The sequence below is a fragment of the Sphingomonas sp. IC081 genome (assembly GCF_006874585.1).
Taxonomy (GTDB): domain Bacteria; phylum Pseudomonadota; class Alphaproteobacteria; order Sphingomonadales; family Sphingomonadaceae; genus Novosphingobium.
In genome coordinates, this window is record NZ_CP029761.1 from 2,682,079 (window position 1) to 3,136,044 (window position 453,966).

General features: G+C 66.0%; 414 protein-coding genes, 10 tRNA genes, 1 pseudogene and 2 riboswitches (2 of these 427 cut by a window edge). Of the genes and pseudogenes, 182 read left to right on the forward strand and 243 right to left on the reverse strand.

The annotated features are described in order from the left end of the window. The 11 genes from DM450_RS12730 to DM450_RS12780 form a co-directional block, all read right to left on the reverse strand. Positions 1–42, reverse strand: the beginning of a protein-coding gene (locus DM450_RS12730) for an AtzE family amidohydrolase (RefSeq protein ID WP_142635335.1). The gene continues 1,311 nt to the left of window position 1, outside the view; the window shows 42 of its 1,353 coding nt (coding positions 1–42); it begins with the start codon at positions 40–42; the stop codon falls past the left edge of the window. Continuing rightward, positions 39–215, reverse strand: coding sequence for a hypothetical protein (locus DM450_RS12735; protein WP_409529337.1), 177 nt, complete (start codon positions 213–215; stop codon positions 39–41). The genes DM450_RS12730 and DM450_RS12735 overlap by 4 nt, the downstream gene beginning before the upstream one ends. 1,159 nt (positions 216–1,374) lie before the next feature. Further along, the gene (locus DM450_RS12740) at positions 1,375–3,720 is read right to left on the reverse strand and encodes a hypothetical protein (protein ID WP_142635337.1); all 2,346 of its coding nucleotides are present in this window, start codon (positions 3,718–3,720) and stop codon (positions 1,375–1,377) included. Continuing rightward, positions 3,717–4,652, reverse strand: coding sequence for a hypothetical protein (locus DM450_RS12745; protein ID WP_242526039.1), 936 nt, complete (start codon positions 4,650–4,652; stop codon positions 3,717–3,719). The genes DM450_RS12740 and DM450_RS12745 overlap by 4 nt, the downstream gene beginning before the upstream one ends. Positions 4,653–4,801: 149 nt before the next feature. Then, a complete protein-coding gene (locus tag DM450_RS12750; protein ID WP_185928605.1) occupies positions 4,802–5,341 on the reverse strand; it encodes a DUF4402 domain-containing protein in 540 nt (179 codons plus the stop codon). A 131-nt stretch (positions 5,342–5,472) separates the two neighbouring features. Continuing rightward, positions 5,473–5,970, reverse strand: coding sequence for a DUF4402 domain-containing protein (locus tag DM450_RS12755; RefSeq protein WP_142635341.1), 498 nt, complete (start codon positions 5,968–5,970; stop codon positions 5,473–5,475). 226 nt (positions 5,971–6,196) lie between these two features. Next, positions 6,197–6,808 (reverse strand): DUF4402 domain-containing protein, encoded by a 612-nt coding sequence (locus DM450_RS12760; protein WP_142635343.1) that lies wholly within the window; start codon positions 6,806–6,808, stop codon positions 6,197–6,199. Between the two features lie 272 nt (positions 6,809–7,080). Further along, positions 7,081–7,671 carry a DUF4402 domain-containing protein gene (locus DM450_RS12765; protein ID WP_142635345.1) on the reverse strand — a complete coding sequence of 197 codons (591 nt, stop codon included), beginning with the start codon at positions 7,669–7,671 and terminating at the stop codon, positions 7,081–7,083. 54 nt (positions 7,672–7,725) lie between these two features. Beyond that, positions 7,726–8,988 carry a spinster family MFS transporter gene (locus DM450_RS12770; RefSeq protein ID WP_142635347.1) on the reverse strand — a complete coding sequence of 421 codons (1,263 nt, stop codon included), beginning with the start codon at positions 8,986–8,988 and terminating at the stop codon, positions 7,726–7,728. A 1-nt stretch (position 8,989) separates the two neighbouring features. After that, positions 8,990–9,859, reverse strand: coding sequence for an alpha/beta fold hydrolase (locus tag DM450_RS12775; RefSeq protein ID WP_142635349.1), 870 nt, complete (start codon positions 9,857–9,859; stop codon positions 8,990–8,992). Between the two features lie 164 nt (positions 9,860–10,023). Beyond that, positions 10,024–12,426 (reverse strand): TonB-dependent receptor, encoded by a 2,403-nt coding sequence (locus DM450_RS12780; RefSeq protein WP_142635351.1) that lies wholly within the window; start codon positions 12,424–12,426, stop codon positions 10,024–10,026. A gap of 199 nt (positions 12,427–12,625) precedes the next feature. Here DM450_RS12780 and DM450_RS12785 point away from each other — a divergent pair, with 199 nt between their 5' ends. Both DM450_RS12785 and DM450_RS12790 read left to right on the forward strand, forming a co-directional pair. Next, a complete protein-coding gene (locus DM450_RS12785; protein WP_142637868.1) occupies positions 12,626–13,213 on the forward strand; it encodes a TetR/AcrR family transcriptional regulator in 588 nt (195 codons plus the stop codon). Between the two features lie 315 nt (positions 13,214–13,528). Continuing rightward, positions 13,529–14,200: a L,D-transpeptidase family protein gene (locus tag DM450_RS12790; protein ID WP_142635353.1), complete on the forward strand. Its 672-nt coding sequence runs from the start codon at positions 13,529–13,531 to the stop codon at positions 14,198–14,200. Positions 14,201–14,263: 63 nt separating this feature from the next. On the opposite strand, the gene tilS is transcribed toward DM450_RS12790, so the two are convergent. The 5 genes from tilS to DM450_RS12815 all read right to left on the reverse strand — a co-directional run bounded on the left by tilS (position 14,264) and on the right by DM450_RS12815 (position 20,309). Beyond that, positions 14,264–15,259 (reverse strand): tRNA lysidine(34) synthetase TilS, encoded by a 996-nt coding sequence (gene tilS / locus DM450_RS12795; protein WP_142635355.1) that lies wholly within the window; start codon positions 15,257–15,259, stop codon positions 14,264–14,266. Next, a complete protein-coding gene (locus tag DM450_RS12800; RefSeq protein WP_409529338.1) occupies positions 15,240–16,253 on the reverse strand; it encodes a tetratricopeptide repeat protein in 1,014 nt (337 codons plus the stop codon). The genes tilS and DM450_RS12800 overlap by 20 nt, the downstream gene beginning before the upstream one ends. Positions 16,254–16,462: 209 nt before the next feature. Beyond that, positions 16,463–17,470 carry a helix-turn-helix domain-containing protein gene (locus DM450_RS12805; RefSeq protein WP_142635357.1) on the reverse strand — a complete coding sequence of 336 codons (1,008 nt, stop codon included), beginning with the start codon at positions 17,468–17,470 and terminating at the stop codon, positions 16,463–16,465. Between the two features lie 193 nt (positions 17,471–17,663). Continuing rightward, on the reverse strand, positions 17,664–19,940 hold the full coding sequence (gene ptsP, locus DM450_RS12810) for a phosphoenolpyruvate--protein phosphotransferase (RefSeq protein ID WP_142635359.1): 2,277 nt from the start codon (positions 19,938–19,940) through the stop codon (positions 17,664–17,666). A gap of 213 nt (positions 19,941–20,153) precedes the next feature. Beyond that, positions 20,154–20,309 (reverse strand): DUF465 domain-containing protein, encoded by a 156-nt coding sequence (locus tag DM450_RS12815; RefSeq protein ID WP_142635361.1) that lies wholly within the window; start codon positions 20,307–20,309, stop codon positions 20,154–20,156. Between the two features lie 311 nt (positions 20,310–20,620). On the opposite strand from DM450_RS12815, the gene DM450_RS12820 reads away from it, so the two are divergent. Both DM450_RS12820 and DM450_RS12825 read left to right on the forward strand, forming a co-directional pair. Then, positions 20,621–20,818, forward strand: a complete 198-nt coding sequence (locus tag DM450_RS12820; protein ID WP_142635363.1) for a YdcH family protein — start codon at positions 20,621–20,623, stop codon at positions 20,816–20,818. A gap of 175 nt (positions 20,819–20,993) precedes the next feature. Next, a complete protein-coding gene (locus DM450_RS12825) occupies positions 20,994–21,467 on the forward strand; it encodes a DUF1465 family protein (RefSeq protein WP_142635365.1) in 474 nt (157 codons plus the stop codon). A gap of 20 nt (positions 21,468–21,487) precedes the next feature. Here DM450_RS12825 and glpK read toward each other — a convergent pair whose 3' ends face one another. Next, a complete protein-coding gene (glpK, locus tag DM450_RS12830; RefSeq protein WP_142635368.1) occupies positions 21,488–22,972 on the reverse strand; it encodes a glycerol kinase GlpK in 1,485 nt (494 codons plus the stop codon). Positions 22,973–23,033: 61 nt separating this feature from the next. On the opposite strand from glpK, the gene DM450_RS12835 reads away from it, so the two are divergent. The 4 genes from DM450_RS12835 (at position 23,034) to DM450_RS12850 (ending at position 26,288) form a co-directional block, all read left to right on the forward strand. Continuing rightward, positions 23,034–23,921: an MBL fold metallo-hydrolase gene (locus DM450_RS12835; RefSeq protein WP_142635370.1), complete on the forward strand. Its 888-nt coding sequence runs from the start codon at positions 23,034–23,036 to the stop codon at positions 23,919–23,921. A gap of 95 nt (positions 23,922–24,016) precedes the next feature. Next, complete coding sequence (locus tag DM450_RS12840; RefSeq protein ID WP_142635373.1) at positions 24,017–24,736, forward strand: hypothetical protein; 720 nt, start codon at positions 24,017–24,019, stop codon at positions 24,734–24,736. A gap of 125 nt (positions 24,737–24,861) precedes the next feature. Next, positions 24,862–25,848, forward strand: coding sequence for a quinolinate synthase NadA (nadA, locus tag DM450_RS12845; protein ID WP_142635375.1), 987 nt, complete (start codon positions 24,862–24,864; stop codon positions 25,846–25,848). Between the two features lie 353 nt (positions 25,849–26,201). Continuing rightward, positions 26,202–26,288: transfer RNA gene (locus DM450_RS12850), tRNA-Leu, on the forward strand. A gap of 238 nt (positions 26,289–26,526) precedes the next feature. Here DM450_RS12850 and DM450_RS12855 read toward each other — a convergent pair. Then, entirely contained in the window at positions 26,527–27,423 is an 897-nt protein-coding gene (locus DM450_RS12855; protein ID WP_142635377.1) for an NTP transferase domain-containing protein, read from the reverse strand. A gap of 177 nt (positions 27,424–27,600) precedes the next feature. On the opposite strand from DM450_RS12855, the gene DM450_RS12860 reads away from it, so the two are divergent. Beyond that, positions 27,601–28,317, forward strand: coding sequence for a response regulator transcription factor (locus tag DM450_RS12860; protein ID WP_142635379.1), 717 nt, complete (start codon positions 27,601–27,603; stop codon positions 28,315–28,317). Here the strand turns inward: DM450_RS12860 and DM450_RS12865 are convergent. Next, positions 28,307–28,873, reverse strand: coding sequence for a GNAT family N-acetyltransferase (locus tag DM450_RS12865; protein ID WP_142635381.1), 567 nt, complete (start codon positions 28,871–28,873; stop codon positions 28,307–28,309). The two genes, DM450_RS12860 and DM450_RS12865, sit on opposite strands and share 11 nt — an antisense overlap. A gap of 322 nt (positions 28,874–29,195) precedes the next feature. On the opposite strand from DM450_RS12865, the gene DM450_RS12870 reads away from it, so the two are divergent. The 7 genes from DM450_RS12870 to DM450_RS12900 all read left to right on the forward strand — a co-directional run bounded on the left by DM450_RS12870 (position 29,196) and on the right by DM450_RS12900 (position 35,861). Continuing rightward, on the forward strand, positions 29,196–30,536 hold the full coding sequence (locus DM450_RS12870; RefSeq protein ID WP_142635383.1) for a family 1 glycosylhydrolase: 1,341 nt from the start codon (positions 29,196–29,198) through the stop codon (positions 30,534–30,536). A gap of 70 nt (positions 30,537–30,606) precedes the next feature. Next, positions 30,607–31,833, forward strand: coding sequence for a lycopene beta-cyclase CrtY (gene crtY, locus DM450_RS12875; RefSeq protein ID WP_142635385.1), 1,227 nt, complete (start codon positions 30,607–30,609; stop codon positions 31,831–31,833). Next, entirely contained in the window at positions 31,830–33,308 is a 1,479-nt protein-coding gene (locus DM450_RS12880; RefSeq protein WP_142635387.1) for a phytoene desaturase, read from the forward strand. The genes crtY and DM450_RS12880 overlap by 4 nt, the downstream gene beginning before the upstream one ends. Next, a complete protein-coding gene (locus DM450_RS12885) occupies positions 33,305–33,742 on the forward strand; it encodes a T6SS immunity protein Tdi1 domain-containing protein (protein ID WP_142635389.1) in 438 nt (145 codons plus the stop codon). Before DM450_RS12880 ends, DM450_RS12885 begins: the two co-directional genes overlap by 4 nt. Position 33,743: 1 nt before the next feature. Beyond that, positions 33,744–34,340: a TIGR00730 family Rossman fold protein gene (locus tag DM450_RS12890; RefSeq protein WP_142635391.1), complete on the forward strand. Its 597-nt coding sequence runs from the start codon at positions 33,744–33,746 to the stop codon at positions 34,338–34,340. 22 nt (positions 34,341–34,362) lie between these two features. Further along, positions 34,363–35,352 carry a phytoene/squalene synthase family protein gene (locus tag DM450_RS12895; RefSeq protein WP_142635393.1) on the forward strand — a complete coding sequence of 330 codons (990 nt, stop codon included), beginning with the start codon at positions 34,363–34,365 and terminating at the stop codon, positions 35,350–35,352. Positions 35,353–35,714: 362 nt separating this feature from the next. Continuing rightward, positions 35,715–35,861, forward strand: a complete 147-nt coding sequence (locus DM450_RS12900) for a lmo0937 family membrane protein (RefSeq protein WP_142635395.1) — start codon at positions 35,715–35,717, stop codon at positions 35,859–35,861. Between the two features lie 49 nt (positions 35,862–35,910). On the opposite strand, the gene DM450_RS12905 is transcribed toward DM450_RS12900, so the two are convergent. From DM450_RS12905 to DM450_RS12915, 3 genes are read right to left on the reverse strand one after another with little or no spacing between them, the layout of a single operon-like run. Continuing rightward, positions 35,911–37,182 carry a multidrug effflux MFS transporter gene (locus DM450_RS12905; protein ID WP_142635397.1) on the reverse strand — a complete coding sequence of 424 codons (1,272 nt, stop codon included), beginning with the start codon at positions 37,180–37,182 and terminating at the stop codon, positions 35,911–35,913. A 41-nt stretch (positions 37,183–37,223) separates the two neighbouring features. Then, entirely contained in the window at positions 37,224–37,955 is a 732-nt protein-coding gene (locus DM450_RS12910; protein WP_142635399.1) for a hypothetical protein, read from the reverse strand. Positions 37,956–38,010: 55 nt separating this feature from the next. Continuing rightward, complete coding sequence (locus tag DM450_RS12915; protein ID WP_142635401.1) at positions 38,011–38,367, reverse strand: hypothetical protein; 357 nt, start codon at positions 38,365–38,367, stop codon at positions 38,011–38,013. A 145-nt stretch (positions 38,368–38,512) separates the two neighbouring features. On the opposite strand from DM450_RS12915, the gene DM450_RS12920 reads away from it, so the two are divergent. Further along, on the forward strand, positions 38,513–38,821 hold the full coding sequence (locus DM450_RS12920) for an alkylphosphonate utilization protein (protein WP_142635403.1): 309 nt from the start codon (positions 38,513–38,515) through the stop codon (positions 38,819–38,821). Positions 38,822–38,824: 3 nt separating this feature from the next. Here DM450_RS12920 and DM450_RS12925 read toward each other — a convergent pair whose 3' ends face one another. Both DM450_RS12925 and thiC read right to left on the reverse strand, forming a co-directional pair. Then, positions 38,825–39,109 carry a hypothetical protein gene (locus DM450_RS12925; RefSeq protein WP_142635405.1) on the reverse strand — a complete coding sequence of 95 codons (285 nt, stop codon included), beginning with the start codon at positions 39,107–39,109 and terminating at the stop codon, positions 38,825–38,827. 142 nt (positions 39,110–39,251) lie between these two features. Next, the gene (gene thiC, locus DM450_RS12930; protein WP_142635407.1) at positions 39,252–41,138 is read right to left on the reverse strand and encodes a phosphomethylpyrimidine synthase ThiC; all 1,887 of its coding nucleotides are present in this window, start codon (positions 41,136–41,138) and stop codon (positions 39,252–39,254) included. 48 nt (positions 41,139–41,186) lie between these two features. Beyond that, positions 41,187–41,333: riboswitch (TPP riboswitch) on the reverse strand. Between the two features lie 51 nt (positions 41,334–41,384). Between thiC and DM450_RS12935 the strand changes: the two genes are divergently transcribed. Continuing rightward, entirely contained in the window at positions 41,385–42,011 is a 627-nt protein-coding gene (locus DM450_RS12935; RefSeq protein ID WP_260609849.1) for an SOS response-associated peptidase, read from the forward strand. 10 nt (positions 42,012–42,021) lie between these two features. Here the strand turns inward: DM450_RS12935 and DM450_RS12940 are convergent, their stop codons facing one another. Beyond that, positions 42,022–44,202, reverse strand: a complete 2,181-nt coding sequence (locus tag DM450_RS12940) for a PAS domain-containing sensor histidine kinase (protein WP_142635411.1) — start codon at positions 44,200–44,202, stop codon at positions 42,022–42,024. Between the two features lie 109 nt (positions 44,203–44,311). Here DM450_RS12940 and DM450_RS12945 point away from each other — a divergent pair, with 109 nt between their 5' ends. From DM450_RS12945 to DM450_RS12955, 3 genes are read left to right on the forward strand one after another with little or no spacing between them, the layout of a single operon-like run. Beyond that, positions 44,312–45,784, forward strand: a complete 1,473-nt coding sequence (locus DM450_RS12945; RefSeq protein WP_142635413.1) for an ATP-binding protein — start codon at positions 44,312–44,314, stop codon at positions 45,782–45,784. Positions 45,785–45,793: 9 nt separating this feature from the next. Then, the gene (locus DM450_RS12950; RefSeq protein ID WP_142635415.1) at positions 45,794–45,997 is read left to right on the forward strand and encodes a DUF4169 family protein; all 204 of its coding nucleotides are present in this window, start codon (positions 45,794–45,796) and stop codon (positions 45,995–45,997) included. Further along, positions 45,997–46,200 (forward strand): hypothetical protein, encoded by a 204-nt coding sequence (locus tag DM450_RS12955; protein WP_142635417.1) that lies wholly within the window; start codon positions 45,997–45,999, stop codon positions 46,198–46,200. The genes DM450_RS12950 and DM450_RS12955 overlap by 1 nt, the downstream gene beginning before the upstream one ends. Before the next feature lie 90 nt (positions 46,201–46,290). On the opposite strand, the gene DM450_RS12960 is transcribed toward DM450_RS12955, so the two are convergent. The 3 genes from DM450_RS12960 to DM450_RS12970 all read right to left on the reverse strand — a co-directional run bounded on the left by DM450_RS12960 (position 46,291) and on the right by DM450_RS12970 (position 49,981). Next, positions 46,291–46,776 carry a hypothetical protein gene (locus DM450_RS12960; protein ID WP_142635419.1) on the reverse strand — a complete coding sequence of 162 codons (486 nt, stop codon included), beginning with the start codon at positions 46,774–46,776 and terminating at the stop codon, positions 46,291–46,293. 861 nt (positions 46,777–47,637) lie between these two features. Further along, complete coding sequence (locus tag DM450_RS12965) at positions 47,638–48,705, reverse strand: L,D-transpeptidase (RefSeq protein WP_142637872.1); 1,068 nt, start codon at positions 48,703–48,705, stop codon at positions 47,638–47,640. 385 nt (positions 48,706–49,090) lie between these two features. Beyond that, entirely contained in the window at positions 49,091–49,981 is an 891-nt protein-coding gene (locus DM450_RS12970; RefSeq protein ID WP_260609850.1) for a helix-turn-helix domain-containing protein, read from the reverse strand. Positions 49,982–50,238: 257 nt separating this feature from the next. Here DM450_RS12970 and DM450_RS12975 point away from each other — a divergent pair, with 257 nt between their 5' ends. Genes DM450_RS12975 through DM450_RS12995 form a run of 5 tightly spaced genes read left to right on the forward strand, consistent with a single transcriptional unit; the run spans position 50,239 to position 54,733 of the window. Further along, positions 50,239–51,402: an aminotransferase class I/II-fold pyridoxal phosphate-dependent enzyme gene (locus tag DM450_RS12975; RefSeq protein ID WP_142635423.1), complete on the forward strand. Its 1,164-nt coding sequence runs from the start codon at positions 50,239–50,241 to the stop codon at positions 51,400–51,402. After that, positions 51,399–52,046: an alpha/beta fold hydrolase gene (locus tag DM450_RS12980; protein ID WP_142635425.1), complete on the forward strand. Its 648-nt coding sequence runs from the start codon at positions 51,399–51,401 to the stop codon at positions 52,044–52,046. Before DM450_RS12975 ends, DM450_RS12980 begins: the two co-directional genes overlap by 4 nt. Continuing rightward, a complete protein-coding gene (locus DM450_RS12985) occupies positions 52,043–52,801 on the forward strand; it encodes a methyltransferase domain-containing protein (protein ID WP_142635427.1) in 759 nt (252 codons plus the stop codon). Before DM450_RS12980 ends, DM450_RS12985 begins: the two co-directional genes overlap by 4 nt. Positions 52,802–52,808: 7 nt before the next feature. Next, positions 52,809–53,468, forward strand: a complete 660-nt coding sequence (bioD, locus tag DM450_RS12990) for a dethiobiotin synthase (protein ID WP_142635429.1) — start codon at positions 52,809–52,811, stop codon at positions 53,466–53,468. Then, on the forward strand, positions 53,465–54,733 hold the full coding sequence (locus DM450_RS12995) for an adenosylmethionine--8-amino-7-oxononanoate transaminase (RefSeq protein WP_142635431.1): 1,269 nt from the start codon (positions 53,465–53,467) through the stop codon (positions 54,731–54,733). The genes bioD and DM450_RS12995 overlap by 4 nt, the downstream gene beginning before the upstream one ends. A 67-nt stretch (positions 54,734–54,800) precedes the next feature. Here DM450_RS12995 and DM450_RS13000 read toward each other — a convergent pair whose 3' ends face one another. Further along, positions 54,801–55,577: a class I SAM-dependent methyltransferase gene (locus DM450_RS13000; RefSeq protein WP_142635433.1), complete on the reverse strand. Its 777-nt coding sequence runs from the start codon at positions 55,575–55,577 to the stop codon at positions 54,801–54,803. A gap of 81 nt (positions 55,578–55,658) precedes the next feature. Between DM450_RS13000 and DM450_RS13005 the strand changes: the two genes are divergently transcribed. Further along, positions 55,659–56,456, forward strand: coding sequence for a helix-turn-helix domain-containing protein (locus DM450_RS13005; protein ID WP_142635435.1), 798 nt, complete (start codon positions 55,659–55,661; stop codon positions 56,454–56,456). Between the two features lie 150 nt (positions 56,457–56,606). Here DM450_RS13005 and DM450_RS13010 read toward each other — a convergent pair whose 3' ends face one another. From DM450_RS13010 to DM450_RS13020, 3 genes are all read right to left on the reverse strand, one after another. After that, positions 56,607–57,656, reverse strand: a complete 1,050-nt coding sequence (locus tag DM450_RS13010) for a hypothetical protein (protein ID WP_142635437.1) — start codon at positions 57,654–57,656, stop codon at positions 56,607–56,609. Positions 57,657–57,924: 268 nt separating this feature from the next. Then, positions 57,925–58,755, reverse strand: a complete 831-nt coding sequence (map, locus tag DM450_RS13015; RefSeq protein WP_142637874.1) for a type I methionyl aminopeptidase — start codon at positions 58,753–58,755, stop codon at positions 57,925–57,927. Positions 58,756–58,830: 75 nt separating this feature from the next. After that, complete coding sequence (locus DM450_RS13020; RefSeq protein ID WP_142635439.1) at positions 58,831–59,640, reverse strand: DUF4163 domain-containing protein; 810 nt, start codon at positions 59,638–59,640, stop codon at positions 58,831–58,833. Between the two features lie 83 nt (positions 59,641–59,723). Between DM450_RS13020 and DM450_RS13025 the strand changes: the two genes are divergently transcribed. From DM450_RS13025 to DM450_RS13055, 7 genes are all read left to right on the forward strand, one after another. Continuing rightward, positions 59,724–61,118 (forward strand): leucyl aminopeptidase family protein, encoded by a 1,395-nt coding sequence (locus tag DM450_RS13025; protein ID WP_142635441.1) that lies wholly within the window; start codon positions 59,724–59,726, stop codon positions 61,116–61,118. Positions 61,119–61,247: 129 nt separating this feature from the next. Further along, positions 61,248–61,547, forward strand: a complete 300-nt coding sequence (locus DM450_RS13030; protein WP_142637876.1) for an SH3 domain-containing protein — start codon at positions 61,248–61,250, stop codon at positions 61,545–61,547. Further along, positions 61,547–62,470 (forward strand): N-acetyl-gamma-glutamyl-phosphate reductase, encoded by a 924-nt coding sequence (argC, locus tag DM450_RS13035; protein WP_142635443.1) that lies wholly within the window; start codon positions 61,547–61,549, stop codon positions 62,468–62,470. The genes DM450_RS13030 and argC overlap by 1 nt, the downstream gene beginning before the upstream one ends. Before the next feature lie 767 nt (positions 62,471–63,237). After that, the gene (locus DM450_RS13040; protein ID WP_142635445.1) at positions 63,238–63,576 is read left to right on the forward strand and encodes a P-II family nitrogen regulator; all 339 of its coding nucleotides are present in this window, start codon (positions 63,238–63,240) and stop codon (positions 63,574–63,576) included. A gap of 210 nt (positions 63,577–63,786) precedes the next feature. After that, entirely contained in the window at positions 63,787–65,196 is a 1,410-nt protein-coding gene (gene glnA / locus DM450_RS13045; protein WP_142635447.1) for a type I glutamate--ammonia ligase, read from the forward strand. Between the two features lie 236 nt (positions 65,197–65,432). Next, positions 65,433–66,008 (forward strand): fasciclin domain-containing protein, encoded by a 576-nt coding sequence (locus tag DM450_RS13050; RefSeq protein WP_142635449.1) that lies wholly within the window; start codon positions 65,433–65,435, stop codon positions 66,006–66,008. 78 nt (positions 66,009–66,086) lie between these two features. Next, positions 66,087–66,692, forward strand: coding sequence for a lysozyme (locus tag DM450_RS13055; RefSeq protein ID WP_142635451.1), 606 nt, complete (start codon positions 66,087–66,089; stop codon positions 66,690–66,692). On the opposite strand, the gene DM450_RS13060 is transcribed toward DM450_RS13055, so the two are convergent. Both DM450_RS13060 and DM450_RS13065 read right to left on the reverse strand, forming a co-directional pair. Beyond that, positions 66,693–67,805 carry an acyltransferase family protein gene (locus tag DM450_RS13060; RefSeq protein WP_142635453.1) on the reverse strand — a complete coding sequence of 371 codons (1,113 nt, stop codon included), beginning with the start codon at positions 67,803–67,805 and terminating at the stop codon, positions 66,693–66,695. Positions 67,806–67,881: 76 nt separating this feature from the next. Next, entirely contained in the window at positions 67,882–68,379 is a 498-nt protein-coding gene (locus DM450_RS13065; protein WP_142635455.1) for an Lrp/AsnC family transcriptional regulator, read from the reverse strand. Between the two features lie 99 nt (positions 68,380–68,478). Between DM450_RS13065 and DM450_RS13070 the strand changes: the two genes are divergently transcribed. Next, positions 68,479–69,480 (forward strand): DMT family transporter, encoded by a 1,002-nt coding sequence (locus DM450_RS13070; protein WP_142635457.1) that lies wholly within the window; start codon positions 68,479–68,481, stop codon positions 69,478–69,480. Positions 69,481–69,531: 51 nt separating this feature from the next. Here the strand turns inward: DM450_RS13070 and DM450_RS13075 are convergent, their stop codons facing one another. From DM450_RS13075 to DM450_RS13085, 3 genes are all read right to left on the reverse strand, one after another. Beyond that, entirely contained in the window at positions 69,532–69,888 is a 357-nt protein-coding gene (locus DM450_RS13075) for a VOC family protein (protein WP_142635459.1), read from the reverse strand. A gap of 42 nt (positions 69,889–69,930) precedes the next feature. Next, positions 69,931–70,767, reverse strand: coding sequence for an arginyltransferase (locus DM450_RS13080; protein WP_142635461.1), 837 nt, complete (start codon positions 70,765–70,767; stop codon positions 69,931–69,933). Positions 70,768–71,045: 278 nt separating this feature from the next. Beyond that, positions 71,046–72,299 (reverse strand): threonine ammonia-lyase, encoded by a 1,254-nt coding sequence (locus DM450_RS13085; protein ID WP_142635463.1) that lies wholly within the window; start codon positions 72,297–72,299, stop codon positions 71,046–71,048. 212 nt (positions 72,300–72,511) lie between these two features. On the opposite strand from DM450_RS13085, the gene DM450_RS13090 reads away from it, so the two are divergent. Continuing rightward, the gene (locus DM450_RS13090; protein ID WP_142635465.1) at positions 72,512–73,408 is read left to right on the forward strand and encodes an NAD(P)-dependent oxidoreductase; all 897 of its coding nucleotides are present in this window, start codon (positions 72,512–72,514) and stop codon (positions 73,406–73,408) included. Further along, positions 73,405–75,120 carry an amidohydrolase gene (locus DM450_RS13095; protein WP_409529339.1) on the forward strand — a complete coding sequence of 572 codons (1,716 nt, stop codon included), beginning with the start codon at positions 73,405–73,407 and terminating at the stop codon, positions 75,118–75,120. The genes DM450_RS13090 and DM450_RS13095 overlap by 4 nt, the downstream gene beginning before the upstream one ends. Before the next feature lie 191 nt (positions 75,121–75,311). Here the strand turns inward: DM450_RS13095 and tatC are convergent, their stop codons facing one another. The 10 genes from tatC to DM450_RS13145 form a co-directional block, all read right to left on the reverse strand. Next, on the reverse strand, positions 75,312–76,124 hold the full coding sequence (gene tatC, locus DM450_RS13100) for a twin-arginine translocase subunit TatC (protein WP_142635467.1): 813 nt from the start codon (positions 76,122–76,124) through the stop codon (positions 75,312–75,314). A 19-nt stretch (positions 76,125–76,143) separates the two neighbouring features. Then, on the reverse strand, positions 76,144–76,563 hold the full coding sequence (gene tatB / locus DM450_RS13105; RefSeq protein WP_142635469.1) for a Sec-independent protein translocase protein TatB: 420 nt from the start codon (positions 76,561–76,563) through the stop codon (positions 76,144–76,146). A 23-nt stretch (positions 76,564–76,586) separates the two neighbouring features. Then, entirely contained in the window at positions 76,587–76,832 is a 246-nt protein-coding gene (locus DM450_RS13110; protein ID WP_142635471.1) for a twin-arginine translocase TatA/TatE family subunit, read from the reverse strand. 148 nt (positions 76,833–76,980) lie between these two features. Further along, entirely contained in the window at positions 76,981–77,604 is a 624-nt protein-coding gene (scpB, locus tag DM450_RS13115) for an SMC-Scp complex subunit ScpB (RefSeq protein WP_142635473.1), read from the reverse strand. Next, complete coding sequence (locus tag DM450_RS13120) at positions 77,601–78,449, reverse strand: segregation and condensation protein A (RefSeq protein ID WP_142635475.1); 849 nt, start codon at positions 78,447–78,449, stop codon at positions 77,601–77,603. The genes scpB and DM450_RS13120 overlap by 4 nt, the downstream gene beginning before the upstream one ends. 6 nt (positions 78,450–78,455) lie before the next feature. Further along, positions 78,456–79,466 (reverse strand): beta-N-acetylhexosaminidase, encoded by a 1,011-nt coding sequence (gene nagZ, locus DM450_RS13125; protein WP_142635477.1) that lies wholly within the window; start codon positions 79,464–79,466, stop codon positions 78,456–78,458. 94 nt (positions 79,467–79,560) lie between these two features. Continuing rightward, a complete protein-coding gene (locus DM450_RS13130) occupies positions 79,561–80,394 on the reverse strand; it encodes an SPOR domain-containing protein (protein WP_142635479.1) in 834 nt (277 codons plus the stop codon). 3 nt (positions 80,395–80,397) lie between these two features. Continuing rightward, positions 80,398–82,158, reverse strand: coding sequence for an arginine--tRNA ligase (gene argS, locus DM450_RS13135; protein WP_142635481.1), 1,761 nt, complete (start codon positions 82,156–82,158; stop codon positions 80,398–80,400). Between the two features lie 105 nt (positions 82,159–82,263). Next, positions 82,264–82,527 carry a helix-turn-helix domain-containing protein gene (locus tag DM450_RS13140; protein WP_142635483.1) on the reverse strand — a complete coding sequence of 88 codons (264 nt, stop codon included), beginning with the start codon at positions 82,525–82,527 and terminating at the stop codon, positions 82,264–82,266. 224 nt (positions 82,528–82,751) lie between these two features. Next, the gene (locus DM450_RS13145; protein WP_142635485.1) at positions 82,752–83,078 is read right to left on the reverse strand and encodes a hypothetical protein; all 327 of its coding nucleotides are present in this window, start codon (positions 83,076–83,078) and stop codon (positions 82,752–82,754) included. A 228-nt stretch (positions 83,079–83,306) separates the two neighbouring features. Between DM450_RS13145 and DM450_RS13150 the strand changes: the two genes are divergently transcribed. Then, positions 83,307–83,993, forward strand: a complete 687-nt coding sequence (locus DM450_RS13150; protein ID WP_142635487.1) for a hypothetical protein — start codon at positions 83,307–83,309, stop codon at positions 83,991–83,993. Between the two features lie 70 nt (positions 83,994–84,063). Here DM450_RS13150 and DM450_RS13155 read toward each other — a convergent pair whose 3' ends face one another. The 3 genes from DM450_RS13155 to DM450_RS25850 form a co-directional block, all read right to left on the reverse strand. Beyond that, positions 84,064–84,456 carry a hypothetical protein gene (locus tag DM450_RS13155; protein WP_142635489.1) on the reverse strand — a complete coding sequence of 131 codons (393 nt, stop codon included), beginning with the start codon at positions 84,454–84,456 and terminating at the stop codon, positions 84,064–84,066. Continuing rightward, complete coding sequence (locus DM450_RS13160) at positions 84,453–85,136, reverse strand: hypothetical protein (RefSeq protein ID WP_142635491.1); 684 nt, start codon at positions 85,134–85,136, stop codon at positions 84,453–84,455. Before DM450_RS13160 ends, DM450_RS13155 begins: the two co-directional genes overlap by 4 nt. 172 nt (positions 85,137–85,308) lie before the next feature. After that, positions 85,309–85,387 (reverse strand) — tRNA-OTHER (locus tag DM450_RS25850). Between the two features lie 275 nt (positions 85,388–85,662). On the opposite strand from DM450_RS25850, the gene miaB reads away from it, so the two are divergent. Continuing rightward, on the forward strand, positions 85,663–86,997 hold the full coding sequence (miaB, locus tag DM450_RS13165; protein WP_142635493.1) for a tRNA (N6-isopentenyl adenosine(37)-C2)-methylthiotransferase MiaB: 1,335 nt from the start codon (positions 85,663–85,665) through the stop codon (positions 86,995–86,997). Further along, positions 86,994–87,683 (forward strand): alpha/beta fold hydrolase, encoded by a 690-nt coding sequence (locus tag DM450_RS13170; protein WP_185928606.1) that lies wholly within the window; start codon positions 86,994–86,996, stop codon positions 87,681–87,683. Before miaB ends, DM450_RS13170 begins: the two co-directional genes overlap by 4 nt. 283 nt (positions 87,684–87,966) lie before the next feature. Here the strand turns inward: DM450_RS13170 and DM450_RS13175 are convergent, their stop codons facing one another. Further along, complete coding sequence (locus DM450_RS13175; protein WP_142635497.1) at positions 87,967–88,542, reverse strand: hypothetical protein; 576 nt, start codon at positions 88,540–88,542, stop codon at positions 87,967–87,969. Between the two features lie 294 nt (positions 88,543–88,836). After that, positions 88,837–89,328 carry an RcnB family protein gene (locus DM450_RS13180; protein ID WP_142635499.1) on the reverse strand — a complete coding sequence of 164 codons (492 nt, stop codon included), beginning with the start codon at positions 89,326–89,328 and terminating at the stop codon, positions 88,837–88,839. A gap of 289 nt (positions 89,329–89,617) precedes the next feature. On the opposite strand from DM450_RS13180, the gene DM450_RS13185 reads away from it, so the two are divergent. The 5 genes from DM450_RS13185 to DM450_RS13205 all read left to right on the forward strand — a co-directional run bounded on the left by DM450_RS13185 (position 89,618) and on the right by DM450_RS13205 (position 93,859). Then, positions 89,618–90,646, forward strand: coding sequence for a PhoH family protein (locus DM450_RS13185; RefSeq protein ID WP_142635501.1), 1,029 nt, complete (start codon positions 89,618–89,620; stop codon positions 90,644–90,646). A 131-nt stretch (positions 90,647–90,777) separates the two neighbouring features. Continuing rightward, a complete protein-coding gene (ybeY, locus tag DM450_RS13190; protein WP_142635503.1) occupies positions 90,778–91,269 on the forward strand; it encodes an rRNA maturation RNase YbeY in 492 nt (163 codons plus the stop codon). 22 nt (positions 91,270–91,291) lie between these two features. Further along, on the forward strand, positions 91,292–92,215 hold the full coding sequence (locus tag DM450_RS13195) for a hemolysin family protein (protein WP_142635505.1): 924 nt from the start codon (positions 91,292–91,294) through the stop codon (positions 92,213–92,215). A gap of 58 nt (positions 92,216–92,273) precedes the next feature. Further along, positions 92,274–93,158 (forward strand): LysR substrate-binding domain-containing protein, encoded by an 885-nt coding sequence (locus DM450_RS13200; protein WP_142635507.1) that lies wholly within the window; start codon positions 92,274–92,276, stop codon positions 93,156–93,158. A gap of 227 nt (positions 93,159–93,385) precedes the next feature. Further along, positions 93,386–93,859, forward strand: coding sequence for a hypothetical protein (locus tag DM450_RS13205; protein ID WP_260609855.1), 474 nt, complete (start codon positions 93,386–93,388; stop codon positions 93,857–93,859). A gap of 69 nt (positions 93,860–93,928) precedes the next feature. Here the strand turns inward: DM450_RS13205 and DM450_RS13210 are convergent, their stop codons facing one another. After that, positions 93,929–94,384, reverse strand: a complete 456-nt coding sequence (locus DM450_RS13210) for a peptidylprolyl isomerase (protein WP_142635512.1) — start codon at positions 94,382–94,384, stop codon at positions 93,929–93,931. 212 nt (positions 94,385–94,596) lie between these two features. Here DM450_RS13210 and mgtE point away from each other — a divergent pair, with 212 nt between their 5' ends. The 3 genes from mgtE to DM450_RS13225 all read left to right on the forward strand — a co-directional run bounded on the left by mgtE (position 94,597) and on the right by DM450_RS13225 (position 98,550). Beyond that, positions 94,597–96,063, forward strand: coding sequence for a magnesium transporter (mgtE, locus tag DM450_RS13215; RefSeq protein ID WP_142635514.1), 1,467 nt, complete (start codon positions 94,597–94,599; stop codon positions 96,061–96,063). A gap of 503 nt (positions 96,064–96,566) precedes the next feature. Then, the gene (locus DM450_RS13220) at positions 96,567–97,649 is read left to right on the forward strand and encodes an IS630 family transposase (RefSeq protein WP_142632508.1); all 1,083 of its coding nucleotides are present in this window, start codon (positions 96,567–96,569) and stop codon (positions 97,647–97,649) included. A 499-nt stretch (positions 97,650–98,148) separates the two neighbouring features. After that, a complete protein-coding gene (locus tag DM450_RS13225; protein ID WP_142635516.1) occupies positions 98,149–98,550 on the forward strand; it encodes a DUF1489 family protein in 402 nt (133 codons plus the stop codon). A 69-nt stretch (positions 98,551–98,619) separates the two neighbouring features. Here DM450_RS13225 and DM450_RS13230 read toward each other — a convergent pair whose 3' ends face one another. Then, entirely contained in the window at positions 98,620–99,888 is a 1,269-nt protein-coding gene (locus DM450_RS13230) for an amidohydrolase family protein (protein ID WP_142635518.1), read from the reverse strand. Positions 99,889–100,069: 181 nt separating this feature from the next. Between DM450_RS13230 and DM450_RS13235 the strand changes: the two genes are divergently transcribed. Next, a complete protein-coding gene (locus DM450_RS13235; protein ID WP_142635520.1) occupies positions 100,070–101,347 on the forward strand; it encodes a cytochrome P450 in 1,278 nt (425 codons plus the stop codon). A gap of 465 nt (positions 101,348–101,812) precedes the next feature. Here DM450_RS13235 and DM450_RS13240 read toward each other — a convergent pair whose 3' ends face one another. The 3 genes from DM450_RS13240 to DM450_RS13250 all read right to left on the reverse strand — a co-directional run bounded on the left by DM450_RS13240 (position 101,813) and on the right by DM450_RS13250 (position 105,575). After that, positions 101,813–103,129 (reverse strand): MFS transporter, encoded by a 1,317-nt coding sequence (locus tag DM450_RS13240; protein WP_142635522.1) that lies wholly within the window; start codon positions 103,127–103,129, stop codon positions 101,813–101,815. A gap of 55 nt (positions 103,130–103,184) precedes the next feature. Then, positions 103,185–103,988 carry a 2-keto-4-pentenoate hydratase gene (locus DM450_RS13245; RefSeq protein WP_370584497.1) on the reverse strand — a complete coding sequence of 268 codons (804 nt, stop codon included), beginning with the start codon at positions 103,986–103,988 and terminating at the stop codon, positions 103,185–103,187. Positions 103,989–104,072: 84 nt separating this feature from the next. Continuing rightward, positions 104,073–105,575 (reverse strand): UxaA family hydrolase, encoded by a 1,503-nt coding sequence (locus DM450_RS13250; RefSeq protein WP_142635524.1) that lies wholly within the window; start codon positions 105,573–105,575, stop codon positions 104,073–104,075. Positions 105,576–105,705: 130 nt separating this feature from the next. On the opposite strand from DM450_RS13250, the gene DM450_RS13255 reads away from it, so the two are divergent. The 5 genes from DM450_RS13255 (at position 105,706) to DM450_RS13275 (ending at position 111,063) form a co-directional block, all read left to right on the forward strand. Beyond that, on the forward strand, positions 105,706–106,761 hold the full coding sequence (locus DM450_RS13255; RefSeq protein WP_142635526.1) for a LacI family DNA-binding transcriptional regulator: 1,056 nt from the start codon (positions 105,706–105,708) through the stop codon (positions 106,759–106,761). A gap of 132 nt (positions 106,762–106,893) precedes the next feature. Next, positions 106,894–107,730 carry a 5-dehydro-4-deoxy-D-glucuronate isomerase gene (gene kduI / locus DM450_RS13260; protein WP_142635528.1) on the forward strand — a complete coding sequence of 279 codons (837 nt, stop codon included), beginning with the start codon at positions 106,894–106,896 and terminating at the stop codon, positions 107,728–107,730. A gap of 12 nt (positions 107,731–107,742) precedes the next feature. Further along, positions 107,743–108,498, forward strand: a complete 756-nt coding sequence (gene kduD / locus DM450_RS13265) for a 2-dehydro-3-deoxy-D-gluconate 5-dehydrogenase KduD (RefSeq protein ID WP_142635530.1) — start codon at positions 107,743–107,745, stop codon at positions 108,496–108,498. Between the two features lie 11 nt (positions 108,499–108,509). After that, entirely contained in the window at positions 108,510–109,520 is a 1,011-nt protein-coding gene (locus tag DM450_RS13270) for a sugar kinase (protein ID WP_142635532.1), read from the forward strand. Then, the gene (locus tag DM450_RS13275) at positions 109,483–111,063 is read left to right on the forward strand and encodes a carboxylesterase/lipase family protein (RefSeq protein WP_142635534.1); all 1,581 of its coding nucleotides are present in this window, start codon (positions 109,483–109,485) and stop codon (positions 111,061–111,063) included. The genes DM450_RS13270 and DM450_RS13275 overlap by 38 nt, the downstream gene beginning before the upstream one ends. 293 nt (positions 111,064–111,356) lie before the next feature. Here DM450_RS13275 and DM450_RS13280 read toward each other — a convergent pair whose 3' ends face one another. Beyond that, positions 111,357–111,761, reverse strand: coding sequence for a cupin domain-containing protein (locus DM450_RS13280; RefSeq protein WP_142635536.1), 405 nt, complete (start codon positions 111,759–111,761; stop codon positions 111,357–111,359). Continuing rightward, the gene (locus DM450_RS13285; protein ID WP_142637882.1) at positions 111,758–113,065 is read right to left on the reverse strand and encodes a polysaccharide lyase family 1 protein; all 1,308 of its coding nucleotides are present in this window, start codon (positions 113,063–113,065) and stop codon (positions 111,758–111,760) included. The genes DM450_RS13280 and DM450_RS13285 overlap by 4 nt, the downstream gene beginning before the upstream one ends. A 321-nt stretch (positions 113,066–113,386) precedes the next feature. Between DM450_RS13285 and DM450_RS13290 the strand changes: the two genes are divergently transcribed. The 6 genes from DM450_RS13290 to DM450_RS13315 are packed head-to-tail and all read left to right on the forward strand — an operon-like array spanning position 113,387 to position 122,226. Next, entirely contained in the window at positions 113,387–116,275 is a 2,889-nt protein-coding gene (locus DM450_RS13290) for a TonB-dependent receptor (protein WP_142635538.1), read from the forward strand. Positions 116,276–116,332: 57 nt separating this feature from the next. Further along, the gene (locus DM450_RS13295; RefSeq protein WP_142635540.1) at positions 116,333–117,334 is read left to right on the forward strand and encodes an alpha/beta hydrolase; all 1,002 of its coding nucleotides are present in this window, start codon (positions 116,333–116,335) and stop codon (positions 117,332–117,334) included. 12 nt (positions 117,335–117,346) lie between these two features. Next, the gene (locus tag DM450_RS13300) at positions 117,347–118,999 is read left to right on the forward strand and encodes a family 43 glycosylhydrolase (RefSeq protein WP_142635542.1); all 1,653 of its coding nucleotides are present in this window, start codon (positions 117,347–117,349) and stop codon (positions 118,997–118,999) included. Then, the gene (gene uxaC, locus DM450_RS13305; protein WP_185928607.1) at positions 118,999–120,417 is read left to right on the forward strand and encodes a glucuronate isomerase; all 1,419 of its coding nucleotides are present in this window, start codon (positions 118,999–119,001) and stop codon (positions 120,415–120,417) included. Before DM450_RS13300 ends, uxaC begins: the two co-directional genes overlap by 1 nt. Then, positions 120,414–121,808 carry a mannitol dehydrogenase family protein gene (locus DM450_RS13310; protein WP_142635544.1) on the forward strand — a complete coding sequence of 465 codons (1,395 nt, stop codon included), beginning with the start codon at positions 120,414–120,416 and terminating at the stop codon, positions 121,806–121,808. Before uxaC ends, DM450_RS13310 begins: the two co-directional genes overlap by 4 nt. A 13-nt stretch (positions 121,809–121,821) precedes the next feature. Continuing rightward, on the forward strand, positions 121,822–122,226 hold the full coding sequence (locus tag DM450_RS13315) for a reverse transcriptase-like protein (RefSeq protein WP_185928608.1): 405 nt from the start codon (positions 121,822–121,824) through the stop codon (positions 122,224–122,226). Between the two features lie 36 nt (positions 122,227–122,262). Here DM450_RS13315 and DM450_RS13320 read toward each other — a convergent pair whose 3' ends face one another. From DM450_RS13320 to ykgO, 6 genes are all read right to left on the reverse strand, one after another. Then, entirely contained in the window at positions 122,263–123,036 is a 774-nt protein-coding gene (locus DM450_RS13320) for a proteasome-type protease (protein WP_142635547.1), read from the reverse strand. A gap of 58 nt (positions 123,037–123,094) precedes the next feature. After that, a complete protein-coding gene (locus DM450_RS13325) occupies positions 123,095–123,958 on the reverse strand; it encodes a transglutaminase domain-containing protein (protein WP_142635549.1) in 864 nt (287 codons plus the stop codon). 14 nt (positions 123,959–123,972) lie between these two features. Further along, positions 123,973–124,920: an alpha-E domain-containing protein gene (locus DM450_RS13330; RefSeq protein ID WP_142635551.1), complete on the reverse strand. Its 948-nt coding sequence runs from the start codon at positions 124,918–124,920 to the stop codon at positions 123,973–123,975. Further along, on the reverse strand, positions 124,920–126,356 hold the full coding sequence (locus tag DM450_RS13335) for a circularly permuted type 2 ATP-grasp protein (protein ID WP_142635553.1): 1,437 nt from the start codon (positions 126,354–126,356) through the stop codon (positions 124,920–124,922). The genes DM450_RS13330 and DM450_RS13335 overlap by 1 nt, the downstream gene beginning before the upstream one ends. 140 nt (positions 126,357–126,496) lie before the next feature. Beyond that, positions 126,497–127,117 (reverse strand): HAD family hydrolase, encoded by a 621-nt coding sequence (locus DM450_RS13340; protein ID WP_142635555.1) that lies wholly within the window; start codon positions 127,115–127,117, stop codon positions 126,497–126,499. Positions 127,118–127,226: 109 nt separating this feature from the next. After that, positions 127,227–127,352: a type B 50S ribosomal protein L36 gene (gene ykgO / locus DM450_RS13345; RefSeq protein WP_029724010.1), complete on the reverse strand. Its 126-nt coding sequence runs from the start codon at positions 127,350–127,352 to the stop codon at positions 127,227–127,229. A gap of 262 nt (positions 127,353–127,614) precedes the next feature. Between ykgO and DM450_RS13350 the strand changes: the two genes are divergently transcribed. The 3 genes from DM450_RS13350 to DM450_RS13360 all read left to right on the forward strand — a co-directional run bounded on the left by DM450_RS13350 (position 127,615) and on the right by DM450_RS13360 (position 130,229). Beyond that, entirely contained in the window at positions 127,615–128,355 is a 741-nt protein-coding gene (locus DM450_RS13350; RefSeq protein WP_142635557.1) for a DUF4136 domain-containing protein, read from the forward strand. A gap of 81 nt (positions 128,356–128,436) precedes the next feature. After that, positions 128,437–129,084 (forward strand): DUF4136 domain-containing protein, encoded by a 648-nt coding sequence (locus DM450_RS13355; RefSeq protein ID WP_142635559.1) that lies wholly within the window; start codon positions 128,437–128,439, stop codon positions 129,082–129,084. Continuing rightward, positions 129,081–130,229: a carboxypeptidase family protein gene (locus DM450_RS13360; protein WP_142635561.1), complete on the forward strand. Its 1,149-nt coding sequence runs from the start codon at positions 129,081–129,083 to the stop codon at positions 130,227–130,229. The genes DM450_RS13355 and DM450_RS13360 overlap by 4 nt, the downstream gene beginning before the upstream one ends. Positions 130,230–130,287: 58 nt before the next feature. Here the strand turns inward: DM450_RS13360 and DM450_RS13365 are convergent, their stop codons facing one another. The 6 genes from DM450_RS13365 to DM450_RS13390 all read right to left on the reverse strand — a co-directional run bounded on the left by DM450_RS13365 (position 130,288) and on the right by DM450_RS13390 (position 135,899). After that, positions 130,288–130,920 carry an RBBP9/YdeN family alpha/beta hydrolase gene (locus DM450_RS13365; protein WP_142635563.1) on the reverse strand — a complete coding sequence of 211 codons (633 nt, stop codon included), beginning with the start codon at positions 130,918–130,920 and terminating at the stop codon, positions 130,288–130,290. Between the two features lie 154 nt (positions 130,921–131,074). Next, positions 131,075–132,238 (reverse strand): carbohydrate porin, encoded by a 1,164-nt coding sequence (locus DM450_RS13370; protein WP_185928609.1) that lies wholly within the window; start codon positions 132,236–132,238, stop codon positions 131,075–131,077. A gap of 35 nt (positions 132,239–132,273) precedes the next feature. Then, entirely contained in the window at positions 132,274–134,082 is a 1,809-nt protein-coding gene (locus DM450_RS13375) for a methyl-accepting chemotaxis protein (RefSeq protein WP_142635567.1), read from the reverse strand. 155 nt (positions 134,083–134,237) lie between these two features. Then, positions 134,238–134,693 carry a cytidine deaminase gene (locus DM450_RS13380; RefSeq protein WP_242526033.1) on the reverse strand — a complete coding sequence of 152 codons (456 nt, stop codon included), beginning with the start codon at positions 134,691–134,693 and terminating at the stop codon, positions 134,238–134,240. Beyond that, positions 134,690–135,403 carry a glycoside hydrolase family 25 protein gene (locus tag DM450_RS13385; protein ID WP_142635569.1) on the reverse strand — a complete coding sequence of 238 codons (714 nt, stop codon included), beginning with the start codon at positions 135,401–135,403 and terminating at the stop codon, positions 134,690–134,692. Before DM450_RS13385 ends, DM450_RS13380 begins: the two co-directional genes overlap by 4 nt. Positions 135,404–135,416: 13 nt before the next feature. Beyond that, the gene (locus DM450_RS13390) at positions 135,417–135,899 is read right to left on the reverse strand and encodes a UPF0262 family protein (protein WP_142635571.1); all 483 of its coding nucleotides are present in this window, start codon (positions 135,897–135,899) and stop codon (positions 135,417–135,419) included. Between the two features lie 254 nt (positions 135,900–136,153). Between DM450_RS13390 and DM450_RS13395 the strand changes: the two genes are divergently transcribed. Next, entirely contained in the window at positions 136,154–137,665 is a 1,512-nt protein-coding gene (locus DM450_RS13395) for a replicative DNA helicase (protein WP_142635573.1), read from the forward strand. A gap of 211 nt (positions 137,666–137,876) precedes the next feature. On the opposite strand, the gene DM450_RS13400 is transcribed toward DM450_RS13395, so the two are convergent. Together DM450_RS13400 and DM450_RS13405 are read right to left on the reverse strand one after the other, a co-directional pair. Further along, a complete protein-coding gene (locus tag DM450_RS13400; protein WP_142635575.1) occupies positions 137,877–139,346 on the reverse strand; it encodes an NCS1 family nucleobase:cation symporter-1 in 1,470 nt (489 codons plus the stop codon). A 79-nt stretch (positions 139,347–139,425) separates the two neighbouring features. Further along, positions 139,426–140,604: an aminotransferase gene (locus tag DM450_RS13405; protein ID WP_142635577.1), complete on the reverse strand. Its 1,179-nt coding sequence runs from the start codon at positions 140,602–140,604 to the stop codon at positions 139,426–139,428. 139 nt (positions 140,605–140,743) lie between these two features. Between DM450_RS13405 and DM450_RS13410 the strand changes: the two genes are divergently transcribed. The 3 genes from DM450_RS13410 to ftsH all read left to right on the forward strand — a co-directional run bounded on the left by DM450_RS13410 (position 140,744) and on the right by ftsH (position 146,757). After that, the gene (locus tag DM450_RS13410; protein WP_142635579.1) at positions 140,744–142,564 is read left to right on the forward strand and encodes a hydantoinase B/oxoprolinase family protein; all 1,821 of its coding nucleotides are present in this window, start codon (positions 140,744–140,746) and stop codon (positions 142,562–142,564) included. A gap of 58 nt (positions 142,565–142,622) precedes the next feature. Then, complete coding sequence (locus DM450_RS13415; RefSeq protein ID WP_142635581.1) at positions 142,623–144,701, forward strand: hydantoinase/oxoprolinase family protein; 2,079 nt, start codon at positions 142,623–142,625, stop codon at positions 144,699–144,701. Positions 144,702–144,825: 124 nt separating this feature from the next. Further along, positions 144,826–146,757: an ATP-dependent zinc metalloprotease FtsH gene (gene ftsH, locus DM450_RS13420; RefSeq protein WP_142635583.1), complete on the forward strand. Its 1,932-nt coding sequence runs from the start codon at positions 144,826–144,828 to the stop codon at positions 146,755–146,757. Between the two features lie 72 nt (positions 146,758–146,829). Here ftsH and DM450_RS13425 read toward each other — a convergent pair whose 3' ends face one another. Next, complete coding sequence (locus DM450_RS13425; protein ID WP_142635585.1) at positions 146,830–147,084, reverse strand: hypothetical protein; 255 nt, start codon at positions 147,082–147,084, stop codon at positions 146,830–146,832. A gap of 241 nt (positions 147,085–147,325) precedes the next feature. After that, positions 147,326–147,412 (reverse strand) — tRNA-Leu (locus tag DM450_RS13430). A gap of 258 nt (positions 147,413–147,670) precedes the next feature. Between DM450_RS13430 and DM450_RS13435 the strand changes: the two genes are divergently transcribed. After that, positions 147,671–148,696 carry a complex I NDUFA9 subunit family protein gene (locus tag DM450_RS13435; protein WP_142635587.1) on the forward strand — a complete coding sequence of 342 codons (1,026 nt, stop codon included), beginning with the start codon at positions 147,671–147,673 and terminating at the stop codon, positions 148,694–148,696. A gap of 76 nt (positions 148,697–148,772) precedes the next feature. On the opposite strand, the gene DM450_RS13440 is transcribed toward DM450_RS13435, so the two are convergent. Beyond that, a complete protein-coding gene (locus DM450_RS13440; protein WP_142635589.1) occupies positions 148,773–149,444 on the reverse strand; it encodes a glutathione S-transferase family protein in 672 nt (223 codons plus the stop codon). A gap of 141 nt (positions 149,445–149,585) precedes the next feature. Continuing rightward, positions 149,586–150,371 (reverse strand): ParA family protein, encoded by a 786-nt coding sequence (locus tag DM450_RS13445; RefSeq protein ID WP_142635591.1) that lies wholly within the window; start codon positions 150,369–150,371, stop codon positions 149,586–149,588. A 292-nt stretch (positions 150,372–150,663) separates the two neighbouring features. Between DM450_RS13445 and DM450_RS13450 the strand changes: the two genes are divergently transcribed. Then, positions 150,664–151,047, forward strand: coding sequence for a VOC family protein (locus tag DM450_RS13450; RefSeq protein WP_142635592.1), 384 nt, complete (start codon positions 150,664–150,666; stop codon positions 151,045–151,047). 55 nt (positions 151,048–151,102) lie between these two features. Beyond that, positions 151,103–151,492 (forward strand): VOC family protein, encoded by a 390-nt coding sequence (locus tag DM450_RS13455; protein WP_260609856.1) that lies wholly within the window; start codon positions 151,103–151,105, stop codon positions 151,490–151,492. Positions 151,493–151,756: 264 nt separating this feature from the next. Here the strand turns inward: DM450_RS13455 and DM450_RS13460 are convergent, their stop codons facing one another. From DM450_RS13460 to DM450_RS13480, 5 genes are all read right to left on the reverse strand, one after another. Further along, positions 151,757–152,383 carry a hypothetical protein gene (locus DM450_RS13460; protein WP_142635594.1) on the reverse strand — a complete coding sequence of 209 codons (627 nt, stop codon included), beginning with the start codon at positions 152,381–152,383 and terminating at the stop codon, positions 151,757–151,759. A 120-nt stretch (positions 152,384–152,503) separates the two neighbouring features. Then, a complete protein-coding gene (locus DM450_RS13465; protein ID WP_142635596.1) occupies positions 152,504–153,490 on the reverse strand; it encodes a sterol desaturase family protein in 987 nt (328 codons plus the stop codon). A 417-nt stretch (positions 153,491–153,907) separates the two neighbouring features. Continuing rightward, a complete protein-coding gene (gene metW, locus DM450_RS13470) occupies positions 153,908–154,498 on the reverse strand; it encodes a methionine biosynthesis protein MetW (RefSeq protein WP_142635598.1) in 591 nt (196 codons plus the stop codon). Further along, positions 154,495–154,950 (reverse strand): GNAT family N-acetyltransferase, encoded by a 456-nt coding sequence (locus DM450_RS13475; protein ID WP_260609857.1) that lies wholly within the window; start codon positions 154,948–154,950, stop codon positions 154,495–154,497. The genes metW and DM450_RS13475 overlap by 4 nt, the downstream gene beginning before the upstream one ends. Continuing rightward, positions 154,943–156,067 carry a homoserine O-acetyltransferase gene (locus DM450_RS13480; protein WP_142637894.1) on the reverse strand — a complete coding sequence of 375 codons (1,125 nt, stop codon included), beginning with the start codon at positions 156,065–156,067 and terminating at the stop codon, positions 154,943–154,945. The genes DM450_RS13475 and DM450_RS13480 overlap by 8 nt, the downstream gene beginning before the upstream one ends. Positions 156,068–156,474: 407 nt before the next feature. Between DM450_RS13480 and DM450_RS13485 the strand changes: the two genes are divergently transcribed. Further along, complete coding sequence (locus DM450_RS13485) at positions 156,475–157,602, forward strand: pyridoxal phosphate-dependent aminotransferase (RefSeq protein ID WP_142635600.1); 1,128 nt, start codon at positions 156,475–156,477, stop codon at positions 157,600–157,602. After that, positions 157,599–158,516, forward strand: coding sequence for a prephenate/arogenate dehydrogenase family protein (locus tag DM450_RS13490; protein ID WP_142635602.1), 918 nt, complete (start codon positions 157,599–157,601; stop codon positions 158,514–158,516). The genes DM450_RS13485 and DM450_RS13490 overlap by 4 nt, the downstream gene beginning before the upstream one ends. Before the next feature lie 79 nt (positions 158,517–158,595). Here the strand turns inward: DM450_RS13490 and DM450_RS13495 are convergent, their stop codons facing one another. The 4 genes from DM450_RS13495 to ftsE form a co-directional block, all read right to left on the reverse strand. Beyond that, positions 158,596–159,273: a lysophospholipid acyltransferase family protein gene (locus tag DM450_RS13495; protein WP_142637896.1), complete on the reverse strand. Its 678-nt coding sequence runs from the start codon at positions 159,271–159,273 to the stop codon at positions 158,596–158,598. 95 nt (positions 159,274–159,368) lie between these two features. Next, the gene (locus DM450_RS13500) at positions 159,369–159,920 is read right to left on the reverse strand and encodes a YdcF family protein (RefSeq protein ID WP_142635604.1); all 552 of its coding nucleotides are present in this window, start codon (positions 159,918–159,920) and stop codon (positions 159,369–159,371) included. Positions 159,921–159,949: 29 nt separating this feature from the next. Next, positions 159,950–160,897 carry a cell division protein gene (locus DM450_RS13505; protein WP_409529340.1) on the reverse strand — a complete coding sequence of 316 codons (948 nt, stop codon included), beginning with the start codon at positions 160,895–160,897 and terminating at the stop codon, positions 159,950–159,952. Then, positions 160,894–161,607: a cell division ATP-binding protein FtsE gene (ftsE, locus tag DM450_RS13510; RefSeq protein ID WP_142635606.1), complete on the reverse strand. Its 714-nt coding sequence runs from the start codon at positions 161,605–161,607 to the stop codon at positions 160,894–160,896. The genes DM450_RS13505 and ftsE overlap by 4 nt, the downstream gene beginning before the upstream one ends. Before the next feature lie 161 nt (positions 161,608–161,768). Between ftsE and DM450_RS13515 the strand changes: the two genes are divergently transcribed. The 3 genes from DM450_RS13515 to DM450_RS13525 all read left to right on the forward strand — a co-directional run bounded on the left by DM450_RS13515 (position 161,769) and on the right by DM450_RS13525 (position 165,998). Beyond that, positions 161,769–162,719 carry an MJ0042-type zinc finger domain-containing protein gene (locus tag DM450_RS13515; RefSeq protein ID WP_142635607.1) on the forward strand — a complete coding sequence of 317 codons (951 nt, stop codon included), beginning with the start codon at positions 161,769–161,771 and terminating at the stop codon, positions 162,717–162,719. Between the two features lie 365 nt (positions 162,720–163,084). Further along, positions 163,085–163,921 carry a flagellin gene (locus tag DM450_RS13520; protein ID WP_142635609.1) on the forward strand — a complete coding sequence of 279 codons (837 nt, stop codon included), beginning with the start codon at positions 163,085–163,087 and terminating at the stop codon, positions 163,919–163,921. A 193-nt stretch (positions 163,922–164,114) separates the two neighbouring features. Next, positions 164,115–165,998 (forward strand): methyl-accepting chemotaxis protein, encoded by a 1,884-nt coding sequence (locus DM450_RS13525; RefSeq protein WP_142635610.1) that lies wholly within the window; start codon positions 164,115–164,117, stop codon positions 165,996–165,998. 133 nt (positions 165,999–166,131) lie between these two features. Here the strand turns inward: DM450_RS13525 and cobU are convergent, their stop codons facing one another. The 8 genes from cobU to DM450_RS13565 are packed head-to-tail and all read right to left on the reverse strand — an operon-like array spanning position 166,132 to position 172,831. After that, on the reverse strand, positions 166,132–166,638 hold the full coding sequence (cobU, locus tag DM450_RS13530) for a bifunctional adenosylcobinamide kinase/adenosylcobinamide-phosphate guanylyltransferase (protein ID WP_142635613.1): 507 nt from the start codon (positions 166,636–166,638) through the stop codon (positions 166,132–166,134). Next, positions 166,635–168,089, reverse strand: coding sequence for a cobyric acid synthase (locus DM450_RS13535; protein WP_142635615.1), 1,455 nt, complete (start codon positions 168,087–168,089; stop codon positions 166,635–166,637). The genes cobU and DM450_RS13535 overlap by 4 nt, the downstream gene beginning before the upstream one ends. Continuing rightward, complete coding sequence (cbiB, locus tag DM450_RS13540) at positions 168,077–169,030, reverse strand: adenosylcobinamide-phosphate synthase CbiB (RefSeq protein WP_142635617.1); 954 nt, start codon at positions 169,028–169,030, stop codon at positions 168,077–168,079. Before cbiB ends, DM450_RS13535 begins: the two co-directional genes overlap by 13 nt. Beyond that, positions 169,023–170,003 carry a threonine-phosphate decarboxylase gene (locus tag DM450_RS13545; RefSeq protein WP_142637902.1) on the reverse strand — a complete coding sequence of 327 codons (981 nt, stop codon included), beginning with the start codon at positions 170,001–170,003 and terminating at the stop codon, positions 169,023–169,025. The genes cbiB and DM450_RS13545 overlap by 8 nt, the downstream gene beginning before the upstream one ends. A gap of 14 nt (positions 170,004–170,017) precedes the next feature. Continuing rightward, positions 170,018–170,743: an adenosylcobinamide-GDP ribazoletransferase gene (locus DM450_RS13550; protein ID WP_142637900.1), complete on the reverse strand. Its 726-nt coding sequence runs from the start codon at positions 170,741–170,743 to the stop codon at positions 170,018–170,020. A 13-nt stretch (positions 170,744–170,756) separates the two neighbouring features. Next, positions 170,757–171,341, reverse strand: a complete 585-nt coding sequence (locus tag DM450_RS13555; protein WP_142635619.1) for a histidine phosphatase family protein — start codon at positions 171,339–171,341, stop codon at positions 170,757–170,759. Between the two features lie 36 nt (positions 171,342–171,377). After that, a complete protein-coding gene (gene cobT / locus DM450_RS13560; protein WP_260610416.1) occupies positions 171,378–172,421 on the reverse strand; it encodes a nicotinate-nucleotide--dimethylbenzimidazole phosphoribosyltransferase in 1,044 nt (347 codons plus the stop codon). Positions 172,422–172,423: 2 nt separating this feature from the next. Next, positions 172,424–172,831: a DUF1636 domain-containing protein gene (locus DM450_RS13565; RefSeq protein WP_142635621.1), complete on the reverse strand. Its 408-nt coding sequence runs from the start codon at positions 172,829–172,831 to the stop codon at positions 172,424–172,426. A 273-nt stretch (positions 172,832–173,104) separates the two neighbouring features. Next, positions 173,105–173,315: riboswitch (cobalamin riboswitch) on the reverse strand. A gap of 72 nt (positions 173,316–173,387) precedes the next feature. Between DM450_RS13565 and DM450_RS13570 the strand changes: the two genes are divergently transcribed. Beyond that, positions 173,388–174,698, forward strand: a complete 1,311-nt coding sequence (locus tag DM450_RS13570; protein WP_142635623.1) for a cobyrinate a,c-diamide synthase — start codon at positions 173,388–173,390, stop codon at positions 174,696–174,698. A gap of 44 nt (positions 174,699–174,742) precedes the next feature. Then, positions 174,743–176,488, forward strand: coding sequence for a sulfotransferase (locus DM450_RS13575; RefSeq protein ID WP_142635625.1), 1,746 nt, complete (start codon positions 174,743–174,745; stop codon positions 176,486–176,488). Here DM450_RS13575 and nagE read toward each other — a convergent pair. The 4 genes from nagE to DM450_RS13595 form a co-directional block, all read right to left on the reverse strand. Beyond that, positions 176,428–178,167 (reverse strand): N-acetylglucosamine-specific PTS transporter subunit IIBC, encoded by a 1,740-nt coding sequence (gene nagE / locus DM450_RS13580; RefSeq protein WP_142635627.1) that lies wholly within the window; start codon positions 178,165–178,167, stop codon positions 176,428–176,430. The two genes, DM450_RS13575 and nagE, sit on opposite strands and share 61 nt — an antisense overlap. Continuing rightward, complete coding sequence (locus DM450_RS13585) at positions 178,164–180,677, reverse strand: glucose PTS transporter subunit IIA (RefSeq protein WP_142635629.1); 2,514 nt, start codon at positions 180,675–180,677, stop codon at positions 178,164–178,166. Before DM450_RS13585 ends, nagE begins: the two co-directional genes overlap by 4 nt. Next, on the reverse strand, positions 180,674–182,938 hold the full coding sequence (locus tag DM450_RS13590; protein WP_260609859.1) for a family 20 glycosylhydrolase: 2,265 nt from the start codon (positions 182,936–182,938) through the stop codon (positions 180,674–180,676). Before DM450_RS13590 ends, DM450_RS13585 begins: the two co-directional genes overlap by 4 nt. Before the next feature lie 127 nt (positions 182,939–183,065). After that, positions 183,066–184,640, reverse strand: a complete 1,575-nt coding sequence (locus DM450_RS13595) for a S10 family peptidase (RefSeq protein WP_142635631.1) — start codon at positions 184,638–184,640, stop codon at positions 183,066–183,068. A 369-nt stretch (positions 184,641–185,009) separates the two neighbouring features. On the opposite strand from DM450_RS13595, the gene DM450_RS13600 reads away from it, so the two are divergent. Next, positions 185,010–186,716, forward strand: coding sequence for a DUF885 domain-containing protein (locus DM450_RS13600; protein WP_142637908.1), 1,707 nt, complete (start codon positions 185,010–185,012; stop codon positions 186,714–186,716). 385 nt (positions 186,717–187,101) lie between these two features. Here DM450_RS13600 and DM450_RS13605 read toward each other — a convergent pair whose 3' ends face one another. Further along, positions 187,102–188,319 carry a Xaa-Pro peptidase family protein gene (locus tag DM450_RS13605; protein WP_260609860.1) on the reverse strand — a complete coding sequence of 406 codons (1,218 nt, stop codon included), beginning with the start codon at positions 188,317–188,319 and terminating at the stop codon, positions 187,102–187,104. 123 nt (positions 188,320–188,442) lie between these two features. On the opposite strand from DM450_RS13605, the gene DM450_RS13610 reads away from it, so the two are divergent. Continuing rightward, positions 188,443–189,351 (forward strand): dihydrodipicolinate synthase family protein, encoded by a 909-nt coding sequence (locus DM450_RS13610; protein ID WP_142635635.1) that lies wholly within the window; start codon positions 188,443–188,445, stop codon positions 189,349–189,351. Between the two features lie 284 nt (positions 189,352–189,635). Here the strand turns inward: DM450_RS13610 and DM450_RS13615 are convergent, their stop codons facing one another. Next, positions 189,636–192,026, reverse strand: a complete 2,391-nt coding sequence (locus DM450_RS13615; protein ID WP_142635637.1) for an HAD family hydrolase — start codon at positions 192,024–192,026, stop codon at positions 189,636–189,638. A gap of 254 nt (positions 192,027–192,280) precedes the next feature. On the opposite strand from DM450_RS13615, the gene DM450_RS13620 reads away from it, so the two are divergent. The 7 genes from DM450_RS13620 to DM450_RS13650 all read left to right on the forward strand — a co-directional run bounded on the left by DM450_RS13620 (position 192,281) and on the right by DM450_RS13650 (position 200,016). Next, complete coding sequence (locus DM450_RS13620; protein ID WP_142635639.1) at positions 192,281–194,050, forward strand: hypothetical protein; 1,770 nt, start codon at positions 192,281–192,283, stop codon at positions 194,048–194,050. Beyond that, entirely contained in the window at positions 194,044–195,057 is a 1,014-nt protein-coding gene (locus tag DM450_RS13625; protein ID WP_142635641.1) for an SIS domain-containing protein, read from the forward strand. The genes DM450_RS13620 and DM450_RS13625 overlap by 7 nt, the downstream gene beginning before the upstream one ends. 39 nt (positions 195,058–195,096) lie before the next feature. Continuing rightward, positions 195,097–195,678 (forward strand): class I SAM-dependent methyltransferase, encoded by a 582-nt coding sequence (locus tag DM450_RS13630; protein ID WP_142635643.1) that lies wholly within the window; start codon positions 195,097–195,099, stop codon positions 195,676–195,678. 19 nt (positions 195,679–195,697) lie between these two features. Beyond that, positions 195,698–196,501, forward strand: coding sequence for a 3-deoxy-manno-octulosonate cytidylyltransferase (locus tag DM450_RS13635; RefSeq protein WP_142635645.1), 804 nt, complete (start codon positions 195,698–195,700; stop codon positions 196,499–196,501). Position 196,502: 1 nt separating this feature from the next. Then, positions 196,503–197,126, forward strand: a complete 624-nt coding sequence (locus DM450_RS13640; RefSeq protein ID WP_185928611.1) for a histidine phosphatase family protein — start codon at positions 196,503–196,505, stop codon at positions 197,124–197,126. A gap of 18 nt (positions 197,127–197,144) precedes the next feature. Beyond that, positions 197,145–197,987: a 3-deoxy-8-phosphooctulonate synthase gene (gene kdsA, locus DM450_RS13645; RefSeq protein WP_142637910.1), complete on the forward strand. Its 843-nt coding sequence runs from the start codon at positions 197,145–197,147 to the stop codon at positions 197,985–197,987. Positions 197,988–198,117: 130 nt separating this feature from the next. Continuing rightward, on the forward strand, positions 198,118–200,016 hold the full coding sequence (locus DM450_RS13650; protein WP_142635649.1) for a bifunctional sugar phosphate isomerase/epimerase/4-hydroxyphenylpyruvate dioxygenase family protein: 1,899 nt from the start codon (positions 198,118–198,120) through the stop codon (positions 200,014–200,016). Between the two features lie 46 nt (positions 200,017–200,062). Here DM450_RS13650 and DM450_RS13655 read toward each other — a convergent pair whose 3' ends face one another. The 4 genes from DM450_RS13655 to DM450_RS13670 all read right to left on the reverse strand — a co-directional run bounded on the left by DM450_RS13655 (position 200,063) and on the right by DM450_RS13670 (position 203,618). Continuing rightward, a complete protein-coding gene (locus tag DM450_RS13655) occupies positions 200,063–200,938 on the reverse strand; it encodes a shikimate dehydrogenase (RefSeq protein ID WP_142635651.1) in 876 nt (291 codons plus the stop codon). A gap of 71 nt (positions 200,939–201,009) precedes the next feature. Further along, on the reverse strand, positions 201,010–202,362 hold the full coding sequence (locus DM450_RS13660) for an MFS transporter (protein ID WP_142635653.1): 1,353 nt from the start codon (positions 202,360–202,362) through the stop codon (positions 201,010–201,012). A 172-nt stretch (positions 202,363–202,534) separates the two neighbouring features. Continuing rightward, the gene (locus tag DM450_RS13665) at positions 202,535–203,449 is read right to left on the reverse strand and encodes a LysR family transcriptional regulator (RefSeq protein WP_142635655.1); all 915 of its coding nucleotides are present in this window, start codon (positions 203,447–203,449) and stop codon (positions 202,535–202,537) included. A gap of 78 nt (positions 203,450–203,527) precedes the next feature. Continuing rightward, a tRNA-Ser gene (locus DM450_RS13670) sits at positions 203,528–203,618 on the reverse strand. 75 nt (positions 203,619–203,693) lie between these two features. Between DM450_RS13670 and DM450_RS13675 the strand changes: the two genes are divergently transcribed. Then, a complete protein-coding gene (locus DM450_RS13675; RefSeq protein WP_142635657.1) occupies positions 203,694–204,623 on the forward strand; it encodes a peptidylprolyl isomerase in 930 nt (309 codons plus the stop codon). Further along, complete coding sequence (locus DM450_RS13680) at positions 204,620–204,952, forward strand: DUF1905 domain-containing protein (RefSeq protein ID WP_242526023.1); 333 nt, start codon at positions 204,620–204,622, stop codon at positions 204,950–204,952. The genes DM450_RS13675 and DM450_RS13680 overlap by 4 nt, the downstream gene beginning before the upstream one ends. Before the next feature lie 10 nt (positions 204,953–204,962). Here the strand turns inward: DM450_RS13680 and DM450_RS13685 are convergent, their stop codons facing one another. Further along, on the reverse strand, positions 204,963–207,056 hold the full coding sequence (locus DM450_RS13685; protein WP_142635659.1) for a RelA/SpoT family protein: 2,094 nt from the start codon (positions 207,054–207,056) through the stop codon (positions 204,963–204,965). A 255-nt stretch (positions 207,057–207,311) separates the two neighbouring features. Here DM450_RS13685 and DM450_RS13690 point away from each other — a divergent pair, with 255 nt between their 5' ends. Beyond that, entirely contained in the window at positions 207,312–207,884 is a 573-nt protein-coding gene (locus DM450_RS13690; protein WP_142635661.1) for a hypothetical protein, read from the forward strand. A gap of 31 nt (positions 207,885–207,915) precedes the next feature. Here DM450_RS13690 and ubiA read toward each other — a convergent pair whose 3' ends face one another. Next, entirely contained in the window at positions 207,916–208,866 is a 951-nt protein-coding gene (gene ubiA, locus DM450_RS13695) for a 4-hydroxybenzoate octaprenyltransferase (protein ID WP_409529341.1), read from the reverse strand. Positions 208,867–208,961: 95 nt separating this feature from the next. Here ubiA and DM450_RS13700 point away from each other — a divergent pair, with 95 nt between their 5' ends. The 3 genes from DM450_RS13700 to DM450_RS13710 all read left to right on the forward strand — a co-directional run bounded on the left by DM450_RS13700 (position 208,962) and on the right by DM450_RS13710 (position 212,628). Beyond that, positions 208,962–210,368 carry a M20/M25/M40 family metallo-hydrolase gene (locus DM450_RS13700; protein ID WP_142635665.1) on the forward strand — a complete coding sequence of 469 codons (1,407 nt, stop codon included), beginning with the start codon at positions 208,962–208,964 and terminating at the stop codon, positions 210,366–210,368. A gap of 34 nt (positions 210,369–210,402) precedes the next feature. Further along, positions 210,403–211,146: a 16S rRNA (uracil(1498)-N(3))-methyltransferase gene (locus tag DM450_RS13705; protein WP_142635667.1), complete on the forward strand. Its 744-nt coding sequence runs from the start codon at positions 210,403–210,405 to the stop codon at positions 211,144–211,146. A gap of 108 nt (positions 211,147–211,254) precedes the next feature. Continuing rightward, positions 211,255–212,628, forward strand: a complete 1,374-nt coding sequence (locus tag DM450_RS13710; protein ID WP_142635669.1) for a glutamate--cysteine ligase — start codon at positions 211,255–211,257, stop codon at positions 212,626–212,628. A gap of 149 nt (positions 212,629–212,777) precedes the next feature. Here the strand turns inward: DM450_RS13710 and DM450_RS13715 are convergent, their stop codons facing one another. The 5 genes from DM450_RS13715 to DM450_RS13735 all read right to left on the reverse strand — a co-directional run bounded on the left by DM450_RS13715 (position 212,778) and on the right by DM450_RS13735 (position 218,566). Then, entirely contained in the window at positions 212,778–214,118 is a 1,341-nt protein-coding gene (locus tag DM450_RS13715) for a methyltransferase family protein (protein ID WP_142635671.1), read from the reverse strand. A 112-nt stretch (positions 214,119–214,230) separates the two neighbouring features. Continuing rightward, complete coding sequence (locus tag DM450_RS13720) at positions 214,231–215,568, reverse strand: PQQ-binding-like beta-propeller repeat protein (protein ID WP_260609863.1); 1,338 nt, start codon at positions 215,566–215,568, stop codon at positions 214,231–214,233. A gap of 23 nt (positions 215,569–215,591) precedes the next feature. Continuing rightward, on the reverse strand, positions 215,592–216,401 hold the full coding sequence (locus tag DM450_RS13725) for a tetratricopeptide repeat protein (protein ID WP_142635674.1): 810 nt from the start codon (positions 216,399–216,401) through the stop codon (positions 215,592–215,594). A gap of 139 nt (positions 216,402–216,540) precedes the next feature. Then, the gene (locus DM450_RS13730) at positions 216,541–217,668 is read right to left on the reverse strand and encodes a glycosyltransferase family 4 protein (RefSeq protein WP_242526021.1); all 1,128 of its coding nucleotides are present in this window, start codon (positions 217,666–217,668) and stop codon (positions 216,541–216,543) included. 28 nt (positions 217,669–217,696) lie between these two features. After that, complete coding sequence (locus DM450_RS13735) at positions 217,697–218,566, reverse strand: alpha/beta fold hydrolase (RefSeq protein ID WP_142635678.1); 870 nt, start codon at positions 218,564–218,566, stop codon at positions 217,697–217,699. Positions 218,567–218,631: 65 nt separating this feature from the next. On the opposite strand from DM450_RS13735, the gene DM450_RS13740 reads away from it, so the two are divergent. Together DM450_RS13740 and DM450_RS13745 are read left to right on the forward strand one after the other, a co-directional pair. Further along, entirely contained in the window at positions 218,632–220,050 is a 1,419-nt protein-coding gene (locus tag DM450_RS13740) for a protein adenylyltransferase SelO family protein (RefSeq protein ID WP_142635680.1), read from the forward strand. A 62-nt stretch (positions 220,051–220,112) separates the two neighbouring features. Continuing rightward, a complete protein-coding gene (locus DM450_RS13745; RefSeq protein WP_142635682.1) occupies positions 220,113–221,606 on the forward strand; it encodes a succinylglutamate-semialdehyde dehydrogenase in 1,494 nt (497 codons plus the stop codon). Between the two features lie 56 nt (positions 221,607–221,662). Here DM450_RS13745 and DM450_RS13750 read toward each other — a convergent pair whose 3' ends face one another. Both DM450_RS13750 and DM450_RS13755 read right to left on the reverse strand, forming a co-directional pair. Beyond that, positions 221,663–222,346, reverse strand: a complete 684-nt coding sequence (locus tag DM450_RS13750; RefSeq protein WP_142635684.1) for a hypothetical protein — start codon at positions 222,344–222,346, stop codon at positions 221,663–221,665. Between the two features lie 325 nt (positions 222,347–222,671). Beyond that, positions 222,672–223,109 (reverse strand): glycine zipper 2TM domain-containing protein, encoded by a 438-nt coding sequence (locus DM450_RS13755; protein WP_142635686.1) that lies wholly within the window; start codon positions 223,107–223,109, stop codon positions 222,672–222,674. Positions 223,110–223,321: 212 nt separating this feature from the next. Here DM450_RS13755 and rarD point away from each other — a divergent pair, with 212 nt between their 5' ends. Further along, positions 223,322–224,221, forward strand: coding sequence for an EamA family transporter RarD (gene rarD, locus DM450_RS13760; protein WP_142635688.1), 900 nt, complete (start codon positions 223,322–223,324; stop codon positions 224,219–224,221). A gap of 4 nt (positions 224,222–224,225) precedes the next feature. Here the strand turns inward: rarD and DM450_RS13765 are convergent, their stop codons facing one another. Continuing rightward, entirely contained in the window at positions 224,226–224,894 is a 669-nt protein-coding gene (locus DM450_RS13765; protein ID WP_142635690.1) for an HPP family protein, read from the reverse strand. Between the two features lie 193 nt (positions 224,895–225,087). On the opposite strand from DM450_RS13765, the gene DM450_RS13770 reads away from it, so the two are divergent. Then, entirely contained in the window at positions 225,088–225,432 is a 345-nt protein-coding gene (locus DM450_RS13770) for a hypothetical protein (RefSeq protein WP_142635691.1), read from the forward strand. Between the two features lie 133 nt (positions 225,433–225,565). Here the strand turns inward: DM450_RS13770 and DM450_RS13775 are convergent, their stop codons facing one another. Further along, on the reverse strand, positions 225,566–226,144 hold the full coding sequence (locus DM450_RS13775; protein ID WP_142635693.1) for a nitroreductase family protein: 579 nt from the start codon (positions 226,142–226,144) through the stop codon (positions 225,566–225,568). A 246-nt stretch (positions 226,145–226,390) separates the two neighbouring features. Here DM450_RS13775 and DM450_RS13780 point away from each other — a divergent pair, with 246 nt between their 5' ends. Beyond that, entirely contained in the window at positions 226,391–227,149 is a 759-nt protein-coding gene (locus tag DM450_RS13780; protein WP_142635695.1) for a YgfZ/GcvT domain-containing protein, read from the forward strand. 9 nt (positions 227,150–227,158) lie between these two features. On the opposite strand, the gene DM450_RS13785 is transcribed toward DM450_RS13780, so the two are convergent. From DM450_RS13785 to rplU, 4 genes are all read right to left on the reverse strand, one after another. After that, positions 227,159–227,788 carry a GNAT family N-acetyltransferase gene (locus DM450_RS13785; protein WP_142635697.1) on the reverse strand — a complete coding sequence of 210 codons (630 nt, stop codon included), beginning with the start codon at positions 227,786–227,788 and terminating at the stop codon, positions 227,159–227,161. A 247-nt stretch (positions 227,789–228,035) separates the two neighbouring features. After that, positions 228,036–228,653: a GNAT family N-acetyltransferase gene (locus DM450_RS13790; protein ID WP_142635699.1), complete on the reverse strand. Its 618-nt coding sequence runs from the start codon at positions 228,651–228,653 to the stop codon at positions 228,036–228,038. Positions 228,654–228,908: 255 nt separating this feature from the next. Then, on the reverse strand, positions 228,909–229,178 hold the full coding sequence (gene rpmA / locus DM450_RS13795; protein ID WP_086493003.1) for a 50S ribosomal protein L27: 270 nt from the start codon (positions 229,176–229,178) through the stop codon (positions 228,909–228,911). A 24-nt stretch (positions 229,179–229,202) separates the two neighbouring features. Then, entirely contained in the window at positions 229,203–229,499 is a 297-nt protein-coding gene (gene rplU, locus DM450_RS13800) for a 50S ribosomal protein L21 (RefSeq protein ID WP_142635701.1), read from the reverse strand. Positions 229,500–229,817: 318 nt separating this feature from the next. Here rplU and DM450_RS13805 point away from each other — a divergent pair, with 318 nt between their 5' ends. Next, positions 229,818–230,336, forward strand: a complete 519-nt coding sequence (locus tag DM450_RS13805; protein WP_142635703.1) for a hypothetical protein — start codon at positions 229,818–229,820, stop codon at positions 230,334–230,336. A 213-nt stretch (positions 230,337–230,549) separates the two neighbouring features. On the opposite strand, the gene DM450_RS13810 is transcribed toward DM450_RS13805, so the two are convergent. The 15 genes from DM450_RS13810 to coxB form a co-directional block, all read right to left on the reverse strand. Continuing rightward, entirely contained in the window at positions 230,550–230,855 is a 306-nt protein-coding gene (locus tag DM450_RS13810) for a hypothetical protein (RefSeq protein WP_142635705.1), read from the reverse strand. A gap of 89 nt (positions 230,856–230,944) precedes the next feature. Beyond that, positions 230,945–231,436, reverse strand: a complete 492-nt coding sequence (locus DM450_RS13815; protein WP_142635707.1) for a molybdenum cofactor biosynthesis protein MoaE — start codon at positions 231,434–231,436, stop codon at positions 230,945–230,947. Then, complete coding sequence (locus DM450_RS13820; protein WP_142635709.1) at positions 231,393–231,653, reverse strand: MoaD/ThiS family protein; 261 nt, start codon at positions 231,651–231,653, stop codon at positions 231,393–231,395. The genes DM450_RS13815 and DM450_RS13820 overlap by 44 nt, the downstream gene beginning before the upstream one ends. Positions 231,654–231,655: 2 nt before the next feature. Continuing rightward, positions 231,656–232,660 (reverse strand): GTP 3',8-cyclase MoaA, encoded by a 1,005-nt coding sequence (moaA, locus tag DM450_RS13825; RefSeq protein ID WP_142635711.1) that lies wholly within the window; start codon positions 232,658–232,660, stop codon positions 231,656–231,658. A gap of 8 nt (positions 232,661–232,668) precedes the next feature. After that, positions 232,669–232,995, reverse strand: a complete 327-nt coding sequence (locus DM450_RS13830) for a Rossmann fold domain-containing protein (RefSeq protein ID WP_142635713.1) — start codon at positions 232,993–232,995, stop codon at positions 232,669–232,671. Positions 232,996–232,998: 3 nt separating this feature from the next. Further along, positions 232,999–233,370 (reverse strand): dihydroneopterin aldolase, encoded by a 372-nt coding sequence (locus tag DM450_RS13835; RefSeq protein ID WP_142637914.1) that lies wholly within the window; start codon positions 233,368–233,370, stop codon positions 232,999–233,001. A 20-nt stretch (positions 233,371–233,390) separates the two neighbouring features. Then, positions 233,391–234,302: a class I SAM-dependent methyltransferase gene (locus DM450_RS13840; RefSeq protein WP_142635715.1), complete on the reverse strand. Its 912-nt coding sequence runs from the start codon at positions 234,300–234,302 to the stop codon at positions 233,391–233,393. Further along, a complete protein-coding gene (gene thrC / locus DM450_RS13845) occupies positions 234,302–235,702 on the reverse strand; it encodes a threonine synthase (RefSeq protein ID WP_142635717.1) in 1,401 nt (466 codons plus the stop codon). Before thrC ends, DM450_RS13840 begins: the two co-directional genes overlap by 1 nt. 236 nt (positions 235,703–235,938) lie before the next feature. Continuing rightward, positions 235,939–236,526, reverse strand: coding sequence for an SURF1 family cytochrome oxidase biogenesis protein (locus DM450_RS13850; protein WP_142635719.1), 588 nt, complete (start codon positions 236,524–236,526; stop codon positions 235,939–235,941). Between the two features lie 97 nt (positions 236,527–236,623). Further along, positions 236,624–237,445, reverse strand: a complete 822-nt coding sequence (locus DM450_RS13855; protein ID WP_142635721.1) for a cytochrome c oxidase subunit 3 — start codon at positions 237,443–237,445, stop codon at positions 236,624–236,626. Positions 237,446–237,535: 90 nt separating this feature from the next. Further along, on the reverse strand, positions 237,536–238,150 hold the full coding sequence (locus DM450_RS13860) for a cytochrome c oxidase assembly protein (RefSeq protein ID WP_142635723.1): 615 nt from the start codon (positions 238,148–238,150) through the stop codon (positions 237,536–237,538). Then, entirely contained in the window at positions 238,150–238,311 is a 162-nt protein-coding gene (locus DM450_RS25855; protein WP_185928612.1) for a hypothetical protein, read from the reverse strand. Before DM450_RS25855 ends, DM450_RS13860 begins: the two co-directional genes overlap by 1 nt. A gap of 9 nt (positions 238,312–238,320) precedes the next feature. Beyond that, positions 238,321–239,241, reverse strand: coding sequence for a heme o synthase (locus DM450_RS13865; protein WP_142635725.1), 921 nt, complete (start codon positions 239,239–239,241; stop codon positions 238,321–238,323). A gap of 118 nt (positions 239,242–239,359) precedes the next feature. Continuing rightward, a complete protein-coding gene (gene ctaD, locus DM450_RS13870) occupies positions 239,360–241,045 on the reverse strand; it encodes a cytochrome c oxidase subunit I (RefSeq protein WP_142635727.1) in 1,686 nt (561 codons plus the stop codon). A gap of 28 nt (positions 241,046–241,073) precedes the next feature. Continuing rightward, on the reverse strand, positions 241,074–242,114 hold the full coding sequence (gene coxB, locus DM450_RS13875; protein WP_142635730.1) for a cytochrome c oxidase subunit II: 1,041 nt from the start codon (positions 242,112–242,114) through the stop codon (positions 241,074–241,076). A 218-nt stretch (positions 242,115–242,332) separates the two neighbouring features. Between coxB and pyrE the strand changes: the two genes are divergently transcribed. From pyrE to ruvX, 5 genes are read left to right on the forward strand one after another with little or no spacing between them, the layout of a single operon-like run. Continuing rightward, a complete protein-coding gene (gene pyrE, locus DM450_RS13880; protein ID WP_142635732.1) occupies positions 242,333–242,917 on the forward strand; it encodes an orotate phosphoribosyltransferase in 585 nt (194 codons plus the stop codon). Between the two features lie 53 nt (positions 242,918–242,970). Beyond that, entirely contained in the window at positions 242,971–243,711 is a 741-nt protein-coding gene (locus tag DM450_RS13885) for a pyridoxine 5'-phosphate synthase (protein WP_142635734.1), read from the forward strand. Next, positions 243,708–244,118 carry a holo-ACP synthase gene (gene acpS, locus DM450_RS13890; protein WP_142635736.1) on the forward strand — a complete coding sequence of 137 codons (411 nt, stop codon included), beginning with the start codon at positions 243,708–243,710 and terminating at the stop codon, positions 244,116–244,118. The genes DM450_RS13885 and acpS overlap by 4 nt, the downstream gene beginning before the upstream one ends. Before the next feature lie 21 nt (positions 244,119–244,139). Further along, a complete protein-coding gene (gene lepB / locus DM450_RS13895) occupies positions 244,140–245,078 on the forward strand; it encodes a signal peptidase I (protein ID WP_142635738.1) in 939 nt (312 codons plus the stop codon). A gap of 19 nt (positions 245,079–245,097) precedes the next feature. Then, on the forward strand, positions 245,098–245,583 hold the full coding sequence (ruvX, locus tag DM450_RS13900; protein ID WP_142635740.1) for a Holliday junction resolvase RuvX: 486 nt from the start codon (positions 245,098–245,100) through the stop codon (positions 245,581–245,583). 109 nt (positions 245,584–245,692) lie between these two features. Here the strand turns inward: ruvX and DM450_RS13905 are convergent, their stop codons facing one another. From DM450_RS13905 to argH, 7 genes are all read right to left on the reverse strand, one after another. After that, a complete protein-coding gene (locus DM450_RS13905) occupies positions 245,693–246,622 on the reverse strand; it encodes a transposase (RefSeq protein WP_260609865.1) in 930 nt (309 codons plus the stop codon). Then, entirely contained in the window at positions 246,622–247,605 is a 984-nt protein-coding gene (locus DM450_RS13910; protein WP_142635744.1) for a hypothetical protein, read from the reverse strand. Before DM450_RS13910 ends, DM450_RS13905 begins: the two co-directional genes overlap by 1 nt. A gap of 54 nt (positions 247,606–247,659) precedes the next feature. Continuing rightward, a complete protein-coding gene (locus DM450_RS26225) occupies positions 247,660–247,794 on the reverse strand; it encodes a hypothetical protein (RefSeq protein ID WP_260609866.1) in 135 nt (44 codons plus the stop codon). Positions 247,795–248,015: 221 nt separating this feature from the next. Continuing rightward, positions 248,016–248,828 carry a bifunctional precorrin-2 dehydrogenase/sirohydrochlorin ferrochelatase gene (locus DM450_RS13915; RefSeq protein ID WP_142635746.1) on the reverse strand — a complete coding sequence of 271 codons (813 nt, stop codon included), beginning with the start codon at positions 248,826–248,828 and terminating at the stop codon, positions 248,016–248,018. Between the two features lie 44 nt (positions 248,829–248,872). After that, positions 248,873–250,132 carry a diaminopimelate decarboxylase gene (lysA, locus tag DM450_RS13920; RefSeq protein ID WP_142635748.1) on the reverse strand — a complete coding sequence of 420 codons (1,260 nt, stop codon included), beginning with the start codon at positions 250,130–250,132 and terminating at the stop codon, positions 248,873–248,875. Positions 250,133–250,153: 21 nt separating this feature from the next. Further along, complete coding sequence (locus tag DM450_RS13925; protein WP_142635751.1) at positions 250,154–250,405, reverse strand: hypothetical protein; 252 nt, start codon at positions 250,403–250,405, stop codon at positions 250,154–250,156. Positions 250,406–250,410: 5 nt separating this feature from the next. Further along, complete coding sequence (argH, locus tag DM450_RS13930; protein WP_142637916.1) at positions 250,411–251,784, reverse strand: argininosuccinate lyase; 1,374 nt, start codon at positions 251,782–251,784, stop codon at positions 250,411–250,413. A gap of 19 nt (positions 251,785–251,803) precedes the next feature. Between argH and DM450_RS13935 the strand changes: the two genes are divergently transcribed. Further along, entirely contained in the window at positions 251,804–252,403 is a 600-nt protein-coding gene (locus DM450_RS13935) for a TlpA family protein disulfide reductase (protein WP_142635753.1), read from the forward strand. A gap of 52 nt (positions 252,404–252,455) precedes the next feature. Here the strand turns inward: DM450_RS13935 and DM450_RS13940 are convergent, their stop codons facing one another. The 4 genes from DM450_RS13940 to DM450_RS13955 form a co-directional block, all read right to left on the reverse strand. After that, on the reverse strand, positions 252,456–253,814 hold the full coding sequence (locus tag DM450_RS13940; RefSeq protein WP_142635755.1) for an aromatic ring-hydroxylating oxygenase subunit alpha: 1,359 nt from the start codon (positions 253,812–253,814) through the stop codon (positions 252,456–252,458). A gap of 48 nt (positions 253,815–253,862) precedes the next feature. Further along, positions 253,863–255,125: an MFS transporter gene (locus DM450_RS13945; RefSeq protein WP_142635757.1), complete on the reverse strand. Its 1,263-nt coding sequence runs from the start codon at positions 255,123–255,125 to the stop codon at positions 253,863–253,865. Further along, entirely contained in the window at positions 255,115–255,528 is a 414-nt protein-coding gene (locus DM450_RS13950; protein ID WP_142635759.1) for an EthD domain-containing protein, read from the reverse strand. Before DM450_RS13950 ends, DM450_RS13945 begins: the two co-directional genes overlap by 11 nt. A 127-nt stretch (positions 255,529–255,655) precedes the next feature. Continuing rightward, a complete protein-coding gene (locus DM450_RS13955; RefSeq protein ID WP_142635761.1) occupies positions 255,656–257,272 on the reverse strand; it encodes an SMP-30/gluconolactonase/LRE family protein in 1,617 nt (538 codons plus the stop codon). A 238-nt stretch (positions 257,273–257,510) separates the two neighbouring features. Here DM450_RS13955 and DM450_RS13960 point away from each other — a divergent pair, with 238 nt between their 5' ends. Together DM450_RS13960 and DM450_RS13965 are read left to right on the forward strand one after the other, a co-directional pair. After that, the gene (locus DM450_RS13960; protein WP_260609867.1) at positions 257,511–258,452 is read left to right on the forward strand and encodes an SDR family NAD(P)-dependent oxidoreductase; all 942 of its coding nucleotides are present in this window, start codon (positions 257,511–257,513) and stop codon (positions 258,450–258,452) included. Between the two features lie 116 nt (positions 258,453–258,568). Continuing rightward, positions 258,569–260,404 carry a flavin-containing monooxygenase gene (locus tag DM450_RS13965; RefSeq protein WP_260609868.1) on the forward strand — a complete coding sequence of 612 codons (1,836 nt, stop codon included), beginning with the start codon at positions 258,569–258,571 and terminating at the stop codon, positions 260,402–260,404. A gap of 125 nt (positions 260,405–260,529) precedes the next feature. On the opposite strand, the gene DM450_RS13970 is transcribed toward DM450_RS13965, so the two are convergent. Together DM450_RS13970 and DM450_RS13975 are read right to left on the reverse strand one after the other, a co-directional pair. After that, positions 260,530–262,467: a methyl-accepting chemotaxis protein gene (locus tag DM450_RS13970; protein ID WP_142635763.1), complete on the reverse strand. Its 1,938-nt coding sequence runs from the start codon at positions 262,465–262,467 to the stop codon at positions 260,530–260,532. 375 nt (positions 262,468–262,842) lie between these two features. Further along, complete coding sequence (locus DM450_RS13975; protein ID WP_142635765.1) at positions 262,843–264,951, reverse strand: transglycosylase domain-containing protein; 2,109 nt, start codon at positions 264,949–264,951, stop codon at positions 262,843–262,845. A 259-nt stretch (positions 264,952–265,210) separates the two neighbouring features. On the opposite strand from DM450_RS13975, the gene DM450_RS13980 reads away from it, so the two are divergent. Next, positions 265,211–265,286: transfer RNA gene (locus DM450_RS13980), tRNA-Val, on the forward strand. A gap of 224 nt (positions 265,287–265,510) precedes the next feature. Here DM450_RS13980 and DM450_RS13985 read toward each other — a convergent pair. The 3 genes from DM450_RS13985 to DM450_RS13995 form a co-directional block, all read right to left on the reverse strand. Continuing rightward, positions 265,511–266,932 carry an aldehyde dehydrogenase family protein gene (locus DM450_RS13985; RefSeq protein ID WP_142635767.1) on the reverse strand — a complete coding sequence of 474 codons (1,422 nt, stop codon included), beginning with the start codon at positions 266,930–266,932 and terminating at the stop codon, positions 265,511–265,513. 94 nt (positions 266,933–267,026) lie between these two features. After that, on the reverse strand, positions 267,027–268,811 hold the full coding sequence (locus DM450_RS13990; protein ID WP_221889439.1) for a thiamine pyrophosphate-binding protein: 1,785 nt from the start codon (positions 268,809–268,811) through the stop codon (positions 267,027–267,029). Between the two features lie 137 nt (positions 268,812–268,948). Then, on the reverse strand, positions 268,949–270,187 hold the full coding sequence (locus DM450_RS13995) for a CaiB/BaiF CoA-transferase family protein (RefSeq protein WP_260609869.1): 1,239 nt from the start codon (positions 270,185–270,187) through the stop codon (positions 268,949–268,951). 151 nt (positions 270,188–270,338) lie between these two features. Between DM450_RS13995 and DM450_RS14000 the strand changes: the two genes are divergently transcribed. The 4 genes from DM450_RS14000 to DM450_RS14015 all read left to right on the forward strand — a co-directional run bounded on the left by DM450_RS14000 (position 270,339) and on the right by DM450_RS14015 (position 274,581). Further along, positions 270,339–271,505, forward strand: a complete 1,167-nt coding sequence (locus DM450_RS14000; protein WP_142635771.1) for an acyl-CoA dehydrogenase family protein — start codon at positions 270,339–270,341, stop codon at positions 271,503–271,505. 143 nt (positions 271,506–271,648) lie between these two features. Then, a complete protein-coding gene (locus tag DM450_RS14005) occupies positions 271,649–272,539 on the forward strand; it encodes an HpcH/HpaI aldolase/citrate lyase family protein (RefSeq protein ID WP_142635773.1) in 891 nt (296 codons plus the stop codon). A gap of 1 nt (position 272,540) precedes the next feature. Then, positions 272,541–273,812 (forward strand): acetyl-CoA hydrolase/transferase family protein, encoded by a 1,272-nt coding sequence (locus DM450_RS14010; RefSeq protein WP_142635775.1) that lies wholly within the window; start codon positions 272,541–272,543, stop codon positions 273,810–273,812. A gap of 1 nt (position 273,813) precedes the next feature. Further along, positions 273,814–274,581, forward strand: a complete 768-nt coding sequence (locus DM450_RS14015; RefSeq protein ID WP_142635777.1) for an enoyl-CoA hydratase/isomerase family protein — start codon at positions 273,814–273,816, stop codon at positions 274,579–274,581. Positions 274,582–274,733: 152 nt separating this feature from the next. Here DM450_RS14015 and dcd read toward each other — a convergent pair whose 3' ends face one another. Beyond that, a complete protein-coding gene (gene dcd, locus DM450_RS14020) occupies positions 274,734–275,288 on the reverse strand; it encodes a dCTP deaminase (RefSeq protein ID WP_142635779.1) in 555 nt (184 codons plus the stop codon). A gap of 166 nt (positions 275,289–275,454) precedes the next feature. Here dcd and DM450_RS14025 point away from each other — a divergent pair, with 166 nt between their 5' ends. From DM450_RS14025 to wecC, 3 genes are read left to right on the forward strand one after another with little or no spacing between them, the layout of a single operon-like run. Next, positions 275,455–276,156 (forward strand): tetratricopeptide repeat protein, encoded by a 702-nt coding sequence (locus tag DM450_RS14025; protein ID WP_142635781.1) that lies wholly within the window; start codon positions 275,455–275,457, stop codon positions 276,154–276,156. Positions 276,157–276,203: 47 nt separating this feature from the next. Further along, positions 276,204–277,343 carry a non-hydrolyzing UDP-N-acetylglucosamine 2-epimerase gene (wecB, locus tag DM450_RS14030; protein ID WP_142635783.1) on the forward strand — a complete coding sequence of 380 codons (1,140 nt, stop codon included), beginning with the start codon at positions 276,204–276,206 and terminating at the stop codon, positions 277,341–277,343. After that, positions 277,321–278,637, forward strand: a complete 1,317-nt coding sequence (wecC, locus tag DM450_RS14035; protein WP_142635785.1) for a UDP-N-acetyl-D-mannosamine dehydrogenase — start codon at positions 277,321–277,323, stop codon at positions 278,635–278,637. Before wecB ends, wecC begins: the two co-directional genes overlap by 23 nt. Before the next feature lie 209 nt (positions 278,638–278,846). Here the strand turns inward: wecC and DM450_RS14040 are convergent, their stop codons facing one another. From DM450_RS14040 to DM450_RS14070, 7 genes are all read right to left on the reverse strand, one after another. Continuing rightward, positions 278,847–279,479, reverse strand: a complete 633-nt coding sequence (locus DM450_RS14040; protein WP_142635787.1) for a MarC family protein — start codon at positions 279,477–279,479, stop codon at positions 278,847–278,849. Between the two features lie 4 nt (positions 279,480–279,483). Beyond that, the gene (locus tag DM450_RS14045) at positions 279,484–280,185 is read right to left on the reverse strand and encodes a hypothetical protein (protein ID WP_260609870.1); all 702 of its coding nucleotides are present in this window, start codon (positions 280,183–280,185) and stop codon (positions 279,484–279,486) included. Continuing rightward, the gene (gene folD, locus DM450_RS14050; RefSeq protein ID WP_142635789.1) at positions 280,182–281,078 is read right to left on the reverse strand and encodes a bifunctional methylenetetrahydrofolate dehydrogenase/methenyltetrahydrofolate cyclohydrolase FolD; all 897 of its coding nucleotides are present in this window, start codon (positions 281,076–281,078) and stop codon (positions 280,182–280,184) included. The genes DM450_RS14045 and folD overlap by 4 nt, the downstream gene beginning before the upstream one ends. After that, positions 281,078–281,371 carry a YggT family protein gene (locus DM450_RS14055; protein ID WP_142637926.1) on the reverse strand — a complete coding sequence of 98 codons (294 nt, stop codon included), beginning with the start codon at positions 281,369–281,371 and terminating at the stop codon, positions 281,078–281,080. The genes folD and DM450_RS14055 overlap by 1 nt, the downstream gene beginning before the upstream one ends. A 205-nt stretch (positions 281,372–281,576) precedes the next feature. Next, on the reverse strand, positions 281,577–282,137 hold the full coding sequence (locus DM450_RS14060) for a hypothetical protein (protein WP_142635791.1): 561 nt from the start codon (positions 282,135–282,137) through the stop codon (positions 281,577–281,579). A 204-nt stretch (positions 282,138–282,341) separates the two neighbouring features. Further along, positions 282,342–283,241: an acetylglutamate kinase gene (gene argB / locus DM450_RS14065; RefSeq protein ID WP_142635793.1), complete on the reverse strand. Its 900-nt coding sequence runs from the start codon at positions 283,239–283,241 to the stop codon at positions 282,342–282,344. A 77-nt stretch (positions 283,242–283,318) separates the two neighbouring features. Continuing rightward, a complete protein-coding gene (locus DM450_RS14070) occupies positions 283,319–283,996 on the reverse strand; it encodes a queuosine precursor transporter (protein ID WP_142635795.1) in 678 nt (225 codons plus the stop codon). 102 nt (positions 283,997–284,098) lie between these two features. Between DM450_RS14070 and DM450_RS14075 the strand changes: the two genes are divergently transcribed. Further along, positions 284,099–285,436 (forward strand): NupC/NupG family nucleoside CNT transporter, encoded by a 1,338-nt coding sequence (locus DM450_RS14075; protein ID WP_142635797.1) that lies wholly within the window; start codon positions 284,099–284,101, stop codon positions 285,434–285,436. A gap of 200 nt (positions 285,437–285,636) precedes the next feature. Here the strand turns inward: DM450_RS14075 and DM450_RS14080 are convergent, their stop codons facing one another. Further along, positions 285,637–287,115: a carboxylesterase/lipase family protein gene (locus DM450_RS14080; RefSeq protein WP_142635799.1), complete on the reverse strand. Its 1,479-nt coding sequence runs from the start codon at positions 287,113–287,115 to the stop codon at positions 285,637–285,639. A gap of 218 nt (positions 287,116–287,333) precedes the next feature. On the opposite strand from DM450_RS14080, the gene DM450_RS14085 reads away from it, so the two are divergent. The 3 genes from DM450_RS14085 (at position 287,334) to DM450_RS14095 (ending at position 288,746) form a co-directional block, all read left to right on the forward strand. Continuing rightward, the gene (locus DM450_RS14085; protein ID WP_142635801.1) at positions 287,334–287,690 is read left to right on the forward strand and encodes a hypothetical protein; all 357 of its coding nucleotides are present in this window, start codon (positions 287,334–287,336) and stop codon (positions 287,688–287,690) included. Positions 287,691–287,793: 103 nt separating this feature from the next. Next, positions 287,794–288,150 (forward strand): hypothetical protein, encoded by a 357-nt coding sequence (locus DM450_RS14090; protein ID WP_142635803.1) that lies wholly within the window; start codon positions 287,794–287,796, stop codon positions 288,148–288,150. Then, positions 288,150–288,746, forward strand: a complete 597-nt coding sequence (locus DM450_RS14095) for a thermonuclease family protein (protein ID WP_260609871.1) — start codon at positions 288,150–288,152, stop codon at positions 288,744–288,746. Before DM450_RS14090 ends, DM450_RS14095 begins: the two co-directional genes overlap by 1 nt. 117 nt (positions 288,747–288,863) lie before the next feature. On the opposite strand, the gene DM450_RS14100 is transcribed toward DM450_RS14095, so the two are convergent. After that, entirely contained in the window at positions 288,864–289,916 is a 1,053-nt protein-coding gene (locus DM450_RS14100) for a ribonucleotide-diphosphate reductase subunit beta (protein ID WP_142635805.1), read from the reverse strand. A 313-nt stretch (positions 289,917–290,229) separates the two neighbouring features. Between DM450_RS14100 and DM450_RS14105 the strand changes: the two genes are divergently transcribed. Continuing rightward, positions 290,230–290,472 carry a DUF2171 domain-containing protein gene (locus DM450_RS14105; protein WP_142635807.1) on the forward strand — a complete coding sequence of 81 codons (243 nt, stop codon included), beginning with the start codon at positions 290,230–290,232 and terminating at the stop codon, positions 290,470–290,472. 76 nt (positions 290,473–290,548) lie between these two features. Here the strand turns inward: DM450_RS14105 and DM450_RS14110 are convergent, their stop codons facing one another. After that, positions 290,549–290,932 carry a PepSY domain-containing protein gene (locus DM450_RS14110; protein ID WP_142635809.1) on the reverse strand — a complete coding sequence of 128 codons (384 nt, stop codon included), beginning with the start codon at positions 290,930–290,932 and terminating at the stop codon, positions 290,549–290,551. A 251-nt stretch (positions 290,933–291,183) separates the two neighbouring features. Here DM450_RS14110 and DM450_RS14115 point away from each other — a divergent pair, with 251 nt between their 5' ends. Together DM450_RS14115 and DM450_RS14120 are read left to right on the forward strand one after the other, a co-directional pair. Further along, entirely contained in the window at positions 291,184–291,411 is a 228-nt protein-coding gene (locus DM450_RS14115; RefSeq protein WP_142635811.1) for a DUF2171 domain-containing protein, read from the forward strand. Between the two features lie 213 nt (positions 291,412–291,624). Further along, a complete protein-coding gene (locus tag DM450_RS14120) occupies positions 291,625–294,066 on the forward strand; it encodes a PQQ-dependent dehydrogenase, methanol/ethanol family (RefSeq protein ID WP_260609872.1) in 2,442 nt (813 codons plus the stop codon). Positions 294,067–294,104: 38 nt separating this feature from the next. On the opposite strand, the gene DM450_RS14125 is transcribed toward DM450_RS14120, so the two are convergent. After that, entirely contained in the window at positions 294,105–294,917 is an 813-nt protein-coding gene (locus tag DM450_RS14125) for an IS5 family transposase (RefSeq protein WP_066213739.1), read from the reverse strand. Positions 294,918–295,094: 177 nt separating this feature from the next. After that, complete coding sequence (locus DM450_RS14130; protein ID WP_185928613.1) at positions 295,095–296,036, reverse strand: helix-turn-helix domain-containing protein; 942 nt, start codon at positions 296,034–296,036, stop codon at positions 295,095–295,097. A gap of 139 nt (positions 296,037–296,175) precedes the next feature. Here DM450_RS14130 and DM450_RS14135 point away from each other — a divergent pair, with 139 nt between their 5' ends. From DM450_RS14135 to DM450_RS14145, 3 genes are all read left to right on the forward strand, one after another. Then, on the forward strand, positions 296,176–297,438 hold the full coding sequence (locus tag DM450_RS14135) for a gallate dioxygenase (protein ID WP_142635814.1): 1,263 nt from the start codon (positions 296,176–296,178) through the stop codon (positions 297,436–297,438). Between the two features lie 234 nt (positions 297,439–297,672). Continuing rightward, positions 297,673–298,980: an MFS transporter gene (locus DM450_RS14140; RefSeq protein ID WP_142635816.1), complete on the forward strand. Its 1,308-nt coding sequence runs from the start codon at positions 297,673–297,675 to the stop codon at positions 298,978–298,980. A gap of 89 nt (positions 298,981–299,069) precedes the next feature. Then, the gene (locus DM450_RS14145) at positions 299,070–300,584 is read left to right on the forward strand and encodes an alginate export family protein (protein WP_260609873.1); all 1,515 of its coding nucleotides are present in this window, start codon (positions 299,070–299,072) and stop codon (positions 300,582–300,584) included. A gap of 112 nt (positions 300,585–300,696) precedes the next feature. On the opposite strand, the gene DM450_RS14150 is transcribed toward DM450_RS14145, so the two are convergent. Both DM450_RS14150 and DM450_RS14155 read right to left on the reverse strand, forming a co-directional pair. After that, entirely contained in the window at positions 300,697–301,824 is a 1,128-nt protein-coding gene (locus DM450_RS14150) for a glycerophosphodiester phosphodiesterase family protein (RefSeq protein ID WP_142635818.1), read from the reverse strand. A 639-nt stretch (positions 301,825–302,463) separates the two neighbouring features. Next, the gene (locus tag DM450_RS14155; RefSeq protein WP_242526376.1) at positions 302,464–304,386 is read right to left on the reverse strand and encodes a ribonucleoside-diphosphate reductase subunit alpha; all 1,923 of its coding nucleotides are present in this window, start codon (positions 304,384–304,386) and stop codon (positions 302,464–302,466) included. Positions 304,387–305,306: 920 nt separating this feature from the next. On the opposite strand from DM450_RS14155, the gene DM450_RS14160 reads away from it, so the two are divergent. After that, entirely contained in the window at positions 305,307–305,552 is a 246-nt protein-coding gene (locus DM450_RS14160; RefSeq protein WP_142635822.1) for a GlsB/YeaQ/YmgE family stress response membrane protein, read from the forward strand. Between the two features lie 94 nt (positions 305,553–305,646). Here DM450_RS14160 and nadB read toward each other — a convergent pair whose 3' ends face one another. After that, a complete protein-coding gene (gene nadB / locus DM450_RS14165) occupies positions 305,647–307,245 on the reverse strand; it encodes an L-aspartate oxidase (protein WP_142635824.1) in 1,599 nt (532 codons plus the stop codon). A gap of 206 nt (positions 307,246–307,451) precedes the next feature. Here nadB and DM450_RS14170 point away from each other — a divergent pair, with 206 nt between their 5' ends. After that, positions 307,452–307,646: a hypothetical protein gene (locus tag DM450_RS14170; RefSeq protein WP_142635825.1), complete on the forward strand. Its 195-nt coding sequence runs from the start codon at positions 307,452–307,454 to the stop codon at positions 307,644–307,646. A gap of 79 nt (positions 307,647–307,725) precedes the next feature. On the opposite strand, the gene DM450_RS14175 is transcribed toward DM450_RS14170, so the two are convergent. Continuing rightward, the gene (locus tag DM450_RS14175; RefSeq protein ID WP_142635827.1) at positions 307,726–308,676 is read right to left on the reverse strand and encodes an ABC transporter ATP-binding protein; all 951 of its coding nucleotides are present in this window, start codon (positions 308,674–308,676) and stop codon (positions 307,726–307,728) included. Between the two features lie 169 nt (positions 308,677–308,845). On the opposite strand from DM450_RS14175, the gene DM450_RS14180 reads away from it, so the two are divergent. Further along, entirely contained in the window at positions 308,846–310,111 is a 1,266-nt protein-coding gene (locus DM450_RS14180) for a cytochrome P450 (protein WP_142635829.1), read from the forward strand. A 138-nt stretch (positions 310,112–310,249) separates the two neighbouring features. On the opposite strand, the gene DM450_RS14185 is transcribed toward DM450_RS14180, so the two are convergent. Next, on the reverse strand, positions 310,250–310,663 hold the full coding sequence (locus DM450_RS14185) for a winged helix-turn-helix transcriptional regulator (protein WP_142637934.1): 414 nt from the start codon (positions 310,661–310,663) through the stop codon (positions 310,250–310,252). Positions 310,664–310,791: 128 nt separating this feature from the next. Here DM450_RS14185 and DM450_RS14190 point away from each other — a divergent pair, with 128 nt between their 5' ends. The 4 genes from DM450_RS14190 (at position 310,792) to DM450_RS14205 (ending at position 313,722) form a co-directional block, all read left to right on the forward strand. After that, positions 310,792–311,361 carry an FMN-dependent NADH-azoreductase gene (locus DM450_RS14190; RefSeq protein ID WP_142635831.1) on the forward strand — a complete coding sequence of 190 codons (570 nt, stop codon included), beginning with the start codon at positions 310,792–310,794 and terminating at the stop codon, positions 311,359–311,361. Positions 311,362–311,458: 97 nt separating this feature from the next. Beyond that, positions 311,459–311,671, forward strand: a complete 213-nt coding sequence (locus DM450_RS14195; RefSeq protein WP_142635833.1) for a zinc-finger domain-containing protein — start codon at positions 311,459–311,461, stop codon at positions 311,669–311,671. Between the two features lie 82 nt (positions 311,672–311,753). Next, positions 311,754–313,172, forward strand: a complete 1,419-nt coding sequence (gene tldD / locus DM450_RS14200; RefSeq protein ID WP_142635835.1) for a metalloprotease TldD — start codon at positions 311,754–311,756, stop codon at positions 313,170–313,172. A gap of 130 nt (positions 313,173–313,302) precedes the next feature. Further along, the gene (locus tag DM450_RS14205) at positions 313,303–313,722 is read left to right on the forward strand and encodes a hypothetical protein (protein ID WP_142635837.1); all 420 of its coding nucleotides are present in this window, start codon (positions 313,303–313,305) and stop codon (positions 313,720–313,722) included. A gap of 305 nt (positions 313,723–314,027) precedes the next feature. Here DM450_RS14205 and DM450_RS14210 read toward each other — a convergent pair whose 3' ends face one another. Further along, on the reverse strand, positions 314,028–314,462 hold the full coding sequence (locus tag DM450_RS14210) for a GNAT family acetyltransferase (RefSeq protein ID WP_142635839.1): 435 nt from the start codon (positions 314,460–314,462) through the stop codon (positions 314,028–314,030). Positions 314,463–314,587: 125 nt separating this feature from the next. Between DM450_RS14210 and DM450_RS14215 the strand changes: the two genes are divergently transcribed. After that, the gene (locus DM450_RS14215) at positions 314,588–315,103 is read left to right on the forward strand and encodes a methylated-DNA--[protein]-cysteine S-methyltransferase (RefSeq protein ID WP_142635841.1); all 516 of its coding nucleotides are present in this window, start codon (positions 314,588–314,590) and stop codon (positions 315,101–315,103) included. Here the strand turns inward: DM450_RS14215 and DM450_RS14220 are convergent. Beyond that, complete coding sequence (locus DM450_RS14220) at positions 315,072–316,028, reverse strand: LysR family transcriptional regulator (protein ID WP_185928614.1); 957 nt, start codon at positions 316,026–316,028, stop codon at positions 315,072–315,074. The two genes, DM450_RS14215 and DM450_RS14220, sit on opposite strands and share 32 nt — an antisense overlap. Before the next feature lie 96 nt (positions 316,029–316,124). Here DM450_RS14220 and DM450_RS14225 point away from each other — a divergent pair, with 96 nt between their 5' ends. Further along, positions 316,125–318,491: an arylsulfatase gene (locus DM450_RS14225; RefSeq protein ID WP_142635845.1), complete on the forward strand. Its 2,367-nt coding sequence runs from the start codon at positions 316,125–316,127 to the stop codon at positions 318,489–318,491. 585 nt (positions 318,492–319,076) lie between these two features. On the opposite strand, the gene DM450_RS14230 is transcribed toward DM450_RS14225, so the two are convergent. Next, positions 319,077–322,706 (reverse strand): DEAD/DEAH box helicase, encoded by a 3,630-nt coding sequence (locus DM450_RS14230; RefSeq protein WP_142635847.1) that lies wholly within the window; start codon positions 322,704–322,706, stop codon positions 319,077–319,079. Next, positions 322,706–323,659: an aminotransferase gene (locus DM450_RS14235; protein WP_260609875.1), complete on the reverse strand. Its 954-nt coding sequence runs from the start codon at positions 323,657–323,659 to the stop codon at positions 322,706–322,708. Before DM450_RS14235 ends, DM450_RS14230 begins: the two co-directional genes overlap by 1 nt. A 589-nt stretch (positions 323,660–324,248) precedes the next feature. Between DM450_RS14235 and DM450_RS14240 the strand changes: the two genes are divergently transcribed. From DM450_RS14240 to prfH, 3 genes are read left to right on the forward strand one after another with little or no spacing between them, the layout of a single operon-like run. Continuing rightward, complete coding sequence (locus DM450_RS14240) at positions 324,249–324,737, forward strand: hypothetical protein (protein ID WP_185928615.1); 489 nt, start codon at positions 324,249–324,251, stop codon at positions 324,735–324,737. Next, entirely contained in the window at positions 324,734–325,834 is a 1,101-nt protein-coding gene (locus tag DM450_RS14245; RefSeq protein WP_142635849.1) for an RNA ligase RtcB family protein, read from the forward strand. The genes DM450_RS14240 and DM450_RS14245 overlap by 4 nt, the downstream gene beginning before the upstream one ends. Beyond that, complete coding sequence (gene prfH / locus DM450_RS14250; RefSeq protein ID WP_142635851.1) at positions 325,831–326,448, forward strand: peptide chain release factor H; 618 nt, start codon at positions 325,831–325,833, stop codon at positions 326,446–326,448. Before DM450_RS14245 ends, prfH begins: the two co-directional genes overlap by 4 nt. 544 nt (positions 326,449–326,992) lie before the next feature. Here the strand turns inward: prfH and istB (DM450_RS14255) are convergent. The 5 genes and pseudogenes from istB (DM450_RS14255) to DM450_RS25860 all read right to left on the reverse strand — a co-directional run bounded on the left by istB (DM450_RS14255) (position 326,993) and on the right by DM450_RS25860 (position 332,459). After that, the gene (gene istB, locus DM450_RS14255) at positions 326,993–327,721 is read right to left on the reverse strand and encodes an IS21-like element ISSsp4 family helper ATPase IstB (protein WP_013831348.1); all 729 of its coding nucleotides are present in this window, start codon (positions 327,719–327,721) and stop codon (positions 326,993–326,995) included. Beyond that, complete coding sequence (gene istA / locus DM450_RS14260; RefSeq protein WP_142632652.1) at positions 327,708–329,222, reverse strand: IS21 family transposase; 1,515 nt, start codon at positions 329,220–329,222, stop codon at positions 327,708–327,710. The genes istB (DM450_RS14255) and istA (DM450_RS14260) overlap by 14 nt, the downstream gene beginning before the upstream one ends. Before the next feature lie 114 nt (positions 329,223–329,336). Continuing rightward, positions 329,337–330,271, reverse strand: a pseudogene (locus DM450_RS14265) (tyrosine-type recombinase/integrase); the annotation flags it as partial. 305 nt (positions 330,272–330,576) lie between these two features. Next, positions 330,577–332,160: a glutamine-hydrolyzing GMP synthase gene (guaA, locus tag DM450_RS14270; RefSeq protein WP_142635853.1), complete on the reverse strand. Its 1,584-nt coding sequence runs from the start codon at positions 332,158–332,160 to the stop codon at positions 330,577–330,579. A gap of 161 nt (positions 332,161–332,321) precedes the next feature. Beyond that, positions 332,322–332,459: a hypothetical protein gene (locus DM450_RS25860; protein WP_185928616.1), complete on the reverse strand. Its 138-nt coding sequence runs from the start codon at positions 332,457–332,459 to the stop codon at positions 332,322–332,324. Between the two features lie 196 nt (positions 332,460–332,655). Here DM450_RS25860 and gyrB point away from each other — a divergent pair, with 196 nt between their 5' ends. The 4 genes from gyrB (at position 332,656) to DM450_RS14290 (ending at position 339,562) form a co-directional block, all read left to right on the forward strand. Further along, complete coding sequence (gene gyrB, locus DM450_RS14275; RefSeq protein WP_142635855.1) at positions 332,656–335,211, forward strand: DNA topoisomerase (ATP-hydrolyzing) subunit B; 2,556 nt, start codon at positions 332,656–332,658, stop codon at positions 335,209–335,211. Between the two features lie 306 nt (positions 335,212–335,517). Further along, positions 335,518–337,029, forward strand: coding sequence for a tetratricopeptide repeat protein (locus tag DM450_RS14280; RefSeq protein ID WP_142635857.1), 1,512 nt, complete (start codon positions 335,518–335,520; stop codon positions 337,027–337,029). 237 nt (positions 337,030–337,266) lie between these two features. Continuing rightward, the gene (locus DM450_RS14285) at positions 337,267–339,156 is read left to right on the forward strand and encodes a M1 family metallopeptidase (RefSeq protein ID WP_142635859.1); all 1,890 of its coding nucleotides are present in this window, start codon (positions 337,267–337,269) and stop codon (positions 339,154–339,156) included. Between the two features lie 4 nt (positions 339,157–339,160). Then, positions 339,161–339,562: a metallopeptidase family protein gene (locus DM450_RS14290; protein WP_142635861.1), complete on the forward strand. Its 402-nt coding sequence runs from the start codon at positions 339,161–339,163 to the stop codon at positions 339,560–339,562. A gap of 47 nt (positions 339,563–339,609) precedes the next feature. On the opposite strand, the gene DM450_RS14295 is transcribed toward DM450_RS14290, so the two are convergent. The 6 genes from DM450_RS14295 to DM450_RS14320 all read right to left on the reverse strand — a co-directional run bounded on the left by DM450_RS14295 (position 339,610) and on the right by DM450_RS14320 (position 347,554). Then, entirely contained in the window at positions 339,610–341,952 is a 2,343-nt protein-coding gene (locus DM450_RS14295) for an acetamidase/formamidase family protein (protein WP_142635863.1), read from the reverse strand. A 124-nt stretch (positions 341,953–342,076) separates the two neighbouring features. After that, entirely contained in the window at positions 342,077–343,528 is a 1,452-nt protein-coding gene (locus DM450_RS14300) for a peptidase M20 (RefSeq protein WP_260609877.1), read from the reverse strand. Continuing rightward, complete coding sequence (locus DM450_RS14305; protein ID WP_142635865.1) at positions 343,494–344,744, reverse strand: MFS transporter; 1,251 nt, start codon at positions 344,742–344,744, stop codon at positions 343,494–343,496. Before DM450_RS14305 ends, DM450_RS14300 begins: the two co-directional genes overlap by 35 nt. 33 nt (positions 344,745–344,777) lie before the next feature. Next, positions 344,778–345,446, reverse strand: coding sequence for a cysteine hydrolase family protein (locus DM450_RS14310; protein WP_142635867.1), 669 nt, complete (start codon positions 345,444–345,446; stop codon positions 344,778–344,780). Positions 345,447–345,450: 4 nt separating this feature from the next. Further along, positions 345,451–346,575: an LLM class flavin-dependent oxidoreductase gene (locus DM450_RS14315; protein WP_142635869.1), complete on the reverse strand. Its 1,125-nt coding sequence runs from the start codon at positions 346,573–346,575 to the stop codon at positions 345,451–345,453. Between the two features lie 40 nt (positions 346,576–346,615). Next, positions 346,616–347,554: a ribokinase gene (locus DM450_RS14320; protein ID WP_185928617.1), complete on the reverse strand. Its 939-nt coding sequence runs from the start codon at positions 347,552–347,554 to the stop codon at positions 346,616–346,618. Between the two features lie 251 nt (positions 347,555–347,805). Here DM450_RS14320 and DM450_RS14325 point away from each other — a divergent pair, with 251 nt between their 5' ends. Together DM450_RS14325 and DM450_RS14330 are read left to right on the forward strand one after the other, a co-directional pair. Then, positions 347,806–348,636, forward strand: a complete 831-nt coding sequence (locus tag DM450_RS14325) for an oxidoreductase (protein WP_142635873.1) — start codon at positions 347,806–347,808, stop codon at positions 348,634–348,636. Next, positions 348,636–349,313: a cysteine hydrolase family protein gene (locus DM450_RS14330; RefSeq protein ID WP_142635875.1), complete on the forward strand. Its 678-nt coding sequence runs from the start codon at positions 348,636–348,638 to the stop codon at positions 349,311–349,313. The genes DM450_RS14325 and DM450_RS14330 overlap by 1 nt, the downstream gene beginning before the upstream one ends. Before the next feature lie 33 nt (positions 349,314–349,346). Here DM450_RS14330 and DM450_RS14335 read toward each other — a convergent pair whose 3' ends face one another. Then, the gene (locus DM450_RS14335; protein ID WP_142635877.1) at positions 349,347–350,453 is read right to left on the reverse strand and encodes a TauD/TfdA family dioxygenase; all 1,107 of its coding nucleotides are present in this window, start codon (positions 350,451–350,453) and stop codon (positions 349,347–349,349) included. A gap of 219 nt (positions 350,454–350,672) precedes the next feature. Here DM450_RS14335 and DM450_RS14340 point away from each other — a divergent pair, with 219 nt between their 5' ends. Then, positions 350,673–351,170 (forward strand): META domain-containing protein, encoded by a 498-nt coding sequence (locus DM450_RS14340; protein WP_142635879.1) that lies wholly within the window; start codon positions 350,673–350,675, stop codon positions 351,168–351,170. Positions 351,171–351,301: 131 nt separating this feature from the next. After that, the gene (locus DM450_RS14345) at positions 351,302–353,857 is read left to right on the forward strand and encodes a mechanosensitive ion channel family protein (RefSeq protein ID WP_142635881.1); all 2,556 of its coding nucleotides are present in this window, start codon (positions 351,302–351,304) and stop codon (positions 353,855–353,857) included. Positions 353,858–353,880: 23 nt separating this feature from the next. Here the strand turns inward: DM450_RS14345 and DM450_RS14350 are convergent, their stop codons facing one another. Both DM450_RS14350 and DM450_RS26230 read right to left on the reverse strand, forming a co-directional pair. Further along, on the reverse strand, positions 353,881–355,227 hold the full coding sequence (locus tag DM450_RS14350) for a TldD/PmbA family protein (protein WP_142635883.1): 1,347 nt from the start codon (positions 355,225–355,227) through the stop codon (positions 353,881–353,883). Positions 355,228–355,371: 144 nt separating this feature from the next. Continuing rightward, positions 355,372–355,851, reverse strand: a complete 480-nt coding sequence (locus DM450_RS26230) for a hypothetical protein (RefSeq protein ID WP_260609878.1) — start codon at positions 355,849–355,851, stop codon at positions 355,372–355,374. A gap of 291 nt (positions 355,852–356,142) precedes the next feature. On the opposite strand from DM450_RS26230, the gene lptB reads away from it, so the two are divergent. The 6 genes from lptB to DM450_RS14385 all read left to right on the forward strand — a co-directional run bounded on the left by lptB (position 356,143) and on the right by DM450_RS14385 (position 362,051). After that, positions 356,143–356,916: an LPS export ABC transporter ATP-binding protein gene (lptB, locus tag DM450_RS14360; protein WP_242526374.1), complete on the forward strand. Its 774-nt coding sequence runs from the start codon at positions 356,143–356,145 to the stop codon at positions 356,914–356,916. A gap of 98 nt (positions 356,917–357,014) precedes the next feature. Then, the gene (gene rpoN / locus DM450_RS14365; protein ID WP_142635888.1) at positions 357,015–358,610 is read left to right on the forward strand and encodes an RNA polymerase factor sigma-54; all 1,596 of its coding nucleotides are present in this window, start codon (positions 357,015–357,017) and stop codon (positions 358,608–358,610) included. Positions 358,611–358,980: 370 nt separating this feature from the next. Next, on the forward strand, positions 358,981–359,685 hold the full coding sequence (locus tag DM450_RS14370) for an energy transducer TonB (protein WP_260609879.1): 705 nt from the start codon (positions 358,981–358,983) through the stop codon (positions 359,683–359,685). Positions 359,686–359,932: 247 nt separating this feature from the next. After that, a complete protein-coding gene (locus tag DM450_RS14375; RefSeq protein WP_142635893.1) occupies positions 359,933–361,270 on the forward strand; it encodes a glycosyltransferase in 1,338 nt (445 codons plus the stop codon). Between the two features lie 251 nt (positions 361,271–361,521). Continuing rightward, a complete protein-coding gene (locus DM450_RS14380) occupies positions 361,522–361,767 on the forward strand; it encodes a BrnT family toxin (protein ID WP_142635895.1) in 246 nt (81 codons plus the stop codon). After that, on the forward strand, positions 361,764–362,051 hold the full coding sequence (locus DM450_RS14385; RefSeq protein WP_142635897.1) for a BrnA antitoxin family protein: 288 nt from the start codon (positions 361,764–361,766) through the stop codon (positions 362,049–362,051). Before DM450_RS14380 ends, DM450_RS14385 begins: the two co-directional genes overlap by 4 nt. Positions 362,052–362,174: 123 nt before the next feature. Here DM450_RS14385 and DM450_RS14390 read toward each other — a convergent pair whose 3' ends face one another. After that, the gene (locus DM450_RS14390; protein WP_142635899.1) at positions 362,175–362,477 is read right to left on the reverse strand and encodes a hypothetical protein; all 303 of its coding nucleotides are present in this window, start codon (positions 362,475–362,477) and stop codon (positions 362,175–362,177) included. Positions 362,478–362,665: 188 nt separating this feature from the next. On the opposite strand from DM450_RS14390, the gene istA (DM450_RS14395) reads away from it, so the two are divergent. Together istA (DM450_RS14395) and istB (DM450_RS14400) are read left to right on the forward strand one after the other, a co-directional pair. After that, positions 362,666–364,129 carry an IS21 family transposase gene (gene istA / locus DM450_RS14395; protein WP_260609880.1) on the forward strand — a complete coding sequence of 488 codons (1,464 nt, stop codon included), beginning with the start codon at positions 362,666–362,668 and terminating at the stop codon, positions 364,127–364,129. Beyond that, on the forward strand, positions 364,126–364,995 hold the full coding sequence (gene istB, locus DM450_RS14400) for an IS21-like element helper ATPase IstB (protein ID WP_142635904.1): 870 nt from the start codon (positions 364,126–364,128) through the stop codon (positions 364,993–364,995). The genes istA (DM450_RS14395) and istB (DM450_RS14400) overlap by 4 nt, the downstream gene beginning before the upstream one ends. 447 nt (positions 364,996–365,442) lie before the next feature. Here the strand turns inward: istB (DM450_RS14400) and DM450_RS14405 are convergent, their stop codons facing one another. From DM450_RS14405 to DM450_RS14415, 3 genes are all read right to left on the reverse strand, one after another. After that, a complete protein-coding gene (locus DM450_RS14405) occupies positions 365,443–365,877 on the reverse strand; it encodes a hypothetical protein (RefSeq protein ID WP_142635906.1) in 435 nt (144 codons plus the stop codon). 321 nt (positions 365,878–366,198) lie between these two features. Beyond that, entirely contained in the window at positions 366,199–366,594 is a 396-nt protein-coding gene (locus DM450_RS14410; protein ID WP_142635908.1) for a hypothetical protein, read from the reverse strand. A gap of 41 nt (positions 366,595–366,635) precedes the next feature. Further along, positions 366,636–368,861: a tetratricopeptide repeat protein gene (locus tag DM450_RS14415; protein WP_142635910.1), complete on the reverse strand. Its 2,226-nt coding sequence runs from the start codon at positions 368,859–368,861 to the stop codon at positions 366,636–366,638. 167 nt (positions 368,862–369,028) lie between these two features. Here DM450_RS14415 and DM450_RS14420 point away from each other — a divergent pair, with 167 nt between their 5' ends. The 5 genes from DM450_RS14420 to DM450_RS14440 all read left to right on the forward strand — a co-directional run bounded on the left by DM450_RS14420 (position 369,029) and on the right by DM450_RS14440 (position 372,858). Next, positions 369,029–369,568, forward strand: coding sequence for a sigma-70 family RNA polymerase sigma factor (locus tag DM450_RS14420; RefSeq protein ID WP_142635912.1), 540 nt, complete (start codon positions 369,029–369,031; stop codon positions 369,566–369,568). Beyond that, positions 369,565–370,233: a DUF1109 domain-containing protein gene (locus DM450_RS14425; protein WP_142635914.1), complete on the forward strand. Its 669-nt coding sequence runs from the start codon at positions 369,565–369,567 to the stop codon at positions 370,231–370,233. Before DM450_RS14420 ends, DM450_RS14425 begins: the two co-directional genes overlap by 4 nt. A 245-nt stretch (positions 370,234–370,478) precedes the next feature. Next, positions 370,479–371,672: an aromatic ring-hydroxylating dioxygenase subunit alpha gene (locus DM450_RS14430; RefSeq protein WP_260609882.1), complete on the forward strand. Its 1,194-nt coding sequence runs from the start codon at positions 370,479–370,481 to the stop codon at positions 371,670–371,672. Next, entirely contained in the window at positions 371,669–372,034 is a 366-nt protein-coding gene (locus tag DM450_RS14435) for a hypothetical protein (protein WP_142635918.1), read from the forward strand. Before DM450_RS14430 ends, DM450_RS14435 begins: the two co-directional genes overlap by 4 nt. Further along, positions 371,968–372,858: an SDR family oxidoreductase gene (locus tag DM450_RS14440; RefSeq protein WP_260609884.1), complete on the forward strand. Its 891-nt coding sequence runs from the start codon at positions 371,968–371,970 to the stop codon at positions 372,856–372,858. The genes DM450_RS14435 and DM450_RS14440 overlap by 67 nt, the downstream gene beginning before the upstream one ends. Before the next feature lie 1,161 nt (positions 372,859–374,019). Here DM450_RS14440 and DM450_RS14445 read toward each other — a convergent pair. From DM450_RS14445 to DM450_RS14460, 4 genes are all read right to left on the reverse strand, one after another. Then, complete coding sequence (locus DM450_RS14445) at positions 374,020–375,246, reverse strand: glycoside hydrolase family 27 protein (protein ID WP_142635920.1); 1,227 nt, start codon at positions 375,244–375,246, stop codon at positions 374,020–374,022. 23 nt (positions 375,247–375,269) lie between these two features. Continuing rightward, entirely contained in the window at positions 375,270–377,708 is a 2,439-nt protein-coding gene (locus tag DM450_RS14450) for a glycoside hydrolase family 3 protein (protein WP_142635922.1), read from the reverse strand. Between the two features lie 8 nt (positions 377,709–377,716). Next, the gene (locus tag DM450_RS14455; protein WP_142635924.1) at positions 377,717–379,264 is read right to left on the reverse strand and encodes a tryptophan halogenase family protein; all 1,548 of its coding nucleotides are present in this window, start codon (positions 379,262–379,264) and stop codon (positions 377,717–377,719) included. Between the two features lie 97 nt (positions 379,265–379,361). Then, complete coding sequence (locus tag DM450_RS14460) at positions 379,362–382,394, reverse strand: TonB-dependent receptor (protein ID WP_260609885.1); 3,033 nt, start codon at positions 382,392–382,394, stop codon at positions 379,362–379,364. Between the two features lie 233 nt (positions 382,395–382,627). Here DM450_RS14460 and DM450_RS14465 point away from each other — a divergent pair, with 233 nt between their 5' ends. Continuing rightward, entirely contained in the window at positions 382,628–383,968 is a 1,341-nt protein-coding gene (locus tag DM450_RS14465) for an ROK family transcriptional regulator (protein WP_312846145.1), read from the forward strand. 162 nt (positions 383,969–384,130) lie between these two features. After that, positions 384,131–385,039 (forward strand): ROK family protein, encoded by a 909-nt coding sequence (locus tag DM450_RS14470; RefSeq protein ID WP_142635928.1) that lies wholly within the window; start codon positions 384,131–384,133, stop codon positions 385,037–385,039. A 32-nt stretch (positions 385,040–385,071) separates the two neighbouring features. Here the strand turns inward: DM450_RS14470 and DM450_RS14475 are convergent, their stop codons facing one another. The 7 genes from DM450_RS14475 to accD all read right to left on the reverse strand — a co-directional run bounded on the left by DM450_RS14475 (position 385,072) and on the right by accD (position 394,546). Beyond that, complete coding sequence (locus tag DM450_RS14475) at positions 385,072–386,526, reverse strand: carboxylesterase/lipase family protein (RefSeq protein ID WP_142635930.1); 1,455 nt, start codon at positions 386,524–386,526, stop codon at positions 385,072–385,074. After that, positions 386,523–387,317 carry a GDSL-type esterase/lipase family protein gene (locus tag DM450_RS14480; protein WP_260609886.1) on the reverse strand — a complete coding sequence of 265 codons (795 nt, stop codon included), beginning with the start codon at positions 387,315–387,317 and terminating at the stop codon, positions 386,523–386,525. Before DM450_RS14480 ends, DM450_RS14475 begins: the two co-directional genes overlap by 4 nt. A 2-nt stretch (positions 387,318–387,319) precedes the next feature. Further along, positions 387,320–390,706: a glycosyl hydrolase 2 galactose-binding domain-containing protein gene (locus DM450_RS14485; RefSeq protein WP_185928618.1), complete on the reverse strand. Its 3,387-nt coding sequence runs from the start codon at positions 390,704–390,706 to the stop codon at positions 387,320–387,322. 196 nt (positions 390,707–390,902) lie between these two features. Next, positions 390,903–391,850: an acetyl-CoA carboxylase carboxyltransferase subunit alpha gene (locus DM450_RS14490; protein ID WP_142635932.1), complete on the reverse strand. Its 948-nt coding sequence runs from the start codon at positions 391,848–391,850 to the stop codon at positions 390,903–390,905. A gap of 32 nt (positions 391,851–391,882) precedes the next feature. Further along, positions 391,883–393,232, reverse strand: a complete 1,350-nt coding sequence (gene accC, locus DM450_RS14495; protein WP_142635934.1) for an acetyl-CoA carboxylase biotin carboxylase subunit — start codon at positions 393,230–393,232, stop codon at positions 391,883–391,885. A 13-nt stretch (positions 393,233–393,245) separates the two neighbouring features. Further along, complete coding sequence (accB, locus tag DM450_RS14500; RefSeq protein ID WP_142635936.1) at positions 393,246–393,701, reverse strand: acetyl-CoA carboxylase biotin carboxyl carrier protein; 456 nt, start codon at positions 393,699–393,701, stop codon at positions 393,246–393,248. Continuing rightward, complete coding sequence (gene accD / locus DM450_RS14505) at positions 393,698–394,546, reverse strand: acetyl-CoA carboxylase, carboxyltransferase subunit beta (RefSeq protein WP_142635938.1); 849 nt, start codon at positions 394,544–394,546, stop codon at positions 393,698–393,700. The genes accB and accD overlap by 4 nt, the downstream gene beginning before the upstream one ends. Before the next feature lie 478 nt (positions 394,547–395,024). Between accD and DM450_RS14510 the strand changes: the two genes are divergently transcribed. The 4 genes from DM450_RS14510 to DM450_RS14525 all read left to right on the forward strand — a co-directional run bounded on the left by DM450_RS14510 (position 395,025) and on the right by DM450_RS14525 (position 398,608). Next, positions 395,025–395,441, forward strand: coding sequence for a secondary thiamine-phosphate synthase enzyme YjbQ (locus tag DM450_RS14510; protein WP_142635940.1), 417 nt, complete (start codon positions 395,025–395,027; stop codon positions 395,439–395,441). A gap of 43 nt (positions 395,442–395,484) precedes the next feature. Further along, a complete protein-coding gene (locus DM450_RS14515; RefSeq protein WP_142635942.1) occupies positions 395,485–396,357 on the forward strand; it encodes a cytochrome b/b6 domain-containing protein in 873 nt (290 codons plus the stop codon). Continuing rightward, complete coding sequence (locus tag DM450_RS14520) at positions 396,354–397,118, forward strand: molybdopterin-dependent oxidoreductase (protein WP_409529342.1); 765 nt, start codon at positions 396,354–396,356, stop codon at positions 397,116–397,118. Before DM450_RS14515 ends, DM450_RS14520 begins: the two co-directional genes overlap by 4 nt. A 110-nt stretch (positions 397,119–397,228) precedes the next feature. After that, the gene (locus DM450_RS14525; RefSeq protein ID WP_142635944.1) at positions 397,229–398,608 is read left to right on the forward strand and encodes an L-serine ammonia-lyase; all 1,380 of its coding nucleotides are present in this window, start codon (positions 397,229–397,231) and stop codon (positions 398,606–398,608) included. Between the two features lie 209 nt (positions 398,609–398,817). On the opposite strand, the gene DM450_RS14530 is transcribed toward DM450_RS14525, so the two are convergent. Both DM450_RS14530 and DM450_RS14535 read right to left on the reverse strand, forming a co-directional pair. Then, the gene (locus DM450_RS14530; RefSeq protein ID WP_242526341.1) at positions 398,818–399,429 is read right to left on the reverse strand and encodes an LON peptidase substrate-binding domain-containing protein; all 612 of its coding nucleotides are present in this window, start codon (positions 399,427–399,429) and stop codon (positions 398,818–398,820) included. A 14-nt stretch (positions 399,430–399,443) separates the two neighbouring features. Further along, positions 399,444–400,343 (reverse strand): tetratricopeptide repeat protein, encoded by a 900-nt coding sequence (locus tag DM450_RS14535; protein WP_142637952.1) that lies wholly within the window; start codon positions 400,341–400,343, stop codon positions 399,444–399,446. A 212-nt stretch (positions 400,344–400,555) separates the two neighbouring features. Between DM450_RS14535 and DM450_RS14540 the strand changes: the two genes are divergently transcribed. The 3 genes from DM450_RS14540 to DM450_RS14550 all read left to right on the forward strand — a co-directional run bounded on the left by DM450_RS14540 (position 400,556) and on the right by DM450_RS14550 (position 400,875). After that, positions 400,556–400,630 (forward strand) — tRNA-Gly (locus tag DM450_RS14540). Positions 400,631–400,677: 47 nt separating this feature from the next. Continuing rightward, a tRNA-Gly gene (locus DM450_RS14545) sits at positions 400,678–400,752 on the forward strand. A 48-nt stretch (positions 400,753–400,800) separates the two neighbouring features. Continuing rightward, positions 400,801–400,875, forward strand: a tRNA-Gly gene (locus DM450_RS14550). A 67-nt stretch (positions 400,876–400,942) separates the two neighbouring features. Here the strand turns inward: DM450_RS14550 and DM450_RS14555 are convergent. Next, on the reverse strand, positions 400,943–402,097 hold the full coding sequence (locus DM450_RS14555; RefSeq protein ID WP_260609887.1) for an aminotransferase class I/II-fold pyridoxal phosphate-dependent enzyme: 1,155 nt from the start codon (positions 402,095–402,097) through the stop codon (positions 400,943–400,945). 124 nt (positions 402,098–402,221) lie between these two features. Here DM450_RS14555 and DM450_RS14560 point away from each other — a divergent pair, with 124 nt between their 5' ends. Continuing rightward, positions 402,222–403,286 carry an aldo/keto reductase gene (locus DM450_RS14560; protein WP_142635948.1) on the forward strand — a complete coding sequence of 355 codons (1,065 nt, stop codon included), beginning with the start codon at positions 402,222–402,224 and terminating at the stop codon, positions 403,284–403,286. Positions 403,287–404,135: 849 nt separating this feature from the next. Here the strand turns inward: DM450_RS14560 and DM450_RS14565 are convergent. Together DM450_RS14565 and DM450_RS14570 are read right to left on the reverse strand one after the other, a co-directional pair. Next, positions 404,136–404,936, reverse strand: coding sequence for an SDR family NAD(P)-dependent oxidoreductase (locus tag DM450_RS14565; protein ID WP_142635950.1), 801 nt, complete (start codon positions 404,934–404,936; stop codon positions 404,136–404,138). A gap of 13 nt (positions 404,937–404,949) precedes the next feature. Beyond that, positions 404,950–405,702 (reverse strand): SDR family oxidoreductase, encoded by a 753-nt coding sequence (locus tag DM450_RS14570; RefSeq protein WP_142635952.1) that lies wholly within the window; start codon positions 405,700–405,702, stop codon positions 404,950–404,952. A gap of 243 nt (positions 405,703–405,945) precedes the next feature. On the opposite strand from DM450_RS14570, the gene DM450_RS14575 reads away from it, so the two are divergent. Further along, positions 405,946–406,019: transfer RNA gene (locus DM450_RS14575), tRNA-Gly, on the forward strand. Between the two features lie 219 nt (positions 406,020–406,238). Here DM450_RS14575 and tnpC (DM450_RS14580) read toward each other — a convergent pair. The 3 genes from tnpC (DM450_RS14580) to tnpA (DM450_RS14590) all read right to left on the reverse strand — a co-directional run bounded on the left by tnpC (DM450_RS14580) (position 406,239) and on the right by tnpA (DM450_RS14590) (position 408,661). Then, positions 406,239–407,882 (reverse strand): IS66 family transposase, encoded by a 1,644-nt coding sequence (gene tnpC, locus DM450_RS14580; protein ID WP_142633891.1) that lies wholly within the window; start codon positions 407,880–407,882, stop codon positions 406,239–406,241. 72 nt (positions 407,883–407,954) lie between these two features. Beyond that, positions 407,955–408,296 (reverse strand): IS66 family insertion sequence element accessory protein TnpB, encoded by a 342-nt coding sequence (tnpB, locus tag DM450_RS14585; RefSeq protein ID WP_036524680.1) that lies wholly within the window; start codon positions 408,294–408,296, stop codon positions 407,955–407,957. Then, positions 408,293–408,661 carry an IS66-like element accessory protein TnpA gene (gene tnpA / locus DM450_RS14590; protein ID WP_142633895.1) on the reverse strand — a complete coding sequence of 123 codons (369 nt, stop codon included), beginning with the start codon at positions 408,659–408,661 and terminating at the stop codon, positions 408,293–408,295. Before tnpA (DM450_RS14590) ends, tnpB (DM450_RS14585) begins: the two co-directional genes overlap by 4 nt. Before the next feature lie 112 nt (positions 408,662–408,773). Between tnpA (DM450_RS14590) and DM450_RS14595 the strand changes: the two genes are divergently transcribed. Then, entirely contained in the window at positions 408,774–409,043 is a 270-nt protein-coding gene (locus DM450_RS14595; RefSeq protein ID WP_142635954.1) for a DUF6429 family protein, read from the forward strand. 7 nt (positions 409,044–409,050) lie between these two features. Here DM450_RS14595 and tnpC (DM450_RS14600) read toward each other — a convergent pair whose 3' ends face one another. The 3 genes from tnpC (DM450_RS14600) to DM450_RS26235 form a co-directional block, all read right to left on the reverse strand. Then, positions 409,051–410,739, reverse strand: coding sequence for an IS66 family transposase (gene tnpC / locus DM450_RS14600; RefSeq protein ID WP_142635957.1), 1,689 nt, complete (start codon positions 410,737–410,739; stop codon positions 409,051–409,053). Between the two features lie 67 nt (positions 410,740–410,806). Continuing rightward, positions 410,807–411,154, reverse strand: a complete 348-nt coding sequence (tnpB, locus tag DM450_RS14605) for an IS66 family insertion sequence element accessory protein TnpB (RefSeq protein ID WP_142635959.1) — start codon at positions 411,152–411,154, stop codon at positions 410,807–410,809. Next, a complete protein-coding gene (locus tag DM450_RS26235; RefSeq protein WP_142635961.1) occupies positions 411,151–411,636 on the reverse strand; it encodes a transposase in 486 nt (161 codons plus the stop codon). The genes tnpB (DM450_RS14605) and DM450_RS26235 overlap by 4 nt, the downstream gene beginning before the upstream one ends. Here DM450_RS26235 and tnpA (DM450_RS14615) point away from each other — a divergent pair. The 3 genes from tnpA (DM450_RS14615) to tnpC (DM450_RS14625) are packed head-to-tail and all read left to right on the forward strand — an operon-like array spanning position 411,598 to position 414,017. Then, the gene (gene tnpA / locus DM450_RS14615; protein WP_142632478.1) at positions 411,598–411,954 is read left to right on the forward strand and encodes an IS66-like element accessory protein TnpA; all 357 of its coding nucleotides are present in this window, start codon (positions 411,598–411,600) and stop codon (positions 411,952–411,954) included. The genes DM450_RS26235 and tnpA (DM450_RS14615) overlap by 39 nt on opposite strands. A 17-nt stretch (positions 411,955–411,971) precedes the next feature. After that, positions 411,972–412,292: an IS66 family insertion sequence element accessory protein TnpB gene (tnpB, locus tag DM450_RS14620; RefSeq protein ID WP_260610419.1), complete on the forward strand. Its 321-nt coding sequence runs from the start codon at positions 411,972–411,974 to the stop codon at positions 412,290–412,292. Between the two features lie 60 nt (positions 412,293–412,352). Beyond that, complete coding sequence (tnpC, locus tag DM450_RS14625) at positions 412,353–414,017, forward strand: IS66 family transposase (protein WP_142635963.1); 1,665 nt, start codon at positions 412,353–412,355, stop codon at positions 414,015–414,017. A gap of 196 nt (positions 414,018–414,213) precedes the next feature. On the opposite strand, the gene DM450_RS14630 is transcribed toward tnpC (DM450_RS14625), so the two are convergent. The 5 genes from DM450_RS14630 to DM450_RS14650 all read right to left on the reverse strand — a co-directional run bounded on the left by DM450_RS14630 (position 414,214) and on the right by DM450_RS14650 (position 419,486). Continuing rightward, a complete protein-coding gene (locus DM450_RS14630) occupies positions 414,214–414,825 on the reverse strand; it encodes a UPF0149 family protein (RefSeq protein WP_142635965.1) in 612 nt (203 codons plus the stop codon). Next, complete coding sequence (gene tnpC / locus DM450_RS14635; RefSeq protein WP_185928620.1) at positions 414,822–416,330, reverse strand: IS66 family transposase; 1,509 nt, start codon at positions 416,328–416,330, stop codon at positions 414,822–414,824. The genes DM450_RS14630 and tnpC (DM450_RS14635) overlap by 4 nt, the downstream gene beginning before the upstream one ends. A gap of 92 nt (positions 416,331–416,422) precedes the next feature. Continuing rightward, the gene (gene tnpB / locus DM450_RS14640; protein ID WP_142635969.1) at positions 416,423–416,776 is read right to left on the reverse strand and encodes an IS66 family insertion sequence element accessory protein TnpB; all 354 of its coding nucleotides are present in this window, start codon (positions 416,774–416,776) and stop codon (positions 416,423–416,425) included. Further along, positions 416,773–417,216: an IS66-like element accessory protein TnpA gene (gene tnpA, locus DM450_RS14645; protein ID WP_142635971.1), complete on the reverse strand. Its 444-nt coding sequence runs from the start codon at positions 417,214–417,216 to the stop codon at positions 416,773–416,775. The genes tnpB (DM450_RS14640) and tnpA (DM450_RS14645) overlap by 4 nt, the downstream gene beginning before the upstream one ends. Before the next feature lie 542 nt (positions 417,217–417,758). Then, positions 417,759–419,486 carry a bifunctional diguanylate cyclase/phosphodiesterase gene (locus DM450_RS14650; RefSeq protein WP_142635973.1) on the reverse strand — a complete coding sequence of 576 codons (1,728 nt, stop codon included), beginning with the start codon at positions 419,484–419,486 and terminating at the stop codon, positions 417,759–417,761. Between the two features lie 477 nt (positions 419,487–419,963). Between DM450_RS14650 and DM450_RS14655 the strand changes: the two genes are divergently transcribed. Then, the gene (locus tag DM450_RS14655) at positions 419,964–420,263 is read left to right on the forward strand and encodes a hypothetical protein (RefSeq protein ID WP_142635975.1); all 300 of its coding nucleotides are present in this window, start codon (positions 419,964–419,966) and stop codon (positions 420,261–420,263) included. Here DM450_RS14655 and DM450_RS14660 read toward each other — a convergent pair. From DM450_RS14660 to DM450_RS14680, 5 genes are all read right to left on the reverse strand, one after another. Beyond that, positions 420,260–420,970 carry a hypothetical protein gene (locus tag DM450_RS14660; RefSeq protein ID WP_142635977.1) on the reverse strand — a complete coding sequence of 237 codons (711 nt, stop codon included), beginning with the start codon at positions 420,968–420,970 and terminating at the stop codon, positions 420,260–420,262. The genes DM450_RS14655 and DM450_RS14660 overlap by 4 nt on opposite strands. 8 nt (positions 420,971–420,978) lie before the next feature. Then, positions 420,979–422,331, reverse strand: coding sequence for a diguanylate cyclase (locus DM450_RS14665; RefSeq protein WP_235054319.1), 1,353 nt, complete (start codon positions 422,329–422,331; stop codon positions 420,979–420,981). A gap of 133 nt (positions 422,332–422,464) precedes the next feature. After that, positions 422,465–422,851, reverse strand: coding sequence for a hypothetical protein (locus DM450_RS14670; RefSeq protein WP_142635979.1), 387 nt, complete (start codon positions 422,849–422,851; stop codon positions 422,465–422,467). A gap of 370 nt (positions 422,852–423,221) precedes the next feature. Beyond that, on the reverse strand, positions 423,222–424,373 hold the full coding sequence (locus tag DM450_RS14675) for a site-specific integrase (RefSeq protein WP_142635981.1): 1,152 nt from the start codon (positions 424,371–424,373) through the stop codon (positions 423,222–423,224). A 178-nt stretch (positions 424,374–424,551) separates the two neighbouring features. Beyond that, complete coding sequence (locus DM450_RS14680) at positions 424,552–427,113, reverse strand: DNA-primase RepB domain-containing protein (protein ID WP_185928621.1); 2,562 nt, start codon at positions 427,111–427,113, stop codon at positions 424,552–424,554. Positions 427,114–427,847: 734 nt separating this feature from the next. On the opposite strand from DM450_RS14680, the gene DM450_RS14685 reads away from it, so the two are divergent. Beyond that, positions 427,848–428,930, forward strand: a complete 1,083-nt coding sequence (locus tag DM450_RS14685; RefSeq protein ID WP_142632508.1) for an IS630 family transposase — start codon at positions 427,848–427,850, stop codon at positions 428,928–428,930. Here the strand turns inward: DM450_RS14685 and DM450_RS25870 are convergent. The 3 genes from DM450_RS25870 to DM450_RS26240 all read right to left on the reverse strand — a co-directional run bounded on the left by DM450_RS25870 (position 428,919) and on the right by DM450_RS26240 (position 430,403). Continuing rightward, positions 428,919–429,077, reverse strand: coding sequence for a hypothetical protein (locus tag DM450_RS25870; RefSeq protein ID WP_185928622.1), 159 nt, complete (start codon positions 429,075–429,077; stop codon positions 428,919–428,921). The genes DM450_RS14685 and DM450_RS25870 overlap by 12 nt on opposite strands. Positions 429,078–429,191: 114 nt before the next feature. Continuing rightward, positions 429,192–429,584, reverse strand: coding sequence for a hypothetical protein (locus tag DM450_RS14690; protein ID WP_142635984.1), 393 nt, complete (start codon positions 429,582–429,584; stop codon positions 429,192–429,194). Between the two features lie 255 nt (positions 429,585–429,839). Continuing rightward, positions 429,840–430,403: a DUF805 domain-containing protein gene (locus tag DM450_RS26240; RefSeq protein ID WP_260609889.1), complete on the reverse strand. Its 564-nt coding sequence runs from the start codon at positions 430,401–430,403 to the stop codon at positions 429,840–429,842. A 246-nt stretch (positions 430,404–430,649) separates the two neighbouring features. Between DM450_RS26240 and DM450_RS14700 the strand changes: the two genes are divergently transcribed. The 3 genes from DM450_RS14700 to DM450_RS14710 all read left to right on the forward strand — a co-directional run bounded on the left by DM450_RS14700 (position 430,650) and on the right by DM450_RS14710 (position 433,735). Then, positions 430,650–431,810, forward strand: coding sequence for an IS110 family transposase (locus DM450_RS14700; protein WP_081331662.1), 1,161 nt, complete (start codon positions 430,650–430,652; stop codon positions 431,808–431,810). A 533-nt stretch (positions 431,811–432,343) separates the two neighbouring features. After that, a complete protein-coding gene (locus DM450_RS14705; protein ID WP_142635986.1) occupies positions 432,344–432,877 on the forward strand; it encodes a hypothetical protein in 534 nt (177 codons plus the stop codon). 45 nt (positions 432,878–432,922) lie between these two features. Beyond that, complete coding sequence (locus DM450_RS14710) at positions 432,923–433,735, forward strand: IS5 family transposase (RefSeq protein ID WP_066213739.1); 813 nt, start codon at positions 432,923–432,925, stop codon at positions 433,733–433,735. A gap of 466 nt (positions 433,736–434,201) precedes the next feature. Here DM450_RS14710 and istB (DM450_RS14715) read toward each other — a convergent pair whose 3' ends face one another. After that, the gene (istB, locus tag DM450_RS14715; RefSeq protein WP_013831348.1) at positions 434,202–434,930 is read right to left on the reverse strand and encodes an IS21-like element ISSsp4 family helper ATPase IstB; all 729 of its coding nucleotides are present in this window, start codon (positions 434,928–434,930) and stop codon (positions 434,202–434,204) included. Further along, positions 434,917–436,431 (reverse strand): IS21 family transposase, encoded by a 1,515-nt coding sequence (istA, locus tag DM450_RS14720; protein ID WP_142632652.1) that lies wholly within the window; start codon positions 436,429–436,431, stop codon positions 434,917–434,919. Before istA (DM450_RS14720) ends, istB (DM450_RS14715) begins: the two co-directional genes overlap by 14 nt. A gap of 214 nt (positions 436,432–436,645) precedes the next feature. On the opposite strand from istA (DM450_RS14720), the gene DM450_RS14725 reads away from it, so the two are divergent. Continuing rightward, entirely contained in the window at positions 436,646–436,948 is a 303-nt protein-coding gene (locus DM450_RS14725; protein WP_142635988.1) for a hypothetical protein, read from the forward strand. Positions 436,949–436,987: 39 nt separating this feature from the next. Here DM450_RS14725 and socB read toward each other — a convergent pair whose 3' ends face one another. From socB to DM450_RS14770, 9 genes are all read right to left on the reverse strand, one after another. Further along, entirely contained in the window at positions 436,988–437,704 is a 717-nt protein-coding gene (gene socB, locus DM450_RS14730; RefSeq protein WP_142635990.1) for a type VI toxin-antitoxin system SocB family DNA replication inhibitor toxin, read from the reverse strand. Next, positions 437,682–438,233 carry a type VI toxin-antitoxin system SocA family antitoxin gene (socA, locus tag DM450_RS14735; RefSeq protein ID WP_142635992.1) on the reverse strand — a complete coding sequence of 184 codons (552 nt, stop codon included), beginning with the start codon at positions 438,231–438,233 and terminating at the stop codon, positions 437,682–437,684. Before socA ends, socB begins: the two co-directional genes overlap by 23 nt. 929 nt (positions 438,234–439,162) lie before the next feature. After that, positions 439,163–439,621, reverse strand: a complete 459-nt coding sequence (locus tag DM450_RS14740) for a hypothetical protein (RefSeq protein ID WP_142635994.1) — start codon at positions 439,619–439,621, stop codon at positions 439,163–439,165. A gap of 923 nt (positions 439,622–440,544) precedes the next feature. After that, entirely contained in the window at positions 440,545–441,069 is a 525-nt protein-coding gene (locus DM450_RS14745) for a hypothetical protein (protein ID WP_142635996.1), read from the reverse strand. A 95-nt stretch (positions 441,070–441,164) separates the two neighbouring features. After that, positions 441,165–441,713: a hypothetical protein gene (locus tag DM450_RS14750; RefSeq protein ID WP_142635998.1), complete on the reverse strand. Its 549-nt coding sequence runs from the start codon at positions 441,711–441,713 to the stop codon at positions 441,165–441,167. An 87-nt stretch (positions 441,714–441,800) separates the two neighbouring features. Continuing rightward, positions 441,801–442,187 (reverse strand): hypothetical protein, encoded by a 387-nt coding sequence (locus tag DM450_RS14755; RefSeq protein ID WP_142635999.1) that lies wholly within the window; start codon positions 442,185–442,187, stop codon positions 441,801–441,803. Between the two features lie 56 nt (positions 442,188–442,243). Continuing rightward, entirely contained in the window at positions 442,244–443,395 is a 1,152-nt protein-coding gene (locus DM450_RS14760; protein WP_142636001.1) for a site-specific integrase, read from the reverse strand. Positions 443,396–443,685: 290 nt separating this feature from the next. Then, a complete protein-coding gene (locus DM450_RS14765; protein WP_142636003.1) occupies positions 443,686–444,966 on the reverse strand; it encodes a VapE domain-containing protein in 1,281 nt (426 codons plus the stop codon). Continuing rightward, positions 444,959–445,264: a hypothetical protein gene (locus DM450_RS14770; RefSeq protein ID WP_142636005.1), complete on the reverse strand. Its 306-nt coding sequence runs from the start codon at positions 445,262–445,264 to the stop codon at positions 444,959–444,961. The genes DM450_RS14765 and DM450_RS14770 overlap by 8 nt, the downstream gene beginning before the upstream one ends. A gap of 258 nt (positions 445,265–445,522) precedes the next feature. Here DM450_RS14770 and DM450_RS26550 point away from each other — a divergent pair, with 258 nt between their 5' ends. Then, on the forward strand, positions 445,523–445,855 hold the full coding sequence (locus tag DM450_RS26550; protein ID WP_142636007.1) for a LysR family transcriptional regulator: 333 nt from the start codon (positions 445,523–445,525) through the stop codon (positions 445,853–445,855). Here the strand turns inward: DM450_RS26550 and DM450_RS14780 are convergent. From DM450_RS14780 to DM450_RS14790, 3 genes are all read right to left on the reverse strand, one after another. Further along, the gene (locus DM450_RS14780; protein ID WP_142636009.1) at positions 445,842–446,120 is read right to left on the reverse strand and encodes a hypothetical protein; all 279 of its coding nucleotides are present in this window, start codon (positions 446,118–446,120) and stop codon (positions 445,842–445,844) included. The two genes, DM450_RS26550 and DM450_RS14780, sit on opposite strands and share 14 nt — an antisense overlap. A 93-nt stretch (positions 446,121–446,213) precedes the next feature. Next, entirely contained in the window at positions 446,214–446,606 is a 393-nt protein-coding gene (locus tag DM450_RS14785; RefSeq protein ID WP_142636011.1) for a hypothetical protein, read from the reverse strand. A 174-nt stretch (positions 446,607–446,780) separates the two neighbouring features. Continuing rightward, positions 446,781–447,344, reverse strand: coding sequence for a DUF805 domain-containing protein (locus DM450_RS14790; RefSeq protein ID WP_260609891.1), 564 nt, complete (start codon positions 447,342–447,344; stop codon positions 446,781–446,783). A 159-nt stretch (positions 447,345–447,503) separates the two neighbouring features. Between DM450_RS14790 and DM450_RS14795 the strand changes: the two genes are divergently transcribed. Then, entirely contained in the window at positions 447,504–447,677 is a 174-nt protein-coding gene (locus DM450_RS14795) for a helix-turn-helix domain-containing protein (RefSeq protein ID WP_260609892.1), read from the forward strand. Positions 447,678–447,883: 206 nt separating this feature from the next. Then, a complete protein-coding gene (locus DM450_RS14800) occupies positions 447,884–448,855 on the forward strand; it encodes a DUF6804 family protein (protein ID WP_142636014.1) in 972 nt (323 codons plus the stop codon). 252 nt (positions 448,856–449,107) lie between these two features. Here the strand turns inward: DM450_RS14800 and DM450_RS14805 are convergent, their stop codons facing one another. After that, entirely contained in the window at positions 449,108–449,506 is a 399-nt protein-coding gene (locus DM450_RS14805) for a hypothetical protein (protein ID WP_142636016.1), read from the reverse strand. Positions 449,507–450,222: 716 nt separating this feature from the next. Between DM450_RS14805 and DM450_RS14810 the strand changes: the two genes are divergently transcribed. Next, positions 450,223–451,572: an IS1380-like element ISSp1 family transposase gene (locus DM450_RS14810; RefSeq protein WP_013039775.1), complete on the forward strand. Its 1,350-nt coding sequence runs from the start codon at positions 450,223–450,225 to the stop codon at positions 451,570–451,572. 464 nt (positions 451,573–452,036) lie between these two features. On the opposite strand, the gene DM450_RS14820 is transcribed toward DM450_RS14810, so the two are convergent. The 3 genes from DM450_RS14820 to DM450_RS14830 all read right to left on the reverse strand — a co-directional run. After that, positions 452,037–452,112 (reverse strand) — tRNA-Thr (locus DM450_RS14820). A 118-nt stretch (positions 452,113–452,230) separates the two neighbouring features. Continuing rightward, complete coding sequence (locus tag DM450_RS14825; RefSeq protein ID WP_142636018.1) at positions 452,231–453,466, reverse strand: DUF1214 domain-containing protein; 1,236 nt, start codon at positions 453,464–453,466, stop codon at positions 452,231–452,233. A gap of 3 nt (positions 453,467–453,469) precedes the next feature. Then, positions 453,470–453,966: the 3' portion of a sugar phosphate isomerase/epimerase family protein gene (locus DM450_RS14830; protein WP_142636021.1), read on the reverse strand. 313 nt of this gene lie beyond the right edge of the window; 497 of the gene's 810 nt are visible here — the last part of the coding sequence; its start codon lies beyond the right edge, outside the window; its stop codon occupies positions 453,470–453,472.

A 453,966-nucleotide genomic window follows, 5' to 3' on the forward strand; every position in this document is an offset into this window, starting at 1 on the left:
GCTGCGCACGGCAGCGGCGATTTCGAGAGCGGTTACCGTCACTTGACGCTGCCGGACTCAGGGCCGCTCAGGGTTTCGGCATGGCGCGCCAGCAGCGCGAGATTGGCGGCCACCCCCTCCAGGCATTCGGGCGGGATCGTCAGCCCGCGCGCGGCGGCGGCGGCCACGATTTCGGCGGTGGAACGGGGAATCCGGTCAGATGGCATGGCAGTCACGTCGCGCGAACCTCCTCAGCAGCCGCAATCGGCAGGGCGGGTGCAACGCCGATCCTGCCGACGGGCAGGATGGCAGGCAAGCCGGGCGCGGATCGGTGCGGGGATGGAAACGTCGCGGAACATGCGCCATGCTGTGCCCGCGCCCGCGTGATCGATCAAACGCAATGATCTGGACGGATCGTTGCAAAAATCAGCGCACTACTGCGTACCCACAAAAAGATCGCGCGACAGGGTGCTGCCTTGCGGGCCGACTTCGATCAGGGCGTCATCGCCTTGGGCCGAAGCGACAAGCGCGATCTTCAGGCGCGCGGCCTGATCGGGATCGATGGCCAGGCGGTAGCGACCGGGGCGGACCTGTTCGAAAAGATAGAACCCGTCCGCCTCGGTCCGCGCGCTGCCCGCCGCCTTGCCCGCCCCGTCGAGCAGGATCAGGCGCAGCCCCGAGACCCCGCGCGCGCGCGCCTGGCCATCGCCGCCAGGAGCGCTGCGGAAATAGGCGGTGCCGGCGATCTCGCTCATCGCCACGACCGCGAAGTCGGTGCGGTGGACCCGGCCCGGACGCGGCACCAGTTCGATGCCCCGCGTCACCGGGACCAGCGCAATATCGGGCAGCGAGGTCGGATCGACCTGCACGCTGGCCCGCGTGCCGGCCGGCAGACCGGTCAGCAGCACGGTGCCGTCCCGGTCGGTCGCGCCCGTGCCGGTGCCCGAGCCGAAGGCGACTTGCGGCAGCACCTTGTCGCCCGGACCGTAGGCGCCGTTGCCGTCGAGGTCCTCGTAGGCGCGCAGGGCCACCGCGCCCGCCAGCGCCTGCCCCGGCGGGGCGAGGTAGATCCGCTCCGTCAGCGGGTTGCGCCCGAACCCGAAGCCAAGCCGCAGGGCCAGCGAATGGACCTTGCCGCGCAGGCCGTACGTCCCGTCGAACGCCAGCGTGAAGCGCCGGAAGCGCCGCTCCGCCGACAGGCCAAGCTGGGTATCGCGCTGGTGGAAGGCATGGCTCGCCAGCGCGCGCACCAGCGTGCGGTCGTCGAGCGAACGGTCCAGTTCCAGCGACACCGCCTCCAGCCGGGCCTCGGGCATCAGGCTGTAGCTGGCCGAGGCCCGCACCTGGGTGCGCGATCCGGCGAGCGTGGCGAGGTCGAACGTGCCGATCAGCTGGTCAAGCCGCCCGCCCCCTGCCGTCGTGGCGGGCTGGTAGCGCGAAAATTCCAGCGCGTTCGACGCCAGCACCCCGGCCACCCGCGCCGATCCGCGCAGCGAGGCGCTGCTCTGCACTTCGCCCGAGGCATATTCGATCCGCCGCGCCCGCGCATGGAGCGGGATCGCCAGCCCGCCCTCGCCCCACGGCCGCAGCGTGGCATTGGCATCGAGTTCGCTCACCCGGCGCAGCGGCTGCCCGTCGAACACCCGCACTTCGTCGAGGAAGTCGCCGCGATATTCGGCGTGGGTGAGGGTGAACGAGGCGCCCGCCACCCGCCCCCCCCAGCCCGGCCTCGATGGCACGCCCCGCCTTGCCGCTGCCGCCCGGTACCGTGGCCCCGTCCTGCATCGCCAGATCGAGCTTGGCGGCGAGCCCGCCGAGCCCGGTGCGCAGCCCCGCGCTGGCCAGCCAGCGATCGCCCGAATCGCGGTCGAACCAGCCGCCGCCGACCACACCCGTCACCTGCGAGGTCAGGCCGTAGGCCAGCTGCGCGCTCGCCCGCCAGCGGCCATGGTCGAGCCCCGGAATGAAGTGCGGCGCGGTGATGCCCAGCAGGTTCTCGTCCTTCTGCACCGCGCCGAGGGTATAGACCAGCTGCCCTTTCGACAGCCGCCCGTCGCCCACCGAGATGCGCCGCACTTCCTCGCTGCGCTGGCCCTGCGGGCCGTAGAACACGAGCCGGAACAGGTTCAGCCCGTAATCGACCGGCACTTGCAGGAACTGGTACTGCCCGTTGATCGCCTGGCGTGTCGAACCGGCCAGCACGCCGTTGCGGTAGAGCTCCACCTCGTAGCCATCCGGAAGCGCACCGCGCAGGTCGATCCGGTCAAACACCGAGGCCGCCTCGACCGGGGCATTGGTCAGCGTGGCCCCGCGCCCGGCGACCCCGCGCAGCCCGACCGGCAGCGAACTCGTCGCCACATCGCCGAGCGCAAACGCGCTGGCATGAAGCGGCCCCAGCAGTTCGCGGTCGGGATCGGTACGGCCCAGCTCGACATGGGCCGCCGTCAGCCCGTCGCGCGTCGAATGGGTGAGGAAGACCTCGGCGCTCATCCAGGCCAGGTCGCCCGCCAGCCTGAGGTCGCTCTCCACCCGCTCGCCCAGCGCGGTATCGGACACCGCCCGCGTCTCGATATCCGCCATCGGCAGCGAGATCGGCAACCACGGCGTCTCCTCGCGCGGGAAACGGTGCGCGGCGGCGATGGCCGAGGCCTGCTCGTTGTCCAGCCGCTCGCGCTCGGCCTCGCGGGTGAGGCGCTGTTCGAAGGGAAACGGCTCCTTGGTGCGGATCGTCACCGACTGGTCGCGCAGGTTCGGCGTCACCGACAGCGGCAGCAGGTCGCCGATGCGCTCGGCGCGCAGGTAGAGTTCACCGTCGAAGGCCTGGGCATCGCCTTTGGCCAGCGCCACGCTCCGGCCGTCCGCCTGCGCCGTGCCTTCGCGCAAGTTGATCGTCAGCTGGCGATCTTCGGAAAGGAACCAGCCATTGGCATAGTGCCCCTCGTCCCCGACCGCGATCGGCAGGTCGAGCGTACGCGCCAGTGCGCCGAGCGGCAGGTAGAGCCCCTCGCGCGTGCCATAGGCGATCACCGTATCCTCGCCGCCGCTGGTGCCCGTGGCGGTGGCGATCCTGACCGCGAGGATCACCTCGTCATCGTACGTGATGACCGGCGCCGCGCCTGCGGGGAACGTCTGCACGGCGCTGGCGGGGGTAAGCTGGGCGGGGGCAAGCTGGGCCGAAACTGCGGGGCCGGACTCTGCGCCGGGCGTGGCCAGGCCAAAGCCGGGCACCGGCAGGCGGCGCGCGGCAGCCAGCGCAGGCGCCGCCGGTTGGCTGGCATCCGGCGCGGCATCCGGCGGGGCGGGCAGTTCCAACCCGGCCAGCGATGCCGGGAGAACCGCAGGCCCCGCCGCCGGCATTTCCTCCGGCACGGGCGTCGCCCGCCAAAGCGGCGCCTCTCCTGCCGCTTGCGGATCGCCCGGCGAGGGCCGCAAGCGCGCGGCAAGCGCGACCGGCGCCGCCGAAGCCCGCAAGGCCGCGCGCAGCGGTTGGAGGGGCAGTGGCGGCCTCAGGGCCAGTGGCGCGGCCGTCCGCTCCACCGGTAATCCCGGTAGGGCCAGCATCGCAAAGCCGGGGCGCGGCAAGGCCTGCCGCGCCCGCGCATGGTGCAGGGCAGGATGCCCCTCTTCGCCCGCGGCGGCCGCGGGCAGCAGGGCGTGGTCCCCCCGCGCCAGCAGCGAGGCACCGGCAAGGAACGGTACGAGCCTGGCCGCCCCTGGCAACCCGCTCCGCTCCTGTGTCACGGCACGATGAGATCCCGGCTGGCCAGCACTTTGCCGGGCTCGGCGTCGTCATCGGTGTAGGTAACGGTGAGCTTCGCGCCGCTTGCGAGGAAACGCGGATCGGCGCCGGCATCGAAGGGCACGGTCACCTGCCGCGCGTCGATCTCGGTATAGACGCCCAGCCCCTTGAGCAGGGCCAGCGGCGCCTTGGCCCCCGGCGCGGTCACCGCGATGTCGCCAAAGGCCGAGCGCGTACCCGCCCGGGTGATCGTCAATTGCAGCGCCTTGCGCCCGCCCGGCAGCGCCACGATCCGGGGGCTTTCGATCCCCGCCGTCAGCGTGGTCTGGCCGATGCGGACGATCACCGGGATCGAGATGCCGAAACGCGGGACGATGCGCACGCCGATAGCCCCCTGCCTGGCGGCGCCCGCCGCCTGCTCGATCGAGTAGGAGGCATCGGCGGGCGGCACCGCCACGGCGGAAAAGTGCGCGCGGTATTCGCCCGGCGGCGTATCGGGGGCGACCCGCGCCATGATGCGGATGGTCTGCGCCTCGCTGCCGCCCAGCACCACCCGGCGCGGCGACCAGCGCAGCATCGCGGCAGCGCCATGAAGCCGGGCCCGCTCGGCAGGAGCCACCGCCTCGGCATCGAGCAGCCGGCCGTCGCCGGTCATCACCTTGTCGGCAATGGCGATATCGTACTCGCCGCGCTCGATGCTGCGGTTGTAGAGCCCGACCGAGGCGATGCGCGTACGCTCGTCGATCACCACGCGCTTGGGGTAGAGGTTGATGTCTCCCATGCCGCCCACGGCGCCCTCGGGCACCGAAGCGGCGGCCTGGGGCGGCGGCGCCTGCAACGGCTCGTCCTGCGCCACGGCGGCCCCGGCCAGACACAGGCTCGCCAAACCACCGGCGCGCAGCAGCCGCGCACCGCCCCCCACTACCGATACCACGCGCAAGCCTGCGACCCCCGAATGTCCTTGATCGGGATTAACCATGCAACTGTCTGGAATCCCAAGCAATGATACTTAGGTATTTAGAGCCCGTCCGGACATTCCCGAAAAGCGAATTTCGCGGGCCGGGGCCGCCCTCAAACAGCCCCTTACAGGTAGTAGACGGTCAGCGGGAAAGTACTGGAATAGTCCCCGGCGGCCTGGTTGGCCGACACGTTGAGGGTGCCGCCGACGCTGAGTATGTCACGGCCCGAAGCGTCGAGCTGGCCGATGCCGATGCCCACCGTGTCGGACGTGAAATTGCTGACCGTCATCGTCGCGCTGCCGGAAGCGATCGTCGCCTGGGCGGGCAGGTCGACGATATAGATGCGGCGAGGCTGGCCGTTGAGCTGGAAGCTGGCCGCCCCGCGCCCGCCGGTTCCCTGCGGCATCGACAGGTTCGCCGCCATGCCGCCGGTGCCGCTGACGGCGCTGGCGGCGCTCACCGTTTCCGTACCCGCACTCGTGGGCCGCGCAAAGCTGCCGAAGCGCAGATAGGCAAGCGGCACGATCTGGGTCGGCGCCACAACTTCCGCCGTGGCCGCGCCTTTTGCCCCGGCCGCGAGCCCCTGCCCCAGTACCTGCCCCGGCAGCGCCGCAAGCAGCATGGCCGCAAGCCCGGCCCCCGCCAGACGCGCGCGGTCAGCCAAGATCGGCCGGTATCGTCTCCTCCCGGTCATCCCTGGTCCTCGTTGCGGGTGCTGGTCATGCGGTGCCTGCCGCCCCCACGGCAGGCACCGGCCGAAGCGGCCCTCGCTGCGAAGGCCCGCTTGCTTCGCGATCAGTTATAGGTGACGGTCGCGTCGTAGCTGCCGGTGTAGCTGCCGGCCGCCGCCGTCGATGCGACGGTCAGCGTGCCGCCCACGGTGAAGCTCGCCGCACCCGAGGCGCTCAGCGTGCCGCTGGTCGACGAAGGCGTGGTGGTGAAGGCCATCGTGTTGGCACCGCTGGAAACATTGCCGCCGGTGGTCGAGATGGTGAAGGCCCGGCTGGCATCGCCGCCGACGGTGAAGGCGTCCGCGGTATTGGCCGAACCCGCCACGAAGACAACGCCGCCGGTCTTCGAACCGGCGCCAGCCGAGGTCACCACGACCGTACCGCCGGTGCCCGCGGTGAACGAACCGAAGGCCAGGGCCGCACCCGAAGTGTGGGTCAGGGTGATCGGTGCCACCACGGTGGCGGTGGCAGTGCCCTGCGTGGTCGCGGCGAACGCGGAAACCGCAAAGAGCGACGAAGCGGCGGCGACCGCCACGGCGGAAACAAGAGCAAGCTTCTTCATGATTAGTACCCCTCAGAGATGCCCGGCGTCTGCGACCCTCCGGGCGGCACGAAGCTCCCCGTTTCCGCATGTAGTCTCGTCATGCGGCCCCGAATTGGGCACCCCGTGTTAACTAAGGAGTTAGCCTCAGGAATATTACTGAAAACTCACCAAGACTCCGGGTTCATACCAAAGCACGACGGGTCTCATCCTCTTGTCTGATCGGAACTATCAACTAACCCGCAAGTCACCCATAGACCACGATGACGGGAACTTGCGCCCGGTAGTGGGACGCCCTGGTGCCGGGCGGGATGTGCAGTTCGCCGCCGATCTCGAATCCGTCGCCGCCGTCCTTGTCCAGCACGCCCTGCCCACCCGATTGCGGCCTGCTGTCGGTGCGTACGGTGAGACTGGATACCGGCAGGCGGGACAACGGCGCGCCGTCCGCCGCGACCGATTGCGCCTCGACGGCATCGGGCAGCAGCACCCGGTAGGCCCGTCCGGGCTCCCCCTCCACCCGCAGCCGCGCCGCATGGGGCATGGCACAAGTCTCCTCCCCGACCGGGCAGGCGAGGCGTGCCGCACCGCCATACCGCGCCTGGGTGCTGCCCGGCACGATCACGAGACTCCCGCCCTCACGGCCGACATCGCCCACCGCGCCAAAATCGAGATCGCTGAGCGAACGAACCGCAAGCGGCGCGACCACGGTCGCGCTGGCGATCCCGCTGGAATAGGCGCCCGCAGGCGCCTCGGCAGCAAGCGCGCAAGCGGGCGCCATCAGCGCCAGCCCCACCGCCAGCCCCACTGCCTCTGCAGCAAGCAGGCCTCCGGTAACGGGCAAGGCAGGGGAACGGGGCATTGGACACACTCGCGTTCACGATCCGAAGACCGCGGTTTTCCGGAACTCCCCCTTGCCAGCGCATCGTCACCAGACACCGGGTCAGACGCAGGGCCAGACACCGGGATGCACTTCGCTGCGTGCAAACGAGCGAACCGCGCAACGGTTCCGCGCCCGAGCCGTTTCGGAGGCGTCCGGCTTCATTTTAGGAAAAGAATCGCAAGACCGGCCGTCACCGCAGCCAAGGGAATGTACGGCCTGAATGTACGGGGCGATTGCCCTAGTCGAATATCCTAGTCGACATTCACGAGCGTGGCATCGATCGGCAGCGGCAGGTTCAAGGTGCCGCCGCCATAGCTGCGCGTCAGGTCGATGCGTGCGCCGACCCGGAAGCTGCGCGAACAGACGCGCTGGGTGCAATTCGGGAGAGTGATCTGCAGGACCTGCCCCGGCGCGATCGCGGCATAGCCGGGCAAGTCGGTCTCGAAGGCGGAAAGCCGTCCGGACACCCCGCCGGCGTCGACCGCACCCGGCGCCGAAAGCACCACTTCCAGCGTGACGTCGAGCGGACGGCGGCTTTCGTTGCCGCGGTCGTAGGAGACGGTGAACTGGGCGGGACGGGTAGTGCCGCCGGGCGCGGGCATGACGCCGCTGTCGACCACCGCGCCCGCCGCGGTCACCCTGCGGCTGCCGCTGCCGACCACCACCATGCGCCCGAAATCGAGCCGGGCATCGGCCGTGACGACCGCCCGCGCGGGATCGGCACGGGCGGGCAGCGGGGCCAGCACCAGCACCGGCACCAGCACCAGCACCAGCACGGGGGCAAGGCCCGCCGCGACGCCTAGTCGCCGCTTTCCGGTAAACTCGGTCAATTGCCAGAACATCCCGGACCCGACCCTATACCGCCGATCCCGCCTTATCCAGCCCCGGCTTGCCGGTCAGCCCTCCCGCACCCATTCGCGCCGCAGCGCCGGGCCTGCCAGCGCCATCAGCAGCGCCGCCAGAAGATAGAGCGCAAGGCCGATCAGCATCGAATAGCGCAGCGCCTCGCCGCCCCAGACCGGCGCCAGCGCCTTCGACAGCGCGCCCAGCGCATAGATGCCGCCGCCAAGGCCGATGAGGTTGTTGATCAGCAGGAACAGCGCCGAGGCAGTGGCGCGCGCGGCCGGCTCGACCAGGTGCTGGACCGCGCTCGTCACCGGCCCGAGCCAGACATAGGCGAGCGCCTGCGGCAACAGGAACAGCAGGAAGGCGGTCGGCACGCTGTGGGTCCAGATACCGCCTGCGTAGAGCGGCACCGCGATCACGTAGGCGACCGCGGGAACCCAGCCGTAGAAGGCGCGGTCGGCCGAGCCCAGCCGGTCGGCGAGGCGCCCGCCCGCCAGCACGCCCACGGTGCCGCCCATCAGCAGGATCGCGCCGAGGAACCACGAGGTCTCGACTAGATCGAGCCCGAAGCTGCGCTGCAGCAGGCTCGGCATCCAGAACATGATGCCATAGCCAAGCATCGAACTGGAGGCGGCGCCAAACGAAAGCAGCCAGAACGCCTTCTTGCGCGCCAGCGTGGCGGCCACTTCACCGAACCGGACCGTGGGCGCGGCCGTTGCGGGACGGGGCTTGTCGCGCACCACCATGCGGAACGGCACCGCCGCCAGCAGCCCGGCCAGCCCGACGACCACAAAGGCCGCGCGCCAGTCCACCCGCGCGGCGACGTAGCCGCCCGCCAGCACCCCGGTCGCCGCCCCGATGGGAATGCCCAGCGAATAGATCGAAAGCGCAAAGGCGCGCTTCTCGCTGGGGAAATGATCGCCGATCACCGCATAGGAGGGCGCGACCCCGCCCGCCTCGCCCACGCCGACGCCGAGCCGGGCGACAAACAAGTGCCAGAACCCCTGCGCCGCGCCGCATAGCGCGGTGAACAGGCTCCAGACCAGCAGCGAGCCGGTGATCACCCAGGAGCGGCTGGTGCGGTCCGCCAGCCAGGCCAGCGGCACCCCGAGCGTCGAATAGAGGATCGCGAAGGCCAGCCCGCCGAGCATGCCCATCTGGGCGTCGTCGAGCCCGAGGTCCTGCTGGATCGGGGCGGCCAGGATCGCCAGGATCTGCCGGTCGACGAAGTTGAAGATATAGACCAGGAGCAGCATCGCCAGAACGAGACCGGGCGATGAGGGCTTGTGCGAATTGGCAGCGTTCTGGCTCATGTCAGCCGATATGGTCCTTGAGGAAGGCGAGGATCGCCGCCAGCGCGGGTGTCTCGTCGAGGATCGGGGCGTGGCCGACGCGCGGCACGTCGGCATGGCTGTAGGGCCCGGCGTGGCGCTGCGCCATCTCCCGTTCGGTTTCCCGGCTCAAAAGATCGGAAAGTTCGCCGCGCACCACCAGCACCGGGCGGCCGGCAAGCCCCTCCCACAAGGGCCAGAGATCGGGCGGCACCGTCTGCGGCTCGTCGCCCGCCATGCTCTGGGCGATCGCCGGGTCGTAATCGAGCACCACCCGGCCATCGGCCTGCTCGCGGCAGGTGCGCCGGGCAAAGGCCTGCCACTCGCGGCTGCCGTAATCGGGAAAGGCCGGGGCATTCGACGCCCGGCAGCGCGCCGCCGCCTCGGTCCACGAAGCCATCGGCCCGGCCGGTCCGACATAGCCCTGGATCCGCGCGATCCCGGCAGGATCGAGCACCGGGCCGATGTCGTTGAACACGAAACCGCTGGCAAGATCCGGCCGCAGCGCGTTCATCACCATGGCCATGAGCCCGCCCATCGACGTGCCGATCAGGCAGGCCCGGGCGATGCCCAGTCCGTCCAGCAGCGCCAGCATGTCGTGCGCGTAGACATCGGGGCGGTAGCGCGCCGGCTCCGGGTCCCACTGCGACAGGCCGCGCCCGCGCTGGTCGGGCACGACCAGCCGGTAGTCGCCCGCAAGATGCGCGGCGAGCGGCTCGAAATCGGCGCTGTTGCGGGTGAGGCCATGCATCATCAGCAGCACCGGCGCAGCCGCATCGCGCGCCGGATAGTCCCGCGCGGCCAGATCCAGCCGCCCGCAGGCGCTGCGATAGCGGTGGAGGCGATAGTCCATCTACGAAAGTCCTTCAGGATAGGCCCGACTGCAGTCCCGGCGTGGCGGAATGGCAAGGGTCACCAAGGGGCAAGGGTCACCATGGGCCCCGCTGTCGCCAGCGGGGCCCATGCCCCCTGCCTTGCCCGGGCGCGGGACCGAAGCCGCGGCACCCGGGCGCGCAATCAGAACTTCACCGTGCCCGTCACGAAGACCTGGCGCGGGTTGCCATAGAAGCCGGTCAGCGTGCCCTGCGTGCCCAGCGTCGGGATCGGCTGGCCGGAGGCATTGGTGACGATCGCCCCGGTCGTCGCATCCTGACGGATGTAGCTGTAGCCCGAGGTGATGTACTCCTTGTCGAGGATGTTCTTACCGTGGACACCCAGGCTCCAGCGGCCATCGGGCGCGGTGTAGACGATGCTGGCGTCCCACAGCGCATAGCCCTTCTGGTCGAGGTAGGGGTTCGGGAACTCGAACTGGTGGACCTTCGAACGGTAGGACACCGTGGTCGAAAGCAGCAGGTCGCCGCCGCCCACCGGGGTATCGTAACCCAGCGTGCCGCTGGCGGTCCACTTCGGGGTGTTCTGGATGTTGCGGTACTTGGCCACGTCCACCGTCTTGCCGGCGATCAGCGTCTCGTACTTGCGGAACTTGGCATCGATGTAGCCGAGCGAACCCGAGAGGGTCAGCTTGTCGCCCGCAGCGGCGATGTCGCGGCCCAGCGTCGCATTGGTTTCCAGTTCAAGACCCTGCAGGCGCGCCTTGCCCGCGTTGGAGACAACGCCGCAGAAGGTCGGCACGCCGCTCACCGTGCAGGCCACCGAGCCGGGGATCTGGATGTCCTTGTAGTCCATCCGGAACGCCGCCGCCGCGACATAGAGCGCGCCGTCCAGCAGGTTGCCCTTGTAGCCCAGTTCGTAGCTGTCCACCGTTTCCGGCTTGAAGCTCAGGTACTGGGCGATCTCGGCATCGCTGGGCACGCCGCTCGCATTGCTGGTCGGCGCATTCTTGCCGGCGCCGCGCGGGTCGAAGCCGCCGCCCTTGAAGCCCTGGCTGTAGCTTGCGTAGATGTTGTGGTCACGGCTGGGCTTGAACGAGATCGAGGCACGGGGCGTGAACTTCTTGTAGACCGCGCTGCCCGAGAAGTTGGTGTCGGTGGCAATCAGCGTGCCGGGGTTCTGGAAACCGGCCGAACCGCCGAAGATGTAGCTCTGCTTGAGGATGTCCGCCTCACGCTTGTCCCAGGTGTAGCGCCCGCCGAGCGAGAGGCTGAACTGGTCGGTGAGGTTGTAGGTGAAGTCGCCGAAGATCGCCCAGGTCTTGGTGTTGACATCGGCCTCGGTATGGCCGGTCAGCATGGGAAGCGTCGTGGCCAGCGTCGTGTAGGTGCGCGAATCGAAGTAGGTGTCGGCGCTGGCGTCGAGCCAGTAGAAACCGACCAGCGCCTGCAGCGGCCCCTTGTCGTAGGCCAGCTGGAATTCCTGGCTGAGCTGCTCGTTGTCGTAGAACGCGGGCACGTCGAGATCGACCGTCGGGCTGGCGTCGAAGTCGATCGGGGTGGCCGAATGGTCCTTGCGCCAGGCGCTGATCGACTTGAAGCTCAGCGCGTCGGACAGGTCGACCTTGACGTTCATGGCCAGGCCCCAGGCCTCGACGTCCTGCTTGGGATCGTCGATGCCGCCGGCACTGTCGAACACGTCGGGCAGGATCTCGCTGCCCGCCGCCGAGCCGGCGATCAGGCGGTGGCCGCCGCGCGGGTTGCTGCGATCGCGGGTATAGTCGCCCGAGATGCGGATCGAGACCGGGGCGCCCCGGCCGCCCATCTCCAGGGTGCCGCGCGCGCCCCAGACGTCCTTGTCGTAGTTGTCCTTGCCGGTGGTGATGTTGGTGCCGAAGCCATCGCGCGTGAGCCGCGCCACCGCGGCGCCGAGGCGCACGATGTCCCCGATCGGCGCCGAGGCGGAGACCACGCCGTCAAGCTGGTTGTAGGTGCCGTACGTGCCGCGCGCCTTGAGCGCGAAGGTGTCCGGAAGGTCGGCGGTCACGTACTTCACCGCGCCGCCGATGGTGTTGCGGCCATAAAGCGTGCCCTGCGGGCCGCGCAGCACTTCGACGCGCTGGACCTCGTAGATGTCGAGCACCGCCGCCTGCGGGCGGTTGAGGTAGACGTCGTCGAGATAGATGCCCACGCCCTGCTCGAAGCCCGAGACCGGATCCTGCTGGCCGACGCCGCGAATGAAGGCGGAGAGCGTGGAATTGGTCCCGCGCGAAGGCTCCAGCGTGACGTTGGGCGCCATCTGGGCGATGTCGGTGATGTCGAGGGCGCCGCTGCGCGCGAGCTGGTCGCCGCTGAAGCTCGACACCGCGATCGGCACGTCGACCAGGCGTTCCTCGCGGCGGCGGGCGGTGACGATGATCTCGCCCTCGCCCATCGTCGTTACCGGCGCCGCCGCAGGGACTGCAGGCGCCGCCGCATCATCCTGCGCCAACGCCGGGGCGGTAACCCCGCCCCCCGCCAGAACCGTCGCCAAAGCCAGAATACTCGCACACTTACGGCCGCGCACGCCACCAAATCGCGCCTTTCGCATCGTCCATCACTCCCAAGGATCTTTATCGTTGGAGGCGACATTATCGATACATGAATCAACTTTCAACATTGAACATTTGCCAAGGCGCGACAGGAGGGTTAGCTGTGGCTTCGTGACCACAGATGCCCCCCCTCCCCCGGTCGCCCTTCGCGACGAACAGGCCGCCGATCCGGCCGCGGAACGGATCTCGACAGCCAAGATGCCGCGCACCGAGCGCGGCCGCCGCACCTTGCGCAAGCTGCTGGATGCCGCCGCCATCGAATTCGGCGAGCGCGGCTTTCACGAGGCCTCGATCACCGGGATCACCCAGCGCGCGGGCACGGCGCTCGGCAGTTTCTACACCTACTTCGATTCGAAGGACGAGATCTTCCGGGCGCTGGTCGACGATCTCAGCGGCAAGGTGCGCGGTGCCGCGCGCGAGGCCCTGCGCGAACCGCTGCCGGCCCTGGAGACCGAACGCGCGGCGCTGACCGGGTTCCTCGAATTCGCGCGGGCGCACAAGGAAATCTACCGCATCATCGACGAGTGCGAATTCGTCGACCCCGCCAGCTTCCGGGTCCATTACGAATCGACCGCCCGCCGCATCACCGAGCGCCTCGGCGAAGGCATGCGTAAGGGCGAACTGCGCGAGGGGCTGGGCGAGGCCCATGCCTGGGCGATCATGGGCATGAACGTCTTCCTCGGCCTGCGCTACGCCGTCTGGGCCGAGGACATGACCCCCGAGGCCATTGCCGAACTGGCCAACTCGATCCTGCGCGTCGGCATCGCGGCGCCGGACAAGAGTTGAGCGGGGCTGAACAGGGCTGAGCGATCGGTTGAAAAATGCCCGAGGGGCATTTTTGGGGCGGCACCGGCCCGCTCCCCACCCTACCACCCGCAGGATACTACGTTGGGTGATAGGGTGGGGGAGCGGGCCGGTGCCGCAAAATTCGCGTTTCGCGAATTTTCAAACGGTCTCTGGGCGATCGCCCACGCCGTTAATGGTTGACCGGAAGAACCGTCCCCGAACGGGACGCCATTCGTTAACGCGCTGGCAAGTATTTCGCGTTCGCGCGATAAGCGGCGGGTGGAAAACATCGTCTCCCCCCGCAAGCGCTCCCCGATGGGGGCCCGGCTCCTGCTCGCATCGGCAGCCCCGGCCCTGGCCGTGATCGCGGGTGTGCTGATGATCGCCGGCCAGCCGGAACTTTCCGCCAATGCCGCCTCGGCCGCCGCCCGGCCCGCCGTGCCGGCCGGGATGGCATCAAAGCCCCGGATTGCGCCTGCCGCGCCCATCGCGCGGGCGCAACCGGCCAAGCCCGCCGACACGGCCTTCACGGTCAAGCGCATCCTGCCGATCGACGGCCCGATCCGGTACGGCGAATGGCACTGGGACGAGACCGGCGTACCCGCAGGTCCGATCGTCATCACCGTCGACCTCGATGCCCGCGTGCTCTCGGTGTTCCGCGGCGGCTACGAGATCGGCGCCACCGCCGTCCTGCTCGGCACCGAGGACACGCCCACCCCGCTCGGCGTCTTCCCGATCACCGAGAAGGACAAGGACCACGTCTCCAACATCTATACCGGGGCACCGATGCCCTACATGCAGCGGCTGACCAACGACGGCATCACCCTGCACGGATCGGAAGTGGCCAAGGGCTACGCCAGCCACGGCTGCGTCGGCATGCCGGACGATTTTGCCGCAAAGCTCTTCGCGGCCACCCGGCTGGGCGACAAGGTCTACATCACCCGCGGCAAGCAGGCCGGGATCGGCAGCAACCTCGTCGAGAGCTGAGCCCGGAGGCCGTGAAGGGCCGAACGGCCTGAAATTCCGGTTTCCGAAATTCGGCCCCTCAAATCAGCGCCGGGCCGCGCGCACCGGGGCCCTGGCAAAACTCCACCCCCCGGCATTGGGACGCACCACCAGTTCGCCGATCGAGGCGGGACGCCCTTCCTGGAGCGAATCCAGCAGCCTTGCCACGGCGCTGCCGCGCGGTTCGCCGCCGCCGAGTTCGGTGACGCATCGCGCCAGGACCCGCAGCACCACCGCACGCGGTGCCTGCGGGCGGTAGCGCAGCCCCATCGGCTCCTTCTTCACGCAGGAACGCCATTCGAGCGCAGCCATCCACTCGAGCGCGGCATCCGCATCGGCGAGATGTTCGGCACTGCGCGCCACGGCGGCAACGTCCAGCCACTCGGCCCCGGCCAGCGCCTTGCGGATCCGCACGCGGTCGTAACGATCGTCGCGGTTGCTGGGGTCCTGCGCGGCTTCGACACCGGCAGCCTCGACCACTTCGGCCAGTTCCGCGCGGCGCCAGTCCAGCAGCGGGCGCAGCAAGGGAAACGCGGTTTCCGGCACCCTGCCACGGCTCCGCGTGCCCGCCAGCCCGGCGACCCCGCTGCCCCGGTTGAGCCGCATGAGCAGCGTCTCGGCCTGGTCGTCGGCATGGTGCGCGCTCGCCAGCGCGGCGATGCCGCGCTCCGCCATCCATGCCGCCATCGCCGCATACCGCGCCGCCCGCGCCTCGGCCTGGACGTTGCCCGGCGCCACGGTGACGGCGAGCACCGCATGGGGCACGCCAAGGCGCGCGCACAGGCCCGCGACATCGGCCGCCTCGCGCGCGCTTTCAGCACGCAGGCGGTGGTCGACCGTCGCCGCCTCGACCCGTCCGGGCAAGGCGGCGCTCGCCAGCAGCAGCAGCGCCAGACTGTCCGGCCCGCCCGACACCGCGACGCCAAGCCGCAGCGCGGGATCGTGCGTGCCTTCCGGCCAGATCGCCGCCAGCCCCGCGCGGAAGCGACCGAGCGCTTCCGCCTGCGGGATCAATGCGGGCTCAGGAGCAGGTGAGTCCATTGCGCGTGGAATCGTAGAGGCCCTTGAGGCGGCCCGCCGCCTCGCTCGCATAAGTCTCGCTGAACTCGGCCAGCACGATGCAGGCGCGCTTGGTGTCCTTGATCTGCTTCATCGACACCGCGAGGTAGAGCAGGCTGTCGGGCGCACGATCGCCGCGCTTGTCGGCCTGGTAGTTCTGGACGAACCACTTGGCGGCTTCCAGCGGCTTGCCGTCGTCGAGATAGGCGCGGCCGAGCAGGTTGCGGCCCCAGCTGACGCGGGCGTGCCGGGGATACTTCTCGAGGTAGAGCTTCAGCTGCTGCTGCGCCTCGGGATAGAACTTGGCTTCCCACAGGCGGAACCCATAGGAATATTCGTCATCCGCCGCATCCGCGGTCTGCGGCTTGACCACCGCCTTGACCGCATCGATCCGCGAATCGGAGGGCGCGGCCGGACGCACCTGCGCCGCGGGCTTGAGCGTGGGCTGGCCAGATGCGGGCCCGGAGGCCGGAGTGGCGGCCGGAGTGGTAGCGGGCGCATTCATCGCCGAGAGGTTCGACGAGGAAGCGCTCGGCGCGGCCATGCCGCTGTCCATCGGCGGCGGCACGCTGGCCGCCAGCTTGGCTTCGAGCTGGTTGATGCGGTTGGTGTTCTGCTCCACTTGCGCGGTCAGGCTGCGCATCTGCGTCTCGAGCGCATCCATGCGCACCAGCACGTCGCTCACCGGCGAGGTCGCGGGCTGGCCGAGCGCAGGCGTCGGCGCGGCGGCGGGGCCGGTGATTTCCGGCGCAAAATACTTGCCGTCACCGCCCGGGAAAACCTTGCGCTGGAGCGCGCGCACTTCGGATTCGACTTTCTTGAGGCGCGCGTCGGTGCCGGCATCCTGCGCCTGTGCGGGCAGGCTCAGGCCGACCAGCGCCAGCGCGACAGTGCCGGTGGCGGCAAGGCGCATCCGGCGAACGGTAATCAGGGAAAGCGCCTTTGCGGCGCGCTGCGACCCCAGTGAAGAAAACATTGCCTAATCATCTCCGTCTCGGGCCGCGCCCGCTGACACGTCATCAAGCCCGGCCCTTGAAGCCCCGCCTCTCAAGCGCATTCCCGCCTGCGAGTGCGCCATCGGGCGGCGCCGGCCGCAGCCGTCCTGGACCTTCGGGGCCGAACCGCACATTAACCAAGCCTCTCCGGCTAGGGGTGCCGGAAGATCCCCGCCCTGTCGAGGCGGGCTCAGTCGGAAGTCGTGGAAAGCGGCGAAGGCGCCGCCACCGGGGCGCTCACGCCCCCGGCCGCAGGCGCGGCAACCTCGCCCGCAGTCAGCGGCACCGAGGCGCCGCTGGCCGGACGCCGCCCGGGCACGCGGGGGGCCGCGGCCTGCGGAGCAGGGGAAGCCGCGCCGGAAGCCGCATTCGGGGCGCCGCTGGCGGCAGCCTGCGGATGGGAACGCGCGTCGAGGTCCGCCGGGGTCAGCGACACGCCCGACATCGTCATCGGCTTGTCGGCCAGTGCCGGGATCGCCCGGCCGCCCACCGTCAGCGCCAGCGCATCGGGTCGGCCGGTGCGCAGCTGCGGCGCCTGGGCGTCCTGCGGCACGGTCCAGCTTTCACCCTTCTTGAGTTCGGTCTCGACCAGGCGCTTGCCGCTGCCGTCGGTGACACGCAGCCAGACGCCGTCCTGGGTCGCGGTCAGCACCACTGGCCCCGTCGCAGGCGCGGGCGCCTGGGGTGCGGCGGGCACCGGCACGGCCACCCTGGTCGGCGCCGGGGCGGGCTTGGGCGAAAGCAGGTCGGGCAGCTTGCCCTCGGGCGAGAGATAGCTGCCCCAGAACACCACCAGCAGCACGATCACCACCAGCGCGCCGCCACCGGCAAGCCAGGCCAGCCGCGCCGAAGGCACGCGCGCCGGGTCGCCCGGTTCGAAATGCGGCACCACCACCTGCTCGCGGCCGCCTTCGGCTTCGAGCTGACGGCGCACGATCTCGGCGATTTCCTTCTCGTCGAGGCCCAGCGTGCGGGCATAGGCACGCGAGAAGCCGACCGCATAAGTACGCGCGGCAAGGTCGCCGAGCCGGTCTTCCTCGATCGCGGCGAGATGACGCTCGGCGATCTTGGTCTGGGCGGCGATATCGGCGCGCGTCAGCCCGGCGGCCTCGCGCGCACGGACGAGCACCGTACCTATGGTCGTCGTCGCCTGCTTGCCAGCCTGCTCGATCGCTTCTTGATTCTCGACGTGTTCCATTCCGCTCCCGAGGGGAATTCGCTAAAAATGACAATTCCGGGTCCGGATCGTTTCCAAACCGGGCACGTCCCCAAAGTCAATCGGGGACGAGACCGTTGTCCCGGAATTCTGCGGCGGATGCGACCCCGTTCACGCCGAGTAACATTCCTTCAAGACGAAGCGGTGTCAATCGGCACCGCGGCCTAGCCCCCGATCAATCGACAGCGATGTCGCGCGCGGCGGCCCAGGCCGTGAGTTCCGCGCGCAGATCGACCGGCGGCTGGGCCAGCCACTGCGCCACCGCCGCCTCGATCTCGGCAAGGTCGACCTTGCCGATCAGGTCCTTGATCGGGCCGACCGAGGCCGGAGTGATCGACAGGCGGTGGATGCCGATGCCGAGCAAGGCCAGCGCCTCCAGACGGCGCCCGCCCATCTCGCCGCAGACGGCGATGTCGACATTGTGACCCTCGCAGCTTTTCACCACGCGGCGCAGGAAGCGCAGGATCGCCGGGCTCATCCAGTCGTAACGCTCGGCCAGCTTCGGGTTCGAACGATCCGCCGCGAAGAGGAACTGGGTCAGGTCGTTGGTGCCGATCGAGAGGAACGAGATCTTCGGCGCCAGCACGTCGAGCTGCTCGGCAAGGGCCGGCACTTCCAGCATGACGCCGTAATGGATCGCCTCGGGCAGCACTTTCTTCTGCTTGCGCAGATAGGCCAGCTGGCCCTCGAACACCGCCTTGGCGGCATCGAACTCCCAGGGCTCGGCCACCAGCGGGAACATCACGTGCAGCACGCGCCCCGCCGCCGCTTCCAGCAGCGCCCGCGCCTGGACCTTGAGCAGCCCCTCGCGCTCGAGCGCGACCCGCAGCGCGCGCCAGCCCATCGCCGGGTTTTCCTCACCCTCGCCGTCGTCGTGGCGCAAGTAGGGCAAGGTCTTGTCGCCGCCGATGTCGACCGTGCGGAACTTCACCGGCCGGTCGCCCGCCGCATCCATGACATCGCGGTAGAGCCGGGTCTGGCGCTCGCGCGAGGGCAAGGTGGCGGAGACGAGGAACTGGAACTCGGTGCGGAACAGGCCGATGCCGTCGGCGCCGGTCATCGTCAGGTTGGCCAGATCGTCGCGCAGGCCGGCATTGATCATGACCTGCACGCGGGTGCCGTCACGCGTGGTGGGATGCACGTCGCGCAGCGCCGCATAGGCGGCCTGACGCTCGCGGCTCTTGGCAAAACGCGCCTCGAAGGCCTCGGTCACCCCGGCGGGCGGGCGCACCATCGCGCTGGCCTGATCGGCATCGAGCAGCAGCTGGTCCCCCTCGCGCACCACCCCGCGCAGCCCGCGCACGCGGCCCAGCACCGGAATGCCCATGGCCCGCGCAACGATGACGACGTGGCTGGTCAGCGAGCCTTCCTCGAGGATCACGCCCTTGAGGCGGCGCTTGTCGTATTCGAGCAGTTCGGCCGGGCCAAGGTTGCGCGCGATCAGGATCGCGTCGTTCCTGAGGCCCATCGAGGCGGCGGTGCCGAGCTGGCCGGAAACGATGCGCAGCAGCCGGTTCGCGAGATCCTCCAGATCGTGCATGCGGTCCGCCAGCAACGGATCGTCGATCTGGCGCATGCGCATGCGGGTGCGCTGCTGCACCCGCTCGATCGCGGCTTCGGCGGTCAGGCCGGAATCGATCGCCTCGTTGATCCGCCGCGTCCAGCCCTCGTCGTAGGCGAACATGCGGTAGGTCTCGAGCACTTCCTCATGCTCGCCGCCGACACCGAACTCGGCCTGGCTGGCCATGCGGTCGATCTGCTCGCGCATCTTGTCGAAGGCAAGGATCACCCGCTGGCGCTCGGCCTCGGTATCCTCGGCGACGATATGCTCGATGTTGACGCGCGGCTGGTGGTAGACCGCCACGCCCGAGGCGAGCCCCTTGACCAGCGCCAGCCCGCGCAGTTGCTGCGACCCCGACGTCAACGAGCCGGGCGCGTTGACGTCCTCCTCGTCGACCAGATCGGCATTGGTGATCATCTCGGCCAGCACCATCGCGACCGTCTGCAGGGCCTCGATCTCGACTTCCTCGTAGCGGCGCGGCTCGACGTGCTGGACGCAGAGCACGCCCACCGCCCGCTCGCGCCGCACGATCGGCACGCCGGCGAACGAGTGGAACTTGTCCTCCCCGGTTTCGGGCCGATAGGAAAAGTCAGGATGCGCCGCCGCTTCGGCGAGGTTCAGCGTCTCGATCCGGTCGGCGATCGAGCCCACCAGGCCTTCACCCACCGCCATGCGGGTGACATGCACGGCTTCCTGCGCGAGACCGCGCGTGGCGAAGAGTTCGAGCATGCCCTCGCGCAGCAGGTAGACCGAGCAGACCTCGCTATGGAGGCTCTCGCCGATCACTTCCACCACGTTGTTGAGCTTGGATTGCGCGTGATTACGCGACGCCATGACCTCGTGGAGGCTGGTGAGGATGTTCCGGGCTGCTTCGACGGCTCCGCTGGTCATGGGACCCGCGTAACCCAAAGCGCGCGCTTTGCAAACGCGCCGAACCGATGAAATGGGCTGTTATCGGAGAATTTCCGCCTGCTGGGCCGATTAAAGGATGGCAAGCGGCGGCAGCGCGCCTCGCTGGCGCGGAGAGGCGGCCCCGGCGGCCCCGTCACAAGCGTACGGCGGCACCTCAGGGAAGGTGCCGCCGCCGACACTTGGGAACTGCGCTCAGTGGCGCGACATTTCCTCCTTGAGCTTAAGCTTTCGCTTCTTGAGGGCCTGGATCATCACGGCGTCAGGCATCGGGCGGCTCAATTCGTCATGAAGCTGTCTTTCAAGACCGGCATGTTTGAGCTGCAGCGCGCTGACGTGTGGAGTATCCATGGACATTTCTCCTCTTCTCCGGGGGGTGGGCCGCACCCAATCCAGCCATCAAATGGGCTGAAGGCCGGAAATACCCGACGACCGAATGTTCTTTTTGCTGCCTTTGGGGCCGGCCTTGGAGCACGCCCCCGCGGACAACGTCTGGCGACTCGGCATCGTGTCGATGCGGCGCAAAACGGATCGAACCACATTCGCGGCATCTTGCGAAGATGGCGAATGCTTCATATCGGTGAACTGCGAGCTGCCTGCGCCGAGCGGGACGCTCCCAGACACCCATTCAGAACGGCCATTCGAGACTAGGGAATTCCGGCGTGACCGAAGAGGAAATGCGCAAGCGCCTGGAAATACTCAGGATCGAGCACCGCGATCTCGATGCCGCGATCGATGCCCTGAATACCGCCGGGGCCGGCGACCAGTTGCAGATCGCCCGCCTGAAAAAACGCAAGCTGCGCCTGAAGGACCAGATTTCGGTGATCGAGGACTACCTGATCCCCGACATCATCGCGTGACCGGGCGTGATCGGGGCCGCTGCGGCACGGCCGTAGACGCAAGGCTCGCCCGGCGGTTGCGGACCGCGCGCAAAAAAACCGATCGTTCCGTTCCTGAACATCGGGGAAAATAGCCTAGAATAGGCCCAGCCGGCCCGTTGCAGTGGCGCCGGCATTCGGAAATATCGGGCAGAGTATGTCGACCCCTTCCCCCATCAATCCGCGCATCGTCGAGGCCCTGTACCGCGAGGCCCTGCTGCTTTCCGACGACGTTCGCCAGACCTTTGCCCTGCCCTACCAGGCCCCGCAGCAAGCCCCGCACCCGATCGAGGGCGATCTTGCCCGCGTCGCCCTGTCCAGCGAGGGCCTGCGCACGACCACCCGGATGATGCACGCGATTGCCTGGCTGCTGCACCACCGGTCCTATTTCATGGGCGAAATCAGCGAATTGCAGCTCAGGCGCAATGGCCGCCTGTCGGCCGTCATGCGCCAGTCGGACGCCCGCCACCTGGCCCTGCTGGAGCCTTCCGTCGTCGCCCTGGTGGAGACCACCCGCCGCTTCTACGACCGCCTGCTAAGGCTTGAAGGCAGCTGGAAACTCACCGGCGACAGCCCCGCAAGCGCCATCCAGCAGCTGCGCGAGCGGATCGAGCGCCGCCTCGCCGGCTGACCGCGAGAAACGCCCCGAACCTACCCTGAAGCGGCACAGAGCGCCTTTTCCCATGCCGCGATCCGCCGATCGCGCGCGTCTGGCGCCATGGCGGGCATGAAACCGCGCCGCTGCCCCGCCATCGCCGCTGCCGCCGCCTCCAGATTCGCGAAAAGGCCCGCCCCGCTCGCCGCCAGCATCGCCGCCCCCAGCGCGGTGGTCTCGACAAGGCCGGGGCGCTCCACCGGGATGCCGAGCACGTCGGCGATGTCCTGTGCCATCCAGTCGTTGGCGCTCATGCCGCCGTCGATCCTGAGGTGCGTCCAGCGCGCGCCGTCCGCCGCGAAGGCTTCGGCAAGATCGCGCGTCTGCATCGCCATCGCCTCCAGCGCCGCGCGGGCCAGGTGGGCGCGGCTGGTCGCGAACGTCAGCCCGGTGATCGCGCCGCGCGCCCCCGCCCGCCAGTGCGGCGCCCCCAGCCCCGACAGCGCCGGAACGATGACCACCCCGCCATTGTCCGGCACCGAGCGGGCCAGCACTTCGGTCTCGCCCGCCGCATCGATCAGGCCGAGGCTGTCGCGCAGCCACTGCACCAGGCTGCCCGCCACAAAGACCGAGCCCTCCAGCGCATAAGTCCGCCTGCCGCCAAGCTGGCACAGCACCGTCGCCAGCAGCCGGTGCCGCGAGGCGGGCACCGCCTCTCCCATGTTGGCGAGCACAAAGGCCCCGGTGCCATACGTCGCCTTGGTCGCACCGGGGACAAGGCAGCCCTGCCCGATCGTCGCGGCCTGCTGGTCGCCGGCGACGCCGGTGATCGGGATCGCCGCGCCCAGCAGTTCGGGCAGCGCCGTGCCGAACCGGCCCGCGCTGTCGCACACTTGCGGCAAGGCCTGCTGCGGCACCGCAAACAGATCGCAGAGCCCCGCATCCCAGCTTGCCCCGTCGAGGGCCATGAGCGCGGTCCGGCTGGCATTGCCCGCATCGGTCCGGTGCGCGCCGCCGGTGAGTTTGAACAGCAACCACGAATCGACCGTGCCCAGCGCCAGCGTCCCCGCCTCTGCCGCGGCGCGCACTTCGGACACATGGTCCATCAGCCAGCGCATCTTGCTGGCCGAGAAGTAGGGATCGAGCACCAGCCCGGTTTTTGCCTGCACGCCCGCCTCGTGCCCGGCATCGCGCAAGGCCGCGCAGATCGTCTCGGTGCGCCGGTCCTGCCAGACCAGCGCGCGGGCAAGCGGTTCGCCGCTCACCTTGTCCCAGGCCACCACCGTCTCGCGCTGGTTGGCGATGCCCAGCGCCGCGATCCGCGCCGCCCCGCCCACTTGCGAGACCGCATGGCGCGCGCAGGCAAGCACGCCCTGCCAGATCTCCGAGGCATCGTGCTCCACCCAGCCGGGCTGCGGATAGTGCTGCGTCAGCGCCCGCTGCGCGGTGGCGCGCAAGGCGCCGTCCGCCGCAAAGACCATCGCCCGGTTGGAGGTTGTCCCGGCATCGATCACCAGGATCAGGTCCGCTTCGGCCGCCATCCGTTTACCTCTTCCATCGCCCGACCTCGACAGGACCAGCGCAAATCACCATATCGGCGCCATGAACGCCCCGGACCTCGCCGACAAGCCTTATGCCGTGACCGAGCGGATCGCCCCGCTGGTCCGCCGCGTGCTCGCGCGCAATCCCTCGCCGTTCACCTATACCGGCACGCAGACGCATGTGGTGGGCGACGGCCACGAAGTCGCCGTGATCGATCCCGGCCCGGCGGACGAGGAACATATCGAGGCGATCCTGGCCGCCGTGGGCGAGGCGCGCGTCGTCGCCATTGCCTGCACCCACACCCACCGCGACCATTCGCCCGCCGCCGCGCCGCTGAAGGCGCGCACCGGCGCCGCGATCATCGGCTGCGCACCGCTGACGCTGAGCGATGACGGCCCGCGCGCCGATGCCGCGTTCGACCCCGACTACACGCCCGACCGCGTGCTTGCCGATGGCGAGACGATCTCCGGCCACGGCTGGACGCTGGAAGCGGTCGCCACCCCCGGCCACACCTCCAACCACTTGTGCTTCGCGCTTGTCGAAACCGGCGCGCTGTTCACCGGCGATCATGTCATGGGCTGGTCCACCAGCGTCGTCTCCCCGCCCGACGGCGACATGACCGCCTATCTGGAGAGCCTGTCCAAACTCTACGAGCGGACGCAGGACACGGTCTATTTCCCCGCCCACGGCCCGGCGGTGGAGAAGCCGCGCCAGCTGGTGCGCGGCATGATCGGCCACCGCCGCCAGCGCGAGCGCCAGATCCTCAGGCAGATCGAGGCCGGAAATCACACGATCGGCGAAATGGTGCCGCTGATGTACAAGGGCGTCGACGAAAGACTATGGCCCGCCGCCGGACGCTCTGTACTGGCCCATCTTCTTGATCTGGAAAAAAGAAGCCTTGTAAAGCGCGAGAACGACGGCTGGACCGCGATCGTATCGCATGGGTAATTCGTCGAATTGACGTATGACCTGAACCGGATTTCAAGTATTTCCCGCCCATCGTGAGAGATGGGGCCCGCAGCGGCGGGATGAGGGGAGATACCATGGCAACATTGCCTCGGGCGCGTTCCGGCGCCTTTTCGTTCTGGCAGAAGCTGGCGATTGGCCTTTCGCTCTTTATCGTCTTCTGCTTCGGCCAGTTCGCCTTGCGCGGCTTTGTCGATTACGCCCGCGCGCCGCTGGTCATGCACTTGCATGGGCTGGCGATGCTGACCTGGCTCGGCCTGCTGGTCACGCAGGCGCTGCTGGCCGGGAAAGGCGGCCCCGGCGGCCTCGCCATCCATCGGCGGCTCGGCTGGGCCAGCGCGGTCATGGTGCCGACGATCGTGGTGCTGGCCAGCGCGCTGTGCCTGACGGCGCTGCGGCTGGGCCTGTTCCCGCCCTTCTTCACGCCGGCCTATTTCCTCGCGCTGGTCCATGTCGACGCGCTGCTCTTCGCGCTGCTGGTGGGCATGGCGGTATCCCGGCGGCGGCAGGGCGACTGGCACCGGCGGCTGATGGCCGGTTCCACCATCCTGCTGATGGAGCCGGCGCTGGGCCGCCTGCTGCCGATGCCGCTAATCATGCCCTGGGGCGAATGGGTTTCGATGGTGATCCAGCTCGGCGTGGTCTGGCTGATCGTGCGCCACGACCGCCGGACCCTGGGCCACACCCATCCGGCGACGACCGCGGCGGCGATCACGGTCATTCTCGCCCACGTCATTGTCGAGCTGCTGGCGATCACGCCCCCGTGGATCGCCCTGGCGGCGCGCTTCACGGCGTAAGCGGCGCTTTTCGAGGCGCCTTGCACGTTTTGGCTTGGGCATTGCGGCAAGCATCCCTAGATAGCGCGGCGAATTCCGGCACCTGACCGGACTGGCCAGACCCCAGACGCAGAACGAGGGACACCATGACCGCAATTCCCGCCAACCTCTCCGGGCTCGACTTGCGCGCCGAGATCGAACGGCTGCGCAAGGAGCGCGACGCGGTGATCCTCGCGCACTATTACCAGCGCCCCGAATTGCAGGATCTGGCCGATTTCGTGGGCGACAGCCTCGAACTCAGCCGCAAGGCGGCCGAGACCGATGCCGACGTGATCGCCTTCTGCGGCGTGAAGTTCATGGCCGAAACCGCCAAGATCCTCAGCCCCGAAAAGATCGTGGTGCTGCCCGACATGGAAGCGGGCTGCAGCCTTGAGGATTCGTGCCCGCCGGAAAAGTTCGCCGCTTTCCGCGCCGCGCACCCCGATCACATCGCGCTCACCTACATCAACTGCTCGACCGAGGTGAAGGCGCTGTCCGACATCATCGTCACCAGCTCCAGCGCCGAGACGATCCTCCAGCAGATCCCCGCCGACCAGAAGATCATCTTCGGCCCGGACCGGCACCTTGGCGGTTATCTCAGCCGCAAGTTCGGCCGTGAGATGCTGCTCTGGCCGGGCGTATGCATCGTGCACGAGGCTTTCAGCGAGACCGAGCTGCTCAAGCTCAAGGCCCAGCACCCCGATGCGCCGATCGCCGCGCACCCGGAATGCCCGCCGCACATCGTCGACCATGCGGACTATGTCGGCTCGACCAGCGGCATCCTCAACTATGCCAAGGCGATGGAAGGCCAGACGCTGATCGTCGCCACCGAGCCGCACATCATCCACCAGATGCAGCTGGCCCTGCCGGACAAGACCTTCATCGGCGCGCCCGGCGCGGACGGCAACTGCAACTGCAACATCTGCCCCTACATGGCGCTCAACACCATGGAGAAGCTCTACGTGGCGCTGCGCGACCTCGAACCGCGCATCGAGATCGACGAGCAGCTGCGCCTCGATGCCAAGAAGAGCCTCGACAAGATGCTCGACATGGCCAGCGGCACCGTGGGCAAGGGCGATCTCGGCAACCGCTGAGGCCTGAGCCTGGCTCCTGCCGACCATCCAGAGAACGGAACGCGTCATCCCGAAGCCGGGGTGACGCGTTTTTTCTGTCCGGCGCTGCGCATTCGGCAAAAATCTGCGTCGCCGGATGCTGGTTTTTCGCGGCGTGCGGAGACGATTCTCCCTCCCGCCACCACTTCGCTACAGCGACCGGCAATTTTCTTTCGCGGACAAAACCGCGGAATTCCGCCATTTTTCGCCGAAAAATCGAAAAAAGTGTGCCTGTTGATAAATAATCGGACCCGAATCGCTTGCAGGGTCAGGGCCTCCTTGATAGAGGCGCCCTCCTACCACGGAGCGGTTGCAAAACGGCTCCGGATGATTGAGCGGTCGTGGCGGAATTGGTAGACGCGCAACGTTGAGGTCGTTGTGGGCGAAAGCCCGTGGAAGTTCGAGTCTTCTCGACCGCACCATCAGCTTTTTAAAGCTGATCAGGAAGTGCAGGAACGGCTGAGTTCAGCCGTTCCTAGCTTCACAAACCCCCATCAGACATACTCCAGCCTGACCCCGAACGGGGAACTGCACGGGTAACCGGAAAACGGCTCTTCCGTCAGTCCGCAAGGATCGGCGACGATGCTGGCCCTTCGGAACAGCCCTTAGGTTTCTGCCCGAGGAATCTGGACGCCTTGCGCCTGCAAAATCCGCTGCCGGTCAGGCGACGGCAGTCCGGGGGGCGCTCGCTTCCAGCCGGGCAGCGTCTTCACGCCGTTCCAGCAGGTCGCGGACGATGGCGTAAGTCCGGTCGTCATCGACGTCGATGGCCTGGGTGCCGTCCTCGAGGATCACCGCGCGCACCCGCATGCCGAGGCGGCGCGAGGCGCGGGCCAGCGCACCGGCCAGCGTCTCCATGCCCAGCCGCACCAGCACCATGCCCATCACCCCCACCGCGCGGCGGATCCGGGCGCCGTCCTGTCCGGCCGCGCGGGTGCCGCCGAAGATGCGAACAGCGCCGACAAAGCGCGGCGAGGCCATGCCGTAGAGGTCGCAGGCCGCATAGTCACCGTCGTGGAGCGCGATGAAGCCGCGCCCGGCGCGCGGGTGCGCGGCCTCCACCGCCGCGCGCGGGGCGAGCGAGAAGGCGACGTCGGCGCTTTCCAGCGCGGCGATCATGGCGTCGATGGCCCCGGGCGAGAGCAGGGCATGGTCGGCGGTGGTGACCAGCACCGCGCCGTCCCATCCTTGCGTCGCGGCGCGCACGCTGGCGGCGATATCGGCCTGCGCCTCGACCAGCGCCACGCTGCCGCGCCCCGGCAGGCGGGTCAGCACGTCCCATATCGGATCGAATGCCTCACGCTCGACGCAGATCGCCAGGCTGGTCACGCGCGGGTGCTGCGCGGCGGTCTGGAGGACATGGGCGATCAGCGGCCGCCCGGCCAGCGGGATCAGGCAGCGGTGGCTTTCGGCAAAGCGGGCAGCCAGCGGGTCCCCGCCTGCGAAGCCCGAAGCGCCTGCGAAGGCCGAAGCGCTTCCCGAACCGGCACCCTGCCCGGCCAGCACGACCAGCCGCAGCGGCGGCAGGCCCTCGTCAGGATCGCGTGTCGTGTTCATCAGGGGAAACCGCAGGATACATCACCCGCCCAGCCTATGCCGACCGCATGTGACACCATGGTGACCGCGCGATTCGCACCGGCAGCCAGGGAGATTGCTCCAGACCCGATCCAGCCGCGATGGCCGCGCCGCCACGATCGGCATAGACCCGGCACTTCCTGTATCCGGGAGAGGACCATGGAAAACCCGGCGACCCCCGATCCAGCTCGCGATCCCGTCCCCGACACTGCCCCACTCCCCGCCCTCTACGCACCGGAGCGGGTCATCATCGTCGACGACCACGCGCTCGTGCGCGACGGTTTGCGCACCGTGCTGGAACAGGCCTTTCCCGCCTGCGAGATCCTCGATGCCGACGGTCTGGAACCCGCGCTCCACCTGCTCGCCACCGCGGGCGAGGCCGATCTGGTGCTGCTGGACCTGCTGATCCCGGGGATCGAGGGGCTCTCGGGGCTGGAGACCCTGCGCGAACGCTATCCGGCCACCCCGGTGGTGATCGTTTCCGGGGTGACCGACCGGCAGGTGGTCCACGCCGCGCTGGCGGCCGGTGCGGCGGGATTCCTGCCCAAGTCGCTGCCGCGCGGCGCCCTCCTCGATGCCTTTGCCCATGTCCTGGCGGGCGGCATCTACGAACCGGAAATGACCGCCGCCGACACCCCGTTTGCCGCCGGGGACGAGGAACGCGCGATCCACGCCCGCATCGCCGCGCTGACGCCGCAGCAGCGGGTGGTGCTGGGCAAGCTGGTGGGCGGGCGGCTCAACAAGCAGATCGCCTATGAACTGGATGTCTCGATGACGACGGTGAAGGCCCATGTCTCGGCGATCCTGCACAAGCTGCAGGTGTTCAGTCGCACCCAGGCGGTGATCCTCGCCAACCGGGTGGGGTTCAGGGAATGACCGCCTCGGGCAGGCTCTGGTTACCCTCGCCCAGCGCGCGCTGCATGACAAAGACGTCGAGCCACTTGCCGTGCTTCCAGCCCGCCGCCGTCAGCGTGCCGACCGGCAGGAAACCGGCGCGGGCGTGGAGCACCACCGAGGCCGGTTCGCTTTCGGCGATCACCGCAAAGGCCTGCCGGAAACCGCGTGCCTCGCACTGGTCGAGCAGCGCCCCCAGCAGCCGCCCGCCGATGCCGCGCCCCAGACTGTCCGGGGCGACATAGATCGTCGTCTCCACGCTGAAGCGATAGCCCGCGCGCGGGCCGTACCTATGGGCATAACCAAAGCCGAGCACGCGCCCGCCTTCCGCCCCGGCCCGGCCCTCGTCCCCCTCGCGCACGACCAGGAAGGGATAGCCCGCCTCCAGCGTCGCGGTGATGCGGCGGCGGCTTTCCTCGAGGCAGGGCGGCTCGGTTTCGAATGTGGCCGTGCTTTCGAGCACGTAGTGCGCGAAGATGCTGGCAATGGCCGCCGCATCCTGCTCCACGGCGTCGCAAACTGTGAGTTCCCCGTTCATCGTCACAAACATGCCGTAAAGTACCTAGGCTCGCAAACTCTTAAACGGCGCCCGGACAATTTAGGACGATAGCGCCCGCTACCGCTTGCCAGCACTTCCCGAAACCGGACGATATTTCAAATCATTGCCCGATGACTTCGCCGACACGTCGGCACGCACGACGGACCGCGCCATCCGCCCCGCCCCCGCCGCCGCGACCACCGCCTTCCCTTTGCGGGAGGGAACGCCCTCCACGACTTGAACCGCGAATATAATTAGATTACCAATTCTAATAAATCGTGATCGGCCGAACACGGGCCGGCCAACCAAACGGAGAGAATGCGTGATCGACCGTCGTACCATGCTGGCCGCAGCGGCCGTCGCCGCTGCCGGTTCACCGGCGTTTGCAATTGCCGGCTCCCCGGCCCGGCCCCCGCGCCCGGCCGATCCCCGTTTCCCGCAAGGGTTCCTGTGGGGCGCGGCCACCGCCGCCCACCAGGTCGAGGGCAACAACGTGAACAGCGACGTCTGGGCGATGGAGCAGACCCGGCCCACCGTCTACGCGCAGCCCTCCGGCGATGCCGCCAACAGTTTCGCGCTGTGGCCGGTCGACCTCGACCTCGTGAAGGGAATGGGGCTCAACACCTACCGTTTCAGCCTGGAATGGGCGCGGATCGAACCGGCCAGCGGGCAGTTTTCGGTGGCCATGCTCGATCACTACAAGGCCATGATCGAAGGCTGTCGTGAACGCGGCCTCCATGCGATGGTGACGTTCAACCACTTCACCACGCCGGCCTGGTTCGCCGCGCTCGGCGGCTGGTCGAACCCGGACGCCCCTGCCCTTTTTGCACGCTACTGCGACCGCGCCGCGCGCCATCTGGCCTCCGGGATCTCCCATGCCACCACTCTCAACGAACCCAATCTCAGCGGCCTGCTCGACGTCGTCCTTCCCGGTGACATCGGCCCGCGCCTGCTGACGGCCGACAAGGCCATGCAGGAAGCCGCCGCGCGCGACCATGCGGTTGCCCGCTTCCTGCCGGGCAATCCGCTCTATGTCGCCGACCCCGAAGTGGTGCAGGCCCATCTCCTCGCCGGGCACGGGCTCGGCCGCGCGGCGATCAAGGCCGCGCGCACGGACCTGCCGGTCGGCGTCAGCCTTGCCGTGATCGACGACCAGTCGGCAGGGCCCGGGAGCCTGCGCGACGAGATGCGCGCGCGGCTCTACCGGCCCTGGCTGGAGGCAGCGCGCGGCAACGACTTCGTCGGCGTGCAGAACTACGAGCGCACCGTCTGGAACAGCAAGGGCCGCCTGCCCGCACCGACCGGCGCGGTGACCAACGACGCCGGATCGGAAATCTACCCCGGCTCTCTTGCCGGTGCGGTGCGCTACGCCCATGCGGTGAGCGGGGTGCCGGTGATGGTGACCGAACATGGCATCAATTCCGCCGACGACACCAAGCGGGCCTGGCTGATCCCGGCGGCTCTTGCCGAGCTCAAGCGCGCGATCGAGGACGGCGTGCCGGTCCTTGGCTACATGCACTGGTCGCTGGTCGACAATTTCGAATGGGTGTTCGGCTACAAGCCGCAATTCGGCCTGCACACGCTGGATCGCACGACCTTCAGGCGCAGCCCCAAGCCCAGCGCGGCGGTGCTGGCCGGGATCGCGCGGAGAAACGCGATCTGACGATGGCGAACGCGCCGGCTGGCGACTTGCGACGTTGCGATGCAGCGCGCAGCCCCCTAGACCTCGCGCGATGGATGATCCCAGTTGCCATATCGCGATCCTCGGCGGCGGCCTTGCCGGTTCGCTGATCGCGCTTGCCATGGCCCGGCACCGCCCCGAACTGCGCGTGCGGCTGATCGAGCGCGGGGCGAGGCTGGGCGGCAACCACGTCTGGTCGTTTTTTGCCAGTGACCTTGCCGATGACCCTGCGGGCGATCTTGCGGAGGGAGGCCGCGCGCTGGTGGAGCCGCTGATCGCCGCCCGCTGGGACGGCTACGACGTCCATTTCCCCGGCTTTTCCCGCCGCCTCGCCGCGCCCTATGCCAGCGTCACCAGCGCCCGGCTCGACACCGCCCTGCGCGCCGCGCTGCCGCCGTCGGCCATCCTGACCGGCGCCGAGGTGCGCGGGATCGACGGATCGCAGGTCCTGCTCGCCGATGGCCGCACGATCCGCGCCGGGGCGATCATCGACGCACGGGGCGCCGGCGCCCTGCCGCACATGGCCGGTGGCTGGCAGAAATTCGCGGGCCAGCTGCTGCGCACCAGGGCGCCCCACGGCCTCGAACGCCCGGTGGTGATGGACGCGCGGGTCGAACAGGTCGGCGGCTACCGCTTTGTCTATGCCCTGCCCTTCTCGCCCGACACCGTCTTTGTCGAGGACACCTATTATGCCGATGCCCCCGCGCTCGACCTGCCGGTGCTGCGCGAGCGGATCGCCGCCTATGCGCAAGGCGCGGGCTGGCAGGTGGAAGCGGTGGAATACGAGGAAACCGGGGTGCTGCCGGTGATCGCAGCCGGGGATTTCGAGGCGTTCTGGGCCGCCGGAGACTGCGGCGCAGACCTTCGCGCCGGAGCACGCGCGGCACTGATCCATCCGCTGACCTCCTATTCGTTTCCCGATGCCGTGCGATTCGCCATGTACCTCACCACTCTCGACAAGTTCTCCGGCATCGGCCTAGGAAGGGCGGGTCATGCATGGGCCGCAAACCACTGGCGCGGGGGGCGCTACTACCGGATGTTGACTCGCATGCTGTTCGCCGCCGCGCCGCCCGAGGCGCGCTGGCGCGTGCTCGAACGTTTCTACCGCCTGCCGGAACCGCTGGTGGAGCGTTTCTATGCCGGCCGGTCGACCCTGGCCGACCGCGCGCGCCTGCTTGCCGGCAAGCCGCCGGTGCCGCTGGGCGCCGCACTCGCCAGCCTGCTGGGCGGGGGCCGCCCGCTGGCGGACCTCGGCCCCAAAATGAGAACATCGCTGTGAAAAAAGCCTGCATCATCGGCGCCGGGTTCGGCGGCCTTGCCCTTGCCATCCGGCTCCAGGCGGCGGGGATCGAGACCACGCTGGTCGAGGCGCGCGAGATGGTGGGCGGGCGCGCCGGGGTCTGGCAGCGCGAGGGCTTCACCTTCGATGCCGGTCCCACCGTCATCACCGACCCCAATTCGCTGCGCGACTTGTGGACCCTGACCGGGCACGACATCGCCGACGACATCGAGTTGATGCCGGTCATGCCGTTCTACCGGCTCAACTGGACCGACGGCGTGACCTTCGACTATTCGAACGACGATGCCGCGCTGCGCCGGGAGATCACCCGCGTCGCCCCGCAGGACATCGGCGGCTACGAGGAATTCCTGCGCTACGCCGAGGGTGTCTACCAGGAAGGCTACGTGCGGCTCGGCGACGAGGCCTTCCTCGATTTTTCCAGCATGGTGAAGGCCGCCCCGGCGCTGGCCCGCTACCAGGCCTGGCGCTCGGTCTATTCGATGGTCTCGCACTTCGTGAAGGACGAGCACTTGCGCCAGGCGCTCTCGTTCCACACCCTGCTGGTGGGCGGCAACCCGATGACCACCAGCGCGATCTACGCGCTGATCCACAAGCTGGAGAAGGACGGCGGCGTCTGGTGGGCGCGCGGCGGCACCAACAAGCTGGCGCAGGCCATGGCCCGCCAGTTCGAGCGTATCGGCGGCACCGTGCGGCTCGGCGACAAGGTGGCCGCGATCCACACCATCGGCGACCATGTCAGCGAAGTGGAATGCGAAAGCGGCTGGCGCGGCCGGTTCGACGCGGTCGCCAGCAACGGCGACATCATGCACAGCTACCGCGACCTGCTGGCGGGAACCGCGCGCGGGCAGGACATGGCCAGGAAGCTCGCCCGCAAGCGCTTCACCCCCAGCGTCTTTGTTGTCCACTTCGGGCTCGAGGGCACCTGGCCGGGCATCCCGCACCACTCGGTGCTGTTCGGGCCGCGCTACAAGGGCCTGCTCGAGGACATCTTCGAGCACGGCGTGCTGCCGCGCGACTTCTCGATCTACCTGCACCATCCCAGCGTCACCGATCCCGCCATGGCGCCCCCCGGCAAGAGCACGTTCTACGCGCTGGTCCCGGTCGCCAACCTCGGCAAGCTGCCGGTGGACTGGAAGGACGTCGGCCCGCTGCTGGAACGCCGGGTGCTGGCCGAAGTCAGCCGCCGCCTGATCCCCGACCTGCAGGACCGGCTGGTCACCAGCTTCCACTATGCGCCGAGCGATTTCGAGACCGATTTCAGCGCCTGGAAGGGCAATGCCTTCAGCCTCGAGCCGCTGCTCACGCAGAGCGCCTGGCTGCGCGGCCACAACCGCGACGACAAGCTGAAGAACTTCTACCTGGTCGGCGCCGGCACCCATCCCGGCGCGGGCATTCCCGGCGTCGTCGCCAGCGCGCGGGCAACCGCGCGGCTGATGGTGGCAGACCTCAAGTGAGCCGCGAGGTCCACGCACTCAATGCCGCCTGGGGCTGGACCGGGGTGACCTTTGCCGAAGTCGTCGCCCACAGCCTGATGGGCCATGCGCTGGTGACCGATGCGGACGGCGCCTACCACTATCTCGACCCCGACCTCGGCGCGCTTACCCGGCTGGGCGACGAGGCGGCGGCAAAGGCGCACATGGCGCTGGAGGAAACCGGGGCGATCTGGCGCGCCGATGCGCTGGTCGATGCGGCGGCGGCGCGGCTCGGCCCGCCCGCGCCTGGGGAAGTCTACAGTCTCACGCTTCCGGCGATGCTCGCCGGGGACTATGCGCACGAAAACCTGATCCGAATCGATTTCGTGAAACTGATCTATCTTACCGGCGACCTTGCCCGGCAGACCCAGGATCTGCCGGAGGGTGCGCAGGTGCAACTGAAGGTTATCGACTGACATGAAGCGTCTTGCCGTCTACTGCGGTTCGGCCACCCCCGCCGATCCCCGCTACATCGAACTCGCCCGCGAAGTCGGCGCGACGCTGGCGAAGAAGGGCATCGGCGTCGTCTACGGCGGCGGCCGCCTTGGCCTGATGGGCGCGGTGGCGGCCGGCGCGCTGGCCGAAGGCGGCGAAGTGATCGGCATCATTCCCGAGGCGCTGGTCGGCGGTAACGGACGCGGCGGCGAAGTGGCCAACCACGACTGCACCGAACTCCACGTCGTTGCGACCATGCACGAGCGCAAGGCCGAGTTCACCCGCCTGTCGGACGGCTTCGTGGTCATCCCCGGGGGCGTGGGCACCATGGACGAGCTGTGGGAAGCGGTCAGCTGGTCGCAGCTGGGCTATCACGACAAGCCGGTCGGCGTGCTCAATGCCTTCGGGTTCTACGACATGCTGCTGGCGTTCAACCGCCACATGGGCGAAGTCGGCTTCGTGCGCCCCGCCCACCAGGGCATCATCATCGACGACACCGACCTCGAATCGCTGCTGGGCCGCATGGCCGCGCACGAGCCGATCGTGCCGATCGTGAAGATGGACCCCAAGACGCTCTGAGGCGTCCCGGGCGACAGACGACATGCCAGCCACCCGCTCCGCACTGGTCCGCTCCGCGCACCGCTCGATCCGCAAGGGCTCGAAGAGCTTTGCCGCGGCCAGCCGGCTGTTCGACCGCGCCACGCGCGAGCGGGTCTGGCTGCTCTATGCCTGGTGCCGCGCCTGCGACGACATCGCCGACGAGCAGGACCATGGCCGCGCCGCCGCCCCGGTCCGCCTCGGCACCCGGCTCGCCCCGCAGGACCGGCTGGCGACGATCCGCACCCTCACCGAACTCGCCATGGCGGGCGAAAGCACCGGCACCCCGGCCTTCGACGCGCTCGCCCAGCTGCGCCGCGAAGTGCCGATCACCGATGCCCTGGTCGAGGACGTGCTGGCCGGCTTCGCGCTCGACGCCGACGACTGGCGCCCGCGCAGCGAGGCGGACATGCTGCGCTACTGCTACCATGTCGCCGGCGCCGTGGGGGTGATGATGGCGCTGGTCATGGGGGTCTCGCCCGAGGACCAGGACACGCTCGACCGCGCCTGCGACCTCGGCATTGCCTTCCAGCTCGCCAATATCGTGCGTGACGTCTGGGAAGACGATGCCAACGGGCGCTGCTACCTGCCGGTCGAATGGCTGGCCGAGGCCGACATTCCGCCCGGCGAAGTGACCAAGCCGCACTACCGCGGCGCGCTGGTGCCGATGGTCGCGCAGGCCTGCGCGCTGGCCCGCGAATACGAGGATTCCGCCCGCGTCGGCGCCGCGCGCCTGCAGTTCCGCCAGCGCTGGGCAGTGCTCTCCGCCGCCGGCATCTACAGCGAGATCGCCCGCGAGGTGGAGCGGCTGGGCGCCCATGCCTGGGACCACCGCGTGCAGATTTCCGGCTGGCACAAGCTTGGCCATGTCTGGACGGCGCTGGCCGAGGCGCGCTCGCCCCGCGTGCCCGATCCGGAAACCTCGCGACCGGTGCTCTCGCGCCGCGAACTGGCGGCGCTGGCGCAGGCCCATCCGGCCAGGTTGCACGACTGAAATCCGCGCAAGGCAGCGCTTCGCCGGCATGGCAGGCACGAGACTGGCCCGCCTCGGCCGGATTGGCCAGACGGGATGGGCCCGCCTGGACCGGCCCGGTTACGGTTCATTCTGGAATTTATCGAAACCGGTGGACCCGAAGAGCAGCAGCGAGACACGCCCAAGGGCGATTCGCGGTCGCAGGCGGGACCATGCCGTGCCCGCCGCGCGGCGGCAACCGGCCCCGCCGCGGCAATCTGCCGTCCGCCCTCGGCCTGAGACGAGTCGTGTGCGCAGGGCACATAGCGCGCGCTGCAAAGTCTTCATGCAGCCATAACGACGCCTGCGCGTTTCTCCCGTGATCGCTCAAAGGAGAAGATGCCATGCTTTTCACCATCGCTGCCATTCTCATCGTGCTGTGGCTGCTCGGCTTTGTCGTGTTCCATGTGTCGAGCGCGCTGATCCACGTCCTGCTCGTGGTCGCCATCGTGGTCGGCCTGGTCCAGCTGTTCCGCGGACGAAGGGTCTGACCAGCGCCGAAAGGAAAATCGGGGGCCACGCGCCCCCGAAAATCCCCTGTCAGAACTCATGCCCCGCCGACGGCGGATGCGCCTTGTAGAAGCCCGGCGGATTGACCCGGCGGAACAGGCGACCGTGCTCGGAATAGAGCACCAGCACCAGTCCGGTCAGCCCGCAGACCACCATCGCCCCCAGGATCGGCCGCGCGGTGCCGTCGTAGGCCTGCCCGATCAGCGACCCCAGCGCCGCGCCCAGCACCGTGCGCACGAACGACATGACCGAGGCCGCCGCCCCCGCGATCCGCGCGAAGGGCTGGAGCGAGATCGCCTGGAAGTTCGCGCCGATGAAACTCATCATGCACATCGTCACCGTCATCAGCGGGATGAAGGCCCAGATGCTCTCGCCGCGCATCGCGAAGACAAGGTGCACGGCGGCAAACAGGATGTAGCACAGCAGCGCCGTGTGCGAGACGCGGCGGGCGCCGAACTTCTCGACGATGCGCGAATTGAGGAAGTTCGAGCAGGCCATGACCAGCGCCATGCCGCCGAAGATCACCGGGAAGAAAGTGCCGGCGCCGAAGTGCTCGCCCACCAGCTGCTGCGCCGAATTGATGTAGCCGAACAGCGCCCCCTGCACGAAGGCGGCGCCGAGGAAGTAGCCGAAGGCGGAGCGCTCCCTGAGCGCCAGCAGCATGTTGCCGCCGATCACCCGCGGCTGGATCGGCTGGCGGTAGTCGGGGTGGAGCGTCTCGGGCAGGCGCATGAAGCTCCAGGCGAAGACCAGCACCCCCATCGTGCACATGATCCCGAAGATCCAGCGCCAGCCGACAAACAGCAGCACGGTCTGGCCGATCATCGGCGCCACCATCGGCACGACCATGAACGTCATCGCCACCAGCGACTGGGTGCGGGCCATGCGGTCACCGTCGAAACGGTCGCGCAGGATGGTCATCGGCATGACCATCATCGCCGAACAGAACGCCCCCATGAAACCGCGCGCGATCAGCAGCAGCAGGAAGCTGCCCGAGATCGCGCAGAGGAAGGCGGTCGCGATGTAGGCGCCGATCGCGGTCAGCACCACCGGGCGGCGCCCGAAGCGGTCGGCCAGCGCGCCGGGAAACAGCGAGCCGAGCCCCGAGCAGATCAGGAAGACGCCGACGATCAGCTGGCGGCTGTTCGGATCGGCCAGATGCAGGTCGCGCGAAATCGCGCCGAGCGCGGGCAGCATGACATCGATCGAGAGCGCCATCAGCGCCTGGAGCGAGGCCATCAGGGCAACGAACTCCACTTCCCCCATCGGGAAGCGGTCGGACTGGGCATCGGGGGAACGCATGCCACCGCCCATGCCGCATGTGCGAAGCCAGCGCCAGCCTTTTAGGCGTTCGCCCCGCCTTCGATCAGGGCGCGCAGCACGGCGACGGTTGCCTCGTCCGGCTTGAGATGATCCTCGACGATGGCCAGCGCCTGCCGTGCGAACTCGGCGACGCCGCCGCGATCCGGCCCGTTCGCCGCATTCGCCGCGTTCTCCAGCGCCAGCGCCGCGTGGTAGAAGACAAATGGCGCCTCGCTGGAAAAGCGGTCGAGCAGCCAGGGCAGGTCGGCCAGTTCCGGCTCCATCTGCATCATCGCCACCGCCGCCAGCCTGCTGCCCGCCGAGCCCGCGCGCTTGAGCGCGTCGATGCGGCCCGAGGTGGAGGGCCCCAGCGCGCGCAGCTTGACGAGGATCCGGTTCATTTCCTGGGTGCGCAGCGCACCGGCGGGCATCGTGCGCAGGATCGTGTCGTACTGCAGGCAGAGCTTGTCGAGTTCGGCCTGCATCGCGCTGCTGCCGCTTTCCCGCGCCTGGATCGAAAGCTGCGCGGTGGCGCGCGCCTGGTCCGCGGTGACCCCGCCCCGGTCCGGCGACTTTTCCGCCAGCGCGTCGAGTTCGGCCTCGACGCCCGCCACTTTCATCTTGCGCAGCCGGTCGAACAGGCCGGGCAGGCGCTCGATGGCGGCGGCCAGCTCCTTGCGGAACAGCACCACCAGCGTCAGGAAGATGACCGGCCAGACGATCGCGCCGAGCAGCGCGGCCATGGCGGTGATCAGTTTGGCAAGCGCTTCCATATCCACCTTCCCGGCCCTGATCCCGCCATGGCCGCTCCCGCCAACGCTACGCTGCTCAGCCGGCCAGCAAGGCCCATTCCACCAGCGCCACCAGCACCCAGTTGAGGCCCAGCGCGGCGACGGTGAAGACCTTCCACCCCGTCGATGCCCCCGACATGCCGCGCCCGAAGGTCCAGTGGCCGATCCCGTAGCTGACCAGTGCGGTCGTCAGCAGCGGATAGAGGATCGGCTTGCCCAGCAGCAGCAAAAACAGGAAGAGCAAGGCGCCGACCTGCACGAACCAGCCGCCCGCGAACCAGACGATGGGAATGGGCCGGTAATAGCCCACCGGCATGAAACTGCCGATGTCCGAATGCTGCACCACCTGCTCGGCCGGGCCGAAATACTCGTTACTCTCGCTGGGCTGCGTCATGTGTCCCCCGGCTTGCCTGCAAGCAGCATAGCAAATCCTTGCCCTGCAGGAACGTAATCCGGATGCGGACCTGTCCCCGTGCTGTCATGACACTCGCCAAACCGGGCTGGTCCTGCCATGGGCCTTGCCAACAGGAGAATACGACATGTCGGCTGACGACGAAGACTACATCTACGACGAAGAGAGCGGCGAATGGCTGCCCGCCTCGGAACTGGCCGCCAAGCGCGCGGCGGCGGACACCGTCGAAGTGCGCGACGCGGTGGGCAACCTGCTGGCGGACGGCGATGCGGTGACGCTGATCAAGGATCTCGACGTCAAGGGCGCGGGCCAGACGCTCAAGCGCGGCACCCTGATCCCCTCGATCCGCCTGACCGGCGACGCCCAGGAGATCGACTGCAAGTATCCCGGCATCAAGGGCCTGGTCCTGCGCGCGGAATTCGTGCGCAAGCGCTGATACTTACCCCCTGGAAAGCCGCCTGCGATTGGCCCTGACGCGCTTGCGGTAGTGGCCCACGGCCTTGCGGGCGGCCTTCTCCGGCGTGGTCGGGCCGCCCCAGAACAGCTTGGCGGCCAGTTCGGCATTGGCCTCGACTTTCTCGGTCACCATGCGCAGGTTCTCGTGGCTGCTGCCGCGGCCGGTCATCATGTCGGCGGTGCGCATGCCGATCACCATCATCGAATCGGCCCAGAGGCTGTAACTCTCGCTTGCCAGTTTCAGCCATTCGGCTGCGGGATCACGCATGGAATCGGGGCTCCGTTGGGGGGCCCTTCATTTTAGCACCGCATTTCGCACTCGCGAAGACGGACGACCCCGTATTTGTTGCATTGCAGCGTAAAAATACGGGGCAGCGTAAAATACGGGGTCGGGGATCGGCACAGCGCCGTCAGTCGTGCTCGCGCCCGCCGGCGCCCATGTAGAGTTCGCTGCCGGTCTCGCGGAACACCTTGCTCATTTCGGCCATGCCCGCCTCGGCCTCCTCGGCCGCGACAAAGGCCTGCACCGGCTGGTTCTGCTTCGCCGCGAAGTCCCGCACTTCCTGGCTGATCTTCATCGAACAGAACTTCGGCCCGCACATCGAGCAGAAATGCGCGGACTTCGCGCCTTCGGCGGGAAGCGTCTGGTCGTGGTACTGCTCGGCGGTGTCGGGATCGAGGCTGAGGTTGAACTGGTCGCGCCAGCGGAACTCGAAACGGGCGCGGGACAGCGCATCGTCGCGGACCTTGGCGGCCGGGTGCCCCTTGGCGAGATCGGCGGCATGGGCGGCCAGCTTGTAGGTGACAACGCCGACCTTCACGTCGTCGCGGTCCGGCAGGCCAAGGTGCTCCTTGGGCGTGACGTAGCAGAGCATCGCCGTGCCGTACCAGCCGATCATGGCCGCGCCGATGCCGCTGGTGATATGGTCGTAGCCCGGCGCAATGTCGGTCACCAGCGGCCCGAGGGTGTAGAACGGCGCCTCGCCGCAAGCCTCGAGCTGCTTGTCCATGTTCTCCTTCACCTTGTGCATCGGCACATGGCCCGGCCCCTCGATCATCACCTGCACATCCTGCGCCCAGGCCCGCTTCGTCAGCTCGCCGAGGGTATAGAGTTCGGCGAACTGCGCCTCGTCATTGGCGTCGGCGATCGAGCCGGGGCGCAGGCCATCGCCCAGCGAATAGGCGACGTCGTAGGCCTTCATGATCTCGGTGATCTCGTCGAAGCGTTCGTAGAGGAACGATTCCTTGTGGTGGGCAAGGCACCACTTGGCCATGATCGAGCCGCCCCGGCTGACGATGCCGGTCACGCGCCTGGCCGCAAGCGGCACGAAGGGCAGGCGCACGCCGGCGTGGATGGTGAAGTAGTCCACGCCCTGCTCGGCCTGTTCGATCAGGGTGTCGCGGAACACCTCCCAGGTCAGGTCCTCGGCAATGCCGCCGACCTTTTCCAGCGCCTGATAGATCGGCACGGTGCCGATCGGCACGGGGCTGTTGCGGATGATCCATTCGCGGGTGTCGTGGATGTTGCGCCCGGTGGAGAGGTCCATCACCGTGTCCGCGCCCCAGCGGATCGACCAGACCATCTTGTCCACCTCGCTCGCCACGTCCGAGGCGACGGCGGAATTGCCGATGTTGGCGTTGATCTTGACGAGGAAATTACGGCCGATCGCCATCGGCTCGCTTTCGGGGTGGTTGATGTTGGCGGGGATGATCGCCCGGCCGCGCGCCACTTCCTCACGCACGAATTCGGGGGTGACGTAGTCGGGGATGGCCGCGCCCCAACTTTCACCATCTCTGGCCTGACCGTCGCGCGCGTATGCCTTCAGCATCGCGCGGCCGAGGTTCTCACGCTCGGCGACGTATTCCATCTCCGGCGTGATGATGCCCCGGCGGGCGTAGTGCATCTGGCTGACGTTCATGCCCGCTTTGGCGCGCAGCGGGCGCTTCACGACGTTGGGGAAGGCCGGGACGCCGCCCGAACGGTCAGGCCCCAATGCGCCAAGATGCTGGCCGTTGTCCTCCGGCTTTACGGCGCGGGCCTCGTAATCCTCCACGTCTCCGCGTGCGAGAATCCATGTCCGGCGTTTGGCGGCAAGACCGGCGGCGATGTCGATGGTGACATTCGGATCGGTGTAGGGGCCGGACGTATCGTAGACACGCACCGGCGCCTCGCCCGAACCGGGCTCAAGGTGAATCTCCCGCATGGCCACGCCAAGCGGCCCGACGTGAATCTTCTTCGACCCGCGAATGGGTCCGGTGGTGACGCCGATTTCCAATTTGGAATTGATGTCGGCCATAAGCGATTTTCCTTCGGCTTATGGACGAAAGAAAGGTCGCGACAGATAGTCCTGTGGCCCGCCCTTCCCTCCGCCCGTGTTAACGGGTTCAGGTTCAACGGGTCGGGCAGCGTGACCTGCCCCTCTCAGCCATTTGTTTCCTGCAGGCTCTCGCAAAAGCGAAAACCCTAGGCACAAGCTCCCCGGGGATGGCCGGACGATAGACGCGGCTTTTGCCTCCGTCTAGGGCCCGAAGCAGCCATGCCGATGATCTATCGCCTCGACGCCCCTGCCCGCGAAGTGGCTCGCACCTTCGGCCTCGACGCCGGCAACGACCCCTGGCCCGGCGGCGCGGTTTCGGCGGGCGGCTTTGCGCCCGTCATCACCATGGGCCGCGAGTTCGTGGCGGGGCCGCGCCCGGAAAAGCGCCTGCCGCGCCGGATGATCCCGCGCCTCTGGGGCGTCCCCCCGCCGCCGCGGGGCTGGGATGAACGGCGTCATGGCATCCTTACCGTGCGCAATCTCGAAAGCCCGTTCTGGATCGGCACCTTGCGCAACAGCGAGTTCCGCTGCCTGGTCCCGGCCACGGCCTTCATGGAATGGGGCAAGGCGGACCCGCGTGACGGCAAGCGCCGGGCATGCTGGTTCGGCGCCGCCGACCAGCCGGTCTTCGCCATGGCCGGGGTCTGGAAGGACAGCGAAGTACCCAGCTTCGCGCTGCTCACCGCCCCCGCCAATGCCGCGCTGCGCTCCGAGGGGCGCGAGACGATGCCGGTGATCCTGCCCGCCGATCCCGCCGCGCACGACCTCTGGCTGCGCGGCGACTGGAAACGCGCGGCAGAGCTGCTCGCGCCTTATTCCTCCTCGCTGATGTCGCTGCACGTGGCGGGATGAATAGAACGACCTAAAGCACCTCCAGTTGCCGCAGCAGCGCCCGCAGGCGCGCCGGTTTCACCGGCTTGGTGAACAAGGGCAGGCCCAGCGCGGCGGCCCGAGCCTTGAGCGGCTCGCCGCGATCGGCGGTGACGAGGCAGGCGGGCAGGTCCCGGCCCAGCCGTGCGCGCAGGGCCAGGACCGCGTCGTCGCCGGTCAGCCCGTTGTCGAGATGATAGTCGGCGATCAGCATGGCCGGGCCGCGCGCCAGCGCGGCGGCGACTTGCGGATCGTCCGGGTCGCCGGCGGCAACGACCTCCAGCCCCCAGCTCCCCAGCAAGGCCGCCATGCCCGCCAGGATCGCCGGTTCGTTGTCGATCACCAGCACCAGCGCGCCGCCGCCGCACCGCGTGCCGGGGCCGGCCGGATCGCCCAGCTCCTCCGGCGCCGTGCAGGCCGGCCGGGGCACGGCGCGCGGCAGGCGCACCGAGAAGGCCGAGCCCTTCCCCGGCGTGCTCTCCAGCCCCAGTTCGTGGCCGAGCATCGTTGTCACCCGCCGCACGATGGCAAGGCCCAGCCCCTTGCCGGGGATCTTGCGGGTGGCATCGAGGCGGCGGAATTCCTCGTAGATCGCGGCGCGCTCGGCCTCGGCGATGCCCGGGCCGGTGTCGCGCACGGTGACCACCAGTTCGTCTCCCGCTCCCGCTCCCGCTCCCGCTCCCGCTCCCGCTCCCGCTCCCGCTCCCGCTCCCGCCCCCTCCCCGGCCCCGGCCCCAGCCAGCTCCACCCGCACCTCCCCCCGCGCGGTGTAGCGGATCGCGTTGGAGACGAAGTTCTGCAGGACCCGCCGCAGGAGCCGGGCATCGGATCGCACCCAGTCCGCGCTGTCCGGCACCACCAGCGCGAGCCCCGCCGCTTCCGCCAGCGGCGCGAACTCGCGGCGCAGCGCGGCCAGCAGCGGCGCCAGGGGCAGGTCGCCGAGTTCGGGCTGGATCGCGCCGGCATCGAGGCGCGAGATCTCGAACAGGGCTTCGAGCAGGTCCTCCACCGAATCGAGCGCGGAGGCGGCCTGCCGCACCAGCGCCTGCGGCTTTTCCGGCAAGGCCTCGCTGCCCAGCGCCGACACGAACAGCCGTGCGGCGTTGAGCGGCTGCAGCAGGTCATGGCTGGCGGCGGCGAGGAAGCTGGTCTTGGAGCGATTGGCCTCCAGCGCCGCCTCGGTGGCGGCGACCAGCCGCAGGTTCACTTCCACCAGTTCGGCGGTACGCTCGGCCACCCGGCGCTCCAGCGTCTCGGCGGTCTCGGTCAGCGAGCGGCGGAAGCGGACCTGGTCGGTCACGTCGTCGAAGGTGAAGACCATGCCGCCGCTGGTCAGCGGCACCGACCGGATCGTGAAATGGCGCGCGCCCTCGCCATCGGCGAACATGCGGCAGTCGCTCACCACCCGGGCGCCGCCGCCTTCGCGCCATTCCAGCGCCTCGGCGCGCTCCAGCCCGCCCTGCTCGGCGCACCAGCGCACCAGCGCCTCGTGGCTTGCCAGCAGTGCCCCCTCGCTGCCGACATCGAGGCCCAGCAGCGCCGCCACGCCTTCGTTCCACGCCTGCAAGCGGCGCTGGACGTCGAACAGGCAGACCCCTTCGGACAGCGTGTCGAGCGTGGTCTGCAGCGCCAGGTTGCGCTCGCCCAGTTCGCGGGCGCGCTGGCGGGCATCCTCGGCCTTGACCATGGTGACGTCGGTATAGATGCCGACGATGCCGCCGCCGCTGGTGCGCAGTTCGTTGATCTGGATCCACCGCCCGTCGGCCAGCGCCTGGACATGGGCGCCGCGCGCCTCGCGGTGCTGGGCCATGCGGTCACGCAACCAGCGGTCGGGAGCGATGCGCGACCCGATGGTGGCCCCGGCCTCGGCCATCCGGCGGGCCATTTCGGCAAAGGCCGGCGCCGAATCGCGCATCGGCTCGAACCACGGGAACATCTTCAGGAACGCCCGGTTGCAGAGCACCATGCGGTCCTCGGCATCGAACAGGGCAAAACCGTCCGCCAGCGAATCGATGGCATCGCGCAGCAGGGCGCGCGCGGCATCGGCGGTGGCATGGGCATCGGCCAACGCGCGGTGGGCGTCGGCGAGCCGGTCCAGCGCCTGGGCAAGCGCATCGGCGCGGGACCTTGCCCCGCCCTTCAAGCCACCGGAATCGGGCGACAAACCATCCACCCGGCGATCATACCCCGGCCCGGCGGCGGCGCGCCATCCGGGCGGCTACCTATGGAAAACGCGCCCTGCCCCCTTGCGCGGCGGCGCCCGCCTTTGCCAATAGGCACCCGTGAGCGCCAACATCGTGATCGGCCAGACCCCGCAGGGCGAGTCGATCGAAATCGACATCAAGGAACTTCTCGCGACCCGCCTGCTGGTGCAGGGCAATTCCGGGTCCGGCAAGTCGCACCTGCTGCGCCGCCTGCTTGAAGAGAGCGCGCCGATCGTCCAGCAGGTGGTGATCGATCCCGAGGGCGACTTCGTCAGCCTGGCCGAGGAATTCGGCCACGTCGTGATCGACGGCGCCGCTTATGCCGAGGCCGAGATCGTCCGCCTCGGCGCGCGTATCCGCGAACACCGCGCCTCGGTGGTCCTCGCGCTCGACGAGCTGGAAATCGACCAGCAGATGAAGTGCGCCGCACAGTTCCTCAACGCCATGTTCGATGCCCCGCGCGAGCAGTGGTATCCGGTGCTGGTCGTTGTCGACGAGGCGCAGATGTTTGCCCCCGCCGCCGCCGGCGAAGTCACCGAGGAAGCCCGCCGCGTCAGCCTGGCGGCGATGACCAACCTCATGTGCCGTGGCCGCAAGCGCGGTCTGGCGGGCGTCATCGCCACCCAGCGCCTCGCCAAGCTTGCCAAGAACGTGGCGGCGGAAGCCAGCAACTTCCTGATGGGCCGCACCTTCCTCGACATCGACATGATCCGCGCCGCGGACCTGCTGGGCATGGAGCGCCGTCAGGCCGAATCGATCCGCGACCTTGCGCGCGGCCAGTTCCTCGGCCTCGGCCCGGCGATCAGCCGCCGCCCGGTGGCGGTCAACATCGGCACCGTGCGCACCGGCGCCAAGTCGATCACCCCCGGCCTGATGCCGCTGCCCACCGCCTCCACCGACGAGCTGCGCGAGCTGCTGCACGACAACCTGCACGTCGAGCCCGAGCGGCAGGAATTCCACCGCCCGCCGCCGCGCCCGGCGATCGACGTCGACGACCTCTCCGCCTCGATCGCGCAGTCGCCCACCCTCGCCGCCGCCCCGCCGCCGCGCCCCGAGCGCCCGGAACCGGAGCCGGAGGAAAACCGCGCGGCGATGATCGAGATCCTCAATGCCATGGCCAAGGACGAGGACTGCTCGTTCCAGCCCTCGACCACGCTGTTCCAGGACTTCACGATCCGCTGCCGGATGAAGGGCATCTCCGTGCGCGGGCTGGATGCCACGACCTTCCGCCGGGGCTTTGCCGCCGCGCTGGCCGGGATCGAGGACCCGGACGACGAGAAGTGGCTCGACCTCTTCAATCTGGCCAAGCACGTGCCCGACGATGCGCTGGCGCCGTTCTACCTGATCGCGCTGGCGGCGATGAACGACCAGCCCTGCCCGGACGACATGGTGCTGGCCCGGACCTACGGCACCAGCAGCCCGCGCCGCGTGCAGCGCCTGCTGGACTTCCTGGAGAAGGACGGGCTCATCGTCGTGCGCACCGACTTTTCGGGCAAGCGTTCGGTCGGCCTGCCCGATCTGGGGGTTACCACCGCGCCCGTCGAGGCGTAGAAGGGCCTCATGGCCGAGATCATCAACCTGCGCATGGCCCGCAAGGCCAGGGCGCGTTCCGACAATCAGGCACAGGCAGAGGCCAGCCGCGCCCGCCATGGCCGCAGCAAGCACGAGCGCCAGGCCGCCGAGGCCGAGATCGCCCGGATCGCGCGCACGGTCGAGGGCGCAAGGCGCGAACGTGAGCCTGAGCAAGGAGAGGACGAGGGCTGATGCGCACGACCTACAGCGACGCCAATGTGCGGCTCTACCACCTCGACGGCGGCCCCGAGGGCGGCGGCGTCACCACCCTGTTCTACGGCCCGCTGGCCGAGGCCATGGAAATCGCCTCCCAGCAGATCGAGGACGTGCAGGACGGCCTGTTCATCGCCACCGACAATGACGTCGTGGCCTATCTGGACCTGCTGGAGGGCTGACGGCCGCCGCCGCGCAGCCGGCCTGCCGCATGCGGCAGCCCCTTTGCCCCCCAGCAGAATCCGGGGAGGCAAAGAGGCTGCACCGCGCAATCAGAAGCGCGCCTGAAGGCCTGCCGCGACGTAGTGGTCGCCGAGGTTGCCCTTGACGTCGATGCGCGGCAGCAGCGGCATCGACACCGTGCCATAAGGCCGCACGTTGTCGCCGATCAGGCGCGCGCCGACCCCCACGGCCAGCGCCATCGGCAGCCGGTAGGTCGCCTCGACCTTGGCGAAGAGCTTGGTGCCCGAATCGTCGCACTTGCCGCCGGAAACCTCGTTGCCGCTCGACCTGGCAAAGCACGAGCCGTCGTCGTGATAATAGGCGGGATGGTCGCGGTCATGGAAGAACAGGCCGACCGCAGGGGTGATCGAGAATCCCCCGTCCTGCACCACCGGCACGCCGACCGCGAGTTCCCCGCCCCAGTCACCCTCGGCGCGGGCGATATTGGCCTCGGCGGTCACGGTATTGGCCATGGCCGGCGCGGCGGCGGCCAGCGTGGCAGCAAGAGCCGCGAGGGCAGCGAGCGTGAATTTCATGTTATGTCCTTGGTATAAACGAGATGACCCGGACGCCGAGGGTTAGGATTTGCGCGCCCCTCAAGGCAAGGCGCAGGGATTCGATCCACCCCGGCCAGGGCTCGCCCCACCCCGAAGCGTTCGGCAGGTTCAGGCCGGGCGGGGATTGGGGGGCTGAGTGGGGCTGCGAAGCGAACTGTCTGGTTCGGATTTTAAAACACCCGTTGCCGTTGCCAAATCTGCACCCGGATCTTCGCCATTCCCGCCCCCTCTTCGTCATTCCCGCGGAGGCGGGAACCCAGTCAACGCAGCGCTTCGAAGCCAACGTCGGTGGCGAGATCGCGCCACTGTGGATTGCCTTCGAGTGTCCTTCATTGCCAGGTTGCTACTGGATTCCCGCCTTCGCGGGAATGACGAATGGAGTGAACAATCGGCAAGCCATCCGGGTTCAACGAACGCCTGCAAAGGGCCGCCACCCTAGGCGGCGTGGACAAATTCCTCGAGGTCACGACCGGAGGCAAAACCCGTCAATTCAAGGAGGTGAGGCGCAGGACTATGTCGATAGTTCAAGCCGAACCGACGCCGAAGTGGCGGGTTTTTGGTCCGGCCCCTTCGGGGTAGCCCCCATGTGCCCCCCGGCAGCGTTGCACGGCCTTGAAAGAGAACCACTCTTCCCGCGTCCGCGCGCCTCGCCGGGGGGCACATGGGGGCTATCGTGACCTCGAGGAATTTGTCCACGCCGCCTAGCATTCCGCGTTTTGACCCAGCCCCGCTCAGGCTGAGCTTGTCGAAGCCCGCTCGCGGCGCATGACCATTCGCTCGCTGGCCTTCGTGCAGCGCTCTGCTGCCGGGGCTTCGACAGGCCCGCCGAGGGTCCGCCGCTCAGGCCTGGAACACCACCGTGATTCCAGGCGAGACCATCTGCGCCAGCCGCGCCGCATCCCAGTTGGTCAGGCGCACGCAGCCGTGGCTTTCGGTCTTGCCGATGTTCTGCGGCTCGGGCGTGCCGTGGATGCCGTAGTGCTCCTTGGACAAGTCCAGCCAGACCACGCCGACCGGCCCGTTGGGCCCCGGCGGCAGCAGCTTGTCCTTCGCGTTCTTCTTTGCATCCCAGAACAAGTCGGGATTGAAGTGATAGTCGGGATTGCGCGCCGCACCGACGATCTTCCAGGTGCCCAGCGGCAAGGGATCGTGGCCGCTGCCGGTCGTCACCGGGAACTGCGCGATCAGGCGGTCCTGCTTGTCGTAGGCCCGCAGGGCGCCGTCGGACTTGTCGACCACGAGATGATCGGCGCGCGGCTGGTCGGCGGCGACGCCCAATCGCACCAGCGTGTCGGACCAGCCGGTCGTGTCGCCATCCTCGGGCTTCGGGGCCGCATCGGCGATGTCCGGCACCCGCACCACCCGCCCCGCGCCGAGCACCGTGCCCGGCCCGTTGAGCGCCAGCAGGGTTTCGGGTGTCGTGTGGAAACGCTCCGCCAGGGCCTCGCTCATGCTGCGGTAGCCGAGCCGGTCGAACCTGGCCTGCCCGGCCATGTCGCGGGGAAGATCGGGATGAAACGGCCCGCGCGCAAAAGCCAGCGGGATCGTCACGCGGCGGGTGCCATCGCCGCGCACGCCCGCCAGCAGCGCCCGCTGCGTCGGCGTATCGAGCCTGCCGCTCGCGGCGAGCCCATGCGCCTGCTGGAACCCCCGCAGCGCCAGCGCATAAGCGGCGCTGTCCTTGCCGTCGATCACACCCGGCGAAAAGCCCTGGCGGTCCAGCGCGACTTGTGCGCGCAGCAGGGGATTGCCCGATGCTGGAGATGCCTGCCCCTGAGGGGCGGCGGCGGGCGCCGGCATAAAGGCCAGCGGATCGGCCGACGGCCTCGCGGCGACCTCCGCCTTGGGCGCGTCGGCCTCGGAATGGCAGGCGGAAAGCGGGATCACGGCCAGCGGACCAAGCGCCATGCCGATCAGCGCGGCGGGCGCCAGCGATACGGAATGCAAGAACTTCAAAGGACACCGTAAGCAATTGGGACAGGTGTCTCTACAACGCCCCGCACCGGCAGAGGCTGCACGCCCCGCCGCAAATCCGCGCAACCGGTGAAACGGAGGGAAAGCGCCCGGCGAAGCCCCTCGGGGGGGATGGGAGAGAGGACAAGGCCTCGCCAGGCGCGAAAGCTTTCCGAGGCGGAGGGAGGGGGGTGCCTTTACCGGAAAGCTGCGGTTATCAAAATACGCCGCAGCCCCGCCCTCGCCAAGACCATCACCCAAGTATTACTACCTAACTGTCTCGGCAGCGATACATTTTAAAAACAATTTGAAGTATTGCCCACAACAGTACTGTTGGAATTCACCCACCCAACCCGGCCCGCTCCATCCGGCGATAGAATGTCGCCCGGCCGATTCCCAGCAGGCGCGCCGCGGCCGAGACGTTTCCACCCGCCCGGGCCAGGGCCTGGCGCAGCACCGCGCGCTCGCCATCCTCGAACCCCTGGACTTGCGGTTCCCCCAGCAGGTCGCCGATCGGCCGCGGCGGCAGCGGCGTGCCCGCCTCGAACCCCAGCTGCCGCCGCGCCGCGCGCGTCGCGCCGATCACCAGGTCATCGCGGTCGACCGCCAGCAAGGCCGGGCCGCCGCCCTGCCGCTCCGCCGGGGCGAGCATGATCCGCGCCGCGCCGAAGCGCTGGCAGAACATGTCACGCTCGATCGCGCGGGCCGCATCCTGCACCAGCGCGGCCACCAGCAGCGCGGTATCGCCAAGGTCGGCGCGGGCGCTGGAGACGTTGAGCGCGGCGATCACATGGCCGTCGGGATCGAAGATCGGCGCCGCCATGCAGGAAACCCCGGTGTTGCGGCAGGCAAAGTGCTCGTCGCGCAGGATCGTGACCGGCCGCTGCTCGATCAGGCTGGTACCGATGCCATTGGTACCCTCGCGCATTTCCGACCAGTTCGCCCCCGGCGCCAACCCGTGCACGGCAAACGTCTCGCGCTCGGCCTCGGTGGTCCGCATGTCGAGCACGATCCCGTCGCCATTGGCGAGCAGCAGGCAGGCGCCGCTGCGCCCGACACTGGCGAACAGGGCATCGAGCGTCGCTTGCGCGAGGTCCGGCAGGCCGCCCGCCGCCTCGCGCACCGCGCGCAAGGCGCTCTCGTCCAGCCGTTCCACGAACGGACGGTCATCGGGCAGCAGTCCGTAGCGCAGCGCCGAGCGGCACCACGAAGCCGCGACCGGCGACTGCACGGCCGCAGCCCCCGACTCCACGGTCCTCAGGACCAACGCGCAATGACGGGAATTGTCTTCCGCCATCGAATCCCCTCATGGTTTTACAGTAATTTACCTTAACTCATCAGGCAGGTCGATCTTTCTGACCAGGCGGCTTGGACAAATTCGCAAGAAGCGGATTTCGCCGCAAGCGGAGGCCAACCGCCCCCGGGGCGGCGTGGACAGGGCCGAACAGGCATTGTCTCGGCGGGCCGCATGCCATACCGGCGAGCGCGATGAAGAGGCTCGATTCCTTCCTCGAGGCCGCGCTGGCGCGGATCGACAGTGCCGGACAGCGCCGCAGCCTGCGCCCCGCCGCCATGCTCCCCGCCGGGCGCATCCGGCGCGAAGGCCGCGACCTCGTCGATTTTTCCAGCAACGACTATCTCGGCCTCGCCCGCCATCCGCTGCTCGCCGAGCGCGCCGCCGCCTGGACCCGCGAGCATGGCACCGGCTCGGGCGCGTCGCGGCTGGTGACCGGCACCAGCGCGGCGCATCTCGCGCTCGAGGCCCGGATCGCCAGATTCAAGCATGCCGAAGCCTCGCTGGTCTTTGCCAGCGGCTGGCAGGCCAATGCCGCGGTGATCCCGGCGCTGATCGCGGCGATGCCGGGCGTCGCCGTGTTTGCCGACCGGTTGATCCATGCCTCGATGCATGCCGGGATCGCGATGTCCGGCGCGCGCCAGCACCGGTTCCGCCACAATGACCTGGACCATCTCGAACAGCTTCTCGCCAGCAAGGGCGCCGAGGCCCCCGCGCGGCTGATCCTGACCGAAAGCGTGTTCTCGATGGACGGCGACCGCGCCGACGTGCTGCGCCTGGCCGAGATCGCCGAGCGCCACGACGCCGTGCTCTACATCGACGAGGCCCATGCCACCGGCGTGCTCGGCCCCGGCGGCGCCGGGCTCTCGGCGCTGGCTCCGGGGCGGGTGGACGTGATCATGGGCACTTTCAGCAAGGCGCTGGGCGGGTTCGGCGCCTATATCGCCGGCTCGCAAGTGCTGGTCGACTATCTCGTCAACGCGGCGAGCGGGATGATCTTCACCACCGCGCCGCCCCCCGCCGTGCTCGGCGCGGTCGATGCCGCGCTGGACCTGGTGCCGGCGATGGCGGCCGAGCGCGCGCACCTTGCGGCCCTGGGCGAGCAGCTGCGCGCGGGACTGGCGCGGCTGGGACTGGACTATGCCCGCTCCTCCACCCAGATCGTGCCCGCGGTGATCGGCGCCGAGGCCGATGCCATCGCGCTTTCGCGCAAGCTGGAGGAGGCGGGCTTCCTCGCCGCCGCGATCCGCCCGCCGACCGTGCCCCCCGGCACCAGCCGCCTGCGCCTGGCCCTGCGCGCGACCCATGCGCCGGACGACGTCGCCGCCCTGCTCGCCGCCATCGAGGCCCTCCGGTGAAACTGCTGTTTGCCCATGGCTGGGGTTTCGACCGGCATTTCTGGACACCGCTCGCCGCGCGGCTTGCCGATTTTGACCATGCGATCGATGACGCCGGCTACTTCGGCGCGCGCCATGTGCCCCTGGTGGAAGGCCCCTGCATCGCGGTGACGCACAGCTTCGGCACCGTCCGCGTGCTGGCCGATCCGCCGCCGGGGCTGCTCGGCGTGGTCGCGATCAACGGCTTTGCCCGCTTCACCGCGCCGCTTGGCCAGCCGGGCGTGCCGGTGCGGGTGGTCGAGCACATGATCCGCCGCTTCGGGCAGAGCCCGGCCGGCGTGCTGGCCAGTTTCCACCAGCAGATCGGCGGCACCGTGCCCGAAGGCAAGCCCGACGCCGACCTTCTGCGCCGCGACCTGCTGCGCCTGCGCGATGCCCGGGCGCCGCTGCCCAAGGCCCCGGTGATCTCGCTGCAAGGCGGGCAGGACCCGCTGATGCCAGGCGCCATGCGCGCAGGCACCTTCGAGGGCGGCGACGTGCGCCGGATCGAGAGCGAGGCGGGCGGCCACCTGCTGCCGGTCGAGGACCCCGAACTCTGCGCCGAAGCCGTGCGCGGACTGGCAGCGATGCTGGCTGCGGCGCCGGGCACGGCGCGGCCGGCATGAACGTCCCGCGCGAGAACGTGCGCCGCGCCTTCGCCGCCGCCCCCGACTATGACGGCCATGCCCGCGTCCAGCGCGAGGTGGCTGCGGCGCTGGCGGCGCGGATTGCCGCGCTCGACCTGCCCGGCGCCCCCCATCCAGGCCCACGCGTGCTGGAGATCGGCTGCGGTACCGGGTTCCTTACCGAGGCACTCGGCAGCACCGGCATCGGCGGCGACTGGCTGATCACCGATCTCGCGCCCGAAATGCTGGCGCGCTGCCGCGCCCGGCTTGGCGCGCGCGCGCATCACCGCTTCGCCGTGCTCGACGGCGAATATGGCGCGCCCGAAGGCGGCCCGTTCGACCTCATTTGCTCCAGCCTCGCGGTGCAGTGGTTCGACGATGCCCCCGCCGCGCTCGCCCGCATGGCAGGCTGGCTGGCGCCGGGGGGCCACCTGATGGTCACCACGCTGGGCCCCGGCAGCTTTGCCGAATGGCGCGCCGCCCATGCCGCCGAGGGCCTCAGCGCCGGAACCCCCGCTTTCGCGCCGGTCGAGGCCTTCCGAGATTGCACCGTCACGGTCTGCAACCACGTGGAACGCCACGAGCACCCGCTGGCCTTCCTGCGCGGCCTGAAAGCCATCGGCGCACAGGCGGCTCAGGCCGGACACCGCCCGCTCACCCCGCCACAGTTGCGCCGCACGCTGGGCCGATTTGCCCAAAGCGGATGCGAAGTGACTTACGAAGTCGTGACCTGTCACCTACACCGCGCTAGGTGAGCCGCCCATGAGCACATTCATCGCAACGCCCCTGATCGTCACCGGCACCGATACCGAAATCGGCAAGACCGTGTTCGCCGCGGCCCTCGCGGGCGCGCTTGGCGCGCATTACTGGAAGCCGGTGCAGGCCGGGCTGGAAGCGGACGGCGGCGATGCCGACCGTGTCGCCCGCCTCTCGGGCCTCCCGCGCGACAAGGTGCTGGCCGAAGCCTACCGGCTCACCACCCCCTGCTCCCCCCACCGCGCCGCCGAGATCGACGGGGTCGAGATCGATCCCGCCCGGCTCGCCCTGCCCCGCATCGATGGTCCGCTGGTGGTCGAAGGCGCTGGCGGCGCGCTGGTGCCGCTCTCGCGCAGCATGACCTATGCCGACCAGTTCGCGCGCTGGCAGGCGCCGGTGATCGTTGTCGCCCGCACCGTGCTGGGCACGATCAACCACACGCTGCTGACCATCGAGGCGCTGCGCGCGCGCGGTGTCGAAGTGCTGGGCGTTGCCTTTGTCGGCGAAGCGCAGGAAGACAGCGAGGCCACGATCTGCGCAATGGGCAAGGTCCGCCGCCTCGGCCGCCTGCCGCATGTCACGCCGCTGACGCCCGAGGCGCTGCGCGAGGCCTTTGCCGCACACTTCACCCTTGCCGATTTCACGGCAGAGACGGGGGCAGCATGACGTCTTCGATCTGGCATCCCTTCACCCAGCACGGCCTGCAGGAGCCGGTGCCGCTGGTGACGCGCGCCGAAGGGGCAAGGCTGCACACGGCGGACGGCCGCGCGGTGATCGACGCAATCTCGTCCTGGTGGGTGACAACGCACGGCCACTGCCACCCGCGCATCATGGCCGCCATCGCCGAGCAGGCGGGCAAGCTCGACCAGCTGATCTTCGCCGGCTGGACGCACGAGCCGGCCGAGCAGGTCGCCGAAGCCTTGCGCGCGCTGATGCCGCAAAGCCTGACGCGGGTGTTCTTCTCGGATTCGGGCTCCACCAGTGTCGAGGTGGCGCTGAAGATGGCGCTCGGCTACTGGCACTGGCGCGCCGAGGACGGCAAAGGCGCAAGGCGCCACCGCATCGTGGTGATGGACCATTCCTACCACGGCGACACCATCGGCGCGATGTCGGTGGGCGCGCGCGGGGTGTTCAACCGGCCCTACGACCCGCTGCTGTTTGACGTGGGCCGGATTCCCTTCCCCGCCGCCGGGGCCGAGCAGGCAACGCTCGATGCCCTCGAGGCGCTCTGCCGCCTGCCGGATACCGCCGCGCTGATCGTCGAGCCGCTGGTGCTCGGTTCGGGCGGCATGCTGTTCTACGGGGCGGACACACTGAAGGCGATGCACGCGATCTGCGCCAGGCACGGCGTCCTGTTCATCGCCGACGAAGTGATGACCGCCTGGGGGCGCACCGGCACGCTGACCGCCTGCGAGCAGGCCGGCGTGGTGCCCGACATCCTCTGCCTGTCCAAAGGTCTCACCGGCGGCGCCGTGCCGCTTGCCGTGACCATGGCCAGCGAGGCGATCTTCGAGGCCCATTACGCGGCCGACCGAGCACGGATGTTCTTCCACTCCTCCAGCTACACCGCCAACCCGATCGCCTGCGCGGCGGCGGCGGCCAACCTCGCCATCTGGCGCGAGGAACCGGTGCTGGAACGGGTGAGCGCGCTGGCCGAAAAGCAGGCGGCCTGGCTCGATAAACTCGGCCGGTTCTGCCACTTCGACAATCCGCGCAGCCTGGGCACGATCGCCGCGCTGGACTTCAAGACCAGCGGCGAGACCGGCTACATGAGCGACCTCGCCCCGCGCCTGATGGCTTTTTTCCGCGAACGCGACGTGCTGCTGCGTCCGCTCGGCAATACCGTCTACGTCATGCCGCCCTACTGCATCGGCGACGACGAACTGGCGCAAGTCTGGGATGCCATCGGCGAGGCGGTGATCTCGTTCTGAGAGGCCCGCCGCGAAATTCGCGAAACGCGCATTTCGCGGCGCCGCCCCGGTCGTCGCCGCTTCCGTTTCAGACCGCCTCGATCAGCACGGTATCGATGGTGAACGAGCCGTCCGCCTCGATCCCGAACCACGCCGCCACTTCCGCCGGGGCCACGGCCTGAAGCGCGCGGATCGCCGCCACCCGTTCGGGCGGCGTGCGCATCCGGGCCGTCCAGGTGGCAAAGTCCATGCGCAGCCGCGCGGTGCGGACCTCGCGCACGGTGAACCCGGCCCGGCCGAGCATCGCGGTCCACTGCGCCCCCGTGTAGTCGCGCACATGGCTGACATCGCGCAACAGTTCCACGGCCTGCAGATGGGTGTCCGCCGCCGCATCGGCAGGGGCCACCACGTCGACAAAGATCGCCGGCGAGCCCGCCTTGAGCACCCGCCGCGCCTCGCGCAGACCGGCCTCGGCATCGCGCCAGTGGTGGGTGGTAAAACGGCAGGCGAGGAAATCGAACGCGCCCTCCGCGAACGGCAGCGCTTCGGCAGGGGCGGCCTGCACGGCGACATTGGCAAGGCCGCGCCGCGCCGCCTCGGCCGCCACCGCCTCCAGCATCTCGGGCGACACGTCACAGGCCATGACCTGCGCGGCATGGGGCGCCATCGCATAGCCGACATGCCCGCCGCCGGCGCCGAGATCGAGCGCTTGGCGCGGCGCCGCGACAAGCGCGCGGGCGGCAATGGTCTGAAGGTCGGCGCCCGCGGCATGGACGGTGCTTTCCACATAAGCGGCGGACATTTCGCCGAACTGGCTTTGCGCCAGCCCATGCTGCGTAGGGGCATGTTGGCTTTGATCGGTCATGGTCGATCTCCTTTCGGCGCTCCTCATGAACCCGATTTAGCCTGTTACAATGGATATAATTATCCTGTTATAAATGCTGCCATGTCCACCGAAGCACAACGCCGCCTGCTGGGTGCCTTTGTCCGCGCCCGCCGGGAGGGGCTGGCCCCCGAAGGCCATGGCCGCCGCCGCCGCACACCCGGCCTGCGGCGCGAGGAACTGGCGGCGCGCGCCGCCATCGGCACCACCTGGGTCGCCTGGATCGAACAGGGGCGCGAGGTTCGCCCTTCGGCCGAAACGCTCGGCCGCCTTGCCGGCGCGCTCAGCCTGTCGCCGGCCGAGCGCGACTACCTGTTTTCCCTCGCCGAGCGCCGCGACCCCGCCGATCCCTTCGCCGCCCCGCGCGAAGCGGCGCCGCCCGCGATCACCGCGGCCGTGGCCGCCCTGCCCTTCCCGGCCTATGCGCTCGATCCCGCATGGTCGGTCTGCGCCGCCAACGCCGCCGCGCGCCGCCTGTTTGCCGGGCTGTTCGACAGCGAGAGCGCGCCGAACCTGCTGCGATATGTGTTCACCCACCCCGCCGCGCGCACGCTGCTGCCCGACTGGCAAACCCGCGCCATGCGCCTGCTCGCCGAGTTCCGCCGCGACTATGGCCGGGTGATGGCCGATCCGCGCGTCGCTGCCGTGGTGGAATGGCTGCAGAACCACTGCCCGGAGTTCCGCGCAGGATGGGAGAGCCAGTCGGTGCTCGCGCGCGAAGGCGGGGCGCGCGATTTCCTGCACCCGGAGGATGGGCTGCTGCACTTCACCCAGCACACGCTGGCGGATGTGGAGCGGGAGGATTTTCGCCTGGTGTTTCTGGAACCGGCCGAGGGCGGCAGCAGCACCGGCGAGCCGTAAGGCCACCGACACCACCCGCCGCCCCCGCGAAGGCGGGGGCCCCGCTGCCTTCGCGCTACGTCTCAAGAAAAGCGGGGTCCCCGCCTTCGCGGGGACGACGGAGTGTATTAGGGTTTGGTTGGAGCGGGCATCCAAACCTGGTGCCGCGCCCTAAAACTCCATTACGCTCGGCTTGCTCGACCGCTCGACCATGCCGGTCGTCCGCTCGCCATCCCAGGTGTAGAAAGCATGGCTCTGCTGCACGAGCGGGAAGTCCTTCGGCCAGTCCGGCGGCAGCACGTGCCCGCCGCGTGAGCGGGTATTGGCGAAGGTCTCGCCCGCGATCTCCACCCGGCGGCCGTCCACGGTCTCCAACACAAAGGACACGTCCTCTCCCCCGGTCAGGAAGCGCCGCAGCCACGGCACCTCTACCGGACGCGCGGCAGTGCGGGTGCCATCGGCATCGATGATCCAGCCTTCGGCGTAGTTAAGCCCCCCATCCTCACGCGGCGGGTAGATGTTGAACCCGAAGGCGCGGCCGCCGGGGAAGACAGCGCTTTGCCAGCAATGCCCCCAGAACCCGGCGAAGGCCCGGAAACCGGTACGACGGATGCGCAGGCCGTTGGCCTTGAAGGGTTGAACCTTGCCGTTGATGGAAAGCGTCCCCGTGCAGCGGAAAAGCTGTTCGTAGCGCGGGCTCATGAAACTGCCCTGCTCGCCGCCCAGCGCTTCGGCCGCTTCAGGCAGGAGCGAGCCCGGCACCCAGGGCGGTGCGGCCATTTCCATGTCTACCGAGATTTCGAGGTCGGCCCATGCCACCTCCTCGAAATCGGGGTTGTCGATGATTTCCTGCGCCGTGGTTTCGGCGACTTGGCCTTTGTAGGTCGCGGTCCAGCGGCGGAACGGCTCCACGCATTCGAAGCGGACCGGACCGGTGCCGCGCACGGTGGGACGGCCATCCGCGCCGTAGGGCGAATGCGTCTCGCCATCACCGCGCCTGGAAAGCAGGCGGCCGTCAGCAAAGGCGACGTCCAGCCAGAATTCGTGGCGATCCCAATGCGCGCCCACCGCCTCGACGCCGATACGCATGGCGAAGAGGCCACCTTGCTCCTCGATCCAGACGTTCACGGCATCGCGCAGGCCATCGTCAGGCTTTTCAGCCACGACGAATTCGCGATCTTCAGGAACACCGCCGGTCAGGTCCGTCGCCACGGTGGCCATGACACTCTCTCCCTCGTTTTGCCGGGGAGGCTGTCATGGCCCGCGCGTCAGGTCACGCCCCGGCCCGTGCGCCGGGGCGATATCGCGCCTGTCTCAAGCGGCATTTTTTAAAATGTGCAGAAAGCGCATTTTGCGCGGCACCAGCCCACGCCCCCACCCGACCTTCCATCAGGATACACGCGTGGGAGGTCGGGTGGGGGCGTGGGGTGGGGGCCTAGGGTGGGGGCCTGGGCTGGTGCCGCAAATCCGGCCTGCGGCCGGATTTCAATCAGGCGTAAGGCGGCTTGTGCAGGCCCTTGGGGCTGGTCGTGAAGATCTCGCAGCCGGTCTCGGTGATGCCGATCGAATGCTCGAACTGGGCCGAGAGCGACTTGTCGCGCGTCACCGCCGTCCAGCCGTCCGACAGCAGCTTCACCGGCGGCTTGCCGAGGTTGATCATCGGCTCGATGGTCATGAACATGCCCGGCTTGAGCAGCGGGCCGGTGCCGGGGCGACCGGCGTGGACCACTTCGGGCGCATCGTGGAACAGGCGGCCGAGGCCGTGGCCGCAGAATTCGCGCACGACGCCGTAGCGGAACGATTCGGCATAGGCCTGGATCGCCGCGCCGATGTCACCCACGCGGTTGCCGGGCTTGGCCTGCTCGATGCCGATCATCAGGCATTCGTAAGTCACGTCGACGAGGCGGCGGGCCTTCAGCGAAACGTCGCCGGCCAGATACATGCGGCTGGTGTCGCCGTGCCAGCCATCCAGCAGCGGAGTCACGTCGATATTGACGATATCGCCGTCCTTGATGGTCTTTTCCGACGGAATGCCGTGGCAGACCACGTGGTTGATCGAGATGCAGCACGAATGCGCATAACCGCGATAGCCAAGCGTGGCGGGCACCGCGCCGCCGTCCAGCGTCAGTTCGCGGACCTTGTCGTCGATGGCGGCGGTGGTGACGCCGGGCTGCACCATCGGCGCGATCTCGTCGAGAATCATGGCGGCAAGGCGGCCCGCCTTGCGCATGCCCTCGAACCCTTCGGGTCCGTGCAACTTGATGGTGCCGTCGCGCAGGACGGTTTCGCTTCCGGGCTCTACGATCTGGTATTCGGTCATGCCCGCCAAGATAGCGGGCATGAACCGAAATTGCGAATCAGGACTGCGCAGGCCCGGTTGCGTTTGGGGGAGAGTTCACTTTCCCAGCGAGAAACTGGTCCGGTACTGCGGTTTCAGCGCCGCCATCACCGCGCCCGTCACCCCCAGGGTGATCTCGTAGCTGCCCTCGGCATAAGGCCCCGCGTTGTAAGGCGGCACCCGCACGCCGATGCGATCGAAAGTCTGCCCGTTGCTGGAGCCCAGGATCACCACCTGGTCGAGCGGATCGATGCAGTCGCTGAACATCTCGTCATCGCCGCGCACCACCGGCGCGCCGCGGCGCCTGGCGCGCTCCTTGTCGAGCGCATCGCAGAACGGCCCCTGCAGCGCCTTGGTCAACGCCGCCTTGCTGGTGAAAAGATCGACGGGCGCACGCGCCGTCTCGGCATGGCGATCCCACAAGAGCGTATCCGAACCGCTCATCCCGTGCGCACCGCCGGAGAAGGTATAGAACTCGGAGGAGATCGACAGCCAGCCGGGCAGGCTCGTCACCACCTTCCAGTCCTCGCCATAACTGTGCGCGTGATAGGGGAACCCGTCCTTCCTGGCCTCGGCGCGGTCTTCCCTGGCCGAGGCGATCAGTTCGGCGCGCTGCGCCTCGAGCTGCTTGTCGAGCGCGGCCTTGAGGCCGGGGATCGCGCCCACCGCATCGGGATAGGAGTAGGTGAACTCGTAAAGATCGTTCTCGTCCTTTTCGGAGCGGGCGCCGCCTGCGGGCACGGTGCTGGCATCATCGGTGGGTGTACCGGCATCCTCGCTTGCCGCCTCGACCGGCGCCTCGGAGGCCGTCGCGGTGGTGGCCGGCGCCGGATCACCCTTGCAACCCGCCAGCAAAATCAGGCCCATTGCAGCAGACGCTGCCAACCAACTACGAATTCGCATCATTTTCCTCTCGGCTACCGCCCCCGGGAAGGCTAGAGAATCTCGCCATGAGCGACAAGAACGCATTGATTCAGCCCGATCGCGGCCAGAAGGCCGTGACCATCCACCTCCTGAACAAGGATGGCCTGGAGCCGTTCCTCAAGGGCCTCTCGGCGCCCCAGCGTGCCGCGCTCGACGCGCAGAAATTCACTGGCGAGGCGGGCAGCCACGCGATCTTCGCGGACGGCGACGGCTGGGCGGTCGCGGCCGGCGTCGCCGACCCCGCCGCGCTCACTTCGTGGTGCCTTGGCAAGCTGGCCGACGTGCTGCCCGAAGGCACCTATCGCTGCTCCGGGGGTGAGGCCGGCAAGGCGCTGCTCGGCTGGATCACCGGGCAGTACCGGTTCGACCGCTACCGTTCCGACGCCTCGGACGAAGGCCCGCGCATTCTCCTCACCACCGAGGTCAAGGCGATCGACGCCGTGACCGCCGCAGCGGACGCGACCGAACTGGTCCGCGATCTCGTCAATACCCCCGCCGAGGACATGGGCCCCGGCCAGCTCGAAGCCGAAGCCGAAGGGCTGGCCAAGGCGTTTCGCGCGGAAATCCATGTCACGCGCGGTGAAATGCTCGAACGCGAATATCCGATGGTCCATGCCGTCGGCCGTGCGGCAGGGCGCTCCCACGCGCCGCGCCTGATCGAGCTGGAATGGGGCGATCCCAGGCATCCGAAGATCGCCGTCGTCGGCAAGGGCGTCTGCTTCGATTCGGGCGGGCTCGACATCAAGCCGGGCGCGGGCATGCTGCTGATGAAAAAGGACATGGGCGGCGCCGCCCACGCCCTCGCGCTTGCCCGCCTGATCATGGGCGCCAAGCTGCCGGTGCGCCTGCACCTGCTGATCCCGGCGGTGGAGAACGCCATCGCCGGCAACGCCTTCCGCCCCGGCGACGTGCTGAAAAGCCGCGCCGGGATCTCGGTCGAGATCGGCAACACCGATGCCGAAGGCCGCCTGATCCTTGGCGATGCGCTGGCCCGCGCGGGCGAGAAGGAGCCCGAACTGGTGATCGACTTCGCCACCCTGACCGGCGCCGCCCGCGTGGCCGTGGGGCCCGACCTTCCCGCGCTGTTCACCCGCGAGGACCGCACCGCACAGGAAATCCTCGACGCCGGACTTGCCGTCGACGATCCCTGCTGGCGCCTGCCGCTCTACGAGGGTTACCGCGAATACCTGAAGTCCGACATCGCCGACATCAACAATGCCGGATCGAGCGGGTTTGCCGGTTCCAGCACCGCCGCGCTGTTCCTCGACCGCTTCGTGCCCGCCGGAACCGACTGGATTCACTTCGATACCTTCGCGTGGCGCCCCGTCGCCAAGCCGGGCCGCCCCAAGGGCGGCGAGGCGCTGGGCCTGCGCGCGGCATGGCACCTGTTGCAGCAGCGCTACACCCCGACCGGCAGCTGATGTTGCGAAATCGGCGAAGCATCGCTAAGCGCGCGCATCTTTGCTTTTGGAGATTCCCCCGCGTTGGCCACTGAGGATTCCTATACCCGCCCCCTGATCGACGGCTCGCTTGCCGAAAAGCAGCTTGCCATGACGGGGCCGAGCGTGACCGCGGATCCCGGCTGCCTGCCCGTGCGCGGCGACCTTGCGCATATCAAGCTCGCAGGCCGCTACTTCGTGCCGCACTATGCGGTGCCGATGCCGCACACGATCCTGGCCGGCGCCGTGCTGCGCAGCTTCGGGCGTGACGAGGCCGAGGCGATTCGCGATCTTCCCGCGGGCGAGACCTTCAACGTGCTCGACATCGCCGGCCAGTGGGCCTGGGGGCAGCTGGGCGAGGACGGCCAGGTCGGCTATGTCGCGCTCGCGCAGATCGAGGCCGTGAAGTAATGGCAAAAAGCGTCTTCATCGACGGGGCCGCCGGCACCACCGGGCTCGAAATCGCCGAACGCCTTGCCGGTCGCAGCGAATTCGAACTGATCGTGCTGGACGAGGCGCGCCGCAAGGACGACGGCGCCCGCGCCGAAGCGCTCAATGCCGCCGATTTCGTGATCCTCTGCCTGCCCGACGATGCCGCCAGGGCCGCCGTCGGCATGATCCGCAACGACACCACCCGCGTGATCGACGCCTCCTCGGCGCACCGGGTTTCGCCGGAGTGGACTTACGGCTTCCCCGAAGTGGTCGGCCGCGAGACCGTCGCCGCCGCGCGTTTCGTCAGCAATCCGGGCTGCTATCCCACCGGCTTCATCGCGCTGGTCGCGCCGCTGGTGCGCGCCGGGCTGCTGCCCGCCGACTGGCCTTACGTGTGCCACGCCGTCTCGGGCTATTCGGGCGGCGGCAAGGCCCTGATCGCGCACTTCGAGGAAGACCGCGACATTGCCTTCCGGGCCTATGGCCTGGCGCTTGGCCACAAGCATGTGCCGGAAATGACCACCCATGCCGGGCTGACCCACGCGCCGATCTTCGCCCCCGCCGTCGTGCCCGCGCATCGCGGCATGCTGGTCGAGGTACCGCTGCATCTCTCGATGATGGCCAAGGCGGGAAGCCCTGCCGAACTGCGTGCCGCCCTCGCCGCGTTCTATGCGGGCAGCGAGATCGTCACCGTGGTCGACGACCAGCCGGGCGAACTGCTGCTGCGCGCCTCGATGGATCCGGTCGACACGCTGACGCTGCGTGTACTGGGTTCGCAGGACGGATCGCAGGCGCGCATGGTCGCCATGCTCGACAATCTGGGCAAGGGCGCGAGCGGTGCTGCGGTGCAGAACCTCAACCTGATGGCCGGTCTTCCCGAGACGGCAGGCCTCCGCCTCTAGGCGGCGTGGACACATTCCGCGTTGCCACGGCTGGAGACAAAAGCCGTCAATTCAAGAAGGTGAGGCGCAGGAGTATGTCGATACTTCCAGCCGAGCCGACGCCGAAGGGACGGCTTTTGCCTCCAGCCCCGTAGGGGTTGCCCTGCAAGCTGCGCCAGCAGCGTTGCTCCGCCTTGAAAGAGGCCCGATACTTCCAGCCGAGCCGACGCCGAAGGGACGGCTTTTGCCTCCAGCCCCGTAGGGGTTGCCCTGCAAGCTGCGCCAGCAGCGTTGCTCCGCCTTGAAAGAGGCCCGCTCTTCCTGCGGCTTCGCGCCTTGCTGGCGCAGCTTGCAGGGCAACCGTGGCAATGCGGAATGTGTCCACGCCGCCTAGACAAACGCCTTCTCGTATACGAACATGAGCGCCGCAGGTCCGATCCGGTCCTGCGGCGTTTTTCGTTAACGCGCCCAGGCGGCGTTAACCACACGACCGGTCGGCGCGCCTCGACGCCTTGCCAGCAGGCAGCGCGTGCACAATTTTCAGGCAAGCCCTGCCCATTTCTTGAACAGATATTGTGCCTGAATGGGGATTCACCCACACAAGACTGCTTAACGGCTATCGAAAAGGTGCAAATCCGGGCTTTTCGCGCCTGCACAGTTCGCCTAGGACTTTCCCATCCGCATTGGCACGATTCTTGAGTTGGGAATCGCGCGCGAGGCAGCTGGTTCCCGGGACCGGACTCCTCATCGGAAGAAGCCGGGAAACAACCGCAGGGGTCTAGGCAGGCGTGAAGAAAATCGAAGCGATCATCAAGCCGTTCAAACTCGATGAAGTGAAGGAAGCGCTGCACGAAGTCGGCGTCTCGGGCATCACCGTCACCGAGGCGAAGGGTTTCGGCCGCCAGAAGGGCCATACCGAACTCTATCGCGGCGCCGAATACGTCGTCGACTTCCTGCCCAAGGTGAAGCTTGAAGTGGTCGTTCCCGACGCTCTGGCCGACCGCGTGGTCGAGGCGATTGCCGACGCCGCGCAGACCGGCCGCATCGGCGACGGCAAGATTTTCGTGGTGCCGATCGAAACCGCCGTGCGCATTCGCACCGGCGAGCGGGACGACGACGCGCTCTAAGCGCGCGCCGCCTCGAATGCCCGGGAAGGGGATCGTCCGCGGCCTGGTGGACGCGGCTTCCCGCCAAGAGCTTTTTCCGGCCCCTGACTGAACAAGGACGGGCCGGACCGGGAATGGGTGGTCGGGGGGCCGCCCATTCCCGCCATACCGAATGCCAAAACCCAAAAGTCTCTTTCGGGATCGGAAGAGCATCACTGGAGAACCACGATAATGGCTAGTGCAAAGGACGTCCTCAAGAAGATCAAGGACGAGGAAATCGAGTGGGTTGACCTGCGTTTCACCGACCCCAAGGGCAAGTGGCAGCACCTCACCATGGTTTCGTCGGTCCTGGGCGAGGACGAGCTGGAAGACGGCCTGATGTTCGACGGTTCGTCGATCGAAGGCTGGAAGGCCATCAACGAGTCGGACATGATCCTCAAGCCCGACCTCGACGCCGCCTACGTCGATCCGTTCTCGGCCACCCCGATGCTGATCCTGTTCTGCGACATCGTCGAACCCTCGACCGGCGAACTCTATGCCCGCGACCCGCGTTCGACCGCGAAGCGCGCGGAATCGTTCGTCAAGTCGGCCGGTTTCGGCGACACCGTCTACGTCGGCCCCGAAGCCGAATTCTTCATGTTCGACGACGTGAAGTTCTACGACGGCTATGAAGGCAACGGCTTCAAGATCGACGACATCGAACTGCCCGGCAACTCGGACAAGTCGTACGAGCAGGGCAACCTTGCCCACCGTCCGCGCGCCAAGGGCGGCTACTTCCCGGTCGCCCCGGTCGACTCGGCTGTCGACATTCGCGCCGAAATGGTTTCGACCATGCTCGAAATGGGCCTGCCCTGCGACAAGCACCACCACGAAGTGGCCGCTGCCCAGCACGAACTCGGCCTGACCTTCGGCACGCTGGTCCAGACCGCCGACCGCATGCAGATCTACAAGTACGTCGTGCACATGGTTGCGCAGGCTTACGGCAAGACCGCCACGTTCATGCCGAAGCCGATCATGAAGGACAACGGCTCGGGTATGCACACGCATATCTCGATCTGGGACAAGGGCAGCCCGCTGTTCGCCGGTAACGGCTATGCCGGTCTGTCGGACATGTGCCTGTACTTCATCGGCGGCGTCATCAAGCACGCCAAGGCCCTCAACGCCTTCACCAACCCGACCACCAACAGCTACAAGCGCCTGGTGCCGGGCTACGAAGCCCCCGTGCTGCTCGCCTACTCGGCGCGCAACCGTTCGGCCTCGTGCCGCATCCCCTACGGTGCGGGCGACAAGGCAAAGCGCGTGGAATTCCGCTTCCCCGACGCGATGGCCAACCCGTACCTGTGCTACGCCTCGCTGCTGATGGCCGGCCTCGACGGCATCAAGAACAAGATCCACCCTGGCGACGCCATGGACAAGAACCTCTACGATCTGCCGCCGGCCGAACTCGCCGAAGTGCCGACCGTCTGCGGTTCGCTCCGTGAAGCGCTCGACTCGCTGGCCGCCGACCACGACTTCCTTCTCGAAGGCGGCGTGTTCACCAAGGACCAGATCGAAGCCTACCTCGAACTCAAGTGGCCCGAAGTGCTGCGCTGGGAAACCACGCCGTCGGCGGTCGAGTTCGACATGTACTACAGCGCCTGATCCGCGCTGCCTCTCCGCTCTTTCATGGGCGGCGAGGGGGAAATCGGTTCACCGAGCGGGGCGTCCGGACTTTGTCCGGGCGCCCTATTCCTTTGCGCATAGCGCCGCTGCGCCGCCGCGCCGCCGCGTTCGGCCGCTATTCAGGCAGGACAACCTACCGAACGGGCTCGCCACAAGCCCGGTTCCGGGCGCCATGGCGCCGCTCGCCCGAACTGTTCCTCTCGAGGTTTCGCCCCATGCGCAAAGCCCTCCTTGCCGCTCCGTTCCTCGCCGCTGCCCTGATGCTTGCCGCCTGTTCGGGGGAAACGCCTGCGACCAGCTCTTCCAGCGATACCACCGAAGCGACCACCGCAAACGAGACCCTGCCGGAAATGCTCGACGATGCCGACGGCCTGCAGACAATGGCCGAAGCGCTCAAGACCACCGGGCTGGAACGCCTGTTTGCCGGCAAGGGCAGTTATACCCTGCTTGCCCCCGAGGACGACGCCTTCGACGCGCTGGGCGACAAGGCCAAGGCCGTGACGCAAGCGCAGGACCATGCCGCCCTCACCGCCCTGGTGCGCAGCCACATGCTTGCCGGATACCGGACACCCGAGGACATCGCCGCAGCCATTGCCGCTGCCGGGACCGGCACGGTCTCGCTGCCGACGCTGGGCGGCGGCACGCTCACGTTCCGCAAAACCGGCACGCCATCGGCCGATACCATCACCGTGACCGCCGACGACGGCGCGCAGGCCACCCTGCTCGACCAGCCCGTGGCGGCGGGCAGCAGTATCGCGATTCCGGTCAGCGGCGTACTGCGCAAGTTGTGACCCTTCGAAAAACCATTTTCCTACAGCCCCGGTTCCGGCTTACTTGATCGGCCTTTCTCACAGTGACGGAGAGGCGCCATGCTCGATCGCAAGCCCATTTTCGATGAAGTGCGCCAGTTGCTCGGACGCGGCTTCAGCCGGGAGGAAGTGACCCGTCTCGATGCCGCGATCGACAGGGCCTCGATCGCCAGAGCGGCGGACCACGACACCGCGCCTCCCGCATACAGGCTGGGACAGGCCGGCAGCGCGCTCATCCGCAAATGGGAGGGCTGCGCCCGCAAGCGTGCCGATGGCCGTATCGAGGCCTATCCCGACCCCGGCAGCACGGACGGCACCCCCTGGACGATCGGCTGGGGCTCGACCGGCGCGGACATCGGCCCCGGCACCGTCTGGACACAGGAGCAGTGCGACGCGCGTTTTACTGCCGACGTGCAGCGGTTCGTCGATGCGGTCGCGCAGTTCCTGGGGTCCGCGCCGACCACGCCGAACCAGTTCGATGCCCTGGTCTCGTTCCACTACAACACCGGCGCGCTGGCCTCCTCCACCCTCGGCAAGCTGCACAAGCAGGGCCGCTTTGCCGCAGCGCAGGCCGAGTTCGCGAGGTGGATCTACAACGACCGCAAACCGATGAACGGCCTCAGGTCGCGCCGTGCGGACGAGGCCGCGCTTTACGCCGCCCCCTGATCAGCGGCCCAGCGGCACCGGAACCTCCGGGGCCGGAACTCCTCCGCCGGGCGCCGCGGCCCGCGCCTTGCGCCAGCGCCGCAGGGCGCGGCGGACCGGCTCGTCCCAGCACACGGCCGCAAGCCAGCCCCCGACAAGCGCGGCCAGAAGATAGCCTGCAAACCACAGGCCGCGCTCCACCGCGCTCATGTCGGGCCGCACAAACGGCTCGATCGCAAACAGGATCGGGAAGTGCACAAGATAGAGCGGGTAGGAGATCCGCCCCGCCCAGTTCCACACCCCCGAGGCCGCCCCGCAAAGCACGCCCGCAAGCAGCAGCCCGGGCAGGATCACGAGGATCAGCAGCATGTCGACATAACCCGAGCGCCCCGGGATCAGGAACACCGCCATGAGCAGGGCCGCGACCAGCCAGAGAGCCGGCGCGGGCCGATTGCGGAGCCGGTCCAGCAGTCCGGCCTTGCACCCGCGCCAGATCAGCATGCCCAGCGTGAAGGACACCGCCGTGCGCGGCAGGCCCTCGAGCGCATTGGCCGCGACATATCCGACCTCCACCGTCGACCAGCGCAGCGCGGCGGCCCCCAGCCACAAAGCAAAGCCCAGAAAGATGCCCGCCAGCACCCGGTTGCCCAGACGGAACAGACCCAGGCCAAACGCCAGGCTCGCCAGCACTTCCCAGAACAGCGACCATGCCGGCGGGTTGAGCGGCCAGATGAAATCGTCATAGGCGTGAAGGAATGGCGCGGGCAGCAACAGCACCTGCAGGACCGCGGCAGGCAGCACGGCGCTCCATTCGAACCCGAGACCAAGCACCAGGGCCAGCGCTCCGGCGCCGACGCCGAGAATCACCATCGGATAGAGCCGGTCCACTCTCGCCTGCACGAAACGGCCCAGCGTCATGCCCCCGCGAAGCCGCTCCTGATAGGCATGGGAGATCACGAAACCGCTGAGGATAAAAAAGAAATCCACGGCCATGTAGCCATGGGCCAGCAACTGGAAGCCCAGCAGGCGATAGGCATGATTGGCCGCGACCGCCATGGCCGCCACGCCGCGCAGGCCGTCCAGTCCGCCAAAATGCCCCGTGCTGTCCCGCTCTGCCATGCCGCATCCGTCCATGGGCGCCCGCCCCGATCCGGCGGCAATGTGGCAGAACCTGGTTAACACGAGGTTCTGCCTGCGCTTCCGGCGCTGCTCAGACCGCTGCGGGAATGACGATACCGGTGTCCACTTTCACCCGGTCCAGCGCGATCAGCGAGGCATAGGCGGCGACGCAGTCGTTCTCGGCAAAGAGTTCGCGCGTCAGCGCCTCGTAGGCGCGCATGTCGCTGGCCACGATCACCAGCACGAAGCTGATCCCGCCGGTCACGTAATAGCATTGCTGCACTTCGCCGCGCGCCTGGAACAGGGCCTTGGCCGCATCGACGGTGGCGGCGCGCTCGTCGCGCAAGGTCACCTGGACGATCGAGGTGATGTCCTGCCCCAGCGCCTGCGGATCGACCAGCGCGACATTGCGGGCGATGACGCCGGCCTCCTCCATCGCCGCGATCCGGCGCTGCACGGCGGCGGCGGACAGGTTCACCGCCTCGGCAACCCGGCGCTGCGGCGTGCGGTTGTCCTGCTGGAGAATGCGCAGGATCGCCCGGTCGAACGAATCGAGGCGCGGGCGAAGCGATGTTGCGTTTTTGGCCACAGGGTGAGCTTTTGTTGCGTTTGAAGCCTAAATCAAGAGCGCATTCCTCACGCCTGTGATGATATGTCTCGCCGCATCAATTCAGGCGGAGGCTGGTAGATGGCATTGGCGGGAAGCATTGCGGCTGGCACGGGCGGTTCGCGCTCGACATGGCTGGGCGTGCTCTGCGGTGCCGGCGCGGGCGCATTCTGGGGGCTGGTGTTCCTGGCTCCGGAACTCGTGCGCGCGTTCAGCCCGCTAGAACTGACCATCGGCCGCTATGCCTGCTACGGCGCGATGTCTGCCTTGCTGCTGGCACCGCGCTGGAAAGCGGTGACCGCGCACATGTCGCGCGCGGCGTGGATCGCGCTCGTCTGGCTCGCGCTGGCCGGCAATACCGTCTATTTCATCCTGCTGGCCAACGCCGTGCATATCGGCGGCATCGCCATGACCTCGATCATCGTCGGCTTCCTGCCGGTGACGGTAACCGTTGTCGGCAGCCGCGACCACGGCGCGGTTCCGCTCGCGAAGCTGGCCCCGTCGCTGCTGCTCTGCGCGGCAGGCGTGCTGTGCATCGGCTGGCAGGCCATCGCCGTGCCCGGCGAGACGTCGCTCGCCAACCGCGTGATCGGCCTTGCCTGCGCGTTCGGCGCGCTCGCCTCGTGGAGCGCCTTCGCGATCGGCAACAGCCGCTGGCTCGCGCGGCTGGAGGCGGTGTCGGCGCATGACTGGAACCTGCTGCTTGGCGTCGTCACCGGATTGCAGAGCGTGCTGCTGATCCCGATTGCGCTGTGGCAGGCCGATGCCGCGCGCACGAGCAGCCAGTGGAGCAGTTTTCTCATCGTCTCGCTGGGAGTTGCCGTGCTCGCCTCGATCGCCGGCAATGCTTTGTGGAACCGAATGAGCCGGCTGCTGCCACTTACGCTGGTGGGCCAGATGATCCTGTTCGAAACGCTGTTCGCGCTGATTTACGCGCTGATCTGGGAACACCGCCTGCCCACGCTGTTCGAAGTGGCCGCCTTCGTGCTGCTGATCACCGCGGTGCTGAGCTGCCTGGCCGCCCACCGCAAGCCGGCGGCAATCGACGAGTTGGCTCCGCTTGGCGAAGGCGGCGCGCACTGAGGACGCGGGGAAGCAGGATCCCGCAAATCAGCCCGGCCATCAGCCCGGCCATCAGCCCAAGGGCGGCTCCCACAACTCCACCGGATTGCCCTCGGGGTCATGGATGCGGGCAAAACGCCCGGTCTCCGGCCCGTCCCACGCGGGATCGGTCAGGACCTCGATGCCGGCCTCCCGCAGGGCCGCAAGCAGCGCGTCCAGCCCGGTCACGCGGAAATTGATCATCCACTGGCGATCGGCGGGGAAATAGGCCGTGTCGCGCCCGAACGGCATGAACACCGTCGGGCCCGCCTGCTGCATCCACCGATAGGGATCCTCAGAGGCGATGCCGAGATGGGTGCGATACCACGCCATCAGCGCCTGCGGATCGCTGGAGCGGAAGAACAATCCGCCAATACCCGTAACCGGCATCCACCTCTCCCGACTGGCAAAGCCGCAGATCGCCCCCGAAGCTCAGCCGGCGATCGAGGGAACCCCGTCCTTGCGCGCATTCTCGCCAAGGTCGGCCCGGCTGCGCGGATTGGCAACGGCAGCGGCGATCAGGCGATCCTGCTCCTCGGCGCCAAAACGCTCCCAACCGGAACGGCCGAGCTTTTCCATCGGCCGGAAGCGCACCTTGTACTGCATGCGCGGCGAACCTTCGACCCAGTAGCCGAGATAGACGTAGGGCAGTTCCATCTCGGTGGCGCGCTGGATGTGATCGAGGATGATGTAAGTGCCCAGCCCCTGCCGGTCATGGTGCGGATCGTAGAAGCTGTAGATCATCGACAGCCCGTCGCACTGCCGGTCGGTCAGGCAGGCGCCGACGAGGCGGCCCGGCGTAACCCCGTCCGGCGACGGCTCACGATATTCGACCACGTAGCTGGTGACCGGCGTATGCTCCACCATGTCGGCAAAATCGACTTCGTCCATCGTGGTCATCCCGCCTTCGGGATGGCGCACCGAGAGATAGCGCTGGAGCAGTTCGAACTGCTCGCTGGTCGACCACGGGCGGCAGACGGTGGCGACAAGATCGCCGTTGCGCTTCATCAGGCGCTTCTGCGTGCCCGAGGGTTCGAACGCACCGGCGACGACCCGCACCGAAATGCAGGCGCTGCAATCGAGACAGGAGGGGCGATAGGCCACCGTCTGGCTGCGGCGGAACCCGATCCGGCCCAGCGCATCGTTGAGCGAATCCGCGTGGGCGCCCTTCAGCTCGGTAAAGACCTTGCGTTCGCTGCGCCCCGGCAGATAGGGGCACGGGGCCGGGCTGGTCACGAAAAACCGGGGAAAGCGAACGGGAGCCGTCACGGGCGAAATCTATCCTCTGGCTGGCGGAAGCCGGGCTGTTGCTTAACCCTTCTATCCGTGTCTGCCCTGAATATGCATAGCCGTTCGCCGCGTTGAAAGTCTTTTAACCACAAAAGTGGAGGTGTCGGCGACGAAATCGGATCGAACCACTCCATCCGCCTGCCGCCTGTCCCGGAACGGGGCGTTTCGCGGACACATGACAAAGGCCCCGGAATTGCTCCGAGGCCTCTGAAACAACCGGATTAATTGATCCGCTGCGACTGCCGGGACCAAAACCTTCAGTCGGTCTCGACCTGGCGCACTTCGTAGCCTTCGCGGCGCAGGGCCGAGACCAGCGCATCGAGCTGCGCCCTGTCGCGCGCCTCGCACTCGATCTCGGTGACAAGGCCCTTGGCCGGCAGGTGGGTGAAGATACGCTGGTGGAACACCTCGATGATGTTCACATTGTGCTCCTGGAACACCTTGGCGACCTTGAACAAGGCTCCCGCCCGGTCCTGCAGGCCGATCTTGAGACGGGCGAGGCGGCCCGAACGGGCAAGGTCGCGCAGCAGCACGTTCGCCAGCAGGCGCGTATCGATATTGCCGCCCGACAGCACGATGCCGACCTTGCGGCCCGCAAACAGTTCGCGGTTGGCCATCACCGCGGCAAGGCCGGTCGCCCCGGCGCCTTCCACCAGTGTCTTCTCGATCTGGAGCAGCAGTGCCAGCGCGCTCTCGATACCCGATTCGCTGACCAGCAGGAACTCGTCGAGCAGCCCGCGCAGCACGGTCGAGGTCATCGCTCCCGGCGAGAACACGGCGATGCCCTCCGCCAGCGTGTCCCCGCCGATCGGCAGGCTGGAGCCCTTCAGCAGGTTGTACATCGAGGGATAGAGCTGCGCCTCGACGCCGACGAGCCGGATTTCGGGATTGATCGCGCGCGCGGCCGTACCCATGCCGGTCGCCAGGCCGCCGCCGCCGATCGGCAACACCAGCGTGTCGAGATCCGGCACGTCTTCCAGCATTTCGAGCGCGACAGTGCCCTGCCCCGCGGCGACGTGCGGATCGTCGAACGGGTGGATGAAGGTCAGGCCGAGTTCGGCTTCCAGCTTGCGCGCATGGGCATAAGCCTCGTCGAAGCTTTCGCCTTCGAGCACGACCTTGCCGCCCACGCTCTCGGTCTGCATGACCTTCACGGTCGGCGTCGTGCGCGGCATGACGATAGTCACGGGCACGCCAAGACGGGTGCCGTGGTAGGACAGGCCCTGGGCATGGTTGCCCGCCGAGGCGGCGATGACGCCGCGCGACTTGCGTTCCTCATCCAGCAGCAGAAGGGCATTGAGGGCGCCGCGTTCCTTGTAGGCGGCGGTGAATTGAAGGTTTTCGAACTTGAGCCAGATGTCGGCCCCGGTGATCGCGCTCAGGGTGGTCGAGTGGAGCGTGGGGGTGCGGACGACCTTGCCGATAATTCGCCCAGCCGCCGCACGCACGTCTTCGGCGGTGAGGGGGGCCACGACGGGCTCCTCGGCGATCTTGAGCATTGGCTGTTCCATAGAGGGCCGCGCCTAACGGAAAGCACCGGAGATGGAAAGGCTCGCGTCATGAAAAAGCGCAATTCATGCCGTCATGGCAATTTTATTGCACAAACGCGCTTGCGCACCGTGCATTCCCATGTGCACGAGGAGGCACGATTTCCGGTCGCAAGGTACGGGATAAGCGCCAGGCCGTAGTTTGCTTTCGTGCAAAACGCGCTAGAAAGAATGTCATGAGCGAGCGACGCAAGGTTTCCTTCATCGGCCTCGGGGTTATGGGCGGCGCCATCGCGCGGCACATCGCCCTGGCGGGCCACGAACTCACCATCTACAACCGTTCGCCCGAGCGGGCGCGGAAGTGGTCGGACGACAATCCCGGCCTTGTCCACCGCATTGCCGCCAATCCGGCGCATGCGGCGCAGGACGCCGAAGTGGTGATCACCTGCGTGGGCAACGACGATGACCTGTCCGAAGTCGTGCTCGGCCCCAACGGCGTGTTCCGCATGCTCAAGAAGGGCGCGACCTTCATCGACCACACCACCGTCTCCGCGCGCATCGCGCGGCAGATCTCGGTCGAGGCGCGGGACCTGCGCATCCACTGCGTCGACGCGCCGATGACCGGCTCGCAGATCGGCGCCGAACAGGGCACCCTCACCCTGATGTGCGGCGGCCGCGACGAGGCGATCGAGGCCGCGCGCCCGGTGATGGAGGCCTATTCGGCCCGCATCGTCCATGTCGGCAAGGCCGGCTCCGGCCAGATCGCCAAGATGGCCAACCAGATCTGCATCGCCGGCAATGTCGCCGCCCTTGCCGAGGCGGTGCGTTTCGCGCAGGCCTCGCACCTCGACATGGACAAGGTCTACGAGGCGATTTCGGGCGGTGCGGCGCAATCGTGGCAGATGGACAACCGCTGGCAGACGATGAACGCCGACCAGTTCGACTTCGGCTTCGCGATCGACTGGATGCGCAAGGACCTCGGCCTCAGCCTCGACGAAGGGCGCGGGCTCGGCGTCTCGCTTCCCGTCGCGGCGCTGATCGACCAGTTCTTTGCCGACATCCAGGCCCAGGGCGGAGGCCGCCTCGATACGAGCGCGATCATCAAGCGCCTGCCGAAGAAGGGTATTTCGTGAATTTCAGGAAAGGCGCAGGGCTTGCCCTGCTGCTCGCATCGACGGCCGTGACCGGCTCCGCTTTCGGCACGGCGCATGCAGACGTGCTGGTCGATAACGTCAACGGCGTCACCGGCGACGGCAAGGGCGGCGTCGAACGCTTCGAAGGCTTCCTGATCGACGATCAGGGCCGCGTCGCGCAAGTGTTCCACAAGGGTGACAAGCGGCCGAAAAAGGTCGCCTATCAGGTCGATGGCAAGGGCCGCAATGTCGTGCCGGGCATGATCGATGCCCATGGCCACGTCATGGCGACGGGTTTTGCGAAGATGACGCTCGACCTGTCGATGGCCAGGACGCTGGACGAGGCGCTCTCGCGCGTGACCGCATGGTCCGCCGCGCATCCCGACCTGCCATGGATCCTGGGCACCGGCTGGAACCAGGTGCAGTGGGGGCTGGACCGCATGCCCACCGCCGCCGAGCTGGACCGCGCCACCGGCGGCAAGCCCGCGTGGCTCGGCCGTGTCGACGGCCATGCCGGCTGGGCCAACTCCGCCGCCATCGCCGCCGCCGGCGTGACCGCCGCCACCGCCGATCCCCGGGGCGGCGAAATCCTGCGCACGGCCGGCTCCAAGGCCCCGGCGGGCGTCTTTGTCGACGGCGCCATGGCGCTCATCGAGGCGAAAGTGCCCCGGCCCCGCCCCGAGGACCGCGACACCGCCTTCGGCGAGGCGCAGCTCGCACTGCTGGCCGAGGGCGTCACCGCGATTGCCGACATGGGCACCTCGATCGAGGACTGGCAGGCCTTCCGCCGCGCCGCCGACCTCGGCAACTTGCGCATCCGCGTGGTGTCCTACGCCGACAGCATCGACAACATGGTGCTGATCGGCGGCCCGCACCCCACCCCGTGGCTCTATGGCGACAAGCTCAAGATGAACGGTGTGAAGCTGTTCCTCGACGGCGCGCTTGGCTCGCGCGGGGCCTGGCTCAAGGCGCCTTATGCCGATGCACCCGGCACCACCGGCCTGCCGCGCATGAACCAGACCCAGCTCGGCAACCTGATGAGCCGCGCGGCGATCGACAACTTCCAGATCGCCGTCCATGCCATCGGCGATGAGGCCAACGCCACCGTGCTCGATTCCATCGCCGAGCTGTCCGCCACCTACAAGGGTGACCGGCGCTGGCGCATCGAGCACGCCCAGATCGTCGATCCCACCGACATCCCGCGTTTCGGCCAGTTCGGCGTGATCGCCTCGATGCAGCCGCAGCACGAAGCCTCGGACCGCACGATGGCCGAAGCCCGCCTCGGAGCGCAGCGCCTGACCGGGGCCTATGCGTGGAAATCCATCGCCGCGACCGGCGCGAAGCTGGCCTTCGGGTCCGATACTCCGGTGGAACCTTCCGAACCCTTCGTGGGCATGGCCGTCGCCATCTCGCGCGAAGGCGCCGATGGCCAGCCGACCGGCGGATGGCAGCCGCAGGAAATCCTCTCGCGCGAAGCCGCGCTCAATGCCTATACCACGGGCGCGGCCTACGCGATGTTCGCCGAGGACCGCCTCGGCCGTATCGCCAAGGGCTACCGCGCCGACTTCCTGTTCGTGGATGCCGATCCGATGACCGCCACACCCGCGCAGCTGCGCGCGACCAAGGTGATGGAAACGTGGATCGGGGGGCAGATGGCGTGGTCTTCGGCCAAGGATCGGGTGATCCCGGAGAAGAAGGTCGAAGAGAAGTAAGGGGAAATCCTGGGGGATGATCCCCCAGACCCTCATAATGTCCTCGTACCACCCAGCCTATCGGCAGTGCGCCCCTTGCGGCGCAGCCAATACGTCTCCCGACGCTGCCATGGGCGCACAACGCTGTTGGTCCGCGTGACCTAGATGGTATTGGGGGTGCAGGGGGGCTATGCTCCCCTGCTCTTCTCTTCTTACTCTACGACGGCTTCAACCGGTGCTTCCGCCTCGGCCTTTGCCTTCTCGCGCGCCGAGGAACGCTCGGTGAACCACATCACGATCAGCGTGCCTTCGTAGAGCAGCAAAAGCGGCACCGCGAGCAACAGCTGCGAGACCACGTCCGGCGGCGTCGCCACCGCGGCGATGATGAACACCCCGACGATCGCATAGCGTCGGGCCCCCACGCACTGGGCGCGGGTGATGATCCCCGCGCGGTTGAGCAGCATCAGCAGCACCGGCAGCAGGAACGAGATGCCGAAGGCGAGAATGAACTGCATGACCAGCGCAAGATAGTCGCCGGTACCGGGCAGGGCTTCCAGCTTGAGGCCGCCCTTCTGCCCCTCGAAGCCGAGGAAGAAGTGGAACGCCGTCGGCATCACCACATAGTAGGCCAGTGCCGCGCCCATCGTGAAGAGGATCGGCGTCGCCACCAGGAACGGCAGGAACGCCTTCTTTTCCTTGGCGTAGAGGCCGGGGGCGACAAAGGCCCAGATCTGGTTGGCGATCACCGGGAACGAGACGAAGAACGCCGCGAACAGCGCGATCTTCACTTCCACGAAAAAGGCTTCGTAGAGCTTGGTATAGATCAGCTTGCCCTGCCCCGGCGGGAACGCTTCGGTGAGCGGGCGCACGAGGAAGGAGAAGATGTCGCCGGAGAAATAGAAGCACACGGCAAAGGCCGCCGCGAAAGCCAGGAAGGCGCGCAGCAGACGGGCGCGCAGCTCGATCAGGTGATCGAGCAGCGGCGCCTGGGTGTCGTCGATGTCGGAGATGCGGAAAGGCTGCATGCGGGCGCTTTACAGAAGGTCAGGGAGGTGGAGGCGGCAGATGGAACTCCGCCTGTTCCGCCTTGGTCGTAGCGACCGGCGCGGGTGCCGTTTCCGGCGCTGGCGCAGAAGCGGCCGTATCGGCCAGCGGCTTGTCCCCGGCAGGGATCTCGGCCGGCGTCATGGGGGACGGCGGAGGCAGCATTTCCTCGGCGGTGGGCAGAACGGGGTTGGCCTTCATGATGGCCTCGTTCTGCTCACGCCACTTGCGCTCCATCTCCTCCAGCTCGGCCTCGCGCACCATGGCGTCGATGCCGGCGCGGAAGTGTCCGGAAATCTTGCGCATCTTGCCGATCCAGCGACCCGCCGTGCGCATCGCCAGAGGCATGTCCTTGGGACCGATGACAACGACCGCCACAATGACGATCAACAGGAGTTCGGATGCACCGACGTCGAACATGGCGGCGCCCTACCTTCGCGCGCTCAGGCCTGTTCGGACTTGTTCTCGGTGGTCGTCGTGGCCGCCGGAGCGTCCTGACCAGCGGTGATCTGCGGGGCGGGAGCAGGCGGAGTCGCAGCCTTCTTGGCCTCGTCCTCGTTCATGCCTTCCTTGAAGCTCTTGATGCCCTTGCCGAAGTCACCCATGATTTCGGACACGCGACCGCGACCGAACAGCACGAGCACGATGACCAGCACGATCATCCAGTGCCAGATCGAGAAGCTACCCATAACCTCAACTCCAAAAACTGTTGGCCGCTTTCGGCGCAGGTCCCGAGAGGGGACTCTTACCGCTGGCCGATTCCGACCCTACAGGTCTCATCTAGGGACTTTCACCCGTGTTTGAAAGCCTGTCATCGTCCTGACCCGCCGCGGTCGTCTATTCGTCGTACTCGGCGTCCGGCGGCTCGTCGGACGTTTCGACGGGCTGCGGCCGCAGGGCTTCGCCGATCATCTCGTCATCGACGGGATCGAGCAAGCCAGCCGCGCGCAGTTCATCCACCCCGGGCAGCTCCTTCAAGGAGGCAAGGCCGAAGTGCGCGAGGAATTCGCTCGTCGTCGCATAGATCACCGGGCGCCCCGGCACCTCGCGGCGGCCGACCACACGTACCCAGCCCGCTTCCATCAGCACGTCGAGCGTGCCCTTGGCGGTCTGCACGCCGCGGATCGCCTCGATCTCGGCACGGCTGACGGGTTCGTGATAGGCAACGATCGCCAGGACCTCGGTCGCCGCACGCGACAAGCGGCGGGCTTCCTCCTTTTCCCGCCGCAGCAGGTGGGCAAGGTCGGGCGCGGTCTCGAAATGCCAGCGCTTGCCGCGCTCGACGAGGCGGATGCCGCGTCCCTCGTAGTGGCCCTGGAGTTCCTCCAGCGCGGCGCGCACATCGGCCTTGCCGAGATGGGTGGAGATCTGCTCCGCCGTGAGCGGCTGCTCGGCCGCGAACAGCGTGGCCTCCACCGCACGGACCAGATCGTCGATTGCCGGCTTGATGTCCTGGCTCATGCTCTCAGTGCCTTGAGCCGCAAGGGGCCGAAGGTGTACTCCTGCACCAGCTCCACCTTGCCCGTGCGCGCCAGTTCCAGCGCGGCGACAAAGCTGGATGCGAGCGCCGAGCGCCGCAGCTGCTCATTGGTCCAGGCGTCATGCGCAGGCGGCAGGAAATCGCGCAGTTCCATCCATTCGAGCGTGATGCCCAGCATCGAGGATACGCGGGCGATCGCGCTGTCGAGCGTCATCACCATGCGTTCGCGGACCATGTGCACCACCGGCTGGCCCCGCACCTTCACGTCGCCATAGGAACGCACCAGATCGTACCACGAGCATTGCCACAAGGCCTTGCGCTCGACCCTCAGGCCTTCGGGCGCACCGCGCAGGAACACGTCGCGGCCCAGCCGGTCGCGCGCCATCAGCCGCGCCGCCGCCTCGCGCATCGCCCCCAGGCGCTGGAGGCGCAGCTGCAGGCGCATCGCCAGTTCCTCGGGGCTCGGATCGGGCTGTTCTTCCCTGGGCAGCAGCAGCGCCGACTTGAGGTAGGCGAGCCAGGCCGCCATCACCAGATAGTCCGCCGCCAGTTCCAGCCGCAGCGCCTCGGCTTCCTCGACATAGGTCAGGTAGGCATCGACCAGTTCCAGGATCGAGATGCGGCGCAAGTCCACCTTCTGCCGCCGCGCCAGGTCAAGCAGCAGGTCGAGCGGGCCTTCCCAGCCGTCGATTTCGAGATGGAGCGTGTCCCTGCCCGCCTCGGTGCGCGCCTCGGTGCTAGCCTCGGTCCGCGCCTCGGTGCGTTCCTCGCCGTCCCAGCCGGCATCGCCGCCGGGCGGTGCGGGAAGATCGGGAGGACCTTCCACCGCGAATCAGGCCGCCAGCGCCAGCAACGCGTCGCGCCGGGCGATCAGGTCGCCGTGGCTGCCGGTACCCTCGACGCCCTCTACCGAGGCCAGCGCCCGCGCAAGCCGTGCCGCGCCCTCTTCGCTGAGCGCCGGGGCAAGCCTGGCGATGCCGATCATGTCGTCCATCTTCGCCCAGCAATTGAGCACGATGTCGCAGCCCGCCGCGATGGCGCGGGCGGCAAGCTCGGGCACCGAGCCGGACAGCGCCTGCATGTCGAGATCGTCACTCATCAGGAGGCCGGTGAAGCCGATCTTCCGGCGGATCACTTCGCCGATCACGAAAGGCGAAAGCGTGCCGGGATTTTCGGCATCCCAAGCGGTGTAGCGGACATGCGCGGTCATGCCGACGGGCGTCTGGTTCAGCGTGCGGAACGGCTCGATGTCGAGCTCCAGCTCCTCGGCGCTGGCCGTCACGGTGGGCAGTTCCTTGTGGCTGTCGGCCATCGCGCGGCCATGGCCGGGAATGTGCTTGATGCAGCCGACCACCCCGGCGCGGGCGAGCCCCTGCAGGGTCGCGCGGCCGAGAGCGGCGACACGCATCGGCTCGAACCCGAAGGAGCGGTCCCCCACCACATCGTGGGCGCCCTTCTGGCGCACGTCGAGCGAGGGGTGGCAATCGACGCTGATGCCGACTTCGGCAAGGTCCAGCCCGAGCGCCTCGGCATTGTCGCGCGCGGCCTCGATGGCGCTGGCGGGGGCGAGGTCGTAAAGCCGGTCGAACGCTTCGCCGGGCGGATAGGCCGGCCACACCGGCGGCTTCATGCGGGCGACACGGCCGCCTTCCTGGTCGATGCTGATCAGCAGCCGGTCACGCCCGTGGATCGTGCGCAAGTCATCGGTGAGCGCACGGACCTGGTCGCGGCTCTCGATATTGCGGCCGAACAGGATGTAGCCGGCAGGGTCCGCATCGCGGAAGAAGGCGCGCTCGTCGTCGCTGAGGGTCAGTCCGGAGAGGCCGAAGATCGCAGGTGTCATGCCGGATTGCTTGCAAAGTTCCGGCCCGACCGCAAGGAAAGGCCGATCGCAGATGTGGAAAGGGCGACCTTGCGGCCGCCCTTTCGCACTTCCCTCACTGCTTGACCTGGCACCCGAGCCCGGCCGATTTCATGCCCGAGCACAGCGCCCTTGCCGCCGCCAGATCGCCCGGCACGGCCTGCAGGCGGAAGACCTTGCCGATGTCGGCCTGCCCTTCGACCACCCGGTGATTGACGCCCGAAAGCCCGGGATACTGGACCTTGAGCGTCGCCCATCCCGCTTCCGCCGCCGCCTTGTTGGCATAAGCGCCGACCTGCACGCCGACGCCGGTGACCACCGGTTCCGGCTTGGCGGCCGGAGCGGCACCGGCCGCCGCGCCCGGCCTGACCGCAGGCTTGTCCGATGGCTTGTCCGCAGGTGCAGGCGCCTTGGCGGCCGAATCGAAGCCCGGCGCCGGGGCGACCGGCCTGTCCTGACCCACAGGGCCCTGGCCGATCTGCGGCGTGCGGCTCTGCCCTTCGGCCACCGCGAAGCTGGTATCGCCGGTGCCGGAGACCACTTCGCCGCCGGGATTGTCCGGACGGGTCTTGTAGGGCTCCTTCGGCGCCTGGATCAGGCCGCCGTCGGCAACCAGCGGCTGGTCCTCCTTGTGACGGGTAAACCAGAACACGCCGCCGACCAGCACGCCGATCGCCACCAGCGCCAGCAGCACCAGCAGCGCGGTCTGCCCGCTGGCACCGCCGCGCTGCGGTTCGAAGTCCTCGTCCTCGCCTTCGAGCCAGGGCAGGCGCACGTCATCGTCGCCCAGCGCAAGCTGCGCGGACTTGTCGAAACCCGACGAGGCTTCGCCCGCATCCTCGCCGCCAAACGCGTTCATGTGCGACGATTCGCCCCGCTCGTCGCCGTCAATCGGCCCCCAGCTCGCCATCGATTACATTTCCTCCACCGCTTCGACCCCGAGCAGTGCCAGCCCGTTGCGGATAATCTGCCCGATCTGCGTGGCCAGGAAAAGCCGCGCGGAAGTGAGGTTACCATCTTCGGCGTTAATAAACCGCTTTTCCACGCGGTCGTTGCCGAGGTTCCAGTAACCATGGAAGGCAGCTGCCATGTCGCCGAGGAAAAAGGCGATGCGATGCGGTTCGCGCGCGGCCGCAGCCGCCTCGACGATGCGGGGGAACTGCGCGGCGAGCTTGACCAGTTCCAGCTCTTCCCCGCCCAGCGTTTCCAGGTGATCGCCGCCCGGCGCGAAACCTTCACCGGCGGCCTTGCGCAGCGTCGAGTGGACGCGGGCATTGGCGTACTGCACGTAGAACACCGGGTTGTCCTTCGAGGCTTCGACCACCTTGGCGAAGTCGAAGTCCATCTGCGCTTCCGGCTTGCGGGTCAGCATGGTGAAGCGCACCACGTCCTTGCCCACTTCGGTGACGACTTCGGCCAGCGTCACGAAGTTGCCCGAACGCTTGGACATCTTCACCGGCTCGCCGTCGCGCAGCAGCTGGACCATCTGGACCAGCTTGATCTCGAACGGCGTCGGCTCACCATCGGCACCGGCCCCATCTTTACCGGTCATGGCGGCCACGGCGGCCTTGATGCGCTTGACGGTGCCCGCGTGGTCCGCGCCCCAGATGTCCACCAGCGCGTCGGCGCTCTGGGCCTTCTGGAAGTGGTAGGCGAGGTCGGCGCCGAAATAGGTCCAGGTGCCGTCCGACTTCTTGATCGGGCGGTCCTGATCGTCGCCGAACGCGGTCGACTTGAACAGCGGCAGCTCCACCGGCTCCCAGTCCTCGGGCGTCTTGCCCTTGGGCGCCTCGAGCACGCCGTCATAGACGAGGCCCTTCGCGCGCAGCCAGGCTTCGGCCTCGTCGGGCTTGCCCGAGGCCTGAAGCTCGGCTTCCGAGGAGAACAGGTCGTGATGGATGCCGAGCAGGCCGAGGTCCTGCTTGATCATCACCAGCATCGCGGCGACGGCCTTTTCGCGGAACAGCGTCAGCCATTCCGATTCGGGAGCCTTGGCGTACTTGTCGCCGAACTCGGCGGCGAGCTGCTGGCCCACCGGCACCAGATAGTCGCCCGGATAGAGCCCCTCGGGGATCGCGCCGACGTCTTCGCCGAGCGCCTCGCGGTACCGCACGTGGGCCGAGCGGGCGAGCACCTGCACCTGCGCACCGGCGTCGTTGACGTAGTATTCCTTGATGACCTTGTGGCCCGCATATTCGAGCAGCGTCGCCAGCGCATCGCCGACGACCGCGCCGCGGCAGTGGCCCATGTGCATCGGGCCGGTCGGGTTGGCCGAGACATATTCGATGTTCACGGTCGTGCCGCCGCCCACGGCCGAGCGGCCATAGTCCGCGCCCAGCGCCGCGATGGCGCGCAGTTCGGCCAGCCAGGCGGCGGGCGAGAGGCGCAAGTTGATGAAGCCCGGCCCGGCGATCTCCGCCGAGGTCACCGCGTCGAGCTTGGACAATTCCGCCACCAGCGCCTCGGCGAGGTCGCGCGGCTTCATGCCGGCGGGCTTGGAGAGCACCATCGCCGCATTGGTCGAGAGGTCGCCGTGCGAGGCATCGCGCGGCGGCTCGACCGTGATCGCGCTTCGCTTCAAGCCGCCGGGCAGCGTACCGGCTGCTTCGAGCGCATCGAGCGCGGCGTTGAGGTGGCCTGCGAAGGCGGCGTAAAGGGTCTGGTTATTGCTCATGACGCGCGCGGATAGCCGATGTGCGGCAAAAGGGAAACAGCCTGCAAGGTGACACTTGCCGCAAGGGCCGGTTGACACGGTTGACACGGTCCAGGGAAAAAACCGTCACCTTGTGCCCCTGCCGTCACCTTGCGGGCCGCCGGGTGTCACCTTGCAGCGCCGGGCAAGCTGCAGCGCCTCGTCCCAGACCTCGGCAAAACCCTCACCCAGCCGCGCGCGCAGGCGATAGGCCGACTGCCGGCTCATCCCCACCTCCCGCGCCGCCGCCGAGACCGAGCGGCCGCGTGCGAGCGCATGCAGGAAGGCGAGCGCCTTGGCCCGGGTCCAGCGATAGTCGGAATTGGCGCGGCGGGTGCGAGGCTGGGTCATGCCGCGCAAGGTAACGCGGCCGGCCCGGTGTAGGAAAACGGTTTGGCCACCGGGCGCAGTGGCCTCTCGCCCCGGTCACGGCTGGCAGCCGGGCGGGAACGGAGTTCCCGCTTTGCGCCCTAGTCGGCCGTTCGAGGGGCGATTTGGCGCGCCAGGAAGCCGTCAGTCCGGTTACGCTTGTCGACCCGATCGGCCAGCAGCCGGACTGGCTGGAAAGTGGACGCTCAATGCCACTCCCGCTCGACGCTGGCGTTCTCAGCCTTTTCCGTAGTCGTAGGGATAAGTCGCTGCATAACTTTTCGGAAGCGAGTTGGGCAGACGTAAGCAATCGTTAGCCCGATGCACACTGTAAACCAGATAATTCCGCCCAATTCCTCGTGTCCAAACATCGCAAATGCGAAAAAAATGGGAGCTGCGGCTACACCAAACACAAGGCCCATAATTCGAGGCCGGGACCAATGAAATTCGGTGCCAGAATCCTTGATATCGACCATTCTCGGGCCTCTCACGAATACGTCAATCGCATTGAGATAATCACTGGCACGCGCCATGTCGAATGTCCGCAACGGGGCGTGTGCGGAAATTCCGCCATGCGCCCAAGTTGGTCACTGGAGGGCCGAATTGACGCGCCAGGAAGCCGACCGACCGCTTTTCCTCACCGACCACGCTTATCATCTCCAGCGAGGGGACGAAATGAAGTAGCCATTTTCATATTGAGCCGGTGCTGGATATTGATCGTCGCCGGTATGTTTACTGGATCCGCTCGGAGAGGTCGCAATATGCGAATTGGCAGAAAAATTTGGTTTTATCTTGCCATTCCGACGGCATTGGCCTGTGGCGTTGCCCACTTCGCGTTCAATGGAACATTGCTTTCCAAGCACCATGGGCAAGTCTCTCAAGACCTTGCTGCACAAATGCGAACCGAGCAGCTTGAGGATAGCAGAACACACGAGACCCGACTGTTGCCGGATCCTCGTCCTTATTCTCACCGTGGGGATGCCTTTGGCGTCTTGTCCAAATTGAAGCCGTTGTCCGAATTGAACGCAGATGGTCTGCGCTTCGTAGCGATCCCATCGGCAACCATGTCGTATTATGGTGTGGTGCTTACGCTCGAAAGTACACAAGCTACCGAAGCTGTGGGGGTTATCAGCATTTTTGCTACAGGAGGTTCGGAGACGCTAGATGTCGAGGAACGCGAATTCTCGATGCCGGCGAACGAGTATCGTACCCTAACGTCCACAATCGATAAATTGACTGACGGGTGGCCGGGCGAATCGGGCTTTGTCTGCTTGGACGGAACAACGACCGCATTCGAACGCGTTCGTAACGAAAGAATAACGTCTGGTGCCGGGGATTGCGGAACACACTATGAAGCTCTGCGAGCAATAATTCTGGCGAAGTTGCGAAAGTTCGTTCCTGAGGTAAAACTACCGCATAATGATGATTGGCGCATGCCTCCTCCGTAGCATTGCGCCCGTTCTTGCCGTTCGTCTGCAATTTCTCTGAGCTTGGAAGCGGACGTGCGTGCGATAAATGTCAAAACCCGCGCAATCGTTCGCCTGTCGCACTGACCTCATAACAGCCTGAACTCACCGATTCCGATAGGTTGACGAGGGACGGCCACAGCACCAGAAGTCGCGCTGCAAGCCGCTCCATTGGCCATTTGGCAACAGATGGTGATGGGAAGAAGCCGATCAGGCCGGAGGCTAAGAACAACTGTCGAGAGGGGCGCTTCTTTGCAATGTTGCGATCTCCAGTTAGCACGCACCAGCGACCTTCCTGACCAAGTAGCTTTATCCAATCTTCGTCAGAGAGGTTACCTCGTCCAAATTTGTCCTGGATGTGGATGACCACATGATCGTCATCAAAGAATGCGCCGAGCCCTCGGGCGAGGCGTGGAGGCAGATTGTTATCGACAAGAAGCTTCACGCTGCTTTGCGATTGCCGATGCTGATCTCGTAGGCAATCGCGTCACGGATCAAGCGCGGTTTAATCTCGTAGACCTTCGCTGCTCGATCCACCGAACCTTCTGCCTCAACAATCTCAATCACTCGTGCAGTGGAGATGCCGTAGTCAGCCAAAATGGGTTGACCGAATGAGCGGGTGGGATCGGCCACGACAGTCTTCTTGCCATGCAACAACCACCAACGCTCTGCACCAGCTGGACCAAAGTCCAAATCCTGCAAGCTGGGTTCGACTACCCTTTTGAAAACACCTTGGCTCTTACGCAGATCGATGAAAACTGGCTCATCGAGGTCACGGGTAATTTCGAGAAAGATTGTCTTTCCATCGGTTTTGAAGTGTTGCGTCGAAAATGGGCGCTCGTCACCTACAATCATTCGCGCGCGTTCAATGCATTTCCTAATCGTAGGGAGGCCGATGCGCTTCTCGCGTAGTGCATTGACTATTCTCGCTTCAATAAGATCGCGAAATCCGAGAAGAATGCCTTCCTCATCATGCGTATACTGCGGATGCCAAAGGGCTTCCTCTGAACGACCATCATGTACATAGCCGACAAGCCACCGCCGCAACGTAGCAGGGCTCATCCCGACCATGCGGGCAGCCTCCAAGGCGGTATATGCACCTATGCCAAATTCAGCGGTTTCCATGTTGGCTGTATAGCCACAGCGTTTGCCGAGCGCCAAGCGCTTTGGTTGCAGCTAGCTGTCATGCAGGCTGCTGACTGCGGGGTCTCTAATGGACGTCTCTCAACGTTCGACCATGTCGGCTATCTGCTTGCATTCGCTATAACCAGTCATTCCGCAACCGGCCCAAGCTAGATGCCAGCGGCAGGAGATCGAACCCGCACCCGCTTCCGGGATCGCTGTTGCGATACGTCTACCAATTCCGTCACGCTGGCAGGACCTTCTAACCGGGCTAGGCCGAAGCGGCAATGTCGCCTTTGGCTGACTGTCTTCTCCAAACCCGCCAGTCCGCTACCGGCCCCTACCCTCTCCACCCGCTCAGGCAGAGCCTGTCGAAGCCCTTGAGGCCGGGCACCTCGCCTCTCCATGCTTTGACAGCCTCCGCCTGAACGCGGTCACGGCGTGTCACCGGCCGAACCGCTCCCCGCCCCGCGCACCCAGGGTGGGCGCCCCCTTCAAAACCGCCCGGAACGCGTGTATCGGGCCGCTCATGCGCCCTACCCAGATTCCCCAGACCTACCGGGTCAAGAGCTTCGGCTGCCAGATGAACGTCTACGACGGCGAGCGCATGGCCGAACTGCTGGCCGAGCAGGGCATCACCGCCGCGCCGGACGGCGAAGAGGCCGATCTGGTCGTGCTCAACACCTGCCACATCCGCGAAAAGGCCGCCGAAAAGGTCTATTCGGACATCGGCCGCCTGCGCCGCGCGGATGGCTCCTCGCCGCTGATCGCGGTGGCCGGCTGCGTGGCGCAGGCCGAAGGCGACGAGATCATGAAGCGCGCGCCCGCCGTGCAGATGGTGGTCGGCCCGCAGGCCTATCACCGCCTGCCCGAGATGATCCGCGAGGCGACCGGCGGCAAGCGCGTCACCGATACCGACATGCCCGCGCAAACCAAGTTCGGCGCCCTGCCGAAACGCAAGCGCTCAGGCCCGGCCGCCTTCCTCACCGTGCAGGAAGGCTGCGACAAGTTCTGCACCTATTGCGTGGTGCCCTATACGCGCGGCGCCGAGGTTTCGCGCCCCCACGCCGACCTCGTCGACGAGGCGAAGCGGCTGGTCGATGCCGGCGCGCGCGAGATCTCGCTGCTGGGCCAGAACGTCAACGCCTGGACCGGCGAGGATGCCAAGGGCCGCACGATCGGCCTCGACGGGCTGATCCGCGAACTCGCCGAGATCCCCGACCTTGCCCGCATCCGCTACACCACCAGCCACCCCAACGACTTCACCGAAGGGCTGATCGCGGCCCACGGCGAAGTGGACAAGCTGATGCCCTTCCTCCACCTGCCGGTGCAGGCGGGCAATGACCGCGTGCTGAAGGCGATGAACCGCAGCCACACCGCGGAAAGCTATCTGAAGGTGCTGGAAAAGGTGCGCGCGGCGCGCCCCGACATCGCGCTTTCGGGCGACTTCATCGTCGGCTTCCCCGGCGAGAGCGATGCCGAGTTCGAGGATACCCTCGCGCTTGTCGACACGGTTCGCTACGCGCAGTGCTTCAGCTTCAAGTACAGCCCGCGCCCCGGCACCCCCGCCGCGACGATGGACGGCCAGATTCCCGCCGAAGTGATGACCGAGCGCATCATGCGCCTCCAGGCCGCGCTGGGCCGCGACCAGACCGCCTTCAACAAGGCCTCGGTCGGCAAGACCTGCCAGGTTCTGGTGGAGCGCCGGGGCAAGCTGCCGGGGCAATGGCTCGGCAAGTCGCCGTGGTTGCAGTCGGTCTATTTCGACGGCGATGTCGCGATCGGCGACATGGTCACGGTGGAACTGACCGAAGGCGGGTACAACGCCGTCTCCGCAAGGCTGCTGGGCCCCGTGCCCGCATGAAACAGGCGCTGGTGCTCGTCCCCGGCCTGTCGTGCGACCGCCATGTCTGGCAGGCGCAGATCGCTGCCCTGGCGGACATCGCGGATGTCACCATCGGCGATACGCTGAAGGACGATTCGATCGCGCTGATGGCCAGCCGCGTCCTCGATGCCGCGCCGGACCGCTTCGGAATCGCCGGGTTCTCGACGGGCGGCTATGTCGCGATGGAGATCTGGCGCCGCGCGCCGGAGCGGGTCACCCGCCTCGCGCTGGTCGACACCAATGCCCGTGCCGACAGCGAGGATCAGGCCGCGCTGCGCCGTGCCGCCATCGCCACCGCCCGCTCGCGCGGGTTCGAGGCGGTCCTGCGCGGATCGCTGCGCCAGCTGGTCGCGCCGGACTGTCCCGAGCCGCTGTTCGAGGAGGTCGTCGAGATGGCCCTGCGGGTCGGCTTCGGCACCTACATGGACCAGCAGGCGGCGATCATCGAGCGCGCGGACTCGCTGGAGACGCTGGCCACGGTCACGGTGCCGGCCATGGTCATGGTGGGCGACATGGACGCCCTCACCCCGCCCTACCTGGCCGAGGAAATGGCGCAGGCGCTGCCCGCCGCGACTTACGAGATCATCCCGCAGGCCGGCCACATGGCGCCGATGGAACAGCCCGACGCGGTCAATGCCGCCTTCCGGCGCTGGCTGGCGCTTTAGGCCGTAAACGCATAAACGGCACCATCGAGGCGCCCAAATGGCGAACAGTTCGGGCCGAAGTTGCCGCCGGGCGGGCTGGTTGCCCGTCCAAGGCAGCTTCGGTTCGAGATGGAAGCCATTTGGGCGCCCCTTCGGGGTTTACCTTACGGTGAGCTTCGCTTGCCAAAAATGGCCCAGCGCTGCGTCGGGAAGTCTTGCAATATCGACATATTCCAGCGCCTTCCCTCCTGCCGCTGAGCCATTTTGCCGCAAACCTCGATGGTGCCGTTTATGCGTTTACGGCCTAATCAAGCGGCTTCAGGGCTTCGTCCGTAATCAGTGTCTTGCCGACCGAGGCCGTCTCGGCGCTGACTTCGTCGCTGGCGTTTTGCGGGTAGGCCTTGCCGTTGAAGCGAAGGCGCGCGATGCCTTCGGCCATGCCGCCCCCGGAAACCGCCACGCCGATGTCGCGCCAGCCGCGGGTCCGGGTCGCCAGCACGCCCACCGGCAATTGCACCACGCTGGTCTCGCCCATCTTGCGGAAACCGTCGCCGTCTCGCTTCAGGACCACGAGGTTGCAGCCGCCGGTGCCGCAAAACATCGGGCCGCCAAGATAGGCGAGCACTTCGGGCGTGCCATCGCCGTCGAGATCGGCCTCGGCGGTCGCATATTGCAGCTTGCCGAGGTCGCTGGTGACGGCGTCCTGGTAATTGGCCTTGATCCACTCCTCCGCCGTCTGCGGGGCGGGTGCCTCGGTGGCCGCTTCGGTCTCGGCCGAGGTGACGACCGCCTCGGGCGGCGGAGCGGCGTCCTTCTTGCAGGCGGCAAGCGAAAGCGTGAGGGCGAGCGTCGCCGTAGCGGCTAGAGCGATCCGGTTCATGGGCAGCAGGCTAGCCGCATGCCCGCCCCTCCCGCAAGCTCGGCCCGCCGCATGTTCTGCACGTCCGTTTGAAAAATTCGCGGCACGCGAATTTTGCGGCACCAGCCCTCTCCCCCACCCGACCTCCCACGAGTGTATCCTGTTGGGAGGTCGGGTGGGGGAGAGGGCTGGTGCCGTACCGAAAATGCCCCACGGGCATTTTCGCAAACAAGCTCCTCAACGGAAAAGGGCCCCGGTGCATAAAGCACCGGAGCCCCTGCGACCCGCCGGGCGTCGATCGCGTCCCCGGTCGGCTTACCAGAAAAAGCCATTATAGACGGTGACGGCACGGCCGCTGCGCATGTTCACCATGACCACGTCGTTACCGTAGCGGACCCAGCGGTGGCCGGCGCGCGGCGCGGGCAGGCGGTAGCGGGCATAGTCGTTCACCCAGTAGCGGTTGCCGTAGTAGGCGGGCTGGAAACGATAGCCCACGGCGACCGGGCGATAGTGATAACCGCGCGGGCCCTGATAGGCCGGGCGGCGATAGTCGTTGCGGTGCGCACGGCGATAGTCACGCCAGTCCTCGTGCAGTTCACGGCGCGAATCGTTGAGGTCGCGGCGCGCCTGGCGAACGTCGCGGCGGTCGCCGTAGCGCTGCGCATCGCGCAAGTTGCGCTCGTCGTGGCGAACGTCGCGGGCGCTTTCGCGCACTTCGCGGGCGCTCTGGGCCGATGCCATCGTCGGCACGACCAGAGTCGGAACGGCAACGCTTGCAGCCAGTGCGGCCATGATGATCTTGCGCATTATGTTTCTCCTTATTCAGGCTCACCGCTTGGGCGACCCCCGGCAATCTTGTCCGGTGTGTTCCGGTGAGTTCATGTTTGAACCCGCCTGGCTGAACGCGGTTGCAATAAACCCTTCAGGAAGCCGAAATGTCTGTCGCGCCCCTGCGACAAAGTGCTGAATCCGCGCCGAAACACCGGATTATCCACCGCGTTCACGGCAATTTTCGCATAGCCCCGCCTTGCGCGACGCGGTGCGGCGAGCCATCTTCACGATAGAACGAAAAAGCATCCTCACCCGAAAGGAGCGCATGGCCCGCAAAGCAGCCCGCGCCGGTGATCCGGCGCAGTTCCGCCCCGAAACCCATCGCAGGGCGCGTACCGAAGTCGAGTTCGACGAACAGACGCTGCTGGGAGCCGTGTTCGGCCAGTTCGATGCCAATCTCGTACAGGTCGAAAACCGGCTCGGCGTCTACATTTCCGCGCGCGGCAACAGGATCCAGATCGAGGGTCCGGAAGACGCCGTCGCCCGCGCGCGCGACACTCTCAAAGGCATGTATCACCGGTTGGAAATGGGACAGGACCTCGACTCGGGCGCTATCGAATCGCTGATCGCGATGTCTTCGGAACCCACGCTGGAAGGCATCATCAGCGGCGATGCCGGCGCCCCGCCGATCATGATCCGCACCCGCCGCAAGACGATCGTGCCGCGCTCTGCCACGCAGATCGAATATATGCGCGCGCTCGCCCGCTCGGACGTGATCTTCGCGCTCGGCCCGGCGGGTACCGGCAAGACCTACCTCGCGGTGGCACAAGCGGTCTCGCAGCTGATGACCGGCTCGGTCCAGCGCCTGATCCTCTCGCGCCCCGCCGTGGAAGCGGGCGAGAAACTGGGCTTCCTGCCCGGCGACATGAAGGACAAGGTCGATCCCTACCTGCGTCCGCTCTACGACGCGCTTTATGACTGCATGCCGCCCGAACAGGTGGAACGCCGCCTGGCCTCGGGCGAGATCGAGATCGCGCCGATCGCCTTCATGCGCGGCCGCACGCTGGCCGACGCGTTCGTCATCCTCGACGAGGCGCAGAACACCACGCGCGAGCAGATGAAGATGTTCCTCACCCGCTTCGGCCAGAACAGCCGCATGGTCGTCTGCGGCGACCCCCGGCAGGTCGACATCCCGGGCGGCGACCGCCATTCGGGCCTCGCCGACGCGGTGAACCGGCTCGAGGGCGTGGAAGGCATCGACGTGACGCGCTTCACCGTGGCCGACGTGGTGCGCCACCCGATCGTCGGACGGATCGTCGAGGCTTACGAGGGGCCGCTCAGCCAGTACGAGTAACAGCCCAAGGTCGCGGATCGACCCTCGACAGGCTCAGGCTCGGGCTCGGGCTGGGCGGATGCAGTGCCAGTTCACCGGAACCGCTCGTCCTGAGCTTGTCGAAGGACGCCTGCCGACCTAACGGAAGTGCCATGGACCTCGAAATCGACATCGAAGCACCCTGGCCCGCCGAAACCGACTGGGCCGACCTTGCCGAACGCGCGCTGGAAGCGCTGACCCGGGTGGCGCCCGAGCTTGGCAACCCCCGGCTCATCACCAGCCTGCTGTTCACCTCGGACGCGGAAGTCCACGTGCTCAACCGCGAATGGCGGGCCAAGGACAAGCCCACCAACGTGCTCTCCTTCCCGATGATCGAACGCGCCGAGCTGCTGGCGCTGGCCGAGGACGGACCGCCGGAAATGCTCGGCGATCTGGCACTCGCGGCCGAGACCTGCGCGCGCGAGGCGGCGGAAAAGGGCATTGCGGTGGAGGACCACGCCAGCCACCTGATCGTCCACGGCCTGCTCCACCTCGCCGGGCTCGATCACGAGATTTCCGACGCCGATGCCGAGGCAATGGAAGCGCTGGAAACAAAGGCTCTTGCTCTCATCGGCATTCCCGACCCATATGGGGATCGCACGTAAACCTCAGGGATAACCAAGCACGATGGCCGACAATGGCCGCCACACCGAGACCGGCTCGGGAGATGGGGATAGTACCGGCACGCTCTGGCGTGTCATCCGGCGACTTTTCCAGAACGACGTCGATCAGTCGCTGCGCGCGCAGATCGAAGGCGTCATCAACGAACACGAAGGCGATACCGAGCAGGCCAGCGCCGCCAGTGGCGATCTCTCGCCGCTGGAACGGCAGATGCTGCGCAACCTGCTCCATTTCAGCGAGCACGATGCCGACGACGTGGCCGTGCCGCGCAGCGAGATCGTGGCGATTCCCGCCGCCGCCAGCTGGGCCGACGTGGTCGAGGCCTTTGCCGAGCATGGCCACAGCCGCATGCCGGTCTATGGCGACTCGCTCGATGCCATCAAGGGCATGATCCACATCAAGGACGTGTTCCCCATCCTCGCCCGCGGCCAGGAGCCGCCCGAGGACTGGAGCACCCTGCTGCGCCAGCCGCTCTACGTGCCGCAATCGCGCGGCGCGCTGGACGTCCTGGTCGACATGCGGGCCCAGCGCACCCACCTCGCGGTGGTCATCGACGAGTATTCCGGCACCGACGGGATCATCACCATCGAGGACCTCGTCGAGGAAATCGTCGGCAACATCGAGGACGAGCATGACGACGCCCCCGAGGAGTTGCTAATTTCGCAAGAGGGGGGTATCTGGGACGCCGACGCCCGTGTCGAACTCGAGGATGTGGCGGAACGGATCGACCCTCGCCTCGCCGAAGTCGAGGAAGCGGTGGATACGCTGGGCGGCCTGGCCTTTGTGCTGGCCGGCGGCGTACCCGAAGTCGGCACCGTTCTCGAGCATGGCAGCGGCTGGCGGATCGAAGTCACCGACGGCGACGAACGCCGCGTGACGAGGCTTCGGCTCCTCCCGCCGTCACAGCAGGCGGAAGACCAACCCGAGTAGCATCCGGCGTAGCCCCCCCCGGCTACGTCTTACTCCATAAAAAGAAAAGGCCAGGACATTGGCAGTTCGCCGTCTCCCCCCGCTGCGCGCACTCGAAGCCTTCGTCCGCGTCGTCCGCCTTGGCTCTGCCAAGGCGGCGGCCAACGAACTTGCGCTTTCCCCTTCCGCCCTCTCGCGCCGCGTCGCCGCGCTGGAGGACTTCACCGGCAAGCGCCTGTTCACGCGCCAGCACCAGTCGATGAAGCTGACCGACGAGGGCATGGCCTTCTACAACGTCGTCGGCCCCAAGCTCGAGGAACTCGCCGAAGCGGTGGAATCGCAGGTCGACCGCGGCCAGGTGCTGCGTCTGCACCTCGGCGTGCCCTCGCTGTTCGGCGGCCAGCGCCTGTTCCCGCGCCTGCCGGAACTGCGCAAGCTGCACCCGCGCCTGCACATCGACATCGACACCGGCACCCATCTGGAAGCGCGCGTGGGCGATACCCTGGACGCGGCGATCATCCTCGCCAAGGAGCCGGACCCGGCCTACTACCGCATCCAGCTTGACCACAACAAGGTCTACGCCATCACCTCCAAGGAAATGGCCGCCGACATCGGCACCGTGCCGGACGAGGCGATCCTCTCCAAGCAGACCTTCCTGATCCACCAGGACCTGCCCGACAGCCTCGACGCCTGGAAGCAGGCGATGGGCATGAGCAAGCTGGAACCGGCCTCGGTCGACCGGTTCGACTCCGGCCAGCTGGTGCTCGAAGCCGCCGCGCAGGGCCTCGGCATCGCCATCATGCACGACGACCACTTCCGCCGCAGCCATGACAACCGTCTGGCCCGGCTGTTCGACGTCGATGTCGAAAGCCCCTACCGCTACTGGTTCGTCTGCAAGCCCAAGGCGCTGGAAAGCCGCCCGGTGCGCATCTTCCACGAGTGGCTGCTGCAGGCCGGCCTCTAAGAGGCCGTTTGAAAATTCGCGAAACGCGAATTTTGCGGCACCGGCCCACTCCCCCACCCTGCCACCCATTGGTAGTATCCTGCGGGTGGCAGGGTGGGGGAGTGGGCCGGTACCGCCTCAAAAATGCCGGTGAAGGCATTTTTCAAACGGTCTCCAAACGGCCTCTAAGGCTTTCCTTGCAAGCCATGCGCCTTCCCCTGCTTCTCGCCGCCTGCGCCGGAGTTTGCGTGACTTCGGCCGCACAGGCCGCGGAACCGGGCGCGGCGCCCCTTCCCGCCGGTGTCAGCGCCCTCGCCGGGTGCTGGACCGGCAAGGGCGAAGTCATGGGCAAGGCCGTGTCCATTGCCCTGACCGCCAGACCGGTGGCACTGGGCGCGCTGTTCACGGTGGATGCCGACAGCACCGCCCTCGCCGATCCTGCCGACCGTTATGCCGCGCACCTGACCTTCGGCGGAGCCAAAGCCGATACCATCACCGGCTACTGGGCCGACAGCTTCGGCGGCGACTACACCGCGACCGGCCACGGCTCACCCCGCCCCGGCGGCTTCGACATGACCTACGACTACGGCGCCGATGCCTTCGTCAACCGCTGGCGGATCGAGGGCGAACGCCTGCACTGGCAGATCGTCGCACAGTCGAAAGACGGCGCGGAAAAGCCCTTTGCCAACTATGCGCTGCAAAGGACCGCCTGCGCGCGATAGACTGGCGCCAAACAAAAAGGGCGGCCCTTCGCGGAGCCGCCCTTTGCTATTTCAAGCGTCCGGAAAGGCTCAGCCTTCCGAAACGGTCGCCTTCACGATCTTGCCCGGCTCGCGCGGCGGCTCGCCCTTGGGCAGTGCGTCGACGTTTTCCATGCCTTCGACCACCTGGCCCCAGACGGTGTACTGCTTGTCGAGGAAGCGGGCATCGTCGAAGCAGATGAAGAACTGGCTGTTGGCCGAGTGCGGGTAGCTGGTGCGGGCCATCGAGCAGACGCCGCGCACGTGCGGTTCGGCGTTGAATTCGGCCTGCAGGTCCGGCTTGTCCGAACCGCCCATGCCGGTGCCGTTGGGGCAGCCACCCTGCGCCATGAAGCCGGGGATCACGCGGTGGAACTTGATGCCGTCGTAGAAGCCTTCGCCGACCAGTTCCTTGATGCGCGCGACGTGGCCGGGGGCGAGGTCGGGGCGCAGCTTGATCTTCACGTCACCGGTGTCGAGGGAAAGGGTCAGGTATTCGTCGGCCATCGATAATCTCCATCTTGCCCGCTTTCGGCGGGACTGGCTTGCCCCCGATATAAGGCCGATCCCCGCAAAGTCACGCCCGGCTCGTCGGGGCGGCGTCGGGGCAGCCTCGGGGCAGCCTCGGGGCAGCGTCGCGCCGAGCGTTTTGAACGTCATTTTTCGCCGTATCGCTTGCCCCTGTTGCAATTGCGAAATTGGCGCGTAGACCGGCGAGGATGACGCAAACGGACCTCGACGAAGAGCTGCACGATCGCGCCCCCGATGCGCAGGACGCGCCGCCCGAGCCCGAACCGGAAGCCCATAAGGATTCGGCCAAGGATTCCGAAAGCCTCGACGAGGACAACCACCTGAAGTCCGACTTCGTGCGCAGCGTCAAGGACGCGCTGCACGAGGACGATTTCGAGCGCGTCTACGACCTTGTCGAGCCGCTCCACCCCGCCGACATCGCCGACCTTTTCGAGCTGTTCGACGAACGCGAGCGCCTTGGCCTCGCCCGCGCCATCCGCGACCTGATGAGCGTCGAGGTGATCGCCGAACTCAACGACTGGGTGCGCGAGGCGCTGGTCGAGGCGCTGCCCGCCGACGTCGTTGCCGAGATCGCCGAGCAGCTCGACACCGACGACGCCGTCGCGATGCTGGAAGACCTCGACGAGGAGGACCAGCAGGCCGTCCTCGCCGAGATGGAGCCGGAAGACCGCGCCGCCATCGAATCGGCGCTGTCCTACCCCGAGGAATCCGCCGGCCGTCTGATGAGCCGCGATTTTGTCGCGGTGCCCGAGACGATGACGGTGGGCGATCTCATCGATTTCCTGCGCGAACACCGCGAATTGCCGACCGAGTTCTGGGAAGTGTTCATCGTCGATCCGATGCACCGCCCGATCGGCACCTGTGCGCTCTCGTGGATCCTGCGCACCCCGCGTAACATCCCGCTCTATGACGTGATGGCGCGCGACCAGACGCTGATCCCGGCTGACATGGACCAGGAAGAAGTCGCGCTGCGCTTCCAGAAATACGCGCTGATCTCCGCCGCGGTGGTGGACGAGGCGGGGCGGCTGATCGGCCAGATCACCGTCGACGACATCGTCCACATCATTCAGGAAGAGGCGAGCGAGGACATCCTGCGCCTGTCGGGTGCGGGCGACGGCGACATCAACGAGCCGATCCTCGTCACCGTGCGCACCCGCCTTGCCTGGCTGGTGGTGAACCTCGGCACGGCGATGATCGCCTCCTCGGTGGTCGGGCTGTTCCAGGGGGCGATCGCCCGGTTCGCGATCCTGGCGGTGCTGATGCCGATCGTCTCGGGCATGGGCGGCAATGCGGGGACGCAGACGCTGGCCGTGGTGGTGCGCGCCATCGCCACCAACCAGCTGACCGATTCCAACACCGTGCGCATGATCCTGCGCGAGATCCGCATCGCGCTGACCAACGGCTTCGCGCTCGGCGCGCTGATCGGCACCGGCACCTGGCTGCTGTTCCAGAACCCGCTGCTGGGCGCGGTGATCGCCACCGCCATGGTGGTGAACAACCTGACCGCAGGCCTTGCCGGTATCCTCGTGCCCGTCACGCTCGACCGCTTCCGCATCGACCCGGCGGTGTCCTCCGCCGTGTTCGTGACGACCGCGACCGACACGATGGGCTTCTTCTCGTTCCTTGGCCTGGCGGTGCTGACTGGCCTCGCGTGAGGCGGAAAGGAATTCCGCGCAGCCTCGCGCGGTATTCCTTTCCGCCTGCGCGCGCACGGCTGTGTCGCGCCACGCCCCGTAGCGGACCTCCCAACCCCGCTCAGGCTGAGCCTGAGCGGGGTTGGGCTCTAATGCGGAACGACAGGAAACGCCCCCTAACGGGCGTTCCAATCACTGCCGAATTTGCCCATGCCGCCTAGCATGGCCCTATTTCATTGAGCAGGAAGCTTGGGGACGTTGGCAGTTTACAAACACAGGCTTGATTCCGTTGCTGCCTTCGGCGATTTTCGCACATAGACGCTCCCCCTCCGCAATAATGCTTTGCCGGGCAGCTTGGCATCGTCCCATCGATGAGTATTCTATATTGATCGGATCGCCATTAGCCGAGCTACCCGATAGAATCGCTTCACTGCCCCTTGAAAGACTGGTGCTAGTGGATTGACCGGAACGAAAGAGTCCAGTTGGGGATTCCCACTGGCTTGCTGGCGTGTCAGTCTCGGAGGATGCGTGATGGGATCAGCTTCATCGTTTCGGCCTCCGACCGTCAACGCCTGCACGACATCGTGTCGGCGCCCTTGAGTCCACAGAAACATGTCTGGCGCGCCCGTATCGTTCTTTTGAGCAGCGACGGCCTGGGCACCTCGGCGATTATGACGGCAACAGGAAAGTCGAAGACCTGCGTGTGGCGCTGGCAGGAGCGTTTCATGCACGAAGGCGTCGATGGCCTGCTCCGCGACAAGTCCCGTCCGCCCGGCAAGGCGCCGGTATTGCCCAAGCGCGTGGCCGAAATTGTCCGGCTTACGCAGGAACCGCCGCCGCATGAGGCAACCCACTGGACGGCGCGCGCGATGGCCAAAGCGGTCGGGCTTGCCGTTTCGACAGTGCAGTCGATCTGGAAGGCGCATGGGCTTGCTCCGCATCGCTGGCGCAGCTTCAAGCTGTCGAACGATCCGGCTTTCGCCGAAAAGCTCACCGAGATCGTCGGCCTCTATGTCGATCCCCCCGCCCATGCGGTGGTCCTGTCGATCGACGAGAAATCGCAGATACAGGCGCTCGACCGCACCCAGCCCGGTCTGCCGATGAAGAAGGGCCGCGCCGGCACCCTGACCCATGACTACAAGCGCCACGGCACGACCACGCTGTTCGCTGCGCTCAATGTGCTCGACGGAACCGTGATAGGGCAGAACATGCAGCGCCACCGCCACCAGGAGTTCATCCGCTTCCTCAATCGGATCGAGCGTGAAGTACCCAAGGGCAAGGCGATCCACGTGATCCTCGACAACTATGCCGCACACAAGAAGGACAAGGTCCAGGAGTGGCTCGCCCGCCATCCGCGCTGGACTTTCCACTTCACGCCGACATCTTCCTCATGGCTCAATGCCGTCGAGGGCTTCTTCGCAAAGCTGACCAGGCGGCGCCTTAAGCACGGCGTCTTCCACTCCGTCGTCGACCTCCAGGCTGCCATCAACCGGTTCATCCGGGAGTACAACGCCGACAACCCCAAGCCCTTCATCTGGAAGGCCAATCCGGACGAAATCATCGCGGCTCGAAATCGAGGGTTCCAAACGTTGGAGTCAATCCACTAGGTTTATGTTGAACTGGCGGTCGAAGTTTCTCATTTTCAATTGCATTCAACCGCTTTTCCAATTCCGCAACTCGCGCTTCTAGCTGGCTGATGCGAGAAGAATAGTCTGGCGATGATTGATGGCAGGCGGAGATGGCAAGAACCATTGCTATCGCTGCGACTGTCCTGAGCATAATCCGCGTATCCCCCAAAGTTGCCGTCACCCTGAACTTGTTTCAGGGTCATCAAACCCATAGCTCAGGTTTGTGAGTTGCGAACCAAGATGGCGCTTTGCAACACGACATACTGGCCCGACGGCCTGATGGATCCTGAAACAAGTTCAGGATGACGAAGTGTTGTCCGAACACGTCTACCGCCTACCCTAAACTGCCAACCCCCGCTCAGGCTGAGCCTGTCGAAGCCCCCTGGACAGCGCACTGCGGCTCCATGCTGCGACAAACTCCGGCAATCCCGCCAGAACCCCACTGGCCAGCGGGGCCCGGCGCTCCTATCTAGCGTCCATGCCGCTGCACATGACCAAGATCGCCTTCTCCGCCGAAAGCCCGGCGGATCTGCGGGCATGGCTGGAAAGCCACGCCGATCTCGGCGAGGCGCGGCTGACCACGCGCTATCTGCCCAAGCGGCAGGAGGAGATGGCCGGGGGATCGCTTTTCTGGATCTACGAGCATGCGCTGATCGGCCGCTCGCCCATTCTCGGCTTCGAGCAGCGCGAGGACGGGCGCTGGTGGATCCGCCTGGCGCCCGTGCTGATCCCGGTCGTCACCCAGCCCAAGCGCGCCCATCAGGGCTGGCGTTATCTGGCCGACAAGGACGCCCCGCGCGATCTGGGCGAAGGCGAAAGCGCCGGGGAGGCGATGCCCCCTGCCCTCGCCCGCGAACTGGCGAAACTGGGGCTGGTATAGCGCACAAGGAAAAGGCCGGAAGCGGTTGCCCGCCCCCGGCCCGGTTCCTCGAAAAGCCCTGCCCGAAGGTCAGAACGGCAGCTTGTAGAAACGCGCCGCGTTGTCCTGCAGGACCTTCTTCTTGATGGCGTAGTCGTAGCCGCCCAGCACGTCCTTGATGTGCGCCTGCACGCCCGGATAGAGCGAGGTGGGGTGCGGGAAGTCGGTCTCGAACATCACATTGTCGACGCCGATGGTTTCCAGCAACTGCTTGGGCGCGATCTTCTCGAACCAGAAGGTGCACATGAAGTGATCGCGGAAGTAGTCCCAGGGCTGCTTCTTGAGCACGTTGCGCTTGCTGGGCAGCATTTCCTGGAACTGGTGCTCCAGCGCCTCGACGGCGAAGGGAATCCAGCCCATGCCGCTCTCGATCAGGCCGATCTTGAGGTTCGGGTGGCGGTCCAGACGGCCCGAGACCATCCAGTTGCCCAGCGTCGCCGCGTTGCCGATCGAGAACATCGTCGCCACCACCGAGAGCGTCTGCTCGAACTGGAAACCTTCCCAGGTCAGCGTGTTCGGATCGATCGCGGCATTGAGGTGGAAGTTGAGCGAGATGCCCTCGGCATCGATCATCTCCAGGAACGGCGTCCAGTAGTCATGGTTGAAGCTGGGCACGCCGACACGCTCGGGCGTATCGGGCAGCACGAAGCCGCGCAGGCCCATGTCGATGCAGCGACGGGCTTCCTTTTCCATCTCCGCCTTGTCCCAGAACGGCAGGTGCGCCATCGGGAACAACCGCTCGCCCGATTCACGCTGCCAGTCGGCATTGAAATCGTTGTAGATCTTCATGATCTGCACGGCGAGATCGTTGTTGCCCAGCGTCATCAGCATGCCCGCCTGGGTGATGCCCGAGTTCTGGAAGCAGATCTGCGCATAGACGCCCATGTCGTCCATCGCCTGAAGGCGCGGGGCGATCTCGTGGCCGCCGGCGTGGGCTTCTTCCAGCGTCGGGAAGGCAAGGCGGCCGAGCAGCTTGTTGTTGTCCTTGCGGATGACGTTGCCGCCCAGCGTGCCGCAGTTGCGATCGCCGATATACCAGCGATCAACCCCGTCGGCATCGCGCTTCACGTAAGGCATCTTGTCCTTCATGCCGGCCGGCGCGCGGTCGGTGAAGAGCGTCGGCGGTTCGACGATGTGGGTGTCGGTATCGACGATCTTGATGCCTTCCAGCGACGGATCAAGCCCGCCGGACTGGGTGGCGTAGTCCACCTCGCGGATCACGCCGCCCTTGGTGTAGCCCTCGGCCGACCAGTACTTGCGCGCCGAGTCCTTCATTTCCTTGGTGTCGCCATCTGCCATGGCCCTGTCTCCCAAAATGCAATTGGGACTCGTGTCGCAACCTTGGGGGCTGCAATCAATCGATGAGCCCAACGCCGAAGCGATGAATGGGCCCGCGCGCCCTGCGCCGCGATCGGGCGGCCTCGCTGCGCCTTGCCGCAACCGGGCGCTCCGGGCATCCATGGCCCCGGGAGACAACATCATGCCACAAACGCACACGCTCGACGACATCCGCGTGGAATTCGACGCGCCCGGCAATGTGCCCAAGGACCGGATCGTCGATCTGTCCTTCGCCATGGGCACCGCGCCCAACGATCTGGTGGACCCTTACGAACCGGTGGGCTGGCTGGCGGGCGAGGACATTCCGCGCCTGCTGTTCAACCCGCCCTCGATGCACGGGCTCGGCGCCATCAGCGGCAACCGGCGCGGTTCCTGGGTGGTGACGCACTACGAGGACATCGAGCGCGTCTATTCGGACAACGAGCACTTCTCGAACGCCGGGACCGCCGAATTCCAGCGCCTGATCGGGGAGACGTTCAAGTCCATCCCGCTCGCCATCGATCCGCCGGACCACCAGAAGTACCGGCTTTACCTGATGCCCTACTTCAGCCCGGCGCGGATCACCCGCCACCTCGAACCGCGCATCCGCAAGGTGGTGGACGAGATGATCGGCGCCATCGAGGACAAGGGCGAGGTCGACATGGCCTGGGACTTCGCGCGGGTCTATCCGGTGCGGATCTTCATGGGCCTGATGGGCTTCCCGGACGACAAGTTCGACCAGTTCCTCGATTGGGAGTGGGACATCCTCCACTCCGGCAGCCTCGACAAGATGCAGGCGGCGCTGCGCGGCGTGCTCGATTTCCTGCGCGCCTTCATCGCCGAGAAGGAACAGATTCCCGACGAGCATCTCGTCTCCTCCATCGTCCACGGCCAGATCGAGGGCCGTGCCCTTACCGAGGACGAGAAGATCGGCATGGTCTGGTTCCTGTGGCTGGGCGGGCTCGATACCGTGGCGGCCACCATCGCCCAGATGTTCCGCCGCCTCGCGCTCCAGCCGGACCTGCAGAAACGGCTGCGCGACCATCCCGAACTCATCAACTCGGCGGTCGAGGAGTTCCTGCGCACCCAGCCGATCCTCTCCTCCTCGCGCACGGCGAAGAAGGACTTCGAGTGGCACGGGATCGCGGTGAAGCAAGGCGATTCGTTCTCCTGCCTCAACCCTGCCGGCAACTTCGACCCCGCCCGCTTCGAAAACCCGCGCGAGTTCGATCCCGAGCGGAAAGCGAACCGCCACTTCACCTTCGTCGGCGGCGTCCACATCTGCCTCGGCGCGCATCTGGCCCGGCGCGAACTGCGCGTGCTGCTGGAGCAGTGGTTCGAGCGGATCCCGCCGTTCCGGGTCAAGCCGGGAGCGGATACCACCGTATTTCCGGGGCTGCTTTCGATCCGCAATCTGCCGATCGTCTGGGATGTGAAGTAAGTAAGAGGAAAGCAGGGGAGCATAGCCCCCCTGCACCCCCAATACCGTCTAGGTCGTAAACTCATAAACGGCACCATCGAGGTTTGAGGCAAAATGGCTCAGCGGCAGGAGGGAAGGCGCTGGAATATGTCGATATTTCAAGACTTCCCGACGCAGCGCTGGGCCATTTTGGTCAAATCCCGCAGGGACGCCCAAATGGCTTCCATCTCGAACCGAAGCGGCCTTGGACGGGCAACCAGCCCGCCCGGCGGCAACTTCGGCCCGAGCTGTTCGCCATTTGGGCGCCTCGATGGTGCCGTTTATGAGTTTACCACCTAGGTCACGCGGACCAACAGCCTCGTGCGCCCATGGCTGCGTCGGGAGACTTATTGGCTGCACCGCAAGGAGCGCACTACGGATAGGCAGGGCGCAACGAAGACATTCCGAGGGTCTGGGGGATCATCCCCCAGAACTTCCTCTTCTCCTTCAAATCCTGGCCTGTGCCAGCTTCGGGCTCAGCAGGTGCACCACCGCCAGCGCCAGCAGATAGGCACTCGCGCAAATCGCGAAGAGCAGTTGATAGCTGTGCGTCGCATCGAGGATGTAGCCCGCGAACAGCGCCATCCCCATGCCGCCCAACGCACCCACGGTGCCGCCGATGCCGACTACCGAGCCCACCGCCCCGCGCGGGAACGTGTCCGAAGGCAGCGTGTAGAGATTGGCCGAGAACGCCTGATGCGCCGCCGTCGCCAGGCCGATGATCAGCACTGCCCCCCAGACGCTGTCGATCGACTGCGCGAACCAGATCGGCAGCACGCAGAGCGCGCTGATCAGCATCGTCACCTTGCGGGCAAAGTTGGGCGTGCGGCCCGCCTTGAGCAGCCTGGAGGAGAGCCAGCCGCCGCCGACGCTGCCAAGGTCGGAGATCAGGTAGATCGCGGCGAGCGGCAGGCCGAAAGTCTTGAGGTCGAGGTCGTAGCGCTCGAACAGATAGCCGGGCAGCCAGAACAGGAAGAACCACCAGATCGGGTCGATCAGGAACTTGCCCAGCGCATAGGCCCAGGTTTCCCTGACCGTCAGCAGCCGCATCCAGCCGATTTTCTCGACCGGATCGGCCGGGTCCTGCTGGATCCAGGCCAGTTCCGCCGCCGAGACGCGCCCGTGCTTGAGCGGGTGGCGGTACATCACCCACCAGGCGGCCAGCCAGGCGATGCCGAACAGGCCGGTGACAAAGAAGGCGGCCCGCCAGTCGAACCACAGCACCAGCAGCGGCACCAGCAGCGGGGTGATGATCGCGCCGACGTTCGCACCGGCGTTGAACAGGCCGATGGCGAAAGCGCGTTCCTTCTGGGGGAACCAGTCGGTGACGGCGCGGATGCCAGCCGGGAAGTTGCCCGATTCGCCGATACCGAGGCCGAAGCGCGCCGCCGCGAAGCTGGCGACACCGGTGGCGAAGCCGTGCGCCATGTGGCTGACGGTCCAGATGACGATGGCGACGGTATAGCCCAGCCTTGCCCCCAGCACGTCGACGATCTTGCCGAACGAGAGATAGCCGATCGCGTAGGCGAGCTGGAACCAGAAGACGATGCCGGCAAAATCGCTTTCGGTCCAGCCGAACTCACCCGCCAGCGTGGGCTTCAGCACGCCGATCATCTGGCGGTCGATGTAGTTGACCGCGGTTGCCGCGAAAAGCAGCGAGACCACGACCCAGCGGTATCGCCCGACCTTTACCGGCGCGGCGGGCACGCTGGATCCGGCCTCGTTCCCGATCCCGTCCGCCACGCTTGTGGTGCCTGCATCCATTTCCCTGCTCCCTTGTCCGGCGGCCCTTTTAGGCCTGCCGGATCGTCATGTCTGTTCAGGCGGGCACCGCCGCCGCGATGGTGCAGCACACCGTGCCGTGCTGCGCGAAGGAGGCCGCCACCGACTGTCCCGGCGAGACCGGATGGACACCCGTCACTGCCCCGGTGGACACCCATGTGCCCGCACTGCAATCGATGCCGCGCGCCGAGAGGTTGGCGAGCAGGAACCGCACCGCGCCCAGCGGACCGTCGAGCATCGTCGCGGTCGTCGCCTCGCCCGCGGTCTCACCGTCGATCTCGAGGCGCACGGTGATCGTGTTGAAATCGGCGCTCTGCCAGCCCTCGAGGACCGGGCCGATCACCATGCCGGCGTTATTGCCGAAGTCGGACACGGTAACGGGCGGACCGTCGGCGTTGATGCCGGGATAAGGCGAGCTGGCGATTTCGAGGCCGATATGGACGGCATCCAGCACCGCCAGCGTGCCCGCGTCATCGCCCGGTACTTCACCGTTCCAGCCGGCTGCGACATGGAGCAGGAACTCCGCCTCGGCCGCGGCAAAACCCTCGGCAAAGACCGGCATCGCCGGCACTTCGCCCGAAGGCGCATCGACCACGCTGTCCGCGAAGATCGGCCCGGACAGGCGATTGGCGCCAAGCCGCGCATCGTCGGGACCGTTGATCCGGCCGACCTTCCAGCCAGCCACTTCGCGCCCGTCCAGTTCGAGCGCCAGGTTCTGGATCGCATAAGCGGCGTCGAGATCGGAAGGCGCCTCGCCGGGATAGCTGGCCAGAGCGCGCTTTTCGCGCCGCGCCGCCACGAATGCCCCTGCGATCGATTTCGCCTGTTCGGTCAAACTCATCCCCTTGTACCCCGTGTCTTGTTGTTCGTATCGCTATAGGAAACCGGTGTCATAAGCAAATCCAATTAGGCGCCGTCAGCCCGATCAAAGGGTTACGCCCCTTTTCCAGACGGCAATGGCGCGCTGGCCGCCGCGCTCGGAAGCGGTGCGTTCGCCGCTGGCGAAGGCCAGGATTCGGGCCAGAAATGCCGCGTCGGCAGCCTCCTGCCCCTCATCCAGCGCGATCGAGGCGTCAAAGTCGATCCAGTGCGGCTTCGATTCGGCGAGCGTGCGGTTGGAGGCCACCTTGATCGTCGGCACCGGGAAGCCCAGCGGCGTGCCGCGCCCGGTGGTGAACAGCACCAGAGTGGCGCCCGAGGCCGCCAGCGCGGTGGAGGACACCGCATCGTTGCCCGGCGCTTCCATCAGGGTGAGGCCGGGCACGCTCGCCTGCCCGCCATAATCGATCACGTCCGAGAGCGGCGCATGGCCCGCCTTCTGCACCGCGCCGAGCGACTTTTCCTCCAGCGTGGTGATGCCGCCCTCAAGGTTGCCCGGCGACGGGTTCTCCGAAACCGGCAGCCCCTGATCGAGGTAATAGCGCTTGAACCGGTTCACCAGCCCCGCCGCCGCCTCGAACACCTCGCGCGAGCTGGAGCGGTCCAGCAGGGCCTGTTCGGCCCCGAAAATCTCCGGGATTTCCGTAAGGATCGCCTTGCCGCCAGCGCGCGCCATCGTCTCGGACAGGCGCCCCAGCAAAGGGTTGGCGGTAAGGCCGGAGAACCCGTCCGACCCGCCGCACTTGAGGCCGATGGTCAGCGCCGACAGCGGCAGCTGCGTCCGCTCGGCCCTGGCCGCTTCGGCCACCAGTTCGTCAACCAGCTTGCCCGCTTCCACGATCTCGTTGCCCGCGCTCTGGCTGGAAAGCAGACGCAGTTTGGAGCGCGCCCAGACCGGCACCGCCTCCACCAGGGCATCGAGCTGGTTCGATTCGCAGCCGAGCCCCAGCAGCAGCACACCCGCCGCATTGGGGCTGGCCGCCAGTCCCGCCAGCACCGCGCGGGTGCCGTCGAGGTCGTCCCCCAGTTGCGAGCAGCCGTGCGGGTGCGCAAAGGCGTGGATACCGTCGATCCGGCCCGCCGCGATCAGATCGGCATGGCGCGCCTGCGCCTCGCGCGCGACTTGTTCTGCGGTCATGCCGACGCAGCCTACGGTGGGCAGGATCCAGATCTCGTTACGCGTCGCCGCGCGCCCGTCGGCGCGCCGATAACCGCGCCATGTGGGCATCTCCGCCCCCTCTTCCGCCTGCACTTGCGCCGCGCCGAGGTGCGGCGAATAGGCCAGTTCGCCGACGAGAGCGGTCGCGAGATTGTGCGTGTGGACATGGTCGCCCGCGGCGATGGCACGGGTCGCCCGGCCGATCGGCTGGCCGTACTTCACCACCGGCGCGCCCTCGGCAATATCGTGCAGCGCGAACTTGTGCCCGCGCGCCACGTCGCCGGTCAGGACCACGCCTTCCGCCTGCTCTCCGGCGGCGAGCGGACGCAGCGCCACGGCCACATCGTCGGCGGCGTGAATACGAATGGAGGGAGGAATTGCCTGTGTCATCGCTGGCCCGTTTATCCGGGCTTCCCTGTTTTGGAAACCGGTGTCATCTTGCCTTTGCAACGATCAGAAGGCAAGTCGGTCCCGACAGCGCCTCTTGAGAACAGACGGGCGAGAGGCCAGAGGGGCGAGAATGCCGAAAGAATCCAAGTCAGACGCCCCTGCCGCCGGGATTCCCACGGCCAAGCCCACGATCAACGATGTCGCGCGCATTTCCGGCGTCTCGAAAAAGACCGTCAGCCGTGTCATCAACAAGTCGCCGCTGCTGGGCCAGGCCACGCGCGAGAAGGTCGAGGCGGTGATCGCGGAATTGGGCTTCGTGCCCAATCTCCAGGCCCGCGCGCTCGCACTGCGGCGCAATTTCCTGATCGGCCTGATCCACGACAACCCGAACGCGCAGATGGTGCTGGGGGTGCAGGAAGGCATCCTGCAAACGATCCGCGACACCGAATTCGCGCTGGTGGTGCGCCCGGTGGACCGCCATTCGCCCAGACTGCTCGACGATATCCGCCACTTCATCGAACAGCAGCGGCTCTACGGCGTACTGCTGCTGCCGCCAATTTCCGAGAACGACGAACTGGCCGCGCTCTGCCGCGAACTGGGCTGCACGCTGGTGCGCATGGGCTCGGCCGAACTCGACAACGAGGCGCATCTGGTGGCCTCGAACGACCGGCAGGCGGTACGTGACGCCGTGGCCTGGCTCGCCAGTCTCGGCCACAAGCGCATCGGCTTCATCGCCGGTCCCACCGGCTTCCGCTCCGCCTACGAGCGCGAACAGGGCTTTGCCGAAGGCCTCGCCGAAGCCGGGCTCGCCCCCGACCCGGCACTGGCGACACGGGGGGACTACAAGTTCGAATCGGGCTACGAGGCCGGACAGCGCCTGCTCGACGCCTCGCCGCGCCCTACCGCGGTGTTCTCCAGCAACGACGAGATGGCCGCCGGCCTGCTCCACGCCGCGCGCGAACGCGGGATCGACGTGCCCGCCCAGCTTTCGATCATCGGCTTCGACGATACCGCCATCGCCGCGCATATCTGGCCGCCGCTGACCACCGTGCGCTGGCCGATCGTGCCGATGGCCGCCGCCGCCGCGCATAAATTGATCGAACCCGGCGATGCCCTGTCGCGGCAGGCGCTGTTCCTGTCCGATCTGGTGCGCCGCGCCTCGGTGGCCCCTCCCGAAGCGAACTGAGGGAAACAGCGCCGACCGTCGGTCCTTGCACTTTACCCACCATTGACACCGGTTACCAAAGCCGGATATGACTTGACCATAAATGCAATAATGTCCCACTATACGGGACCGAATTCCAATGGGAGAGAGCCCGTGTTCTGCAAGACCTACCACGCCACCCATCCCGACATGATGGAGTGCGTCTCCAACGAGGAACTGCGCGATCGCTACCTCGTCACCGGCATGTTCGAGGACGGCAAGGTCCAGCTCAACTATTCGCACAACGAGCGCTTCGTGATCGGCGGCGCGGTGCCCTCGCAAGGCCCGCTCAAGCTGCCCGCGCAGACCGTTCCCAAGAGCGCGGAAGGCAAGCCCTTCCTCGAACGCCGCGAAGCGGGCATCACCAACATCGGCGGCCCCGGCGCGATCACCGTCGACGGCCAGCGTTTCGAAGTCGGCAACAAGGAATGCCTCTACGTGCCGATGGGTTCGGACGAGGTGATCTTCGAGGGCGAAACCGCGCGGTTCTACATCGCCTCTGTGCCCGCGCATAAGGCCTGCCCGATCAAGCTGATCACGCTGGCCGAAGCCAACCCGCTGGCGCGCGGCGATCTGGCCAATTCGAACCAGCGCACGATCTACCAGCTGGTCATCCCCGGCGTCTGCGAAAGCGCGCAGCTGCTGCTGGGCCTGACCGTGCTGGAAGAAGGTTCGGTGTGGAACACCATGCCCCCGCACCTCCACGACCGCCGCAGCGAGATCTACCTCTACTTCGAACTGCCCGAAGAGAACGACCGCATCTTCCACTACATGGGCGAGCCCGACCAGATGCGCCACATCGTGATCGCCAACGAAGAGGCGGTGATCAGCCCTCCCTGGTCGATCCACATGGGTTCGGGCACCAAGAAGTACGCGTTCATCTGGGCCATGGGCGGGGAAAACCTCGACTATACCGACATGAACGTCCTCGACATCTGCCAGCTCCAGTAAGGCGAAACGCAGATGGCGATTTCCTTCAGCCTCGAAGGCAAGGCCGCGCTCGTGACCGGTGCGAACACCGGGATCGGGCAGGCCATTGCCGTGGCGCTGGCAGAAGCCGGCGCCGACGTGGCCCTCGCGGGCCGCAGCGAACCCACCGAAACCCTCGCCCTGATCGCGGCGACCGGGCGCAGGTGCGTGAACATCAAGGCCGACCTCTCCTCGATCGAGCCCGTGCAGCGGGTAATCGACGAGGCGGTGGCCGGGCTCGGCAAAGTCGATATTCTCGTCAACAATGCCGGGATCATCCGCCGCGACGACCTGCTCCAGTTCTCCGAAGAGGACTGGGACGCGGTGATGGACACCAACCTCAAGACCCTGTTTTTCCTCAGCCAGGCGGCAGCGAAGGGCATGGTGGAGCGCGGAACCGGAAAGATCGTCAACATCGCCTCGCTGCTCACCTTCCAGGGCGGCATCCGCGTACCCAGCTATGCGGCGGCGAAGTCGGGCGTGGGCGGCGTGACCAAGGCCATGGCCAACGAGCTTGCCGCCAGGGGCGTGCAGGTAAACGCCATCGCCCCGGGCTACATTGCCACCAACAACACCGCGGCCCTGCAAGGCGACGAGACGCGCAACCGCCAGATCCTGGAGCGCATCCCGACCGGCCGCTGGGGCGACCCCAAGGACATCGCCGGGGCCGCCGTGTTCCTCGCCTCGCCCGCTTCCGACTACGTCACCGGCCATGTGCTGGCGGTTGACGGCGGCTGGCTGGCACGCTGAAAACGAGCCCCATGACCGGACATGTAACCTGCTTCGGCGAAGTGCTGCTGCGCTTCGCCACCCCTTCCCACCGCCTGATGGTTCAGTGCGATGCGCTGGACATGGTGGTGGGCGGGGCCGAGGCCAATGTCGCCTCCGGCCTTGCCTCGCTGGGCCATGGCGTGCGCATGGTCACGCGGCTGCCCGCCAGTCCGCTGGGCGACAAGGCCCGCTCGGCCCTGGCGGCGGCAGGCGTGGACACGCGCCATGTCGCCACCGGCACGGGCCGCATGGGGCTCTATTTCCTCGAAAGCGGCGCGGGCCTGCGCCCTTCCGCAATCACCTACGACCGCGCCGGCAGCACCTTTGCGACCAGCGCGCCGCAGGACTTCGACTTTGCCGCCGCGCTTGACGGCGCCCGGCTGCTGCACTTGTCCGGCATTACCCCGGCGCTTGGCCCCGGCGGCGTCACGCTGGCCAAGGCGGCGGTGCGCGCGGCGCAGGAGGCCGGCGTGCCGATCTGCTTCGACGGCAATTACCGCGCGCTGCTCTGGGAAAGCTGGGACAGCAATCCGCGCGAAGTGCTGACCGAACTGGTATCCGCCGCGACGGTAATGATCGGCAACCACCGCGACATCTCGCTGCTGCTCGGCCAGACGTTCTCCGGCGATGGCGAGGACCGTCGGCGCGAGGCGGCCGAGGCGGCCTTTGCCGCTTTCCCCAATCTCCAGATCATCGCCTCGACCGCGCGGCAGGTCGTCAACGCCGCCCACCACCGCATCGCCGCGCGGATCGACGGACGCGAGGGCGGATTCCAGACCGACGAGGTCGAAGTGACGCAGATCGTCGACCGCATCGGCACCGGAGACGCCTTTGCGGCGGGCGTGCTGCACGGCTGGCTGAACGGCGCGGATATTCAAAGAATGGCGCAGGCCGGGCTGGCCTATACGGTGCTGAAGCACTCGCTGCCCGGAGACATGTGCCTGATTGGTCCGGGAGAACTCGATGCCTTTTCCGCTTCAGGAGGCGACGTCAGGCGCTGAAACCACCCGGCGCGCGGTACTGGCCGGCGGGGCTGTCGCGCTTGCCGCCGGGGCCGCGCCGGTGCTTGCCACGCCGCCGCAAATGGCCGTCGCGGGCCGGTGCCGCGGCGTGGTCGAAAACGGCATCTGCCAGTTCCTCGGTATCCGCTATGGCCGCGCGGCACGCTTCGCACGCGCCGTGGCCGAACCATTCGGCGGAGCGCCGCTGGAAGCCCTGCGCTTCGGCCCGATCTGCCCGCAGCGCGGGCTGGACGACCAGCCGCAGTCCGAAGACTGCCTGTTCCTCAACGTCTGGACACCCGAGGCAAACCCCGCCGCCCGGCGCGCGGTCATGGTCTATTTCCACGGCGGCGCCTACACCACCGGCTCGGTCACCGATCCGCTCACCCACGGCGCGAAGCTGGCGGCGGGCGGCGACGTGGTGGTCGTCACTGTCAATCACCGGCTCAATGCGCTGGGCTATGCCTGGCTCAAACCCTTCGGCGCCAAGTACGCGGACAGCGGCAATCTCGGCCAGCTCGACCTGATCCTCGCGCTGCAATGGGTGCGTGCGCATATCGCCGCGTTCGGCGGCGATCCGGCGCGGGTCATGGTGTTCGGCCAGTCCGGCGGCGGCGCCAAGATCGCCACGCTCATGGCCATGCCCGCCGCCAGGGGCCTGTTCCACGCCGCCGCGACAATGAGCGGGCAGCAGGTGCAGGCCAGCGGACCGATGCACGCATGGGCGCGCACGCAGGCGCTGATGGCGGCGCTCGGGCTCTCCCCCGGCGATGTAGAGGCCTTGCGCACCATGCCCGTGGAGCGCCTGACCGCCGCGCTCGACACCACCGATCCGGTGATGGGCAGCGGCCCGGTCTACTTCGGCCCGGTGCTGGACATGACCAACCTGCCGCGCCACCCGTTCTGGCCCGACGCCGCGCCGCAGTCGCTCTCGGTGCCGATGATTCTCGGCAATGTGCACGACGAGACCCGCGCCTTCCTCGATCCGCGTGGGCCCAAGCTGAAAGGCCTCGACTGGAGCAACGTGGCCGAACGTATGGCCCGCGAGGTGAAGATCGACCTCGACCCGCAATGGGTGATCGACCAGTACCGCGCCCGCGAACCGGGCTGGAGCGTGGAGCAGGTCTATTATGCGGCGACCACCGCCGGCCGCTCCTGGCCCGGACAGGTGATCGAGGCGGACGAACGCGCCAAGGCGGGCGCGGCGGCGACGTGGGTCTATCAGCTGGAGCGCCCCTCCCCCCTCGATCCGCTGCGCGGCGCGGCGCATACGGATGACATTCCCTACGTGTTCGGCACGCTCGATGCGAAAGGCAGCTTTTCCGGCACCGATGCGGCGGCGCAGGCGCTGAGCACGGCGATGATGGGGGCGTTCACCGGCCTTGCGAAAACCGGGCGACCGGGGATCGCGGACTGGGCCGCCTATACGCTGCCCCAGCGCGCGACGATGGTGTTCGGGGACACGGTGCGCGTGGAGGCCGATCCGCGCGGGTGGCAGCGGGAGCTTTGGGCCACCGCGCCTTACGTGCAGCCGGGAACCTGAAGGCACCTGTTGTTACATTACCCTCCGTCGCCCCGCGAAGGCGGGGGTCCCGCTTTTCTTTGCAACGTGGCGGCCGCGCGCGCCGTTCAAGAAGCGGGATCCCCGCCTTCGCGGGGATGACGAGGTTTTGAGATTAAACTGATTAGCCGAACCGGCGCGGGCCGCAGCCGCATCCACGACCAAGCGGCGCTCCATTACAAATTCCAAGGCCGCCATGGGCGCACTACGCAGTTGGCCCGCCTGACCTAGACGGTAATGGGGGTGCAGGGGGGCTATGCTCCCCTGCCTTACCCTTACTTCTTCCCTTCCACCTTGGGCGGATTGGGATAAGCCACGATCAGCGACAGCGGCGCATCCCCCTTCTGCCAGATCCCCACGACCGCGCCGTTGTAGAGGTAGGCCGTCATCCCCGGCTTCAGCATGGCCCGCTTGCCGTCCGACACCACCTCGCCCTCGCCCGAGAGCACGTAGTAGACCTCGTCGTGCGCGATGGGATGTTCGCCGATCGCCGCCCCCTTGTGGAGGATGCGGCGGCGGAATTCCATCGCGCGCGGGGCCGGCGCAGAGTCGGAGATGCGGTAGGCCGTGCTCATGCCGATCTCGCCGTGCGGAGGAGCCTCCTCGCGCACGGTATCCTTCTCGTCGATCACGGCCATGGGCGGCGCGGACGCGGCCATGAGCAGCAGCGCCGCGATCACTGCGTACCGCCCTGGCGCATCGCCTTGTCGCGTTCGGAGAGCTTCTCCTGCGCCCCGGCATGCTGGCCCGGATAGACCCCCGACTTCGGCGTCATCGTCACGAGGTTCCAGTCCTTGTCGACAAAGGCCGCGCGGGTTTCCGCCGGGTGGGGGTAGCCGCCGACCAGCTTCTCGTCGTCGATGATCTCGCCGCGTCCTTCGGCCACGAAGAACAGCACGCGGATATCGTCGGGCGCACGGTCCCACGGACGGGCGCCGACGGTGGAGAGCAGGTCGGTTTCCAGCGTGGCAGCAGGCGTGATCCGGTAGCCGTCAAGGCTGGCGAGCGGCTGCGGCGCCTCGATCACCTTGGCCCTGGTCACCCCGTAGCGGCCCAGCATCGGCACCGGATTGCCCCAGCGGTCGACGTTGATGTTGTCCTTCGAGAACCAGGCCAGGTCGCCGTCGCCGCCCAGCGTCAGGAACGGCAGGCCCGGCGCGGTGGAATTGCCCGCGCGCATGACATTGCCGACGGCGGTGATCTCGCCGGTGACGTAAGGGTGCCCCGCCCATTCGAGGTTCATCAGGTTGTAGTGCACCGCGCGGTGGCCGGGGTCGTAGATCATGTTGTTGATCATCAGCACCTGGGCCCCGCCCTTCACCAGCGGCGAGCGCTCCATGTTGTGCGCCCAGACATTGCGGTAGAAGACGATGCCGGTGGTGTTGTCGTGGACCAGCGAGCCCTTGGAATGCTCGCCCTTGGGGTGGCTGGCATTGGCCAGGCCTTCGGCGGCGAGGTTCTCGCGGAACAGCACGTCATGGCTGGTATTGGCGCGCCATTCCTTGACGTCCTTGCCGGCAAAGCGCGGGCCGGAGGCCGACATGTTCTCGTCGATCGCCCAGAGGAACGAGCAATGCTCGATCACCACGTTGTGCGCGGCGACGGTGGAGAAGGCGTCGGCCTCCCAGTTGGAGAGATGCGGCTGGCCGTCGGCGCCGGTCATCACCCGCAAGTGGCTGATCTTGACGTCGTGCCCCTTGAGATCGATGCCGCCGCGCACGATGGTGATGCCCGGCGAGGGCGCGGTCTGCCCGGCGATGGTGAGGTAGGGCTCGTCGATCTCGAGGACCGAACGGCCAAGGTCGATCACCCCGCCCACCTCGAACACGACCGTCCGCTTGCCCTTGGCATCGATCGCCGCCTTGAGCGATCCGGGGCCGTCCTTGGCAAGCGTGGTGACGCGGATGATTCGCCCGCCGTCGCCGCCGGTGGTCGGATCCTTGGCCTGCGCGAAAGCCGAGTGGGGGGCGGCCAAAGCCAGCATGGAGGCGAGGAACAAGCGGCTGAACGCCGTCGATTTCTTCACTGTGCATCTCCCGTTTGCACTGGTTCTTGACAGGGTGGGGTCCCTGCGCTCATAACTCATGACACCGGTTACCAAGGCCGGCAAGAAAGAACTGGGTGAAGCCCGCAGATTGTCCATAAGGACAAATGCCGGCTCGCCGAAAGGCACCGAACGGTGCATGAGAGTGCGCCGCAAGGCGCAGGGAGCAGAATGCCGGACGAAAGGGTGCGCGGTCTTGCCGCACTTCCCTATGACACCGGTATCATAGACAGGCCACAAAGGCCGCGAGGGGGAGTGACCATGCCGTCGCATGTTTCGAGGATTTCGCTGTTCAAGATCGCACTGGTGGCCGGCAGCGCGCTGGCCCTTCCGCAGGCCGCATTCGCGCAGGCTGGCACGCAAGCTGGCGCTGAGCCGCAGGCAGCCATAGGCGCCGAATCGGGCACCACCACCGAGGACATCATCGTCACCGGCTTCCGCAAGTCGCTGGAAGCCGCGCTCAGCGTGAAGCGCGATTCGGTTTCCGCCGTCGATGCCGTCGTGGCCGAGGACATGGCCAAGTTCCCCGACCAGAACCTGGCCGAATCGCTCCAGCGCATCCCCGGCATCTCGATCCAGCGGGACGGCGGCGAAGGCCGCGCGATCACCGTGCGCGGCCTCGGCGCCCAGTTCACCCGCGTGCGTGTGAACGGCCTCGAAACCATCGCCACCAGCTCGGACGGCGCCTCGGCCAACCGCGACCGCGCCTTCGACTTCAACGTCTTCGCCTCCGAACTGTTCTCCAGCCTGGTCGTCCACAAGACCGCCGAAGCCAGCCTCGACGAAGGCTCGCTGGGCGCGGTGGTCGATCTCAACACCGGCAACCCGCTTTCGGGCAAGACGGGCATTTCCGCCGTGCTCAACGTGCAGGGTTCGTACAACGACCTGTCGAAGAACGTCGGCCCGCGCATTGCCGGCCTGCTGGCGTGGAAGAACGATGCGGGCACGCTCGGCATCGCGCTGTCGGGCGCCTATTCGCACACCGATACGCTGGAGACCGGCAACAACACGGTGCGCTGGTCGCAGGCCTACTTCAACTCAGTGGACGGCACGCCCTGCTTCTACTCCAACGTCGGCGCGACCGGCGGCAGCCCGGTCAATTCCGGCGGCGGCTACCGTCCCTCCGCGGCCTGCGATGCAGCCTCGCTCTCGTTCCACCCGCGCATCCCGCGCTACGGCAAGGTCGAGCATGACCGCGAGCGCCTCGGCCTGACCGGCTCGATCCAGTTCGAACCGACCGACCGCACCAAGATCTCGGTCGACGGCCTCTTTTCCTCGTTCAAGGAAAAGCGCGCCGAACAATGGCTGGAAGTGCTGGCCCGCTCCAACGAGCGCCGCTTCAACGTGGTGGACCCGGTCTACGACGACAACGGCAACATGGTCAGCGCCACGTTCAACAACGCCTACGTCCGCACCGAAAGCTACCTGCGCAAGTCGAAGACCGAGTTCTACCAGATCGGCGCGACCTGGGACCAGGACGTTTCGGACAGCTTCCGCTTCACCGTGCTGGGCGGCATGTCGCAGTCCAACGCGGACATCCCGGTCGAGACCACGATCGCCTACGACAACAAGACCGCCAACGGCTTCAGCTACGACTATTCGGACATGAAGTCGCCGGTGCTGAGCTACGGCCTCGACGTGACCGATCCGGCCAACTTCCAGCTGGCCGAAATCCGCGACCGTCCCTCCTACGTGAAGAACCGCTTCAAGACCGCGCAGCTGCGTACCGAGTGGGACATCGCCGAGGGCGCCACCTTCAAGGTCGGCGCGGTCTGGCGGCGCTACAACTTCCGCACCCAACTGTTCCAGCGTGACACCGCCGCCTGCGGCGCCAACGGCACCCTGGACCTGATCCTCGGCCAGGTCACCTGCTCGACCTCGGTCTACGGGTTGCCGGTCAGTTCCGGGATCTCGCAGATCGTCAACCTCGGCGACGCCGGTCAATCGAGCGGCACCACCGACCAGTGGCTGGTGGCCGACATCGCCAAGGCGGCCGCCTATACCAACCTCTACGACCGCACCGCGAAGGAGGACCTTGGCAACAACCGCCGCGTTCAGGAAACCACCTCGGGCGGCTACTTCCAGTTCGACTTCAAGGGCGACCTGTTCGGCCTCGAATATGCAGGCAACGCGGGCGTTCGTTATGCCCATACCGCGCAGAAGTCGACCGGCTACACCGCCGGGCTCGCCGGCACCGTCTCACGCACGTATGACGACTGGCTGCCGGCAATGAACCTCGCGTTCTACCCCGCCCACGACGTGATCGTGCGCGGCGCGATCGCCAAGGTCATCACCCGTCCCTCGCTCGGCAACCTCAATCCGGGCGGTTCGGTCGACGGCTTCAACTACCGCGTGACCTTCGGCAACCCGTTCCTCGATCCCTACCGCGCGACCAACTTCGATGCCTCGGTCGAATGGTACTTCGCCCCCGGCGCGCTGTTCTCGGTGGCCGGCTTCATCAAGAAGATCGAGAGCTTCCCGGTTGCCGGCACCTATGTCGCCACCCTGCCGCAGCTCGGCCTCGGCCGCGATGTGCTGGGCCAGAGCACGCCGGCCTACATCAACTACGACCCCAATCAGGAATACATCGTCTCCTCGCAGGTCAACGGCACCGGGGCGACACTGAAGGGCGTGGAAGTGGCGCTGCAACTGCCCTTCACCTTCCTGCCGGGCATTCTCAGCCACACCGGCTTCCAGGGCAACGCCACCTTCATCAAGAGCAACGCCGACTACACGATCACCGGGCCCGCCACTTCGGCCTGTACCCGCAATGCGACGACCGGCGCCTGCGCCCTCACCGGCGTCTCGGCGGTCTATACCCAGACCCTGCTCGGCGTGTCGAAGAAGGCCGCCAACGCCACGCTCTACTATGACGACGGCACGTTCAGCATCCGTGGCTCGGTCAGCTATCGCGGTCCCTTCGTGGACGGCACCAGCGCCACCGGCAACGTCTTTGAAGGGTACGGCTCCTACACCAGCGTCGACGCGGCGATCCGCTACAAGGCGACCGAGTGGCTGGAACTGTCGATCGACGGCAACAACCTGACCGACACCTACCGCTACCGCTTCACCGACGTGACGGCCGAGCGCAACTACGAGAACAACCACTTCGGGCGCACCATCCTGTTCGGCGCACGGGTCAAGTACTGATCCCTGACACCGGCCCGAAGGCTCTGAATACCTGACTTAAAATTGGAGAGTGCCGTCATGACCTTCGACCGTCGATCGTTCATGGCGGCCTCTCTCGTTTCCGGCCTGGTCGCCGCAGACGCTATGGCGCAGACCGCGCCGCCGGTGGCCACGGGCAAGCCCCGCGCCCCCGGCCTGCCCCAACCTGCCGAGACCATCGACCTCTGGCCCAGGGGCGCGCCGGGCCTGCCCGCAAAAGCGCTCACCGAAACGGTCGACGAACGCTCTTCCGACGAACTCGTCACCGACCGCGCCGTCTACGGCATCACCCGCCCGCGCATGGCGGTGTTCCGGCCCGATCGGCCCAATGGCGCGGCGGTGCTGCTGACGCCCGGCGGCGGCTACAAGTGGGTGGTGGTCGACAAGGAAGGCTACGAAATGGCGCGCTGGCTGACCGCGCGCGGCTTCACCGCCTTCGTGCTGTTCTACCGCCTGCCCGGCGAAGGCTGGACCAGCGGACCCGACACCCCGCTGATCGATGCCCAGCGCGCCATGCGCCTGATCCGCCACCGCGCGCGCGACTTCGCGATCGATCCCGAGCGTGTTGCCGCCATGGGCTTTTCCGCCGGCGGCCATGTCTGCGCCAGCCTCGCCGCCCGCTTCGCCGCTGCGGTCTATGCGCCGGTGGACGCGGCAGACCGGCTTTCCGCCAAGCCCTTCTGCGCCGCGCCGATCTATCCGGTGGTCTCGATGGATCCCGCCATCGCCCATGCCGGATCGCGCGACCTGCTGCTTGGCCCCGCCCCCACGCCTGCGCTGGAAGCGACTTATTCGCCCGACCGCACCGTGCCCGCCGACGCCCCGCCGCACTGGCTGCTCCATGCCGAGGATGACGACGCCGTGCCGGCGGAAAACACCGTGCGCCTGCGCGCCGCATTGAAGGCGCGCGGCATTCCGGTGGAGGCGCATTTCTTCGAACACGGCGGCCACGGTTTTGGCCTGCGCAAGGCCATCGGCAAGCCGGTGGAGGCATGGCCCGAACTCTGGCGCGCCTGGGCGCGGACCAAGGGCCTGGGATAGAGAACCGACAGAATGAGCATGGACAGACGTGAAGCACTAAGGGCCGCCCTGATCGGCGGCGCCGGTCTTGCAGCAGGCGGGCTTCGGGGGGAAGCCGCTGCCGCAAGGGAGCCCGGGGCGGGCAACTCTCCTCCTCCGCCCGCCCCGGCTCCCGTCCATTGGCGGCGCGGGTTCGACAACCAGCGCATTGCCGATCTGGGCGCTACGGCCACTGGGGGCATCATGCTCAACCCGGTGCTTTCCGGGGACCGGCCCGACCCGGCGATCCTCAAGGACGGCGAGGACTATTACCTCACCTTTTCCAGCTTCGATTCCTATCCCGGCCTCACCATCTGGCACAGCCGCGACCTGGTGAACTGGCAGCCGAGGAAGCCCGCACTCACCCGCAATATCGGCTCGGTCTGGGCGGTGAGCCTCGAAAAACACAAAGGCCGCTATTTCCTCTACATCCCGGTCAAGGCGGAGCCCAACGAGATCTACGTGATCTGGGCCGATCACATCGACGGCCCGTGGAGCGACCCGAAACCGCTGGGCCTGCACGAGCATATCGACCCCTGCCACGCGGTGGGCGAGGACGGTTCGCGCTGGCTGTTCCTTTCGGGCGGAGACCGCGTAAGGCTCACCGAGGACGGGCTCTCGCTGGCGGGCAAGGTCGAGCATGTCTACGATCCCTGGCACTATCCCGAGGATTGGGATGTCGAGGGTTTCTCGCCCGAGGGCCCCAAGATCCACCGCCACGGCGACTGGTTCTACATGCTTACCGCCGTGGGCGGCACCGCCGGCCCGCCGACCGGCCACATGGTGATCGCCGCCCGCGCGCGGTCGATCCACGGGCCGTGGGAACAGCACCCCGGCAATCCGCTGGTCCGCACCGAAAACCAGTCCGAAGCCTGGTGGTCGCGCGGCCATGCCTCGCTGGTCGAAGGGCCGGACAAGCGCTGGTACACGCTCTACCACGGGTTCGAGAACGGCTTCTGGACACTGGGCCGCCAGTGCCTGCTCGATACCATCGAATGGACCGGTGACGGCTGGTTCCGCATGACCGGCGGCGATCTTTCGCAGCCGCTGCCGGTGCCGAAAGTGGCCAGCCCCCTGCCGCATGGCATGGCGCTGTCGGACGATTTTTCGAAACCGCTGGCGATGGGCGCCAAGTGGTCGTTCTTCCGCCCCGCGCCCGACGAAGCCAGCCGCGTGCGGGTTGAGAACGGCGCGCTGCATCTCAAGGGCAAGGGCCTCGCCCCGTCGAGCGGATCGCCGCTGCTGCTGGTGGCGGGCGACACCAGCTACCGGTTCGAATGCGACATCGAGATTCCGCCCGGCGGCACCGCCGGCCTCGTGCTGTTCTATGACGACAAGCTCTACGCCGGGCTGGGCTTCGACCAGACCCGCTTCGTCACCCACCAGTACGGCATGGAACGCGGCCGCCCCGCCAACCCGCTCGGCCGCCGCATGAAGATGCGCGTCACCAACCGCCGCCACATCGTTTCCTACCACACCTCCGGCGATGGCGGGAAAACGTGGAAGCGATTTGATCGCGGCATGGAGGTCTCCGGCTACCACCACAATGTCCGTGGGGGGTTCCTCATGCTGCGTCCCGGCCTATATGCTGCCGGTGAAGGCGAAACCATTTTCCGCGATTTCCGTTTCACCGCTCTGGAAGACTGATGCCCATTCGCCCCCTTGAACTTCACCCCGACCGCCTGCTCCCGGCCGATCCCGCCACCCGCAAGCTGGCGCGCGAGCTCTACCGCCACGTGGCAGGCCTGCCGATCGTCAGCCCGCACGGCCACACCGATCCGCGCTGGTTCGCCGGCAACGAGACCTTCGGCAATGCCACCGAGCTGCTGCTGGTGCCGGACCACTACGTGTTCCGCATGCTCTATTCGCAAGGGATCGCGATGGAGGACCTCGGCGTGCGCAACCGCGACGCCGATCCCCGCGCGGCGTGGCGACTGCTTGCGGAAAACTACTTCCTGTTCCGCGGCACCCCGTCGCGCATGTGGCTGGACTGGGTCTTTGCCGAGGCCTTCGGCATCAGCGTGCAATTGAACGCCGAAACCAGCGACCTCTATTTCGACACCATCACCGAGAAGCTGGCGACCGACGATTTCCGCCCGCGCGCGCTGTTCGACCGCTATGGCATCGAGGCGATCGCGACGACCGAAAGCCCGCTCGACACGCTGGAACACCACGCCGCGATCCGCGCCGAAAACGCCCGCCCCGGCGGCTGGCAGGGCAAGGTCATCACCGCCTATCGCCCCGATCCGGTGGTCGACCCGGAATTCGAGGGCTTCCGCGACAACCTTGCGAAGTTCTCCGGGATCACCGGAGAGGATTGCCTCACCTGGCAAGGCTACCTCGCCGCGCACCGCCAGCGCCGCCGCTTCTTCGCGCAAATGGGCGCAACCTCCACCGACCACGGCCACCCGACGCCGAGGACGGCCGACCTCTCGCCCGCCGAGGCGGAAGCGCTGTTCGACAAGGTCAGCAAGGGCAGCTTCACACCCCAGGACGCCGAACTGTTCCGCGCGCAGATGCTCACCGAAATGGCCGGCATGAGCCTGGAGGACGGGCTGGTCATGCAGATCCACCCCGGCGCCTTCCGCAACCACAATGCCCGCGTGTTCGAGCGCTTCGGCCGCGACAAGGGCGCGGACATTCCCTCGCGCACCGAATATGTCGCCAATCTCAAGCCCTTGCTGGACAAGTACGGCAACGAGCCCGGCCTCTCGGTGATCCTCTTCACCCTGGATGAGAGCACGTATGCCCGCGAACTCGCCCCGCTGGCCGGGCACTATCCCTGCCTGAAGCTGGGCCCGGCATGGTGGTTCCATGACAGCCCCGAAGGCATGCGCCGTTTCCGCCGTGCGGCCACGGAAACCGCCGGTTTCTACAATACCGTGGGCTTCAATGACGATACCCGCGCGTTCCTGTCGATCCCCGCCCGCCACGATGTCGCGCGCAGGATCGATTGCGGGTTCCTTGCCGAACTCGTAATGGAGCATCGTATCGAGGATTGGGAAGCCGCCGAGCTGGCGCGTGACCTGACCTACAATCTCGTCAAGAAGGCCTATCGTCTGTGAGACTCTCCAGCGAAACGCTGTCCCGTCTGCCCGAATCCGTCGCCCGCCCGGGCTATGACCGCAGCGCGCAGGCGGCGGGCATCGTCCACTTCGGCATCGGCGCGTTCCACCGCGCGCATCAGGCCTGGTATACCGACCGGGCGATGGCCAGGGGCGACCGCGACTGGGGCATCATCGGCGTTTCGCTGCGTTCGGCCAATGTCGCGCGCCAGCTCAATCCGCAGGACGGGCTCTACACGCTCACCGAATGCTCGGCCGAGCGCAACCGCATGCGCGTGGTCGGATCGGTCCAGCGGGTGATCGTCGCCAGCGAGGATCCGGAAGCGGTGATCGCCCAGATCGCCGCGCCGGAAACCCGGATCGTGACCTTCACCGTCACCGAAAAGGGCTATTGCCGCGCCGCCGACGGATCGCTCGACCCGTTCCTGGCGCATCACGGCAGCATCTACGCCTTCCTCGAAGCCGGCCTGCGCCGCCGCCGCGAGCAAGGCCTGCCCGGCCTGACGCTGCTTTCCTGCGACAACCTTGCCCTCAACGGCCGCCAGCTGGAACGGCTGATGGGCGAATACCTCGCGCTCAAGGATGCCGATCTCGGCGCCTGGGTGGCGGCGGAATGCACGTTCCCCTGCGCGATGATCGACCGCATCGTGCCCGCCACCACCGCCGCCGACCGCAAGATGGTGGCAACGCTCGCCCGGCTGGACGACGACGGCGCGGTGATGACCGAACCGTTCAGCCAGTGGGTGATCGAGGACAAGTTCGCCGGCCCTCGCCCGCAGTGGGAGAATGTCGGCGCCGAACTGGTCGGCGATGTCGCGCCTTACGAGGCGGCGAAGCTGCGCATGCTCAACGGCGCGCATTCGGCGCTGGCCTATCTCGGCCTCGAACACGGGCATGCCTTTGTCCATCAGGCAGTCGGCGATCCGGCGATCCGCCCGCTGATCGAGCGGCTGATGCACGAGGAAGCCCAGCCGACCATCCAGGCCGCGCCGGGGCAGGACCTTCAGGCCTATGCCGACGCGCTGCTGGCCCGCTTCGCCAATCCCGCGCTGCAGCACCGGCTGATCCAGATCGCAATGGACGGCAGCCAGAAGATCCCCCAACGCTGGCTGGAAACGCTCGCCGCCAATCAGGAAAAGGGCCTGCAGTGCCCGGCAATCCTCACCGCGCTGGCGGCATGGCTGCGCCACGTGCGCGGCGACAATGCCGCCAAGTGGGGGCCGGTCGACGATCCGATGGCCGCGCGCCTTGCCGACATCTGGCGCGATGAGGGCGTGGACGGCACCCCGCGGGCGCTGTTCGGCGCGCAAGGGCTGTTCGCCAAGACCTGGCAGGCGAGCGAGGCCGACTTTGCCGCGCTGGCCCAGCGACTGGCCCGCGCGACCGCCTGACCCGAGGCTCCGGATGGTCGTGCGCCGCCGCGTCAAACTGTTCTTCGACGGCGGTTGCCGCCCCAATCCCGGCCGCATCGAGGTGGCCGTGGTGGTGCGCGGCACCGTCCATTTCGAGGACGATCTTGGCCATGGCACCAACCGCGATGCCGAATGGCTGGCGCTGATCCGCGCCCTGGAACTGGCACAGGCGCAGGGCCTGACCGGGGCCGAATTCATCGGCGATGCCCGGGAGATCACCGGGCAGGCCAGTCAGGCCCTTGCCCGTCCGGATGAAGCCGCGGATCGTCTCGAGGACGGCGGCCATCTCTCCCGCGTCATCGCGCTTGCCCGCGACGTGCGCCCCGCGCGGATCCGCTGGATCAAGCGCGAACAGAACCTCGCCGGAATCGCGCTGGCAGCGCGACATCCGCGCTAAACCCGCTGGCGGCGCGGTTTCCCAAACCCGCTTGCTTCACGCCGTGCCCGTGAGCCTGCCGCCCGTGGCTTCGTCCAGCGTATAGTCCGGCAACCCTTCCAGCGCCTGGCGCAGCGCCTCGCCCCAACTGGTCGAGATCGACTGGAAATAAGGATCGCTGGCCTCGATCCGGCGTTCGTGCAGCGGCGTGAAACCATCGGTTTCCAGCACCAGCAGGTCGAGCGGCATGCCGACCGAGAGATTGGCCTTGAGTGTCGAATCGAACGAGACGCACATCAGCTTCACCGCCGCCTCGAAACTCATGTCGCGCTCATAGCCGCGAATCAGGATCGGGCGCCCGTACTTGGTCTCGCCGATCTGGAAGAACGGCGTGTCGAAGCTGGCCTCGATAAAGTTGCCTTCGGGGTAGATCAGGAACAGGCGCGGCTCCATGCCCTTGATCTGGCCCGCCACGATCATCGTCGCACTGAAGGTGCCCGCCGCCGCGGTCTGGCCATTGTCGGCCGCGCGTTCCTCGATCACGTCCTGGAGCAGGTTGCCGACGATCGTGGCGACCTGGAACATCGTCGGCGCTTCAAGCAGCGAATTGTGCCGCTCCGCCGGAGCCTTGTTGCGTTCCTCAAGCTGGCTGATCACCGCCTGGGTGGTGGCGAGATTGCCCGCCGTCATCACCGCGATCACCCGCTCTCCGGGAACCTGCCAATGGTACATCTTCCGGAAGGTCGAGATATTGTCGACCCCGGAATTGGTGCGGGTGTCGCTCATCAGCACGAGCCCGCGGTCCAGCATCATGCCCACGCAATAGGTCATGGAATTCTAAGCCCCGATCATTTCGCTTCCCCGCCTGTCCTGCGCGGGGATCCCGGCTTCAGCCGCTTTGCTGCTGCTGTCCGCCATGGGAGGACTGCTGCTGTTGCTGCTGGCCTAGCATCTTCTCGCCCACCGACAAACGCACTTCGAGACGGCTATCCCCGCCTCCCGTCGCAATCCCGGTTACCGGAGCCGCCTCACTATAATCGCAACCGGTGGCCACGCGAATATACCGTTCATCGGGGCACATGGCATTGGACACGTCGAATCCGACCCAGCCCAGCCCCGCAATATGCGCCTCGGCCCAGCCGTGCCCGGCGTCCTGCTCCACCCGGTCGTTCATCTTGAGATAGCCGCCGACGTACCGCATCGGAATTTCGAGCAGCCGCCCCGCCGCGATGAGCACATGGGCATGGTCCTGGCATACCCCCCGGCCTGCCGCCAGCGCCTCTTCCGCCGTGGTCTTGGTATCGGTGGAACCGCGCACGTATTCGACCCGCTCGGCCACCTTGGCGGAGAGCGCGTGGAGGAATTCCAGCGGATCGCGCGGGTCCGCGTCCACCGCCTCGACCAGCGCCCGCACCCGCGCCCCGGCCCGGGTCAGCGGGGTCGGCCGCAGGAACATCCAGAGCGGCATCAGCCCGCTGTGCTGGCCGGTAATGCCGTTGTTGTCGACCGTGCGCACGGTGCCCCGGCAGGTCACGACAACCTCCTGCGCCCCCGGTTCGATCGCGATCAGCGTGGTGTGGCTGTCATGATGGTCGTCGTAGTCGCTCTCGGCCGTGGCGCCGGTCAGCTCCATCGCCCAGTCGACCACTTCCTGCCCATGCGTGGTCTTGGGCCGCAGTTTCAGCCGCTGAAGACCGTGCATGACCGGACTGTCGAAGGTGTAGCGGGTGGTGTGGGTCACGGTCAGCAGCATGGGATCTGTCCCTTCTACTCGATGAAGCGGTAATCGGCGGCGATGGCGTTGCCGAGCTGGCTGGTGCGGCCGATGAAGTCCTGGAGGAATTCGTGGAGGCCGGTCTCGAAGATGCCCTCGATCGTGGTGCGCTGGAGCATCTCGCCGGTGTCGCGCATGATCGCATGCGCGGACGTCTCCTCGCCGTACTCCTTGGCCAGCCCGCCGAGATTGCTGCGCAGCTTCTCGTAGCAGAACACCAGGCTGCGCGGGAACTGGCCGTCGAGGATGAGGAACCGGGCGATCCCGCGCGGGTCCATCGCCCCGGCATTGAGCCAGGAATAGGCACGGTTGCCCGCCACCGAGCGCAGCAGCGTATCCCACTGCACGTTGTCGAGGCTGGACCCCACCCAGGCCACCGAGGGGAGCAGCACGTAATACTTCACGTCGAGGATACGCGCGGTACTGTCGGCCCGCTCGATGAAGGTGCCGATGCGCGCAAAGTTGAACACCTCGTTGCGCAGCATCGTGCCTTCGAGCGCGCCGCGCACCAGCGTGCCCTGACGGCGGATCGCGGTGAGCACTTCGCCGAGGTTGGCCTCGCGCACCGGCCGCGCGAGCAGCTCGGAAAGGTTCATCCAGCCTTCGTTAGTGGCCTCCCACACCGAATTGGTGAGGCTGGTGCGGACCATGCGGGCATTGGTGCGCGCATTCTCCATCATGCGCAGCACCGAGGCCGGGTTGTCCTTCTCGCGCAGCAGGTAATTGAACACCTGCGGCCCGCCGAAGTCCGAATGGCGCGCGGCATAGTCGTCCACCTGCCCGGTGGTGGTGAGGACCGATTTCCACTCCTCGTCCTGCGCATGCTTGTCGCTGCGGGTCAGCGCGAGGTGGAACCCCACGTCGATCAGCCGCGCGGTATTCTCCGCCCGTTCAAGGTAGCGGCTCATCCAGTAAACGCCGTTGGCAGCACGTCCGAGCATTATTCGTCCAGTACCCAGGTATCCTTGGTGCCGCCGCCCTGCGACGAATTGACCACCAGCGAGCCCTTCTTGAGCGCCACGCGGGTGAGCCCGCCCGGCGTGATGTCGATCCCGTCGGGCGAGACCAGGACATAGGGCCGCAGGTCCACATGGCGCGGCGAGAGCCCCGCCTTGGTGAAGATCGGCACGGTGGAAAGCGACAGCGTGGGCTGCGCGATGTAGTTGTGCGGCTTGGCCCGCAGCTTGGCCTCGAAGGCGGCCAGTTCCTTCTTCGAGGAGGTCGGCCCGATCAGCATGCCGTAGCCGCCCGAACCGTGGACTTCCTTGACGACAAGGTCCGACAGGTTGTCGAGCACATAGGCCAGGGCATCGGGTTCCGAACAGCGCCAGGTCGGCACATTGGGCAGGATCGGCTTCTCGCCGGTATAGAACTCGACGATCTCGGGCATGTAGCTGTAGATCGCCTTGTCGTCGGCGATGCCGGTGCCCGGGGCATTGGCGATGGTGATGCCGCCCGACCGGTAGACATCCATGATCCCGGCAACGCCCAGCACCGAATCGGGCTGGAAGCTCAGCGGATCGAGATAATCGTCGTCCACCCGGCGGTAGATCACGTCGATCGCCTTGTAGCCGGTGGTCGTGCGCATGGCGACGCGCCCGTCCACCACCCGCAGGTCGCTGCCCTCCACCAGTTCGGCGCCCATCTGGTCGGCCAGGAAGGCGTGTTCGAAATAGGCCGAATTGTAGATGCCCGGCGTCAGCACCGCCACCGTCGGCCGCCCCGATCCCTTGAAGGCCGGCGGCGCGCAGGCGCGCAAGCTGCGGGCAAGGCGGCGCGGATAGTCGGAAACGGGGCGTACCGGAACCTTGGTGAACAGTTCCGGGAACATCGCCATCATCGTCTCGCGGTTCTCCAGCATGTAGGAGACCCCCGAAGGCGTGCGGGCATTGTCCTCCAGCACCATGAATTCATCGGGACCGGTGCGCACGAGGTCGATGCCGACGATGTGGGTATAGACGCCGCCGGGCGGGGTCATGCCGATCATCTGCGGCAGGTAGGCGACATTGTCGCGCAGGGCGCTGATCGGCAACCGGCCCGAACGGACGATTTCCTGGCGGTGATAGAGATCCTGCAGGAAGGCATTGAGCGCCCGCACCCGCTGCTCGATCCCGCGCGTCAGCTTGCGCCATTCGCGGGCGGTGATGATGCGGGGGATGAGGTCGAAGGGGATCAGCCGTTCTTCGGCCGCTTCGTCGCCATAGACATTGAAGGTGATGCCGATCCGGCGAAAGAACCGCTCCGCCTCGGCCTGCTGGCGATTGAACCAGGTCTTGTCCTGCGATTCATACCACTGGCTGAGATCGGCATAGGCGGGTCTGACAGACCCGTCCGTTTCAAGCATTTCGTCGAAGTTGGTTTTGCCCGCAGCCGACATTGTGACTCCCTGTTGACCATGTGATGCAACAAGGATTCGCACTTGCCAAGCGGTTACGCTGCAACTGCGAAAGAAAAATATTTACCCTGCCGGGCACTACGGAGAACTATTCAAACGATATCATTCCGCCGCAAGCAACTTCACCCAAGCAAGCCGCGCCCGGTCAGGTCGGCCCGCAGGGCTTCGGCGTCGCGGAAATGGTGGACCTGCCAGCCGAGTGCGGCAGCACCGGCGATATTGTCGGGATTGTCGTCGATGAACAGCATCGATTCGGGCGCATGGCCAAAACGGCGGGCGGCGAGTTCGTAGATCTCGCGGTGCGGCTTCACGAGCTTCTCGTCGCCCGAGACGACAACATCGCCGAACAGGTCGAACAGCGGCTCGCCGGCCCGGAATTCGCGCCAGAAAGTGCTGGCGAAATTGGTGATGGCATAGAGCGGCACGGCGCGTGCGGCGAGTTCGCGCACGATCTCGTGGCTGCCGGGAACATGGCCCGGGATCGTCTCGAGGAAACGCGTGGCATAGGCATCGATCAGGTCGTCGTGACCGGGAAACTCGGCCTTGCGCGCGGCGACCATCTCTTCGAGATCGCGCCCGGCATCATGCTCGAAATGCCACTCCTCGGTGACCACGTGCGTGCAGAACCAGTCGAGCTTCGCGGGATCGTCGATCAGCCGCGCGAACAGGCCGCGCATGTCCCACTGGACCAGCACGCGCCCGACATCAAAAACGACGGCCTGGACGGGATCGGCATTCTGCATTTCACGCGTGCTCCGGACATGACAAGACCCCCGCCTGGGGCGGGGGTCCAATGTCGTCGCGATGACGGCTTGCCCGATGCCCCGCCGAGGCGGGGACGGGCAAGACGAATCAGCCCTGGCGAGCCTTGAAGCGACGGTTGGTCTTGTTGATCACGTAAGTGCGGCCGCGACGACGGATCACGCGGTTGTCCCGGTGGCGACCCTTGAGCGACTTCAGGCTGTTCACAATCTTCATGGTTCGTCTCGTCTTGGTGGTTCGGCGGTTGTTCCAACAGCAACTGGGCCGCCGCCAGAAATTTGAAGTGGCGCCGTTAGTGGCAGTGGCTTGCAAAGTCAAGCGCGAGAGCCCATGCCTTGTGCTCGAACGCGCCCTGATCTTGCCCGGTTTTTCGTACTCTGTCTGTAGAATCGCCCCGTTCATCATGGGGCAATCGCCAGGCTCCGATAAACCATCGCAGGGTGCGACCCAACCGATTCTTTCGGACACAAGAACACCGATGAACACGCTCAAAGCCGCGATTCTCGCCACTGGTCTCGCCTCCGGCCTTGCCCTCACGCTTGTCGCTTCCGCCGTTCAGGCCCAGCCCGGCTGGGGCTCGCGCTGGGGCGGTGGCTACGGTTCGGGCTGGGGTGGCGGCTGGAACGACCCGCTGATGGGCGGCCCGGCCTCCTCGCCCTATCGCAGCAGCAAGGACCCGCGCGAGGGCCGAGTCGAAGTGAGCCGATTCGCGGCCCAGGGGCCCGAAGTCGCCGAACTGGGCCACGGCACCGTGACCGTCACGTCCGAATCGGGCGACGGCGCGTGGATTTCCGGCCCTGAACGCGCGCGCTACGAGGCCGCGATCATCGACGCCCTCGTCGGCGCCGGCTACGACACCCAGAGCAAGCCCGACAAGGGCGGGCAGGACGTCGAACTCAAGATCTCCCGCCAGGTCCTCTCCCCGGCCGAGGAAAAGCGCAGCCCGGTCAGCGGCTCCGCCGCCATGGGCGTGAGCAACCACGGCTCGGCCTATGGCCTGGCCGTGAACGTCGACCTCACCAAGCCGCGCAGCGCCCTCGTCAGCACCCGGCTCGACACCCGCATCGTCGACAAGGCGAGCGGCAAGGTGCTGTGGGAAGGCTATGCCACCATCGCCACCCGCGAAGGCGACAACGACTGGCCGGACGACCGCATCGCCGGCAAGCTGGCCACTGCGCTCTTCGACGGCTTCCCCAAGGCCGACCCGATCGGCGCATGATTCGCGCATGATTCGGTGGGCCATGGCTCCGCAGTATAAATAGGGTTATCGTCCAGGCACTTGCCCAGCGGAGAGCGTTTCATGACCACGGCCACCCATCCTTCGGCCTCCCTTTCCCGTCGGCGCCGTCTCGCCGCCCCGTTGCTGACGCCGCTGCTGGCGCTTGCAGCACTGGGCGGCTGCGTCGCGCCGGTGGGGCCGGTGGAAGTCACCCGCTTCAGCCTGCCCGACGGCCCCGCGCTCGGCCAGGGCGTGATCCGCATCGAAGCCGGGCCCGGTCAGGACGAGAGCAGTCTCGAATTCCGCGCCTATGCGGCGGCGGTGGGGCAGGAACTGGCGAGGATCGGCTACCGCCAGCCCCTGCCCGGCGAACAGGTTGCCAACGCGCAAGTCGCCGTGGTCACGATCGAGCGGCGCACCCTCAAGCCGGCATCGCAGCGCGGGCCGGTCTCGGTCGGGGTCGGCGGCAATGCCGGCAACTACGGCTCGGGCGTCGGGCTGGGGATCGGCATCGACCTTTCCGGCAAGCCCGCCGACCAGGTCGACACCCGCATGCAGGTGATGATTCGCGACCGAACCGGCGGGCGCACCTTGTGGGAAGGCCGCGCCAGCTTCACCGTCAGCGCCAAGTCGCCGATGGCGCAGACCTCGCTTGGTTCGGCAAAAATGGCCGAAGCGCTGTTCAAGGGCTTTCCGGGCAAGTCGGGCGAAACTATCCTGGTCAAATGACCACCCTCCACATCTCCTCCGCTTTCGATTCCGGCAACATCGAAGTCCTCTCCACCGACGGCGCCACCGCCCGCCTCGCGATCCGGCACGACAAGGATTCCGAGTTCTTCCAGTGGTTCCACTTCCGCGTCAGCGGCACGGACATCGCCGGAGAGGAACTTGTCCTCAAGATCACCGGGCTCAACGGCTCGGCCTATCCGGGCGGCTGGCCGAACTACAACGCCCGCGTCTCGGAAGACCGCCAGTACTGGGCGCTCGCCGCCAGCACCTTCGACGCGGGTGAGGACAACGGCACCCTGACCATCCGCTACGTGCCGGAAACGGACCTTGCCTGGTTCGCCTATTTCGCGCCCTACTCGATGGAGCGCCACCACGACCTGATCGCCGACCTCGCCACCACCGAGGGCGTGACCTACCGCTGCCTCGGCCACACGCTCGACGGCCAGCCGCTTGACTGCGTCGAGATGGGCGAGGGCGAGAAGCAGGTCTGGCTCTACGCCCGCCAGCATCCGGGCGAATCGATGGCCGAATGGTGGATGGAAGGCGCGCTGGAGGTGCTGGCCGATCCCGCCGATTCGGTGGGCCGCGAACTGCGCAAGCGCTGCCGCTTCCACGTCGTGCCCAACATGAACCCGGACGGTTCGGCGCGCGGCCACTTGCGCACCAATGCGGTGGGCGTGAACCTCAACCGCGAATGGGACACGCCAACGGCGGACAAGTCACCCGAAGTGCTGGCCGTGCGCAATGCCATGGACGGGACCGGCGTCGACTTCGCCATGGACGTCCACGGCGACGAGGCGATCCCGGCCGTGTTCATGGCCGGCTTCCAGGGCATCCCCTCGATCAAGGCCGAGCAGCAGGCGGGTTACGACCGTTTCAGCGAGATCCTCGACCGCCGCACCCCCGATTTCCAGCGCAAGCTCGGCTATGCCGTCTCCGCGCCGGGCCGCGCCAACCTGACGATGTCGACCAACCATGTCGCCGAACGCTTCGGCGCGGTGTCGATGACGCTGGAAATGCCGTTCAAGGACCACGACGATGCCGCCGATCCGGCGCAGGCATGGAGCCCGGAACGCTCCGCCCAGCTCGGCCGTGACTGCATGGGCGCCCTGCTCGAATGGCTGGTCGAGCGCGAAGCCAGGTAAGTTCAAGCGTTCTGGCGGGGATGCACGGTCATCCCCGCCTTCGCCCAGGCGGCAACCTTCAAATCCCCGCCCACTGGCGCAGGGCCTCGCGCACCGCGACATTCTCGTCCTGCGACCACTGCGGCGTCACCGCACCGGCGGGTTCCAGTTCCAGCACCGTCTGCAGCAGCATCCAGCCGGAAGCCCAGTCGCCGCGGATCTGGTCGCAGACCGGCGAGGCACCCCAGTCCCGTGCCAGGCGGATCACCGCGCGCTGCTGCGCCGCCGAGGCATCGAGATCGCTGACCACAAACGTCGGGAACGGCAGCGTCTGGCGCGGACAGGCACCGAAGCGCGAAAGCCGCGGATCGGCGCCCGGCAGGTCCATGTTCGGCGGATTGACGGCGACCGCGCCCAGCACCGGGTTCTCCGGCCCGACACTTTCGAACTGCACCCACCAGGCCAGTGCCAGCGCGGCAATATCGTCGGTGACGACCACCACCGGCCGGTCCGCGCGGCGGATCGCGAGATTGAGCTTGTTCACCCAGGTATTGCGATGAGGTTCGTCCCACATGCCCAGTTCGAGCACGCGGCAATGTTCGCTCCACTGCACCCAGCGCTGCATCCAGTGCCCCTCCCGCAAGGGCGCGGCGGGGACGAGCAGGATCAGCGGAACATGGTCTCGGGCATGGGGATAACGATAGTGGGTCATGGGGCTGCTCCAACGAGGGTTGGGAAAAGCGCCGGTCGACTCTGTCTACGTCCCGACGGCCCCACCATAACTCAACCATATTGATTGACAATAGCCCCGCGACCAGATGCGCCGCACGCCTGCCCAACCGAGATGCCGGTTCCCACTCTCCCGCTCAGGGCAAGGTCAAGGTCAGGCGAACGGTTCCGATCAGCGCTGCGGGCGCACCGCGCAGTCCGCCAGGGTGGCACACCAGCTGCAGGTCCGGCTGGACCGTGAGCCAATCGGCCAGACGATCGGAATAGGTCGCCTCCAGGGTATATTCGGACGATGCGGGAGATTGTCCCAGCGCACGCGCCTCCTGCCGGAAGGACCGGCCGGTGCCCGCGTAATGCACGCCGAGCGAGGCCGAACTGCCCGGGCGCGCGGCGAGCACCGGCGCCCGGAACAGGCCCGCACTGGTGCTCCAGGCAAACGGCGTTGTCCCCCCACGCGAAAATCCGGCCCGCACGAAGGCCTGGAACGCACTTTCCCCGGCGCCCGGCAACTGGAATTCGCCCTGCACATAAGCGCCGCGGGCATGACGGCGCTGCGGGTCCGGGTCGGCGGGATCGCTGTAATAGGCCTCGCGCGCCCTGGTATAGGCCCAAAGGCCGAGGGAAAGGCGCGCATGCTGCCGCCCCAGCCCGCCCTCGCCGATCAGCAGCAGTCCGTCGTGGAAGCCGAAATCGACGCCGCCCGGATCGCCGAGGGTCGCGGCATGGGCGTTGAAGGCCGCCACCCGGACGTAGCTTTCCCCCTCCCCCAGCCGCAGGTTCGCCCGCACGGCCAGCGCGCTGGAGGGAAAGATCGACGGCCCGTTGCGACCGGTTGCCGCCAGTTCGGTGCCGATGCCGAACGGCGGCCCCAGCAGCAGCCCTGCCGATTCGAGCGCGTAGAACTCGCTGTTGAGATCATAGAGCCCCACCAGCAGAGCCCCTTGCGAACCGATGTCCTGCTCGGCCCAGGCTTCGAACAAGCGCACGCCCGCCTTGCCGACCTCGATGTTGTTCACCCCTTCCAGCGACCCGGCCGCCGTGTTGGGATGGGCGCCATTGTTGACCAGCACGTAGCCATGCGCGCGGGCGCCATGCCAGCCGACCAGTGCATCGAGGTCGGCTTCGGCGACAAGGTCGAGATTGTCGAGATAGCGCAGCTTGCGGTCCGCCCCGCCGCGTATCGGCTGGGCAAGATCGGCGGTATAGACCACCTCTGCCTGGACCGGCGCCTCGGCGCTCGCCGCCGGCGGCAGCACCAGTTCCAATGCCGATGCCGATGCCAATGCCCATACCGATGCCATCCCGCAGGCTGACCTGCGCCGCCCCCGCGGCATGATCACGCCGCGCGCCAGGCGACGACTTCCTGGCCCGCTTGCCCGCCCCTCCCCTGCCCGATCGCCCGGACGCCGCCTTCCCGTGCCTGACCGCCGCCCCGCGCAAAAGTCAGCGCGGCCAGCTTGCGCGCGACATCCTCGGTGGCGACCACCACCTGCCGGGTGGCCGCGGTCACCTGCTCGGCCAGCGCGGCGTTGGAATGGGTGATCTGCTCGAGCGAGGTCGTCGACCCGTCGATCTGCTGGAGCATCGCGGACTGCTCGCCCGCACCGGCGCTCAGCTTGTCCATGAGTTCGGAGATCCCCCCCATGCGGCCGATGATCGCCTCCAGCACCTGCCCTGCCTCGCGCACCAGCAATACCCCGTTTTCGACTTCGCCGGTGGATGCCGAAATCAGGTTCTTGATGTCGTTGGCGGCATCGGCCGAACGCTGCGCCAGCGCGCGCACTTCGGTGGCGACCACCGCAAAGCCCTTGCCCGCTTCCCCGGCCCTGGCGGCCTCGACGCCGGCATTGAGCGCCAGCAGGTTGGTCTGGAAGGAAATGCCGTCGATGACGGCGATGATCTGGCCGATCTCGCGCGAGGAGGATTCGATGCGGTCCATCGCCTCGATGGCGTCGCGGATCACCTGCCCCCCGCGCGAGACCTCGCCGCCGATCTCGTTCACCTCGCTTTGCGCCGAGGCGGCGGTGTGCGCGGCCTCGATGACCCGCCCGGTGACGCTGGAAATGGCCCCCGAGATCGACTGCACCGACATCGATTGCTGCTCGTTGCGGTTCGACAGATCGCCGACCGAAGCGGCGATCTCGCGGCTGGTGTTGAGCGTTTCGCCATTGGCTTCGGTGACCTGGCTGAACACGCGGGAGAGGTCCTCCGCCGCCCGGTTGAAGTCGCTGCGCAGGCTGCCGAAGGCGCCGCCGAGATCCTGTTCGAGACGCTTGGTGAGATCGCCTTCCGCCAGCCGTGCCAGCGCATCGCCCAGGGTGGAGACGATCGCCTGTTCCTGCTCGGCGCGCTCGGCTTCGGCGCGCAGCAGACGGTCGCGCAAGTCTTCGGCCGAACGGGCAAGGATACCGATCTCGCTGCGGGCTTCGGTATAAGGCACCAGGACCGCGTAGTCGCCGCGGCTGAGCTGGGCGACGGCCTCGCCCACCGCGATCACCGGGACGATCGCGTCACCGCGGATCCGGCGCCAGACCGCATAGAGCACCGCCATGATGGAAACGAGGCAGACCAGCCCGACGATCTGGTTGAACAGGATCGCCGCCGCCGCCTGCTCGCGCGTGGCCTCGACATGGGCCTCGACCTGGTCGGACACTTTGGCAAGGCTGCCCTCGAGCGTCTCGAAAGTGCGGTGGAAGCGCTCGACATCGCCGTCGTTGACGGGTTCTCCGGCCTGGAGGCGCCGGGTTATCTCGGTGGCGGTCTCAAGGTAGACACGCACATCCTCGGTCACCGCCATGGCCGCCTCGTGCACGTCCGGCGCCCCTTCGAAGGCCTGGTCCCTGGCGATCAGCTTGCGGAACTCGGCCACGGTATCCAGCGTGTCCTGTCCGGCCCCCCGCCCATCCACGGCGCCGACACTGCGCGCGGCGAGCTGGGCCATGACGCCGCTGTTGATGGCATCATGGTCCATGTCCGCTTCCATGTGGTTGCGCAGCAGCCCGGTGGCTTTCTGGACTTCGTCCAGCGAAGCGTCGACGCGCGAGGCGCTGAACCAGCCGACCCCCGCCCAGATCACCGCCGCCGCGACCAATACGCCGAAACCGATGGCGCACCTGTGGAGAATGCTTGCGCTGCGATCGTCCACGGATTGGATACTCCCCTTGGCCCGCCGCGCCACGGCGCGCGGCAACGACCCCGTGCTCGCGGTAATGCACTTACGGGAGTAACCATCTCGATGAGAGCGAACTCGGGGAAATCAGCTAGGTCGTAAACTCATGAATGCCGCCGCCGACACCGGAATTACAGCAGGTTGGCAGGGCCGAATGCGTGCGGCAGCAGCTGCGACAGCCGCATTTCCACCGGACCGTCCCGGCCGTCGCACCAGACCAGCGGGTCGCTGCCGCCGATCTGCGCGATCTCGTTGAGCACCTGGCGGCACCGGCCGCAGGGGCTGACCACGTCGCCCTCGCCCGGCGCGCCGGGAGCGCCGCCGGTCACCGCAACGGCTTCCAGCCTGCCCTTGTCCCCCGCCCGGTCGCCCGAGGAGAGGATCCCCGCCACCGCCACCGTTTCCGCGCAGAGCGAGAGGCCGTAGCTGGCATTCTCGACATTGGCGCCGGTCACCACCGAGCCGTCGGCCATCAGCAGCGCGGCGCCGACGTGGAACTTCGAATAAGGCGCATAGGCGCGGGCAGCGGCCTCGCGCGCGGCGGCAAGCAGCGCATCGCGCTGGTCGGTCGTGAACGTCATGGTCATGGCTGCACCACTACCCAGCGCAGGCCCCCTTGCGCAATCTCGTTGGCGGCCGACTGGTTGGCCGTCCACATCGTCCAGGGCCGCCCGGCATAATCGGGCTCCATCCGGTCCCCCACCAGCCACAGCTTGCGGTCGAACTTGGCCGCCACCCGGTAGCGCGACTGGAAGGCCGGGCTGATCTTGAGGATCACCGCCTTGCCGGTATGGGTCTCGATCTGGTTGATGAAGGTCATCAGCTCGCTCTCGACCCTGGCCTCGGACACCGGCGAGGCACAGTTGTCGGCCAGCATGTCAAGATCGATGGCCGGCGGCAGCAGGCGCGAATCGCGCGGCACCGTGGTGACGAAATTGGCCGACTGCGCCTGCGCCGGCTGACAGGGATCATAGCGATGGACTGCGCCAACCTGCACGCCTGCGCTGCGCGCTTCGGCAAAATTGCTGACGAAGCGGGGATCGCGCGCAAAGGCGCTGGCGCTGGCATCGACATAAGCGAAGTCGACGCCGATGGCCTTGAGCGACTTCCAGTCGAACTGGCCGTCCGCCGCCCCCACTTCCACGCCCTGCACCGGGAACGCCTGGCGCGAGGGCTGCCAGTGGCGCACCGTCCACCAGCCCCAGCAGCCGGCAACGATGCCGATCAGCAGCAAGGCCGCCAGCCCTTGCCACAGCAAACGTTTGCGCAAAATCGCGCCCGGTCCAGTCCTTGCCATCGTGAAGCCCCCTTCAGCCCCGGATATGCAGGACGCAGATCAGCGTGAAAAGCCTGCGCGCGGTCGGGAAGTCGGTTTCAACCTTGCCGTCGAGGCGTTCGAGCAGCAGTTCGGCCGCATTGTTGTGGATAGCGCGGCGGGCCATGTCGATCGTCTCGATCTCCTGCGCGGAGGCCTTGCGAATCGCCTGGTAGTAGCTTTCGCAAATCGCGAAGTACTCGCGCACCGGACGGCGGAAGCGGGCAAGCCCCAGCACCATCGTCTCGATCGGATCGCCGCCTTCGCTGCCGATGTCGAGCGACAGCCGCCCGTCGCGCACCGACAGGCGCAGGCGATAAGGCCCCTCGTGCCCGGCCTCGAAGGCGCGCACGGGCCTGAAGACATTGTCCTCGATGAGGTCGAATATCGCGATGCGCCGTTCCTGCTCGATATCGGCGTTGCGCCACAGGATGGTCGCCTCGTCGAGTTCGATATGCGAGATTCGCGGATCGGCCATGGTCTGAGCGCCTTTACGCGGTTGCGGCATGAGCGGGCAAGTGCAGCCGGCACGTAGTCCCGCATAAAGACACGGTTGCGATACAGTGTTGCCGGCAGGCCTCATGTCGCCGCCGATGCCCAGGCGCGGCAGGGAGCCGGGACAGCGGGAGCAAGCCGCAGGATTATCCACCGGCCATCAACAGGCTGTGCATACAAATGCTCCACAGGCGTGCTTGCCGCTCACCCCGCTCTTGGGGCATTGTCCGGTCCCTCATGTCAGACGAAGCCCTCATCACCCGCGAGCCTGCGGCCGAAGCCCGCAGCCTGCCCTCGAACGTCGAGGCGGAAGCCGCGTTCCTGGGCGCCGTGCTCATCGACAACCGCGTGATCGAGGAGCTTCCGACACAGCTCTCGCCCACGCACTTCTTCGAACCCGTCCACGCCCGCATCTACGAGCGCATCCTCCAGCTGCTCGACCGCAAGGCGGTGGTCACCCCGGTTACCCTGCGCCCCTATTTCGAGGCGGACGAACAGCTCAAGGCGCTGGGCGGCGTCTCCTACCTCGCCCGCCTGACCGCCGACGGCCAGGGCCTGCTCGCCCCGCGCGAACTCGCCGCCCAGATCTACGACCTCGCCCTGCTGCGCGAACTGATCTCGGTGGGCCGCAATCTCGTGGCCGAAGCCATGGACACCTCCGAATCGGTGGAGCCGATGGAGCAGGTGGAACGCGCCGAAGCCGCGCTCTACAAAGTGGCCGAAGGTGCCTCCACCGCGAACGAGGCCAAGAGCTTCGCCGCCGCCACCCGCACCGCCATCGGCGCCATCGAGAAGGCGTTCAATTCGGGCGGCCACATCTCGGGCAAGACCACCGGCCTCAATTCGGTGAACAACAAGATCGGCGGCCTTCACGATTCCGACTTGATCATCCTTGCCGGCCGTCCGGGCATGGGCAAGACCTCGCTCGTCACCAACATCGCCTTCAACGCCTCCGACCGGCTGCAGCGCGATCTGGCGGACGGCATCCCGGTCGAAAAGTCGGTCGGCGCGGCGACTGCCTTCTTCAGCCTCGAAATGAGCGCCGACCAGCTGGCCACGCGTATCCTGGCCGAACAGTCGGGCATCAGTTCCGAAGCGCTGCGCATGGGCAAGATCAGCCGCGAGGACTTCCAGCAGCTGTCCTTCGCCAGCCAGCGCCTCGCCGAACTGCCGCTGTTCATCGACGATACCCCCGGCCTCACCATCGCCGGCCTGCGCACCCGCGCCCGCCGCCTGAAGCGCCGCCACAACATCGGCCTCGTCATCATCGACTACCTGCAGCTGCTGCAGGGCTCCGGCCGCGCCACCGACAACCGCGTGAACGAAATCTCCGAGATTTCGCGTGGTCTGAAGACGCTCGCCAAGGAACTGCACGTTCCGGTGATCGCGCTCTCGCAGCTCTCCCGTGCGGTGGAATCGCGCGAGGACAAGCGCCCGATGCTCTCCGACCTTCGCGAATCGGGCTCGATCGAGCAGGACGCGGACATGGTCTGGTTCGTGTTCCGCGAAGACTACTACGTGAAGGCCACAGAGCCGAAGTTCCCCAGCGACACCGACACCCCCGACGTGCGCGACAAGTGGGAAACATGGCGCGCGAAGATGGAAGAAGTGACCGGCCTTTCGGAACTCATCATCGCCAAGCAGCGTCACGGCGCCACCGGCAAGGTCCGCATGCGCTTCGAAGCGCGGATCACGAAGTTCTCGGATCTCGCCGACGACGATATGCGTGGGGCTTTCGAGAGCGATTGAGCGGATTAGGAAAGAGGACGTCCTGGGGGATGATCCCCCAGACCCTCGGAATGTCTGCGTCGTGCCCTGCCTATCCGCAGTGCGCTCCTTGCGGCGCAGCCTATAAGTCTCCCGGCGCAGCCATGGGCGCGCAACGCGGTTGGTCCGCGTGACCTAGACGGTATTGGGGGTGCAGGGGGGCTATGCTCCCCTGCTTTAATCCTTCCCTACTTCAAGCCACGACAACAACCGCCACCGCCGCCCTGCCCCGCATCATCAGCGTATAGCTGCCCAGCGCCGCCGCCACGCCGACGAACCACGCATACGTGTAGATCCCCGAGAACAGCGCCCCCGCCTCGCCGAACACGCCCGGCGCGGCGACCGAGAGGAAGCCCGGCACATTGGGCGCGATACCCAGCACCAGCGCGATCAGCGCGCGCGGGTTCCAGCCCTTGCGGTAGGTGTAGGGGCCCTGTTCAAGGTAGAGCCCGTCCACGTCCAGCCGCGCATCGCGCAGCAGCCAGTAGTCGGCGATCAGGATACCGGTGATCGGGCCCAGCAGCGCGCCGTAGCCGGTCAGCCAGGTGAAGATGTAGCCCTGCGTGCTCGCCATGATCTTCCACGGCATCATGACAAGGCCGATGGTCGCGGTGATCAGCGCCCCGGTGCGGTAGCTGATCTTCGAGGGTTTCAGCGAAGCGAAGTCGAACGCCGAGCAGACCAGATTGGCGGCGATGTTGCACGATACCGTGTCCACCGCGATCACGATCAGCCCCAGCAGCACGAAGGGCCCCGACAGTGTTCCGGCCAGTTCCACCGGATCCCAGATCGCGCGGCCGTGGATGACCACCGTGGCCGAAGTGGTGATCACGCTCAGCAGTGCAATCAGCCCCATCGTCGGCGGCAGTCCCAGCGCCTGCCCCAGCATCTGGTCGCGCTGGCTATGCGCAAAGCGGGTGAAGTCCGCGATATTGAGCGCCAGCGTACCCCAGAAACCGACCATGGCGGTAATTGCAGGCAGCCAGACCGCCCAGAACTGCCCTTCCCTTGCCCCGCCGGGACCAAAGGCCGAAGGCGCCGAGAAGATCGGCCCGACACCGCCCGCCGCATCCACCGCCCACCAGACAAGGCCGAGGCAAGCGATGAGCTTGGCGGGCGCGGTCCAGGTCTCCAGCTTGCGGATCGTCGTCAGGCCCTTGCGCACGAAAAACAGCTGCACGCCCCAGAATACGAGGAAGGCGAGCAACTGGCCGATGCCGATCCCGAAGAACGGCAGCGCCGCGCCGCGCAGGTCCGCGCCGAGGAAGATGCCAAGCAGTGTCAGCAGCGCCTCGCCGCCGATCCAGGTCTGGATGCCGTACCAGCCGCAGGCGACCAGCGCGCGGGCCATGGCGGGCAGGCGCGCGCCCACCGTGCCGAACGAGGCGCGTGCGAGCACCGCGAAAGGCACGCCGTAGCGCGCGCCGGAATGGCCGATCAGCAGCATCGGCACGAGAATGATCAGGTTGCCCAGCAGCACCGTGGCGATCGCCTGCAAGGCCGACATGCCCTGGTCGATCAGCCCGGCGCAGAGCATCCAGCTCGGCACGGCAACGACCATGCCCACCCACAGCGCCGCGAAGTGCCACCAGCGCCAGTTGCGCTGCGCCTCGCTCGTCGGCGCGAGATCCGCATTCCAGAGCGCGCCTTCACCATCCACCATCTGCCGCGTCCCCCGATGCCTGAGCGGCCCACGATGCCGCAGTGCAGCAAAGTGTCAAGCGGCGGTTGCGTGATGGTCGTCAGCCGATCAGCGCCTCGCGGAAACGGGCGAGACGCGAAACCGCCTCGTCCAGCACATCCAGCGGCTTGGTGAAGCAGAAGCGCACCAGATGCCCGGGCGCGGCATCCCCTTGATAGAGCGCCGAGACAGGCACGCTCGCCACCCCGGCTTCGGTCACCGCGCGCGCGCTGAATTCGCGGTCGCACAGGGAAATGCCCGAGGCTGTGAGATCGACATTGAGGAACCACGTCGCCGCATTGGACAGCACGACAAAGCCCGCCTCGGTCAGCCCCGCCTTCAGCCGTCCGCGCGCGGCGGCCCATGCGGCGCGCTGGCCGTCCAGCACCGCATCGGGCAGCGCCAGCCCCTCCGCCACCGCCCATTGCAGCGGCACCGCGGTGGCATAAGTCAGGAACTGGTGCGCGCGCGCAATCGCCGTCGCCAGATCGCCCGCCGCGATCATCCAGCCGATCTTCCAGCCGGTGAGACCAAAGATCTTGCCCGCCGAACCGATCTTCACCGTTCGCTCGGCCATGCCGGGAAAGGCCATCAACGAGCGGTGGGCTAGGCTGTCGAAACGCACATCCTCCCAGACTTCGTCGCAGATCGCGATCAGGTCATGCGCCGTGCAGGCCTGCGCGATCGCGGCCAGTTCCTCGTGACTGGCGACCGTGCCCGCCGGATTGAGCGGGTCGTTGAGCATCACCACCCGCGTGCGCGGCGTTATCGCTGCCTCCAGCGCCTCGGCCGGATAACGGAAATGCGGCGGCGAAAGCGGAATCGAGACCGGCGTTCCGCCCGCCCGGACCACCAGCGGCGCATAGGCATCGTAAGCGGGCTGGAACAGGATCACCTCGTCGCCCGGCTTTACGAAAGCGAAGACGGCGGCGGCCAATGCCTCGGTCGCGCCGGAAGTCACCGTCACCTGCCCAGGTGCCAGCGCGACCCCCTGTCGCCGCGCGTAATAACCGCAGATCGCCTCGCGCAGTTCGATCAGGCCCGCGCCGGGCGGATACTGGTTCGATCTTTCGTGCAAGGCCCGGCTCGCAGCCTCGATCAGCGCGGGCACCGGCGGCCCGTCGGGAAAGCCCTGCCCCAGATTGATCGCGCCATGCTCGCGCGCCAGTGCCGACATGCGGTCGAACACGGTGCGCTCCATTTGCGCATAGACCGGGTGGATACGGCCAGCTGTCTTCATGCCCGGTACGGCTCCTTGTGCGCCCGTGGTCAAGCCCGGCGCGGCTGTTTCGTGATCTGCATGGGCCGATGCGCTCGCTGTCGAGAAGCGGGCCCGCTCGCCACCTACCTCGGACAAACCACAAGGGAGAGCAAGAGACGTGTCCTACGAGCTGAACCGCAAGCTCGCCGCGCCGCGCGGCCCCCTGCCGACAAGCGCCAGTATCGATGCGGTCACCGCCGACATCATTCGCGGCGCCTTCGAGACGGTCTGTTTCGAGGCTGCGACTTATCTGGGCCGCGCCGCCTCCAGCCCGATCATCAACCAGTCGAACGAGCGCAATGCCGCCATCGTCGATGCCCACGGCCGCCTTGCCATGGGCGCGGTGGGCACGCCGCACCTGACGTTCGTCAACCAGATGGAGACGCGCTGGGGGCTGATGAACCAGGAGCGCTACGACTGGGGACCGGGCGACGTCTTCCTGGGCAACGATCCCGATCACGGCGGCGGCCACCTGCCCGATTACTGCATCTACGGCCCGGTCTATGACGACAAGGGCGAGCTGATCTGCATCCAGACGCTGCAGGCGCATCAGGGCGATACCGGCGGCAAGGACCCGGGCGGCTTCTCGCTCGATGCCACCGACGTCTTTACCGAGGGGGTGATCTACCCCTGCCTCAAGCTGGTCCACCGGGGAACCTTGCGCCGCGACGTGTTCGACATGGTGGTGCGCAACAACCGCTTCGCCACGTTCGCGGGCGACATCGCCGCGATGATCGGCGGCGTCCAGCACGCGGTGCGCATGCTGGAGCAGCTGCTCGGCAAGTGGGGCGGGGAGACGATCAAGGCGGCGATCAACCACTCGATCGCGCACACCACCCGGCGCGTGCGCGAGGAAGTGGCGAAGTGGCCCGATGGATGCCACGAGGCGACCGTGTGGATCGACCACGACACGGCAGGAACCAAGGACATCAAGGTCCACGTCGCCTGCACCATCGCCGGCGACCAGCTGACCGTCGATCTTGCCGGCACCGACGAGCGGCAGGACCTCGTCGGCGTGTGGAACACCTTCGCCAATTCGCGCAGCTACGTGATGTGCCAGGTGGTTGCGGCGATGGACCCGACGATCGTCAAGAACGAGGGCTTCTTCGACGCAGTCGAGATCCGGATTCCCGAAGGCTGCATTGCCCAGCCGCCGCCCAACAAGCCCGCGGCGTTGGGCTCGTTCCACCCGGCCTGCGAGATCACCGAGGCGGTCTGCATCGCCCTCTCCAACGTGGCGCCCGAACGATCGCAGCCGCAGCTCTACAAGATCGGCATGCCCAACATGGTCATGGGCTTCGACGAGAACGGCATGATGTGGATGGACCAGGGTGTCGACTGCCGCTCGATGGACGTCTCGGCGGTGCAGGGCCTCGATGGCTGGGGCTCCTGCCCGTCGGCGCTCGGCAGCCTGATCCTCTCCGAGGCGGAAGATGCGGAAAGCCGCTTCCCGATCCTCAACCTGAGCCGCGAGATGACCACCGATGGCGGCGGCGCCGGCCAGTGGCGCGGCTCTCCGGGCTCGCTCAACGTCAAGCAGGTGCTGCGGCCGACGTCGGCGATGGCCTGGATGGTCTCGGCCGAGCACCCCTTGCGCGGCCTGTGCGGCGGGGACGATGCGATCCCCTATGCCAACCGCTTCGAGGTCGGCTCGCCCGGCGAGCGCGCCATCCTCCACACCGCGCAGGACCTGCTGCCGCAAGGCGCGGTGATCGCCTACCAGCACGGCGGCGGCGCCGGGTTCGGCCCGCCGCTGCGGCGCGATCCCGAAGCGGTGAAGGAGGACGTGCTCGACGAATACGTCAGCCTTGCCGCGGCGCGCGCCAAGTACGGCGTGGTGCTGACCGGCAGCCTTGAAGACTATTCGCTGGCGGTGGACCACGCCGCCACCGAGGCGCTCAGGGCCGAGATGGCCAGCATGGCCGAGGCCGCGGAATAACCAGAACATCGAGGCCGCCCCCTTCCCCGGCAGGGGAGCGGCCCGGAGAGGACGTTTCATGCAATACAGGGTCGGCATCGACATCGGCGGCACTTTCACCGACTTCGCGCTCCTCAAGGGCACGCAAGTGGTGCTCCACAAGAACCTCTCCACCCCGCAGGACCGCTCGCTGGGGGTGATGGAGGGCCTTGGCCTGCTGGCCGCGAAGGAGGGCCTGCCGCTCGGTGAGTTCCTCGGCCGCTGCGAGGCGATCGTCCACGGCACCACCGTTGCCGACAACACCCTGATCGAGATGAACGGCGCCCTCACCGGCCTCATCACCACCGAGGGGTTCCGCGACGAGATCGAATACCGCCGCGGCTACAAGGAGGACATCTGGGACGTCCGCCTGGAAGCGCCGCAGCAGATCACCCCGCGCCGCCGCCGCCTGACCGTGCCCGAACGGGTGCTCCACGACGGCGCGGTCCACAAGCCGCTCGACGAGGCGGCGCTGCGCGAGGCCTGCCGCAAGCTCAGGCTGCAGAACGTGGAATCGGTGGCGATCTCGTTCCTGTTCTCCTTCGCCAATCCCGAGCACGAACGCCGCGCCAAGGAGATCGTCCAGCAGGAAATCCGGAACGCCCACGTCTCGGCCAGCCACGAAGTCCTGCCCCGCGCGCCGGAGTACGACCGCACCTCGACCACGGTGGTCAACGCCTATGTCGCCCCGCGCGTCAACGGCTACCTCGAAAAGCTGGTGCAGCGGCTCGGCGAGGGCGGTTATCCGGGCCAGCTCATGGTCATGCAGGCCTCCGGCGGCGTCATGACCCGGGACTACATCGAAGGCGCCCCGATCCGCGTGCTGGCCTCCGGCCCGGCCGGCGGGGTCGTCGGTTCCGCCCATGCGGGCCGCGCCAAGGGCTGCCCGGACCTGCTCTGCGTCGACATGGGCGGCACCAGCTACGACATGGCGCTGGTGCTGAACGGAGAGGCCCCGGCCGAGGCGGGCTGGAACATGCACCACCGCTACCTCGTCGGCGTGCCGATGGTGAAAGTGGAGACACTGGGCGCGGGCGGCGGCTCGATCTGCCACGTCAACCAGGGCGCGCTGGAAGTCGGCCCGCGCTCGGCGGGGTCCGAGCCCGGCCCGATCTGCTACGGACGCGGCGGCACCCAGCCCACGGTGACCGATGCGCTGGTCATGCTGGGCATTCTCTCCACCGAGGAAGGCTTCGCCGGCGGCAGCTTCCGCCTGACGCGCGACGGCGTGGAGGAAGCCTTCGGCCGGATCGCGCAGGACCTTGGCCACGAGGATGCGGAACGCGCCGCCTTCGACTGCTGGCGCGTGGTCAATGCCCACATGAGCCAGGGCGTGCGCCGCACCACGGCGGGCAAGGGTATCGACCCCAAGGACCTCGTCATGCTGGCCTATGGCGGCAATGGCCCCGCCTTCGCCGCGATCCAGGCCGAGGACCTCGGCATCACCCGCGTGCTGGTGCCCAAGGCCTCGCCGACCTTTTCGGCGCTCGGCACTCTGGTGGCGAACCCGACCATCGACGAGGAACGCTCCTACATCGCCTCGGCCGCCGCGCTCGACCTGGCGCGCATCCGCAAGCTGTGGACCGAACTGTCGGATCGTGCCGCCCGCTTCTTCACCGCCGCCCGCTTCCACGCTGAGGACATCCGCGCCGATTACCGGCTCAACATGCGCTATCCGGGGCAGAACTTCTCGCTCTCGTTCGATTTTGCCGCGGATGCCCCGCTGGGCGACCTCGGCTTCATCGACGAGACCTTTGCGGCGCGCGCCTGCGAACTGTTCAACGCCCGCCACATGGCCGAATATGGCCATGTCCGCGAGCATGAAGTGCCGGAAATCTCGGGCCTGCGCCTCGCCGCCCATGTCGAGACCCCCTCACCGGCTGCCGGCGGCACCTTCGTGCCCGGCGGCCCGGCTCCCCGGCCCATCCGCCACCGCCGCGCCAATCTCGGCGAGGGCTTTGCGCCGGTGCCGGTCTATCGCGGCACCGACCTCGCCCCAGGCATGGAAATACCCTCCCCCGCGATCGTCGAGGAGAGCTTCACCACGATCGTCGTCTACCCCGGCTGGACCGCGCAAGTGGACAGCGCGGGCGATTACCAGCTGGTTCGATCCGCCTGAAAGGGGCGGCGGCGCATGCGCTGTCGCTTCTTGGCCGCTTTGCGACTACAGTGAATGCCTCTGCTAACTTGCGATTCAGCCGCCCGCACCTACATTGGCGGGCGAAAGGACGGTTTCACCAACGATGAACGACGACCAGCCTAGCGGCAATCCCTGGGTCAAGAGCCTGCTCGTGTGGGGCGGTATTTTCCTCGCACTCCTTGTGGTTGTGCAGATGTTCAATACCCGCACCGAAAGCGGGCCGAGCATCGCCTATTCCGATTTTCGCGCCAAAGTGGCCGAAAACAGCGTCGCCTCGGTGGAAATCGGCGAGCAGCGCATCGACGGCAAGCTGAAGAACGGCGATTCGTTCACCACCGTCCCGGTGCCGAACGACACCACGCTGCCCCAGCTCCTGCAGGACCACGACGTGCGCTACGCCGGCAAGAACGCCGAAGAAGGCTCGATGCTGGTCTACATCCTCGCCCAGACCCTGCCATTCCTGCTGATCGTCGGCATCGCCTTCTTTGCGCTGCGCCAAGTCCAGAAGGGCGGCGGCTCGGGCGCGATGGGCTTCGGCAAGTCCAAGGCCAAGCTGCTGACCGAACGCGCGGGCCGCGTCACGTTCGACGACGTTGCCGGCATCGACGAAGCGCGCGAGGAACTGGAGGAAATCGTCGAGTTCCTGCGTGATCCCACCCGCTTCTCCAAGCTCGGCGGCCAGATCCCCAAGGGCGCGCTGCTGGTCGGCTCGCCGGGTACCGGCAAGACCCTGCTCGCCCGCGCCATCGCCGGTGAGGCGGGTGTGCCGTTCTTCACGATCTCGGGCTCGGATTTCGTCGAGATGTTTGTCGGCGTCGGCGCCAGCCGCGTGCGCGACATGTTCGAACAGGCCAAGAAGAACGCCCCCTGCATCGTCTTCATCGACGAAATCGACGCGGTCGGCCGCCATCGCGGCCACGGCCTCGGCAATTCGAACGACGAGCGCGAACAGACGCTGAACCAGCTGCTGGTCGAGATGGACGGTTTCGAGGCCAACGAGGGCATCATCATCATCGCGGCGACCAACCGCCCCGACGTGCTGGACCCCGCACTGCTGCGCCCCGGCCGCTTCGACCGTCAGGTCGTGGTGCCGGTGCCGGACATCGAGGGCCGCGAGAAGATCCTCAGCGTGCACATGAAGAAGGTGCCGCTGGCGCCCGACGTGAACCCGCGCGTCATCGCCCGCGGCACCCCGGGCTTCTCCGGCGCCGATCTTGCCAACCTCGTCAACGAGGCCGCCCTGCTGGCCGCGCGCCGCAACAAGCGCCTCGTCGCCATGCAGGAGTTCGAGGACGCCAAGGACAAGGTCATGATGGGCGCCGAACGCCGCTCGATGGTCATGACCGACGACGAGAAAAAGATGACCGCCTATCATGAGGCCGGTCATGCCATCGTCTCGTTGCACGAAACCGCATCGGACCCCATCCACAAGGCCACCATCATCCCGCGCGGGCGGGCGCTCGGCATGGTGATGCGCCTGCCGGAACGGGACAGCTATTCCTACCACCGCGACAAGATGCTCGCGAACCTCTCGGTCGCGATGGGTGGCCGCGTCGCCGAGGAACTGATCTTCGGCTACGACAAGGTTTCCTCGGGCGCCTCGTCGGACATCCAGTACGCCACCAGCCTGGCCCGCAACATGGTCACCAAATGGGGTATGTCGGACAAGCTTGGTCCGCTCCAGTACGAGGAAAGCCAGGAAGGCTACCTCGGCATGGGCGGTTCGCACCGCACCATGGCCTCGGACGAGACCAACAAGGTGATCGACAGCGAAATCCGCGGCCTGGTCGACACCGCCCATGCCCGCGCGACCACACTGCTCAAGGACAATGCGGAGCAGCTTGAAGCCCTCGCGCAGGCGCTGCTCGAGTACGAGACGCTCTCTGGCGACGAGATCAACCAGCTCCTCAAGGACGGCAAGATCGACCGGCCGAGCGAACCGCGCGGCACCGGTACGCCCCGCCCGCTCACCGGCTCGTCGATCCCCAAGGCCGGGCGCCGCTTCTCGGGCAACGTGACGCCGCAGGGCGTCTGACGGGGCCATCGGACTTCCCCTCGCGGGAAGAATGCAGGAAGGGGCGAGGACGGCGGAGTCCTCGCCCTTTTTTCATGCCCGCACGCCGGCGTGCTCACCGGCAGGCCTTTCAGAATCCGTTCGGAAATTCGGGAAGTACGAATAGTGCGGGAACAGGCCGGCGCCGCCTCGAGAATACCCCTCATGAGCATTTTCAAAACGGGCTTTCAGCTGCCCGACTGCGCCATCAATGCCACGAAGAACAGCCCGCCGATCGGCGGAAAGAAGCGCCGCATCCACCGAGAGACTGTCGGTCCGCAACGAGCGCCGGATTTCGAGCCGGTTCAACAGTCGCAGAGCTCGACCGGAACCATGTGCCGATAGCAGAAATTGTGCCCTCGACGACGGACGCCTTTGGGCAAATCTCGTAGCAATGTCCCGTAGCAATCGCGGGCATCAGAATTGGTGATTTTCCGGGGTATTACGGGCGACGCTGGGTCATTTTCCCGTAGCAACTTCTCGTGGCAGAACGAGTTTGGGGGACCATCTTGCGATGATCCCCCAACATTCTCAATCACTTGAGAAGTGATGGTGCCCAGAAGAGGACTCGAACCTCCACGCCCTTACGAGCGCCGCCACCTGAAGACGGTGCGTCTACCAATTCCGCCATCTGGGCACGGAAGCGAGGGGGCCGTTGTTGCCGTCCTCGCCGGGTAGGAGGGCGCCTCTAAGGGGCTTCCCGATTCCTGTCAACGCCCCAGCACCAAGTTTTTTCAAATCTTTTCAAAAATGCCGGAATTCCGCGTCTTGACGAGCGTTCGGTTGCCCCCACCCCTGCCTTGTGCCAATCCTTTTCAACGTGCGCATAGTCGGCTCAGGCGGATTTTTTCGCTCTTCGCCCCGCATGCGCCTCGCTGAAGGAGCCGTTCAGACCATGAGCCAAGGCAACCCCGAATCCGTTTCCGGCGCAAAACCCCTTTCCGGCCCAGAACACCTTTCCGGCCGAGAACGCCTTTCCGGCCGAGAACCCCTTTCCGGTAAAGTCGTCACCGTGCTGGGCGGCACTGGATTTCTTGGCAGGCATCTGGTGCAGGAACTGTTCGAACGCGAAGCCCGCGTCCGCATCGCCAGCCGTAACCCGGACAAGGCCTGGGCCATCAAGCCGCTCGGCAACCTCGGCCAGATCCAGTTCGCCCGCGTGGACGTGACCAAGCTGGATTCGCTCGCGCGGGTGCTGGCCGGGTCGGATGCCGTCGTGAACCTCGTGGGTGCCTTCACGGGCGATCTCGATGCGGTCCAGGGCAGCGGTGCCGGCCGGATCGCGGCAGCCGCCAAGGCAGCCGGAGCGCAGGCCTTCGTGCATGTCTCGGCAATTGGCGCCGATGCCGGGTCGGACGTGGCCTATGCCCGCACCAAGGCCGAAGGCGAACAGGCCGTCCTTTCCGAATTTCCCGGCGCCACGGTAATCCGCCCGTCGATCCTGTTCGGGCCGGACGACAATTTCGTGATGATGTTCGGCAGCCTCATCGCCCGCGCCCGGGTGCTGCCGGTATTCGCCCCCGAGGCGAAACTTCAGCCGGTATTTGTCGACGATGTCGCTGCTGCGATTGCCGTCGCCCTGACCGCTCCCGAGGTGCATGGCGGCAAGACTTTCGAACTGGCCGGGCCCGAAGTGATCTCGATGCTCGATCTCAACACGCGAATCATGGTGGCCGAGAACCGCGAACGCACGCTGATGCCCATGCCGGACGCCCTGGCAGGCCTGATCGCCGCCCTGCCCGGCACGCCGATCAGCACCGACCAGTTGAAACTGCTCAAGGCTGGCAGCGTCGCTAGCGGCTTGCTGCCGGGACTTGCCGAACTGGGCGTGGCCGCGCGGCCCCTGGGCCTGTTCCTCGATCGCTGGATGACGCAGTTCCGCCAACACGGCCGTTTCGGGGCCAAGCCCGCCCGCACCTGATCCCCTCCCCGGGTCACAAACAAGAAAGGGCCGCCCGAACGGACGGCCCTTTTCTCACGAACCGGAAGCGAGCCCCTCAGGCGTCGACTTCGGCGTAGTGGCTCGGCGGCTGGATCACTTCCATGCGTTCGCTGAGCAACGGACGGAACGAGGGGCGCGACTTCATCACCAGGTACCAGCCGCGCGCCTGCTCGTGGCTCGACCAGTCGAGGCCGCCAAGATAATCCGCCACGGAAATCTGCGCCGCGGCGGTGAGATCCGCCAGGGTCATCGTCGACCCCGCCAGCCAGGGGCGATTATCGATCAGATAGTCGATGTAATCGAGGTAATCGTGCGCGAGCTTCATGGATTCGCGCAGGATCTTGGCATCGGGCGACTGGCGCAGGACCAGCCGCTTCTTCATGCGTTCGTGCAGCAGCGGGCCCGAGACGTCGTTGAAGAAGTTCTCGTCGAACATGGCAACCAGACGGCGGATTTCCGCGCGCTGCTGGGCGGTTCCGCTGATCTGCGGGTTCCGGTCCACCGTCTCCTCGAAATATTCGCAGATCGCCCGGCTGTCCGACAGGACGATATTGCGCTCCGCCTCGCGCACGACCGGCGTGCGGCCCGCCGGGTTCATCGCGAAGAGCCTGTCCTCACCCTCCCACGGACGCGCGGTCTGGAGTTCGTAGGCGATGCCTTTCTCGGCCATCAGCAGCCGGACCTTGCGGCTAAAGGGGCAGAGCGGGAACTGGAAGATGTGCCACATGGCGATTTTGAATGCCAAACCCGCCCGCCAGCGTCCACCCCGCCGCCCGAACGAAGCCTTCGGCAGAGTGCCTGCGAGCGCGGAATCGCGTGGATAACTGCCCGCCTTGCCGCTGCGGCGGGATGAGGGCCGGCAGCGCGATCATCCCGCGCGCGACAGTGGCTGCCCGCCCAGCAAGGGCGCCATCGCCGCCAGCTTGGCCTCGATCCCGCGCCAGAGCCGCCCCAGGGCAAGATCGGCCGGGGTGCCCCCGGCAAACTCGGCGATCGGGCGGCGGTGAACGGAGCATCGCTCGATCGCGCTCGCCATCGGCACTTGCGGCCAGCCCAGCGCCTCTCCGCAGGCAAGGTCGCGGTGCAGGCGGCGGCGCATGTCGGTCATCGAGAGGACCGGCAGGATCGGCGCATGGCGTGTGTGGTGCCGCAGCAATTCGCGCCGCACCATGTCGAGCGCGCGGCGGGCCAGCGGCGATGGCGGCAGCGGCACGATGACAAGATCGGCGGCGGCGATCACCTGTTCGGTCACCTCGTTCATGCCGGCGGGGCAATCGAGCACGATGCGTTCGTATTCGCAGCGCAGCCGCGTGGTCATGGCGGCGAGGCGCCGCCGCTGGCCGAGCCGGGCCAGTTGCAGCGGCAGGCTGCGCAAGCTGTCATCCGCGCAGATCAGCGAGAGGCGGTCGACATGGGTGGGGCGCACAAGGTGCTGCGGCTTGCCATCCCGCTGGAACACCGCGGCCGCGCCCGCCGGCAGGTGCGCAACCTTGGCCGGTTCATGGCCGAGCACCCAGCCCGCGCCCCCCTGCATGTCGAGATCCCAGAGCAGCGTCTCTCGCGCGCCATGCACGGCAAAGCGCCAGGCAAGATCGACCGCGAGCGTGGTTTTGCCGACGCCGCCCTTGATGCTGTAGACCGCAATGACCGCCATGCGCGTCTCCGTGGTAACGATGCCGTGAGGGACACCTCCGGGAATCCACGCGGGCCCGCCGCATGGACTGGGAAAGGATCATGCGCCGTTCCCGCCGGGATGCAATTGCCCTTGGCGGGGTGCAATCCATTCCGGATCAATCTCTTGCCCGGCGCCCGCGCCGAGGCCCAGCACCGGTGCGATATTCACCGCTGAATGTCATGCCCGCGATTGACCCTGCCGCGCGCCGCGCCGACATCTCTGCGCGCGAATCCAGCCCCCCGTTTACCGGACAACCGCAAGGGAAGCTTACATGTTCAGCCACATCTGCGTCGGCAGCAACGACCTCGCCGCCGCCAAGACCTTCTACGACGCCGTGTTCGCCACCATGGGCGCGACGCCGCTGATGACCGACCCGGCCGCGGGGCGGCTTGCTTACGGCCATAACGGGTCCAATTTCATGGTCGTCAGCCCGCTCGACGGCAAGGCCGCGACGTTCGCCAATGGCGGCACCGTGGGCTTTTCGATGGACAGCGCCGAAGCGGTTGACGCCTGGCACGCTGCGGGCTGCGCGGCGGGCGGACTGAGCTGCGAGGATGCGCCGGGACCACGCGAATTCCCGTTCGGCACGCTCTACCTCGCCTACTTGCGCGATCCCGACAACAACAAGCTCTGCGCGATGTACCGCATGGGCTGACCGCCTTGTGCACCGGCCCGCGCAAACGACGCGGGCCGGGCCTCATGGGAGAGACATGATGATCCTGAAGAGCCTGCGCCTCGGCACCAATGACCTTGATAAGGCACGTGAATTCTACGACGCGACGTTCGCCGCGCTCGGCGTGGGGCCATGCCAGTCGACGCCTGAATGGCCGATCGTGCTGTGGGATGTCGAAGGCCTCAAGTTCATGCTCGGCCCGGCCCGCGACGGCAATCCGGCGACCCATGCCAACGGCGGCACCGTGCTGTTCGAAGCCCCTGACGAAGCCACCGTGCGCGCCTGGCATGCGGCGGGCCTTGCCCATGGCGGCACCTGCGAGGGCGCGCCCGAAGCCAAACCGCAGGCTCGCGGCGCTTTCGGGGCCTACATGCGCGATCCCGACGGCAACAAGCTGGGAATCTATTGCGGGCTCAAGGTCGGCTGACAAGCGGCGCTGGAAGGCGCTTGGCCGCCGATCCCGCCCTCTTCATAGGCGAACATGGGCTGCTCCAAGGCGGATCACCTGCTGCTGCCCATTCAGTGCATGGACAGCGGCACGCTTGGGTGAATGGAGCCGCCGTTCCCCGCTACCGCAATCCAACGGCGAAGTTGTTGCGGCGAGCGACGCGCTTGCATGGCCGCGGTCAAGCAAGGCAAGTATCTACAACGTCTTGTTCGCGAGTAGATTGGTGACGCGGCACCGCCCGCGCTAAACCCCCAGCAACTTCCTGCGGAACAGCTTCCTGACCAGCCGGTCCTCGAGAATGCGGCCAATGACGTAAAGCGCCGCGAAGAATGCCGCAAAGACGTAGGCCGAGGTCGGCGAATGCTTCTTGTCGGCGCCCTTTTCCTTGTCCTTCTTGGCGTCGGGCTTTTCGGGCTCCGGAGCGCCGAGGAACTTGTCGATCGGGTTCATCGCCGCTGCCGGCTTCTTGTCATCCTTCTTGTCGTCCTTCTTGTCGCCCGCTTCCTTGCCCGCTTCTGCTGCGGGGCTTTCCAGCTTGCCCAGCGCCACCGTCAACTGCCCGAAGGCGAGGAACAGCAGCGGGGCGAGGAAGCAGAACAGCAGCGCCCGGCTCTTGAGATTGTAGCGCAGTACCGATCCCGTCCCGCCCTGCTCGATCTGGAGCACGCCGCCGTCAAAGACCGACATCTTGTCCTGTGCGGCCTGGTCCTTCTTGCTGAAGGTCAGGGTATCGCCGCTGCGCTGGTGGCTGGTGCCGCTTTCGCCGAACAGGGGCTCCAGCCGGTCAAAGGCCTCCTCGCCCGATTGCTGCGGGGCAAGGGCAAGAGTGCCCCGGACATGCCAGATCCAGTCGATGAAACGCGCGCGCATGCGATCTCCGTTGGCGCCCTTGCGGCGCGCCGGTTCGAGGTCCGCCGGCCCGGTGGGGGCCGGCGGATGCAGGGGATGGACAAAAGGGAAGCGGGCGCGGCGGGAGCGCGCCCGCGCGGATCATTCGGCAGGAACGGCGGCTGGTTCCTGGTGGCGGAACTTTTCCTTCAGCGTCTTCCAGCCTTCCGTGAATGTGTAGGTCATCTGCTCGCGGATCGACATACGGCGACCGCCTTCCATGCCGAGCAGCTCGGCCTCACCATCGACGCAGGTCCCGAAGATGCGGTCGATGAAGACGAAAGTATTGGAATAGTTGCTGCGGCTCGCCTCGTAATCACGCGAGTGGTGGACGCTGTGATGCTCGGTCGTGTTGAACAGGAAGCGCCACCAGCGCGGCGTGTTGAAACGCACGTTGATATGCTGGTAGGTGCTGATCGCCATGCCGAAGGTCCCGGCCAGCATCGCGGCGCGCGGCAGGAAATCGAAGAAGCCGCCGATGCCCAGGCCAATCAGGAACAGCTCGGTGGGGTTGCCCACCGCACCCTTGTTGATGTTGAGCTGGGTGATGTAGTGGTGCACCGAATGGGTCAGCCAGAGCGGGTACCAGTTGTGCATGCCCCGGTGCATCCAGTACTGGCCGAAATCGAAGATGAAGGCGATCAGGAACGCCTGGAGCAGCAGCGGCAGGCCGGTGAACCAGCTGAACTTCTCCCAGTTGAAGGCATGCTGGATCGCCTCGATCATCACGCCGTCGCCGATGTAGTTGTCGACCAGCCGCAGCGCGGTATAGCCAAGTCCGACATAGAACAGGTCGGTGGTGAATTCCTTCCAGGTCAGCCGCCAGCTTTCGTAGCGGGGAAAGAAGTACTCCATCGTCAGCAGCAGCACCTTGAAGCCGATGCCGATGCCGATCGCGGTCGATGCCTTGGCGATGGAATTGGGCGCGTAGTACCAGAAGGCAAGCAGTCCGAAGAGCACGGTGGGCTGGAACCAGGTGAAAAACACCTGCTTGAAGGGCCCGCCTTCGACGCGCGGGATGTTCTCCCATCCCACCGTCACCGGTGATTGCGTGCCGATCAGCCTCTTGCCAACGAGAACTCCGTCCATACGCCTGCCCTTCGCATCAATTTCGTATTAATCGGCTACCCACTTCAGTAATACTAATTGAGAGTATGGTAATACGGACTCGCCGCAAGGTCTACAGGATTATGACGATGTTGCCGCGCAACATCCAGATGCGACATGTCACCGCTCGGGACTGGCGGATTTCCGCAAGATTCTGAGCGCCCTTCGGCAAGTTGGACCATATGCCTCGGGCGTTTTGCAAGGTCATGGCGCTGGCGCGGGGGCGTTGCCGGCTCGCGAGATCGCTCATGTGCGAATGCGAAACGAATCGCTCCGCATGGGCCGAATGCGGCCCGCGGCACCCCCGGCTTTCACCGGGACAACCCACCACAACGAGCTTGAGAATGCAGGGGAATTTCGCGGCATTTGGCCGCGAAGGGGCGCTCAGCCCCTACGCGTCTAACGCGAGAGCAGGAACACCGCGTGTTCGGCGCGGAAGTTGGCCGCCGCCGCGCTGCATTGCTTGTCGCCCGAGAGGAACCAGGCGCCTTCCACCTTGATCCCGCGCTCCCTCACCAGTTCGCGGAAGTCCTCGACGGTCAGGTGGTGGATGTTCGGCGTCGCATACCAGGGGATCGGCAGCAGGCGCGTCACCGGCATGCGGCCACCCCACAGCAGCGAGAGCCGCACGCGCCAGTGCGCGAAGTTGGGGAAGCTGACGAAGGCGCGGCGGCCGATGCGCAGCAGTTCTTCCAGCACCACGTCGGGACGCATGGTCGTCTGCAAGGTCTGCGAGAGGATCGCGTAATCGACCGACTGGTCGGGATAGAAGGCCAGGTCCTTGTCGGCATCGCCCTGGATCACCGAGAGGCCCTTGCCGACACAGAGGCCGACGTCGGCGGAATCAAGTTCCATGCCGCGCGCGTCGCAGCGCGTGTCGTCACGCAAAGCCTGCATCAGCGTGCCGTCGCCGCAGCCGACGTCGAGCACGCGCGATCCCGGCGCGACATTGGCGGCGATCACCGCAAGATCGGGGCGCAGCAGGCTCATCCATCCTGCTCCAGAATCGCCGCGAAGGGACCGGAAAGCTTTTCCATCAGCCGGTCGGGCCGTGCCAGCGGAGTGAAGCCCAGCTTGGCATAGACGCCGTGGGCGTCCTTGGTGGCAAGGCCGAAACGGCGCACACCGGCATATTCGGGATGCTCGACGAACCAGCGGGCGAGTTTGGTGCCGAGGCCCTGCCCGCGCACGCTCTCATCCACCCAGACGTCGGCCAGCCAGGCGAAGCTGGCGCGGTCGGAAATGACGCGGGCGAAAGCGACAATAGTGCCATCGGGCAGGTACGCGCCAAGGCAGTGCGAACCGGCGATCTGGCGCTCGACCTGTTCGCGCGCGATGCCCGGCGTCCAGTAGCTCGACGCCAGCCAGGCGTGGATGCGCGCGATATCCAGCCGCGAGGTGTCATCGCTGAGTTCGATATCGGGCATGTCGGTATCAGGCATTTGGCCGGCTTTCTCCAAGGAAACCTTCGACCACGCGGTCGAGCGCCGGCACGTCCAGCAGGAACGAGTCGTGCCCGTAAGGGGCGGACAGTTCGACAAAGCTCACCGGCAACCCGGCGGCATTGAGCGCGTGCACCACGTTACGCGAATCCGCCGTGGGGTAGAGCCAGTCGGTATCGAAACTGACGAGGCAGAAGCGCGCCTTCGACTGGGCGAACGCATTGGCGAGCAGGCCCCCATGCTCTTCGGCAAGGTCGAAGTAGTCCATCGCGCGGGTGATATAGAGGTACGAGTTCGCATCGAAGCGGTCGGTAAAGGCCAGCCCCTGATAGCGCAGGTAGGACTCGATCTGGAAATCGGCGTCGAAGCCGAAAGTCTTTTCCTCGCGGTCCTGCAACCGGCGGCCGAACTTCTCGGTCAGGCCCGCTTCCGACAGATAGGTGATATGCGCGGCCATGCGCGCGACGGAGAGGCCCTTCTCCGGACCTTTACCGTGATCGTAATAGGCGCCCTCGCGCCATTCGGGATCGGCCATGATCGACTGGCGGCCCACTTCGTGGAAAGCGATGTTCTGCGCCGAGTGCCGCGCGGTGGAGGCGATCACCAGCGCCGCGCGGGTGCGGTCGGCGAAGTTGGAGGCCAGGCTCAGCGCCTGCATGCCGCCCATCGATCCGCCGACGACGGCATAGAGGCTCTCGATCCCCAGCGCGTCCAGCAGGGCGACGTGGCCGCGCACCATGTCGCGCACGGTGATGACCGGGAAACGCATGCCCCAGGGCTTGCCGTCTTCGGCAAGGCTGGCCGGGCCAGTGGAGCCCATGCACGAACCGATGACATTGGCGCAGATCACGAAGAAGCGGTTCGTGTCGATCGGTTTGCCCGGGCCGACCATGCGCACCCACCACCCGGGCTTGCCGGTCTTGGGGTGGTTGGAGACGACGTGATGGTCGCCCGTCAGCGCGTGGCAGATCAGGATCGCGTTGTCCTTCGCGGCACTCAGCGTGCCGTGCGTCTCGTACGCGATGCGCGCGCCGGGAAGGCTCTGCCCGCCATCGAGCGGGAGCGGCTGGGTCAGTTCGAGAACCTGACTGGAGTCGGTGATCTGCGTGCTTGCCATGATGAACTGAGCCAAGTGGGGGACGCCCTGCCCGCTGTCAATTGTTCTGGCCGGTTTGAAAAGTGCGTGGACGCGCATTTTCGTTTCGCGCCTTGCCCGCCGCATCCCAGCCCCGCTCAGGCTGAGCGGCGTTGATCCAAAGGAATTCTTACAAGGCACGCGACCAACCAAAGCTCGTCATCCCCGCGAAGGCGGGGAACCCGCTTCCTTTTTGCCACGCCGCAAACAAGAACAAGTATTAGCGAGGGCCCCGCCTTCGCGGGGGCGACGGGGTAATATGTCGGAAGCTTGGCTCAGGAACGGCGCAGCATTGTGATGAGCCCGCCGCCGCGCCCGATCGATCCGTTCCCGCCGGCCAAATCGCCCTCTGTCCTTCGCACGCCTGCTGGGCTAATAGGCCGCCCATCATGACCGACAGCCAGACCATCGCCCCCCACCAATCGCGCCAAGCCCCGCAGCCCAAGCCGTGGATCGACGCGATCCATGCCTATGTGCCCGGCAAGTCGAAGGGGAAAGACGGCAAGCCGCTGATCAAGCTATCGGCCAACGAGAACCCGCTCGGCACCAGCGCCCGCGCGCTTGAGGCACGAGCACAGGCCCCGGCGCTCTATCCCGATCCGGACAGCACTGCACTGCGCGCCGCCATTGCAGCAAAGCACGGGCTCGATGCCGCCCGCGTGGTAATGGGCACCGGCTCGGACGAGCTGCTCAACCTTGCCGCGCAGGGTTACGCGGGGCTCGGCGACGAAGTGATCTACGTGCGCTACGGCTTCTCGGTCTACGACATCGCCGCGCGGCGCTGCGGGGCGACCCCGGTGGTCGCGCCCGATGCCGACTACGGCACCGATGTCGACGCGCTGCTGGCTCTGGTCACCGAAAAGACCCGCGTGGTCTTTGTCGCCAACCCCAACAACCCGACCGGCTCCTTCCTGCCGGGGGGCGAGATCGCGCGCCTCCACGCCGGGCTTCCGGCCGACGTGCTGCTGGTGCTCGACCAGGCTTACGGCGAATATGTCGCACCCGAGGATGACGACGGTTCGCTGGCGCTGGCCGCCGCGCACGACAATGTGCTGGTGACGCGCACTTTCTCGAAGATCTTCGGCCTTGCGGGGGAACGCATCGGCTGGGCCACCGGCGCGCCGGGGCTGGTCGCCACGCTCAACCGCATTCGCGGGCCGTTCAACGTCTCGGCCACCGGGCAGGCGATGGCGCTGGCGGCGCTTGCCGACGATGCTTTCGTCGAAGCCAGCCGCGTGCACAACCGCGACGAGCGCGCCCGCTTCGTCAGCAAGCTGACCGCGCTCGGCAACCACGGGCTGCGTCCGCTGCCGACACAGGCGAACTTCGTGCTGGTGCTGTTCGAAGGCGCGCTGAGCGCCGAGGCCGCGTTCGATGGCCTCGCCGATCGCGGCTACATCGTGCGCTGGCTGCCGGGTCAGGGACTACCGCAGGCGCTGCGCATCACCATCGGCAAGCCGGAAGACATGGACGCCATCGCCGAGGGTCTTCGCGAGATGGCGGAAGCCGCCAAGTGACCTTCAGCAATATCGCGATCATCGGGCTCGGCCTGCAGGGCGGCTCCATCGGCCTTGCGGTCAAGGCCTACCTGCCCCGCGCCCGCACCACCGGCTACGATCTCAGCCCCGCCCACCGCGCCCGCGCCGCCGAGCGCGGACTGGTGGACGAAGTCTGCGAAACGCCTGCGGACACCGTGCGGAATGCCGATCTGGTAATCTTCTGCGTACCGCCCGGCGCCATGGGCATGGCCGCCGAGCAAGTGCGCGAGGCGCTGCCCGCGCATTGCCTGGTCAGCGATGTCGGTTCCAGCAAGCAGGCCATCGCCCGCGACCTTGGCGCGGCGCTGCCCGATCACATGGTGATCCCCGCGCACCCGGTGGCCGGCACCGAGAACTCCGGCCCCGACGCCGGCTTCGCGCACCTGTTCCGCAACCGCTGGTGCATCGTCACCCCGCCTGCCACCACCGACATGCTCAAGCTGAGCGATCTCGTCGGCTTCTGGGAGGCCCTCGGCGCCAATGTCGAGATCATGACGCCCGAGCACCACGACCTCGTGCTTGCCGTCACCAGCCACCTGCCGCACCTCATCGCCTATACCATCGTCGGCACCGCCTCCGATCTCGAGGACGTGACGCAGAGCGAGGTCATCAAGTATTCGGCGGGCGGCTTCCGCGACTTCACGCGCATCGCCGCCTCCGATCCGACGATGTGGCGCGACGTGTTCCTGTCCAACAAGGACGCGGTGCTGACGATGCTCCAGCGCTTCACCGAGGACCTGACCGCGCTGCAACGCGCCATCCGCGTGGGCGACGGCGACATGCTGTTCGACCAGTTCAAGCGCACCCGCGCGATCCGCCGCTCGATCATCGAGGAAGGGCAGGACGATTCCCGCCCCGACTTCGGCCGCAACGATCACGAAAACGAGAAGTAACCGGCAAATGGCAGGCCTGCGCGGCACGCGTCCGGGTGCCGCTGCCTGAATAGGCCCCCGGTTCTCGGCCGGAGGCCCCTCAGCCTTCCGCCGACCCCTTTGCCGCCGACCCCTCTGCCGCCGAATAGTGCGGATTCAAGGCATTGATCGCCGCTTGCACGCGCGTCTCGATCTCCTCGCGCGGGAGGCCGGTCTCGATGCGCGTGCCGAAGCGCATCACCACGGTGCCGGGTTTTTTCCAGCGCCGATGGTAGAACCGCCCGGAATCCACCGCCACCGGCACCACCGGCAGGTTCACCAGCTTGTAGATCCCGGCAAAGCCCGATTGCAGCGGCACCGCGACACCGCTGGCCACGCGGGTGCCTTCGGGGAAGATCGCCAGCGGGCGGCCCTGCGCCGCAAAACCGCGTGCCGAGGAAACCATCGCCCTGAGCGCCTTGGCCCCTTCCTCGCGCGAGACGGTGACGGCGCCGTAGTGGCTTGCCGCCCAGCCCCAGCCGGGAATGCCCATCAGTTCCGCCTTGGGGAACGGCACCGGCAGGCGCAGCAGCATGGGCAGGTCGATCGCCTCGAAGAAGCTTTCGTGGCGCAGCGCCACCAGCACGCCGCCTTCCGGGACCTCGCCCTCGATCCGCAGCCCGATGCCCAGTATCCAGCGGCAGCACAGGCGGTGGAAATGTGCCCAGCCGCGCACCCGCGCGCGCATCGGCCCGTCGCCGATCAGCGAGGCCAGCCAGACCAGCATCACGCAGACCATCGTGCCGGGATAGAACACCAGGTAGAACACCAGGCTGCGGATCACGTCGAGCGGGGTGGCAGGCGTGTCCGGCGTGATTTCAGGCGAATTGCGGGTCAAGATTTCTTCCAGGGAGGGCTGTTCCAGGTATCGAGCGCCATGCGCCCGATGTACTTGTGGAATTCGAGAAAGAGGATGCCGAGGCTGGGGTGCGAGGGCACCGCGTCCGCGCGGATGAGCACGCCCTTGGGCAGTTCGCGCGCCAGTTCGTAGGCGGCGCGCCGCATGTGCCAGTCGGCAGTGACCAGCCGGACCGAGCGGACCTTGTGGCGGATGATCCAGTCTTCCGCTTCCAGCGCGTTGGAGCGGGTGTCGTAGGCCTCGTACCCCAGCGTGATGCAGCACTTCATCAGCGCATCGGGAATGCGGTACTCGGCCGCCAGTTCGCCGGGGCGCACCTCGCGGTCGACACCCGAGATCAGCAGGCGCGGCGCGCCCTTGTGGGCCAGCACCGCCAGCGAGCGCTCGATCCGCCCGCGGCTGCCGGTGAGCACAATCACGGCATCGGTGCGTTCGGACAGCGGCAGGGGATCCGGCAGCGCAACGGCAAACCAGATGAAGCCGAACAGCCAGAACAGCAGCAGGAAGGCAGCGGTACGACGGAACATGAGCGAGCTACGTTACAAATCCGTGGGCACTATAGCATCTTGCGCAAGGCATGCAGCACTGTGAAACGCGCCGTCAGCATCGCCAGCAGAGTGGAGAGCAGCGGCACCAGCGCCAGCAGCAGCCAGTCGGTCCACACCAGCGCGCCGCTGTCCACCATGCCGGCGCCGAGGCCGCCGAAGCGCCGCCCGATCGAGAGGATCACCACCATCGCCAGCGCCAGCCCGACCGCGCCGCCGCCCGCCGCGTCGAGCCCGATCGAGCGCTGGAACACCCGCGCGACCTGGGCATCGGTGCCGCCGAGCAAGTGGACGATCTCGATCACCTCGCGGTTGGCCCCGAGCGCCGAGCGCGCCGCCAGCAGGACCGCCGCCGCCAGTGCAAAGGCCAAGAGCGCCACCAGCGCGATCGCCAGGACCTGCAGCGAGACCATCGCGTCGAACACCGGCTTCAGCCAGCTGGCCTGGGCATCGATGCGGGCCGAGGGGGCAACCGGGGCCAGCGCCGTTTCCAGCGCCTTCAGCCGCTCGGGCGTTGCGGCGCCGTTCAGCCGCACGTCGATCAGCGCGGGCACCGGGATGGCCGAGCTGGTGCTGCCGGGCGCCGCGATCTCGGTACCCAGCCAGGGTTCGATCAGCGCATCGAGCTCGGCTTGGGGAACCTGCCTGAGCCCGGCGATGCGCGGCTGGCGCTTCAGGGCATCGATCGCCGCGCGGGTCTCGCGCGCCCGCACGTCCGCGCGCGGTTCGAGCAGCTGGACGGTCACCCCGCCCTCGATCTCGGCGCGGGCGGACGTTACCGCATTGCCGATGGCAAGACCGGCGGCAAGCGCGATGGCGGTCAGCGCCACCATGATCGCGATCACCCAGGGCATCGGCCCTGCCATGCGCGCCTGCGGCACCAGTTCGGCACTGCGCACGCCCAGCCGCCGCCAGCCGAGGCGGGGGGCGCCGTCCGTTGGGGTCTTGGCGAAGATCATGCCGGTTTCCTCGGCGGATAGCGCAGCGCTCCGGTGGGATCGGAAAGCCGCCCGCGATCGAGCCGCATGATCAGGCTGTCCGACACCTTGCGCAGCAGGTCGAGATCGTGGGTGGCGACCACCACCGTCGTCCCCTGCCGGTTGAGCATCTCGAACAGACGCATGAGCTTTTGCGCCATCTCGGGATCGACGTTGCCGGTCGGCTCGTCGGCCACCAGCATCGCGGGCCGGGCGATCACCGCGCGGGCGATGGCGACGCGCTGCTGTTCGCCGCCCGAAAGCGTGGCAGGCCGCGCATCCAGCCGATCGGCCAACCCCACCCATTCGAGGATGTCGCGCACCGGCCCGAAGATGTCGCGCTCCTGATGCCCGGCGACGCGCAAGGGCAGCGCCACGTTGTCGAAGGCGGACAAGTGCGGGATCAGGCGGAAGTCCTGGAACACCACGCCGATCCGCCGCCGCAACACCGGCAGGCGCGCACGCGGCAAGGTGATGGCATCGGTGCCGAACATGCGGATCGCCCCGCGCGAGGGGCGCTGGGCGAGATAGAGCAGCCGCAGCAACGAGGTCTTGCCGGCCCCGCTCGCCCCGGTGAGGAAATAGAAACGTCCGGCGAACAGCGTGAAGGTCAGGTCGCTCAGCACCTCGCGATCGGTGCCATAGCGCAGGCCGACATTGTCAAAATGGATGATTTCGCCGTCCGCGGTCATGCTCGTCTGGTCTAAAAGCCTAATCAGGGGACAAGTCGATCCGAACGGGCGACTATCCACACCTAACCCGCATTCAGTGTGGAAAAAAGAGCGCTCCGGCCTGTGCCCACAGGTCTGGCGCTTGTCGGGGGCGAGTCAGTCGTGCTTATAGTTTCGAGACCATGATTATCGCCTGCCCCGCTTGCTCTACGCGTTATGCCGTGCCGGACAGCGCGGTCGGTATCGATGGCCGCACCGTGCGCTGCGCCAAGTGTCGCCACAGCTGGTTCCAGGAAGGCCCCGCCATCGACGGCGCGATGGAGACGGCCGGCGCCGCGGCTGCAGTCCCGGCAACACCGCAGCAACCGGCCGCCGCGCGACCCGAACCCGTGGCCGCGCAGGCCGCTCCTGCCGCAGTTCAGGCCGCCCCCCCACAGCCTGCCCCCGCGCAGCCTGCCTATAGCCATGCCGCCGAGCCCGCGCCGGGCTTCTCGACCCCGCCGCGCATGCCCGCCGTGCGGGTGCCCGCCCCGGCCGCGCCCGCACCGCAAGCCGCGCCGGAACCGGAAAGCGATCCGGTCGCCGCGCCGGTCGGCACCGCATCCGCCGCGCGCAAGGCTGCCGGTTACTACGACGACACCACCGCGCCGCACTATGCCGACGAGGGGCCGTCGAGCTTCGATTTCGCGCCGCCGTTCCGCCCGCGCCGCAACTGGGCCAAGCTGGCGACGATCGCCTCGGTGGTATTTGCCGGGGCGACGCTGGCACTGACCGGCGCGGTCGCTTTCGGCGGCCTGCCCGACTGGCTGCCGATCCCGACGCAGACCTTCTCGAAGGCCCCCGCCGACCTCCAGCTGGACTTCCCGCGCAAGCGCCAGGACCGCAAGCCCCTGCCCGATGGCAGCGAGTTCTTCTCGGTTTCCGGCACGATCAGCAATACCGGCAGCGAGACCCGCTACGTGCCCTCGCTGCTCGTGGCGCTGCGCGACAAGCGCGACCGCATCGTCTACGAAAAGGAGCTCGTCCCCTCCAAGCGCAAGCTGAAGCCGGGCGAGGCGATCACCGTCAACGAAGCGCTGACCGACATTCCCAAGTCCGCCGCCGCCGCCGAGATCGGCTGGAAGCCCGACTGACCCCTAACCGGCCGGAGGCGGCCTCGAGGTAGCCCCGCGGGCAGAACCTCCCCCCGAGCGCCCCCGCCGACCTGCCCTCCACGGCACTCTGCCGCCTGATAGCGGCAGGTTTTTCCCCGCGTGCTGCGAACCTTGCCGCGCGCCCGCGCAATGCTGCCCATTTCGGCACAGCCCGTTCCCAGACCGGCAAATCTTGCCGCGTGTTGCACGCGCCCCTGTCAAATAATTCGCGCCCGCGGCACCGACCACTGCGCCCGCTTCCTAGAAGAGTCATGCGAACCTGAAGAAACGGGATCGCACGCGGACCGGCGTACTCCGGTCCAGGCCGCAGAACTCGGCCTCACCATTCAAGAAGGAATGAACCAATGGCGTTTTCCGTCAACACCAATGCCGGCGCAATGGCTGCTCTGCAGTCGCTGAATGCTACCAACCGCTCCATGGAAACCACCCAGAGCCGCATCAACACTGGTCTGAACGTTGCTTCGACCAAGGACGATTCGGCCAAGTACACCGTCGCCCAGACCCTGCGTGGCGACCAGGGTGGTCTCACCGCGGTGACCTCGTCGCTCAACAACGCCAAGTCGGTTGTTGACGTCGCGGTTTCGGGCGCTGAGCAGATCTCGGACCTCATCAACGACATGAAGTCCAAGGCCTACGAAGCGGCTTCGGCCACCGACTCGGGTACGCTCGAAGCCCTCCAGAAGGACTACGACGGCCTCAAGTCGCAGATCGACTCGATCATCTCGTCGTCGGACTTCAACGGCGTGAACCTGCTCGACAGCAGCGGCGGCTCGGTGAGCTCGCTGCAGACGCTCGACACCGGCAACCTGCTGACTGTCTCCAGCGTCAACATCGGCGGTCTGAGCGGCGGTTCGGCCACCCTCAGCGGCCTGTCGGGCAGCTCGGACCTCGCTTCGGCCACCGCCGCTGCGAGCACCGTCGACAACCTCGACGCGCTGTCGGACGCCCTCAACACGCAGCTCTCGACGCTGGGCGCCAAGTCGCGCCAGATCGACGGTCAGCTGGAATTCACCAGCAACCTGAGCGACGTGATCGAAACCGGCATCGGTAACCTCGTCGACGCGGATCTCGCCAAGGAATCGGCGAAGCTTCAGGCCCTGCAGGTCCAGCAGCAGCTGGGCGTCCAGGCTCTGTCGATCGCCAACCAGGCACCGCAGACGATCCTGTCGCTCTTCCGTTAAGGAAGGCCGACGGCCTTTTCAGCCCCCAGGCGAAAGGCCGGAACGTCATGGAGGCCGGGGTGGTTCGCCACCTCGGCCTCTTTTTTTGGGCGTTTCCCGGCCCCCGCGCCGAGGCTGCCCTGCCGCGCCCTTCTATAATAATCATGGCCCACCAATGGGGGAGCGGCCGTTTTCAAGCCGGAAATGGACCAAGATGCTTGATTTCCTAGACAACTGGAGCTTGCCCAAGAAGTTGTGGGCTGCCTTCTCCATCATCAATCTCATGATCGCCGCTGTCGGCATCAACGGCTACCTGGCCACCCGGGAGCTCAACGACATCGCGAAGACCCACGTCGAGAAGGGCATCGGCGGGATGTCCGCGCTGGTCGACGTCATCAGCGACGTCAAGGAGCTGCGGATCGTCGTCTACAGCTACTACAACGCCGCCAGCACCGAGGACGCCGCCAAGCTGCGCGACCGCCTTGCCAAGGGTGAAGACGCGCTGGCCAAGTCGATCGACGCTTTCGACGCCGTCGCCGATCCGGCCTTCGAATCCGACATCGCCCTGCTGCGCCGCAACGCACAGACGCTGAAGGACGTCAACAAGCGCACGTTCGACTTGCGCACCAGCGGCGATTTCCCCGGCGCGATGGCGATGATCAAGAAGGAGGGCAAGGCCGCCTCGCACGACACCATCGAACAGACCGAAAAGCTGATCGACACCCTGCGTGAGCGCACTGCCGCCAAGGCCGCGGACGGCGATGCCACCGCCGCGCAGGCGACCTTCCTCGCCATCGCGCTGGCCGGCATCAGCATGGCCGGCATCGTCCTGATCTGGCTGCTGATCAACCGCTCGGTCGCCGCGCCGATGACGCGCATCGCCCATGTCACCACCTCGCTGGCCGAAGGCGGCCATGTCGAGGTGCCCTACCGCGAACGCGGCGACGAGATCGGCGAGATCGCCGAGGCGGTCGAGCAGTTCCGCGTTGCCGCCGAAGGGCGCGCCGAGATCGACGCCCGCAATGCGCAGGAGCAGGAAGTGGTCACCACCACGCTGCGCGCCAGCCTCCAGGCGATCAGCGAGGGGGACCTCACCCAGTCGATCAAGGCCGAGTTCCCGCCCGCCTATGCCGAACTGAAGACCAACTTCAACTCGGCCGTCGGCGCCTTGCGTGACCTCATCGGCGCGGTGACCGAAAGCACCCACGCCATCCGCACCGGCTCCAGCGAGATCGCCCAGGCCTCCGAAGACCTGGCCCGCCGCACCGAAAGCAATGCGGCGAGCCTCGAGGAAACCTCGGCGGCGATCACCCAGATGGACGGCCGCCTGCGCGCCACCGCCTCGGCGGCGGGGCGCACCGTGGAGCGGGCCGACGGCGCCATGGGCGTGGTCGAATCCGGCCGCTCGATCGCCGACGAGGCGGTCCAGGCGATGGGCCGCGTCAGCGAGAGCGCCAAGGGCATCGACTCGGTGATCGAGGGCCTCGACAAGATCGCCTTCCAGACCCGCGTGCTCGCCATGAACGCCGCCGTCGAGGCGGGCCGGGCCGGTGATGCGGGCCGCGGTTTCGCGGTCGTGGCCGACCTCGTCTCGGCGCTGGCGATGCGCTCGGAAGAGGAAGCCAAGCGCGCCCGCGAACAGCTCACCGCAACCCAGACCGACATCGGCACCGCCGTGGAAGCGGTGCAGCGGGTCGACGGCGCCCTGCAGAACATCTCGGGCGACGTTTCCGAGGTGCATTCGCTGCTCAGCAACATCGCCACCGACAACCAGGCGCAGTCCTCGACGATCACCCAGATCAGCGCCGCGATCGGCACGATGGACCAGGCGACCCAGCAGAACGCGGCGATGGTCGAGGAGACCTCGGCCGCGGCGCGCAACCTGAACAGCGAGGTGACCGCGCTGGCCGACCGTGCGGCGATGTTCCGGGTGAGCGGCGAAGTGGCCGGCTACAAGCCGCGCGCCGCCGCGCCCGCTCCGGCTCCCGCGCCGCGCGCGGTGCCGGCCGCGATCACCACCAGCCAGGTCGCCCCGGTCCGCAAGGCGGCCCCCGTCGCGCTCGCCACCGGCCAGGACGACGACTGGATGGACTTCTAGAGCGCTTTCCGATCCGGCCGCATCGGATCGATCGCTCCACGATTGTGATGCCACGCACGTCATGGCCGGTCTGGGTGCAAGACCGGCCATGATCTTCCAAGGGCCGCCCCGTTCCCCGGGGCGGCCCTTTTTGCTACTTCAACTTCAGCGGCAGTCCGGCGGCGACAAACACCACATTGTCGGCAACCGCGGCGACCTGCTGGTTGAGGCGCCCCGCCTCGTCGCGAAAGGCGCGGCCCAACGGGGTTTCCGGCACCAGCCCGAGCCCCACCTCGTTCGCCACCAGCGCAAGCGGCACCGGGCAATCGGCAATCGCCCGGCACAGCGCGTCGAACTGCGGGGCCAACGTCATTTCGGCCATCATCAGGTTCGACAGCCACAGCGTCAGGCAATCGACAAGGATCGCGTCCGCCTCCCGCGAGGCGCGGGCGATGGCGCCGGTGAGGTCGAGCGGCGCCTCGATGGTGGTCCAGCGCTCGCCCCGGTCTGCCTGGTGGAGCGCGATGCGCGCCGCCATCTCGTCGTCGAAGGCCTGCCCGGTCGCCACATAGGCGAGACGGCCCGCCACCACCTCGATCCAGCCTTGCGCATGGCGGCTCTTGCCCGAACGCGCGCCGCCCAGAACAAACGTGCTGATCATCGGGCCATCTCCGTCAGGGCAAGGAGGCCGTCGATGTCGAGATGCGCCTCCATGGCCCCTGCCAGTTCGTCGAGCGCGGCATCGACTTCGGCATGATGATCGCGCCGGTCGCTTGCCGCGCCGAGCCGGGCCAGCAATTGCGCACGCAGATCGGTCGAGGCGAGCAGGCCGTGGCAATAAGTTCCCAGCACGCGGCCAGCGGCATCGCGCGCACCGTCCGCACGCTCATCCGCCAGCATCGCCAGCGGCGCACCGGAATGCCGGGTGGTCACGCCCATGTGCATCTCGTAACCCTCGAAGCGGGCGCCCAGCGCCTCGCCCGATACGGTCCGCAGCGCCTTGGCCGGACCCAGCACCGTGGTCACGTCGAGCAGGCCGAGCCCGGCCGTCTCGCCGGGCTGGCCCTCGATCCCCAGCGGGTCGGCGATAGTCCTGCCGAGCATCTGGAATCCGCCGCAGATACCCAGGATCATGCCGCCGCGCCGATAGTGCGCCAGGATGTCGATGTCCCAGCCCTCGGCCCTCAGGAACGCGAGATCGGCCATTGTCGCCTTGGAGCCCGGCAGCACGATCAGCGCCGCTTCGGCCGGGATCGGCGTGCCCGGCGGGATCATCGCCACCTCCACGCCGCTTTCCTGCCGGAGCGGATCAAGATCGTCGAAATTGGCGATGCGCGGCAGGATCGGGCAGGCCACGAGACACTTTCCCGAGGCGCCGCCCAGCCCGCGTTCGAGCACCACGGCATCCTCGCTCGGCAGGCGGCCGACCGCGCTTTGCCATGGCAGCACGCCGTAGCCGCGCCAGCCCGAACGCTGCGCGATGGCGGCATAGCCGTCCGCGAAAAGGGCCGGATCGCCGCGAAACTTGTTGATGAGGAAACCGCGGATCTGGGCGGCATCGTCAGGCGCGATCACCGCGCGGGTGCCGACCAGCGAGGCGATCACCCCGCCGCGGTCGATATCGCCGATCAGCACGACCGGCACGTCGGCCTCGCGCGCAAAACCCATGTTGGCAATGTCGCCCGCGCGCAAGTTGATCTCGGCAGGTGAGCCCGCGCCTTCGACCACCACGAGGTCGCAGCGCGCCTCCAGCCGCCGGTAGCTGGCCATGACTTCGGGCAGCAGAGTGCGCCGCGCCTCGCGGAAATTGGTGCTTCCCAGCGTGCCGCGCACCTGCCCGTGAACAACCAGCTGCGAGGTGCAGTCGGCCTGGGGCTTGAGCAGCACCGGGTTCATGTCGACATGCAGCGGCGCCCGCGCCGCCAGCGCCTGGAGCGCCTGAGCGCGGCCGATCTCACCGCCCTCGGGGGTGACGGCGGCGTTGTTGGACATGTTCTGCGGCTTGAACGGCAGCACTTTGAGCCCGCGATTGGACAAGGCCCGGCACAGCCCCGCCACGAGCACCGACTTGCCGACGTCCGAGCCGGTCCCCTGCAACATCAAACCTGCCATGCGCTCCCCGCGATTCCCAAGATCAATGCCCCTGATGCCAGCACCGCGCAGGCGCGCCGATAGACGCCCAGCGCCCGCCGCAAGTCGGCGGCCCCCGCCTCGCCGCCCTCCCGGCCGATCCACGGCTTTTCGGCCGTTACACCGTCGTACCGCACCGGCCCCGCCAGCCTCACGCCGAGCACGCCTGCCATCGCCGCCTCGGGCCATCCGGCATTGGGCGAGGCATGCAGCGCATGGTCGCGCAGCATGGTGCCCCAGCCGCCCCCGCCAACCAGGCAAAGCAGCAGCCCCGCCAGCCGCGCCGGGATCAGGTTGACCAGATCGTCGATCCGCGCCGCCGCCCAGCCATAAGCGCGCAGCGGCTCCTCGGGATGGCCGATCAGGCTGTCCGCCGTGTTGATCGCCTTGTAGGCCCAGACGCCGGGCAGACCGCCCAGCACAAGCCAGAACAGCGGCGCTGCGACACCGTCGCAAAAACTCTCGGCAAGGCTCTCGATCGCGGCGCGGGCCACCCCGGCCTCGTCGAGTTCCCGCGTCTCGCGCCCGACGATCATGCCGACGCGGCGGCGCGCGGCGACCAGGTCGCCCGCCTCCAGCGCCGCCAGCACCGGGGACACGTGATCGTCGAGGCTGCGTGCGGCCAGCGCCGGCCAGGCCAGCAGCGCCAGCACCGCCCAGGCCCAATGGCCCGCCAGCGCGCGGACACCGAGGACCGCCAGCGCGCTCATGCAGGCCGCCGTACCGATCAGCGCCAGCATCGCCGCAAGGCCCGCCAGCCGCCGCTGCCAATCCGGCCGGGCAGGACGGTTGAGCGCCCGCTCGCAGCCGGTGATGATCCTCGCAAAAAGCCCGACCGGATGGCCGATACGGGCATGGAGGCTGGACGGCCAGCCGAGCGCGCCCTCGAGCGCCATGGCGGCGAGGATCGTCGGCTCAGCCATTGTGCAGGGCCCGATCCAACCGGGCCAGGGCGGCAGGGTCGGCAGGCACGCCGAAGCGCAGCCAACCGGGGAACTCGGCGAAAGGCCGCACGAGGATGCGGGCGCGAGCAAGGCGTTCGAACAGCTCGGCCGCGCGGCAGCCGGTGACGAGCCGGAACAGCGGACAGGCGCCCTCTGCCACCAGCCCATGGCGCGCCAGCACGGCATCGAGCGCGGCGGCGCGCCCCGGCAACTCGGCGCGCGTTGCCGCGATCCAGGCCGCATCGCCATAAGCCGCCGTGCCGATCGCCAGCGCGCCTGCGTGGAGCGGCCAGCTGCCCATTGCCGCGCGCAGCTTCGCCAGGATCGGCGGCGGTGCCAGCACAAAACCCAGCCGCACCCCGGCCAGGCCGAAAAACTTGCCGAAGGAACGCAGCACGATCAGCCTGCCCTCGGGCCGCACTGCCGCAACAAGGCTGGCTTGCGGCGCGCAGTCGCCAAAGGCCTCGTCGACGATCAGCCAGCCGCCACGCCCGGCGATCCGGTCCGCCCAGCCGCACAGCGCCTCGGGCGAGTGCAATACGCCATCGGGATTGCCCGGATTGGCGATGACACAGGTTTCCGCCGCCGCCGCGACCTCGCCAAACCGGACGGGACAAGACACTGCGAAGGCCTCGACATGGCTGCGGTAGCTCGGCACCGGCGCCCGCCCCGGCAGATCGAGGATCCGCGCCAGCAGCCGCAGCGCCGCCTCGCTGCCCGGCACCGCACAGCACTGCGCCGGATCGGCCCCGAAATGCCGCGCCGCCACCGCTTCGAGCGCGGCGAGCACAGCAGGATCGGGCAAGGCGTGCCAGTCCGGAGCGAACGCCTGCGGCACCGGCCACGGCGCGGGATTGAGCCCGGTCGAGAGGTCCAGCCAGTCCTCGGCAGCGCCGCCGAACAGCCGCGCGGCCTCGGCCAGGCGGCCGCCGTGGTGGAGGAAATGGTCGATCACCGGCTCGCCGCTCACCGGATCAGCACCAGCGCGGCGAGCAGCGCGGTCTCGGTCACTTCGATACCGGCGCCGTGGCCGTCGCCCGAAATGCCGCCGATCCGGCTGCGCAGCCACCATGCCCAGAGCGGCACCGCGGCAAACAGCGCCAGGAGCGGCGGCGCTACGGCCAGCGCCAGCACCAGCGCCGCCCCGCCCCAGAGGATGACGTGCCGCCATTGCACGGCCTTGCGGAACAGGCTGCCGAGCCCCTCGTGCAGCGGCACCAGCAGCAGCGTCCAGGCAAGCGGCGCCATGCGCGCCAGCACCGGCACCAGCAACAGGGCCCAGACCTGCCCCGGCCGCAGCGCATGAAGCAGCACCAGCTTCGCGGCGAGCTGCAGGACGATGGCCACCACCGCAAAGCTGCCCACATGCGGATCCGCCATGACCGCCGAGATCCGCTCCCGGTCTGCCCCGGCGCTCTTGTGGGCGGCCCCGGCGCCGTCGGCGACATCGCCGAGCCCGTCGAGATGGAGCGCGCCGGTCACCGCCGTCCACGCCGCCAACCCGGCCAGCGCGGCAATCCAGCCATCGCCCGAGAGCAGGCCCAGCCACCAGCCGAGCGCCACCGCCCCGCCAACCGCCGCGCCTGCCAGCGGAAACCACAGCATGGCTCCGGCAAAGTCCGCCTCGCCCGCGCGAACCGCGGGCAGCGGCAGCCGGGTGAGGAACTGCAGCGCCAGGACGATACGGCGGATCATGAGCGCCGGATCATGAGCGGCCGCCATCCAGCGCAACGATCTGCGCAGCAGAGATCCGCCCTTCGCCATCGGGCCAGAGGCGCAGGCTCAGCACCGCGCAATAGGCAAATTCGAACGCCCATATCTGGCGGTGATCAAAACCGAACAGCACCGCCAGCGCCGCCCGCATGGCCCCGCCGTGGGTGACCACGAGGGTGTCGCGGGAGATCCCGCACAGGGCCTCGTTGACCCGCAGGCACAGCTGCGACCAGCGTTCCCCGCGCGGCGGCGCGCAGAGATCGGGATCGTCCCAGAAGGCGGCCTGCAACGAAGGGTCGAGGTCGTGCGGCGAAAGCCCGTCCCAGTCGCCGAAATCGAGTTCGCGCCAGCGCCGGTCGGCCCGGTGCGTCGCCCCGCGGGCATGCGCGATCTGCCGCGCGGGGACTTTCGCCCGCGCCAGATCGGACGAGAGGACTTGCGCGAATGCCAGGTGTTCGGCGCGCAGCATGCAGCGCGCCACGCCCGCCGGGGTCGGCGGATCGTCGCGGTGCCCCAGCATGAGCCCCGGTTCGCGCGGGGCGCCGTGGCGCATCAGGTGGACAAGGATGCCGTTCATGCAGCCCCGCTCATGCCGCCACCTCACGCTGTCGCCTCATGCTGTCGCCTTTCCGGCGACCAGAGCTTCGGCAAAGGTCGCCATGCCGGCATGGGCGGCCAGCGCCGAACGCACGATCTGCGTCGCCACCGCCGCGCCCGATCCCTCGCCCAGCCGCATGCCGAGATGCAGCAGCGGATCCAGCCCGAGCCTGTCCAGCAGCCGCACGTGCCCCGCCTCGGCCGAGCAATGGGCGGCCAGGCAGTGGTCGAGCGCCGCGCCATTGTCGGCCATGAGCGGCGCCACGGCGGCGCAGCAGATGAACCCGTCGAGCAGCACCGGCACGCGGTAATGGCGCGCGGCCAGCACGGCCCCTGCCATCGCCGCGATCTCGCGTCCGCCGAGCCGGCGCAGCGTCTCGAAGGCATCGCGCGGCGCACCGTCATGGCACGCCAGCGCCGCCGCCACCGCCGCCGCCTTGCGGGCAAGGCCGTCATCGTCGAGTCCGGTGCCGCGCCCGGTCCAGTCCTGCGCCGCACCGCCGAACACCTTGGCGCAAAGCGCGGCGGCCGGCGTGGTATTGCCGATACCCATCTCGCCCACGAACAACAGGTCGCTGCCGGGACGCACGGCCGCCGCGCCGATGTTGAGCGCGGCCAGACACTCGCCCTCGCTCAAGGCCGGCTCCACGGTGATGTCGCCGGTCGGCCGGTCGAGATCGATGGGAACAACCGCAAGCTCGGCACCGCAGGCGGCGGTCAGCGCATTGATCGCGGCGCCGCCGTTCTCGAAATTGGCGACCATCTGGCGGGTGACTTCGGGCGGATAGGCGCTCACCCCGCGCGCGGCAACGCCGTGGTTGCCGGCAAAGATCACCGCCTGGATACGCTCGGCTTGCGGAAGTTCCCGGCCCTGCCAGCCGGCCATGAACACCGCGATCTCCTCCAGCCGCCCGAGCGAACCGGCGGGCTTGGTGAGGCTGGCCTGGCGCCCGCGCGCCGCCTCCAGTGCGGCATCATCGGGGACGGGAAGACCGGCCAGCGCGGCGGCAAAGGCGGCGCGGCCGGCAAACATCGGGGGGGTAGCCGAGGCAGTGGGCATGCTCATGCGGGCAGGAACCCTTCAGGGGGAGTGCGGGTGATGAAATGGCCTTTCACGCCTTCCGGCCACTGGCGATAGGGTACCTGCCCTTCGGCGCTTTCACCATGACGCAAGGCATAGTCGAGAATCGCGCGGGCGGCCTCCTCGCCGGGTTCGAAATCGCCCAGCACGTAGCCCAGCTTGCCCGGCGCGCGGATGTGCACGGTGCAATGGCGCTGGCAGGCGAACAGGCAGGCCATCTCCTGCACCGCGACCGCCTGCAGGGCGGGATCCTCGGCCTGGAGCGCCCGCATCGCCTCGGCCAGCAGCGCGCCGCCGCGCCGCCCTTGCCCGTCCTCGCGCGCATCGGCCGAAAGGCGGCAGGTGTTGCAGACGACCACCGAAGGGCCGGGCTCGACCGGGGTCAGCATCGGCAGATACTCCCCGCGCCAAAACAGCAATCGATTTCGGCGCATGCACCGATGGGGCTGACCAGAACACGACAGTTCACGGAGTTTCCTTCCCGCTCGCGACATCGAATGCCCCTTCGGGTCGGCGATCGGGCAAAGGACGGATCGGCAGGGTCCCGGTGCATGGGCACCGCGCGACAGGCCGCGTCCCCCGCCCGGGCGCTTGGCCGGCGGAGCAATGGCTGTCGCTCCGCGAGGGAAACTCCCCCGTCCGTCCGGCACACCCTGTCCCGACGAAGAACGACCGCGACGGGCAGGTCTCCTGGCTCACGGGTCAGGGCCGGTCCGGCCGCCTTCTCAGGAAACCTTGCCAATTGCGCGGCTTGCTTCCCAATGGCGTGTCTGGCCGAACGGCTCGCCGCTTACAGTTGCAGGGGCAGCCCGGGCATCTGACCCGCGTTCCCTTTTCATCCCCTTGCGGGGAACCTTTCGCGAGGCCGGCAACTATCGTGCGGACGGACGGCTGGCAAGTGGGCGAAGCTTGCGCCCTGCGGTGAAGTCCCATAGTCGCCCAACGATGCCGGCCAACACCGCCTCCTGCCCCGCCCTGCTGATCGCCGCCCCTGCCTCGGGACAGGGCAAGACGCTGGTCACCGCCGCGCTCGCCCGCCGCCATGCCCGCGCGGGCAAGCGGGTGCGGGTGTTCAAGTGCGGGCCCGATTTCCTCGACCCGATGATCCACGAAGTCGCCAGCGGCGCGCCGGTGCACCAGCTCGACCTGTTCATGGTCGGCGAGGAGGAATGCCGCCGCCTGCTGCACGCCGCCGCGCAGGAAGCCGACCTCATCCTCGTCGAAGGAGTCATGGGCCTCTACGACGGCGATCCCTCGGCCGCCGACCTCGCCCGGCGCTTCGGCCTGCCGGTCATGGCGGTGATCGACGGCTCGTCGATGGCGCAGACCTTCGGCGCACTGGTCCACGGCCTGGCGACCTACCAGCCCGGCCTCGACCTGACGGCCGTGCTCGCCAACCGGGTCGGCAGCGCCCGCCACGCGCAGCTGCTGGAGCAGGGCATGCCGCGGGGCGTGCGCTGGCTCGGCAGCCTGGGCCGCGACCCTGCGATCGGCCTGCCCTCGCGCCACCTCGGGCTGGTGCAGGCGGGCGAAATCGCCGATCTTGCCGAACGGCTGGACCGCGCGGCGGACCTCCTGCCCGAAACCGCGCTCTGGCTGCCGGAGCCGGTCGCCTTTGCCGCGCCCGCCCCGGCGCAGCCGCTGCCCTCGCTGGCGGGGACCACCGTGGCCATCGCCCGGGACGCGGCCTTTGCCTTCCTCTACCCCGCCAACCTCGCCTTCCTCGAACGCGCGGGGGCGCGGCTGGCGTTTTTCTCGCCGCTGGCCGACCGCGCTCTGCCCGAATGCGACGCCGTCTGGCTGCCGGGCGGCTATCCCGAACTCCACCTCGCCCGCCTTGCCGCAAACACCCCGATGCTGGCGGCGATCCGCGCCCATCACGCGGCAGGCAAGCCGATCCTGGCCGAGTGCGGAGGCATGCTCTACGCTTGCGAGACGCTGGAAGACGCCGAGCAAAACCGCGCCGAACTGCTCGGCCTGCTGCCTGGCCGCGCACGCATGCAGTCGCGCCTTGCCGCGCTCGGCATGCAGGAGGCGATTCTGGACGGACACCGCCTGCGCGGGCACACCTTCCACTATTCCACGCTCGAAACCACGCTCGCGCCGCTGGCCCAGGCCCGCACGCCTGACGGCCGAGCCGGCGAGCGGCTGTTCCGCTGCGGTTCACTTACCGCCAGCTACATGCATCTCTACTTTGTCTCGGCTCCGGTACTGATTGCCGCATTGTTCGGCAGGAGTGCGCGGACCGGAGGGTAAAGTCCGGTTGACATTTTCGCACACAAGCCTCTCTAAGCACTTGCATGGCCGCCGATTTGCAGACCATTTCCGCCGCGCGTGAGGCGCTTTCCTCGGGCGATGTCGCGCGCGCCGAAGCCCTGGCGCTCGCCGCGCGCGCCGAACCCGCGCTGGCGCTGGATGCGATCGAGGTGCTGGCTCTCGCCGCCAAGGCCCGCGGCGCGGGCGAACGCTATGAAAACCTGCTGCGCGAGGCGGCGGTTCTCGCGCCCGAGCGCACGTGGCCGCGCAACGACCTCGCCGAATGGCTGCACGATACCGGCCGCCTTCACGACGCGGAAGCGGTCTTGCGCCGGACCATCACCGACCAGCCCGGCAATCCCGACGCCCAGATGCGCCTCGGCACCATGCTGAGCGAGCGCGAGGAACTGGTCGAAGGTGCCGAGCATCTGCAGGCCGCGATCCGTATCGTCGGCCCCCATCCGCAACTGCTTGCCAATCTCGGCCGCAATCTCCAGCGGCAGGGACGCCTGGAGGAAGCCGCCCCGCTGCTGGCCGAAGCGGTTCGCGCGATGCCCGACGCCCTGGCCCCGCTGGCCTGGCTGGCCGAGCTGGAGGAACAGGCCGGGCGGTTCGAGCGGGCCTGTGCCATGCTGTCCCGGGCCGAGGCGCTCGCGCTGCGCCAAGGCAGCGATGTCACCCTGCAGCGCGTCACCCTGCTGTCGCGCACCGAGGAATGGCCCATGGGGCTCGCCATGCTGGAGGCGGAAACCCCGCCTTCGGGCGCCGCCCTGCTGCTGCGCGGCCGCCTGCGCGACCGGGCCGGCCGCAAGACCGAGGCCTGGGATGACTTCACCGCCGGCAAGGCCGCGCTCGCACGGTCTGCCAGCCGCAGCTATCCGGCCCGCGCGGTGGGCGAACTGGTGCGGCAGTGGCAGGACGTCTTCACCGCCGACCGCTTTGCCCAATTCCTGCCTGCCGAGCGCCGCAAGGGCGTGCCGCAACCGGTGTTCATCCTTGGCTTCCCGCGCTCGGGCACGAGCCTCATCGAACAGGTACTGGCGAGCCATTCGCGCGTGCGCGCGGGCGGAGAGCTGCCGTTCGGGCGCGAACTGGCGGAACAGGCCCATGCACGCACCCAGGGCGCCTTCCCGCGCGATCCCGATGGCGTGAGCGAGGCCCTGCGCGACACGCTGGGCACGCTCCTGCGCGATCATTACCTCGCCCGCGCCGAACGCTACGGCCTTCTCGAAGAAGGCGCGGACTTCTTCACCGACAAGCTGCCGCTCAACGCGCTCTACCTGCCGCTGCTGCAACTGGCCTTCCCGCAGTCACCGGTGATCGCCGTGCGCCGCGATCCGCGCGACGTGATGGTCTCGGCGATGAGCCACGATTTCACCCACGGCTTCGCCTGCGGCTACCGGCTCGAGGACCTCGCGCTCCACTATGCGCGCATGGACGCACTGACCGAGCACTGGCTGGAGGAACTGCCGGTGCCCGCGCACGAACTGCGTTACGAGCGGTTTGTCGCCGACCAGGAAGAGGAAACCACGGACCTGATGGCCTGGCTCGGGCTGGATGCCGAACCACGGCAACTGGCCTTCCACACCCTGCCCCGCCATGCGCCGACGCCCAGCCATGCGCCCGTGCGCGAGCCGCTCAACCGCCGCTCGATCGGACGCTGGAAAGGGTATGCCAAGGAACTCGCCCCGGTGCTCGCCGTGCTTACCGAGGCTATCGAACGCGGCGGTTATGCCGCCTCCGACAGCCCCGTAGCCAGTTCCGGCGCCAAGGGACCGACGATCAACTGAACACCGCTGGCCCCGTGCAGCACCATGCGCGCGCCAAGCCTCTTCAACGCGGCCTCGTCGATCGCTGCCGCGTCGGCGAGGTCGATCCAGACCCGGCTTGAAGCCGCGCCTGCCGCCGTGACATTGCCCTTGCCGCCCAGCGCCGCCAGCCAGGGCGCGGCATCGATTGCGGCCGTCGGCGCCGCTGCCACTGCCGCTGCCGCTGCCGCCGGCGACTTGTCCCGCGCCGGAGCCGCCTCGGTAGCTCCCCGCAGCGGCCCTGCCGCCTCGCGCATCTCGCTTGCCACGTCGTCGGCGATCGGGCCGACCACGACCTGCAGCGCGCCCGGCGCCGGGCGGATCAGCCCGCGCGCGCCAAGTGCCCTGAGGCGTGGCTCGTCCACGGCATCGCTGTCATGCAGGCGCAGGCGCAGGCGGGTTGTGCAGGCGCCGATCTCGGCGAGGTTGCCCTTGCCGCCCAGCGCCGCCACGAAGGCCGCCCCGCGCGCGCCCTCGGCAGGCGCGATCGCCCCAGGATCCTCGCCCACCGGCTCGTCCTCGCGCCCCGGTGTCCTGATGTCGAAGCGCACGATCGCCCAGCGGAACGAAGCGTAATAGAGCAGCGCATAGGCCGCCCCCACCGGCAGCAGCAACAGCGGATGGGTGGCCTTAGAGTAGTTCAGCACATAGTCGAGCAGCCCCGCCGAGAAGCCGAAGCCGAGCTTGACGCCGAGCAGGTCCATCAGCGCCATGGCCACGCCGGTCATCACCGTGTGCATCGCATAGAGCAGCGGGGCGAGGAACATGAAGGTGAACTCGATCGGCTCGGTCACGCCGGTCAGGAAGGCGGTCAGCGCCATCGACAGGAACATGCCGCCCACCGCCTTGCGCCGCTCGGGCCGCGCCGCGTGGTACATCGCAAGGCAGGCGGCGGGCAGGCCGAACATCATCACCGGGAAAAAGCCCGACATGAAGCTGCCGGCTGCGGGATCGCCCGCGAAGAAGCGGTTGAGATCACCGGTGGTGCCGTGGAAATCACCGATGATGAACCAGGCCACGTTGTTGATCACGTGGTGCAGGCCGGTGACGATCAGCATGCGGTTGAGCACGCCATAGGCAAACAGCCCCAGCACGCCTGCATGGACAACGCCGCCACTGACCATGTCCATGCCGCCGGTGATCGGCGCAAAACCGTATCCGACCACGGCCGCCAGCAGCAGCCCGGCCAGCCCCGAGAGGATCGGCACGAAGCGGCGGCCGCCGAAAAAGGCGAGGTATTCGGGCAGGCGGATCGCGGCATAGCGGTTGTAGAAGGCGCCTGCGGTAAGCCCGGAGACGATGCCGATCGGGACCGCCAGCTTGGCGATGGCCTTGGCCCGCCAGGCATCCGCCGCGAGCCCGGCGGCCACCTCATGCGGCACCACCAGCAGGGTTTCCGCGCCCTTGCTGGCGACCAGGAAGCAGACCAGCCCCGCCAGCCCCGCCGCGCCATTGGCATCGCGGGCGATGCCGACCGCAATGCCGAGCGCGAAGAGCAGTCCAAGATTGTCGAAGATCGCCGCCCCTGCCGCAGCCACGAACGGCAGGTCGAGCAGGTCCGGCTGGCCGAGCCGCAGCAGCAGGCCGGCAATCGGCAGCACCGCGATCGGCAGCATCAGCGCACGGCCCAGCGGCTGGAGCGATTGCAGCGAGAGCGTCATGCCACTTCCTCCACGATCTTGCCGAGTTCCGCGCGTACCAGGGCGCGCACGGCGGCGGCGTCAGGCAAAGCCAGCGCGGCCTCCGCCATGAGGCCGCATTGCTCCAGCGTGAGGCTCCGAATGCACGCCTTGGTCTCCGCAACCGAGCCCGCCGAAACCGAAAGTTCACGCACGCCGAGGCCGATCAGCAGCGGAATCGCCTCCGGGTCCGCACCAAGCCCGCCGCACAGGCCGACAAGGCGACCATGGCGGCTGGCGCCGATCTGCGCGATCTCGATCAGCTGCAGGATCGCCGGGTGCAGCGCGTCGAGCCCCGCCGCGACATGCGGATTGGTGCGGTCGCGTGCCAGCGTGTACTGGGCCAGATCGTTGCTGCCGACCGAGAAGAAGTCGGCCTCCGCCGCCAGCACCCCGGCGTGCAGGGCGGCGGCGGGGGTTTCGACCATGATCCCGAGCGGCGGGCACGGACGCTCCTCTTCCGCAGCGATCCGCTCCAGCGCGGCCCGCGCCGCGCGCAATTCGGCGATCTCGCTCACCATCGGCAGCATGATCTGCACCGGGCCTTGCGCCTCCATGGTGACAAGCGCGCGCAGTTGCACGTCGAGCAGGTCGGGCGCAGCCAGTTGCAGGCGGATACCGCGCAGGCCCAGCGCCGGGTTTTCCTCGCCGCCCATCGGCAGGTAGGGCGCGGGCTTGTCGGCGCCGATGTCGAGCGTGCGCACTATCAGCGGGCGCCCTTCCAGCGCGGCGGAGATCGCGGAATAGACCTCACGCTGCTCGGCAAGCGAAGGGGCCTCGGCGCGATCGAGAAACAGGAATTCGCTGCGCAGCAGCCCGCAGCCCTCGGCACCGGCAGCGACCGCCGCGCGGGCATCGGCGGCGGAGGCGAGATTGGCGAAGACTTCGATCCGGACACCGTCGCGCGTCATCGCAGGCTCGTGCGCATGGGCCGCGGCGGCGCGGCGGCGGGACTGCGCGCCTTCGATGCGGGCCCGTGCCGCGGCCAGGACACCCGCTGCGGGCGCATGGGTCAGCGCGCCCTTTTCGAGCAGCAGCGCCGCGCCTTGCGGGATCGACTTCAGCCGCTCGCCCGCCGCCACCAGCATCGGCAGGCCCAATCCCGCAGCGATGATCGCGACATGCGAGGTGGCGCCGCCCTCGACGGTGACCACGCCGCCAAGGCCGCCATCGGCCAAGGCCATCAGCTGCGAGGGATAGAGATCGTCCGCCAGCAGGATCGCGCCGGGCGGCAGCGGCGGCGGGGTCTCGTCGATCCCGCCGCTTGCCAGGGCGACCCGGCGGGCGAGGTCGGCCAGATCGTCCACCCGCTCGCGCAGGCGCGGATCGGGGGAGAGGCGCAACTGGGCGATGAAACCCTCTACCCCGGCGATCCACGCCCTGCCCGCCGGCAGGCCCGCGGCGATGCCGCCGCGCGCGGCTCCCAGAAGTTCGGGATCATCGAGCAGGACCAGATGCGCAGCGGCAATCTGCGCGGCCTGCCCGTCACCCTCGGCCGCGCTTTCAAGGCTGGCACGGATTTGGGCGATGGCACCATCCAGCGCAGCCGTTTCCGCCTCGCGCGTGCCCGCCGTTTCCGGAAGCGATGCAAGCGGATCGAGCAGCCAGACCGCCGGGCCGATCGCCGCTCCGGGGACAGCCGTGACCGCCGCCAGCGCCTCGCCTTCGCCCAGCGGGAGCGACGGGACCAGCGCGGACTGCCCCCCGCGCACTGCCGGTTCGCCAACCACGACCGGGCGATGTTCGCCCATGCCGCTCTCGATCAGTTCGGCGAGGGCATCGATGGCCGTGATGTCGCTTCCCCGCAAGGTCAATGTCTCGCCGTGGCCGAGCCCCAGCGCCAGCATGGCAACCGCGCTGCGCGCCGAAGCCACGCGGCCATCGGCGGCGACGATTTCGAGGGTGCCGGGGAACGTGCCCGCCAGGCTGGCCAGCCGCGCGGCCGGTCGGGCATGGAGGCCGTGCGCCAGCGGCAGCAGCAGCGAACGGCTGGTCAGCGGCGCCGCCTCCTTCGCGCCTGCCGCCGTGGCCATGCCGCAGGGTTCCAGCGTCATCAGCGCCGCGCCCGCCGCGATCTCCCGGTCCGTCTGCCCGCCGACAACGGCAAAGGCCTCGCCATTGGTGACGATCACCGGCGTCAAGAGGCTGCGTGCGGTGCGGGCAAGCCGGTCAAGATCGAATAGGATCAGCACCTGCCCTGCCTCGACCCGCTCGCCTTCCATGACTTCCGGTGCGAAACCCGCGCCGCCAAGGCCGACGGTATCGAGCCCGACGTGCATCAGCAGCACCGGCCCGGCGTCAAGTTCCAGCGTCACGGCGTGCCCCGCGGGATGGACCGAAACCACCCGTCCCGCCCCCGGCGAGACAAGCCGCCCCTCGGCAGGATCGACGGCGATGCCCGGGCCCATCATGCCTTGCGCAAAAACGGGATCGGGCACTTCGCAAAGCGGGGTGGCCCAGCCGCTCAGCGGGCTGGCAATCGTCAAGGTCATCGTGCGGGGTCCAGCGTCAGGCGGTCCAGCATCCACAGCGGATCGGGGCCGGGCTGCGCAAAGCTGAAATAGAGATCGTGCGGGCCCGCCTGCACCGGAAGGACAGCCGTGAGCGTGCGGACACCCGGATTGCCGGCCGCCTCGCCCAGCGGCACGCGGGCCACGATCGGGCCATCGGCCTTGTCCAGCCGGACCAGCAGTTCGCCAGCCCGGGTCCCGGGCTTGTCGAACACCAGTTTCGCCAGGTCCGCGCCGATCTGGTAGTTGAACGGCACTTGCCCGACTTCCGCGGTCAGCCCCGCGATCCCGGCGAGCGGAGCGCCGCGCCAGATCCAGCAAGGATGGAAAATATCGCCCCAGAACACCGCCCGCTTGCCCTGCGCCGGCGCATCGTCTTCCGGGCGCAGCGGCACCGCGCGCGAACAGAGTTCCAGCTGCGAGGCTCGGCGCGTGCGGGTCATGGCGGCGGAAAGCGTCCAGCCCTTCTCCTCGCCGAACGGCTCGGTGCCGAGGAAGCTGCGGGTGCGCAGCACGGTCCCGGGTGCGAGCGTCAGCGGCGCCGCATAAGCGGGTGAACTGGCCAGCGGCGCGCTGCCGTCGGTGGTGTAGTGCAGCGTGCCCGCCTTCACCGGCTGTTCCAGGCTGGCCGCGATCCTGTCGCCGGCCGCCGTGAACGTGCCCAGCGCCTCAAGCGGCGTGCGGTCATAGCCGATGCCCATGGCCTTCTCGCGCGCCAGTTCGGCCGGCAGGCGCGCGGCGAACTCATCCCACTGCCGGCGCTCCGGCGCGGTCCAGGCGATTTCGGCGAGCATGGCGGCGCGCGGCCACATCTGCCGCTCCATGATCTCGCCCGTGCGCATGTGTTCGGTCCAGAGGTTCGCCTGGACGCCGAGGATATGCGCGCGCTCGCCGTCGCTCAGCCGCTGCGGCAGAACCGGCGTCTCGTAGAAGCTCTTCCAGTCGATCACCTCGCCCCGGCCTGGCGGCTCGTCGGCGGACATCGACTGCATGTGATCCAGATAGAAGTCCGGCGAGGGCGAAAGCACCGCGTCGTGCCCGGCCTTGGCAGCGACGATGCCGCCCTCGATGCCGTGCCACGACATGACCGTGGCCGAAGGCGGCACGTGGCCTTCGAGGATCTCGTCCCAGCCGACGATCTTGCGGCCCCTGGCCGCAAGGTAATCGCCGATGCGGGCGATGAACCAGCCTTGCAGCTCGCCCTCGTTCCTGAGGCCAAGCGCCTTGATCCGGGCCTGCGCGCGCGGATCGGCGATCCACTGCGCCTTCACCGCCTCGTCGCCGCCGACATGGATATAGGTGGAAGGGAACAGGTCGATCACCTCGTCCAGCACGTCTTCCAGGAAAGCGAAGGTCGCCTCCTCGGTGTTGAACAGGTTCTCGTAGACGCCCCAGTCGGCGCCCGGCACTTTCGCCGGATCGGCCGCGGCGGCGAGCATGGGATAGGCCGCAATGGCCGCCGTTGCGTGGCCCGGCATCTCGATCTCGGGCACGATGGTCACGTGGCGCTCGGCCGCATAGGCCACGATCTCGCGGATCTCGGCCTTGGTGTAGAAACCTCCGTAGCGCACGGGATGACCCTGCGCGTCGGTTCCGGCAGCCCCGGCCGGACGGCGCCAGGCACCGACCGCGATCAGGCGCGGATACCTGTCGATCGGGATGCGCCAACCCTGATCATCGGTCAGGTGCCAATGCAGCACGTTGAGCTTGTCCGCCGCCATGCGGTCGATCAAGACCTTCACGAAGGCTGCCGACTGGAAATGGCGCGCGGAATCGAGCATCAGCCCGCGCCAGGCAAAGGCCGGGGCATCGTCGATGACCATGGCCGCGATCGTGCCGTCCTTGGAGGCGGCAATCAGCTGCCAGAGCGTTTCCGCACCGTAGAACAGCCCGGCGTCGGTGCCGGCCTCGATGGTGACGGCACCGGGCGTCACCGTCAGCCGATAGGCTTCCGCGCCTGCGACCGCCGAATTGCGGCGAAAGCGGATGCGCCCCCCGGACGAGGCGGCCAGCTGCGGCGCGCCGGTATGGCGGAGGAGGTCTGCCAGCCGGCGCGCCGCCGCCCGTTCGCCGCTGTCTGTCGCCGCAATGCGGGCATGGCGGAAATCGAACCGCCCCTGCTGCGGCTCGACTTTCGCCGGAAGCGGAAGCAAGGGCGGAGAGGCCGCCTCGGCCTCCCCGGAAACGGGCCCGCAAGCGAGCCCGAAAACGACAGCGGCGACGAGGACGAATGAGCGCATCATGTCAGTCTATCCGCTGAATGCCGGATACGAAACTTTCGTTTCGGATTGTGCGCCCCCGACACGACCGCTGTGAGCAGGGGCCGGAAGTCCGCACTTCCGGCCCCTTCGCGCTCACCCGATCCGTCGATCAGTCGCCGCTCTGTGCTGCGGCGTAGAAGGCATCGAGATCGTCCTTCATCTTTTTCATCGACGGCGGGTCGATGTAGATCATGTGGCCGGACTCGTAATAGGTGTAGGTGATGTTGCGCTTCAGTCCCTCGGGGATCGACATGTGGGCAAGGTCCCACTCGGCCCCGAAGAACGGCGTCGCCAGGTCGTAGTAACCGTTCATCGCCAGCACCTTGAGATGCGGATTCTGCCGCATCGCCGCCGCCAGATCGAGGCTGGTCGCCGCCAGTGCCTGCTTGCGCCCGTCATCGGCCACGTGGCTCTGGTCCCAGCCGCGCAGCATGCCCGAATAGTAGTTCGGGCGGTAATAGAGCTGGGTCTTGTAGCCCAGCGTGCCGAACAGGTAGCTGTTGAGCGCGGCAACGTAAGGCCCGGTCATCGAGGTATCGGTGGCGTCGTACTCGGGCCGGTCGCCCAGCACTTCCGATTCAGGCCCCATGAAGCGCGAGTCGAGACGGCCGATGGTCTCGGCGGAATCGCGCAGCAGTTCCTTGCGGTAACGGTTGAGATCGATGCGCAAGTTGCCCGCCAGCAGCACCTGCGGCGCAATGCCGGTATAGGCGGAAAGCTGCCCGGCAATCGCCTGGCGCTGGTCGGCCGGCAGGTTGAAGCCCTGCGCCAGCGCATTGAGATAAGGCCCGGTGGCAAAGCGACGCACTTCGGTGAGGAAGGGTTCGAGCGCGGCGGGCCTGTTTGCAAGGCGATGGTGATACCACGCGGTCGCCGCGTAGCTCGGCAGCATGCGCACTTCGTCGATGTCGAAGCCGACCTGGCGGGCGCCGTAATTGAGGATCGAGGACTGGAGGATGATGCCGTTGGGCTGCACCCCCGCCTTCTGCAACGACAGCGCCAGCCCCGCCGCACGCAGCGTGCCATAGCTTTCGCCGTAGACGAACTTGGGCGAGTTCCAGCGGTCGTTGATCGACAGGTAGCGCACGATGCCCTGGGTGAAGGTCTTGAGGTCGTTGTCGACGCCCCAGAACTCGCTCGCCTGATGCTTGCCGAGCGGGCGCGACAAGCCGGTGCCCAGCGCGTCGATGAAGACAAGGTCCGAAATGTCGAGCATCGTCAGCGGGTTCTTGCCGATGGCGAAAGGTGCAGGCGCATAGGCGGTCGGCGTCGGCGTATCGACTCGCACCGGCCCCCAGCTGCCCATGTGCAGCCACATCGTCGACGAGCCGGGCCCTCCGTTGAACAGGAAGGTCACCGGACGCCTGGCCTTCGACCCGAGGTTGTCGGCGGTATAGGCGACGTAGAACAGGCTGGCGATCGCCTCGCCGTCGTCGTCGCGCAGGGTCAGGTGGCCGGGGGTGGCGGTATAGGCGATCTTCTGGCCGCGCGCGGTGGTCACGCTGTCCTTGCGCGGCTGGGCATCCTCGACCGCGCTGGCCTCGACCTTGTCGACCTTGTCGGGCTTGCCGGCATCGGCCTTGGCAGCATCCTGCGCATCAGCCTTGCCGGCGTGATCCTGCGCCATGGCCGGCGTGAAGACGAGTGCCGACGATACGGCTAGAACGGTGAGAAAGCGGCGCATGCGGCAGTGTCCCCTGTAGTGCCGCACGCCCTTCGAACGCCCGCAAGCCGCCGGGAACGCTTTTCCCTGCTCCGGCGGCGATGACGATCTGGCTGCGGCCCGTTGTCGTGATCAAAGTGGTGCAGATCGTATATCTAATACTCATCAGGCATAGCACTGCCGCCCATCCGGTCAACAGGGCTGCTGCAAGAACGACAAGCCTGACACTTCCGTTACAAATTAGCCCCTCCCGTGCCGGGGCGCTTTCTGCTACAGGGCCGCCGCAAGAAATACCGTATATCCGCATACGATAGACGAAGTTCGAAGGGACCGCTCTTGTCCACTGTCGTTTTCCGCTGTTTCTCGGCCCTCCTGCTTGCCGGCGCGGCAATGCCCGCGTTTGCTCAGGCACAGGCGGGCAGCGCGGACGCCCAGTTCAAGGCGATCACCGACAAGGAATGGGCCTGGCGCAAGCAGCAGCAGGGCGACGACGACGGCCCGGGCAAGCTGCGCGCCCACCTGCCCGACGTCACCCCCAAGGCCCAGGCTGCGCGCCTCGCCACCTGGCAGGATGTACGGCGGCAGGTCGCCGCGATCCCGGCCGACACGCTTTCGCCCGCCGTGCGCGTGGACCAGCAGGTCTATCTGAACCAGATCGACGTGCTGATCGCCCAGCAGCAGTTCCACGAGTGGGAAAAGCCGGTCAATTCGGACACCAGCTTCTGGAGCGGTCTTGCCGGCATGGGCCGCCGGACGTTCTCCACCGAGGAGGAATACCGCCGCTACATCGCGCTGATGACCGAGTTCCCGCGCTACTTCCGCGACCAGACCGCCAACATGAAGGCGGGTCTCGCACGCGGGTTCACGGCGCCGCAAGTGACGCTGAAGGGCCGTGACGAATCCATCGCCTCGGTCGCGAACAAGGCGGCTGAGGACACGGTGTTCTTCGAACCTTTCAAGGCGATGCCCGCCGCGATCCCCGCCGCCACGCAGGCCGAACTGCGCGCGGCAGGCCTCAGGGCAATCAACGAGGCGGTGCTGCCTGCCTACAGGGACCTGCTGCGCTTCGTTCGCACCACCTACATCCCCGGCGCGCGCAAGGAACTGGCCGCCGAGACCCTGCCCGACGGCAAGGCCTACTACCGCTCGGTCATCAAGGAATACGCGACGACCGACATGACGCCGGAGCAGATCCACGCGATCGGTCTCTCGGAAATCGCCAAGATCCGCGCGGAAATGCAGGAAACCATGAAGGAGGCGAAGTTCGACGGCGACCTGCCCGCCTTCCTCCAGTTCCTGCGCACCGACCCGCAGTTCTATGTGAAGACCCCGCAGGCCCTGCTCGACCGCGCCGCCTGGACCGCCAAGGAAGTGGACCGCAAGATCGGCCGCTTCATCGGCCACCTGCCGCGCCAGCGCTTCGGCATCGTGCCCGTGCCCGACGACATCGCCCCGTTCTACACCGCCGGTCGCGGCGGGCCCGGCGTCTACCTCGTCAACACCTACGACCTGCCGAGCCGCCCGCTCTATTCGCTGCCCGCGCTGACGCTGCACGAAAGCGCCCCCGGCCACGCCTTCCAGATGCCGATCGCGGCCGAGAACAAGGACCAGCCGGACTTCCGCCGCGAGACCTATATCTCGGCCTTTGGCGAAGGCTGGGCGCTCTATACCGAACGCCTCGGCACCGACATGGGCATCTACCAGACGCCTTACGAGAAGTTCGGCATGCTCAGCTACCAGGCCTGGCGTGCGGCGCGCCTTGTCGTCGATACCGGTGTCCACCACTATGGCTGGAGCCGCGCGCAGGCGCAGCAGTACCTGCACGACAACACCGCACTGTCCAACCACGAGATCGAGACCGAGGTGGACCGCTACATCGCCTGGCCGGGGCAGGCGCTGGCCTACTACCTCGGCGAAATGACGATCATGCAGGGCCGCCGCAAGGCCGAGGCCGCGCTTGGCCCCAAGTTCAACATCCGCGCCTTCCACGATACCGTGCTGGCCCTGGGATCGGTGCCGCTGCCGATCCTCTCCGCCCGCATCGACCAGTTCATCGCCGAAGGCGGCAAGGGTCCCTATCCCGACGAGGAGTCCTGACGATCGCGAGACGGGCGGCAAAGATCGCCCGCCGGATCCGACGAGCCCACGGGTCGCGAGGAGGGGGTGGCAACAGCCGCCCCCTCCGTTTATTCTTGATATTTTAAGAGATTAAAGCAGGGGAGCATAGCCCCCCTGCACCCCCAAGACCGTCTAGGTCACGCGGGCCAGCAGCGTTGTGCGCCCACTTGCCGCAGCGAGAAGAGAATGGCCTTCGGCCGAAACCCGATTGCTAAATCCAACGCCGGGCCGCCCCATACCAACTCACTCCGTCATCCCCGCGAAGGCGGAGATCCCGCTGTTCTTGGCGCGCTTGGCGAAAGAAAGCGGGGCCCCCGCCTTCGCGGGGATGACGAGGTTGACCGGTTGATTGGCCGCGTTCCGTTCAGCCGAACGGCTTATCGATCGACGGCTGCGGCTCGGTAAACCACTTCGCGCCGCTGTCGGTCACATAGAAGTGATCCTCCAGACGCACCCCGAAACGATCGGGGATGACGATCATCGGCTCGTTCGAGAAGCACATGCCCGGTGCCAGCGGCGTCTTGTCGCCCCGCACCAGATAGGCCGGTTCGTGGATCGACAGCCCGATGCCGTGGCCGGTGCGATGCGGCAGGCCGGGCAGCTTGTAGTCCGGCCCCAGCCCGGCCTTCTCCAGCACCGCACGCGCGGCGTAGTCGACCAGTTCGCAGGGCTTGCCCGGCTCGACGGCGTCGAAGGCGGCCTGCTGCGCGGTGCGTTCGAGTTCCCAGATCGCCCGCTGCTCGTCGTTGGCCTCACCAAAGACGTAAGTACGGGTAATGTCCGAGTGATAACCGGCAACACGGCAGCCGGTATCGATCAGCACGATCTCGCCTTCCTGCAGTTCGCGGTCGCCGGGCAGGCCATGCGGATAGGCGCTGGCGAGGCCGAACTGGACGATCACGAAGGCATTGCCGCCGGGGGCACCGATCGCGCGGTGGGCTTCGTCGATGAACCGGGCGACTTCGCTGGCGCGGATGCCGGGCCGCAGGATGCTGGCGGCGCGGCGGTGCACTTCCAGCGTCATCGACTTGGCCTGCTGCATCAGCGCCAGTTCGGCGGCCGACTTGACCATGCGGCACCCATCGATCACCGGCGCGCCGGAGACGAGCGTGGCCGACGGCGCGTCCCGGGCGATGCGGTCGACAAACAGGTAGCTCATCGCCGGATCGATCGCGAGGCGCGAGACACCCTTTTCGCGCAGCGCCGCGGCGAGCAGCGCGGTGGGGCTTTCATCCTCCTCCCAGAGGCGGAAGTCGGCCTCGATCAGCAGCCCTGCTTCCAGCGTGCCCAGTTCGAAGCGCGGCGCGATCAGGATCGGCGCGCCGTCCACCGGCAGCAGCAACGCCACCAGACGCTCGGATTCGCTCCAGGCGAGCCCGGCAAAATAGTTGAGGCTGGCGCCCGCCGTCACGAGCAGCGCCTCGGCGCCGATGTCGCGCGTGAGGCGACGAGCCTTGTCGATGCGGGCCATGCGCTCGTCCAGCGTGATCGCCGGCGCGGGATCGGCCCAGGGGCGGATCTGCGCCAGCTGCTCGGCCGCATTCGACCCGCCGATACCTCCGGCTGCATTACCCTGTGCCACCGTCAACTCCTGTCCAGATAGATGGGGAGCGCTAGCATTTCCGGGGGCTCCCAGAAAGCCATTGCTTAGGTCTATCATATATCGTATACGAATGTTCCAGTCAATTTTCAGGAACACCCGACGATGCCTTCGACCAAGACGCTCTGGACCGGGGTCTACCCCGCAGCAACCACCCAGTTTGCGCCGGACTACTCGGTCGATGCCGATGCCACCCAGGCCGTGCAGACCGCGCTGGTCGACGACGGCGTCGACGGCCTGATCCTGCTCGGCACCTGCGGCGAGAACAACTCGCTGGAAGCCGACGAGAAGCGCAAGATCCTCGCCGGTGCGGTGGAAGCCGTCGGCGCCCGCGTGCCGCTGGTGGCGGGCGTTTCGGAGTTCACCACCGAACGCGCAGTCGCCTATGCCAAGGATGCCGAGAAGATCGGTGTCGACGCGCTGATGCTGCTGCCGGCGATGGTCTACGTGCCCACCACCGAGGAACTGGTCACCCACTTCCGCACCGTCGCCGAGGCGACCTCGCTGCCGATCATGCTCTACAACAACCCGCCGGCCTATCGCGTCAACGTCAGCGCCGAGGCACTGGAAGCGCTGGCCGACGTGCCGAACATCGTCGCGGTCAAGGAAAGCGCGCCCGATACCCGCCGCTTCACCGACCTCATCAACCGCTTCGGTGATCGCTACTCGGTCATGGCCGGTCTCGACGACGTCGCCCTCGAAGGCATGATGCTGGGCGCCAGCGGCTGGGTTTCGGGCCTCACCAGCGCCTTCCCGCGTGAATCGGTGCGCCTGATCGCCGCCTTCAACGAAGGCAACATCGAGGAAGCCCGCGCGATCTACCGCTGGTTCATGCCGCTGCTCCACCTCGATGCCGAGCATGACCTCGTGCAGTCGATCAAGCTGGCCGAAACGATCATGGGCCGCGGCACCGAGCGCGTGCGCATGCCGCGCATGCCGCTCTCGGGCAAGCGCCGCGAAGACGTGATCCAGTGGGTCGAGACCTGCAAGGCGACCCGCCCCTGCGGCGAGTGATGCCACGAGGCGGCCGTAACCCGGGATAACGAAAGGCCCGCGATGCTCTGCGCATCGCGGGCCTTTTTCTTAGTTGGTCTGAAAATCCGCCGAGGGCGGATTTAGGCGGCACCAGCCCACTCCCCCACCCGACCACCCACTAGGGTACAGTCGTTGGGTGGTCGGGTGGGGGAGTGGGCTGGTGCCGCGCTAAAAATGCCCATTCGGGCATTTTTCAAACAAACTCTCCTTAGAGCAGTTTCCGATTCATCAAGTGATTCCACCTGATTGGAAAACGCACCAGGTCACGCGACCTGGCGGGTCTCCACCGCCTGCGCCTCGGCGCGGGTGACGATCGGGCGGAACACGAGGTTGAGCAGCATCTGCTCCTGGCTCGGCACGGCAGGCACGATCATGAAACCTTCCGGCGCCGCGATCCGGTAGAGACCCGGGGCCACTTCCTCCATGCCGTCGGTAACCGTGGCCACCGGCGTGGCCTCTTCCGCCGTAAGGCTGTTGGCAGGCTGCAAGCTGATCTCCTCGAACTGCACGAACTGGAACAGGCGGCCCAGGAACAGGCCGATCGAGAACTGGCCCATGCCCACCGGCACGATGGCGCGGAAGAACCCGTCGGCGGTGCGGTGGGCGCCGACCGTCTTGGCCGCGCTTTCACCGCCGCCGTAGACCTGGATCGGCAGTTGCAGCGCATCGATGTCGACATCGCCCTTGGCGAGTTCGAGGTTGAAACGGCGGATGCCGAAGACCGAGAGATTGAGCGGCAGGCCGAACTGCTGGAGTTCGCCCGGCAGGTACATGCGCTGGGCATTGCGCATGTAGAAGAAGCCGCGGCGCCGGATGCTCTTCTGCGCCGCCTCGAGGTTCGACATCTCCAGCATGTCGTCGACGCCGAAGTTCGCGTCGTGACTGAAGGTCTTGAGCATCTCGACTTCCGCCTCGACCGGCATCAGCAACAGGCGGCTCATCACCCCCATGGCGGCACGGCGGCGGCTGTCGCTATCGTCGGAGCGCGGCGGCCGGACAAAGCCGGTGCCGACACCGCGAATGAAGTCGACGCAGGCCGCCTGCCCGCGCTCGCGGCAGTCGCTCTGGGCGGCGGGGACCGAAGCGGCCTCGCGCACCGGGGTGCCGTCCGCCTCGTAGTCGAGCGCCGAACCGACCGACATGGTGCTGAACTGCTCGATCACCGAGATCGAGTTGAACACCGTCGAAAGCACGTTGTAGTCGTAGTTGCGGGTGTCGAAGTAGCCCTTCTTGTCGAGCCCCGACGGCGTCGTCTCGCGCAGCAGCATGTAGCGGCCGGCGACATCGAGCTTCATGCCCTTGCGCAGCCGCGCCTCGGCCGCGTTCTGCACCGAACCGTTGTAGCCAAGGTCGATCAGCATCACCGTGTCGCCCTGCTCGACGCCGATGCTGCGCAAGTGGCGGAACATGCGCTCGCCGAACTCGGCCGATCGCTTGAGCACTTTCTTGAGGTTGTGCGCCTGCATCACCCGCTTGCCGAAGCCCGCAAGGTCGCCCTCCAGCAACGCTTCGGTTTCCGCCTCGTCGAACAGCAACTGGCGCGCGCAGATGCGCGCCTTGTCGAGCGTCTTCTGGATATGCGGCACCAGCCAGGGCGTCATGTGCCGGCGCACCGCGGCCTCGTCGACAAAGCTTGCGGCAACCGCGATGACGCGGCTGATGGTGGCCTCGGCCACGCGGTCCGCCCAGTCGGGATAGAGCGCGGCAAAGGCCTTGGCGGGAAGATGGCCATCGCGCTGGAGGAACAGCAGCTTCACCGGCCGCCCGCTCGCCGCTTCCATCGCCTCGGCCTCCTCGCGGATCCACGAGGCAAAACCATGCATGATCGGGCCAAGCACGTCGTGGCCGAAGGCATAGACCGGGTCGGCATCCCCCCGCAGCGCGATCTGCGCCCGGTGGGGCTGATAGACCGGCACGGTCACGCGGGTGGCCGGATCGATCATGCTCGACGCCGCCGCTTCCATGCGCAGACGCTGCTGGGCCTGGGTGTCGAACTGCACGAGATGGACGCTGGGAATGCCGAGCTTGCGCGGCGAGGTGAGGTCGGCGACGAAATTGTCGCCGACATGCAGCATCTGCTCGGGCTTGATCCCCAGTTCCTTCAGCACGAAGCGGAACAGCCCGCCATGCTTGCCCACGCCATATTCGCACGAGCAGAAGATGCGGTCGATCATCGCCGCAAGGTCCGCCCCGCCGACTTGTGCGATCAGGGCGCGCAGGCGCTTTTCCGAAAGGTAGGTGTCCGAGACGATGATGACCTTGAGCCCGCGCCGCTTGGCCTCGACGATCAGCTGGCGGGTGGGCTCGAAGGCGAAGCAGTGGCGTGCCTCGGCATCGAGTTCGGCCTGCACCATCGCGGCCTGCGCGGCCTTGCCCGCACGCGGCGAGAGTTCGGCATGGATCTCGTCGAGCGTGACCTCGAAGCGGCGATGGCGATCGGGCGCGGCGACCCGCGCGGCGCTTTCGGCCTGGCGGCGCGGGCCCATCGCCCCGCCCGCCACCGGCAGGTCGGCAAACAGGTCCTGCGGGGACTGGGTATTGCGCCAGATCAGCGTGTCGAAGCAGTCGAGCGAGAGATAGCGAAGGTTCAGGTCACCGGGCACGACGTCAAAAAGCTTGGGCAGGGTCGCGGCGCGGATGGAAGTCTTGGACATGGCATCCCTCGGATAAGGACTGGCGGAGCGGGAACGGGTCCCGGTTCACGGGCTTGGCTCAATATAGAGGGATTGCCGGGGCTCCGGCCCCGCCGGAACGACACAGGCAAAATTTGCCGCACCGGACCACCGTCCGCCCGATCGTTATCCTATAATTGAGCCAGTCGAGTAACGCGCGCCTTTCCCCGGAGCGGCGCTTCACGCGGATCGCCGCCTGCTGCGCGGCGATCCGCAACGGGAGAATTCGAGCCGCCATGAGCATCCATGACGCCAGCGCCATCGTATCGCGCCTCGGCCCCTGCCGCATCGCGCTGGACCTGGCCGCCCATGGCCGGCTGGCGCAGGAACTGGCGCTGCTGGGCTGCGAGATCCACGCCCTGGGTGCCGACGCTCCCGCCGCCGGCAGCGCCTACCTCGAATGGCCGCCAGCTGGCGGCGAGGCGGCCTTTGCCGAGCGCCTGCGCAGCCTCGGCAGCGCCGAGCGGCTGGTCCTGCGCGCCGCCGCCGGGAACCGTTCGCGTATCGAAGGCATCGTGCTGGGCGAAGGCTGGAGCCGCCATCCCGGCGACATGACCCTGCCCGACTATGCCCAGCGCACGGGCCACGCCCTGCCGGCACTGAGCTTCTACGAGCGCCGTGCAAGCGGCGATGGCGGCGGCCTGCTCTCCCGTCCCGGCATCGACGCCGACGACATGATCGCCCGCTTCGTGCTGGCCGCCGATCAGGTGCGCGTCGGCGACACCGTGCTGGTCGACGGCGCCGATGCCGCCGATGGCGCCCGCATCGTCGCCGCGCTGAGCCAGGCCGCACGCGTGCTGACCGGCAGCGAATACGCGGCGATCACGCCGCATTCGCTCGACAGCGTGGTCGCGGTCCAGCCGGACACCGCGGCGGGCTGGGAAGCCCTGCTCGATCGCTACCTGAACCTGCTCAAGTTCGATGGCCGGCTGATCCTCGCGATCCGCCGCGCCGCCGCCCCGCACGAACCGCTGCCCGAGGGTTGGCCGGAATTGAGCGCGGCGCTCTCCAGCCGCTTCCTCATCGAGATGCGCCACGAACAAGGCCTGCTCACACAGGACCCGATCGGCCCGCGCGCCTTCATGCCGGTACCGCTCGGCGGCAACAGCACCGGCCCCTGGCTGCTGGTGCTGGCCTCGGCCAACCCCCTAGCGGGCGCCGGGCACCGCGATGCCTATCGCCCTGCCGCGCTTGACGGAGGTGCCAGCGACGCCGCGATCCCGGTTCTGTCCGATTTCGGCAATGCCTATGACAATCCCTGGCTCTACCGCCCAATGGTGCAGATGGGCGAACGGCTGCGCAACGACGAGACCCTCGCCCGCCTCGCCGAACATGTCGTGAGCAACACCCGCCCCGGTTCGGCCGATCAAGGCGCGGCGCTCACCGTTTATGGCTACCGCGTGCTGGAAACCCGCGCCGGCAGCCAGGCAGGACCGCTGATCGACGCCATCACCAGCTATGTCGAGGCGCCGGAGACCAACGGGCCGGAGGTACCGCCCCATGTCGCGCGCTGGAAGATCTCGCTGGCGTTCCTGGCCGGACGCCTCTGCGAACTCGTCGGCGACCGGGCCTCGGCCCGGCGCTGGTACCGCGCCGCGGCGGACGCCGACTGGGCCCGCTTCTCGCCGATCCTCGCCACCAAGGCGGTCGGCGCGGCTTTCTACGAGGCCCGCCTGGACATTGCCGAGGGCGAGGTCGAGGCGGCCCGCGAAGCGCTGCAACGCGGCCTCGCGACAGCCCTCGCGGCAGCTGCCAGCCCCCACGCCGAGCACATGGGCGATCCCGCCCGGCCGCTGCCGTTCTACCTCACCGAACTGGCCGAAGTGATCGACATGGGCTCGCAGTGCGCCAATGCGCTCGCCAAGCTCCCGCTGCTGGAGCGCGACCCCGGCCTGTTCTGGCGCCAGGTCGACGTGCGCCGTTTCGGGCTCGCTACCTGGAACACCGACCTGCAGCGCGAAAACCTGCAGCTTCAGGCCGCGCTGGCTGGAGCGCAGCCATGCTGAACGCCGCCATCTCCGCCTTCGACCGCGCGGACACCGCCGCTGCCCACGAGGATCCCCGCACCCAGTGGTTCCGCGAGGTGCTGGCCGCCGAGCGCGATGCACTAAGCCACTTCCTGGGTGCCGATCATGCCGCCATGGCTGCCGTCGTCGCCCTGCTCGCCGCGCAGCAGCGGCCGGTGGTCTGCCTCGGCATCGGCAAGTCGGGCCTGGTCGCGGCAAAAGTGGCGGCAACCTTCTCCAGCCTCGGCACCGCCGCGTTCTTCCTCAATGCAGCCGAGGCCGCGCACGGCGATCTTGGCGCGGTGCAGACCGAAAACGTCGTGCTGCTGTTCTCCAACAGCGGCTCGACCGAGGAGATCATGCGCATCCTGCCGATCCTCAAGGCGCGCAAGTGCCCGCTGATCGGCGTGATCGGCCGCGCCCGCTCGCCGCTGGCGCAAGTGGTCGACCATCTCGTGCTGATGGACATTGAGGGCGAGGCCGACCACATCGGCATGGCCCCCACCTCCAGCACGACCCTGCAGATGGCGATCGGCGATGCCCTTGCCGTCGCCGCCAGCCGTGCGCGGGGCTTCACCCGCGAGGATTTCCTGCGCCACCACCCCGCCGGGCTGCTCGGCCGCCACATGATCCCGGTGCGCCACCTGATGCGCAAGGGCGCTGACCTGCCGATCGTATCCCCCGATGCCAGCGTGGCCGAGATGATCGCGGTGATCTCCGCCGGGTGCATGGGCGCGGTCTGCGTGGTCGACCAGGACAACCGCCTGCTCGGCCTTGTCGTCGACGGCGACGTGCGCCGCCTGATCGAGGCCCGCCGCGACCTCTACGCCGCCCGCACCGCCGACGTCATGAAGACCGGCCCCGTGGTGATCGGCGAGGACGGCGTCGTCGCCGATGTCCTGCTGCTGCTGCAGGAGGCCGGTCGCCCGCTTTCGGTGGTGCCCGTCGTGGACGGCGAAGGGCGCCTTTCCGGCATGATCCAGAGCTACGAATTGCTGCGCCCCTGACCGGCGCGAACCGACACCACTTCAACCGGGGGAATTGAAATGATCGCTACCATCCTAGACACCGGCTTCCGCATCGACGAAACCCTGCGGGCGAGGATCGCCGGCTTCAACCGCCGCGACGACGTCGCCACGCTGATCCGCCCCGGCGGCATCGGCATCGAACTGGGCGTCGCCGCGGGCGATTTCTCGCAGCGCATCTTCGAGCGTTCGCAGATCGGCTACCTGTTCAGCGTCGATGCCTGGGCGGGCGACCGCGGCCACGGCACCGCGCAGTACATGGAGGCGATCGTGCGCCTCAACGCCTACCGCGACCGCAACTCGATCCTGCGCATGCGCTTCGACGAGGCCTCGCACCTGTTCGGCGAGAACTCGCTCGATTTCATCTATGTCGACGGCTACGCCCACAACGGCGAGGAAGGCGGCAAGACCTTCTGGGAATGGTACCCCAAGCTCAAGCAGGGCGGCATCATCGCCGGCGACGACTACCATGCCGACTGGCCGCTGGTGGTCTCGGCGGTCGACGACTTCGTCGCCCGCAACGGCCTCGAACTTTTCGTGATCGAATGCAGCGAGGACAGCTGGAACTCGCGCTACCCGACCTGGTTCGCGTTCAAGCCCTGAGCCCCCGGAGTCGCCGTCGATGAGCGCCGCCATCGTCATCCCCGCCCGCTTCGGCTCCTCCCGCCTGCCGGGAAAGCCCATGCTGGCGATTGCCGGCATGACCATGCTGGAGCGGGTCTGGCGCATCGCCAGCGCCGTTCCCGGCGTCTCGCGCGTGGTGATCTGCACCGAGGACCGCCGCATCGCCGAGCACGCCGCCGTGTTCGGCGGCGAGGCGGTGCTGACGTCGCCGACCTGCCGCAACGGCACCGAGCGCATGGCCGAGGCGGCGGCAAGCGCGGGCATCACCGAAACCGCGCTCATCAACCTCCAGGGCGATGCGGTGCTGACGCCGCCGTGGGTCCTGGCGGCAATGGTCGCGGAATTCGCAGGCGCCAGCGATACCGCGGCCGACAGCGAGCCGGACTTCGACATCGTCACCCCGGCGGTCGCGCTCGGCAAGGACGAACTGGCCGCGTTCAAGGCCCACAAGGCAGTCGCCCCCGCCAGCGGCACTACCGTGACGTTCGACCGGCACCGCAATGCGCTCTACTTTTCCAAGCAGATCATCCCCTTCGTGCGCACGGCGGGAATGGCGCCGGTCTATCGCCACATCGGCCTCTACGGCTTCACCGCCAGGAGCCTTGCCCGCTATGTCGCGCTGCCGCCCTCGCCGCTCGAACTGACCGAGGGGCTGGAGCAATTGCGCGCGCTCGAAAACGGCATGACCATCCGTGTCGTCCCGGTCGACTACCGGGGCCGCACCCATGCCTCGGTCGATGCGCCCGAAGATGTGCCGCTGGTCGAGGCGATCATCGCCCGCGAAGGCGAACTGGCGCGCTGACATGCGGCTGATCCTCGCCCGCCACGGCAACACCTTCGGCCCCGAAGACCGCGTCGTCTGGGTCGGCGCCCGCAGCGACCTGCCGCTGGTCGGCAAGGGCCGCGCACAGGCCGCCGCCATCGGCAAGGCCCTCCTGTCGCGCGGCATGGTGCCCACACGCATCCATGCCGGGCCGCTGCAACGCACGGTGCAGACCGCCGCCATCGCCGCCGAGGCCATGGGGCTCTGCGCCGCTGCGCTGACCATCGCCCCCGAACTGCGCGAGATCGACTATGGCTGCTGGGAAGGCCGCTCCAACGCCGAGATCCGCGCAGCGCACGGCGACAGGGCCATCGACGGCTGGCAGCAGGACAGCCGGTTTCCGCAAGGCTTCGGCTGGAGCCCGCCAGAGGGCGAGATCCGCGCCCAGTGGCAGGCCTTCCTCGCCCGCCTGGTGCTGGACCGCGACGAGACCGTGCTGGTGGTTTCCAGCAACGGCATCTACCGGGTCATCGCGCAAGGCTTCGGCATCCCCGCAGCCGCTGCCAAGATGGATACCGGAGCGCTTTCCGTCCTGCATCTCTCCCAAGACCGGATCGCGGTCGCGTGCTGGAACGCGGCGCCCGGCGATCTCCCCCATTCCTGACAGCAAAGCAGCATGACCATGGCCCCTGTCCCGCCCCGCAGCTTCACCATCCGCGACGACATCGAGATCGGCGGCGACGCGCCCTTCGTGCTGATCGCCGGCCCTTGCCAGATCGAGGGCCGCGACCACGCGCTGTTCATGGCCGAACGGATCGCCGAGGCCTGCGCCCCGACCGGCACCCGCTTCGTCTACAAGTCGAGCTTCGACAAGGCCAACCGCTCCTCGCTGTCCACCGCGCGCGGCGTCGGACTGGAGGAAGGGCTCGCGGTGCTCGACGCGGTCAGGCAGGGTTTCGGCTGCCCGGTGCTCACCGACGTCCACGAAGCCGCGCAGTGCGAGGCGGTGAAGGACGTGGCGGACGTGATCCAGATCCCCGCCTTCCTCTGCCGCCAGACCGACCTGCTGCTTGCCGCCGGCGCCACCGGGCGCGTCGTCAACGTCAAGAAAGGCCAGTTCCTCGCCCCCTGGGACATGCAGAACGTCGCCGACAAGATCGCCAGCACCGGCAACGAGCGGATCATCCTGTGCGACCGGGGTACCAGCTTCGGCTACAACACCCTGGTATCGGACTTTCGCGGCCTGCCGATCATGGCGCGCACCGGCTACCCGGTGATGTTCGACGCCACCCACAGCGTCCAGCAACCCGGCGGCCTTGGCGCGACTTCGGGCGGACAGCGCGAATTCGCGCCGGTGCTGGCTCGCGCCGCCTGTGCGGTGGGGGTTTCGGCAGTGTTCATCGAGACTCACGAAGATCCGGACAATGCCCCCTCGGACGGGCCCAACATGATCCCGATCGGCGAGATGAAGACCCTCATCGGCACCTTGCGGGCGCTCGATGCCATCGCCAAGGGCCTCGGCTGAATTTCATGCCTTGCCCTGCAGCCTGAACGCCAAACCATAACAAAGAGGCATGAGCGATGTCGACGGCGGGGCTTCAAGGGCGTAGCCTGGGCCTCGATACCGGGGGCTGGAACTGCACCGGAGGCCCAGCATGCCCAACGCCCACAACGCCATCGCCACGGTATCCCTGCGCGGGACGCTGGAGGAAAAGCTCAAGGCCGCCGCCGATGCCGGGTTCGCATCCGTCGAGATCTTCGAAAACGACCTGATCGGCTCGGCCCTGCGCCCCGCGCAAGTGCGCGCGATGATGGCGGACCTCGGCATCCGCTGCTCGCTCTACCAGCCGTTCCGCGATTTCGAAGGCATGCCCGGCGCGCTACGCCAGCGCGCCATGGACCGCGCCGAGCGCAAGTTCGACCTAATGGCCGAACTCGATACCGACCGCATCCTCGTCTGCTCCAACTGCTCGCCCCACGCGCTGGGCGAGCGCGAGCGTATCGTCGACGACTTCCGGGACCTTGGCGAACGGGCCGCCGCGCGCGGCATCCTGGTCGGTTACGAAGCGCTTGCCTGGGGCCGCCACGTCAACGACCACCGCGAGGCCTGGTCGATCGTCAAGGAGGTCGATCACCCCGCCATCGGCATCATCCTCGACAGCTTCCATTCGCTCTCGCGCCGCATCCCGAGCGAAAGCATCCGCGAGATCCCCGGCGACAAGATCGTCTACGTCCAGCTCGCCGACGCCCCGCTGCTCGACATGGACCTGCTCTACTGGAGCCGCCACTTCCGCAACCTGCCGGGGCAAGGCGGACTGGACCTGCCCGGCTACGTCGCCGAGATCCTGCGCACCGGCTATCGGGGCCCGCTCTCGCTGGAAATCTTCAACGACCGCTTCCGCTCGACCTCCTCGCGCCTGGTGGCGCAGGACGGCCACCGCTCGCTCGAATACGTACGCGATGCCGCCCGGCGCCTGCTTGGCCAGCCGGCCGACATCCCCCCGCCACAGCCGCCGCTGGGCGCCGAGTTCGTGGAATTCACCGCCGCCGGAGAAGACGCCGCCCGCCTTGGCGCGACTTTCGCATCGCTTGGGTTCAGCGAGATCGGCCGCCACCGCACCAAGAAAGTCACCCGCTGGCGGCAGGGCAACGTCAACCTTGTCATCAATGCCGAGGCCAAGGGCTTCGCCAAGTCCTATCGCATCGTCCACGGCCCCTCGATCTGCGCGATCGGCGTACGGGTGAAGGACGCCGAGGCGGTGATGCGTCGCGCCGCCGCGCTGGGCATCCGCGCCTATAGCCAGGAAGGCCGTCCCGGCCGCATGGCAATGCCGGCGCTGCGCGGCGTGGGCGGCAGCCTTGTCTACCTTGTCGAGGATGACGGCGCCGAAGCGCTCTGGGCCCGCGAGTTCGAAGCCCGCCCGCAGCCGGAATCCGGCAGCGAGGCCGAAACCGCAGCGCGCGTGCGCGACATCGACCACCTCGCCGCCGTCGTCCACAACGACGAGTTCCTCTCGTGGCAGCTCTATTGGCGCGCGCTGTTCGGCCTTGAAGGCCGCGATGCCAACGACGTGATAGATCCCTCCGGCCTTGTCCATAGCCAGGCGCTGCAATCACCCGACGGCACTTTCCGCCTCACCCTCAACGCTTCCGACGCGCGCGAGACGCTGTCCTCGCGCTTCCTGGCACAAGGCATGGGCGGCGGCTTCCAGCACGTGGCGATCACCTGCGACGACATCATGGCCACCGCCGCCGAGACCCGCGCCCGCGGCGCCGCGATGCTGGAGATCCCCGCCAACTACTACGACGACCTCGTCGCCCGTTTCGGCTTCGACGACGCGGCCGCGAGGCGCATGCAGCAGGGCGGCGTGCTCTACGACGAGGACGGCTCCGGCAATACCTACCGCCAGCTCTACAGCCGCGCCTTCGACAAGCTGTTCTTCTTCGAGTTCGTAGAACGCGGGGGAACTTACGCCGGTTACGGAGCGCCCAATGCCGGGATCAGGCTGGCCGCGCAAAACCGGTTCCGGGCACCGGAAGCCGTGGCGGAATAGGCGGGCGGCCGTTTCAGACCGAGGCTGGGGGCCATGCCCCCTGCCCTTACGCCGCCGCGAAGTCCGCCAGCATCCGCCGACTGTCCGGCTCGCGCGCCGTGAACAGCGCAAAGGCGTGCGCCGCCTGCATCACCGCCATGCCGCCGCCGTTGAGCGTCGCGCAGCCGATCGCCTTTGCCGCCAGCAGCAATTGCGTTTCGAGCGGGAAATAGATCACGTCCGAGACCCACATGCGCGGCTCCAGCAAGGCCGGATCGAATGGCAGGCCGGGATGGCTGAGCATGCCGACGGGCGATGCCTGCACGGCGCCATCGACCCCGGCCAGCGCCGCGGCGGGCGACGCCGCCGCCACGACCTCGGCCTCGGGGAACAACGCGCCCAGCCGGGCGGCCAGCGCTTGCACGCGGTCGCTCGCCGGATCGAAGATGGCCAGCCGCCGCGCGCCAAGGTCGAGATGGGCATAGCCCACTGCCGCCGCGGCGCCGCCCGCACCGATCATCGCCACCTTGCCGCGCGGCAGCACGCCCAGTCCGGCCAGGAAATGCGCGCGGTAGCCCGACCAGTCGGTATTGTCGCCATAAGTCCGGCCGTCCCGGAACAGCACGGTATTGACCGCGCCGAGCCGCACGGCGGCATCGGACAGTTCATCGAGCAGGGGCACCACCGCCTGCTTGAAGGGATGGGTGACGTTGACCCCGTCGAACCCGAGCGAGGCCAGCATGGCGAGGAACTGGCCGAGATCCCCGGCTCCGAAACCCACGGCCTCGCTTTCGAGAATGCGATAGACCATCGGCAGGCCCAGTGCGCGGGCTTCGCGCTCATGCATCTCGGGGCTGCGCGATCCGCCGATACCCGAGCCGACAAGGCCGCAGAGGATGGACGCGCGGGCGGGCGCCGAAACGGCGACAGGGGGCTGCAACATGATTTCGGTCCTTGGGACGTGTTCTGAAACGGCGGCGGGGCAAATGCCTGGGATATGTCCCAGGCATTCCGTCAGCCCTTGGCGGGCAACCTGATGAAGGTGACGCAGATCCCCGCCACGACCGCGGGAACCGCGAAGATCGCGAAGATCACCGGCAACGGCACCTTCTCGGCGAGCAGCACACCGCCCAGTATCGGGCCGATCACGGCACCGATGCGCCCCACGCCCATCGCCCAGCCGAGCCCGGTGCTGCGCACGGAAGGCGGGTAGAAGCTGGTGGCGAGCGGATAGCAGCCATTGAAGCCGCCCTGGATGAAGGCGCCGATCAGGAAGGCGACCAGCAGCGTCGCCGCGATCGGCATGGCGATGGCGCCAAAGACGACCAGCGCCGCCGCCGCGCAGACCATAAAGACGAGGATCAGGCGGCGCAGGTCGACATGGGTGGCGATCAGGCCCAGCGCGGTGATGCCGACAAAGGCACCGATGTTGTAGACCGCGCCCGCATAGATCGCCTGCGTGGCGGGCAGGCCGGCCTCCACCGCCAGCTTGGGGATCCAGCTGATCACGAAATAGAGCGTCATGAAACCGAAGATGGTCGCCATCCACAGCAGGATCGTACCGGCACGGCGCCCTTCGCCCAGCACCCCGCGCAGGCCGACGTCGCCGCGCTCGGCCACGCGGCGCTCGGGCAGCGCCTCCAGCGGATCGCGACCGAGCGAGACCAGCAGCCGGTTGACCTGCGGCAGGGCGCCGCGCGGCTGGCGGGAGAGGAGGAAGTCGATGGATTCGGGCAGCAGCACCCAGACCAGCGGCAGCGAGACCGTGCACAGGATCGCCGCGCCCAGCAGCATGGCCTGCCAGCCGTGAACGTCGATCTGGCGCGCAACGATGAAGCCGGTCAGCGTCGCACCCACGGGATAACCCGCCTGCAGGAATCCGACCGCAAACGTGCGGTACCTGGCCGGCGCATATTCGGCGGTCAACGCCGCCATCGTCGCCAGCACGGTGCCGATCCCGATGCCCACGAGGAAACGCGAGGCGACGAGCTCGGCAATGCTGGTGGCCAGTGCCGAGCCGAACATCGCGGTCGCCATCATCACCAACGAGGCGATGATCAGCTTGCGGCGGCCAAAGCGGTCGGCCATCGGCGCGACCAGCAAGCCGCCCGCAGCCATGCCGGCAAGGCTGGAGCTGAACACCACGCCCAGGCTCTCCGGGCTGATCTTCCAGTCGGCCGACAGCGCCGGCGCGATGTAGGAGAGGATCAGCACGTCCATGCCGTCGAGCATGTTGAGCACGAAGCAGACCGCCACGACAAGGATCTGCCGCGCAGTCCAGCCATCGGCATCCGACGCCACGGGCTTGCCACTGACAGTCACGTAAGGGCGCACGGACACCGATCCGGCTGCGGAATATGTCGCCATGGTCTTGCCTCTTCCCATGTTCGGCCGTGCTTGACCGCACGACCTGTTTTCTCCGGCGAACCGATGCCGGACTCGCGCCCCGCGATCATTCTTCCCGTCGCGGACACAAGCAGGGTGTTGTAAGGCCCGCGGCTTTGCCAGTGCGCATGGTGTGGTCGATCATACCGTTATGTTATGTACCGGAGGGACGCCGCGCCCTGGGCAGATTGAGCAGGATATTGCGCGCGATTTCCTCGAAAGTCTCGCCGATGATGGGCCGCGCCGCCTCGATGTTGCGGCTGATGTAGACCGGCAGCACACCCGGCGCGTCGAACTCCAGAAAGCGCACGCTATCGGCATGGGCCTGCATCGCGGTGAAGCTGTCGACCAGCGCCAGCCCCATCCCATTGGCGACAAATGCCACCGCCGTTTCGGCAAAACGCACGTAAGTGGCGACTTCCAACTCCTCCCCCGCCGCGGCGTACATCTCCGCGATGATGCGCCCGTGCGGGGTATCATGACGGAACGACTGGATGCGCTCGCCGCGAATATCGGCCACCGAGATGCGCGCCCGCCCGACCAGCGGGTGATCGGCTGGCACCGCGCAGACCATCCGCCCGCTGCCGATGCGACTCGAGAGTACGTTGGGGTGGTCGATGGGGAATACCGTCAGGGCATAGTCCCCGCGCTGAAGCGCCAGATAGTCGTCCGCCTGCTCGACCGAGAGAATGTCGAACTGGATGGTGAGACCGGGATAGTTCGCGGTCAGCCGCGAGAGCATCTGCGGCACCACCGAATGCCCGAGCGAGGGCGAGGCGCCAACCCGGAAGGTGCGGTCGCTGCCCTTGGCGAGGCGCTGCACGACATGTTCGAGATCGGCGAAGCCCTTGTAGACATGCTCGATTTCCTCGAACAGCGCGCGCGCCTCCTGCGTGGGCACCAACCGGCCGCGCGTGCGGTCGAACAGGCGGAAGCGCAGCCGGTCCTCGATATGCGCGAGCATGCGGCTGAGCCCGGGCTGGGACGTCCCCAACATGCGCGCCGCCCCGCTCACCGTCTTGGTGATCATGACGGCGCGAAAAATCTCGATCTGCCTGATCGTCAGCATGGCTCCGGCTAGCACGCGGCGGGAGCCGGGCCAATCCGGCTGATGATGTGTCTGAAAATCCGGACGGACCGGAAAGACTGGCGGAGCGGGAGGGATTCGAACCCTCGATACGCTTTTGACGTATACTCACTTTCCAGGCGAGCGCCTTCGACCACTCGGCCACCGCTCCGCATGCACTGGAGACGCGCGCCCTAGCGTGCGCGAAAGGCTTTCGCAAGCGTTCGTGGCATGCCATCACACAAGAATGCGCAAAATCCTTTTGGCCTCCGTGCTTTCCGCCTGTTTGACCGCCTTCATTCCCGCAGCGCAGGGCGCCCCGCCTCCTGCTGCGCCGCAGACGCCCGCCGATATCGTCGCCAAGGCCCCTGCCGCCGAGTGGAAGAGAATCGCGCCGTCCGACCTGCTGGTCATGGACCTTGCCGCCGATGCCGCCGGACACCCGCGCCGCGTGGTGATCCAACTGATGCCGGCGCCCTTCTCGCAAGGCTGGGTGGGCAATATCCGCAAGCTGGTCGCCGCACGCTGGTACGACGGCATCGCGGTCGTGCGCGTGCAGGACAACTACGTCGTCCAGTGGGGCGATCCCGATGGCGAGACGCCGGGGAAGGCCAAGCCGCTCCCCAAGGGCCTGGCGCCAGTTCCGCAGAGTGAATACGTCGCCCCCGCCAGGGGACTGCCGAAAGACGCGAACGGCGGTGACGATGCATATGCCCCTCGCAATGGCTTCTCGGCAGGATGGCCGATCGCCGGCAACGAACAGGCATCGTGGCCCATCCACTGCTACGGCATGGTCGGCGTCGGCCGCAACATGGCCCCCGATACCGGCACCGGGGCCGAGCTTTACGTCGTCAACGGGCAGGCTCCGCGCCAGCTCGACCGCAATGTCGCGCTCGTGGGCCGGGTGATCTCGGGTATGGAGAACCTCTCCGCCCTGCCGCGCGGCACCGGTGACATGGGCTTCTACAAGACCGCGCAGGAACGTGTGCCGATCCTTTCGGTGCGCATGGGCAATGAAGTGCCCGGCCTGCCCGGCTACGAATACCTCTCGACCGAGAGCCAGAGCTTCGCCGCCTATGCCGGCAAGCGCGCCAACCGGAAGGACGATTTCTATATCCAGCCGGCCGGCGGCGTGGACGTCTGCAACGTTCCCGTGCCGATCCGGGAGGTCATGTGAACGGCGAGATCGGCGGCGAGCAGCTGACCTACACCGGTACGCTCTGGCGCTGGACCGGCGGGGCGAACGGGGGCACCTGGCACTTCCTCACCATTGGCGGCGAGGCGGGCGAAGCATTGTCCGGCACCGCGCTGATGCGCAAGCTGGAGGGCGTCTCGCGCGGGTTCGGCTCGCTCAAGGTCAAGGCGCGGATCGGCGACAGCACCTTTGCCACCTCGGTCTTTCCCAGCAAGTCCGACGGTGGCTGGCTGCTGCCGGTCAAGGCCAGCGTGCGCAAGGCCGAGGGAGTGGGCGAAGGCGACGAAGTGACCGTCGCCCTCACCTACTGAGCCTCGCGCCTCAGAGTCTTTGGGCCTCGGCCACGGCCTCGCTGGCGCGCAGGGCGCCGACGATACGGGTAAGGTGCGCAAGGTCGCCCACTTCGAGATCCACCTCGTACGTGCCGAAAGGCTCGTCGCGCTGGACCATCTGCAGGTTGGTGACGTTGGCCCGGTTCGAGGCGAGGATCTGCGTCACTTCCGCCAGCGTGCCGGGGCGGTTGTAGAGCACCAGTTGCAGGCGGCCGACCGCGCCAGTGGTCCGTTCGCCCCACGAAAGGTCGAGCCAGTCGGCATCGACACCGTTGGCCAGCGTCAGACAGTCGATCGTGTGGACTTCCACCTTGTGGTCGGGGCGGCGCAGGCCGACGATGCGGTCGCCCGGAACCGGGTGGCAGCAATCGGCCAGTTCGAAGCCCATGCCCGGGGTCAGCCCGCGGATCGAAATGGCGCGTTCGGTGTGGGTCCATTCCGGCTCGTCGCCCAGATCGGCGGTGCTGCCCGGGACCAGCGCTTCCATCACCTGCCGGTCGGTCAGCCGCGCTGAACCGATCGCGAACATGAAGTCTTCCTCGTCGCGCATGTCGAGGCGCTGGATCGCCGCGTCGATCGCCTTCTTGCCGATGCGGCCGGGCAGGCGCCCGGCGATCTCGTCGAGCAGCTTGGCGCCGATCTCGGCGACTTCGGCGCGCTCCTTGGCGCGCACCGCGCGGCGGATCGAGGCCCGCGCCTTGCCGGTGACGACAAAGCCCAGCCAGGACAGCTGCGGTTCGGAATTGGGGGTCTTGATGATCTCCACCACGTCGCCGTTGGCCAGCCGCGTGCGCAGCGGCATGTGGCGCCCGTTGATCTTCACGCCCACCGTCGCGTTGCCGAGATTGGTGTGCACGGCATAGGCGAAGTCCACCGCCGTCGAGCCCTTGGGCAGCTGGAACAGCGCGCCCTTGGGGGTAAAGGCGAAGATGCGATCCTGGTAGATCGCCATCTTGGTGTTTTCGAGCAGTTCCTCGGCGTCGTGGCTGGCATCGACGATCTCGATCAGGTCGCGCAGCCAGCCGACCTGCCCGTCTGGCCGGGCACCGCCCTGCTTGTAGGCCCAGTGCGCGGCGAGGCCGAATTCGTTGGTGCTGTGCATCTCGCGCGTGCGGATCTGCACTTCCATGCGCATCGAACGCTCGAAGATCAGCGCGGTATGGAGCGACTGGTAACCGTTCGACTTGGGCGTCGAGATATAGTCCTTGAAACGCCCCGGGATCATCTGCCAGGCGGTGTGCAGCACGCCGAGCGCCTTGTAGCATTCCTCGACATTGTCGGTGAGCACGCGGAAGGCCATGATGTCGGTGATCTGCTCGAAGGTCACATGGCGTTCGGCCATCTTGCGCCAGATCGAGTAAGGGTGCTTCTCGCGGCCCGAGACCTCCACGTTGAGCCCGGCCTCGGCCAGCACCTGCTTGATCGACAGCGCGATCGCATCGACCTGCCCGCCTTCCTGGCTGCGGATCTGGGCGAGGCGGCCGGTGATCGTGGCATAACCTTCAGGCTCCAGTTGCTCGAAGGCGAGCATCTGCATCTCGCGCATGTATTCGTACATGCCCACGCGCTCGGCCAGCGGCGCGTAGATATCCATGGTCTCGCGGGCGATGCGGCGGCGCTTGTCCTCCTTCTTGATGTAGTGGAGGGTGCGCATGTTGTGCAGGCGGTCGGCCAGCTTGACCAGCAGCACGCGCAAGTCCTCGCTCATCGCGAGCAGGAACTTGCGCAGGTTTTCGGCCGCACGCTCGTTTTCGGTCATCACCTCGATCTTGGAGAGCTTGGTGACGCCGTCGACCAGCCGGGCGACATCGGGCCCGAACAGCTTCTCTATCTCCTCGATCGTCGCTAGCGTGTCTTCCACGGTATCGTGGAGCAGCGCGGTGATGATCGTCTGCTGATCGAGCTTCAGTTCGGTCATCAGCCCCGCGACTTCGACCGGGTGGCTGAAATAGGGGTCCCCCGAGGCGCGTTTCTGGGTTCCGTGTTTCTGTACGGTGTAGACGTAAGCACGGTTGAGCAAGGCTTCATCAGCCTGGGGCGCGTATTCCTTGACGCGTTCGACGAGTTCGTATTGGCGCAGCATTTCCCGGCCAGCATGTCAGGATTTTTCGCAGCGCGACAAGAGGGCATGGCGGCATGTGCAATATTTGCATGCGCGCTCCTCCCGCCGGACAAGACGGCGCGCGGCCGATACGCCGCAATCGTTTACACAGGGGGTTTCTCCATAACCCGTTTAAATGCGCGGGAAGACGGTGCGGGCAGGATCGCCCTGGCCTTGCAAAGCGCCCCGCTCTTCGGCGGGTGCGGTCGGTACCCGCAAGGCGGGAGGCGCACGGACATGGGAAGCAATCTCGACATGGCGATCTACGCATCGATACTGGGCATGAGCGACCGGGAGATCGCCGAGGCCGCGCTGCTGCCGCAAGCCCCCCCAGCCCCGACCCCGACCCCGCGCCGGGCCCGCGAACCGCGCCTGAGGACACTGATCCGCGCCACCGTCGTCGTCACCCCCGATCCGGCGGCGGACCTCCATGCCCGCCATCCGGCAGTGCCGCGCGGCGAGGGCGGCAGGGCGCTCCACGGCGCCATGCCCGGGCAATTTCACGAGGGCATGCTGACCCTCGTGCGCAATGTCTCGGAGCACGGCATGTGCCTGGTCATGCGCGACACGGCGCCGATGCGCGGGAAAAGCCTCTGCGTCTATCTGCCCGACGGCCAGGCGCTGCGCGGCGAGGTCCGCTGGAACGAGCGGCGGGCCTGCGGGGTGGAACTGGCCGACATGCTCGATGTCCCCACCCTGGTGGCGACGACCCAGCGGCGGCACGATCCCGTCTGTGCGGCGCTGGACGAACGCTTCGACATGAGCTTGCGGCCGCCGCCGTTCGAACCGGCACCGATGCGTTTCTGCTGACGCAGGGGCATCTTACCCCGAAGCGCCGCTTTCAGATGATCCCGGCGTTCCCCACCACCCAGCAGGCCAGCGCCATCACCAGGCCAAGGTCGCGGTTGGAGCGGAAACGGGCCAGCGCATTGTCGCCGTCCGCAGTGTCGAGCGTAACGACCTGGAACGCCAGATGCAGCGCCACCGGCACGAGCCCGACCATCGCCACCCAGTCATGGCGCAGCATCCAGAACGCCAGCGCCCAGAACGCCACGGCAATCGTGTAGAATCCCGCCACGCCGCCGCGCACATGCGTCCCCATGCGCAAGGCAGAAGAGCGGATGCCGACAAGCGCGTCGTCCTCGCGGTCCTGAATGGCGTAAATCGTGTCATAACCGATGCACCAGGCGATCGCCCCGGCATAGAGCGCCGCCAGCACTTCGAGATGATCGCTGCGGATCTCTACCCAGCCGACCAGCGCCCCCCAGGTGAAGACCATGCCAAGCCAGGCCTGCGGCCACCAGGTGATCCGCTTCATGAAGGGATAGGCCGCCACCAGCGCCACGCTGCCGAGCGAGACCAGTTGCGCCATCGGGCGCAGTTGCACCAGCACCACCAGCCCCACCGCGCAGAGCGCCAGCAGCCAGACCCATGCCGCGCGGGGGCTGACCATGCCGCTGGCGATCGGCCGCTGGGCGGTGCGCGCAACCTTGCGGTCGAGATCGGCGTCGACGATGTCGTTATAGACGCAGCCCGCACCGCGCATCGCGATGGAGCCGGCCAGCAGCCACAGGATCAGGCCCCAGCGGGCTTCCCCGCCCGCCAGCAGCACGCCCCAGGCACAAGGCCAGAACAGCAGCCACCAGCCGATCGGCCGGTCGAACCGCGCCAGCATCGCGAAGGCGCGCGGCAGCGGCGGCAAGGCCGAAACGAGGCCGCGATGTTCGGTATCCGGGACGAGAAGAGAGTCGCTCACGCGATGCGGGCTACTCCATAAGCACCGCGCTGTCATGCAAGAACGTGACAATTACACACGGGGCGGCGTTGCACCCGGCAGGCGAACGCGCAACAAGGGCGCCTCGTCGTTTCCAGGGGAACCAAACGAAGATGCGCAAAACCAAGGTCGCCGTTTCCACCGCACTGGCCGCCAGTGCCCTGCTGCTTGCCGCTGCGCCGGCATGCGCCGCCGATGACGCGCCGGTCACCCCGGCCGGCAAGGAAGCGCTCGCCATCCTCAAGGAAGCGATCGAGACGCCCACCGTCGCCGGGCGCGGGCAAGTGCCAAAGCTGGCTGCCAGCCTCAAGGCGCGCCTTGTCGCGGCCGGCTTTGCCGAAGGCGACGTGACCTTCACGCCGCTGGGCGAGACCGGCTACTTCACCGCCCGCTATCCCGGCCGCGACCGCAAGGCGAAGCCACTGGTGGTGATCGCCCATATGGACGTGGTGGAGGCCAAGCCCTCCGACTGGGAGCGCGACCCCTTCAAGGCCGTGATCGAGAACGGCTACGTCTTCGGCCGCGGCGCGCGTGACAACAAGGGCGACCTGTCGATGATCGTGGCCGCCGTAATGGAACTGAAGCGCGCTGGCTGGGTGCCCGCGCGCGACATCGTCATCGGCTTCTCGGGCGACGAGGAAACCCAGATGGCCACCACCAGGGCCATGGCCGACGCGCTGTCCAATGCCGCGCTCGTGCTCAACGGCGATTCCGGCGGCGGCGAACTCGATACCGGCGGCAAGCCCTTCGTCTACTCGATCCAGGCGGGCGAGAAGACCTATGCCGACTACACGCTCTCGCTCACCGATCCCGGCGGCCACTCCAGCCGCCCCGGCGCCACCAACCCGATCGCGGCGATGGGCGCGGCGGCGGACAAGGTCTGGACCTACAAGTTCCCGGTACAATTGAGCCCGCTGACCAAGGCCTACCTCGAAGGATCGGCCAAGGTCGCCCCCGCCGACGTGGCGCCTGCCATGCGTGCCTTCGCCGCCGATCCGAACGATGCCGCTGCCGCCGCAACGCTCTCGGCCAGGCGCGAGTATGTCGGCGTCATCCGCACGACCTGCGTGCCGACGATGATCAAGGGCGGCCATGCCCCGAACGCGCTACCGCAATCGGTGGAGGCCAACATCAATTGCCGCATCTTCCCCGGCACGACCCGCGCCTCGGTGCAGGCGACGCTGGCCGGGGTGATCGGCGACCCGGCGATCAAAATCGCCTTCAAGGACAACGGCACGCTCGAATCCATCGAATCGCCGCTGCGTCCCGATGTGCTGGCCGCGGTCGAAAAGGCCGTTCACGAACGCGCACCGGGCCTCGCCATCGTGCCGGGCATGAGCGCGGGCGCCACCGATTCGATGCATTTCCGCGCCAAGGGCATCCCCGCCTTCGGCGTTTCCGCCAGCTTCATGCGGGCCGAGGACAGCTTTTCCCACGGTTTGAACGAGCGCCTGCCGCTCGCGACGCTTGATCCCGGCGTCAAGCAGTGGGAATCGCTGCTCAAGTCGCTCGCGAAGTAACACGACGCCGGCCAAGGAAGGAACGGAGTTCAAGATGGGTGCCACCCCCGCCTGGCCGCCGCGTTCGGCGCCGCGCCTCTTCGTGAGCGGTCCGCTCGCCCAGGGCCAGACCGTCACCATCGAAGGCGGCCAGGCGCACTATCTGGCCAAGGTCATGCGCGTCGCCCCCGGCGACGCGGTGATCCTGTGCGACGACAAGACCGGCGAATGGGCCGGCGAAGTGACCTCGGCAGGCAAGCGCGACGTCGTGCTGACATTGCGCGACCGCCTGCGCGAGCGTGAGGCGGTGCCCGACTTCTGGCTCTGCGCCGCGCTGCTGAAAAAGCCGAACTTCGACCTGGTGCTGGAAAAGGCCACCGAACTGGGCGTGGCGACGATCCAGCCGATGGTCACCCGCCGCTGCGTGGCCGACAAGCTCAATGCCGAGCGCGCGCTCACCATCGTCACCGAAGCCGCCGAACAGTGCGCCCGCACCGCCCTGCCGCACGTGGCCGAGCCGAAAAAACTCGAAGCCCTGCTGCGCGACTGGCCCGAAGACCGCGCACTGTTCTTCGCCGACGAGACCGGCGGCGAACCCGCCGCCGCGCAGTTCACCGCGCACAAGGGCCCGGCGGCGCTGCTGGTGGGGCCGGAAGGCGGCTTCGACGAGGAGGAACGCGCCATGGTCCGCGCCCATCCGATGGCCCGCGCGATCACGCTAGGCCCGCGGATCCTGCGCGGCGAGACCGCCAGCATCGGGGCCACTGCGTTGTGGATGGCGATCGCCGGCGACTGGTAAGCCGCAATCCCGCTAAAAACGCCCGAAAACCTTGCCTCCCGCGCAAAAGAAACCGAGCGGTACAAAAAGTTCTAGCGTCCGGCCCGAAGGCACTCTACCTCCGCGCCCATGAGCACCCGTGAGGTTTCGGATCGCGACGATCCGATCGTCGAAAGCCTGGACCAACTTGCCGCGCCGATGGCCGCGGGCGAAAAGCCGCGCGAGGCGTGGCGGATCGGGACCGAGCACGAGAAATTCGTCTACGACACCGCAGATCACCACGCCCCCTCGTACGGCGAGCAGGGCGGCATCCGCGATCTGCTGAACGCGCTGACCCAGTTCGGGTGGGAGCCGATCATCGAGGGTGACAACGTCATTGCCATGAAGGGCAGCGACGGCACCGTCAGCCTGGAACCGGCAGGCCAGCTCGAACTGTCCGGCGCGCCGCTGGAAAACCTGCACCAGACTTGCGCCGAAACCGGCCGCCACCTCGCCCAGGTCAAGACCATCGGCGATCACATCGGCAAGGCCTACCTCGGCCTCGGCATGTGGCCCGACAAGACCCGCGCCGCGCTGCCGATCATGCCCAAGGGCCGCTACGACATCATGCTGCGCCACATGCCGCGCGTGGGCACGATGGGCCTCGACATGATGCTGCGCACCTGCACCATCCAGGTCAACCTCGACTATTCGAGCGAGGCGGACATGGTGAAGAAGTTCCGCACCAGCCTTGCCCTGCAACCGCTGGCGACCGCGCTGTTCGCGAACTCCCCCTTCACCGAGGGCAAGCCCAACGGCTTCCTTTCCTACCGCAGCCACATCTGGTCGGACACCGATCCCGCGCGCACCGGCATGCTGCCCTTCGTGTTCGAGGACGGCTTCGGTTACGAGCGTTATGTCGACTACATGCTCGACGTGCCGATGTATTTCGTGTTCCGCGAGGGCAAGTACATCGACGCCGCCGGCCTTTCGTTCCGTGACTTCCTGAAGGGTGAGCTTTCGGTGCTCCCCGGCGAGAAGCCACGCCTCTCGGACTGGCAGGACCACCTTTCCACCGCCTTCCCCGAAGTGCGGCTCAAGTCCTTCCTCGAAATGCGCGGCGCCGATGGCGGTCCGTGGGGCCGCATCTGCGCCCTGCCGGCGTTCTGGGTCGGCCTGCTCTACGACCAGACCGCGCTCGACGCGGCGTGGGACCTGGTCAAGGACTGGGACATGGAAGGCCGCGAGGAACTGCGCAATTCGGTGCCCAAGCTGGCGCTGGACGCACCCTTGCCGGGCGGCGGCACGCTGCGCGATATTGCCGGCGAAGTGCTGAACATCTCCCGTTCGGGCCTCGCCGCGCGCGCACGCCTCAATGCGGGCGGCGACAACGAGACCGGCTATCTGGAACCGCTGGCCGAGATCGTCGCCTCCGGCAAGGTCCCGGCGCAGCGCCTGCTCGACCTCTACAATGGCGAATGGGGCGGCGATCTGTCGAAGATCTACGCGCTGAAGAGCTTCTGAGAGTTACGGGATGGCCTCGCCGGCTCCGGCGAGGCCATCCCCCTTCCCGCTCAGGCTGAGCTTGTCGAAGCCTCCTGAGGCGGAGCATTATGGCTCACATCCTTCGACAGGCCCAGGATGAACGGTGGGTCAGGCAGGCAGGGCAGTCCTCACTCTGCCGCCTCTGGCTCCCGCATCCGCGGCCGCAGCTTTTCGCCCAGCCGCGTCAGCGTCCGGGTGATCAGCGCGTTCTGCTCCATCCAGGCGTGATAGGCGCGGTACTTGGCGTCTTCGGCCAGCAGGTGCGCTTCCTCGGTCCGCGCCCGCCAGTAGTAGATCGCGCTCACCAGTCCGAGCAGCACGGTGTTGCGCACCATGTCCGTCATCGCATGGCTGGTAACCAGGAACGGCAGCGTCGAGAGCCACCAGAACAGGTTCTTCGACAAGTAGGCCGGATGCCGGGTGAAGCGGTAGGGGCCGTTCGTCACCACGCCGCGATAGGTGAGGTTGGAGAAACGCAGGCCGAACGCAAACGTCGCCCAGGCGTAAAGCGCGGTCAGCGTGACCAGCAGCCCCGCCCATGCCCAGAGCAGCGCCGGATGCCCCTGCATCCAGTAGGCCCAGCCCGGCGTGTTGACCTCGTAGCCCAGCACGTCCGAACGCCCCATCATGCCCCATACGAAGGGCGGATAGCACAGCAGCGCCGCCAGCCAGCCGGCCAGCAGCGGATTGCCGCTGCGGATATGCGCATCGAGCGGCCGGAAGGTGAAGATGTAGCCGACGGTGCCGATCTGCACGTCGACCAGGAACAGCCCCGCGATCACCGTGGAGCCGAGCAGTACCGGATTTCCGGTCATGCCGGCAAAGTCGGCGCTGACCACTTGCGCAAAGCCGCCGGGCAGGATCGAGATCATGAAGGCGCCGAAAAACGCCTTGATCGCCCAGGCCCGCCCATGGCGCCTGACCTGCTCCCCGTGCCAGGCCTCGCGCCCGATCAGCATCGCCCCGAAGTGCCAGGCGCCGTCGCGCGGCTGGATCAGGTAGCGGTCCAGCCAGAACACATAAGGGATCGAGAGCAGCAGCAACGGCACCGCCGCCGCGCCGATCACTTCCATCGCGAAAAGATAGGCCCCGTCCCAGTACCAGCGGCCGATGCAGTAATAGCCAGCGATCAGCGCCCAGGTCGCCCAGAGCCCGGCCAGCTTGGTGATCGAGACATCCGCCGTTTCCGCGACCGGCCGCTTGCGGCTCCAGTCGATCCCGGTCGAGGGGCGAAGGTGCACCTTGTCGACCAGCAGCGACCACAGGCTCATCGCCGTGCCGGTAAACAGCAGCGTGGCCACGGCGGCATAAGGTCCGCTCATCGGCGCGTGGGGACCGGGCAGCGACAGCGCATCGGCGATGTCCGCCCACTGGCGGCAGACAAGGAGCCAGACGGCCAGCGCCGCAAGGCCGACAAGGCCGACGCCCGCGGATACGTCGCTGGGCGGTCTGGAAGCTGCTGTGTTCATCGCCCAAGGCCTAGCGCGGATTGGTTAAAACGCCAGAAAACTCGCACCGGACGCAAAAGGCCGCCGGCACCGGGGGTGCCGACGGCCTTTTGACCCATGTCCGAACCGGCTCTCAGCGGTAGGCGCTGATCAGGCCCGAATCGTCGAGCACGTAGAGCGTCTGGTTGGCGACGACCGGTGCCAGCGAGATCGGATCCTTGAGATCGAGATACTTCGAAAACACCCCGGTGCCCGGATCGACCGTACCCAGTTCGCCGCGCGAATTGCCGATCCACAGCTTGTTGCCGGCCAGCACCGGGCCGACCCAGAAGATCGGGCCCTTGCGCTTCTTGACGTTGTGGTAGCGCGACAGCTGCGTCAGCCAGCGGACCTTGCCGCTGGTCCGGGCGATCGCGAGGATCTCGGCGTGGTCGTCCAGCGTGAACAGCCAGTCACCCACGATCGCGGGCGTCGAGATGCCGGCAAGGTTCAATTCCCAGATGCGCTGGCCGGTGACCAGTTCGTAGGCGGCCATGCGGCCGCCCTGGCCCAGCGCGTAGACCCGGCCGCGATCGATGATCGGATCCGCGTCGACGTCGGTGAGGCTGCCCACTTCGGTGGCGATCGAGGTGCGCGCAAGCGCGTCCGACCACAGCTGGCGGCCGTTCTCGTACCGGTAGGCAACCAGTTCGCCCGAAGCGTAACCCGCGATCACGGTGCCCTGGCCTGCCGCCGGGGCGGCAACGCCGAACACGCCCGACTGCGTGAGCGAGCCGGATTCGTTCCACAGCACCGCGCCATCGGCATCGTTGAGCGCGAAGATCTGGTTGTCCTGGCTCATGACGTAGACGGCGTTGAAACCGATCGTCGGCGAGCCGCGCAGCGGGCCGCCCGGCTTCTTCGACCAGATCTGGCTGCCGTCCGCGGCATTGAGCGCGGCCACTTCGCCGACACCGGTGGTGACGTAAAGCTTGCTGCCGTCAACACTGACGCCGCCGCCGAACACCGACTTGGCGCCATTGCCCGAAACCGCGAAGCTCTTGGTCCACAGCTGCGCGCCGCTCTGCGCGTCGAAGGCGTGTACCACACCCTCGGTATCCATCACGAAGAGCTTGCCGCCGCTGACGACCGGCGCCGCGGCCAGGCGCTGGCGGGTGGTCGAACCGGCGATCTGCGCGGTCCAGACGCGCGAGGGGCTGTCGGCCAGCGCGAGGTGGCCGTAGGACTTGCCGGCATTGCCGCCGCCCTGGGCCCATTCGCTGTTGGCCGAGGCCGGCGGCAGGATCACCGCCACCGAATCGAGCGAGGGATCGACCTTGGCACCGCTCTCGATGCGCGAGAGGATCGGCGTGCGTTCACCCACCGTCGGCGTCTTGGCGCGCCCCTTGCCATCGCTCTTGCAGCCCGAAAGGCCGGCGACCAGCGCCAGCGCGACCAGCGAGGCGACACCGAGCTGACGGCGCGTTTTCATGCGATTGTTCTCACCCGACATTGTCATTCTCCGGCAGGCGCGGGGGCGGCTTCGCCCGCCCGCTGCACGATCTTGGCCTTGGCGAGCGGCTCGCCGTTCTCGTCGACGACATCGTCGACGGCATCGACGCCCAGCACCGCGGCCAGCTGGCGCGCACGGCTGCGCAGCCCGTCCTCGACCTGATCGTCCTTGGCGATCGCGGCGAACAGCGGTCCCGCCTGATCGGTCTTGTTCATCTTGATATAGGCCATGCCGACCAGTTCGCCGGCCGCACCGAACCAGGGATTGCCCGGGGCGGCATAAGGCTTGAGCTTGGCCACCACGTCTGCGGGCTTCATCGCGTCGAAATTGGCCGCGACACCGCGAATCGCGGCAAGGTCACGCAGCGGCTGCGGCGCCTTGGCGTCGTTCTCGACCTGGGCATAGAGCTTGAGCGCCTCGCCCTGCTGCTTCTGCTGGAGCGCGATGCCCGCCAGCAGCAGCCTGGCCGAAGTGGCGCTGCCGTCCGAACCGCTGTCGGCGATCGGCTGGAGCTTCTTCTTCGCGTCGTCGAGATTCTGCGACTTCAGCGCGTCGATCGCCTGGACCATGGCTTCGGAATTGGCCGCGACGGCCTGCTCCTGCTGGTGCTTCCAGAACAGCCAGCCGGCAAAGGCGGCCAGGCCGACCAGTACCGCCGCCAGCAGCGGCAGGCCGAAACGCTTGAAAAAGCCCTCCATCTGGTCGCTGCGCAGGGCGTCGTCGACCTCGCGCAGGAAGACGTTCTGCTCGGCGGCGTGGCGCTGAGCGGAAGCGGAATTGGAAGTCGTGCTATCGGAAGGAGGCAGGGCCAATTTGCGGGCGCTTTCTGCGGATGTCTGAATGGTTGCCGGGCTGTTTAGCGAATGGTGGCGGGTTTTCAACGACGATCTGGGAATGATGGGGGGTGAACGTCCGGGCGTGAAGGCTGCCTGAACGGAGTTCCTGCCCGCGTTATGACGGGATTTCCCGCCCCATCGCCTGCCCGTAGACGTGCCGGTAGGCCGCGATCATGGCGGCTTCCTCGTATTCGGCCTGGGCCCGCGCGCGGTTGGCCGCGCCGATCCGGGCGCGCAGGGCCGGATCCTGCGCCAGCGTGACGAGGGCATCGGCAAGGCCCGCTTCATCTCCACCCGCCGCGATGTAGGGGCGGTTCTCGGCCGCGACCATGTCCGGCACATCGCCCACCGCAGGCGCGGCCACCGGCAAGCCCGCCGCCATCGCCTCGACGACCGAGATCGGAAACTGCTCGCTTTTCGAGGACAGCGCAAAAAGATCGAACAGCCCCACCGCATGCGAGGGATCGGCCACGAAGCCCGGCAGGTGGACGCGCCCGGCCAGCCCCAGCCGCTCGGCTTCGGCCAGAATCGCCCCGCGTTCGGGCCCCTCGCCGAGAATCACCAGCTTCCAAGGTTGCGGCAGGGGCGCAAAGGCCCGCACCAGCCGCGGCAGGTCCTTGACCGGACGCAGCCCTGCCAGCGTGCCCAGCCAGCGCTCGCCCTCGCCTTTGACGATGCCGGGCAGCACGTCCGGACGGGGACGCTCGATGAAGGCGCCGCAGTCGATGCCGTTGGGAATGAAATGCAGCCGCCGCGCCGGCTGATGCCAGGCCGCCCGCGCGATTCCCTCCAGCCGCCGCGAGGGCACGACCAGCGCCGAGGCGCGCGCCAGCGCGATCCGGCGATAGAGATTGCGCGCGGTCTTGAGCCCGTCCGCTTCGTCCTCGTTGAAGCCGTCTTCGTGATGGACCAGCGGGGGCAATTGCAGCAGCCCGCCATAGAGCCGGTGCGCCAGAACCGCGTCCATCGCGCCCCAGTTGTAGGTCAGCACGAGGTCATGGCCCTGCATCGCCTGCGCCAGCTGCCACAGCCGCGCGGGCGTGGGACGCCCCTGCAGGCTGGGGAAGGCCTGCGGGAAACCGACGTCGAGCGCCGGGTCGATCACTACCGCCGCGCCCATCGCGCCCGGCTGCGCCGAGACCACCTCGTGCGCGGCCACGCGCCCGAAGGCGTTCATCAGCCGCACCGCGCGCAGTTCCTTGCCGCCCGCCGCGAAGCTCGAATGGAGGTGCAGGATGCGCAAGATCGTCCGGGTCTCCCGTTCCGGCGCGTCAGGCAACACGGGCCAGCAGGGCCGTGATCGCCTCCACCGCCTCGGGTTCGTCGAGCGTCGGCGCATGGCCGACGGCAGGCACCGTCACCGCCTCGGCCCCGGGCTGGCGGCGCAGCATCTTGTCCAGCGTCGCCGCCGACAGCAGGTCGGACAGCTCGCCGCGCAGCACCAGCACCGGCCGATTGTCGCCCCCCAGTGCCTCCCACGCGGGCCAGAGGTCCGGCTGGGTGTCGACATCGTAGGCATTGAACGGCTCGGCGATCTTCATGTCATAGTCGAAGACCATGCGGCCATTGCCCGAAAGCATCATCAGCCGCTTGGCAAGGCCGATCCAGAAATCGAGCGTACGGCCGGGGTAGGCGTGGCCCAATGCGCCCTCGATCCCGCGCGCGGCATGGACCCAGGTCGGGAAACTGCGCCCCTGCCCGACATAGTCCTTGATCCGCTCCATCCCTTCCGGCTCGAGATAGGGGCCGACATCGTTGATCACCGCAGCGGCCAGCCGTTCGGGGATCATCAGGGCAAGCCCCATGAGCATCAGCCCGCCCAGCGACGTGCCGATCGCGGCAAACCGCTCGATCCCTTCCTGTTCCAGCAGCGCCAGCAGGTCCTCGCCGTACTGAACCGGATTGTAGCTCTGCGAATCGCGGGCATATTCGCTGTCCCCGCGCCCGCGCATGTCGGGACAGATCACGCGGCGCTCCTGCGCCAGGCGCGGGGCCAGACGCTCGAAATCGCGGGCATTGCGGGTCAGCCCCGGCAGGCAGACCACCGGCACGCCCGCAGCCCCTTCCGGAGCGGCGTAATCGCGAAAATGCAGCTTCAAACCGTCGCGGCTCTGCCAGAACCGATCTTCATAACCCGTCATCAGCGAAGCCTGAGTCCTCCTGCACCCGGCTTGATCCACGGGCCATCCATCGCCACTATCGCTGCATGCGAAGCGAACCGCAAGCGAGTGCCTACCGCCCTGCCCCCCGAATCGAGACAATTGCCGGCTGGCTTGCCAGTCCGGTCGATGCCGCGCAATTTCCCAATCATATCCTGCGCTTCCGCAACGACCGCTGGGCCCGGACAGTGGGCCTCGACGGGTTCGACGAGGCCCAGTGGCTGTCCCATTTCGGACGCTTCGAGCCGCTGCCCGGCAACCTGCCGCAGCCGCTGGCGCTGCGCTACCACGGCCACCAGTTCCGGGTGTACAACCCCAATATCGGCGACGGTCGCGGCTTCCTCTTTGCGCAGATGCTCGACGGCGAGGAGCGCGTGCTGGACCTCGGCACCAAGGGCTCGGGCCAGACGCCCTACAGCCGCGACGGCGACGGGCGGCTGACCCTGAAGGGCGCGGTGCGCGAGATCCTCGCCACCGAAATGCTGGAGGCCCTCGGCGTCTACACCAGCAAGACCTTCTCCGTGGTCGAGACCGGCGAGGCGCTTTGGCGGGGCGACGAACCTTCGCCGACGCGTTCGGCGGCTCTGGTGCGTCTCAGTCACGGCCACGTGCGGATAGGTAGCTTTCAGCGCCTGCTGGCACTGGACGATGCCGAGCATATGGCCGCGCTGGTCGACTATTGCCTGGCCACTTTCCCCGGCCCGCTCCCTCCCGAAAACGTTCCCGGCCGCGACGAGCCCGCGGTGGTCCTGCTCCACCAGGTGGTCGAACGCATGGCCGACACCGCAGCAGCCTGGATGGTCGCCGGCTTTGTCCACGGCGTGCTCAACAGCGACAACATCAACATCTCGGGCGAGAGTTTCGATTACGGCCCGTGGCGCTGGTTGCCGCGCTGGGATCCGGCCTTTACCGCGGCCTATTTCGACCATTCCGGCCTCTACGCCTTCGGCCGCCAGCCCGAGGCGGTGCTGTGGGATTGCGGCCAGCTCGCCGTGGCGCTGCGCCTGCTCGCCGATACCGCGCCGCTGGTCGCCGCGCTCGACCGTTTCGCCCCGCTCTACCAGCAGGCTATGGCACGCCGGTTCTGCTGGCGCCTCGGCGTCGAACAGGGGGACCACGCAGCGGATGTCGCGCTGATCCAGGCCGCCGAAAAAGCCATGGCGGCCAGCGGAGAGGCCCCGGAAATGTTCTATTTCCGCCATCGCGGCGCACGCCCCGGCGGCAACGAGGCCTTCGACGCGCTGCTTGCCGGGCGCTGCCCCGCCGCCGCTGCCGACGACCCGTTCTGGCAGCAGGACGGCCCGCCCAGCACCCTGATCGACGAAGTCGAACGCGTCTGGTCCGCCATCGACGACAGCGACGACTGGACAGCGCTGCATGCAAAAGTGGCCGCAATCCGCGAACTCGGCCGCCAGCTCGGCCCGGCCCCGAAGCCTGCCGGGCATGTTTCGTTAGGCTCCTCTTAGGGATAGCCGTGCCATAGCCTGTGCCGACTCTCCCATCAGCCGATAACGGACCTACTGCCGCAATGGACGGTGCAGTCGCAACCAAGGCCTCTCCGGCCCCTCTTCCGCCCCTCCGGGCCGCCAGCGATCGGATAGCCGCGCCTGCGGCAAACGAGGCGCTGATCGTGTCGTACGAACCTGCCACCGGGGCCGAACTCTGGCGCGGCAAGCCGTGTGACGTCAACGAGGTGGTTGATCGTGCCCGCCGCGCCTGGCCCGAATGGGCGGCGCAGCCGCTCTCGACCCGCATGGAACTGCTGCGCCGCTTCGCCAATGAAGTGCGCAAGGAAGCCGAAAACCTGGCCGTGCTGATCGCCCGCGAAGTGGGCAAGCCCTTGTGGGAGGCGCACAGCGAGGTCGAATCGGTGGTCGCCAAGGTCGAAGTCTCGATCCGCGCCTATGCCGAGCGCACCAGCCAGCGCAAACTCGACAGCGCCCTGCAAGGCGCAATGGCGGTCCGCCACAAGCCGCACGGAGTGCTGCTGGTGCTTGGCCCCTACAATTTCCCGGCGCACTTGCCCAATGCCCATATCGTGCCCGCGCTCATCGCCGGCAACGCGGTGGTGTTCAAGCCGAGCGAGAAGGCCCCGGCGACCGGCGAACTGCTGGCGCGCTGCTTTCACCGCGCCGGCATTCCCGCCGGCGTCGTGCAGCTTGCCATCGGCGGGCCGCTGGAAGGGCAGGCCCTCGTCGCGAGCGACGGTGTCGACGGCGTGCTGTTCACCGGCTCGGCCAATACCGGCATCTCGATCAACCGGCGCCTTGCCACCCGTCCGGACAAGATGGTCGCGCTGGAAATGGGCGGCAACAACCCGATCGTGCTCTGGGACACCCCCAAGCTCACCGACGCCGCCGCGCTGGTGGTGCAGTCAGCTTTCGCGAGCGCCGGCCAGCGCTGCACGGCAGCCCGGCGGCTGATCGTGAAGGCCTCGCTCCACGATGCGATGATGGCCGAGATCAAGGCCCTGGCCGACCGCATCATCGTCGGCGCCCCGTTCGACGAGCCCGCCCCGTTCATGGGCCCGGTGATCGACAATGCCGCCGCCGACGGCCTTGCCGAAAGTTTCCTCTACCTGCTCAGCAACGGCGGGAAGGCGATCAAGCATCTGGTCCGCCCGGACGAGAGCCTGCCCTTCCTGAGCCCCGCGATCATCGACACCACCGCGTTGAAGGACCGCCCGGACGTCGAACTGTTCGGGCCGATCCTGCAGGTTATCCGGGTCGACGATTTCGACGAGGCAATCGCCGAGGCCAACAACACCCGCTTCGGCCTCGCCGCCTCGTTGATCGGCGGCACCCCGCAGGACTACAACCGCTTCTGGGCCCATGCCCGCGCCGGGATCATCAACTGGAACCGCGCCACCACCGGCCCCAGCCATGCAGCGCCGATGGGCGGCATCGGCCTTTCCGGCAACCACCGGCCAAGCGGCTACTACGCCGCCGACTACTGCGCCTATCCGGTCGCCTCGGGCGAGATGGAACAGCCGCGCGCGGTGATCGGGGTTGGGTTGAAATAGTTCGGGCCAGTGCCGTTTCCAGGTCATCAGGTCATTCCACCTGATCACAAAGCGCTCTATTTCCCGGAAACCACGAGATCCACCTCGGTCACGCCGTTCGCCTGCTTGCGGGCATAGACCACATAGGCCTGCCCCTGCTTGCGCCCGCCCAGCACGCGGTCGCTGCCGTCGAGCCGATACTCGGCCGAATAGCCGCCCTTGCGCGCCATGGTGTTGTAGAAGGCGATCACATCCTCGGACGGGACTGCCGTGCCGAAGCTGACCACGCGCAGCGTACAGCCCTCGGCGTCGATTCCCGCCGCTTCCTGCACCGCGCCCTGCGGATAGAGCGGAAATTCTGCCGGCAGCTTTTTCACCCAGTCACGGGAATACTGCACCTTGGCGCTGCAATCGGTCCTTGCGGCACGCGCCGCCGGGCTTGCCTGCGCGGCCTGAGCGGCAGCCTGGGCCAGTTCGGCGGCGCTGCCCCTGATCGCATCGGGCAGCGGCGCGAGGCCGCCAGCCAGTTCGGCCGCACTCTTGCGCGCGGCGGCCACCGCCTGCGGCGCACGGCTGGCGGGGGAAAGCGTGACATTTCCCGCCTCCCCGGCGTCTCCCGTCACTTCGGGATCGACCACGATCTGATCGCCCAGCGCCGCCCCGGTCTCGCCCGCGCCCGGCTGCTCGGCTTTCTTGCAGCCGCCCAACACGAGCGTGGCCGCAAGCGTGATCGCCGCGATGCCTGAGGTTGCCTTGTTCATCGTGCCCCTTTCCTGCCCCGGCAGTGGGAAACATATCCCCCTGGCTCCTGGTGCCCGGCTCGGGAAAAGCCTTCCCCCGGTGGGCGCGAATGGCAAGGGCGTGCGCGGACGGATCATTCCCGCGTCCCAAAACGGGAAACAGCCGTCCAAGAAGGTTGCGCCGCCCTTCACCACCGCCCGATCACAAAAAAGGGCGCCCACGACCAGGTCGCGGACGCCCCCTCCACCCGCTTTCCGAGAGCTGGCCCTCGAAGCAGACAGGCGGACTTCCCCCGCGCTTCGCCGTCAGCACGGGGGAAATCGGTATTTATAAGAGGTGGTCAGCTTAGCGGCAGGACGAGCCACCACGGTCGATCTCGCGGCCGACCAGAGCGCCGCCTACGGCGCCAAGCACGGTGCCGAGCGTCCGGTCACCCCGGTTGTCGACCTCGCGGCCCAGCAGGGCACCTGCCGCACCGCCGATCAGGAGGCCGGTGGTGCCGTTCTGGCGGCGGCAGTAATAGCGGCCATTGTCACCGCGCCACACGCGGGTGTTGCGATAGACCGGCTCGCCGCGATAACCGTCACGGTAGTCGCTGCGATAGCCATAACCGCGCCGGTAGTCTCCGCGCCCGTAACGGTCGCGGCTGTGGGCATTGGCTTCCTGCCCAGGCGCCATGAATTCGCTGCTGGCATGAAACGTCGGAGCCGCCAGAGCCGGCATCGCACCCGCCAGCGAGACGGTCGCGACGGCAAGGGCAGTGGCCTTGGTCAGTACGCGCATTGTCATTCTCCTTCAGTCCGGCGGAGGGCAGTCGCTACCCGTGTTCCGCTGCGTGCATTCATCTTTAAGCCAACCAACCTGAACGCACTGCAACGCGCCTGTCAGGATCGGAGATATCGACGAGGCGAGGCCCATGATGCGACGAACCGCTTGCCCGCCTCCGTGGGCGCCCCTATCGCGCCCATGCACTCCTGCCTCGGGGCCCCGTTTTCATGCCGAATACCCTACCGCGTCGCTCCGGCGGTCTTGCGCAGGCGCTGGGCGCCTACTTCGTCTGGTGCCTGTTCCCGCTCTATTTCGCGGCGCTGCACGAGGTTTCGGCCTTCGAGGTGGTGGCCTGGCGCATCCTGTTCACGCTCCCGTTCTGCCTGCTGACGATCGCGGTGCTGAAACAGGGTACGGAACTGCGCGCGGCACTGACCACCCCGCGCATCCTCGGCGCGCTGGCACTGAGCGGCCTGCTGATCGGCATCAACTGGTCGATCTACGTGATCGCGGTTGCCAGCGGTCACATTCTGGCAGCCAGCCTCGGCTACTACATCAATCCGCTGGTCAACGTGCTGGCCGCCACCATCTTCCTGCGCGAGAAGCTGTCGCGCCTGCAGTGGCTGGCGATGGCGCTGGCGGCGATCGGCGTCGCGATGCTGGCGAAGGGGGCGGTCGACACCTTGTGGATCAGCCTGAGCCTGGCGCTCAGCTTCGCGGGCTACGGCCTCACCCGCAAGCTGGCCCCCGTCACGGCCCTGCCCGGCCTGACCGTGGAGACGCTGGTCCTGCTGATCCCGGCCATCGGCGTGCTCGCCTGGCAGGTGGCAAGCGGGGCGGGCCTTGCGATGGGCTCATCGCTGCGTATCGATCTGCTGCTGGCCTGCGCCGGCCCGATCACCGGCGTCCCGCTGCTGCTGTTCGCCTCGGCCGCGCGCAAGCTGGACTTCTCGCTGCTGGGCTTCATCCAGTTCATCACGCCCACCGGTGTGTTCCTGATGGGCCTGATCGCGTTCCACGAGCCATTCCAGTCCTCGCAGTTGCTGTGCTTCCTGTTCATCTGGACCGCCATCGCGATCTTCTGCTGGGACTTGCTGCGCCGCCGCCGGACTGCGGCGACGGCCTGACCGGTCACGCCGAGGCCCGGCCTCGCTTCAGCAATTCCTGCACAAATGCGTCGAGATCCTCGGCCTCGACATCGAGCGTTTCCTCCCACTCGGCCAGCAATATGTCGATATCCTCGCGCCTGTAGGGCTCGCCGGGCTGGTGCGTGACCGGCGGCGCGCGGTGCGGCCAGGGATGGTCGGTGGCGTTGTTGTAGATCCAGCCGATCACGCAAAGCGTCACCACGTTGACCGCGATCGGCAGCAGATGCGCCCAGCCCCAGGCCGGTGTCCCCGTCGCGCCGAGCGCGCAGAGCAGCGCGCAGGCACCGCCCGGCGGATGCAAACTGCGGGTCAGCGTCATCACCGCGATGGCGCCGGCAACGGCCAGGCTACCCGCCAGCCACGGATCGCCGAGGAGATGCCCCAAGACCAGTCCGACCAAGGCCGAGATCAGGTTTCCGCCCAATACCGGCCAGGGCTGCGCCAGCGGACTGGCCGGCACCGCAAAGACCAGCACCGCGGAGGCGCCCAGCGGCGCGACGAGGAACGGCAGCGCCGGATCGTAGCCACTTTGCAGCAGCCGCGTCAGCGCCCCGGCGGCGGCGATGCCGAAAAGGGCCCCCAAGGCGCCGCGGTAAGGGCCGAGCCTGCGTTTGCCGCCCGTGGGGCTGGTGATGATGCTGCCTTGCGCCATGGCCCGCGTGATCCTTGTCCTGCCCCATGCAAGAGGCCGCAAGCGGCGCCTATGGTCCAATCCCGCTCGCCTGACCAGGGAAGAGATCGTTTCACGGTGACAACCGGGACTGTGCAACTGCCGCAAATCCGCCACGATCAGATGGTTGCATGCTGCATCCCGACCGGGACCCGCCTGCAGGAGTGCGTGCCCCATGCCCCCCGCCGATCAACCCGCCGTGCCGCCGCCCATGGCCGCCGAACAATCGCTTGATTCCTTCGACCTTGCCAGGCTGCGCGGAGAAGAGAGCACCTCGCTGATCGTCGTTCCGCGCCGATGCCCGGTAGGCAAGCCGGGGGAAATCGTTGTCTGCGCCCCGGATCCCGAGGCCGACCGGCTTCGGCCACTGCCCGACACTTATGTCGTGACCGAGGGCCTTGGCCGCGCGGAACGGCAGATCGCGCCGGGAACCACCGCCGGTGTCGACATGAGTTCGGTCGCGATGCCCGGCGGGGTCGTCAGCAACCGGGTCATGTTCAACCTCAAGATGGGCTTCTGATCCTCCCAAACGAAGAAGCCCGGTCCGCCCCGATCGATGACGAGGAGGCGGACCGGGCTCACGAGGCGCCCCGCGCGCGGGAGGAGGATGAGGCGCCGTCAACCTGATCGGGGGGAAATCAGGCCGATCTCATTCAGGCAAAAGTGCCGGCCTTGGCGATCTCGGCCACCGGCTTGCGGCTGCTGGCCACTTCACGCTCCTGCAGGAATTCGGGCAGGCTCGACTTGTCGCCGATCTTGCCAATGGCAAAGGCGGCCTCGAGCCGGTGATCGGCCGGGATGCCCAGCGCCGCTTCGGCTTCACCGAACTTCAGGCCGGTCATGCCATGGGTGTGGTAGCCGAGTGCCTGCGCCTGCAGTGCCGCCAGCGCCCAGGCCGCACCGGCATCGAAACTGTGGCTATGGTTGGTCGAGTTACCCTTGTCCGAACGCATCTGGCTGTCCGAGACGACAAACACGAGCGCCGAGGCATCCTTGGCCCAGCCCTGGTTGAACTCGATCAGTTGCGCGAGGAACAGGTCCCAGTTGGCATCGCCCTTCCTCGCATAGAGGAAGGTCCAGGGCTGCACGTTATAGGCCGAAGGCGCCCAGCCACCGGCTTCGAAGATCACGTCGAGGTCTTCCTGCGGGATCTCGCTGCCATCGAAGGCGCGCGGCGACCAGCGATCGACAATCAGCTTCTCGACCTTGGGGTTGGCAATGCGTCCGGTCATATCGGGTATCCTTGGGAGAGAGGTGGAATTCTTGGATGGAGAGATAGCCGGTGATCGACCATCGGGAAATCATGATAATTTCGACGGAACTATTCCATTATCTGGAACAGTCATCCTGCCTTGCTTGCCGTGCTTCCCCGCCCTCGTCTTGACCGACCGCGCCCTTTGCCCGCCAAATTTCGATTGCCTCCGATTTGCCGGAACCGGCGCCTTGCGGATCCGCAGCCGTTCCCCCACTTATCGCGCATGACCGCCAGCCGCCTGTTCGACCGCGCCGTGATCCGGCTTTCCCCCCGTGCCGATTCGCAAGAAGACGTTGCCGACTTCCTTCAGGGGCTGGTGACCGCCGACGTGAAGGCGCAGCTTCCCACCTGGGCGGCGCTGCTCACCCCGCAAGGCAAGGCACTGTTCGATTTCATCGTCTGGCCCTCGGGCAATGACCTGCTGATCGACTGCGAGGCCGAACATGCCGACGCGCTGGTCAAGCGCCTGTCGATGTACCGTCTGCGCCGCGCCATCGACATCGCCCGCGACGAACGCCTCTCGGTCCACTGGCGCCCGCACCTGGGCGACGGCGCCGCTCCCGATCCGCGTCTTTCCGCGCTGGGCGAACGCTGGGTCGGCCGGATCGACGAGATGGACCCGGCCGAACACGAAGCCGGCGCGGATTCGGCCTGGCGGCTGCATAGGCTGCGCATCGGCGTGCCCGAAGGCCGCGCAGAACTGGGCGAGGGCGAGACGCTCTGGCTCGAATGCAATGCCGTCGAACTGAACGGGGTCAGCTTCACCAAGGGCTGCTACGTCGGCCAGGAAAACACCGCGCGGATGAACTGGCGCCAGAAGGTCAACCGCCGCCTGGTCGTGGTGCCGCTGGCCCGCTCGGACGAGAAGCGCCGCCGCGCCGCCTATCCCGAACTCAGCCTTGCAGTGGACCACCTGCGGGTAGAGGACATCGATGCAGCGCTTGCCCCCCATTGGCTGCCGCTCGCCACCGACGAGGAATGAGCCCCGCGTTCAGTTGAGCAAACGCGCGCCCGGCATGCCCGCGGCGAGCCCCGTCCGCCGCGAGGCGACCAGTCGCAGGCTGGCGTTGCCGCCCAGTTCGGCCACGAAGATCCGCGCCAGCATCGGCGAACCCTGCACCGGGCTGAACCGTTCCCGCACCTCGCCGCTGTCACAAAAGCCGGTAGCCTCCAGCACGCTGCGGGCAGCCGGAATGGCGCCGCTGCCTGCAGAGCCTGGCCCGTCGACCTCGAAATAGCTGGCCATGACCCGCCGGTGCCCCAAGGCCCGTGCCTGATCGAGCAGTGCGCGCACCGCTTCGCGCGCGTAACCCTGGCCCCGGTAGGGCGGCGCGATCCAGTATCCCATCTCCACTTCGCCATCGAACCGGCCAAGGCCGATCCCGCCGACCAGCTTCGCCCCGTCCGGCGCGCGCAAGTAGACAAAGAAGTGCGGCAGCCGCGGATCCCGGGCACGCATCAGGTAATCGCGGATCGCCTTGGCCGTACGCGGCAGGGTCGCGTCGCCGATTCGGCTATCCGCCGTCTCCCGCGAGATCGCTTCCGAAATCGCAGTGACAAGTTCATCTAGATCCTCAGGCCAGCCCGGCCTCAGGAAAAGCCTCTCCGTGCGGACGAACATGACACGGTTCTCCGTATTTCTGGTCTCGCGGATGCCATCATGCATGAGCGGACGGGTCCATGCACGCACTTTGCGCCGTTCCGGCCAGGACGTGCCACGGAATCGACACCGGCGAAGTTGGGGAGCACGGATTAAGATTCGGCTCCGGAGGATCTCCGGGCTGTTCCCATTAGTGCCCCAAACGAAGGGGACCTGCCCGGGATGTCCCGGGCAAGGCCCTGTCAGGAAAACGGAATGTCCTGAAGATTCAGGCTGCGCGCCGGCGCGCGCTCATGCCCGGCAGCGACATTCGCGAAGCCGAAATGCCGGCCTTGCCGTCACCGTCCCCATTGCCACCGTCGTCACAGTCGCAGGGCTCACCGAACTCCAGCGCATATTCGCGCGCGGGGAAGGCCATGCCGCGCCCCGCGCTGAACCGTTCGACGATTCGTCCGGTGCGCTCGAAACCGGCCTTTTCGAGCACGCGGCCCGAACCCGGGTTGTCGACGAAGTGGCTGGCGACGATGCGGCGATGACCGATCGAGCGGGCCAGCACAAGCACCGCGCCTACCGCCTCGCTGGCAAAGCCCTGCCCCCACTGGTCGCGTGCGATCCAGTAACCGAGGCTGACCTCACCCTCGATTTCGGCGAGACCAACGCAGCCGAGCAGCCGCGCGCCCTCGGCACCGGGCTGGGTAATCAGGAAACGCGGCAGCAGGCGGTCCTGCGGTGCCTCAAGGAAACGGCGCGCATCGTCAGCGGTATAAGGCCAGGGTGCGCGGGCAAGGTTGCGCACGACGGACTTGTCGGCGATCAATGCCAGAAGCTCGGCGCTGTCCTCGGGCCAGCCAGGCCGCAGGAACAGGCGTTCGCTGCGAATGAACATAACGTATCTCCACTCATCAGCCCCGCATCCTTCATAGACAGGACGCGTGACATTGCGATTACGCGGACGGCCAATTGGCGGAAATCAGGCACATTTTGCGGAAAAATGGGCGAGATTCGAGCCGGCTCGAACGCGGACTGTGCGAGAGGGAGACACGAAAAGAGGGAGACGGGCTGGCCCCTCTCCCTCGTTCAGCCGATCCGAGCGGATCGGCGGGACCATCCCGTCGGGATGGCCCTTTTATCGACCATCCGATTATTCGGCGGCTTCAGCCATCACGTCTACCGAGACGTACTTGCGGCCGAGTTTGCCGTCGTGGAAGCGCACGCGACCTTCGGCGGTGGCGAACAGGGTGTGATCCTTGCCCATGCCGACGTTCACGCCCGGGTACACGCGGGTGCCGCGCTGACGAATGATGATGTTGCCGCCGATCACTTCCTGACCGCCGAACTTCTTCACGCCAAGACGGCGGCCTGCAGAGTCGCGACCGTTACGCGACGAACCGCCAGCTTTCTTATGTGCCATTGTTCAGTCCTTCCGATCTTTGGCTCAGGCGACCGACACGATGCGCAGCAGCGTGAGCTGCTGGCGGTGGCCGTTCTTGCGACGATAGTTGTGGCGGCGGCGCTTCTTGAACACCACGACCTTTTCGCTCTTGGCCTGGGCGATGATTTCGGCCGAAACCGAAACCTTCGCGGCGTCGAGGACTTCGCCGTCGTTGCCGGCGAGCAGAACGTCGCCCAGCGTGATGGTCTCACCGGCTTCACCAGCCAGCTTTTCAACCGCGATCTTGTCTCCGGCGGCAACCCGGTACTGCTTGCCGCCCGTGCGCACAACTGCGAACATGGTGCCCTTACCTAATCTCTATGTGTGCCCGTGATGGGCCGAAACAAACTTGCCCCGGCCGCTCAGGTCCGACGAGGAACCGTGGAGCCTTGCGGGCGACGCGCCGAGCCCCGTTCATGAACGAGGTCCCGGAAAGAGTGGTGCCGTTAGGGCAACCGCCGATTCGTGTCAACCGAGGACTTGGCCGGGAAAGCCCGGAAATACGACTCTAATACGACTCTCGCGCCGCCGGGGATCGCACGGTGCGCCGACCACCGCCGACAGCCATCCCGCGCAATTGCCACTCGCGATTGTCCCTGCGCGTGCTATGGCACATTCATGATCCGCGCAAAAGCCCGCTTGCTGCCGCTCTTCCTTGGCGCAGGCCTCGCCGCCTGCTCCTCCGCCGGCCACTATCCCTCGCTCGCCGTCCGGCCGGTCGAACGGGCCACGCCCGTCACTCCCGATGCCGATGCGCCTCCCGCCCCGCTGCCGCCCGCCAGCGCCGACCTCACGACGCGAATCGATGGCCTGCTGGCCGCCGCCCGCCAGGCCGACGGCCAGTTCGCCGCACGGCGCGCGGCCGCCGAGCGGGCGGTGTCCGCCGCCGGTTCGGCCCGCAGCGGCGATGCCTGGCTGACCGCGCAGGCTGCGGTCTCCGCCTTGCAGGCAAGCCGCGATCCGGCGATCGCCGCGCTCGGTGAACTCGACACGATGTATGCCGATGCCCGCGATGCCGCCCCGGTCGAGGAATCGCCCAGCGCCAGAAGCATTGGCGCCGCCCGCGAACAGGTGCAGTCGCTGGTTGCGGCGCAGGATGACGCGATCGCCCGGCTCGATGGCCGTCTCGGCAGCTAGGCCGTAAACTCATAAACACAAAAAAAGACCCCTCCCCCGTGATGGGGGAGGGGTCATCCAAGCGCGATCGGTTCGCAGCTCCTAGAAGCCCCCCGGCCGGGGCCACGAGCCGATCAGGCGACGATCAGGGCAGACGGCCTGCCCTCATCCCAGGATCAGCACAGGAAAGAAGAGGACCGCAGATGGTCGTCCCGCCTGTCGCCGCCCTTGCACTCAGAGTTCCATTCCCGTCACGCCCACTGCTGCCCAGGCGGCATTGCTGCGCCGACTTGCCGCCCGCCTTGTCCAGGCAGCGACGAACCCGAGGCCCGCGACAAGCAGGCCGGCAAACGTCACCATCGGCAGGGCCAGTTCCGGACGCAGGAACAGGCCGGCCACGAGCCCGATGAAGGCAAGATAGACGGCCGCGGCGGCGACATGGACGGGGCCAGGCGCTGCACTTGCGCGCTCGCCGACAACACGTCTCGGCGCATCGACGATGAGGTCTCGAACCTGTTGCTGACTGAGCCGCTGTGTCATGGCGATGATCTCCTGCCACGGCAATGCAGCAGGAGAAGCCGGGCTTCATTGATGCGAATCAAACGCAGTCGCCATTTGCGCGCGCCGCTTCACCCCCAGCGGGCGATGTCCTCGAAATCCTGCTCGCGCGGCTCGATCCAGTGCCAGATACCGCCGCGCTTCTCGCGCTTCCAGAACCACGATTCGCTCTTGAGGTGATCCATCGCGAAGTCCGCGGCGGCAAAAGCATCGCGGCGATGGCGCGCGGCGGCGGCGACCAGCACGATCGGCTCGGCCGGGCCCATCTCGCCGCTGCGATGGACGATCAGCAAACCGTCAATATCCCAGCGCCCGCGCACGCGCGCCGCAAGGTCACGCATGGCCGGAAGCGTCAGCGGTTCGTAATGCCGCAGTTCGAGCGCCTCCACCCCCTCGCCCGCCCGTACCTGGCCGAGGAAACTGACGACCCCGCCGGCATGGGGCAGGCCCGCCGTGAACGCGGCCAGCAGGGCGGCGGGATCGAACGGCGCGGTCAGCAGGCGGACCTGGCTGTCCACCTCAGCCTCCCGAGACCGGCGGAAGGAACGCGAGTTCGTCGCCATCGGCCAGCACCAGCGCGTGCTTGTCGCCCAGCAGCGCACCGTTCACCGCCACCCGGACTTTATCCCCAGCCACGGTATCGGCCAGTTCCGGCACGAAATGATCGCCCAGCCAGCCGAGCACGTCATACCAGTCCAGCGGCGCGCTGGCGGCCAGGTCATGGTCTGCCCCGCCTGCAAGGTCCTCGAGACGGCCGAGGAACACCAGTCTTGCCTGCATTCTCAGCCTCCCGTCATCGACATGTGGCGTGCCAGCGCCGGGGCGGCGCCGCGCCTGTCGATGGCGAAGTGGTGGCGTTCCGGCTTGATCCGCATTGCCGCGTCAAACGCGGCACCGAGCGCAGTGTCGGGATCCGCGCTGCGCAGCGCAGCGCGCAGGTCCACCCGCTCGCTGCCGCCGAGGCAAGCATAGAGCTGCCCGGTCGCGGTGACACGGATGCGGTTGCAGCTCTCGCAGAAGTTCCCGGTGAGCGGTGTGATGAAACCGATCCGGCCACCGGTTTCCACCACATCGAAATAGCGCGCCGGGCCGCCGGTGCGGTGGCCGCTCGGCGTCAGCGTCCAGCGTCGCTCGAGATCGTCGCGTACCGCCGGCAGCGGCAGGTAATGGTCGATGCGATCTTCCTCGACCTCGCCCAGCGGCATGACCTCGATCAGCGTGGCGTCAAAGCCCTGCCCGTGCGCCCAGCCGACGATTTCAGGGATATGCTGTTCGTTCAGCCCCTTGAGAGCGACGGTATTCAGCTTCACGGCGATCCCCGCCGCCTTGGCGGCCGCCAGCCCCTCAAGCACCTGGGGCAGCGAATCCCGGCGGGTGATGCGCGCGAACGTCGCGCGGTCCAGCGTGTCGAGCGATACGTTGATCCGCCGCACGCCAGCCGCGGCGAGATCGTCGGCAAATTCGGCCAGGCGGGTGCCGTTGGTGGTGAGGGTCAGTTCCTCCAGGCCATCACCGAGCTTGCGGCCCAGCGCGCGAACCAACTCGATCGCATCGCGCCGCACCAGCGGTTCGCCGCCGGTGAGCCTGAGCCTGGTCACGCCCCGAGCGATGAAGCCGAGCGAGAGCTTGTGCAGTTCCTCAAGGCTGAGCACGTCCTTCCTGGGCAGAAAGGCCATCCGCTCGGGCATGCAGTAGGAGCAGCGCAAGTCGCAGCGATCGGTCACCGAAAGCCGCAAGTAGGTGATGCGGCGTTGGAACTGGTCGACGAGGGGCGGTGCGAGGCTCATGGCTGGGGCTATACTAAGGCCCCCGCGCCCTTCGCATCAAGCGGAAGGTATTGCCCGGTGACGCCCGGTGCCCGGCCCAGCCAATCCGCCGCCGCGACGATGGCCTGCTCGTCCCCGCCGCACAGCGCATTGACCCTGAGAGGGGCATGATCGCGGGCCAGCTCCTGCACGACGGCAAGGCGCCAGCCCCGGTGGGTATGATCGGCAGGCGCAAACACCAGCGTCAGCTCCTCACCGCCCTGCAAGGCAGCGCGGGCGGCAGGCAGGACCTCGGCATGGAACTGCGCGGCGGCATCAAGCGGATTCACCGCCAGGGGCCCTACGCGCAGGATCATGGCTCAGCGGCGCTGCCGGGTGAGCGTGATGCCGATCTTCTCGCCCGCTTCGGCAATGGCGAGCTTGACGATCTTCACTGTCACCGCGGTGATCCGCGCGTCCTGCAGGAACAAAGTCTCGCAGACGTGATCGGCCACCGCCTCGATCAGCTTGAAATGGACCCCGGCGGGCAGCGCATCGCTGGCCGCGAACTTGAGATCCATGTAGTTCTTGCTCTCGGTCAGCGGCGTGTCGGGCGTGTAGCGGTCGATCGGCTTCATCGAGACCTGGATGGTGAAGCGCAGCGGCTGCGGCTTACCGGTCTCTTCCGAGTAGATCCCGGTGAGAACGTCGTGTTCGAAATCGGCGACTTCGAGGATAAGCGAATCGGTGATGGCGGTCATGGCTCAGGCCCTTAGCCGTTATTGCGCCAGCGTGCGAAGATTGCCGTCGGCAGCAAGCGGCCTTCCCGCTGATCCTGAGCCTGTCGAAGGTTGTCCTCGCGCACCGAAAGGTCGCCGTGCTCGATGGTTCCGGGCAGGTCGCGGAACAGTTCCTCCATCAGCCCGGCCAGCGCCAGCGAAGACATGCGCACGGCATAGACGGTGAGGAACAGGAACTTGCTGTCGGCGTCGAGCAACTGGCGGCAATCGGCCAGCAGGCCGGGCAGGTTCTCTTCCAGACGCCATGTCTCGCCGGTGGGACCACGGCCGAACTTGGGCGGATCGAGGATGATGCCGTCATAACGCTTGCCCCGGCGCACTTCGCGCGCGGCAAACTTGGCGGCATCGTCGATCAGCCAGCGGACCGGGCGATCCTCCAGGCCCGCCAGCGCCGCGTTCTCGCGCGCCTGACCGACCGACTTCTTCGAGGCATCGACGTGCGTCACCGGGCCATGCGCCGAAAGCGCCATGGTGCCGACCCCGGTATAGCCGAACAGGTTCAGCGTGTTGGCATCGCTCCTGCCCGCAAGCATTTCGCGCATCCAGTCCCACACCGGCGCCATGTCCGGGAAGAAGCCGAGATGGCGGAACGGCGTGCACTGCGCGGTGAAGCTGACTTCGTTCCACGAGAGCGGCCAGCCTTCGCGCGGCACCGGCTTGTCGAACTGCCACCTGCCACCGCCGTCCTCGTCCGATCCGGGTACGAATTCACCGTGCGCGTCCCAGTTTTCAAGGCGCGGGGTCCACATCGCCTGCGGTTCGGGGCGCACGAAGCGGTAGTCGCCATAGCGCTCCAGCTTGCGGCCGTGCCCCGAATCGACAAGGCCATAATCGTCCCAGCCCTCTCCGGCGAGGATGACGGGTTGGGTTTCCAGGCGTGCCATCAGATCTTCGGGCTCGCGTGCTGGGCCACGAAATCGGCGATCGATTCGTAGTCGCCGGTCAGGTCGACGCACTTCTCCTCACGTTCGAACAGGTCGCCGACGCGTGCAGGCAGGCCCGAGCGCTGCCCGGTTGCGCGCTCGACCGCATCGGGGAACTTGGCCGGATGCGCGGTCGCCAGCGTGACGACCGGAACCTTGGCATCGATACCGGCGGTGCGGGCGGCGAAGAGGCCGCAGGCGGTGTGCGGATCGATCAGCTCGCCACAGTTCTCCCAGGCCCAGCGGATGGCCTGGGCCATTTCGTCGGCGTCGGTGCGGGCCGACGAGAACAGCGCGGCGGCGCCTTCCCGCTGCGCATTGGTCAATTGCATGGCCTTGGTCGCCTCGAACCCGGCCATCTGCTCGGCCAGCGCCTTGCCGTCACGGCCGCCGAGGTCGAACAGCAGGCGTTCGAAGTTCGACGAAACCTGGATGTCCATCGAGGGCGCCGCGGTCGGCGTTACCGTGCCCTGCGAGTAGTCGCCGTCTGCCAGCGCGCGGTGAAGGATGTCGTTGACGTTGGTGGCAACGATCAGCTTCTCGACCGGCAGGCCCATCTGCGCGGCGACATATCCGGCGAAGACATCGCCGAAGTTTCCGGTCGGCACCGAGAAGGCAACCTTGCGGTGCGGCGCGCCCAACTGGAGTCCAGCGGCGAAGTAATAGACCACCTGCGCCATCAGGCGCGCCCAGTTGATCGAGTTCACCGCGCCGATGGCGAAACGATCGGTCATCGCCTTGTCGTTGAACATGCGCTTCACGGTCGCCTGCGCGTCGTCGAACGAGCCGTCGATGGCGATGTTGTGGACGTTGGGCGCCAGCACCGTGGTCATCTGGCGGCGCTGCACGTCGGACACGCGGCCCTTGGGGTGCAGCATGAAGATATCGACCTTGGCACGGCCCGCCACCGCGTCGATCGCCGCCGAGCCGGTATCGCCCGAGGTCGCGCCGACGATGGTCAGGTTACGCTCCGAACGGCCGAGGAATTCCTCGAAGAGCAGGCCCAGCAGTTGCAGCGCGACGTCCTTGAACGCGAGCGTCGGGCCGTGGAACAGTTCCAGCACCCACTGCTGCTCGTCCAATTGCTTGAGCGGCGTCACCGCCTTGTGGGCGAAGCGGCCGTAGGCCTGTGTGGTCAGTTCCAGCAGGCGATCGTAGGTCAGGCTGCCCTCGACAAAGGGGAACATGACCTTGGCAGCCAGCTCGGCATAGGGCAGCCCCGCCATCGCAGCGATCTCGTCGGCCGAAAAGCGCGGCCACTCCCGCGGCACATAGAGGCCGCCGTCGGATGCGAGACCGGCGAGCGTGGCGCCTTCGAAGTCGAGCGCCGGTGCGCTGCCGCGGGTGCTGATATAGTCCATGCCCGCGCGGTTAGCCGCAGGGACGCGAAATGAAAAGCCTGTCATTGGGCTGGCGCACGAACAATTCCTAAAGGGGGGAAAAGCCGGGCCGCCGGGAAAAAGGATCGCTGCGGGCTTGCCCTGCGGCCCGGAACAGGATCGAAGCCAGCCCCTTGCTTCCGCTCCCCGCTCCCGTCATCCGTTCCCTGCGGTTACGCTGGCATGACGGGACCAGGCGAATTCCCGATATTCCTTCATTACTTGCGCCCGCGCTTCAGCAAAGCCAGCCCGTAAATCACCAGCGCCGTGGCGGCAAAAAGGAACCACTGGACGGCGTAAGCGAGGTGGTTGTTGGGAATTTCGGAAGGATCAGGCTTGGCATTGGCCTCCAGTCCGCCGAGCGGCGGATCGGCGATCACGCGCTCGCCATGGTCCCTGTCCGGGGAAAGCGTGCCTACGACGCGGCCGCCGTGCCATTCGACCACGGCAGGCGAATTGCTCCAGCCGATGACGACGTTGCGGTGGGCCTCCCCTTTGAGACGCATCGGAAAGGCGCAATCGAACTGGTGCGCCCAACCGGGTTCGCCATGAGCATTTCGTCCGGCAAGAGGTTGGTCGGGGCCTACCTTCGTGCAGTCGAGCGCTACCTTTCCGTACAAGCCCGGGCCGTCCACAAGCAGGTCGTGCTCAAAATCGACAACCTGCGGGCTGGCCCTGGCGAAGGCATATTCGCGAAGCAGAGCTTCCTTCTGCTGCAACCGATCGAGCTGCCAGAAGCCCAGCTTCACCATGACCGCGACGGCGGCGAGGACGATCAGCGTAGGCACGATGGGGATGCGGGGCATTTGCCGGGTGTCCTGATGCGAGAAGGGCAGCCGAAGCATCACTCCAGCTGCCCTTTCGAAATGGGTGCGATCCTTGCGAAGGATCAGTGAGTCAGCCTCAGTGCGTAGGATAACCCCAGCCGCCCCAGACGTAGACGGCGACGAAGAGGAACAGCCACACGACGTCGACGAAGTGCCAGTACCACGCCGCCGCCTCGAACCCGAAGTGCTGGCGCGGCGTGAAATCGCCGTTGTAGGCGCGCTTCAGGCAGACGATCAGCATGATGGTGCCGACGATCACGTGGAAGCCATGAAAACCCGTCGCCATGTAGAAGGCCGAACCATAAGTGTTCTGACCGAAGGGGAACGGGGCGTGGAGATACTCGTAAGCCTGGATGGTGGAGAACAGCAGGCCAAGCAGGATCGTCGCCCAGAGGCCCTTCTTCAGGCCGTCACGATCGCCATGGATCAGCGAATGGTGCGCCCAGGTCACCGTGGTGCCCGAGCACAGCAGGATCAGCGTGTTGAGCAGCGGCAGCGCGAAAGGATCCATGACCGCCTCGATCGCCTTGGGCGGCCACTGACCGCCCACCACCTCGGCGATGGTCGAGGGGAACAGCGAGAAATCGAAGAAGGCCCAGAACCAGCCGACGAAAAACATCACTTCCGAGGCGATGAACAGGATCATGCCGTAGCGCTGGTGCAACTGCACCACCGGCGTATGATCGCCGGCATGGGCCTCGCCCACGATCTTCGAGAACCACATGAACATCGAGGCCAGCAGGATCGCCAGGCCGAGCCATGGCACGAAGGCCCCGCCCGGCATCTTGTGCATGAACAGCACCATGCCGGTGGTGAACGTCAATGCGCCGATCGTGGTCGCCAGCGGCGCGATGTCCGGCGGAAGGATGTGATAATCGTGGTTCTTGGTACCGGCCATGGCGCCTTCGTCCCCGTTGCTCGAATCTGCCTGTTCGAATCTTTGCGGGGGAGCTTGGTTCCCCCCGTGATTTATTTCTTGGGCAAAGCCTTAACCGCCCGTTTGCTTGCGGTCCAGTGCCTTCGCATCGCCCGCCGTCGCATCGGCGATGCCGGTAACGTGGAAGGTGTAGCTCAGCGTGATCTGCTGCACGTCCTTGTTGTCGGGATCGTTCAGGATGGCCGGATCGACGTAATAGATCACCGGCATCTTCACGGCCTCCCCCGGCTGCAGGGTCTGCGAAGTGAAGCAGAAGCACTGGATCTTGTTGAAGTAGCGCGCCGCCTGCTCGGGCTCCACGTTGAAGCTGGCAGTACCGGTGATGACCTTGCCGGAATCGTTCTTCGCCCAGAACAGCGCCATGTCGCGCTCGCCGATGGTCACCGTATCGGTACGCTGGAGCGGCTTGAACTGCCAGGGCATGCCGCGCTCGACATTGGCGTCGAAGCGGATCGACATCGTCTTGCCCACACCCTGGACAGCGGCGGCCTGCGCCTCGTCGACCCGGCGGGTGGTACCGCCATAACCGGTCACCTGGCAGAAGATCCGGTAAAGCGGCACCGAGGCGAACCCCAGCCCCAGCATTCCTACCGCCATCGACAGGGCGATGAACGCAACACGCCGATTGCTGCGCGTTCCCTTCCCCTCGCCTGCCACCCCGGACATCAGCCCATCTTCGCGATGGAAATCAGGAACACCAGGACCACAAAAGCCGCCAGACTGAGGCCGAGCACCTTGTTGCGGCTGCGGCGGATCTGCTCAGGCGTGCGCGGATCGGCCTGGACGACCTCGCCCTGCGCGGGCTCCGTCTTGCTGGGCTGCGTCATGTCCTCTCCTCAAAGCATGATGAAGCGATCCACCACCAGTGCCGCGAACAGCACAAAGAGGTAGAGAATCGAATAAGCGAAAAGCTGCTTCTCCGGCTTCATCCTGTCCTCGGCCCCGTCGCGTTCGCGCAGACCCACGCGGATCGACAGGAGCAGGAACAGGCCGGACAGCACCAGCGCGGAAATGCCGTAGAAAGCGCCGGTCCCACCGATCCACCAGGGCGCCGCCGTCAGCGGCAGCAGCAGTACGGCATAGGCCAGGATCTGGCGGCGGGTCGACTTTTCGCCGGCCACGACCGGCATCATCGGAATGCCGACCTTGGCGTAGTCACTCTTCACGAACAGGGCCAGCGCCCAGAAGTGCGGCGGCGTCCAGAAGAAGATGATTGCGAACAGAAGTACCGGCATCATGGTGACATGGCCGGTCACCGCGACCCAGCCGATCAGCGGCGGGAAAGCGCCTGCACCACCGCCGATGACGATATTCTGGGGCGTGCGCGGCTTGAGCCAGATAGTGTAGACCACGGAATAATAGAAGATCGAGATGGCAAGGATCGCCGCCGGCAGCCAGCCGACTGCAAAACCCATCAGGAAGACCGAAACCGCGCAGAGCACGCCCGCGAAATCACGCGCGGTCGTGCGATCGAGCCGGCCTTGCGGCAGCGGACGATTCGCCGTGCGCTTCATGCCCGCGTCGAGGTCCGCCTCCCACCACTGGTTGAGCGCAGCGGCACCGCCTGCCCCCATGGCGATGCACAGGATCGCGGTGAAGCCCAATACCGGGTGGATGGCTCCGGGCGCGGCCAGCAGCCCGCACAGGCCGGTGAAGATCACAAGACTGATGACGCGCGGCTTGGTCAGCGCGATCAGGTCGCGCCAGTCGGCCGGAAGCGAGGTCGCGGCCGTCGAAGAAGAACTCGTGGTGGTCATGGTTCCGGGCCCATACACCCGCAGGCCTCCAAAAAGCGAGGCCTGCGTAAACCAGAGCATAAAACCGTGTCCGGACGCCGCCCCGAAAATGGTCCCGAGGCAGCGGCGCGAATGCGGTTTAGTGGTGCGCCGTCTCGCCGATGACAGGCAGCGTCTCGAACTGGTGGAACGGCGGCGGGCTGGTCAGCGTCCACTCCAGCGTAGTGGCGCCTTCCCCCCAGTAGTTGTCCGAGGCCTTCTTGCCGGCGACGAAGGCATAGAGGATGTTCACCAGCCACACCCCGATGCTCACCGCCATGACCATGTAGCCGATCGTGGCGACATAGTTCCAGTGCGCATAGGCCTCGGCATAGTCGGGGTAACGACGTGGCATGCCCTGCAGCCCGAGGAAGTGCATCGGGAAGAAGATCATGTTCACGCCCACAAAGAAGACCCAGAAATGCACGTGGGCCAGGAACTCGGAGTGCATCCGCCCGCTCATCTTCGGGAACCAGTAATAGAAACCCGCAAAGAGCGCCGTTACCGCGCCCAGCGAAAGCACGTAGTGGAAATGCGCGACCACGTAATAGGTGTCATGCACCACGTCGTCGACGCCGCCGTTGGCAAGGTAGACGCCGGTGACGCCGCCCACGGTGAACAGGAAAATGAAGCCGATCGCCCAGACCATCGGGCTCTTGAACTCGACCGAACCGCCCCACATCGTCGCGATCCACGAGAAGATCTTGATACCGGTGGGCACCGCAATCACCATGGTGGCGGCGGTGAAGTACATCTTGGTGTTCACCGAAAGGCCGGTCGCATACATGTGGTGTGCCCAGACGATGAACCCGACCACGCCGATCGCCACCATCGCATAGGCCATGCCCAGGTAACCGAACACCGGCTTCTTCGAGAAGGTCGAGATGATCTGCGAGATGATGCCGAAGCCCGGCAGGATCATGATGTAGACTTCAGGGTGGCCGAAGAACCAGAACAGGTGCTGGTAGAGCACCGGATCACCACCGCCCGCCGGATCGAAGAAGGTCGTGCCGAAATTGCGGTCGGTCAGCAGCATGGTGATCGCTGCGGCCAGGACCGGCAGCGAGAGCAGCAGCAGGAAGGCGGTGACCAGCACCGACCAGACAAACAGCGGCATCTTGTGCATGGTCATGCCAGGCGCGCGCATGTTGAAGATGGTGGTGATGAAGTTGATCGCGCCCATGATCGAGCCGGCACCGGCAAGGTGGAGCGAGAAGATGCCGAAGTCGACCGCCGGGCCCACCGAGCCCGAGGTGGAAAGCGGCGCATAGACGGTCCAGCCGGTTCCCGCGCCCATGCCGGTTCCGCCCGGCACAAAGGCCGAGAACATCAGCGAACAGAAGCCCGCCACCGTCAGCCAGAACGAGATATTGTTCATGCGCGGGAAGGCCATGTCCGGCGCGCCGATCATGATCGGCACGAACCAGTTGCCGAAACCGCCAATGATCGCGGGCATGACCATGAAGAACACCATGATCAGGCCGTGAGCGGTGATCAGCACGTTCCACATGTGCAGGGTGGCATTGAAGTCGTCCGGGTTGTCGCCCACCAGCCTGGCGAAGAAGCCGAGGTACTGGATACCCGGTTCGGCCAGCTCGGCGCGCATCACGCCCGATACGGCGCCGCCGACGATCCCCGCGAAAATCGCGAAGATCAGGTACATCGTGCCGATGTCCTTGTGGTTGGTCGACATGAACCAACGCGCGAAGAAGCTTGGCTTGTGATCGTGATCGGCGTGCCCATGCCCGTCGCCGTGCGCCTGGAAGTGGTCTGCTGTGGTTGCCATGGTCTAGGCCCTGTCCTTCAATTCGCGCTTATTCGGCAGCTGCGGCGGCATCGCCGGCGGGAGCCTGCGATGCTTCCGCCGTGGCGGCTGCGGCCGGTTCGGCCTTGGCAGCGGGAGCCGCCGGTGCGGCCTTGACCCGGCTGTCGATCACGCCGCCGGCGTGGGTCAGGACCCAGGCGTCGTACTGCGGGCGGGGCAGCGCCTCGACCGCGATCGGCATGTAGCCGTGCTTGGCGCCGCACAGTTCGGAACACTGGCCGTAATAGACGCCCGGCTTCTCGACCACGAGGACCTTCTCGTTGATGCGGCCGGGAACTGCGTCAAGCTTGAACCACAGCGAGGGCACGGCGAACGAGTGGATCACGTCGGCCGCGGTAATCTGCAGGCGGATCGGTTCGCCCACCGGCACGACCATGCGGTTGTCGACCTCGAGGTGCGAGGGGCCGTCCCAGGGCTTCGAGCCGACCTCGCGCACGCCGTTGTTGATCACCGGCTGGCCGGGAATGTTCAGCATGTTCGAGACGACTTCGAAATCACCGTTGTCCGGGTAGCCGTAAGTCCAGAACCACTGGTTGCCGGTGACCTTGATGGTCAGCGCGGTCTTGGGCGCGGGCTTGTACTGCTTGGCGATGAGGTCGATCGAGGGAATCGCGATGCCCACCAGGATCAGCACCGGAAGCAGCGTCCACACCACTTCGAGAACGGTGTTGTGGCTGGTCTTCGATGGCACCGGATTGGCACGGCGATTGAACCGCACGACGATGATCAGCAGCAGGATCAGCACGAACAGGCAGATCAGGCCCATCACCCAGAGCAATCCATGGTGGATCCAGGCGCCGTATTCGCCGGTGGGCGAAAACTGCTGCTGCAGCCCCATGGCGCCGGGCACCGGCATGCCGATGCCGGGGGTCGGCTTCATCGGCGTATAGCCGGCCGCCACCGTGCCCGCTGCAGCATCTGCCGCACGCGCGGCCGCAGAGCCGCCGAAAACGGTCGCCAATGCGGAAACTGTCAATCCAAAGGCCCTTGCAGCCTCACCCCAATTACGAACGGTCTTGCCCACTGTCATGGATATAGCGCTTTCCCGTTTTCTTATTCGCGCAAGAGACACGTCTCAGTGAGTCGCCTCCCAAACGCGCACCCCTGTCGCGGAGGCTTTTGCCCCCCTTCTCATGGGGCTATACGCGGCCTTGCCGCTTGTCTCAAGCGCCTCTAGGGGATTTTCGCTCCATGCCGGCGCGATAACGTGCCCGAACATTGCAAATTGCACCAAAGGATTACACCCCGATGCAGGAAGAAGAAGTCCTCGCCGAGTTCCGCGCCAGCAAGGCCTTGCTTGAAGGGCATTTCCTGCTTTCCTCGGGCCGTCACAGCGCACACTACCTGCAGTGCGCGCGCGTGCTGATGAACCCCGACCGGGCCGGGCGACTCGCCGTGGCGATCGCTGCAAAACTCCCCCACGATATTCGCAAGAGCATCGACAAGGTCGTCTCGCCGGCCATGGGCGGCGTCATCATCGGCCAGGAAATGGGCCGCGCGCTGCAAGTCGACGCGATGTTTGTCGAGCGCCCGACCGGGACTTTCGAACTGCGCCGCGGCTTCAGCCTCGAGCCGGGCGACAAAGTGCTGATGGTCGAGGACGTGGTCACCACCGGCCTCTCCAGCCGCGAAGCCATCAAGGCGATCGAGGAAGCCGGCGGCGAAGTGATCGCGGCCGCCTCGCTGGTCGACCGTTCGGGCGGCTCGGTCGATCTCGGCGTGCCGTTCTTCCCGCTCGTCGCGCTGAACTTCCCGACTTACGCGCCCGACGAACTGCCGCCGGAACTGGCCGCCACCCCTGCCGTCAAGCCGGGCAGCCGCGCGAAGCCCTGACGCCTTGCCCCTGGGGCCAGCCCCGGATTCGGACAAATAGCTCGGATAAGCGAATGAACGTCCTGACACCTTCCCGCCTGCGCCTCGGCGTCAATATCGACCACGTCGCCACCATCCGCAACGCGCGCGGCGGCGAGCATCCCGATCCGGCCCGCGCCGCACAGATCGTGGCGCAGGCGGGGGGTGACGGCATCACCGTGCACTTGCGCGAGGACCGCCGCCATATCCGCGACGAGGATCTCGAACGCGTAGCCTCGGCCACCGGGCTGCCGATCAACCTCGAGATGGCGGCGACCGACGAGATGCTGGCCATCGCGCTGCGGCACCGCCCGCACGCGGCCTGCATCGTGCCCGAGCGCCGCGAGGAACGCACGACCGAGGGCGGGCTCGACGCGGCGGGGCAGCACAACCGCCTCGCCCCGATCGTCGCCCGGCTCGCGGACGCGGGCATCCGCGTCAGTCTGTTCATCGCCCCCGAGGCCCGCCAGATCGAGGCGGCGATGAAGCTCGGCGCCCCGGTGGTGGAGTTCCACACCGGTGAATATGCCCATGCCCAAGGCGAACAGGTGGCGGCCGAACTGCGCCGCATCGTCGACATGGCCGCGCTTGCCGCCAAGAACGGCATCGAGCCGCATGCAGGCCACGGCCTCACTTACGAAAACGTCCAGCCGATCGCCGCGATCCCGCAACTCGCCGAACTCAACATCGGCCATTACCTGATCGGCGAAGCGATTTTCACCGGGCTCGACGCGAGCGTGAAGAAGATGCGCATGCTGATGGACGAAGTGCGATGATCATCGGCCTCGGCTCGGACTTGTGCAACATCGAGCGGATCCGCAGTTCGCTCGACCGCTATGGCGAGCGTTTCCTGCAACGCGTCTTCACCGCGGCCGAGCAGGCCAAGGCGGCACGCCGGCCGCACACCGTGGCGGGCACGCTGGCCAAGCGATTCGCAGCCAAGGAAGCGTTCTCCAAGGCGGTTGGCACCGGTTTCAAGGCGGGCGTGTTCATGAAGGACATCGGCGTCGTCAATGCCCCTTCCGGCGCCCCGACACTGGCGCTGACGGGCGGGGCGAAGGACCGGCTCGATGCCATGACTCCCGCCGGTCACGAGGCCTTCATTCACCTCACGCTCACCGACGACCACCCATGGGCCCAGGCCTTCGTGATCATCGAAGCACGCCCCCTCCCTACCTCCTGATACGAGTTTTGCGCCCTGGACATGGCCGACGACATCCCCAAGCCTCCGGCTCCCAAGCCCTCTGCCGATCCGGCCGCCGCCGGGCGCAAGCCGGACAAGGTCAACTGGTTCCAGGAGCTGCGCGGGCTCGCGCTGATGCTGCTGGGCGTGCTGGCGTTCCATTCGCTCTTGGCCAAACCGTTCTACATCCCCTCGATCTCGATGATGCCGAACCTGCTGGTCGGTGACCGGCTGGTCGTGTCGAAGTATCCCTATGGCTGGAACTGGTCCTCGATCAGCTTTCACCTGTTGCCGCGCGGCACCTGGCACCTGTTCGAGCATACCCCCGAATATGGCGACATCGTCATCGTCGTGCCGGGCAACCGCAAGGCCGACCTCATCAAGCGCGTGGTCGCCCGCCCCGGCGACCGTATCGCCGTGATCGACGGCCGCATCCGCCTCAACGGCACCTTCGTGCCGCGCGAAATGGAACCGCCGGTGCGCATTCCCGCCGACGATGCACTACGCTGCGAGGGCGATCCCGAACCTGGCCACTGCTACGACGGCTTCGAGCGTTATCGCACCCGCCTGCCCAGCGGCAAGGAAGTCTACGAGCTGCCGACCTACCGCGAGACCCTGCCCAACGGCGCCCAGTTCGACGTCATCGACTATATCGACCAGGAACTCGACAACTACCACGAGATCACCGTGCCTGCCGGCCACGTCTTCCTGATGGGCGACGACCGTGACCGTTCGGCCGACAGCCGCGCGCCGTTCGAAACCGACATGTTCGGCCAGCCCAGCGGCGGCCTCGGCGGGCCGGTACCGGTCACCGATATCGGCGGCCGCGCCGAGTTCATCACTTTCTCGCTGGACGGCACCCAGACCTGGAACCCGCTGACCTGGTGGAAGGCCCTGCGCAAGGGCCGCAGCTTTACCAGCCTGCGCCCGCCGGTCGATGAGACCAAGGCCTGGAAGTAACGGAAGAGGCAGCCAAGCGATGACCCAGGACACCGTGATCACCACCGGCGCGCTCGAATACCGCGATGCCCTGCCGGAAACCGGCGGCGCGCTGCTGGGGCTCGACCTCGGCACCCAGACCATCGGCACCGCGTTCTGCGATCCCGGCTGGCGCTTCGCCTCGCCCGGCAAGACGATCAAGCGCGGCAAGTTCGGCGCCGACAAGCCCCTGCTCGAGGAACTGATCCGCGAACGGTCGATCAAGGGCATCGTCATCGGCCTGCCGCTCAACATGGACGGCTCTTCGGGCCCCCGCGCGCAGTCGAGCCGGGCCTACGCCCGCAATCTTGCCGTGCTCGGCCTGCCGATCCTGCTGTGGGACGAGCGCTGGTCGACCAGCGGCGCCGAACGCGGGCTGATCGAACAGGACATGAGCCGCGCCAAGCGCGCAACCCGCATCGATTCCGCCGCCGCCGCCGTAATCCTCCAGGGCGCGATCGACGCGCTGGCCGGAGGCATGTTCTAGGCGGCCTGGACACATTGCGTATTACCACGGTTGCCCGGCAAGCTGCGCCAGCAAGGCGCGAAGCCGCAGGAAGAGCGGGCCTCTTTCAAGGCGGAGCAACGCCTGCCCCTTAGCTGGCCTCATCCAGAGCGGCCCGCCTCCGGCCGGCAACCCCCGCAACCAACCGGCTGCCGCATTGCTCCGCCGCCCGCCAGACTGTGTCACGCGCGGCGTCATCACCTGCCTGCGCGGCAAGCGCCTGCCAGGCGACCAGCCGCATCCGCTCGCTGCCATGGTGCCTGCCGAAATGCGCCGCGAGCGCCTCAGCCCCCTCGGCCCCGAGGCCGAGGGCTATGCGCAACAGGCATTCGCTCGGCCCATGGCCGTTCAGGCCTGTGACGTGCCCGCACACGCCGCCACCCTGTCGCTCCCTGACCAGCGCGAAATCGTGCCGGCTGCGCCAGCTCTGCTCGGGATGGGTGTGCTCAAGATCGATGGACAGCGACAGAGCCTCGGGCGGATGGCGTAGCTGCACGTCGCGCTGGCTGCGATAGTGCAGCAGCCGCCCCTGCTCCAGCAATCCGCGGCCGACAAAACGCAGCGCCACACGCTCGCCCGGATAGCCTGCCGGTACGGCCTCCTCGTATTCGTAGTCCTCGCCGAGATAACCGGGCCCGAAATAGCCCAGGGTAAGGACATCCCCGGCAAAGTCGTGCGCCTGCCCGTATCCGCAGGCCGCCGCGCCGCTGCGCTGGAACAGGCGGTCCTGCGCCGGTAGCCAGACCCGGGCGCGGATCAGGAAATGGCCGGGACCGGGAGGAACCAGCATGATCGTGCGCGGCCCGCTGCCGGCCAGGGCATCCGCCCCTTCGGGAGCAGGAGTGAGGCCATCCAGCATGTCTATCAGCATATCGCCGAGGAACTGCCGGTCATTGCCCAGCCGCTGGAGCCAACTGGCCGCGTGGGCGAGGCTTTCCTCCTCGTGCGGATCGAAACCCCAGGTAGCCAGCGCCTCCGCGCATTCGGCCAGCGTTGCCGAGGCGGGATCGCGGCGCGTCATCACCCGCGCCACTGCGCCACCCTTTCGAGTTCGGGCCATTCGCCCAGCAACTGGCCATGGAGACGCCGCGCAGGCACCGAAAGCGCATCGTCATCGCTGGAGGCCAGCGCGCCCAGCAGCACCATCCCGGCCCGCGTATCAAGCCCGAGCGCAGCCTTCAGGGCAGCCCAGCGCAGCGCCTTCGGCCCGTTGCCCCCGGCGATGCGCGACAAGGCCGGTATCGCATCGCGCCGTTCCATCGCGGTGATGGCCGCCATCGCCAGTTCGAGGCGGCTCTGCTCGGCACATGCCGCAGTGCGCCGAACCGTGCCGCCGTCACCGACCGCCCGGACCTGCACCGGCTCATCGCGGAAAAGCGCCCGCTGCAACCGCAGCGCAACAAGTGACCCTTGCACGTGAACCGCCTCGCGTAGGCCGCAGTGCGGCACGACCATGCCGGCCGTGAGCACCAACGGCTCGGACAAGATACCGCCGCCAGCACCTTGCGCCCGCCGGACGAGCCGCTCCGCCCGCGCGCTGCCGCGCAGGACCCTCAGCCAGCTTTCGACCGGCGCGAACTCGGCCGCACGCAACATGCCAGCCCCAGATTCAGGGCCAGCGTCAGGCCCGGTATCGACGTCCCACACCGCCAGCGCCAGACTGGCACGTCCGGAGGAAGCCAGAACAAGCGAGCCGGCAGCGGCTGCATGGCTGTGACGCAGCGGCACTTGCGCCAGCGGCCAGACCGCAAGCCCGGCGACCAGCGCCTGTACCAGATCGCCAACCGCCGCGTCGAAATCGCTGCCTTTGCCCCCCGGCGTTTCCCGGAACGCCAAGGACAGCGCAGGCAGCGCTTCAAGCGCATGCCCGTCGCCGAAACGGCACAGATCCTCCAACAACGGGGCTACGGCGGGCGCGCCGCGCCAGTGCGAAAGCAGCACGGACACGTGCTGCTGCCCCTCGTTCCAGAGATCGTCGCCCGCGCCCGCTCCGAACGCGGTCATTCCGGGCATTCGCGGGTCACTGCGCCCGTCGGTGCGGGCGGACCATGCCATGGATCAGCCCCTCGTATGAAGCTCGTACAGACAGGCGAGGAGATGCGCCCGGTCGTCGTCGATCAATTGCGGGCCCGACAAGTCATCCTGCGCACCGAACAGGGCCGTGGCAAGATCAAGCTCAGGGATCCGGGCCAAGTCGATCTGCGGAAGAGACGAAGATAGCACTTCATTATGCTGCAAGATGTCCCCCTTCAGCCGATTCTCCCGGCCGTTGTTGGTCAAAGGTGCCGCACACCCACTGAATTTGTGAGTTAATTCCTTGAAATTGTAAACCGCAAATGGAATGAAATATATTACGCTACTGCAGGCGAACAAATCGCCGACAAAATAATCACCAAATGGCCGCGTAAATCCAGTCAGATGCCGCGAAATTCAGCAGGTCCGCGAAGAACAACCGTAAGTCCCGCCGCAGTCTTGGCCGAGGCACTCTCATCCTCCGGCACCGGAGCGCGAGCCGCATCAGCCCTGGCCCGGTCCAGTATCGCCGCAGCGACTTCGGGATCATGCCAGACCACATCCGCCTCGCCCAGCCAGCGCGCCTCGCGCAGGGTGAGATCATCGGGATCCTGGCTGCGCAAACGAATGGTCACGCACGCCCCCTGCCGCACTGCCGCTTCCTCCGACAGCCAGCCCTCGACCGCATCGGCGCTGCCCGCCGCCAGCGGGTCGAGCACGCCCCCTGCTCGCAAGGCCTCATCCAGCACCCGGCGACGCTGCGCGGCATCGGGAAACCGGGCCCGCAAGCGCCCGCGCCCGGCATGAAGCGCGCGCGCCAGATGACCGAGCGAGGGCGGCAGAATGGCCTCGAGCCTCAAGCGGACATGCTTGGCAAGCCCCGCCGAGGCACCGCCGGTGCCGATCGCGACCAGCAAGGGCGAACGGTCGAGCACCGAGGGCACCGTAAAATCGCACAAGGCGGGCCGATCCGTGGCATTGACCAGCAGTCCCGCCGCACGGGCCCGCGACGCATCGGCCTCGGCGCGGGCATCCTCCTCGTGGGCGATGAAGGCAAGGCGGGCGCCGGCGGCGATCCCGCTCTCCAGTTCGGCAAAGACCACGGCCCCGGCCCGCTCGACCAGCCGGCGCTTGGCCTCGGCGCCCTCCCCCTCGCCCAGAACAATGACGGGGCGGGCGGAGAGGCGGTGGAACAGGGGCAGGCTGTCGATCATGACCGGACCCTATCGCACCGCCGTGCGCTTGTCGAAACAGTCCCTTACTTCAGCCACTCCGGCACGGTTTCGGCAGCAAGGATCGTCGCAGGCTCGATACGCTCGGCCACGACCGCCCACTTGTCGCCATCGACCATCACCTCGGGAACCAGCGCGCGGCTGTTGTAGGTGTTGGCCATCGTCGCGCCATAGGCCCCGGCGGTACGGAACACCGCGAGGTCACCGGCAGCGACTTCGTCGATCTCGCGGCCCATCGCGAACGTGTCGGAGCTTTCGCAGATCGGGCCAACGATGTTCGCCGTGAAGGTCCGGCCATTGGGCTTCACCGCCAGGAAATCATGCCAGGCATCGTACATGGCGGGGCGGGCGAGGTCGTTCATGGCGGCATCGACCACCACAAAGGGGTTCGCCGTGCCCTGCTTGACGCGCACGACTTCCGTGACCAGCACACCGGAATTGCCGGTGATGACACGGCCCGGTTCGAACATCAGGGTGACGCCCCAGTCCCTGGCGACCGAGGCCACCACGGCGCCGTAGTCCTCCGGGGTGGGCAGCGCATCGCCCGCCTTGTAGGGCACGCCGAGACCGCCGCCGAGGTCCATGTGGGTGACCTTGTGGCCGCCCGCGCGGATCTCCTCCATCAGCGCGCCCATCTTGAGGAAAGCCTGGCGCGAGGGTTCGAGGTCGGAAATCTGGCTGCCGATGTGGACGGCAAGGCCGCGCATGTCGAGGCCCGGCAGCGCCGAAAGGCGGGCGTAGATACCGGCGGCGCGGTCGTAGGAGACGCCGAACTTGTTCTCGGCCTTGCCGGTCGAGATCTTGGCGTGGGTGCGTGCGTCGACATCCGGGTTCACGCGGAGCGCACAGGAGGCGACAAGGCCCAGTTCGGCGGCGATCGCGGCCAGCTCGACGCCCTCTTCCTCGCTCTCGAGGTTGAACTGGCCTATCCCCGCCTTGACCGCCGCGGTCAGTTCGCGGCGGGTCTTGCCGACGCCCGAGAACACCACGTCCGCCGCCGGGATGCCGGCGGCCAGCGCGCGGTTCATCTCACCTTCGGACACGACGTCGGCGCCGTAGCCCTCGCTTGCCAGCAGGCGCAGCACCGCAAGGTTGGGGTTGGACTTGACCGCAAAGGCGATGTGCACGCTGGGCAGCGCCGACAGCGCCTCGCGGAACACCCGGGCATGGCGGCTCAGCGTCGCGCGCGAATAGACGTAGACGGGCGTGCCGACTTCGCGGGCGATTTCGGCCAGCGGCACGTTCTCGGCGAAAAGCTCGCCGTTGTTCAGGTCAAAATGGTCCATGGGGTTCTCGGGCTCAGAGGGTCATTCAGGCGGGGGAAGATCGTAGGGATCGTCCTCGCGCGCTTCCGATCGGGTGCGCAATTCGACGCTGCGTTCCGGAATGGCCAGCGTCGGCGGGGAGAGCAGTTCCATCGGTTTGGGCTGCACGCCCCGGCCATAAGGGGTCGGAGGCAACCGCTCGCCCTGTTTGACCGCCAGCGACGCGCGCTGCCCGCAGCCCGCGAGCGCAGCGGCGAGCACCGGTATCAGGATCAGGGCGGCAGTCTTGCGCATCAAGCTCACTCCAGACCGAGCGCAAGCCGGGCTTCGGCCACGCGCAGGCGTACCTGATCGGGCGCGGTGCCGCCGTGCGACTTGCGCGCGGCAACCGAAGCCTCGACCGAGAGCGCCTTGAATACGCGCTCGTCGATGCGGCTGTCGATGGCCTTGAGGTCTTCAAGCGGCAATTGATCGAGCGCGACGCCGCGCTGTTCGGCCAGCTTGACCGCCGAACCGGTGATGTGGTGCGCTTCGCGGAAGGGAATGTTGCCCTCGCGCACCAGCCAGTCGGCAAGGTCGGTGGCGGTGGCGAAGCCCAGTTCGGCGGCACCGCGCATCCGCTCGGTGCGGAAGCGGGTTTCGGCGACCATGCCGGTCATCGCCGCGATGGACAGCGCCAGCAGCCCGGCGGCCTCGAAGACCGGCGGCTTGTCGTCCTGCATGTCCTTCGAATAGGCGAGCGGCAGCCCCTTCATGGTGATCATCAGGCTGGTCAGGCAGCCGGCGATCCGGCCCGAGTGGCCGCGCACCAGTTCGGCCGCGTCGGGGTTCTTCTTCTGCGGCATGATCGAGCTGCCGGTCGACAGCGAATCGGGCAGCGCCACGAAGCCAAAGGGCTGGCTGGCCCAGATGATGAATTCCTCGGCGAGGCGCGAGAGGTGCAGCGAGCACTGGCTGGCCGCCATCAGGTAATCGAGCGCGAAGTCGCGGTCCGATACCGAATCGAGGCTGTTGTCGGTCGGTCCGTCGAAGCCGAGCGCCTCGGCGGTCATGAAACGGTCGATCGGGAAGCCGGTGCCAGCCAGCGCCGCGGCGCCCAGCGGCGACTTGTTCATGCGCCGCCGCGCATCGGCAAAGCGCGAACGGTCGCGGCCGATCATCTCGTAGTAGGCCATCAGGTGATGACCGAGCGTCACCGGCTGCGCGGTCTGCAGGTGGGTGAAGCCGGGCATGATCGAATCGGCATGTTCGCCGGCGCGGGTGACAAGCGCCTTCTGCAGCGCCTCCAGCCCGGCGTCGGCCTGATCCATGGCATCACGCACCCAGAGGCGGAAATCGGTGGCCACCTGGTCGTTGCGCGAACGCGCCGTGTGCAGGCGGCCCGCCGCCGGACCGATCAGTTCGGCAAGGCGGCCCTCGGTGGTCATGTGGATGTCCTCGAGGTCCCAGTTCTCGGGCACGCCATTGGCTTCGTACTCGGCGGCGACCGTATCGAGGCCGTCGCGGATCGAGGCCGCATCGGCCTCGCTCACCACGCCGCAGGTCGCCAGCATCGCGACGTGCGCCTTGCTGGCCGCGATGTCCTGCCGCCACAGTGCCTTGTCGAAGGGGATCGAGGCATTTATCTCGCGCATGATTGCCGACGGTCCTTCCGCGAACCGTCCGCCCCACATCTGGTTGGAGCCTGCCCCCTTGCTGTCGTCCACTTCGCTCAAGTCGCTTGTCCTGTGTTCACTGGCGGGGGCATCGGCCCTCATGATCGCGGGCTGCGATAGGCAAAGCGGCGCCGACAGTAAAGGAGGGGACACGCAGCCCCAGGCGACCGGATCCGCAGCAGCGGCCCCCAAGCCCGCCGACAAGCTGGACCGTTCGCACAAGGGCGAGCCGATCCCCGACGTCACCCTGGTCGACAATACCGGCGAAAGCCTCAGCCTGCCCTCGCTCAAGGGCAAGCCGCTGCTGGTGAACCTCTGGGCGACCTGGTGCGCGCCCTGCATCGCCGAGATGCCGACGCTGAACGAACTCGCCGCCGATCCCGATTCGCCGGTGCAGGTGCTGCCGATCTCGGAAGACACCGCCGACATGGGCAAGGTCGTCGAGATCCTCCATCGCCGCAAGCTCGACCATATCGAGGCCTGGCAGGACGAGCACGGGGACCTCGGCTTCCAGTACGGCGGCAACCTGCCGGTGACGATCCTGTTCGACAGCCAGGGCAAGGAAGTCTGGCGCTTTTCGGGCGGCAACGACTGGACCAGCGCCGAGGCGAAGAAGCTGATCGCCGAGGCCAGATAAGGCGCAAGGGGCGAAACTCGCCCGCAGGGAGCATGCTTCCTGCGGGTTTCGCTCAATAGGCTTCCGGCCCCCCCGTACCCATGAACCTTGCCAGGTTCATGTGCAGGCTCGCCACCGAGCGTTCCATGTAGGGATTGGGCTGCGCGCCCCGGAAACCGACGTTTTTCATGCCCTGCTGGACTGCCGCCATGTTGGCGAAGTCCTGCTGGAGCACCGGCGGCCAATCGGCAGGCGCGGTGTATTCCCATTCCGTCTCCGGCGCCTCGCCCTCGGGCCAGAGTTCGTAGACGGCGGCCTCGAAGATGCACTTGTCGGGGTCACTGCCATAGGGCCGCGCCTGGTAGCAGAGCATGTTGTTGACCGCGTGGCCGATCTGGAAGTTCGGGAAGATCTGCCAGGCGGTGCCCGCCTGCGCCGTATGCTGCGGGTCCACCGTTGGCCAGATCACGCCGCGCTCGGCGTCTTCCTTGCGCGCGGTGCCGATCCAGTAGGCCGAAACCTCTGCGGCCGGAGTGCCTTCAGGCAGTTCGTCCTTCAGGCGATTGGCCACTTCCACCAGCTTGCGGGTCGTGTTGGTATTGGCGTTGGCCCAGGTGAAGTTCTGCATTTCCGCCGTGGTCAGACGCGGATCCTCGCCGGCGCCGAGGCGCAGCTTGCCGGAGTCCTCTTCCTGTCCCTTGGGCGCGTCGTAGCCGATGTTGGAATGGAGCCCCTGGTTGCGCGCCCAGCCGCGAAACTGGCCGAATTCCATGAATTCCGGGTGCGTGGTGGAGACGTGATAAGTCTCGCAGAAGGCCTCCATCGCGACCTTCCAGTTGCATTCGAACACCACCCACTTGCGCCAGCGCGGGCGCATGTTCTGCAGGCCGTAGGGATCGAGCATGCCCGCCGCCGGGTGCAGATAGTCGGCCAGCGGCATCGCATCGGGGGCGAGATTGATCCAGATCCACCCGCCCCAGGTATCGACTTGAACGACCCCTAAGTCGGCCCTGCCGGCACAGAGACGCCCCTGCCAGTCCTCCTGGTGCTCCAGATAAGTGTTCGCGCCGTCGAGCCCGAAAGTCCAGCCGTGATAGCCGCAGATGAAGCTTCGGCGATGCCCGCGCGCATTGCGTTGTCCGGGCGGGGTATCGACCAGCTTGCGGCCGCGATGCGGGCAGACGTTGTGGAAGGCGTGGATTTCGGTTTCGGAGGCGCGGACCACGATCACCGAATCGTCGACGATGTCGAACGTGAGAAAATCGCCGACCTCGGGAATATCCTCGAGCCGCCCGGCCTGAAGCCAGACCTTGCGCCACAGCTTGTCCCGCTCGGCCCTGGCGTAGTCCGGCGAGATATAGGCCTCGGCCGGGACACGCAGCGGCACGGTCAGGTCCTCGGCCGACTGCACGATCCTGCCTTCTTCACCCATCGCTATTTTCCCAATTCCGTACCGATCCGATTTGCGGCCGTTATCCCATTATTCGCATGCCAGGCCAATCGCCGGGGCGTATTTGCGGTCTCCGCGCGGCAGGGTGCCGATGGCGATGCTGCTGGCGCCCATCGCGGCGATGGCAAGGTAGAGGAACATCGCGTAGCTGCCGGTCCGGTCATGGATCAGCGCCGCCACCAGCGGGCCCAGCGCCGTGCCGATCGAGAGCGCCGCCAGCACGCCGCCGTAGAGCCCGCCGAAGTTCCTGAGGCCGAAGTGCCGGGTGATCAGGTAGACCACCACGTCGATCTCCGCCCCCAGCGTCAGCCCGACCAGCCCGGAGGCGAGCACGAGCGCCACAAACGAGGTGCCCGATCCCAGCAGCAGCAGGCAGCCGATCACCGGCAGCAGGAACACCGCCGCGCCCACCAGCGAGGCGGGGAAACGGTCCAGCAGCACGCCCGTCCCCAATCGCCCGGCCAGCGAGAACCAGCCGACAAACGAGGCGATCGCCGCCGCCGTCATCGCATCCGCGCCCCGGTCGCCGAGGATCGAGACGAAGTGCACGACCAGGGCGATGATCGTGAAGGTGAACAGCAGGCTGGCCACGAACAGGCGGTGGTAGACGCTGGAGCGCAACCCTTCGCCCAGCGAAGCGCCGGGAAGATCACGCCGGGCAGGCCCCGGATCGCCATGCCTGCCGCGATCGTGTGCACCGCGGAAGAACAGGAAAATCACCGGCGCCGCGACCAGGAACCACAGCCCGCCGTGCACCGCAAAGGCCAGGCGCCAGCCGAACGTCCTGATCGCCCATGTCCCCAGGATCGGGAACAGCCCCGCCGCGATCGAGGCGCCGCAGAGCGTCACCGCCAGCGCCAGCCCGCGCGAAAGCGCGAAGCGCGAGGCCACCGCGCTGGTCCAGACCGAGGCCTGCACCGGCAGCGAGACCAGCGCGACAAGGCCCCAGAGCAGATACCACTGCGACAGGCTGCCCCCCACCGTGCCGAGCAGCGCGAAGGCCAGGGTGAGCAGCGCCATGCCGACCACGCCGAAACGGCGCGGGCCGAAGCGGTCGACCGCAAGGCCGATGAAGATGCCGCCCACGGCCTGTACCAATGTGGCGATGGTCAGCCCGAAGGTCACTTCGGTGCGGCTCCACCCCATCGCTTCGGCCACCGGGCCGATGTAGGGCCCGATGCCGTAGATATGGATCACGCTGGTCGCGTAGCCGAGACCGGCCGCCACCGGCACCAGCCCGAACCGGCGCCACTCGTCTCGCGCTGTTGGCGAGGCCGTCACGTCAGTCACCATAGGAAAGCCCGACCCGCGTCGCCTCGCCATTCGGGCCCATCGGCGAATCGTGCTCGATGCAGGTGCAGACCGGATTGGCGTGGCTGGCGAACAGCTTTTCCTCGTCCGCCATGGTCATCGGCAGGCGCGCGGGATCGCTGATGATCGCCTGCGAGCGTTCGAAATCCTCGCGGCTGTTCCACCAGATCTCCATCACGCAGTCGTAGCCGGGATCGTGGACTTCGCCGGTGATCGGGTTCTTTTCCGGCACCAGATAGCGCCGCACATAACGCACCGCGCCGGGGATCGCCGGCGCCGCGCCCATCTTCCTGGCAAGCTGCGCGTGCTGGTTCTCGTAGTAGTCCATGAACGCGTCCATGGTCATGTCCGGCCGCTTGCGGAAAAAGCAGAGCTGCTTGAGCATGATTATCCTCCCTTGACGATCCGGCGCAGCCGGATCGAGGCGGCACCGGCCCGCTCCCCCACCCGACCTCCCACGAGTCTATCCTGATGGGAGGTCGGGTGGGGGAGCGGGCCGGTGCCGCAATTCTTCACGAAGACGTGCTCCTGAGTGCGAGCACGGAGCCTTCGAGATCACCGCAGATCCACACGGTGCCGTCCGGCCCGACATCGAGCCCGGTCATGTTGCCCATCGGCCCGCACATATGGCCCACGCCGCCGAGCGGCCTGGGATCGGTGCCTTCCGGCGGCCCGACCGGCAGCCCCTGCGCGATCACTTCGCGCCCGCCGCCCGAAAGGTCCGACTGCACCACCTCACGGCGCTTCACATCGAGCACGGTGATCCGGCCATCGCGAATGGCCAGCCCCTCGGGCCGCGCGAGATCCTCGATCACCGCTTCCGCGCGGCCGCCGACCAGCCTGACCACCCGGCCCGCGCCGCTTTCCGCGACATGGACGGTGCCGTCCCCGGCCACCGCCACGCCCTTGGGACGGTCGAGCCCGCAGGCCAGTTCCTCCAACTTGCCGCCCGCAACCGAATGGACCTTGCCGGTGCCATATTCGGCAAAGACCACCGCGCCCGAGGGGGCCATGGCCACGCCCATCAACTGGTCGAACCCGCTGGCCAGCAGTTCCATCGAGGGGCCGGCGGGATGGAACTTCGCGACTTCGCCATTGGCGGTCGTCACGATCATCTCGCCCGCCCCCGCCGCGACCACGCCGCGCGAATATCCGGGGAAGTTCGGGCTGAACAGCATGCCTTCCAGCTTCACCGCCTCGCCCGGGCGCAGCGAGAAGACGAAGCCGCCGTCGGCGATCCACAGCACGCCGTCCGCGCCCATCGAGACATCGAGCGGCCATTGCAGGCCCTTCTCGATCAGCGGCTTCACCAGACCGCCCGCCGCCTTGGGCGTGGTGATCTCGTGGATGGAACCCAGAATGTGCGAGATGAACAGCCGCTCGCCCACGAAAGTGCAGTTGTCCAGCCCGGCGCCGATGTCGGCCAGCACCGTCTTCGCACCCGTGCGCGGGTCGATGCGCAGCACCTGGCCGCTGGCGACCTGGGTGGAGACGATCATGCCCTCTGCATCGAACTTCACCGAATCGGGCACGCCGAGATCGCCGCAGACCACTTCGGGTTCGCCGCTGCCGTCCAGATTGACGCGCCAGATCGCATTGGCCCCCATCACCGGCATGTAGAGCTTGCCGTCCGGCCCCACTTCGAAGGCGTTGGGCATCGGCACATTGTCCGCGATCACCCGCGGCGCGCCGCCGTTGCGATCGAGTTCGAGCACGCGCGCGCCCATTTCGCAGCCGCCCGCGATCAGGCGGCCCTGCGAATAGGTGATCGGATTGGCGACGGGCAGGTCGCCGCAGACGACCGCGCTGGTGCCGTCCGGGCGCAGCACGGAAACGCGGCCTTCGGTGATCTCGGTGGCATAGAGGTTGCCCGCCTCGTCGAAGGCGAGATCGTCAGGCGCGGTGATGCCGCCGCCCATCGGGCTGATCACTTCCACCGCGCCGGTGCCGGGATCGACCGCGCTGATCTGGCTGCCGCCGACTTGCGCGACATAGATGCGCCCATCGGCCCCGGTGCGCAGCCCGTTGGCGCCGTAGAGGCGCGTCGGCGGCGTCATGCGGTGCAGTGTCCAGCCTTCGGCGGGACGGGCGGAAACGGCGCCGTGGTTGCGTCCTGCGGGTGCGAGCATCGTCGGAAATGTCCTCTCGTCCGGCGCTCTTGCGGCCGTTCTTTTCGCCTGGAGCCTATCCAGCGTGTCCGGCCCAGGCAACGCGGCGCCCCGGCCGGGAGGCCTTCGGATGCGCACTATCGCCCCGGCGACGTTGGCACGGCTTTGTTCGATTGCCCCGCCCTCTCCCGTGCGCATATTCGATCGTCAGACGAAAAAGAGACCGCCCGGTCAGGCGCGGGCAACCGGAGAGAGATCCATGGAAGAGATGCGCTTTGCCCCTTTGCGCTTTGACGGCCGTGTTGCCGTGATCACCGGAGCCGGACGCGGGCTTGGCCGCGCCTATGCGCTGCTGCTGGCCGCGCGCGGGGCCAAAGTGGTGGTCAACGATCTGGGCGGCGCGATCCGGGGCGATCTCGATGCACCGGGCGCGGATGTGAGCGTGGCGCAGAGCGTGGTGGACGAGATCGTGGCCGCCGGCGGCGAGGCGATTGCCAACACCGATTCGGTCGCCACGCCCGAAGGCGGCAAGGCCATCGTCCAGGCGGCGCTCGACCAGTGGGGCCGGATCGACGTGCTGGTCCACAATGCCGGCAACGTGCGCTACGGATCGATCCGCGAGCTTTCCGGCGGCGACCTCCACGCCGTGCTCGACGTGCATCTGCTGGGCGCGTTCCATGTGGTGCAGGCCGCGTTCGGGCCGATGTGCGATGCCGGATACGGGCGCATCGTGCTGACCAGTTCGGTCGGCGGGCTCTACGGCAACGCGCGCTGCGTCAACTACGGCATGTCGAAGTCGGCGATGCTCGGCCTCAGCAATATCGCCGCGCTGGAGGGCGAGGCACACGACGTGAAGTGCAACGTGATCGTGCCCGGCGCGGTGACGCGCATGGCCGAGGGGCTGGACATCTCGCAGTACCCGCCGATGGAGCCCGAACTGGTGGCCCCGGTGGTCGGCTGGCTGGCGCACGAAGATTGCCCGGTGACCGGCGAGATGATCGCCTCGATGGCGGGCCGGGTGGCGCGGATGTTCGTGGCGGAAACCGAGGGCGTCTACCGGCCGCACTGGACCATCGAGGATGTCGCGGCGGCTTCGGAAGAGTTCCACGACAAGGCGAAGCTGCACGATTTCGGCCTGCACGGGCATGTCGATCACATCGGTTATTCGTTCAAAATGGCGACCGCCGGTGTCGAGGCCTGATGCCGCGCCCAGCCATCACTAATGAACAACACTGTTGACAACTAACGGACCGATACGCCAGATTCAGCGGTAACGGGCGACCGGAGCAGAGTCGCCGCCAAGAGGATGCCCAGTCGATGGAAATGACCTGCCTCAAGACCGATGTGCCTGCCCCCGAAGAACTCGATATCCCGGCGCTGAAGGCCCGGTATCGTCAGGAGCGCGACAAGCGCATGCGGCGCGAGGGCGGCGAGCAGTACGTGCGGCCGACCGACGACTTTTCGGACAACTACACCCACGACCCCTTCACCCCGGTGGCCGAGCGCGAGCCGCTGGTCGAGGATATCGACGTCGCCATCCTCGGCGCCGGGTTCTCGGGCATCCTCGCGGGCTATCACCTGCGTGAGGCTGGCGTCACCAACGTGCGCAACATCGATCACGCGGGCGGCTTCGGCGGCGTCTGGTACTGGAACCGCTATCCCGGCGTGCAGTGCGACAACGATGCCTACTGCTACCTGCCGCTGCTCGAAGAGACGGGCTTCATGCCCAGCAAGAAGTTCTCGGACGGCTGGGAAATCCAGCAGTACTGCCAGGACATGGCCGAGCGGTTCGAGCTTGCCGACAAGGCGCTGTTCCACACGCTGGTCACCGGTATCCGCTGGGACGAGGGGCTGAAGCGCTGGCACGTGACCACCAATCGCGGCGACGACATCCGCGCCCGCTTCGTGGTGATGGCCGGCGGCGTGATGAACATGCCCAAGCTGCCCGGCATTCCCGGCATTCACGACTTCAAGGGCAAGATGTTCCACACCAGCCGCTGGGAGCATGACTATACCGGCGGATCGTGGGAACGGCCGGAGCTGGAAAAGCTGCGCGACAAGCGTGTCGCCATCGTCGGCACCGGGGCGACCGCGGTCCAGGCGGTGCCCTATCTCGCCAAATATGCCAAGCACCTCTACGTGCTGCAGCGCACCCCGTCGAACATCGACGAGCGGCCCAATCCGCCGACCGATGCCGCATGGGCGGCCTCGCTCCAGCCGGGCTGGCAGCAGGAGCGCATGGCGAACTTCCACCGCGCCGCGCAAGCCTTCTTCCTGCCCGGCGAACCGGACCTCATCTGCGACATCTGGACCGAGATCAGCCGCAACCTCGCCATCGAACTTTCCGAGGAAGGCTGGCCCGCGCTCGATCCGCTGGAGTTCATGGACCGGCGCGAAGTGGTGGACTTCCAGGTGATGGAACGCCTGCGCCGCCGCGTGGACGCGATCGTCGAGGACAAGGACACGGCAGAGAAGCTGAAGCCCTGGTTCCGCTTCATGTGCAAGCGGCCGCTATCCAACAACGAATACTACCCCGCCTTCAACCGGCCCAACGTCACGCTGGTCGATGTTTCGGCGACGCAGGGCGTGGAACGCATGACCGAGAAGGGCTTCATCGCCGACGGCGTGGAGCACGAGGTCGACCTGATGATCTTCGCCTCGGGCTTCGAGGTGACCAGCGACCTGAAGCGCCGCTGGGGCATCGATACGGTGGAAGGGCGCGGCGGCACGTCGATCTACGACCACTGGCCGGACGGCGCGCGCACGTTCCACGGCGTCATCACCGACGAATTCCCGGCGATGTTCACCATGGGCTACATCCAGGGCGCGACGAACTCCTCCACCACCGAGCAGTTCGGGCGGCAGGCGGAGCACATCGCCTTCATGGTGGGCGAGACGCTGCGCCGGGGCGCCAGCACGATTTCGGCCACGAAGCAGGGTGTCGACGGCTACTGCGCGCACTGCAAGGAAAACGAGGTCGACATGTCCGGCTTCCAGAACGAGTGCACGCCCAGCTACTTCAACAACGAGGGCGAGAAGAACCCCAAGTGGGCCCTGTTCCGCGGCTATCTGGCCGGCTGGGACGCCTTCCGCCAGATGCTGGCCGACTGGCGCGCCAGCAAGGACCTGGCCGGGGTGACGTTCGAAGCCTGATCCCGGCGCAGGACCGGACGGGGCCTCATGCCCCGCACCGGCTGGTCCCTACGCCGGGCAGCAGGGGATCCGGTCCGGCCGGATCACCTGCCCCCGAAGCGAAACGAAGGGGGCTGCACGCGCCGTCAGAATTCGGACCAATCGTCCTGCACCGCGGCCACCGCGGTATTGCCCACCGAGATCCGCGGCGCGGGAGCGGAAGGCGACGGGGCAGAGTGCGAGGGCGCCGGGCGCGGCATGGCCAGGACCGGGGCGGATGACGGCGCAGATGATGGCGCATAGGCCGACGCGGAGGGCGCCGAGGAGGCCCGCATCGATGCGGAGCGCGATGCGCCGCCCATCGTGAACCTGCCGACCAGTGTCCCCATGCGCACCGCCTCTTCGGCAAGGCTGCGCGAGGCTGCGGTGGACTGCTCCACCAGCGCCGCGTTCTGCTGCGTGCTGGTGTCCATTTGCGCCACCACCGTGTTGACCTGCTGGATGGCCGCGGCCTGATCGCCGGCGGAGACCGCGATGGCATCGATCATGCTGGCGAGCGTGCCGGTGCGGCTGACGATCTGCTCCAGCGCGCCCTTGGTCCGGGTCATCATCTCCACGCCGTTGGCGACATCGGCGCCGCTGCCCTTGATGATCCCGGCGATTTCCTTGGCCGCACCGGCCGAGCGTTCCGCCAGCGAGCGCACTTCGGTGGCGACCACCGCAAAGCCCTTGCCCGCATCACCCGCGCGCGCCGCCTCGACCCCGGCGTTGAGCGCCAGCAGGTTGGTCTGGAAGGCGATCCCGTCGATCAGCGAGACGATCTCCTCCATCTGGCGGCTGGACCGCTGGATTTCCTCGATCGCGGCAACCGCCCGCAGCATGACTTCGCCGCCTTCGATGGCTTCGCGCTCGGTCAGCTGGGCGTTCTGGCGGGCATCGCCGGCGATCTTGGCGGTCTCGGTGATGGCATCGCTGATCGAGCGCACCGACGCTGCCGATTCTTCCAGCGCGGCGGCCTGCGAGGAAGTCCGGTCGGCCAGGTCGCTGGCCGCGCTGGCAATTTCGGAAGACCCCACCCGCACGCTTTCCGACGCCCCGGAAACCTCGCCCATGACATCGCCCAGCGAACCGACGGCATCGTTGAAGTCGACCCGCAGCCGTTCGTATTCCGGCGGGAAGGCCTGCTGGATGGCACAGTCGAGCCGCCCCGCCTTCAACTGGTCCAGCCCCTTGCCCAGCGCGGCGACGACCTGGCGCTGCACGGCGGCCTGTTCCTCGGCGGCGGCGCTGGTGCGGGCCTCCACGCCGTGCTTGATCGCCTGCAGGGCATTGGCGATCTGACCGATCTCGTCGCTCTGGTCGCGCCCGGGGACAACGCGGTCGAGATCGCCGCCGGCCATGTCCTGCATCGCATCGGTGAGCGCCGAGAGCGGCCCGGTCAGGCGATTGCGCAGGACCAGCAGCACGAAGAGCAGCGCCGCGCCGATGGCCACAAGCAGCGCGATGATCCAGTTATAGGACGTCGATACCGCCTGCTTTCCCTCGTTGCCCGAGCGCCGGCTGATATCGAGATTGTACTGGAACTCGCGCTGCAGTGCCGCGTCGAGACGGTCACCCACCGCGCGAAGCTGGTTGTTGTAGAGTGCTATCGCCGCATCGGTCTGCAGGTCCAGCGAGAGCTGCCGCGCCGGCATCGCTTTGGCTTTCCAGTCGCCCCACTCCCGCTTCACGGCATCGTACATGGTGCGCTCCTGCGGATCGGAGACGAGCTTTTCATAGCCGGTAATGCTTGCATCGGTCTGCGCCAGCGCCTGAACGAACTTGCCGTCGATCCGCAGCGTTCCCGCTCGGGTCGGCTCCAGGATATGCTGGGCCAACATGATCCTGGCATAGCCGGCCCTGGACTGGATGGTGCTGAGCACGCCGAGACTGGGCACCGTGTTATCCGCCGCGTAATTGACCCTCCCCCCCAGCGCAGAGATGAAGTTCAGGGCGGTAAAACCACAGGCCATGGCCGCCAGCGCGATCAGCGTGGTGGCGGCCATGGTGACCGTACGAATACGCAGATTTCCGAGAATGAGCATCGCACACCCTTGCTTATGGTTCCGGGGCCGTTGTTGCCGGAGCCACTGGTTCCGGGGCCACTGGTTCCGGGACCGAGCGACCAGCGGTGGCACACGGCCCTTCCGCGCAGGATTTAGCAGGCACAAGCAAACGCTTGCCGCCCGGCGACATAGGAAGAGTTCCCGATATTCGATTAGGAGATCGTGAAGCGCGCACAGTGAAGCGGGCACAGTGAAGCGGGCTTGGTGAGGCGTGCGACGGGAAGCCCGCGCGGCAATCCGCGCGAGGCAGGCCAAGCGGGGCGGCAGGCCGAGCGGCGCGGCAGCGCGCGGACCTGCGCCCCCCCCTGCTGCCCCTGCTGCCCCCTGCTGCCCCCTGCTGCCCGCGCCTGCGGCTCAGTTGCCCTTGGGCGGCGATCCTGCGGCCGGTGCCTGCTCGCCCAGCCGCTGGCCATTGATCTGCAGGCCCTTCTGGTCGAGCTTGAGTTCCAGCGGAACCCCGTTGATCTGGCCGTTGACCGTCGCCGCGTCGTTCTCGACCTTGACGTTGCCCACGCTGACATCGGGCGCTGCCCCGCTCGGCAAGGCCGTCGGCAGGACATCGGGGATATCGCCGATGTCGGGCACGTCGAGCGGTTCGATCGGCCCGCTCGGGTTCGGGCGCGGCCTTGCAGGCGGTGCCGCGGCCCCGCCCTCCCGCAGCGCCTGGCGCATGAAGTCGCGCCAGATCCTGGCGGGGATCGAGCCGCCGGACACGCCCTTCAGCGGCGTGTTGTCGTCATTGCCGACCCAGACGCCCACCACAAAGTCGCCCGCGTACCCCACGAAGAGCGCGTCGCGGTTCTCCTGACTGGTGCCGGTCTTGCCGAAGTTGGCCGCGCGCAGCCGGGCGCCGCGCCCGGTGCCCTTGTTGACGACGGCGCGCAGCAGCGTCTCGATATCCTCATGCTCGCCGTCGGACATCGAGTGGCGACCGTCCAGCAGCCAGTCGAACCAGCCGGCTTCCGGCACCGGGAAGGCACGCGGCTCGACCGGGAAGCGGTTGGCGGCAACCCCGGCATAAGCGGCGGTCAGTTCCATCAGCGACATCGTCGAGGTGCCCAGCGCGAGGCTGGGATCGCCCTGCGGCATCGGCGACGTCACGCCGAGCCGGTGCGCCATGTCGATCACCGCGACATCGCCCACTTTCTGGAACAGGCGCACGGCGGCGACATTGCTGGACCGCGCGAAGGCGTCTTCCAGCGTGATCGTCTGCGAATAGGTCCCGCCGGCGTTCTGCGGGCGGTAGTACCCCGTCTCGATCGGCGTGTTCGCGATCGTGTCCGTGGGCTTCCAGCCCTTGTCGAGCGCGGCGAGGTAGACAAACAGCTTGAAGGTCGACCCCGGCTGGCGGCGAGCCTGGGTCACCCGGTTGAACGGCGAGGCGGCATAGTCCCGCCCGCCGACCATGGCGACGACTTCGCCGTTGCGCCGCATCGCCACCAGCGCGACCTGGGCCGCGCCGATCCCCGAATTCTCGATCGCCCGGCGCGCGGCGGCCTGAAGCCGCGAATCGAGCGTGGTGCGATAGGTCTGCGGCGCATAGCTCGCCTCGTCGATCATGCGCGCCTGCGGCAGCGCCCAGTCGGCAAAATAGGTGCCGGTGGGCAGTTCGTTCTGCACCCGCACGTCGAGCCGGGGCGGGCGGATCGCCCGCGCCTGGGCAGGGGTCAGGAAGTTCGCCTCGACCATCGACTGGACGACCAGCTTCATGCGCTCGGCCGCGCCTTCGTAATTGGTCGTGGGCGCGAGGCGCGAGGGCGCCTTCATCAGCCCGGCCAGCATCGCCGCCTGCGCGGGCGTCAGGTTTTCCGGCTTGCGGTGGAAATAGTGCAGCGCCGCGGCGCGCAGGCCGTAGCAATTGTCGCCAAAATAGGCGTTGGACAGATAACGCTCGAGAATCTGGTCCTTGGTCAGCCAGGCCTCCAGCCAGAACGCGATCAGCACCTCGCGCGCCTTGCGCGTCAGGCTGCGTTCCGAACTGAGGAAGGTGAACTTCGCCAGCTGCTGGGTGATCGTGCTGCCACCCTGGGTGCTGCCGCCGGAAACGTTGCTCCACATCGCCCGGGCAATACCGCGCGGATCGATGCCCCAGTGCGAATAGAAACGGCGATCCTCGATGGCGATGAAGGCCTGCGGCACATGGATCGGCAGCGTCTTGATCTCGACCGGCGCATCGACGATCGCCCCGTTGCGCGCGATCGGCGTGCCGTCCGCGGCCAGCAGGGTGATCTGCGGCGGCGAGATCGGCTGGAGCGATTTCGACAGCGGTGCGGTCACCGCCAGCCAGGCGATCAGCAGGAAAAAGGCCAGCAACAGCGCGGCGATCCCGCGCGTGATCCACCACAGGCGCGTGCGGCGCTTGGGCTGCGGCGCCCGCGAATCGGGAGCGGCGCCGGAAACAGGCTGATCGGGCAGGCCTTCCGGGGCCGTGGCGGCGGAAGGCAGGGGCTGAAGGTTATCCATCGTCTGGCCCCGCTATACTTCCTGGCGCCCGCCCCGAAAAGCACCGACCGCACCAACGACCGTCCTGCCCCGTCGAGCGCCTTGCAAGCGGGCACCTCTGTCCAGCGCCGCCGCCCTCTGCGGCGCCCAATCGGCGGCCATGACCCTCCCGGCGAAATGGCAGGTTTTCACGCTGTTTCGCCATCATCGGCCGACATCCGGCGGTTCCCCGGTTGACGCCTGCCAAAAATCCCGTATTGGCGCTGCTTCCGGCACGCCGGGGCGGTTAGCTCAGTTGGTAGAGCATCTCGTTTACACCGAGAGGGTCGGGGGTTCGAGCCCCTCACCGCCCACCATTTCCGGCACCACCACTTCCAGCATCACCATTTTTGGCATCACCATTTTTGGCAGTGGCATCCGGGAACATCCCGCAAGAATCGCATGCCTTGTGTCCGGCAGTAGGCCCACCGGGCTGTGCTCTTGGGGGAGCAGCGACCGCCGGCACCCAAAAGGCCCGAACCGATCGCCGGATTTCACCAGCAACGGCGCGAGCCTTTCAAGCGGGCGGCGATGGGATCGTTCAGGCCGCGTTCCAGCCGATCACCGCCTTCACTTCGAGATACTCGGCAAAGCCGTGCTCGCCCCACTCGCGGCCGTTGCCGGAGCGCTTGTAGCCGCCGAACGGCGCGTGGAAGTCGAAACCGCCGTTGACCCAGATCGCCCCGGTGCGCATCCGACGCGAGACGGCGCGGGCGGCGTCGAGGTCTTCGCCCGAGACGTAGCCGCCCAGGCCGAAGTTGGAATCGTTTGCGATTTCAACGGCATGATCCACATCGTCATAGCCGATGATGACAAGCACCGGGCCGAAGATCTCCTCGCGCGCGATGACCATGTCATTGGTGCCGACAAAGACGGTGGGCCTGACGTAGTAGCCCTTGTCGAGCCCTTCGGGCTTGCCGGGACCGCCCGCGATCAATTTGGCGCCTTCCTCGATGCCCTTCTCGATGTAGCCCTGGATGATCTCGTACTGGCTCTTCGAGACGACCGGCCCCATCGCGAAGTTGCCCTTGGGGTCGCCGACAGTGACGCCGTTCGCGGCCTCGGTGGCGGCGGCGATGGCCTCGTCCATGCGTGCATTCGGCACCAGCAGGCGCGAGCCGGCCGAACAGGTCTGGCCGGAATTGCCCATCATGCCCCCGGTGGCAGCCGCGACATTGGCCGCGAGCGAGGCATCGTCGAGCACGATCCATGCCGACTTGCCGCCGAGTTCGAGGCCGACGCGCTTCACGGTATCGGCCGCGTCCTTCTGGATCTGCACGCCCACGGCTTCCGACCCGGTGAAGGAGATCATGTCGACGTCCTCATGGGTGGAGAGCGCGGTGCCGATCTCGCTGCCCTTGCCCTGCACCATGTTGAACACGCCCGCCGGAACGCCCGCGTCGTGCAGGATTTCGGCGAGGATCTGGGCCGAATAAGGCGCGAGTTGCGGCGGCTTCAGGATCATCGTGCAGCCGGCGGCGAGTGCCGGGAAGATCTTCACGCAAGTCTGGTTCATCGGCCAGTTCCACGGCGTGATCAGCCCGCAGACGCCGATCGGCTCCTTGCGGATCAGGGTGACCCCGCGCTGTTCCTCGAACCGGAATTCCTTCAAAACTTCGATCGCGGTGGAAAGGTGGCCCTTGCCCAGCAGCGTGTGGAACCCGCAGGCGAGCGACATCGGCGCGCCCATCTCCTCGCTGACGGCCTCGCCCAGTTCGGTCTCGCGCTTCTGGTATTCGGCGAGGATCGCCTCGAGCAGGTCGAGGCGCTCCCTGGCGCTGGTCTCACTGAAAGTGGCGAAGGCGCGGCGCGCGGCGGCGACGGCCTTGCCGATATCGGCGGCCGTGCCGAGCGAGATCGTGCCGGAAACTTCCTCGGTCGCCGGATTGACGACTTGTGCGGTGCGCGGCGCGATGGGATCGACCCACTGACCGTCGATATAGAACTGGGTGTAATTGCGCATCGTTCTCTCCCGTTCCCAAGCCAAAACCGCCCCGCTCTCGGGTTGAGAGGGGGCGGTTTCGCTCAGGTCTGCATGTGTTTTCCGGCGTCCGGAATTACTGTGTTCCCTCAGCGTACCAGGTGCGGAATTCGGAGTAGTTCGGCATCTCTTCGGAATTCGCGGCCGGGTCGATCGGCACGTGGATCACGGTGCAGCCGCCACGCTCGTAAGCGCGCTTGATGGCCGGGCCGATGTCCGCCGCCTTCTCGACATAGTCGCCTGCCGCGCCGAAGCCTTCGGCGATCTTGTCGAAGCGGACCTTGTCGGACCAGTGCACGCCGGTTTCCTTGGTGCCCTTGCCGAAAGTGCGCTTGTAGACGCCCACTTCGAGGCCCCACTGGAAGTCGACGCCGACCACGATCACCAGCGGCAGGTTCTTGCGCACGGCGACTTCGAGTTCGCCGACGTGGAACAGGAACGACGAGTCCGAGGTGAGCAGCATGCCCGGACGCTGCTTGCCGGTCTCGGCCTGGTCGGCGAGCATGGCGCCGGTGGCATAGGGCAGGCCGGTGCCGATGTGGCCGTAGTTCTGGTTCCAGATCACGTCATGCGGCTTGGCCTGCGAATAGGTCCACTGGAAGATCACGGTGGCGCCGCCGTCACGGATCAGGATGCCGTCCTTCGGGAAGGCCTTGGTCGCTTCGGTGACGAACTGGCTGGTGTGCATCTTCGCGGTCGAACCGTCCGGCTTGGTCGCGGCTTCCGCGGCCAGATCGACCAGTTGCTGGGCATCCTGCTCGATATAGGCGGCAAGCTTGGCCGAAGGGGCGCGGGGGCTGTCCTTCAGCGCGCGGACCAGCTGCGGCACCACCGCGCGAACGTCGCCCACCAGCGGCACGTCGATCGGGCGGTTGACGCCGATCGCGGTCGGGTCCTGCTGGACGTAGATCCACTTGCGGTTGGCCTCGTTGTCCACCCAGTGGCGCCAGCGGCCATAGTGGCTCGGCTCGCCCAGTTCGGTGGCGAGCGCCACGCAGCAGTCGCTTTCGACAACGGCGTCGATCGAGGCTTCGGAGAAGCCATAGGGGAACGTGCGGTCCTCGATACCCTCGATGAACGAAGTGCCGCCCGAGGTCTGGATCACCGGGCACTGCATCAGTTCGGCCAGTTCGCGCACCGCCGCGCCGGACTTCGAGGTGTGGACGCCGTGGCCGACCAGCAGCACCGGATTCTTGGCACCCCGAATGATCTCGGCCGCTTCGGCGATCCGGTCGCCGTCGGCGCCCTGGTTGGTGAGGCGGTAGCGATGCGGCGGCAGCACCGGCGGCAGGTCGAGTTCCTCGAGAATGACGTGCGCGGGATACTCGATATAGGCCGGTCCGGGCGTGCCCGACATGGCAACGCGGATCGCCTCGCGCACGATCTCGTCGGTCTGGTCGGCATATTCGATCGAGCTGGAGAACTTCACCGAATCCTCGATCATCGGCTCCTGCCGCACGAACTGGATACGGCCGCGGCGCACCCGGCGCTCGGTGATGCGGGCGCGCTGGCCGCCCATGAAGATCACCGGATCGTTCTCGACCTTGGCGCACTGGATCGCCGGCATCATGTTCGCCATGCCCGGCCCGAGCGTGCCGATGCAGAGCGCGGGCTTGCCGGTGATACGGGCAGCGGCGGCAGCCATGTGGCCGGCCGAGGCCTCGTGGTGCGGCGAAACGACAGTCCAGCCGCGCGCTTCCGCTTCGAGGAAAAGGTGGACGAAGTTGGGATCGGGAATGCCGAACAGGGTCTTGATGCCCTCAGCCTCGAACAGGTCGAGAATGCGCTTGTAGACCGGGGTCCCCTTGCGCGCCTTGGCGGGAGCTTCGGGCGCTTCGGCCATGGGTTGATCGTCGTACATCGTCTTGCCTTCCTCTCGATCCGTGTTCTGCCCGCTGGACGGGTGAATCAGGTTGCCGCTTTTTGCCCCGAGGCACGGCCTGAACAGGGGATTAGCCCAAGCCTCGGGACACTGTCAGGTGAAATCAACAGTACTGTTCACTTGGAATCGACTGCTATCGCCGGGGCGACGCTCGAGCCCTCCGGGGTCAGTTCGCCCAGCACCGCTTCGTTGTCCTGCCCCAGCGTCGGTGCAGGTCCGCGAACCTTGCCGGGGGTGGCCGAAAACCACGTCGGCACGCCCGGAAAGCGCACCGGGCCCTGCGCGGTCTCGACTTCCTCGAAGAAGCCGATGGCGTTCAGATGCGCGTTGTCGAAAAGCGCGTCGGTGGAGCGCAGCGGCGCGCAGGGGATGTGCAGGCCGCGCAGGGTATCCAGCCATTCCTGTGTGGTGCGGGTCAGGAACGTCTCGCCCAGCAGGCCGTAAACCCGGCCGATCTGGCGCGCGCGCTTTTCCAGCGTCGAGAACTCTTCACCCAGTTCACCTCGGGCCCATTCCGGCTGCACCGATTCGACAAAGGCGTTCCAGTGCTTGTCGTTGTAGACCAGCGCGGCAACGTAGCCGTCCCTGGTCCTGTAGGGCCGCCGGTTGGGCTCGACCGCGCGGTGGTAGTGTGCGGGCGTGGTCGGCGGCGTGAACATCGCGCCGTTGGCGTGCTCCACCAGCATGAACGAGGTCATCGCCTCGAACATGGTGACTTCGACTTCCTGCCCCTCACCGGCCCCTCTGCCCCCTGTGCGCTCCCGGTGATAGAGCGCCATCATCGTCGCGTAGAGCGCGTGGAGGCCGGCCACCTTGTCCGCCATGATCGTGGCGACATAGCCGGGCTCTCCATTCATCAGGCCCTGCACATGCGGGATGCCGCATTCGGCCTGGATGGTATCGTCATAGGCGGGCTTGTCGCCCTCCGGCCCGCGCCGCGAATAGCCGTAGCAATTGGTGTAGACGATGTCCGGCCGGATCGCGCGCACCGCTTCGTAGTCGAAGCCCAGCTTGCGGATCGCGCTGCCGCGCATCGAATGGATGAAGACGTCCGCCGTGGCGATCAGCCGGCGCAGCACATCGCGGTCCTGCTCCTGCCGCAGATCGAGCGTGACCCCGCGCTTGCCGCGATTCACATTGACGTAGATGCCGCCCATGCCGGGCACCGGACCTTCGGTGATCCAGCGGGTATTGTCGCCCTCCGGCGGCTCCACCTTGATCACGTCGGCCCCCATGTCCGCCATGATCTGCGTGGCATAGGGGCCGAAGACCACGCTGGTGAGGTCCACCACGCGCAGCCCCGCCAGCGGTCCACTGGCCGCCCCCTTACCCTCGTTTTCCTTGCTCGCGGTCAAGGCCCTCTCCTTCTTGTCATGCCATGGGTAACGCACCGCCGGAGCGAAAACCATTCGTATTTGCGTTTGATGGACTCATATCGGCACGATGATGGTTGTGAGCGATGGGCCGCGCTGCTAGTCCGGTCAGCGGGAAGACAAGAGGATTGCCATGGATTTCGCCTTTACCGACGACCAGCAGAACATCCGCGAGGCGGTTCTGAGGCACTGTTCGCAGTTCTCTGACGAGTACTGGCTGGAAAAGGATCGCAGCGGCGAATTCCCCGCCGAGTTCCACAAGTCGATGGCCGATGCCGGCTGGCTGGGTGTCGCCATGCCCGAAAGCGTGGGCGGGGCGGGGCTGGGCATTACCGAAGCGGCGGTGATGATGCAGGCGGTGGCGGAAAGCGGCGGCGGCATGAGCGCGGCCTCCTCCATCCACTTGCCCGTTTTCGGGCTGGAGCCGGTGATGCTCTACGGCACCGAGGAACAGCAGCAGCGCATGATCCCGCCGATCCTTTCGGGCGAGGAGAAGATGTGCTTCGCGGTGACCGAGCCGAACACCGGGCTGGACACCACCAGCCTCAAGACCCGCGCCGAAAAGGTGCCGGGCGGCTACCGCGTCAATGGCGAGAAAGTGTGGATCACGCAGGCCCATGTGGCCGACCGGATGCTGATCATCGCCCGCACCACCCCGCTGGAAGAGGTGAAGAAGAAGACCGAGGGCCTCAGCCTTTTCTACACCAGGCTCGATCGCAACCACATCGAGACGCGCATCATCCCGAAGATGGGCCGCCACGCCGTCGGCTCCAACATGATGTTCATCACCGACCTGTTCATCCCGGACGAGGATCTGATCGGCGAAGAAGGCCAGGGCTTCCGCATCCTGCTCAAGGGCCTCAACCCCGAACGCGTGCTGCTGGGCGCCGAAGCGACGGGCCTGGGCCGCGTCGCCATCCAGCGCGCCTCCCGCTATGCCCGCGAACGCGTGGTGTTCGGGCGGCCGATCGGCCAGAATCAGGGCATCCAGCACCCGCTCGCCAAGGCGTGGATGCAGGTGGAGGCCGCCAGCCTGATGGTGTTCAAGGCCGCCACCCTGTTCGACAAGGGGCTGGACTGCGGCGTGGAGGCCAATGCCGCCAAGTATCTGGCCGCCGAAGCCGGGTTCGAGGCGTGCCAGACCGCCATGATGTCGATGGGCGGCATGGGTTATGCGCAGGAGTACCATGTGGAGCGTTACCTGCGCGAAGTGATGATCCCGCGCATCGCCCCGGTCAGCCCGCACCAGATCATGAACTTCATCGCCGAGAGGGTTTTGGAACTGCCCAAGAGTTATTGAGGAAACGGGCTATTCAATCCTCCGTGAACCCTGCGTAATCACATCACGTCGTCCCCGCGCAGGCGGGGACCCCGCTTCCTCGCGGCGGTCAAGAAGCGGGGCCCCCGCCTGCGCGGGGGCGACGAGGGAAAAGGATCCGAAACTTGCCGTTCCAGCACGAACCCATCGCCGCCCGCTCCTGGCTTTTCGCGCCGGGCGACAGCGAGAAGAAGATGACCAAGGCGATGGAGGGCGAGGCCGACATCGTCCTGATCGACCTCGAAGACGCCGTCGCGACCGATGCCAAGGCCGCCGCGCGGGTGATGGTGCATGACTTCATCAAGGCCAACCCGGACCAGCGCGGCCGCCTCTGGGTGCGCGTGAACCCGCTCGACGGGCCGCATACGCTGGCCGACCTCGTGGCGGTCATGCCCGCCCGTCCCGGCGGGATCATGCTGCCCAAGGTCTATGGCCGGCAGGATGTGGAGGTGCTGGACCGCTATCTCGAAGCGCTGGAAGTGGCCAGCGGCATCGAGCAGGGCTCGACCCCGGTGATCGTGCTGATCACCGAAACGGCCGAGGCAATGTTCCACACCGGCGATTACAAGGGCGCGCCGCGCGTGGTGGCGCTGACCTGGGGCGCGGAAGACCTGGCCGATTCCATCGGCGCCTCGTCCAACCGCAATGCGGACGGATCGTACTCCTTCACCTACGAACTGGCCCGCAGCCTGACCGTGCTGGGCGCGGCGACCGCCGGCGTCACCGCGATCGAGACGATCAGCGCCGACTTCAAGGATCTGGAAGCGCTCAAGGCCCGCGCCGAAAAGGTCCGCCGCGACGGCTATCGCGGGATGATGGCGATCCACCCGGCGCAGGTTCCGGTAATCAACGCGGCGTTCACGCCGACCGAGGCCGAGATCGCCGAAGCGCAGGAAATCGTCGACGTCTTCGCCGCCAATCCCGGCGTCGGTGCTATCGGCTGGAAGGGCGGCATGCTCGACCGCCCCTACCTCGCCCGCGCCCAGCGGCTGCTGCGGCAGGCCGGGAAGCTGTAGGATGACGCTTCGGCTTGCCGCATCCCAGCTCGACCTCTCGCGGTTCCTGAAACCGGGCGACCGCGTGGTGTTCGGCCAGGCCTGCGGCGAGCCGACCACGCTGGTAGAGGCGCTGATCGAACAGGGGGAGGCCATCGGCGGCCTCCACGCCTTCATCGCCACCAGCTTTTCCGGCCTGTTCACGCCCGAAAGCGCGCGCGCCTTCCGCCTCTCCAGCATGGGCGCGATCGGCGCGCTGCGGAGCATGACCAAGGCCAATGCACTGGACGTGATCCCCGTCCACGTCAGCCAGATCGCCTGCCTGATCGAAGCCGGGATCATGCCTTGCGACGTGGCGATGATTCAGGTCAGCCCGGCCGATGCGCAAGGCAATCACAGCTGCGGCCTGATCTGCGACCACGTGCGCGCGGCGGCGGCCAAGGCGCGCCTCGTGATCGCCGAAGTCAACGAGCAGGTGCCCTACGTTCCCGGCGAGACGATCCCCGCCGAGTTGATCGACGTGGCCGTCCACGTCAGCCGCGCGCCCGTGGAAGTGGCGCCTGCGAAGATCGGCCCCACCGACGAAGCCATCGCCCGCCACTGCGCCGAATTCATCGGCGACGGCGCGGTGCTGCAGACCGGCGTGGGCGCGGTGCCGGACGCGATCCTGCGCCTGCTGCACGACCGCCGCGACCTTGGCGTCCATTCGGGCATGCTGGGCGACGGGCTGGTCGACCTTGCCGAAATGGGCGTGCTGACCAATGCCCGCAAGGAGATCGACCGGGGCGTCTCGATCAACGGCGCGCTGATCGGCACGCGGCGGCTCTATGACTGGGCCGCGCACAATCCGGCAATCCGCATGACCCCCACCAGCTATACCCACGATGCCGGCACGCTTTCCCGCCTCTCCCGCCTTGTCACCCTCAACTCCGCGCTGGAAGTGGACCTCACCGGGCAGGTCAATGCCGAGCAATCGGGCATGAGCTATCTTGGCGGTACCGGCGGGCAGGTCGATTTCGTGCGCGCCGGAGCGCGCTCGCCGGGCGGCGCCTCGCTGATCGTGCTGGCCTCCACCGCCAGGGGCGGCACGCTGAGCAAGATCGTCCCCGCCCTCTCCGGCCCCGTCACCACGGCGCGGACCGAAGTGGACGTGATCGTCACCGAATATGGCGCGGCGCAATTGAAGGGCCAGCCCCTGGCCGAACGCGCGAAGCGGCTGGTTGCGATCGCCCATCCCGACTTCCGCGAAGACCTGTCGCGCACCGCTCATGAAATCGGGAAAAGGGGCTTCTGACATGTCCGATGCGGTACTCTACGATGCGCGCGCCGACGGCATCGCAATCCTGACCATCAACCGCCCCGAACGGCGCAATTGCCTGAGCCGCGAAGTGCGCGAGGGGTTGCGGGAGGCCTGGGCGAGGTTCGAGGCCGACGCCTCCGCCCGCATCGCCGTGCTCACCGGCAGCGGCGACAAGGCCTTCTGCGCGGGCGGCGATCTCAAGGAAATGGTCGAAACCGGCATGGCCGTGCCGCCGCGCGACCTTTACGCGCTGCCTTACGACACCATCGAACTGACCAAGCCGACCATCGCCGCCGTCAATGGCCATGCTTTTGCGGGCGGCTGGATGATCGCGCAGGCCTGCGACCTCTGCGTCGCCGGCACCAATGCCAAGTTCGCGATTACCGAGGTGAAGGTCGGGCGCGGCAGCCCCTGGGCCTCGCCGCTGATCCACATGATCCCGCAGCGGATCATGATGGAGATCATGCTGACCGGAAAGCCGATCACGGCCCAGCGTGCATACGAGATCGGCCTCGTCAACCGCCTGGCCGAACCCGGCGCGGTGCTGGACGCGGCCATCGAACTGGCGCTGGAAGTGCTGGAAGGCGCGCCGCTCTCGGTCAAGGCCGCGCGCGAGACGGTGATGCTGTCGACCGAGATGGGCCGCTCCGCCGCGCTTGCAGCCGCGCGGGCAGCGCATGAGCACACCTATAACAGCGCCGATGCGCAGGAAGGCCCGCGTGCCTTTGCGGAAAAGCGCAAGCCGGTGTGGTCGGGTAAGTAAGCAACGCTCCAACCCCGCACATCAACTGGCCGTCGCCCCCGCGAAGGCGGGGGCCCCGCTTGCCTTCTCCCCACGCCCGCCAAGAAAAGCGGGATCCCCGCCTTCGCGGGGATGACGAGGATTGTTGTGCGGTAGAGGCTCTGAGGCGGACCTCAAAGCTTCGGCAAGGTCACCCCAAGCTGGCCCATGTACTTGCCCGCGCGGTCGGCATAGCTGGTCTCGCAGGGCTCGTTGCCCTTGAGGAACAGGAACTGGCAGGCGCCCTCGTTGGCGTAGATCTTGGCGGGCAGCGGCGTGGTGTTGGAGAATTCCAGCGTCACGTGCCCTTCCCAGCCCGGTTCGAGCGGGGTGACGTTCACGATGATCCCGCAGCGCGCATAAGTGCTCTTGCCAAGGCAGATCACCAGCACGTCGCGCGGCACGCGGAAGTATTCGACCGTGCGGGCCAGCGCGAAGGAGTTGGGCGGGATCACGCAGACGTCGGTCTCGCGATCGACGAAGGAGTTGCTGGCGAAGTCCTTGGGATCGACCACCGCCGAATCGACATTGGTGAAGATCTTGAACTCCGGCGCGACGCGCGCGTCATAGCCGTAGGACGAGAGGCCGTAGGAAATGCACCCGTCGCGGCGCTGGGCCTCGACGAAGGGCTCGATCATTCCGTGTTCGAGCGCCTGCTCGCGGATCCACTTGTCGCTGAGGATAGACATGGCGAACTGATTGCCCAAATGGCCCCCACGCGACAAGAGTGGCGCAAGTCTTGTCCACTATCGCCCTATATCTCTTACCGGATGTGTCGCGGGGGATTTTCCCTTGTCCCGTTTGCGGTTACGCATCGATGCGAAGCAAACGGGGGCTGAGGACGTGAAGAAATATATGCTGGCCGCGCTGGGCTGCGCGACAATTATGACGGGATCGGCGAATGCCTCCGAAGCGAGCGTCCAGACTGGCGGCGACGACGCAGATAACGCCGCGATCACGCAAGCATTCAACCTGATCGGCCAGAAACAGGCCGATCAGGCGCTCGACCTCATAACACCGCTGCTCACCCGTTTCGATGCGCAGATCGCTGAGGCAGAAAAGAAGGGCATGGTTTTCTGCGGACCGACCATGGTGGAGGCAATCCTTTACGCCACTCTGCCCGCGACCCAGAAGATGGACGGCGTCGTCTTAGGCCCCGAGGTCTGCGATGCCCTGTTTGCCAAGTCCTATGCCTTGGTCGAACTCGATCGCAAGCCGGAGGCATTGGCCGCGCTGCAACGGCTGACGGCACTCGCGCCCATGCACGCGCAATACTTCGTCGAGCTTGGCTACACTTATCGGATCAACGGCCAGAACGACAAAGCAGAGGAAGCCTATCGCGCCGCGCTCGAACATGTCGAATTCGCCGAAGACGATAAGACCAAGAAGCATAATCGCGCCGCCGCCCAGCGCGGAATTGGGTACATGCTGGTTGAGAAGGGCGATCTCAATGGAGCGGAGAAGGCTTACAAACAATCGCTCAAGGATGAGCCCGACAGCACCGTCGCAAGGAACGAGCTGGATTTCATCGCCCAGCAGCGCAAGGGCGCGAAGTGAGGCTGCGCTTATGCGAAGCTTAAGAACTGTCAGGTAGCCCAATCTCCATGACTCGCCCCGCCCGCATCCTCCTCGTCTTCGGCACCCGGCCCGAGGCGATCAAGCTGTTCCCTCTGGTCCATGCGCTGAAGGCCGATCCGCGCTTCGAATGCGTGGTCTGCGTCTCCGCGCAGCACCGCCAGATGCTCGATCAGGTGCTGGAGATCGCCGGGATCGTGCCCGATCACGATCTCGACGTGATGCAGCCGGACCAGACGCTGGACGCGCTGACCGCCAACCTGCTCACCGGCCTCGGCAAAGTGATGGACGCGGTGAAGCCCGACCGCGTGATCGTGCAGGGCGATACCGCAACCGCCATGGCGGGAGCGCTCGCCGCCTATTACCGCAAGCTGCCGGTCGATCATGTCGAGGCGGGGCTGCGCTCGGGCAATATCCACCACCCCTGGCCCGAGGAAGTGAACCGCAAGATCATCGGCGCCATGGCCAGCCTGCACTTCGCGCCGACCGAAACCGCGCAGGCGGCGCTGCTGCGCGAGAATGTCGATCCCGCGCGCGTCCACGTCACCGGCAATACGGTGATCGACGCGCTGCACTGGGTGGTCGCCGAAATCGAGCGCCAGCCCGAACTGGCGGCAGGGCTCGCCGATCTGGAAGCGCGCTTTGCCGGCAAGCGGATCATCGGCGTCACCAGCCACCGGCGCGAAAACTTCGGCGAGGGCATGGAGCAGATTGCCCAGGCCATCCGCGAGATCGCCGCGCGGCCCGACGTGGCGGTGATCTTCCCCGTCCACCTCAACCCCAACGTGCGCAAGGTAATGAACGAGCGCCTCTCGGGGCTGGACAACGTCGCCCTGATCGAGCCGCTCGACTATCCGCACTTCGCCCGCCTGATCTCCATCGCCGAGATCATGCTGACCGATTCGGGCGGCGTGCAGGAAGAGGCCCCCGCGCTGGGCAAGCCGGTACTGGTCATGCGCGAGACCACCGAACGGCCCGAAGGCGTCGCCGCGGGAACCGCCAGACTCGTGGGAACCACGGCCAGCAAGATCGTTACCGAATTATCAACCCTGCTCGACGATAACATGGCATACGAGTCCATGGCGCGCGCCCACAATCCATTCGGGGACGGGCAGTCCTCGCGTCGAATCGTGGAGTTGCTTGCCAGTGAAATCGGACAACAAGCCTGACGTCTGCGTGGTGGGGCTGGGCTATATCGGCCTCCCCACCGCCGCCGTGATCGCCCGCGCCGGGTGCAAGGTGCTGGGCCTCGACGTCTCGCAGGCGGTGGTCGACACCATCAACCGCGGCGAAATCCATATCGAGGAAGTCGATCTCGACGGGCTTGTGCAGGGCGTCGTCTCGCGCGGGCTGCTTTCGGCCTCCACCGCGATCGCTCCCGCCGACGTGTTCGTGATCGCGGTGCCAACGCCGTTCGACAAGAACCACGCCCCCGACATTTCCTATGTCCTCGCCGCCGGCCGCTCGGTCGCGCCGGTGCTCAAGGCGGGCGACGTGGTGATCCTGGAATCGACCTCGCCGGTGGGCACTACCGAGCAGTTGCGCGACCTGATCGCCGAATTGCGGCCGGACCTGAAGATTCCCTATGGCGATAAGGGGGGCCTCGCCCGCGATACGCCCGACATCTCGATCGCCTATTGCCCCGAGCGGGTGCTGCCCGGTCGTATCCTTGAGGAACTGACCAACAACGATCGCTCTATCGGCGGAATCACCCCGCGCTGCGCGCGCAAGGCGCTGGCCTTCTACAAGCGCTTCGTGCGCGGCGAATGCGTGACCACCGATGCCCGCTCGGCCGAGATGACCAAGCTTGTCGAGAACGCCTACCGCGACGTCAACATCGCTTTCGCCAACGAACTGTCGATGGTGGCGGACCGCATGGGGCTGGACGTGTGGGAAGTCATCCGCCTCGCCAACCGCCACCCGCGCGTAAACATCCTGACCCCCGGCCCCGGCGTCGGCGGCCACTGCATCGCCGTCGATCCCTGGTTCATCGTCCACGGCGCCCCCGACGAGACCCCGCTGATCCGCACCGCGCGCGGCGTCAACGATCACAAGATGCACCACGTGATCGCCAAGGCCGAGGCGCTGCTGGAAGCCGATCCGCACGCAAAAGTCGCCTGCCTAGGCCTTGCCTTCAAGGCCAACATCGACGACTTCCGCGAGAGCCCGGCCCGCTTCGTCACCAGCCGCCTCGCCCGCAAGTTCGGCAGCCGCATCCATGTGGTGGAGCCTTACGCCGCGCAGCTGCCCATCGAATTCACCGATACCGGCGCCGTGCAGATCGACATCGACGATGCGCTGGAAACCTGCGAGATCCTGATCGTGCTGGTCGACCACGACGTGTTCCGCGTGGTCCCGCTGGCCGAGCGTGCGGACAAGCTGGTCTACGACACGCGCGGCATCTGGCCGGATCAGCCGCGGGTGGTGCGGGAAGAAGCGGCGAAGCTGGCTTTGGCTGGTTGAAGAAGGACAAGGGATAAAGCAGGGGAGCATTGCCCCCCCTGCACCCCCGATACCGTCTTCGTGGTGCCCTGCACTACCCGTTTCGCGCTCATGGCTTACGTCGGGAGACATAGTGGCTGCGCCGCAAGGAGCGCACTACGCTTAGGCGGCGCGCAACAAAGACGTTTCGAGGGTCTGGGGGATCATCCCCCAGGACTTCCTCTTTAATCTTAAAGCAAAACCGCCTTCACACCGTCGATCACATACTGCGCAGCCAGAGCCGCCAGCAACACGCCGAGCAGACGCGTAATCACCGCCTCCACCTTGTCCCCAAGCACCCGCATCAGCGGCCCCGCAGCAGCGAGCGCGGCGAAGCTCAGCACCATCACCGCGACCATCGCGGCAAGGATCGCCAGGGTCTCTTCCATGCCGTGTGCGCGTGAGGTGAGCAGCATGATCGTGGCGATCGACCCCGGCCCCGCCAGCATCGGCATGGCCATCGGGAACACCGAGACGTCATCGACCTCGGGGGTTTCCATGTTATGGGCAATGATCTTCTCGGCCCGTTCCTCGCGCCGCTGGGTGCGCTTTTCGAAGACCATGTCGATGGCGATCATGAACAGCATGATGCCGCCCGCAATGCGGAAGGCATTGAGTTCGATGTGCAGCGCGCCCAGCAGGCGTGCGCCGAACAGGGCAAAGACCACGAGGATGGCCGCCGCGATCAGGCAGGCGCGGGCCGCCATCGAGATCGCCTGCGAACGGTTCGCCTCGGCCGAAAGACCGGCGTAGATCGGCGCGCAGCCGGGCGGGTCGATCACCACGAAAAGCGTGACGAAGGCGCTGAGAAAGATTTCGTACATATGTTTACGGGGCCTTCGGCGCGGCGACGTCGCTGCGCATCACTTCGGTCATGGTGCCGTTCTTCATCAGCGAGACGACAAGCGAGCGGGACTGGTCGGCACCGACGCGGTACGACCATGTGAGCGTGCCGTCATCGGAGCGCCCTTCTCCGGCCATGCCCGGGGCCCCCTTGGCGGGTTCGGGGCGCTCCATCTGCGGACGCGGCCCACCCCGGGGGCAATCGGCCACCGAGGCGGAGAGCATGTCGCTATCCGGCAGCGGCTGCGCCAGCGTGTCGCCCTGATCGAGCACCCAGCGGTAATCGCTCTTTTTCCAGCGCTTCTGCCAGATCGTGGTGAAATAACCGACCGTCCCGTCCGGCCGCTGCCACGCACCCTTGGTGACCCCCAGGGTGCCGTCGCAGCTCATCCAGACTTGCGCCGCCTGCCACTGCACGGCGGTGGGCGGGTCCTTGCGGCCACCCAGCCATTGCTGCGCGCGGACGGGCTCGGGCACAAACATCACCGCGTCTTCGGCGGCGGTTTCGCGAAAGGCGGTCCACTGCCCCTTCTCGCGCGCCAGACGGGCGAAGGCGATCTCCGCCGCGATCAGCGCGCTGGGGTTGGCCGTGCCGACGCCGGGCGCCCGCTCGGGGCGGCGCGCCAGCGCCGGTGTCGCCACCAGCCCCAGCACCGCTGCCCCTGCGAGAACCCGGCGCAGGATCAAAGCGCGCTCTCGTCGAAGTCGAGACCGGCGTTGCGATGGGCGGCAACAATGGTGTTGCGCAGCAGCACCGCGATCGTCATCGGGCCGACGCCGCCGGGAACCGGGGTGATCGCGCCGGCGACCTCGCAAGCCGAGGCAAAATCGACGTCGCCCACCAGCCTGGTCTTGCCTTCCTCGGCCGCGGGGACGCGGTTGATGCCCACGTCGATCACGGTGGCGCCCGGCTTCAACCAGTCACCCTTGACCATTTCCGGACGTCCGACCGCGGCCACCACGATGTCGGCGCGGCGGACGACCTCGGGCAGGTCCCTGGTGCGGCTGTGGGCGACGGTGACGGTGCAGCTCTCAGCGATCAGCAGCTGCGCCATCGGCTTGCCGACGATGTTCGAGCGGCCGATCACCACGGCGTCGAGACCCGAGAGCGAGCCGAGCTTGTCCTTCAGCAGCATCACGCAGCCCAGCGGCGTGCAGGGCACGAAGCCCGGCAGGCCGGTGGCGAGCCGCCCGACATTGACGACATGGAAACCGTCCACGTCCTTGTCGGGGTTGATCGTGGCGATCACCTTCTGCTCGTTCATGTGCGCAGGCAGCGGCAGCTGGACAAGAATGCCGTCGACGCGCGGATCCTCGTTCAGTTCGCGCACCAGCGCCAGGAGGTCCGCCTCGGCGGTGTCGGCGGGCAGCTTGTGTTCGAAACTGGCCATGCCGGCGGCGAGGGTCTGCTTGCCCTTGTTGCGGACATAGACCTGGCTGGCCGGGTCTTCGCCCACCAGCACGACGGCGAGGCCCGGCTTGCGACCGGTGCGCGCCTCGAAGCCGACGGCGGCGGTGCCGACCCGCGCGCGCAGGCCTTCGGCAAAGGCCTTGCCGTCAATGATGCTTGCCTGCGTCATCAGTAATAGGCCCTTGCAAGGTTGCCGACGATGATCTGCACGATCGTCAGGCCAATGATCAGCGCCATCGGCGAGAAGTCGATCGGCGAGGTGTTCGGCATGATCCGGCGGATCGGCCGCAGCATCGGCTCGAGGATCGCGTTGAGCGCGGTCCACACCGCCGAAACGAACTGGTTGTGCATGTTGACCACGTTGAACGCGATCAGCAGGCCCAGCACGAACTGCACGATCACCACAAAGAGGATGATGCTGATCAGGTAGTCGATTATCTGGTAGAGGGTGAGGAACAGCAACGCCGGCTCCTTGAAATCCATAGGGATGCGTTCAGGCCCGCGAGCGGCGGACTTTCCAGCACTTTCTCAGGCGCTGATAGCCGAATGGCGGGCGCCGGGGCAAGGGCACGTCCACGATGGACGGATGGGCATCGACCAAGGGCCAAGGGCCAACTACCAAGGGCCAGGCACCAAGGCCGAAATGCCCGGCGCGCCTCACGCCATGCTATTGCGGCAGCGTGGAACTGCGCTCGATCCGCCAGGTGAGCTGCTCGGCGCTCGCCCCCGGCACGTCGTTGACGCGGCGCAGGACAATGGTGCCCCGGCGCGAGGGGCGACCATCGGCGAAGTCGATCACCAGCGGCGCCTCGTAATAGAGCGATCCGGCGGCGCCTTCCATGTCGCCCTTGCCCACCGCGATCTTCGGACCGGCATCGCCGCCGAATTCCTTCGCCAGCTTCTCCGGGGTCATCTGCGCGTCGAGGCTCCAGGCGCGGGCGGCATCCGCCCAGTCACCCACGCGCAGGGCATTGGTGTAGAAGCGCAGCAGGCGTTCCGGATCGCGGCGTTCGTTCAGCGCTTCGAGGTCGAGCTTGGCGACGGCATCGGCATTGGCCGCAGCGGTCGCGCTGTCGCTGGGCGTATCGTCGGTGACCGCAGCCGCCTCGCTCGCTTCCATGCTCGCCGCGCCGCTGGGCTGGGCGTCCGGCTCCTTGCTGCAGCCCGCGAGCAGAAGCGCGAAAGCCGAAACGGAGAGAACCGGGGCGAGAAGGAAACTGGTACGCATTGTAATCGAAAGGGCCTTTCTGCCGGAATGTCCCCCCGCTGCAGGTGGCTTAGGTCTGATCCGAAACTATCGTTTCGGATCGTTCGGCACCAGCCCTCTCCCCCACCCTGCCACCCGGCGATAGGACCCTGTGGGTGGCAGGGTGAGGGAGAGGGCTGGTGCCGAACCAAAATCCGCCTTTGGGGCGAATTTTCAATCAGACTCTTACCCGGCCCGGATCAACGTACCGGCGCCTTCCTGCGTGAATATTTCCAGCAACATGGCATGGGAAACCCGCCCGTCAAGCACGACCGCCGCCTCGCAGCCCGCTTCCACCGCATGGACGCAGGTTTCGAGCTTGGGGATCATGCCGCCGGAAATCGTGCCGTCCTGCTGGAGTACCTTGATATCGGCGGGCGTGAGATCGGTCAGCAGTTCGCCCTGCTTGTCGAGCACGCCGTGCACGTCGGTCAGCAGGAACAGACGCGCGGCGCCCAGCGCGGCGGCAATGGCGCCGGCCATGGTGTCGGCGTTGATGTTGTAGGTCGCCCCGTCCTCGCCCGGGGCGATCGGGGCGATCACCGGGATCATGCCGGCGGCCGAGATCGTCTCGATCACGCTGGTGTCGATCTTCGCGGGCTCACCCACAAAGCCGAGGTCGACCACGCGCTCGATATTGCTGTCCGGGTCCTTGGCGGTGCGCTGGACCTTGGAGGCGGTGACGAGGCCGCCGTCCTTGCCGGAAATGCCCATGGCCTTGCCACCGGCTTCGCTGATCCAGCCGACGATTTCCTTGTTGATCACGCCCGAAAGCACCATCTCGGCGACCTTGGCGGTCTCCTTGTCGGTGACGCGCAGACCATCCACGAAGCGCGATTCGACACCCATGGTCTTGAGCATGGCGCCGATCTGCGGACCGCCGCCGTGAACGACCACGGGGTTGATCCCCACCGCCTTGAGCAGCACCACGTCCTCGGCGAAATCGCGCGCGAGTTCGGGATCGCCCATGGCATGGCCGCCGTATTTCACGACAAACGTGCGACCGGCATAACGCTGCATGTAGGGCAGCGCATCGACGAGCGTCTCGGCCTTCGAGAGCATGGCGGGATCGTGAGGATTCGGCATGGGCGCGCTTTAGACCCCTTGCGCGGAATTAAAACCCGTTTCCGGCCTCGGAAGACCGATTATTTCGCGGGGTTTGCTCAAACGCCGTCCAGCTTGCGACCCAGCTTCACGAACAGCCAGATGAACGGCGGCACCATGATCGTGGAGAGCAGGACCTTCGAGATGATCTGCCCCTCCATGATCTGCCAGAGCGGCAAGACGCCGGCAAAGGAGATGGTGATGAAGATCAGGGTGTCGACGATCTGGCTGAGCAGGCTGGCGATCCAGGCGCGGACGATCAGCAGGCCGCCCTCGCGCCCGGCGGCAAGCCGCGCGAACACGGTGACGTTGAGCGTCTGCGACACGCCGTAGGACACCAGCCCTGCAAACTGCATGCGCGCGCCCTGGCCCAGCAGGCGGGCATAGGCCTCCTGGTCCTGCCAGAACGGCGCGGGCGGAACGACGTTGATCACCAGCGCCAAGAGGCTCATCGAGACGATCAGCGGGATGAAGCCGAAGCGCACCAGCCGGTTGGCGACAACCGTGCCGTGCAGCTCCGCCACCGCGCTGGAGATCACCACCAGCAGCAGAAACGCGAAGATTCCGGACTCCACCGCAAGGTCACCGACCAGCGGCCAGTGCCCCAGCGAGGCGATCTTGATGCCCAGCACACCGGCCAGGACCACGAGCCCGCCGTAGAGGGGCGTGAAGACCAACATCGAGCGGGGAATGAGAATCGCGCGGGACTGCGCGCTTGCCGGGGCTTGCGGTTCCATGGCGATGCTCTAACGGGCTTGGCACAATTGCACTAGCCGTCACGAATGCGCGCCTCTAGGTTTGCGCACAGATTCAGCATGTTTTTTGGAGACCCGGGGACGATGCACGTCGCCTACAGCCTGCTCGGCATCGTTCTCATCATGGCCGCCGCCTTTCTTCTGTCCACGAATCGCAAGGCCATCCGCCTGCGCGTGGTGGGCGCCGCCTTTGCGCTTCAGGCGGGTCTTGCCGCGCTTGTCCTCTATGTTCCTTTCGGCAAGGACCTGCTCGGCGGCGCCGCGGCGGGCGTGGAAAGCCTGCTCGGTTATGCCCATGCCGGTGTCGACTTCCTGTTCGGCCCGCTTGCCAGCCCGGAGATCGGCGGCCACTCCTTCGCGATCTCGGCGCTGCCGGTCATCATCTTCTTCGCCTCGCTGATCTCGATCCTCTACTACCTCAAGATCATGCCGCTGGTGGTGCGCTGGATCGGCGGCGGCCTCGAAAAGATCACCGGCATCAGCAAGGTAGAAAGCCTCTGCGCCGCCTCGAACATCTTCGTGGGCCAGAGCGAGGCGCCGCTGGTGATCCGCCCCTATCTCGCCGCCCTCAATCCCTCGCAGCTGTTCTGCGTGATGAGCGTGGGCCTGGCCGGCGTCGCCGGCACGATCCTGGCCGCCTATGCCTCGATGGGCATCCGCATCGACTACCTCGTCGCCGCCGCCTTCATGTCGGCGCCGGGCGGCATCTTCATGGCCAAGATGATCATGCCCGATCCGCGCCCCGTTGCCGAGAACGGTACCGAGGATGAAACCGACGTGCATGAAGGCACCCTGCCGCCCGCCGGTGCCGCCGCCGCCGCGCTCAACCGCGCGGACGTGACCCACCTTCCGGGCGTCCACGTCGACGAGCCCGAAGCGGTCGAGCACGAGGAAGAAAAGCCCGCCAACATCATCATGGCCGCCTCGCAGGGCGCCCAGACCGGCGTGAAGCTGGCCGTCGCCGTCGGCGCGATGGTGCTGGCCTTCGTGGCGCTGATCGCGCTTGCCAATGGCCTGGTCGGTTGGATCGGGGCGCTGTTCGGCTTCACCGGCGTGACCTTCCAGGGCCTGCTCGGCTATCTGTTCGCCCCGGTCTTCTACCTGCTCGCCGCGCCCGACTGGCACGAGGCGATGCAGGCCGGCAGCCTGTTCGGCAGCAAGATCGTGCTCAACGAATTTGTCGCCTTCATCGACCTTGGCCAGATGAAGGAACTTTCCGCGCGCACCGTTGCCGTCGTGACCTTTGCGCTCTGCGGCTTTGCCAACTTCTCGTCGATCGCGATCCAGATGGCGGTGACCGGCGGCCTCGCGCCCAACCAGCGCCCGATCATTGCCCGCCTCGGCGTGCGGGCGCTGTGCGCGGGCAGCCTTTCGAACCTGATGAGCGCGGCGCTGGCCGGGCTGTTTCTTGGATTGAACTGAGGAAAGGGGATGATCCTGGGGCCTCGGGCCCCAGCCCCCATTAGCGTCTCCGCCCACGCCCTGCATATCCGTAGCGCACTCCTTGCTGCCGCAGGCCATAATGCCTCCCGACGCAGCCATGGGCGCACAACGCAGTTGGCCCGCGTGCCCTAGACGGTCATGGGGGTGCAGGGGGGCTATGCTCCCCTGCTTTATCTCTTCTACTTCCCCCTCCCCGGCTCCACGTCCCGCCCGGCCCACGCGGCATAACGCTCTGCCTCAGGATTCTCCTCGAACCGGTCAGCCAGATCGTAGACCCGCACCTTGCGCGAGGGTTCTTCGTAGCGCGGCCAGCTGTCGCCCGGATCGCCATGCCGGACAAAATGCGCGACATGCGCGCGCATCCGCCGCCCCAGTTCGGCGCGGCGCCCCCGATCCGGCCCGCCGCGCACCAGCGCCATCTTGAGCCCTGTAAATGGCCAGAACACCGTCAGGTCCAGTCCGTGCGTGGCACCGGCCAGCGGATGGGCATAATCGAAACGATAGAACCAAGTCGGCTGCGTTTGCGCGTGGCGTTCAGCAAAGTGGCGGGTCGGCATGACGAACGTAAGGTCAGAGCCCAGCGCGATGCGTCCCTTCCGGTCGCGCGGATAACAAGCCAGGATCCGCGCGGCCTGCACCTCGCCAAGCTGCGCGCGCACCAGCGCTTCGAGATCGGCCCATTTCGAGGGCAGGATATCGCCCGGCATGAGGTCGAACAGCCGTATCTCGTCGCGGGTGGCGCCCGCCAGCAGCGGGACCGGCGCGGTCGGCGTCTGCAGGGCCTGCGCAAACGAGGCGGGCAGGATGTCGCCGTCGTACCACGGGGCGGCGGGGATCGCATGGGTCAACTTTTTGCCGACTTCGGCCTGCGCCTTGATGAGGTCGCCGAGAGGCATTGTCCTGAGGCGCTCTTCGCTCGCCTGGTCGAGGCCCAGCACCTCGGCATAACGCTGGCCGTCGCGGATCGCGCGCTCGCGGTCGTGGATCAGGCTGACGGCCCCGGACATCATGACCGCGCCGTGAAACAGCCCCTGCGCGCGCGGCGACAGCATCAGCAGCGAGACCGACATCGACCCCGCCGACTGCCCGCAGATGGTCACCCGCTGCGGATCGCCGCCAAAGTCGGCAATGGTATCGCGCACCCATTCGAGCGCGGCGATCTGGTCGCGCAGCCCGAGGTTCGACGGGATACCGGGAATGCCGAGCGCATCGCCGAAATTGACGAAGCCCAGCACGCCGACCCGGTAGTTGATGGTAACGACCACGATGTCGCCCTCGCGCGCCAGCCGGGAGGCATCATAGGAATTCGCGCTGCCCGCCATGAAGGCGCCGCCGTGGATCCAGACCATGACCGGCTTCGGGCCGGGCGTGCCGCCTTGCGGGCAGAAGACGTTGAGGTGAAGGCAATCCTCGCCATAGTCCTCTCCCTCCAGCATCTCCGGCCTTACCCTGGCGCCATATTGCTGGGGACACCGGCGTGCGAATCGGTCGGCGGCACGCAGGCCCTGCCATGGCTCGGCCGGTGCGGGCGCCGCGAAGCGTCCGGCGCGGGCGTAGGGAATGCCAAGGAAGCGCGAAACGCCCAGCCCGCCCTGCCCGTCCTGCACGCTTTGCCCGGCCAGCCGTCCCATGCGCGTTTCGATCTCGATCACCGACATCCGCAAATCCCCTGTATCCGCCGGCTTTCCGCCGATTCCCTTGCCCTCAGGGTAAGCCCCTATCGGCGCGAGACCAGCGCGATCGCATCCGCCCCGGCAATGATCGCCCCGGTGGCAGCCAGGCCTCCGCGCCGGCCGATTTTTCCCTTTTCGAAAGAGGACTTGCACAAAACGCACAATGGAGGCAGCATTCCGCCCGGCCATCGTGGAGGGCACCCATGGACGAGCGCAGCAGCACCAGTTCCGGCTTCGAATTCAACCATCCGACGATCATCAGCCTGCTCTATCTGGCCTCCTGCGTAACGGGGGTGACACTCATCGTCGGCGTCGTGCTCGCCTATGTCTGGCGGGGGGAGGCGAAGGCGGAGTGGGAAGCCTCGCACTATCAGTACCTGATCAATACCTTCTGGATCGGCCTTGTCGGCTCGATCGTCGGTTGCCTGCTGCTGATCGTGGTGATCGGCCTGCTGGTGCTGATGGCGGTCGGCGTGCTGGTCATCGTTCGCTGCGTGCTGAGCCTGCTCAACGCGCAAAAACATCAACCCATGCCCAATCCGGGCAGTTGGACCGTCTGAACACCCCGTCGGGTCGCTAATCCGGGCACAAGAAACCCGGTAACCGAATGATAACCCTAGGGCTTCAGGCTGACCGACCAGGAATGGCCGGGGGGCACCGCCTGTGAGAGCTTTGAGATTCAGCGCCCACCAGCGCTTTGCCGTACGCCGCAAGGCATCGATCCACCGTGACGGCCGCCGCATCGGCAGCGGCCTCTTGATCGAACTTTCGCAGGAAGGCTGCCGGCTCGGCTGCCTGTCGCAGGCCGCCCAAGACCGCATGGCCACGCTGCAACTCGACGATATCGTTGCCATCAAGGTCGACGGCGCCGCCGCGATCGAGGCACGCGTGCGCTGGACGCGCGACGGCACGCTGGGGCTCAAGCTGATCCACGCCTTCCACCGCGCCGAACTCGATCGCATGATCCGCACCTGCCGCGGAGAGTTCGACGAATCCGGTCAGCGCGAATATGGGACCTGATGCGTTTTAGACCGAACCCGTTTCGCCGCCCCTCCAACCCGATCCCCATCGCCAGTGGCCGACCCGCACGCGGCCCTGCGAGAACCCGCCGCTTCCCGATTGCGCCGTCCTGGATCCTCGGCGCGCTGGCGATGTTCCTGGCCGTGTTCTTCTGGAACGACCTGCCGTCGCTGACCCCCTCTTCACGAACGCTGCCGCTCGCCGCGCCGTCACCTGCCCCGGTCGCCGGCAGTATCGACCGGGAGAACGCCCGCTTCGCCCATTGCGCCGGCGCCAGGCGCACGACCTGTGTCGTCGATGGCGACACGTTCTGGTACGAAGGCCGGAAGATCCGCATAGCCGACATCAACGCGCCGGAAACCAGCACGCCATCCTGCCCGCACGAGGCGCAGCTCGGCGCCAGGGCAACCGCGCGCATGACCGAACTGCTCAACCAGGGCCCGTTCTCGCTCCAGGCCTGGACCGATGGGCGCGATACCGACCGCTACGGCCGCGCATTGCGCGTCGTTACCCGCGGCGGCCGCAGCCTTGGCGAAGTGCTGGTGAGCGAGGGTCTTGCCGAACGCTGGAAAGGCTATCGCGGCGACTGGTGCTGAGCGACCGTTTGGAAATTCGTGAAAAGCGAATTTCCCGGCACACTCCGCCCCCCAGACAACAAAAAACCCCGCATGCCAGTCGCATGCGGGGTTTTTGCTAACCGAAGTCGGCGGAACTCATTCGGCCGCCTGGGTGCCGCCGAACATGTCCGGCTCGGAATGCTCCTCGACCGGCTCGACGTCGTTGGCCTTGACCTTGCGGCGCGCGTCGAAGTTCGACCACACGGTGTTCCAGTCGCCGCGGGTGGCGCCCTTCGAATATTCCGTCGCACGGGTCTCGAAGAAGTTGGCATGCTCGACGCCGTTGAGCAGCGGCTGCAGCCAGGGCAACGGGTGTTCCTCGATCATGTAGATCGGCTTGAGGCCCAGCTGCTCCATGCGCCAGTCGGCGATGAAGCGGATGTAGCGCTTGATGTCCTTGGCGGTCATGCCGGGGACCGGGCCCATCTCGAAGGCGAGGTCGATGAAGTTGTCTTCCAGGCGGATCGTGGTCTGGCACTGATCGGCAATGTCGTCCTTCACGGCCTTGGTCAGGCAGCCGCGTTCCTGGGTGAAGGCGTGGAACAGCTTGATGATGCCCTCGCAGTGCAGCGATTCGTCGCGAACCGACCACGAGACGATCTGGCCCATGCCCTTCATCTTGTTGAAGCGCGGGAAGTTCATCAGCATCGCAAAGCTGGCGAAAAGCTGCACACCCTCGGTGAAGCCGCCAAACATGGCGAGGGTGCGGGCAATGTCCTCGTCGTTGTCGACGCCGAACTTCTGCAGGTAGTCGTGCTTGTCCTTGAGCTCGGAGTACTCGAGGAACATGCCGTATTCGCTCTCGGGCATGCCGATGGTGTCAAGCAGGTGCGAGTAGGCGGCGATGTGCACCGTCTCCATGTTGGAGAAGGCGGTGAGCATCATCTTGACTTCGGTGGGCTTGAAGACGCGGGCGTACTTCTCGTGGTAGCAGTCCTGCACTTCCACGTCGGCCTGCGTGAAGAAGCGGAAGATCTGGGTGAGCAGGTTGCGCTCATGCTCCGAGATCTTCTGCGCCCAGTCGCGGCAATCCTCGCCCAGCGGCACTTCCTCGGGAAGCCAGTGCAGCTGCTGCTGCTTTTTCCAGTAGTCGTAGGCCCAGGGGTATTCGAAGGGCTTGTAGGTCTTGCGGGCTTCGAGAAGGGACATGGGCGAACTCCGATGGCGATTCGTACAGGCGCGCCGACGGCTGCTGGCGGCCGCAATGACGGCGTTCCGGGCATTCGTGGCGCTAGAATTTTCTGGCTCCGAAGCGCACCGCGGAACCGACGGGGGCCACGATACTCAAATTCCGTCATAAGTGGAGCCGTTGCCGCAAAGTTTGCACAGCTAAAAACGGCATATCTAGCGCCTCGCCCAATATGGGGACGCAAGCACTGGTAGACCAGAGGCGATTGCGCGACTCGCCGGATCGCGCCAGATTGCTGGCATTGCGCAGCCCCCAACAGCGCGGGAGAGCCCCATGAGCACCGATGCAGAGACTTCCTGGCACACCGGATCCGGCTTCGTGCGCAGGGGCATGACCGTGATCGATTCCGATGGCGCGGTGCTGGGCGTGGTCGACCGGGTCGAGGGACAGGAAGTGCTGCTGGCCGAGGCCGGCCACCCCTTCGTCACCGTCAGCGAGATCGACGGAATCGATGGCGATCGCATATTGCTCGCGCCGCGCGGGGACGCCACCTTCGGGCTGGGCGCCGAGCCCTGAGAGGCCGCCAGGACAATGCCCGAACCGGCATTGTCCTGGCGGTACCCGCCCGCCGCTCGATGCGATCAGCCCCGGATCACTTCCAGAACCAGCGCGGCGCCAGCGCGCGCTTGCTGCGAAAACGCCACATCTGGACGTAGAGCCAGATCCCCGAGAACGAAAAGAACACCAGCGCCAGCCCCGACAGCACCGAGATCACGGTGCCGACCGGCCCGAAGCTCTCGCCCGAGTGGAGATGGTGGAACAGCCCGACCAGCGAGCGCATGCCGCCCTGCGGACGCGGCGGCATGCAGCGCCAGCCCTCGGGGCAGACAAAGCCCGGGGGCGGGCTGGCGGCGACCTGCTCAGCGGCGGCGCCGCTCGGCCACAGCACCGCGACCTGGCTCAACACGCCGGTGATCGCGATCCACAGGATAAAGATACCGAAAAAGATCGACAGCCAACGATGCCATTTGCGCATGCTCGTGAAATTCCCCTGTAAGTTCCGATGAATCTGTTCGGATGAGTCAGTTCCGACCGGCCGCGACGTGCCGCCCGGCGATGACAAGCCGAGGCCAGCCCCCCGCTCAAGCCGCAAATTGTCGCAGCCGCCCGATCCCCTGGCGGCGTGGAAGCGCGAAAGCCATGAGCCGTGGCTGCGGTCCGACAAGTGCCGGAACGGACGCCTCGTCACGCCGTTTTCCTTCCATCACAACAACAAGGAGAGATGCAATGTTCGAGAAGCTGCGCGTTCGCGAGCACATGGAAGTTACCGATGCCGCCGGTCAGCATGTCGGGACCGTCGACGAAGTGAAGCATGACCAGATCAAGCTGACCCGTTCGGACAGCTCGGACGGTGCCCACCACTTCATCGCCTTCGACAATGTCGACCGCATCGAGGACAACCGGGTCTACCTGAAGCAGGGCACCCCGATCCCGGCAGGCGCCGGCACCCACTGATTCCATCCCCTGCCTGGAGGATGGAGCCACCGGGGCCCCGGTCATCCGCAAGGGTGGCCGGGGCCTTTGCCTGTTGCCGTTCGCGTGGGCCCCGTTCGCGTGGGCGATGACCCGGGCAGGATATGATACACAGAGTATAGCAAATCTTCCCAAGCCTGTCGGCGGCTGATAGCCCTTCCCCCGAAAAGACAAGACAATCTTGGGGAAGACGCCGTGACCGCACGTCCCGCTACCGCAGCGCTCAGGCTGGCATTGGCCATGCTCGCGCCCCTGACGCTGGCCGCCTGCGACAAGGGCGCACAGCCGATCGAACAGGGCATGGTCGCCGATCCCGACGAGTGGCCCGGCTGGGGCCGAACCCCGGGCGAGACCCACTATTCCCCGCTGGACGAGATCAACACCGATACCGTCGGCAATCTCAAGCTGGCCTGGCACTACGACCTGGAGCCCGGCTATACCGCCAGCACCCCGCTGATGGCGGAAGGCAAGGTGTTCCTCACCAGCGGCCATTCGCACATCCGTGCGCTCGACGCCGTTACCGGCAAGCCGCTCTGGGAATACGACGGCGGCACCCGCGAACGCACGACCTCGGCCCTGCAGATGTCCTGGGGCAACAAGGGCATCGCCTATGATGCCGGCCCGGATCACCAGGGCCGCGTCTTCCTCGTCACCACCGACGGCTACGTGATCGCGCTCGACGCCAAAACCGGCAAGGAACTCTGGAAGACTTACGACTATCCCGACCAGGCCCCGCGCAATTCGAACGGCGCGCCGCGGGTGTTCGGCGGCAAGGTCATCGTCGGCTTCGGCGGCGCCGACATCAGCCCGGCCCGCGGTTTCGTCACCGCCTACGACGCCAGGACCGGCAAGCGGGTCTGGCGCTTCTTCACCACGCCGGGGGACGAGGTTTCGCCGGTCAACCAGAAGGCCGAAGCGGTCATGCGCAAGACATGGCCGAGCGGGTGGAAGAACCCGGACGGCAGCCGGCGCGGCGGCGGCGGCACGGCGTGGAACGCGTTCAGCTACGATCCCGAACTGAACATGATCTACCTCGGCGTCGGCAACGGATTCCCCTACAACCAGAACCTGCGCAGCCCCGCCGGCGGCGACAACCTGTTCCTCGCCTCGATCGTCGCGGTCGATGCCGATACCGGCGCCTACAAGTGGCACTACCAGGTCTGTCCCGGCGAACAGTGGGACTGCACCGCCACCACCGACATGTCGCTGGCGACGCTGAAGATCGACGGCAAGGACCGCAAGGTGCTGATGCAGGCACCGAAGAACGGCTTCTTCTACGTGATCGACCGGGCCACCGGCGCATTCATCTCGGCCGAGAAGATCGCCCGGGTCAGCTGGGCGGATCATATCGACAAGAAGACCGGCCGTCCGGTCGAGAACCCCGGCATCCGCTATGCCGGCAAGCCCGGCATGTTCGAACTCTGGCCCGGGCCGACCGGCGCGCATTCGTGGATGCCGCAGGCCTACAGTCCGCGGACCGGGCTGGTCTATGTCCCGGTTCTGGAGATGGGCGCGCTGATCGGCGAGGGCCAGGCGGGCGGCGGCGAGATCAGCAAGGGCATGGGCGTGACGCTGATTCCCGAAGTCGAACTGCCCGGCGGCCACAAGAGCTTCCTGCGCGCCTGGAACCCGGCCACGCAGACGCTGGCCTGGGAAGTGGAACTGCCCGGCACCTGGCCCGGCGGGGTCATGGCCAGCGGCGGCGGGCTGGTGTTCCAGGGCCAGGTCGACGGCAGGTTCGTCGCCCGCGATGCCGGGACCGGCAAGGAGCTCTGGTCGTTCCGGACCGAGAGCCCGATCGTCGGCGCCCCGATCACCTACCGGATGAACGGCCGCCAGTACGTCACCGTGATCACCGGTGCGGGCGGACAGGGGGCGGGCATGCAGTCGCTCGGCAACGCCGCCTATCGCACCGACTACCGCCTGCCGCGCCGGGTGCTGACGTTTGCGCTCGGCGGCAAGGACACGATCCCGCCCTTTGCCTATGCAGAGCCGGCGCCGCCGCAGGACCCGGCCTTCCGGCCCGATCTTGCCAAGGCGCAGGCAGGGGCGATGCTGTTCGGCATGAAGGCCTGCATCGTCTGCCACGGCTGGAACGCGGTCGGCGGCGGCGCCGCGCCGGACCTGCGCTATTCGCCGATCATCACCGATGCCGCGACGTTCCGGCAGATCGTCAAGCAGGGCGGGCTGAAGATGAACGGCATGCCGCCCTTCCCCGATATCTCCGACAGCGACCTCGAAACCATCCGCTTCTATCTGCGCGCCCGCGCAAAGGCGGCTCCGGCCGAGAAGCAGGCGCTGCTGGACAAGGCCAGGGCGGCGGCGGCCAGCACGGCCAGGCCGCAGGACTTCACGGGCAAGTGGGCCATCGTCATCCAGACCCCGGTCGGCCCGCAGAAAGCGGTGATGGACCTGGCCGTGAACGGCAACGTGGTGACCGGCAAGGTCAGCGCCGAGCAAGGCACCGTCGCTGTCGCCGGCGCCGTGAAGGACGGCCGCGCGAAGTTCCAGGGCAAGGCCTCGATGCCGATGCCGATCACCGTCAGCTACGACGTGACCGTGAAGGACGGACGCATGACAGGCGAGAACGCCAACGGCCCCTTCGGTACTTTCCCGCTCACCGGCGCACGCCCCTGACCAGGAGCGCTGCGCCGCCTGAGAGTCGGTTTCGAAACTCACGCTGACCGAGCCAAACGGCGTAGCATGAGCATGGCGGCGGCGGCGTAGAGGAAGGCTGCGGCGGATTTGAGGGTGGCTTCCACGTCCTTGGCCAGACGGCGGTTTCGATTGACCCAAGCGAAGAACCGCTCGACCACCCAGCGCCGAGGGAGGACGACGAAGCCGGACTGCCCGGCGATCTTGCTGACTATCTCGACGGTGATGCGGGTCGCCTCGGTGACACGGTGATGGTTATAGCCGCCATCGGCCCAGACCTTCTCGATGAACGGGAAGAGGCCGCGCGAGATTTGCAGCAACGCGCCGCCGCCATCACGATCCTGGACATCGGCGGTGTGCGGCTCGACAAGCAGCGGCCTGCCGTCAGTATCGACCAGAGCATGGCGCTTGCGACCTTTGATCTTCTTGCCAGCATCGTAGCCGCGCGGTCCGCCGCTCTCGGTGGTCTTGACGCTCTGACTGTCGATGATGGCTGCGCTTGGCGAGGCGTCCCTTCCGGCTCGCTCGCGATCGAGCGCGACCAGCGCATGGTTGATCCGCTCGAACAGGCATTCGTCACGAAACCGGGCAAACCAGCGGTAGACCGTCTGCCACGGCGGGAAGTCCTTGGGCAGCAACCGCCATGCAATCCCGCCGCGCAGAACGTAGAAGATGGCGTTCACGATTTCGCGCATTGGCCATTGCCGTCGCCGCCCCGTCGTGCGCGCCTCGGGAACAAATGCCGCGATCAGCGCCCACTCAGCATCGCTCAAATCCGTCTGGTAACGCTTCGAAACACGCGTATGCTGCACGCGGGTGGCTGGGGTCCACATCAAGATCTCCGGGTTGTCTGCAAAACCCCCGGAATCACACGAACCTCAGCCGCTCAACTCCTTTCGAAACGGCCTCTGAGAGACCGTTTGGAAATTCACGAAAAGCGAATTTCCCGGCATCGGTCCACTCCCTCCCCCGCCCCTACAATGCCGTTTCGGGCATTTTTCAAACAGACTCTAAGCCCGGACCGCCACCGATCCGAACCGCTGCGCCCGACGAAACCCGCTGGGCGTCTCGCCCACCTTGCGCGTGAAGAAGCGCGAAAAATAGGCGACATCGCTGAAGCCCAGCCAGTCCGACAGCTCCGAGATGGTCATGCCGGTATAGGCCAGACAGCGCTTGGCCTCGGCCACGGTGCGCTCATGGATCAGGGCGTTGGGCGAGAGGCCGGTCACCTGGTTGCAGGCCAGCCTTAGCTGCGAGACGCTGATACCCAGCCTCGATGCCATATCCGGCAGCAGCGGCTGCTCCCGGTAGCGCGCCTCCACCAGCGCCTTGAACCGCTCGACGATTTCGTAGCGCGAACCGGCAGCGGGCGAGGCCGTGCTCGATTCCGGGCAGTGGCGCAGCAGTTGCAGCAGGATGGCCTGCAAGTGGATCTCGGCGGCAATGGCACGGCCGTGGCGCTGCCCTGCCATTTCCTCGCGCAATTGCACGAACTCCGCATCGATGCGGCCAAGCGCGGGCTCGGCCAGATCGAACAGGCGCGGCGCCTCCAGCAGGCCCTTGAGCACCGGTGCACGTACCAGCAGGTCTTCGAGGTAGCCCTTCTCCACCGTCAGCATCCAGCCATTGGCCTCCGGTTCGTAGCGGAAGCCATGAATACGGTAGGGCGGCACCACCATGACGCTGCCGGGCCGGAAGCGATGGCCCTGCCCTTCCAGCGTGATCTCTCCCCCCGCCGCAGTGCAGACGCCGATCTGCAGGAAGTGCGGATGGGTGTGCGGCTTGATCGCCCAGCCGCGTTCGCGGCAGCGCTCATCCAGCCGCTCGACATTGACGAACCAGTCTGCCCGCGCGCCGGTCTCTCCATAAAGCACATAGCGCGGAACCGAAGCGGCGCTGACACTGCCGACGGCGGTTTCGTGCGGCGTGGGTTCATTTGGCGAAAAGTCCAAACGATTTTCAATTTCCGACATGGACCCGAACTAGTTTAAAGTGGATGGGGGCACAAGCGGCAGGACCGGCGTGCTCTCGGGCATTCACCGGAACCGATCCGCAGTGGAATGGATGCTCGACAAAGAAGGACGGCCCCGCATGGCCCGGATCATTGGCGCTATCGCCAGCTCGCACACGCCCACCATCGGCTTCGCGCTCGACGCGAAGAAGCAGGACGATCCGGCATGGAAGCCGATCTTCGACGCCTACGCGCCGGTGCGCACCTGGCTGGACGCGAAGCAGCCGGATGTCTTGCTGATCGTCTACAACGACCACATCACCTCGTTCTTCTTCGATCACTACGCCCCTTTCACCATGGGCGTGGACGAACGCTATAACGTGGCGGACGAAGGCGGCGGCGCGCGTCACCTGCCGACCATCGGCGGCCATGCCGGGCTCTCGCGCCACATCGTCCAGAGCCTGATGACCGACGAGTTCGACATCGGCACTTTCCGCGGACGCGGGCTGGACCACGGCTGCTTCTCGCCGCTCTCGGTGCTGCTGCCTCATGAGCAGGGCGAATGGCCGGTGCAGATCGTGCCGCTGCAGGTCGGCGTGCTGCAATTCCCGATCCCCACCGCCCGCCGCTGCTTCAAGCTGGGGCAGGCGCTGCGCACCGCCATCGAGAGTTACCCCGAAGACCTCAAGGTCGCGCTGGTCGCCACCGGCGGTCTGTCGCACCAGGTCCACGGCGAGCGCTGCGGCTTCAACAATCCCGAATGGGACGCCCGCTTCATGGACCTGCTGGAAAACGATCCCGAAGCGCTCTGCCGCATGACCCACGCCCAGTATGCGCAGCTTGGCGGCATGGAGGGCGCCGAGGTCATCATGTGGCTGATCATGCGCGGCGCGCTCTCCGCGCGGGTGCGCTGCCTGCACCGCAGCTATTACCTGCCGTCGATGACCGGCATCGCCACCGCCGTCTACGAGAACCAATCACCGGAACCCGACGCGGCCTTCCTCACCGCCCACCGCGCCCGCATGAACCAGCAACTGGCAGGCGCCGAACGCCTTGAGGGCACATATCCCTACACGCTGGAGCGCAGTGCCAAGGCTTATCGCCTGAATCGTTTCCTTCACGCGCTGGTCGAGCCCGAGGCCCGCGCCGCCTTCCTCGCCGATGCGGACAAGGCGATGGGATCCGGCGGACTTAGCGAACAGGAACAGCAACTTGTCCGCAATCGCGACTGGCGCGGGCTGATCCATTACGGCGCCATCTTCTTCGTTCTGGAGAAACTGGCGGCCGTGACGGGGGTATCCAATTTGGACATTTATGCCTCAATGCGCGGAGAGACGCTTGAGGACTTCATGAAGACCCGCAACCAGCAGGTCACTTACTCGGTGGCGGCACAGCCGGCCTGAGGTTCTGATTCGAAATTCGCCGCAGCGGTGAATTTCGGTTCGGTACTGGCCCTCTCCCCCCTCCCGACCTTCCACAAGTCCCCCTGTCGGGCGGCCGGGTGGAGGAGAGGGCCGGCACCGAACAATCCGGCACGAGAGTTTCGGATCGGACACTTGAGTCCAGCCATGCGCCGCCGCCAGCGTCGCCAATAATTCCCGCGCCCTCGGAAGGCAGCGGTACCACAGGAGAAGTGCATGGAAGACCCACGCGCCATCATCGCGCGCGAGCCGATGCATTACCGGCAGATCATTGCCATCGGCATCGCGACCGCGCTCAACGCCCTTGACGGGTTCGACGTCCTGTCGATCAGCTTTGCCGCGCCCGGCATCGCCAAGGACTGGGGCATCGACCGCGCCGCGCTCGGCCTCGTGCTGTCGATGGAACTGTTCGGCATGGGCATCGGCGCCTTCATTCTCGGCAGCCTGGCTGACAAAGTCGGCCGCCGCCCGACGCTGCTGGCCTGCCTCGTCATCATGGGCAGCGGCATGTTCCTGGCCTCCACCGCCACCAGCGTGCCGGTCCTTTCGGTCTACCGCCTGTTCACCGGCCTCGGCATCGGCGGCATGCTCGCCGCGACCAATGCCGTCGTTGCCGAATGTTCGAACGCCAGGCGCCGCAACCTCACCGTCGCGATCATGGCCGGCGGCTATCCGATGGGCGCCATCGTTGGCGGCTCGATCGCCTCGATGCTGCTTGGCGCTACCGGCCACTGGCAGTCGGTCTTCGAATTCGGCGCGGTGATCACGCTGTGCTTCATCCCGCTGGTGCTCTGGCTGGTGCCTGAAACCATGGCCTTCCTGCTGCTGCGGCGCCCTGCCGGTGCGCTGGAGAAGATCAACCGCACGCTGGTGAAGCAGAACCGCCAGCCGCTCGCCGCGCTGCCGCCGGTCGATCCGGCCAAGAAGCGCACCAGCGTCGCCGCGCTTTTCGCGCCCGGCCTTGCCAGCGTGACGGTGCTGCTGACCGCGGTGTGCTTCTTCCACATGATGACCTTCTACTTCCTGGTGAAGTGGATCCCCAAGATCGTCGTCGACCTCGGCTTTGCGCCGGCATCGGCCGGCGGCGTGCTGGTCTGGGCAAACGTCGGCGGCGCCATCGGCTCGGTCGTCGTCAGCCTGCTCAGCCAGAAAGTCGGCATCCGCCCGCTGGTGGTCGCCTCGATGGTGCTGGGTGCGGGCGCAGTCATGCTGTTCGGCCAGGGCTTCACGACGCTGAGCGGCCTCTCGCTGATCGCCTGCGTGGCCTGCTTCTTCCTCAATGCCGCCATCGCCGGTTTCTATGCCGTGATCGCCCAGAGCTACCCGGCCGCGCTGCGCGGCGGCGGCACCGGCCTGGTCATCGGCGTGGGCCGCGCCGGTGCGGCGCTCGGCCCGATCGTCGCCGGCCTGCTGTTCAGCTCCGGCTGGGCGCTCGCCCCGGTCGCCATGACGCTGGCCTGCGGCACCCTGATTGCGGCCGTCGCGCTGTCGCTGGTGCGCTACCGCGAAACCGCGATCGCCTGATCCGGGCAAGAGAGAAATGCGGGACGGCCGGGGTGCGGCCGGTCGTCCCGAGTAAAAATACCAAGACGTTTCAGAGAGGAATTCCCCCCATGCGCATGTCCCGCGCCCTGACCCTTCTCGCCTGCGGCACGGCCGCTGCGGCCATGTTCGCCGTCCAGCCCGCGCTCGCGCAGTCGGTCCCGCCCGAAACCGCCAAGACCGGCGAGGCCGGCACGCTCTCCACCCAGGCCCCTCCCGGCATCCGCCCCGCCAAGTCGCAGGCGCGCCCCGCCGAAGCCATGCCCGGCGGCCGCCCCGGCCCTGAAGGCCTGCCGCAGAACATCCGCTGGACCGAGGACTGGTCGAAAAAGCCCGATGCCGATGCGCCGCTGCTCGAAAAGATCAAGCACCTCCCCATCGCGGGTGACGACATCTACCTCACGCTCGGCGGCGAGGCGCGCGTCTACTATACCGACTGGCACCACGCCAAGCTGGGCCTTTCGGCAAATGACAGCAACAATCCCGTCCAGACCCGCCTGCGTCTGCTGGCGGACCTGCATGTCGGCCCGAACCTGCGCGCCTACCTCGAACTGGGCGACAACCGCGAATATGGCGAGAGCTTCGCCACCGGCCCCAACCGCGACAAGCTGGACATCTACCAGGCCTTCGTCGACGTGACGGTACCGCTGGGCGATGCCGGCAAGATCACCTTCCGTCCCGGCCGCTTCGAGATGCCGCTGGGCAACGGCAAGCTGGCAGGCGTGCGCGAGGGCCTCAACATGCGCTTCACCTATCAGGGTGTGCGCGCCACCTACATCCTGCCGGGCAAGGTCTCGGTGGATGTCTTTGCGGTGAAGCCGATCCTGATCGATCCGGGCACGTTCAACGACGGCCCGAACCACGCGCAGGACTTCCACGGCGTCTACATCAGCGCACCCAACCGCATCGCCGGCTTCGGCACCGACATCTACTGGTACGAGATGGAGCGCGACCGCGCGACGCTGGCCGCCGGCGTCGGCAAGGACGACCGCAACAACTGGGGCGCCCGCCTGTGGAAGCGCGGTCCCCACTGGGACCTCGACCTGGAAGGCACCCACCAGAGTGGCCGGTTCATCGGCAAGGAAATCGACGCCTACGGCGTCATGTTCGAAGGCGGATACACTTTCGGCGACGCGCCGATGAAGCCGCGCCTCGGCCTGCGCGCCAACTACTTCAGCGGCGACAAGGACCTCGCCGACAACAAGGTGAGCACTTTCGTGCCCGCCGCCGCCCGCCTGCCGCTGATCAGCGAGGCCGCGTTCTTCAGCTTCTCGAACCTGATGGACCTCTACCCCTCGGTCACCGTGAAGCCGACTCCGGCGATCACCGTCATGGCCGGCCCGGACTTCCTGTGGCGCGCCAGCAAGGGCGACGGCGTCTACATCGGCCCCTCGGGATCAAGCTTCGCACCCTACAATTCCAGCCGCCGGATCGGCACCGACCTCAACCTCGAAGCCTCGTGGCAGGCTACCGACCGCCTCGCCTTCCGCCTCTGGGAAACCTACTTCGCCGCCAGCGATTCCTTCCAGGACAACGGCGGCAAGAGCGGCAACTACTTCGGCCTGATGGCGAACTACAAGTTCTGAGCCGAACGACCGATCTCAAGAAGGAAAGGCAGGGGAGTATTGGCTTCCCTGCCTTTTTTCTGATTTGCAATCGGCCTTGGGCAAGGCCGACCCCTCCCCCGAAATCCGCGTATCAGGCCCGCCCGTCAACAGCCTGACGCCCGATCGCCGGATCGTCCGTGAAGAACGAGTCGATCCCCAGCGCCAGATAGCGGCGGATTTCGGCCACGGATCCCGCCGGATTGCGCTTGCCCTGCTCGGTGCCGTCGCGCAGATCGGCAGGCAGGAAGTAGTTCTCCGGGCGGAAGGTCCAGGTCGAGACCAGCAGCCCCGCCGCATGGGCGCGTTCGACAAGACCGGTGCCTTGCGGCAGCAGCTTGCCGTCCTTGTCCCGCCCGAGCAGCGCCAGATTGTTGGGCGAGATCCAGTCGGCATACCTCGCGATTTCCGCCAGACCGGCATCGCTGTGCATCTGGTCGAAGGTCGGGCCCGCGCCCCTCGCCACCACATCCGCCGGACGCATCGAACCGGGCACGGTCAATTGCAGCAACTGGACATTCGAGAGGGCATCCAGACGCGCGCGCAGCCACTTCAGGTTGGCGATCTCGAAGCTCTGCACGATCACCGGCGCGCTCTGGAGATAGGCGCTGGCATGCAGCCGGTCGAGAAAACGCTGCTCCAGCGGCAGGCCGATCGAGGCAAAGTAGGTCGAGTGCTTCAGTTCCGGGATCACCCCGATCACCCGCCCACGCGCGGCTGCCTCGGCGGCGACAAAATCGGCGATTTCCTCGAAGGTCACGACCTGGAACTGCCCGTCGTGGGCATGGCTTTCCGGACGCAATGCCCCCAGCCGCTCCTTCGCGCGCAGGCTCTTGATCTCCGCCAGCGTGAAGTCCTCGGTGAACCAGCCGGTCACCTGCTCGCCATCGATGGTCTTGGTCGCCTTGCGCCCGGCGAATTCGGGCCGGGCGGAAACGTCGGTGGTCTCGGCGATGTTGTTCTCGTGCCGCGCGATCAGCACGCCGTCCCGGGTGCTGACCAGATCGGGCTCGATGAAGTCCGCGCCATCGGCAATCGCCTTGGCATAGGAACCAAGCGTATGCTCGGGCCGCAGCGCCGAACAGCCGCGATGACCGATCACCAGCGGCCTGGCCGGACGCGCGGGCCGCGCTCTCGCAGGCGCTGCCAGCACGCCGGGCCCGAACCCCGCCGCCAGCCCCACGCCCAGTCCGGCACCTACAAGCGAACGGCGGTCAATCATCGGGGGGATCCTTGGGAAGCGTTTTACGAGGGGCAGCTAGGTCGTAAACTCATAAACGGCACCATCGAGGTTTGAGGCAAAATGGCTCAGCGGCAGGAGGGAAGGCGCTGGAATATGTCGATATTTCAAGACTTCCCGACGCAGCGCTGGGCCATTTTGGGCAAACCCCGAAGGGGCGCCCAAATGGCTTCCATCTCGAACCGAAGCTGCCTTGGACGGGCAACCAGCCCGCCCGGCGGCAACTTCGGCCCGAGCTGTTCGCCATTTGGGCGCCTCGATGGTGTCGTTTATGAGTTTACGACCTAGGCTTCGGGAATGACAGATTTAGGTCAGAAGGGGTTGGAAGAAGAAGAAAAAAGGAAGCCCTGGGGCCCTTCGACAAGCTCAAGAGATCCCCCAGACCCTCGAAACATATTTGTTGCGCCCTGCCTTGCCATAGTGCGCTCCCTGCGGCGCAGCCAATATGTCTCCCGACGCCGCCGTGGGCTCGCCACGCAGTTGGTCCGCGTGACCTAGACGGTATTGGGGGTGCAGGGGGGCTATGCTCCCCTGCTTTCTCCCTTGTTCTTCCCCAAAACGAAAACGGCCCTCCAGCACGAAGCCGGAGAGCCGCCTCTCGGTGATCCTGTCAGCCTACCTTTACTGGCAAGCAAGGCACTCGTCGTAGTCGGTCGTCTCGCCGATCTCGAACTTGGGCGCTTCGGGCGTATTGTCCGCCTCGACGCCGCCCGAGCCTGCGAAGCCCGCGCGCTGCACCGACTTCGAGCGCAGGTAGTAGAGCGACTTGATGCCCTTCTCCCAGGCCTGGAAGTGCAGCATCATGAGGTCCCACTTGTCCACGTCCGCCGGGATGAACAGGTTCAGCGACTGGGCCTGGTCGATATAGGGCGTACGGTCCGCCGCGAATTCGAGCAGCCAGCGCTGGTCGATCTCGAAGCTGGTCTTGAAGATCGCCTTTTCCTCGGGGCTGAGGAAGTCGAGCTGCTGGACCGAGCCGCCGTGTTCGAGGATCGAGTTCCACACGTTGGTGGAATCCTTCGACTTCGAGGCCAGCAGCTTCTCGAGGTAGGGGTTCTTCACCACGAAGCTGCCCGAGAGCGTCTTGTGGGTGTAGATATTGGCCGGGATCGGCTCGATGCAGGCCGAAGTGCCGCCGCAGATGATCGAGATCGACGCGGTCGGCGCGATCGCCATCTTGCAGCTGAAGCGCTGCATCACGCCCATGTCGGCCGCGTCCGGGCAGGCGCCGCGTTCCTGGGCCAGCAGCAGCGAGGCTTCGTCCGCCTTGGCGGCGATGTGCTGGAACATCTGCATGTTCAGCGCCTTGGCCATCGCGCTCTCGAAGGCGATGCCGCGCTTCTGGAGGTACGAGTGGAAGCCCATGACGCCCATGCCGACCGAGCGTTCGCGCTCGGCGGAGTAGCGGGCGCGGGCCATCTCGTCGGGCGCGCGGTCGATGTAGTCCTGCAGGACGTTGTCGAGGAAACGCAGCACGTCCTCGATGAAGCGCTTTTCGCCCTTCCACTCTTCCCAGGTCTCGATGTTGAGCGAGGACAGGCAGCAGACGGCGGTACGGTCGTTACCAAGGTGGTCGCGGCCGGTCGGCAGGGTGATTTCCGAGCAGAGGTTCGAGGTCGAGACCTTGAGGCCGAGATCGCGGTGATGCTTGGGCATCGTGCGATTCACGGTGTCGGAGAACACGAAGTAGGGCTCGCCCGTGCGCAGGCGGGTTTCGACCAGCTTCTGGAACAGCGAGCGGGCGTGCACGGTGCCGCGCACCGAACCGTCCTTGGGGCTCCTGAGATCGAAGTCGGTGCCGTCGCGCACGGCTTCCATGAACTCGTCGGTCAGCAGCACGCCGTGGTGCAGGTTGAGCGCCTTGCGGTTGAAGTCGCCCGTGGTGTTGCGGATCTCGAGGAATTCCTCGATCTCGGGGTGCGAGACGTCGAGGTAGCAGGCCGCCGAACCACGGCGCAGCGAGCCCTGCGAGATCGCCAGGGTGAGCGAATCCATCACGCGCACGAAGGGAATGATGCCGCTGGTCTTGCCGTTGAGGCCGACCGGCTCACCGATGCCGCGCACGTTGCCCCAGTAGGTGCCGATGCCGCCGCCGCGCGAGGCGAGCCAGACGTTCTCGGTCCAGGTGGCGAGAATGCCGTCGAGGCTGTCGTCCACCGAGTTCAGGTAGCACGAGATCGGCAACCCGCGGCCGGTGCCGCCGTTCGAGAGAACGGGGGTGGCGGGCATGAACCACAGCTTGGAGATGTAGTCGTAGATGCGCTGGGCGTGCTCCTGGTCGTCCGCATAGGCGTCGGCGACGCGGGCGAACAGGTCCTGGTACTTCTCGCCGGGCAGCAGGTAACGATCGTCGAGCGTTTCCTTGCCGAAATCGGTCAGCAGGTCGTTGCGCGAATCGTCGGTGACGATGGTGAAGCGGCGATCGTGGATCGTCTTGGAATCGCTGACGCGCGGCTTTGCGGCGGCGCCGGCCGAGGCGGCGGCGGCAACAGCCGCCAGGGCATCAACGACCAGTGCGTCCGAAGCGGTATCGGTCTTGTCCATCGCGATTGCCGGGCCCACGCCCGCCTCCTTTTCCTGCTTCGCCCCGGTTGCCTTGGCGGGTGCCTTGGGAGCCTTCGCAGGCGCCTTCGAAGGCTCGGGTCGGTTCAATTCGAAGCCAGGCATCTCGACCTGACCATCCATAACATCGGAGCTGTTCACTTCAGCGTCGCTTCCGTTCCTGAAATCCACATTAGCCCCCGTTGCTGTCTGCGGCGTCATCGAAGCGCCACAAGGCGCCTTCACAACTTGGCGTCGAGGCCGACCGGACCATCCGCGCGAGTCGTCGGGATCGAGGGATCGACCCGGCGGGCACGGACGGCGCAAGAAGAGAACAAAATTCCCTGACCGACCCAGGCACCTTGCTCGAGAAGCCTGACATCCCGCCCGGAATCGTTCCCGCCGTGCCCCCACGAGCCGAAAACGACAATACCTAGGTTTAGATGCCCCGCGACCGACGCGCCACAACCCATAGTGCCTTTTCTGCTTTCCAACGCAAGTGGGGGTCGTGCCCGCGAACGGCAAGCGCAGGGGAGGGGTTTACAGGCAGATAGCGGGCGCGACGCGCGGGAACTGCGTCATCGGGCATTTGCGCAAGGGGCAATTTCACCCCCGATCACAAAAATTTTTCCACATAAAACGGCGACGAAGCGAATCGCGTTTGCGGCGAAACGAGTCCCCCCGAGCGGCAGCTTTTGCCGCCTGTCTAGAGACTTGATCGCAGTTTTCCCCGTGCCTGCCATCACCGGCCGCTCGGTTCGTCGCAAAGCCGTGACACGGCGAATCCCGCATTCCGCGCGCTGCATTCGCCGAGTCCGGTCCGCGCTTGGCCGAAGACTCCTTGCAACTTCCATTCAGGCGGACACTTCTACCCTCACCATCCCGCCCGCCATTCCGGCCAAGCTTCAAGGACATTCGATTTCATGATCAACCTGATCGGCGCCATCATCAGCGGTCTCGTCATCGGCGTGCTGGCGCGCTGGCTCTATCCCGGCTTCGTCGACATGAGCTGGGTCGCGACGATCCTGCTCGGCATCGGCGGTTCGTTTGCCGCCGGGCTCATCACCACGCGCGGCGAGGCCGGTTTCCAGCGCGCGGGCTGCCTCGCCTCGGTACTGGGCGCGATGGCGCTGATCTTCATCGGCCGCGCGCTGCATATCGGCATGTGACGCAGACCCAAGCAGGGCGCACGAGCGCCCTGCCCCTTATCGCAGGGTATGATCAGGGCGCACAAGCGCCCTGCCCCCTACGCCCCGGGCGTCATCAGGGCACCAGCACGGTGTCCTGCGGCGCCGCTTCGGTTGCCGGATAGTCGAGCGTGAAATGCAGGCCCCGGCTCTCGTGCCGGTGCAGCGCCGATCGCACGATGAGTTCGGCGGTCTGGAGCAGGTTGCGCAGTTCGATCAGATCGGTCGAGACGCGGAAGTGGCGGTAATATTCCTCCACTTCGCCGTTCAGCATCTGGATGCGGTGCATCGCGCGTTCCAGCCGCTTGGTGGTGCGCACGATGCCCACGTAGTTCCACATGAAGCGGCGGATCTCGGTCCAGTTCTGCTTGATGACGACTTCCTCGTCGGAATCGGTCACCCGGCTTTCGTCCCACTGGCGCACCGGCGGCGGCGCGTCGAAGGCGTCCCAGTGGTCGAGGATATGCGCCGCGCAGGCCTCGCCGAACACGAAGCACTCGAGCAGCGAGTTCGAGGCCAGGCGATTGGCGCCGTGCAGCCCGCTCTCGGTGCATTCGCCCGCCGCATAGAGACCGGGCAGGTCGGTCTTGCCGTCAAGGTCGATGAGGATGCCGCCGCAGGTATAGTGCTGCGCGGGCACCACCGGGATCGGCTCCCTGGTCATGTCGATGCCAAGCCCCAGCAGCTTCTCGTGGATGTTCGGGAAGTGCTCCTTCACGAAGGCCTCGGGCTGGTGGCTGATGTCGAGATGGACATAGTCGAGGCCGTAACGCTTGATCTGGTCGTCGATGGCCCGCGCGACGACGTCGCGCGGGGCCAGTTCGGCCCGCTCGTCATAGTCGGGCATGAAGCGGTGTCCGGTTACCGGGTGCCTCAATTGTCCGCCCTCGCCGCGCACCGCCTCGGTGATGAGGAAATTCTTGACCTCGAGATTGTAGAGGCAGGTCGGATGGAACTGCATCATCTCCATGTTGGAGACACGCGCGCCCGCCCGCCAGGCCATGGCGATGCCGTCGCCGGTCGCCCCGCGCGGCGCGGTCGAGAACTGGTAGACGCGGCCGGCGCCGCCCGTCGCCAGGATCGTCGCGCGGGCGGTATGGGCCGTGACCCGGCCGGTCTGCTCGTCGAGCGCGTAGACCCCCCAGACCCGGCCCGAGCCCGAATAACGCTCCTCATGCCGCCCGGTGATGAGGTCGATGCACGACTGGCCCGGCAGCAGGGTGATGTTGGGATTGTCCTCGGCCGCCTTGAGCAGCGCGCTCTGCACCGCCCAGCCGGTGGCATCGGCGACGTGGACGATGCGGCGATGCGAATGGCCACCCTCGCGGGTGAGATGAAGCTCGTCGCCCTCGGTGTTGAACGGCACCCCCAGTTCGACCAGGCGCTCGATCGCCAGCGGCGCCCGCTCGATCACGAACTCCACGGTCTCGAGCCGGTTGAGCCCGGCCCCGGCAATCATCGTGTCGCTGACATGCTCCTCGAACGTGTCCCCGGCATCGAGCACCGCGGCAATGCCGCCCTGCGCCCAGGCGGTGGACCCCCCGGTCAGCCCGCCCTTGGCAAGGACCAGCACCTTGAGGTTCTCGGCCAGCGCAAGCGCTGCGGTCAGGCCGGCAGCGCCGGAACCGACCACGATGACGTCAAAAGCGGAAGCGGGGGCAGGATTCGTCGACATCCGGGCTCCATGCCGAGACTATCGCCAAGGCGCAATATTTAGCTTTGCACCTTTGCTTGCCTCGCAATCATGTTGCAGCGCAGCGATCATTGCGATAAACAACCACCCAATCACAAAGACATAACGCTCCCCATTCCGCCTGACGGTCGCGCCGTACGAAGCACTTCGAAACTGCTTCGGGAATCATTTGAACGGAGCATGTCGTGATGTCCTCGTTTTCCAGGCAATCCTTTCGGTCGATATTCTGCGCCTTCAACCGGCATGAACCCCGGCGCGGCGCAGTGCGCTGGGACGGCGTGAACTATGTCGCGGCCTGCAACGGCTGCGGCAAGGACATCCGCCGTCACGGCCCGAAGCAGTGGCGGGAAGACCCGGCGGAAACCGCCCAGCTGGCGGACTGAAACCTGAAATGCCTGCGTTCGGCCGGTGCGACGGCCGAATCGCCCCTATTCTCGGAATGCCTCCACCCGGCCAGCCCGATCAGGCAGGACGGGCATCGCTCGTCAGGCTGACAAAGACATCCTCCAGATCCGCCTCGCGCGTCGTCACGTCGACGATGGCAAACCCCTGCGCCTGCACCGCCGAGAGAATCTCGCCCGCGTTGGCCCGGTCCTTGTCGTAGGTGATCTGCAGTTCGCGCTCGCCGGACTTTTCGCACTTCACGAAGCCGGGGTGGCTCGGCAGCTCGGTCATCTCGCGGTCGAGGGTGAGGACCAGGATCTTCTCGCGCGCCATGCCGACGAGTTCGCGGGTCGGCTTGTTGGCGATCAGTTCGCCGTGGTTGATGATGGCGATGCGGTCGCACAGCTCCTCGGCTTCCTCGAGGTAGTGCGTGGTCAGCACGATCGTCGCGCCTTCGCGGTTGAGTTCGGTGACGAGTTCCCAGAGCTGGCGGCGCAGTTCGACGTCGACGCCGGCGGTCGGCTCGTCCAGCACCAGCACCGGCGGCTGGTGGACCAGCGCCTTGGCGATCAGCAGGCGGCGCTTCATGCCGCCGGACAGCGTACGGGCATAGGCGTCGCGCTTGTCGGAGAGGTGGACGGCGCGCAGCAGATCCTCGCTGCGGCGCAGGGTCTTGGCGATGCCGTAGAGGCCGGCCTGGTTCTCCAGCACCTCGAAAGGCGTGAAGAACGGGTCGAAGACGATTTCCTGCGGCACGATGCCGATCGAGCGCTTGGCATTGCGCTGGTCGCGGTCGATGTCGAAGCCCCAGATGTCGATCGAGCCGGAGGTCTTGCGGACCAGGCCCGCCATGATGTTGATCAGCGTCGACTTGCCCGCGCCGTTGGGCCCCAGCAGACCGAAGATGCCGCCTTCGGGCACATCGAACGACACGCCCTTCAGCGCCAGCTTGCCTTCTCCACTGCCCGCGGGGGCATAGCGCTTCTTGAGATCGCGGATGGAAATGGCGGCGCTTGCAGAGCTGGTCATGCGCCGCATGTGGGACAGGATCGCCTGCCAGTAAAGGGCCTGCGGCAGGATAGACGGCGTGGCCCGGCAACAATTGCGCGATTGACGGCTTGCCTCCGAACAAATACGATCCACTGTATATCACAAAAGGCAGGCGAGTCCCGACCTGCCACCGGTGGGAGAGCGAACGATGGCCACGGCAACGCTGAACACGCAGCCCGACTATTTCACCGACCACGCGGTGTTGCTCGATCCCTACGACTATTTCGAGCGCCTGCGCGCCGAAGGGCCGGTCTGCCCGATGCCGGGCCGCGACATCCTGCTCGTCACCGGCTTTCAGGAAGCGCTGGACGTGCTGCTGAACGCGCGCGATTTCTCCTCCTGGCTCAATCCCGATCCGCTGGCACCGCTGCCCTTCGCGGTGGAAGGCGACGATATTTCCGAGCAACTCGCCAGCCATCCCGGTAGCGAGATCGAACTGCTGGTCTCCTATGACGGCGCGCGCCACGCGGCGGCGCGCGCCCTGCTCAATCCGCTGTTCGTGCCGTCGCGCCTGAAGGACAACGCAGCCTTCATGCGCCGCTACGCCGAAGACATGGTGCAGGGCATCGTTGCGCGCGGCGGGTGCGAACTGGTGGGCGAAGTGGCGACGCCCTTCGTCACCATGGTCATCGCCGACCTGCTGGGCGTGCCGCCCGAGGACCGCGAGGCCTTCCGCGCGCTGATCGACGCGGCGCCGCCGCCGGGCAACATGGATGCGGGAGACGAGGGCCAGTCGATCCACCCGCTGCTGGCGATGGGCGGCTACTTCGTCCGTTACATCGCCGAGCGCCGCGCCCAGCCGCTGGACGACGTGATGACCGAGATGGCGATGGCCACGTATCCCGACGGCTCGACGCCGGACGCGATGGAAGTGGTCAAGTCCGCCATGTTCCTCTTCGCCGCCGGACAGGACACCAGCGCCAAGCTGATCGGCAACGCCCTGCGCCGTCTCGCCGAGGACCAGCCGCTGCAACAGCAACTGCGCGATAATCCGGCGCAGATCGGCCCGTTCCTGGAGGAAGTGCTGCGCATCGAAGGCTCGACCAAGGCCACCTTCCGCATCGCTGCCCGCAAGACCCGGATCGGCGGTGTCGAGGTGCCCGCCGGACAGCGGCTGGTAATCTCGCTATCCGCCGCCAACCGCGATCCGCGCCGCTGGGAGAACCCCGCCGACTTCGTGATCGGCCGACCCCGCATCAAGGAACACCTCGCCTTCGGACGCGGCGCCCATACTTGTGCCGGGGCGCAACTGGCGCGGGCGGAAGTGGCGGTGCTGCTCGAATGCCTGCTGGCGGCGACCCGCGCGATCACGCTCGACGAAGCGCACCATGGCCCGGCGGGCGCGCGGCGCATCGCCTACGAGCCGAGCTACATCATTCGCGGGCTGGCGGAATTGCACCTGAAGCTGGAATGATACTTCGAAATCCTGTCGAAAACACTCCGTCGCCCCCGCGAAGGCGGGGCCCCGCTTCCTTCGCGCCACGCCCGCAAGAACAAGCGGGATCCCCGCCTTCGCGGGGATGACGGTTATCCGGGCCGAAAGGCTTCCCCCTCAAACCCCGTCGCTGCGGCTGTCGTAGACCGCCCGGCTCGCCTCGATCGACACGCGGTGGGTAAAGGCCCAGGCGCCCAGCGCCTTGACCGGTTCCGCCAGCGAGCGGCCCAGTCCGCTCAGCGCATATTCGACCCGCACCGGCACGCTGGCGTGGACCGTGCGCAGCACCAGCCCGTCCCGCTCCAGAGCGCGCAAGGTGCGGGACAGCATCTGCTGCGAAATGCCGTCGATCCCGCGCTTCAACTCGTTGAAATGGCGGTTATCCTCCAGCAGCGTCATGACCACCAGCATCGACCACTTGTCACCCACGCGCGCAAGGATGTCGCCGAACATGCGGCAGCTGCGGACGGAGTGGACAACTTCGGCGGGAGACGCCTGCTCCGGCAGATCGACAAGCTCGAGGGTAGTCATCTTCACGTTACCTGGTCCTGAAAAAATGCGCTCTTGGCGCGCGCCGCGGTGCAACATAGCTATGCCCAGTCATTTTTCCAGACTGGCATGTTTCCAGGCCACCTGTTCCCAACTGAAGGCACTCCCCCATGAAGCTTCTCCACCTCGATTCCAGCATCCTCGGCGAAAACTCGGTCAGCCGTGCGGTTTCGGCCGCCATCGTCGCCAACCTGACCGCAGCCGATCCCTCGCTCGAAGTCAGCTACCATGATCTCGCCGCCGAAGCCCTGCCGCACCTGACGCTCGACGTTCTCGGCAACCCGGACGGTACGCCGGAACTCGCCGAATTCCTCGCCGCCGACGTGATCGTGATCGGCGCCGGCATGTACAACTTCACCATCCCCAGCCAGCTCAAGGCCTGGTTCGACCGCGTGCTGGTGGCCGGCAAGACCTTCCAGTACACCGCCGAAGGCCCGCATGGCCTGGCCGGCGGCAAGAAGGTCTACGTCGCCCTGTCGCGCGGCGGCTACTACGGTGAAGGCCAGCCCGGTGCCGCCGTCGAGCATGCCGAAAGCTACCTGCGTGCCGTGCTCGGCTTCATCGGCATCACCGATCCGATCTTTGTCCTGGCCGAAGGCATCGCCATCGGGCCGGAAGTCCGCGAGAAGGCCCTGGCCGACGCGCTTGCCGAAGCCGGCGCACTGACTGTTCCCGCCTGATATTGCGCGGGACGATACCGGGCGCGCGCATTTCGCCGCGCGCCCGGATCATTTGCCCGCTGGAAATTCTTCCGGAGGCTTGGTAATCGGCCCAACCATGAGCACGCAGCCCGAAACCGTCTACACCGATTCCCACCGCGTTTCCTGCGACGGGGCCACCGACATCCGCTCGAACGGCACCTACAAGGCTGCCGCCCTCGGCCACCCGCGCGTGTGGCTGGAGATCGACGAGAAGGGTTATGTCGACTGCGGTTATTGCGACCGCCACTTCGTCCTCAAGGGCGGCCCGGCCGACCAGCAGGCGGCCTGATCGGCTTTCCTTTCGCGCCGGGTCCGATGACCCGGCCCTCAATTCATTTGATACCGCGGATCGCCGCCCTATATCCGTGGGCATGACCAGCCCCGATCCGCGCTCGCTCCTCTATCGCCAGCTTTCGCCCGACGAGGCCCAGGCCCTTGCCCGCGAGACCTTGCAGCGCTGCGAGGACGGCGAACTCTACATGCAGTTCATTGCCACCGAGGCCTTCGGCTTCGACGACGGCCGTCTGAAAACCGCCGACTATTCGCGCGATGCCGGTTTCGGCCTGCGCGGCGTGACCGGCGAGATGACCGGCTTTGCCCACGCCAACGAGATCTCCGCCGCCGCCATCCGCCGCGCGGGCGAGACGCTGCAACTGCTCGATCCTGCCACCGGCACCCGCCCGCCCCCGCCGCCGCGCAGCAATCGCCATCTCTACACCGATGCCTCGCCGCTCGACCTCGTGCCCTTCGAGGACAAGGTGCGCCTGCTGGAACAGATCGACGCTGCCGCCCGCGCCCGCGATCCGCGCGTCTCGCAAGTCAGCGCCAGCCTGACCGGGCAGTGGTCGGTGGTCGAGATCGTCCGCCCCGACGGCTTCATCGCCACCGACGTGCGCCCGCTGGTGCGGCTCTCGGTCTCGATTGTCGCCGAAAGCAACGGACGGCGCGAAACCGGCTCGTTCGGCATGGGTGGGCGCTATCTCTACGACACGCTGTTTGATCCCGCGAACTGGAACCGCGCCATCGATACCGCGCTGGATCAGGCGCTGGTGAACCTCGAAAGCGTGGACGCGCCCGCTGGCGAAATGGCCGTGCTGCTGTCCCCCGGCTGGCCCGGCGTGATCCTACACGAGGCGGTCGGCCACGGCCTCGAAGGCGATTTCAACCGCAAGGGCACTTCCGCCTTTTCCGGCCGCATCGGCGAGCGTGTGGCCGCCCCCGGCGTGACCGTGATCGACGACGGTTCGATCAGTGACCGGCGCGGTTCGCTCTCGATCGACGACGAGGGCACCCCCACGCAGGAAACCGTGCTGATCGAGGACGGCGTGCTGAGGGGCTACATGCAGGACCGCATGAACGCGCGGCTCATGGGCGTGCAGTCGACCGGCAACGGCCGGCGCGAAAACTACGCCTATGCCCCGCAGGTGCGCATGACCAACACCTTCATGAAGGCGGGCAAGGACGATCCCGCCGAACTGCTCGCGCGCATGAAGAAGGGCATCTTCGTGAAGTCGATGGGCGGCGGCCAGGTCGATATCGTCTCGGGCAAGTTCGTGTTCTCCTGCAACGAGGCCTACAAGGTCGAGAACGGCAAGCTGGGCGCGCCGATCAAGGGCGCGACGCTGATCGGCGACGGTCCCACCGTGCTGACCCGCGTGACCGGCATCGGCAACGACCTCGAACTCGATCGCGGCGTCGGCGTCTGCGGCAAGGGCGGGCAGAGCGTTCCGGCGGGCGTCGGCCAGCCCACCCTGCTGATCGACGGCATCACCGTGGGCGGTACGGCCTGAACCCGAACCAGGCTTGGAGGAGGCTGACGACAGGGCGCCCCCTGCCCGCGCCCATGCGTTATGGTCATTGCCGGTTCAGGCGCTGCGTGCCAATGTCAGGGCAGGGCGGATTTTTGTGGAAGGTAAGACAATGACGTACAAACATGTCTTCGCTGCCGCGCTCGTCACGGCCAGCCTCATTGCCGCCCCGGCAGCGTTTGCCGCCAAGAAGAAGCTCACCGGCGAGGAACAGCTCGCCAAGCTGCTGGAAGGCCGCGAAGCCGGCAAGCCGGTGACCTGCATCCAACTCAACCAGTCCGACAGCACCGTGATCGTCGACAAGACCGCGCTCGTCTACCGCGTCGGCCGCACGCTCTACGTCAACCGGCCGACCAATGCCGACCGGCTCGACAACGACGACATCCTTGTCACCAAGACATTCTCGAGCCAGCTCTGCCGCCTCGACACGGTGCAACTCCATGACCGAACCAGCCGGATGTGGAGCGGTTTTGTCGGCCTGCAGGACTTCGTGCCCTATACCCGCGTGAAAAAGACCGCTGCGGCCAACTGATCGCTGCCGAGCGGACTAGGTCGTAAACGCATAAACGCCGCCATCGAGGCGCCCAAATGGCGAACAGCTCGGGCCGAAGTTGCCGCCGGGCGGGCTGGTTGCCCGTCCAAGGCAGCTTCGGTTCGAGATGGAAGCCATTTGGGCGCCCCTTCGGGGTTTGACCAAAATGGCCCAGCTCTGCGTCGGGAAGTCGTGAAATATCGACATATTCCAGCGCCTTCCCTCCTGCCGCTGAGCCATTTTGCCTCAAACCTCGATGGTGCCGTTTATGAGTTTACGACCTAAAAGCGGAAACGGCCGGACGCCTAGCCATCCAGCCGTTTCCCCAGCGTCACCACGTCCTGCCGGGCATACCCCAGGGCCGCGTAGAACCCCAGCGCGGCCTGGTTGTCGCCCCGCACCATGAGCTGGATCTTGGGGCTGCCCCGCGCGACCAGCCAGTCTTCGCAGGCCCCCATCAGCATGCGGGCGATCCCCTTGCCCCGCCGTTCTTCCCTGACGCCGAGGTAGTAGACCCAGCCGCGATGGCCGTCGAAACCGACCATCGCGGTTCCGACCAGACCGCCTTGCTCGCGCGCCAGCAGGATCACGCTTGTCCCTCCGCAGCAGGCCCCTCCCCGGCAAGCAAGGTCGAAATCCGCGCGTGGATCGTTCCACGGCCGGGTGAGCCCCGCCGCCTGCCAGAGCGCAACGACCTCCTCGCGGTCGGCAGCCCCGGCAACGACGATTTGAACAGCCATGCATCCACCTCCGGCAAAACGACAGGCCCGGCAGGTTTGCCGCAAGGTCCGGCAAAATCAATCGAATAGAGCCCTTTCCCAGGACCAGCCGGGGCTCTATCCCGTCCCGCTACTGGAGTTCACCGATGTCCTTGCACATGTCCCGAATGCCCTCGCCCGTCGGCGAACTGACGCTGGTCGCGAGCGATGCCGGGCTGGTGGCAGTGCTATGGGAAAACGACGACCCCCGCCGCGTGCACCTGCACGCCACCCACCACGTGCCCCTGCACGAACTCCCCCCGGGTGATGCCCATCCCGTGCTGGAACAGGCCCGGGCCCAACTCGCGGACTATTTTGCGGGGCGGCGCACGGTGTTCGACCTGCCGCTCGACTTTCGCGGCACCGCATTCCAGCAAAGCGTGTGGCAGGCGCTTCTGACGATCCCCTACGGCGAGACCCGCAGCTACCGCCAGATTGCCGAGGCGATCGGCCGCCCCGGCGCCAGCCGCGCGGTGGGCGCCGCCAACGGCCGCAACCCGATCTCGATCATCGCGCCCTGCCACCGCGTGGTCGGCGCCGGCGGCGCGCTGACCGGGTTTGCCGGCGGGCTGGAGGCCAAGGCCTTCCTGCTCAAGCTGGAGGGCCCGAACCTCCTGCTCTGACCGCGTCCCCGTCCCCGTCCGCGCCCCCATCCTCCACCAGCAGCGCCCGCACGTGTTCGGCGATGGCCGGGATCGCCGGTGAACGGCTGCGCCCACGCCGCATGATCATGACGATATCGGTCAGCATGGCCGCCGAGCCCGCCACCGCAAGCCGCACCATGCGCCCTTGCCGCAAGTCCGGCGCGAGGAAGGCCGGGGAGCACATCCACACGCAGTCGCTGCCCAGCACCGTCTCGCGCAGGACGTGGAAGTTGTCGCACACGAAGCTGCCCGCCCTATCCGCCGCCGCCCTGTCTGCCGCGGTCCGGTCCGCCACCGCGCCGGACAAGGTATCGACCGCGCTGGCGATGGGATAACGTTCGAGATCCGCCGCCGTCACCCCGCTCCTGCCCGCCAGCGGATGGCCCCCGCGCACCATCCAGGCGATCTCCACCTGGCCAAGCCGGACCGTCTCGGTGCCCGCCACCCGCCCCAGGTTCCAGTTGCTGCCGAGGATCATCTCGATGCGGTCGTTCAACAGTTCGGCGACAAGCTGATCGGGCGAGCGGACCAGCGTGCGCACGCGAATCCCCGGCCAGCTATCCAGGAGGAGGCTGCCGATCCGCGGCAGGAACAGCCCGGCCATCAGCGGCCCGAGCCCGATCGCCACCTGCCCGGGCTCACCCTGGGGATAGCGCTTGAGGCTGCGTTCGAGATCGCCCGCGGCATCGAGCAGCGGCCGCGCCTGCTCCACCACGTGACGGCCCACCGCCGTCAGATGAACACCGCCCCGCCCCCGGTCGAACAGCGTAACGCCGTGGCGCTGCTCGAAGGCGGCGATGCTGCGGCTGAGCGCGGGCTGGGTGATGCCCTCCTCCTCCGCTGCCCGCGAAAAGCTGCGATTTCGCGCCACCGCCATGACATGGCGCAAGCGGGTCAGATCCATTGCATTCCTATCATGCATCAAATGATGCCCATATATGCATTGGACAGCATGCAATGGGAAACGCAATCTCGCCTCCGGACAGGGGACGAGGAAGCGATGCAACACAAGTTCGGATGGTTGGCAGGCGCAGCGGCGCTGGCATTGGTCACGGCTCCGGGAACGACGCAGGCCCAGATGCAGGCCCAGACGAAGACCCAGACGCTGGCCCAATCGGCCCGCACGATCCTGCCGATCTCGCCGCCGCCCTTTGCCGGAACCCTTGCCGACAACGCGCTCGATGCCAGGGGCATGCCGCAGGCACCGGTCCGGGCGCCGCAAGGCGCGCCCAACGTGTTCCTGATGATGAGCGACGACGTCGGCTTCGCGATGTCCAGCGCGTTCGGCGGCCCCGTGCCGACGCCCCATTTCGAGCGGCTGGCCGCACAAGGCCAGCGCTACAACCGCTTCAACACCACCGGCATCTGCTCACCCAGCCGCGCCGCGCTACTGACCGGACGCAACCACCATGCCGCCGGGGTCGGCTGGCTCAGCGACGTGCCCTCGCCGTTCCCCGGCTATGGCGGCAAGATCCTCCCCGAAACCGCAACGATCGCCCAGATCCTGCGCCTCAACGGCTACAGCACCGCGATGTTCGGCAAGCACCATAACCTGCCTTCCAACGAGCGCAGCGAAGCCGGCCCCTTCGACAGCTGGCCGACCGGCCTGGGTTTCGATTACTACTTCGGCTTCGTCAGCGGCGACAGCGACCAGTTTTCACCGATCCTCTATCGCGGCATCCAGCGGGTCGAAAGCGACGACGGCGAAGGCCGCCTGCTCGACAGCCGCCTGGCGGACGATGCGATCCGCTGGGTCCACAACCAGAAGGCGGCCGCGCCCGACAAGCCCTTCCTCGTCTACATGGCGCCCGGCTCCACCCATGCGCCGCATCAGGCCCCGCCCGAATACATCGCCCGCTTCAAGGGCAAGTTCGACGCCGGCTGGGACGTGCAGCGCGAGCAGACCTGGCGGCGCCAACTCGCCATGGGCATCATCCCCAAGGGCACCCGGCTGACGCCGCGTCCTGCCGAGATCCCGGCCTGGGACAGCCTGACCCCGGGCCAGAAGGCCTTTGCCGCGCGCACGATGGAAGTCGCCGCCGCCCAGCTGGTCTATCAGGACGAGCAGATCGGGCGGGTGATCGCCGAATTGCAGCGCATGGGCGAACTCGATCGCACGCTCGTTGCACTCGTGCTGGGCGACAACGGCGCCAGCGCGGAGGCCGGGCCGCGAGGCACGATCAACGAACTGCGCGGCATGACAAATCATGACGAGAGCGAGGCCTGGATGCAGGCCAACATCGACCGGCTGGGCAGCGGCGAGACCTACGAAAGCTATCCGGCCGGATGGGCCTGGGCGATGAACACGCCGCTGCGCTGGACAAAACAATATGCCTCCTACCTCGGCGGCATTCGCAACGGCATGATCCTCTCGTGGAAAGGGCATGTCGCCCACCCCGGCGCGGTCTGCGGGACGTTTTCCCATCTTGTCGACATTGCCCCCACGGTGCTCGACGCGGCGCAGCTGCCGGTGCCGCAGAGCGTCTACGGCGTCTCCCAGAAACCGATGGACGGGCAAAGCCTGCTTGCCAGCCTCGCCGCCTGCGATGCAGCAAGGCCGCGCACCCAGTATTTCGAGATCGGCGGCAAGGTCGGCCTCTATCACGATGGCTGGTTCCTGTCCGGCGACGATGGCCGCATGGCCTGGCAGAACCTGCCTCCCGGCGGCCCCCGCCCGCAGATCCAATGGTCGCTTTTCCATCTCGACCGGGACTTCTCGCAGGCCAACGACCTTGCCGCACAGGAACCCGCGCGGCTCCAGGCGATGCAGGCGCTGTGGACGGAGGAAGCCGCCCGCAACCAAGTCTTCCCGCTCGACCACCGCTTCGGCATGGCCCGCGGCGCGGCGATGATGCGTCCCGGCGCCCGCAAGCACTTCGACTTCTGGGGCAAGGACGTCAGCCTGCCCGCCAACAGCGAGCCGGTGCCGATCGCCCGCAGCTTCACGCTGACCGCCCAGCTCACCCTGGACCGCCCGGACGCGTCGGGCGCGGTCGTCGCCTATGGCAGCCGCTTCGGGGGATGGAGCCTCTATCTCGACAAGGGCCGCCCCGCCTTCGTTGCCGCGCGCTCCACCGATCCGCAGGAAGTGACCCGCCTCGTCGCGGAGCGTCCCCTGCCGCCGGGCGCCGTCACGCTGACGATGCGCTTTGCCGTCGATGCCATGGCGGGACCGGCAACGGTCACCCTCGACGCCGGCGGGGTGCCGATGGGCAGCGCGCGCCTGCCGACCTCGATGCTGATGGCCGCGGGCAACGGCGAAACGCTCGACATCGGCCGCGATCTCGGCGTTCCGGTAACCGCCTATGCCACCCCGCATGGCGCCATCGAAGGCGACGTCGCCCATGTCTCGCTGGACTTCGACTGACAGCGCCGGAACCCATTCGAGAACTCCGGCCCCAAAACAGAAAAAGCCCGCATCTCTGCGGGCTTAGTTCCATTTTCGTGCTACTGGCTGCCAGTCGGTGCCAGACGCAAAATCATTCCCACTCGATTATTGATTCGACCATAAAATCGCATGAATCCGTAGCATTTCGGTCGATCATGCAATTGATGCCATGAAAAATACCATACTCTCAAGAGAGTATGCCATACGCACCGTGTCGAGTGCCCCTTAAGCAAACGGCCTTTCTTCGAATCTCACGACTACCTGCAAAGACGGTCGGGACTTGGGACTATCGCGACAGTCGGCTTACCGGCGGCGACCCGAGGAAAGCCGACGCTCGCTCCGCAGCTGGACTACGTCGGCCCAGCGGCCCGCCTTGGGACTTACCGGACAGTCGCCTTTGGAGCGGCCCCCTTGGGTAAGCCGACGCTCGCTCCGCAGCTGCACTACGTCAGCCCAGCGGCCCGCCGTGGGACTTTTCTGCCATTCCTAGAGATTCAGGGAACGACCTGTAGTGTTAAAACCGGACCTAGCATCAAAGTTAAGTTAGGCGGCCAAACCTCACCATCAACCGGCGCGGAATACCCGCTGCACCGTCGCGTGCCCGTGCGTGACCCGTAACTGAAAATCGCTGCGAATGCGATTAAATCCGCCTGGCGCCCGTTGCGCGGTCACGGCAAGCTCGAAGCCCGCCGGATCGAGCCAACGCGTCTCTTCGCCGCGGATCACGGGGAGGACGGCATAGGCGCCGCGCTCCCCACGCGTGCCGGTCAGCCTGGCCGCCAGCCCTGCCGATGCAGTCGGGGCCTTTTCCTCGACCGGTAGACTCTTCTGCCAAGCAATGAACCGCTGCGGATCGATCCGGCTCTCGGCGTCTGGATCTTCCATTTCCTCCTCGAGCCACTCGTCAAACTCGGCGCGCCGCAATGAGGCTGCCTCGCGCGTCGGTGCGAGGCCCTGCGCCATGCTGAAGGCGACGAACGGATCATGCGTACCCCAGCGTAGCAGTTCGCGCGCCCAGAAGCCGAACCAGGGCAATGTCGCCGTTTCCCTCCAGTCGGCAAGGCTCGGCGCCGTCAGGGCTTCGGGCGTGCCCTCATTCCAAGCCTGGGCCACTACCGCCCCGATCGCGACCCCCAGCCGGAACTCCAAATTGTCGGTTACGAAGCGTTGCCAGGCCCGCAATTTGTCAGGGGGCGGCGCCTTGGCGTCAGGCTCATGCATCCACCAGCCCAGCACATCGTTCCACCGGTCGAGAATCTCCTCGTCGCCCTTGGTGGTACGCACCCGGAACCCGAAACCCCTATCGGCCTCGAGCAATGCTCCGATGCTCTCAAACAAGTCGATCCTTTTGGCAGCATCCCAATCGCCATAATCGGCGGCCGCAGCAATCTGCTCGCGTATCTTGATCGCGACGGGCTCGAACCGCCGACCGACCAGCGGCGTGAAGCCATAATGATAGAGTCGCTGGCGCTCACCGTGATCCGGATAGAGATGCTCCACCAAACCTTGGCCGCGTCGGACGAAGGCAGCCTCAAGCCAAGCCTCGCGATCCGCCGACACCGCAGTGAAGCTGCGCGCCCACAGCTTGCGCAACAGCTCCTCTGTGCGCGCCGCAGACATAGGGGCCGCAGCCAACTGGTCCACCTCCTCGATCGCGGTCAGCAGTATCGAATCGAGCTCATCCATCGCATCGCCGAGCCGAGCCAGCGGAGTGGTCGCGCCGGTGCCAGCCTGCGCGCTGACGGTCGCGGGGGCTGTCCGCTCGAGCCAGTCTAGAAAGGCGTTAGGCGTGACGCTGAGCCGGCTGTTGGCCTGTTCCCAGATCCGTTGCAGTAGCAGCGCTAGCGGGCTCTCGACGGCACCGGCATCCTGCTCTTCGATGACGAGCGTCCGACGCAGCCTCTCATAGTCCTGCTCGCGCTCGCGCAGCTGGCCCCATTGCGTCTGCATTTCGCTGTCTCTTTGCGTGACCGGTTTTGTCGGCAGCGCAATGAGCGTCATGCCCTCGGCTCCGCGTGCCGCGCCCGGCCTGCCAGCCCGGCCGGCCAGATTACGGAACTCCGCCGAGGTGAAGGGCGTGATCACCTGCTTCTGCGTCACCTGATCCCATGAGCGCCGTTTGAGCGATGTCAGGAAGATCAGATCGAATGGCAGATTCACGCCCTCGGTCAGCGTCGCTGTGGCGACCGTGATCGGACAGATCCGCTTGTCTATCATCTCGATCATCAGGCGTCGGAGTCGCTGCGGCATCTGCCCATGGCTGGTCGCGATGCCCCGATCTAGCAGGAAGAGCTCATAGGATTCGCGCCCGCAATAATCGAGGCAAGCGGCGCGCGCTTCTTCGAACCGGGCGCGCAGAGCACCTTCGGGCGGGCGAAAATGTACGATCTCCGCCCAGTCCGACAGTTCGAGCGCCTGCTTGTACCACCGCATCATCTGCTCGGGCTCCTGCGCCACTGAGACCAAGATGCGCTGATCCTCCTGCGCCAGATGGAGCGCGGTCCACAGTACGTTGAGGCAATTGTAACGATGCAGACTGCTCCGCCATTCCCGGGCCAGCTCGGGCATCGCAGCATAGCGTAATGGCAAATAGACCGGCTCTTCCTCGCCGCGCAGATAGAGCGGCCGGCCATTCATCAGATCGAGCAATATCCGCCCCGACCCGCCTGGCGTCGCTTCCAGAACGCCGATCACCTGACGCGTGCTCCTGTAGCGCATGCCGACCGCCTGGGCATCCGGGCGACCCTCGATCCAGCGCGCCACCGGGCCCGCGGCGCCGCCGGCAACAGCCGTCAGCGCGATGCGCACTACGTCGGGGCGTTCGGCAAGAATGCGCGAGACCAGCGCTTCGAGCCGGATCGACCGATTGCTATGATCAGAGAAGCTGACCCGCGTCGCTTCATCCGCCTCGGGCACGACCTGATGCGCCTCATCGATGATCAGCAGGCGCATGCGCGCTGTGACCAATGCGCCTAGATACCGCAGCAGCGCATCGGCCTTCTCGACCGTAACGATCAGAACCACCGGTTCCTCGCTGGTCAGCCAGGCATCGGTGATGCCCCAGTCCGACCCGCCATAAAGGCCTGTGACGATGACCTCGCCGCGCAACTCCGCGCTGAGCTTGGCCTCGACCTCTCCGGCGAGCGCGCGCGAGGGTACGATATACAAGGCGAGGGGGCCGAGCGCGCCGTCGTGCTCTCGCAGCAGCAGCTCCTTGACCAGCGCAAGATTGGCTACGAGCGTCTTACCCGATCCAGTCGGCGTGCAGAGCGCGAAGCTATCCTCCCGCAACAGCCGTTCAAGGCCGTCAAGCTGCGATGTCCACAAGATGCCGCGACCCCGGCTGAACTGGTCGCGAGCATAGTTCATAAGCTTATTCATGCGCTCGGGCCGGAGTTCCGACAGTGCACGCAGTGGCTTGTAGATCGTGGCTTCAAGATAGCCATCCGCGACCTGCCGGATCAGACCAATCATCAATGCCGCATCGTCGCTGAACGCTCGCGATGCCATACTGTCGAGCGCGCGCAGTTTCGCGATCGCGGGACCGAGCCGCTCTTCATCGCCGCGACGGAGGCTGTCCGCAATGAGGCCCAGGCTGCGAACAAGCTCGACCGTGAATGCCTTGGCAACGCCACCTTCCTCCAGATCGTCGCGCATCGCGTCGACGAGGAGACGGCTGGCCGCTTGGGTCGTGTAGTCCCGATTAGACCGCCAGAAGCGGGCCGCGCGACGCAGTACATCGTCGAAGTTCGCCCGCAGGAATGCTCCATAAAGCTCGACGCCGTCATGCTCGGAACTGACCTGGTCGAGCAGACCGGTCGCCATGGCGGGAAGACCGCCCAACTGATAGGCGGCCGCCGCCAGCAGTTCGATCGGCACGGCCTGCCGGATGTCGTCATCGGACCGGGCGAGCCATTCAAGAATCTCGCCCGTACGGCGAAAACAGTCGATCGCGCGCGGCGATTCCAATCCCTCGATCGACCGGAAGATATGCGCCGCATGCAGAAGTCGCCGCGCATCGCCGAGCTGTTTGACGGATTCCTGGTCGCCCCACGCAATGATCGGCACGTCCCAGCTGGATTGCAGACAGCGGACATAGGCCCGCGCCTGCGGGCGTGTGAGTTCATTTTCGATCGCTAGGGCCTGTCGCACCTGCTCGGCTGCTTCCAGCCTGTCTACGTCGCGTGCCGGCATCAGGGCATATTCCAGAGCGACGTATAGAGTTTGTCGATCAGTTCATGGCCCTTTTCGAGAATCACCTCGACGACCTGAAGGTCATGTGGCGCCTTATACTCAACTGGCATCTCCTCCCATCCGATCAGACAATCGCCCGTCCCGCGCCGCTCGGCACCATTGCCGACGATCAGGATGAGATTGGTCCGCCCCGGAATGGACGCGATGCCGAGCACGGCTCGATCCATCGACAGGATGGCCGCGGCGTAGCCGTCAGGATCATGTTCCTCCAGCAGGCGCTGCAGTTGCCGCAGCCCCCAGGGGACGGGCGAGTCGCGGTTCACCTCGAACCAGACGCCCCGTCCGTTGTGCGCGCTGTTGCCCGCCTTGTCCTTCTTCTTAGGGCCCAGCAGCACGCCCGCCACGACGCTGTCGGTCAGCGACACGCGCCATTTGGCTTCGCCGACGATCATCCGCACAACATCGCCGGCGGCGTTCAGCGATATCCCCAGGAAATCCGTGCCGTGGCGCCCGTAAATCTCGCGCTCGCGCTCGTCATCATATTTAAGCGCCCAGAGATAATTCTCCACGTCTTCATGCTTGCGGAACAGGAAGATCGGCACCCGCCACGGGTGGCCGCCAACGAACTCGTCCTGATAGGCCTCGGTGACGAGCCCTGCCATCACTTCACCAAACAGCCCTCTCTGGGCCGTTGACGGCAGGCAGTTGGGATAGCGGATGTCCGCCGGTCGTCCGGCGTCCGGGTGGAGATCGATGCCCAGTTGCGCATGAAAATGCGTACGCGCATCCAGATGGGCCGACTCGAAATAAGGCCTGAGCGCTGCTACCAAGACATCGTCGCTCTCGCCTTGTTGCTCCAATAACAAATGACCGTAGTTGCCGCCACGAATAGAGCCGTTAGCGTTAAGCCAGGTATCGAGAGCTGCTTTCGGAGGCGGACAGACATGCATCATGTCTGCTTAGCCCTTTCTCTGTGGAGGGCAAGGTTGAGCATCAGCTGTCGTCTCGGATCTTCATTCGCAACTGGCACTAAATCGCATCCCTCGGTTCCTTCGAAACAGCATCATTGGGGCTATTACTGACCGCCAGGTTGGCTGTTTGAAACGGAAGGTTTGCCTGATTCCGGTCATTCCCGATCAATACCGCGAATTTCCAATTGTGGTCGACACCTGTCGGGATACCGGACCTTCCGCACCTGAGCGTCGAAATTTAGCGGCTGAATGGCGACAAAGGGTCGACAATGCCGGAATCCGTCGTCCATTTCATTACATTGGGCCACAGGGCTTGCGTCTATGGGCAATCTGCAATAAATGGACGCCAGCCAATATCGGCCTGTTTTTGAACGAGGAAAGGAGAAGATCATGCGCGCAGCATTTGATCGCGACGAAAACAACTTCTCATTTCCCTGTGTTCAGGAACAGATTGCATGGGCAACTGCCTCAAGGGCGATACTTCTCGCCTGATTGCTTTTCGCGGCTTTCGCGCCGCTGATTTTTCCAGACTTTCCATTATTGCCACACCTCTCTTCGGGGAAGGCTTGTCATGCGTGACGACATGTTCAAGGTGATCGTCGAACGCCCCCGCTGGGGTGCGAGCCACGCGGCTTCTCCGAAATTGAAAAGGATGCCTCACACCGGCGCACCCCATATCGGGCTCAAGCGCCATGCCAGGATCGGTGCACCCTACACCAAGTCATTGAACGAGAACCTCGCCCCTTTGGTTCGCTACCTGCGGCGCCAGCGGGGGCGCCGGTGGGACGCCGTCTTCAGCGAGATCTGCGCCAAGCTCGACACGGGCAGCACGGTGAAGATGCACGTACGCGAACATATCGAGGATTTCGTGCTGACCCGCATTTCCATCGGGCGTTACGGCGAGTGGATGTTCGAAGGCCAGGTCCTCGGGCGCGGAGGCCAGTGGTTCCGACGCCGCGAGCTGTTCGTCGATCCGCGTGATCGGGTTCTCAAGGACATGGCTGTGCTGGAGGCGATGCTGGCCTCCGGAATGATCAATGATCAGGGAGGCGCACAATGACTCCGATCTCCCTTATCGCTAACGATCCATCGCGGTTCGATCCCCTGTCACTCGACCAACTCCAGGCAACGGCAGATTACGAGGGTATGGGCCGCGTCGTCGGCCTGCCCGATCTCCACGCCGGCAACGGTATTGCCGTAGGGGCGGCGTTCTGGTCGCGGAATCGCATCTGGCCCCATCTGGTGGGCAGCGATATCGGCTGCGGCATGGCCTTGTGGGAGACCACTTCGCCATTGCGCAAGTTCCGGCTCGGCAGCGTGGAGCGCAGACTGCAAGGGTTGGACGCTCCTTGGCCCGGCGATGGCGAAGCGGCCCTGAAAGAGGCTGGATTACCACCCGAACTGGCTAGCCCCGCTCTGGGTACCATTGGCGGGGGCAACCATTTCGTTGAATTCCAGCGGATCGAGACGGTGGAGGACGAGGCACACTTCGCGGCGCTTGGCTTGCGACACGACCGGGTCTGGATGATGGTGCACAGCGGCTCGCGAGGCCTTGGGCAAAGCGTCCTGCAAACCCATCGACAGCCGGAAATCAGCCATGGAATACCTGCAGGTAGCCCGGAGGCCGCGGCTTACCTTGCCGAGCATGACGCCGCGCTGGGATGGGCGATTGTGAACCGTCAGATCATCGCCCGGCGCTTTTGCGAAAGTCTTGGCATCGACGGCCGGTCGGTGCTGGACATTTGTCATAACAGCGTGACGCCGCATCAAGGCGGGTGGCTGCACCGTAAGGGGGCTGCGCCTGCTGATCGGGGGGTGATCGCCATCCCCGGCTCGCGAGGGGATTTCAGCTATCTGGTGGAGCCCATAGTGGACGACGCTGACAAGGCTCTCCATTCGCTGGCCCATGGCGCGGGCCGCAAGTGGAGCCGCAAGGATGCCCACGCCCGCCTTTCGCGCCGTTTCAACGTCGCGGAAATGCAACGCACCGCCCTCGGCAGCCATGTGATTTGCGAGGACCGCAGGTTGATCTTCGAAGAGGCTCCCGATGCCTATAAGGACATCGGCATGGTCATCGCCGATCTTGAGGGAGCCGGCCTGATCCGTGTCATCGCCAAGCTTCGGCCCCTACTCAGCTATAAGACGAGGGCGGCATGAGCGAAGTGATCCTGCACATCACGGCGGGCAAAGGCCCCAAGGAATGCCAATGGGTAGTGGCCCAACTGGCGCGCGCTTTCGCAAAGGAAGCTAGGGGCATGGGCCTTGAATGCGAAGCGCTCGATGGTTTGGAGGATTTGCCGTCCTCGATCCTCCTCCGCATCGAGGGCGAGGTAGCATCGGCCTTTGCTGCGAAGCGCATAGGTTCCAACCAGTGGATCGGGACCAGTCCCTTTCGCCCTCGCCACAAGCGGCGGAACTGGTTTGTTGGCGTAGCGCTTGCGCCCGAGCCTGACGCGATCATGGACCTGCAAAATGAGGACATCGATTATCAGGCGATGCGCGCCAGCGGTCCAGGTGGCCAGCATGTCAACAAGACGGACAGTGCAGTTCGGGCCACGCACCGGCCGACTGGCCTCGTGGCCACGGCTCAGGAGCAACGATCCCAACACGCCAACCGAAGGCTGGCGAGGATGAAGTTGGCGATCATGTTGGAAGAACTGCGTGGGCAAGCCAATGACGGCGCAAAAAGGTTGCAATGGCAGGCCCATCAGGATCTCGAACGCGGCAATGCGGTCAGGATCTATTCCGGAGACAAATTCGTGCTGAAGTAATGAAGCTTGCTGGGCCGGACGGCACTTCCGTCCGGCCCAGCAATTTCTCCGACCTTTAAGGCGGGGCGAATGCTGCCTGTCCCCGGTCCCATTTCTTCAAGAACACGGGCCTGATAATCGCGCCAGGTTCCTGTGAAGTGCATTTCGGAAAGCATCTCAGAGACCTACGGGAAGCAAGGTGCTCCTGGCAATGGCAACACGGTGGAACACATCAGCATAAATCCGTGATCGCCGCAGCGACGCCGATCCCACGCTGCCAACGTCGGCTTTGGCGAATGGCCTGCTGATTGCGGTCGGTCTGCACCTGGGGAAGGCAAATCGGCGCCTGTATGTGTCAACCGGCGCGCAAAACTGACCCCCTATCGGCGCCCAATATTGACCCCACCTTTCGGTAGTCTGGCGGTTATCCCGGTAGTCGATAGGAGGGGCCCACGGACGACGACGCGCACCGTCAGGTGTGCTGGCGGCGGCGTCCGTGGGAGGTCCCTGTTGACCCACCGGGTTAACCGCCGGGGATGGGGGTCCGGGGGAAGGGGTTTTCGGCTCAGTTCCGGTTTTTGAACCGCCAGCTGTCATTGCCCGTCTCGATGATGTCGCAGTGGTGCGTGATGCGATCGAGAAGAGCGGTGGTCATCTTGGGGTCGTGGAAGACGCTCGGCCATTCGCCGAAGGCGAGATTGGTCGTGATAATGACCGAGGTCTTTTCGTAGAGCTTGCTGATCAGGTGGAAGAGCATCTGGCCACCGGACCGGGCGAACGGCAGGTAGCCGAGCTCGTCAAGCACCACGAGATCAAGCCGCGAGAGTTGGGTGGCAAGGCTTCCGGCCTTGCCCAGGCGAGCCTCTTCCTCAAGCCGGTTCACCAGATCGACCGTATTGAAGTATCGGCCTCTGGCACCGGCGCGCACCACTGCGGCGGTGATGGCGAGAGCCAGATGAGTCTTGCCCGTGCCTGTTCCGCCGATCAGCACGATATTGCGCCGTTCCGGCAGGAACGAGCCCGTATGAAGCGAGCGGATCAGTCCTTCGTTGATCGGCGTGCCATCGAACATGAACCCATCCAGGTCCTTGATCGCCGGAAGCTTGGCTGCGGTCATGCGATAACGGATCGATGCCGCATCCCGGTGCGCCGTCTCCGCACGCAACAGGTCGCCCAACATCTCCATGACCGTTCTGTCTCGGCGGATGCCGTTGGTGACGGCATCATCGAAGGCCGCCACCATGCCCTTGAGCCCCAGCCCCTTGAGGGCGGCCATGATCTCATGCCGCTGCATCGAGGTCTCGCACGGTATCGTAGCGGCCGCAGTTCGCCTCTGGCGGATGCTTGAGCTTCAGGTTGACGACGACGTCCATAGCCTGGGCATCATGAGGCTCGCGGCGACGGGACAGGATGTTGAGGATGATCTCGTCGCTGATAGTACCGGCGCTGAGTGCCTCGCGCACTGCGGCCTCGACAGCCTCCAGGCCATCTTCGGGGACAGCGGCGAGGACGCGTACAAAGCGCCGGTCGGCATCGTCGCCCTTGCCCAACTTACGCCGCAATTGGGCCAGTGCAGGTGGGAGAGCCCAGTCCTGGAAGGGAGCACCATTGCGCAACGCACCGGGCTTGCGGGCGAGGATGGGCAGGTAGTGCCATGGATCGAAGATTGTCTGGTTCCGGCCGAAGACCCGTTCGTGTTCGGCCACGACAGCGCCGTCGCAGCGGATCACGATGCGCGTTGCATAGGCCCGCACCTGCACAGCCTGATGGGCCGCCTTTGCCATCACCGAGTACCGATTGCGATCGAAGCTCACGAGGCACGTCGAACTGGCTACGTGTTCGCTCTCGAAGAACCCGTCGAAGGGAACCGGTAGCGGTTGCAGCATCGGCCGCTCCACCTCCAGCGCCTGCGCGATCGTCATGCCTTCCTGGTCAGGATGCTGGTTGCGTTCCGCCCAGCGCCGGCACTCGGCTTCCAGCCAGATGTTCAGTTCCTCGAGGCTGGCAAAGCGCAGGCGCGGCTTGAACAGGCGCTCCCTACTGGTCTGAACCTGGTTCTCGACCTGACCCTTCTCCCACCCTGCGGCAGGACTACAGGCCACCGGCTCAACGCGATAGTGGTCCGTCATGATCAGAAACCGCCGGTTGAACAGGCGTTCCTTGCCGGTGAACACCGTCGTCACCGCCGTCTTCATATTGTCGTAGATGCCGCGCGTCGGAATCCCACCGAAGAAGGCAAAGGCGCGGGCATGTGCGTCGAACACCATCTCTTGCGTCTCGCGAGGATAGGCACGGACAAATGGTGCCCGTGACCAGCAAAACCGCATATGCGCGACCTTCACGCGCATTGGCTTGCCGGCGATCTCGACGTCCTCATGGCTCCAGTCGAACTGGTAAGCCTCGCCGGGCCGGTACATCAACGGGATGAACGCCTTGGTCATATCGCCGGCGTCAACGCGACGCTCACGCTTCCAGCGTGCAGCATAGCGCCGCACAGCGTCATAAGAGCCGCCAAACCCTTCGCGCTGAAGCAGATCATGGATCCGCGTCATGCGAAGCCGGTCACGCCGGGGCAGCCCTTCGTTCTCTTCAAGCAGTTCTTCCAGGCGAGTGCTGAAAGGGCCGGTCTGCGGCCGATGCTGTTCCTTGCGCTCGTAACTGGCATCCGCGTTCGGCGCCCGGATCGCCTTGCGCACCGTGTTGCGCGACAGCCGCAAATCCCGCGCTATCGCCTTGATCGGCTTACCGTCCCGGTGCTCCCGACGGATCCTCGTAATCGTCTCCACAACCAACATCCCTGTACCCGCCGTCCGGAACCGAAACGGCGGCGCTTCTCACAATGAGATGAAGGGGGTCAATTTTAGACGCCGATCACCCCGCTAAGGGGGTCAATTTTGCACGCCGCTCCACACCTGATTCAGCGTCGCGCCACTCATCGGCGCATCCGTGTCATACCGCGACGGCAGAACAAAATCTGATCCACCCGAGAAGGTTTTGAGCGCAACGAATATGTCGAGTGCCTGCCGGGATAGGAACACCAAATGAGGATTCCGGCGCTTCATCCGCTCCTTCGGGATCGTCCATAACCCCTCACTGAAGCTGATTTCGTCCCATGTGGCATTGGTCAGCTCGCTCTTGCGAACCATGGTCAGCAGCAGCAATCGCGCGGCCGCCCGCACCGATGGAGCAGATCCGATGCGTTCCGATACATCAAGCCGATTTCGTCCGGCGTCAGTGCTCGATCGCGAGGCTCGAATTTGGCGATGCTGGTTGGACGAACCAACTCCGCCGGGTTTTCGACCTTCTGCCCGCGCTCGATGGCCCAGCGGTATACCTGAAAAACGATTTCACGGGCATGCACGGCCGTTGCCGGCGCTTTGCGGGCAACGATGGCGTCCGTCAGCGCTCGCAAGTCCTCATGGGTGATCTCGGCCAGCTTCTGGTTTCCGAATTTGCCCTTCAAATCTCGTTCAAAGACCGATCGCCGCATGTCGCGAGTCGAATCGGCCATCTGGTAGCCGCGAAGCCATTTCTCGGCCCAGGCACCGAACGTCTCCGCATCCTTCGCGCGAGCCTTGTCACGAGCCTTTTCCTTGGCAGGCGACTTTCCGGCCTCAACCATCTTTTTTGCTGTACCGAGAAGCTCGCGCGCCTCGGCGAGCGTGATCCCGCCAACGCCATAGCGACCAAAGGTAAGCGTCTCCTGCCTGCCATTGATCGCGTAGTTGTAGCGGAAAGAGATCGAGCCTGCGGGCGTAACCGCCACATACAGGCCGTCGCGATCGTTGACCTTGTACAGCTTGTCCTGCGGCTTGAGATTGCGCAGCTTGGTATCGGTCAGCATGGCGATACCCCAGCTATCTGCAAAATACCATGTTGGACAAGACCGCCAATTCCCCTTAAAAATCCAGCAAAGCAGGCACTTTGCGGAATTCCGATACCATGCACCCGCCAAAGGAGCTCTATGGTATCAGTCGCCATAGCCGCAGATCCAACAGACGATGCCATTCAGCATGCCATTGGAAAGCGTTGCTTGCCGATGCCAAAACCTGCCGGGCATCGCCAGCCCCAAAACAGAAAAAGCCCGCATCTCTGCGGGCTTAGTTCCGTTTTCGTGCTACTGGCTGCCAGTCGGTGCCTGACGCCAAATCATTCCCACTCGATCGTGCCCGGCGGCTTCGAGGTGTAGTCGTAGACCACGCGGTTGATACCCTTCACCTCATTGATGATGCGGGTCGCCACGCGCGACAGGAAGGCGGCGTCGAAGGGGTAGATGTCCGCCGTCATGCCGTCGGTCGACGTCACCGCGCGCAGGCCGCAGACGCTGTCGTATGTGCGGCCGTCGCCCATCACGCCCACGGTCTTCACCGGCAGCAGCACCGCGAAGGCCTGCCAGATCGCATCGTAGAGGCCAGCGCTCCGGATTTCCTCGAGATAGATCGCGTCCGCCTTGCGCAGGATGTCGCAGCGCTCCCGCGTCACTTCGCCGGGGATGCGGATCGCGAGGCCCGGTCCGGGGAACGGGTGGCGGCCCACGAAGATCTCGGGCAGGCCGAGCTCCCGGCCCAGCACGCGCACTTCGTCCTTGAACAGTTCGCGCAGCGGCTCGACGAGCTTCATGTTCATGCGCTCGGGCAGGCCGCCGACGTTGTGGTGGCTCTTGATCGTGACCGAGGGACCGCCGGTGAACGAGACCGATTCGATCACGTCCGGGTAGAGCGTGCCCTGTGCGAGGAACTCGGCGCCGCCGATCTTCTTCGCTTCATCCTCGAAGACGTCGATGAAGGTCTTGCCGATGAACTTGCGCTTGGCTTCGGGGTCGGTGACGCCGGCCAGGCCGTTGAGGAACAGCGTCGAGGCATCGACGTGGACCAGCGGGATGTTGTAGTGGCCGCGGAACAGGCTGACGACCTGCTCGGCCTCACCCATGCGCAGGATGCCGCCATCGACGAAGACGCAGGTCAGCTGGTCGCCGATCGCCTCGTGGATGAGCAGCGCCGCAACCGCCGAATCGACGCCGCCCGACAGGCCGCAGATCACCCGCTTGTCGCCGACCTGGGCGCGGATTTCCTCGATCTTGGTCTTGCGGAACTCGGCCATCGTCCAGTCACCGGCAAGACCGCAGACGTGGCGAACGAAGTTCTTGAGCAGCTTGCCGCCGTCGGGCGTATGCACGACCTCGGGGTGGAACTGCATCGCGTAGATGCGCTTCTCGTCGTTGGCGATGACCGCGAAAGGCGCGCCTTCGCTGGAAGCGACGGGGCGGAAGCCGGGGGCAAGGCGCGTCACCTTGTCGCCGTGGCTCATCCACACCTGATGGCGCTCACCCTTGGTCCAGAGGCCGTCGAACAGCGCGCAATCGTCGCCGATCTCGATGAAGGCGCGGCCGAATTCGCCCGAATCGCCGAGCAGGACCTCGCCGCCGAGCTGGTGCATCAGCGACTGCTGGCCATAGCAGATACCCAGGATCGGCAGGCCGCTTTCGAGGATTTCCGCCGGAATGCGCGGGCCATTGTCGTCAAGCACCGAAGCGGGCGAGCCGGACAGGATCACGCCGGCCGGCTTCATGCGGGCGAAGGCATCCTTCGCGGCATTGAAGGGGGCGATTTCCGAGTAGACACCCGCCTCGCGCACGCGCCGGGCGATGAGCTGGGTGACCTGGCTGCCGAAATCGACGATCAGGATGGAGTCGGAGCCCTGCCCCGGATTCGTTGAGGAAGTCTGGTCAGTCATGGCCGGCCACTATAGGCACATTTTGCAGGTGTCCAGTGGAGCGCGCGGTTTTGAGGGTCGCAAGCGCGAGAACGGGCGACCGGCAGGCTGCAATTGCAAAAATCGCACGTAATTTTGTTACTTTGACGTTTGCAAAAATTCCCCGATGGTGTAATTCCGATTCATGGCAAGGCGACGTGACCGCCAGGCCAGCGATAAGCCAAAAATACCAAGTTTGCAGGAAAAGCCATCTCCCGAACGCCCTCGGCATTCGGTGTCGCCGCGTCGCGCAGGGTGTGTGTGCTGCGGCGAAAGTCCATGTTCCCCCTCCCGGCATGGGCAATCCCCAATGGCGAAGGGCGGCTCCGCGAGGAGCCGCCCTTTCTTGCATCCCGGCAAGCCGCTGGCGTCGCCCTCGCCGGGCGGAACGCGCAGCCTGCCCCAGTCTTGTGGAAAAGACCGTGCACAAAGCCGGTTCTGCTTGGGTTTCCAGCCCCGAAACCCTATATCCTCGCCATGGCTAGCACCGACGACAGCACGAACGGCACTGTGCCCGGCAACGGGACCGACAACGGCAAGAACCAGAACAGCTACGGCGCGGATTCGATCAAGGTCCTCAAGGGCCTCGACGCGGTTCGCAAGCGTCCGGGCATGTACATCGGCGATACCGACGACGGTTCGGGCCTGCACCACATGGTGTTCGAAGTGTCGGACAACGCGATCGACGAAGCGCTGGCAGGCCACTGCGACCTGGTGCTGATCGAACTCAACCCGGACGGCTCGGTCTCGGTGGAGGACAACGGCCGCGGCATTCCCACCGGCCTCCACCCGGAGGAAGGGGTCTCGGCGGCCGAGGTCATCATGACCCAGCTCCACGCCGGCGGCAAGTTCGAGAATACGTCGGACGACAATGCCTACAAGGTTTCCGGCGGCCTCCACGGCGTCGGCGTCTCGGTGGTGAACGCCCTGTCCGAGTGGCTGGAACTGACCATCTGGCGCGACGGCAAGGAGCACTGGATGAAGTTCGCCAACGGCGATGCCGTGGCGCCGCTCAAGATCGTCGGCGATGCGCCGAAGGTGGAACAGAACCCGGACGACAACGGCTTCAAGAAGGGCACCCGCGTGACCTTCCTCGCCTCGACCGAGACGTTCAAGAACGTCACCGAGTTCGATTTCGACAAGCTGGAGCACCGCTACCGCGAACTCGCGTTCCTGAACTCGGGCGTGCGCATCCTCTTGCGCGACAAGCGCCATGAGGAGACCAAGGAACACGATCTCTATTACGAAGGCGGCATCGGCGCCTTCGTGCAGTTCCTCGACCGCAACAAGCAGCCGCTGATGCCCGAACCGATCGCCATTGCCGCGGACAAGGACGGCATCGGCATGGAAGTCGCGCTCGAGTGGAACGATTCCTACTACGAGAACGTGCTGTGCTTCACCAACAACATCCCGCAGCGTGACGGCGGCACCCACCTCGCCGCGTTCCGCGCCGCGCTGACCCGTACGCTGAACGGCTACGCCGAGCGTTCGGGCCTGCTCAAGAAGGAAAAGGTCTCGCTTTCGGGCGACGACATGCGCGAAGGCCTGACCGCGATCGTCTCGGTCAAGCTGCCCGATCCCAAGTTCTCCTCGCAGACCAAGGACAAGCTGGTCAGCTCCGAAGTGCGCCAGCCGCTGGAAGCGCTGATGAGCGAGAAGATGACCGACTGGCTGGAGGAGAATCCCGCCACCGCCAAGACCATCGTCATGAAGGTGATCGACGCTGCCGCCGCCCGCGAAGCCGCGCGCCGCGCCCGTGAACTCACCCGCCGCAAGGGCGCGATGGACATCGCCTCGCTGCCCGGCAAGCTGGCCGACTGCCAGGAACGCGATCCCGCCAAGTCCGAACTGTTCCTGGTCGAGGGCGATTCCGCAGGCGGCTCGGCCAAGTCCGGGCGTGACCGCAAGACCCAGGCGATCCTGCCGCTGAAGGGCAAGATCCTCAACGTCGAGCGCGCGCGGTTCGACCGCATCATCTCGTCCAAGGAAGTCGGCACGCTGATCCAGGCCATGGGCACCGGCATCCGCGACGATTTCAACCTGGAAAAGCTGCGTTACCACAAGGTCGTCATCATGACCGACGCAGACGTCGACGGCGCGCACATCCGCACCCTGCTGCTGACGTTCTTCCATCGCCAGATGCCGGAAATCATCCGCGCCGGGCACCTCTTCATCGCCCAGCCGCCGCTCTACAAGGTCGCCAAGGGCCGCAGCGAGGTCTACCTCAAGGACAATGCCGCGCTCGACCGCTATCTGGTCGAGGCCGGGCTGTCCGGCCGCGTGCTGGAAACCTCGGGCGGTGCCCGCATGGGCAGCGACCTCGAGGCGCTGGTCGATCACGCGATCCGTTTCCGCAACCTGATGGGCTTTGTTCCCCGCCGCTTCGATCCCACCATCATCGAGGCGCTGGCGCTCTCCGGCGCCTTCGCGCCCGAGCTCTCGGCGGCCGACCGCAATGCCGCGCTGGAGCGCACGGCACAGTGGCTCGATCGCGGCGATCCGGAAGCCCGCTGGTCCGCCCGCCTGACCGACGAAGGCAACCTTGAAATCGAACGCGTGTGGCGCGGCGTGACCGACCATCACAAGATCGAGGGCACGTTCCTCGCCAGCGCCGAGGCGCGCAAGCTCGCCCGCCTCGCGGCCGAGAATACCGACGTCTATGCCGGGGCGGCCCGTCTCACCCGCGCCAGCGCCGCCGCCGAAGTGGAAGCGGCCGAAGGCGAGGACGAGGCAGCGACCCGTCCGATTGTCGGCGCCGACGTCATCACCCGCCCTGCCCAGCTGCTCGACGCGGTGCTGGCGGCGGGCCGCAAGGGCCTGTCGATCCAGCGCTACAAGGGTCTGGGCGAAATGAACGCGGAACAGCTCTGGGAAACCACGCTGGATCCGGAAAACCGCGCCCTGCTGCAGGTCAAGGTCGAGGACGCCGACGTCACCGACGAGATCTTCACCCGCCTGATGGGCGACGTCGTCGAACCGCGCCGCGAGTTCATCCAGGACAACGCGCTCAACGTCGCCAACCTGGACATCTAAGGACAGCCCCCCCTCTTGCCGGACCGGTGCAGGAGGGGGAACGGCCTGGCGGGCGGCGCCGATCGCCCGGCACCGATCGCCTGGCACCGATCTCCCGGCACACAGGCCAGCATGCCCCGCCCCCGTTACCGCTGGAACCGTGCGCCGCGCCGGTGGCCGGTGGCTTGCGCTCTGGCCGCTGCGGACCGAACCGCGAAGATCCATCTATAGTGGCGTAACGGCGGGAATAACCGCGCTTTTCATGTCGGGGTGGGCTGACAGGCCGCCGATCCCTCCCTAGCATGTCGGCCCGACAAGGGGATTACGATGATCAATGCCAAGCCCGGCCGGGCACTCGCTGCTGCGCTCGCCCTCGCATCCGCGGGCCTCCCGGCCCAGGCCGAGGCCCGCCAGGACATTTCCCGCGCCGCCGCCAAGGCGATGCCGCGCCTGCAATCCTCGATGAACGGCAATGACTGCAACGGCGTCCTCAAGATCATCTCGCCGCTGGTCGCGCGCAAGGATTTCGGCACGCTGGAACCCTTGCTGCAAGGCCCGATCCTGCTCTCGGCGACGATCTGCGAAGGCCAGGCGAACAAGCTCGACGCCGCGCTCGGCCATGCCCGCATGCTCACCGCGCTGCCCGGCGCCGCCGACATCGCCTGGCGGCTGCGCTATGCGGTCGAACTCGACAGCAAGCGGGACAGCGATGCCGTCGCCACGCTGGAAATGATCCAGAAGCAGGCCCCCAGCGCCTTCGGCTCGATTCCCGACGACTGGATCTTTGCGCTGGTGAACCGGCTGGACGCCCGACAGGACGATCCGGCCTATCGCCGCCTGCTGGTGCTTGCCACCGACCCCGCATTCCCGCCCGCGATCAACGATGCCGGCTTCTCCAGGCTGCGCCTGCCGCTGGCCCGGCTGCTCGCCAAGGAAGGCGACAAGGAAAGCGCAGCGGCCCAAGTCGCCGCGATCCGCGAGGCGGACCTGCTGCGGCAAGCCAGTCTCGATCCGCACTTGCGCAGCTACCTGCCCGCCGACTTCGACTTGCGCGCCGCCTACGAGCGGCAGGCCGCCGACCTCGAACAGCGCAGCATCGCCCGCCCCGGCCGCCTTGCCCTGCCGATCGACCTCGCCGCCACGCAGCGCGTGCTCGGCCAGGCCGACAAGGCGCTCGCCACATTGCAGGCGGCGCGGCCCGACGGCGTGCTGGCCAAGCAGTTTTCCGACCGGGACGAGCGCCTCAACTGGTGGTGGGACGGGCTTGCGCGGACCTACGAGCAGCTCGGTCGCTATGGCGAGGCGGTGGAGGCCTACCGCACCGCCATCGCCGGCGGCGAGAAAGGCCGTCCCAATGTCAGCCAGACGATCAACCTGGCCTACCTCCACGTCCGCTTCGGCCATCCCCGGGAGGCGCTGGCGCTGCTTGCCCCCTTCGCGCAGCAGGCAGGGGCAGGCGCCAGTCCTTACGGGGTGATGGAAATGCGCCTCGCCCATGCCTGCGCCGCGCAGGCGCTGGCGCTCGACGATCTGGCAGCCACCGACCTCGCCTATGCCCAGGCCCATCCCGAGGATCACCCCGAGGCGCTTACCGACATGCAGATGTGCATGGGCCGGTTCGACGATGCCGCCGCCTCGATGATCGCCCGGCTCGGCGATCCCGACCGGCAGGTCGATGCCCTCGGCCAGCTGAGCGAGTATCGCCCGCTTCCCACAGGCGTTCCCCCCGGCCTGTTCGACCCCGGCCTCACCGCCCTGCGCGCCCGCGCGGACGTGCAGGCGGCGATCGCGCGCGCCGGCGGCACGCGCAAGTTCGACGTGCTCCCCGCCACGCTTTAGGTCGTAAACGCATAAACGGCACCATCGAGGTTTCAGGCAAAATGGCTCGGCGGCAGGAGGGAAGGCGCTGGAATATGTCGATATTTCAAGACTTCCCGACGCAGCGCTGGGCCATTTGGGCGCCTCGATGGTGCCGTTTATGCGTTTACGACCTAGTCCGCCCCCCCCATGCCAGCCGATATGCCAGCCCGCATGCCAACTTGCATGGCGGCACGGGCGCGGCCATAAACCGCGCCCATGCGCATTATCCTTGCCGCCGCGCTGCTTGCCGGCTCCGCTTCGCTCACCCTCTCGCCTGCCACGGCGCAGACCATTCCCGCACCGATCCTGACCAAGCCCGATGCCCGGGACGTCTGGACCCACGCCGAGCCGCAAGTCGCCCGCGTCACCCACGTGGCGCTCGACCTCGACGTCGATTTCGCCAGCAAGACGCTTTCCGGCTCTGCGGTGCTGGACATTCTCGCAGCCCCGGGGGCCACGCAGGTGGTGCTCGACGTCAACGACATGGACATCTCGGCCGTCACCGATGCTTCGGGCAAGGCGCTGAAGTGGACGGTCGGCGCCAAGGATAGCGCCAACGCCGACATCGGCTCGGCGCTCACCGTCACGCTTGCGGGCGCGACCCGGATCACGATCACCTACCGCTCGAAGCCCGGCGCCACCGCGCTGCAGTGGCTGCCGCCGGAAATGACCTTTGGCAAGAAGAAGCCCTTCCTGTTCAGCCAGGGGCAGGCGATCCTCAACCGTTCGTGGGTGCCCACGCAGGACAGCCCCGGCATCCGCCAGACCTGGGAAGCCACCCTGCGCGTGCCCGGCGACATGGTCGCGGTGATGAGCGCCGAGAAGCTTTCGGGCGACAAGGGTGAGCCCCTGCCCGACGGCCGCCGGAGCTTCCGCTTCCGCATGGACAAGCCGGTCCCACCCTACCTGATCGCCTTTGCGGTGGGCGACCTCAAGTTCAAGCCGCTCGGCCCGCGCTCGGGCGTCTGGACCGAGGCACCGATGCTGGACAAGGCGGCGAGGGAATTCGTCGATGTCGAAAAGATGATCGACGCCGCCAGCAAGCTCTACGGCCCCTATCGCTGGGGCCGCTACGACATGCTCGTGCTGCCGCCCGCCTTCCCTTACGGCGGCATGGAAAACCCGATGCTGACCTTCCTGACGCCGACCATCGTCACGGGCGACCGCTCGAACACCGATGTCGTCGCGCATGAACTGGCGCATTCGTGGTCGGGCAACCTCGTCACCAATGCCACCTGGTCGGATTCGTGGCTGAACGAGGGTTTCACCACCTACTTCGAGAACCGCATCATGGAATCGCTCTACGGCAAGGAGCAGGCCGCGACCTATGCCGATCTCGACTGGGATGTGATGCGCCGCGAGATCGCCGCGGCCGGCGGCCAGACCGGCGCCGCGACGCGCCTCAACGGCGAGCCGGGCGCGGGTGAGGTGGACTACACCAAGGGGTCCAACTTCCTGCGCATGATCGAATATACCGTCGGCCGCGACAAGTGGGATGCCTATCTCACCTCCTACTTCGACCGTCACGCCTTCCAGCCGCAGACCACCGCCGGTTTCCTGGCCGACTTGCGCGAACGGCTGCTCAAGGGCCAGCCGGAACTCGAACTCAAGCTCCAGCTCGACCGCTGGGCCTACGGCGCGGGGCTGCCGGACAACGCCGTGCGCGTCCACAGCGCGACGCTGGCCAAGGTCGATACCAGGCTCGCCGCCTTCAACGCCGGCGGCCCCGCCAGCGCCGTGCAGCCGACCGGCTGGACCACGCAGGAATGGCTGCGTTTCCTCAACGGCATCGACCGCCGGCAGACGCCCGCCCGCCTGAAGGAACTGGACGAGACGCTGGGCCTCTCGGCTTCGGGCAATGCCTATATCCAGTCGGCCTGGTTCGAGCTGGCCATCGCCAACCACTACGATCCGGCAGTGCCGTACCTGCGCGGCTATCTCTCGCGCATCGGCCGCGGGCTGCTGGTCTATCCGCTCTATCGCGGGCTGATGAAGCAAGGCGACTGGGGCCAGCCCAAGGCGCGGGACTTCTTCGCCGAGGCAAAGCCCACCTACCACCCCTCGACCGCCGCCGGGATCGAGCGGATCGTTGCCGGGCAGGAGTGACCGCGTGATCCAGCGCTTCGGCAATGCCCCCGGCCCGGCCGTGTTCGAGGCCCTCGCCCATGCCGCCTTCGCGCGGATTCCCGAACCCTTTGCGCAGCACCTCGACGGGATCACCGTCCACGTCGAGGAGTTCGCCGACGAGGAGACCCTGCAGGCCCTGGGCATCGACGATGCCTGGGGCCTGACCGGGCTCTACCACGGGCGTCCGATGGACGAGGAATCGGTCTGGTCCTCGGGCGAATTCCGCCCGCGCATCACCCTCTACCGCCAGCCCCTGCTGGCCGAATGGTGCGAGACCGACGTGACGCTGGAAGACCTCGTGACCCATGTGGTGGTGCACGAGGTCGGCCACCACTTCGGCCTCTCGGACGAGGCCATGCACGCGCTGGAAGACGACGCCGACTGATCGCGCCGCCCGGTGACGCGATCGTCCTTTGCCTCGCCGGGCGCCGTTCAGCTGGTGAACAGCGCCTTGCGGATCACCGCGTGGACACCGTAGTTGCCGTTGACGATCTGCGATACGCCGAAGTCCACCCCGACCGAAAGCAGCGAGATCGCCTCGTCCTCGGTCAGTTGCTTGGCGGTCATCAGGAACCGCCGCGCCTTGCGGAAGGCATCGCGCATGGCGCCGTCGATCGAGCTTTGCTTGTAGACCTCGCTCTGCGCGTCCGGCCCGAGTTCCTTGAGGTAATCGGGGTGCGAGAAGCCCATGATCACCCACTCGGTCTCGGTCTCGATCAGCGGGTAATCGACGTCCTTCAACTGCTCCATCACGCCCGCCCCCTTGTGGTGAACGATCTGGATCAGCCCGGTCATCGAACATTCGATGGCGGTGCCGCATAGCTCGCTGTCGCCCTGCGAGGCATGGGGGTCACCCAGCGAGAGCAGCGCGCCGGGCACCTGCACCGGCAGGAACACCCGCGCGCCGGGGCCGGTGCGCCAGTTGTCGAGATTGCCCCCGAAACTGGCAGGCGGCACCGAATCGACCAGCCCGTTATGGCTGGGCGCCACCGCGATCACCCCGAAGTGCGGGCGGATCGGGATCTCGACGTTCTGCAGGATGTCGTAATTGCGCTCGATGCTTTCCGGGTTCACCGGCACGCCCGGATAGTCGTAACGCGCGTGGGTCACGCCCGAGGGATCGACCTGCGGCGTCCAGCGGTAGGAATAGACCGCGTGGGCCTTGGGCAACCGCCCGCCCGCCGCTTCGACCTCGTAGATCGTCACGACCTCGCGGTTCTTCGGCTCGGTCAGCAGGTCGTTGTAGTGGAAGCCCCAGTAGGTCGCCGCGTTGGAACCGAAGCTCTTGCCGGCAAAACGGGGGTTGCCGCTGGGGCGGGGCTTGAGGTCGAGGATACGCACTTCGACGAGGTCGCCCGGCATGGCGCCTTCGATGTGGATCGGCCCGGTGCAGATGTGCACGCCGAACCCCTCGCCCGGCCCGCGCCCGAAGGCGCTGGCGTCCATCGGCCCGGCGCCGCGCCGCTCGACCGTCTTGCCGCCGTGGTCCCAGTGGTAGACGCTCTCCACCCCGGCATCGCCTTCGACCATGCGCTCGGGATCGTCGTTGGCGTGGTGGGTCAGCGCCTCGATCGTCACGAAATCGCCCGAACGCACGCGCAGCGCCGGTTTCAGGTCCTTGCTGAGATAGCCCCAGTGGATCGTCTCGGGCGTGGCGGGCAGGTGGTGATGGCGCGAGGTGCCGGTATCGCCCATGTAGGCGGGCACTTGCGGCGCATCGTCGGCCGCCTGCTCGTCCAGCTGCTCGTCGAGCACTTCCTCGACCTCGGCCGCCTCTTCGGCCCTGGCGCGCTCCTTGCGGGCGGGGCGCCCCCGGCGCAGCAGTTCGACCGCCGCCTGCTCCTGCGGCGGCGCCTTGCGGTATTCGCGCGGAGAAATGCCGTACTGCTCGCGGAAGGCGCGGCTGAACGAGGCGCTGTCGTTGAAGCCCCATTCGAACAGGATGTCGGAAATCGACTTCTGCACGTGGAGCGGGCTGCGCAGGTCGAGCCGGCAGCGTTCGAGGCGGCGCACTTTCACATAGTGGCCGAAGCTGTCGTCGATCGATTCGAACAGCTTCTGGAGATAGCGGGGCGAGATGCCGTGCTCGGCGGCGACCTGCTGGTAATTGAGGTCGGGGTCGGACAGGCGGATCTCGATGGTCTGGAAGATGCGCTCCAGCAGCGCCGCGCGCATGCCCGCCGCCCCGCCGAGGGCCTTGGCGGGGGCATTGTCGAGCAGGCTGGTGACGAGGAATTCGGGGAAGGCCAGTTCGACCGGGCGGGCCTGGTCGGTGGTGATGTCGGTGATCGTGTCGGCCAGCGAGCGCAACATGCCCGCGAAAATACGCGCGGTGCCGGTATCGGTGGCGATCTTGCGCGGGGCGCCGCTGATCGGGGTCTTCAAGCGCTGGCTCAGTTCGCTGTGCGGCACCTGCACGATCAGGCTGCGGTTGTCGCCCGCGAAGGCGAGGTGGACCGGGGAATCGCCGCGCCCGCAGATCATGTCGCCGTCCGCAAGGCGCAGTTCCTGCTCGGAATCGCGCATCGTGGCGCTGCCGTCGAGGATCATCGCCACCCAGTAGGTGGTCGGCTGGTCGCGGAAGTCGATGGTCCACGACTGGGCGGTGCCGGTGACGCGGATGAAGTCGATATGGGTGCTGGAGCGGAAATGGATCAGCTCGCCATAGAGCGTCGCCTCATCCGCCTCGTCGAGCGTGAGCGACAGGCGCTTGAGCGCGAAGCGCCAGGCGTCGCGGCGCTGCTCCTTGGGGTAGACATTCGTCGTTATGCGCAAGCGAGAACCACCCTGACAGATCGGTGGCACCCTTCCCTGATGGGCGTCCAGTTCGATAGTTTGGCGACCTTATGGGCGGGAGGTCTATCGAGGCTCCGCCCACTCGGCAAGGGTGTCGTATATCTTAGTCGAAAGGCGTCTCGTTGCCGTAGACGCTGGTTCCCACCTGTTCGGCAGGTGCCTCGCCCCGGCCGCAGACGGCAAGCATCGTCAGGGCGTAGACCAGCGCGCTGGAGGCCATGTCGGCCCCCGTCGGCCGCCAGCGCGGCATGCCGGTGGTGAGCGCGGGCACGCGGTGCATGTTGAACACGTTGTGATCGCGCCACATGCTGGAATAGACCGGGTGCGCCGGCTCCACCGCCGCGCCGCGCGCCAGCCGGGTGGCGGCATCGACCGCGCCGACCAAGGGGGCGACTTCGGACGCGCGCGCCTCGAAACCGTGGCGCACGACCACCGGCTCCACGTCGAAGCCTTCCACATCCACCCCGCGCATGGCTTCCATGATGCCGTGGTACGCGTCCGCCGCCTTCTGGCGCGGGTTCAGCGAGACGTCGATGTAGAGCGCGCAGACTTCGGTCCCCGCGCCGAAATCGATCGGCATGCCGCCGCGCACCGAGGCGATCTGGACCTTGGGATGGATCGCGCCGCTGGCGGTCTCCATGACCGAATCGCGCTCGAACTTCTGCCCCCAGGCGTGGAGCGCGTCGATCACCGCGCCGAGCCGGTAGATCGGATTGGGGTGACGCAGCGGATCGGCGGGAGCATCGAGAATGGGCGAGAACACCCCCTGCCCGAAGATCCGCACCCGGTAGAGCGCATAACCGCAGCCCTGCCAGGTCAGGCCGAAGTCGGTGCCCTCGGCCGCGATCGCGTAATCGGGCGCGACGCCGCCGTGGTGGAACAGGTAATGCGCGCCGATGTCCTTGCCGTTCCAGCCGATGCCGGAAAATTCCTCGATCGGTTCGGGGCCGATCTCGCCGGGGCAGGCGGTGAGCCAGCACTTGCCGGAAAGCCCGATGCCCGCCTTGCGCAGCGCCTTGGCGGCGATCAGGAAGCACGACATCGGCCCGCGATCGTTGCTGATCGGATAGCCGCGCAGGCGGCCTTCCTCGTCCTGCCAGCACTGGGTCCATTCGGGATCGGCCAGCGTGGACTCGCGATAACGGAACCTGTCATGCTCGCGCATGCCACTGGGGCTTTCGGTGTCGAGATGCGCGGTGAACAGCAGGTTCGCACCGCGTCCGGTCCCGCCATATTCGCCGATCACGTTGGGCCGCTCGGGCGTGGCGCCGACCTTGCGCGGCTTGAAGCCTTCCTTGTCCATCCAGTCGTGGACGAACTCCGCCGCCGCCAGTTCCTCGCGCGAGCGGCTGGGGATGTTGCCCAGCGTCAGCGCCAGTTCGACCAGTTCGTCGCTGTCGATCGCCGCGGCGATGGCGGCGCGTTCTTCCTCGCTGACGGCGTAGGGAGCTTTCGCGGGATCGGCGAAAGTCGGGACGGGATCGGGCATATCGGCCAAAGTCGGGCTCCGTGGGAAATCGTCAGTGACCGGCGGCGAAGCGCGGCCGGTTGTCATCGGCGCCCTCCGCCTCGCGGCCATAGCGTGGCAGCAGCATGAGCAGCAGCGCACCGGCAAGAAGCGCCGCACCAACGCCGACCAGCGCCGGGCGATAGGAGTGGCGCGCGTCGAACACCAGGTCGAGCAGGATCGGCGTCGTTCCCTGCGCGGCAATCACCGCCGAATACATGGCGCCGATCACCGATCCGAAATGCCGCGTGCCGAAGTAGCGGGCGATGAAATAGGGCAGCGCGCCGAACTGGCCGCCAAGCCCGATGCCGAGCAGCGCTCCGCCGACAAGCAGCAGCGGCGTGCCCTGCGCGGTTTCCAGCAGCACGAGGCCGGCCACTGCCATCAGGTACATCGGCACCGCCACGCGCGGGGTCTGGATCGTGTCCATGATGCGGCCCGTGGCGATCTGCCATCCGGAAGTGACAAGTGCAAAGACACTGACCACCGCGGTGCCGGTCGTCACCGAAAAGCCCCGGTCGGAGAGGATCGGCACGACATGGCTGAACACCGCCGTCGTCCCGCCCGCGCCTGCCGCCAGCGCGATCAGGACCAGCCAGAACATCGGCGTCTGCGCCGCTTCGCCCAAGGTCATACCCTCGCGCTCGGCCGCCGCTTCCCCGCCCGCAACGGAGGCACGGTCGCGCAGCAAAAGGACCAGCAGCGGCAGCGCGATCACCAGCATGAAGCCGCTGATGCCCAGGTACCCCGCACGCCAGCCCCAGGTCTGCACCAGCACGGCGGCCAGCACCGGCAGCACCACCGAGCCGATGCCGCAGCCGCCCCCGGCACTGATGCCCAGCGCCGTGCCGCGATTCTCGTCGAACCAGTCGGCGATCACTTTCTGGAAGATCGGCGTGCCCGCCATCGCCCCGAACACCGCCAGCACGGTGAAGGTCGCATAGAACTGCACCAGACTGCCGCTGTTGAGCGCCAGCGCCGCGATCGAGAGCGCAAGGCCAAAGATGCCGACCAGCAGCGTCTTTCGCGCCCCGGCCTTGTCGACATAGCGACCGATCAGCGGATAAGTCACCGCGCCCACCAGCGCGAGAATGCCCAGCACCCCCGAAACGCTGGCGCGGCTCCAGCCGAATGCCTCGGTCAGCGGCACCAGGAACAGCCCGAAGACGGCATGGACGGCGGGCGTCACGCTCACCGAATTGCCCAGCGTGCAGGCGAACAGCACGCCGCCTTTCGATCCGCGCGGGGGAGTGGTCACGGTCATGGGCGGCAACTCCTGTTGGGGGGAACTATCGGATCAGGCGCTTTCGCCTGTGGGCCAGGCCTGCACGACCGCATCGGTCGTGGTCAGCAGCACGCAGTTCTTCTCCATCGCCGAAAGCGCGCTTTCGTGCAGGCCCGGCTCGTAGGCAGCGCTGGCATCGGAGACGAGGAACACGTCGTAATCGTGATGGAAGGCAGAGCGCGCCGTCTGGTCCACGCAGCAATCGGTGGAGAGGCCGCAGATCACCAGCGTCCGGATCCCGCGTGCGCGCAATTGGGCGTCGAGATCGGTACCATGGAAGCTGTCGTAGAGCAGCTTGGCGATCTCGATATCGCCGTCCTCGGGGAAGATGCGGTAATAGTCGGCGCCGCCGTCCGCGATACGGCAGATGGCCTCGCCCCCCGGCTGCCCGCGCCGGACCATCAGGGTCTTGAGCGCGCGCGAGTCGGTTTCGGGGCTGGTGACGACACGCATCAGCGCCACCGTGGCCCCGGCGCCGCGCGCCGCCGCCACCAGCTTCTCGCACTTGTCGATCGCCGCTGCGGCGGGCGAGAGATCGACCCCGTAACGCCCCAGCAGCCCCTGCGGCGCGGCAAAATCGACCTGGATGTCGACCACCACCAGCGCGGTCGTCGCGGGATCGATCATGCCTGCCAGCGCGGCGGCATCGACGTGCGGCAGATCCTCGGCGCGCAGCGGCATCGGCTCAGCCCTCCACCGCGGCAGCGACCTTGTCGGGGAACCGTTCGCGCAAGGCGGGCAGGATCTCCGCGCCGAAGATCGGCAGGCTCTTGAGGTAATCGTCGAAGATCAGCATCAGCCCGTCGGTGCCCGAGGCTTCCAGCAGGTCGCCGACCTGATCGGCCACGCTCCTGGCGCTGCCGACGATCTGGGCCGACATGAACGAGGAGCGCGCCTTGCGGGTGAAGTCGTTCTCCTTGCCGATCTCGGCATCGAGGAACCCGTAAGCGCGCATCATGCCCGCCAGCGCGCCTTCGTCGAGGCCCTCGGCATAGTGCTGCGCGGTGGCCTTCGCGGCATCGTCGCTGTCGCCGATCACCAGCGTCATCATCGAATAGGTGCGAATATTGCGGCCATATTCGGCGGCGATGGTCTTGGCGCGGTCGCTGTTCTTCGCAAGTTCGGCCCCGGTGCCGCCGGAAAGGAAGATCGCGTCCATTTCCTCGGAGGTCAGGCGCATGCCGATCTCCGAGGATCCGGCGCAGACGAGGAACGGGCGGCTCTCCGGCTTGGGCCAGGATTCGCAGTCATCCAGCGTCACGTAGTCGCCGTGCATGGTCACGGATTCGTCGCTCCACAGCGCCTTCACCGCGCGCACCCATTCGTAGGCGAGGTCGTAGCGCTGGTCGTGATTCACGTCCTCGGGCCAGGCGCCCATCTGCGCGAACTCGCCCTTGTAGGAACCGGTCACGACGTTCAGGCCGGCGCGGCCGCCGCTCACCTGCTGCAGCGTCGCCAGCATCTTGGCGGCCACCGCCGGGTTCTGCAGCAGCGTGTGCAGGGTGGTGACGATGCGGGTCTTTTTCGTCACTTCGGACAGCGCCGCCATCAGCACGATCGGATCGAGCGAGGAATCCCAGTGCCTGGTCTCGCCGCCGTAGCCGCGGAACTTCGACATCGACATGATGAAGTCCATGCCCGCCTGCTCGGCCAGCAGCGCGCACTGGCGGTTGTAGGCGTAGGAACCGTCCAGCTCCGGCTTGTTCTTCGACAGGATCCAGCCGCCGTTGGCGACCGGCAGGAACAGACCAAGGTCCTTGCCGCCGTTGTCGGAGGGAAGGCCAAAGGGTGTCAGCGGATGCGGGTTCATCTCAGTCCTCTGCAAATTCTTGTTCGGTGCTGTCCTGGGATCAGCCTAGGGCAACGCCCGCCCGGTTCTTGATCGGCGGCGCATGTTCTGTTGCCGCCCCCGATAGCAGGTCGGCCACCGCCGCGCGCATCGGCATCGACGGCGCCGCGCCCTGCCCCAGCGTGCAGAGCGCCGCCGCCGCGCTCGCCCAGGGCAGCGCTTCGGCAAGGCTGCGCCCCTCGTCAAGCAGCGCGGCCAGCGCACCGCAGAAACTGTCTCCCGCGCCGACGGTATCGACCGGGATCACCGGCACGGCGGGGACGTGGATATCCCAGTCCTTCTTCACCGCCACCGAGCCCCGCGCGCCGAGCGTGACGACCACCGCCTGATCCTCGTGCCGGATCAGGCTGCGCGCCTCGCGCACCACGGCGGGCAAAGCATCGACCGGGCCGCAGCAGGCAAAGGCGGCCAGTTCGGTCTGGTTCACCACGAGCACGTCGACATGATCGAGCAGCACATCCGCTGCCAGCACCGCCGGAGCCGCATTGAGGATGCGGATGCACTTCGAATTGCGAAACACCGGCAAGAGCGCGCCCACCGGCACTTCCAGCTGCGCCAGCAGCACCCCCTCCATCACCGGCCCCGGCGGGGTCAGCCGCGCATTGGCGCCGGAGACGACGACGATCTGGTTCTCCCCCTCGGCATCGACGGCGATATAGGCGGTGCCGGTCTCCACCCCTTCCAGCGCGGCGACGCCCGACACCGCGATGCCGTCGCGCGCCAGCCTCTCGCGCATCCAGCGCCCGGCATCGTCGTTGCCCACGGCGCCGACCATGCGTGTCTGCGCGCCCATCCGCGCGGCGGCAACCGCCTGGTTGGCGCCCTTTCCGCCCGGCAGCCGCGCCGTGGCCTTGGCCATGACCGTCTCACCCGGCAGCGGCAGATGATCGAGCGAGGTGATGATATCGAGATTGATCGAACCGACGATGTGAACTGCCAAGTGTGCCGCTCCGCTATTCTGGAACCGCCCCTTTGCGGGGCCGGGTTCTGCAACTGCAACAATCTGCACGTGCAACCGGGGGTGCAGCATGGCGCGCCTTGCGGGGTCAAGCCCGCGCTGGCGCCGTGCGTCCCCGCACAATAATTGCGGGGGCCAGCGCCAAGAGGCCTCGCGCGCGTGCGCACTAACTTTGCCGCACACTTTACGGCCGCACACTTTACGCCTTTCGCCTCAGGGGAGACACGCGAATTATGACCACCTGGCTCATCACCGGCATCGGCGGAGGCCTTGGCCGCGCCCTGGCCGAAGCCGCGCTCAGGCGCGGGGATATCGTCGTCGGCACCACCCGCAAGGCGAGCGACCCCGAGTTCGAGGCGCTCGCCCCCGGCCGCGCCCATGCGCTCTGCGTCGACCTCACCGACGAAGCCTCGGTCAAGGCCGCCGTCGCCCGGGCGGAAGAGATCACCGGCGGCATCGACCGGCTGGTCAACAATGCCGGCTACGGCCTCATCGGCGCGATCGAGGAAGTCTCCATCGAAGAGGCCAAGGCGCTGTTCGATGTCAACCTCTTCGCCCCGCTGCGCATGCTGCGCGCGCTCCTGCCCTACATGCGCACGCGCCGGGCCGGTCATGTCGTCAACATCACCTCGGTCAGCGGTCATGCGCCCTGGGCGGGCACCGCGCTCTACGGCGCCAGCAAGTACGCGATGGAGTGCATCGGCCAGACGCTGGCGCAGGAAGTGGCGCCGATGAACATCCGTGTCACCAATGTCGCACCCGGCGGCTTTCGCACCGGATTTGCCGCCGCAGGCCTGAAGATCGCCGAAGCCGACATCGCCGATTACGAGGACGTCGCCCACTACGCCCGCCGCAGCCTCACCGAAGGCGCGGGCAAGGAAAAGGGCGATCCCGCGCGCGGCGCCGCCGCGATCCTCACCGCGCTCGATGCCGCCGAGCCGCCGCTGCACTTGTTCCTCGGCGAGGACGCGCTGCATTACGCCGGCGATCAACTGGCATTCGTGGGCGCACAGATGCGCGCGTGGGAGGCGCTGTCGCTCTCCACCGCGTTCGAACCGGCCTGATGCACAAGACCGTGCTGCCGGACTGGGTGACCGAGCGGGGGCGGGGCTACAACACCTTCCCCGTGTTTGATCCGCGCAGCGCGGCGCTGGTGGTGATCGACATGCAGGCCGCCTTCGTGGGCGTGGGCGAAGTCTTCGGCAATGCCCATGCCCGCGACGCCATCACGCCGTGCAACGCCCTTGCCACGGCGATGCGGCAGGCGGGGGCCGCGGTGATCTGGATGCGCCAGACCACCAGCGAGCAGCCGCCGCTCGCCATGCCGCACTGGCAGTACGACAGGTCCGATCCCTTCGTGGCAGGCGCGATCGCGGCGCTGCGCGCGGGCACGCCTTCGCACGACCTCGACCCGGCGATGGCGCGCGCGGCAGGCGACCTTGTGCTCGACAAGTACCGCTACAGCGCCTTTTCCTGCCCGCAGCAGGCGCTGGAAAGGACGCTGCGCGAACGGGGCACTGAGGTGCTGGTCATGGTCGGCACGCTCACCAATGTCTGCGTGGAATCGACCGCGCGCGAGGCGAACATGCGCGGCTGGAAGGTCATCGTCGTCAGCGATGCCTGCGCGGCAGCGACCGACGAGGAACACAACGCCGCCCTGATGAACCTGCGGCTGAACTTCGCGGACGTGCAAAGTTCCGCCGCGGTCTTGGCGATGCTGGCGGCGGGGGCGGGGGCCTGATCCCGTCGCCCCGGCCGGTCCGCCGCCCTGCGGTCAGCTCATCAGGCGCGGCACCGAGACCGAGAACACGTCGAAGTGCGCATCGGGATGCTCCGCCTGGCCGTCGCGCGGGGCCTGACGGACCTGCACGACGCCGTTCTTGCCGAAGCCGTCGACCACCGGACGGCCGGCATCGCGGCTCAGCCAGAGACGCAGCAGGTGGCGCTTGCGCTGCGGTTCCGGCCAGTCCCAGAAGGTGGTGCGGGCGTGCAGCGCGGCGTAGTTGGACAGCCACTGGATGTCGCCGGGGCGGAAATCCATCTCGATGGCCATGCCCTCCTCGTAGGTGATCGTGTCGAAGAGTTCGAGCACCTCGATCTGCTCGGGGCTGAGCTTGGGCACGCCCTCGTATTCCTGCGCGGTGAGGATGTAGAGCGAGCCCGCGTACATCGAGAACACCCCGTCCACGAGGCTGACGATCGGCGAGGTATAGGTATCGGCCGGGGCATTGTGATCCTGCCGGCGCCAGTCCCAGTGGAACGGCTCCAGCAGCAGCGGCGCCAGATCGGGACGGCGGCGCAGGATCTCGTTGTAGATCTCCGCGCCCGAGACGAGGCACGAGAGCCCGCCTTCCTTGGCCGGGCGCAGGCACATCAGCGCGACGATGTCCGAACTGTCCGAGTGGTAGACCAGCTTGTCGCGCACCTTGGAGGACAGCGCGGTGGGATCGTCCATGGTCTTGTCGCTGGTGGCGTAGACGTGGTCGATCAGGTCGCCCATCTCGTTCTGGCGGATCGGATCGCCCATGTGCAGGCCGAGGATGTAGTAGATCGCGTTCGACAGCGCGTCCGAATAGAGCTGGGTGCGAAGGCCCCGCACCAGCACGAAACCGCGTCCGTAATCGACGTCGGCGCCCCATTCCTTCACCGCATCGGCGCAGGCGACCAGCGGATATTCCTCCGCCGCGACGGTACGCAGGTCCGGGTTCTCGGCCAGGAAGCGGGTGCCCAGCGTCTCCAGTTCGGCAACCTGTTCGTCCGAGAGCATGTAGATCCACTCGTCGCTCCCCGCGAGCCGGTCCCCGCGCCAGGCGGCGGCAGTGGTGACGGGCGGGAATGCCTCGGCAGTCGTGGGGGCCGAGGGGGAGGCGGAACTGGCCATGCTATCGGGTCCTTTTGCGCGGCATTGCGTGATGCCCCTGTCTAGGCCGCGATCGCGCGGGCGACTTGTCGCACCATGTCCGAAAGCTTTTCGCGGCACGAACCGCGGTTCCTACAAGCCAAATCGCGATTCCGGGGCTTATGGTGGATGTCCCGGGGGGCATGGACCGGATGGAGTGCACCTGCCCGCCGACCGGAACGATCGATCAGGAGAATGTCCATGAAGCCGATAGCCTCTCTGGTAGTGCCCCTGGCAGCCGCCCTCGCATCGGCCGGATGCACCGCCACCGCGTCCGAACCCGCCCCCGCCCCGCCCCCAGCCCCGCCCCAAGCAGCGGCATCCGCAGGAGTGGCAGGACTGGCGGGCAGCACCTGGCGGCTTGTCGCCTTCCAGTCGATGGACGATGCCCAGGGCGCCACGAAACCGGGCGAGGGCCGCGCCTACACGCTCGATTTCGGCAGCGACGGCACGATCGCGATGCAGCTGGACTGCAATCGCGGCCGTGCGACCTGGAGCGCGGTGCCCGGCACCGACGGCCGCTCGGGCCAGCTTGCGATCGGCCCCGGCATGACCACGCGCGCGCTCTGCCCGCAGCCCGATATCGGGCCGATGATGGCAAGGCGCCTTTCCGACGTCGCCAGCTATACCCTGAAGGACGGCCACCTTTTCCTGGCCCTGAAGATGGACGGCGGCATCTTCGAACTGGCGCCGCGCTGATCCGGCCCTGCCTCGCGGCGGAGCATCGGCGTGGGCCGACAGGAGCGTGGTGGGCGCGTGAAGGGTACGGGAAGGCGCAGCGGATTGATTTTGCGGTTGAGCCACAAGCCCGGCGGCGGCAAGACAGGGCGATGATCGCCTTCTGCCGCCGCCATGGCGCCCTGCTCCACGTCTTCCTGGCCTGCTGGTTGCTTGCCGGCGGCAGCGCGGTGCGGGCGGCCGCGCCGCTGCTGCCCGGCGTTGGCCTGCTGGCGCCGGAAAAACCCGCCGGGCAGGCTTCCGGCTCGGCCGCTCCGGCAGAACCCCCAGGCACCCCCACCACGGCCGCCCCCCTTTCGCCCCCCGCCCCTTCGCCCCCCACCTCGCAAGTCGATCCCGCCACGCTCGCCCGCTTCAATGCCGACGCGGCCGAAGCCCAGAAGATCCTGCGCCGGCCCGCGGGCGGCTACGACTACGAGCACATCCGCAGTCTCAACAGGCTGCGCGACCGGCTCGCCGCCGACCGTGACCTTGCCCGCACGCTTGCCGACCGCAGCAACCTGGAAGCCCGCATCATCCAGGCGCAGATGGCCGCGCTTGGCGAGGTTCCCGCCGAAGGCAAGGGCGAACCCTCGGCGATCACCGCCCGCCGCAAGGCGCTCGACGCCCGGCTTTCGGTGGTGCTGGCCCCCGTGCTCGACGCGCGCGAGGCCCAGGCGCGAGCCTCCACGCTGGTCTCCGAACTGGACGAGCGGATCGCCGGCATCGAACGCGGCCGCCGCTCCGAACGGAGCCGCTCGGCGCTGGATCCCCGCGCCTGGATCGCGGTCGCCGGCGATGTCCGCCGCGGCATCGACATCGCCGCGCGCAGCGGCACGGCGGGCATCGCGCAGGACGGGGCCGGCGGTTTCGCGCTGCGGTTGCTGGCCGTGGCCGGGCTGGTCCTGCTGGGCCCCTACGCCTCGATCCGGCTGCTGCAAACGCTCCACCGGGTCTTCGTGAAGCGGCGGGTCGCCGCCCGCCAGGCGGCGCGGCGGCTGGTGCTCATCGTCGTCGAGGATCTTGTCGCGGCGCTGCTGCTGTTCTTCGCGATCGGCTGCTCGGTGGCCGCCTTTGCCGTGCTGATGCGCCCGTTCCTCGGCACCGAAGTGCTGCTCACGCTCAGCACGCTGCTGCTGGTCGCCGCGCTGATGGTGGCGATGGCGCAGCTGCTCGCCAAGAGCACCCTGCAATCGCCGTTCCCCGAACTGCGGCTGGTGCGCCTGCGTCCCGAGGTGGTGGGCAAGGCGGTTTCCACGGTGCGCGTGATCGGCGTCTTCCTTGCACTTGTCGCCGTGCTCGAAGGCATCGAGGACGACGGCTACATGACCATCGGCGCGATCGACCTTGCCTCGGCCGTGCTGCTGGTCGGCGGCAGCCTGTTCGTCTGGCGCCTCGCCACGCTGATCGACAAGGGGCGCGAGGACGATGGCGCCAAGACCGCGCCGTCTCTTCCCCAGCACGGCCGCGCCAAGCCCGACCAGCTCGAATTCGCGGCCCCCTTCAGCCGCATCCTCAAGCTGCTCGCCATCGGCAGCACCGGCGCCGCGCTGATCGGCTACATCGCGCTGGCGCGCGAGATCTTTTCCGATCTGGTCGTCTCGGTGGCGGTGATCGCCGTCGCCATCTTCCTCCACCGCCTGGTGGCGCTGATCGTCGGCCTGCTGGCGCAAGGCGGCCTCAAGCACTACCGCACCAGCATCCACTTCGTGCCGATGCTGGCCGGGATCGTGCTGACGCTGGGCGCGGTGCCGCTGCTGGCGGTGACCTGGGGCTACAACAGCCGCGAGATCGGCGATGCCATCGTCATGCTGCGCACCGGCGTCAGCTTCGGCAACGTCAACATCTCGGCGGGCGACCTGCTGACGTTCGCCTTCGTGTTCCTGGCCGGCTACATCGCCACCAAGTGGATCCAGCGGATCATCAACCTGACGATCCTGCCCCAGTTCGAGATCGACCGCGGCTCGCAGGCCTCGATCGTGACGATGATCGGTTATGTCGGCATCGTCGCTTCGGCGGCCATCGCCGTCTCCAGCACCGGGCTCGACCTCACCAGCCTCGCCTTCATTGCCACCGCGCTGTCGGTCGGGCTTGGCTTCGGCCTGCAATCGACGGTCGAGAACTTCACCAGCGGCATGATCCTGCTGGTCGAACGCCCGATCCGCGAGGGGGACTGGATCGAGGTGGGCACGTTCTCGGGCATCGTACGCAAGGTCTCGGTCCGCTCGACCCACCTCGAGAGCTTCGACCGCCACCAGATCATCATCCCGAACTCGCAGCTGATCACCGGCAGCGTGAAGAACCTCAGCCTCGGCGAGCGGCTTGCCCGCGTGGTGGTGCCGGTCGGCGTTGCCTACGGCAGCGACCTCGAACACGTGCGCGAGGTGCTGATCGCGATCGGCAAGGCGCAGGACGGCGTGCTGGCCTGGCCCGAGCCCAACGTCACGCTCGACGCCTTTGCCGACAGTTCCGTGAACATGCGCCTGCTCGTCTTCATCCACGACGCGACCGACGGCGTGGGCGTTGCCTCGAAGATCCGCTTCGAGATCGCCCGCCGTTTTGCCGAGGAAGGCATCGAGATACCCTTCCCGCAAATGGAAGTGCGCCTGCATGCCGACACGGGCGGCAATGGCGGCAACGGCACCATCGGCGGCATCGGGGGGGACTGAACGGTCGCCCCCGATGCCCGGGTTTAATCCCCCGCGACAGTCATCCCGTCGACCCGCAGCGTCGGCACGTTGATCGCGCGGTCGCGCTCGAGATCGCTGGCAGGCGTCAGCGCCGCAAACATCGCCAGCAGGTTGCCGGCAACCGTGAAGCCCGCCACCGGCCCGGCAATCCTGCCGCCGACGATGCGCAGGCCCGAGGCGCCCCGGCTGTAGTCGCCGGTGACGCCATTGACGCCCTGCCCGATCAGTTCGGTGACGTAGACGCCGTCGGCGATTTCGGCGATCAACTCGTCGACCGAAAGCGTGCCCGGCAGCAGGTCGAGATTGCCGACCGAGATCCCCGGCGCGCCGTTGCCGCCACGCGCGGCATGGCCGCTCGGCTCCAGCCCGAGCTGGCGGGCCGAGGCGCTTTCGAGCAGCCAGCCGGTGACCCGCCCCCGCTCGACAAGATTGCGCGGGCGCGTCGCCAGCCCCTCGCCGTCGAACGGGCGCGAGCGCAGGCCGCGCAGGCGCAGCGGGTCTTCGGCGATGGTAATGCCGGAATCGAACAGCTGCTCGCCCAGCCGGTCGAGCAGGAAACTGGAACGCCGCGCGATCGCCCCGCCCGACATCGCGCCCATCAGATGGCCGACCAGCGAGCCGCCGACGCGCGGATCGAACACCACCGGCATCGGTCCGCTGCGCATGGTGCCGGGTTCGAGCCGGGCCACCGCCCGCTCGCCGCCGAGGGTGCCGATGGACGCCGCCGACGGCAGATCGGCAAGGTGGTGCGCGCTGCGCCACTCGCCATCGCGCTGCTTGCCCGAACCCTCGCCCGCGACCACCGAGACGCTGACCGAGCGACTGGTCGAGCCGTAAGCCCCGGCAAACCCGTGGCTGGTCACCAGCGCCGCCACGCCGCCCCCCGCACTGCCGGTGGCGCCGTCCGAATTGGTCACCCCGGCCACGGCCCGCGCGGCATCCTCGGCCTCTTCGGCAAGCGCGCGCAGGGCCTCAGGATCGGGCTCATGGCTGTCGATCAGGTCGAGGTCGCGCCAGGGCCCGCGCGACAGGCGCTCTTGCGGCGCCAGTCCGGCATAGGCATCCTCGGGCGCGCTGCGGGCCATGGCGAAGGCCCGCTGGGCCAGTTCGTCGAGCGCCTGCTCCGAGAGGTCGCTGGAGCCGATGCTGGCCGAGCGGCGGCCCACGAACAGGCGCAGCGAGATATGCTCGCTTTCCGAACGCTCGACATCCTCCAGCTTGCCGAGACGCACCTGGATCGCTTCGGAGGAACTCGCCCCATAGACCGCATCGGCGGCGTCGGCACCGGCGCGGCGCGCCCGCTCGACAAGCTGCTGGGCGCGGTCGAGCGCTTCTGCGGGGCTGAGCATAGGGCGTCACTTCTCCATTCGCACCGCATGCCGGCAGGGCACGCGAGATCGCCGCAGACCTAGGGATTGTTCAGGCGAAGGGCAACGCCGCTCGCCCGGCACACGGTCGCGTCCTGCCGTCCCCTTCCGGTGATACCCGGCGGGTCAGCGGACGATCAGCGCGAGGCCCTTGAACACGCCGGTAAGCGCAAAGGGCAGGCCGATCGCCAGTGCCCAGAGCAAGGTCCGGTCGCGGCGGTAGAGCGGCGCGAATGCGGGATCGTGGGCCTCTGCGTCGCTCAACCGGTTCCAGCGGCGCTCGAACCGGCGGCAGGCGGGAATGATCGCGCCGACGAGGATCACCAGCGCCAGATAGGGCAGCAGCGATTCGCCGCCGGCCTTGAGCGCGCCCACGGTGACAAAGATCTGCAGGGCGGTGTAGGCCAGCAGCGCATAGGCGATGTGATCGCTCATCCGGCGGCGCCAGTCGGGGCTCGGCTTTTCGCGCGGCGCTTCCCGGCGCCCTCCTCCGCGCCCTTCCCCGCGCCCTCCCCCGCGCTTTGCCGCCGATGTCGGCTGCACCTGCGTGTCGGCGACAGTGCCGATCCTGTCCGAAATTCCTGGCTGTCCGTCGGTTCTGGCCATGGCGCCGACCTTCCTGTCCTCGAGTGCGACCCTTGCTCGATCTCCTGCGGTCACTAGATCACGCAGCGCATGAATGATCAAGCCGATGCGGCAAATGGCGCAACTTTATTGCAACGCAGCAAGAACCGCCACTTTGCCGTCCTTACCGGGAAACGCGGCCCCGGCCAGTCGGTTGCGCGGGTTTGCCGGTGTCCGGCCCGGCGATCAGGCGGGCCTGGAGGGAAATGGCCGCTTGCGGTGGCAACAAGGGCTGCGTAAACGACGGGGAAGATGACCGAAACGAGCGAACGCATGCAGGATACCTCGGCCGCCCCCTCGGCAGTTGCCGCCAATCTGGCGCAAAATGGCGGGCTGGAGGTCATCTCGATCGCCAAAAGCTACGACAAGCGCGCTGTGCTGACCGACATTTCCCTGTCGGTCGCCAAGGGTGAAGTGCTGGGCCTGCTCGGCCCCAACGGCGCCGGCAAGACCACCTGCTTCTATTCGATCATGGGTCTCGTCCGCCCCGATTCGGGCCGCATCCTGATGGACGGCGTCGACGTCACCCGCCTGCCGATGTACCGCCGCGCGATCCTCGGCCTCGGCTACCTGCCGCAGGAGACCTCGATCTTCCGCGGCATGACGGTGGAGCAGAACATCGGCGCGGTGCTCGAACTCAACGAGCCCAACCGCGACATCCGCGCCACCGAACTGGAACGCCTGCTCGACGAGTTCGGCCTCACCCGCCTGCGCTCCAGCCCGGCGATGGCACTTTCGGGCGGTGAACGCCGCCGCTGCGAGATCGCCCGCGCGCTGGCCGCCAAGCCCTCGATCATGCTGCTCGACGAGCCCTTCGCCGGCATCGACCCGCTGTCCATCGCCGACATCCGCGATCTCGTGCGCGACCTCAAGACCCGCGGCATCGGCGTGCTGATCACCGACCACAACGTCCGCGAGACGCTCGACATCGTCGACCGCGCCTGCATCATCTACGGCGGTCAGGTGCTGTTCGCCGGCAGCCCCGAGGCGCTGGTCGCGGACGAGAACGTCCGCCGGCTCTACCTCGGCGAAGGCTTCACCCTGTGACGGGAATGCCCCCTGTCACGCCATATCTCGCCGTGAGGGGGCTCGACGGCGCGCATGGGGCGAAGCACACGAGGCAGCCCCCTTCGGGACGCTGAGCCATGGTGCTGGGGCCCAGGCTGGACCTGCGGCAAAGCCAGTCGCTGGTCATGACCCCGCAGCTCCAGCAGGCGATCAAGCTGCTGGCGCTCTCCAATCTCGAGATCGAGACCTTCATCGGCGAGGCGCTGGAAGGCAATCCCCTGCTCGACCTGGGCGGCCCCGACCTCGCTGGCGCCCCCGCTACCGGCCCCGCCGGCGCCCCCGCTGCCGCGATCGACGAACGCGGTGAAGGCCCGGCCGAGCCGCCGCGCCTGACATCGCCGGAAACCTCGGCGGTCGACCGGCTGATCGGCGAAGGCCGCGGCGGCGAGGATCGCCCGCTCGATCATGAAGTCCATGCCGGCGAGCGCGAACGCGACACCGGCGATGGCAGCGAAACCGCCCCGCGCGATAGTCCCCTGGGCGACTGGAGCGGCGAGATCCGCCTCTCGGGCGGCGGCGAGGACGGCCCCGACATCGAGCGGCACGGCGGCGGCGAGCTCTCGCTGGTCGAACATCTCGAAGCCCAGCTCGGCGCCGCCACCGGGGATGCCCTGCTGGCCGGCATCGCCCGCTACCTGATCGGCCTGCTCGACGAGGCGGGTTACCTGCCGGTCCCGCTGGGCGAAGTCGCGCTCGATCTCGGCATCGAGATGCCCGAAGCCGAAGCGGCGCTGGCGGTCGTGCAGTCGCTCGATCCCACCGGGGTCGGCGCCCGCACGCTCGGCGAATGCATCGCGCTGCAGGCGCGGGAGGCGGACCGCCTCGACCCGTGCATGGCGCGGCTGATCGACAACCTCGACCTTGTCGCGCGCGGCGACCTGCCGCGCCTCAAGCGCCTCTGCGCCGTCGACGACGAGGACATGGCCGACATGCTGGCCGAACTGCGCGGCTACGATCCCAAGCCGGGGCTGCGCTTCGGCGCAGAACCCGGCGGCGCGGTGGTACCGGACATCCTGATCACGCCCGCCAGGACCAGGCCCGAGGACGGCGCCGACCTGCCGCCGGGCTGGGACATCGCGCTCAACGAGGCCACGTTGCCGCGCCTGATCGTCAATCGCGGCTACTTCCTGGAACTGCGCGGCAATTGCACCGACAAGGCCTCGCGCGCCTGGCTTTCGGACAAGCTGACCGACGCCAACTGGCTGATCAAGGCGCTCGACCAGCGGCAGAAGACCATCCTCAAGGTCGCCGCCGAACTGGTGCGCCAGCAGGACGGCTTTTTCCGCCACGGCGTCTCGCAACTCAAGCCGCTGACCCTGCGCACCGTGGCCGAGGCCATCGGCATGCACGAATCGACCGTCAGCCGCGTCACCTCGAACAAGTACCTCAACTGCCCGCGCGGCACCTACGAGCTGAAGTACTTCTTCACCTCGGGCGTGGCCGCGGCAGGCGGCGAAGGCGGTGCTTCGGCCGAAGCGGTGAAGGCGGCGATCCGCCGGCTCATCGATGCCGAGGATCCCAAGGCGATTCTCTCCGACGATACCCTGGTCGACCTGCTCAAGGACAAGGGTTTCGAACTGGCCCGCCGCACGGTGGCCAAGTACCGCGAAGCCATCGGCCTTGGCAGTTCGGTGCAACGCCGCAGACAGAAAGCCATTGCCGCGGCACGGTAGAGACCGTTTGCGCCCATGCCCGAGGGGCATTTTCATGGCGGCACCGGCTCACTCCCGTCCCGAAGAACACCAAAAGGTCCGGGGAGCTTTTTGCTGAGGGGGCCCGCGCGGCAGGGTGCACGTCGCGGGCGGTCGGTCGGGGGAGCGGGCCGGTGCCGCCAAAATCCGCCTGCGGCGGATTTCCAAACCAGCACAAGCAACTAAGCGCGATTATGGTCAGCCTCGCTAGTTAAATGCTTGTGTTGGTCAGCATTATTTCATTTGCACAATGCGAAATCGTGATAGCTTCATCCATGAAGTGCTCCCTGTCCGCGACCAACCGTGGATTTCGCACCACGGACCGGACTCCCTCGCGGCCAGGAGCACGCAGATGGAGAGAATGCCGATGTCCTATGTCGATCGGAGTTCCAGTTCCAACCACAAGTTCCTGACCGGCGGCGTCGTTGCGCTGATCCAGGCCGGCGCCGTGCTGGCGCTGATCAACGGGCTTGCCGTCACGATGCTGAAGCCCAATCCCGGGCCGCGGCTGTCGGGCGAGCAGATCAGCCTCACCCCGCCGCCGCCCCCGCCCGAGGTGATGCCAAGCCCCCAGCCCGAGACGCGCCAGGTCCAGGACACCGTGCTCACCGCGCCCACCCCGGACCTGAAGCTTCCGACGACCAGCGATTTCAACGTATCCAGCCAGCCCGAAGGCCCGGTTTCGACCGCGACCGGATCGGCGCCGGGCGACAGCGTCGTCACGCCCAGCCCCGCGCCCTCGCCGTTGCAGCGTTTCCAGCCGGTCGGCGCGCTGCCGCGGGGCAACCCCGGCAACTGGGTCTCGACCCAGGACTATCCCTCCGCTGACTTGCGCGCCGAACACCAGGGCCTGGTGCGCTTCCGGCTCGACATCGATGCACGTGGCCGGGTCGGCCAGTGCACGATCGTCACCTCCAGCGGTTATTCGGGTCTCGACGAGGCCACCTGCAAGAACGTGAGCAGGCGCGCCCGGTTCGAGCCCGCCACCGATGCCGACGGCCTGACGGTCGGCGGCACGTACATGGGGACGATCCGTTGGGTCATCCCGCGGGACTGATCTTCTTCCCCCGAGGATCATCCCGCCCGGAGCGGCGCTAATCCGCACCACCGGTGTCGCTCCGGCACATCCAGGACCGCCCCGGCCCATGTCCTTGACAGACGGCCGGGCCCCGGTCCGTGGCCCCGCCCCTGGCGTTCGCCAACGCAGGGGCGGGGATACACGCAGAACCCCGGATACCCCGCTTCGCGCTTCGCAAACCCTGTTCGCCTAGTTCTCGGTGGCAATCGACACGAGGCAGGCAGGCATGATCCCCAGGACCTTCCACTTCATCTGGGTGGGCGACGAGAGCCGCCGCCCCGACAACTGCATCGACACCTGGCGCGCCGCGCACCCGCACTGGCAATTCCGCCTCTGGGGCAATGCCGAACTGGAAACGCGCGGCTGGATCAACGCCCGCCACATGGCCGAGATGCGCCAGCGCGAATGGAACGGCGTGGCCGACATGATGCGCTGGGAAATCCTCCAGGAACACGGCGGCATCGTGTTCGACGCGGACAGCATCTGCACCCGCCCGCTGACAGACGACCTGCTCGACTGCGAGGCCTTCGCCTGCTGGGAAAGCGAGATCGCCCGCCCCGGCCTGATCGCCGCCGGCTACTTCGGCTGCGCGGCGGGCAATGGTTTCGTCAGGCAGATCATCGACGATATCGCCGCCAGCCCCTCGGTGGTGGGCGAGATGGCGTGGAAGACGGTCGGCCCGCAGCGCCTGACCGACTGCTACCGCAAGTTCGCCTATACCCCCTTGCGCATCTACCCCAGCCACTACTTCATCCCGCGCCACTTCACCGGCGTGACGTACGAGGGCAGCGATCCGGTCTACGCGCACCAGCTCTGGGGCTCGACCAGCCAGTCCTACGACCGGATTCACAAGGTGGACGTCAGCACGGTGACCACGCCTCCCGCAGCCCCGCCGCCTGAGCCAGCGGCCGAACCGGTGGCCGATCCAGCCGCCGAAACCGCCTCCCCGCTCGAACAGATCCACGCGCCCTATTTTCTCCAGCGCGTGCCGGTCAGCAGCGAACTGGCGGGCCTGCCGCGCATGGACGTGTTCGCCAGCCTGCTCGCCGGGCAGCGGGTGCTGCATGTCGGCTGCGCGGACTGGCCGATCACCGATCCGCGCACCTCGCTCCATGTCCGGCTGGAGGAGCACTGCGCCCATCTCGACGGCGTCGATCCCCACGGCGAGGCGCTGGAGCAACTGCGCCCTTACGTGACTGGCGAACTCTACACCGATCTGGCACAGGCGAGCGGCCGCTACGACGTGGTGCTGGTGCCCGAAGTGATGGAGCATGTGCCCGACGTCGCCGGGTTCCTCGCCCAGATCGAGGCGGTGGATGCGGGCCTGTTCCTCATCACCGTGCCCGACGCCTTCCAATGCCGCGCCCGCCACTTCGACTACCGCGCCGAGACGGAGACGTTCCTCGAAGGCGTCCACCCCGATCACAACGTCTGGTACACGCCCTATACTTTCGCCAATACCTTGCGGAAGTACAGCAGCCTCGAACTGCAACGGATGTGGTTCTTCAACCGGATTTCGCTGTTGGCGCTGCTGAGCAAGCCGGCATTGGCGCAGGCGGCTTAGGGGCTTCGGAAGACGCCGCCAGGCTGTTGGAGCGGCGTCATTGCGCCCTAGTCGGTCGTTCGTGGGCGGATTTGACGTGCCGAGCAGCGGTCCGTCCGGTTTCTTGCCGATTATGTTTGCCGATGGGACCGCTGACAAGATCTTCAAGGGCTGCATCGCCTGAGGAACTGAAAGATCGATCCTGACGTCATAGACAAATTGTAGTTACAAAAAGCGATTGACTGGAAATCAAATCGTAACTACAAAAAACCATGACAATCGTGTGGGATGAACCAAAACGGCAAGCGAACCTCGTCAAGCACGGGATCGACTTCGCCGATGTAGGCGAAGGGTTCTTCCTCTCCGCCCTGGTCATCCCCGCGAAGGACGGACGCTTTGCCGCCATCGGTGAGATGAACGGCACGATCACGGTGATTTTCGCTGTGCTGGGCACCGAAGGCGTCTCTATCATCTCTGCTCGCCCGGCCAGCATTACGGAACGGAGGCTCCTGCCATGACCGACCCGAAACACGCCGCCCCCGGATACACCAAGGCCGATATGGATGTGGTCAGCGATAACCCCGAATGGACGGTTGAGGACTTCGCCAGGGCAAAGCCTTTCGCTGAGGCCTTCCCGGACCTAGCAAAGACGATGCGCGCACGCGGCCCGCAGAAAGCTCCGAAAAAGGTCAGCACCACGCTGCGCCTTTCGCCTGAGGTGATCGAGCATTTCAAATCCGGCGGCCCTGGCTGGCAGTCACGGATCGATGCCGCTCTCAGGGATTGGGTGGCAGCACACTGAGGCCGATTGGCGCCCTTGGCGGTCGCTCCAGGTGCGATTTGATGCGCCAAGGAGCGGCCCGTCCGGTTACGCTTGTCGACCAAACCAGTCGCCGGTTGCGACAGGTTCGGCTGCCGTCATGCATTACAAGTGTTCGTTGACGAGTTTGACCGACACGTTTTCGCAGGAGGAGCTGTGGAAAGGCGCCGACCCGGTTTTCCAATATAGCTGATCTTCAGTGTGGGACACGGCAATCGCATCGTTTGATATCCAGCGGACTTGCGCTTCAGCTTCCTCATAGTGCGAAGCTGCTGCGCAGCCGACCAGATACCAGTCGGGCAACCACCAAGACCGAACCATAACAACGATGGATGGCACGCCACCGACAACCATCCGCTCGACTTGAGCTGACTGTTGCGCGGCGATCTGGACGAGAAAGCGCGACAATCAAGATGAGAATCCGGTGTGTCGGGATCGGCGTAGGGCGTAGCCCGTAGCCGGTCCCGACACACCGGAGGCACTCTTTGCCGGGTGCCTGTGATGGTCGTGGTGGCCGCTATGCATCGGGTTTTCCGGGGAGGAGGACCTGACGTGTGGCCGGCCGACACATCAACGATCATCAAGTGAGACTTTTCATGACCAACAGACGTTATGACCCCGTCGCCTTGGCGGCGGCGAAGGCAGGGTTCAGTCCGGCGACGGGCTATCGGGTTCTGCAGGCCACCCAGCTGCCATCGCAGCGGCAAACACCGCGCAGCCGGCGCCGACCCGATCCCCTTGCCGGTATTTTCGATGAAGTTGTCGTGCCGATGTTAGAGGCTGCCCCGGGCCTTCGGCCCATAGCGATCTTCGAGGAGCTGCGGCGCCGATATCCCGAGACGGAGTTCGGCTCCCGGCGAACCCTGGAGAGGCGCATTCGCGACTGGCGCGCCGTCAACGGGCAAGATCGCGAAGTCATTTTCCGGCAAGTGCACGAGGCCGGGCGGCTCGGCCTGTCCGATTTTACGTGCATGGACGATCTGGGAGTTTCCATCGCCGGACAGCCCCTGGACCATCTGCTCTATCACTTCCGGCTTCCATGTGGCGGCTTCGAACACGGGCACATCATCCTGGGCGGCGAGAGCTTTGTCGCCTTGGCCGAAGGGCTGCAGAACGCGCTCTGGTCCGCAGGCGGTGCGCCGAAGCTTCATCGTACCGACAGCCTCTCGGCCGCCTTCCGCAATCTGGACGCGGATGCCAGGGTCGACCTGACCAAGCGTTATGACGCGCTCTGTGACCATTATGGAATGGAGCCCACGAGGAACAACCGGGGCGTTGCCCATGAGAACGGCGCGATCGAGAGTGCCCATGGCCATATCAAGGCTGCCATAAAGGATGCGCTGCTGCTGCGCGGGAGCGCCGACTTCTCCGACCTTGCCGACTATCGCCGCTTCATCGACGAGGTCGTGAATGCGCGCAACCGGCGGCACGGCCCCGGGATCGATGCCGAACGCAAGTTCCTGCAGCCGCTGCCGGACGTGCGCACCACCGACTACGAGGAGATCCTCGTGACGGTCACATCCTCGGGCGGCTTCACGTTGCGCAAGGTGTTCTACACGGTCCCATCCCGCCTGATCGGGCACCGTTTGCGGGCTCGCCTTTATGATGACCGCCTCGACCTCTTCATCGGCGGCACGAGACTCATGACCCTGCCGCGCGGACGCGCAGGCATGAACGGGAAGCACGGCCACGTTGTTGATTACCGGCACGTGATCCATTCCCTGCGCCGTAAGCCCATGGCACTGTTAGGGCTGGTCTATCGCGATAGCCTGTTCCCGCGAGAGGCCTATCGCCTGATGTTCGACCACCTGCTGGAATTTCAGGGCGAGCGGGAAGCCTGCCGCACCACCGTCGAACTTCTGGCCATGGCTCACGAGCGTGCATGCGAGGCCGAACTCGCGGGGCTCCTGACCGAGGACCTGGCGGCGCGCCGAACGCCGTGCCTGACAACCTTGCGGGCCCGGTTCTGTCCGGACCCTGCCGATCTGCCCGAAGTCGTGGTCGAACTGGTGCCGCTCTCGATCTACGACGGACTTATCGAACAGGGAGAAGCCGCATGAACGCAACTCCCATGATTGATGCACAGCGTCTCAGCCTCATGCTCAACGAACTGCGCTTGCCCACCATCAAGCACATCTGGGGGGACTTCGCCGCCCAGGCAGACAAGGAAGGATGGCCCGCCAGCAGACTCCTCGCCGCGCTGGCCGAGCACGAACTTGCCGAACGCGATCGGCGTCGGATCGAACGCCACCTGGCAGAGGCACATCTACCCGCAGGCAAGACCCTCGACTGCTTCGCCTTCGATGCCGTGCCGATGATCTCCAAGGCCCAGGTCATGGCCCTGTGCGCTGGCGATGGTTGGCTCGAGCAAGGTGCCAACCTCATCCTGTTCGGTCCGCCCGGCGGCGGCAAAACCCACCTCGCCGCAGCTATCGGCCTGGCGCTGGTAGAGCGGGGCTGGAGGGTTTTGTTCACCCGGACCTCCGACCTCGTGCAACGCCTGCAGGTCGCGCGGCGCGAACTCGCGCTCGAATCCGCGATGGCCAAGCTCGACAAATACCACCTGCTGGTTCTCGACGACTTCGCCTACATCTCGCGCGACCAAGCCGAGACATCGGTGCTCTTCGAGTTGATCAGCGCGCGCTACGAGCGACGGTCGTTGCTGATCACCGCCAACCAGCCCTTCGGCGAGTGGAACAGGGTCTTCCCCGATCCCGCGATGACGCTCGCCGCTGTCGACAGGCTCGTCCACCACGCCACCATCTTCGAGATGAACGTCGAAAGTTACCGGCGGCGCACCGCTCAGGCCAGACGCACCGGTGCCGGGCGGCCCGCCGCATACACCACGCCAAAGGTTCTCGAGACCATCCGCGACAATCAGGATGAGAACGACGAACTTGCCAGCGACAATCTAAACGGGCACTGATCGACGCACTGCGACAATCACATTCTCATCCTGATTGACGCGCAATCATCATCCAATTTGTCGCGCTACAAGCTGACCGCTCTCCATCTGGCGAAGTCGTCCGTGAGATGACGGTTCGACGTGAATCAAGGAAGGCCGCAGGCGCGATCCCCCAGAATGGAAGAGTTCCCAAGCCAACTAGCAGAATCACGGCGACGCTCACTATGATCTGCGTTCGGCGCTTCATTGAAGCACGATGTCAGGGATGCCGAACGACTGCAATGCGGTACCTCCACCAAAAGCATTTTGCGCCCTTGTCGGCTATTCAGTAGCCGTCGGGCCGCGCTCCATAGCGGCCTGTCCGGTCGCAGCCCTACGAAAAAACGGCCTGACGGAAGCAGTCCATTCATGACCTTTAGAAATCGCGTTGACCGTCTCGGAAGCCGCGGGCCGCTTTAGATAGCGTCGTTATGCGTCATGTGGCGCGCATAATGACTGCACGATTCTTCCGAAATCGACGCGTTCGAAAAATTCCATATCTGTTGCAGAGCCATCGAACATGGAGCCGAAGAAATGGTTCTGCAAACCATCTTTCTCTGCAAGATAACCTTGGAATTTGCCATCGTCGAACGCTCGTCGAATGGTAACTCCGTCTCGCCGAAGTAATATGGGGCCGTCAGGTCTAACGCTGGCGTGCCGGCCCCAGTAGACGCCCCACCAATGGTCGTCTTCGCCATTTGGGCCATGAAACCTATATACGCTGAAGTCAGGACCATAATCGACAGATGTTTGCTCACGGCTCGCAAGTTTAACCCATGAAAGGCCGACGCAAACGCCTCCATCTTGCACTAGCGAGGTGCCAGCTGCTGATTGAGCAAGTAGTGCAAGCGCTATCGCAAACATGTGTGCCCCCCCTGAAATCGCAGGCTCCTGCACTTCGCATGCGAAAAAAACATGCACAATAGAGTTGGCTTGAGAATGGCGGCTTTCGCAGTAGTAGCAACCCAGAGCCGACCTTCCGCAACCGCCCCCCCTGTCGGTCGAATGCCCTTACCTACGCCCACCGCCATGGGCGCGGAACGGTTAGGCAGCGCGCAAGGTCGACGCTCCGAGGGTCCGGGGGATCATCCCCCGGGAATTGTCTCTTTTCTTCTGAAACCTTTTTCTTCTGAACCTTTCCGCCGGACTCACAGCGCTCCCGGCGTGCGCCGGGATGGTGCTACTTCATGCGGCCACTTCGCGGTTAGCATCGTAGCCGAGGTCGATGTCCTTCACATCGTAGGCGAACCAGGCGCCCTGGCCGTGGTCGTAGACCTGCACCACGCGGCCCGCCACTTGTGCGGTGAAGGCGGTGGAGGAGCCGCGGTCGTAGCCTTGCGCCTTGCCTCCCTCGATTTCGAACGAGAGGTAGGTCTTGTCGCCGCCGTCGAAGAGTTCGGGCAGGGTGCCGCCGAACATCGTCTCGCGCTCGCCGTCGAAGCCCTGAAGCTGGTTGTCCCGGCTTTCGGCGGCGATCCTGAGGTCGCGTCCCGCCGAGTGGTCGAACACGCCGGCGACCTTGCGGCGGGCGACGAAAGCGTAAGTGGCGGCGGCGATCAGGGCGCGGGTGTGAGCTAGCATGGACTGCTTGTGGCATCCCGGGCGGCGGAAAGGCAAGCGGGCTATGCCACCTCGAAGTGATCGGGGGGCTGGCCGTCCAGACGGCGGCGATGCATCTCGGCGAAAGCGGCTTCGAGGCGGCGGGTGTAGTCGATGGTGCGGAACAGCGGCGCAGCGGTGCGGCTCTGCGCCAGCCGCGTGCGCAAGTCCGCAAGGCGCTGCGGATCGCGGGCCAGCGCCAGGGCGGTCTGCTCGTAGGCTGCGGCATCGCTTACCGCCATTTCGGGCAGGCCGACCGCGTGGACAAGGCTGGTCGCCACCCGCGCGGCGAACTGGCGGCCGGTCAGCGTCAGGACCGGCAGGCCCGCCCAGAGCGCGTCGGACGCGGTGGTATGGGCGTTGACGTTGAAGGTATCGAGGAAGAGGTCGGCATGGGCGAGGCGGCCGAGGTGTTCGCCATGGGCAATACCCTTGGTGAAGACCAGCCGCGCCGGGCCGATGCCGTGGGCCTCGGCGTGGCGGCGCAAGTTCGCCTCGGCCCATGCGTTGGAGCGCAGCAGCCAGAGCACGCTGCCGGGGACCTGCTCCAGCAACCGCATCCAGATGGCGAACTCGGCCGGGCTGATCTTGTAGGTGTGGTTGAAGCAGCAGAAGACGAAGCCGTCCTCCGGCAGCCCCCAGTCCGTGCGGGAGCGGGTGTCCGGGATGATGGCGCGGCGCTCGTCGTTGGCCTGGTAACAACCCGCGAGGCGCACGATCTTCTCGCTGAACCCGGCCTCGCCGCCGGGAGGCAGCGCCACCGCGTCGGCCACGAAGTAGTCGATGCAGGGGTGGCCGATGGTGCCGGGGTAGCCCATGTGGCTGACCTGCACGGGGGCAAGGCGCTGGCCGAACATCGCGCTGCGGGTGCCGCGGGTGTAGCCCTTGAGGTCGACGGCAATGTCCAGCCCGTCGCCGCGGGCGAGCTCACGCACCTGCAGGTCGGTGAGATGGCCGATCTCGGTGAAGGCGCCGGCATGGCGGCGCAGTTCGATGCGCGAGGCATCGCTCTCGGCGCGGGGGCCGTAGCTGTAGAGGCGGATGTCGAAGCGGCTGCGGTCATGTTCGCGGCACAGGCCGCTCATCAGGTACATCGTCGCGTGGTCGTGGAAGTCGGCGGAGAAGTAGCCGAGGCGGATGCGGCCGTCTGTTGACGGGGCGGGATCGGGCAGGGTTTCAGGGGCGGCGCCGAACTTCACCGCCGCACAGGCGCGCGAGCGGCGGTACTGGTGCTGCGGATCGTCAACGAAGGGCAGCGCCGCGAATGGCTGGACGGCGGCGGCGGCGGGGCCGTCAGTGAGGGCGAACTGGTCGCGGTGGCTCCAGTCGCAGACATGGGCTTCCTCGAACAGCGCCTGAAGCAGGGCGGAACGGTCCGCCGGATCCATCTCATAGGCATGCCGGAAGGCGGCGATCGCCTCGGGCAGCGAACCTTTCAGCACCAGTGCCTTGCCCCGGTTGACGAGGGCCTGGCTATTGGCGGGATCGGCGGCGATCGCACGGTCATAAGCCTCGAGCGCCTCGTCGATCCGGTCGAGCAGCAGCAGTTCGCCGCCCATGTTGTTGTAGGCGTTCGAATGATCGGGCTTTAGGGTCACCGCCTTGCGGTAGGAATCGACCGCCGCCGCCCGCGCGCCCCGCTTCGCCCGCAAGTTGCCGAGGTTGTAATGCGCCTCGACATAGCCAGGATCGATGCGGACGGTTTCGGCAAACTCCACTTCGGCTTCGCGGGAGCGTCCGGCAAGGTCCAGAAGGTTGCCGAGGTTGTAGCGCGCATCGGCATAGCGGGGGTGGCGCGCGATCACCTCTCTGTAGGTGTTCTCGGCCTCCAGGGTGCGGTTCTGTCGCCTCAGGGTGATCGCCAGATTGTTGTAGCAGGCCGCCGCATCCGGGTCCGCGGCGATGGCCCGGCGGAAGGCCGCTTCCGCCGCGGGCAAGACCCCCAGCGACAGCAGCGCCGCGCCCTGCAGGTTGTGGACGGTGAAACTGCGCGGAAATTCCTCGGAAAGCCGGGCGCCGTGGCGCGCCGCATCGTCCATCGCCCCGGTCCGGTAGGCGGCGATCATCGCATCGAGGCGCTGGCGCGGCGGATCGGCGTCGACCGCCTCCAGTGCCGCCAGCGCCACGCGCGCGCGCGAATTGCGCGGGAAGCGGTAAAGCGCCTCGCGGTAAAGCGCCCGCGCCGCCTCCGTCTCGCCGCGCCGGGCCGCGCCCTTGGCCTTGATCATCAGTGCTTCCAGCCCGCTCACGCCCGCCTCCCTGCCACTCGGTTCGCAGGGGTAGAGCTAGGCAGACAGGGTTCACGGGCCGTGAGAACGCTTCTCCGCAAAACCCCGGGGATCAGAAAAAACCTCGCGCATCGGCTGCCCCCGTGTAACGTCGCGGGGTTCTGCCGCGAACTCCCGTGGACATGTTGATGCGCACCGGCGAAACCGAACTCAGGGACTGGATGATCCGCGCCCTCGATGGCGACGGCAAGGCCTATGCCCGCCTGCTCGATGCGCTGGTGCCGCGTCTGCGCGCCTTCTTCCGCCGCCGCATGGCCGGGCGCGACGACGATATCGAGGATCTCTTGCAGGAAACGCTGATCGCCTTGCACACCCGCCGCATGACCTACGACCGAACGCGCAGTTTCACCGGCTGGCTCTACGCGATCGCCCGCTACAAGATGATCGACCATTTCCGCCGCCAGGGCCGCACCGTGCCGATCGAGGGCCTGGAGGAGAGCCTGTCGATCGCCAGCTTCGAGGACGAAGTGGGCGCCGGCCTCGACACCGAGGCACTGCTGGCGACGATCCCCGACAAGCAGGCCCGCGCCATCCGCGCGACACGGATCGACGGCCTCTCCACCGCCGAGGCGGCCGAGCGCGAGGGCATGGGCGAATCCGACGTCAAAGTCTCCACCCATCGCGGCCTCAAGGCGCTGGCCGCGCGGGTGCGGGAGGCGATCCGATGAACGGCCCGGCCAGCACCGAAAAGACCACCTGCGAATGCCTTGTCGCCTCGCTGAGCGCGGACTTGTGCGCGGTGCCGCGCCATGCCGCCGCGCGGCGCATCCTGACCGGGCTCGGGCTCGGCCTGCTGGCGACCGGGGCGGCACTCGGGCTCGGGCTCGGCATCCGGCACGACCTGATGGCGGCGATGCACGGCGGCGGTTTCTGGATGAAGGCAGCCTATGCCGCCACGCTCGGCGCGCTCGGGCTGGTCGCCACCCTGCGCCTGGCGCGGCCCGATTGCGGGCCGCAGCGCAAGCTCTGGCTGCTGCTCCTGCCCCTTGCGCTGCTCTCCGTCATGGCCACGGTGGAACTGCTGCACACGCCCCGCGCGCAGTGGCTCGACATGTGGCTCGGCCATAGCTGGAAAGCCTGCGCGGGCGTGGTGCTGTTGCTATCGCTGCCGATCCTGACCGGGCTGCTCTGGGCCCTGAAGCGCCTCGCCCCCACCCGCCTCGCGCTGGCAGGGGCAACCGCCGGTCTTGCCGCCGGGGCCTGGGCCGCCTGCCTCTATTGCCTGCATTGCCCGGAAACCTCGGCGGTCTTCGTGCTGACCTGGTATTCGCTGGGTATCGCGCTCGCCACCGGCCTTGGCGCGCTGCTCGGCGCCCGCCTGTTGCGCTGGTAGGCGGCGAGCAGGAAGGTCTACTGCACCTTCCTGCTCGCCGGGGCGATCATTGGCCTGCGCGGGTTATGCTCCAGCCTGTGCCCGAAGTTCGGCGCAGACGAGGTAATCGCCCGGTTCCGCGCCGAACGGCAGCACATACTGCACCGCAACGGGCTGTTTCGCGGCGATCAAACTTACGACACACCTGTTTGAATTTTACGAGACCAGGCATAGACCCGGGCGAACACCGAGAGAGGATTCGCGCCGTGACCGAAACTGCCTCCCGCTTCCAGCGCATTGCCGACGCGGATCTCGCCTGGCTGGGCAGCGCCCCCGTGCCGGCCAGGGCCTACTACGATCCCGCCTATTTCGAATGTGAACGCGAGGCCGTGTTCCTGCGCAGTTGGATCCACGTCGGCCACGTCTGCGAACTGCCCGAACCCGGCAGCTTCCTGCGCTGCGATCTCGAATTCGCCCGCGCCTCCCTGCTGATCGTGCGGGGCCGTGACGGCAGGATCCGGGCCTTCCACAATGTCTGCACCCACCGGGGGACACGGCTGGTCGAAGAGGCTTCGGGATGCCGCAGCCGGTTCAGTTGCCCCTATCACCTGTGGACGTTCGGCACCGACGGCGCGCTGATCTCCGCGCCCGATTTCGAGGCATTCCATCTCGACAAGCAGGACTGCGCGCTGCCGCAAGTGCGCTTGCAGGAATGCGGCGGGCTGCTGTTTGTCAACTTCGATTCCGATGCGGCGCCCTTGCGCGAATGGCTGGGCAGCTATGCCGAGCGGCTTGAACAAATGCCGGTCGCGCGGGCAACGAGCTTCAGCCAGTACTCCTACGAGATCGCCGCCAACTGGAAGCTGACGTACGACAACTTCCAGGAAAACTACCACTTGCGCTTCATCCACCCGCGTTCGGGAGGAGCGGGGATCGGCGGCGACAATCCGTTCGGCTACCCCGCGCAGATGGACTTCGAGGGGCCGCACCGCACCCAGCGCATCTGGTCGAACCCCGAGCCTGCCTTGCTGCCCTTCCAGCGCGCCGCCGCCCTGCGCGGCATTCCCGCACTCGCCGAGCAGGGCCTGCTGGGCCGGCCCCATGACCGCGACTATCTGGCCTTCTTCCCCAACCTCTTCCTGATCGGCACCCCCACCCAGCCCTTCTCGCATACCGTCTACCCGATCTCGGCAGACCGGTCGCGCGGGGTAGTACGGGTCTACTGGGTGGGCGAGGACCGCAACGCCAGCCACCGGTTCGCGCGCGAGTATTCGCTCGCCCAGATCCGCGACATCCACTGCGAGGACATCGCCATGATCGAGCGCGGCCAGAGCGGCCTTTCCAGCGGCGCCATCCGCCACATCCACTTCCAGGGCATGGAAGCGCTGTGCCGCCACCTGTTCAACGAAGTCGACGCGCGGGTGCAGGCCCATGCGCAGCAAACAGGTGCCGTCCTGTGACCGCCGCGAGATCGCTCCCCGCAGGCTTCGCGTCGCTCGAACCTTTCGCGGACCACTGGGCCATTGCCGGAACCGCCGCCCGCGCCGCCCGGCGCAGCGCCTCGAGGGCCGAGGAGCGCGAGGCCTTCTTCGCGGCGGCCGCGCCCCTGCTGGACGCCGCGCTGGATTACCTCGACATGCGTTCGCTGGGCACCTTCACTCCGGCCGAGCAACGGTTGATGGACCTCATGCTCATGCTCGCCCACGTTGCGCTTGCCGTCGAGATCCAGGGGCCGGACGAAGCCGCCAGTGCCCCTTGGCGCGAGCGCATGCGGATCGACCGCTCGGCCGCCGACCAGGAAGCACCGCAATATTCGAACTGAACGGAAAGACCGTCCTCATCACCGGTGGCGGCGGCGGCATCGGCGGCGGCATCGGCGGCGGCATGGCATCGGCCTTTGCCGAGCGCGGCGCCCGCATCGTGCTGGCCGACATCAACCTCGCCTTCGCGCAGGAGGAAGCCGCCAGGCTGCCGGACGAGACCGAAACGCTGCTGCTCGAACTCGACGTGCGCTCGCCGGAAAGCTGGGAGAATGCGCGCCGCGCCGCCGAGACGCGCTTCGGCGCCATCGACGTGCTGTGCAACAACGCCGGCATCTCCACCGGCTTCAAGCCCCTGCTGGAGATCACCCCCGATGCCTTCGAGCGCGTCATGGCGATCAACGTCACCGGCGTCTACAACGGCATCCGCACCTTCGCACCGCAAATGATCGCACGGCAATCGGGCCACATCGTCAACACCTCATCGATGAACGGACTGAGCCCGTTCGCCAGCTTTGCCGCCTATTCGGCCAGCAAGTTCGCGGTTCTTGGCCTGTCCGACGCCCTGCGCGAGGAACTCGCCCCGGCGGGCGTGGGTGTCTCCACGCTGTTCCCCGGCCTTACCCGCAGCCGCATGTCGCAAGGCGATGCCGCCCTGCAGGACCCGGAGCGATATGCCGCGATCCAGGCCAACATGATGGATCCGCTCTGGCTTGGCCGCGCTGTCGTGCGAGCGGTGGAGGACAATAGCGCCTACATCGTCACCCACCCGGAATACCGCGACAGCCTGGCCAGCCGCCATGCGCGGATCCTCGCCGCGTTTGGCGAGTCGGCGCAGCCCGGATATCGCACCGGAGCTTCGGCCACCGGGACCGGTTCCAGATGATCCGGTAAACGACCGTTTGGAAATTCGCGAAAAGCGAATTTCGCGCCGCCAGCCACTCATCCATCCGGCCGTCCATCGGCGGCGGCCCGGCCATGCGTGACAGGGATCACGCACGGAAACATGTGCGATCGGATAGACCGGCGATTATTTCGAAACCCCATCCAAAGATCATAATAGCGTCATATTTTGCGATATTTCGCGATAAGCGGAAAGTAATGTCGAAAGTATTTACCCAATCCAATCCCGCCGCCATTTGGCGGGACCTTCCCTGCGGATACGCAGGCCACAGCATTCGCATGTCCCCTGGAAATGCGAACCATCCCAGACCGCCTTGCGACGATCGGGCACATGACGATTGAATTTGCACCTAAGTGTTTGAGGTAAAAGGTCCATAGTATTCACCTATCAGGTGGTTACCTGTTCCGGCCGCTTATTGCTGCATCGCACCCTAAACGCTTATAAAATCCCGTCTAATCCAGGAATAGCAGGCGAAATCGATTCGCCGCAATGCAAAAATTCTGGACAAAGACGAATGCGAGAGTTATTTTCAAATTAAATTAAGAATAACAGTCAATCGATTACTCGCGGTCGCGCAAAAGCAGGTTAACTAACAAGTGAACCTGCCATCTCGAAATAACGACGAGCGCGCAAGCATTCGCCGTTTCGATAGGCCGGCGGATGAGCCCCCCTAACGCAAATGCGCCGGCCTATCGTTCCGAATCATGGAGATTGGATATGCCGCAAACCATTCAGGATCTTACGGAAAGCCGGCAAAGGGCCATGCACCGCCTTCATTTGCTGGAAAGCGGGGAAATGAGCGTCCGCTGCCTCAGGACCGCCCTGCTCGACAACAGCACCGCTATTGCCGCCGCCCGAAACCAGATCGCCAGCCTGGACGCAGCGCTGGCCCAGCGCGCACGCTAGGCGGCGTGGACACATTCCACATTGCCACGACAGTAGATAAAACCCGTCAATTCAAGGAGGCGAGGCACAGGAGTATGTCGAGACTTCCAGCCGAGCCGACGCCGAAGGGACCGCTTTTACCTCCGCCCCCTTCGGCGTAGCCCTCATTCGCACCCCGGCTGCACGCGCGAGAGGCTTGAAAGAGGTTCCCTCTTCCTGCCCCCTCGCGCCGCATCGGGGCGCAAATGAAGGCCCGGATCAAGGCGTCAGCGTCACCATGACAACGCCGTGCGGCTCAACCGTCGCCGCGTAGCTGCCTTTCATCGCGCCGAGATCGCGGTGCGCCCACAGGTCGCGCAGCTTGAGCGACTGGCTCGCCGGATAGTCCAACTGCGCCCAGTTCACCGTCAGCCTCACCGGCGTCTCGCCCCGGTTGAACAACAGAGCGGCACGCTTGCCGTCCGCCAGGGTGCGGACCCAGACTTCACCGTTCCCGTCCTTCGAAATGCGGCGCCCCTGACGGCCCAGCTTGTCCTGGTCTACCGCGATCACGTCCTTGTTGAGCAGGATCGCCCTGGTATCGGCGCTCATGTTCGCCACGTCGTTACCGGCGATCAGCGGCGAGGCCATCATCGCCCAGAGCGAGAAGTGGCTGCGGTATTCGGTGGTGGTCATGCCGCCGTTGCCGACTTCCAGCATGTCCGGGTCGTTCCAGTGCCCCGGCGCGGCATAAGGCCAGAGCGGCTCGTTGAGATCGACGATATCGAGCATGCCCAGCGCATAACCGTGCTTGCCCGACCACTTGTCGGTGATGTCCGCGGTGGTGCGCCAGATGTTGCCGATCTTCGAGGCCCAGAGCCAGGGCTTGTTGGTGCCCCATTCACAAAGCGAGAGCAGCACGTCGCGCCCCGTGGAGCGCAGCGCGTCGGACATCAGCGCATAGGCTTCTTCCGCATTACGGCTGCCGGTGCTGCACCAGTCGTACTTGAGGTAATCAACGCCCCACGAGGCATACGTGATCGCATCCTGATACTCGTGCCCCTGGCTACCGGGACGGCCGCCGCACGTCTTGGCGCCGGCGTCCGAATAGATGCCGAACTTGAGGCCCTTCGAGTGGACGTAATCCGCCAGTGCCTTGATGCCCGAAGGGAAAGCCTTGGCATTGGCGGTGATGAAGCCCTTGGCATCACGCTCGCCGTGCCAGCAGTCGTCGATCACGAGGTAGGTGTAGCCCGCATCCTTCATGCCGGTGGCGACCAGTGCGTCGGCGGTGTCCCGGATGGTCTTTTCCGAGATGTTGCAGGCGAACTTGTTCCAGCTGTTCCAGCCCATCGGCGGCGTCTGGGCAAGACCGTTTGCCACGCGGGCCGGGTCCTGCGAGGGCGGCAGGCGGTTCTGGTCCACTTCCTCGGCGAGCGCCGGATTGGTGAGGGCCAGAGGGGCAAGGCTCAGGGCGAGCGCGGCGAATTTCGCAAGTCGCGACATGGTGGGCATTCTCTCTTCAGAACTTAGTCAGGACAGATCGCGCCGGTGGGGTCGGCGTCGAGCTTGACAGTGGAGATGGCGATCGTCTGGCCTGCATCACCTTGAAGCACGAACGGACGCGAAATCTTCGTCATGTCCGCACCATGCTTGGCGAAGCAGGAGAGCGAGACCTTGACGCTGGCCCACTGGCCCGGCGCGGCGGTGAAGACCTGTGCGCCGTCGAGGACCGTTTCGCCCATGCCCAGCTTGGGCGCCGTCGCCCCCTTGGAATCAATACGGTAGTCGATGCGCAAGGACAGCATCGCATTGCTCTGGCGGCTGAGATCGACCGTCGGCCCTTCGATCCGCACTTCGCCAGGGCCGGTGAAGGTGAGCTGGCGTGCGCCTTCCTGTGTGCCGCCACCATCGACGTTCCTGACCGTAACCGCGCCGCCGATCGCAAGCTTCCACGGCACCAGTACCTTGCCCGGCAGGTAGTAGACCGAGACGTTGGAAAGCGAGGCATCGAGCCCGGCCACTTCGCTCAGCGGCGGAACCGCGGTCCTGTCCTTGTAGCTCAGGCCATAGCCATAGGCGAACTGCGGATCGTAGCCCGGCTGGCCGACGTTGTTGAGGAACTGGCCCGCGTTCTTCGGCCAGGAATAGCTGAGCTTGCCGCGGAAGTCCTGGTTCGGCGTGCCGTCCTTCCTGGCGACCAGCACGTCGGCAAGGCCCTCGCCCTCGGAGCCCGGCAGGAAGGCGGCGACGAAGGCGTCGGACTGGTTGATCTCCGGGTTCACCCAGAGCGCACGGCCCGAAATGAACACCGAGACGACCGGGATGCCCTGCGCCTTCAGCGCCTTCAACTGTGCCAGCGCCTGCTTGTCGCCCGGCTGGAATTCCAGCGTGGAAATGTCGCCGACCATTTCGGCATAAGGCGTCTCGCCGAAGACGACGACGGCAACGTCGGGCTTCGGCCCCGCCACCTTGCCGTCGGCACTCAGCGTGGCGGTACCGCCCGCCGCCTCGATCGCGGTCTTGAGGCCGCCCCAGATCGAGGTGGCGCCGGGGAAATCGGCATTGGTGTTGCCGGTGCCCTGCCACGACATCGTCCAGCCGCCGGTCTGCATGCCGATATCGTCGGCATGGGTGCCGGTGACGAGCACCTTCTGGCCCGGCCTGATCGGCAGCAGCCCGCCGTTGTTCTTGAGCAGCACCAGCGATTCCGCTGCCGCCTGACGCGCCACCGCGCGGTGTTCCGGCTTGCCGAGTTCGCTGCGGTGCTCATAGGGACGGGCCGGATCGAACAGGCCCAGCTTGAACTTCACGCGCAGGATGCGGCGCACCGCATCGTCCACCCGCGCCATCGGGATGGTGCCGTCCTGCACCTGCTTCAGCGTGTTGTTGAACAGGTCCTTCCAGTCGTTCGGCACCATCGCCATGTCGAGCCCGGCATTGAAGGTCTGCGGGCAGTTGCCGTTGGTGCAGCCGGGGATCTGGCCATGCGCGTTCCAGTCGCCCACGGTGAAGCCCTCGAAGCCGAGACGGCCCTTGAGCACATCGGTGAGCAACGTCTTGTTGCCGTGGTTCTTGACCCCGTTCCACGAGGAGAAGCTGGCCATGACCGTCATCGCCCCGGCATCGATACCGCTGACGTAACCGGGCACGTGCAGTTCGATCAGGTCCTTTTCGGGCACTTGCGCGTCGCCCTGGTCGATACCGCCATGGGTGCCGCCGTCCGCCAGGAAATGCTTGATCGAGGCGGCGACATTGCCGTTCTGGATGCGGCTCTTGCCGGGCGCACCCTGAAGCCCGCGCACCATCGCGGCGGAATATTCACGGGTGATCTCGGGGCGTTCCGAATAGCCTTCATAGGCGCGGCCCCAGCGGTCATCCTGCGGCACGGTGACGGTGGGACCGAAGGCCCAGTCGAAGCCGGAGGCGGCGCTTTCGGCAGCGGTCACCTCACCGATCTTCTCCATCAGCGCCGGATCGCGCATCGCGCCAAGACCGATGTTGTGCGGGAAGATCGTGGCGCCGAAGACGTTCGAGTTGCCGTGAACGGAGTCCATGCCGAAGATCACCGGGATCGGCACATGGCCGGGACGCTTCTCGATCGAGACCTGACGGAAGGCTTCGGCAGTAGCGATCCAGTCGCTGGCCGGCCCCCGGTCGTTGCCCGAAAGCGGCGGATCGTTGCCGCCGCCAAGAATCGAGCCGACCGGATATTCGCGCAGTTCCTCAGGCTTCATCGCGGCGATCGAAGGCTGGATCATCTGCCCGACTTTCTCGCGCACCGACATCTGCGCCATCAGCTTCGTGATCTTCGCCTCGGTCTCGGGATCAACGAGGCCGACGCTATGCGCCTTGGGCCAGAGGTCGGGGTGCGCGGTGGCGGCTTCCGGCAGTGGGGCATCGGCCAGAGCCGAGGCCAGCGGCACGGCGGCGCAAGAAAGGGCGAGAAGGGAAAGCGTCCGTCGCATCGGTGTTCCTAGGCGGGCTGGTGCGCCGACTGCTGCGCAGCAGGCGCTGCACAGGTCTCGGCAATGAATTGTTCGTGGCTGCCCGCAAGCGAGACCGCGCGGGCAATGGCGGCGCGCATCTGCGCAAATGTGCCGCCCAGTTCCTCGGCCGTGAACTGGTCTGCCAGCGGGTCGTAGCGCGCGGGCCAGATTTCGAACCCGGCAAACATCGACAGCCAGCTCGGCGGCTGGAACGAATCCCACTCGAAGCGCGGCAGCTTGCCCGCCCCCTTGTAGGCGCGGATGCGCTGGGCCAGAGTCTCGGGCAGGTCGAGCGCGCGGCACTCCTGCCACAGCGCCTCCCCGCGCTGTCCGCCCCAGTAGTGCAGCAAAAGAAAGTCGCGGATGCGCGCATATTCGAGCGCGGTGATGCGGTTGAATTCGTCCGCCAGCGAAGGATCGAAATCGCGGTCCGGGAAATGCGCGAGCAGGCGCTCGATGCCGCTCTGGATGAGCACGATCGAGGTCGATTCCAGCGGTTCGAGGAAGCCCGCCGCCAGCCCGAGGGCGACGCAGTTCTTCTCCCACACTTTCGTCCGGTGGCCGGTGCGGAAACGCAGCATATTGGGCTCGGCCAGCGCCTCGCCCTCAAGGCTGGCGATCAGCGTCGCGGTCGCCTCGTCGTCGGAGATGTGGCGGCTCGAATAGACGTAGCCGTTGCCGACCCGGTGCTGCAGCGGAATGCGCCACTGCCAACCCGCCTCACGCGCGGTGCTGCGGGTATAGGGGGTGAGCTCGCCGCCGTGCGCGCAGGGCATCGCCACCGCCCGGTCGCACGGCAGGAGGTGTGTCCAGTCCTCGTAAGGGACCTCCAGCGTCTGGCCCAGCAAGAGACTGCGGAAGCCCGAACAATCGACAAACAGGTCGGCCTCGAGGCTGCGCCCGTCACTCAGCACAACCGAGGCGATGCGCCCGCTCTCGCCGTCGCGGCTGGCGGCAGAGATCGTGCCCTGCACGTGGCGCACGCCCAGCGTGTCACGCGCGCGCTCGGCGAGGAAACGGGCAAACAGGCCCGCGTCGAAATGGATCGCCCAGTCGAACACGCCAAGGTCGTTGACCGGCTGCTCGGGCGGCAGCAGCATGAGATTACGCATCGCCACCTGCGTCGGCAGGCAATATTCGGCCAGCGGCGTCTCGTCGCCCGCCATGCGGCGTTTCAGCCAGTACTGGTGGAACGGCACCGAGAAGGCGTCGACACCGTAGCGGCCGAAGGGATGGAAAAAGCTGGTGCCCGGCGCCCGCCAGTCGCGGAATTCGATGCCCAGCTTCACGGTGCCCTGCGTGGCCTGCATGACTTCGGCCTCGGTCACGCCGATGGCCTTGAAGTAGTCACGGATCGCGGGAACGGTCGCCTCGCCCACGCCAACGGTGCCGATGTCGGGGCTTTCGACCAGGGTGATTTCGATTGGAAGGCGGCGCAGGCGCGTGGCCAGGAGGTTGGCCGCCATCCAGCCCGCCGTGCCGCCGCCGACGATCAGGATGGAACGGATCGGCTGACTGACTGTATCTGGCGCCATTCTTGCTCTCCCCGAAGACCTGTTAGCGCAAACCTTCGAAAAAAGGGATCCCCCCGCCCGGAGGAGGAGTGGGCGGGGGGAAAGGGGGAGGGTCCGGTTAGAACTTGACGCGCGCACCCACGGTGAAGCGGCGTTCGAACACGTTGTTGTAGGCCTTCTGGTCCTTCCAGGTGAGGTAGTACTTCTCGTACTCGCCGGTAAGGTTCGAACCCTGGCCGTAGATCGTCACGTTCGGCGTGATGTCGTAGCTGACCGAAGCGTCGATGTAGTTGGTCGGCGCCTGGTAGAGTTCGAGGCCGGAAATGCCGCCGAAGTCGGACTGCACGGCACGCTCCGAACGGTAGTTCCACGCGACGCGGGCCTGGAAGTGCGAGTCCTGGTAGAACAGCGCCAGGTTGGTCTGGATCTTCGAGTTGTCCTGGAACGGAATCGTGCTGCCCGACAGGTCCTTCTTGCCGGTATCGGACGGCGAGTAGGTGAAGTTGCTGTCGATACCGAAGTTGCGCAGGAAGTCCGGCATGAAGCTGAGATCGAGGAACGAGAGCTTGGCCCCCGCTTCCACGCCCTGCAGCGTGCCGCCCGTACCCTGAACCGGCGTGCTGATCGACACCGTGCGGCCGCGCACGACACCGTCGTTGTCCGGCAGGTCGGTGCGGATGACGTTGCCGCTCTGGATGAAGCTGTCGACGCTGATGTGGAAGGCGCCGACGCTCAGCAGGCTGCCGCGGCCGAGGTAGTATTCCAGCGAACCCTCGACATTGGTGGCGCGCCAGGGATCGAGCTGCGGGTTGCCGCTCTGGCTGCCGCCGGTCACGCGGAACACCGGGGTGCCCGGAATGCTGGTGTCGATCGCATAGTTCGGGGTCAGGCCGCCGCCCCACTGGTTGAGATCGAGCAGCGTCATCGTGCGCGACATCGCCACGCGCAGCTTGAGGTTCTGCGCAAGGTCGAAGGCGACGTTGAAGGCAGGCAGGATGTCGGTGAAGCTGCGCTTGGTATTGACCGATCCGGCCAGCGTGTTGGCCATGCCGTAAGGCTGCGGATCGCCGGTCACGTACTGGGTGATGTCGAGCTTGGTGTTGATCACCTTGACGCCCGCATTACCCGAGAACGGCAGGCCGAAGAGGTCGCCGTGGAAGTCGGTCTGGACATAGCCCGAGATCTGCTTGACGCCCACCTTGTAGGACGAGCCGGGGTTCATGACCTCGACGTTGCCCGGGTAGAAGCTGTTCTGGAATGCCAGCGCGTTGTCCATCGCCTTGGGGTCGAGCACGTACATGTTCGGCACACCGGCAACGCCGGGGTTGAACAGCTTGACCATGCTGGCCAGCGTCGGATCGGTGGCAAGGCGGGTGAGCCCTGCCGTGTAGTAGCCAGAGGCATCGCCCGCGCTGCACGAGCTGTTGCTCATCGGCACGTCGAAGGCCTTCCACTTCACGAGGCAGCCGTTCGGGTCGCTGGCCTGCCCGGCATAGAGCGGAGCCGCGCGGTCGAACTCGTAATCGCTGACCGAGCGTTCCGAATAGCGGCCGCCGAAGCTGATCGTGAGGTCGGGGCTGGCTTCATAGGAGCCATCCGCGCGCAGGACCTTCATGTCCCCGTTCTTGCGGTAGTTGCCTTCCGACGACATCGTCTTGAGCGCATAGTTGCTCATGTCGCCCAGGCTGTCCAGCAACTGCGAGGGCAGCGTGAAGACCGGCTTGTTGCCGGTGAAGTCCACCACGGCGGGCAGCGAGTTCAGGCCCGCGATCGTGTTGACCGTGTAGCCGTTCGCGTTGAACACGCGGTCGCCGGTCGGGTAGTGGCCGACGCCGCCGGGCTGCCACTGCTGGCCGTCCGAGAGGCTGAACTGCAGGTAGCTCTGGTCGTAGTACTGGTGGGCCTTGCCGTAGACGCCGCGCAAGGTCGCCTTGAACGGGCCGCCGTTGTCGAACTTCAGCTCAAGGTTGTAGTTCTGCGACTGCGAGCGATAGCGGTCGGTCTGGGCGTAGGAATCGAAGTTGCCCAGATCGTAGTTGTACACCTGCGTGGTGTTGATGTTGTAGGTGCGTCCATCGCCGCCGACATAGGTCGCGCCGGTATCGCGCGAGGCGCCGGGCACGAATTCCGCCGCCTGCCAGTTGACGTCCTGCATCTGGAAACCGGCGGTGCGGTCATGCTCGGTCTGCTTGGTGAAGAAGGCGTCGCCGGTCAGGGTCAGCGCGTCGTTGATCATCCACTGCGCCGAGCCGTTGATGCCCAGACGCTGGCGCTGGTTGATCTTGTTCCAGCCGGTGAAGCCCTGGGGCACGATGAAGGCATCGTTCGAATCGCCGTCACCGTTGACGTCGACGCCGCCGGCAACGGCGGTGCCGCGCGGACGGAACGAGGGCGAGAAGCCGCCGTTCGAAGTGGCGTCGGCGGTGCCTTCGTTATGCAGCGCGGCGCCGTAGCCTTCCTGGATGCCGTTGTGCGAGTTCGACAGGCGCACGTCCGAATAGGCGGCCGAGACCATGAAGCCGAACCGGTCGTTATGCCACGAGATCAAGCCGTTGAAGTTCGGGTCGAACTTGTGCTTGGTCTTGTCGCCATAGGCGCCTTCGGCGGCCGCCGCGAGGGTCAGGCCTTCCTTGAGGTCGAACGGGCGGCGGGTGCGCAGATTGACGGTGCCGGTGATGCCCGAATTGAGCAGGCTGCCGGTGGTCGACTTGATGACGTCCGCGCCGGCGAAGAGCTGCGAGGGAATGTCGTTGAAATTGGGCTGGACCGACGTGATCGACTGGGCGCCGAGGTAGGTTTCGCCGTTCATCAGCGTGACCACCTGCGGCAGGCCGCGGATGTTGATGGTCGAACCTTCGCCCGCGCTGCGCAGGATCTGCACGCCCGGGATGCGCTGGAGCGAGTCGGAAATGGTGACGTCGGGCAGCTTGCCGATGTCTTCGGCCGAGATCGAATCGACCACCGAGGTCGCCTCGCGCTTGATCGCGACGGCGCGTTCCTGCGAACCGCGGATACCGGTGATGACGATCTCGTCGCCGCCGGCGGGGGCAGCGCTATCGGCAGGGGTTGCCGTAGCGTCCTGCGCCGATGCGCCGCTGGCCATGCCGAACGTGGCGAGCGACGTCGCCGCCAGCAGGACGGCACGATTCATCAAGCTCTTCTGCTTCATTCCCTCAACTCCTCTCCTCGCCCGCGTGTCGCGTGGCGCCTCATTTGTTCATGCGGAGAGGGGTACCGGCTTCTTGCCGTGCGACTGCTCTCTCCCGCCACGAGGGTTCTGCTGCCTCGTGTTGCCCTAGACATCCGCCCAAAGCCCCATGTCCGTCAACTTAAATTTTTTCTTTTTTGTTAGTTTGCGCAGCGGAGTGGATGTAGTCAGGAGCCATGAAAAGAGAGGATCGCACCCGCAAGATGCCCGAGCCCGGCGGAAAACCGCGCGGCGAGGGCTCCCTCCCGGATGAGATGGCCGACGCCGCGACCGTGACATCGTTGCCACAAAACGGAAATCCCGCCGCAGGCAAACAGCCGGCCGGCATGCGGCTGGCGGTCTCGCTGTCGGGAACGAATCTGGCGCGGGCGAGCGATTACAACCAGCGGATCGTGCTTCAGGCGATCCGCCTCTCCGGCGAGACCACCCGCATCGCGCTGGCCCAGCAGACCGGGCTGACCCCGCCGACCATCGCCAACATCACCACCCGGCTCGAGGACATGGGCCTCGTCGCGCAATTGGGCCGCAAGCACGGCGGCCGCGGCCAGCCCGCGCTGCGGCTGGCGATCCATCCCGAAGGCGCCTTCGCGATCGGCCTCAATGTCGACCGCGACCACATCACCCTCGTCACCCTCGATCTGGCCGGTGACGTGCGCAGCCGCGTCACCCGTGAGGTGCGCTTTGCGCTGCCCGAGGACGTGGTCTCCATCATTGCCGAGGAACTCGGCGGATTGCTGGCCGCCGGCGGGGTCGACCCCGGCCGCGTGCTCGGCGTCGGCGTTGCCCGGCCCGACGATCTCGGCGGCATCGCCCTGCCGCACAAGCCCGCCGGTTACGAGCGCTGGAGCGCGGTCGATTTCGCGCAGCTGCTCAAGGACGTGCTGCCCTGGCCGGTCCATGTCGACAACGACGCGGCAGCGGCCGCGCTCGGCGAGGCGCAAGGCGTTGGCGGGCAGGACCGCGCCAGCTTCTTCTACGTACTGATCACCGCCGGGCTTGGCGGCGGCCCGGTGATCGACGGCAGCTACTACCGCGGCGCAAGGCTGCGCAGCGGCGAAATCGGCCTCTTGCCCGACCCGGCAGGCCCCTTCCCGGGGGCCCTGGTACAGGACACGGTATCGCTGTCCGCCATCGAGGAGCGGCTGGAGCAGGCCGGACGCAGCCTGGAAAGGCTCGACGACCTGCTGGCGCTCGACCCGGTCATGGCGACCACTGTCGACCAGTGGATCGCCGATGCCACCCGCGCCCTGACCGCCCCGCTGGTGGCGGTCACCTGCCTGCTCGATCCCGATGCCATCCTCATCGGCGGGCGCCTGCCGGTGCCGCTGATCGAGCGGCTTTCCGCCCGGATCGAGGCCGCGCTGGCGCAAGTGCCGATGCCGGTGCGGGTTCCCGTCCAGCCCGCGCAAATGGCCAGCGATGCCCCCGCGATCGGCGCCGCGATCCTGCCCTTCCTCGATCAACTGCTACCTTCGGACGCGATCCTGATGCAGGCGGGCCGCGCTCCCGCTGTCTAAAAAAAAGAATTTGTCTTAATCAATCTTGCTGCCATGATAGGTCGATCGTGAAATTCGGGCGGAACGCGCCGGGCACAAGGCCGCGCGACCGCGACGGGAGAGACCTATGAAGCGCTTGGCGCAACCTCTGAAGCGCTCTGCGCTGAACCGCTGGGCGGCACTGTGACGCTGCGCATCGGCATCGATTTCGGCGGCACCAAGATCGAGGCGGCCGTGCTCGACGAAGGGGGCGATGTGCTGCACCGCCAGCGCACCGACACCCCGCGCGACTACGATACCGCGCTCGCGACCTTGCGCGAACTCGTCGGTGCGGTCGAAACCCGGCTGGGCCGCAGCGCCCGGATCGGCATCGGCACCCCCGGCTCGCTGGTGCGGGCCACCGGACTGATGCGCAACGCCAACTCGGTCTATCTCAATGGCCGCCCGTTCCTGCGCGATCTCGAGACGGCGCTGGCACGCGAAGTGCGGCTTGCCAACGATGCCAACTGCTTTGCGCTTTCCGAAGCGATCGACGGGGCGGCGGCGGGACACCATTCGGTGTTTGGCCTGATCGTCGGCACCGGATGCGGCGGCGGCGTGGTGATCGGCCGTACGCTGGTGGACGGCGCCCACGGCCTCGGCGGCGAACTCGGCCACATGCCGCTACCCGATCCCGGCGCCGACGAACTGCCCGCGCCGAAGTGCTGGTGCGGGCTCAGCGGCTGTTTCGAATCGTGGGTCTCGGGCACCGGCTTCCGCCGCGCCTTTGCCGCCGCGACCGGGCGCGAGCTTGATCCCCCCGCCATCGTCGAGGCCGCCGTCAACGGCGATCCCGAGGCGATGATGGCGCTGGAGCGCTACCGCGACCGGCTGGCGCGCGGGCTCTCGGTGGTCGCCAACCTGCTCGATCCCGATGCCATCGTGCTGGGCGGCGGCATGTCGAACGTCGCGCCGATCTACGAGGGACTTGCCGAAGCGATCCGCCAGCGCACGTTCTCGGGCGCCTGGACCGGCAGCGTGGTGCAGGCACGCTGGGGCGACAGCTCGGGCGTGCGCGGCGCCGCGCTGCTCTGGGATGTCGGCGAGGCCTGATCGATGTCCGGGCCACCGGCCCGGACATCCATTCAGGGAGCCGAGCGCAGCGCGCAAGTCTGCGCCGACAGCCCCTCGACCTCTCGCGGCCCCGTGGCGGTGAATTCAAGGCTTGCAGCCCCGGCGCCGAAACGCGGCCACTGCGGCAGGCCCTTCCCGTTCGGATTGCCGGTGCGGGCAAAGTTCACCCAGTAGGCGGCGAGCGGGGCCAGGGCATCGGCAGCCGCGCCGTCCCCGGCGAGCACGAAGCGGATTTCCGAGCCATGCGTCACCGGCTTGCCGTCCGGCCCGTCGATGTCGAACTGGTAGTGCCAGGCCGTCCCGCCGCTGCGCGCATGCCGGGCGGCGACATGGAGCGAAGGGCAGCGGAACGTCAGGTCGTTCGCCAGCCGCAGCCGCAGATCGGCCGCGGGCGCGCTGCCGGGAGTGAGGCCGTAGGCCTGCATGGCGGCGGCTGCGTTATCGCCAAAACCCTGCGCGATGGCCCGCTCGGGCGTGCCGTAGAGGCCGAGTTCGAGACGGTTGATGCCGAGAATCAGCGGAATGGCGCTGCCCACACCCTTCGCCAGCGAAGCCTCGGGGGTCTCGGTGAGCACCTCGCCGTCGACCACCGCCTGCAGCCAGATAAAGCTGTCATCGTCGAGGTTCGGCACATCGGCATGCTCGGCGGCCTCGATCAGTGCCTTGGCAGGCAGAGCGCGCAGCTGCGCCGCGGTGGCATGGGCAGGAGCGCCCGCGGCCTTGGCAATCATGTCGCCCAGCGCCTCGTTCTCTGCCAGCGAGCGCGGCGGCAGGCCGAACCCGGCCGTACCGCTCTCCTCGATCGCCTTGTGGAACAGGCCCTTGGCGCCGGGCGAGAGCATCTGCAGGCCAACGTCCTGCGCTCCTGCGGATTCGCCGAAGATCGTCACATTGGCCGGATCGCCGCCGAAGCGGGCGATATTGGCCTGCACCCAGCGCAGGCCCGCCTGCTGGTCCATCAGCCCGTAATTGCCGGACTGCTTGCCCAGCGCCGGATGCGACATAAAGCCCAGCGCGGAAAGCCGGTATTGCACGCTGACCAGCACCACCCCGCGCGCCACGATCGGCGAGGCGGCCGGGCCGGGCCCGCCGCCTGCGCGGTTGCCGCCGCCGTGGATCGACACCATGACCGGCAAGGGCTTGGCGGGATGGAGCGTCGGCGTCGCGACGTCGAGGTAGAGGCAGTCTTCCGACTGGTTCGCCGCCGCCTCGCTGTTCCAGCCGTAATCGACCTGCAGGCAGGCGGGGGCGGACTTCACCGCCTGCCGTGTGCCCTGCCAATGCTTCACCTGTTGCGGCGCGCGGAAGCGCAAGTCCCCCAGCGGCGGCGCGGCGAAGGGAATGCCGCGAAACATTGCGCGCCCGTCCGCGCCGCTCTCGCCTTCGACGGCGCCCGCCTCGGTCTGGACGACGGGCGCGGCGGCCGAAGCGGAGGCCAGCGCCAGCGCGGCGAGCGCCAGGCTCATGGCACGCTGGCTGCCGCCAGAGGACGCGGCGCGGGCTTGGCGAGCGCGGCCTTGATCGCCGCTTCCGCCACCTTGTCCATCACCGCGTAGCCCGCCGCCGTGGGATGCACGTGGTCCGAGGTCAGCCCGTCCCGCGCGCCGAGGCCGGAGCCCTTCATCGCCGTCCAGTAATCGGCGTAGACCGAGCCGGTCCTGGCGGCATAACTCTTCAGCCAGGTGTTGAGCTTGACGATGTGCATGCCCGTCTCCAGCCCGGGACGCCAGGGGAACTGGTCCGCGGGCGGGATAGAGGCGAGGATCACGCGGATGCCGTGCGCCTGCGCCAGTTCCACCATCGAGCGGTAATTGCCCTCAATCGCCTCGTCGCTGATCGGGCCGGTGTTACTGGCAATGTCGTTGGTGCCGGCCATGATCTGGACGACATCGGGCTTGAGGTCGATCACGTCCTGCCGGAAGCGCAGCAGCATCTGCGAGGTGGTCTGCCCGCCGATGCCGCGCCCGATCCGGCCCGGTGTGAAGAAGCCACGGTCGAGATCGTACCAGCCCTGGGTGATCGAATCGCCCATCAGCACCACGCGTGGACGCGGCGCCTTGGCGGCGTCCACCGCATTGGCATCGCGGTAGCGCGCGGTCCAGGCCCAGTCGTTGTGGAGCCGGTCTTCCGCAGCCTGCGCCCCGGCATTGGGTACGGCAGGAGCGGTCGGTGCGGCCTGCGCCATCGCCGAGGCGGGCAGAACGGTGGCAGTCAGGGCAGTGCTAGTCAGGGCAAGGCAGGCAAGAATAGGCTTCACGATCAGTTCCCCACGGCAATGGTCTGGGCCGCGACGTTCCAGCCGCGCAGCTTGACCGAGGGTGAACCACCCACAAGCGCGCTCGGCGCCGTCACCGTCACCTCGCGGGTTTCCCCCGGCAGCAGAGAGACATAGTTGTCCGAGAAGTAGCTGGGAAGCACTTGCTTGCCCTTGGCGTCGAACAGCGTGAGCTTGGTCTGGATCGCGGCGGTCTTGCCGGGGTTGGTGAGGGTGACGACGATCTTGGTATCGCTGCCATCGGTGCCAACCTTGGCCGCGCCCGTCAGCGGCACCTGAGCCATCGTGCTGAGCGCCTGCAGTGCCTCGTCGCTGGCGGCCTGCCAGTAGAAGTTGTCCGAAATCCGCGCGCCGGAGGCATCCAGCGCTTCCAGACGCACCAGCACCGGCCCCGAAGCCATCAGCGGCGCCAGGTCCAGCGTGAAGGCATCGGCAACCTTGCCGGCCACAGCGTCCACCTTCACGTCGCGCGTGGCGAGCGTGCGCCCGTCCAGCGCCTGCACCGTCGCCCGCACCGTCACGCCGGGCAGCGCGGCCATGCGGTTGTTGACGAGGATCACCTTGTGATCGGGCAGGTTCATCTGCACGTGCACCGGCTCCGACGCTTTCTTCATGCCGTAGAACGCGCCGTGGGTGTCGTAGTCGGACGAGAACACCTGCCAGGCCGAGCTCGGCCATGCCGGCTGCGTCATCCACAGCATGCGGCCGGAATTGGTGGTCCAGAGCCCCGCGTTCATGCCTTCGAAGATCGCGCGGTAGCTTTCGTATTCCAGCATCTGCGCCTTGCGTTCGAAATCGGGCAAGCTGGTGGGCTTGCCGAATTCGCGGTCCATGGCATCGGTGAAGCTCTTCACCGCGCCGTTCCCGGTCTGGTGCCAGTCGTGATAGGCCCAGGTGTCGCTGATCGGCCAGCGCTCGCTGGCCGGGATCGCGCGCTCCCACGATTCCAGCGTCGGGAACGAGGGGGTGCCGACCTCGACCGCGAAGCCCTTCGAATATTCGGTGAAGTACTTCTCCGGCTCACGCCAGTTGTAGGGCCCGGAATCGTGCAGGTTGATGCGGTTGGAAGAGGCCATGTAGAGCCGCGTGCCGTCCTCCTTGCGGAGCATGTCGTCGAGGCCTTCGTTGAGGATCGGCTGCGGCACGCCTTCGTTGCGGCCGAACCACAGGACGATGGAGGGGTGGTTGCGGAAGCGCGAAACCACGTCCTTCGCATTGTCCATGAACAGCACAGGATCCTGCGCCTCGATGTTGTAATCCTGCGTCGATTCCCAGAAATCGCTCATGACCATCAGGCCATATTCGTCAGCCAGATCGAAGAAGGAGCCTTGCGTGTTCTGGCCCACCCAGTTGCGGATAATATTGACGTGGGCGTCCTGGTGCAGCTTGAAGTAGGGCTCGAGATGCGCGCGATCGACGCGCTTCATGAAGTCGTCCATGCCCACCGAACCGCCGCGCGCAGCGATGCGCACACCGTTGACGCGCAGCACGAGGAAGGGCGAAAGCCCCTCATCCCCGGCGATCGGGGTGACGGCGGGCGACTTTTCCGCTCCGGCCGCGAAGGAGTAAGCCCAGCCGCCCGGCACCTGCCGGATCGCATCGTGGCGTTCATCGACGATATGCTGGCCGAGCTTGCGGGCCTTCTCGAAATCGATGGTGACACGGTCGAGCTTGCCCTCGCCATCCACCAGCGACATTTCATAAGTCACCTGACGCATGCCGAAGCGCACGTCCTTGCTGTCGGACGGCTGACCGTCGACAGCGGTGGTCAGGTGCAGCATGTGCAGCGCCGGGGCGCCGTAGCCGTTGGGCCACCACAGCTTCGGGTTGTTCACCGCGAGCGCGCCGTCGGTCTCCGGCGAGAAGCGCACGGCCACCGACTGGCGGGCGGGAACGGTCACCTGGCGCTCCACCGCGACATCGTCGAACGCGGCGCGCACGGTGGTGGTGACGGTGCGGTCGGACAAGTTGGTGACCGGCACCGTGATCTCGATATCGGCGACGCTGTTGTCCGCGCGTGGCAGCGTGGTGACGACTTGCGGATCGCCGATCTTCGCATCGCCGCTGGCGATGAGTTGCACGTCCTGCCAGAGCCCGGTCTGGCGGTCACGAATGGTCGGGATCCAGTCCCAGCCTTCCGAGGCGCCGAAGGTCGGCCCGTCGAGCATCATCATGCCGCCGTTCTCGCCCACGCCAGCGGTCAGCGATTCCTCATGGGCGACGCCGGGGCGCGGCGGCGGCGAGACGCGAACGGCAATCGCATTGCGGCCCGGCTTCAGCAGCGGCGAGACATCGAACTTGCCGCGCACGAAGGCGCCCTTGGTGGTGCCGACTTCGGTGCCGTTGACCCAGACCTCAGAGGCGAAGTTGACGCCGTTCAGCAGCAGCTCGAGGTGGCGGCCAGAGGCGCCGGCGGGCAGATCGAACTCGGTGCGGTACCAGTAATCCTGATGCGCCAGCTTCTCAGGGATGACGAGGTTGTTGAGGCCGTGCGCCGGATCGGGATAGACGCCGCGATCGACCAGCGTGGTCAGCACGGTGCCGGGAACGGTGGCGGCATACCACTTGGTGTCGCCGAAGCCGGGGCGCGAGATCGCGGCGGCATTGCCGTTCACGTCCGGCGCGGCGGCGAGGGTCCACTTCTGCAGCGTCCACTTGCCGGCACCCGCTTCAGCGAGCGGCGTGACTTGCGGCACCGGCTTGGCGACCGGCTTGTCCGGCGCGGCCCCGCGCGGCAGCGTCGATGCGGGCTGCGGGGTGACCTGCCCCTGCATCTGGCGCACCTGCAGGGGCCAGCGCGGGCTGGTTTCGGCGAACTGGATCAGCGCGGCATCGGGCTGCGCGCCGGTGGCCTTGATAACGCCGGCATCGAGACGCAGGCCGGCGAGACGGGCAGCGGGGGCCGGCGCGGAACCGACCAGCAGGCGGGCAGGCTGCGCGGGTAGCGGCCGCGCGAGCGTGGCGGCAGCCTTGCCGTCGACCGAAAGCGTCAGGCCCTTGGCACTGCTGACCAGCGCGAAATGGTGCCACTGGCCGCCGCGCAGGGCGGTGCCGCTGGCGGTCTGGCCATTGGCGGCGAGCACCGGCTTGCCGCCGGTCACCGCGACCGAAACGAGTGCCGTATTGCTGTCCTTGCTAGCAAGCGCTGCCAGCGTGCCGCCGTCAGCGCCGTCGAGCGAGGCCCAGAAGGACAGTGTCCAATCGCCCGCCGGAACGGTGACGTCGCGCGACCAGACGGGGCTGGCGGGGATCACGGCAAGGTCGAAAGGCCCGGCCACTTGCGCGCTTGCCGCCTGCGAAGCGGCGATGACCGCGAGAGCGCAAGCCCCCATCCATGCCGTGCGCGCGCGCACATTCGCCCCGTTGCTCATCCTCGTCCCTTTCCATGTCGCGGCCCGATTTCGGGCTTTCTCGGACACCAAACACGTACCGGGACAAAAAGCCAAATGTTTTTATATAATCGGACACGCAAAATTACGGTGCCCAAACGCAAACGGGGCGGGAAGAGCCCTGCCCTCCCCGCCCCGTGGGAACTCTTGGATCAAAGCCTGGACTCAGGCCCTGAACTCAGGCCCGCCCGATCTTCAGGAAGCGTTCCTCGCGGCGGGCCAGCAGGTCGCCGGTCGGCAATGCGGAGAGCACGTCGAGTTCCTGCTCGATCGCGCCCAGCAGCGCCTGCGCGGTCTTGCCGGCATCGCGGTGGGCGCCGCCGGTCGGCTCCGCCACCACGCGCTCGATCACGCCGAGCGAGAGCAGGTCCTGCGCCGTCACCTTCATCGCCTCGGCCGCGTCGGGGCCCTTGTCCGGCGTGCGCCAGAGGATCGACGAGGCGCCCTCGGGCGAGATCACCGAGTAGATCGAGTGTTCCAGCATCAGCACGCGGTCGGCCGCGGCCAGCGCCACCGCACCGCCCGAACCGCCCTCGCCGACGATAGCCGAAACCATCGGCACCGGCACGCCGAGGCAGGCCTCGATCGAACGGGCAATCGCTTCCGCCTGGCCGCGTTCCTCGGCCTCGACGCCGGGGAAGGCACCCGCGGTATCGACCAGCGTGACCACCGGCAGGCCGAACTTGCCGGCCATTTCCATCAGGCGGATCGCCTTGCGGTAGCCTTCGGGCTTGGCCATGCCGAAGTTGTGGCGGATGCGCGAGGTGGTGTCGGAACCCTTCTCGTGGCCGATCAGCATGACCTTGCGGCCATTGAGCTTGGCCAGACCGCCGATGATCGCCTGGTCTTCGCCATAGAGACGGTCACCGCCCAGCGGCACGAACTCGGTAAAGCCGAGCGCGAGGTAGTCCACGAAGTGGGGGCGCTGCGGATGGCGCGCCACTTGCGTCTTCTGCCAGGGCGAGAGCTTGGCATAAGTGCCGCTCAGCAGCGCCGCGCTCTTCTTTTCCAGACGGCCGATCTCGGACGCGATGTCGAGATCGCTGCCGCTGGCGGTGGCGCGCAGTTCGGCAATGCGCGCTTCCAGTTCCGCGATCGGCTTTTCGAATTCAAGAAACGAGATCATGCTCTATCCGTTCAGGTCTGTTGCCGCGCGCCTCAGGAGGCGCGCTTCGCCAGCCACTCTTCCAGCCACTTGATGGTGTATTCGCCGCTCTGGAACTCGGGATCGTCCAGCAGCGCCTGATGCAGCGGGATCGAGGTCTTGACGCCGTCGATCACCATTTCATCGAGCGCACGCTTGAGGCGCATGATCGCGCCCTTGCGGGTACGGCCCGAGACGATGAGCTTGCCGATCATCGAATCGTAGTAAGGCGGAATGCGGTAGCCCGCATAGAGCCCCGAATCGACGCGCACGTTCATGCCGCCCGCCGCGTGGTAGGCCGTGACCTGACCCGGCGAAGGCGTGAAGTTCCACGGGTCTTCCGCGTTGATGCGGCATTCAATCGCGTGGCCCTTGAACTCGATCTCGTCCTGCTTGAACGAAAGCGGATTGCCTTCGGCCACGCGGATCTGTTCGCGCACGAGGTCGACGCCGGTGATGGCTTCGGTCACCGGATGCTCCACCTGCAGGCGGGTGTTCATCTCGATGAAGTAGAACTCACCGTTTTCCCAGAGGAACTCGATGGTGCCGGCGCCGCGATAGGCCATGTCGGCCATGGCCTTGGCGACGATGCCGCCCATGCGGTCGCGCTCTTCGGGGGTGATGACCGGCGACGGCGCTTCTTCCAGCACCTTCTGGTGGCGGCGCTGCAGCGAACAGTCGCGCTCGCCCAGGTGCACCGCCTCGCCCTTGCCGTCACCGAAGATCTGGAACTCGATATGGCGCGGGTTGCCGAGGTACTTTTCCATGTAGACGGTGGCATCGCCGAAGGCAGCCTTCGCCTCCGAACGGGCCTGACCCATCTGGCTTTCGAGTTCCTCGGCCGTGTTGACGACCTTCATGCCGCGGCCGCCGCCGCCCGAAGCGGCCTTGATGATGACCGGATAACCGATCCTCTCGGCCAGATCACGGGCAACCGCGAAGTCCTCGATCGCGCCGTCCGAGCCCGGCACCAGCGGCAGGCCGAGTGCGCCGGCAGTGCGCTTGGCTTCCACCTTGTCGCCCATCGTGCGGATGTGCTCGGGCTTGGGGCCGACCCAGATCAGGCCATGCGCCTCGACGATCTCGGCGAACTGGGCGTTCTCCGAAAGGAAGCCGTAGCCGGGGTGGATCGCGTCGGCATGGGTGATCTCGGCGGCGGCGATGATCGCCGCGACATTGAGGTACGAATCCTTCGCGGCCGGCGGGCCGATGCAGACCGCGTGGTCGGCAAGGCGCACATGCATGGCGTCGGCGTCGGCGGTCGAGTGGACCGCGACGGTTTCGATGCCCATCTCGCGCGCGGCGCGGTGGATGCGCAGCGCGATCTCGCCGCGGTTGGCAATCAGGAGGCGCTTGATGGCCATCAGATTACGATCCTCAGGCGATCACGACGAGCGGCTGGTCGAATTCGACCGGCTGCTGGTTGTCGATGAGGATGGCCTGGATCGTGCCGCCCTTGGGGGCGGTGATCTGGTTCATGACCTTCATGGCTTCGACGATCAGCAGCACGTCGCCGGCCTTGACCTGCTGGCCGACGCTGATGAAGTTCGGCGCGGTAGGCTCGGGCGCGAGGTAGGCGGTGCCGACCATCGGCGACTTCACCGCATCGACCGGAGCGGCCGGGGCAGCCGCTTCGGCAACCGGAGCGGCGGCAGCGACCGGCGCAGCGGCGGGAGCGGCGAAGGGCATGGCCGGAGCGGCAGCAACGATCTGCTGCGCGACCTGGCGCGTCACCTTGATCTTGCGTTCGCCATCCTCGACCTCGATCTCGGTCAGACCGGTTTCAGCCAGGAGCTCGGCGAGCTCGCGTACCAGCGCGCTGTCGATGTTCACGCAACTTCCTTTCGTTCAAGATATTCGAGCAGCGAGGCCAGCGTGCCTTTGAGGTCCTTGCGGTGGACCACCATGTCCACCATGCCGTGGGCATGGAGGTACTCGGCGCGCTGGAAGCCGTCGGGGAGTTTCTCGCGGATCGTGTCCTGGATCACGCGCTGGCCGGCGAAGCCGATGAGGGCGCCGGGCTCTGCAATGTGGATATCGCCCAGCATCGCGTAGCTGGCGGTGACGCCGCCGGTGGTGGGATCGGTGAGGACGACGATGTAGGGCAGGCCCGCCCGCGCAAGGCGGCGGATCGCGACGGTCGCCTTGGGCATCTGCATGAGCGAGAGGATACCCTCCTGCATGCGTGCGCCGCCCGCGGCGGTGAAAATGACGTAGCCGCAGTTCTCGGCAATGGCGCGCTCGGCGGCTTCGACGAAGGCTTCGCCCACCGCCATGCCCATCGACCCGCCCATGAAGGCGAAGTCCTGCACGCCAAGGACGACCTTGCGACCCTCGATCGTGCCGAGCGCATTGGTCAGCGCATCGGGGTAGGGATTGGCGGCGCGAGCGGCCTTGAGGCGATCCGAATACTTCTTGGAATCGCGGAAATTGAGCGGATTTTCCGGCACGCGCGGCGCCGAGAGGACTCCGTAACCGGCGTCGAGAAGCTGGTCGAAGCGCTGCTGCGCGCCGATGCGGCCATGATACTGACAACGCGGGCAGACCGAGAGGTTGTCCTCGAACTCCTTGGTGAAGAGCATCTCGCCGCAACCGGGACACTTGGTCCACAGGTTGTCGGGCGTATCCCGCTTCTTCAGGTTCCCGAGGGAATTGCGTACTTTGCTAAGCCAACTCATGACCAACCCTTGCGTGAGACCCGAGCGGCCCGGTGATAGCCCGGGCTCATCTCGCGGCCGTCCGGAAGCCGTGTGAATGCGCCGATTTCCGGCATATCCAGCGACCGAACGATCCTTGCGGACGACAGACACCGTGCCGGTCTGCCGGCCCGTCGCCGAGCGCGGCAATACGCGGCAGATATGGCTAGATCAATCGCCTCTGCGCGGATCATGGGACAAAAAGTGCCTGCCCGGACCGGCCGGGGGCATCGCACGAGAGGGCAAAAGCCGCAGGAATCCACGATTTCCAAGGGTTCGACGCCACCTCTGTAAACATACATGGAAGCCTCTAAACCATGCTGTGTTTCACCCCTTTCCCATTAGGTCAAGCGAGAAATTATCGGTCTTTGTTGCCGTTCGCTGTTGCTGAAATGAGACATAATCACGCTCGAAGCCGCGACTTGATCGCCGCGCCGCCCGGGATCAGGATGCCGATGCGATGAAACAGGCGACCACCATCCTCACGTTCGACACCCCTGGCCGGGGGCTTACCGATATCACGCGGGCGATTGCCGGGTGGCAGCGCGATAGCGGCATCGGCGAGGGGCTGCTGACGCTGCTGTGCCGCCACACGTCCGCCTCGCTGCTGATTCAGGAGAATGCCGCGCGTGAGGTGCGCGGCGATCTGGTCGCCTGGCTCGACCGCATCGCGCCGGAAGGCCCGCACTATGCCCATGACGACGAGGGGCCGGACGACATGCCCGCGCACCTCAAGGCGACTCTGACCGGCGTGAACCTGTCGATTCCGGTGATCGGCGGGCAGATGGCGCTGGGAACCTGGCAAGGCATCTATCTGGCCGAGCACCGCCGCATGGCGCACCGGCGGCAGGTGGCGCTGCATCTGCTCGGCGTGTAGAATCGGGCTGTAACCGATGGCAGGGGCGAGGCGAACTGGGATCATGAGCGACATCGCCCCGCCCGCCGAACCCTCGCCTGCGCAAGAGGCTCATCCGCAAGGCGGCGATCTGGTGAAGCGCCACCGGCTCTCGACGCGGCTCTGGCACTGGACCAATGCGGTCACGCTGCTGATCATGCTGATGAGCGGGCTGATGATCTTTAACGCCCATGCCCGGCTCTACTGGGGTGAATATGGCGCGAATTTCGATGCGCCGTGGCTGAAGATCGGCTCCGCGCGGATCGGCACGTATGAATATGGCTATCTGCAAGTGGCCGGCCACCGCGTCGAGACGACCGGCCTGCTCGGCTACTGGAAAGACCCCGACGGCACCCCGCACCGCCGCGCCTTTCCTTATTGGGCGACGATTCCTTCCGCCTACAGCCTTGCCGATGCGCGGACATGGCACCTGGCCTTCGCCTGGGTGCTCTCGCTGGGTCTGGCGGCCTATCTGATCTGGTCGCTCGTGAACCGGCATATCCAGCGCGACATTCATATCACGCGCCGCGAATGGCGGCTGCGGCATGTCTGGCTGGAAGCGCGGGACCACGCGCGGCTGCGCCTGCCCACCGGCACAGCGGCCCTGCGCTACAACACGCTTCAGAAGATCGCCTATGCCGGGGTACTGTTCGGCCTGCTGCCGCTGATGATCCTGACCGGCCTCGCCCTTTCGCCCGGCACCGATGCGTGGGCGCCGCTGGTGACGGAAGTGTTCGGGGGGCGGCAAACGGCGCGCTCGATCCACTTCCTTTGCGCATTTGCTCTGGTGGGCTTCTTTATCGTCCACATCGCCATGGTCGTGCTGGCCGGGCCGTTCAACGAACTGCGCGCGATGGTGACGGGCTGGTATCGCCTGCCAAGGGAGAAGGAGCAGTGAGCAAGTTGATCCTCTCGCGGCGGCGACTGATTCAGGCGGGTGCGGTGGGCGCGGGCGGGCTGCTGCTTTCCGGCTGCGACCGGCTGACGCGCGATCCCAAGGTGCTCGATTTTCTGGGGCAGGCGGAAGACCTCCACCGCGTGACCCAGCGCGGCCTTGCCGGCGATGCCCTCGCCCGCGAGTTTTCCGAATCGCAAATGTCGCCCACCTTCCGCGCCAACGGCAGCCTTGCCGTCGCCGATCCGGTCTACCGCACCCATTTCGCGCAGGGTTTTTCGCGGTGGGCGCTGCGGGTGGACGGACTGGTCACGCATCCCCTCATGCTGCCGCTGACCGCGCTCAAGCAGTTCCCCCAGCGCACCCAGATCACCCGCCACGACTGCGTCGAGGGATGGAGCGCGATCGGCAAGTGGACCGGCCCGCGCCTTGCTGCCCTGCTCGATCTCGCGCGGCTGCGGCCGGAGGCGCGCTATCTCGTGTTCCATTGCGCCGATCTCTACGGCGGGAGGCCCTATTACGAATCGATCGACCTGGTGGACGCCTTCCACCCGCAGACGATCCTGGCATGGGCGATGAACGGCCAGCCGCTGGAAGAACAGCACGGCGCCCCGCTACGCCTGCGGGTAGAGCGGCAACTGGGCTACAAGCACGCCAAGTTCGTCACCCGGATCGAGGCGGTCGCCGCGCTCGCCGGGATCTACGGCGGCAAAGGCGGATATTGGGAGGATAACGGCCGATACGCCTGGTATGCCGGGATTTAGTCCGCGGGCCCATTGCATCCCAGCCTATCTGGCTTCATCCACGCGGCTTCAAAATAATAACGCAAGAGCGTAGCCCCCGTGACCACCCTTCCCGCCTGTGAGTTCCAGCCGTGATTTCCGCGCTCGACCTGTTCCGTATCGGCCTTGGCCCGTCCAGTTCGCACACCGTCGGCCCGATGCGCATCGCCATGCGCTTCCTTCAAGGCATAGAGGCCAGTGGACAGCTTGACGCGATCGCCCGCCTCCGCGTCGATCTGCAGGGCTCACTGGCGCTGACCGGCGAAGGCCACGGCACCCCCGATGCCTGCCTGATGGGCCTGATCGGCTTCGAACCCGAAACCGCAGAGCCTGCGCAGGCGCACGCTGCCGCTGCCGAAGTGCGCGCCAGCGGCCGGATCATGCTGCTCGGCCGTCACGGGATCGCGTTCGACTGCAAAGGCGACCTGATCCTCGATTTCGACCATATCCCCGATCTCCACCCCAACGGCATGGTGCTGACGGCATGGGACGCCGCGGGCGAGGAACTGGCGCGCGGCGAGTATTTCTCGACCGGCGGCGGCTTCTATTCCAGCCGCCACCAGCTCGAACAGCCTGCGCCCGACGATCAGGTGGTCCACGGCCCGCCGGTCCGCTTCCCCTTCACCTCGGGCGCCGAACTGCTGGCGGTCTGCGCAGAAAGCGGCTTCGACATCGCCGAAGTCATGATGGCCAACGAAGCCGCGCGGCGCCCCGAGGCAGAGACACTCGCCGGGCTCGACGTGATTGCCGATGCCATGAACCTGTGCATCGATCAGGGGCTCACCAAGGAAGGCCACCTGCCCGGAGCGCTCAAGGTTCGCCGCCGCGCCCGCGCCATTCACCAGAAGCTGATCGCCCGCCCGCAGGACAATCAGGCGGAAACGCTGATGGACTGGCTGAACCTCTACGCCATGGCGGTGAACGAGGAAAACGCCAGCGGCGGCCGCGTCGTCACCGCGCCGACCAATGGCGCGGCGGGTATCGTGCCCTCGCTGCTGCGGCAGTATTGCAGCGACGGCAATACCGCGATCCCTTCCAAGGCGCGTCGCTACCTGCTCACCGCTGCCGGCATCGGCCTGCTCTACAAGCAGCGCGCCTCGATCTCCGGTGCGGAGATGGGCTGTCAGGGCGAAGTGGGCGTTGCCTGCTCGATGGCGGCAGCGGGCCTCGCGGCGGTCTGGGGCGGCACCCCGGTGCAAGTCTGCGCGGCAGCGGAAATCGGCATGGAGCACAACCTCGGCCTCACCTGCGATCCGGTCGGCGGGCTGGTGCAGATCCCCTGCATCGAACGCAATGCCATCGCCGCGGTGAAGGCCGTGAACGCGGCAAAGCTGGCGCTCCACGCCGGGGAAACGCCGCGCGTGTCGCTCGATCAGGTGATCGAGACGATGCGGCAGACCGGGCTCGATATGTCGAGCAAGTACAAGGAAACCAGCCAGGGCGGGCTGGCGATCAACGTCGTGGCGTGTTGAGGAAGAAGGACAAGGGAGAAAGCAGGGGAGCATAGCCCCCCTGCCCCCCAGTACCGTCTAGGTCACGCGGACCAGCACCGTTGCGCGCCCATGGTGGCGTCGGGAGACTTATTGGCTGCGCAGCAAGGGGCGCGGAACGGATAGCGCAGGGCGAAACGGAGACATTATGCGGGTCTGGGGGATCATCCCCCAGGACTTCCCTTCTTCCCTTACTGCAAAGTCACCCCATCCTCATCGTCATCATCCGTTCGGCGCCCGAAGAACTGCATCAGTTGCACCAAGAGCTCACACCGCTCGCGCAGACCGGAAACCTCCAGCAGCGCCTGCTTCGCCGCCGCATCGAACGGCGCGATCTGCGAGACTCCGTTGATCAGCGACTGGTCGTCCAGCCGCGCGACCTGCTCCCAGTCCACCGCGTAGCCCTGCGCATCGGCGAATCGCCGCGCCTCGCGTTCGAAACTGGCGCGCTCGATGGCAGCCAGCACTTCATCGCCGTCGTCCGGCAGCAGTTCCGCCTCGATCTGGCGGAAGGGCGTGGTCACATCGAGTTCGCGCAGCACCCGAAAGCGCGATTCGCCTTCGAGGATAATGTTGAAGCGCCCGTCTTCCAGCGCCTCGACGTCGCCGATCCGGCCAAGGCACCCTACCGCGTAGAGCGGCGCGCCTTCCACCGGGCGCTGCGGCTGGATCATACCGATGCGCCGATCGCGTGCGAGGGCGTCGCTCACCATCGAGCGGTAACGCGGCTCGAAGATGTGGAGCGGCAGTTGCAGCCCCGGGTAGAGGACGGCGCCCGGCAGGGGAAAGATGGTGATCCGCACGGGCGCCGCTCCGCTCAGCCGAACAGGACGGTGGAGAGCTTGCGGCGCGTGGCCGAAACCCAGGGGTCTTCCAGACCGACCGCCTCGAAGATCTGCAGCAGCTTGGCGCGGGCGGCGCCTTCGTTCCATTCGCGGTCGGCGGCGACCATGGCGAGCAGGGTGGCGGCGGCATCGTCGCGCTCACCGGCCGCAAAGGCAGCGTTGGCGAAGGCGAGCTGCGCCTCCATGTCCTCGGGGCGCGCGGCAGCGGCGGCGCGCAGGGCGGCGAGCTCGCTGTCCTCTGGCTTGTCCTTGGCCAGCGCCAGTGCCGAACGCGCGCGTTCGAGGTGCGAATCGGCAGCCAGTTCCGGCTCGAGGCTGGCGAGGATCTGTTCCGCTTCCTCGATTCGCCCGGCGGCGACGAGGCCGCGCACGAGACCGGCGATCACTTCGCCATTGTCCGGCGCGATCTCGAGGATCTGCATGAAGATCGAGGCCGCGCGTTCGCCGTCGCCCTCGGCCAGCGCTTCCTCACCCATGGCGATCAGCGGGGTGATGTCCTGCGCCGGTTCGGCCCCGGTCTGGACCGGCAGCTTGGCGAGCAGCTGGTCGAGCATCTGCTTGAGCTGCGATTCGGTGCGCGCGTTGGTCAGGTCGGCCACCGGCTGGCCCTGGAAGATCGCGTAGACCGTGGGGATCGTGCGGACCTGGAACTGGCTGGCGATGAACTGTTCCTCGTCGACATTCAGCTTGGCAAGCACCACGCCCTTGTCGGCATACTCGGCGGCGACCTTTTCCAGCACCGGCGTCAGCGCCTTGCAGGGGCCGCACCATTCCGCCCAGAAATCGAGGATCACCAGCTTTGTCATCGACGGTTCGGCCACGGACTGGCGGAAGCGGTCCACCGCCTTCTGTTCGTCGAGGTTGAGACCCATGCTGGCCAAGATTCGTGCTCCCGTGAATGCGTACGTGAAGAAGTTCGAGGGCACTAGATCGGCCTTCGCGACCGATTTGTGAAGGGTTTATGGGCTTCTTGCCAGTCTTCGTGCGATTCTTTCAAATTAGCTCTTGCCGACCCCCAAAAGCGCTGCTAGTCGGCCGCCTCACCCCGGACCTGCCGGTCACTCCAGCAGGTCTTGAACGTCGAGCGGGCGTAGCTCAGGGGTAGAGCACAACCTTGCCAAGGTTGGGGTCGAGGGTTCGAATCCCTTCGCCCGCTCCAGTTCACATACGGGATTTTCGGCTTGTCCGGAATGTCTCGAACGCCGAGCGGGCGTAGCTCAGGGGTAGAGCACAACCTTGCCAAGGTTGGGGTCGAGGGTTCGAATCCCTTCGCCCGCTCCAGTTCGCATACGAGATTTCCGACGTGTCCCGAACGTCTTGAACGCCAGAGCGGGCGTAGCTCAGGGGTAGAGCACAACCTTGCCAAGGTTGGGGTCGAGGGTTCGAATCCCTTCGCCCGCTCCAGTTCGACAAATCTTCAAATCGCGAAGAATCAGCACAAGGCCGAAGCCTTGCGCCGACGTTTGCCCCCTCAACGCTTCGCGAACCATTCCGCCATGCGTTCGATCGCCTGCTCGATCCGCGGCGTCGACACCGCGAAACTCATGCGGAAATGGCGATGACCATCGACGGGATCGAAATCGACGCCCGGCGCAGTGGCGACGCCGGTGTCGCGCAGAAGCTGGCGGCAGAACGCCAGGCTGTCATTGGTCAGGTGGCCGATGTCGGCATAGATGTAGAAGGCCCCGTCGGGCGGCGCGATCTCGCTGAGGCCAAGGCGCGGCAGCGCCGCCAGCAGCAGTTCGCGGTTGCGCGCATAAGTGTGCAGATGGCCTTCGAGTTCCGCCGTCTCGTCCATGGCGATCAGGCCCGCATGCTGCGCCAGCACCGAGGGCGTGAGAAACAGGTTGCTCATCCGCGCGCGCGCCGCCGTCACCACCTCGGGCGGCACCACCAGCCAGCCGAGCCGCCAGCCCGCCATCGAGTAGTATTTCGAGAAGCTGTTGACCACCACCGCCTCGGGCAGATGCTGCAAGGTGGATTGTGCAGCATCGCCGTAGGTCAGCCCGTGATAGATCTCGTCGGAGACCACGCGGATGCCCTTGCGGCGGCAGACTTCGGCGATGGCCGCCAGTTCCTCAGGCGCGATCACGGTGCCGGTGGGATTGGCGGGACTGGCGAGAATGAGGCCATCGGGCACCGGATCGAGCGCATCGAGCGCGGCGGCGGTGACCTGGTAACGCTCGGCCGGGCCGCAGGCCATTTCGACCGGCTCCAGATAGAGCGTCTTCAGCGTATTGCGGTAGGCAACGTAGCCCGGCCGCGCCAGAGCCACCCGCGCGCCCGGCGCGAAGAGGCTGCTGAGCGCCAGCACGAAAGCGGGCGAGGCGCCGCAAGTCAGGATCACCTGCTCGCGGTCGAGAGTGACGCCGTAAGCCTCGGCATAGTGCCGGGCGATGCGTTCCAGCAGCGCCGGGCTTTCCCAATAGCCCCCCGGATCACTGTCCAGCACCTTGTGCGCGGCGGCGATGGCGGCGGCCGGCGCTCCGGTGGAAGGCTGGCCATATTCCATGTGGATCACATCGCGCCCCTCGGCCTGCAATTCATAGGCAAGGCGGCCGATGGCCATGGCGTGGAAGGGGTCGACCTGGGCGATCTGCATCGTCGTCTTCTGGGGCGCGTTCATGGTCATCTGCTAGGCCGCGAAGGCCCCGCAGGCAATCCCGCTTGCCTCTGGCCGCAGGCCTGCCCCGCCTGTCTGGCCGCGCCTCCCGGTAGCCGCCAGACAGGCGGCAAAGGAGAGCGCCCCCGTGCCGACCCAACTCGATCATTACCGCCTGCTTGGCCGTTCGGGCCTGCGCGTCTCGCCGCTCTGCCTCGGCACCATGACCTTCGGCGTCGGTCCCGGCGCCTGGGGTTCAAGCGACGAGGAAGCGGCACGCATGATCGACATCTATGCCGATCGCGGCGGCAACTTCGTCGATACGGCCGACTTCTACGGCCAGATGGGCGGCTCCGAACGGCTGCTGGGCCAGATCCTCGGCAACCGGCGCGAGAGGCTGGTGATCTCCACCAAGTATTCGCTCAGCACCAGCCCCGGCGATCCCAATGCCGCAGGCAATTCACGGCGCAACATGGTGCGCTCGGTCGAGGCCTCGCTGACGCGGATGCAGACCGAATGGATCGACCTGCTCTACCTCCACATGTGGGACTTCCGCACGCCGGTGGACGAGATCCTGCGTGCCTTCGACGATCTCGTGCGCAGCGGCAAGGTGCTCTACATCGGCCTTTCCGATACCCCGGCATGGCAGGCCAGCCGCATGCAGGCGATCGCCGAACTGCGGGGCTGGACGCCGTTCTGCGCCTTGCAGATCCAGCACAACCTGATCGAGCGCACGGTCGAGCGCGAACTGATCCCGATGGCGCGCGAGATGGGGCTCGGCGTCTGCCCCTGGTCACCGCTGGGCGGCGGGGTGCTGACCGGCAAGTACGGCGATGCCGACCTTGCCGCCCCTGCGGACGCGGCCATGACCTCGCGCAAGGCGATCAACCTCGCGACCGGGCGGCTGAGCGAGCGCACTCTCGCCGTCGCGGCCGCGACCGCCGACGTGGCGCGGGAGATCGGCTGCACCGCGGCGCAAGTGGCGCTGGCCTGGCTGCTCGCCCATCCCGATGTCGCCGCCCCGGTGCTGGGCGCACGCACCCCGGCCCAGCTTGAGGACAACCTCGGCGCGCTGGAGGTGACCCTGCCTGCCGAGCACCTCGCCCGCCTCGATGCCGTGAGCGCGGCGGCACCGGTTTTCCCGATGGACGTGCTGACCGGAGCCGCCGAAACGATCATGACCGGCGGCGTCACCGTCGAAACCCGCCGCTGATCCCGTAAAAGGAGGCCCGATCAAAGGAGACCCGATTGCCCGCCGGAGCGTGATCTGGCTCACGCTTTTCAGCCGTGCAAGGTGCGATAAGGGCGCTATCCGGGGCGGGCGCCGTGAACCACCCGCCCCGGATTTCCCCCGGCCATTGCTCTCAGGGAGGCATGGGCCGAGGACAGCAAAAGCGTTTCGATCGGGACAGGTTCTTGGCGAACCGTTCTGGCGCGAACTGGCGGGTTCGTTCCAGTGTTCCGGTCAGGCTGGATTTCCAGCTCTCCGGCACCGCCGGAACGCGGCATCGATCCGCCACGCATCCATGGCCTTGCCGCGAATCCGGGGGGAACTCGCGGCGGCCCCGATGCGGATCCTCACCGGAGGGAATGGGCCGAAAGGCGGGGTGAGGAAACGGATCGATGCCGCGCCTATCACGCCGCGTGGTCTCGTTCGAGAGTTCGGTTTGCGCCCCATTGCGGTCATCGCGTCAACCCTGTTGCAGAGGTTCTAGATTTGGCTAGATGCTCGGGGAGCAATTAACATTCATGGACGGATTGCGGCATGCCTGCTCGTGACTTCTGGAAATCCGCTCCACAGGGCATGATAATTTGTGCTGTTCTAATGCTGGTCACACTTATTCCTTCGGCTCTGAATTACTATCTGAGCCTTGGTTGGTTCGGCTCTCACGACCGATTGGCATTCGGTGCATCCGCAATTTTTGGCCTAATTTTAGCTCGCCGCATCCAGGTTTGGCATGCCGAAGGGCGATGACTTAAGCGTCCGCTTCCCACCCAAAACCGCCCTTCCCTCGCTACCCCGCACATGCTGAGCCTGTCGAAGCCCCCCCCCCCGATCCGATCAGGCCGGATCCGCGCTGGCGATCCCCGGTCGCTCGGCCCCCATGCCCGAAAAGCCGATCGAGTAGCCGCCGTCGACCGGCAGCACCACACCGGTCACGTAGGCCGCCTCGTCGCTGGCGAGATAAAGCGCCGCCTGGGCGATGTCCCTTGCCAGCCCCCAGCGCCCCATCGGGATGCCCGCCAGCACCGGGAATTCCGCCGGCGGCTCGGCATGGATCTTCGAGGCTTCCACCAGCCCGGTCCACACCGTGCCAGGCGCGATCGCATTCACCCGGATGCCCCGGTCCGAATAGTCGAGGGCCGCCGCCCTCGTCAGCTGGTTCACCCCCGCCTTGGCAGCGCCATAGACCGCATGATGCTTCCAGCCGACCACGCCCGACGCCGACGTCGTGTTCACGATCGCCCCGCCGCCGCTCTCCAGCATGGCGATGATACCGTATTTCATGCCGAGGAACGCACCGCGCAAATTGGTGGCATGGACCCGGTCCCATGTCTCCAGCGACTGCCTGTGCAGCGGCGCCATCGCCCCGCCGAACCCGGCATTGTTGCACAGCACGTCGAGCCGGCCAAAACGCTCCTGCGCGGCGCCGACCATCGCCTGCACCTGAGCCTCATCGGAAACGTCGCACTGCACGCCCAGCGCCTCGCCGCCGAGGTCAGCCGCCACGTCGTCCTGCTTGCCCGAGATGTCGGCCAGCACCAGCCGCGCCCCCTCGCCGTGGAACAGTTCGGCCATCGCCCGGCCCATGCCCGACCCCGCGCCGGTGATGATGCAGACCTTGTCCTGCAGTCTTCCCATGATCGTACTCCCCTCAGGCGCTGGTATCGATGGTCGGGCGAATCGCGATCTCGGAGATATTGGTCCGGCGCGGCATGGCGAGGATAAAGACGACGGCCTCGCCGATGTCGCGCGGCTGCACCGCACCGTCCTTGCTCACATGGGCCTTGATCGCACTGCGCCACTGCGGGTCGCTGATCGAATCCGCCACTTCCGTCTCGGTCGCCCCCGGCATCAGCGTGGTGACACGGATGTTCCGCCCGCCCAGTTCCTGCCGCATGCCGTCGGTCATCATGTTCACCGCGTGCTTGCTCGCCGAATAGGCACTGGTCATCGGCCCGCCCTTGCGCCCGGCGAGCGAGGAGATGGTGATGATGTCGCCCCCGCCCTGCGCCAGCATGTGCGGCACGGCAGCGGCACTGGCGTAGACGGTGCCCATCAGGTTGATGTCGATCACCCGCCGATAGATCGCGGTATCGCAGTTCTCGATCCCGCCCGCCTCCATGATCCCGGCCGAGTTGATCAGGATGTCGATGCGCCCGAATGCGGCGACCGTCTTCTCGACCGCGCCGCGCGCATCGTCCTCAAGGGTCATGTCCCCCGGGATCGCCAGCGCGGCACCGCCCGCCGCCTCGATCTGCGCGACCAGTCCTGCCAGCCGCGCGGTCCGCCGGGCACAGACGACGACCCGGGCGCCCGCTTCGGCAAGGCACAACGCCGCCGCCGCCCCGATCCCCGACGACGCGCCGGTAACAAGCGCGACCTTTCCTGCAAGCTGTCCCGACATGGCTTCTCCGCTCCACCCGCGCGGCACCTTGCGGCCGCTTTCACGGGCACAGGCTGGCGGGCGGCGAAAACACAGTCAACGAAAATTGCTGAACATGTGTTCAAATCGCCATGGCGGCGAGGAGGAATTGTATCGCGCGAGGCGAATTGATGTGCATCGCCGTATTGACGGACCGGCGCCCCGCGTGGCAATGCGCGGCTCCGGCGGGGACACCTGTCTGGAAACCGGCCGACCAACCGGAATGCGGGTGTAGCTCAATGGTAGAGCAGCAGCTTCCCAAGCTGAATACGGGGGTTCGATTCCCCTCACCCGCTCCAAAATCCTGTTCGGCGCAGGCCGCAGTTGATTGAAAAATCCTTTGATTTTCGCTATTTCCAGGGCGATCGCTGGCTTTCAGCAGTCGCGCAAGATGGGGGCCTAATTAGGCGGCCTCGCAAGACCCCGACATCTCCGAGGCCCCCACATGGCGCTGACTGATACCGCAATCCGCAACGCAAAGTCGTAGCCATCCGGTGAAAGCCGCGGCGTAGCGCGGATCAGGTGGTGATCGAGCGCTGGGTTGGCTGCCAGTTCCATGGCAGCAGCTCGTCGAGTTGGCGAACCGGATGCTCAGCGATGCGAGCGAGCACGTCCGCGAGCCAAGCCTGGGGATCGATGTCGTTCAGGCGGGCGGTCTGGATCAAGGTGTAGAGGACAGCCGCGCGCTGACCGCCACGATCGGATCCGCAGAATAGCCAGGCTTTCCGGCCGAGCGGCACGCAACGCAGAGCGCGTTCTGCGGCGTTGTTGGTCAGGCAGACCCGGCCGTCGTCGAGGAAGCGGGTGAAGGCGTCCCAGCGCCGGAGCATGTAGTTGATGGCCTTGGCGAGATCGTGGTTGCGCGACAGCCTGGCGAGTTGGGTGGTGAGCCAGGCGTGAAGCTCGGCCATGAGTGGCCCACTCAGTTCCTGGCGCACAGCGAACCGCTCTGCCGCGTCATTACCGTTGATGCCGCGCTCGATATCAAACAAGGCATCGATCCGCTGCACGGCCTCGAGTGCGATCGGGTAGATCATGCCGGCATGCTCGCCACGGCCCTTCTTGCGGGCTGCGCTGGCAACGTCGGCGAGCTCGAAGAACTTGCGCCTCGCGTGGGCAAAGCAGCCGGCCTCAAGCACGGGCGCAGGCATGCGTCCGGGAGCATAGAGCTCGCCGTAACCACCATAGGCATCGGCCTGCAGGATCCCTGACCACGACGATAGATGCGCTCTTGGATGATCTCCGCGCCGATCGCGCGAGTAGTGGAACAGCGCTGCGGGCGGATCGGCGCCAGCGAACGGTCGGTCATCGCGCACGTAGACCCAGAGTCTGGCCGTATCGGTCTTCACCTTGGCCATGACGGGCACGGTCGTATCGTCGCCATGCAATCGCTCGGCAGCGAGGACGTGCGCCTCGATGAGGCGATAGAGCGGCATCAGCGCAAAGGCGGCGGCACCGACCTGGTCGGCAAGCGTCGAGGTGCTCAGCGGCACGCCTTCGCGGGCGAAGCGCTCGGCCTGACGGTTGAGGGGCTGGTGCTGGCCGTACTTCTCGAACAGCAGCATGGCGAGGAAGCTGGGGCCAGCCCAGCCACGCGGCACGACGTGGAAGGGCGCCGGCGGCTGTGTGATCGTCTCGCAATTCCGGCAGGAGAACTTCTCGCGCACGGTCTGGACGACCTTCCATGCGCGCGGGATCACCTCGAGCGTCTCGGTGACGTCCTCGCCCAGCTTCGATAGCCTGCTGCCGCCGCAGGCCGGGCAAGAGCATGGCGCCGGCACGACGACACGCTCGCGCGGCAGGTGTTCTGGAAACGGCTTCCGGGATGGCCGCTTGCGTTCGAAGGCGGTGACGGTCGCGGTCTTCTCGGCCGCAACCTCGGCAGCAAGATCGTCCTCGGCGGCGTCGGCCTCGAGATCTTCGAGCTGCAACTCCATCTGGTCGAGCAGGCGACGGGTGCGCTCGGCGCTGGCGCCGTACTGCTCGCGCCTGAGCTTGGCGATCTGCAGTTTGAGGTGCGCGATCACGGCCTCGGTGGCGCTCTCCCGGGCATGGGCATTGGCGAGCTTGGCCTCGGCCTCATTAGCCCGCTGGGTCGCGCTCGTCAGCAGCGCCTTAAGCGCTTCGATATCGTCAGGAAGGGGCGAAACGACGACTTCCATGACCGCGATGGAATCACAGAAACCCGCCCAAATGAAGCGCAAAATGCTCCGCTGGAGAAGAAAACGACGCCCCTATCCAGCGCTCTGCGGACGCCAGGAATACTGCGGGTTCCGCCAGTCGATCCCATCGAGCAGGCAGGCGAGTTGCGAAGCTGTCAGCGACACCATCCCGTCCTTGGCCGATGGCCAGACGAAGCGACCCTTCTCGAGCCGCTTGGCGTAGAGCGACATGCCGATCCCGTCGTGCCAGATCAGCTTCACCAGAGATCCGGCCCGCCCGCGGAACACGAACAGATCGCCGCCATGGGGATCGCGCTTGAGGCCCTGTTGGACCAGCAAGGCCAGTCCCTGCATCCCCTTCCTCATATCCGTGTGCCCCATCGCGATCCAAACACGGGCGCCTGAGGGGATCATCGCAATGCCTTCAACGCCGAAGCCACCAGCGCCGGCAAAGCCGAGGCAAAAATGCTGATCCGCTTGCCGCGGGCCAGGTCGATGACGATCGCGGGCTGCAGGCCGGAAGGAGCGACGTCGAGATCTTCGATCATCACGGCCGCGGCGAAATCGGGAGCCGCCAAATCGTCCGGTTCGGGCTCGGAGTGAGCATCGCGCAGCTTACGCCGCCACGTGTAGACCAGCGCGGTCGACACATCACGTCGCCGTGCGACCTCGGCGACGCAGGCCCCGGGTGCGAAGGCCTCGCTCAGGATCTCCAGCCGTTCCTCGTCGCTCCAACGGCGACGCCGCTCCGGCCCGGAAAACACTGTCATCTGACCCATCGACCGCTCCTAAGCGCACTCTTAAGAGCGCACTGTACGCATCCGATAGAAGCCGCGGTGGCGATTGTGACCGGAAGATGAGACTATAGGCGGAGCCGCGAGGAGCCGCTTTATGGAAGAGCAGGATATCGATACCGACCGTATTGACGCGGCGACCCTCGCATTGATGTTCCTGACGTTACACGATGCAGACAGGATTTCGGGCACATGCCGAGCATGGAAGTCGTTCGATTGGAGCGCGCTGGGGCGGCTGCACGACCGAGGATGGATTCGCGATCCCGTAGGTAAAGCGAAGTCGGTGGTGCTCACGCCCGTCGGTCTGGAGCGCTGCGAGCAGCTGTTTCATCAATTGTTCGACGCGCGCCCCAAGGATCCGGTGTGATTGTAATTCAGGCGGCGAGCTCCGCGTCGAGCTTTTGCTGCTGAGCCGCCTTCCAGTTCCACGGGAGGAGTTCGTGGAGGCGGCTCTGCGGGATATCGGCGATCCGAGCGAGGACGTCGCTAAACCAGGCAAGGGGATCGACATCGTTGAGGCGTGCGGTGCCGAACAGGCTGAACATCATCGCGGCACGTTCGCCGCCCCGATCCGAGCCGACGAAGAGCCATGCCTTTCTGCCCCGAGCCACGGCGCGAAGCTCGCGCTCTGCAGCGTTGTTGGTCAGACAGATCCGGCCATCGGCGAGGAACGTAGTGAAGCCCTCCCAGTCGTTGAGGAAGTAGTTGATGGCCTTCGTCACGGCATCGTGGCGCGAGAGATTGGCGCGGGTTTCCCGCATCCAGATTTCCAGTTCGGCGACGATTGGCGCAGAAAATTCCCGACGGACTGCAAGGCGGTCTGCCGCAGGTTTACCGTTGATGTCACGCTCGATGGCGAAGAGCCGATCGATCCTTTCCAGCGCTTCGCCGGCCAGCGGAGAGATGAGCGGGGCGGCGCCCTTCGTGCGCTTCATCTGTTGCCTGATGTCGACGAGCTTGAAGAATTCGCGGCGGCCGTGCGCCCAGCAGTTTGCGCGTGTCATGGGCTTTTCACCCCGTCCCTCGCGGAACAGATCGTTGAAGCCGGCAAATTTGTCGACCTGCAGGATACCGCTGTAGGTTGCCAGATGCGCCCGGGGATGTTCGCCTTTGCGATTGCGTGAGTAATAGCACAGCGCCACCGGTGGCGCGGGACCACCGAAGGGTCGGTCGTCTCGCACATAGTCCCAGATCCGCGCCACCTCGGTCTTCAGTTTGGCGAGAAGCGGCACCGTGGTGTCGTCGGCGTGAAGGCGATCTGCAGCCAGACCGTGAGCTTCGAGAAGCAGGAACAGGGGTTTCACCGCCACGCAGACCGCACCGATCTGGTCGGCCAGGGTCGAGAGGCTCAATGGGATTCCCTCACGCTCCAAGCGATCCCGCTGGCTGTTGAGGGGCTGGTGCAAACCGTATTTCTGGAAGGCGAGGTTCGCCAGGAAGTGCGGCCCGAACATTCCGCGCGGAGTAACGTGGAACGGCGCCGGGGGCTGGCTGATCTTCTCGCACTGCCGGCACGAGACCTTTTCCCGAACCGTCTGGACCACCTTATGACGGGCGGGCACGCGTTCAAGCGTTTCGGTGATGTCGGCGGGCAGATGGCTAAGATCGTCGGAGCCGCAGCAAGGGCAAGCCTCCGGCGCTGGGATCACGACCTTCTCGCGCGGCAGGTCCGCCGGGAAGTCGCGGCGCGTGGTCCGCGTACGGGTAAAGGCCGTGACTGCCGTGGTCTTTGTTGCAGCAATTTGTCCCAGAAGTTCGGCTTCGCTGGCGTTCGCCTCGAGTTCCTCGAAGGTCAGTTCCAACTGGTCGAGCAGCCGGCGGCTGCGTTCGGAGCTCGCGCCAAATTTGTCGCGGCGCATCTTCTCGTTCATCAGCTCGAGATAAGCGTTGCGTGCCAAAAGGTCGGCATTGATCGCCCGAACCTTGGCGACCTCGGCATCGGCGATGAGAGCTTTTTCCTGAGCCGCCGCGAGATCGGTGGCCGCCGTTTCGGCCCGCTCACGAACGGCAACGAGCTCAGCGCGAAGTTGCTCAAGCTCGTCGGATGCGTCGCCGGTGGCCATGCCTCTTCATAGCATAAGGGTGCAATAAACCCCACGATTTCTGCCGTTTCCCTCACCGCTGCGGCGATCAACCAACCTGTGTCGGGCGCCAAGTTTCCTGAGGGTTGCGCCAGTCAATTCCTTCCAACAGGCACGCCATCGCCGAAGCCGAGATTGCCACCGTTCCGTCTTTCGCCGCGGGCCAAACGAACCTGCCCTTTTCGAGGCGCTTGGCGTAAAGAGACATGCCGATGCCGTCATGCCAGAGGATCTTGCACAGCGATCCGCTCTTGCCGCGGAAAACATACAGGTCACCGGTGTGGACGTCTTTTTGCAGGGACTGCTGGACCTGCAACGCCAACGACCGCATCCCCCTGCGCATGTCCGTGTGCCCGAGCGCGAGCCAAACCTTGCCGCCGGTCGGGATCGGGATCATTGAACCAGCACTTTCAGCGTTGTCGCGACAAGTTCGGCCGACGCATCGTTGGAGATGTTCACCAACACACCGTTCACACGAACCTGTATCGCGAACGCTGCGCTTTCGGCATCTTGATACTCTGTGCCCACGACCAGTTCGGCAAACTCATTCGATCCAGCATGCTCTTCCATGCCAAATTCGGTGCGCCACCGATAAAGCTGGCTGGGATGAACATCGACAGCCCGAGCGACCCGAGACACGATCGCCCCTGGTGCAAATGCCTTGGCGACCAAGCTGATTTTCTCCTCGTCGCTCCACTGCCGCCGGCGTGCCGCTCCCGAAAATATCGTCACCTGACCCAACGCATCACGTAACCGTCCGGCCTGACCCGCTTGCTCGGTTCGGGATGTGTGGTCAGGACGTCCTATTGGTCGCTCATTTGAGCGTACGATAGGACGATCATGACGCAAGTGACGGTGTTGAATGGTGCGCGACGGCATCGGGATTGGTCGGACGAGGAACGTCTGGAGATTCTCCGTGAGGCATTTTCGCCGGGCGCAGTCGTTTCGCAGGTGGCGCGGCGATACGATGTTTCGCGGGGGCTGATTTACATTTGGCGCCGAGCGGCCATGCGGCGGGCGGAAGCGGCGTTCGTCCCCGCGGTCATCGAGGAAGTTTCGGAGCCAACCGTGACTCCCACTGGGCTGTCCGAACCGGAGGCGGCGATCGTGCTGGAACTGCCTGATGGCCGGCAACTGCGCATTTCGGCATCGACGCCGCCTGCCTTGGCCGCAGCCGCGCTGAAGGCGCTACGGTGATCCCGTCGGGCGCGCGAGTGTGGATCGCGATGGGCCACACCGATATGCGTAGGGGCATGCAGGGTCTGGCCGCGATGGTCCAGCAGCACTTCACCAAGGATCCGTTTGCCGGCGATCTGTGGGTCTTTCGGGGACGCAGCGGCACGCTGGTGAAGATCATCTGGCACGATGGGATCGGCATGTCGCTTTACTCAAGGCGGCTTGAGAAGGGGCGTTTCATCTGGCCCTCGGCGAAGGATGGTGTGGTGTCGCTGACGAGTTCGCAACTCGCCTGCCTGCTCGACGGTATCGATTGGCGCAACCCGCAGTATTCCTGGCGGCCACAGAGCGCCGGATAGCTAGTAAAGCGATCGCATTTCGGGCTTGATCGGAGGGGCTGACGATGATTCACTCCCTTCATGGAAGCCGCTGCTTCGCCCTTTCCAGATGACGCTGATGCGCTCAAGGCGCTGCTGGCGAACGCGCTTCTGAAGGCCGACGAGGCAGAGCAACGCGCCGCAGCCGTCGAGGCCGAACTGGCCAATGCCCGCGCTCTGGCGAGTGCGACCGAGGCCATGATCGCCCATCTCAAGTTGCAGAACGCCAAGCTACGCCGCGAGCAGTATGGCACCAGCGCCGAACGCACCGAGCGGCTGCTTGCGCAGTTCGAGCTTGAGCTCGAGGACCTCGAAGCCGATGCGGCCGGGGACGAACTCGCCGCCCAAGCCGCCGCCGCGAAGACGACGGCCATTTCCGCCTTCGAGCGCAAGAAGCCGGTCAGGAAGCCGTTCCCCGCTCATCTTCCGCGCGAACGTGTTGTCGTTGCCGCGCCGTGCTCGTGCCCGGCCTGCGGCGGCAACCGGCTGTCCAGGCTCGGCGAAGATATGACCGAGACGCTGGAGGTGATCCCGCGCTCGTGGAAGGTCATCCAGACGGTGCGCGAGAAGTTCGCCTGCCGGGATTGCGAGAAGATCACGCAGCCGCCAGCACCGTTCCACGTCACCCCGCGCGGATGGGCCGGCCCCAGCTTTCTCGCCATGCTGCTGTTCGACAAGTACGGCCAGCATCAGCCGCTTCACCGTCAGGCCGAGCGCTTTGCCAGCGAAGGCGTGACGCTCAGCGTCTCGACGCTCGCCGACCAGATCGGCGCGGCCTGTCTTGCGCTGATGCCAATATACCAACTGATCGAGGCCCACACACTGGCCGCCGAGCGCCTGCACGGCGACGACACCACCGTGCCGATCATGGCCAAGGGCAAGACGATTACCGGGCGATTGTGGGACTACGTACGCGACGATCGGCCCTTCGGCGGCAATGATCCCCCTTCGGTCGTCTTCTACTATTCGCGCGACCGGCGCGGCGATCATCCACGACGCCATCTTGCGGCCTGGTCCGGGATTCTGCAGGCGGACGCCTATGGCGGCTACAACGAGCTTTACGCTCCGAACCGGCAGCCGGGGGCGATCCTCGAGGCTGGATGCTTCGCGCACGCGAGGAGGAAATTCTTCGAGCTGGCCGACGTCGAAGGTGCCGCACGTAAAAAGAGCCGCGGCGAGAAGGCCGGGCTCGTCTATCCGATCGCGCTCGAGGCCGTGCAGAAGCTCGATGCCCTGTTCGCCATCGAGCGCGACATCAACGGCAAGAGCCCGGCCGAACGTCTCGCAGCCCGTCAGGAACTCAGCGCGCCGCTGATGACCGAGCTCCACGAATGGCTGAACGCACAGCTCGCCCGAATCTCGCGCAACCACGATCTCGCCAAGGCCATCAACTACATGCTGCGCCGCTGGAGTGCGTTCACCCGCTTTCTCGACGAAGGCAGGGTCTGCCTCTCGAACAACGCCGCCGAACGATCGCTGCGCTGTGTGCCGCTCGGACGCAAATCGTGGCTATTCTGCGGTTCCGATCGCGGTGGCCAGCGGGCGGCGGTCGCTTATTCGCTGATCCAGACCTGTCGCCTCAACGACGTCGATCCCCAGGCGTGGCTCGCCGACGTCCTCGCCCGCATCGCCGATCATCCCATCAGCCGGATCGACGAGTTGCTCCCGTGGAACTGGCGGTCCGCTAAGGTCGATCTCGCCGCCTGACCCAACTTCGCCGCGGTCCTCGGCGTATGCTTACCGCATCACCCTCGCATCAGTGCAAGCACTACAGCTTGCACCAGTGCTTACCTCCAGGGTCTGGATTCAACCTGCAAGGCGGCCCTCAGCGGAGCCGTACGCAAAGTCTGGGGACAAAGCGTATAAGGTTAGCGGTGCGAGAACCCCACGTTGACGCTGCTGGTTATCGGATTTCGATGTTTCGGGCGCCGCCGATGCTGACGTGAAGCATCTCGACCAGCTCTGGAACGATTTTCCAGGATTGAGCCAGGATCTCGCCGGCCTGGCCGCGTAGTGCGTTCTGGCGTTGATCCTCGGGCATCATTGTCGTGCAATGACCGAGGATGGCGGTCAGTGGGTGGCCGATTTCCGGATTGGATATGTGCGGCTTCCAGTCGTCGATGCTGAGCCGCATGCCGAGGTAGAAGCCATTGGCGAAGTCCTCCAGGAGAACTTCGCCAGCGTCCGTGCGCATGTAAATGGGGGCATAGCGCTTCGGTCCGCCGGACAGGGTCGCGCCAATCTGGCTATACCGCTGGAAGATCGTGTTGCGGACAGCCTCCTCGATACTGCCATCCGGCGCCCAGGCGATGCCGTCTCCGACTATGGGGCGCAGCCAGTCTTCGGGAGGAATGAACTGGGGCGATACGACAAGCGCGGCGAGATAGCCGTCGATCATCGATACGCCCGGCATCGGATGCTCGCGAGTGGCCAGCCATTCCTCAAGCTTTTCATGCGTGAGGATGCGCGCTCTTCTGGGCTTCTTTGGGCGCTTGAAGCGACTGGTGCTACTCATGCGGCCAGTCGCATAGCGGTCGGTTCAGCGGGGCGCCAGTTCCATGCCAGGAGCTGCTCGAGATCATTGCTGAGGACTTCACCCGAGACCATCCGGGCCAGCACATCGTTCAGCCAGGTGTAGGGATCGAGCCCGTTCAGTTTTGCTGTCTGAAGCAGGGAAGCGAGCACCGCCCACGTATGGGCCCCGCCTTCGTTGCCGGCGAACAGACTATTGCGGCGTCCGATTCCAATCGGGCGCATTTGCCGCTCGATCATGTTGTTATCGACCTCGACGCGGCCATCTTCGAGGAACAGGTTGAGGCCGCGCCAGTGGCCCTGAGCATAGCGGATGTGCCCAGCCAGATCCGAGACCTGCGAGACGCGCGGCAAGGTATCGTCGAGCAGCGCCTTGAGTTCCTCCATGATCGGCCTGGACTTCTCCTGCCGCGTGAGCAGCCGGTGCTCGGCACTGGTGCCACGGATTTCCGCCTCGATCCGATAAATGCGACTGAGCAGAGTGATGATCTGCGCGGTGATCGGCGATCGGGTGCTTTTATGAAGGTCCACGAAGCGTCGCCGCAGATGCGCGAGGCAGAACGCGAGCCGGATATCTCCGGACAACTCGTCCGGGTTCTCGAAGGCCTTATAGGCACGATAGCCATCGACCTGGAGCACGCCCTGATAGCGTCCAAGCTGCTCGGATATCGTGCGATGGCTTCGGGAACGGGCATGGACATAGCACACCGCCGGCGGTGCCGGACCATTCCAGGGGCGATCATCGGTTCCATGGGCCCAGAACTGGTCGATGCGGACTTTGCCGTTGCCACCTCCAACCACAGGCATCCGGGTTTCATCGACGTGGATGCGGGGATGACTATGGATTGCCCGCAGTTGCAGATCGTAGAGGCCTTCGAGCCACCAGGCTGCGCACTTCAGCCAGCGTGTCAGCGTCGATCGATCAATCTGCAGGCCATGCCCTGCCAGCATCTGGGCCTGGCGATAAACCGGAAGATACCATGCGAAGCGCTGTGTCACGATCCAGGCGATCAGCGAGGTTGTCGCCATTCCGCCTTCGATCATCCTGCGCGGCGCCGGTGCCTGGACGATGCCGCCCTCACAGGTCCGGCAAGCGTACTTGGGGCGGACGGTCGCAATCACACGCAGGATGGCCGGCACGATGTCGAGCGCCTCGCTCACGTCCTCGCCGATTTTATGCATGCCGCCCTGACAGCAGGCACACTGCGTGCTTTCAGGTTCGATGACGTGAATGATCCGGGGCAGATGCTTGGGTAGAGCGCCGATGTTGCGCCTGGCACGAGGCTTTACCCCCATGGGCATCGGATCATCGTTGGCTGCTGGCGCCACGTGAACGGCACTCAGGTCCCCCAGATCGAGGCACCCTTGCTCGTCCAGAACGACGCGCGCTTTTTCGGAGCGCGAACCGAACAACATCGCCTTATAGGTCTGCAACAGCCTGGAGGCCGCCGCGAGTTCGGCCTCCAGTTCCGCCACCCGGCGGGTCATCGCATCGAGTGCGTCAGCCTGATTTTCCGGGGGTCGGGTCACCCGATTTTGTTAGCACACAATCGCGCAAAAACCCATAAAAACCGGCACTTTCACCCTGCCATGTCGGGCTTTTTTATCGGGTTTTCCTCAAGGCGGCGCCAGTCCATTCCGCCCAGCAGCAGCGTCATCTGCGCCGAGGTCAGCTTGATCACCCCGCCTGTCACGGGCGGCCAGAAGAACTTCCCAGCCTCCAGCCACTTTGTCACCATGATGGTTCCGGAGCCGTCAAAATGCAGGAGCTTCAAACGGTCCATCCGCTTCGACCGGAACACGAAGACATCACTGGAATAGGGATCTCGGCCCAACTCGTTGGCCACCAGCGAGGCGAGCCTGTTGATACCGGCCCTGAAGTCGATCGGGCCCGACACCAGCACGACTTTCAGATCGCTGCGCCCGCCGATCATCGCTGACGCAGCGCCTCGCAAACAACCCTCAGGACGCCGGCGTCCACCGCGCCGCGCACCACGACGTGGGCGCCGTCGAACCCAATCTCGAGACTGCCTTCCGGAGCCCGCGTGCCATCGTCGACTTCCAGCGGCACAAACGAGATCGGCTCCATCGCCGCCCGGTCGCGCACCGTTCGCCGCCAGTAATGGAGCAAGCCCGGGCTCATGCCATGGCGCCGCGCCACCGCGCTGATGTTGGCGCCCGGCTCAAAGCTTTCCGCAGTGATCCGCGCCTTCTCGTGTGCATCCCACCGTCGGTTGCGCTTCTGCGGGCCCAGGATTGTCGCTTCGGCTACATCCGACTTCGCACTATGCGGCACACCGTTCCAATGCGTATTCGCACACCGTGCCGCACTGTTTAAATCGCCGTTCAAACCACTGGCGTCATCATCGAGCATCTTGCCATCTCCGCTGCCAATTCAAAGGCAGGGTCATTGGCTCAGCAATCAGCGCCGTCTACGTGGGGCGCTCGCATCGCTAACCGTATAAGGCAGGACTCTCAAGGAGGTTTTGGTGCCATTTCGTGGCCCCATTTTGCTCAAGATGGCCTGGAACTGCCTGACACACTCTTAGTCCGGGGAGGCTCAAGAATGGCAGAATTCAGCCATATTTCGGAGCGTTTGGGACGATCTGAGAGGGAAAGGTGGTGCCGCTTACGTGACTCGAACACGTGACCCCATCATTACGAACACGAGCGATAGAACGGCGGAAATCGAAGGTTTCCGAGGATTCTGATGCCGGAATTTACCCAATCTTCCGGGTTGCCCAAGCGATACCCAGATTGTGCCGAAATCCGAACTGGGCATCTTCCTACCGAAAGCACTTTGGCTCGGTGAAAGTTCGGATTTCGACCCGGTCAAAACCCGGACCTCCTCTTCCATCAGCTTGGCTTTGGTTCATCGTACAATTGGCAGTCCTCGCGCAACGTACGCAGGGCATCTCACGTAACCAGAACAGCCCTCTCGGTTCTAATTTCTTCCAATATTGAAGGCAAAATATCTACGGGCTTCGCCTTGCTGAAATACCATCCCTGTAGGAAGTCACAATCCATCTTAATGAGCAAGTTAGCCTGATCCAGGTTCTCGACACCTTCTGCCACAACAGTCTTTCCCAATTTATGAGAAACGTCTATTATTCCCTTAACAATAAATTTGTCATCGCAGTTAGACGTGATGCGCTCGACGAAACTCTTGTCAATCTTGATACGGTCAATCGGCAATTGGCGCAAATGAGTTAGCGAGGCATAGCCGGTTCCAAAGTCATCGAGTGCCACCATAACTCCAGCATCATGCAACTGCTGCAGGCTTTGATGCACACGTTGATGGTCCCTGCCCAGGAACATACCTTCTGTCACCTCAACGCAAAACTGATTGGCTGCAATACCAGTTTGACGAGAGAGTTCAAAAAAACGCTCTATAAACTGGTCCGTGCGAAAATCCGCATTGCTTAAATTGATGGCGATCTTCCCCAGTTCCACACCAGCAGCCCTGAGCGTTTCTGCGTCACGGAAAACTTGCTCAAGTATGTACAAGCCTAAAGCGGCAGCGGTAGGTTTATCATCAAAACCATCGCGGAAGCTGTCTGGAGAGAGTACGCCATGTACAGGGTGCTGCCAGCGCAACAGGGCTTCGACAGAGAAGGGGAGCGTTGATCTCACAGGCACTACAGGCTGATAGAATAGCTTGAATTCCTCATTCTCGATAGCCATTTGGATGCCGCTAAGGAGGCGGAACTTCCTATCTACTGCATATCTTAGCTCCTCATCAAAATATTCCACGCGATCCTTACCAAGTTTTTTAGCATGATACAGAGCTATATCTGCCGCTTTGAACAGGGATAGGTAGGTAGACCCATGATCTGGGTACTTTGCAACTCCAAGACTAGCGGGAAAATTACGTGATGACTTTCCTAGATCAATAGGTTCTCTTATCGTATCAAGAATGCCATCAAAAAACTTTAGTGCGTTTTCATCATCCACCCCCGATAGGATGAAGCCAAACTCATCTCCGCCCACCCGTGCGATCAGGCACTCATCTCCGACAGATGCCAATAGCCTTGAAGCCATTTCCTGCATTACGGCATCGCCAATATCATGACCAAAGGCGTCATTAATATCTTTAAATGAATCGACGTCCATAAGCCCAAGATAGAACGGGGGTGAAGCTTGATTAGCCGACGCGAGGATTTTTTCGATCGATTCGCCAAATTTACGCCTGTTGGGCGTACCTGTTAATGCATCAATATTTGCGACATCGTCTAACAGTTGGTTGGCTGATCGAAGTTCTTTTTCAACTGTTTTGCGATCAGTGATATCAAAGCGGATGGCCGTATATCCATCGACTTTTCCTGCCTTGCTGACATGCGGAACAATTGTCGTATCAACCCAATATAAGCTGCCGTCTTTCCGGCGGTTGCAGATTTCGCCATGCCAGTTCAAGCCATTTGAAATCTGGCTATACATCTGGCGAAAGAAATCTTCTCCGTGAGCACCGGAATTCACGATACGGTGGTTGCTACCAACCAACTCTTCCTTGCTATACCCACTTATTTCACAAAACTTCTTGTTGACGAATGTGATTTCGCCAGCAGAATTTGTCGTTGCAACGATTGCCGCGCAGTCAAGGGCGTATCGAATGAAATCTTCGTTCGACAGATATCTCTTTGACATGATCTATATGCAACCACTACTGTAAAAGTATATTGTAATATCCAGGTTTCCGGCAATTTCGCATTGCCACAGGTCTTCCGCTGCTCTCGAAAATAGTGTCGTCAGCATAATTTACTAGGCCACAACCCAATCCATTGAGTGACACGTAGATATTTTTGATTTACCCCACCGGGGCGAACGATGGAGAGGTGAACGGCATGAGAACTGAGATCCTCGATAAAGGCCTGCCTTATGGAAGCCACCTGCAAACGCAGCACTCGGCGAACAAGCCTTGATGGAAAGCTGGGTCGCTCTGCCAACTGGCATTCGGGGATTTGACAGAATTTTACGCGGCCAAAAACAAGCCATAACTCAAAGGCTTCCTGATATCGACTTGATGAAAACCATGTAACCTCCAGCCACCATCTCGACGAAGCAGGAGCAAACCGCGCCGAACCAAGTTTACCTATGCGTAAAGCAAAGGAATGAGGTGGTACAATGAATTCTATCAGCAATATCCACTCTTTGAACCCGACGCAGTCCGCTACCCGGTCGCTGGGGACTGAACTGGAATTGTTGTACGAGGCGGTGCGCTCGGTGTGCCCGCTTTCAAGTGTCGTCAACATCTGCTTCGACGGGCGCTTCAATGTGCATGTGGATGTGCAATCGTATGAAGAAGCCATTGAGGTTGAAGCGCTTCTGCCAACCGTTGGAAATAGCGTACTGCAAGACGTTCGGCGTACCGCAACCCCGCATCAGCCGTTTCGTCGCCGGGTGTCCGCAACTGTAATGGTCTAATGGTGGGTGATTGGCGGCAGTATCTTGTCTGATTCTGCCTGGATAACCCGAGGCCATAGAGCGGTCTTCGTGAACAGCTTCTCTGTCGGATAGGGATTGCCGTGGCGGATTTCATCCAGCAATCCGAGCCAGCACAAAGGCCGCAGGATATGGATGTAGGTCAAAGCATAAGCTCGATGGTCTTCCGATCCAGCCCCGAACAGCACCTCTGCGAAACGCTCGTAGGTCAGGCCAGTATGTGCCTCGACGTTGATGATGTTGAGGAACAGAAGCCAATCTCCGGCGAGTTCGTCACCGTACCGCGTATACCGGGAGTGATCGAGGACGAAGAGCACGTGATGGGCCAAGGCGATCCAGAGGTTGCCGGGATGCTGTAGTAGATCCTTGCCGGTCTTCGTGATGTACAGGAAGCCTTTGCGATGCCGTGCAAGTTTGGCGCTAACCAGTAAGTCATGCAGCACCACCAGCGGCGGGAAGTCCGGTTCGTTCAGCACCTTGTTCACCGCATACAGGTCTTCGGCGGTGTAATACGGCCAGTTGAACGCTTCGGCAGCCCACATCACGAAATACCGCTTCAGCGCCTTGCTCTGCGTCAGACCGATGGGGCCATGCTCGACGATATAGCCGAGGGTCAGCAAGGCACCGCGCAGCAAGGGCGATTGGGCAAGGGCCGGGTCTTCATGTGCGGGGGCGACGAATTCGATCATGACTGCCTCTACCGATTTTCGGACAGCGCCATTGCAACTGCGATTTCAACTCTGTTCCTGCCGTTTGCTTTCGCTTGATACAAAGCCTCGTCGGCAGCCTTTATCAGATAGTTCTGATCAGGGTGCCCCAAATGCTCGGCAATGCCGATCGATGCAGAAACCTTCAATACCTGAGGTACTTCAGCGTCAAGCTCCCTATCGCAAAGATCAGTGCGAATTCTTTCAGCTATTCCTTTAGCTTCATTGAGATGCGTTTCCGATAAAATTATCAAAAACTCCTCCCCACCATATCTGAATACGAAATCACTGGGCCTGACGTTCTCCATCACAACCTGTGCAACTTGCTTCAGAACAACGTCGCCTATCTGATGGCCGAAGCGATCATTAATGCTCTTGAAATGATCAACATCCACCATCAAAATGGTTAGGGCGCTTTTGTTCTGATTAGCAATGGTGATCTCTCGTCCCAATATGGAAGGCAAAAATCGCCTGTTAAGGGCACGTGTCAATGGATCTCGACCATTTTCCATCGAGTTCAGGACCTGAAAGAGGTCATTCATTATGAATAGTATTTCGTTAACAGCAGAATGTAATTGATGCAGAGCATCATTGTCGCCACTTCTCCCATTACCAGATTCAATCTTAGGGAGAAGTATATTGTCAATCCTACCAATTTCCGCTGTGAGGTTCTCAAAAGCAGGCGAGCGTTCAAACATTAGTCCTGCACGGTGGCGTACCCACAGCCCGAACTGAGATGTCGATAGTTTTGACAGACTCAAAGAGCCTCCCAACAATGCAAACAGCGTTTCCTGACTCCATTGCATCAGGGATGCTCGCTGCGCTTCCTTTTCAATGCCGATATCCTGGTCGAGCGAAAACAACCGATAGGCTTCGTCCAATCTGGCGCGCGCTGTTGCATCACGCATGTATGCCTTGCTCATGAGCATGATCGCCGTGTCGATGCGGTCATTGACCAGTTGCACATTGGCTATCGCTGCCGCTGCATCGTCAATGTCCACGGCGATCAGTTCAGCGAGGCGCGATTTGATAACAAGGGCTCCTTCCATCACAAGATGGACAGGAATTTTGATTCTTGCATGGGCTTCGCCGACAATCCTCTGCCTGTCCTGGATGTCCGGTGACTCGCGAATGTCGCTAGGGCCGAGCAACTCAACCAGCCATGCCCGCAAAGAAGAGGTCAGCCGCGTTTCGACGACTGAGTAATTCAGGAAATGCTTTGCTTCGTCATCCTGCAGTAGGGTTTTGTAGAAAAGGGCGACCAGATCATCGGCATTAGCCTCCACAATGTTTTTTAACGCGGTCACCAAGCCATCTCCTGAATCTTCATCTGCCTCCTTCAAAGGGGCGTTCCGTAGGTCACCGCCCATAGAGGATAAAGCGGAGCATGGAAATCGGCGCTGTAGCATCGGTAAAATCACAAAAATAATAAGGGAATGCCCCAGACCTGCGCATGGCAAATCCGGGGCGGTAGGTTCAGGTGCGAGCGACGTTCCAAGCGGGCTTCTTCATGCCAAGCAAGGCTCCCTTCAGGCGCTGGGCGATTACCCCGGCGGAATAGTCGGTGCCGGTTACGATCACATCGACCTCAAGAGTTGCGCGGTGTTCGTATATCTTCTGGCCTGCATGATGCTTACGCCCGCTGTCGCTTTCCCGGCTGAAATCGAACAGGCGCTTCATCAGGCCGCCTTTGGAATATTCTCGGCCACAGCCGATGTAGACCACCTCTTTGCCAAGGCGGAGACGGAAAACGCCGACTGATCCGCGTAGATCGGCGTGGCGTTGACTGAGGCCGTCCTTCAGAGGCTTCCAGTCCCGGTTCCACTCGGTGCATGTCCGACCGGCGAATTGCTGCTGTGTCATATCGATTCCTTGAGAAAAGGCCGCGTCGATCCATGCCCGGAAAATAGGCACGCAAGGGCGTCGGCGGATGCCAGAGGAATTCCCGAACCTGCAGGCAGCAAGTCCGGGGGAAGTTGTTACGGATTCAGTTGGTAGTGGCCGTCATCGGTGCGTCGCCAAGGTCCGCCCCTGTCCCGTTCGAGCCTGATGCCGACATGCCTTCGGTTGAAGCCAAGTTGATGCAGTCGATCGATTATCTCTGGTCCAGGCATAGGCCCCGACCCAAGACATTCCGCGATCAAGATAGTGGCGCGTTCGTTACGGTTGACCTCGCGATCTTGAAGGACCGTGTCGAGCGCCAAAAGCTCCTGCTGCAATTCGTCCGCGTACATCAGGCGAGCTGCATCTTGGCTGCCCCAGCCTCGACCGCAGACATCAACGTGTCGTTGGCGAGGTGGGCGTATCGCATCGTGGATTGGTGATCGGCATGCCCGAGGATCTTGCCGACCGCGTAAAGGTCTACACCGCTGTTCACGAGGAAGCTTGCGGCGGAATGGCGCAGATCATGGATACGTAAGTCTGAAAGGCCTGCCTTGTCGCGGGCAGTATCCCATGGACGCTTTAGGTCGGTATAGGGCTCACGGGTTTCGGGGTTGGGAATCAACCATGGGCACCCGTCCCATCGACGCAGACCTTCGATAACGGCGACTGCTGCTGACGACAAAGGCACGTGTCGGGGCACGCCGGTCTTGGTTTCTGGGATGTACCACGCCCGCCGTTCCAGATCGACGTCTGACCATTTTGCCCGTAGCAACTCCATCTTGCGAGCCCCGGTGAGAAGCAAGAGGCGAACGATCGAACCGAGCTGTTTGCAAAGCGAGGCGTCACATTCTGCCAGCAACCGTTTCGCCTCGTCGGCGGTCAGGTACTTGTCACGGCGGTTATTGAACCTGATCCGTTTCACCGTCCGAACCGGGTTAGGTGACGCACCGGGAATGTTCCATTCAGCGGCCAGTTCGAAGGACCGGTTCATGGTCACGCGAATCTTTTCGACTGTCGCCGGAGCTAGCCCTTTGCGCTTCTCTGCAAGCCAGAGCGCGATGGACTGTGAGGTGATCTCGTTCAGCCTGAGCTTGCCCCAGCGCGGTAGCAGGTGGCAGCGGATGATTCGATCGGTGTTATGGGGCGTCTTTTGGTACGTTGCGTTGTGCGCCATGTGCTGTAGGGCAATATCGCCGTAGGTCGGAATGGCCTTACGCTCGGCCTTTTCGGCAGCAGGGTCGCCACCCAGGACCGTTTGCGAGCGCAGTTCCTTCGCCCTTCGCTTGGCAGCCTCGAATGTAATATCGTCGTACCCGCCGATCTTGATCTGGGCAGCCTTTCCGGCAGGGTTGGTGTAGTAGAACCAGTACGTCTTGCGCCCCGATGAGCGGACCTCGATGCCGAAGCCAGTTTGCTCGGTGCATCGAAAGACTTCCTTTTTAAGGCCCGTCTCGCAGTCGAGGGCGCGGCAAAGGGCGGAAGTGAGTTTAAGCTTGGCCATTCTTGATATCCTTTGGAAAGTGTTTTCATGAAGAGGCCGCTGGGCACCGCGAGGCGAGCGCAAGGGCGGAGTACCGGACAGTCACGGTTCGACTGTCAGCGGGGCCACAACGGCGAATTTGGGGATGTTGAGGAAGCGAGGGACGCCCGTGCTGAACGCCCCTCAGGCCCTCGATCGATTAGAACATGTGCTCGCGAGCGACATTCTCAGGGAGCGCGTCAGTCGGAGCCGGTAGAGGCGGGGAAGCCGGTTCACCACCTTCCACCTTCACCACCTTCCAGGCGACGCGTTCGCTCGCCGGAACCTGCTCCAGCATGTAGCCGCCGACGATGCGGTTCATGTTTTTCTTGAAGTACCAGCCGAGCTTGGAGCGATTGATCCGCCCTGTCTGCTGACCCGGTAGATCCTCGATGGCATCATGCAGGGCAGTCGCGCCCATATCATCGAGAATGGCCCGAACGGTTTTGACCGAATTGCCATACTTCTTGTACCACTCGGTCAGCATGACCTTCAGCGTTTCGGCGTCCGGGTCGGTATGCATTTGCTGGATCAGATTGCTGGCAGGGTCGGCAAGGTCCATCCAGATTAACGGGTGGCGACAGTGGTCCGTCCAGGGGCCATCGTAGCTCGCGACCGGAGGAACGGGTGCCTTGGGCGATCCCGCTGCCTTCCAGGCCTCGATGATGGTCAGAGCTGCCGAGACATACTTTTCACGTTCGGCACGCAGCTTGGCGACGGGGTTTCCAGCATACTGGATCGTTCCGGGCCTAGCTGAGCGTGTGTTCAGCTTGATTGTGATGACGCGGCGGGCAAGGTCGCGGATCGGTTCGACGTTGTTGCCGGACCCAAGCACCAGCGCCGTGGTCGAAACCGTAGCAGTCTTGCTCTGGCCCAAGATTCGATCGGTGATGCTGCGCGACGTCAGCATCCGGTTTATCGATCCGTGAGGCAGCCAATCGGTATCCATGTCGTCGAATTCGATCACCGCAGGCGCACCTAGCAGCACCGCCATGATCGCCTTGGTCGCCTCGTCCGGCGTCTTGGGATAGCTCATGCGTGCAGGCGTTCCCGGTCCTGCAAAACCACTGATGACTTCGCATAGGTAAGATTTGCCTGATGCCGGGGCAGGGGCCTGCACGTGGAACGCCGGAGCTAGATCAAAGCTCGGACGCACTGCTGCTGTGAGGATAGCTGAGAACGCCGCTGCCTTGTCCGTGTCAGAGACGAAATGGAATTCGGCAAGAAGCCCGTCGATCAGGTCGAATGCCTGTTGAGCATCTTCCCGCGATGTACCCACCGTAGCGAACTTCGCGCCATCGAATACGCCGATCCGCTGCGATATCGGGTCGTAGCCGGACGCCGTGGTGAGCGAGCCGTCAGGACGGTAGTATGGTTGGCGGGCAAGTCCCACAACCGGCAGGAGATGATCAAAACGATCGCCGCGATGAAGAACCGTGACGTGCCGTCCAGGAGGGTCTGTACGACGCCATTCATCCGAACGCCCGTCCAGCTTTTCCCAGTGCGCGCCCTTAGCCAGAATGCGGGTTACCTCAGCCTCGCTAAGCGGGTTTAGGCCGTAGTCGCCCGTGCGGGCATCGAAGGCAGCCTTGACGATCAACCCGCCAGCTTGGAACACACCCTCCTGACTCGCTAGGACCGATTCTGCGGCAGCTACCACACCGTCAAGTTCACCTTGCACAACCCGAATCAGTGGCTTGTTGCTGACTTGAGAGGCGTTCAGACCGAAGTGCTCGGCGACCTCGCGGAGACGGTACTGGTCACCATGCGAGTGCTGGCAACGGAACCCGCCGTTAGGATAGGCTTCGCTTGGTTCGTAATACACGGTTCCGGAGTCGTCAGCGTCAGTATGTTCCGACAACCATGGGCAAATCACCTCATGTTTTCCCGGCCCGGTCTGGCACTTATAGAGCCGGTTGGCCTTGAACGCCGTCAGAACCGGGTTCTCCGTCGCGCTGGGCTGATAGACATCCCAATTCAGGTCAGAGTTTGCCCCGACCTTTGATTTCGCGGACTGCCTTGCCGGGGTGGTCGTCACGTTCGGCGCAAGCAGGTCACCAAGGGTATCCGCCGAATATGCCGTGTCCGGGTTCCAGACATGCATGCGGCAGACGAAGGGCTGGCCATCAACGCGGTACTTTTCCTTGCCGTTGATACCGATAGGAAGGCGCATCCATCGCGCCATTCCGCCAGCGCCTTTGTCGGTCAGCCCGGCTGCTGCAATCCGCTTTTGCAACTGGTCTACCGTCGAGGCGTCCTGCAGTGGCGGATTGAGCTTGAACCCCACTTGGAAGTTGCCGGGGCTGGTTTCGAGTTCCCATGTCGGCACAATGTCGGGGATCGCCTCCCGCGCAACCTTGGTGCCGACGTCATCGAGAACGACAGCATGGTAGGCTACGGCCTGCTCCTTCTTCGCAGCCCAAGTATCATCACCGTCAGGCTTGAAGCTTGCGCAATTGAAGTAGGTGTTTGCCGAAGGCTGACAAATCCGATCAATCTCGGAGCCGGGGCGCGGCGTCCATCCTCCTTGACTGGGATCGCCCGTCTTCGCTGTGATCAATGGTGTGCCACCAGCCGACAGGTCGGAGAAGATCGCCTGACAGAAATCGGCGTTGGTTGGGGGAACGCGGGTGCTATCTTGCCCTTGCTCGGCTTCGGCCCGCACGATGGGCGAAGGGTTGTCCACCTTGGGGCCTATGGTGATCGTTTTTACATCAAGCATCGGCGCTCTCCCGATTGATCTCGGGCTCTTCCGTGAGAGGCAGATTGCGCAGATGTTCGACGATTGCCTGCCAGTTAGCGGCAACGCGCGCTCCAAAGGAACGAGACGGGGTAGCAGCGCAGGGCGCGGCGTTTTCATTATTATTGGTCAAATCACGTATACCTAATCCCACCGCCCACGAGGGCTAAGTGGCTGAAAAAACATACGTTCACCGAAGGGGAATACGCCGAGCTGAACGCTGGACGCACCTCGCCTGTCAAAAGCGAACGCAACGATTTTTCGGGTTTGTGATGTGATTTGATGGTCCGAAGACCGAGATGTGATGCGCCAACGTCTCCCATAGTTAGACTGTGGTAGACGCCCCGAAGCGCGGCGGGCTTATAAGCATGGTCCGGACGCGTTGCCAAGCCGAATTCGCTCATGCTGATTGATGTGCGACATTTCCGCCCGGCCCGCCCGAAAGAGGGTAGAGCCGGTATGCCGGTGGTCACGCTGCAGATGTCCCGCCTTCCGGCTTTACCGGCTCTGTCTGGGCCGCTCCCCGAATATCGACGACGCTACGAGGGCACGTTCCCGGCCTTCGACATTGTGCCGACTATACACAACGCGAGAATGATCATTGCCCCCGGCAGCGGGAAGCGTGTGACTAAGCCGATGATGGCTAGTGGATTGACCGGAACGAAAGAGTCCAGTTGGGGATTCCCACTGGCTTGCTGGCGTGTCAGTCTCGGAGGATGCGTGATGGGATCAGCTTCATCGTTTCGGCCTCCGACCGTCAACGCCTGCACGACATCGTGTCGGCGCCCTTGAGTCCACAGAAACATGTCTGGCGCGCCCGTATCGTTCTTTTGAGCAGCGACGGCCTGGGCACCTCGGCGATTATGACGGCAACAGGAAAGTCGAAGACCTGCGTGTGGCGCTGGCAGGAGCGTTTCATGCACGAAGGCGTCGATGGCCTGCTCCGCGACAAGTCCCGTCCGCCCGGCAAGGCGCCGGTATTGCCCAAGCGCGTGGCCGAAATTGTCCGGCTTACGCAGGAACCGCCGCCGCATGAGGCAACCCACTGGACGGCGCGCGCGATGGCCAAAGCGGTCGGGCTTGCCGTTTCGACAGTGCAGTCGATCTGGAAGGCGCATGGGCTTGCTCCGCATCGCTGGCGCAGCTTCAAGCTGTCGAACGATCCGGCTTTCGCCGAAAAGCTCACCGAGATCGTCGGCCTCTATGTCGATCCCCCCGCCCATGCGGTGGTCCTGTCGATCGACGAGAAATCGCAGATACAGGCGCTCGACCGCACCCAGCCCGGTCTGCCGATGAAGAAGGGCCGCGCCGGCACCCTGACCCATGACTACAAGCGCCACGGCACGACCACGCTGTTCGCTGCGCTCAACGTGCTCGACGGAACCGTGATAGGGCAGAACATGCAGCGCCACCGCCACCAGGAGTTCATCCGCTTCCTCAATCGGATCGAGCGTGAAGTACCCAAGGGCAAGGCGATCCACGTGATCCTCGACAACTATGCCGCACACAAGAAGGACAAGGTCCAGGAGTGGCTCGCCCGCCATCCGCGCTGGACTTTCCACTTCACGCCGACATCTTCCTCATGGCTCAATGCCGTCGAGGGCTTCTTCGCAAAGCTGACCAGGCGGCGCCTTAAGCACGGCGTCTTCCACTCCGTCGTCGACCTCCAGGCTGCCATCAACCGGTTCATCCGGGAGTACAACGCCGACAACCCCAAGCCCTTCATCTGGAAGGCCAATCCGGACGAAATCATCGCGGCTCGAAATCGAGGGTTCCAAACGTTGGAGTCAATCCACTAGCAGGGCAATCATGCCGATCGTTTCACGTGGATTGACGATGAAGCCGATGATGACACCTGCGATGGCGAGGATGACCAGTAGTTTAACCGCTGCGCCGATCAGGCCAAGGATGAGGATGCCCGCAAGCAGGTAGGTTGCGACCTTCATGGCATTGTCCTTTCTGAACATAAAAAATGCCCCGATGCAGCGAGGCACAGAGGCAAAGAAACGGCGGCCCCAAGGCCACTTGCTGTATAGGTTCAGCCTTGAGGCCGTTGACGGTTAGAGGGCTTGCGTTGCTTCCGCGAAGGCCGCTTCGGTGGCAGCCATCAACCTTGCATCGGTGCTGCTGTCGATCGGCACGAAAAGGACCAGCCCGAAGCCATCGTCGGACAAGATGAAGGCGATTTCGAACCAGTCGGTATGTCGCTGGATGATCTCGGGCGGCTGGATGAAGGTTCCGTTGCTGTCGATGAGGGAGCGGCCAAACTCTTCGTTGATGCTGTCCAGGGTATCTCCCGGCATGGCGATGGCGAACATGGCGAGGTCTTCGAGGCCGAAGCCATCGTACTCTGCCAGCCGGTCCAGATGGGCTTCCAGCAAGGTGTGGACTTCGTTGCCTTCGAGGATGGCCATGGTGTCGGACATTTCCTCGTGGGTGCGGATGATGAACATGATTCTGATTTCCAACAAAAAAAGCCCTCCCGGCGATGATCCGGGAGAGCCTTTGGCTTTTGGTGATGTGGTGCGCTGTTAAATGAACAGCAGCGGGAGCATGAAAAGCGCTCTGCCAATGCAGAGAAGGCAAATGATGCAGCCGCCCACCATGATAAGTGTGGCGATGATTTTGGCGATCATGGCGCAATCCTTTCGGGCATGAAAAAGCCCCCGGAGGCTATCCGAGGGCGTTCATCTGTCTGGTACAGTGGATTACTGATCGTACGGGTTAGGCCCGTAGCGATTCTCCCAGGGAGTGCCCCTGAGCAACATGAAGACCAGCACGATAACCGGACCAACGTACGGCACGAGGTTCAGCAACACGAACCACCCCGGCTTGTCCTGATCGTGGAAGCGGCGAACCTGCAGGGCCACTTGGGGCACTATCAAGCCAATGAGAGCAAGGCCTGACGATCCGGCGACAAGGATGCTGGAACCGCTCCCCAAGTCGATTACCGATAGCAGGAATGCAAATGTTATGACGGCTGCTGCTGCTTGAAACAACCAATACTCTTGCCTGCCAGAACGACCGGTGAAATCGGCATAGCGCTTGAGCGGTAGAATCAACCATTCAATGAATTGACCGTCATCGGGTAGTTGATCATTTTTCGTCTCAGGGTGTGTATAAATATTTGGCCTTGGGCTTTTTGTCTTTGGCCTGGCACGACCCTTTAGAATGTCTTGCTTTGCTGCATCAAAATCCGATTCCGAGATGATGCCTTCCTGCTTCATCTGGTGGAGCTTCTCGATGCTCCGCAGAGCCTCTTCGTCAATCATTTGGCTGTCCTTATATCGTGGGGTGACGACCGCGCCGATGGGCACGACGGAACAGACCGCTAAAAATCTTGCTGTTGATGCACGCTCATGCCCCCGCATTTGCAGGAGCAGTGTCGGCTTGACCCTCTGCCGCCCCTATGTACCTCTCGGGAGCGACGGCCAAAGCCGGTTGTGGTTTAGCTGAGGTCTTTTCTCTCCTGCAAATGGGCGCACGATGGCGCTTCACGATGGAAGGGAGAAGACGCGATGACGAAGAAGATCACGAACCCCGAGATCCTGGCGATCCGGGCGACGGCGGAAGTGGACCCGGCATGTGGCCGCGTCTGGGTCGGCCTCGATGTTGGCCTCAAGTCGACATCGGTGTGCGTGCTGGACCGCGACGGCAAGGTCGTCCACCAGGTTTCGATGAAAACGCACCCGACCGAGATCGGGCGCTACTTGGCGAAGAACTTCACCTCCAATGTGGCGGTCGTCGGCATGGAGACCGGCGCGATGTCTGCGCATCTTGCCGGCGGGCTGCGCAAGCAGGGCTATCAGGTCGCCGTGATGGATGCGTTGCAGGTCCATCGGGTGCTGTCCCTAAAGCGCAACAAGACCGATACCAACGATGCGCGCGGTATTGCCGAGATCACGCGCACCGGCCGCGATTATCTGACCGAGGTCTATGTAAAGAGCGCTGCCTGCTTCGAGGTGCGCGCCCAGCTCATCATGCGCCACCGCCTGGTTCAGCAACGCCTGGCCAACGAGAACATGATCCGCGGCCTGTTGCGCGTCTATGGCGGGCGGGTCGAGCCTGGCGCCAAGTCGTCGGCTACCTATCGCGACCGTGTCGTCGAACAACTGCTGATCATCCAGGATCGGGAAGGCATCAATCTGCGGCCGCGCATCCTGCCGGTGCTCGACCTGTGCGAACGGCTCCAGGCGGATGCCGTGCGGATCGAGACCGAACTGGAGGCGCTCGCCGCCGCCAACCCGGTATGTCGGCGGTTCATGGCGGTACCGGGCATCGGCGCCATCACTGCCCTGTCGTTCTTCACCGCGATCGAAGAACCATCCCGCTTCCGGCGAGCCGACGATGTCGCTGCCTATCTCGGACTCACGCCGCGTGTGTACCAGTCCGGCGAGAGCCTGACCCACGGCAAGATCAGCAAGATGGGCAATCGACTGACCCGTACGCACATGGTCAATGCAGCAACGGTGCTGCTATCCGCTACCAAGACCTTCTCGTCATTGAAGGACTGGGGCGTCAGGCTGGCGAAGAAGGTCGGGTTCAACAAGGCGAAAGTGGCGGTTGCCCGCAAGCTCGCCGTCATCCTGTTCGGCATGTGGCGCGACGGCACCCACTTCCAGTTCAAGACAGAGACCGTCGAGCCGCATCGCCAGATGATGCAGGCGGCACGCGCCTAATACGCTTTACGCCATCCGTCCGTCGGACGGTACGATCCTCCCGGGAGGCGGAGGGACTGGTGACTTCGATTCTAACGTTGGGGCAGCGATGACCCCGAGCAACGGTTGTTGAAGCGCCACCCTTCGATACGAACCGACCCCATTGCGGCATGCGACACAGATACAGGCTGCAACATGATAGCCGTCGCATGACCCCGGAGAGACTGTTGCACCCCGGGTCGATCGATATGCCGACGAGACTATTGTCAGAAAAGGCAAAGCATGATGAAGTAGCAATACCAACGTCCCGCCCTGCCGCAGGGACCTCAGCTAGAGAATGTTGGAAACCTACTTAGCATAGGCGCATGCGCCTTTATCGGCAGAACCGACTGGACATGCGCGCATGCCACCCGGCCTCCAAATCTGGTGACCGAGCATGCTAAGAGGGGTTTCCACGCCCCACCCTCCGGCTTTCACGGAAGGCAAAACGCTTTTGGCGTGTTCTCAAGGCGTTCGCAAGGGATTGCTGGCCTATTCATATAAGATGGCCGGATTTGCGCATAACAGTCACAATTTTAGGCTTTTTCATTGATGATCAGTTATTCGGGCGCTATTCGCTAAGGATGGCTTATCCTGAACCCCCGTCTAGCAAATCCGCAGTAAAACGTGCTGGCCAAGCTATCTCGCGAGGAGTTGCTACCGAAGCCGATTTTCTGATCGTAGATCAGTGGCGCGCGGCGCATGGATATGTGATCAATACTTTTCAAGCTTGGTTGAAGGGGCATTTTTCGAAGCGCAACTATTATATTGAGTTTGCGCAGAGGCTTAAGCGCCGAAATACTGTTATTGATAAGCTTGGGCGGCGGAGCGCTTCGGGCACTCCCCTTATCGCTGATGTTTCGGCAATGCACGACTTTGCTGGGTGTCGAATGATTTTTAATAACATCGAGCAGTTGAACGATTTTCGTTCATACATGCACTCGGCGCAGACTATGCGTAACGTCGAGCATCGGCTTCGACATGAAGTTGAAAAGTATGATTACATTGAGCACCCTAAGAGGCCGTTTCGAAAGGAGTTGAGCGGCTGAGGTTCGTGTGATTCCGGGGGTTTTGCAGACAACCCGGAGATCTTGATGTGGACCCCAGCCACCCGCGTGCAGCATACGCGTGTTTCGAAGCGTTACCAGACGGATTTGAGCGATGCTGAGTGGGCGCTGATCGCGGCATTTGTTCCCGAGGCGCGCACGACGGGGCGGCGACGGCAATGGCCAATGCGCGAAATCGTGAACGCCATCTTCTACGTTCTGCGCGGCGGGATTGCATGGCGGTTGCTGCCCAAGGACTTCCCGCCGTGGCAGACGGTCTACCGCTGGTTTGCCCGGTTTCGTGACGAATGCCTGTTCGAGCGGATCAACCATGCGCTGGTCGCGCTCGATCGCGAGCGAGCCGGAAGGGACGCCTCGCCAAGCGCAGCCATCATCGACAGTCAGAGCGTCAAGACCACCGAGAGCGGCGGACCGCGCGGCTACGATGCTGGCAAGAAGATCAAAGGTCGCAAGCGCCATGCTCTGGTCGATACTGACGGCAGGCCGCTGCTTGTCGAGCCGCACACCGCCGATGTCCAGGATCGTGATGGCGGCGGCGCGTTGCTGCAAATCTCGCGCGGCCTCTTCCCGTTCATCGAGAAGGTCTGGGCCGATGGCGGCTATAACCATCACCGTGTCACCGAGGCGACCCGCATCACCGTCGAGATAGTCAGCAAGATCGCCGGGCAGTCCGGCTTCGTCGTCCTCCCTCGGCGCTGGGTGGTCGAGCGGTTCTTCGCTTGGGTCAATCGAAACCGCCGTCTGGCCAAGGACGTGGAAGCCACCCTCAAATCCGCCGCAGCCTTCCTCTACGCCGCCGCCGCCATGCTCATGCTACGCCGTTTGGCTCGGTCAGCGTGAGTTTCGAAACCGACTCTAAGGGCACCGGCTATCGTGGAATTCACGACGTCTACAAGCATTTCCCTCGTGGTAGTGTTCGCAGCCAAGAAAAGAAGCCTTGGGATGGGCTATTGGTCGAGGTGCAGTATCGTACGCGTGCGCAACATGCTTGGGCAACAGCGGTAGAGATATCTGACCTCTTGGATGGAGAGCGAACCAAATTTGAATTAGAAACTTCTAATCGTGGGCGATTTTTTGCAATTGCAAGTGAGATTTGTCAACCGGCGCGCAAAACTGACCCCCTATCGGCGCCCAATATTGACCGCACCTTTCGGTAGTCTGGCGGTTATCCCGGTAGTCGATAGGAGGGGCCCACGGACGACGACGCGCACCGTCAGGTGTGCTGGCGGCGGCGTCCGTGGGAGGTCCCTGTTGACCCACCGGGTTAACCGCCGGGGATGGGGGTCCGGGGGAAGGGGTTTTCGGCTCAGTTCCGGTTTTTGAACCGCCAGCTGTCATTGCCCGTCTCGATGATGTCGCAGTGGTGCGTGATGCGATCGAGAAGAGCGGTGGTCATCTTGGGGTCGTGGAAGACGCTCGGCCATTCGCCGAAGGCGAGATTGGTCGTGATAATGACCGAGGTCTTTTCGTAGAGCTTGCTGATCAGGTGGAAGAGCATCTGGCCACCGGACCGGGCGAACGGCAGGTAGCCGAGCTCGTCAAGCACCACGAGATCAAGCCGCGAGAGTTGGGTGGCAAGGCTGCCGGCCTTGCCCAGGCGAGCCTCTTCCTCAAGCCGGTTCACCAGATCGACCGTATTGAAGTATCGGCCTCTGGCACCGGCGCGCACCACTGCGGCGGTGATGGCGAGAGCCAGATGAGTCTTGCCCGTGCCTGTTCCGCCGATCAGCACGATATTGCGCCGTTCCGGCAGGAACGAGCCCGTATGAAGCGAGCGGATCAGTCCTTCGTTGATCGGCGTGCCATCGAACATGAACCCATCCAGGTCCTTGATCGCCGGAAGCTTGGCTGCGGTCATGCGATAACGGATCGATGCCGCATCCCGGTGCGCCGTCTCCGCACGCAACAGGTCGCCCAACATCTCCATGACCGTTCTGTCTCGGCGGATGCCGTTGGTGACGGCATCATCGAAGGCCGCCACCATGCCCTTGAGCCCCAGCCCCTTGAGGGCGGCCATGATCTCATGCCGCTGCATCGAGGTCTCGCACGGTATCGTAGCGGCCGCAGTTCGCCTCTGGCGGATGCTTGAGCTTCAGGTTGACGACGACGTCCATAGCCTGGGCATCATGAGGCTCGCGGCGACGGGACAGGATGTTGAGGATGATCTCGTCGCTGATAGTACCGGCGCTGAGTGCCTCGCGCACTGCGGCCTCGACAGCCTCCAGGCCATCTTCGGGGACAGCGGCGAGGACGCGTACAAAGCGCCGGTCGGCATCGTCGCCCTTGCCCAACTTACGCCGCAATTGGGCCAGTGCAGGTGGGAGAGCCCAGTCCTGGAAGGGAGCACCATTGCGCAACGCACCGGGCTTGCGGGCGAGGATGGGCAGGTAGTGCCATGGATCGAAGATTGTCTGGTTCCGGCCGAAGACCCGTTCGTGTTCGGCCACGACAGCGCCGTCGCAGCGGATCACGATGCGCGTTGCATAGGCCCGCACCTGCACAGCCTGATGGGCCGCCTTTGCCATCACCGAGTACCGATTGCGATCGAAGCTCACGAGGCACGTCGAACTGGCTACGTGTTCGCTCTCGAAGAACCCGTCGAAGGGAACCGGTAGCGGTTGCAGCATCGGCCGCTCCACCTCCAGCGCCTGCGCGATCGTCATGCCTTCCTGGTCAGGATGCTGGTTGCGTTCCGCCCAGCGCCGGCACTCGGCTTCCAGCCAGATGTTCAGTTCCTCGAGGCTGGCAAAGCGCAGGCGCGGCTTGAACAGGCGCTCCCTACTGGTCTGAACCTGGTTCTCGACCTGACCCTTCTCCCACCCTGCGGCAGGACTACAGGCCACCGGCTCAACGCGATAGTGGTCCGTCATGATCAGAAACCGCCGGTTGAACAGGCGTTCCTTGCCGGTGAACACCGTCGTCACCGCCGTCTTCATATTGTCGTAGATGCCGCGCGTCGGAATCCCACCGAAGAAGGCAAAGGCGCGGGCATGTGCGTCGAACACCATCTCTTGCGTCTCGCGAGGATAGGCACGGACAAATGGTGCCCGTGACCAGCAAAACCGCATATGCGCGACCTTCACGCGCATTGGCTTGCCGGCGATCTCGACGTCCTCATGGCTCCAGTCGAACTGGTAAGCCTCGCCGGGCCGGTACATCAACGGGATGAACGCCTTGGTCATATCGCCGGCGTCAACGCGACGCTCACGCTTCCAGCGTGCAGCATAGCGCCGCACAGCGTCATAAGAGCCGCCAAACCCTTCGCGCTGAAGCAGATCATGGATCCGCGTCATGCGAAGCCGGTCACGCCGGGGCAGCCCTTCGTTCTCTTCAAGCAGTTCTTCCAGGCGAGTGCTGAAAGGGCCGGTCTGCGGCCGATGCTGTTCCTTGCGCTCGTAACTGGCATCCGCGTTCGGCGCCCGGATCGCCTTGCGCACCGTGTTGCGCGACAGCCGCAAATCCCGCGCTATCGCCTTGATCGGCTTACCGTCCCGGTGCTCCCGACGGATCCTCGTAATCGTCTCCACAACCAACATCCCTGTACCCGCCGTCCGGAACCGAAACGGCGGCGCTTCTCACAATGAGATGAAGGGGGTCAATTTTAGACGCCGATCACCCCGCTAAGGGGGTCAATTTTGCACGCCGCTCCACAGTGAGATTATCGCTAGGCGGCACGAGAATTTAACTAAGGCATTTTTAGAAATCTCAACTCCAGATCTCATGAGGGAGTTGCAGAGTTTGGAAAATGAAATGGGTATCTTGAGGCGCCTCGAACTTCTAAAGCAATTCGAGGATGAGGAAAACCTCCAGAAGCATAATGTTCTTAATATTTATAGAAATGCTTATGGCGATTTGGAGTTGGAGGTTATTCCATTTAAGTCAGCGGCGCCAGCGATCGAGAAGGCCAGCGAGCTCGAAGCAAGTGATGCCAGCATCAACGCTGTGTACGTTCGCTCAGATAATCCAAAGCAACTTCGATCGGCCTACAGAAACTATTTTTACGATCCGATCGACTTTGTGAAGATAATTCAGACTGAAGGTGAGCTCGATTAGTCAGCGTTATTGATGCCAAGCCCAACGAAAGATAAGGACTTAAAGGAGAGAGCCGCGTTGCCCACCAGCGCGACGACGAGTTTCCGCTTCGCGGCCAAGGCAAACCTCATGCCATAGGCGATAGGTCGTCGAGACCATCGCTTCCAACTCAGCCATTGAGAATAGTTCGGCCCCTTCGTCGGTATGGATCACGGACGAGCGAGTATCGCCCTCCAGATCGCCAAACTGACAAATCGCCAGCCGCACGTCCTCATAGTCAGGCTCTGCTGCGCGAATATGCTCGTGCATCATTGAGAAAACAAAACGTCGAGCAGCACGGGTCAATCCACGAGTTTTGCGAGGATCAATGAACGGAACGAGCGGGCGCTCCTGATACGACAATACCATTGGCAGCCAGTAAGTAACGCGCTGGCCAGTTCCCATCGACAGGGATGCGAAATCCTGGGCGCGTCCCAGCATGTTGTTAGCAATAGCAAAGCTATGGAGGCCACGAGCCACCGCCAAATTGGCCTTCAACTCAGCTTCCGAACGGCATTTGGCCTTCAAATTGGCTTCGACAATGCGCCACTCTGTTGGCTGAACCAGCCCAAACATTGCCGGTTGGACATTGAAAATGTCATGGAAGCAGGTTCTTACGGGAGCGTAAGTGAACGGGGGACGCCCAAGCCGCATCTTCTCAAGCTGATTGCGTTGCTGCTCTTCAGGCAAGCAAGCGATACGAGCTAAATCGATGTCAGGTAAAGGGCGTATCTTCATTCGGATTCCCCGATGCAGCTGATAATCCTATGGCGACCTTATGGTATTTGAATCTTTCGAGAATCACATCATCGGCGATGCGTAAGCCAAATGCAACGGACGTTCTCCCTTTGTCCACGACATGATGCCAAGGCGAATTCTTGGCGTGCGAGAGATCAACCAGCCGTCCAGCTGAAAGCCGCCCATATGAGTTCAGCACGCCTTGGACGAGTTGCCTGATTGCCGGGTCTGTCGGCATCTGAAGAGGCTTTTTCTCGCCGGTTAATGCGTCTTGCCCCTGAGCACGAAAGTGTATTTGTTCGGCGCCTGCGGACCGAAACGCCTTGTATGCTACCGGATGCACGGGGCCGTACTGCCAAGCTTCAAAGAAGCCTTTGACGAGCGGGCGCTTTGTCTCGTTCAGAAACATACCATGCGCGAAGTAGAGCAGCTTTTGCAGCGCGAGATTGGTCAGGGCGAGCCCATTCCTCTCTGCTTCGTCGAGCATGAAGTTGGCGAGTGCCCGTGGATCGTAAGGTGCTTCGTTCATCGCGCGCGCCCTACCCCCTTAACCCGCTCAAAGGAATCCCTCATAGTAGAGTGGCAATGTCCAGCGGGAAGTCGGAGGATGAGTTAAAATGGGCAATACGTGGGTCGATCGCCCGAATCGGCCCAAAGATGCCCCAGCCTCGACCCAAGCTCTACCCAAGGGCAAAGCCGCTTTGGCTGGGAAACCGCCGATGTCTTTGTGAAAGTACCTTTAGGAAGGTGGTGCCGCTTACGTGACTCGAACACGTGACCCCATCATTACGAACACCTGTGATAGAACGGCAGAAATCGAGGATTTCCGAGGCTCACGATGCCGGAATTTGCCCTGCGTTCCGGGTTGCCCAAGCAGAACCCAGATTGCCCCGAAATCCGGATTGGGGTCTTTCCTAGCGAAAGCACTTTGGCTCGGTGAATTTCGGAATCGCCACCCGGTCAAAACCCGGATCAGAGCAGACCGAGCGACCAGAGAGAGACCGCGAGAGCGATTATGGCCGGGAGTGTGAGGCAAGCGTTATTTACATCGCACGTCAGGGACACGATTACGAGAGGCGTAAGTCCAATGAGACAGGTTCTCGCCCCGCTTGATAAAGCGAGCGCGGCAATCCTTTCCAGCGACCTTGAACTCGCAAGTCGCGGTTTGCGAACTTTTTGCGGCGCAAGAGAGGTTCTCTACGTTCTCGGGAGAGGCGGAATTAGTGCCAGTGCAAACGTCAATCAAAGCTCGGCAAATGTCATTTTGATGGGCCGTGAATGCTGACGCTGCGTCCGATTGCGTCGGGTATATACCTGGATCATGGGCTATCGCCTGACTGCTCAGTGTAAGCGTTACAAGAGAAAGGCGTGCCCGCCACATACCTTTGGTGAGAAACGAGCCCACAACAACGTTCTGCCTGCTTGCATTCGATCGTCGGACCTTCGCCCAAATCGACATCATTTGGAGCGAGGGAACTTTAGAAATGGGGTGACTCGCTGCATGGTCGCCTCGACTTCAAGAGTCATACAAAGCTGCGGGTTTTCGGCGAGACAGTCCAGCGGAGCGGACGAATCGTTGACGGCTACAATCTGCAATTCCGCGTCCCCACCGCCACGATGTTTGTAAGACGCTCCGCCAAGGCTAATATAGGATTGATTACCCTTCTGATTGATGATCTGGAAATACCGGAACCCTGCCGATTTAGTGAGTTCTGCTGCCCGGTAGAGTGCAATCTTGAAGGCGCTTCCTTCAGGAGCCCTTCCGTTGACACCAGCAAGTACCTTCCATGAGTTCGGGCCGGTCGATTTATCCTTGTAACCGCCAAACATGCCCCAACGTTGATACTTCACCTGCTGCACGTCTTGGGCGGACAAGTTAGATGGGGCGGCGGCTGTTAAAATTACCGTGGCAGCCATCAATAGGTAGCGCATATTTGCCCAAAGCCCTCAGTCGTTTGATAACGTTATAAAACCGTCTTTAAGTGGCAAACGCCTAACGTCAAGGAACACGATGAGGCCGTTGGGGGGATGCCCACCTACTGAGAGAAGCCCAAAGGCTGATAACCTTGCTGCAAATCAGCAACAATGCGGAAGGCACTCAAACCGTTGAGGCCGTAGGACGCGGGTTCGTCCGAGCCATCCTTGGGTCCAGAGGCCACGGGAATCGGCCCTGAGTGAGCCTCCTGCAACCAAAAGGCCGGATGCTGACGGCAGATGCCAAGGTCCGGTCGCCCCTAGCGGACTACGTCGATGGTCCGAAGCTAGCGCTGCTCCCCAAACACAACATCCGATATTGCGCCACTGCATCGGTCAATACGGATACCAAGTTGGCGGCCTCGATCGCGTCGTTTCGAATTCCAACGATAGACCTCCCACAACATGTCCTTTTCTCGAACGAAGATATTCGGAAAGCCCGATGCGTCGGCATGCGGGTTGGTTGACGGCTCTACTGCCAGAAAAATCGCTTCCGCCGCACCGGCAGTCGCCACAAGAGGGCTGTCGGGCCTACCGTGGCTTACTTCGCAGATGTAGGTGATAGCCAAAGGCGTTGTCGCCGCGCTAACCGTTGGACCAGCGAGTAAGCCCCCCGAAGCGAGCGAGAATGCAATGATGATAGTCCGCGCGCACATTCCGTAGGTCTAGCCTTGAAGTCGCCGGTAACGCAATTGCGACAATGTTACCCTCCCGGACAGAGAATGGTGAGCGACGATCACCGACAGCAGCCCAAAGGCTGATAACCTTGCTGCGAGTCGGCATCAATCCAGAAGACACTCAAACCATTGACACCGTAACGTGGGGTTTTGTCACCGAACGTCTACGACCGTGCAGGATGGCAGATTCTACGGAACGGGGCCAATACGCCATGTGGTTTTGTCGCTGATCACCCATCGGTCACCCGCGCGCCGCAAAGCAAAGGCTTCCCCCATGTCGCAGCAGGCACTTTCTGGGCTGGGTATGCGGGCAGAAACGAAGGCAAAGTCGCTGGAAAAAATCGGTGTCGAAAGTTGAATTGGCCTGGCGCATTCCGTCACCGTGGCAATCGTCAGATTGACCAAGTTCGGGCGATCGTTTGCAGGCACCCCAAGGGGAAGATTCACGGATCGACCACGGGCTTGTTCTGAAATGCGGTCAAGGCCACGGCGATCGGGCCTCAACCCTCCCTCTGCGAAACCGTATGTCCCCGCGTTGAAAGCGTGCTTTGTGGTTCGAACGGGCAGGCAGGTATCCGCTATTTGCCGATCGAGTAGGTTACGGCTTATGGCTGTAAGCACTGAGCGTTCACCGGGCGTCGCCACGGGCAGATTATAGTTTATGCCGATGCCCAGCAGCAAGATGAAAACTAGGCTGGCGGCGATGATGCGCATAGACGTGAACATCAAGGCTGTTGCGGTTGAGTGCAAGGATTTCCCGTGCTTGAGGCGAAATTCCAAAGGGCCAGCGCGCCCTGCCTATAGTGCCCTCATTTCGTCGGTGAGGGGATGGCCGCTGAAACGGGAGGCGGTGGAGGAGTGAATGCCTCCATCATGTGAACGGTGTCTTCGCGAACAAGAGCGGCACCGCTGCATCGGAATTTGATGAATTTGATTGCCATTCCGCGCGCTGCATAGATGACGATACCACCATCATCAGAGTATGAATATTCGACGCCGCTTCCCGAGGGGTGCTTTTTAGCAGCGTCGGAAGATATTTTGTGAAGATGGCCGTCGCATTCATCACTGTCTTTGTAGACTTCAGGCCGATATTCAATCTCATGATGCTGCATGAAGTTCGAAGCAGCAGGCAACTTGGTGATTTGTGGCGCAATCTGGCGAGCTTCGGCGGGGAAGATCAGGCAACCCAAGGCGAGGAAAGCCCAGATGACGCGGTGATGAAAGGGAACCGGCATTCTGTCCTCCCGCCTCAAAATCTGATAACCTTGCTGCAAATCGGCAATCAAGGCGAAAGCACTCAAACCATTGACACTGTAGAGCGCGTCTTCGTCCCGGCCACCCTTGGGTCCAGAGGCCACGAGATTCGGCCCTGAGCGAGCCTCCTGCAGCAAAAAATAAAAGGAAAAACCCCGGACCTGCGCATGGCAAATCCGGGGCGGTAAAGGTCAGGTGCGGGTGGCGTTCCAGGCTGGCTTCTTCTGCTTGAGCAGGGCGGCCTTCAGACTTTGCGCGGTCCAGCCAGCCTTGTAGTCCGAGCCAGTCACGATCACATCGACCTCAAGGGTTTCGCGGTGCTCGAAAATCTTCTGCCCAGCGTAATGTTTGCGCCCACTGTCGCCGGGGCGGATGAAGTCGAAGAGACGTTTGCGTAGGCCTCCCTTGGCGTACTCTCGGGCACAGCCGATGTAGAGCACCTCGGTCTTGCGGCGAAATCGGAACACGCCAACCTCGCCTTTCAACTCGTCATGGCTCCGCGACAGACCACCTTCGAGCGTCTGCCACTTACCATTCCATTCTGCAGCGGTCTTCCCCGCAATAAGCTGTCGAGTCATATCAAATCCTTCGATGTAGGGGAGCGGCCCTCCCGGTGAAGAGAGGGCGCACAGGTTCAGGTAAGTTGCATTTTAGCGGCCCCAGCCTCGACCGCAGAAAGTAAAGTAGAATCAGATAAGTGACTATATCGTTGCGTAGTGTCGGGACTACTATGGCCTAATACTTTACCAACAGCGTATAAATCCACGCCATTATTGACCATGAAGCTAGCAGCACTATGACGAAGGTCATGTATTCGTACGTCTGACAGCCCCGCCTTGTCCCGAGCTGTATCCCATGGGCGCTTCAGGTCCGTGAAGGGCTCACGGGTGGTGGGATTCGGCACTAGCCAGTCGCACTTGTCCCATCGCCTGAGCCCTTTGATGACTTCGACAGCGGCGGCGGCGAGCGGAACGTGCCGGGGCTTCCCGTTCTTCGTTTGAGGCAGGTAGAGCGTACGCCGGTCAAGATCGACGTTGGACCATTGGGCGGTGAGGATTTCCGTTTTGCGTGCCCCGGTGAGCAGGAGCAATTGGACGATAGCGGCCAGCTGAGTGTTGGCTGATTCCTTGCACGCTGCGACCAACCGTTCGGCCTCTTCTGCCGTCAGATAGCGCTCTTTCTTATTGTTAAACCTCGGTCGCGGCACGGCCCTGACGGGATTCACCTGAGCGCCGGGGATATTCCACTTGGCCGCCAGTTCAAATGATCGGTTGAGCGTGACGCGGATTTTATCGCAAGTGGCCGGTGCGAGGGTCTTGCGTAGTCCAGCCAGCCAAGTCGCGATAGCCTGAGACTTGATTTCATCCAGCCGCATGGTGCCCCACTTCGGTATGAGGTGGCAGCGAATGATCCGTTCGGTGTTATGTGGCGTTTTCTGGTACGTCTCGTTGTGGGCGATATGCTGACGGGCGAGCTCTGCAAATGTCGGGATTGCCTTCTTCTCGGCCTTCTTCGCTGCAGGGTCGCCACCGAGAACAACCTCAGAGCGCCACCGCTGGGCAACGCGTCGAGCCTGATCGTAGGTGATGTCACCATACATGCCGATGGTGCGCTGGGCCTGCTTGCCGTACTCGTTGGTGTAGCGAAGCACGAAGGCCTTGGAGCCACTGGCTCGACATTCCAGCACGAAGCCGGAAATCGAGGTGTCCCAGTAGTCGGTGCGCTTCTTACCCGGTTGGCAGCGGGCCGTGAGGCATAAGGCAGCATCTAGCTTTGCCTTTGGCATCTGTGTGTATCCTTGTGGAAATGTTGTTGAAGAGGGAGCCGCTGGGCACCGCGAGGCAGGCGCAAGGGTGCAGCACCGGAAGCCAGGTTTCTGGTCACCAGCGGGTCTACAGCGGCAAATTTTGGGTAGTTTCAGGGGACGGCTTGCCCCCGGTTCTCAGAGAGTTTGCGGCGGGGCGGCAAGGGTGGGAGGTGGTAGGATCGCTCAAAGAATCAATTCGTGGCGAGCTGCCAGGAATTGTCCATTTTTACTCTTCGAATGTCCTACCCTCCCCCCACCTAGATCAGGGGTTAGAACTCCATTTCTGGGTCTATGCCGGACTTTTCCATGGGTCGCATGGCCTGTAGCGGTTGCTGATCGGTACGTCTGGCCAGCTTCCACTTATCGCGACCGTTGACCCTCTTCGGAGGGCCGAACAGCTCCCGGAGGACACCACCAGCCTCTTTTGCCTGAGGGTTGCTGGGATTGGTGATGCCCATAGCGATGAGCAGTTCGGTCGGCGTCATGTAGGTACCGATCTTACCACCGCTGGCCTCGATGTTGAGGAAGTCCTTGATGCGTTCGGCAATGGCGCTGACCGCCCGATGCTTCAGGTTGTATGCGGCTAGCGCCTGATCCTCTGCCTGCGTCAGCCACCACTGCTCGCCACGTTGCATGTCCAGCCTCAATTGGGCGAAGACCTGCTGCATATCGACGGTGTGGTTGAAGTCCAGGCTCTCAACCGCAAGGGTCCAGAACCTGCTGTTTCCGGTAGGATCGACCAGGAAGGCGTTGTCGTTGACGGTCGCCGCAAAGACGGTCCGCCGATCATACTCCACCTCTGTCTTGCCGTAAGGCAGCCGGAATTTGTCACAATCATTGGTGATCACGCCCTTGAGCCGGGCGATATCCTTCCTGAATGCGCCGTCGAGTTCCCCGATTTCCACAATCCAGTGACTGATGGCGAGCTTGATGGAATCCCGGCTGGCTCCGTCCATGTGGTGGTCACGTTTCACAACGTCTTCAGCCAGCTTTTGATCGCTGACCAGCCGACCGATCCACGTTGTTTTACCGATGCCTTGCGGTCCCTGAAGCGTAAGCACTCCCCGCGAGGAGAAGCGCCTGCCTTCCAGAACCGCCGCTGCCGTCGCACTAAGCAGCCAACGGTAGACTAGCGATTTGCCCAGAGCGACCGGGTAGTCCTCTGCCAAGGTGATGGTCTGGAACAGCTCATCGAGACGGTCAATTCCGTCCCATGGCCTGCTTTCGATCCACTCCTTGACGGGATTTAGCGGACGCTCCATGGCGATCTGATCGATGAAGGCGTCAAGGTATTGCGATTGCAAACCGTGCTGGGCCGCGAGGCTGACGATTTCCAGATGGCTTACCGCAGCTCCGTTTCGCAGAGCCACAACACGCTTCTTGATGACGTCAAACCCTACGGTTAGGTTGCTGTGATCGAGCAGATATCGGATATTCTCAAGCGTCACCCTGAGTTTACCCTGCTTGCCCCGGTGCGGGAACCTGGAGGGATCGAGGGTTGGGCTGCTGCCGCCCCCAACCCCCACCTGAATGTTCTTGGCGTCAAGCATCGCTGCCCTCCACTAGAACGAAGTGACCGCCATCAAGGCGATTCCACAGGTGCTTTCGTGATCCGGTTTGACAGTGCCTTCTGAGCTGCCTCGCTACACGGACAGCCGTTAAGGGGCCGCCATGTCGGTCAGCGAACTCCAACAGAGCCTTGCCGGTATCCATTCCATGTCTGATCTTGGCTTCGACCAGGTACGCAAGCTCGTCATCCGAGAGGAATCGCAGCTTGAACCCGATGTCATCGATGGCATCAAGGATTGCGTCCACGATGCCGGTATTTTCCGTGACGTAGTTTGTCATCTCGTTATTTTTCCAAAGGTGTTAAGCCCCGGAATCAGGGTCAATTCATTGGGGCCTAACGATGTCAAAGAAGCGAAGGGTCATTGCTGTCACCTTCGTTGCTCATGCCGCCGGAGCCGCATTTGCGCGCCAAGAATCGTTGATTTGACGCCCTCTATCAAATTGATTTTGTTGAGCTTCTGTCGATTCTGAGCGGAACTGGAATTCTCCTATCGGAAGGTACATTGACAGGAAGAGCCCGGAGTGGAATGTGCCCGCATGGCCTCCCCTTCGCTTAAATGGCTGCGTTCATTTGTTGCAGTTGCGCAACAGGGTGAGCGTCGAGCTGCCGAATCACTTAGGGTAAGACCCTCAACGGTAAACAAGCACATCAATGGCCTAAGTGAATGGCTGCAAGGTCCACCGCTCTTTGAAGGCAGACCCCAGCGCCTCACCAAGAAGGGCCAAGCGTTCTTGCCCGTAGCGCAAGCTGCCATCCCTTTGCTGGAACAGGCGTTGGAGATGCTGGTAGAGCAGCGCGAGAGTGCCGATGGAGCAGTCCCTATCTCGGAAGTCCCGAAGATTTCGCCTTTGGACGTTAAGGTGGAGTAACGCCCTCTCTGTTCGGCATGGCAGCCACGATGCAGATGGCGAGTATCAGCAAGGCCCCCGGCAGCGGGTAACGCGATACCATGCCGAGGACGACAACTGCCGTCAGCATGCCGATCGTCTCCCAAGGGCGAGTAATGAGGCCGATCACGAGTGAACCTATGATCCAGTAGGTCAGGACGGTGAGAGCCGCTTGGAAAGCCGCGAGAATGAGGCAAGCTCCGAGCAGGTAGCCGATTATTTTCATGGGGTTGCCTTTTCTGGACATGAAAAAACCTCCGATGCCGCAAGGCACGAAGGCAAAGAAACGGCGGCGCCGAGGCCACCATCTGTATCTGTTATGACCCAAGGCCGTTGGCGGTTAGTGGTCTGCCGTTGCCTCCGCGAAGGCCGCTTCGGTTGCAGCCATCAGCCTTGCATCGGTGGCGCTGTCGATGGGCACGAAGAGGACAAGCCCAAATCCATCGTCGGACAGGATGAACGCCAGTTCGAACCAGTCGGTATGCCGCTGGATGATCTCAGGCGGGTTTATGAAGGTGCCGGTGCTGTCGATCAGGGACCGGCCAAGGTGCTCCTCGATCTCTTCCGAGGTATCTCCGGGCATGACGATGGCGAACATGGCAAGGTCGGTCAGATCGAAGTCGGCATATTCTGCAAGGCGTTCGCGGTGGGCTTCCAGTAAGGCGTGGACCTCATTGCCTTCGAGCACTGCCGAGACGTCCGACAAGGCCGCGTAGGTACGAATTACGATCATGGGTTTTGTCCATAAAAAAGGCCCCCGATGATCGGGAGCCTTGGTGAGCTTGGTTATGCTGTTGCTGGTCAGAGCATCAGGGTTAAGAGGGTGAAAGCCCTTGCAAAAAGGGCTAGGCCGGTGGCACCGAAATAGAGCAGCAGCCCGCCAGCGATGAGTTGACCGATCATGCTGTCAACGGTTGTAGGGATCGGGGCCATACTGGTTCTCGCCATGCGTCCCGTCGATCAGCATGAAGAGCAGCACGATGAACGGGCCGAAATAGGGCACGAGGTTCAGCAGGGCGAACCAGCCAGACTTATCCTGATCGTGGAACCGTCGAACCTGCAACGCGAGTTGCGGAATGAGGAAGATGAGCGAGGCAAGGAAGGCAACAAGTGCGGTGCCGACATTGGCTGTGCCATCTTCCCCAAAAAGCGAGGTCCATAGGATTGCAGAGAGCACGATGGTTACGATCTGGAACATCCAGAACTCCCGACGACCCGATCGACCACTGAATACGGCATAGCGCCTCAGGGGCAGCACGAACCATGCGGCATGATCGTTGACCGCTGGCATTTCGGGATGCTCGTAATTTTCAGGCGTGAAGACCGTAGGCGCTGCAACCCTTGGTTTCGGCTTCGGCTTACCCTGCAGGATGTTTTGCTTGGCCTTCTCGAAGTCGGCTTCGGAAATGATACCGTCCTGCTTCATTTGGTGGAGTTTCTCGATGCTCCGCAGAGCTTCTTCGTCAATCATGTGGCTGTCCCCTAATGTCGTGAAATGACGATCGCGCCGATGCAATTATCGGAACGCCGCCATGATGCTAGTAAAAATGAGATTCATAGTCCGTGGTCGGATCGTCATCATTCGGGCTGATGCTCGTGGATGGACGTCCGGCATAGATTAGCGACCAACATGAAGCGTTTGCGCAAAGAGCGTGGCTGGTCGCAGGAGGCTTTGGCTGACGAGGCTGGCCTTGACCGAACCTACATCAGCGGCATTGAGCGTCAGGTGAAGAACCCGACCGTCACCGTCATCGAGCGCGTTGCTCTGGCTTTGCAATGTCGGTTGGGCGATTTGCTGGACTGATAGGAAATTCTGATATTTCAGAGTCTTATCTTATAAGTTACCCAAAGGTGCGCAAAGTTCGATCACCGATGTCCTGTTAATTCTGGTTGAAATTTTCAGATGCACGGGTAACGCGACTTAAACACTCTCACGCCTACCTAGCTCTCGTCGCTCAAGGACTAATTCGTTAGATAGGTTCTGGGAGGAAGTGCCAGGGGGACTACTACGTGAACAAACCACCATTCTGGCTGGCTTGCACTGTCGCAGCAGCGAATATTCTTGCAGTTCTGGACATGCCTTACGGCTACTACCAGTTCCTCCGACTGATCGTGACCGGCTACGCTGCCTACGTTTCCTACGTGTATTTCAGGCGAGGTCCGAGCCAATGGGGCTGGGCATTCGGCACAGTAGCATTGCTTTACAACCCGATGTTCGTGATCACGATGTCGAAAGAGTTTCACACCGTGGTGAACCTCGCTGTCGCAGGATTGGTGCTGTTCGAGTTCTATCGGCTTCGGGGAGGCGCGGGGCCAACGGTTATTGAGCCAGACGTGGTGCAGGAATCTTCGCCGCTTGCCGATGCGGCAAATCCAACGCCAGCGTCCGGTGGGTTCCTCCGCGTTGTGTCTCCGCCGTTGCTCGCCCTCGTAGTCGGAACTGCGGTCATTGCCGTGGTGTCTTACGTCAAGTCGCAGCCAAGCACGCAAGATACAGGGTTCACTCAGCCCGAAATCAGTCCGACCGAATTTTCGGGTTCAGATGATGCCCTTGCGCCTCTTGCTGAGTTTCCGGCCATGAGTTCGCCGGTAGGGAAGCCTGAATCAAGTGAACCTGTTTCGACCTTGGGGGAATTTACAGATAAGGTCGATGGTGCTGTGCATGAGTTCAGCAGGATATATAAGACCGAGGGCCTGAGCGGCGCGCAAAACTACAGCCGCAACTGCCAAGCCGCCGCAAAACAAAGTTATGACATTCTGGAAACTGATTTCTGCACTGCATTCGACATGGCTGCGGTTCTCGTCGATCACAGCGTGGCGACAGACCTTGGGATGCCGCAAGACGAATATTTCAAAGGCAGGGCGCTCGCACTGGACGGAGATTACGCCCGCTTCAACCAAGCGTCGCAGAACCGTACAGAAATAATATGGCAAGAGGTCAAATCGGTTTTGGCACCTTCCATGCAACAATCAGGGGGATGACGGGCGCATGGTGGTCATCCGGACTTTCACACCGGGAGCAGCCGCTGGGCTTGGCGATTTCCAATGCAGGAGCCTCGGAGAGCGCCGACAGGGCATCATCCTGTATCGTGGCCTGCCTGGACGACACAGGCTCTCTATGCCTTCAATGATTTGCGGGCTTTGGGCTTGACCGCTGCAGGCTTCCAACCGTTAAGCAGGGTTGAGCAGGACAGGGGGCGTTGCGATGGCCGAAGTGGGGTGGGAAGGCGACGTTCAGCCGAGCGAGCGCTTCACTATCGACGCTGCAACAGCCAGATAGTAGAGAACTAGTGTCACTGCACTAATGAAAAAATGCGGGAGAAAATATAGAATGCCTCCCGAATCCTCCGTTCTTCGCATCAGCAAAAACCATAGCGCCATCATGGCAAGCTCGGCAGCCAGTAGCAGCGGGGCGTACAGCAGGTGCTTCCACCTCTTGCCCGGCAGGTCCGCATAGCTCCAGAACTGAATGGCGATGATCGGGGGGAGGACGGTGCCGCCAAGCCACGTCAGGACCCAAAGCCAGCTCAGGGTACGGGAAAGAAGGGTTGCCCAGTCCATCCTGACATGGATTGCACAGCCGACGGGCATCGGCAACGGGGCACAGCAAGCGTCCGCTACGCGTTCGATCATTGACGTGACATATCGTGGATTGAGACGTTCGCAATGCCGATGAACCGGCGCACTGGGTGAAATGGGTGGGAAGAGGAATTTCTGCATTGCGGTGTCAGATACTTGATATCAGGCGGCACGGTCGTTTAGCGTATCTATATGTCCCGAGCCAAAATTTTCGTATTGTTCGTCATTACCTTAAGCTTTGGGGGAGCGGCCATTGTCGCAACTTCTGACCTCGTGGATGAGCACGAGCAGAAATGCAGGGAGAACGTTAAAGTCGTCGTACACGACGAACCTCTCTGGCAGCAGTTCCGGTCGGAAGCACAGGCTGCTTATCGCAAGGAAGCAGCAGAAAATCCACCCATGACAGGCCGAACGTACTTCGATTCCGTAGGAGAATTCAAAACTTACTTCGGAAATAAGAGAACACACTTCCGCACATCTGCTAAAAATCAAATCGTTCGCGACGACATATTTATCATAAAAGGCGACAGGACAGTCGCTCAATTCGTTGACTTCATATATTCGTATGGAGGTTCATTGGACGGCCCTACCTCTTTCAACTGCCTACATTTTTATAAGGGGATGAATTTATCCCAACCATAACCCGCCTTATTCACCAAAAGTGTCCTGAAGGGTTGGCGGGAGTGGCGTAAGCCTCTGATCTGAATTAGGAACTGGGTGTCTAAGCCGAACCTGCCGCAGGGCAGAAAATGCCACGGGCCACACCCGCCATGAACGATGATATCGCAAGCTCATTTGGATTCCCAGCAGTCGGCCGCAAGAAAATCACAGCTGCGTTCGACGGTGGCCGGCTTACCTCGGATGGCGGTGTTCTACTGCTTGCACAGGCCGAGCGCGCGATGGGGATTTGCCAGCGCCTGGCGGCTTGTATTGCCGATCCGCGCGATCCAGCGCGGGTGATCCATCGCCTGGATGACATTCTGCGTGCCCGTGTGTTCGCGATTGCGTGCGGCTATGAGGATGCCGATGATCTCGATGCTCTGCGCGACGATCCAGGCTTCCGCCTGGCGCTCGGCAAGCTGCCGGAATCGGGCGCGGGGCTGGCCAGCCAACCGACGATGAGCCGGTGGGAAAATGCACCGACTACGCGCGAACTGGCCAGCATGATGGCCGCGATGATCGACATCTACTGCGCCAGCTATCCCGCCCCTCCGACAGCGGTCACGCTGGATATCGACGACACGTGCGACGTCGTGCATGGCTATCAACAGCTCTCGTTCTGGAACGGGCATCATGGGGAGCGCTGCTTCCTACCGATCCATATCTACGACACCGCGACCGGCAGGCCGGTGGCCATGCTGCTGCGCACAGGCAAGACGCCTTCTGGAAAGGAGGCGGCGGGGCACATCCGACGCCTGGTGCGTCACCTGCGCCGTAATTGGCCCGATACCCACATCACTATCCGCGGCGACGGGCACTATGGTCGACCCGAGGTCATGGCCTACTGCGATGCGGCCCGCGTCGATTACGTGTTCGGCCTGCCCACCAATTCAGCGCTGCGCGCCGATCCCGCCATTGTTGCGGTCGCCGATGCCTGCGCGGTCAAGCGCGCCCAGCGTCAGTGTCCCGTCCTGCGCAACTATGCCGAGACCCGCTATGGGGCAAAGACCTGGAAGTGCCAGCGTCGCGTCGTTGCACGGATCGAGGCCAGCACGCTGGGCATGGACATCCGCTATGTCGTCACCTCGTTGGCAACAGGATCGGCCGAGCACATCTACGACACGCTCTACTGCGCGCGTGGTCAGGCCGAGAACCTGATCAAGCGCCACAAGTCCCAGCTCGCCAGCGACCGAACCTCGTGCCGCTCGGCCAATGCCAATCAGATGCGCCTGATACTGCACACTGCCGCATACTGGCTGCTATGGCGCATCCAGCAGGCGATGCCCAGGACCGCTGCTCTGGCAAGCGCGGAGTTTACCACCTTGCGCCTGCGGCTGCTCAAGGTCGCTGCGCGCGTCGTAGAAAGTGCTAGCCGCATCCGCATTGCCTTCGCTTCCGCCTGTCCGGATGCCGACCTGTTCCGCGCCCTCGTTCTCCGGCTGAAGCCTGCGCCGACGTAGCCCATGCGGCAGCGCCGCAGAACTCCGAGCCCAGCCCTTCAACCCGAAAAGCCCATCAATCCGAATGCGGTGAAACAAACGCCAGCGATGCCGGTCGTCCGCGCAATACAGCCAGCCGCAGCAAATGCCCAGAGCGGGCCCGAAACCGAGCGTCGTGAATAAGAGAGGATAACTTGCAGAGCACTAGAACGTCCGCTCTGGGGAAGCCGAAGTATCTGAATGAGCGTCGGCCATGGGGCGGAACCGGAAATTCCCCCAACGGCGATCGCAACGTTCATGCAGGATGGTAGCGTGAGCCCATCCAGAGGAAGAGCCTCTTTCGATCAATCTCAACCGCGTTCTGACTGGGTACAGCATCCGAATCGGCCCAAAGGCTACCCAGATTGAACCCAAGCTCTACCCAAGGGCAAAGCCGCTTTGGCTGGGAAACCGCCGATGTCTTTGTGAAAGTACCTTTAGGAAGGTGGTGCCGCTTACGTGACTCGAACACGTGACCCCATCATTACGAATGATGTGCTCTACCAACTGAGCTAAAGCGGCATATCTGATACGCACCGGTGAGCCGGGCGATCGACAGGGGGCGCCTTTACCGAGCGCGCAGAGATCGCGCAAGGGGCTTTGCACTCACGGGCGATGAACTTTTTGCGATTTTTGTCGGTCACAGGCCAAAGCGGAGTTTGATGGCGCGATACCGCTCCAGCAGCAGGGCGGCGCGCTCGTCCGGAGTGACTTTCGCGGTCACCTCGGGCAAGTGGTCGGGCAGATCGACAGCCTTCACCAGGTGCGTGCGGAAAATCACGCCCGCCTGGCTCATCAGGTTACGGTAGGTCAGGTTGCCGTCGGAGAAGCCCTGCGTATCCAGCCAATTGTAGAGGCCGGGGTCCTGGTGGGCGAGAATCAGGCGGACTACGCCGTCTTCATCCACTTTCGTACGGGCGGGGGTGAAGCTGACCTGGCGATAGAGATAATCCATCGAACCCATCATCGCCCCGCCCATGCCGAACAGCCAGAAACCGGAATGCCCGTCCATCTCGACGATCAGCGCCTCGTCCGGTTCGAGGTGCCAGACCATGTGTGCGGCCATACGCCCGCGTTTGGCGTCGCTGGCGTCGTTGGCGACTTTGTCCGCCGGGAACATGTTGAGGCAGGCCGGATCGCAGACCCCGCGCGAGGTAAGCCACGCGTGCTCGGGCCAGTCGCGCATCAGGCCGGTGACAAAATCGCCCGCCCAGTCCGTCGCCTCGATCATCCGGGCAGGCGTCGGAAGGGGGCGCACCATCGTCATGCCGAGCCGCTCGATGGTGAACGTGGTCGGTGTCTCGTCCCAGGCGTCGAAGGCTTCACGGATGAACAGCTTGCGCGTGCCCGGTGTGGTGGGGAGCCAGTTCTTCTCCCGCGGCGCCCCGCCGACGATCACTTCGAAGCCGCCGTCGGCATCGGCTTCGATCTGATGGCCGAACAGATTGGCCTCGGGAATGTCCCCGAAGGGTTCGTGAAGGCTGGGCCACGGGGTCCCGGGGATCCTGTCCGGACGCGGGCCTTGCACCGTCACGTTGAGCCAGCGGGCGGTGCCCCGCTTGCCGCTGAGACGGTAGACGTGATCGCCGCAAATCCATGCCTGCCGGTAAGTAAAGTCGGCCAGATCGCCGCCCAGCTTCATGGTCGGCGTGGTGAACCGGTGGATCTGGGGAAAAGCCGGATCGCGCGTTTCGAGGGCAAGGTCGAAGGCTTGCCCCAGGTTTTGCGTCAGGAACCGGAAGGCATCGGCCCGCTGGAGCGGGTTGGCCGGATTGGCGTCCTTGAAGGCGGACATGCCCGCCTGCCGCAACCGGTTGCAGAAGCTGTCCCACGCGGCCTGGAGAGCGGCATCGTCGGGTCCGTCGCCATAGGCCATGCGTCAGGCTCCCAGCCTGGTGAGGAGATCGGAAAGGGTGTGGGCGGCGCGGGTGCAGGCGGCTGGCGCGCCCTCGGCCTCGATGCGCGGGCCGAGCAGTTCGAGATCGAGCAGGCCGGTATAGCCCAGGTCCAGCACGCCGCGCAGGATCGTCTCCAGCGGCACGGCGCCGTCGCCGGGAACCGCGCGGCAGGGCGTGCCGCGGTCGCCGGGGATATGGTCGCTCACCTGTATGAGGCCGGCAAGAGGGAGGGCCTCGGCCAGCTTTGCATCGAGGTCCGCTTCCATCCAGCAGGCGTGGAGATCGATGCAGAGGCCTATCTGCGCGCGCCGTGCCAGTCGCAGCGTATCGGGCAGGCTGTGGGCGATGTGGATGTCCACCAGGAGCGGCGAGGCGTTCTCTACCAGCAAGGCGATACCCTGCCTCGCGGCATGTTCGCGGCACGGAGCGAGGAGGCCCTCAAAGCGGGTTGCCGCCTGCTCCCACGACAGCGCACCGC

What these genes read in the sequence shown, in the direction of transcription:
- DM450_RS13690 (WP_142635661.1), top strand. Translation starts at nt 207,312, where the DNA reads ATGGGAAGCAATCTCGACATGGCGATCTACGCATCGATACTGGGCATG.
- DM450_RS14160 (WP_142635822.1), top strand. Translation starts at nt 305,307, where the DNA reads ATGATCAACCTGATCGGCGCCATCATCAGCGGTCTCGTCATCGGCGTG.
- DM450_RS14175 (WP_142635827.1), bottom strand. Translation starts at nt 308,676, where the DNA reads ATGACCAGCTCTGCAAGCGCCGCCATTTCCATCCGCGATCTCAAGAAG.
- DM450_RS12775 (WP_142635349.1), bottom strand. Translation starts at nt 9,859, where the DNA reads ATGGACTATCGCCTCCACCGCTATCGCAGCGCCTGCGGGCGGCTGGAT.
- DM450_RS13640 (WP_185928611.1), top strand. Translation starts at nt 196,503, where the DNA reads ATGCGGCTGATCCTCGCCCGCCACGGCAACACCTTCGGCCCCGAAGAC.
- DM450_RS13315 (WP_185928608.1), top strand. Translation starts at nt 121,822, where the DNA reads ATGGTCGTGCGCCGCCGCGTCAAACTGTTCTTCGACGGCGGTTGCCGC.
- DM450_RS14340 (WP_142635879.1), top strand. Translation starts at nt 350,673, where the DNA reads ATGAAGCCGATAGCCTCTCTGGTAGTGCCCCTGGCAGCCGCCCTCGCA.
- DM450_RS14410 (WP_142635908.1), bottom strand. Translation starts at nt 366,594, where the DNA reads ATGCTAGCTCACACCCGCGCCCTGATCGCCGCCGCCACTTACGCTTTC.
- moaA (WP_142635711.1), bottom strand. Translation starts at nt 232,660, where the DNA reads ATGAGCCTCGCACCGCCCCTCGTCGACCAGTTCCAACGCCGCATCACC.
- istB (WP_142635904.1), top strand. Translation starts at nt 364,126, where the DNA reads ATGAACGCAACTCCCATGATTGATGCACAGCGTCTCAGCCTCATGCTC.
- DM450_RS14515 (WP_142635942.1), top strand. Translation starts at nt 395,485, where the DNA reads ATGAGCGACATCGCCCCGCCCGCCGAACCCTCGCCTGCGCAAGAGGCT.
- DM450_RS14305 (WP_142635865.1), bottom strand. Translation starts at nt 344,744, where the DNA reads ATGACCGTGACCACTCCCCCGCGCGGATCGAAAGGCGGCGTGCTGTTC.
- DM450_RS13460 (WP_142635594.1), bottom strand. Translation starts at nt 152,383, where the DNA reads ATGCGCGCGCGTTTCATCGACTGGATCTGGCATGTCCGGGGCACTCTT.
- rpoN (WP_142635888.1), top strand. Translation starts at nt 357,015, where the DNA reads ATGGTGCTGGGGCCCAGGCTGGACCTGCGGCAAAGCCAGTCGCTGGTC.
- DM450_RS14710 (WP_066213739.1), top strand. Translation starts at nt 432,923, where the DNA reads ATGTGGACCCCAGCCACCCGCGTGCAGCATACGCGTGTTTCGAAGCGT.
- DM450_RS14375 (WP_142635893.1), top strand. Translation starts at nt 359,933, where the DNA reads ATGATCCCCAGGACCTTCCACTTCATCTGGGTGGGCGACGAGAGCCGC.
- DM450_RS14475 (WP_142635930.1), bottom strand. Translation starts at nt 386,526, where the DNA reads ATGAGCCTGGCGCTCGCCGCGCTGGCGCTGGCCTCCGCTTCGGCCGCC.
- ybeY (WP_142635503.1), top strand. Translation starts at nt 90,778, where the DNA reads ATGGACCTCGAAATCGACATCGAAGCACCCTGGCCCGCCGAAACCGAC.
- DM450_RS13770 (WP_142635691.1), top strand. Translation starts at nt 225,088, where the DNA reads ATGCCCCCCGCCGATCAACCCGCCGTGCCGCCGCCCATGGCCGCCGAA.
- DM450_RS14140 (WP_142635816.1), top strand. Translation starts at nt 297,673, where the DNA reads ATGGAAGACCCACGCGCCATCATCGCGCGCGAGCCGATGCATTACCGG.
- DM450_RS13820 (WP_142635709.1), bottom strand. Translation starts at nt 231,653, where the DNA reads ATGCAGGCAAGACTGGTGTTCCTCGGCCGTCTCGAGGACCTTGCAGGC.
- DM450_RS12760 (WP_142635343.1), bottom strand. Translation starts at nt 6,808, where the DNA reads ATGCCCCGTTCCCCTGCCTTGCCCGTTACCGGAGGCCTGCTTGCTGCA.
- DM450_RS13500 (WP_142635604.1), bottom strand. Translation starts at nt 159,920, where the DNA reads ATGTTCCGTCGTACCGCTGCCTTCCTGCTGCTGTTCTGGCTGTTCGGC.
- DM450_RS13915 (WP_142635746.1), bottom strand. Translation starts at nt 248,828, where the DNA reads ATGATCGACAGCCTGCCCCTGTTCCACCGCCTCTCCGCCCGCCCCGTC.
- cbiB (WP_142635617.1), bottom strand. Translation starts at nt 169,030, where the DNA reads ATGGCTGAGCCGACGATCCTCGCCGCCATGGCGCTCGAGGGCGCGCTC.
- DM450_RS14245 (WP_142635849.1), top strand. Translation starts at nt 324,734, where the DNA reads ATGACTCCGATCTCCCTTATCGCTAACGATCCATCGCGGTTCGATCCC.
- DM450_RS13180 (WP_142635499.1), bottom strand. Translation starts at nt 89,328, where the DNA reads ATGCGCAAGATCATCATGGCCGCACTGGCTGCAAGCGTTGCCGTTCCG.
- folD (WP_142635789.1), bottom strand. Translation starts at nt 281,078, where the DNA reads ATGACGCAGGCAAGCATCATTGACGGCAAGGCCTTTGCCGAAGGCCTG.
- DM450_RS26230 (WP_260609878.1), bottom strand. Translation starts at nt 355,851, where the DNA reads ATGGCCAGAACCGACGGACAGCCAGGAATTTCGGACAGGATCGGCACT.
- lptB (WP_242526374.1), top strand. Translation starts at nt 356,143, where the DNA reads ATGCAGGATACCTCGGCCGCCCCCTCGGCAGTTGCCGCCAATCTGGCG.
- DM450_RS14700 (WP_081331662.1), top strand. Translation starts at nt 430,650, where the DNA reads ATGACGAAGAAGATCACGAACCCCGAGATCCTGGCGATCCGGGCGACG.
- DM450_RS13405 (WP_142635577.1), bottom strand. Translation starts at nt 140,604, where the DNA reads ATGAAGACAGCTGGCCGTATCCACCCGGTCTATGCGCAAATGGAGCGC.
- argS (WP_142635481.1), bottom strand. Translation starts at nt 82,158, where the DNA reads ATGAGCAATAACCAGACCCTTTACGCCGCCTTCGCAGGCCACCTCAAC.
- DM450_RS14240 (WP_185928615.1), top strand. Translation starts at nt 324,249, where the DNA reads ATGCGTGACGACATGTTCAAGGTGATCGTCGAACGCCCCCGCTGGGGT.
- scpB (WP_142635473.1), bottom strand. Translation starts at nt 77,604, where the DNA reads ATGAGCCAGGACATCAAGCCGGCAATCGACGATCTGGTCCGTGCGGTG.
- accC (WP_142635934.1), bottom strand. Translation starts at nt 393,232, where the DNA reads ATGGCCATCAAGCGCCTCCTGATTGCCAACCGCGGCGAGATCGCGCTG.
- DM450_RS13710 (WP_142635669.1), top strand. Translation starts at nt 211,255, where the DNA reads ATGAGCACCCGTGAGGTTTCGGATCGCGACGATCCGATCGTCGAAAGC.
- DM450_RS13850 (WP_142635719.1), bottom strand. Translation starts at nt 236,526, where the DNA reads ATGCCCCGCATCCCCATCGTGCCTACGCTGATCGTCCTCGCCGCCGTC.
- DM450_RS12955 (WP_142635417.1), top strand. Translation starts at nt 45,997, where the DNA reads ATGCGCACGACCTACAGCGACGCCAATGTGCGGCTCTACCACCTCGAC.
- DM450_RS13830 (WP_142635713.1), bottom strand. Translation starts at nt 232,995, where the DNA reads ATGATCCTGCGCGTAGGGCCCCTGGCGGTGAATCCGCTTGATGCCGCC.
- DM450_RS14215 (WP_142635841.1), top strand. Translation starts at nt 314,588, where the DNA reads ATGTCCTTGCACATGTCCCGAATGCCCTCGCCCGTCGGCGAACTGACG.
- DM450_RS13210 (WP_142635512.1), bottom strand. Translation starts at nt 94,384, where the DNA reads ATGGCCGACGAATACCTGACCCTTTCCCTCGACACCGGTGACGTGAAG.
- DM450_RS13010 (WP_142635437.1), bottom strand. Translation starts at nt 57,656, where the DNA reads ATGGCCACCGTGGCGACGGACCTGACCGGCGGTGTTCCTGAAGATCGC.
- rarD (WP_142635688.1), top strand. Translation starts at nt 223,322, where the DNA reads ATGCCGAATACCCTACCGCGTCGCTCCGGCGGTCTTGCGCAGGCGCTG.
- DM450_RS12910 (WP_142635399.1), bottom strand. Translation starts at nt 37,955, where the DNA reads ATGGAAGCGCTTGCCAAACTGATCACCGCCATGGCCGCGCTGCTCGGC.
- DM450_RS12825 (WP_142635365.1), top strand. Translation starts at nt 20,994, where the DNA reads ATGTCGACCCCTTCCCCCATCAATCCGCGCATCGTCGAGGCCCTGTAC.
- DM450_RS13570 (WP_142635623.1), top strand. Translation starts at nt 173,388, where the DNA reads ATGCCGGCCAACACCGCCTCCTGCCCCGCCCTGCTGATCGCCGCCCCT.
- glpK (WP_142635368.1), bottom strand. Translation starts at nt 22,972, where the DNA reads ATGGCGGCCGAAGCGGACCTGATCCTGGTGATCGATGCCGGGACAACC.
- DM450_RS14690 (WP_142635984.1), bottom strand. Translation starts at nt 429,584, where the DNA reads ATGTTCATCATCCGCACCCACGAGGAAATGTCCGACACCATGGCCATC.
- DM450_RS13700 (WP_142635665.1), top strand. Translation starts at nt 208,962, where the DNA reads ATGCGCAAAACCAAGGTCGCCGTTTCCACCGCACTGGCCGCCAGTGCC.
- DM450_RS13665 (WP_142635655.1), bottom strand. Translation starts at nt 203,449, where the DNA reads ATGCTGACGATCAGGCAGATCGAGATTTTTCGCGCCGTCATGATCACC.
- DM450_RS13050 (WP_142635449.1), top strand. Translation starts at nt 65,433, where the DNA reads ATGCGCAAAGCCCTCCTTGCCGCTCCGTTCCTCGCCGCTGCCCTGATG.
- DM450_RS13450 (WP_142635592.1), top strand. Translation starts at nt 150,664, where the DNA reads ATGTTCAGCCACATCTGCGTCGGCAGCAACGACCTCGCCGCCGCCAAG.
- DM450_RS13085 (WP_142635463.1), bottom strand. Translation starts at nt 72,299, where the DNA reads ATGGAACAGCCAATGCTCAAGATCGCCGAGGAGCCCGTCGTGGCCCCC.
- DM450_RS13630 (WP_142635643.1), top strand. Translation starts at nt 195,097, where the DNA reads ATGATCGCTACCATCCTAGACACCGGCTTCCGCATCGACGAAACCCTG.
- argC (WP_142635443.1), top strand. Translation starts at nt 61,547, where the DNA reads ATGGCAAAAAGCGTCTTCATCGACGGGGCCGCCGGCACCACCGGGCTC.
- DM450_RS13285 (WP_142637882.1), bottom strand. Translation starts at nt 113,065, where the DNA reads ATGCTGGCTTTGGCCGCCCCCCACTCGGCTTTCGCGCAGGCCAAGGAT.
- DM450_RS13865 (WP_142635725.1), bottom strand. Translation starts at nt 239,241, where the DNA reads ATGACCACCACGAGTTCTTCTTCGACGGCCGCGACCTCGCTTCCGGCC.
- DM450_RS13960 (WP_260609867.1), top strand. Translation starts at nt 257,511, where the DNA reads ATGGAAGAGATGCGCTTTGCCCCTTTGCGCTTTGACGGCCGTGTTGCC.
- argB (WP_142635793.1), bottom strand. Translation starts at nt 283,241, where the DNA reads ATGCCGAATCCTCACGATCCCGCCATGCTCTCGAAGGCCGAGACGCTC.
- DM450_RS14685 (WP_142632508.1), top strand. Translation starts at nt 427,848, where the DNA reads ATGCGTGATGGGATCAGCTTCATCGTTTCGGCCTCCGACCGTCAACGC.
- DM450_RS13445 (WP_142635591.1), bottom strand. Translation starts at nt 150,371, where the DNA reads ATGGCGGTCATTGCGGTCTACAGCATCAAGGGCGGCGTCGGCAAAACC.
- DM450_RS13495 (WP_142637896.1), bottom strand. Translation starts at nt 159,273, where the DNA reads ATGGTCTGCGTGATGCTGGTCTGGCTGGCCTCGCTGATCGGCGACGGG.
- wecB (WP_142635783.1), top strand. Translation starts at nt 276,204, where the DNA reads ATGACTCGCCCCGCCCGCATCCTCCTCGTCTTCGGCACCCGGCCCGAG.
- DM450_RS13805 (WP_142635703.1), top strand. Translation starts at nt 229,818, where the DNA reads ATGATCCGCGCAAAAGCCCGCTTGCTGCCGCTCTTCCTTGGCGCAGGC.
- DM450_RS13255 (WP_142635526.1), top strand. Translation starts at nt 105,706, where the DNA reads ATGCCGAAAGAATCCAAGTCAGACGCCCCTGCCGCCGGGATTCCCACG.
- DM450_RS13220 (WP_142632508.1), top strand. Translation starts at nt 96,567, where the DNA reads ATGCGTGATGGGATCAGCTTCATCGTTTCGGCCTCCGACCGTCAACGC.
- DM450_RS13235 (WP_142635520.1), top strand. Translation starts at nt 100,070, where the DNA reads ATGCCACAAACGCACACGCTCGACGACATCCGCGTGGAATTCGACGCG.
- DM450_RS13720 (WP_260609863.1), bottom strand. Translation starts at nt 215,568, where the DNA reads ATGAAAACGCGCCGTCAGCTCGGTGTCGCCTCGCTGGTCGCGCTGGCG.
- DM450_RS13465 (WP_142635596.1), bottom strand. Translation starts at nt 153,490, where the DNA reads ATGGACGGAGTTCTCGTTGGCAAGAGGCTGATCGGCACGCAATCACCG.
- DM450_RS14300 (WP_260609877.1), bottom strand. Translation starts at nt 343,528, where the DNA reads ATGACAACCGGCCGCGCTTCGCCGCCGGTCACTGACGATTTCCCACGG.
- map (WP_142637874.1), bottom strand. Translation starts at nt 58,755, where the DNA reads ATGACCGAATACCAGATCGTAGAGCCCGGAAGCGAAACCGTCCTGCGC.
- DM450_RS13250 (WP_142635524.1), bottom strand. Translation starts at nt 105,575, where the DNA reads ATGACACAGGCAATTCCTCCCTCCATTCGTATTCACGCCGCCGACGAT.
- cobU (WP_142635613.1), bottom strand. Translation starts at nt 166,638, where the DNA reads ATGATCAGCACGTTTGTTCTGGGCGGCGCGCGTTCGGGCAAGAGCCGC.
- ykgO (WP_029724010.1), bottom strand. Translation starts at nt 127,352, where the DNA reads ATGAAGATTGTGAACAGCCTGAAGTCGCTCAAGGGTCGCCACCGGGAC.
- rpmA (WP_086493003.1), bottom strand. Translation starts at nt 229,178, where the DNA reads ATGGCACATAAGAAAGCTGGCGGTTCGTCGCGTAACGGTCGCGACTCT.
- DM450_RS13685 (WP_142635659.1), bottom strand. Translation starts at nt 207,056, where the DNA reads ATGCTGCGCCAATACGAACTCGTCGAACGCGTCAAGGAATACGCGCCC.
- DM450_RS14725 (WP_142635988.1), top strand. Translation starts at nt 436,646, where the DNA reads ATGGGTATCTTGAGGCGCCTCGAACTTCTAAAGCAATTCGAGGATGAG.
- DM450_RS12925 (WP_142635405.1), bottom strand. Translation starts at nt 39,109, where the DNA reads ATGCGTGATCCCGCAGCCGAATGGCTGAAACTGGCAAGCGAGAGTTAC.
- DM450_RS14310 (WP_142635867.1), bottom strand. Translation starts at nt 345,446, where the DNA reads ATGCCGCTGCGCGCCGAGGATCTGCCGCACGTCGATGCCGCCGCGCTG.
- DM450_RS14235 (WP_260609875.1), bottom strand. Translation starts at nt 323,659, where the DNA reads ATGATGCATGTCTGTCCGCCTCCGAAAGCAGCTCTCGATACCTGGCTT.
- DM450_RS13755 (WP_142635686.1), bottom strand. Translation starts at nt 223,109, where the DNA reads ATGCGCGTACTGACCAAGGCCACTGCCCTTGCCGTCGCGACCGTCTCG.
- DM450_RS14155 (WP_242526376.1), bottom strand. Translation starts at nt 304,386, where the DNA reads ATGGACAAGACCGATACCGCTTCGGACGCACTGGTCGTTGATGCCCTG.
- nagZ (WP_142635477.1), bottom strand. Translation starts at nt 79,466, where the DNA reads ATGACACCTGCGATCTTCGGCCTCTCCGGACTGACCCTCAGCGACGAC.
- DM450_RS13990 (WP_221889439.1), bottom strand. Translation starts at nt 268,811, where the DNA reads ATGTACGACGATCAACCCATGGCCGAAGCGCCCGAAGCTCCCGCCAAG.
- DM450_RS14825 (WP_142636018.1), bottom strand. Translation starts at nt 453,466, where the DNA reads ATGGCCTATGGCGACGGACCCGACGATGCCGCTCTCCAGGCCGCGTGG.
- tnpB (WP_142635959.1), bottom strand. Translation starts at nt 411,154, where the DNA reads ATGATCCCGATCCCGACCGGCGGCAAGGTTTGGCTCGCGCTCGGGCAC.
- DM450_RS12835 (WP_142635370.1), top strand. Translation starts at nt 23,034, where the DNA reads ATGAACGCCCCGGACCTCGCCGACAAGCCTTATGCCGTGACCGAGCGG.
- tnpA (WP_142633895.1), bottom strand. Translation starts at nt 408,661, where the DNA reads ATGGGTCAGATGACAGTGTTTTCCGGGCCGGAGCGGCGTCGCCGTTGG.
- DM450_RS13090 (WP_142635465.1), top strand. Translation starts at nt 72,512, where the DNA reads ATGAGCGAGCGACGCAAGGTTTCCTTCATCGGCCTCGGGGTTATGGGC.
- DM450_RS12865 (WP_142635381.1), bottom strand. Translation starts at nt 28,873, where the DNA reads ATGAACGGGGAACTCACAGTTTGCGACGCCGTGGAGCAGGATGCGGCG.
- DM450_RS12780 (WP_142635351.1), bottom strand. Translation starts at nt 12,426, where the DNA reads ATGCGAAAGGCGCGATTTGGTGGCGTGCGCGGCCGTAAGTGTGCGAGT.
- DM450_RS13145 (WP_142635485.1), bottom strand. Translation starts at nt 83,078, where the DNA reads ATGGCGCGTGCCAGTGATTATCTCAATGCGATTGACGTATTCGTGAGA.
- DM450_RS13140 (WP_142635483.1), bottom strand. Translation starts at nt 82,527, where the DNA reads ATGACCCAGCCTCGCACCCGCCGCGCCAATTCCGACTATCGCTGGACC.
- DM450_RS12935 (WP_260609849.1), top strand. Translation starts at nt 41,385, where the DNA reads ATGATCTATCGCCTCGACGCCCCTGCCCGCGAAGTGGCTCGCACCTTC.
- DM450_RS13815 (WP_142635707.1), bottom strand. Translation starts at nt 231,436, where the DNA reads ATGGCGACGAACTCGCGTTCCTTCCGCCGGTCTCGGGAGGCTGAGGTG.
- DM450_RS13395 (WP_142635573.1), top strand. Translation starts at nt 136,154, where the DNA reads ATGTCAGACGAAGCCCTCATCACCCGCGAGCCTGCGGCCGAAGCCCGC.
- DM450_RS13585 (WP_142635629.1), bottom strand. Translation starts at nt 180,677, where the DNA reads ATGACCTTGACGATTGCCAGCCCGCTGAGCGGCTGGGCCACCCCGCTT.
- DM450_RS13440 (WP_142635589.1), bottom strand. Translation starts at nt 149,444, where the DNA reads ATGTGGCACATCTTCCAGTTCCCGCTCTGCCCCTTTAGCCGCAAGGTC.
- argH (WP_142637916.1), bottom strand. Translation starts at nt 251,784, where the DNA reads ATGTGGGGCGGACGGTTCGCGGAAGGACCGTCGGCAATCATGCGCGAG.
- DM450_RS14335 (WP_142635877.1), bottom strand. Translation starts at nt 350,453, where the DNA reads ATGGCCAGTTCCGCCTCCCCCTCGGCCCCCACGACTGCCGAGGCATTC.
- DM450_RS25870 (WP_185928622.1), bottom strand. Translation starts at nt 429,077, where the DNA reads ATGAAGGTCGCAACCTACCTGCTTGCGGGCATCCTCATCCTTGGCCTG.
- DM450_RS12805 (WP_142635357.1), bottom strand. Translation starts at nt 17,470, where the DNA reads ATGGAACACGTCGAGAATCAAGAAGCGATCGAGCAGGCTGGCAAGCAG.
- DM450_RS13360 (WP_142635561.1), top strand. Translation starts at nt 129,081, where the DNA reads ATGACCACCCTCCACATCTCCTCCGCTTTCGATTCCGGCAACATCGAA.
- acpS (WP_142635736.1), top strand. Translation starts at nt 243,708, where the DNA reads ATGATCATCGGCCTCGGCTCGGACTTGTGCAACATCGAGCGGATCCGC.
- socA (WP_142635992.1), bottom strand. Translation starts at nt 438,233, where the DNA reads ATGAACGAAGCACCTTACGATCCACGGGCACTCGCCAACTTCATGCTC.
- DM450_RS14655 (WP_142635975.1), top strand. Translation starts at nt 419,964, where the DNA reads ATGAATTCTATCAGCAATATCCACTCTTTGAACCCGACGCAGTCCGCT.
- DM450_RS13675 (WP_142635657.1), top strand. Translation starts at nt 203,694, where the DNA reads ATGCGCAAAATCCTTTTGGCCTCCGTGCTTTCCGCCTGTTTGACCGCC.
- DM450_RS14630 (WP_142635965.1), bottom strand. Translation starts at nt 414,825, where the DNA reads ATGAGTAGCACCAGTCGCTTCAAGCGCCCAAAGAAGCCCAGAAGAGCG.
- DM450_RS14325 (WP_142635873.1), top strand. Translation starts at nt 347,806, where the DNA reads ATGACCACCTGGCTCATCACCGGCATCGGCGGAGGCCTTGGCCGCGCC.
- DM450_RS14185 (WP_142637934.1), bottom strand. Translation starts at nt 310,663, where the DNA reads ATGACTACCCTCGAGCTTGTCGATCTGCCGGAGCAGGCGTCTCCCGCC.
- DM450_RS13060 (WP_142635453.1), bottom strand. Translation starts at nt 67,805, where the DNA reads ATGGACGGATGCGGCATGGCAGAGCGGGACAGCACGGGGCATTTTGGC.
- DM450_RS14145 (WP_260609873.1), top strand. Translation starts at nt 299,070, where the DNA reads ATGCGCATGTCCCGCGCCCTGACCCTTCTCGCCTGCGGCACGGCCGCT.
- DM450_RS14570 (WP_142635952.1), bottom strand. Translation starts at nt 405,702, where the DNA reads ATGTCGGGACAGCTTGCAGGAAAGGTCGCGCTTGTTACCGGCGCGTCG.
- DM450_RS14040 (WP_142635787.1), bottom strand. Translation starts at nt 279,479, where the DNA reads ATGTACGAAATCTTTCTCAGCGCCTTCGTCACGCTTTTCGTGGTGATC.
- tatC (WP_142635467.1), bottom strand. Translation starts at nt 76,124, where the DNA reads ATGCAGCCTTTCCGCATCTCCGACATCGACGACACCCAGGCGCCGCTG.
- DM450_RS13150 (WP_142635487.1), top strand. Translation starts at nt 83,307, where the DNA reads ATGCGAATTGGCAGAAAAATTTGGTTTTATCTTGCCATTCCGACGGCA.
- DM450_RS13515 (WP_142635607.1), top strand. Translation starts at nt 161,769, where the DNA reads ATGATTATCGCCTGCCCCGCTTGCTCTACGCGTTATGCCGTGCCGGAC.
- DM450_RS13535 (WP_142635615.1), bottom strand. Translation starts at nt 168,089, where the DNA reads ATGGCAGGTTTGATGTTGCAGGGGACCGGCTCGGACGTCGGCAAGTCG.
- DM450_RS13955 (WP_142635761.1), bottom strand. Translation starts at nt 257,272, where the DNA reads ATGCTCGCACCCGCAGGACGCAACCACGGCGCCGTTTCCGCCCGTCCC.
- DM450_RS13775 (WP_142635693.1), bottom strand. Translation starts at nt 226,144, where the DNA reads ATGACCGGACGCATTGCCAACCCCAAGGTCGAGAAGCTGATTGTCGAT.
- DM450_RS14015 (WP_142635777.1), top strand. Translation starts at nt 273,814, where the DNA reads ATGTCCGATGCGGTACTCTACGATGCGCGCGCCGACGGCATCGCAATC.
- DM450_RS13055 (WP_142635451.1), top strand. Translation starts at nt 66,087, where the DNA reads ATGCTCGATCGCAAGCCCATTTTCGATGAAGTGCGCCAGTTGCTCGGA.
- DM450_RS14595 (WP_142635954.1), top strand. Translation starts at nt 408,774, where the DNA reads ATGGAAGAGCAGGATATCGATACCGACCGTATTGACGCGGCGACCCTC.
- DM450_RS13780 (WP_142635695.1), top strand. Translation starts at nt 226,391, where the DNA reads ATGACCGCCAGCCGCCTGTTCGACCGCGCCGTGATCCGGCTTTCCCCC.
- lepB (WP_142635738.1), top strand. Translation starts at nt 244,140, where the DNA reads ATGGCCGACGACATCCCCAAGCCTCCGGCTCCCAAGCCCTCTGCCGAT.
- DM450_RS13855 (WP_142635721.1), bottom strand. Translation starts at nt 237,445, where the DNA reads ATGGCCGGTACCAAGAACCACGATTATCACATCCTTCCGCCGGACATC.
- DM450_RS13350 (WP_142635557.1), top strand. Translation starts at nt 127,615, where the DNA reads ATGAACACGCTCAAAGCCGCGATTCTCGCCACTGGTCTCGCCTCCGGC.
- istA (WP_142632652.1), bottom strand. Translation starts at nt 436,431, where the DNA reads ATGTTGGTTGTGGAGACGATTACGAGGATCCGTCGGGAGCACCGGGAC.
- DM450_RS13400 (WP_142635575.1), bottom strand. Translation starts at nt 139,346, where the DNA reads ATGGTGGATGGTGAAGGCGCGCTCTGGAATGCGGATCTCGCGCCGACG.
- DM450_RS13070 (WP_142635457.1), top strand. Translation starts at nt 68,479, where the DNA reads ATGGCATTGGCGGGAAGCATTGCGGCTGGCACGGGCGGTTCGCGCTCG.
- thiC (WP_142635407.1), bottom strand. Translation starts at nt 41,138, where the DNA reads ATGGCCGACATCAATTCCAAATTGGAAATCGGCGTCACCACCGGACCC.
- DM450_RS13380 (WP_242526033.1), bottom strand. Translation starts at nt 134,693, where the DNA reads ATGACCATGACGTTCACGACCGACCAGCGCGATGCGCTGCTTGCCGCC.
- DM450_RS25855 (WP_185928612.1), bottom strand. Translation starts at nt 238,311, where the DNA reads ATGACGCAGCCCAGCAAGACGGAGCCCGCGCAGGGCGAGGTCGTCCAG.
- DM450_RS14405 (WP_142635906.1), bottom strand. Translation starts at nt 365,877, where the DNA reads ATGTTTGCGATAGCGCTTGCACTACTTGCTCAATCAGCAGCTGGCACC.
- DM450_RS14230 (WP_142635847.1), bottom strand. Translation starts at nt 322,706, where the DNA reads ATGCCGGCACGCGACGTAGACAGGCTGGAAGCAGCCGAGCAGGTGCGA.
- DM450_RS14670 (WP_142635979.1), bottom strand. Translation starts at nt 422,851, where the DNA reads ATGACACAGCAGCAATTCGCCGGTCGGACATGCACCGAGTGGAACCGG.
- DM450_RS13000 (WP_142635433.1), bottom strand. Translation starts at nt 55,577, where the DNA reads ATGACCGATCAAAGCCAACATGCCCCTACGCAGCATGGGCTGGCGCAA.
- DM450_RS13300 (WP_142635542.1), top strand. Translation starts at nt 117,347, where the DNA reads ATGAGCATGGACAGACGTGAAGCACTAAGGGCCGCCCTGATCGGCGGC.
- DM450_RS13745 (WP_142635682.1), top strand. Translation starts at nt 220,113, where the DNA reads ATGGACGGTGCAGTCGCAACCAAGGCCTCTCCGGCCCCTCTTCCGCCC.
- DM450_RS13615 (WP_142635637.1), bottom strand. Translation starts at nt 192,026, where the DNA reads ATGTCCAAGACTTCCATCCGCGCCGCGACCCTGCCCAAGCTTTTTGAC.
- DM450_RS13985 (WP_142635767.1), bottom strand. Translation starts at nt 266,932, where the DNA reads ATGCGCAATTACACCCAGTTCTATATCGACGGTCAGTGGGTCGATCCC.
- DM450_RS13340 (WP_142635555.1), bottom strand. Translation starts at nt 127,117, where the DNA reads ATGCAGAATGCCGATCCCGTCCAGGCCGTCGTTTTTGATGTCGGGCGC.
- DM450_RS12855 (WP_142635377.1), bottom strand. Translation starts at nt 27,423, where the DNA reads ATGAACACGACACGCGATCCTGACGAGGGCCTGCCGCCGCTGCGGCTG.
- DM450_RS12860 (WP_142635379.1), top strand. Translation starts at nt 27,601, where the DNA reads ATGGAAAACCCGGCGACCCCCGATCCAGCTCGCGATCCCGTCCCCGAC.
- DM450_RS14795 (WP_260609892.1), top strand. Translation starts at nt 447,504, where the DNA reads ATGAAGCGTTTGCGCAAAGAGCGTGGCTGGTCGCAGGAGGCTTTGGCT.
- DM450_RS14150 (WP_142635818.1), bottom strand. Translation starts at nt 301,824, where the DNA reads ATGATTGACCGCCGTTCGCTTGTAGGTGCCGGACTGGGCGTGGGGCTG.
- DM450_RS13705 (WP_142635667.1), top strand. Translation starts at nt 210,403, where the DNA reads ATGGGTGCCACCCCCGCCTGGCCGCCGCGTTCGGCGCCGCGCCTCTTC.
- DM450_RS13595 (WP_142635631.1), bottom strand. Translation starts at nt 184,640, where the DNA reads ATGCGCCGCTTTCTCACCGTTCTAGCCGTATCGTCGGCACTCGTCTTC.
- ftsE (WP_142635606.1), bottom strand. Translation starts at nt 161,607, where the DNA reads ATGACCGCGGACGGCGAAATCATCCATTTTGACAATGTCGGCCTGCGC.
- DM450_RS12815 (WP_142635361.1), bottom strand. Translation starts at nt 20,309, where the DNA reads ATGGATACTCCACACGTCAGCGCGCTGCAGCTCAAACATGCCGGTCTT.
- DM450_RS14220 (WP_185928614.1), bottom strand. Translation starts at nt 316,028, where the DNA reads ATGGATCTGACCCGCTTGCGCCATGTCATGGCGGTGGCGCGAAATCGC.
- pyrE (WP_142635732.1), top strand. Translation starts at nt 242,333, where the DNA reads ATGCAGGAAGAAGAAGTCCTCGCCGAGTTCCGCGCCAGCAAGGCCTTG.
- DM450_RS12950 (WP_142635415.1), top strand. Translation starts at nt 45,794, where the DNA reads ATGGCCGAGATCATCAACCTGCGCATGGCCCGCAAGGCCAGGGCGCGT.
- DM450_RS14180 (WP_142635829.1), top strand. Translation starts at nt 308,846, where the DNA reads ATGGCCACGGCAACGCTGAACACGCAGCCCGACTATTTCACCGACCAC.
- istB (WP_013831348.1), bottom strand. Translation starts at nt 434,930, where the DNA reads ATGCAGCGGCATGAGATCATGGCCGCCCTCAAGGGGCTGGGGCTCAAG.
- tnpC (WP_142635963.1), top strand. Translation starts at nt 412,353, where the DNA reads ATGGAAGCCGCTGCTTCGCCCTTTCCAGATGACGCTGATGCGCTCAAG.
- DM450_RS14805 (WP_142636016.1), bottom strand. Translation starts at nt 449,506, where the DNA reads ATGATCGAACGCGTAGCGGACGCTTGCTGTGCCCCGTTGCCGATGCCC.
- miaB (WP_142635493.1), top strand. Translation starts at nt 85,663, where the DNA reads ATGCGCCCTACCCAGATTCCCCAGACCTACCGGGTCAAGAGCTTCGGC.
- DM450_RS13130 (WP_142635479.1), bottom strand. Translation starts at nt 80,394, where the DNA reads ATGGCGAGCTGGGGGCCGATTGACGGCGACGAGCGGGGCGAATCGTCG.
- DM450_RS13325 (WP_142635549.1), bottom strand. Translation starts at nt 123,958, where the DNA reads ATGCTGCTGACCGTGACCCACACCACCCGCTACACCTTCGACAGTCCG.
- DM450_RS12985 (WP_142635427.1), top strand. Translation starts at nt 52,043, where the DNA reads ATGAACGTCCCGCGCGAGAACGTGCGCCGCGCCTTCGCCGCCGCCCCC.
- prfH (WP_142635851.1), top strand. Translation starts at nt 325,831, where the DNA reads ATGAGCGAAGTGATCCTGCACATCACGGCGGGCAAAGGCCCCAAGGAA.
- DM450_RS13110 (WP_142635471.1), bottom strand. Translation starts at nt 76,832, where the DNA reads ATGGGTAGCTTCTCGATCTGGCACTGGATGATCGTGCTGGTCATCGTG.
- DM450_RS13475 (WP_260609857.1), bottom strand. Translation starts at nt 154,950, where the DNA reads ATGCCTGATACCGACATGCCCGATATCGAACTCAGCGATGACACCTCG.
- DM450_RS14170 (WP_142635825.1), top strand. Translation starts at nt 307,452, where the DNA reads ATGTCCTCGTTTTCCAGGCAATCCTTTCGGTCGATATTCTGCGCCTTC.
- DM450_RS26235 (WP_142635961.1), bottom strand. Translation starts at nt 411,636, where the DNA reads ATGCCGTCGCGCACCATTCAACACCGTCACTTGCGTCATGATCGTCCT.
- DM450_RS13765 (WP_142635690.1), bottom strand. Translation starts at nt 224,894, where the DNA reads ATGGCGCAAGGCAGCATCATCACCAGCCCCACGGGCGGCAAACGCAGG.
- kdsA (WP_142637910.1), top strand. Translation starts at nt 197,145, where the DNA reads ATGGCCCCTGTCCCGCCCCGCAGCTTCACCATCCGCGACGACATCGAG.
- cobT (WP_260610416.1), bottom strand. Translation starts at nt 172,421, where the DNA reads ATGCCCACTGCCTCGGCTACCCCCCCGATGTTTGCCGGCCGCGCCGCC.
- DM450_RS13245 (WP_370584497.1), bottom strand. Translation starts at nt 103,988, where the DNA reads ATGAGTTTGACCGAACAGGCGAAATCGATCGCAGGGGCATTCGTGGCG.
- DM450_RS13625 (WP_142635641.1), top strand. Translation starts at nt 194,044, where the DNA reads ATGCTGAACGCCGCCATCTCCGCCTTCGACCGCGCGGACACCGCCGCT.
- tnpC (WP_185928620.1), bottom strand. Translation starts at nt 416,330, where the DNA reads ATGACCCGCCGGGTGGCGGAACTGGAGGCCGAACTCGCGGCGGCCTCC.
- DM450_RS13635 (WP_142635645.1), top strand. Translation starts at nt 195,698, where the DNA reads ATGAGCGCCGCCATCGTCATCCCCGCCCGCTTCGGCTCCTCCCGCCTG.
- DM450_RS14450 (WP_142635922.1), bottom strand. Translation starts at nt 377,708, where the DNA reads ATGCGACGGACGCTTTCCCTTCTCGCCCTTTCTTGCGCCGCCGTGCCG.
- DM450_RS14195 (WP_142635833.1), top strand. Translation starts at nt 311,459, where the DNA reads ATGAGCACGCAGCCCGAAACCGTCTACACCGATTCCCACCGCGTTTCC.
- DM450_RS13905 (WP_260609865.1), bottom strand. Translation starts at nt 246,622, where the DNA reads ATGACGCGCCGCGATCCCGCCTCGGCAACGCTGGCCGAATGCGCGGAG.
- DM450_RS14210 (WP_142635839.1), bottom strand. Translation starts at nt 314,462, where the DNA reads ATGGCTGTTCAAATCGTCGTTGCCGGGGCTGCCGACCGCGAGGAGGTC.
- DM450_RS13505 (WP_409529340.1), bottom strand. Translation starts at nt 160,897, where the DNA reads ATGATCTTCGCCAAGACCCCAACGGACGGCGCCCCCCGCCTCGGCTGG.
- tnpA (WP_142635971.1), bottom strand. Translation starts at nt 417,216, where the DNA reads ATGCTCGATGATGACGCCAGTGGTTTGAACGGCGATTTAAACAGTGCG.
- DM450_RS13330 (WP_142635551.1), bottom strand. Translation starts at nt 124,920, where the DNA reads ATGCTCGGACGTGCTGCCAACGGCGTTTACTGGATGAGCCGCTACCTT.
- DM450_RS14010 (WP_142635775.1), top strand. Translation starts at nt 272,541, where the DNA reads ATGACGCTTCGGCTTGCCGCATCCCAGCTCGACCTCTCGCGGTTCCTG.
- DM450_RS13020 (WP_142635439.1), bottom strand. Translation starts at nt 59,640, where the DNA reads ATGGGCCTGATTTTGCTGGCGGGTTGCAAGGGTGATCCGGCGCCGGCC.
- DM450_RS12965 (WP_142637872.1), bottom strand. Translation starts at nt 48,705, where the DNA reads ATGGCGCTTGGTCCGCTGGCCGTGATCCCGCTTTCCGCCTGCCATTCC.
- DM450_RS13735 (WP_142635678.1), bottom strand. Translation starts at nt 218,566, where the DNA reads ATGACGGGTTATGAAGATCGGTTCTGGCAGAGCCGCGACGGTTTGAAG.
- DM450_RS13810 (WP_142635705.1), bottom strand. Translation starts at nt 230,855, where the DNA reads ATGACACAGCGGCTCAGTCAGCAACAGGTTCGAGACCTCATCGTCGAT.
- DM450_RS14465 (WP_312846145.1), top strand. Translation starts at nt 382,628, where the DNA reads ATGAAAAGAGAGGATCGCACCCGCAAGATGCCCGAGCCCGGCGGAAAA.
- uxaC (WP_185928607.1), top strand. Translation starts at nt 118,999, where the DNA reads ATGCCCATTCGCCCCCTTGAACTTCACCCCGACCGCCTGCTCCCGGCC.
- DM450_RS13975 (WP_142635765.1), bottom strand. Translation starts at nt 264,951, where the DNA reads ATGGATAACCTTCAGCCCCTGCCTTCCGCCGCCACGGCCCCGGAAGGC.
- DM450_RS13195 (WP_142635505.1), top strand. Translation starts at nt 91,292, where the DNA reads ATGGCCGACAATGGCCGCCACACCGAGACCGGCTCGGGAGATGGGGAT.
- DM450_RS13785 (WP_142635697.1), bottom strand. Translation starts at nt 227,788, where the DNA reads ATGTTCGTCCGCACGGAGAGGCTTTTCCTGAGGCCGGGCTGGCCTGAG.
- ubiA (WP_409529341.1), bottom strand. Translation starts at nt 208,866, where the DNA reads ATGACAGCGCGGTGCTTATGGAGTAGCCCGCATCGCGTGAGCGACTCT.
- lysA (WP_142635748.1), bottom strand. Translation starts at nt 250,132, where the DNA reads ATGGACCATTTTGACCTGAACAACGGCGAGCTTTTCGCCGAGAACGTG.
- DM450_RS13910 (WP_142635744.1), bottom strand. Translation starts at nt 247,605, where the DNA reads ATGACCGCGTTCGGAGCGGGCGCGGGCGACGATCTCTGGAACGAGGGG.
- DM450_RS13740 (WP_142635680.1), top strand. Translation starts at nt 218,632, where the DNA reads ATGCGAAGCGAACCGCAAGCGAGTGCCTACCGCCCTGCCCCCCGAATC.
- DM450_RS14330 (WP_142635875.1), top strand. Translation starts at nt 348,636, where the DNA reads ATGCACAAGACCGTGCTGCCGGACTGGGTGACCGAGCGGGGGCGGGGC.
- DM450_RS12785 (WP_142637868.1), top strand. Translation starts at nt 12,626, where the DNA reads ATGCCGCGCACCGAGCGCGGCCGCCGCACCTTGCGCAAGCTGCTGGAT.
- DM450_RS12915 (WP_142635401.1), bottom strand. Translation starts at nt 38,367, where the DNA reads ATGACGCAGCCCAGCGAGAGTAACGAGTATTTCGGCCCGGCCGAGCAG.
- DM450_RS13295 (WP_142635540.1), top strand. Translation starts at nt 116,333, where the DNA reads ATGACCTTCGACCGTCGATCGTTCATGGCGGCCTCTCTCGTTTCCGGC.
- DM450_RS13950 (WP_142635759.1), bottom strand. Translation starts at nt 255,528, where the DNA reads ATGCTCAAGCAGCTCTGCTTTTTCCGCAAGCGGCCGGACATGACCATG.
- tnpB (WP_142635969.1), bottom strand. Translation starts at nt 416,776, where the DNA reads ATGATCGGCGGGCGCAGCGATCTGAAAGTCGTGCTGGTGTCGGGCCCG.
- DM450_RS13415 (WP_142635581.1), top strand. Translation starts at nt 142,623, where the DNA reads ATGCAATACAGGGTCGGCATCGACATCGGCGGCACTTTCACCGACTTC.
- DM450_RS14125 (WP_066213739.1), bottom strand. Translation starts at nt 294,917, where the DNA reads ATGTGGACCCCAGCCACCCGCGTGCAGCATACGCGTGTTTCGAAGCGT.
- DM450_RS12890 (WP_142635391.1), top strand. Translation starts at nt 33,744, where the DNA reads ATGAAGCGTCTTGCCGTCTACTGCGGTTCGGCCACCCCCGCCGATCCC.
- DM450_RS14745 (WP_142635996.1), bottom strand. Translation starts at nt 441,069, where the DNA reads ATGCGCATCATCGCCGCCAGCCTAGTTTTCATCTTGCTGCTGGGCATC.
- DM450_RS13945 (WP_142635757.1), bottom strand. Translation starts at nt 255,125, where the DNA reads ATGGTGACTGACGTGACGGCCTCGCCAACAGCGCGAGACGAGTGGCGC.
- DM450_RS13940 (WP_142635755.1), bottom strand. Translation starts at nt 253,814, where the DNA reads ATGGGTGAAGAAGGCAGGATCGTGCAGTCGGCCGAGGACCTGACCGTG.
- DM450_RS14565 (WP_142635950.1), bottom strand. Translation starts at nt 404,936, where the DNA reads ATGGGAAGACTGCAGGACAAGGTCTGCATCATCACCGGCGCGGGGTCG.
- DM450_RS13555 (WP_142635619.1), bottom strand. Translation starts at nt 171,341, where the DNA reads ATGAACGGCATCCTTGTCCACCTGATGCGCCACGGCGCCCCGCGCGAA.
- DM450_RS14760 (WP_142636001.1), bottom strand. Translation starts at nt 443,395, where the DNA reads ATGCCAAAGGCAAAGCTAGATGCTGCCTTATGCCTCACGGCCCGCTGC.
- DM450_RS14755 (WP_142635999.1), bottom strand. Translation starts at nt 442,187, where the DNA reads ATGACTCGACAGCTTATTGCGGGGAAGACCGCTGCAGAATGGAATGGT.
- DM450_RS12905 (WP_142635397.1), bottom strand. Translation starts at nt 37,182, where the DNA reads ATGCGTTCCCCCGATGCCCAGTCCGACCGCTTCCCGATGGGGGAAGTG.
- DM450_RS13600 (WP_142637908.1), top strand. Translation starts at nt 185,010, where the DNA reads ATGCCCGCGTTTGCTCAGGCACAGGCGGGCAGCGCGGACGCCCAGTTC.
- DM450_RS13590 (WP_260609859.1), bottom strand. Translation starts at nt 182,938, where the DNA reads ATGATGCGCTCATTCGTCCTCGTCGCCGCTGTCGTTTTCGGGCTCGCT.
- glnA (WP_142635447.1), top strand. Translation starts at nt 63,787, where the DNA reads ATGGCTAGTGCAAAGGACGTCCTCAAGAAGATCAAGGACGAGGAAATC.
- mgtE (WP_142635514.1), top strand. Translation starts at nt 94,597, where the DNA reads ATGACGCAAACGGACCTCGACGAAGAGCTGCACGATCGCGCCCCCGAT.
- DM450_RS14770 (WP_142636005.1), bottom strand. Translation starts at nt 445,264, where the DNA reads ATGACAAACTACGTCACGGAAAATACCGGCATCGTGGACGCAATCCTT.
- DM450_RS13170 (WP_185928606.1), top strand. Translation starts at nt 86,994, where the DNA reads ATGAAACAGGCGCTGGTGCTCGTCCCCGGCCTGTCGTGCGACCGCCAT.
- DM450_RS13385 (WP_142635569.1), bottom strand. Translation starts at nt 135,403, where the DNA reads ATGGCAAGGACTGGACCGGGCGCGATTTTGCGCAAACGTTTGCTGTGG.
- DM450_RS13270 (WP_142635532.1), top strand. Translation starts at nt 108,510, where the DNA reads ATGACCGGACATGTAACCTGCTTCGGCGAAGTGCTGCTGCGCTTCGCC.
- DM450_RS13480 (WP_142637894.1), bottom strand. Translation starts at nt 156,067, where the DNA reads ATGGCAAGCACGCAGATCACCGACTCCAGTCAGGTTCTCGAACTGACC.
- tatB (WP_142635469.1), bottom strand. Translation starts at nt 76,563, where the DNA reads ATGTTCGACGTCGGTGCATCCGAACTCCTGTTGATCGTCATTGTGGCG.
- DM450_RS13185 (WP_142635501.1), top strand. Translation starts at nt 89,618, where the DNA reads ATGGCCCGCAAAGCAGCCCGCGCCGGTGATCCGGCGCAGTTCCGCCCC.
- accD (WP_142635938.1), bottom strand. Translation starts at nt 394,546, where the DNA reads ATGAGTTGGCTTAGCAAAGTACGCAATTCCCTCGGGAACCTGAAGAAG.
- DM450_RS13455 (WP_260609856.1), top strand. Translation starts at nt 151,103, where the DNA reads ATGATGATCCTGAAGAGCCTGCGCCTCGGCACCAATGACCTTGATAAG.
- DM450_RS12995 (WP_142635431.1), top strand. Translation starts at nt 53,465, where the DNA reads ATGACGTCTTCGATCTGGCATCCCTTCACCCAGCACGGCCTGCAGGAG.
- DM450_RS14025 (WP_142635781.1), top strand. Translation starts at nt 275,455, where the DNA reads ATGCTGGCCGCGCTGGGCTGCGCGACAATTATGACGGGATCGGCGAAT.
- DM450_RS13485 (WP_142635600.1), top strand. Translation starts at nt 156,475, where the DNA reads ATGACCGACAGCCAGACCATCGCCCCCCACCAATCGCGCCAAGCCCCG.
- DM450_RS14225 (WP_142635845.1), top strand. Translation starts at nt 316,125, where the DNA reads ATGCAACACAAGTTCGGATGGTTGGCAGGCGCAGCGGCGCTGGCATTG.
- DM450_RS12840 (WP_142635373.1), top strand. Translation starts at nt 24,017, where the DNA reads ATGGCAACATTGCCTCGGGCGCGTTCCGGCGCCTTTTCGTTCTGGCAG.
- nagE (WP_142635627.1), bottom strand. Translation starts at nt 178,167, where the DNA reads ATGACGCTCTCGCTGCAATCGCTCCAGCCGCTGGGCCGTGCGCTGATG.
- ruvX (WP_142635740.1), top strand. Translation starts at nt 245,098, where the DNA reads ATGACCCAGGACACCGTGATCACCACCGGCGCGCTCGAATACCGCGAT.
- DM450_RS14790 (WP_260609891.1), bottom strand. Translation starts at nt 447,344, where the DNA reads ATGATTGACGAAGAAGCTCTGCGGAGCATCGAGAAACTCCACCAAATG.
- DM450_RS13885 (WP_142635734.1), top strand. Translation starts at nt 242,971, where the DNA reads ATGAACGTCCTGACACCTTCCCGCCTGCGCCTCGGCGTCAATATCGAC.
- DM450_RS14510 (WP_142635940.1), top strand. Translation starts at nt 395,025, where the DNA reads ATGAAACAGGCGACCACCATCCTCACGTTCGACACCCCTGGCCGGGGG.
- DM450_RS13370 (WP_185928609.1), bottom strand. Translation starts at nt 132,238, where the DNA reads ATGGCATCGGTATGGGCATTGGCATCGGCATCGGCATTGGAACTGGTG.
- DM450_RS14000 (WP_142635771.1), top strand. Translation starts at nt 270,339, where the DNA reads ATGGATTTCGCCTTTACCGACGACCAGCAGAACATCCGCGAGGCGGTT.
- DM450_RS13520 (WP_142635609.1), top strand. Translation starts at nt 163,085, where the DNA reads ATGGCGTTTTCCGTCAACACCAATGCCGGCGCAATGGCTGCTCTGCAG.
- istA (WP_142632652.1), bottom strand. Translation starts at nt 329,222, where the DNA reads ATGTTGGTTGTGGAGACGATTACGAGGATCCGTCGGGAGCACCGGGAC.
- DM450_RS13860 (WP_142635723.1), bottom strand. Translation starts at nt 238,150, where the DNA reads ATGTCCGGGGTGGCAGGCGAGGGGAAGGGAACGCGCAGCAATCGGCGT.
- DM450_RS14810 (WP_013039775.1), top strand. Translation starts at nt 450,223, where the DNA reads ATGAACGATGATATCGCAAGCTCATTTGGATTCCCAGCAGTCGGCCGC.
- DM450_RS13660 (WP_142635653.1), bottom strand. Translation starts at nt 202,362, where the DNA reads ATGGCGACATATTCCGCAGCCGGATCGGTGTCCGTGCGCCCTTACGTG.
- DM450_RS12900 (WP_142635395.1), top strand. Translation starts at nt 35,715, where the DNA reads ATGCTTTTCACCATCGCTGCCATTCTCATCGTGCTGTGGCTGCTCGGC.
- DM450_RS13290 (WP_142635538.1), top strand. Translation starts at nt 113,387, where the DNA reads ATGCCGTCGCATGTTTCGAGGATTTCGCTGTTCAAGATCGCACTGGTG.
- DM450_RS14555 (WP_260609887.1), bottom strand. Translation starts at nt 402,097, where the DNA reads ATGAACGCGCCCCAGAAGACGACGATGCAGATCGCCCAGGTCGACCCC.
- DM450_RS14485 (WP_185928618.1), bottom strand. Translation starts at nt 390,706, where the DNA reads ATGAGCAACGGGGCGAATGTGCGCGCGCGCACGGCATGGATGGGGGCT.
- nadB (WP_142635824.1), bottom strand. Translation starts at nt 307,245, where the DNA reads ATGTCGACGAATCCTGCCCCCGCTTCCGCTTTTGACGTCATCGTGGTC.
- DM450_RS14460 (WP_260609885.1), bottom strand. Translation starts at nt 382,394, where the DNA reads ATGAATCGTGCCGTCCTGCTGGCGGCGACGTCGCTCGCCACGTTCGGC.
- DM450_RS14115 (WP_142635811.1), top strand. Translation starts at nt 291,184, where the DNA reads ATGTTCGAGAAGCTGCGCGTTCGCGAGCACATGGAAGTTACCGATGCC.
- DM450_RS13840 (WP_142635715.1), bottom strand. Translation starts at nt 234,302, where the DNA reads ATGGCACGCCTGGAAACCCAACCCGTCATCCTCGCCGGAGAGGGCTGG.
- DM450_RS14740 (WP_142635994.1), bottom strand. Translation starts at nt 439,621, where the DNA reads ATGGCTGCCACGGTAATTTTAACAGCCGCCGCCCCATCTAACTTGTCC.
- crtY (WP_142635385.1), top strand. Translation starts at nt 30,607, where the DNA reads ATGGATGATCCCAGTTGCCATATCGCGATCCTCGGCGGCGGCCTTGCC.
- DM450_RS14455 (WP_142635924.1), bottom strand. Translation starts at nt 379,264, where the DNA reads ATGGCGCCAGATACAGTCAGTCAGCCGATCCGTTCCATCCTGATCGTC.
- DM450_RS14315 (WP_142635869.1), bottom strand. Translation starts at nt 346,575, where the DNA reads ATGAACCCGCATCCGCTGACACCCTTTGGCCTTCCCTCCGACAACGGC.
- DM450_RS12800 (WP_409529338.1), bottom strand. Translation starts at nt 16,253, where the DNA reads ATGTTTTCTTCACTGGGGTCGCAGCGCGCCGCAAAGGCGCTTTCCCTG.
- DM450_RS14380 (WP_142635895.1), top strand. Translation starts at nt 361,522, where the DNA reads ATGACAATCGTGTGGGATGAACCAAAACGGCAAGCGAACCTCGTCAAG.
- DM450_RS12975 (WP_142635423.1), top strand. Translation starts at nt 50,239, where the DNA reads ATGAAGAGGCTCGATTCCTTCCTCGAGGCCGCGCTGGCGCGGATCGAC.
- DM450_RS13025 (WP_142635441.1), top strand. Translation starts at nt 59,724, where the DNA reads ATGAGCGACAAGAACGCATTGATTCAGCCCGATCGCGGCCAGAAGGCC.
- DM450_RS13965 (WP_260609868.1), top strand. Translation starts at nt 258,569, where the DNA reads ATGGAAATGACCTGCCTCAAGACCGATGTGCCTGCCCCCGAAGAACTC.
- tnpB (WP_036524680.1), bottom strand. Translation starts at nt 408,296, where the DNA reads ATGATCCCCTCAGGCGCCCGTGTTTGGATCGCGATGGGGCACACGGAT.
- DM450_RS14100 (WP_142635805.1), bottom strand. Translation starts at nt 289,916, where the DNA reads ATGTCCCTTCTCGAAGCCCGCAAGACCTACAAGCCCTTCGAATACCCC.
- DM450_RS13320 (WP_142635547.1), bottom strand. Translation starts at nt 123,036, where the DNA reads ATGACCTATTGCGTGGGCATGATGCTGGACCGCGGGCTCGTGCTGATG.
- DM450_RS13575 (WP_142635625.1), top strand. Translation starts at nt 174,743, where the DNA reads ATGGCCGCCGATTTGCAGACCATTTCCGCCGCGCGTGAGGCGCTTTCC.
- DM450_RS13620 (WP_142635639.1), top strand. Translation starts at nt 192,281, where the DNA reads ATGAGCATCCATGACGCCAGCGCCATCGTATCGCGCCTCGGCCCCTGC.
- thrC (WP_142635717.1), bottom strand. Translation starts at nt 235,702, where the DNA reads ATGGACTATATCAGCACCCGCGGCAGCGCACCGGCGCTCGACTTCGAA.
- gyrB (WP_142635855.1), top strand. Translation starts at nt 332,656, where the DNA reads ATGGCTAGCACCGACGACAGCACGAACGGCACTGTGCCCGGCAACGGG.
- DM450_RS13435 (WP_142635587.1), top strand. Translation starts at nt 147,671, where the DNA reads ATGAGCCAAGGCAACCCCGAATCCGTTTCCGGCGCAAAACCCCTTTCC.
- DM450_RS12765 (WP_142635345.1), bottom strand. Translation starts at nt 7,671, where the DNA reads ATGTTCTGGCAATTGACCGAGTTTACCGGAAAGCGGCGACTAGGCGTC.
- DM450_RS14075 (WP_142635797.1), top strand. Translation starts at nt 284,099, where the DNA reads ATGCACGTCGCCTACAGCCTGCTCGGCATCGTTCTCATCATGGCCGCC.
- DM450_RS13275 (WP_142635534.1), top strand. Translation starts at nt 109,483, where the DNA reads ATGCCTTTTCCGCTTCAGGAGGCGACGTCAGGCGCTGAAACCACCCGG.
- DM450_RS26240 (WP_260609889.1), bottom strand. Translation starts at nt 430,403, where the DNA reads ATGATTGACGAAGAGGCTCTGCGGAGCATCGAGAAGCTCCACCAGATG.
- DM450_RS13230 (WP_142635518.1), bottom strand. Translation starts at nt 99,888, where the DNA reads ATGGCAGATGGCGACACCAAGGAAATGAAGGACTCGGCGCGCAAGTAC.
- DM450_RS13365 (WP_142635563.1), bottom strand. Translation starts at nt 130,920, where the DNA reads ATGACCCACTATCGTTATCCCCATGCCCGAGACCATGTTCCGCTGATC.
- DM450_RS14080 (WP_142635799.1), bottom strand. Translation starts at nt 287,115, where the DNA reads ATGTCGGTGATCGAGATCGAAACGCGCATGGGACGGCTGGCCGGGCAA.
- DM450_RS14280 (WP_142635857.1), top strand. Translation starts at nt 335,518, where the DNA reads ATGATCAATGCCAAGCCCGGCCGGGCACTCGCTGCTGCGCTCGCCCTC.
- DM450_RS13790 (WP_142635699.1), bottom strand. Translation starts at nt 228,653, where the DNA reads ATGTTCATTCGCAGCGAACGCCTGTTCCTGCGGCCTGGCTGGCCCGAG.
- DM450_RS25860 (WP_185928616.1), bottom strand. Translation starts at nt 332,459, where the DNA reads ATGGACTTTCGCCGCAGCACACACACCCTGCGCGACGCGGCGACACCG.
- DM450_RS13005 (WP_142635435.1), top strand. Translation starts at nt 55,659, where the DNA reads ATGTCCACCGAAGCACAACGCCGCCTGCTGGGTGCCTTTGTCCGCGCC.
- DM450_RS13925 (WP_142635751.1), bottom strand. Translation starts at nt 250,405, where the DNA reads ATGCGCAAGACTGCCGCCCTGATCCTGATACCGGTGCTCGCCGCTGCG.
- DM450_RS12755 (WP_142635341.1), bottom strand. Translation starts at nt 5,970, where the DNA reads ATGAAGAAGCTTGCTCTTGTTTCCGCCGTGGCGGTCGCCGCCGCTTCG.
- DM450_RS13970 (WP_142635763.1), bottom strand. Translation starts at nt 262,467, where the DNA reads ATGCTCATTCTCGGAAATCTGCGTATTCGTACGGTCACCATGGCCGCC.
- DM450_RS14780 (WP_142636009.1), bottom strand. Translation starts at nt 446,120, where the DNA reads ATGTCCAGAAAAGGCAACCCCATGAAAATAATCGGCTACCTGCTCGGA.
- DM450_RS14420 (WP_142635912.1), top strand. Translation starts at nt 369,029, where the DNA reads ATGCGCACCGGCGAAACCGAACTCAGGGACTGGATGATCCGCGCCCTC.
- DM450_RS14070 (WP_142635795.1), bottom strand. Translation starts at nt 283,996, where the DNA reads ATGGAACCGCAAGCCCCGGCAAGCGCGCAGTCCCGCGCGATTCTCATT.
- DM450_RS14285 (WP_142635859.1), top strand. Translation starts at nt 337,267, where the DNA reads ATGCGCATTATCCTTGCCGCCGCGCTGCTTGCCGGCTCCGCTTCGCTC.
- DM450_RS14345 (WP_142635881.1), top strand. Translation starts at nt 351,302, where the DNA reads ATGATCGCCTTCTGCCGCCGCCATGGCGCCCTGCTCCACGTCTTCCTG.
- bioD (WP_142635429.1), top strand. Translation starts at nt 52,809, where the DNA reads ATGAGCACATTCATCGCAACGCCCCTGATCGTCACCGGCACCGATACC.
- DM450_RS14425 (WP_142635914.1), top strand. Translation starts at nt 369,565, where the DNA reads ATGAACGGCCCGGCCAGCACCGAAAAGACCACCTGCGAATGCCTTGTC.
- DM450_RS14370 (WP_260609879.1), top strand. Translation starts at nt 358,981, where the DNA reads ATGGAGAGAATGCCGATGTCCTATGTCGATCGGAGTTCCAGTTCCAAC.
- DM450_RS14350 (WP_142635883.1), bottom strand. Translation starts at nt 355,227, where the DNA reads ATGCTCAGCCCCGCAGAAGCGCTCGACCGCGCCCAGCAGCTTGTCGAG.
- socB (WP_142635990.1), bottom strand. Translation starts at nt 437,704, where the DNA reads ATGAAGATACGCCCTTTACCTGACATCGATTTAGCTCGTATCGCTTGC.
- DM450_RS13655 (WP_142635651.1), bottom strand. Translation starts at nt 200,938, where the DNA reads ATGTTGCAGCCCCCTGTCGCCGTTTCGGCGCCCGCCCGCGCGTCCATC.
- DM450_RS12790 (WP_142635353.1), top strand. Translation starts at nt 13,529, where the DNA reads ATGGGGGCCCGGCTCCTGCTCGCATCGGCAGCCCCGGCCCTGGCCGTG.
- DM450_RS13610 (WP_142635635.1), top strand. Translation starts at nt 188,443, where the DNA reads ATGCCTTCGACCAAGACGCTCTGGACCGGGGTCTACCCCGCAGCAACC.
- DM450_RS12895 (WP_142635393.1), top strand. Translation starts at nt 34,363, where the DNA reads ATGCCAGCCACCCGCTCCGCACTGGTCCGCTCCGCGCACCGCTCGATC.
- DM450_RS14650 (WP_142635973.1), bottom strand. Translation starts at nt 419,486, where the DNA reads ATGTCAAAGAGATATCTGTCGAACGAAGATTTCATTCGATACGCCCTT.
- DM450_RS13030 (WP_142637876.1), top strand. Translation starts at nt 61,248, where the DNA reads ATGACGGGGCCGAGCGTGACCGCGGATCCCGGCTGCCTGCCCGTGCGC.
- coxB (WP_142635730.1), bottom strand. Translation starts at nt 242,114, where the DNA reads ATGACAGTGGGCAAGACCGTTCGTAATTGGGGTGAGGCTGCAAGGGCC.
- ptsP (WP_142635359.1), bottom strand. Translation starts at nt 19,940, where the DNA reads ATGACCAGCGGAGCCGTCGAAGCAGCCCGGAACATCCTCACCAGCCTC.
- DM450_RS13650 (WP_142635649.1), top strand. Translation starts at nt 198,118, where the DNA reads ATGCCCAACGCCCACAACGCCATCGCCACGGTATCCCTGCGCGGGACG.
- tldD (WP_142635835.1), top strand. Translation starts at nt 311,754, where the DNA reads ATGACCAGCCCCGATCCGCGCTCGCTCCTCTATCGCCAGCTTTCGCCC.
- DM450_RS13355 (WP_142635559.1), top strand. Translation starts at nt 128,437, where the DNA reads ATGACCACGGCCACCCATCCTTCGGCCTCCCTTTCCCGTCGGCGCCGT.
- DM450_RS13175 (WP_142635497.1), bottom strand. Translation starts at nt 88,542, where the DNA reads ATGAACCGGATCGCTCTAGCCGCTACGGCGACGCTCGCCCTCACGCTT.
- nadA (WP_142635375.1), top strand. Translation starts at nt 24,862, where the DNA reads ATGACCGCAATTCCCGCCAACCTCTCCGGGCTCGACTTGCGCGCCGAG.
- rplU (WP_142635701.1), bottom strand. Translation starts at nt 229,499, where the DNA reads ATGTTCGCAGTTGTGCGCACGGGCGGCAAGCAGTACCGGGTTGCCGCC.
- DM450_RS12920 (WP_142635403.1), top strand. Translation starts at nt 38,513, where the DNA reads ATGTCGGCTGACGACGAAGACTACATCTACGACGAAGAGAGCGGCGAA.
- istA (WP_260609880.1), top strand. Translation starts at nt 362,666, where the DNA reads ATGACCAACAGACGTTATGACCCCGTCGCCTTGGCGGCGGCGAAGGCA.
- DM450_RS13225 (WP_142635516.1), top strand. Translation starts at nt 98,149, where the DNA reads ATGCCGCTGCACATGACCAAGATCGCCTTCTCCGCCGAAAGCCCGGCG.
- DM450_RS14680 (WP_185928621.1), bottom strand. Translation starts at nt 427,113, where the DNA reads ATGCTTGATGTAAAAACGATCACCATAGGCCCCAAGGTGGACAACCCT.
- DM450_RS12770 (WP_142635347.1), bottom strand. Translation starts at nt 8,988, where the DNA reads ATGAGCCAGAACGCTGCCAATTCGCACAAGCCCTCATCGCCCGGTCTC.
- DM450_RS13565 (WP_142635621.1), bottom strand. Translation starts at nt 172,831, where the DNA reads ATGCTGACCCCGGTCGAGCCCGGCCCTTCGGTGGTCGTCTGCAACACC.
- tnpC (WP_142635957.1), bottom strand. Translation starts at nt 410,739, where the DNA reads ATGGCCACCGGCGACGCATCCGACGAGCTTGAGCAACTTCGCGCTGAG.
- DM450_RS13390 (WP_142635571.1), bottom strand. Translation starts at nt 135,899, where the DNA reads ATGGCCGATCCGCGAATCTCGCATATCGAACTCGACGAGGCGACCATC.
- tnpA (WP_142632478.1), top strand. Translation starts at nt 411,598, where the DNA reads ATGACGCAAGTGACGGTGTTGAATGGTGCGCGACGGCATCGGGATTGG.
- guaA (WP_142635853.1), bottom strand. Translation starts at nt 332,160, where the DNA reads ATGACTGACCAGACTTCCTCAACGAATCCGGGGCAGGGCTCCGACTCC.
- DM450_RS14445 (WP_142635920.1), bottom strand. Translation starts at nt 375,246, where the DNA reads ATGTCGCGACTTGCGAAATTCGCCGCGCTCGCCCTGAGCCTTGCCCCT.
- metW (WP_142635598.1), bottom strand. Translation starts at nt 154,498, where the DNA reads ATGAGCCTGCTGCGCCCCGATCTTGCGGTGATCGCCGCCAATGTCGCG.
- DM450_RS26550 (WP_142636007.1), top strand. Translation starts at nt 445,523, where the DNA reads ATGGCCTCCCCTTCGCTTAAATGGCTGCGTTCATTTGTTGCAGTTGCG.
- DM450_RS14385 (WP_142635897.1), top strand. Translation starts at nt 361,764, where the DNA reads ATGACCGACCCGAAACACGCCGCCCCCGGATACACCAAGGCCGATATG.
- dcd (WP_142635779.1), bottom strand. Translation starts at nt 275,288, where the DNA reads ATGTCTATCCTCAGCGACAAGTGGATCCGCGAGCAGGCGCTCGAACAC.
- DM450_RS13240 (WP_142635522.1), bottom strand. Translation starts at nt 103,129, where the DNA reads ATGGATGCAGGCACCACAAGCGTGGCGGACGGGATCGGGAACGAGGCC.
- DM450_RS14105 (WP_142635807.1), top strand. Translation starts at nt 290,230, where the DNA reads ATGAGCACCGATGCAGAGACTTCCTGGCACACCGGATCCGGCTTCGTG.
- DM450_RS14490 (WP_142635932.1), bottom strand. Translation starts at nt 391,850, where the DNA reads ATGATCTCGTTTCTTGAATTCGAAAAGCCGATCGCGGAACTGGAAGCG.
- DM450_RS14085 (WP_142635801.1), top strand. Translation starts at nt 287,334, where the DNA reads ATGGACGAGCGCAGCAGCACCAGTTCCGGCTTCGAATTCAACCATCCG.
- DM450_RS12960 (WP_142635419.1), bottom strand. Translation starts at nt 46,776, where the DNA reads ATGAAATTCACGCTCGCTGCCCTCGCGGCTCTTGCTGCCACGCTGGCC.
- ctaD (WP_142635727.1), bottom strand. Translation starts at nt 241,045, where the DNA reads ATGGCAACCACAGCAGACCACTTCCAGGCGCACGGCGACGGGCATGGG.
- DM450_RS13335 (WP_142635553.1), bottom strand. Translation starts at nt 126,356, where the DNA reads ATGTCGGCTGCGGGCAAAACCAACTTCGACGAAATGCTTGAAACGGAC.
- DM450_RS14135 (WP_142635814.1), top strand. Translation starts at nt 296,176, where the DNA reads ATGGCCCGGATCATTGGCGCTATCGCCAGCTCGCACACGCCCACCATC.
- DM450_RS13715 (WP_142635671.1), bottom strand. Translation starts at nt 214,118, where the DNA reads ATGAACACAGCAGCTTCCAGACCGCCCAGCGACGTATCCGCGGGCGTC.
- DM450_RS14660 (WP_142635977.1), bottom strand. Translation starts at nt 420,970, where the DNA reads ATGATCGAATTCGTCGCCCCCGCACATGAAGACCCGGCCCTTGCCCAA.
- DM450_RS13075 (WP_142635459.1), bottom strand. Translation starts at nt 69,888, where the DNA reads ATGCCGGTTACGGGTATTGGCGGATTGTTCTTCCGCTCCAGCGATCCG.
- DM450_RS14785 (WP_142636011.1), bottom strand. Translation starts at nt 446,606, where the DNA reads ATGATCGTAATTCGTACCTACGCGGCCTTGTCGGACGTCTCGGCAGTG.
- DM450_RS13525 (WP_142635610.1), top strand. Translation starts at nt 164,115, where the DNA reads ATGCTTGATTTCCTAGACAACTGGAGCTTGCCCAAGAAGTTGTGGGCT.
- DM450_RS14205 (WP_142635837.1), top strand. Translation starts at nt 313,303, where the DNA reads ATGACGTACAAACATGTCTTCGCTGCCGCGCTCGTCACGGCCAGCCTC.
- DM450_RS14190 (WP_142635831.1), top strand. Translation starts at nt 310,792, where the DNA reads ATGAAGCTTCTCCACCTCGATTCCAGCATCCTCGGCGAAAACTCGGTC.
- DM450_RS14535 (WP_142637952.1), bottom strand. Translation starts at nt 400,343, where the DNA reads ATGGGTCTCAACCTCGACGAACAGAAGGCGGTGGACCGCTTCCGCCAG.
- DM450_RS14765 (WP_142636003.1), bottom strand. Translation starts at nt 444,966, where the DNA reads ATGCTTGACGCCAAGAACATTCAGGTGGGGGTTGGGGGCGGCAGCAGC.
- DM450_RS14095 (WP_260609871.1), top strand. Translation starts at nt 288,150, where the DNA reads ATGCGTTTTAGACCGAACCCGTTTCGCCGCCCCTCCAACCCGATCCCC.
- DM450_RS14060 (WP_142635791.1), bottom strand. Translation starts at nt 282,137, where the DNA reads ATGCGTACCAGTTTCCTTCTCGCCCCGGTTCTCTCCGTTTCGGCTTTC.
- DM450_RS13160 (WP_142635491.1), bottom strand. Translation starts at nt 85,136, where the DNA reads ATGGAAACCGCTGAATTTGGCATAGGTGCATATACCGCCTTGGAGGCT.
- DM450_RS13750 (WP_142635684.1), bottom strand. Translation starts at nt 222,346, where the DNA reads ATGAACAAGGCAACCTCAGGCATCGCGGCGATCACGCTTGCGGCCACG.
- tnpC (WP_142633891.1), bottom strand. Translation starts at nt 407,882, where the DNA reads ATGGAAGTCGTCGTTTCGCCCCTTCCTGACGATATCGAAGCGCTTAAG.
- DM450_RS14110 (WP_142635809.1), bottom strand. Translation starts at nt 290,932, where the DNA reads ATGCGCAAATGGCATCGTTGGCTGTCGATCTTTTTCGGTATCTTTATC.
- istB (WP_013831348.1), bottom strand. Translation starts at nt 327,721, where the DNA reads ATGCAGCGGCATGAGATCATGGCCGCCCTCAAGGGGCTGGGGCTCAAG.
- tilS (WP_142635355.1), bottom strand. Translation starts at nt 15,259, where the DNA reads ATGGACTCACCTGCTCCTGAGCCCGCATTGATCCCGCAGGCGGAAGCG.
- ftsH (WP_142635583.1), top strand. Translation starts at nt 144,826, where the DNA reads ATGAACGACGACCAGCCTAGCGGCAATCCCTGGGTCAAGAGCCTGCTC.
- DM450_RS14675 (WP_142635981.1), bottom strand. Translation starts at nt 424,373, where the DNA reads ATGGCCAAGCTTAAACTCACTTCCGCCCTTTGCCGCGCCCTCGACTGC.
- kduD (WP_142635530.1), top strand. Translation starts at nt 107,743, where the DNA reads ATGGCGATTTCCTTCAGCCTCGAAGGCAAGGCCGCGCTCGTGACCGGT.